A 438947-nucleotide genomic window follows, 5' to 3' on the forward strand; every position below is an offset into this window, starting at 1 on the left:
TCAAAAATGGTCAAAAATAATACTCACCATGTTTCTATAATCCATATTGACCCTGTTGGTGGTTAAAGGTACACTAATAATTGTCTGTTATCATTTACCCCTCGTAGTGTAATGGATAACACATAAGATTCCGGTTCTTACAATAGGGGTTCGATTCCCTTCGAGGGGGCTTTTTAAGCTTATAACTTTTGATGGTTATAAGCTTTTATTATGCTCATTTTATTTCCCCATCGATTTTGAAACGGCAGCAACCTCAAATACTGCACACCATTTTACACTTTTTAGTTCTATTTAACTCTTTTAATTAACTAAGCCAAATTTAATCTTTTCTAATAATTAGAATTATGTTAAAGTTTATATGTTTGAAAGATATCAACTTAGTTAATATTCAGAAATTTTTGTAAATAACGTTTTTTTGATTTTTTGGGAGGTTCAAATGAAAAAAGTAATATTAGTATCAGGTTTAATGCTTTTCTCCTTATTTTTCGGAGCTGGCAACTTGATATTTCCACCAATGTTAGGTTATACCGCACAAGGTAATATGTGGGTAGGTATGACAGGTTTTGCAATAACCGGTATTTTAATGCCATACATAACTGTTATCGTAATCGCCTATTATGATGGCGGCGTTGAATTTATAGGTAATAGGGTTCATCCGAAATTCGGATTTATTTTCGCTGTGTGTATTTACTTATCTATCGGGGCACTTTATGGTATCCCGCGTGCGGCCAATGTCGCATACGAAATTGGAGCTAAATCAATTTTACCATTCCATAATACTTGGACATTAGTTGGTTTTTCACTTGTATTCTTTATTGTTGTTGGTTTAATTGCTTTATATCCAAATAGAATGGTAGATAATTTAGGGAAAGTTTTAACACCTGCTCTTTTACTCGTAATCGGGGCACTTTGTATTGCAGCTATTATTCATCCAGAAGGAAAAGTTGGAGAGCCACATGGTAAATATGCAGAAGCGCCATTAGTATCTGGTATTCTAGAAGGATATTATACAATGGACTTAGTTGCAGCCCTTGCTTTTTCAGTTGTTATTGTACAAAGCTTCAAGTTAGCAGGTATTTCTGATAGCAAAAAAATAGTTAAAAATGTGATTTTAGCTGGATTAATTTCAGCCGTACTCTTAACAATCATTTATTTTTCACTTGCCTATCTCGGTATCACTACAAGTAAACCAGGATTTGAAAACGGCGCAAGTATCCTAACATATAATTCAGTTAGATTATTTGGTGCTTTCGGTAATATTTTATTTGGTGTCATTGTAATTTTAGCATGCTTAACGACTTGTATCGGACTCGTAAATGCAAGTTCAGCATTCGGAATGAAGAAATTCCCTAAGATTTCATATAAGACCTATGTTTTAGTCTTCTCATTAGTTGGATTCTTAATTTCAACTTTAGGACTAAACATGATTTTACAAATTGCCGTTCCACTTTTAACTTTTATTTATCCGATTTCTATCGTACTTGTCTTGATTTCATTAGTCGCAATTGTAATACCGACACATTTAAAAATTGCTTATATTCTACCGACAATTTCAACATTGATCATATCAGTACTTGAAATACTTAATACTTTTAAATTAATTAAACCATTGAACCATTTATATCAGGCATTACCATTGTCAGAACAAGGTTTAGCTTGGTTATATCCATTTTTAGTATTAACAATCATCGGTATTATTATTGACTTTATGAGAAACAAAAATACCGTACGCTCTAATCAAGTCGATGAACAAAAAGCATAAAGTACTTCAGTTTGATAAATAACAAGCAGAAGAACCGAAGGAAATTCTAGTCAATTTCCTTCGGTTCTTCTTTTATTTACATACAGCTTCAAAATCATTTTCTTCCTCTTTACTTTTCCTAATTTTTCACAATATTTTTATATTGGGCAAACCCGTTTTAATTTAAATTTGATGTGTTAAAATTAATATTGCATTTTAAAGGTAACACTGCTCAACAATTACCCCTTTGTTGACAGTTTTTAGCGGATCGGCAAAAAGAGAGTTAATCTTTTTAAGCAGTTCGTATAGGTAAAGGGACGTGTCGGATTCATTTGTCCCTATTTCTTTATGTAAAAATTCAAGTTTTTTCAAAACAAGACATCATATTAATTTAATGAAAGGTAGGTTTGTAATGGATCAAAAGTTTAATTACAACTTAATTACAACTGTATTCTTTATTACAGGTATTGCAGTTATGTGTAGTTTGTACTCAGCTATCCCATTAATGCCTGTCATTGGCAAAGAACTTCATTTAAGTGAAAGTGCAACTACATTAATAGGTGTAGTATTTTCCATTTCATATTCAGTCAGTTGTATGTTTTATGGCATTATTTCTGATAAATTCGGCAAGAAAAAAGTAATCCTTGTAGGTTTATATATGTTAACATTAACAACTTTTGCAATTGGCTTTATTCACAACTTTATTTTGTTATTAATTGTGAGAGTTATTCAAGGCATGGCAGCAGCTAGTTTCTCATCTGTCTCACTCACTTATGTAACAGAAGTATTCCCTATCAATAAACGTGTTACTGCAATTAGTTTTATCAGCACAAGCTTCATGTTATCTGGAGTTATCGGTCAAAACTTGAGTGATATTATCGCTGCACATATGAGTTGGCGTATTGTTTACTTTATCTTGACTGTTGTTTATATTTTATTAGCTTTTTGGATTTTACGTGCAATACCAAAAAGTCCGTACCATATCCCAGATACAAAATTCTCAGTATTCTTTAAAAATATGAGACATATTTTTGATAATAAAGGTATTGTATTATGCTTTTTCGTATCACTTACGATTCTTACGTCATTCGTTTCAATGTATACAATTTTAAATGAATTTCTAACATCAAAAGCCATCCATGCAGACTTGACCATGATTTCTACTGTTAAGTTATTTGGTTTAATCGGTATGTTACTTGCACTTGCTGCAGGTCGAGTTAGTGATTTTATCGGTGTTAAAAAAGTATTGCTTATTGCGCTGCTCACGAGCGGTATTTCAATTATATTAATGGGCATTTCACATAATGTCATTATCATTACAACATTCAGCGTAATCTTTATCGCAGGTATTGCTTTTGCGATTCCTTCAGTCATTTCTCAAATCGGTTTATTGACCGATAAAGATAAAGGGTTCTATCTTTCTATTAATACATTTATGTTATTCATTGGTACAGCCATTGCGCCAGTATTATCATTAAGATTATTAGAATTACCTTCATATTCTCTCATGTTTGCAGTACTATCGATAGTGAACTTTATTGGTTTTGCAATTGCATTCTTCATCCCAAAAGCACAAATCACTGAGTAATGTCAGCATTATAAAAAAAGGTTATTCCCGAAAAATGGGAATAACCTTTTTACATATCGATATGTTCTCCGCTTCGAATTTTATCTGCAAGTTCATTCAACTTACGCAAACGATGATTAACACCTGATTTTGAAATAGTTCCTGTTGAAACCATCTCACCAAGTTCCTTCAATGAAACATCTTGATTTTCTACACGCAATTTAGCAATTTCCTTCAAACGCTCAGGCAGGTTCTCTATTCCGATTTCTTGATCAATGAGTTGAATACTTTCAACCTGGCGCATTGCAGCACTTACAGTTTTATTTAAATTGGCTGTTTCACAATTCACTAAACGATTTACTGAATTACGCATATCCCGTACAATACGGACATCTTCAAATTTCAACATTGCTTGATATCCGCCAATCAAACTAAGGAAATCCGAGATTTTTTCAGCTTCTTTTAAATAAACAATACTGCCCTTTTTACGTTCAAGATGTTTAGCATTCAATTCGTATTCATTCATTAATTCTGCTAAACCTTCTGAGTGATTTTCGTACAAAGAAAAAATCTCTAAATGATAAGATGAAGTCTCTGGATTATTGACTGAACCGCCTGCTAAAAAAGCACCTCTGAGATAGCTGCGTTTCATTTCATCATCTTGAATCATGTCTGGATCAATTGCATGCGTAAAAACACCATCTTTTAATATCCCTAGCTCATCTAAAATCTCTCTGGATTTTACTTTTGTTCTACAGATATAAATATTGTTTTTCTTTAATTTCATTTTCTTTCTGACAAGTATTTCTACTTCAATATTAAAAACTTTTTTAATTAAAGAATAGATACGTCTAGCAGTTGTAGCATTTTCAGTTTGTACATTAATCACAAATTGCTGATTCGACAAACTGAGTGCACCATTCATACGGATTAAGGCGCTTAATTCAGCTCGCGCATTTTTTTCATCGACATCTATTCTCGTTAATTCATTTTTCATGTCTGATGCAAAGCTCATGCTGCGCCATTCCCTTCTTTACTTTTTTCTTTTTTTAGGCTTAAACGGTATTGTACTCGTAAGATCTAATGCTAAATCATAAATCATTTTCGCAAGTATTGTCGTATTATGACGGACACGATTTTTTTCAGAGATGTGTACTAAGTTTTCATCTGTTAAAGGTGTGATACCTTCCGCTTCAAGCTCTTCTTTATGATACTTAACAGGTTCAGCATGCTCTTTACGATAGTTTTCCAAGATTTGCTCACTATAATCTTCGTTTCCGCAGCAAATCACATAATCAATAAAGTCTGTTCCCATATGGCGATTCAATGCATGTACGTGATCCATAACATCAAAGTCATCTGTTTCGCCATGTTGTGTCATTACATTAGATACATAAACTTTAGGTGCATGACTCTGCTGTATCGCTTTTCCGATACCTGGTACGCATAAATTTGAAAGTACACTTGTATAAAGTGAACCTGGGCCTAGAACAATTAAATCAGCATGTTCCAGTGCGTCAACCGCTTCTTCCATTGGTTGTACATCTGCAGGTTCAATAAATACACGTTTGATCTTTTTTTGACGCTTAGGAATGCTTGATTCACCATAAACAATTTCCCCATCTTCCATTTCAGCATTGAGTCGAATGCTTGAATTTGTAGAAGGTATAACACGTCCTTTAATATTTAGTATTTTGCTCAATTCTTTGACCGCATGTCCAAAGTCATCTGTAATATTTGTCATTGCTGCGATTAATAAATTGCCTAAAGAATGTCCTTCTACTTGATTATCTTGAAAACGATATTGGAACAGTTCTTTTAAAGTCGGCTCAGTATCACTTAATGCTGCAATGACGTTTCTGATATCTCCAGGGGCTGGAATATCCATCTCATTGCGTATTTTACCTGTACTGCCACCATCATCTGCTACAGTTACAATTGCAGTAATGTCTATCGGGTAATCTTTCAGACCACGTGCCAAGACAGAAAGTCCTGTGCCGCCCCCGATTAATACGATTTTAACTTTTTTCATTCTCCACGCCACTTTCAATATGTGCATCTCTATGATGGACATACACATTATAGTCATAACTTTCGTTTAAATCCTCAGCAAGACGTTTGGCTAATGCGACTGAACGGTGTTGTCCGCCTGTACAGCCGATTGCGATGACCAATTGGGTCTTGCCTTCTTTTTTATATCCCGGAATCATAAACTTCAATAAATCTAACAACTTATCATAGAAAATAGCTGTCTCTTGCCATTTCATGACATATTGATACACTTCATCATCTACACCAGTCAATGGTCTGAGTGCTTCGACATAAAATGGGTTGGGCAAGAAGCGGACATCAAATACTAAATCTGCATCTTGTTGAATACCATGTTTAAAACCAAAACTTGTGACACTGATACTGAAAGTTTCAATATCATTTCTATTAAACAAATGATTGATTTGAGCACGTAATTCTTTTGGTTTAAGTACTGTTGTATCAATCACATAATTCGCAATACTGCGGATTTCTGTTAATGAATTTCTTTCTTCCTCGATAGCATCAATTAATGAACGTTGCCCATTATCATTTAATGGATGCGCACGACGTGTCTCTTTATATCTGGAAATGAGTTTGGCTTCACTTGCTTCTACAAACATAACGTCTACAATCACACGGTTTTGACTGCGAAGTAAATCCACTTCTTTAACTAAGGATTTGAAAAATTCTTGTCCGCGTAAGTCAATTGCAATTGCTACTTTTCTTAATGACGGATTACCTTGTTCCATCAATTCTACAAATTTAGGGAGTAAAATAGGCGGTAAATTATCTACACAAAAATACCCTAAATCCTCCAAATTTTGCAAAACCAAAGATTTCCCTGCGCCTGACATACCTGTAACCACTAATAATTCACTTTTACTTACGATTTCATTTTCTTCATGTTGCATTTTGCCACCATCCTGTTTAAATTCGCTCATAATATCCTCATTATACTCAATACTATCACATTAACTTCCTGGATTGGCATTGCAAATGCAGAATATGTAAAAAGGTTTGAATAAAACACGAAAAATTTACAATCATGTAATACTCAAACCTTCTCTGTTTTTTTTTAATTATGCTTCAGTTGCGAGTTTATCTTTCACTTCTTCAATATATGCTTGAGCATTTTGTGCAGCAATACTGCCATCACCAGTTGCAGTTACAATTTGTCTTAAACCTTTTTCACGCACATCGCCTGCAGCGTAGATGCCTGGAAGTTTAGTTTCCATTTCATCGTTTGTCACAATATATCCTGCATCATTTGTAATACCTAAATCTATGAATGGTGCTGTTAATGGTTTCATACCAATATAAACGAATACACCATCAGCTGGTAATGTTTCTTCTTTACCATCTATAGTAGATTGTAATGTCACTGAACCTACTTTACCGTTTTCTTCGTTAATTGCAGCTAAAGTATGGTTCCAGATAAAGTCCATTTTTTCGTTTTTGAAAGCACGATCTTGCAAGATTTTTTGTGCACGTAATTTGTCTCTGCGGTGTACTACTGTAACACTGTCTGCAAATTTAGTTAAGAATGCACCTTCTTCAACAGCAGAGTCTCCGCCGCCGATAACGAATAATTTTTTACCTTTAAAGAATGCACCATCACACACGGCACAATAACTTACACCGCGTCCGCCAAGTTCTTCTTCACCCGGCACACCGATTTTTTTATATTCTGCACCAGTTGTAATGATAACTGCATAAGCTGTTACAGATTTATCTCCATAAACTATTTTTTTAACATCGCCTTCGTCTTCAATACTTTTAATATCGCCGTATTGATAAACCGCACCAAATTTTTGTGCATGGTCAAACATTTTTGTAGATAAATCAGGTCCTGAAATTGATTCGAAACCTGGGAAGTTTTCTACATCTTCTGTATTTGCCATTTGTCCGCCTGGCACACCGCGTTCAATCATCAATGTTTTTAAATCTGCACGAGAAGCATATACTGCCGCAGTCATCCCTGCTGGACCTGCGCCGATAATTACAACATCATAATCAGGTTGTTGAATAGCCATTAATATTGCCTCCTATTTTCATATCATCATGTATTATATTATATCGTTGACTCTAAATATAACGATTTGCTCAAAGTTAAAATTAAACAAATAATTATATTGTCATTTTTTAAACTTCTAACAGTATGTCGATCGATTTATTCAATCGATAAGTTGAAATATCAAACCATTCTGCTGCTTGTTTTTTAGTCACCTTTTGTTGAGACTGTTGGAAAAACAAATAAACAAATGCTGCAACATAGCCCTCAACATGTTCCAAATCATATCCACCTGCGATAATACCTTCCGCCCGATCAATCCATGCTATAAAAAGATTATGGTAATGACGCAATGTTTCATTCTCATATAATGCTAACATGCCGCGGTGAATGAAATCTAATTTAACTAGTTTCAACTCTTTAATGAGATAAGTCAGATACAATTTTTCATATTCATCCATCGTTTCTAACACAGACCATACTTCTTCAGTAATCATTAATTCTTTGCCGTTGACTTGATTCAACAGGAAGATTCCATAAATGCGTGCATGATTATCTTCACTTGTAAGTAATGGCATAATATTAGATCGGAAGAAATTATCGTTTTCTGAAATGACCCATGGAGGATAACCCGGATTACCATTTGCCATTTCCCTAAGTTTATTCCAAAATTGCATACTTTCTTCTTTATTTCCGAGGAAATAATAGTTATAACTGAGTGCGTGAAAAAGCTGTAAAGAAATAAATTTCCCTTTTTTATATAAAGGGAAGAGTAATTTCTGAGATGCTTCATATTTTTTTAGGTAACTTAATACTATACCTAACTTAAACGTTTCATCGTCGTTCATTGGCACTACTTTGGATAAGGATTGCAAGTAATTGGGATATGCTTTGTCTTTTGTATTATAAAGCAGCAGTATATAGTGGCATAACGCGTGTACATCTGTCTGATTTTCTTTCAGCAATTGCTTCAACATAGAACGCGCCTGGTCATAATCTCCTAAATATAAATAGCTCATGGCTAAGAGGTTACGAATACTATGATGCGCACGTACTTTCATTTCTTGTCTCAAAATGTAATCTCGTGCATCTTCTAACCTTCCTTGAGAAAAGAGGTGTTGAAAAATCATTTGAACTGCAAATGCTTGGCTTTCTTTTTCTAATTTGTCTAAATCATCATAGACAACTTCAAACATTCCTTCTAGTTCAGAACGATATGCTTCATCATCTGATTCCAACACATAATTCATGCCGAAGCAAAACGCTTTATTAGGATCATTTAATGAGATATAAAGCTGGCTTAATTGGTAGTATGCATCTGCCAAGTGTTCTCCTTTGGCAATATAATCATAATAATAATCTGCAACATTACCGCCTCGGCCTATTTCTTTTAAAGCTTCTGTATAATCTATGAGTAATTCAAAGTCAGAAGGTGACAATTCAAAGGCTTTATGATAGTATTCTGCTGCTTTATGATAATCTTTTTGTTTCGCTTTAGATTCTGCAACTCTTTTGAAAAAAGCAGCATCTCTCTGCATAGGTATGACATTTTTATGTTCATTTTGTGCCATGTATTGCCCCTCCTTTCTAACTATTTGCGTATTTGTATTGGATTGCCGAATGCTAAGGCATTGTCAGGGATATCTTTACTAACAACTGTCCCTGCGCCTACACGAACGTTTTTACCTATCGTTACACCCGGTAATATTGTTGTATTAGCTCCTATTAATGTGTTACTTCCGATAAACACTTCGCCGATACGATATTCTGTGACTAAAAATTCATGAGTCAATATTGTTGTATTATACCCTATCACACAATTGTCGCCAATATGAATTAATTCAGGATACAATACATCCGGCATTACTTTATATGCAAAAGAAGTTTTTTGACCGATTTCCATTCCTAAACAAGCACGGTAAATCCATCGTTTCAAAGGTAACGATGGAATAAACCGTGCAATCTCAATTAATATCGTTTGTTTTAACACTTTAGGAAATCGAATAATTTTATACATATGCCATAACGGATTCGTGTGAGGGAAATGATTTACAACTTTCTTATATTGTCTCATGTCATCACTCTTTTCTATTTAGGCCAAGGGAGTGCCTTGACATCTTTATACTTTGGAGGTTGATATTTGAAACGGCGATAAATAATCATTGCAATACCGATTAATATCAAGAGAATCGATACAAGTTGAGCGACACGGATGTTGCTTGTTAACATCAGACTATCCGTACGCAGTCCTTCAACAAAGAATCTGCCGATTGAATACCAGATAAGATAAGTAAAGAACGTTTCTCCAATTCGTAAATGCTTACGTAAAAATAATAAAAGTGCAAAACCTAGGACATCCCAAATTGACTCATAAAGGAAAGTCGGTTGATAATATCTGCCGTCAATATACATATTATTAATAATGAATTCTGGAATATGCATGTTTTCTAACACACTTTTAGCAACAGGGCCGCCATGTGCTTCGTGATTCATGAAATTCCCCCATCGACCGATACCTTGCGCTAAGATAATGCTCGGTGCAATAATATCTCCGACTTGAAGGGGGTTATGATTGTTGCGTCTGCAAATTATTACCCCGGTAATAAATCCACCAATTAAACCACCGTGAATAGCAATACCACCATGCCAAATCATCGGTATTTCTGCAGGATTAGCTGCATAATAAGGCCATTGGAAAATAACAAAATAAATGCGTGCAGTAATAAAACCAAAGATAGCACTCCAGAAAATAATATCTACGAGTGCGTCTTTATGTAATCCTGCTCTTTTAGCGCCTTCTTGTGCTATAAAGTAACCTAATAAAATACCTGCAGCAATAATAATTCCATACCAGTGTACTTCAATAGGTCCTAATTGAAAGGCTACAGGATCAATGTAAGCCAAATTCGAAATCATGACTCGTTCTCCTCTTTATGTTCATTTTTTCGTAGAATTTCAGCATTCAAACGTTCATTAAACTCTTCAGCTGTGTTAATTCCCATAATGTTCAAGCGATAGTTCATTGCAGCAACTTCAATAATCACTGCGACGTTTCTGCCTGGACGAACTGGAATTGTTTTTTTCGTAATTTCTGTATCTAAAATTCGTAATGTTTCTTCATTCAGACCAACGCGATCATATAATTTATTTTTATCCCAATTCTCAAGATTAATGTTTAAACCGATTTTCTTCTCAGTCAAGATAGAACCAGCACCAAACAAGGTCATCACATTAATAATGCCTAAACCGCGAATTTCTAATAAATGTTCAATTAATTTAGGCGGTTTACCTATTAGTTCATCTTTAGTAATTTCACGAATTTCTACATTATCATCTGCGACAAGACGATGGCCGCGTTTTACTAATTCTAATGCTGTTTCACTTTTACCAATACCAGAATCGCCTGTAATTAAAACACCTACGCCATACACATCGACTAATACACCATGTAATGATGTTGTCTTAGCCAGTTCGTGTTCTAAATAAGTTGTCAAACGACTCATTAAACTAGTTGTCGCATCTTTAGATGTCAATAACGGCGTACCTAATTCTTTTGCTGCCACAACCAATTCTTCAGGCGGTTCAATATCACGCGTTACGATTATCGCTGGAGTATCTGGTCGACATAACTTGCGCAATCTGCCATGACGTTCTTCATCAGGAAGCAGATTATAGAAAGAAAGTTCCGTTGTACCTAATAGTTGGATACGATCTGACGCGTAGTGAGAGAAGTAACCTGCCATCTCTAAACCTGGTCTAGAAATATCTGTATTATGTATAGGTCGGTCTAATCCTTCTTCGCCTGCAACAAGTTGCAAATTAAATTTATTAACGAGTGCTCTTGCAGTTAACATAATTTCACCTCAATCCTCAATTTCCTTTATTTCTCTTATCTCTATCATATCAAAAAAGTATGTCTAGACGTTATTTGTTTGATAAATATCACTTGATACATTCTATCACTTTTTGACTTTGTTCAAAAATTTATTCTCTTTCATTGAATGAAAACATTCTATGTATGTAAAAAAGACATTTTGCATTCACAAAATGTCTTTTTCTAGTCTCTTATTTTGTTTCAACTGCTTTATCACGTTCTAATACTTTTTTAAGGTATTTACCAGTATAAGAATCTGGTGCTTCAGCAATTTCTTCAGGTGTTCCTGTCGCAACAATAGTACCTCCGCCATCGCCGCCTTCAGGTCCTAAATCAATAATATAATCAGCTGTTTTAATAACATCTAAATTATGTTCAATAATGACTACTGTATCTCCGTTTTCTACAATTCGATCCAACACTTTTAATAATCGGCTGATATCATCCACATGCAAACCTGTTGTCGGTTCGTCCAGGATATAAATTGAACGGCCAGTTGAACGTTTATGCAATTCAGATGCTAATTTCACACGTTGTGCTTCTCCGCCAGATAATGTCGTTGCAGGTTGTCCTAATTTCACATAACCTAAACCTACATCAACTAATGTTTGTAATTTACGTTTGATTTTAGGAATGTTTTCAAAGAAATGCGTAGCTTCTTCAGCAGTCATATCTAATACGTCTGCAATGTTTTTACCTTTATATGTCACTTCTAAAGTTTCACGATTATAACGTTTGCCGCCACATACTTCACAAGGTACATAAACATCTGGTAAAAAGTGCATTTCTATTTTGATAATCCCGTCACCTTTACAAGCTTCACAACGTCCGCCTTTCACATTAAAACTAAAACGTCCTTTTTGATAACCGCGGATTTTTGCTTCATTTGTTTGTGCAAACACATCACGAATGTCATCAAATACGCCTGTATAAGTTGCTGGGTTTGAACGCGGTGTTCTGCCGATTGGAGATTGGTCAATATCAATGACTTTGTCTAATTGATCAATACCTTCAATTTCATCTACTTTACCAGGTCTTACTTTTGAATGATTGATTTTTTGCGCAAGTGTTTTATATAACACTTCGTTCACTAATGAACTTTTACCTGAACCTGAAACACCTGTAACTACAGTCATTGTAGATAATGGGAAATCTACATCTACATCTTTCAAGTTGTTGCTTTTAGCCCCTCTGACTTTCAATCTGCGGTCAGTTGCTGGGCGTCTATATTCTGGTACTTCGATACGTTTTTTACCGCTCAAGTATTGACCGGTTAATGATTTCTTATTACGCATGACTTGTTTTGGTGTACCGCTTGCTACGATTTCTCCACCATGCTCACCAGCTCCCGGACCCACATCAACCAAGTAATCCGCTTCTCTCATTGTGTCATCATCATGTTCTACTACAATCAATGTATTTCCTAAATCACGCATTTCTTTCAACGTTTCAATTAAGCGGTCATTATCTCGCTGATGAAGTCCAATTGAAGGTTCATCCAATACATAGAGGACACCTGATAATCTCGAACCAATTTGAGTCGCTAGACGAATACGTTGTGCTTCTCCGCCGGATAAAGTTCCTGATGAACGGTTTAATGTCAGATAATCCAAGCCAACATTATTTAAAAAGTATAGTCTTGAAATAATTTCTTTTAAAATTAAATCTGCAATTTTGCGATCTTGCTCTGATAAATCAATATTTTCAAAGAAATCCAAAGCTTCTTTAATTGAATACTCAACCACTTCACCGATATTAAGACCTGATACATAAACTGATAACGCTTCTTTGCTCAAACGTTTACCATGACATGTTTCACAAGGAAGTTCTGTCATATATTTACGCATCACTTCACGAACATATTCCGATGGCGATTCATGGAAACGTCTTTCGATATTTGGAATGACACCTTCAAACGGCATTGTGCGTGTCCGTTTTTGTCCATTACGAGATTCAAAAGTGAATTTGATTTCTTTATCTTTAGAACCATATAAAATAATATCTTTTTGTCGATCAGTTAATTTCTTGAAAGGTTTATCCATTTTAATTTTATAAACTTCACAAACACGTTTTAAAAGAGTCGGATAAAAATCTGAACTCTTTGGTTCCCATGGAACAATAGCACCTTCTTCAAGTGTTTTATCTTGATCAGGTACAATTAAATCAATATCTGCAGTTAACTTTTGGCCTAGTCCATCACAATCAGGACATGCGCCGAATGGGCTGTTAAAACTGAACATACGCGGTTCTAATTCACCAATACTGAAACCGCAAATCGGACAGGCATGATTTTCAGAGAACTTCATTTCATCTCCGCCGATAACATCAACAGTTAAATTGCCTTCTGCTAATTCCAAAGCTGTTTCCATAGAGTCAGCAAGTCTGCCTTCTATACCATCTTTGACAACTAAACGGTCTACAACCACTTCTATTGTATGATTTTTATTTTTATCTAAATCCGGTACATCATTAATGTCTAAAATTTCTCCATCAACACGTACACGAACATAACCTTTTTTACTAATATCTTCTAATAATTTTTCATGTGACCCTTTACGATGATTGACAACAGGTGCCATTAATTGAATTTTAGTTCTTTCTTCCAATTCTAAAGTACGGTCTACCATTTGCTGTACCGTTTGCGACTCAATTTGAATACCGTGTTCAGGACAATATGCTTTACCTACACGCGTATATAACAAACGAATATAATCATATATTTCCGTTACAGTAGCAACTGTAGAGCGCGGATTTTTGCTTGTTGTTTTTTGATCAATTGAAATCGCAGGTGACAATCCCTCAATTGTGTCAACATCTGGTTTATCCATTTGCCCTAAAAATTGGCGTGCATAGGCACTTAAAGATTCAACATAACGGCGTTGTCCTTCAGCATAGATTGTATCGAACGCTAAGGAAGACTTACCAGAACCTGATAAGCCTGTCATCACAATTAATTTATTCTTCGGTAATTCTACATCTACATTTTTTAAGTTGTGCGCTCTGGCACCTTTTACAACTATGGATGGTTCTTTCATCTAGATATCACCCTTCTGCCTTTAATTCGAATAACATATCTCTTAATTCCGTTGCTCTTTCAAAGTCTAAATCTTTAGCTGCTTTTTTCATTTCTTTTTCTATATTGGCAATTGTTTTTTCTCGTTCTTTTTTCGTAAGTTTTTTAGGAACCACTTTTTGATCTTTTTCATTTTCTTCTTTTGTTTCAACTGTTGCGCTGATAACATCATGAATTTTCTTATGAATCGTTTGCGGTGTAATACCATGTTCTTCGTTATATTCATTTTGGATTTTACGACGGCGTTCTGTTTCATCAATCGCAAATTTCATAGAATCTGTGATTTTATCTGCGTACATAATAACTTCACCATGTTCATTACGTGCAGCACGACCTATAGTTTGTACAAGTGAACGTTCAGAACGTAAAAATCCTTCTTTATCAGCATCTAAAATAACTACAAGAGATACTTCTGGTATATCGATACCCTCTCTTAACAAGTTGATTCCGACTACAGCATCATAAGTGCCCATTCTTAAATCTCGAATAATTTCAATTCGTTCTAGTGTCTTGATTTCAGAATGCAGATAGTTGACTTTGATACCAGCTTCTTTTAAATAAGTTGTTAAATCTTCACTCATTTTTTTCGTTAAAGTTGTAATTAATACACGTTCATTTTTATCTACTCTATCTTGAATTTCACTTAATAAATCATCAATTTGATTTTTTGTAGGTCTTACATCAATTTTAGGATCTAACAAGCCAGTTGGTCGAATAATTTGTTCAGTCATTTCATCTGTGTGTTCTAATTCATATGGACCTGGCGTTGCTGAAACATAAACCAATTGTTTAGCTTTTTCTTCAAACTCTTCAAATGTTAAAGGTCTGTTATCAATCGCACTTGGTAAACGGAATCCATGATCAATCAACACTTGTTTACGTGCTCTATCACCGTTATACATTCCTCTGATTTGAGGTAAAGTAACATGGGATTCATCGACCATTACAAGCCAATCATCACCGAAATAATCTAACAACGTATATGGCGTTGAACCAATCGGACGCAATGTTAAATGGACAGAATAGTTCTCAATACCTGAACAAAAGCCCATTTCTCTCATCATTTCCAAATCATAGTTCGTACGTTGCTCTAATCTTTGCGCTTCTAACAATTTATTTTCAGAACGTAACTCTTTTAAACGCTCTTCTAACTCTTTTTCAATTCTTTCAATAGCAAGTTTTAATTTTTCATCCCGTGTTACATAGTGAGATGCCGGGAAGATTGAAAAATGTTCACGTTGTCTCAACACTTCGCCAGTTAAATAATTCACTTCACTGATTCTATCAATTTCATCACCGAAAAATTCCACACGAATACAAATTTCCTCGCGTGAAGCTGGGAATACTTCAACAACATCTCCGCGCACTCTGAACGTACCACGTTTAAAATCAATATCATTTCTTGTATATTGAATATCAACCAAGTCTCTTAAAAATTGGCTGCGATCCATTTCCATGCCTTCTCTGATATTCACAACTAAATCACTATATTCTTCCGGATTCCCTAAACCGAAGATCGAGCTGACACTGGCAACGATAATTACATCATCACGTTCAAATAATGAACTTGTTGCTGAGTGGCGCAATTGGTCAATTTCATCATTAATCGTTGCATCTTTTTCTATAAAAGTATCAGTCGAAGGAACATAAGCTTCTGGTTGATAATAATCATAGAAGCTGACAAAGTATTCTACTCTGTTTTCAGGAAACAACTCTTTGAATTCATTATATAATTGACCGGCAAGTGTCTTGTTATGTGCAATTACAAGTGTCGGTTTACCTACTTCTTTAATTACGTTGCTCATTGTGAACGTTTTACCTGTTCCTGTTGCCCCTAATAATGTTTGATGACGTTTACCTGCTTTTATACCCTCTGTCAATTCTTTAATTGCTGCAGGCTGATCGCCTTGAGGTTCATAATCAGAGACAATTTTAAATGGATGATGTTCCATACAAGTGGCAACCTCCTTCTATTTCTAAATCATTTCTTCATTTATAACAATGCATTAAAACACAAATCGGCTGAGACATACGTTTTGCCTCAACCTTCTTTTAATAGTTGAGAATTGCTTTACTCATATCTTGCAATACTCATTTATGCATTTAAATTAACCCTATTTACTATGCTATATATTCTCATTTTGGCTTTATCTCAAACTTTCAATATCACTATATATTCTAACAGATTTGTCAAAAAAGGTACAAACATCTGTTCGCAGTCACAAAAGTTTTTAAAAGACGAAAAAAGCACTTGTCGACATATGACAAGCACCCTCATTTCATATTCTATATTTTTTTATTTAACGATCTTCATCTTCATGCTGTTTATGGAGATTTAATTGATCAACTATAACAAATCCTGCTAAAAGCGAAACCACATCTATGAAAATAATCCATTCACTATGGAAAAATCCTTTATATATGGAGCCGCCGATAAGCGTTAACGTTACAATTGCTCCTACCCATTTATTCTTAGTTACAACGCTGAACAAAACCACTAGAATACACGGGAAAAATGAAGCACAAAGATACCAAACGAGAACCATAAGTTGTCACCCATCTCTTTTATTTAAAATCGACATCGTTAATTCTCGCAATTCCGATCGTGGGATAAAGTTTTCTGTTAACATTTCCGGAATTACATTTTCAATAAAATCTTGTACAGATACTAAATGATCAAACTGCATAATTGTCTCAAGGGACATCTCATAAATTTCGAAGAACAAATCATCCGGATTACGTTTTTGTATTTCTCCGAACGTTTCATAAAGTAAATCGATTTTATCAGCAACAGCAAGAATTTGCCCTTCTAAAGAATCATCTTTCCCTTCTTGCAGTCGTTCTCTATAGACGTCTTGATATTCTGGAGGAAACTCTTCTCTGATAAAATTATCTACCATTTCTTCTTCTACTTGTGAGAATAACTTCTTCAAATCACGGCTTGCATATTTTACAGGTGTTTTGATATCTCCTGTAAACACTTCCGCAAAATCATGGTTTAACGCTTTTTCATATAAGTTTTTCCAGTTAATTTCATTACCATGCGCTTCTTCCACTGTACCTAAATATTGAGCAATTTTAGTGACCTTGAAAGAATGCGCAGCTACATTATGCTCAAAATATTTAAATTTTCCAGGCAAGCGTATTAGCTTTTCTAGATCTGATAGTCTTTTAAAATATTGATGTACACCCATATCTAGCTCACCCCTTGTCTATTTAATGAGTTATTATACTCGAAAAGTTTATATTCTTGCAAGAACTTTGAAAACACCATCTGCATTTTTTTATTTCCGTTTGTCTTTTACCCTTTAAATACGCATTCAATAACTATTTTTGAACAAAAAAGCACTATCCTCAAAATGAGAACAGTGCTTATTAATAATTAAATTAATGAATAAAGTTATATGATGCAGCTTGTCCTGCTGAAAGTGTACGTGAAGTTACAACACCTGGGCCGTAACCGTAGTTCATTTCAGATACACGAACTGAACCGTCACCATTTACGCCTTCAACGTAAGCAACGTGACCATATGCACCTGCTGTTGATTGCATGATAGCACCAGCAGTTGGTGTGTTATTAACTGTGCGACCTGCAGCTGCAGCAGCATTTGCCCAGTTATTCGCATTGCCCCATAATGAGCCTGCTTTACCGCCGGCACGTTCGAATACATATGATGTACATTGACCAGATGTATAGTAGTTTGCACCTGAATAGTTAGAATAAGAAGATTGAGCAGCTGGTGCACTATATGAAGTACTGCTGTAATTTCCAGAATAACTTGTTGGTGCTGTATATGATGGTACTTTATATGATGTTGTATATGAACGCGTTGGTGCTTTGTATTCTACATTGTTTTCATTAGAATAATAAGCTTGTGGTGCTGTCGTTACTTGTTCTACATTATGATAATTTGAAGATGTCGGTTGTTTTGATGATTGACCTTCTTCATTGTAAGCTTGTTTTTCAGTTTCTGGTGCAATTTTGCCAGTAAATAATACTTGTAAATGTGCTGCACCTTTATCTGAAACTGCTAAGATATCACCAGGTAAAATTAAGTTTGTAAGACCTGGATTAAGTTCATGTAATTTATCTACAGAAATATGATGTTTCTTTGCAATTGAATTTAAAGAATCTCCCGCTTTCACTTCTACAATATCTGTATCTGGCAAGACTAATTGAGTATCTTTTTTAACTTCGTCTTTATTTAAATTATTTAAGTTTTTAATTTCATTTGTAGTAGTGGCAAACAAAGCTGCGACATCGCTTAATTTAGCGTTTTCTTTAACTACGTGTGTTTGTTCCGCAGATGCGACGCCATTTAATCCTGTAAACACTGTTACCGATGCTGCTGAGAGTAATAAAGCTTTCTTCATTTATTAGTTCATCCTTTGCTGTCATTTTTAATGCATTTAATATAGCACAAAAAATAACGCAAAAGATTAATGTTAAAAAGTTGTAATATAACCGTTAAAAACCTTTATGTTTCTTTATACGAACTCTTTTTTCTGTATAAAGTACAAATCATTGTCATTACTGTAACCTCCGGCATTTTTAAATACTCTGCAAACTTCATTTCAGTAACATTAATGAATGCATAGTGCATTTAAAATTAATTAAAAATGATTGAGAGATAAGATTACAAAAAGCCGAAGCGTTATTTCACACTTCGACTTTTGAATTATATTATGCTTCACGATTATCCATTTGTGTTCTTAAGTAAGCTTCGATAAATGGTCCGATTTCTCCATCCATTACCGCATTGACATTCCCTGTTTCTTCATTTGTACGGTGATCTTTAACCATTGAATAAGGATGGAATACATAAGAACGAATTTGACTGCCCCATCCGATTTCTTTTTGTTCACCGCGGATTTCAGCCATTTCACGTTCTTGTTCTTCTAATTTCAATTGATACAATTTAGATTTCAACATTTTCATTGCCGCTTCACGGTTTTTGATTTGAGAACGTTCATTTTGGTTGTTTACCACAATTCCAGTCGGATGGTGGGTAATTCGGATTGCTGATTCAGTTTTGTTAATGTGTTGTCCGCCTGCACCAGATGCTCTGAAAGTATCTACTGTAATATCATCTGGATTCACTTCGATTTCAATCTCATTATTACTGAATTCAGGAATCACATCACAAGATACAAATGATGTATGGCGACGTCCTGATGAATCAAAAGGTGAGATACGTACCAAACGATGCACACCTTTTTCAGCTTTCAAGTAACCATATGCATTATGCCCTTTGATGACTAAGGTCACACTTTTAACACCCGCTTCATCACCTGGCAGATAATCTGCAAATTCTACTTTAAAGCCTTGTTGTTCAGCATAACGTTGATACATACGTAATAACATACTTGCCCAGTCTTGAGACTCGGTACCACCTGCACCTGGGTGCAGTTCTAAAATTGCATTATTCGCATCATATGGACCATTTAACAATAATTGCAATTCAAATTGATCCAATTTATCTTTAAAAGCATTCGCCTCTTCTTCTAAATCTGCTTTTAAATCTTCATCAAATTCTTCTGCAAGCAATTCATGTGTCGCTGACATATCTTCTAGTTCTGCTTCTAAATCTCGATAGCCATTCACCACATGTTTCAATGCATTATTTTTATCAATAATTTCTTGTGCTTTATTTTGGTCATCCCAGAAATTCGGATCTGTCATCAATTCTTCATATTCTTGGATGTTTGTCTCTTTTTCCTCTAAGTCAAAGAGACCCCCTAAGTTGATTTAATTTTTCTTCATAATTAGCGAGATTACGCTTAATTTCGGATAATTCCATTTTCATATCTCTCCAATTCCAGTTTAATTTTCCAGATTACTCTATTATTTTAGCATATATCCATATTTTTGTTGGATTGAAAAAAGACCGCTGACAGCCCTTAGAAAGATAACCCAATTTCAATTGAGCATCTCTCTTAAAGCTATTTAACAGTGGTCCTAATACAACTTACTATTTACCGCAGCAATTTTTATACTTTTTACCGCTGCCGCATGGACAAGGATCATTTCTTCCGATGTGATTATCTTTAACAACTGGTTGCGGTTTTACTTTTTCTTTTCCATCTTCAGCTGATACATGTTGTCCTTGATATTCTTTTGCTTTATCACGTTCAATATCATCATCTACTGTGATAATTGATTTCAAGATATATTTGCTGACGTCTTCTTCAATATTGACCATCATTGTATCAAATAGTTGGTGCCCTTCATTTTGATAGTCGCGAAGTGGGTTTTGTTGACCGTATGAACGTAAATGGATACCTTGACGTAATTGATCCATTGTATCGATATGGTCTGTCCATCTTCCATCAATAGAACGTAATAAAATCATACGTTCGAATTCATTGAATTGGTCGGGTATATTGGCTTTTTGTGCTTCATAAGCTTTTTCAATTTTAGCCCATACTGTATCGAAAATATCCTCACGATCTTTACCTTTGATTTCATCTTCTTTGACTTCACCTTCGTGCAAGAAAACATCTTCCACAAAATTAATAAACGGCGCATAGTCAATTTCTTCCAATTCTTCATTTACATAATAACTGATTGCACGATCTAATGTAGAGCGTATCATTGTAATGACTAATTCAGAACTTGATTCTGAATCGATAATATTATTACGTTCACCATAAATGATTTCACGTTGTTTACGTAAAACTTCATCGTATTCTAAGATACGTTTACGTGCATCGAAGTTGTTACCTTCAACACGTTTTTGTGCAGATTCAACAGCTCGAGATACCATTTTTGATTCAATCGGTGTAGAGTCATCCATACCTAATCGGCCCATCATTTTTTGCAGACGTTCAGAACCGAAACGTACCATCAACTCATCTTGTAATGATAAATAGAAACGGCTTTCTCCGCGGTCACCTTGACGTCCAGAACGACCACGCAACTGATCATCGATACGGCGTGATTCATGACGTTCTGTACCAATAACAGCAAGGCCGCCTAATTCTTCAACACCTTCGCCTAATTTAATATCGGTACCACGACCAGCCATGTTTGTTGCGATTGTGACTGCACCTTTTTGACCTGCTGTAGATACGATTTCAGCTTCGCGTTCATGGTTTTTAGCGTTTAAGACATCATGACGCACACCGCGTTTTTTCAATAGTTGTGAAATGTATTCACTTGTTTCAACCGCTACTGTACCTAAAAGAATTGGTTGGCCTTTTTTATGTTTTTCAACAACATCTTCAACAACAGCATCGAACTTGCCTTTTTGGCTGATGAAAATCAAGTCAGGTCTATCTTCACGTTGAACAGGACGGTTCGTTGGAATTTGTGTAACTGTCATATTATAAATGTTACGGAATTCTTCTTCCTCTGTTTTAGCAGTACCTGTCATACCGGCTAATTTATTATACATACGGAAGTAGTTTTGGAATGTGATAGAAGCCATTGTTTTAGATTCATTTTGAATTTGAACCCCTTCTTTAGCCTCAATCGCTTGGTGAAGTCCTTCAGAGAATCGACGACCTGGCATTGTTCGACCTGTAAATTGGTCGACAATCAATACTTCTCCATCTACAACCATGTAATCTACATCGCGTTGCAATGTATAGTTAGCACGTAATGCTGTATTGATATGCGTGATAATATCAACGTTTTTCAAATCATATAAGTTATCTAACTTGAACATACGTTCAGCTTTATCAGCACCTTGATCTGTTAATTGTACTGATTTTGTTTTTTCATCATAATTATAATCATCTTCTGCTTTTAACATTTTAGCGAAAACATTTGCTTGTGTATAAAGAGATGTTGATTTTTCAGCTTCCCCTGAAATAATCAATGGTGTACGCGCTTCATCGATTAAAATAGAGTCGACCTCATCAATGATAGCGAAATGAAGCGGACGCATAACACGTTCTTCTGAATAATTCACCATGTTATCGCGTAAATAGTCGAAGCCTAATTCATTATTTGTACTATACGTAATATCTGCATTATAAGCTTCACGCTTTTGTTCTGTTGATAAGCTGTTCAAGTTCAATCCGACTGATAAACCAAGGAAATTATATAACTCGGCCATTTCTTCACTTTGAGAACTTGCCAAGTATTCATTGACTGTAATAACATGCACACCACGTCCTGCTAAGGCGTTTAAATAAGTCGGCATCGTTGCAGTTAATGTTTTACCTTCACCTGTTCTCATTTCTGAAATGTCACCATTATGAATGGCGATACCACCCATGATTTGAACTGGATAAGGTGTCATATTAAATACACGTTTAGCTCCTTCACGGACAAGCGCAAATGCTTCAGGTAATATTTCTTCTAAAATTTTATCTTGTTTGCTTACATCTTCTTCTGCTTGCAATCTTTCTTGGAATGCTTTTGTTTTATTTCTAATTTCTTCATCAGTAAGAATTGACATTTCTTCTTCTAATGAGATTACTTTGTCAGCTTGCTTACTTAGGCGTTTGATTTCTCTCTTATTGCCGTCAACAATTTTTGTTAAAAAACCCATTCTGTTCGCTCCTTTGGTATAAAAACTGTTTGGCTTACAACAATTTATCTTACCATTTATATGGCTTAATTTATACTTAAAAACTCATAGGATACTGTTCATTATTTTTTAATAAACTGCCTAGTTGTGTTTATCAAGATGTACTTCTCACAGTTTCATTCTCTTTTTCGTTAACATCATGTGCCACATGGATATCATAATCATATGCCGCTCACTCATCTGGAGCTCACATTACAATTATGAACTTAATACATCCCTCTTATTTTGACATGGACACCCCGTGTAAATCAATCAATTGTATTTTTATTAATCAAATCTTAATAAGGGCTTTCTCAAAAAAAGAAACTCTTGCAGCAGAAAATGCAGCAAGAGCCCTTTCAAATATCACATATTAGTTTTCAACAGTTTCAATCAAACCATATTTTCCGTCTTTACGGCGGTAAACAATGCTTGTACCATCAGTTTCACGGTCATTGAAAATGAAGAAATCATGACCAAGTAAATCCATTTGTAATACCGCTTCTTCAGAATCCATTGGTTTCAAGCTGAATTGTTTAGAACGGATGATTTCAATTTCATCATCTTTATCATGATCAACAGCTGTTTCCGGCGGAGTTTCCGGAGTTGCTGGGAATGGTTCATGTTCGCTTTCTTTACGTTTCTTACGATTGACACGTGTTTTGTATTTACGAACTTGACGTTCTAATTTGTTAGTGATCAAGTCAATTCCAGCATATAAATCATCGTTTCTTTCTTCTGCACGAAGTGTCACGTCATTAAGCGGAATTGTAACTTCGATTTTTGTGCTAGAATTTGCATAAGTTTTCACTTTTACATGTGCATTCACATTCGGCACATTAGTGAAGTAACGTTCAAGTTTACCAACTTTGTCCTCAATGTAATTACGGATTGCGTCTGTAATAGTGAGGTTGTCTCCATGAATTTCAAATCTAATCATAGTAATCGACTCCTTTAACCTCTATATGTGTTGTTATTGGTAATGCTCACTATTATAATAACACGTTTACACTACCTAACAAAAGTAAATACATCGACTTTTCCTATTTTTCTGACAAATAATATTTCAGCTGCCTGATGTTCTGTCACACCTGTTGTATAAATATCATTCACGAGTAATATTGTCTTATTTTCAAGATTAAAAGAATGCGCTGCTTGGGTTAAATCAAACAGATTTTTCATGTTATGTTTTCCCTGAAAAGCAGTGCTGCCAGTTGTTCTGTTTTTTACTAACAAATTGGTATATGAAACCTTCTTAGCATTCAATACTTGTGTAACAGGATTGAATGTTCTTTTCATGTCTTCTTTTATTAAACTTGGAATAGGTACTATAAAATCGTACTGCTTTTTCGGCAAATGAATTTGTGATGCAATTACTTCACACAATGCAGTGTCTCCACTATTTCGGTATCGGTTCATCGTTTCTTTTACGATATCTTTATTTTGGTACTCGCAATAAAGGTGGTCGATTAAGGTGAAGCGTCTGGATAACTTCACACATTCACTGCACCTTGTGTCATGCGTCGCTAATGGTTTAAGACATTGCTTGCAATAACCTTCTTCATCCATATTTTTATGTTTTTTACTTTTAAACAGAAGACACTGCTTCCATCCTTCACGACATTTTTCACACAATATCTCAGGCGCCCGATAAAAATTAACAGCTGTTAAAGGGTCCGCAAACTTCTGTCTGCACTGCAAGCACCTAGGCATCTAACCACCCCTTTTCAATACCGATACGGTTCATTTGTTTAAATTGATATTTCGCATGCATCATACTGAGCGAAACACCATTATGCAGATATAATACAAGCCCTTTAGTATCTTGTATTTTTCTGCCCGTCCTTCCAGCAATTTGTACTAAAGCAGCTGTCTTGAAATCTTGGCTGTTCAGCACAATGACATCTAAATGCGACATAGTAAATCCTCGCTCTAAAATGGTTGTTGTAAAAACAATAGGATGGCATCCTTCTCTTAGTGCTGTGACCTTATCAAAACGCAATGCATCTTCGCTATGGACATATATCAAATCCGGTATATGTTTGCGATAAACTTCAAACGCTTGTTTCATGGCTTCAATATGATTGAAAAACACGAGTGTATAGCGGTTACTGCTGATTTGTTTTTTCAATATCTGGAGTAAACTGATTTGCAGCTTATCAGGTTTGAATTTTAAATACTTGTAATGCGGAACAGGAAGCGGTTGTCGATGATAACGTGCTGGAAGCGTAATAATATTTTCATTTTTGAATTGTGAACGCAGTTTTCGTGAAGGTGTAGCCGTCATGTAAATGTGGCTTGAGGTGATACTAGAAGCACATTCTAGTGTGTGTTGGAGTAAGGGATCCATTGAAAGCGGAAAAGCATCTACTTCATCAATGAAAATGACATCAAAATGCTGTTTGAATCGATAGAGTTGATGGATGGTTGCGACTACAAAATGTCCATTATACTTTTGAGATTGCCCTTGATAGAGTACATCGATATCTTCAGAAGCAAAAGCCTCAGCAATCCGTATACTGATTTCGACTACTACATCTACTCTGGGTGAAACAATGGCTACGTTATATCCTTGTTGTCTGGCATATTGTATGCCTGCAAACATCATTTCAGTCTTCCCTGCTCCAGTAACTGCATATAAAAGCAGATTTTCTTTTGCTTTTATGGCACGGATGATGTTTTCAGAAGCATATGTTTGTTGTGCAGAGAGTTCGAAATCAAGTTGGTATGTCGCTTGGCTTGAAACATGCTTCGTTTTAGTGATGCAGACGTCTGAATGCGTATCCATACGTCCTAATTGCAAACATTGTCTGCAATAAGTAATTTCTTTTTGAAGCGGTTCAGAATAATACGTATAATAATCTTCGCTCACTGTACTTTCGCATTGAATGCAATGCCATCTTCCTTTTTCATTTTTTATTACGCCTTTTTGAATCGTTTTAATTTCTTCATCAGATAAATCTTCTTTATTGCGTATTAATCGACCATAATATTTAATTTCAATCATTCCTTTATGTGAATTCTGGATGCAAAAAAGCAGATCAAAACACTCGTAGCTCAAGTATTTTCATCTGCCCTATAATGAAAGTTATTCTTCTTCTGGTGAATTTGCTAATGTTGCAATATGTTTATTCGTAAATCCTAATGCTACACTGCCAACACCTAAGTGTGTTGCGATAACGGGTGTAAATTCTGAGTAGTTGATGACGTAATTCGGATAATTTTCTTTTAAATGATTGTATAATTTAATCCCGTCTTCTTTAGCATCCCCATTTACAACAAATAAAGTGACATTATCATAATCTTTTACTCTGTCTAAAACACCTTGTTCTATTGTTTTAATCGCACGTTTTTTAGTACGTACTTTATCTAAAGGTAAAATCTTGCCATCCACAAATTCTAAAACAGGTTTCATTTTCAATAATGAAACGATAAAAGCTTGCGCACCTGTGATACGACCGCTTTTTTGCAGATTTTTCAAATCATCTACAACTACTAAAGCGCCCGTATATTCGCGCATCTCTAATAATTCATTCATAACTTCATCAGCAGTTAAACCTGCTTCTACACGTTCTGCAGCGTAAATAACATAGCCGCCTAAAATCATACCTGACAATTTAGAATCAAATGTATGAACGTTGATGCCTTCTACCATTTCGCCTGCTTGTGTTGCAGCTTGGTAAGTACCGCTGATACCATCAGATAAAAATAAACCGATGACATCTGTATAACCTGCATCGCGCAGACGTTCATATTCTTCTATTACATTACCAATTGCCGGTTGACTTGTCGTAGGCAATGTTTTTTCACTTTTCATACGACGATAAAGTTCAGAAGCATTCAGTTCTTTACCTTCTATGTAGTTATCTCCGTTTGCGAATGTTATGCTGAGCGAAACGACTGAAATATTATATTTGTCTAATAAACGCTGAGGCAATGATGTTGTGGAGTCTGTCATCACAGCAATCTTCATAAGAATCCTCCTAAAATATACTCGCTTTTAATGATACCCTATTTCGCATAAAAAGAAAATTGATTTTACTGTTTAGAAAACTTCTTAGAGACATGTATAATGAAAGGCAAGAGCTGAACTTAATAAAAGGATGTCAAACTATGGAAAATCATATTATTACAATTAAGCAAGAATACATTATCGAAAATACAATCAACAAATCACGTTTTATTGCACATATCAAACCTGTTAAAACAGAAGAAGAAGCAAAAGCTTTTATTGATGAAGTCAAAAAAGAACATCGTGAAGCCACACATAACTGTTCTGCCTATACAATCGGTGATAACATGCTCATCCAAAAAGCCAATGATGACGGAGAGCCGAGCGGTACTGCAGGTGTCCCGATGCTTGAAATTCTTAAAAAATTAGAAACACATGACACTGCTGCTGTAGTTACACGTTATTTCGGCGGTATTAAATTAGGAACAGGCGGCCTTATCAGAGCATATAGCGGTGCAGTCAGAGATGCGATTAAAGAAGGTGGACGTGTAGAGTTGCGCAATGCCTTTCCTACTACTGTCACAATCAGCTATGATTTAACCGGCAAACTCGAATATGAATTGCAATCTACTGATTTTATTTTGCGTGATACAGTGTATACAGACAAAGTAAGTTATAAGATCGATGTACTAGAAGATGATTTTGATGACTTTATTAATTTCTTAAATCGTATCACTGCTGGAAAATACGAATTAGAAAAAGGCGAAGCCACACGCTTACCTTTTGATATCGAAACAAAATAAAAATTGCTGGAGTTCTCATTAGCGAGAATTCCAGCAATTTTTATTCTTCTTCATGGTTTTGATGTCTTTTTTCTAATAATCTCAATAAAGGACGGTAGTTATCATCTATCAATCCTGTAAACTCAACAATCAATTCAATTGTAATCAGAATGAGTATCAGCATCATGACTACACCCCATGGTTGAGACAAGTACAAGATGATACTGGAAATACTGAATAAAATCGCAATTGAATAAATCAGTATGACTGTTTGTCGGTGTGTATAACCGAGTTTTAATAGTTTATGGTGTAAATGAGATTTATCTGCCTGCATAATTTTTTGACCTTTTCTAGCACGGCGAATCATTGCAAAAAGTGTATCGATAAACGGCACAGCAAGTATCACAATCAGTAAAAACAAAGAAAAGAACGTGATGTTTTTAAAACCTAAAAGTGATAAGAAGCTGATAATAAATCCGAGCTGCAATGAGCCGCTATCACCCAAGAATATTTTTGCCGGATGAAAATTGTAAAATAAAAATCCTATAAGTGAACCGATCATGACACTGCAAATCATAATAATGAAAATATCGGCTTGCAGGATGGCTATAAACCCGATGGTCATAAATGCAATTGTTGAAACGCCTGCTGCTAAACCATCTAAACCATCAATCAAATTAATCGCATTTGTAATAGCGATAATCCAAAATACAGTAAAGGGTACACTCAAGATTCCAAAATGAATAGTACCGAAAGGCAACTGGATAAAGTCGATTGTGACTCCATAATATACAACCACCAAAGCTGCAATACATTGTCCTAATAATTTGAGTATTGGTTTCAAATTATATACATCATCAATCAATCCGACTAAATACATGATAATGGTACCGAGAATCAACGGAATCACTTCTCGCTCAATTGGATGGCCGATCCAAATGCCCAGCATAAATGAAAAGAGAATTACCGTGCCCCCTAATACAGAGACAGGTTTAGTATGTACTTTTCTGAAGTTAGGTTTGTCCATGATATCCAACTCTACGGATATCTTAATGACAATAGGTGTGAGTATTAAACTGACAATCATTGAAAATACTACAAGTAAAAGTGTTATCATCTATCTTCCATTGTCAAAATCATTTCAACAACCCTTTATAAAGTATGTTAATTGTAAGACATTAAAATATTATAAATAAGGATTATAATCAACGGTTGCAGGTCCTTTGACAAAGGGACCTCCTTTCATTTAACTAATTGTTAAATAATCTAATAACTTATTCTAACACGAAACAGAGTGAAATGTATTCTAAACCAATAGTATTTTACTATGTTTTAGATGACAAAATGTATATTTTCACTTACAATAACTAAGTGGTAAAACAAAGGAGCAGATGAATATGATTGAAGCTATCATTTATAATATTTCTGTTACCGTTGCAGGAATCTATCTCTTTCATAGGTTGCAATATTCAGAAACGAAGCAAATGAAATTTTCACAAACCTATGTCACTATTCTAATGACTGTGGTAGCACTTTTACTTGCTGCCTACCCTATTCCAGTCCATGATTATTTATTATTTTTAACATTCGTACCGCTGCTCTTCTTAGGTCGCTATACTAATGTATTTTTCACGATGGTATCTGCAGCGATTATCTTTATAGTCGATGTTTTTGTATATGGCGATCCATTAGCTTATAACATTGCTTTATTGATTATTGCACTTGCAGTCAGTGTTATCGGCCCATTTATTAAGCAAAATGATATTGTTTCTTTGCAAATATTAAATGCAATCAGTTTAATTATCTTAAGTATTATTTCTATAATTACCAAGCTTTATACCTTGCAAGAAATCATTTATTTAATTCCAATATCATTTGTAGTCACAATTGCATCTTCTATTACTTTCGTAGATATATGGCGTTTCTTCACTTTAGTTCAACGGTATGAAAGCGAAGATCGTTATGATTATCTGACAGGTTTAGGAAATGTAAAAGAATTTGACCGTTATTTGAATAAAATGACAGATGAAGCGGATGAAAAATCAACAAGTTTAGGGTTGCTTTTAATTGATATCGACGGTTTTAAAGATGTCAACGACGCTTTTACTCACCGTTCTGGAGATGCAGTGCTCAAACAAATTTCGCAGCTCTTAATCAATTACGTCCCTCCAAACGTTCGTATATTCCGAAATGGCGGAGAAGAATTTTCAGTAGTAGTACTCGGTTATTCTTTAGACCAAAGCGTAAAGCTAGCTGAAAGTATACGTGCAGGTGTGGAACAATCTACTTTCCACTTGCCAGATAAAGAAGTCATCAAATTATCAGTGTCAATCGGCATTGGTTATCTCACAGCAGATGATTACAAATCACAACGTAAAGTATTTAAAGATGCAGATGATATGCTGCATATGGCAAAAAATGAAGGTCGGAACCAAGTTATGTTTAATCCGATTGTTAAATCTTAAAATTGAAATTATGAGAGGACTCAATTCTTATAGGATTGAGTCTTTTTAATTTCACTTCTTTTTAATCCCCCTGTTTCTTTTTTGACTTACTCATAATATTTTCTTTTTCAATTGTATTTCAAACTACCCAGTTCTATTGCAACTTTAAAGTGTTCCTTGTAAACTTTTAGTATCAACTATACAAACAAGAAGGAGAACTGCAAGGTGCCTGAAGAAGCAATTACGATAATTGATGAGAATAAAGTAATAGATGTAGTGATGACCGCGGGAAAAATATTATTAGAAAGCGGCGCAGAAACTTACCGCGTAGAAGATACGATGTCTCGTATTGCGTATAGTTATGGTTTAGATAACACAAATAGTTTCGTTTCTAATACTGCTATTATCTTTTCTTTAAATGATCGTACAAACACCCGATTAATACGCGTGCGTGATCGCACAACTGATTTAGAAAAAATTGCACTCGCAAATAATATTTCTCGTAAAATCGCTAAGAAACAGCTGTCTATTGATGAAGCAAAATCTGAATTAATCCATTTGGAACATGCTTCATTGCAATACTCGTATTTAACGAAATTTATTGCAGTATCTATCGCATGTGGTTTCTTCTTATTCATGTTCGGCGGTGTAGCACAAGATTTCATTTACGCTATTATCGCTGGTGCTGGCGCTTATCTGACTTTTGATTACGTACAGCGTTTTATACAAATTAAATTTTTCTCTGAGTTTATTAGTGCCATTGTAGTTATCGGCGTTGCTGCTGTGACCCATAAACTTGGATTGTCAGTAAATCAAGATATTATCACCATCGCTGGTGTCATGCCGCTAGTTCCAGGTATTTTGATAACAAACGCCATCAGGGACTTGATGGCCGGCGAACTGCTTGCGGGAATGTCACGCGGTATGGAAGCTGCTTTAACTGCATTTGCAATCGGAGCAGGTGTAGCAATTATCTTACTCTTCTTTTAGAAAGGCGTGCTTAAAAAAATGTTTTCACAATATATCTTTCAATTTTTGATCAGTTTTTGTTCAACATTGCTGTTCTCAATACTTTTTAATGCGCCGCGTAAATTGCTGCCTGCTTGCGGCTTCGTTGGAGCAATGGGTTGGATTATTTATGTCATTGCAATGGATATGAATACTGGTAAAGTTGCAGCATCATTTCTCGGTAGCTTTATTTTAGCTATTATGAGTCATACAATGAGCAAACGTTATTTCCAACCTGTAATTATCTTTATCGTACCTGGTATTATTCCGCTCGTTCCAGGAGGAGCAGCATACGAAGCAACACGATTCTTAGTTACGAATCAATATACACATGCTGTAAATACCTTTTTAGAAGTAACATTGATATCAGGTGCCATCGCTTTCGGCATTTTATGTGCTGAAATCGCTTATCACACATACAATCGTATTAGAGCGAATTATGGTAAAATGAAAGGCAAGTCATATCATAAGCAATTTAATATGAACAATAGAAGTTAAGGGGTGCATAAAAGTGAAAGAAGAATTAATCGACAGACTTAAACGTTATGCCGAGATTGATACACAATCTGACCCAGATTCAGAATCTACACCTTCTACAGAGAAACAGCGGGATTTATTGAATCTACTTAAACAAGAGTTAGAAGAATTAGGGTTGCAAACAGACATAGATGACAACGGTTATTTATTTGCAACGTTGGAAAGCAACATTGCTAATGAAGTACCGACAGTCGGCTTCTTAGCACACGTAGACACTTCACATGATTTCAATGCTTCAAATGTAAAACCGCAAATCATTGAAAATTACGATGGTAAACCCATTCAACTCGGGGATACAGATCGTGAATTAAACCAAGAGGTCTTCCCTGCTATGAAATCAGTAGAAGGACATACATTAATGATTACAGATGGTACATCATTACTCGGTGCTGATGATAAAGCAGGTGTTGCTGAAATTATGACAGCATTAACTTACTTAGTTGAACATCCTGAAGTGAAGCATGGTCGTATCCGTGTTGCCTTCACACCTGATGAAGAAATCGGTCGCGGCCCTCATAAATTTGATGTTAAACGTTTTGATGCTGATTTTGCTTATACAATGGACGGCAGCCAGTATGGCGAATTACAATTTGAAAGTTTCAATGCTGCTGAAGCAACTATCACTTGTCATGGTGTCAATGTCCATCCGGGCTCCGCTAAAGATGTAATGGTAAATGCCATTAAATTAGGAGAACGTTTTGACAGTATGCTTCCTGAAGATGAAGTACCTGAAAAAACAGAAGGCTATGAAGGCTTCTTCCATCTTATGAACTTTAACGGTACAACAGAAAAAGCACAATTAAAATATATTATTCGTGATCATGACCGCGAACGTTTTGAAGCACGTAAAGCTTGCTTGTTAGAAATTCGCGATCAAATCAATACAGTCTATAATAATGATCCTGTTGAAGTTGATATGTATGACCAATATCATAATATGGCAGAAAAAATTAACGAAGTACCTGAAGTGATTGAAGTACCAAAACGTGTCTTCAAAAAATTAGGTATCGAGCCGAATACCGAGCCTATTCGTGGTGGTACAGACGGGTCTCAATTATCATTCATGGGCTTACCAACGCCTAACATCTTTACAGGCTGCGATAATTTCCATGGGCCTTTCGAATATGCTTCTATCGACGTAATGGAACGTGCAGTAGAAGTTATTTTAGGAATAGCTGAAGAAATTGCACAGCCAACTGATAAATAATTCAATATAACAAAAAGGCGGAAACACATAGTTAAGTGTTTCCGTCTTTTTACTGTACTCAGTTAATTATGATTTCTTATCCACATCAAATTGTGCTTTCAACAATTTAAGCGCTTGTACTGCATAAAATCGAATTTGAATACCTGCTTTGAAGCTTGTATAATGTTCAGGCATCTCCATAAACAAATTAAACATACCTGTCACACCTAAAGCTTCATAACGGTCAAATTTATCATTTGTCGCATTAATCGCAATACACGGTTTATGATATTTCGTTGCTAATTCTGCAATACGTAATGTTGTCGTTTCAAGTAAATGATCCGCTTCATTTATCCCTTCACCGAACATCACCAAATCAGCTTGTTCAATCAAATCTTCCAAATGTGTAATTTGGTCCACAAGATTATGACTCGTTAAAATTTCCGCATCATAAAGTGCTGCAAATATAGCTGCTACGCCGCCTCCAGCGCCGCCGCGTTCTACTGTGCTTGTGACTAGGTGTGCTTCGTTTTTCAAAATTTCACTGAAATACCATACAAGATTATCGATTGTTGCCGCTTCTTCACGCGTAATATCTAATAACGGATAAACTTGCATAATTTCACTTTGTTTGCCATACATCTTACTCGCAAAATCTGACACCAGCTGAATACGCACTTGAGCCAAACGCAGATGTAAATTAGATAAGTCAACATGACGGATATATTTTAAGACTTCAGCACCTTTTCTCGTATCAATCGGTTGACCTTCGTCATCATAATATCTTGCTCCGAGAGCTTGAAGCATACCGGCACCGCCATCAAAACTTGCAATATTCCCTAAAGAAATCACTAAATGTTCTGCATCATTATCTAATGCTTTAGAAATCAACTCACCTAATCCATAACTTGAACGCTTGCCGATTGGTTTTTCACCTTGTAAAAACAAGTCAGCTTCAATCACTGTCATACCGTTTTCAGTTTTGCCATATACAGCTTCAACTTGATTCATATCTGCATTATGTACCATTTCACGATACTTCGTACCCGATTGCCACAAGAACACAGAATCCATTAATTCATGGCGACCATTAAATAGCGGTACCTGAACAATGTCTGCATTTTCAATTTGACTTGCGACCGCTTCTTCTACATAGCGGTTGGCTTCATAACTTGAAACGATACCATTAAATTCATCCATCGCAACTAATACTCTCATCTTGTCACCTCAAATAAAGTTTCCCAATGTTTTTCATATGATTCACTATAATATTATACAGACCTTACTAAAAAAAGCCCACTCTAACGCCCGACTGATACTGCTAAAAAATAAACTCCAAGCAATAGCGGATACGATTGACACTGTTCATTAAACTTCAGACCTGCATCCATTGCTTGGAGTTGCGATTTCATATTTATACTCTTGTTATTTGTTAAGACAATGAACTTTCAATTATTCTTCAGCTTGCGCTAATGAAGAAACATTAATGTCATCATGACTCGCATGCCATTTCACTTTGCCATCTACAAAGTAGAAAGCTTGCGGTGATTCATGTTTTACCCCTGTTTCTTCTGCAATATAATTTGAAAGATTTCTTTGTTCTTGTACCACTAAATAATAGCCTGCGATATCGCGTTCATATAAAAATTTGTTGAATTGATCATATGCATTCGCAGAAATCGGGCAAGTGTTACTGTGTTTCAAAATAAATACATCTTTGTTGTCGTTGATTACCTGTTCGAACTGGTCAATCGAAGTCAGCTTTGTAGCCATTCTATTCACCTCTAAAAATATTTATCACATTAAGTGATAGTCCCTTTATTTTCATATTTCAATGTGTCTAATTATACACACTTTATATTTCAATGTTAACCGAAATACTAATATTTTTAATCCATTTTCTTAATAATTCTATTTTACATCCTGTTTCAAATGCTTCAATGCTTTATTGTATTTTTGATGATACTCACTTAAATCTTTCCCTGTTAAAGGCAATTTATTCATATCATATTGCTCTAATTTTGTACTGATATCAATCGTTTGCTGTCTTGTTTCATAGTAATTCTGCAAACTATAATACATTTCTATCGCACTTTGACGTGCTTTTGTCGTTTCATTATCAGTCACCGTAGATTGATTTAAATCTTCTATCTGTTTTGAAATCAAAGGTTCTATTTTATCTTTGATGACCACTTTAGTTTGCTTAGGATCTTCGGCATCCAGATATTTTTTAGCTACTTCTTGCAATTTTTTATTATTATCTTTCAATTTGCCTACCAATGCATCTGCACTTTTATTTTCGCCCGCTTTCTTTGCGTCTGCTACTTTAATTTCTAATTGTGCTCTTCGTTTTTCAAATAAACGCGTGTAATTCAAAATATCTTCATTCGTTTTAACAGATTGATTACAAAGTCTGATATAATCTCTATCTTTTTTCAATGCTTTTTCTTGCTGATCTACTTCTTTTAAATATTCTGTTCTTAATTGCTTCACAGCTTTCGTGTCAGCTGGAAGTGAATGTGCGGCTTCTTTATATGATTTAAAGGCTGGCATTAATTTCTTATCCATATCCTTGCTCATCTGCTCAAAATCTTCTTTATTTCTATCTGTTAAATCTGACTTGCTCAGCTCGTTCAAACGATTCAAATGTATATCATCCATTGTCTTTTTAACATGGTCTTGTTTTTTATCTACTTCAGACATTGACTGTTCGAATTGATTTAAATCAGACTGAGTTCTATTGCCGCATGCAACTAATGAAAACGTTGCACAAAGCAGCAAAAACGCCAGAAGCCATGGTTTCATGCTCGTCCACTCCTGTCTGTTTCTTTAATTTTTCTCTTTAATGTTTGAGTATGCCAGATTCCATATTATAATACCTGTATGACTTTTACAAAGGACGGTTATATATGTACACAAAGACACAACCACTCATTAGTGATGCGAACTTATTAGTAGTGTATCATAATCTTTTCGAAGACTATCATAATTTATTGTTCGGATTGTTGGATACACCTGTAAAAGCAGTACATCATATTGGAGGAACCGCACATTTTAAATATCCTACCGAACCGATTTTAGATATTTTAGTAGGTGTCAATAACTTGCACGATATTACATCTTTAGATGAGAAACGCTTAAATTATGCCGGTTTTTATCGCATTCATCATCAATATAAGAAAAAAGTAATGATGGTCAAGTTTAATAATTTGATTGATTTAAAGCAAGAAGTACGTTTACATATTCTGCAAATCGAATCTGAAATGTATGATCAATATCTTCAAATGCAGCGAGCTTTAAAGGACGATCATCAACTTGCACAACAATTCAAAACAGAAAAAGAACAACTGCATGCTTCACCATCTTCCATTCGTGATTATGAAACACAAAAAGAAACTTTATTTGAAAAGTTATCAAAACAAATTCGTGATTAATCGTTACTTTGCCTTTCGCAAATTAGCGTAATCATTGCTATAATAAGTAAATGAAAATAATTGAAAGGGAGTTCTATCCTTGCATAAAGATGACATCCTAAAGGAACTAAAAAAAGTTCTGCCAGAAGAAATTATTAAAGTAGATGAACCATTAAAACGTTATACGTATACACAAACTGGTGGTAATGCAGACTTCTATTTAAGTCCGACAACAAATGAACAAGTTCAAGCAATCAATCACCTAGCACGTATGAATAACATTCCAGTAACATATCTAGGCAATGGTTCGAACATTATCATCCGTGAAGGCGGTATTCGCGGTATCGTCTTAAGTTTATTATCTATGGATTATATTAAAGTTGAAGATAATGTGATTATTGCGGGAAGCGGTGCAGCGATTATCGATGTATCTCGTAAAGCACGTGATTATTCCTTAACAGGTTTAGAATTCGCTTGCGGTATACCCGGTTCAATCGGCGGCGCTGTATTTATGAATGCAGGTGCTTATGGCGGTGAGGTCCGTGATTGTATCGAACATGCAGTTTGTGTCAATGAACGCGGAGAAATCGTCACATTAACACGCGATGAGTTAGAACTTGGTTACCGCAGCAGTATTGTTCAAAAACAACATTTAGTGGTGCTTGAAGCATCCTTTAATTTAGCACCTGGTAATCAAGAAGAAATTCAATCTGTGATGGATGACCTGACAAATCGTCGTGAAACAAAACAACCGCTTGAATACCCTTCTTGCGGCAGTGTTTTCCAAAGACCACCCGGCCACTTTGCCGGTAAATTAATCCAAGATTCTGAGCTGCAAGGCCATCGCATCGGCGGCGTAGAAGTTTCAAAAAAACATGCTGGTTTCATGGTCAACGTAGATAACGGGACTGCAACTGATTATGAAGATTTAATACATCACGTGCAAAACGTTGTTAAAGAAAAATTCGATGTAGAATTGCATCCAGAAGTACGTATTATCGGCGATCATCCAGAAGAGCATCAATAAGGATTTACATTTATGACAGAATACGATAAAAATGGTACACCTATTGTACATGGTATCGATTTAGATCACGAAACACGCTGCACACACTATCATACACCGCTTGATGTGGTAGCAATGCGCTTCAAATGCTGTGATAAGTATTATGCATGCATTCATTGTCATAATGAATGCGAAGACCATGAACCAATACCTTGGTCTAAAGATGAGCAAGATACATTGGCTGTGATGTGCGGTGTCTGTAAATATGAAATGACTATTCGTGAATATGTAAACACTGATCAATGTCCGAATTGCAGCGCATCCTTTAATCCAAGGTGCGAAGCGTATTATCCTTATTATTTTACTTTATAAAATCTCATAAAAGCTGAAATGACTTAATCGTTGTTTCAGCTTTTAAATTTGTATAAAAAGGAGTCATTGAATTGGAACAAGAAAAAGTTTCACACAAAGGGCTTAAAGCTCTCAAATTCTCAGGTACTTTATGCTTGATTTTAGGCCCTGTTACGACGATTATACAAATCTATTCTGACACTACTCATCAATCTACTACATTGATTATCCCTCCGTTTTTCTACATAGCCTCAATACTCCTATACCTTATTTTCGATATTTTGATCAAAGACAAAAAAAGAATAATCACAGATATCGTAATTTTCATTTTTATTTTATTGATTTTCATTCTTTAACTTCAAACATTAATTTACGTAATAGAATTGCTCAAAGAATATATCACCCCAATTAATAGCTTCTCATAAAGAAATACACCAATTCCCTTTAATATAGGCAATTGGTGTATTTTTCAGAGATTTAAACCCCCATTCAAACCTCTTTCAACATATTTTTATTCTACAACTTTTTTCAATTCATCAATTTGTTTCATTGTAGTTGTTGTTGAACCTGATGCGAAGTACCATAATTTTGGATCAAGTTCATAAACTTTATCATCTTTGATTGCTTTAACATTTTTAATAACCGCATTTCCTAATGTTTGTTTCGCAGTTGATTTTTCTCCAATTGCTTGGCCGCGGTCCATTGCTAAAATAACATCAGGATTTTTCTCGTTAATATATTCATTTGTAACGTTTTGACCATGTGAACCTGCTTTAACATTTTTATCAGCAGGTTTAAAACCTAAAGTATTATATACAAGACTGCCGAAACGTTCTTTAGGACCGTAAGTTGATAATTCACCTTCGTTAACAAGTAAATACATGACTGTTTTATCGAATTTTTTCGTTTTGTCTTTCATGTCTGCAATTTTATTATCTAAGTCTTTATTCAAATCTTTGGCTTTATCTTCTTTATCGTAGATTTTACCTAAGTTTTCAGTGTTTTGTTTCATTGATTTCACATAATCTTTATCATCTGCACCTACATATACTACTTTAGCTTTCGGTGCTGCTTTTTTGAATTCATCGATATTTTTTTGATTAGCTGTTCTACCGGAAATAAAGATTACTTCTGGTTTAGCTTGTGCCACTTTATCGAAATTCACTTCTTTTAAAGAACCTGTGTTGATATACTTATCATCTTTAAATTCTTTTAAGAAATCAGGTAAAGAACTGTTGTTTTCACCTTTAGGCATACCTTTGACTTTATCAGCAACGCCTAATGCTTTTAATGTATCTAATGCACCATAATCTAAGACAATCGCATTTTTAGGATTTACTGGTACGTCTACTGTATTTTTCACTTGCTTAGCATCACTGCCTTTTGGATCTTTACCACTTAACTCATAGTTGTTTTCAATCTTAACTGTTTTTTGATCTGACTCGCCTTTTTTAGATTCATCCTTTGATGAACTGTCATTGCTGCAAGCTGCAAATAAAAACATTATACTAATTAATAAAAATAAGCCTAGTTTCTTCATTTTTTCTCTTTTCCTCCTAGAATGTGTGTGGTTCCCATCTTATATAGCCGCGATAAAATCGGCATCACCCCTCTCAAAGTTGTCGGTTTAATCGTAGTAAAGACAGATTCTTTGGCCATTCACAGATTCTATTTGTACATCCATATCATAGAGGCATTTCAATGTATCTGGTTGTATCACTTCATCTTTATGCGCTGCTTTAATCAATTGTCCATCTTTCATCGCAATCACATCATCTGAATAACAAGAAGCAAAATTGATGTCATGCAGTACGATAATAATCGTTTTGCCGACTTCATGTGTTAATTGACGTAAGGTTTTCATAATTTGTACTGAGTATTTCATGTCTAAGTTGTTTAAAGGTTCATCAAGGAGTATATATTCTGTATCTTGTGCTATTGTCATTGCAATATACGCACGTTGTCTTTGACCGCCTGAAAGTGTTTTTAAGTTTCGGTCTTTAATTTCTTGTAGTTGAAGCAGATCTAATGCTTCATTAATTTTATGCTTATCAAATTTTGTTAAACGCCCTTTTGAATAAGGGAAACGTCCGAATGCGACAAGTTGTTCTACAGTAATATTCAATTCAGTGTGGTTTGTTTGTTTTAAGACTGAGAGTTTTTTCGCAATCTCATTGCTTTTAAACTGATCTAGTGATGCATCTTCGAGATTGATTTCTCCAGAATCAACGTCAATCAAGCGGCTGATAGCAGAAAGCAACGTACTCTTACCAGCACCATTCGGTCCAATTAAAGAAGTCAGTCTACCTTTTTGAATCGTCACATCAATCGATTGCAATATAGGTTTATCTTGAATAGATTTATTCAAATTTTTAACACTGATCATTGTACATTCCTCCTACTGATTAATAGATAAATAAAGTATGTGCCGCCGACTAAGTTAATCAAAATGCTGACTTCAGTTGTCGCTTCAAAGAGATGTTCTACAATCCATTCAGCTGAAAACAAACTGATCCAACTCAGCATGATCGTAGCTGGCAATAAAAACTTATGTTCATATGTTTTCATAATTTCATGTGCGACATTAATGGTTAAAAGCCCTAAGAATGTAATCGGACCTACAAGTGCTGTCGCTATCGCGGTAAGCAATGCGACCATTATCATTAATAAGCGTGTCACGCGTGTGTAATTCACACCTAAGTTCATCGCTTGTGCTTTTCCTAATAATAGAACATCGAGGTAAGGTAAAACCCTGATTGTTATGATGATAAGTACTAAAAGCACTACGCCGCAGACAGCTACTAATTTTTCATTTGACGCATTAAAGTTCGCAAACATCGAACTTTGAACTGCTAAAAATTCTTCAGGATTAATAACTAATTCTAAAAAGCCTGTAATACTGCGGAAAAAGGTTCCAAGAATCACGCCGATTAAAAGTATGAAATACACGGAAAAATTACCGTGTTTAAAAATGACTTGGAAAAGCAGTAATGCGAATAATATCATTGCAACTAAAGTTAATGTAAAGTTTAAATATAAATTAGTGACCACAAGCGATTGGACACCAAAGACAAAGATGAGCAATACTTTGATAAACATGTAAACAGCATCTAACCCCATCATTGAAGGTGTCAGCAACCGATTGACTGTTATCGCTTGGAATATAATGACAGATGTACCAATTGCAGCTCCGACTAGTATCATTAAAATTAATTTACGCACACGACTTTGAAGTTGATATTCTAAAATATCCCAATCTATTCCGAGAAATAGATAAAGTCCGCCTGTAAGAAGTGTGATTGCGATGAGTATGGTTAATTTTGTTGTCAGATGATTAGCTTTCATAGTTGCGGCTTCCTTTCAACAACATGGCTAGGAATATAAATGTTCCGAACACCCCGAGTGTGAGTCCGATATTGATTTCATATGGGTAGACAATCAATCTTCCGAGTATATCTGAAAATAAAACAAATATCGCGCCAAGTAACACTGTGTGCGGTAAGGCGTGTTTCAAATGGTCGCCACGGTAGATGGAAACAATATTTGGTACGATTAAGCCTAAGAACGGTAGTGCTCCGACTGTCACAACGACTAAAGCTGTCATTGTTGCTGTAATCGTAAGACCGAACATCATAATACGTTCATAGTTGACACCTAAGTTATGACTGAAGTCTTTGCCCATTCCAGCGATTGTAAAATAGTTTGCGAAAGTATATGTAACAATGAGCAATGGGATGCTGAGATATAGGATTTCATAACGTCCACTGGTAATAATGGCAAAATTACCGTTCAACCAGTTCCCGATGCTTTGGACAGCATTGGTGCGTAAAGCGATAAAAGTTGTGAGACTCGAGATAATGCCGCCAATCATGATACCGAGAAGCGGGACGAAGATGACGTCTTTGAAGCGGATAATTTGAATCAACTTCATAAAGAAAAATGTTCCTGCAATACTTAATAACATTGCAAATAAGAGTTTTATTAGAATGTGTGCATGCGGGAAAAATACGAGTGCAATTAAAATACCGAGTTTCGCCCACTCCATTGTTCCTGCAGTAGTAGGACTGACAAATTTATTCTGCATCATCTGCTGCATAATTAAACCTGCTAAAGCAAGCGAACTTCCAGAAATAATAATACTGACTGTTCGAGGAATACGACTTGAAAAAAGTATATTACGCTGTTCTGCTGAAAGATGAAAAATATCTGATAACCCGAGTTGGCTGACGCCTATAAATAAAGATAAGATGCTTAAGACAATAAAAATAAAGAATAGTACGGGTCCACGCATCAGCTGCCTGATAATCATAATTTGCTTGAGTCCTTTCTACTGTTGTGTTGAATATGATTACCCTCAACTGTTATGAAACTGATAATCATTATCACTTAATATCTATCGTATCATGGAAAAATTTTTTGGCAATAGCTTTTTAGATTTTCAATTTTTTCATTCATAAATTAAGATTAAATATGCAAAGTTTTATGTATTTTGCTTACCAAAATGTAAATAATCTCTAAATATAAAAAAGCGTTGAATCTAACTGTAATTCATTTCAGTCAGATCCAACGCTTTTCAGATTAATCTATATTATTTATTTTTCGTCATCAAAGATAAAGTCTTCATCTTGTAAAGCTTCAACATTTAAAGCTAATGTATAGCCATCACCTTTAACTGAGAAGAAGTCATGGTTTTTTGTAGAAGTATCTAGGGCATTTTCAATAATCGGATTGAATTCACGTTCTTCAAAGTATGGTTCAAATCCTAAGTTTGAAAGTGCTTTATTGCCATTATAACGTACATAATTCAATACATCTTCTGCTAAACCGATGTCATCGTAAAGTTTATGAGTATAAGATACTTCATTTTTGTATAACTCTTCTAAAAGTTTATACATATGTTGGTCAGCACGTTGTTTTTCATTTTCAGAAAGTTCGTTGCGTAAGTGCTGTGCATCTAAACCAGTAAACACACCATGAATAGACTCATCAAGTAAGATTTTACGGATAATTTCACCAGATGTTGTCATACGGCCTTGTCCAGCAAGGTATAAAGGATAGTAGAATCCAGAATAGAATAAGAATGTTTCTAAGAATACACTTGAAACACGTGCAATATATTGATCATAAACTGAAGCTTCCTTAGCCCAAAGTTTATGATAATTGCCGACAATCTTATCTGATTTAAACTTCAAATGCGGTTCTTCTAGAACCCATGTATCTAATAAATAGTTTGTTTCACTAGATGGTAGCAATGTTGTGAAAATATGAGAATAACTTTTAGCGTGAATTTGTTCCATCATTGCCATAAATGAATAAACTGCTTTTTTACGTAAATCTTTAGTATGAAGCATAATTAATGGCATACCATCATCAGCTTGGTGAGTATCTAATCCAGTTAATCCTGCTAATGCTTTTTTAAATGTATCTTGTTCTTCAGGTGTTAAAGTTTTCCAGCTTGCAATATCTTTAGAGACTTTAAATTCTGTTTCCACCCACATTTGGGAAATATTTTGTCTCCAAAACATATTTGTCATATCTTCTTGCGTGTTCCAATTGACAGCAATCATCAAAGTGCATTCTCCATTCTTCTATAAATTTTATTAGTTTCTCTTTATGTGCTTAAATATGGGACCATTTACACATCTACTGTCATCGTGCAAAGGTCCCGCTTTTACTATTAATACAACTTGTTCATATTTATATGATTAAATTGCGCAGCTTGTACACTCATCTACGCTCAATAACTTATTACGTGTATAATAAAGAGATTTTAATCCTTTATGATGCGCATAAACATATAGACGTGACAATTCACGTGTAGATATTTCTGAATTTACATATAGAATTGTTGAAATTCCTTGATCGACATGTTGTTGGATTGTTGCTACTAAATCAATTAAACGCATTTGATCTGTGTTAAATGCTGATTTGTAATACCACATTGTTTGCGGTGATAAGAATGGCATCGGATAAAATGTTTCTGAGTTGCCATAAGTACGGCGTTCAATTTGATCAACAATCGGCATAACTGAACTTGTTGCATTCTGAACGTAAGAAATACTTTGAGTTGGCGCAATCGCTAAGCGATATGCATGGTATAACCCATATTCTTTAACATCTTTTTCTAATGTTTTCCAATCTTCAGCTGTCGGAATTTCTAATCCTTCAAATAAAGATTTAACTTTTTCATATTCAGGAACAATGTCAGCTTGCGTATATTTTTCGAAATATTTTCCGCTTGCATAGTCTGATTTATCAAAGTCTTGATAAGCTTGGCCACGTTCTTTTGCAGTTTGCATTGAACGTTCAATTGAATAATAGTTCATTGTCATAAAGAATATATTCGCAAAATCTTTTGCTTCTTCAGACTCATAACCAATTTGATTTTTAGCAAGATAACCATGCAAATTCATAACACCAAGACCTACTGAGTGCAGCTCACTATTAGCTTTGCGCACACCCGGAGCATTTTGGATATTTGCTTCATCACTTACAACTGTTAAAGCATCCATACCAGTATGCACTGAATCTCTGAATTTACCGGATTCCATTACATTTACAATATTTAATGAACCTAAGTTACATGAAATATCACGTTTAATTTCATCTTCAATACCGTAATCATTAATAACTGATGTTTCTTGTAATTGGAAAATCTCAGTACATAAGTTACTCATTTTAATTTGACCGATATTAGAGTTAGCATGTACTTTGTTCGCATTATCTTTAAACATTAAATAAGGATAACCTGATTGCAATTGTGTTTGCGCAATTGTATTTAACATTTCACGTGCATCTTTTTTATGTTTTAAAATATTAGGGTTTTTAACCATATCATCGTAATATTTATCCAAATCAATATCATCCAATGTTACACCATATTCGTTATAAACAGTATGTGGTGCAAACATATAGAAGTCTTCACCGTTTTTAGCAAGTTCAAAGAATTTAGCAGGTACAATTAAACCAGTAGAGATTGTTGATAAACGGATATCTTCATCAGCATTAACCTTTTTAGTATCTAAGAATTCTTCAACATCATAATGGAAGATATTCAAATATACTGCACCAGCACCAGGTCTTTGACCAAGTTGATCTGCGTAACTGAATCCGCCTTCTAAAGACTTAGCTACCGGTAATACACCTTTGGCAACACCTTTGATACCTTTGATAGCTTCGCCGCGTGCACGAAGTTTTGATAGGTTGATTGCTACACCACCACCGATTTTACTCAACTGTTTTGCTGTTGAATCGATAAAGTTGATTGAATTCAAACTATCATCTACTTCTAATAAGAAACATGACACTAGTTCGCCTCGGCGGGCACGACCAGCATTTAAAAATGTTGGAGTAGCAGGTTGGTAACGCTGCTCAATCATAGATGAAATAAATTGGCGCGCTTGTTCTTTATCACCATCAGCTAAATAAAGTGATACGATAGTTACGTGTTGTGAATAATCTTCTAAATATTGTTTTTTATCATTTGTTTTAAGTGCATAGTCTTTGAAAAATTTACTTGCAGACATATAGCTGGCAAATTTGAAAGGAATACTACGTGCAAAATCTGTTAACTCTTTCAAGTCTTCTTCGCTGTATTGCGCAAATACGTCTACATAGAAATCATTATCGACAAGATAGTGCAAACGTTCAATTTCACTATCGAAATAAATAGTGTGATCTTTAATCTCTTCAAGATAAACCGCTAGCGCTTCTTGGTCTTTTTCTAAGCTGAAAAAGCCATCTTCTTTACGCTTTGTTACCTCATTATTTAATTCAATATGATTATATTGCTTTTCGTTCATTGTCTTCATAAAAATGCCCCACCTTATCTTTAAACTCTTCAACGTCTTTTTTTGTTCCTTGTACTTCAAATTTCATTAAAAGCGGCACCATATAATCTTTAGATATTGTATCGCTGGCTTTCGCAAAATTTTGTCCCCAATTACGATTACCGCTTCCAACTACTCCTCTGATCATTGTGCCGTTATGTCGCAAGAATGTCTGCACAACATCTGGTACTTCTCCAAAACCAATGGTACTAGTGACCAATATATAAGGCTCATCTATGCGTACTTCCGCACAGTTATCATTTGTAATCTCTAAGGTGTTTTCAAATCCTGATCTTGCGATAAAGCGTCTTACGTTTCCTGTGAATGAGAAATAAACTACCTTCATTGAATCACCCGCTTTCTTAAAAAGAACGCGCCATTCTTCATCTCCATAGATTAGGCAGAAGCCATAAATAAAAAACATGACAAGCTGTCTGATTACTATTGTTGTTTCATGAATGAGACCTTGTGCCTGCTGCATGTTTGCAATTTATTACGATATTAGAATGCACTTTTCTATAACACTACATATTGTGGTTTCTTAATTTACGAGTTACATCTGCTTGATTGTAAGCTTATTAATTTTTCATGTTCTAAATTGAACGCAATTACAAGAATACCAACGAGCTTAAACTGCTTTCAACCATTAATTACACTTTAATCATGAATTAATCGCTTAAATGTTACTTTGTACTTTCAAAATAATGAAGTGTGAAATTGCTTTAAAATAGTTAATTTTAAATTTAGCGATTTCTAACTCAACCACAACATATAGTGTTAGATTTCGTTCTTCAATACTATATTATGTGATTCATTATACCTAACACACTTTGTAATTTCAAAGAGAATCACTGTCCAAAAATTTATTTTAAATTGTCATAATCGATGTAATAAGCGCCACATCTATCGTTCAAGAACAAAACTTTTTTAAAAAAAGTGCTTAAAATAAATAATTGTAGTTTTACCCTTGATTTTTTAAAAAATTATGCACTTCTTGTAAAATCAAGCCTTCTCGAAATATGGGTCTGATAGGCTTGATGCAACTCTTTTAAAATCCATAAGTATTAACATTTCAAATTGAGGAAGAATTCATCCAACTAAACAGAACATATGTTCGATTAAATTATATCGATTCTTTGAAAGAATTGCAAGGTCTTATAGCCACGTCAATTTGAATTATGCTAAGATGATATACGTTAAGTTTTGGAGAAAGTAGAGGCGAAAATATGGATCCCAAAATAAAAGGCATCATTGCAATCCTCATTTCAGCAATCGGTTTCAGCTTTATGTCGCTATTTTTCAGACTTTCAGGAGATTTACCTGTCTTTCAGAAGTCATTAGCACGTAATTTAGTTGCAATGTTGATTCCTTTATATTTCTTATATAAATATAAACAACCCATGTTTGGTAAATTGAGCAGCCAACCCTTGTTGATTACCCGTTCTACTCTTGGATTAGTCGGTGTCTTATTAAATATTTATGCCATAGATCATATGTTATTAAGCGATGCCGATACGTTAATGAAATTAAATCCTTTCTGGACAATTTTATTAAGTTTGGTCTTTTTACATGAGAAAGTACGTAAATATCAAGTTACCGCTATGGTAGTAGCGATTATCGGAATGTTGTTTGTTGTGCAACCTCAATTCTCATCAGCTATGATACCTGCAATCGGCGGTTTATTCTCAGGAATTTTTGCTGCTGCTGCTTATACGTGTGTTCGTGCATTAAGTACACGTGAAGCACCTTATACAATCGTGTTTTATTTTTCATTCTTCTCGATTGTTGCGTTAATTCCGTTTGTAATATTCACATATGAACCTATGTCAGGTATGCAAATTATATACTTAATTGGTGCGGGTTTATCTGCAGCAGTCGGCCAAATTGGTATTACACTCGCTTATAGTTATGCTCCAGCACGTGATATATCAATATTCACTTATGCATCTATTATTTTTACTGCCATTATGGGGATTGTTATTTTTGGAGAATCACCAGATTTATATGCAACACTTGGTTACGTTATTATTATCAGCGCAAGTTATTATATGTTTGAAAAAGCACGTCGGCAAGGACGAAAAAATAAGCCTGCGCGTGCACATAAAGGAGGAAATTAATAGTGTCAAATGAAGGACGCAAAAAAGAAGAATTAGAAGATATTACGTTATTAGGAAATCAAAATAATACGTATAACTTTGATTATAGACCTGATGTTTTAGAAACATTCGAAAATAAACATCAAGGAAGAGATTACTTTGTGAAATTTAATTGTCCTGAGTTCACATCACTCTGCCCTATCACTGGACAACCTGATTTTGCGACAATTTATATTTCTTATATCCCAAATATAAAAATGGTAGAATCTAAATCATTAAAACTTTATCTGTTCAGTTTCAGAAACCACGGCGATTTCCATGAAGATTGTATGAATATTATTATGAATGATTTGATCGATTTAATGGATCCTCACTATATTGAAGTCTGGGGAAAATTCACACCGCGTGGTGGTATTTCAATCGATCCTTATACAAATTACGGACGTCCAGATTCTAAGTATGAACAAATGGCTGAATACCGTATGATGAATCACGATTTATATCCAGAAACAATTGATAATCGCTGATAGAAATTAGAGTGTCCGTTTCGGGCGCTCTTTTTTATTAATTAAATAATATTCTACCTTTAGTGTAATAAACATATATAATAATATTAAACAATTTTCAGAATTTTCTTGTATATTTTTCCTCGATAGCTTAAAATTATTTTTAAGCGGTTAGGGGGAAAATTATGAATAAAAAACAATACACGCGCGAAGAGGTTGTCAATAGCATCCCACGTACAGGCTTCTTCGGACATCCTAAAGGACTTAGCACATTATTCTTCACTGAATTTTGGGAGAGATTCAGTTACTATGGTATGAAAGCCATTTTAGTTTACTACCTTTACTATTCAGTCGCTAAAGGCGGCTTCGGATTAGATGAATCTGTTGCGATGCAAATCGTAGCATTATACGGCACATTAATTTATATGTCTGGTGTAATCGGCGGTTGGATAGCTGATCGGATAACTGGTACGCAAAATGCCGTATTCTTCGGTGGAATATTTATAATGTTCGGTCATATTATTTTAAGTTTACCAGGTAGTTTAACAGCTGTAATGATTGCATTATTGCTATTAATCATCGGTACAGGTTTATTAAAACCTAACATTTCAACAACTGTCGGAGAATTATACGAAAAAAATGATCCTCGTGTAGACTCAGCTTTTACAATCTTCTACATGGGTATTAACGCAGGTGCTTTATTATCACCTCTTATTACAGGTTACTTACAAACTCGTGTCGGTTTCCACGCAGGATTCGCTACTGCAGCAATAGGTATGTTTATCGGACTCGTTCTTTATTGGACTAAACGTAAAAAGTATTTGAATTTAGCTGGTTTAACAGTACATAACCCAATGACAAAAAGTGATGTAAAGAAATTTTCGCTTATCACAATAATTGTTGTAGTGGCATTTGTACTTTATCTTGTTATCTTGAAAGCTTTTAATGCATTAACTATCGAAAACTTCAGCTTACTTGTCACTATTCTTGGTATTGCGTTACCAGTATACATTGTGACACGTATGTTAATGAGTAAAGAAGCAACGCCAGAAGAAAAATCACGTGTACGTAGTTATATTCCATTATATATTACGTCAGTGGCATTCTGGATGATTCAAGAACAAGGATCAACAATCCTTGCAAACTTTGCAGATAAAAACACACAATTAAAAATGTCAGAACTTACTGGCGGAGCCATTCATTTTGATATTCCAGCAGCCTGGTTCCAATCACTTAACCCTATTTTCATTGTTGCACTCGCTCCAGTATTCGCAACATTATGGGTGAAACTAGGCAAACGTAATCCATCTACTGTAATGAAATTTGCAATCGGTGCGATTATTGCAGGTCTTTCTTATCTCATTATGATGATTCCGTTAGCTGGCGGTTTACACAGAGAATTAATTAACCCTATTTGGTTAGTACTTAGCTTCTTACTCATAACAATTGGTGAACTTTGTATTTCTCCAGTAGGTTTAGCTACAACTACTAAACTTGCACCTTATGCTTTCACAGCACAAATGATGAGTTTATGGATGTTAAGTAATGCGACAGCTCAAGGATTAAATGCACAACTTGTTGTTGTCTATAAAACAATGAATCCATCACAATATTTCATGTACTCAGGTTTATTAACAATTATTATCGGTGTCCTGCTCATTATCGTTTCTCCAATGGTTAAACGCGCTATGAAAGGTATCCATTAACTTTTAATCTATATTCGGTTTAGAACAAGCAATAGTTCTGAACCGTTTTTTGTTGTAAAAATAATCAAATCCCCATCTAATAACTCTAAAAATTACTATATAATTGCTAACTACAATATTCTGAAAATTGTAAACATTATTATTTTAAGAAAATTATTGAAACTATTAATTTTTGAGAGTACAATCTAATATAATCAGCCCGTTTAGGATAGAAAGGTCGGGATCAATTTGCAGAATAATTTGCATAATCAGCATGTTCAAGAAATTCCACAAAAAGGATTCTTTGGACATCCAAGAGGATTAGGAGTACTGTTCTTTGTAGAATTTTGGGAGCGATTCAGTTACTACGGAATGCGCGCACTCTTAATCTTTTACATGTTTTACGCTATAAAAGATGGTGGCTTGGGCATGGACGAGGTTACAGCCCAATCCGTAATGTCTATTTATGGTTCACTTATCTTTATGACTACCATTATTGGAGGATGGATAGCAGATAGGATTACAGGTACTCGCGGTGCTACAATGTACGGTGCAGTATTAATTATTGTAGGTCACGTTGTATTGAGCTTACCGTTAGCAGATATTGGGTTATTTGTATCAATGTTCTTTATTATTATAGGTTCAGGTCTTATGAAACCGAATATTTCCAACATTGTTGGACGCCTGTATCCTGAAAACGATTCACGTATCGATTCAGGTTTTGTTATTTTCTACATGGCTGTAAACATGGGTGCTTTGGTAGCTCCTCTTGTTTTAAACCAATTCTCTGATAATCATAAATTCCATCAAGGATTTTTAATTGCAGCAATTGGTATGGCTGTGGCACTTGTTATTTACTTAATCTTTAATAAACGTAATCTAGGAGATGTTGGTTTAGCACCAACTAACCCGCTGTCATCTACTGAAAAGAAACGTTACGGCATTATTTTTGGCGCTATTGCAGCACTCATCGCTATTGTATTAGTAATTACAATATCTACTGGTACATTTTCATTCGATTTGATTAGTACAACGGTATTAATCTTAGGTGTTGCTTTGCCAATTATTTACTTTACGATTATGATCCGAAGCAAAGAAGTGTCAGATGATGAACGCTCACGTGTTATTTCATTCATTCCTTTATTCATTATTGGCGTTATTTTCTGGTCAATACAAGAACAAGGATCAAATGTATTAAACATCTTTGCATTCAAAGGTACTGATATGACAATCAACCTATTCGGATGGACATCAAGTTTTGGTAAAACTTATTTCCAATCGATTAACCCATTATTTATTGTATTGCTTGGTCCTGTGATTTCTTACATATGGAAAAAAATGGGAGAACGTCAACCAAGTTTAGCAACAAAATTCGTTTGGGGCGCTGTGCTTGCAGGTATTTCTTATATTATGATTGCTTTTGTAATGATGGGAAGTAACGGTCATCAAATCACTGTAAACTGGGTTATTTTATCTTATATTATTTGTGTAATTGGTGAATTGTGTATTTCACCAACAGGTAATAGTGCTGCTGTAAAATTAGCACCTAAAGCCTTTAATTCACAAATGATGAGTTTATGGCTACTTACAAATGCCACTGCTCAAGCGATTAACGGAACACTTGTAAAATTAATCAAACCATTAGGCTACCAAAATTATTTCCTATTCTTGGGCTGTTTAGCAGTAGTCATCGGATTGATTACACTTGCATTTGTACCAAAAATCGTAAAAGGTATGCGTGGACTTCGTTAGATGTCACAATATTAATATTTTTCCAAAGAAGACTATTCGCAACTTTGAATAGTCTTCTTTTTAATTTCAGTAATGTATTGATGTGTGACCTTCTAACCATAAAAGTGTTTAGCATTTAATTTTCACATATAAAAATGCCGAACAATGAACTAATTCGGCACTCACTTAAAATTATAATTATATTTCTTCATTTCCTAGGAAATATTTTTCAACTTCTTTCCAGTTATTTAAACGATCAAAGTCTTCATTATGGATATTATGTGCTGCTGTATACATCAATGATTTACCAGTAAAACGCTCTAATTGGCGTGGATTATCGTCGATTAGGTAATCAGCCTTCACAATGTTTTTACGCCCGCAAAAAACAAAGTTCTGTGGGTCTAAGAATGGAAAATGCATACGTAACCATTCGTATTTTTCATGAAACGATGTTGGTACATCCATAGCAGCTGTAGCAATATATATCATAATGTTTAGATAGTTTCTCAACTACTTCTTGTGAATCTTGGATTACCTCTAGATTTCTAAAGAAGCCCGGTTCTTTTAACACTTCATCTAAAACACCTTCATATTCTGGCATAAAATGACGTAGTTTATTTCCATCCAGAAGTGCTTCTTTAATACCTAAATCAGTACGTGTATTAACGCCTTCAATCAGAGCTTTGATTGTATCTGCTAATACCTCATCCATATCAATTGCGATTGATTCTCTCTCCATAATATGTAACTTCCTTTCCTTTTTATCCATTTCGAGTATAGCATATCTTCAATATCAAATTGTGAATAGAAAAAAAGAGCAGAACTAAGAACGATTTGATTATTATCGCCATTCTGCTCTTAATCATATATTAACTAAAGTTTGATTATGCTTATATTATGCTTCGAAATCAAAGTTTTTCAACACTTCTATCATTTTATCGTTTTGTTCTGGGAAACCAATCGTTATACGGACACCAATTGGGAATTCTCTCGTAATACAGCCCACTTTAAGTAAAGCTTCGTACAATTCTTTTGGACGTTTAGTATTTACAAATATAAAGTTAGTTTGACTATCAAAGAAATGTTTACTCTCTGGAATTTCAAAGAATTTAGCACGCTCTTCTGCATTACGTTTTTGAATTTCTTTGAGGTAATCTTGATCTTCGAAAGCCGCAACAGCAGCATATTCTGATAAACGTCCTACATTAAACGGCGGGCGAATAATATTATAGTTATGAATTGCTTCTTTTGTTGCAATTACATATCCTACACGTAATCCTGCAAGACCGTAAGCTTTAGAGAATGTGCGCATTAAGAATGCATTAGGAAATTTCTCTTGTAATTTCAAAGTGTCTGGAAAATCATCAGCAGTTACGAATTCGAAGTAAGCTTCATCTACCAATACAGGCACATTGCTCGGTACTTTTTCTAAAAAGGCCTCTAGTTCTTCATGAGTAACATAAGTACCAGTTGGATTGTTAGGATTACAAATCCAAACCAATGCAGTGTCTTCATCAATTTCATTTAAAATACCATCTAAATCAAATTGACCATTTTCTTTTAATGGTACTTGTACCACTTCAGCAGATTCAACGATGGCATTATGATAATATTGTCCAAATGTCGCTTGACTCGTTACAATCTTATCGCCCGGCGTTAATACTGCACGAGAAATCATTAAAATCACTTCATCTAATCCTGCGCCAAATAGGATGCGATTCTCATCTATATTGAGTGTATCTGCAATTTTTTTACGGAGTGTAGGTGCACCTGTTTCAGGATAATAAAGGACTTCATCTACATGTTCTTTAATGGCTTCTTTTGCTTTTGGAGATGGTCCGTATAAATTTTCATTTGATGCGAGTTTATGCAAATCAATATCTAGACCAAACTCTTTTTTTAATGCTCTTGGAGATAATCCTGGTTGGTATGCTGATAACTGTTGAATTTGTTCTTTCATGCGGTTAAGCCCCCTATTAAATTTACTGATATTTTTGAATTTAGTAAATATTATAACACATTCATGGTTGCACCGTGTAGCCCCTAATTTTATAAGGTTCGTAGCTTATTACATGGCGTATCGGTTACATTATTACGCCGTGACTACAATCTCTCAAATTATTTTCGCAAGTCAAAATGCGTCAAACATATTTTAACCATTAATATAATAATGATTATAAACACATAATTAGCATTTGAATTTTCAAGCGTTAATTTAGCATGTTTTAAACGGACTAATCCAAACATTAGCCACTACTTTTTTGTTCTTTTTATTTTTTTCACTAATACTTATAACAACAGGTAAAACTGCACAACAGATTATAATTGTTATAAGAACTCCTACATTCACAAATCTTCATCTCCTTCTTCTTTAATTAATATATTATAGTAATAATGCTTATAAACATATATTTACTATTTAAATTTGCAAGCGATAATTTGATGAATATTATAGTGGTATTTACCATCCAAATGCAAACTTGATAATAATAGAAAAGTACTGAGAATGCTTTAAAGCTTCCTCAGTACTTTTAAGCTTATTTAATTAAATGATGTCTTTTCAAATAATCTTTCGCTACTTTATACGGATCTTCATTCTTAACAGTAACTTTATAGTTCATTTCTTGCATTTCTTCATCGGTAATTTTACCTGCTAATTTATTGAGCGGTTTTTTAATTTCCGGATGTTCTTTCAAGTATTTTTCTTTAAATAATGGTGCACCTTGATAAGGTGGGAAAACATGCTTATCATCTTTTAAGACAACCATGTCATATTGTTTTAATTCTGCATCAGTTGAATATGCATCTATTAAATTAATATCACCTTTCTTAACTGCTTGATATCGTAATTTTGGTTCCATTGTACGTATCTTATTGAAGTGTAAATCATAGGCTTTAGAAACTGCTTTAAATCCATCAGGTCTATCGTTAAACTCAAGTGTGAAACCTGGTTTGATTTCATCCTCTACTTTTTCTAAATCTCCGATTGTTTTTAAGTGATGTTTTTCAGCAAAATCACGCTTAACAGCTAATGCATACGTATTATTATATTTCATCGGTTTTAATAAGGTCATTTTGTCTTTCTTTTCAAGACTTGTCTTAGCTTGTTCATAAACCTTATGTTCTTCTTTAGATTTTAAAGGTTCTTTCGTCAATTCACCTAAAACTGTACCAGTAAATTCTAAATAACCATCGATATCATCAGATTTTAAAGCATTGAATAAGAATGATGTTTTACCCATTCCATCTTTAACATCAACAGTATCATCTGTCTCTTCTTCAATTAAGATTTTATACATATTAGTAATAATTGAAGGTTCAGACCCCAATTTACCGGCAATTGTCACTTTGTCACCTTTACCGCCAAACAATGGGATAACAATAACTAATACTACAATAATTAAAAGCGCACCCAATGTAATCAATATTTTTTTGTAAGACAGCTTTTGAATATAACGTAAAGCTAAATCAAAAACGATAGCTAAAATAGCTGCAGGTATAGCACCTAATAAGATTAAAGAGCTATTATTTCGGTCGATACCTAATAGGATTAAATCCCCAAGGCCGCCTGCACCAATTAATGCTGCGAGTGTGGCAGTACCAATAATTAATACCATTGCTGTACGAATACCTGCCATAATGATAGGCATCGCAATAGGTAATTCTACTTTCGTCAACCTTCTTCCTGGCTTCATACCGATACCTTTAGCCGCTTCAACTAATGAAGGATCGACTTCTTTTATCCCAGTATATGTATTTCTGAGAATCGGCAGCAATGCATACACGACTAATGCGATAATCGCCGGCAATGTCCCAATACCAAAAATTGGTATCATTAAACCTAATAGTGCCAATGAAGGAATTGTTTGAAGTACAGCTGCAATATTAATAACAAATTCTGAAATATATTTTGTTTTAGTCAAAAATATACCGAGCGGTACACCAATTAAACAAGCAATCAATAATGCAATAAAAGAAATCTGAATATGTTCTAACAACGTACTGAGCAATTCGCCTTTACGCGTAGAGAGCGTTTCTAAGAATGCATTCATGAAGCGTCACCTCTTTCACTATCAGCTAAGAAGTTAAAGACATCTTCTCTTGTCAGCATATGCGTCTTGCCGTCACGTTCTACTGCAACAGCATTATAACGTGCCAAATCTTCGTAAACTTTCTTCAATGGAGTATCATGTTGAACCACTGGCAAATCCTGAGTAGATTGAAGAGACTTCAGTTCTGTATTTTCTAAAACATCATCTAATTTCAATTGCTGCTGAACATTTCTGTCATATTGACTAATAAACTGTTTTATAAAATCATTTTTAGGATGATTGATAAAGTATTCAGGCGTGTCAATTTGTTCAACGTGCCCCTCATTCAACAAACAAATTCTGTCGCCTAATTTCATGGCCTCATCAATGTCGTGTGTGACAAAAACAATAGTTTTCTTAATCTGCTTTTGCAATTCTATTAAATCATCTTGTAATTTTGTACGGCTTATCGGGTCTAAAGCACTGAATGGTTCATCCATTAAAATAACGGGCGGATCAGCAGCGAGTGCTCTGACAACACCTACACGTTGTCTTTGTCCCCCTGACAACTCATCCGGTTTACGATCACGATATGTATCAGGATCTAAATTCACCATTTTTAATAATTCATCAACACGTTGGTCAATTCTGTCTTTATCCCAACCCTTCATTTGAGGAACTTGTGCGATATTTTCTTTTACTGACATATGCGGAAATAGAGCAATCTGCTGCAATACATAGCCGATATCCCAACGCATTTCATAAACTGGATAATCACTGATTGGTGAATCCTTGAAATAAATGTAGCCCTCTGTCAACGGAATTAAACGATTAATCATTTTTAAAGTCGTTGTTTTTCCGCAACCAGAAGGTCCGATTAAAACAAAGAATTCCCCTTCGTTAATTTTAAAGCTGACATCATCGACGGCAATTTTATTGCCATACTTTTTACTGACGTGCTTGAATTCAATCATTCCTTCACCCACATTTCTTTTTATTTTAAAAAAAGAACAGCAAGCTAACACTAATTGTATCCATTCGTTGTTATACTTGCTGTTCTTAATAAAACATTTTTAAACTTGTGCTTTGTAATTATGAATTGTTTCAATAAATTTTGGACAATAATGCTTCAATTTATAACTGCCCACACCATCAATCGCAATCATCTCTTGTTTAGACTCAGGTTTGCGCTTGGCAAATTCTTCTAAAGTAAAGTCTGTAAAAATACTAATCGGTGCAATATTAAGTGTTTCACTCAATGTTTTTCTCACTTCAACCAATTCATCAAATAAAGCTCGATCTACACCTTCAATAGTATTAATATTTACTTTTTCTTTAGCTTTACGTTTGAATGGTACTGTATAAATTTTTAAACCTTCACTTAATACCTTTTTAACCTTTTTATCGCAAGTCAAAACTTCATCATTTTCATTCAAGAACCCTTTGAAACGTAATTCATCGATAAGATGACTACATTCTGAAGTCGTATAAGACTTCATGATTCCGAAAGTTGAAAGTTCATCATATTGATTATATTTAACGTAATCTGACGTTTCTCCTCTGAGCACTTGTATGATAACGCCATATGTTTCTTGCTGACGCATACGTACGATACAGCTAATAATTTTTTTAGCTTCATCTGTCATATCGTATGTTTTATTTTCATTGACACAATTACTGCAGCGACCGCACTCTTCTAATTTTTCATTAGGTTCGAAATAATGTACCAAAGTCGCTTCTAAACATTTTTTGGTCTTAGTATATTGAATCATTTTATTCAATTTCTCGCCCATTTTTTCTTTATAATCATCATCTGCTTTAGATGAAGCAATGAAGAATTGATGCAGCCCGATATCACGTTCGCTATACAATAATATACAATCACTTTCTAAACCATCACGTCCGGCACGTCCTGCTTCTTGATAATATGACTCTAAGTCTCCAGGCATATTGTAATGGATTACAAAACGCACATTAGACTTATCAATCCCCATACCGAATGCATTTGTAGCGATAACTACTTTAGTTTTATCAAACACGAAATCATTTTGAGCTGCCTCACGTTCTTTATTTGTTAATCCTGCATGGTAAATTGCACTATTAATTTTTTGGTCTTCAAAAACCTGTTGCAGTTCCTCAACTTGTTTACGTGTTGAACAATAAATAATACCAGCCTTATCCTTATGTTCTTTCACATATTCTAAAACAAATTTTTGACGTTGATAGGTAGAATTAACTTTAAATTTTAAATTAGGACGCTTGATACTTGTTTTAACCATATCGCCTTGTGCAATATGGAGTCGTTCCATGATATCTTGTTGCACTTCAGCAGTCGCAGTTGCAGTTAATGCTGCTACTGCAAAGTTTTGCGGAAGACACATTACTTTGTCGATGACCTGTTGGTAACTTGGCCTGAAGTCATGTCCCCATTTAGAAATACAGTGTGCTTCATCAAAAGCAACGAGTTTAATATCTAAACCATAAAGCAGTTTCATAAATTGATTATTTTCAAAGCGTTCTGGCGCAATGTATAAAAATTGAATCTCACCCTTACGCAACTCTGCTTCTATTGCTTTTTGATCTTTTTGAGATAAACTGCTGTTTAAATAAGCAGCATTAATGCCCATGGCTTTCAGTTGATCCACTTGGTCTTTCATCAGAGAGATTAATGGGCTGATGACAACAGTTACACCGCCCATCATTAAACCAGGTACTTGATAACATAATGATTTACCGCCACCAGTCGGTAAAACCCCTAATACATTTTGTTTTTCTAGTATTTTGGAAATGATTTCTTTTTGTCCAGGACGGAATGTTTGGTATCCAAAATAATGTGATAATATTGTTTCCATATTTTTGACCCCTTATTGTTCCTTTAATTCTTCAAGTTCACTCCATCTTGTCATATCTTGGTCGTATTGCGATTCTAAAGTTTCTTTTTCAGAATTAAGCGTTTGTATTTTTGTATAATCATCACTTGCATCTACCATCTCTTGTTCTATTTCTTCGAGACGTATTTCTGCTTCCTCAATTCTTTCCATAACCGTTTCGTATTCACGTTTTTCTTTATAAGATAACCCTTTACGTTGTCTTTCTTTTACTTGCTTAGGTAGTTGTTTAGCCGCTTCTTTTGCTTTTTCTTGTTCCTCTTTGTACACTTCATAGTCCTCAAAATTACCGATAATCCGTTCAATTTGACCATCATGTACATACCAGAATTCTTGTGCTACTTTATTCAAGAAGTAACGATCGTGACTCACAGTAATGATGGTGCCGCCGAATGTTGAAATATAATCTTCAAGAATAGTCAGCGTTTCTGTATCTAAATCGTTCGTAGGCTCGTCTAATAGTAAAACATTCGGTTGATGAACGAGTAATCTTAGTAAATAAAGACGTTTTTGTTCACCGCCTGAAAGTTTATAGACTTTCTTGCCATGTGTTGAACTTGGGAATAAAAATCGTTCTAACAATTGCGTAACTGAAACGGTTGTCCCGTCTTTTTCTTTTGCGACTTCACTTTCTTCGCGTAAAAAGTCAATAACACGTATATCTCTGTCCAATCGTTCATCAGTTTGTTTAAAATAAGCAGTCTTTACAGTTTGTCCGATTTTCACTACTCCTGAATAGTCAGTATCTTCTCCTGCTAAAATATTAAGCAACGTAGTTTTACCAGCTCCATTCGGTCCCACAATACCGATTTGCTGCCCATTTTGTATAATCTGTGTGACATGCTCAAAAAGTGTTTTCCCTTCAATTGATTTAGAAAGGTCTTCTAGTTCAAACACCTGTTTTCCTAAACGAGAGTGTGCAAGATTAAGTTGTCCTGTATCTTTTGTTGTTTGGTTTTTGACTTGTGATTCTAAATCACTGAAACGATTAATTCGAGCTTGTTGTTTCGTTGAACGCGCCTTAGCACCTGCACGCATCCAAGACAATTCTTGTTTATATAAAGCACGCTGCTTTTGGTTTTGTTGTTGTTCAATTTGTTCATTTTCAGCACGCATCACAATGTAATCTTCATAATTGCCTGGATAAGTGCGTAATTTTCCTCTATCTAGTTCAACAATCCGTCTTGATACTTCATTAAGGAAATATCGATCATGCGTTACAAACAATACTGTATGCGGATATTGTTTTACATAATTAATAAGCCATTTTATTGAATCAAAATCTAAGTGGTTAGTCGGTTCATCTAATAAAAGTAAGTCTGGTTGTTCAATCAGTGTTTTTGCCAAAACAACACGCTTTTGCTGTCCGCCTGATAATGCTTTTACAGATTGTGCAGTATCATTTATTCCTAATTTAGACAAGATTGTCTTCACTTCTGCGCTATAATCCCAAGCTTCTGCTTGATCCATTGCTTCTTGTGCATTCATCATTTTTTGGAAATCAGCATCACTTTGTGTCTCACTATATTTTTGCACAGCTGTTTCGTAATTTTTAATGATCTTTACTGCAGTAGTATCCGCACTCAGTACTTCATCAAGCACCGTTTTATCCTCATTTAAATCTTGCTTTTGCGAAGAGTAGCGTATGCGATATTGATTAGGACAATTAACCTCTGCTTCAAAATCATCATCCAATCCTGCAATTACTTTCAGCAACGTACTTTTTCCTGTCCCATTGATACCTACAAGACCGATTCGCTCATGTTCTGAAACAGATAAGTGCAAGTCATCAAATATCACCTTATCTGCATAAGATTTATGTAAGTGTTCTATTTTGTATGATTCCATTTTCAGCCTCCACTTATATTCGTCCGTTCATTTCTTTGCGTAGTTCAGTATATTACTTCGTTTATAGTGAAATCAGTTCCATATATTATACACCTTATAGCTTCTAAAAGATACTATATAAGTAAGGATTATCGACACTAAATATTAAGAAACTGTAAAGACCTTATATTCTTTTAATGATAAACAACACAAACATAATTTTTGTTGTTTATCGTATAAAAAGAGTGCCCAGAACACAATGTCCTAGGCACTCTAGTTAACTTCTATATTATTTTTGTTCTGAACCTTTCGGACCAGTTTTATATTGATATTTTGATGGGTTTATTTTTTTGAAGTCTGGGTTTTTGTAGAATCTGAACAAGTCACCATTGAGTACATTATCGCTCATTTCTAAATCTTTTTCGACTTGTTGTTTATTTTTCTGTAAATCGGCAGGTTCTTTTGTAAGCGGTTGGTTTGTTTTGTTATCGTACGCTTTGCCGTTTACATATTTATATTTCGGTGTGATGAAATCACCATTTCTGAATGGTACTAATTGTGAATGATCTTTAGATAATAAATCTGTACCCATCATCAAGTAGTTTTTAGAATCAATACCAACTAAGTGTAACAATGTCGGCATAACGTCTACTTGGCCACCGTAAGTGTGATCAACGCCGCCTGGTTTACCAGGTATTTTCATCCATAAACCTGTACGGTTTAAGTCCATGAATTTCGCTGGAGTAATGTCTTCACCTAATAATTTTTCCATTGCTTTGTTATGGTTTTCAGAAATACCATAGTGGTCGCCGTAAATAATAATTACTGAATTTTTATAGAGACCTTTTTCTTTAAGTTCATTGATATATTGTTCCAATGATCTATCAAGGTAGTTTGCTGTTTGTACATATCCATCGACTGTTGAATCACCAGTGTTTGGTTTTTCGATATCAGCATCTTCAGATGACAATGTGAATGGATAGTGGTTTGTTAATGTAATCAAATGTGAATAGAACGGTTGTTTCATTTTAGATTGATAATCTGCTGATGCTTTGAAGAATGGCATATCTTTCAATCCTAAGTTTTCAATGTTATTAGGACTCATGTCATAGTATGTTGCATCATAGAACTTATCAATACCAAAGTGTTTATAGATTTGGTCACGGTTCCAGAAAGTTTTATAGTCACCATGCATTACGTTACTGTTATAACCTTCTTTTTGATCAAGAATAGCTGGTAATGATTGGTAAGTATTTGAACCTTTCAATGAATATGCAGATCCTTGTGGTAAACCATATAAACTGTTATCCATTGTAAACTCTGCATCTGATGTTTTACCTTGACCAGTTTGGTGGAAGAAGTTTGGATAATATCTGAATTCATCATTGCCTGATGATAATTTATTCAAGAAAGGTGTAACTTCTTTACCATTTACTTTCTTATTGATTAAGAAAGTTTGGAAACTTTCTAAGTGAATCTTGATAATATTTTTCTTTTTAGCAACCCCGTAGTATTCCGGGTTAGGTTGTGTTTGCTTTTGTTTTGTATAATTTAAAACTTTAGTTAAATCATCTTCAGATGCAAGTGCTTTTTCTTGGTTGTTTTGAATAGTCTTAACGCCATCATAAATTGTGAAGTTGTATGGTCCTAAGTACTTCACTAAGTATTTATGGTCAAATGTACGTGTTAACAATTCTGGACGATCTGTTTCAGCAAATGCTAAGTTCAAAAAGAACAATGCAACTGAAACCGCCATTACCACTGGTACAAATTTTTTGCTGAATGCACGAGTGCTTAACCATTTAGATTTAAAGACTAAAATGAACAAGTACACGATTGTATCAATAAAGTAAACAAAGTCATACCATTTAAATGAAGCTGATACTGCTCCGCCCATAGATTCAACATTACCTGTTTGGTTCAAAGTACTGAACGTTAAGAAGTCTGAGAAGAATCTAAAGTAAACAACGTTCGCATAAAGTAGGAATGTGAGTAAGAAACCACCTACAAACATAAACCAAAATGCTTTTTTACCTTTAAAGAATAAGAATACGCTTAATACCAATGCGATTAAGCTGTATGGATTCATCAATAGAATCAAATTTTGTACTAATCCCTTAACTCCTAAAGAAAAATCAACATAATAAGCAAAGTAAGTTTTTAAACTCAACGTAATCAACGTGAGTATAAAAAAGCCGAATATACTTATTTTCTTTTTCTGCAGACTCATGTGTGTCTCCCCCGTTATTATTTATTCAATCTAAAAACACTATTTATACATTAAAATTGAGGTTGAGACTAAAAAGACTTGGGTTTGGAAAGTGAGTCACACTTTCTAAACTAGATTTCCATCGTTTAACCGAATTCGGCTAATTAATTACGTAAAAATCACTTTGCTTTTATCCCAACCAATTTATTTCGCAAAACTTTTTATTAATTCATCATTTTCATAAAGGCTTGTCTCTTATTAACCAATACTTTACAAAATCTACTTTTTGTAATCTTATTGTAACAAAAAGCACGCAGTACAGTAATTAAATATAGAACAATTTTGCCAGAGTTTCAAGCAATAACTTGGATATTTTGCACTTATTACACTTTATTTTTTTATTTGTTAATTTTTTAATAAGCTACAATGAAAACCTTGCTTAGAAATGATTAAATTAAGCTTTTGGTGTGATTAAAGTGTATTGACAGCATTAAATTATACAGTGTTTTATTAATTTCCAAATCAGACCACAGACCTAGTACTTAATTTTAGAAATTCCACTAATAATTTTACTAAAAAATAAAAATGCTGATTGAATTTAGATATATTCAACCAGCATGATGAGTGCTACTTCATTTAATTATTTAAAATACTTGATTCGCTTACTTTTGCATCTCTTGCATCATACGATATTCAATTCCATGGAATAATTGCTGAACCCAGCTACTATATTTCATCAAGTTATCTTCAGCCGTATAGACATCAATATATTGAAATTTCAATCTAGAGCCTTGAGGTTTTTGCGCAAGCTTTGTAAGGTGATAACTCGCAATTGTTCCAATTTGCGGATAACTGCCTAGAGTATAATGATCATTCAACAAAATAATCGGAGAACCATCACGTTTCACTTGAATCGTGCCTCTTTTTACAGATTGATGCGGCGGCATATCTTCATAATATGCTTTTACCGGTTCGCCTTCTAATATCATTCCCGCTCTGTTTGCTTTGCTTGTTACTTTGTATTCTCCCCGCGTAAAACGATTTAATGTATCTTCATCAAAATCTTCGGAGCCTTTATTTAATACGACATGGAACATGTCAGACATATAATTGAATGATAAAGCGTAACCATCCACACCCCAATTGGTTTTGTGCGTATGTTTAAGGTTATCAAACAACTTCATATGACGCTGAGTATAGTCGCGTTTCATATTAATCGCATCGCCTGCTTGTAATTTACGTCCCTCATATCCACCTATTTTTGATAAAAAATCAGTAGATGTTGAATCAAGCCATTCTTCTAACTCAACACCCCCGCCGATTGCTAGATAAACGCGTGAAGTACGATTAGATTCAGCAAATTGCAATACGTCTCCTTTTTCAACTAAATAGAGTTTATTGGGTAAAATACGCATATTTTGAGTCCAAGCTTTGAAATTACCTCCGGATAATGCTATCAAAGTCGGCTCTGTAAAACGAATTCGTGCCATTTTCATTGTCATTTCTAGTGTTGCTTCATTCTTATCGTTCGCTACCAGTCGATTAGCTACTTCATGAGCTAGAAAATCAAGTGCTCCGCCTGGAATCACACCGTCATGTTCATAGCCTTGGCGACCAAAATCTTGGAAGCTTGAAAATAGACCCGGATCTTCGATGATGATTGTCATTATGCTTCGCCCCCAATCTTTTCGAAATCTGAATCAGTAGGTTTAAAACGGACTGTATCCCCTAACTTCAATAACGTAAAGTCCTCTTTTGAAGGGTCAAATAATTTAACAGGTGTATATCCGATTACAATCCAGTCACCGTATGTATCTGTTGTCACAATACCGCATTTCTTCCCTTCCAAAATGACTGAGCCTGCTGGAATGAATTTTTTTCCATCCACTGTGTGATTAATATATAAACGTTCATTCATTCCTGTCAGATATGGAAAACCTGGTGAATAACCCATCATTGAAACGAAGTAGGTTTTTTGAGAATGTAATTTTATAAATTCTTCTTTATCCAAATTATAAAATTCAAGCAAGTCTTCTAGATCCGGACCATATTCGCCACCATAAATCATAGGAATTTCAGTCGGCATGTTAACTGATTCACCATGTTTAACTTCAATTTTAATAGATTGAAGCAATTCCTTCATATACTGAAACGGCGACTTAATATGATGGTGTTTAATCATGCTTCTTGCATCATATACAATCATCATATCTGATTCTGTCGGAACGATTTCAGTAATAAAAGGATAATCTTGTTCAATTAAATAAGAACGCAACGCTAATAAATCTTCAGTCGTATCTTGTGTAACCTCTTTTTCAACTGAAACCACAATAGCTTGGTCACCCTGACTATAAATCTTCATAATACACCTCAAATTATTATTGGTTATAAAACATGTTCAATATATCTATAATGTAAGAATTAAGCATTCTTACGAAGTAATATACGAGTATAATCTGCACAAGTACCATCACACTGACCAATAAACGCGCTATTTTGTAACGCCTTTTTTGAACCAAATGGTTTGATACTAATTTAGTAAGATATGCTACAGCAACTATTAAAATAATAATAACCCAAATCATGCAGTCACCTTAATTTATACCCTTCATTTACTTTGATTGTTCTGAATATAATTAATTTTAAAGATTAATCTGAATATCGGCAACCTCTCTCAAGCTATTTATAAGAAAAATTTGTGCTCTTCCACGTTTTAACTTCTCATTCAATTCATCTAATTGATATGAACGAAGCTGTAATTTTCCTTCATCTAATAATGCTTGGCGCATACATCCCTTTAAAAAATCATTTTCAAACGGCGGTGTATACCAATTCCCCGATTCTTCTACAACAACATTTCCAATATCAAATTCTAAAATCTTTCCATTTGTATCATAATAAAGTACCGTATCAGTTTCATGATCATGTGTTACATGTTCTCGTTCAGAGGTTTTATTCGTGTATTGCCAATCAGGAAATTGAGCATCGATACATTCAAATCGTGCACTGAATTGCTGTTTGTCAGGTAATTTTACAATTTGATGTGTTAATGTTCCATCTTGACCCAACATCACTTTCAATCTCCATAATCCTTCAGTATGTTGTTGACATATATTGTCTAAATAGTTGTCCCATTCTTTTTTATTAAATTGAAAATTTAATTGCTCAGCTGAATTTGCTATTCTTTTTGTATGATATATATTTCTCGGAATATCACCAGCTTCAACACGCATTGTTTCAAATAAGTACATATTTATTGCTCCAATATCTTCGTTTTTGATTTAAACTCTGCTACTTCAGCTTCAGGATTAGAATCAATTGTAATACCTGCTCCTACTCCATACATTGCCCTACCATTTATATACTGAACGGTTCTAATTGCCACGTTAAATATTGCTTTGCCATTCGGGAGCAGCAAACCAATTGTGCCGCAGTAAACATGACGCGGTATTTCTTCTAATTGTTTAATATAACGCATCGTATTGATTTTAGGTGCACCCGTAATAGAACCGCAAGGGAATAATGCCTCAAACAACGATACTAAAGATGTGTTTTCTTTCATTGTTCCAACCACCATGCTCGTCATCTGATAAACTGTTTCGTAAACTTCAATATGAAAAGGCTGATAAACTTTCACACTACCTGGTTTTGCAATCCGTGCTATATCATTTCTTAATAAATCTACTATCATCACATTTTCAGCACGGTCTTTTGAAGAATACATCAATTTTTCATAAAGCATATGATCATCCGCTTCATTATGACCGCGAGGCATTGTTCCTTTCATCGGTTTGCTCAAAACAACATTTTCTTGTTCTTTGAATCTCCCTTTTTGGAAAAAAAGTTCCGGAGAGATTGAGGCAACTTGCAACTCAGCTGTATCTAATAAAACTGTATAATTTCCATGTGCATGCCGCGTTAAATGTACATATAAATCAGTAATAGGTAATCGAATCTCATCATATAATCTCGTTGTATAATTAACCTGATATGTATTACCTTCTACGATTGCTTGTTGAACTGCTTGTATATGTGCTTGCAGCATGTCATCTGGCAGACGAAACTTGAAATCTAGTTTTGTCTGAGAATCGGATTGTTTATTATGCAGTTCATTCGATTTACTGGGACTATCAAAGACATAGGCTGCTGCATAAATATTTGATGACTCTTTTGAGAAATTCACCTCCATATCAGAGTTGAAAGCAGGTGCTGCTTCATATGGCAAATATAGTGCTACATAATTTCCTTTTTCCTGATACTGTTCTGCAAAATCAAGCACTTTCTTAACATCTTCTAATGAATAAGCAACACATTGGGTTTTTATAGCAGTAAAATCAAATTGATAATCTTTATATTCTGCTTCATCTTCGTAGTAACGAAAGTTAAATTTAGCTAGCAACAATCTCACCTGCTTTCTGCAAAAACAACCGAATTTGTTCATGTCCATATTCACTTAAAATAGATTCTGGATGATACTGAACACCATATATCGGGTACTGTTTATGCTGGATTCCCATCACAATGTTTTCATCATTTGTGGCTGTGACTTTTAAAACATTCGGCACACTTTCAGCATCTGCCATCAATGAGTGATAACGCATTACTTCAAATGAAGTCGGTAAACCTTCAAATATACCTTCGCCTGTGTTTGTAATGCACGTAGTATGCCCGTGTACAGGACGGAAATTAGGCACTATGTTTCCTCCATAATGTTCAATTAAAAATTGGAAGCCTAGACAAACACCTAATATCGGAATTTTCTTTTCATATTCTTCGAGAATTTGACGCAAAACCGGATAATCACTCGGACGACCTGGTCCTGGAGAAATAACTAGTGCTGAAGGTTGCATTGCCTTTAATTGAGACAATGTCAATTCCTTGCTATCTAACACTTTAATTTCACTCTCACTCTCAACAGTCAAATAATCTACTATATTATATGTAAATGAATCTTTGTTATCTATCATAATAATCATATTGTATACCCCTAACAAAATTGCTTGGTTTAAATCTATTTTACAAAAGAAAACAAAAGAATGTAATACATGGTTAGAAGTCTATCTTGATTTTACAGCTCAAATATATTATTCTAACTATCGAAATCGATAAACAGAGGTTCCTAGCTGATACCCTCTATAAAAAACTAGACTTTTAATTTCAATCGTCTATCTTTTATAGGGATAGGCAAAAAATAAATTGTCTATCACGTCAACTTGGACCTGAGAACTTGCATTTGTCCTTTTAGCAAATCAGTTCATACAGTGTCCAATTTTTTTGTTTTTAGCTAGGCCGCGAAATATAAAGGAGAGATTGATTTATGGCATCTCATACACTTGATGATAACAAAGCACTGGTTGTTTTCAGCGGCGGTCAAGATAGTACAACATGTCTTTTTTATGCAAAAGAAAAGTTTGAAGAAGTTGAACTCGTTACATTCCAATATGGACAACGACACGATACAGAAATAGAAGTAGCAAAAAAAATTGCAGACGAACAAGGATTAAAGCATCATATTCTTGATATGTCCCTTTTATCACAACTCACTCCTAATGCTCTCACACAACATAATTTAGAAATTGAACAAACTGACGATGGCGTTCCAAATACATTTGTACCTGCTAGAAATTTATTATTTTTATCATTTGCTGGTGCTTTAGCATATCAAATCAAAGCACGTCATATTATCACTGGTGTTTGTGAAACTGATTTTTCAGGATATCCAGACTGCCGTGATGACTTCGTTAAATCCATGAATGTGACATTAAATTTATCTATGGACAAAAACTTTGTCATCCATACACCATTAATGTGGCTAGATAAAAAAGAAACATGGGCTTTGAGCGACCAGCTTGGTGTATTAGATTATGTTCGCAATCAAACACTAACTTGTTATAACGGAATTATTGCAGACGGCTGCGGTGAATGTCCTGCTTGCAAACTACGTGCACGCGGCTTAAATGCTTATTTAGAAGAAAAAGGAGTGAAGTAGGATGTTACAACAAATTTACCCCAGTGTTTCTCATCCCTACGCGTTCGAATTAAATAAAGATTTTCATTTCGCAGCAGCGCACTATATCCCTTGTGAAGATGCAGGTAAATGTGTGCGCACGCATGGTCATACTTATTTTGTGAATTTGACAATCGTTGGTAATGAACTCGATCATAGCGGTTTCCTAATTAATTTTGCTTATTTAAAAAAACAAATTCATGAACAGTTTGATCATTATCTATTAAATGATTTACCTCAATTCAAAGATAAGATGCCTTCAACCGAAATTGTTGCACAAACTATTTATAAAATGACTGAAGAAATATTAGAGAAACAACCTAATCATCCAAAATGTGCGCAAGTATACCTTCGTGAAACACCTTCTAGTTATGTTGTTTATAAAGGTAAGGAGTTTCGTTATGGCTAAAATACCAGTATTAGAAATTTTCGGTCCTACAATCCAAGGTGAAGGCAGAGTAATCGGACGTAAAACAATGTTTGTACGAACTGCAGGGTGCGATTACCACTGTAGCTGGTGTGATTCTAAATTCACTTGGGACGGGAGCGCAAAAGACCAAATTGAAATGATGACTGCTGAAGAAATTTATCATCAACTCAAAGAAGTTGGTGGCGATTACTTTAATCATGTCACTATTTCAGGCGGCAATCCTGCTTTAATCAAGGGGATTCAAGAATTAGTTGATCTTTTTGAAGACAAGAACATTGAAACTGCTTTAGAAACCCAAGGTAGTCGTTATCAACCTTGGATGCGTCAAATCAATGATTTAACAATAAGCCCTAAACCACCTAGTTCAGGTATGAAACCTAACCTAGAAATATTAGATGATGTCATTGCACAATGTGTGCTTGAATCTTTGAATTTGAAGGTAGTCATATTTGAAGATAAAGATTTTGAATTCGCAAAAGAAATTCATCATCGTTATCCTAGCATCCCATTCTATCTTCAAGTCGGCAATCCTTATCTAGAAGATGAAGTTGAAAACCATACTGAACGTTTATTAAAACGTTACGAAAATTTAGTGGAAACCGTAATGGTCAGCAGTGAAATGAATGATGTGTATGTATTACCTCAATTACATACACTCTTATGGAGTAATAAAAAAGGTGTTTAAAAATTTCAAAGCATTATAAAAGGTTGTTCAGATTTTATTTGAACAACCTTTATTATTACTATTAATCTTTGCTGAAACAAAATGTTTTCTAATGCTTAAAACACTTATAATTTGATATAATACTTCAGTGAATAATAGTAGTCAGGAGACACACCTTATGCTCATTTACATAATTATTAATATTTTAATCATCATATCAGCGATTGTAATTGATATGTGGCTGCATACGTTTCGCCAATTAAGGCTAAGCACGTTGCTAATTGCTTTGACAATAAATAGTGTAATTAATATTTGGGTTATTGGAAAATATGATTTTATTTCCTTTTCTATCATTGCCTTTATATTAATTTGGACAGTATTGGCATTGCTTACAGATTGGAAGCTGCATCCAATTGTATTTGAAACGCAAAAATTTGCTGCTTTCATTATTTTCACTTTAATGAGCGTCTCCTTCTTTATTATCTTTAATACAAGTGAAGATTCTTATTATATGTCAATTCCATACCTGTCGCCCGTATTCTTTTTAATGGGTGCTTCGCTATTATTTTTGAGTATTTTTCAAAATAGCGATGCTGAAAAAAATAATTCATCCAAAAAGTTACGCAACAAGTTAACAATCGGAACTATATTAATAGTGTTATCTTTCATGGTTACGACTCTTCTTACACTATTTTGGTATATTTTCGTAGTTATTTATTTGATTTTAATTGCATTTATATTATGGATGAAAATATTTTAACATTAATTGATTATTTTATGGTTATTCCTCTGAATCTAGTGGTAAAGAAATAAAAGCAAAACAAAAATCATGAATTTTGTTTAATAGATAGGAGGAAAAGATTATGGGATTTATAGTGATGCTAATTGTCGGTGGCTTAATCGGTTGGTTAGCCGGCGCAATCTTAGGTAAAGATATTCCAGGTGGAATTATCGGTAATATTATCGCAGGTATTGTAGGTGCATGGTTAGGTTCAGCTATTTTCGGACATTGGGGTCCTAGTTTCGGCGGAATCTCAATCTTCCCTGCATTAATCGGTACAATTATTTTAGTAGCCATTGTATCATTCATTTTTGGTGCAATGCGTAAACGTAAATAATTAGTTTTATAACTAAATGAAATATTGTATGAAAAACGTCGGAGCTCAACTTTTGAGTTCCGACATTTTTTATTTCCTTTGGAAAAGTTCATAATTAAAGCAATAATGTATTTAAACGTCAAATCAATCATACATAATTATATGCATTTAAATTTGCCTGTCTAATTAATAGAATTGCGGATAAGTTGTTTGTTACAATTAAGAAAAAGGTCAAAGGAGCGACAAATTTTGAAAAAGACCATGAAATTGAATAATGATTTAAAAATACCTCGAATTGGATTTGGAGTATATAAAATCGATGAAAATCATATGGATCCAGCAGTAAAAGTTGCTGAAAAAGCAGGCTATCGTTCATTTGATACCGCCTATATTTATAAAAATGAACATGAGCTAGGTGAAGCTCTTAAAAAAGGCGATATTCCTCGTGAAAAATTATTTATTACGACTAAAATTTGGAACGACTTTCAAGGTTACGAAAGCACAAAAGAACAATTTAAAGCTTCTCTCGAAAGATTAGGTACTGATTACTTAGATTTATATTTAATACATTGGCCTTGTGAAGCAGATGGTTTATTTATCGAAACATATAAAGCAATGGAAGAACTTTATAAAGAAGGCCTTATAAAAGCCATTGGTGTATGTAATTTCGAACAACACCACCTTGAGAAATTAATGGCGGAAACTGAAATCGTACCTGCAGTAAATCAAATTGAATGTCATCCTTATTTGAGCCAGCAACCATTACAAGATTTTTGTGATCAACATGATATTAAAGTAACTGCTTGGATGCCTCTAATGCGTGGTCGCGGTTTATTCGAAGATCCAGTTATTGAAAAGTTAGCTGAGAAATATGAAAAAACGCCTGCTCAAATCATTCTAAATTGGCATTTATGTCATGGTCGTATCGTTATTCCAAAATCTCAAACACCTTCAAGAATCTATGAAAACTTTGACGCTATCAAATTTGAATTAAGAGATAAAGATGTTAAAAAAATAGATGCTTTAAATAAAAACTTACGCCAAGGCAAACACCCTGACGACGTAAAAATTGGTACTTTAAAATAACTACTCCTATTACACACGCTTAAAATATGAGCGTGTGTTTTTTATTGTTGATAATTCTTCTCAATTATTCGAAAATTAGACACAATAGTGTTTTTGATTTCTTTTTGGATATTATTTAATATTAAGTGTCTTTTGACTCTTAAAAAACCATAGATTAATTTGAATTAATACCATAAAAGTAACTAATTAAAATAAATCAGAGAGTTAATTGTATCTTGTTTATTATCATTTATTTATTTTAATTGAAATACTGTTTTTATTTACTGTCATTCTTCTTATACTAGAGATGAGTCGAAGTAAACCGAAAGGGAGCATGCTTTATGATTTCAAAAAGTGATATTGTAGCGAACGTCGTAACAGATTATCCTAAGACTGCAGATGTCTTCAAACGTTCTGGAATAGATTTTTGTTGTGGTGGCCAAGTTTCTATTGAGGAAGCAGCTGAAGAAAAGAAAAAGATTTCTTTGGACGATTTATTAAATGAACTGGAAACAGTTCGAAAACAAGATAATAGTGCTGACGGACTAAATCCTAAGTATTTGAGTATCCCCTCTTTAATACAATACATTCAAGATGCTTATCATAAACCAATGAAAGAGGAGTTTAAAAATTTAACACCTTATGTTACAAAACTAGCAAAAGTTCACGGACCAAATCATCCTTATCTTTTAGAATTAAAAGAACTTTATACTACTTTTAAAAACAATATGTTGGAACATACAGAAAAAGAGGATAATGAGGATTTCCCTCAACTGATTGCTTTTGCTGAAGGTAAAGATATTAAAAATATTAACGCTATTATTCAAGATTTAAAATCAGATCACGATAATACAGGTGTCATCTTAAGAAAAATGGCAGAACTTACTAATAATTTCCAACCGCCTGCTGAGGCTTGCGGAACATGGCGTCTCGTATATACAAGAATTGTGGCATTAGAAAACGCAACATTGCAACATGTTCATTTAGAAAACCATGTATTATTCGAAAAATGCCTAGAAAAAGAAAATAGCTAATAATAAAAACTGACGGTATCCATAAAATTATGGATACCGTCAGTTTTTATTATTATAGTCTCGGAATTGAAACTGTCATTTTTGTACCCACTTCTGGTGTACTTTCAACATTAATTGTTCCTCCGATTTGTTTCGCTAATTCATTAGCAATATAAAGCCCTAAGCCAGAACCTCCAGTTTCATTATTTCTTGAATGTTCCACTCTAAACGTACGTTCAAATAAACGAGGAAGATGTTCTGGTTGTATACCTATACCTTCATCTTGAACTGAAATTTCAATGCGTTCCCCATTCTCAGATAATGTTAAATTAACCGGACTTCCAGTGGGAGAAAATTTCAATGCATTGTCGATCAGATTCGTTAAAATGCGCTCTAAAGGGCGCGGGTATTGTTTAAATGGTTCTAATTGACTGCAAAAATTCACTTCTAAATTTCTTAAGTCCAATTTCATACGCTGTTCATAACCACTTAAAATCGTAATCAACAGCTGGTCAATTTGAATCATTTCTATAGAGTCTTTATTAGGTAATTCTAATGCTGCAACATTAGTTAGTTCATCAAACATATTCGATAACCTTTTCGATTGTTTAATCAAACTTTCATAAGCTGCATCTCGATCTTTCGGAGCTGCAATAATCCCCTCTTTTAAACCTTCAGAATAAGAAATAATACATGAAAGCGGCGTTTTTAAATCATGTGCAAGGTTTTGGATAAGTTCATATTTCTCTTGCTGTTCTGTCTTAATTTGTGCCATTTGTTCAGTAATTTCTTTTGCCATTTTATTAAAAGAATGACTTAACTCTTTAATTTCTCGAGGCGATTTAAAATTAATAGGTTCCATTTTATAGTTGCCATTCGCAAATTCTTTAGTTTTACGATTGAAAACTTTAATTCTTTTTACCAAGGGTGTTAAAAACAAGCTGCATATTAATAAAGCTAAACAACTAGAAATTATCGCACTAATGGTCAGTAGGGCAGTAGTATGACCGTTAAATACCATCAGTTTATATGCCATTCCTAATATCGTTGAAGCTAACAGAATACTCGAAAGCACACCAATAATTACTTGTGTTCTAATTGAAAACATCAAATTTGATTCCTTTCGAAAGTATAGCCTAATCCCCAGACGGTTTTAATTGTATAATCACGATAATTAAACTGTTCAAATTTTTCACGTAAACGATGTATGTGGACATTAACAGTATTTACGTCTTCATAATAATCATATTGCCATACTTCTTATATTAATTCCGATTTAGAAATAACTTCGTTTTCATGTTTTCCTAAATACCATAATAGTTCAAACTCTTTAATGCGGAGATTGACGGGTTCATCATAAATAAGTGCTCGCTTTTGAGTATCATTCAATTCAAGTGCACCAAATTTTAGACAGGATTGCAAATTCATACATTTTTGCACACGATTCAACAAATTATTAGCACGAAGCACTAGCTCACGGGGACTAAAGGGTTTTGTCATATAATCATCAGCACCTAGAGTCAATGCATATATTGTATCTTGCTCTTGTGTTTTTGCTGATAGATATATAAATGGTATATCTAATTGTCTTAATTTCATTTCTTTAACGACATCGTAGCCATTTAATTCAGGCATCATTATATCTAATACGATTAAATCAATGGAATCATCAAGATGTTGTAGTGCTTCTTCACCGTTTGAAGCTGTAGTTACGGTATAACCTTCGTATTCAAAGTAGGTTTGGCAGATATCTACGATATCTTTTTCATCGTCTACGAGTAGGATGTGGTTCATGTTTGTAATCACCTTTTTCTCTAATATATAGGATCATAGCCTTTAAGGATATCTTCTTCAAAATAACAGGATTCATAAGGAGGATAATAAAAAATGCAAGTTGAACCAGATAAGTAAAAATCATATCCGATAAAATATAATTTAGCATAACAAACGCTCCAAAGAAACTCGCAATTTGTGACATTATTCCGAACAATAAACCTAGCCCTATAGCAATCTCTCCTAAAGGCACTACAATATTAAAAATTCCGGCTGTATGCGCTACGACATGTTCAAAAAAGAATTTAAACCACTCTGGTGAATCTTCATTTTTAATCACAACTGGAATAAGACCATTAATTGTAAATCCACCCGTTAATTTTTCCCAACCTTGTACTAAAATATAACCTCCTGAACCTACACGGATAATGAATATAATAATATATTGGATGATGTCTTTATAATTTTTCATGTTTTTTCTCCTTTAATATTGTTTGATTTAAAAATGAAGTTGGGTTGATTGTCTCCCAACTTCATTTTACATTGCATTATTTTACTTTAGCTGCTCCAAAAATCACGTGCGCTTTCTTACAATAAATAGTTACTTCATTGTATTTATCTAAATCTGCGCCTTGAATATCAAAAGTTTGTTCTGGCTTATTGTAATCTACCATTTCCAGTTGTTTTCCTTCCTTGATATTACCGTCTTTAGTTAAATACACATATAAATCAGGACCTTTAGCAGATTTGAAATCTGTTAGCATAATTTTTCCGTTTTCAATCTTTGCGTTACCTTCTACATGCTCTTCTCCAGATTTAAACTTACCCGTCAAAGTTTTATGTGATTTGTTGCTGTGTTGATGCTCTTCTGTTTTATTATCGTGTTCATGCTTTTCTTCTTTTTCTTTGTTTCCGCACCCACCTAAAATAAGTGCTGCTGTTAAAGATGCTGTTGCTATTAAATGTGATGGTTTCATGTTAACCCCTCATTTCTCTATTTATTTGAAATATGTTGAGTTAATTATATGTTGAACATGAATTGGATACCATTAACTATTTATTAATTGAAATATAACTTTTTATCATGTCGAAAATGTGTCTAAACAAAAAACCAGTACTCTTTTTAAGTACTGGTTGTAAAAGTATTAATCTTCTTTATCTTTACGATCTTTCTTTTCTTTTTTATCTTTGTGATGCTTATCTTTATGATTTTTATCATCATCACTGTCTTCTTCAATTTCTTCTTTACGCTCTTCATTATATTCATATTTTAAAATAACCGTAATGATTTGATGATTATCAACTTCTGAAATAATCCATCGATCATAAAAAGTATCTACATAATCGTTTTGTTGCAAGTTAGTATTATGTGCTTGCAGCCAACCGCCGATTGTATCGATGTCATCTGAGTCTTCAAATTCAATACCGAATTCATCTGTTAAATCTTCAAGCAACACACGTCCATTAATTTGATACGTGTTCTCTCCCAATTTAACAACATCATTAACTTCGTTTTCATCAAATTCATCTCGTATTTCACCCACAATTTCTTCTAAAATATCTTCCATTGTTAAAATACCGGCTGTACCGCCGTATTCATCAATGATCAAACTGATATGCACACGTTCACGCTGCATTCTGATTAATGCATCACTAATACGTGTTGTTTCAGAAATTAACGGCAACTCATGAATATAATTACTGATTTTAATAGGTTTGCCTGATGCATATTCTGTTAAAAATTCTTTCACATTGATAAAGCCTTTAATATGGTCCTTATCTCCATCCTCTGTAATAGGATAACGTGTGAATTGATACTCTCGAATTGTTTCTAACAATTCATTAACAGTAAACGGTTCGTTTAATGTCGCCATTTGTGTTCTTGGAACCATGACATCTTTAGCTTGTCTTTCATCAAATGAAAAGATATTTTGCATATAAGCTAGTTCTGTCTGGTTAATTTCACCGCTATTATAACTGTTATTAATAATCATTTTGATTTCTTCTTCAGACATCGCATCGTTATTTTCGTCGGGATCAATTCCAAAGATACGAATAATCATACGCGCTGAACCATTCATTAACCAAATTAATGGTTTCATAATCAGACCGAAATAATAAAGTGGACGTGCGTATAATAACGCGACTCTTTCAGTATGTTGAATCGCGAAAGATTTAGGTGCTAATTCACCAATGACCACGTGCAAGTAAGTAACAACTAAAAATGAAACAATTAAAGAAATTGTCGCATTTAATGCATCTGGTAACGGCAGCAGCACAAATAAAGGATGTAGTAATTTTTCAAAAACTGGTTCTCCTAACCAACCTAATCCTAAAGATGTAACCGTAATACCAAGTTGGCAAGCTGACAAATAATAATCAAGATTTGTAATCATTTTCTTGACCACTTTTGCACTACCATTTCCTTCTGCTATCATTTCCTCAATTTTCGTTGCTCTTACTTTTACTAAAGCAAATTCAGATCCTACAAAGACTGTAGTTAAAGCGATTAAAAATATAAATATAACTAAATTTATTATGGTCGTACTATCCAATTAGTTCCCTATTGCTAGGGATTCACCTCCAAAATTAAATGCCACTGTGTACGGCATTGATGTATATTCCGTAATGCTTAATGTTTCACGAATCAAAGCTACATCCTTCCCATGATCACAGCGACACCTCCCAACTTGCGTAAAATCTAACAAGATTATCATATCATAATAGCTCATGTAATAGTAAATTATTTGGACGTCATTACTCGGAATTTAATTACATTATTTCATCACATTTTTCATGAAACAAAAATAGCTGAGTACAAAGACAACAGACTACATCTGTAATTTGTCTCTGCTCAGCTGTATTTTGAATATATTCATTTACCTACCACAGTAAATATAATTCTTAAGGTGATTCCAAATTAAAGAATCACCTTATATATAATGCGATAAATCTTATTAAATTTCAAATATGACTAATCATCCATAGATTCTGATGCTTCGATTTCATCAGCAGTTGGTTTACGTTTCAATAAACCATAGATTAATGCACCAATAACAGAACCTACAATAATCGCTAATAATGTTTGTAAAGAGTGGCTCCAGTCTGTACCGAAGATTACAAAGATACCACCGTGCGGCGCATGAATTGATGAGCCTAAAGCAAGTGCGATAGCACCAGCTACACCAGAACCAATCATCATAGATGGAATAACTCTTAATGGATCAGCTGCAGCAAATGGAATAGCACCTTCTGTAATAAATGAAGCACCCATTACAAAGTTAGGAACGATTGAACCACGTTGTGCTTTTGTAAATTTACGTTTAAATATAATCATCGCTAAAGCTATTGCGATTGGAGGAACCATACCACCAACCATTGCTGCTGTAATTGGGGCAGCATTACCTTCTGTTAAAGCAGCTGTCGCAAATACATATGCAGCTTTGTTGAAAGGTCCGCCCATATCAATAGCCATCATTGCACCGATAACAAGACCTAAAAGCATGATATTAGCGCCTGACAAACTATTTAATCCATTTAACAATAAATGGTTAATCCAAGATGCCGGTGGGTTAAATACATAAATCATAAGCAAACCTGTAATTGTTACAGATAGAACCGGATAAATTAATGTTGGTTTTAAACCTTCCAATGATTGTGGCATACGGCGTGTCAACACTTTAATACCTTCAGTTAAATAACCGGCTAAGAAACCTGCGATAATACCGCCGATAAATCCTGAGTCACCGCTAATCGCCAACATACCACCAACTAAACCTGCTGCCATACCTGGTTTATCAGCAATACTACGTGCAATGAATGCAGCAAGAATTGGGATAATCAATGCAAAGGCACTATTTTTACCTATATTCCATAACTGTTCAGCAAAAGCGTTATAATCTGAAGATTTCGGATCAAATGAGTTAGTACCGAACATAAATGCAATTGCCATTAAGATACCACCAGCAATAACAAGTGGTAACATATTAGAAACACCATTCATTAAGTGTTTATAAATTGTTTTCCCAACACTTTGTTTTTCAGTTTTACCACCTGCAGCGCCCTGAGCACCTTTGCCATGTCCATCTTTCGCTCTGAATGGTGTACGATCAGTAGCTAAGGCTAAATCAATAAGTTCACCTGGACGTTTAATACCGTCTGCTACTGGAACTTGAACAACATTTTTTCCATCAAAACGGTCTGTTTCAACATGTACATCTGCAGCAACAATAATACCATCTGCTTTTTCGATGTCTTCTGAAGTTAAACGGTTTTTAATACCACCTGAACCGTTTGTTTCGACTTTCATTTTGACACCCATTTTTTTAGCTTGTTTCAATAATGCATCTTTTGCCATATACGTATGTGCAATGCCTGTAGGACAAGCTGTTACACCTAATACGTACGGTTCATTTTCTGATGCTTCTTTGTCATCAACGCCTGGGTCTACAGTTGCTTCTTCATCTTCATTCGGCGCTTCGTCATCTGCTTTGTCAATAATAGCTAAAACTTCGTCTGGTGTTTCAGCATGCAGTAATGCTTCTCTCACATTATCATCCATTAAAATACCTGATAATTTCGCTAAAGCGTCCAAATGTGTTTGAGCTCCGCCTTCAGGAGCTGCAATCATAAAGAATAAATGTGCAGGTTGACCATCCAAACTTTGGTAGTCTACCCCTTCTTTAGATTTTCCGAAAGCAATTGCGGGTTTCTTTACAGCTGCTACTTTCGCATGCGGAATCGCTATCCCTTCTCCGATTCCTGTTGTACTTTGTCCTTCTCTTGCAAAAATTGCATCTTTAAACGCTGCTTTATCACTTAAAATACCTGCTTGATCTAGTTGATCAACAAGTGTATCTATGACACCATCTTTAGTTGTTGCATCGATATCCATTGCGATAGTATCGCGTGTTAACAATTCAGTTATTCTCATTCATCGTCACTCCTTTTCCAAGTCCGCTAAAACAATTTTTTCTCTTACCGCTTCAATCATTTCTTTTTCTGCTAAATCATCACTAAACGCTGTCGCAGTACCCGAAGCCACAGCATTACGAAATGCTTCTTTAACACTCATCCCTTTTTCTAAACCGGCAATCATACCAGCTACTGTGCTATCCCCTGATCCAACTGTATTCACTACTTCGCCTTTTGGTACTTCTGCTTTTAATTGATGCGTCTCATCTATATAAATTGCACCATCACCGCCAAGCGATACAATCACTGCATGTGCACCCTTCGCTAAAATTTCTTTCCCGAAACGTACAACATCTGCATCTGACTTGATTTCTGTATCAAACATAACTTCCAATTCATCTTTATTCGGTTTGATAAAGAATGGATGATATGGAAGTACTGCTTCAACTAAATGTTTTTCAGCATCCACAACCAACTTCGCGCCCGTTTCTTTTGTAATTTGAGCAATTTGTTCATAAGCATCATCTGGAATACTTTTTGGTACACTTCCTGCAACCACTACCGTATCTTCTGGAGTAGTAACTTTTATTTGTGAAAGTAAAGCTTGGAAAGCATCTTCAGAAATTGCAGGGCCATTCGCATTGATTTCTGTTTCATTACCGGATTTAAGCTTAACGTTGATACGCGTATCTTCATCTACTTCGATAAAGCCGGTTGGAATTTCTGCTTTCTCTAGTGCATCTTTAATAAATTTTCCTGGAAAACCACCAATAAATCCTAACGCAGTTGAAGTTGTTTCGTGTGTTTGAAGTACACGTGATACATTAATACCTTTGCCGCCTGCAAATTTATAAGTAGCAGCTGCACGATTCAAACCACCAGTGGTAAACCCATCTACTTTCATCACATAATCAATGGATGGATTAAATGTTACTGTATAAATCATGATTGTCCTCCTTCTATTACAAATCGATTGCGATATGCCTTAATATCTTGACGTTGAAGTGCTTTTTCAGATGTTAAAAGCAAAGCATGTTTATTTTGCGGTATTTGTACATCAGCAAAATATGTATGAGCGAATTTGGATGAATCAATTAAAACATAAATCTGCGCTCCCGATTTCATCGCTGTTTCTTTTACATATGCTTCTTGTTCATCAGGTGTGGTTAACCCTTTCTCTAAATCAACACCATTCATACCAATAAACACTTTGTCGAAATGATATCTTTTTATAGTTTCGATTGCTTTGGACCCAACTGAAGCAAGTGTGTTGGCTTTTACATCTCCGCCTACAATGATTGTTTTAAAACCTTTTTTCAATAAAGGTTCAACGTGTGTTAACCCGTTAGTTACAACAACGATATTATCTGCTGTGATATATTCAACCATTTCGTATGTTGAAGACCCTGCATCTATATAAATGCAATCGTTATCTTCTACTTTCGCGGCTGCAATTTTTGCGATTTCTCTTTTTTCTTGCGTATTACGTCCTTGCTTTTCAGATAGCTTCGGCTCATTTAGAGACGTTGTTTTTAAAGTTGCGCCACCATGTACACGTTGTAATATACCTTGCTGCTGCAGCTTAGATAAATCACGTCGAATGGTAGAAGCACTGCATCCCGTCATTTTGATAAGCTCTTGCAAAGTGAGGAATTCTTTTTCCTTTAATAAATTAATGATGACTTCAAATCGTTTCTCAGTAATCATATCGCCACCTCATTTCTATTACATTATAATGTTTCCGCTTACATTTTTCAATCAAAATCTTTCATTTTCATTCAAAAACAATCATTTTGTGATAAAAAAGAGAAGATGAACTTTTGTCCACCTTCCTCAATTAGTATGATGATTGGCTACATCCGCTATTTTAGCGTTTGTCACTTTAGCCAATTCTTCTACATTCACTTCCATTTGTACACCACGGTGCCCTGCACTGACAAAAATAGTCTCCTGTTGCTCAGCAGACGCATCAATTACAGTTGGGTATAAATGTTTCATTCCTACAGGCGAACAGCCGCCTCGTATATACCCAGTTACTTTTGTAAGTTCTTGTAGAGGTAATAGATGTAATTTCTTTTCTCCTACTGCTTGTGCTGCATGTTTCATATTTAAGTTACCTTCAACTGGAATAACAAACACGTAAGGATCGTGATTATTATTAATAAAAAGCAGCGTTTTAAATACTTGTTCTGGAGAAGCACCTATCAATTCAGCTACTTCTTGACCTTCTATATGTTCTTTTCCCATTTTAAAAGTGCGGACATCATATTTGATACCTTCATTTTCAAGTATACGCATTGCATTCGTTTTCTTTTGTTTCATATCTTTCACCTCACACCACAAATATAGCATTTTAAGTCCTTTAAAAGATACTCACCTTACATTAGTAATATTTTGGACAAAAAAACAAGGCGCCTGACATTATGTAAACATTCGCACTTAGCGAAGTCTTGTGTCCTGGGCACCTTGTGACGTAAGGTCTTCCAATAAATAGTGACTCATTTTCAAGTTGACAGATGTAAGTGAGATTACAAATGTCTTGTCTGCATTTTGTTTTTCAGTATGTTGCTTACTTTCTGATTGTGTCTGATGACTGATGTCATTTCCAGCAACCGCACTATAAGTCGGCGGTGCTCCATTATCTTTTGTATCATTTGAAGAAACTTGTTCCCCCTGCATAAATGTTGATACGCTGTTTTGGAACTTAGCAAGTTCAGATTCATTAGATACTAAGACAAGTAGAAAAACCAGACAACAAGTCAGAATCCCAACATAAATCCATAAAATTACTGTTTTCATTCTACTTCCCTCATAGTTCTATCATTGTGTTTACAATATTAACACAGAAATTATGCCAAATCTTTATGTAGTATGCTATTTAAACCAAATGTAATATACGTAATAAATGTAACACAAAAGATACTTTTGAAAAGGTGACACTCCTTTTTTATGTAACTGTTTTCATCGTTGATGTTTAAGCTTTTTTCTCAAAATAAAATACGTACTTCACCATTATTAAAGTAAAGTACGTATTTCTTGATTCATTTTTAATTCAGTTATGTTACAAACTTTCAACAAAGCTTATAAGTTTGTTGTTTAAGATATGTTTTCAATCTCTTTATGTGCCTGTGCTACAGCTTCTGTAATGAATATATGCGCATCTTTAAGTTGTTGGAGTTCATCAGAATTAAGAGAAATCGGCAGGCGTTTTACAATACCGTTTCTATCTATTAAAGATAACAAGCTGAGTGCTCCTCCAGTCAATTCATATTCTCCATTCACAGAAGCACTGACGGGTTCGATAGGATGTTCATCCAATAAAATGGCTTGTGCCAACTGTACAGCTGATCTGGAAATTGCTGAATTTGTCCAACCTTTCTTCTTGAATACTTCAAAAGCGACTTCATCGATTCGTTTGGAAACTGCTTTTTTATCAATTGGTGTACTTCCTGTTAATGTTTCAAATTCAGGAAGCTCAATACCAGCAATACGCACTCGACTCCAAATCGGCACTGCATGCGAACCGTGTTCACCTAATACAAATGCTTCAACATTTTTTGGATCAACTTGATAATGATCTGCAATCAAAGTACGAAAACGCGAGGATTCTAAATTAGTACCCGTTCCAATGACTTTATGTGCTGGGTAACCCGCTTCTTGCGCAATCAACGTCATAGCATCTACTGGATTTGAAATCAAAATAGCGACCGCTTCTTGGGTAACCTCAGATAATTTTTGAAAAACTGAATGCACGATTAAACTATTAGCACGTGTCAACAACGTTCGATCTGCCATCTCTGGTGTAGAAGGTGCGCTCGCCGATACGATTACGATATCAGCATCTGATAAATCTTGATACGTCCCGCTATAAATATTGACATGATGTGTATGCCCAAGGCCTTGCAAATGGCGATGATCAAGTGCTTCACCTTTCGCCAAGTCTTCATTTGTGTCTATCAGGACAATTTCTGAAAAGATTCCTAAATATTGTGCATCCGTTAATACTTGGCTTCCTACACGTCCTGTCCCGATAATTCCTAATTTTGTCATTTGATTACCTCCAGTTGTCAGTTATTTTGCTTCATATGGAACAACATCTTTTCCATATTTTTTCTCAATGAAGTGCTTCATATCTTTAGATTGCAAAACTTTAATTAATTCTTGGAATTTCTTATCGTTTTTATGCCCTTCTTTTACCGCAAGGATATTCGCAAATGGTGATGATTTATCTTCCATCACAATCGCATCTTTAGAAGGTTTCAAACCATTGTCCATTGCATAGTTGGAATTCATAATCACAGCTGCACCTTCTCCGCTTTTATACGTTTTAGGTAAGAATTCTGCACCTTGCTGATTATTGAATTTCAGATGCTTTTTATTTTCTACAATGTCATCAAATTTAGCATCTTCAATTTTGACACCTTTTTTAATTTTCACTAACCCTTCATTAACAAAGAAAGATAAGAAACGACCTTCTTCAGCTGGGTTGTTTGAAACATAAATTGTAGAACCTTCAGGGATATCTTTAATATTTTTATATTTTTTACTATATACGCCCATTGGTGTCGTAAAGACTTTGCCTACTTCTTCAATTTTGTATCCATGAGACTTTTTCTCTGCATTTAAATAAGGTACGTGCTGGAATAAGTTAGCATCTACATCGCCTTTATCCAACAATTTATTAGGCACTTTATAATCATTGACGACTTTGATTTCTAAGTCGTACCCTTTTTTCTTCATTTCTTCTTTCGCATGTTCTAATACTTCACCGTGAGGCGCTGGCGAGGCTGCTACAGTAATTTTCTTATTCTCTGCACTTTTACTTTGACCGCAAGCTGCAAGTGCGAATGCGATGACTACTAAAGTTAATACGCTTATTAATTTTTTCATGTCAATGGACACCATCCTATGTAAGAGTTCTCCAAATTAATCAAATCTTACATCACGATGAAAAAAGACTTCCCCCTTTAAAAGAGAAAGTCTTAATTACTTTCTCTCATCTTCATAAGCTTCTTTTGCTTAATGTGAATTAGCACCTTTTCGTTATACGATGGTTGCTGGGCTTCGTCGGGCACATCCCTCCGCCGCTCTGGATAAGAGTTTGATTAATTGAATTATTTTTATCCTATCATTATCAATTAATACCGTCAATTAGATTTTTAATTTTTCTGAAAAATAACAACAGATAATAAGGCTGAAACATTTAATGTTTCACACCTTATATTCAACCTTCTTGAGTTTGTTTTTTACTTCTAATTGTTTTCTCAACAAATATAATAAATATTCCTAATAACATGACAGCAATCGACATATACAACGGAAATTCAAAATCAAAATCATACAAGACACCCGCAACTAAAGGACCAATAAAGTTACCCATACTGGTAAAAGTCGAGTTCAATCCACCCGCTAAACCTTGGCGATCTCCTGCAATATTTGAAAAATAGTTGGTAACTGCTGGACGAATCATGTCAAAACCAATAAATACGATAAAGCTGATAAGCATTATTGACCAATAGCTATGCGCAATAATTAAAAAGAATAAGACTAAAGCCGAATAAAATAATGCAAATTGAATGAATGTCAACTCTTTAAAGTATTTCATAAATTTATCAAATAAAAAGATTTGGAAAACTGCACCTAAAATACCGCCGCCTGTAATTGAAATTGAAATATCCTTAGGCGTATAGTGCGCTTTATCTGCTGTATAAAGCGGGAATAATGTTTCAAAAGCTGAAAGACCAAAAGCTAATACAAAAGTAATGATCACTGGCGTAATAAAAGCCTTAATATTAATTTTGGCTAATTCTTGCGGCTCTATTTGAGTAAAACCATCTGTTGTTTGACGTTTCGCGCCATGTATAAAGAAAATAGAACAGATGAAAGCTGCAATACCTAAAGTTCCTGCGAAATAGAATGGTAAGCGATGTGAAAACTCTGCCATAAATCCGCCAAGTCCAGGACCTAATATAAATCCAGAGTTGATTATGGCCGACATATATCCAAAGTTTTTCGCTTTATCTTTAGCAGGAGAAATATCTGCAATCATCCCTGTAACACCCGGCATTACCATACCTGCACTGAAACCGCCGATAATTCTTGAAATAATTAATAAAGTATAACTGCTGCTCATCGCAAAAATAAACTCAGAAACTGAGAAAAGAACGAGGCCAATACAAATAATTAATTTTTTACCTAATTTATCTGCTAAGTTACCGCCAAATGGTGAAATAACCATCTGCGCCAATGCAAAGGCCGCAACAAGAATTCCTAAATCACTTCCATTTAAACCAAGATCTTTTAAGTATACCGGTAATACAGGTACAACTAATCCAATCCCTAAGAAAACAAGAAATATATTAAAATATAATGTGATTAATTGCTTACTCATGATGTCCTCCTTTATTGCTTATTTGCACCTAAATTTTTATGACTACCCATTATACACCATGGACTGCCTAACGCTCAATAGATACATTTTATAGCAATATTGCAATTCTTATTATTATTCCCTAAATGAAAACACAAAATTCATCCCTTTTATATCACAATTTAGTTAGGATGCTATTGCCCTTTTAAATTGATATCACGTTCAAAACTCTGTAACATAAACAAATAAGTCTGACTGATTTAAACAAAAATACGATTGATATAAATTAAAATTATCATTACGAGAGAAGAAAGAAAGAAGGCATCAATTATGCAATCACGTTATATTGCTAGAATACTCTTTGTGCTATTACTATTATTAACTTTACCTTTAAATCATTTCTATAATTTTATGGCACTTAATCTCTTTTTAGCATATATACCTTTTGAATTAGTACTACTACTTCCATTATTTGTACCTAAAAGAAAATTTGAATGGCCATTATTTATTGTCTTCGCTGTAATCTTTATATTAATACTTCCAAATACATTCTATATGGTTACAGATCTCATTCATCTCAATCAATTTGGTTTCGATATTTATCATGGTGCACGTCCAACGGAATGGATGTATTTTACATTCTTAGTGTCAGGCGTCTTGTTTGCACTTTATTTATATGCACTTATCAATATGAAACTACTGCATTTAACAGATAAACCTGTGTTTAATTACCTCATTGTAATTATCTTGGTTTTCACAAATAGTTTAGGCATATTCATGGGCCGGTTTTTACGCTTGCACACAGTCTATTTAGTCAACCAACCTTTTTCCATCTTCCGTGATGTGATGACTTTGCTTGATTCTAGAGGTGTATTCTTTATCTTTTTGATGACAGTACTTCAATTTCTATTCTTGATTTTAATTAAAGGAGTGCGAATGGTAAAATGACAGTCTACCTAGGAATATTTTTAGCCATTATCGTTTTATTCCAAATGATAATTGGTCATCTTATCCGTAAAATCGGGTTTTCATATCCAGTCAGTATTGGGCTTATGTTCTTACCACTTGGAATCGGGTTATTTTTACTACAAATAACTTATTATGAACAGCACTATCCGAATTGGGAGGTTCCAATTGGTGCCAAACTACGATTAAAATATATGTATTTACTGACTTTCTTTGAATATATAGCATTATATGTATGTTTTTTTGTTTTTTAAACAAAGCAGCGCACAGACAGTTAACAAAACTGATCTGTGCGCTTATTTTTTATTAAAAAGTAAGTTTTTATTGTCTTATTTGATTTTAAATAAGTCCCAACCATTTCCAATATGTCATACTGAAAATGATTATAAGAATATAACCTACGATAGTTAATGGAACACCTGATTTCAAGAAGTCTTTAACAGTAAATGTACCTGTACCATATGCAAGCATATTTTGTGGTGCACTTACTGGTAATAAGAATCCGAAACTAATAACGAATTGTTGAATAAGGACAAATCCGATACTTTGATCGCCTAGATGCAAAGTTGTAGTTAAAGAAATAAACACTGGAATCAAAGCTGACGATAAACTTGTTGCACTCGCAAATCCTAAGTGAATAAGGATATTGAATAATGTAATGAGTGCAATAGTAGCTACTAATGGCATATGTTGCAAGCCCATCAAGCCAAATGTTTTATCACTCAACCATTGAGCGCCGCCAGTATTCAACAACACGTTACCAAGTGAAATACCAATACCAAAGACAATAATTGTTCCCCATGGAATTTTATCTTCTACTTCTTTCCAATTCATCACACCAATTTTCGGCATCAACATAACAGCCATGGCTACAAGTGTAATTGAAGAAGAATCAATAGGATGCAATATTTTTTCTGTTGACCAGAAGAATAATAACAATACAGAAATTGCTATTAAACGCCACTCACGCGCCGAGATTGGACCAAGTTTGTCTAGTTCTTGACGGATAAGTTGTTTACCTCCTTCGATCTCTTTATGTTCTGGAGGCATTACTTTCATCATAATGAAATATAATGCAATTGACATAAGTACAGACCAAGGTGCTGCATATAAAAACCATTGTCCCCAAGAAATATCTTGTCCAAAACTTTGGTTGATAAAGTTGATTGCTACTATATTTTGAGCAGCTGCTGTTTTGATACCTACATTCCAAATAGAAACTGCTTGAACTGCTGTAATAATTAATAAACCAGCTAATTTACTTTCTTTCGAAGCTTTGAATGCTGCAATCATACCTAATAGAATCGGTACAACTGCCCCAGCACGTGCTGTTGCTGATGGTACAAAGAAAGCAAGTACAATAGATACCAAAATAGCACCGATTACAATACGATTTGTTTTATTACCCACAATAGATAAAACAAGTAATGCGAGACGTTTGTGCAGATTTGTCACTTGCATTGCTGCTGCTAAGAATAAAGCTGCTGCTACAAGTACTACAGCCGGCGTTGCAAAACCACTAAACGCTAATTTTAAAGCATTAGAAGTCCCAAACATATCACTGCCATGCAATACTGCACCATTTGCTTTTGGATTACCTAATTTTTCAGCAAGATTTTGTACGGGACTGAACCCAAGCAGCAAAATCATTAGGGCGGCAATCATTGTAGATGATACCGGATAAGATACCGCTTCAGTCACCCACATAATAACTGCAAAAGCGAGAATTGCCAATGATACTTTAGCCATCACTGGTACACTGCTGCCTGTCGGTATCAACATGATAGCGATAAGTACAACGAAACTAATCACAATCCACAGCGGTTTTACTTTCTTATTTTTCTTTTCTTTTTGAGAAGTATCTTCCTTACTAGCCATATTACGTTCGTCCCTTAAAGCATACTGTCCATTCTTTGAATGAAACAGTTGTATCTAGTGTTTTACAAAAGAGCAAATTTCATATTATTACAATTTCATGCTGCTGTTTACTTCTTTAGCAACACACCTTTTTCAACTTTATTATAGCAATAATGCGCTTTCACAGACGTATTTCTCAAAAATTTGTTAAAAAATTCACATTTTATTCAAAAATGACTCTGCATCTTTCAAATGAAAAATAAAAAGTGAGCTTTTATATAAGCCCACTTAAATCACTTCATATCATAATTATTTATTTTTCAAAGCTGATTTAACATCCTCAACCGCATCAGCTGAATCGCGCAGTTGTTGTTCATCATCTGATAATTCAATTTCAACCACTTTTTCAACACCGTTAGCCCCTAAAATAGTTGGCACACCTAAGCAAATATCTTTAAATCCATATTCACCGTCTAAATAAGTGATAGCTGGCACTAGACGTCTTTCGTCATTTAAAATCGCTGCAGCCATTTCATAAATCGCCGCGGCTGGCGCGTAATATGCTGAACCATTTCCTAACAGCCCAACAATTTCTGCACCGCCTTTACGTGTACGTTCAACGATTGCATCAATTTTATCTTGAGCCAACAGTTCTCTTAGTGGTACGCCTCCGACCATTGTTGTGCTTAGTAACGGTACCATTGTATCTCCATGTCCGCCAAGTACTAATCCTGTTACATCTGTTTGGGCTACATTCAACGCTTCTGATACAAATGTACGATAACGTGCTGTGTCTAAGATGCCTGATTGTCCAAGCACACGTTCTTTCGGAAAGCCTGACAATTTATATACTGCATATGTCATAGCATCTACTGGATTGGTTAAAACGATAATTTTACTTTCTGGTGCATATTTTTTTATACCTTCAGTCACTTGAGCCATTACGTTCTCATTAATTTGAATCAAATCATCACGGCTCATACCAGGTTTACGTGCTGCCCCTGCTGTAATTACAACAATATCTGCACCTGCAATATCTTGATAATCAGAAGTACCCAAAACATTTCCGTTAAATCCTAAAATCGGACCGCTTTCTTTAATATCCAGTGCCTTACCACGTGCTGGTTTTTCATTTTTAGGAATTTCTAGCAATACTACATCTGCTAATGCACGTTCTGCAATAATAAAAGCTAGTGTGGATCCTGTGTGACCTGCTCCGATAATCGCAATTTTATTTTTAGCCATCTTTTCTTCCCCCTTTAATATGTAACACGATATGTATCTCTTTCAATTCAAGCATAGCAAATAAAAGAAAACGCTTCCACTAATTTTAAGATTTTGCTGAATGAATAATCAAGTCTGCTTTTTCCTTAATAAAAAAGAAAGACTTGAACCCATTAACAGTGTTCAAGTCCCTTACTTACTATCTGATTTTTTACGTCGCCACCATTTCCAAATTAAGAAAATCACAGCAATAATTAAGATAATGATGAAAAACTTAGAATAAAAATCGATATATTGTAAAACAGAATGCCAATGACTGCCTACTGCTTTTCCAAGATAAATCATAACGCCATTCCAAATTAAAGCACCTGCTGCACTATAAGAAACAAAAGTCCAAAATGGCATATGTGTCATTCCAGCTGGTAAAGAAATTAAGCAACGCAGCACTGGTATAAAGCGACAAAAGAATACAGTCCAATGTCCATATTTATCAAACCAATGTACTGTTCGATCAATATCTGCTTCTTTTATATAAACATACTTCCCATACTTTTCAGTTAAACGATAAATACGTTTTTTACCAATCCAATCTCCTAAACCATATAATAAAATTGCTCCTACTACTGAACCTGCTGTAGCCGAAAGCACAACACCGATAAATGATAATTTATGTTCACCAGCCAAAAATCCTCCGAAAGTCAAAACAATTTCAGAAGGAATCGGCGGAAATAAATTCTCTAAAAAAATGAGCAATGCAACACCCAAATAACCAAATTGTTCCATCACATGAGTTAACCATTGATTCAAAAACTTCACCTCAATCCTCTAATATGAAAATTACACCTAAGCAATGCTACTCAGGTGTAAGTCCTCTTTGTATTCCTACTAATTAATTATAACGTGCAGAAAAATGTGCAGTCGCTGAAATACCGAAAATCAAACCAACGAATATTGTTAATATCAACAATAAAATCATAGTACGATGATAATGTTTGATAAATGCGACAAACAACAAGACTGCATTATAAATTAAGAAAATGCCGAAAAGAGTAAGCACAACAGTCGGTTGTGCAAAAATTGTTGTAAATATAAATACGATAATAGCAAAAATAATATATGGCAGCACGACAAAGTTGCGTTCGAATTTTATACGTTGACGTGCTTTTTCATCTGGATTCATATCTTCTTTCTCCTTCAAACTTAAATATATTTAGGGAATATCTTGGCCTAATACTGCAACATAAATATCAAACCACTCTTGGTCACTTAATTCTACTTCTAAGCCTTTAACTGCATCTTGCATATGTTCAATCTGACCCGTGCCCATTATCGGCATAATCGTTGCTGGATGTTTAGCAAGCCATGCAGTTATAACTGAAGTCGGTGCGACATTATTTTTAAAAGCAATTGGACTGATAATCGACATTACACTTTTCGCTTTGTCATCATTCAAATTCAATAGTTTTCCACCTGCAAGTGGACTCCAACCCATAATTTTGACACCTTCTTGGTACATATGATCAATTGTACCATCGTACATCGGTTCAGCATGATATGGTGACACTTGAAGCTGATTAACTGCAATATGCAATTTATGAGATTTAATATCAGAATTTAATAAGTCATACTGAGTATTAGAAAAGTTAGAAACACCGAATGATTTGATTTTCCCTTGCTCAACAAGAGTATCTAAAGCAGCCCTTACCTCATCAGGGTTCATTAAAGGAGAAGGTCGATGTAAGAGTAACGTATCTAAATAATCTGTACCTAAAGATTTTAAAGAACGGTCTACGGCACCTACAATATGTGATTTGCTTAAATCATAACGATGTCCATCAAATAATTCTAAGCGATCTGTCGGCAATATAATGCCGCATTTGGAAATCAATTGGATTTTATCACGTAATTCAGGTGAGAGTGCTAAGGCTTTTCCGAATAAGGCTTCACAAGAATAATCACCATAAATATCCGCATGATCCATTGTGGTTACTCCTAATTCTACAAGTTCATGGATAAATCGATTCAATTCTTGAGTCGATTTTTGCCAATCTTTGGTTCTCCAAAATCCTTGTATAACCCGTGAATAGTCCACATTATGATTGATTTGTACTCTTTCCATTTCACCGTCCCCTTTCTCACATTTAATTTTACAGCAAATGAGTTAAATCGCTTGCTATATTTACTTAGGAAGTTCACTATAATAAAGTAGATTATCAACATAAACATATAGTTTGTTGATTATCGTTGTTCTATTTCTTACAAAACGTTGTATCTATTATAGTTTCACTTATACTTACCCGTCAATTTTCAAGTGAATTGCAGCGCATCTAATTGATTTCGCAAACGCTCTTTATCAAGATTTTCACCAATCAATACAACAGTGTTGGTGTTGTTTCCTTGAATAGGTTCATAGTCAGGCATACCATATGCAAATTGAAATAAATAGGTTGTTTCAGGTGTGTCTCTAAAACGAACATATCCTTTCAAACGATATATATTTTCTGGCAAACGTAAAATAAATTGGTAGAACATTTGTCTATCAATAGGTGCTGTAAAAGTATAAGCAAGAGAACTAATACCATGATGATGCAGGTGAGAGTGAGAATGTGGTTTGTCGGATGAATCCTTTTGTTTTAAGTCAGTAAAATCCACTTGACCATATGTTGCCGGCAGTAAAATCCCATGTGGATTCAATGCTTTCAACTGTAATTTTACTTCATTTTGTTCTTCATCATTGATTAAATCAATTTTGTTCACAATAATGTCATGACTTACTTCGATTTGTTCTTCCATCAATTGTTGTGTGGAATCAGAGTATTCATGACGTTGTAAAAATCTCGGTGCATCCACAAGTCCAATGACTTGCGGCGGATTTACATGATTAGCTAAAACAGGATCAAAACAAGCTTCAATGAGTTGAAGTGGATGAGCAATACCTGTGGCTTCAATAATGACATGTTGCGCTTGATTTTGATTGATTATGACAGAAAGTTGTGCAACTAAAGCCTGTGATAAATCGCAGCAAACACAACCGTTCTGCAAGGAAATGGTTTGAATAACTGGCTTTAAAATTTGACTATCTACATCAAAATCGCCAAATTCATTCATGATGACTGCAATTTTCTCATCTCTTTTTAATAATTCCTCAGTATAATGTTTGAGGAAAGACGTTTTACCACTACCTAGAAAACCTGTTACAATATAAATAGATAATTTACTGTTATTATTTCTTTCCATTTTTAACACTCATTTCTAAAGTTCTTAAAAGCACAATGAATAATGGATGTATTATATTATGATACAACTTGATTTAATGCAAGGTATCTTTTAAAATTTATACATGGTTTAATTTTAACATGGCTTGTAAGCAATAGACAAAATAGCATTTTCGTGCTATTATCTTTGTCCTTGCTCAATTATTCAACTAAGACGGAACAAATTCCGAACACAGAAAAATACGGATAAGAATGTCTGGAGGAGAACTCAATGTCTGAACAACTTAATTTAGGCGGGCGCCTATGCTTTAGTTTGTACAATGCTCAAAGACAAGTAAATCGCTACTACTCTAATAAAGTATTTAAAAAGTACAAACTAACTTACCCGCAATTTTTAGTATTAACAATTCTATGGGAAGACTCACCTGTAAATGTTAAGAAAGTCGTAACTGAACTAGCTCTTGATACTGGTACGGTTTCACCTCTTTTAAAAAGAATGGAACAAGTTGATCTTATTAAAAGAGAACGTTCTGAAGTGGATCAACGCGAAGTATTTATTCATTTAACTGAAAAAAGTGAAGCAATTAAACCTGAACTTGGTCAAGCTTGCAATCAATTAGCTGATATCTCAGGATTATCTGAAAATGAAGAAAAAGAATTAAATCGTTTGCTTGATAAATTAATCGATTCACTCGCTAAAGAAAATGCATAAATTTTAAACCATTAAAATTAAAGTGCTTATTTTATAAATATCACTTTTAAAATAGAGCTTGAGCGTAGGAAAGACAAATTCTGAATTAGGATTTGTCTTTTTTTGTTGCAAAAAAAGAACTTTCCAAACGGAAAGTTCTTACAACTATTCATTTAAGGTCACCATATCATAAAGATATCCTTTTTGTTGCATTAATTGTTGATAATTATCTATTTCTACAAGTTCTCCTTCAATCATTACTGCAATACGATCAAATTTCGGAAGTAACTCTAAATCATGTGTCGCAACGATTAACGTTTCACTTTGTTCAAAAATACGTTGCATCATGCCTTCAGAATTATCCCAATCAAGCGAACGTGTAGGTTCGTCTAATAACCAAATAGGTGCTTCTTTTAAGAATAATCGCGCTAAACATAAACGTTGCAGTTCTCCACCAGATAATCCTACACCTGTCAATGTAATTTCATAATCCAGTGCCACATGCTCTAAACCTAATTCATCTAAAACTTGACGCATTTTATTATCATCGGCATCAGACAATAAATTTTCTCTGACGGTGCCATCAAATAATTGTTGGTGCTGCAACATCACATTAAAGCTCTCAGCTTTTTCTGCTTCTGTTAGCTCAAAAATAGTACGTCCGTTTAATAATGCAGCACCTGTTTCAGTTTGATACAAGCCGGCAATAACTTGCATCAATGTACTTTTACCAGAGCCAGAAGGACCGATAATTGCTAAACGTTCACCTTTTTTCACATGCAAATTTATCTGTTTTAAAACATTTCCTATTTGATTCCAATATTTAAAATCAACATTTTCAACATCTATTAACTCATGCTCGCTATTAAAATTATTATTCTGACCACTTTGTGGATATCGTGATGGATCTGGAACATCATTTAAAACTTCACTGATGTTTATTATCGCTTGGTCAGTATCTGCTTTGAAATAAGCTACATTGCTCATTGGTACGGCTTGTTCGAATAATGTTAATAACATTAATACAATACTAGTAAGATAAATGACATCCATATTACCATTTTGTACTTGAATTATTCCTAGCCATACACATAAGAATAATGAAATCATGGATACTGCATCTAATGCAAAATCATATAGCGTTAAAAATCGTTGTTCGCTTCGTTGACGTTTGCTGTAACCAAATAAGCGTTGCATTAGATCTTTACGATAACTTTCCACTTGATGGAAACGTTGCAGCTCTCCATAACCTTCTTTATAGTCAAAATATTGACTTAGAAATTGACTTTCATCCTCAGCGACACGTTCACTTAATACCCGAGCACGTTTGGCACTTAACCATGGCAATATCCCTAAAGAAATTGTCATACTTAAAAACAATAAAAGCGTATGTGCAAATGAGAATTCCCAAAGCGCCACTACTGTAATCAAAGCAGTGATTCCGATTACCACAGGCGGATAATATACGCGAAGATAAATATTTTGCAAAGCTTCCACACTAGAAACCATGCGTGAAATTAAATCACTTGATTTAAATTTCCGATAAATATCAGGCACTACTTGTGTCAGACCTGAGAAAAATTGAACACGTATATCTCTTAACATCGTAAAAGTTGTCCGATGTGAAAACAAACGTTCAAAGTAACGAGCAAGTGCCCGGATAAATCCGAACATTTTCACAAGCACCACAAGTATAATCAATGCCACAAGCGGTGCATTTTGAGCAGCTTGAGAAATCATCAAACCACTTAAAAAGAACATCCCAATAGCAACAAGTGCACCAATAACACCTACAATAATCGCAAATATCAAGTCTTTATCTAATTTAAATTGTATTGGTCGTTTCTTCATGCTTTCTCACGTCCTTTACGCATCCCGATTGAAATATCCTGGTCATCAGTTTCAATCCGACCTTGTTTCATATAAATTCTGCGATCAGCAGCGCGAATTGTACTTTGACGGTGCGCAATCATGATAACTGTCCGTGTATCAAAATATTCTTTTAATGCTGTTTGAATAATACGTTCAGTCCAAACATCAAGCCCTGTTGCTGGTTCATCAAACACAACAACTTCCGGACGGTCTAAGAGAACACGTGATAATTCAATACGTCTCATTTGTCCGCCAGACAACATTTCTCCACCTTCTCCGATAGCTGTATCCAAACCGTCTGGCAGAGATTTAATTTTATCCGTTAGACCAACCGCTTCAATTACTTTCATAACCTCAGCGTCCGGTACTTCTTTAAACATTGTCACATTCTCACGAATGCTTGCATTAAAGATATAAGGTTGTTGACTTAAAACACCTAACTTTAAATCTTCCTTATTAAAAGTGACGATACCCTTTGAGGGTTGGCGTATTTGCAAAATTAATTGCGAAAGTGTCGTCTTTCCTGCCCCGCTTGGTCCAACCAAAGCAATATGATCACCTTTATCGATATCTAATGTAACACCATCTACTGCAAGACGTTCAGTATTAGGATAATGATAAGATACTTGGTCTAAATGAATTTGAGCAGCTTGAGATGTATCGACTGAATAGCGTGTCGTTTCATCATGATTGGAGTCTACATCTAACATATCAAAAACAACATCTGCTGCACCTTCACTTTGTTTACCAGTATGGAACGCTTGTCCTAAATCTTTAATCGAGTTATAAAATTCAGGTGCTAAGATAATCGCAATAGCTGCAGTTTGAAAGTTGATGTTATGAAATAGTACTAGTCCTAGTCCTGCTTCAAGAGCTACTAAACCAATACCGAGCAAACTGATAAACTCTAGCATTAATCCCGATAAAAATGCACTGCGCAAAATTTTCATTGTTTTATCACGGAATTTCGTGCTTTCTTGGTAAATCGTTGCCTCAGCTTGTTTTGAACGGTTAAAAAGCTTCAAAGTAATTAAACCTTGTGCTAAATTCAAAAAACGTTGACTGAATTGCGTTAAATAAGTCATTTGATCTTTTGACTCATCACGCGTTTTTAATCCGAAAAGAATATAAAAAACAGGAATAAAGGGTGCTGTAACCATCATAATCAGTGCCGTATTCAAATGAATAAAACACATCGCAATGATAATGAAAAGCGGAATCATAACTGCCTTAAAAACTTGCGGCAAGTAGTCTTGATAAAACGGTGCGATTCCGTCAATGCTTTCAGTGATAACACTCATTTGTTCACCAATTGGCTGATCAGCATTTTGTGTAACTGCACGTTTTCGTAAATTTGTTTTCACTTTATAAGCGAGTTGTGTCCCTAGCAATTGATTAGACATATTGAGTACGGCACGTAAAATAAGGATGGCCAGTAAAATTCCCAGAATTGCTGTTAACGAAATACTACTATGCGCTTTCGTCAGCATGATATCTAATACTTTCGCGATTGTGACATTTTGAACTACAACAACGATAGCGAGCATCGCACATACAATCGCCATCAAAATAGGATATGATATGTACTTTTGAATATAACGCGTTAAATTCTTCATTTAAATTCACCTTGTATTTTTTTATCAGGTTCAAAATACACAACAAAGGCGGAACACGTATGTGTTATATGCATACTTGTTCCACCCACTGTGTTTTTAAATCTTAATTTTAGAAGTTCAGGACATTAATAGCTGTCCTTTTTTGTGTCAAAAATGTCTTACCTTCAACTTAAAACAAGTGTTGTATAATTTCAATTTATTCGACTTGAAAAAGCTGAAAATAATAAGTTGTTCCCCCTTTATATTTCCCGGAAAATATCTTTACTTAAATAACACGAAATCAACACATTAAATTTACTCATATACATCTTAGGACCTATCTTTTCACATTATTCTATTATTAGTAGCACAACTATTTTTTATTATGCTATCATAAAAGTTGTTTCAACATGTGCTTACATAATAAATTGGAATTTGAATATCATTTAGAAATAAGGAAGGTACGCTATGTTATTGTTAGAATTATTAAAAGCGTTGATTCTAGGAATTGTTGAAGGATTGACGGAATTTGCGCCAGTATCTTCTACAGGTCATATGATCTTAGTGGATGATATGTGGCTGAAATCTCCTGAATTTCTGGGCTCACAATCAGCGTTTACGTTTAAAATTGTTATACAGTTAGGTTCCGTGTTTGCAGCCGCATGGGTATTTAGAAAACGTTATTTCGAAATGTTGTACATAGGAAAATATCAACCTGCCGCTACAGAAACTGAATCAGCTGATGGTAAAATCGGCAAACGTGTTAAGCCGAAACGCTTAACTTTATGGCATGTACTTGTGGGTATGATTCCTGCTGGTATTTTAGGGTTGCTTTTTGATGACGTTATTGAAAAATACTTATTTAGTGTACCAACAGTAATGATTGGATTATTACTAGGTGCATTTTACATGATTTTCGCTCAAAAATTTAGCGAGCGCTATGCACATCGTGAAAATATCGACCAAATTACATTCTTCCAAGCTTTTGTTATTGGTTTATCACAAGCTGTAGCAATGTGGCCTGGATTCAGCCGTTCTGGTTCGACTATTTCAACAGGTGTATTAATGAAAATGAATTATAAAGCCGCTTCAGACTTTACATTCATTATGGCGGTTCCGATTATGCTTGCCGCAAGTCTTTTATCATTAGTCAAACATATCGGGTATATTCATTTAAGTCATATTCCATTTTACATCATTGGATTCTTAGCAGCGTTTATATTCGGATTACTTTCAATCCGTCTATTCCTAAACTTGATTAATCGTATTAAATTGATACCATTTGCGATTTATCGAATTATTTTAGTTATCTTCATCGCAATCCTTTACTTCGGTTTCGGTATTGGAAAAGGAATCTAAGATTAAAGTATCTCTAAGACGTCGATTTATTTCGACGTCTTTTATTTTTATACTAAACCATCCAAAGAGGAATATCCGCCTAGTTTAAAGTCTAAAACGATATACTGAGTATATCGTTTAATGCAAATAATGACAGGGTATTAAAGAGTTATACACTAACAACAAATGGAGGCACTACAATGGAGAAGAAGAGATTAATCAGAACTTTAATTACAGTTTTACCAGTTATTCTTGTACCTTTAATCGTAGAACGTAAACGTATCAAGGATCACCCTGATGTACAGAAGGTCAATGATAAGACTGCAGATTTGAGACACAATGTATCTGACAAGACATCTCAACTAGCTAGCGGTATATCTAATAAATCTTCTCAAGCTGCATCTGCGGTTTCAAATAAATCTTCTGAATTTGCTCAATATGTAGGCGATAAAAAAGAAGAGCTTGAAGAAAAACGCCAAGCTAAAAAAGAGGCAAAAGAAAATGACCCAGAGCGCATCAAAACAAAAGGCGAAAAATTAGAAAAGAAAAACCGCAAAGAAGCTGAAAAAATGGCGAAAAAGTTGGATAAAAACTTAGAAAAACGCCGTAAAGAAGAAGAAAAAGACGATGAAAAAACACGTAAACGTCTCGTCAAAGAAATGAAAGATGCACAAAAATATCAAGAAAAAGTAGGTCTTGTTCCTGGCGATGCTTCTGACAAGCAAGTTGCCAACAAAGGTGAAGAACTTGAACAAGAAAATAAAGATGAAGCCTATGATATGAACCGTATCTTGGAAGATCGCATCGAACAGCGTCTCAAAAAAGAAGAAGAAGCACGACGCGCTAACCAAGAGGAACGCATCAAAGAAATCCAAAAATATGAAAAGAAACCGAATCTATAAATGACTCGGGTAATGATTGATGGTGATGCTTGTCCTGTTACAGATTCAGTAATTCGACTGACTGAAGGGACAGGCATTTTTGTTGTGTTAGTAAGAAGTTATTCGCATTTCTCGATGCAAGATTACCCCTCTCATGTAACAGTGAAGTATGTAGATGACGGTCCGGATATGGTTGATTATAAAATCGTACAGTTGACAGGTCCCTCAGATATTGTGATTACACAAGATTATGGTTTAGCAAGTTTGCTCATTGGAAAAGCACGTATGGTGATGCACCATAACGGAATGGTATATACTGAAAATAACATGGGACGCTTGTTAGAACAGCGGTATCAACATGCACAAGCACGCCAACAAGGTAAACATCATAAAGGTCCTCGTCGCTTCACTGAAGAAGCTCGTACAAAATTCGAACAAAAATTTCAGTATGTCATTGACGAAATTACTTCGTAAATATGGAGATGGTAGGAATGAGTTTAAAAAGAATTGCTGTATATTGCGGCGCAAGCAAGGGTAAAGACCCTGTTTATATGGAACGTGGTTATGAACTTGGAAAATACATGGCAGAACATGGTTATGAATTAGTATTCGGAGCAGGTTCTGTAGGTATTATGGGCGCGATTCAAAATGGGGTTCTAGATCATGGAGGTTCAGCAATCGGTGTCATGCCGCGCAGTTTAGATGATAAAGAAATTACAAGTCAACGTCTCACTGAACTCGTATTGGTGGATTCATTGCATGGTCGTAAAGCAAAAATGTCAGAACTTGCTGATGCTTTCATTCTTGCTCCTGGCGGTGCAGGATCATTAGAAGAATTTTTCGAAACATATAGTTGGGCTCAAATCGGTATTCATGATAAACCTATGGCAGTTTTTAATATCAACAATTTCTTTATACCGCTTCAAACTATGCTTGATGAAATGATTGATGCAGGTTTTATCGATGCTAAATATCGCGCATTAGCACCATTATATGATGATTTAGAAGCTTTATTTGAGAGCCTGGAAAATTATGAATCGGTAGGTACACGAAGCTACGACTGATTCAAATTAAATATCTAAACAGTTTTAATATAATGAATTCCTTGTTTTAAAATTATAACCTATCATGCTAAAAGAGGAAGCACTCCTATCAAAGGTTGCTTCCTCTTTATTCATTCAATCGCTTATGATACCGCACTTGCGGTCGTAATGGATGAATTTCAGATACTGCAGGTAATTCAAATGTATCCATTAACGTCATACCGATTTTTTCCATCACACGTCTTGAAGCAGCATTGGATTCAGCAGCGATACTAAATACATCTTTCAATCCCTTTTCAGTCGCATAACCTAAAACCGCTTTTGCGCCTTCAGTCGCGATTCCGTTATCCCATACTTCTGGAATCAGCCGCCAGCCAATTTCATAAAAAGGCAGTTCTGGAAAATTATATTGACTATTTGCCGGAATGTAGTTAAGACCTACAAAACCTATCCATTCCCCGCTTTCTTTTAGTTCAACTGCAAATAAACCGATGCCATCTTGTTCAAGATTCTTTTTCATCGCTTGCATGTCTAGTTCAGAACGACGATAACTCAATATACTCGGGAAAAAGCGACGCACTTGTCTATTGGCATTCATTTTTTGAAATGGCAATAAATCTTTTTCTTCCCAATCTCTTAATTTTAATCGTTCTGTTTCTATATATACGCTCATTGATTCCACCTCGTACACCAAATAAATCTCAAATCCTATACGTCAATTCCTATAGAAAAAAGCACTGAAAGTAAAGTCAATTTTTAAAAATTATTATTAACCACCTTACTTGCTAGCGCCTTAATTTCTTTTTCTTATTCGATTGTCGGCACTGACTTTCAGATTAACTCTGAAATCTTTCTGCTCATTTCAACTACGCTTTGATTACCCTTTCAGCTGTATAATAATTAAGCTTGCGGTAATTCTGAACGTGTAATGTAAGTAATTAACTGAATCGTAACTTGTACATCATTCAGACGCTCACGTTCACTCTTTAATGCTGCGAATGTCACATCCACAAAATCACCAAGGTGATTGAGTTTATATGTAGCTTGGAATGTATCTGTATCAGACTCAAAATTAGGTTTCTGAGCAACGATACGTTTAATTTGCCCTGTAGGTTGTTCTAATTGATATCCTGAAATTTTTTCAATTGCTTCGCTGACTTGTTTTAAAGTCATTTTCTTACCTTCTAATTCATGAAATTCCGCTTCGTACATAGTATCGACTCCTTTTAATTTTTCCGCATTTTCTATTATATATTTCTTACCCTTGTGAGTTTCATACAAAACTATTAGGGAGTATTGCCGTTCTTCTTATCCGCTGCTGTTCCGCTTGTCTTATCTTTTGTTGTAGTTGAAGCTGCCGGCTTGTCTTTTGTTTGTTTATCTTTTGTTTGCTTATCTTTTGCTGTTTGATTTTGACCTGATGCATTTTCAGGTTTGTTTTTGGTATCTTCTGAAGTTGATTTTTTCTTGTCTTCTTCCTTACTCTTTGCATCTGATTTTTGTTTGACGCTTTCAGAAGCCACTTTTTCATTCACTTCATTTTGAAGTTTATCTACGCGTTCTTGCGTATCTTTTTTCTGTTTTTTAAGTTTATCTTTAGTAGCTTTTAACGATTTATTTTCTTTTTGTAATTTATCGATATCTTTTTGAAGCGCTGCTTTTTCATCATTTTTACCACAAGCACCCAAAATCAATGTAGATGCTAACAGCAACATCACTATTTTCTTCATGATTTTACTCCTTTAAAAATAAAAACTAAATCACTTCTATTTTACCATTTTTCTAGATTCGGTTCATCGTTAAAAAACAAAGTATGCACAAAGTTATTTAATTAGACGAACTTCAATTGATTTCCATGCGCAACTTAGTCATAATATTCCTTGATTGTAAATTTAAAAATAAAGGAGGGCGGAATGTATGGCAAAATCCACTGAGCAATTAATGAGAGAGAATAACGTTAAATCATTGCAATTAAATAATACAGACCGAGAAATTTTTGAAAATTACATGACTTATATCCGTGCAGATTTACGCGTTAACCCACATGATTCTGAACTTATGTTGAATCGTATTTTGAAACATTTATTAAAAGCTGAAAATAAAGGGATGTTAGCAATGGATTTCTTCGACCACAACCCGAAAGCACATGCGATTCGAACGATAAAAGAATTGAAAAACGAAATGGTCCAGAACATTTTTAAATACATATGGCATCACATTCTGTTCTTACTCGGTATCTTTTGTTTTTTCAAAGGTTTCATTGGATTTTTCATCGGTGAAAAACCGTTATATTTATATACATTTCCAATCATTTTGTTAGCAGGATTATTTATCATTTTCTTGTTTGTCTGGTGGGCATTTAAAACTGTGCAAATACAAGCCTTTAATCATTCAAATTGGGTTTGGTTACTTACTTACGCAATTATTTTTGCAATCATAGCATTGCTCTTTTATGTCGTATATATTCCGCAATCTTTCCTAGCTTTCGGTCCGCATATCAAAATTGCAAATTGGACATTTATTATCGTTTCATTCATCATTACACCAATTGCATTTTATGTTGATCATCACTATGTAAAAAAAGATTCAAGCACTTATTTATAAAAAGAAAAAACATAGCGTCTATGCTGATTTACCAGAACTACATTTACGCATAACAAAACTCCCGCTTGAGTTGCACAAAAAGTGTCTGCTCTAGCGGGAGTTTATTAACTTAATTTTTGTTATCTACTTAAAAAAGAATATCTAAAAAGAACCACAATACCATAATAACCATCACAATCGCTTGAGCTGCTGTGCTTGCCAAGAAACCTACTACTGAACCGAAACTGGCTTTCAAAGCAATAGTCGGATCTTTTCTCATTATCAATTCAACAATAAACACGGCTACTAGCGGCACAATGATAATTCCAAACGGCGGAAAGATAAAACAACCTGCAATCACACCGATTAACGCAGTAAGTTCACCTGCTTTTGAACCTCCGAATCGACGTGTGAAATATTGACTCATCATTAAATCTGCCGCAAACACAAGGATAGTTAAAATAATCATTGATACAAAGAAAATCCAAGATAAACGCCCGTTGTGGAAACCAATTTGATAAATTAAGAAACCAATCCACATCATTGGCATTGAAGGAATAATTGGTTTAATCAAACCAACAAACGCGACGACAAAACATGCAATAATACATATCCATAAAATAGTAGCTACCATTAATCATTCAACCTCTTATTCTATAAATTTCTGTTCTTTTGTAAAGAAAATTAATATCATACCTAAGACTAAAGATGCAGCTGATACATAAAATACATTCCCTAATCCCACAAATTGACTCATAACACCACCAAGTAAATTTCCTAAAAGCTGGCCAATAACCATTGCATTTGCAAAAAGCGTCGATGCATAACCAGGAAACGCAGGCAATATGTCTTGGAAATAACTGATGCCGATACCTAATAAAATGGCTAAGAACATCGCTAAGAAAATCTGTCCTACTAACATCATACGGACATCATCAAATACACCGATACTGAAGAAGAATAGCGCACCAGAAATGGCGCCTAATATTAAGAGTGTACGTGTCTCTAATTTAGAAGATAAAACACCTAAAATAATCATAAACGGCACTTCTAACCCTGCACATAAACTCGCTAAATACCCTACATAGTCTTCACTTTCATGTAAATAGCTCGTTACAAAGAGTGGCATGTTCAATGTATACATCCATTGTCCAATATGCAATAAGATAAATGCTAAAAAAGGTATGATTAAAGATTTTTCTCTCAACATACTTGGGGCTTTTGTTTCCACATGAGGTCCTTCTTCAATCGGATGTTCAACTTTGACATCCTTGAAAAAGAAAATTTGAAGAATCAATGTGATAAGAATAACCGCTACAGTACCGCCGAATAATCCGGCATATCCCATTGTTCTATTAAGCAACGATCCAATTAAAGGTCCGAATAAAAAACCGAAAGAAAACATGGAACGTAAAACAGTGTTTGCAAATTTCGCACGATTACGTGAAGAAGATTGATTAATCGCTTCTCTTGCTGATGCATAAAGCTGCGGCATTGCAGGTGCAAATAGTCCTTGTAACACAGCATATAAAACGATAAACAGCCAAATATTATGGACATAAAAGTAAATACTGAAGCTCATGGCACCCATAAATAACGCGATAATAACCAGCAATTTACGGTTGACCTTTCCATTATCAGAAAAACGTGCAACAATTGCATTCACAGAAAATTGGCTGATTGCAGCAAGCGCCAGCAATATACCAAATTGTGTGGTTGTCATACCTAATTCGTTTGTAGCAAACAAGACGAGGAATGGAATCGTAATTGCGATTGCCATACCTAAGAGCATCATGTTAACTGCAAACAATCTGTAGTTCTTAATTTGCAGTAAAGCTCGAAACATACTTTAACCTCACTCAACATATTTAAATATTTGATTCTATACTATTCTAATGAATTTAGCTTTGATTTGGAATAGCTGGATAAAGATTTACTAAAATTCCCTATAAAAAACACCTTATTATTAGATTTCAAATCCAATAACAAGGTGTACTTCAACTACATTCATTTTTCTCAATTACTCATCTTCTTTTTTAAGATCATGGTTAACGAGTTCTACAAAAGATTCGACTTGCGGTAATTGCAGCATACTAGAATCATAACTTAAGTAAGTAGAACGCCCGAGCGGATTGCCTTCAATATCGACCTGTTCAAATTCAAATCTGTTTTTATCGAGACCTTTCACCATAATCTCTGGCAGTACCGTCACACCGACACCGCCTACTAGCATCTCTTTGCAAGTAGCAACTTGGTCGACTGATATCATAGCATGATAATCTCGACCTAAATTACGTCCATACCATTCTTTAATTTGATTCATATATATCGGATCTGCTTGAAACTCTATAAAAGGCATATCTGCAACAGTATCTCTTTTTCCTTTAGGGTAAATAAAATAATGTTTGTCATTAAACAAGTGTTCGTTATTCAAATTCGTAATTTTACTGCCACGGATTATCATAATATGATAATCACGATGATGTGCTTTAATGTGGTCACTTGAACCGACTCGCACCTGAATTTCCACATTAGGATATTTATCATTGTAGTGGCTTAATACTTCAGGCAATAACGTTTGACCAATCAGAGATGAACAACCGATGGAAATGGTGCCGTTGACTTCACCGATATGTGCCTGCATCTTATCGAAGAAAAGGCGTTCCCGCTTCAACATCTCGCGTGCATGCTCTATTACCATAGCACCCTCAGTTGTCGTAATCAGTTGTTTTTTTGTACGAATAAAAATATCCACACCGAATGTATTCTCAATCGCCTTCAACCTTTGCGTTACAGCAGGTTGCGAAATATACAAAATTTCTGCTGCCTTTCGTAATGTGCGTGTTTCATCCAATGTGATTAACAAACGATAATCTTCAATCTTCACACCATTTCCTCCTACATCATTCAAATCTTGCTACTAAAAAATAAAACCATGCAGCAATAAAACTAACAGCATGGCCCCCATAATAAACTAATGTATCCCCGCAACTTTAAAATGCAGCATCACCGCTTCGCTCAACTTCGATGATGATGTGTCGTGTGTTTATCACTTAGATATTTTCGTTTGATTTTATTATAACAGTACATAATATTGTCTTGCATACCCGGGAAATCATTATCAATTTTCATCATCAATTGATGTGCAATAATATATGCTTCATGATATTGTTTTTTAGAAATTTGTTTTGATTCTAATGCACGCAATAAATCATCTTCATCAACAAGCTCATACTTTCCATTTGGCAATACAATTACATCTAAGCATAAATCGACTGTGCGCGCTTTCCCTTTTTGCGTAATATTCTTAATGTTGATATCAAAATAATATTCTAGTGGACTTCCCTGTTCATCTAGCATCACTGTTATACTGTAGCGTTTTTTATCCGGCACAATTTGCAACCATTGATAATTATCATCTGCCACAACGATTGTTTGACCGACAACATTCACTTTCAACGGTTCTTTGACCTTCTTCATTGTGATTAATCCAATGATTCCTTTGAATTTATTATTATTCACCTTAACTTCAGTATAATCTCTCTCAATCAGACGACGCCAGTGACGTTTATCGATATACTTCACTTTCATAGTCACCAACTCCTTGACATCATTATATAAAACTGAAAGATACATGTCACTCAATGTTTGCTAATCTTAACATTTATACACATTATAATTTCACTTTTTTAAAAAGTAACCAGTAAACATTAGCACATATTAAAATTTAAAATACGCTTTAAAAAGAGAATAAACATGATTTAATCCTAAAAAACACGTTGCCTTTGAAGAAAAAATTATCAAGGCAACGTGTTTTATTTTATATTTCAGCAAGTGCATACTTTTCTATAATATGCGTCAACTCAGGAAATTGTCGTTTTAAAGTTGATTGTTCAAACAATTCAAAGGTCTCAAACATAAAACCAGGATGACACATGCAGCCTACTAACGCATAACCTTCTTCATCTTTGATGGAAGAAGCAAAAATTGTTCCTGCAGGAACAACATGTTGTAATACGTCTCCTTCTGCGATATTCGGTCCGATATGAACTGCTTCATATTGACCATTGGGATGAATCATATGAACTGTCAACGTTTGACCTGCATGATAATACCAAATTTCATCAGCATCAATACGATGAAAGTGAGAGATATTATCGTCTGTTAACAAAAAGTAAATACTTGTATAATCCGATCGAGATTGATGTGTTTCTTTTGGTTCTCGAATGACTTCTTTAAAAAACCCACCTTCTGGATGAGGTGTCAAATTCAGTAATTGTACCCATTCGTCTGCTGAGCGCATATTAAGAATCCAAATCTACGTTATGATATACGTTTTGCACATCTTCTAAATCTTCTAATGCATCAATTAAACCTTCAAGTGTTGCTTTATCTTCATCAGATAATTGAATATCGTTTTGAGGTAACATTTCAAATTCAGCTACTTGGAAATCTTCTACCCCATCTTGACGCAATGCATCTTGCACTTGAGCAAATTGGTCTGGCTCAGCATAAACGATTGTTAAATTGCCATCGTCTACAACGTCACGTACATCTAAATCTTGTTCCATTAATACTTCTAAAATTTCATCTGCTGATTTGCCTTCAAACGCAAAAGTAGCAGTATGATCGAACATATATGAAACTGAGCCGGATACGCCCATGTTTCCGCCATTTTTACCGAATGCTGCACGCACATCAGAAGCCGTACGGTTAACATTATTTGTCAAAGCATCAACGATTAACATAGAACCATTGGGTCCAAAACCTTCATAACGCAAATTGTCATAATTTTCATCATCTGAGCCCTTAGCTTTATCAATTGCACGATCAATAATATTTCTAGGTACATTATATGTTTTTGCACGCTCTAATACTAAGCGTAAATTTTGGTTAGATTCTGGATCAGGTTCACCTGATTTTGCAGCAACATATATTTCTTTACCGAATTTTGCATAAATACGACTTGTATTTTTATCTTTTTGGGCTTTTTTCTCTTTGATGTTATTCCATTTACGTCCCATACTTCCATCTCGCTTTCGCTCTCATTTTTTAACATCAACTATTATACATGATTTTTCAACTAATATATAGGATTAACACACGAAATACCCGTTTAGTGAATATTTTCTTGTTTTTATTTAAAAAAGATAGCCGCCATTAAGCGACTATCTCCTACGGTATTATATCTTTCACTGTACTTTTATAGGAAAGTATTGATGCTTTCCGAGCTATTTTTCTAAATATTTTTCAATATCGTCGAGTATAGCATTCAGTTTTTCTACGTTGCTTTCATCCATAAACAAATAAACTTTACGTTCGTCTGTATCAGATCTAACTTTGCTGACACGATCTTGATTCACTAATTTACGAATAGATGCTAATACTTTTGTACGGCTTAACTCAAATGAGTCAGTCGCAACTTTCAAAAATGGCTGCATTAACATTTTTTCTTTAGTGCAATTATCGTGAATACAATTCAACACCATAAAATCATTCATATTAATTTTGTATGATGTCTCTATGTAATTCATTAGATCCATATACTTCTTATATTCGTTTAATAACGACTCTAACTTACTTTTTTTCAAAGTATACTCCTCCATATTTTATACAGATATAATACTTTAATTATGAATATTTAACGTAGGAAAGTCTTTAGTATTTGCCCATATTCTTTATGCGCTTTTTCCAAGTAAGATACATTAAATTGTACAATTCTCATTGTTTAGATTAGAAAATAATTCGTTTTACCTATTCTTTTTATAAATAGAAATGAGTTGCAACGAATTAAATTTAATATTTATACGCATTGCACCTTTTTGGAAATTGTGTTCACCTACTTCAAATTTCGGATTGTTTACACTTTTGATTTTCCGCTTCAAATATTCAGACCAATTGTATCTCTCTAATAATTTAGGAGATATAATTTTATTAATATTACCATATCTATAATCTGTGATTTCTCTTGTTACAAGATAATGTTTTCGTAATTGATTGTTTTTAAAACCTATACTGAAAAGTTGGCTGCCTTGATTAGTTAAATACAATTCATTCTCAATCACACGCCAATCGTAAAGCATTATTGCAAAACGTTCATCGTCTTCTGTAATGACATAAGACTTTTCTTCATAAAAGTAGAACGTTTTAAAATCTGAAAGTTGCTGATACAAAAAGTAAAGCGTGGTTTTTAAACCATTTTTATCATAGAGATATATTGTTTTACTGTTTGGCTGCTGTATTAAATCAACACCCATTCCATATAATGTGCCGTAAAACTGCATAAACATATACATCATTAATGGTGTACAGTCCAATAAACTTAAATCATCATTTATCAGATTGCGATTAGGCAGGTTAACTAAAATATAACGACGTTCATCTAAATCCATTTCTTTCATTACCGCTTTAATTTCCGAGAGTTCTGCCACTTGCTTAATCGGTAAGTTATCGTACTCTTTTTCTAAATAAGGATAATCCAACTTTTGATTGTCTATAAAGTAATATCGGAAATTAATACGCTTTACCGTGTTTCCATTGTTTTAAATTCTTCTGGGTTGTTAAAAAGGTTCGTAATATCAAGATTAAAATCGATTTTAAAATCTAATTCTTGCACACGCAACATCTGAATATAAATGTCTTTTAAAGATTCATGACGGAGACTGAAAGTAAATGATATATTCGGATTGGGCGATTTCATTGTTTTATAAATTGGATGATTTAAAAATCTTTCTGATTGTAATAAACCATTTTTTAAACAATCTATATCTGATTTATTTTCGATAGTGAATGAGGTACTCACTTGGTAGTGATAAATTGTGTTTAACAACTGGATCATTTCTTCACTATCTAACTTACGGTAGATTTTTCCAAATTAATATCTATTAACAGCATTACTTCTTTATCGAACTCAAAAATATCTTTGTATTTTCTTTCAATCAGCATCGCTCTTAATTCACTCATATTATGAATGTGTATCACCATGATAAATGGACGAGTGGGAGAGAAACGAGGCTGTAAATCATCAATATATACAATATTTTCTTTTTCATCTTGCCAGTCGCGCAATTCTTCTGCGAGAGACCGAATGTAAGATGCTTTTTTCTTTTCAGGAAGCGGGATATTATAATCTTTCAGAAGGTACTTCATATTTTTTTGGAATTTAGTAAGCTTACGATAGACATTAGGCGTCATTTCCAAGTATTGTTTGAATTTCTTTGTGTACAAACTTGAATGGCTGAAACCTACCCTTTCAGATATATAACTGATTGTATCATCAGTTGCATTCAAATATTCTAAAGATAGGCCAATTCGCAGCGTTTCTACATATTTTTTAAATCCCACATTGAAAATTTCTTGGAATCGCGCAGATAGTGCGGTCTTAGAAGTGAAAAAGGTTTTCGATATTGAATCTAACGTCAATTTCGAATCAATATAGGTATGAATATATTCTAAAATATCTCTATATTGATTATTGACCGAAGGTGTTAATTGAGAGGTAATATGATTTCGATCCACTGCAGCTTCTTCAATTAAAACAGAACAGATTTTGGTGATTTGTTCTGTCATGATTTCTTCAGTCAGTGTTTCTTCGAGTTGATGCATCATTAAAATTGCGATACTTTTCTTTATATCTCTTATAGAATGAACGAGTTGCGTGTTGAACATGTAGTTATAAAAGCTTAGTCCATTTTCAATAAACCAATCACTTGCTATATAAAGTATCATGGTTGTTTCATTTTTTTAATTTGAAAAAGGTCATTATGATTAATGACATGTAATTGATCAGTTAAGGTATACATTTGTGTGAAGTGTTGAATTTCTGCAGTAGAATCTGCAGGCCATAATAATAAAATTCCATCATAACATCTACTTAGGGGCAAACTGTCTGCCGTATATAATTCAATAATACTACTTCTCATAACATAACCTTTAAATAAAATAAGCTCTTTTTCTGTAAAATCATTGATAGTGTCTTTATTTTATTTCCTCTCCTATTAAATTATAAAGGATAAACCAACTCAAATTTAGCACAATTATTAATTAAAAACAAATTTTTAATAATAAGCCAAATTTAATGCTGTTTAAAATCACATAATGTGTAATTGTATAGTGTAATTCAGAAATACAAAAAACAGTTGCTGATTACTTTATTAATATATATAGTAATCAGCAACTGATTTTTGTGAATATCTTTATAATATCCTATTTATTAATCTCTAAACCGATTTGCTAAACTTAAAATATTGATGATGATATTAAGCAAGTTAACAAACAGATTGAAGCCCATTTCACTAGGTTCAAATTGTCCCCTTTTCAGGCGATTAAAATCATATAACGTATAGAGTAAAAATAATCCAACCGCTACAACATTAATAATGGTATAGAAAATAGGGTTTTGGATAAAAAAGCCGATTAACGATGCAACAATCAAAGCAATTAAGACAACAAACAAATATTTACCAATGCTTGAAGCATCTTGGATAAAGAAATAACCTATTACTCCAAATGCTATAAAAGCACCTACTGCAAGCGCTACGTTTTTATAGAAAATTTCTGGACCTAAATTCTGCATATAAGTTGCAAATGAAGCATAAGCTAACAATCCAATTGCAATCGCATAAATATTACTTATAATAAACCCGAATCTTCTTGAGCGATTAATAAAAAGAGATATTAATATTAAGACAGTTAATCCGATTGAAAGAGGTCTGCGCCATTCTAACGGCAAGTATTGACCAAAATAAGTACCTATACCAAAAATAATCCAAAAGTACATAAAATAAAGCCATACTTTCGCATATGCATGAGATCTCGACATTGTCTGTGAGTGCTGTGTCATAATCTAAATCCTCCAATTAAGTAATTGTAATTCGTTTTTGTATTACAATACCACATTCTTTTGATGAATAATAACAATCGTACGATTCTATAGAATATTACAATCATTACGATAAAACTTTCACATAATGTCAGAATATTCTATCGAGCTTTGCTATGACAGTATTTTAAGAAATATTAACCTCTATAGCTATTTATTAAATAATATTACAAGAACATGACATTTACCACAGCAATGAATTTTTTTGCTAAGATGTGGAAGTAAAGAAATACTAAGTTAAAAATTTATCATTACATACAAAGCGATTTATATAAATATGATAATTAATATGCAAGGAGGAACCCCTTTTGAAAAAGTTAGCAATTACATTTTCAGTTGCAACAGGTGCAGCACTAGCATTAACTCATCAAGATGCAGACGCTTCAACCCAACACACTGTACAATCAGGTGAATCTCTTTGGTCAATCGCTGATCAATATGGTGTTTCTGTAGATAGCATTAAACAAGATAACAACTTGAGTAATAACATGGTATTCCCTGGTCAAGTCATTACAGTAAATGGCAGCAGCCAACAAAACTCAGGTTCTAATACAACTTCAAACACTGGCGGCCAAGGCGGCGCAACACATACTGTACAAGCTGGAGAGTCACTAGGTATTATCGCTGCACAATACGGTACTTCTGCCGAAGCTATTATGCAAGCAAACGGTTTGAATGGTAATTTAATCTATCCAGGTCAATCTTTAACAATTCCTGGTGCTTCTGGCGGCCAAGGCGGCGGTCAAGGCGGTACACCTACTGCGACAGAAAACGGTACTACACCAACATTCAATGACCAAAACTTATACGATTGGGGTCAATGTACTTGGCATGTATTTAATCGTCGTGCTGAAACAGGTCAACCTATCAGCACTTATTGGTGGAACGCTGAAAATTGGGCAGACAATGCTCGAGCAGATGGTTACACAGTGAATAATCAGCCTTCAGCTGGTTCAATTTTACAAACATACGAAGGCCCAGTAGGCCACGTTGCTTACGTTGAACAAGTAAATGGCGATGGCAGCATTTTAGTTTCTGAAATGAACTACAATACTGCTCCAGGTGAAGTAGGATATCGTACAATTCCTGCATCAATGGTTTCTAGTTATAACTATATCCACTAATCAATACAAACTAAGAAGCTTTTTCTTATATCAAAAAACGAGATTAGATTACACTTATACGTTTAACTCTTCATTTTCTTTCATTACTTCAATATGTTTTTCTCCCCAACCACAAAGAGAAGTTAAAATAGTATTTAAACTGCTTCCATATTCTGATAATTCATACTCTACTTTGGGAGGGACTTGTTGGTAAACAATTCTATTAATAATTTGATCTTGCTCTAATTCGCGTAATTGTTGTGTCAGCATTTTCTGCGTAATTTTAGGGATTGCGCGCTTTAATTCTGATGTACGCATTGTCCCCTCATCCTTTAAATGACATAAAATCACTGGTTTCCATTTACCACCAATCACATCTATCGTTGCTTCTACGCCAATATTATAATCTTTCATAATATATCCCTCCATTTATCGATAGGTACTAAAAAGTACCTATACCACTTTTAGGTGCCTACAGCACTTTAAAGTACGTACTTCCTTTTCGTATCTTATGCTCATATAATAACACATATCAAGAAAAAAGAAAGGAACTATGTAATGAATAAAAACAAATTCGCAATCCTTGCCCTTGCTGTCTCAGCCTTCGCGATTGGGATGACTGAATTTATAAGTGTCGGTCTTCTCCCATTAATTAAAGATGCTTTCAATGTTACTCTGCCACTCGCTGGTCTCACTGTTTCTATGTATGCGATTGGTGTTACAGTAGGTGCGCCTGTACTGACCCCTTTAACTAATAAAATGAAAAGAAAACATTTACTCATAGGTATTATGTTAATATTTATTATTGCCAATGCCTTAGCAGCGTTCTCATTTTCATTCAGCATGCTGCTTGCAATGAGAATTTTATCTGCATTAATGCACGGTGTTTTCATGTCTGTAGCAACAGCAATTGCCAGTGATTTAGTGACACCAGATAAACGCTCTAGCGCAATTGCGATGATGTTCACTGGATTAACTGTGGCGACAATTACAGGTGCCCCATTTGGTACTTGGATCGGTCAACAATTCGGTTGGGAAATGTCATTTGTTGCGATTAGTATCATTGGCTTATTAAGCCTCATTGCTAACATCATCTTTGTTCCAAACGACCTAACAGAATACGATCAGGCACCCATGTCTGAACAGCTTAAAGTATTTAACAACAAACCATTACTGGCTGTTTATTTAATTACAGCTTTAGGTTACGGTGGAACATTTGTAGTTTATACCTACCTTACAACGTTATTAACTAAATCACTTGGTTATAGCGATCATGCTGTAGTCATTATTCTAATTCTTTATGGTGTAATGGTAGCTATCGGCAACACTTTAGGCGGTAAGTTTACAAATCTCAACCCTACAAAAGCTTTAGTATGGATATTCTTAATCCAAGCCATCATTTTATTACTTGTTGGTGCAACAGTTCATTACCATATACTTGGCTTAATCTCGATTTTACTCATGGGACTTTTCGCATTCATGAATGTGCCAGGTTTGCAACTTATTGTTGTACTGTTCGCTGAAAAGGAAAATACCTCAACAGTCAACTTTGCTTCAAGCTTAAATATTTCTGCTTTTAATATCGGTATTACATTAGGATCTGTAATCGGTGGTTTTGTTCTTGAGCATTTTTCAATCATTTCCACTCCATATTTCGGCTTTTTAATGGTTATTTTAGCAAGCGGAATGATGTATTTGCTTCATAAAAAAGAAAGCACTGCATTAGTTGAATGCTAATTATTGAACTGATAATTAACTTCTTGCACAAGCAGAATAAAGAACATGGAAAAATCTTACCAATAAATCAGGAAACACTCTGATATTGAAAACATCATATTACTGAACAAATAAAAATAAAACTTTTACACATGAAAGGTGATCAATTATGAAATACAAAACTTTTAACAATGATAATACAATGCCTCAATTAGGACTAGGAGTATTTAGAGTAGAAAATGACGATACTGCTAAAAATGCAGTAAAACACGCAATTGAAAGTGGTTATAGAAGCATTGATGCTGCTCTTGTTTACGGAAATGAAGAAATGGTAGGTCGCGGTATTCAAGAAGGAATAGAAGCTGCCGGCATTACACGCGAAGATTTATTTATCACTTCTAAATTATGGCTAGATGATTTCGGCCGTGATAATGTTGCCAAAGGTTATGAGACTTCACTAAAAAATTTAGGTTTAGACTATTTAGATTTATACCTTATCCACTGGCCTGGAACAGATAACGATTTAATGATTGATACTTGGAAAGGCATGGAAGACTTGTATAATGCTGGAAAAGTAAAAAATATCGGGGTCAGCAACTTTAACGTTGAACATTTAGAAACATTAAAAGCTCATTCTGAAATCCAACCTGTTATCAATCAAGTTGAGTTCCACCCTTACTTTACACAAGAGCCACTAAGAAATTACCTTAAAGAAGAAGGTATTCAAATGGAATCATGGTCACCATTAATGAATGCCGAAATTTTATCAGATCAAACCGTCAATGACATTGCTAATGAAATCGATAAATCTCCAGCACAAGTTGTTATTAGATGGAACATCGATAATGGTGTCATTACTATTCCTAAATCAGTTACACCTTCTCGTATTGAAGAAAATTTAGATGTATTCGATTTTTCACTTACACCAGAACAAATGGATAAAATCTCATCATTGAATCAAAATAAACGCATTGGGCCAAATCCAGCTGAATTCAATGGTTAATTAAATCAAACGCAAATAAGAACGGGCGCAGCAAATCATTGCTGCGCCCGTTCTTATTTATATTAACTATATAAAAATATGCATTATCCAATAGACGATTGCAGCTACAATTGCTGAAATCGGTAATGTAATGACCCATGTCACAATCATACGTTGTGCTGTATTCCATTTAACACCTTTCGCACGGTTAGCAGCACCTACACCAAGAATTGATGAAGATACAACGTGTGTTGTAGATAATGGGAAATGTAATGATGACGCTACAAAAATTGTTAATGCTGATGATAAGTCAGCTGCAGCACCATTAGCAGGACGGATTTTCATAATATTACCGCCCACTGTTTTGATGATTTTCCAACCACCAATTGCAGTACCAAGACCCATAGCAGTCGCACATGCTACTTTAACCCACAATGCTGGTTCAACGTTATTACCATCTTGTAAGTTAGCAACGATTAACGCTAATGTAATGATACCCATAGATTTCTGAGCATCGTTGGTACCATGTGAGAATGATTGTAACGCTGCTGTGAAAATCTGAAATATTCTAAAGTTGCGGTTTGTTTTTGTTAAGTTTGCATTCTTGAAGAAAATCTTAATGATGGAATACATAATGAAACCAACACAGAATGCAATCAATGGTGAAACGATTAATACGATAATAATTTTAGTAAAACCTTGGAAGTGCAATACTGTAAATGAACCTTGAGAAGCAACAGCTGCCCCTGCGATTGCACCGATTAAAGCATGTGAAGATGAACTTGGAATACCAAAATACCAAGTTAACAAGTTCCAAAAAATAGCGGCAAAAATTGCTGCCAGCACAACAACAAGACCATTCTGTAATTTGAATGGGTCTACGATGTCTTTAGTAATTGTTCCAGCTACACCTGTGAATGTAAGCGCACCGATAAAATTCATTACGGCTGCGAGAAGAATTGCGCGACGTGGCGTCAACGCTCTTGTTGACACTGCAGTGGCTACCGCATTGGCTGTATCATGGAAACCATTAATAAAGTCAAATATCAATGAAAAAATGACGATAGCTACAGTGATTATTAAAACATAGTCCATAGTTTATAACTCCTTAGCTATTTTTCATGATAATTGTTTCGAAATTATTTGCTACAGCTTGGCATTTATCTGCAACATCTTCTAAGCTTTCATATATATCTTTAATTTTAATTAATGTAATTGGATCTGTTTCACTGTTGAAGATATGTTTAATAGATTGTCTTAAAATACCATCACAGTTTGTTTCAAATTCTTTAATATTGATAGAATGAATACGCATATGCGAAAGTTTCTTCTCTACTAATAAACCAATTGCTAACTTCATTTCAGCTACAGCTTTTTGAATGTTGTCAACAAACTCAGCCATATATTCATCTGAATATTCAATTGAATACATCTCAAACATAGCAGATGTTTCCTCCATTGCATCTAATACATCATCGATTGCGTTACATAAAGATAAAATATCTTCACGTTCAATTGGGGTAATAAAAGTTTGGTTTAAATCTGAAATCACTTGATGCATTAATTCGTCACCATGCGATTCATAAGTTTTAATGTTGTCAGAATAAGCTTTTAAATCTAAATGAGTATTGAAATCCATCTTACCGAACTCGATAGCAGCGCGGTCTAGATTAAACACCATTTCCTCTAACTTAACCATAAACTTATCCTTTTTCTTATTAAACATTGAAAAACCCTCCATTTTCAGCGATTGAGACCAACCACATTCCGTAATTTGAAAATTCATTTTCTGTTATTCTTCAAAAATTTCTAAAAAATAGTAAGAAACTAAGTTTCATACCCTCGTATGTAAGCTTCAAACTAAATTTACCTTCCTAAAAAGAAAATAGCATAAAATTTACATCTCTACAATTATATTTACAAAATCTTAACAATAGCGACATATGATTTACATTTACCGCCCCTTTTTGTTTTCAATGTATTTTCACAATAGATGAATTGTACCATTAATTCAATAAAAGAACATTTCTGAGTTCTATTTTGTTATAACCTTCCGCACTTGCATTTACACAAAAAAATACTAAAAGAACTAATAGTAGCTCTCTTAGTATTTAAAATGCTAGATAGATTGTCTGATTGTTCTTTTCATATGTGTATACGCAATGACTGCAAAGCAAGCGTATATAATCGTATAAAGCACCATCACCAAGATAACAGGAGAATGATCGTTTGATCCCATCAATTTCAAGAAAGCCCACGAAGCAAAATATGCATGCAATAATCCCACTATTAACGGCAACCCGAAATTAAACAAGACTTTAAGTATCAAACCTTTTCGCATATCCTCTTGAGTAAAACCAAGTTTACGAAGGATCTTAAAGTTTTCCATCTCATCTTCTGTTTCATCCATTTGCTTAATATAGATAATATAACCTGCTGCTATTAAAAATGCAATTCCTAAAAAGCTTGAAACAAATAAGAATACACTACTGAAGCTTCGATATTGTTCTGATATTTCTTTTTGTGTCTCATAATCAGGATTAACTTGGTGCAGTAATTGAGTAGCTTCTGCTTCTTGATTCTTCTCTTTAAAAGTAAAACCATATTGATTAACTAGATTATCTTTATCATATGCTGCTTTTTCTTTTATTAACTGATAGTCTTCTTGATTTAAAATCAGCAATGGCCCGCCACGTAAGGTAATCAAAGCGAACTTAATATCTAAATCTGACGGTTTTACTTTAATACGTACCAATGGCTTCTTATTTTTATCATCAAACTGCGCATATGAGTGTTCATTTATTTTGTTTAACGTTAACGTATCACTTGTACCATAAGGTTGTACTAACTCGCCTTTTCCTCTAGTAATATGTGCGCCTTCAACATACTTCTCACTTGTTATTTGAATGCCCATCAAACTAACATATTTGCCTTTATATAAATTATTCTTAATACGTGGAAGGTCTAATAATTGCTTATAATTTTCATGATATTGAATATTATGCTGATCTAATAAAGTACGATATTGTTCTGCCTTTTGTTGTTTTTGGATTGTTGCATCAAATGGTGCCGTTAAGTTGATTTGCGTATTTTCACTCTTAAGTGTAATCGCACTGAAGCACAAAACTGTGACAGTAATTGCTGAAATAACTGCAATAATTGTTAACGATAAAGCATTCTTTTTCATTCTGTGCATAATTGATGAAGTGAAAATAACATCATTAATATTCACATTTCCGCCTTTTCGTTTTTTTAATGTTTTAAAGAGTAATGAAACCGTGCTGCGGAAAAAGAAATATGCTCCAACAATTGTCAAAAACAAAACCAGTAATGGCACAATGATAATAGCATACAGTTTAATATCTAAGGCTAATACATAACCTATCGCAATCATGATAATACCGACAACACCAAATATTCTTTCTAACTTTGTAATCTTATTGTCTTTTACATCTGTTGCTTGTCGTGTTTTCATTAACTTTAAAATAGAACGTCTTTTAATAAAAACAGCATTTTGAATAACGATTAGTACATAAGCCAAAAAGAGCATTAAAATCGTTGCGATAAACGCTTTAAAACTGAAACTTAAATGTATACTCTCTTTAATGTTCATTAATTTTACAAGAATTAATAATAAAAAGCGTGAACCAAGCAGACCACCAACAATTCCAACAATTCCAGTCATTATAAAAATAACAAATTGTTCTAGCATCAACATTCGAATAATATTCGTTCTTGTTAATCCGATTAATTGATATAGCCCCAATTCTTTCACACGCTGTTTAATAAAAAGCTGATTCACATACATCAAAAAAATAACAATAATAATAAATAGAAAAACACTTCCGACATTGGCGCCTTCACGGATGATTTTAGCAGATGCTTCATTATTAATATTTTTGGTATACTTCAAAGTCACGAAACTAAAGTACAAAGCAATACTAAAAATCAATGAAAAGAGGTATAAACCATAATGTCTTAAGTTCTTTTTGAGGTTCTTTAATACAATATGCTTAAAAGTCATATTGAACACCGCCCAAGACACTTTGTGCTTGAATAACTTCTTTATAAAATGACTGCTTATCTTGATCGCCTTGATACAGTTCCGAATAAATCTGGCCATCCTTCAACATAATGATACGATTAGAATAACTAGCCGCCGCAGGATCATGTGTAACCATTAATATTGTTGAATCAAAGCGTTCGTTCATTGCTTTTAAGCGTCTTAATAAATCCTGAGCACTTTTTGAATCTAAGGCACCCGTAGGTTCATCAGCGAAAATAATAGCTGGTCTAGTAATAAACGCACGAGCTGCTGATGCACGCTGCTTTTGTCCTCCTGAAATTTCAGATGGATATTTATCAGCTAGTTCTGAAATGCCTAAAGCTTCCGTAACTTCATTAAAATATTTTTCCGCTTCTTGTTTCGGCAAATTTTGAATCGACAACGGCAGCATAATATTTTCTTTCACTGTCAAAGTGCTCAACAAGTTATAATCTTGAAAAATAAAACCGATTTCGCGTTTTCTAACTTCAGACAGTTGTTTATTTGTTAAATTTTGCATTTGATGACCGTTTAATTCAACTGAACCTTGTGTAACATAATCAATTGAACTCAATAAATTCAGCAACGTTGTTTTCCCCGAACCAGAGGGTCCCATAATTGAGATAAATTCACCTTTCTCAACTTTGAAAGACAAACCTTTAAGCACTTCTTGTGCAACATGTTTATTCCCAAATACTTTTGTGAGATTGGATACTGTAAGAATTGCCATTTCAATTCCACTCCTTTTAATCATTCTTTTATAATTTCAGTTTACATATTTAAGTTAGGAGGGTCGTTTGATTGAGATAACAAAACGTCCTTTTAAAGTGACAAAGTTGTCACTTCAGCTTCACGTGCTGTAATTTCATTTTGTTTCGGGAATATAATTGTAACTTTTGTTCCATGATTAACAGCTGAATCAATTTTCACATTTAAACCGAGTGTATTTTTTATTTGATCTACAAGATACAGACCGATACCTGAAGATGTCGTTTCATTACGATAACCTGTAGAAGTAAATCCACGCTCATAAATACGCGGCAAATCTTTCGGCGGTATGCCGCGGCCTTTATCACTTATGGTTAAATTCACATAGTCATGATGCATAAAAGCATGTATTGTAATATCTTGACCTTCAGGACTGTATTTTATGGCGTTAGAAATAAGTTGACGTAACAACATCTTGCACCATTTCATATCTGTAAAGACTTGATAATCCGCTTCAAAATCCATTTCAAAACCGATACCTTTCAATTGACTGACATGACGTGTAATTTGTATTTCTTCTATTATCATGCGTTTCAAATTAACGCTCTCAAAATACGTATCTCGATTTTTGGAGTCTAATCTGACTAAGTAAAGCTGATTATCTAACATTTCATTGAGTCTAGACCATTCAAATAACAATGCATTTTTGTTTTCTTTATCTTTCTCTTTTTCAATTAAAAGTTTCATCGCAGTTAACGGGGTTTTCATTTCATGTACAAAATGCGTAAGACTTTGTTCTTGTTCTTTTAAAACAATTGCTTGATCAGATACAATTTTTTTCTGACGAACAATTTGTGTATATAAGTAATCGAGTACTTCTCTTTCCATTGGCGAGTTAGCTGCTTCTTTATGTTTCAATTCCTCAACCTCATGCATTTCCGAAAGTTTCTTCAAAAATGCTGTTTCTCGCATGTATGCAAAAAAGAGAAATAAAATAATAATCATAAGATTAACCAGCACAAGATAAAATGCAGATTCCATCGATAAATCACGATCTAAATAGCCAACGACTAATATAACTACTTGTAATCCTAGCAGCAGAAGTATCCAATATATACGTGTCAATAAGAAATTAGATATTCGTTTAAATATTGTCATTCGCTATATAACCTTTTCCAACACGTGTCTCAATTGCTGTATCTAATCCAAAGTCTGCTAATTTCTTACGTAAACGATTAATATTGACAGTTAAAGTATTATCGCTGATAAAAGCTTCATCATCCCATAATGCTGTTATAATTTCATCTCTGCTGACAATTTCATTACGATGCTTCAATAAAATTTCTAATATCATCATTTCTGTTTTAGAGAGATAAATCACTTCTTCTTCTCTTTCTAATACACCTTTTGCTAAGTCTACTTGGATGTTCCCCCAAGTCATTGTTCGCTTCTCTTCCAAATTAAATTGATAAACACGACGGTAAACAGCTTTCAATTTAGCAATCAATACATTGGTATAAAAAGGTTTTTGAATAAAGTCATCTGCACCTAATTCCATACTCATCACTTGATCCATAGGATTGTCTCTTGCTGATAAAAAGAGTATTGGGACATTGGATTCATGTCGAATCTGACGGCACCAATAAAACCCATCATATTTTGGTAATTCAACATCCATTATGATAATTTCAGGATTTTTCGTTTTAGCTTCTGTTAATACATCATCAAAATTTTCTATACCTTCAACGTGTAAATCCCAATGTTCTAATTCTTTTTTTAATTGTTCAAATAATGTTTTATCGTCTTCTACCAGTAATATTTTCATTTACTATCACCTTTTTTGTTAATATTTCAGAGATGTTGCAGAATGATTTCATTTACATTTCAGCATTTTCTTCTAAACTAGAGATTGTGCTTTTCTTCTATTTTTTGTTTTTCTAAATTATTAGAGTAGAATTAAACTAAAATAATGATAAATACGGTCATATAGTATATACTCAGTGTAATACTACCTTATAAAATGGAGGGTGTCTATGGAACATTCGATTCGAGAAATAAGTATTAACGATGCAGATGACTATATCAAATTATTAAAAGATATCTATGATGAATCTGACTTTATGTTATATAGTCCTGGTGAATATGTCCCTTCTCTTTCAAGTGCCTTAAAAAATCTTGAACACTTCATCACTTCTCCATCTAATACAATTTATATTGCTGAAATTGATGGTATGTTAATTGGATTTGCCATTGTATCGTCACGTGAATATGAACGCACACAACATGAGACACGTGTACGTATTGGTATTCGTGAACATTATCGCAGCAAAGGCGTTGGACAATCGCTCTTAAATGCAGTAGATGCATGGGCTTTAAACCATAATATCAGACGTCTAGAAGCAGTTGTAGTGCCTCAAAATGAACATGCAGTAGAATTATTCAAATCTGCTGGCTATCAAATTGAAGGCGAAATGCGTGATAAACTCAAAATCGATAATCAATATTATAATGAATATGTGATGGCGAAATTACTACGTTAATAAATTACTTTGTTAAATTGAATAATCTTTTTATGTCCTTGTCCATTTGTGGTGAATGGTTCAAGGGCTTTTTAATTACCTATTTAAAAATACCCAGACAAGTGTCCGGGTATTTACAGAAATCAATCGAAACTAAAACGGATTTAATTGAATAGGCTCGAATTGTTCATTTTGTTTTTTAATATTTGTCGAGCTAGTATTACGACTTAAGAAGTGCTGAACTTCCGCTAAATTTTCTTTAGATTCTGGTTTATCTAAATGAAATTGGTATTGATGATGCAAATGATGAGAACCATCGAAGAAGAACGTATCTGTCGGCACATCATGTTGTTTTAAGACATCTGCAAATTCAGCATTTTGACTCGCAAATGGATCTGCATCTCCTACAGATAAAAAAGTAGGCGGATATTGATGTGTTACATGTTCTACTGTAGACATTTCAGACAAATTCTTGAATTCAGATTCCCAATGCGATGTTCCGGTATAACTGCGCATAAATAACTGAATTCGCGGGAATTCTGTCTTCTTCACTGTATTCATATTATAAAAACCGCCGAAGAATATAGCTGCTCTGATGTCTTTGGGTTTAAATTGCTGTTTGAAATCCATAGAATCACGCAACGATTTATCCGTCTGTATTGCCGTATATTGACTGGATAGTTGTGCACCTGCTGAATCTCCTCCGAATACCACTTGTTTAAAGTCTATAGGCAATTCATGCTGGTTCTTTTTAATAAAAGAAACTGCTTGATCCATTTGAACTAATGGTGTCGGATATTTATATTCTGGTGCGAGCGCATAGTTGATATTGACCACAATATAACCTTGTTCCGCAATCTTAGATAATAACGGGTTTTTATATTGTTTGTCACCTGCAATAAATCCGCCGCCATGCATCCAAAAAATAACCGGTAATTTAACATCTTTATCCAACTCTGCCGGCGTAATAATGTCTAATTGACTTTTGGGATAAGTTTTTCCATACGTAATGTTATTAAAGACTTTTACATTACGATTATTCAATTGCACTTTTTCTTTCATATCTTGTGTATGACGATAATCAAAGTATTTTTTTATACTGATGCCCGCTGCAATACAAAGAACGATAACTATGATTGTACTCCATACAAGCCAGCGTTTTTTGCGCTTGCTCATGCCACCAAGTCCTCTCTCTGTCGTTTGTCGCATTTTATAATTTGCCTTTATTGTACTGTATATCAGTATACATCTCAAAGGGTGAACTCATTATATGTAAAAAAGCACAGCATTTAAAATGCTGCGCCCTTATTTTTTAGAATTTCATTCAACTGCGCATGACAGTTAACTGACCTTTTAAATATTTTCAATGCTATATCTAGTAACTTAACACAATTAACGATTTAAGCAATGTGCTCTTTATTTTCTTTCTTACGTTTAAAGTACTTAATTAATACTGCAATCACGATTAACAATCCTACATAACCCATTGCTGGATATAAGAAGTTAATTAAGCTTGAGAATCCAACGAAACTTAATCCGTATGCAACGAGCATCATAATCACAATTAAAATATGATATTTTTTAGTGTATGGTGTTGTGAATCGTGCAGCGAAAGAATAGAGCAATCCTAAAATTGTGTTATACATAACAGCCAACATTACAATTGATAGTAAAATCGTAACAATTGGATGAATACCATGTGCTAATGTAAGGGTTGGAATTGCTGCATCTTTAATTGCTGGATATTCTGTTTGCAATGCAAACGTAATCAAAGCAAGTAATATTGTATAAACAACGCCGCCGAATAAAGCACCAGCACCTGATACTTTACGTCTACTAGCGTCACCGCCGATTGCAACGATTGTACTAAAACCAACTGCAAATGCAAGTCCGCCGTAAATTGTACCTCTCCAAATTCCTTGAATAGGATTAGCATCTGGTACAACTGAGTTAATTTGTGAAATAGGTACTTGACCTTTTACTAAGTATACGCCTGCGATTACAATGACTAAAACAATTAAAAATGGTGTAACCACACCAAGCGCACGTACTATTTTATTGAAGTCCATTAATAATGTAATGTAAATTGCGATTACCATGATTAATGAACCTAACCAAGTTGGAATACCATAACTTTCATGGAATGCAGAGCCTGCCCCTGCAATCATTGTGACAGAAATTCCAAATAAGAAGAAGACGAGTATATAGTCGATGATTCGTCCAAATTGTTTACCAAATAAATATGAAAGTGTCGATTCATGGTTTTCAGCATCGAAAGCTGTCCCTATTTTTGCTACTTGTCTTCCGATGAATCCTAAAATTAATCCTGCTATTAAAACACCAATGTATGCATATAATCCATAATCTGTGAAAAATTGCATAACTTCTTGGCCTGTTGAAAAACCTGCGCCGACTACTACACCGACATAGGCAAAGCCAATTTTTACAGTTTCTTTATTAAACGTCATGATAACGTATAATACCTCCTCATGTAATTAAAAAACAATGCTTGCCAACGATTATACTTACTATCCATAGCGTTTTTCTGTCTCTTTTTTTAAAGGTCATGAATTTTTCCATGAAAAGTATATAGTAACAATAAATCACCATATTGCGCAAATCGCGCTTCGCATATTTCGCAAATACAATTTTAAATTACCCTCTATTTAATCATATTACTCATTAAATATACTGAGGTTAACTATAAGTAAAACTTAAGGATATTCAAACATTGTATCTTTCCCAACGACCCGCCCATAAAAAAAGAACATCTTCATTGAGATGTTCTTTTGCTTTTGTTCATTATTCATTTCACATGCTTATTATTTTGCACCGCGATTTTGATTTAATTCATCAATGCTGACTACTACATTATCCATTCGTTTGGCTGTTTGTTTAAGAATATTACGAGCTACGTTATTATTCGGATCTAATTTAAGAATTTGTTTAGAAATATCGAAAGCTTTTTTATCTGAAATAACAGGTTCAGGAATAGCGTGAAGTAATAACATTTGCAATAAGCTCTTCACTTCTTTGCCCTCAGTGAGTTTTATGGAAGATTCAGCATGGTAATAAGCAGAATCAAGTGCACCTTCAACTTCACTGAGTGGATAAACCAACAGTAAGAATGCTAAATCATGCAGTTCTGCAGTTTCGCCTTCTTTCATCATATCTAAAATGCATGTATAAAACATTACACTTTCGACATCATGTGCACTTGAAATGTAAGCCTCTTCGAATTCCATAAAATCTGATTCGGACATTAATTGTTTTACTGATTCAAATTCGCCGTTTAAGACATGTCGCTTTATTAAATCTTGCATGGCAATGTCCTCCTATATTTGAACAGATTTTATTTGCAATTACTGTTATTCTATCACAATCTTTTGCAATTAACATTAATAACCTTGTATGCATGCGATATATTTTTAAATATTTTAATTAAAAACTTTTAGAGCGATACATTAAGTATAAGAAATACGGTGCACCAATCAGTGCAACGACAATACCCGCTGGAATACCAGAAGGTTGTAAGATGACTTGACCGACTGTATCAGAAAAGACTAATAGAAAAGCACCAATAAAGATTGCAAGCGGCATGAACAATTGATGTCTTGGTCCCACGATTGTTTTAGCAATATGCGGTCCCATTAGACCAATAAAACTGATTGCACCGCTTACTGCAACTGCTGCAGAAGACAAAGCAACAGCCGCAAATAAAATAATCATACGTTCGCGACGTACATTAATCCCTAATCCTTGTGCTATCTGTTCATTAGTATTCAAGATGTTCAATGTATTCGCTTTGGTAAATAAAAATGGAATAATCACAATCAACCATGGTAATAAGGCGATGACAAAACTCCAGTCATCTCCCCAAATGTTTCCGGCAAGCCAAGTTGCCATAAACTCTGATTGATCACGATCAAATTTAGACATTAATGTTAAAGAACCACCCGCTAATGCCGCAGAAAGTCCTACACCTACAAGCACCATACTCGCTGGTGTAATTCCCTTTTCTTTGGTATAGCTAAAATAGAAAATGATAACTGCAGTTAACATACCGCCGATAATACTGAGTATCGGTAAAATATAAATAAAATTATCTGCACTAACATGTCCAACTACTAAAAATAGCGCAATTAAAAAACCGCTTCCTGCATTAATCCCTAAAATACCAGGTTCTGCAAGCGGGTTGTTCGTCACACTTTGCATCATCGCACCGCTCATACTCAAAGCAGCGCCTGCCAAAATCGTTATCAACATTCGAGGCAATCTGAAATCTAATAAAATCAGACTATCTGTATATTCGCCTTGGCCAAACAAAGTTTTGAAAAAGGTGCTGATTGACATATGGTATTCACCAGAAGTAACACTCCAAGCACATGCCATAAAGAGTAAAATAATAGAAATCGCTAAAGCAATGAGCTGCTTGATACGTAGTTTATTGTCAATCATATCGTACGTCCTCCTTTTCTAATCAAATAGATAAAGTAAGGCACACCGATAAACGATACAATCGCACCGACAGGCGCATCTCCTAACATACGTGCGATAGTATCTGCAAGCAATACTAAGAATCCGCCCAGTACCGCCGTCAAAGGAATGACTTTGGCATAGTCTGTACCGATTAAAAAACGTACGATATGCGGCACAATCAAGCCGACAAATGCGATTTGTCCAACCATCGCCACTGCGATACCCGCTAAAAGCATCGTCAATACTAAACTGATTGTACGAATCCATGTGACGTTTTGTCCTAATCCAGTTGCTAAACTTTCGCCTAGGTTAAGTATCGTCAACTGTTTACTTAAAAGGATAATTAAAATAACAGTTACAATAATAATAGGCGCACTCCATTTCAACTGAATCCAAGTTGTACCGGAAACACCGCCCATGCTCCAAAAGTTGATATCTTGATTCAATTTGAAGAATAGTGCAATACCTTGGCTGAGCGCAGTCAAGAAGGCACTGACTGCAGCACCCGCTAAAATAATTCGGATCGGATTAAATCCATCTTGACGTGTTCGTCCCATCAATAGGACTATCGTGCCGCCTATAACAGCACCTGCAAAACCAGCCAGCATTAAAATACTGAAATTAGCACTTGGATAAAATGCATAAGTCACAGCTAACATAAAGCTTGCACCCGCATTCAACCCAATCAAACTGGGATCTGCTAAACCGTTTTTAGTTACACCTTGCACAACAGCACCTGAAACAGCAAGTGCCATACCGACTAATACCGCGCCTAAATCGCGCGGTATCCGAATCTCACTTATAATATTATGTTGTTCTATGCTTGGATTATAATGGAAGATTGCTTGGTAAATCGTAGATAAGTGAATTCTCGCATCACCGTATAAAATAGATATCAACAACATAACGAAAAGCAAAAGACAAGATAAGATAAACGCAGATGTAAAATTAATTTGTTTTTGTTTTTTCTGCTTTTGTGTCATTTATCTTTCCTCACACTTTTGAGTAATGCTTACACAATAAATCATATGTGACAAGCATCGGTTTACCCGTACGCGGATCCGTGCTTAATTCAGCATCAATATTAAATACTTGTTCTAAAATTTCTTTTGTTAATACTTCATGTGTTTCGCCTGAAGATACAATATCTCCGCCCTTCATAGCGATCAAGTGATCAGAAAAACGGATAGCTTGGTTAATATCATGCAATACCATCACAATTGTTGTACCATGTTCACGATTCAACTCTTGCACGAGTTCCAAAATTTCTAACTGATGACTGATATCTAAATATGTTGTCGGTTCATCTAAGAAAATAATGTCTGTTTTTTGCGCTAAAGCCATTGCAATCCAAACACGTTGTCTTTGACCGCCACTTAAGTCATTAATCGCTCTATGCTTGAAGTCATACGTACCAGTGACTTTTAAAGCCCAATCAATTTCTTCTTTATCTTCAGCACTCAAACGGCCAAAGCCTTTTTGGTGCGGAAAACGTCCATAAGAGACCAACTCTCCAGCTGTTAATCCATCCGCTACATCTGGTGATTGAGGTAAAATAGCAATTTTCTTAGCGATTTCTTTTGTAGATTGCGTGTGAATATTTTTACCGTCCAATAAAATTTCGCCATTTTTTACAGAAAGCAAACGTGATAACGCTTTTAAAAGCGTTGATTTACCGCAACCGTTCGGTCCGATAATGGATGTCACTTTTCCATCAGGAATTTCAACATCTAAATCACTAACAATAACATGTTCCCCATATCCGATTGTTACTTGTTGACCGTTTAAACGATTCATCAATTTCTTTCATCCTTCCATTTCGAAAACATTTGAATCAATCTTGAATTCAGATAATTTTTTTGACTCTGACCCATTTCAAGACTTTCTCAAGTTTTCTTTCATATCTTTACTCGCATTTATATCGTGAGATTGAATCGCAATACGTTCAAATTCAATCTATTATCATTTATCTAAAGTACTTTATCAACTACAGCGATGTAATTGATAATCATTATCATAGAGTATATTATAACACCTCAACACACATTTTCCTAACAAATCCTTATCATAAATACGAAAAAATCCGAGGCATATTCCCTCGGATTTACATTATTCGTCTGCTAAAAATCCATTTCCATAGACATCACGCACATCATGAATGACTAAGAAAGCATTTTCATCTAAACTGCGAATCAATCGTTTCGCTTTAGATACTTGTGTTTTACTGATAACTACATATAAAATTTCTTTATCTTCTTTAGAATAATAACCGCGGCCATCTATAATCGTTACCCCTCGGCCCACTTTTTCATCAATTACTTTAGCTACTTCATCGGGACGGCTTGAAATAATCGTCATAGCTTTCTTTGTATTCAAACCTTCAATTACGAATTCCATCACTTTTGTGCCAATGTATAGTGAAATAATCGTTACTAAAATTTTATCCATCGGAATAACAGTAATTGAAATCGCAACAACAATTAAATCAAAGAATAGCAAAGCATATGATGTACTTACATCTAAATACTTATGCGCTAACCGAGCTAAAATTGTAGTACCAGCAGTTGTTCCTCCAGCTAAGACAATGACACCAATGCCAAGTCCAACACAAGAACCCCCAAAGACTGCATTCACCACAACATTCCCCGTTTCAATATGCCATGATTCTGTTAACCCCAAGAATACAGATATCAAAACAGTAGCGATAATCGTTAAAAACATACTGCGCTTACTTAAAAACTTATAACCAATCACAATTAAAATTGCATTTAAAACAAAGTTAGTGATACCAGGTGATAAGTGAAAGGCATAATATAGTACAATGGCGAGCCCTGTTACGCCGCCCTCGCCTAATTTACCTGAAATAATGAATGTATTGACGCCTGCTGAAAAAACAAACGATCCAAAAACAACTAACGCAAGGTCGCGCATGGTTTTTTTATTCAAAATGACCGCCCCCTTATAAAATTGTATAGACAATTAAATGGTAGCATAACTCCCGTCATGCCTACAATATTGCTCTTCTGATTTAAACAGTTCAACATTTTATTAATAATTCTGAAAATTTTGTTTACTTTGGTTTTGAGGTTTGCTATAATAAATTTCAACTTCCTTAGTCAATAGATTAAGGAGGTTATCTCCTTTGTGTTGTTTACAATAAACAAACAAAATTTTCGCTCGAATGCACGTCCAGTACCTAGTCCTTACTGTTTACGTGTATCAAATTCATTTCCCGTAAAAGACCAAGTAATGATTGTGTCTCCCCACATTCATATACTTGGTCTTTCCATTTTCATTATACTTCCTTTCAAATTCATATTTAATTTTTCACTTTACCTATGGCACTTGAATATCATTACTTTTAACTACTGCATATAAAAAAGCACAACATCCAACTTGAAGTTGAACATTGCGCTATAAAAATATCGACTTACCATGCAAATAATCCGACAAAAGCTGCTGTCAGTAATGATACGAGAATTCCTGACAATAACATCATCGGTACATATTTTGATACAAAATCAGAAGTTTTTTGATTCACGATTCCTTTTAACGTTCCGACAATCATACCGATTGTTGAGAAGTTTGCGAATGATACAAGGAATGTTGAAATAACAGCACGTCTATGCGGATCATATGATTTCACAACGTCTGAAATTTGTCCCATGACAACGAATTCGTTTGTTACGATTTTCTTCGCCATTTGTTGCGCTACAATCCACGCTGTATCCCATGGCAAACCAAGTAATAATGCGAATGGATACATGAAAACGCCTAAGATTTGGTTCAAACCAAAGCTGCCTTTTACGTGAATCCAACCACCGATAATACCAGTGATAAGATTGATAAAACGATCTAATAAATCAGCTAAAGCAACGAAACTGATAACAAAAGCGATGATAATTAAAACTAATTTACCAGCATTAATCACTGAGTCGCCTAAGAATGAGAAGAATGGTTGGCGTTGTGCGCCTTCTTCTTTAAGGTTATAAATAATATCTTCTCGTTCTTCTACACTGACCGGGTTTAAAATTGAAGTCACAATGATTGCATTAATAATGTTTAATGGAATCGCAGTCAGTACTAATTCACCAGGAATCATCGTCACATATGCTCCGACAATTGCACCTGAAACTGAACTCATAGACATCATTGCAATCGTCAAAACACGAACTTCATTCATTCTTTTTAATTGTTCGCTTGAAACTGCTAATGCTTCAGTATTTCCTAAAAACATCATTTCAATACCGAAGAAAGATTCGAACTTAGGTTGGCGTGTTACTTTCGCGAGCAACCAGCCAACTGCTCCGATGAATTTAGGTAGAATATTCAAGTACATCAAAATATCAAATAGTGGTACAACGAGTAAAATTGGGAATAAAGCAGAAATTGCCATATCCATTTGTTTTTGGTTTACAAAGCTTGCAAATGCAAAGCCAGTTCCTGCGTTGGCAGATTCAATTACCCAGGAAATACCATCTGCCATTTTAGATACAAACCAGTTCCCCCATGGGAAGAATACAAAGAACCATGCAAGAAATAAGTTAACAACAACTAATATCACGACTGACTTCCAATGGATTTCTTTACGATTTCTTGAGAACAATACTGCGATTCCTAGGAATACTGCCAATCCGATAATATTAATCAGTAAGTACATAAGACACCCGCCTTTTTTTATTTTTTCTGAATTATGTATGAATGGCTCGTTGCACAAAGAAAAAGTGCCATTTTACTTCTCAGCTTTATACAACACGATTCACAATTCTGTCGACTTCATGTTTACAAATGTAATTTTTAAGTGCTTTTATAGTATATCATGTTGAAACGTTGCTTTGAATTACAATTTTTAAAAGTCAATTAAAAAATCTTACTGCAAGTAGTCAGTCAAACATGGAGGTTTTGCAAAACATAAAAAATCGCTTCCGAAATTCATCTATTCGGAAGCGATGCTGATTTAATCTGTTAACTTTTGTGTCATCACAAACTCTTTGTATTTCGTATGTGTTTCCATTAGTTCTTTATGTTTACCCATACCTGTTACATAACCATTATCTAAGAAGATGATTTGATCTGCTTTCATAATTGTAGAAAGTCGATGCGCTATGACTACAGTAGTACGATCTTCCATTAATGTCTCTAACGCTTCTTGAATCTTCTTCTCGCTCTCACTATCTAAGTTTGCTGTAGCTTCATCAAGCAACAAGATATCTGGATTTTTAACAAAGCTGCGTGCAATATCAATACGCTGTCTTTGGCCGCCAGATAATTTCAAACCGCGTTCTCCGACTAATGTATCGTATCCTTCATCAAACTCCATGATAAAATCATGGCAGTTTGCTAACTTCGTATAATTTTCAAGTTCTGCATCCGTCACTTCGCGATTAATGCCATACAAAATATTATCTCGGATAGTACCGCTCATCATCGCATTTGATTGCATCACATAACCTATTTTATTTCGCCAGTCAGATAATGGAAGTTGATAGATCGACACACCTGCATATAAAATGTCGCCTTGTGTCACATCGTACATTCTTTCAATCAAATTGAATATTGTACTTTTACCTGATCCCGAAGGTCCTACGAAAGCTGTCACTTTCCCTTTTGGAATTTCAAAATTCAAGTCGTGCAATACTTCTTTCGTATCATATCCGAAATCAACATGATCAAAATCAAGATTGCCGTTTGCTAACTCATGACCTGTCGGTGCTTTTACTTCTTCCAATGGTTCTTGCATAATTTCATAAATTCGACTGCTGGCACCTACCGCTTTTTTATAATCTGTCATTAAAGTCGATAAATTGACTAATGGCATAGACAACTGAATAACATAGAAAATCATTGCTACTAATGTACCTGCTGTAATAGCACCAGAAGAAATTCTGATTCCGCCGAATCCTAAGATAATCCCAATTGTTAATAACATAATCAATCCGGATATCGGTTGAATAACTGCAGAAATTTTAGCTTGCTTTAAGCCTAAGTTATAAATTTCTTTTAAATTCAAATGTGCTTTATCTAATTCAACTTGTTCAGTATTTGCCACTTTAACTAAACGCATTTCTGTGAGTACACGTCCTAACAAGCCGCTGAAATTCGCAATTTCTGCTTGGGTACGTGTGGAAATACGCTGCATGACTCTTCCTAATGGAATCATGATGGCTACAAAGAGTGGGATGGTAATGAACGTTAACAATGTCATTTGCCAATCCATGATAAATAACATAATCAATGAACCGATTAATGTAATAATAGATGGTAATACATTCGGCAATTTTTGTGAGACAAACTCATTAATCACTTTTGTATCATCTGTAAGTCGGCTCATGAGCTGACCACTTTCGTTTATATCAAAAAAGCGCATGCGCAAACGGATAATATGTGCCCATACGACTGAACGGATTGCATAAATGACTTTCTCACCGATTTTACTCAGCAAGTATAATCCGATTCCGCTTAACACTGCATTAAGCGCGAATACAGCAACAAATATGAGGATAAACTGCATATTAAATTGAGAACCTGTGAATTTATCCACCATTCTCCCTGTAAATAATGGGACAAGCAATCCACTGATACTTCCTAATGAAGAAATAGAAACTGCTACTATGATGAGACCGATTGGCCACTTTAATTTTTTCAGCAGAAATAATAAAGGGTTATTTTTCGTTTTTGTTTGTTCCATTACACTTACCTCAACTAAATTTTTAAAATTTCTTTACTTCAATTTCATACCTCGCACATCATTTATAAAACAAGCTATATAAGAGGTCGGTGATACTTCGGTCAGACAAACGCCAGACTGTCCTCCCCGTATTGTCAGGCTCTGTGAAAGTCACATGTCTTGTTTCCAACTTCTTTTGTGATAGAATAGTTCTGTTCATAAATTAATGTTGAAGGAATGAAGGTTACGTTATGAAAAAAATAATATTACTAACACTGCTGATATTCTTCGCAAGTACAATTATAACACCATTTTCTGAAGCGGACACGAATACCCCTTCTCCTGCTCAAGTAGCAAATGAATATGGTTACAACATATCAGATGACTTCAACCCAGAAGGCGCCGTTAATATCAGCCAAACAGGACAAGTACTTTACGATTATCACATGGACAAAAAATGGTACCCTGCATCTATGACTAAATTAATGACAATGTATCTTACGTTAGAAGCAGTTAAAGCCCATAAATTGTCTCTTAATGATAAAGTCAAAATCACTGAAGACGATTATCGTATGTCTACATTACCGAAACTCAGCAATACGAAATTATATCCAGGCGAAACTTATACTATCAAAGAACTGTTGCAAATAACAGTTTCTGCATCTAGTAATGCTGCAGCTTTGATATTAGCTAAAAAAGTTTCTGGAAATACATCAGATTTCACAGACAAAATGAACAAAAAAGCTAAAGAACTTGGCATGACAAAAACGCATTATGTTAACCCGACTGGTGCTGAAAACAACTTATTACAAGATTTCGCACCTAAAAAATATAAAAATGAAATGTCGAGTAGAGCATCTGCTAAAGATTATGCAATTTTATCTCAAAGAGTCATTCAGGATACGCCAAAAATTCTTTATTTCACCAAACAATTAGCACCAACGCAGCACGGAGTTACATATTATACATTTAACTGGTCACTTGAAGGTGCAGAATTAGGCCTCAAAGGAACAGACGGTTTAAAAACTGGATCAAGCGATATTGCAGACTACAACCACACTATTACAACAAAAAGAGATGGTTTCCGTATCGACCAAGCTATTATGGGCGCTGGAGACTTTAAACACCTTGGCGGTGAAAAAGAACGTAATAAAATGGGTAACAGCATCATGAACAGATCCTTTGATCAATATAAATACGTTAAGATTCTTTCTAAAGGCGAACAGAAAATCAATGGTAAAAAATACTATGTTAAAAAAGACTTGTATGATGTTTTACCAAAAAACTATACGAAAAAAGATTATAAATTCGTAGTTGAAGATGGAAAAGTACACATTGACTATCCAAGACAATTCATTTCAAAAAAATATGGTCCACCTTCCGTAGAGGTAAACAGACCACTTGCACACGAAGCAACGTCATTTGCTAAAACATCATTTTCTGAACATCCCGTATTAACAATCATTGGTTTTGGTTTCGTCGTTGCTGCACTTGCTATTATTATTTTCTTAATCATTGACTTTATTCGTCGAAAAAAATAATTGCAGCCAAAAAAAGAGCTCACATCAGTCCTCCTGACAAACTAGTCTGTAAGAGGTACTGTGTATGAGCTCTTTTATTTATTTCATTGATAAATTACTTCGCATCTTTACCATAAAGTTCTTTCTTAATTTGAGTCGTAGAAATTCCTTCTGTACGTTTAAGATAAATTACTTCGCACTTATCTTTAAGGAAGTCAAACTCGCCTTCCCAATCATGTCCCATGACAAAGGTATCTACATCATAACGTTCTACATCACGTTCTTTTTGTCCCCAGTTTTCCTCGGGAATGACAAGATCTACATAACGAATAGATTCTAACATCATTTTACGTTGTTCATAATTGTAGTATGATTTTTTATTTTTAATACGATTAAATTCGTCAGAAGAAAGTGCAACAATCAAATAGTCGCCCATTTCTCTTGCTCTTCTAAGTAGTTCAATATGACCATAATGCAACAAGTCATATGTTCCATATGTGATAACACGCTTCATCAATCTCTCTCCTCTTTTTTCTTTCACTGTTTAAAAAATACCATAATTCTATTTTAAATTCATTCTCTGTATGAAAATATATAAAAAATAAGCCATATTAAATGGCCTATTTTTTTATCTTTTCAAAGCTTTCTTCAATGCATTACGTCCTCTGAACACACCTATTTTCGGTACTAGTTGCAAATGGAATGCGATATAATTGGGCCTTCCGATGCCTACTTTATTTAGCGCTTCACGCCATTGACGATAAAACGCAGGTGTCCAGCCTATAGCGCCGCCCTCCATTACTTTTACAATTCTAAAAAGTGCATTTCCATCATAATGTGTTTTTTGCATGCCCTCAATATATTGAATCACAACGTCCAATAAGTCTTGTGTAACTTTTGGTTTAGCAGTGACATAAGCTTGCAACATATAACTCACAATTAATTCATCCATACGATAGCTATAATATTCTTGCACATTCGGCATTCTTAAATAGTCCATTACACGTTGACGCACTTTATATGCATCTCTCATATAAGAAAAGAAGCGTTCTACACTTTGTGCGGTAATTGAATTTTCACGCATATTGTAACCTGCAATAATATCTGGCAAAAGTTGAATATCTCTTGCTTGATTAAAAGCATGTGCCATATAAGTATGTTCTTCGCAAAATACGATATCTTCATCAAAGCGTAAATTTTTAAAACGTGAACTGAACATTTTATCGCGAGGTCCAATTGATTGTAAAATCGCAGGACATTGCGTCAAATTCACAACTTCATCTTTTTTAATTTCTTCATGTGTAGGGAATGTACGCCATTCACCGTGATAATCGCGTCCTGTTTGACCTACTACGATTTCTACATCGTCATTAGCTTCATAACGACGTGCCATTAAATCTATACGACTTGGAAGAAACTCATCATCCGCATCTAAAAACATATAAACATCACCAGTCATTTGAGATAAACCGACATTGCGGCTTGCGGCTGCACCTTTATTTTCTTGGTTGATTATTTTTATATGTTTATTTTCTCTTTGTAATTCTTCTAATGTCTGTAATGTATGGTCTGTCGACCCATCATTGATACAAATAGTTTCATGATCATACTTTGTATCAATAGAACGTACTGCACGTTTCACAACTTCTTCTGAATTATATACTGGAATAATTATAGAAATTTTCATTACTTTTTCACCAATTCTCTAATATAGTTTGATATTTTATTCAGTGTATCAGGTGTGCTGAAAGTATGCCATTCTTTAAACAATGGAGGATAATATTCAGGACCTTCTTGCAATTTTTGTAATAAATCTTCTTCATTATAAGCTTTATACGTTTCTGGAATTTCCCAATAAAAATGATTTAATCCTCGTTCTGTTTCATATTCCGCTTGGTCATATACATAAAATAACACAGGTTTGTTTAATAAACTTGCCTCAATCGCTAATGAACTATAATCTGTGATAATCACGTCTGCCATTAAAAATAAACGCTGTGTATCAATTTTAGAAGTTTCCCCTAATTTAAGTGCAGCCGGATGCAATTTATTTATTAGTGTATATTCTGGCAGTGCTGCTTCAAACTTCTCCTTATTAATCTCACGATTTGCTTGATAATTTTCGCGATATGTCGGTACATATACTGCTAGCTTGCCTTCGATTCCGTATTGCTTTTTCAAAGCAATTTTTTGTGCCTCTAAATCTTTAGAAAAGTATTGCAACATGCGCGGCAAACCAAATTGAAGCATTTGATAAGGTTTTGCTCCGAAGGCATTTGTAAAACAAATCTCCATCGGTTTACCACCTACAAGATAACGATCGGTCGCATTATATACTTTCATATATTGTTCAACCATCTTCTTATTCGTTAAATCTACAGCATGATCTTTTAAACCGAAATACTTTAATGCGCCTGCTGCATGCCAAGTTTGGATAACTGTTTGACCTTTTTTCTTACGAAAACCGCCCATTAACAAGTAATAATTATCTACAAAAATAACCTTTGCAGTTGAAAGCGCATGAATTTGCGCAAAAACTTTTTTGTTACTATTATCAATAAAATCCACATTTTTTAAGTGCTTAACACTTAACTTATCAGCTGGTTTACCTATAACGGTAACCTCATACCCGTCATCGCTCAATCTTTTAATTATCGGCATGACATCTTCTTTAAATGTCATGAATACGACAATATGATTAGATTTGATTTTTCTTTTTTTATACAAGCCATTTAAAATACTGATAATCAGCAGATAAACTTTTTTTATGATTTGTCTCATTAAAGATGCCACCTTCGTTTTTCTTTTAAAAAAACTCCAAACACGTGAAAACATGCTTGGAGTTATCTTATCTATCAATACTTACATAAAGTCTGCAAATTGGTCTCTGTAACGCATGTGTAAAATTGAACCTACAAAGAACAAGAATAAGACGATAAATACATTATATAATGCGAGCTCCCAATGCTCGATAAAGTACCATTTATGATATAACAATGCTGCACGGTATGCTTCTGCAATAAAATAAATCGGATTTAACATTAAAATCTTTTGTACAATCGAACCCGGTTTTGCTACCCATAAAATTGGTGAAGCGTAAAAAAGCACACGCATTAATGCTTGCATCAACATTTGTGTATCACGGATCAATACCCCTAACGTTGAAGTCACAAGCGCTACTGCACAAGTGAAAATATATGCAAAAGGTACGTATAGTAACAACTGAATAATATGGATAGTCGGGTAAATCCCTGAAGCTACACAGAATATAAAAATAATTAATAATAAAACAAGGTGTCCATATAATTTCGCTGTTACCGTATAAGTCGGGATTATCGATAACGGGAAATTCATTTTTGCAACTTGATTATATTTTGAAACAATCGAACGTGTCCCATCTAGAATACCTTGGTTGATAAAGAACCACATACTGATACCAACAAGCATCCAATAAATGAAAGGAATACCATCTACAGGTGCGTTCGTACGAATACCAAATCCAAATACAAACCAGTAAACTAAAATTTGAATGAGCGGGTTTATTAGCTCCCATGCCATTCCGAGATAGTTATTATGGTTGGCAATTTTCAATTCGAATTGAGCCAACCTGTTAATTAAATAAAAACCTTTAATATGTTCCTTAAGAACAGTTATTAATGCTCCCATGTTTAAACCACGCTTTCAAACGATTTGCGCACTTCATTACAAGTCATATGTAATAATTTTCGTATGCCTAATATATTCATCTTAATATTATACGTAATTATAGTATAGATTGAAACAATTTTCATTAGATTCCAGTTGAAAACATCTTACATATTAAAATAATGACCTTTCTTAAAATTAATGGTAAAATTTAGAACATTAATTAACATGCAGTCGTTTTTCTCACTTTCACGTCATTATTATAATATAATATAGATAACCACGTGTAGTGAAGCACTATTAAGCAACGTAAAATGAGGACGGTTTTTTTATGAAAGATATATCTGTAAAGATGGAAAATATAACAAAAGAATATCGTATTTATCGTAATAACAAAGAAAGAGTCAAAGATGCTCTCATACCCAATCATAAAAACAAAACTTTTTATGCGTTAAATGACGTTTCCATGACAGCTTATAAAGGTGACATTATTGGATTAGTAGGTATCAATGGTTCTGGAAAATCCACACTAAGTAATATCATCGGCGGTTCATTATCTAATACAAGCGGAGAAATTGAAAAACATGGTGAAGTTAGTGTTATTGCGATTAACGCAGGATTGAATGCGCAATTGACTGGTTTGGAAAACATTGAATTCAAAATGTTATGCATGGGATTCAAACCTAAAGAGATAAAAGAACTCACACCTAAAATTATTGAATTCAGTGAATTGGGAGAGTTTATTTATCAACCGGTTAAGAAATATTCTAGTGGTATGCGCGCAAAATTAGGTTTTTCAATTAACGTTACGATCGATCCGGATATCTTGGTAATCGATGAAGCATTATCAGTCGGCGACCAAACTTTCACACAGAAATCATTAGATAAAATCCATGAATTTAAAGAAGCGGATAAAACCATCTTCTTCGTCAGCCATAATATTGGTCAAGTACGTGAATTCTGTACAAAAATCGCATGGATTGAAGGCGGTCGACTTAAAGAATTTGGTGAGTTAGATGACGTTTTACCAAAATACGAACAATTTTTGAAAGATTTCAGAAAAAAATCTAAAGCACAACAAAAAGAATTCAAACAAGAACTAGATAAGTCTCGATTTGTAATGAAATAAATCTTTCTACTCATTTATATATTTTGAATATAAATGAGTTTGAATTACTCATAAGTTTGGGTAGATATAACCATAGTTGAAGTTTTTAATTGCGTTACTTACTTTTTTTCAATTTTTTAAGCAAAACCCTTTAAATTGATTTCTAAAAGTATTATCATTAAGAACAAGTGTATAAATAACAGGCATTGAAAATTCGCTCATTTTCGAGAATGTCGAGACATTTAAGCAAATGACATTTTGTACAAGAGCTATCTAAAACAACAGCTTTCCACTGCTTAGTTTTTTTCAAGTCGAAGAAAAGAAGTATTGGCGTGCACAGATAAACATAGAGCCTGTAATTCATTATGTCATATCATTTCTCAAGTAAGCAGGTGATTGATATAGCTAACAAGAATACTAAAAATAAAACTCAAGAATTTGCTAATCTCGTGCGTGCATATCGAAAAGCACATATTGGAAAAGGTCCAGAACAAATTAAAGTTTTCTTTAAAGATAATTGGGCTATTGCACATATGACAGGTAGTTTGAGTAAAGTCGAAAATTTTTACTTAAGAAATACGGAAAGTAAAGAATTTGAACGAATGCTTAAATTTGGCCGTACAGAAGAAATTAAGCAACTTTATAACCAACATCCTCCAACAGAAATGGAAGAATTGGTAGGCGCAAAATTTGTAAAATTATTTACAGATGTTAATCTAGAAGATGACGAGGTCATTTCAATTTTTGTATTTGACCGTTCAATCGAATAAATCAGGATTGGTGTAAGGTACTCGGTGCTGTTTACTAACCCGCTTTGAAACTCGTACTAACTTTCAAGGAGGTGATATATGTAAACAGGATCGAGTTTTTATTTTCCATATACAATTGAGTTGGAACTTATCATTGTAAAACCCATTCATTTCTATAAAAATAAATAAACAGCTGTGCTAATTTACGCTCACCACAATTATTGGTAAATAGCATAGCAAGCCCAAAACAAACTCAATATAAAAGTGTTTACTCAGCCCATTCAAACACCTTTATAACTTTGAGATCAGCGTCGAATATCTATTACTTGCGACCTCCTTTCCGAATAATAATGTGATTGAAAAAGAAATTCCTAAGCGTAAGTGATAAATCTGATTCTCAAAAAAACCCTAACAACTCATAAAACCTGATAAGTTTCAATGTTAGCACAAAATAGAATTACAATATCTATAAATTGATTGATAGTTCTAAAACACGTTAAAAATTTTAAAACGTAAATGTAGCGTAATAAGGTGTTATTATCCCAGTATTCTGCTGAACTGAATTCCCACAATTCATCACCACCAGCAGAACCCCTCAACTCAAACTGAATATACAACACTATTATGCTGCTAGCCCACAAACCCTTAAATTAAACAGAGTCATAAATCAGCTCTGTCCAATAACTATCGATAACACGTGCAGGATTGTATATGGAAAAGAGATTAACAATAATCTCATAAATCACACGACAGCTCAGATTGTAAATAGCCCTTCAATCTGAGCACATACCCTCAATAAAAAAAGTAATAAAAATGTCAAATAACCTGTGTGCAATTAAGTTCCCTCAACTACTTAATTGATACACATTCACTATAAAACTATAACCCTTAAACAAAAACGCGTTGCAGCTACCCTTTCTACTGCAACGCGTATTTTTTATATTCATTTTTCCAACTTAATCATTTAAACTTTAGACTTCTGCGGATTCATTTTTGCCCAGATTGTACGTACAAAAATAATAATTACCACTGCTAATCCTACATAACCTACGAATGGATATATCATAGCGACCAATTTTCCAAAAGGCAATGATCCACCAAGCATAAACACAATACCTAACACTATCGTTACAATAACTCCAAATTTAGCAGGAATCATACGCATGAATTCGTTCTTTATCAACCAATACATTGGTGCCGTTGTTGAATAAATTCCGAGTAAAATACAAATAGAAAATACAATGGCTACCCAAGGACTAATTGTATCCCCTAAATATAAAACGGGTACTTCTAATTTCAATACATGGTTATAATGTGCAAACATCGCAACGACCATAGCTAGTACTGCCAACATCAAACCAGCACCACCCAAAATCCCAGCAGCTGCCGCTTCTTTCTTACTACCTGATTGTTGACCTAATTGTGTAAAGAAAATCGTACCTGCTAAAATGTTGTAACAAAAGAATAAAATACTGGATTGCCACCAATGACCAGCTGGTTGCAAATCTTTAGCTGCTTGAGGCAATGTATCTAAAGATGGCAAAGAACCGATATTTTTAAAGAATACAACCAAGCAAATAGCAATGGTTAAAACCACAATCACCGGACCCACTGCACCAATGATATCTACCAATTTATTTAATCCGAAAATTACTGTTATCATAGTTATAATTCCCATTCCAAGCAAACCAACTATTGCAGGAATACCGAAATGTTCATGCGCAATTGCGCCAGTACCGGAAATCATAATCACAACAATACAGAATAAGAAAAGCAAAGTAAAATATTCAATCAAACGTCCGATAATTTTGCCGCAATATACTCTGAAAATATCTCCCGGATGTTCTAATTGCAATTCATATCCTCTTGTCATCAATGTAACACCTAGAGAACAAAACAAAATTGCACTTAAAAGGATACCTGCAATACCTGCTTTACCGTATGAAGCAAAAAATTGCATCACTTCTTGTCCAGTAGCAAAACCAGATCCTATTAAGTAAGCCATGTAAGCACCGCTTAATTTCAATACATTCTTCCAATCTATTTGTTGTCCCATTGTCTTAACCCCCTTACCATCCTTGTCCTGCAACTTGATAAGCTTCTAATTTTCCTTGTTCAAGTTCTTCGAATGTTTCTTCTAAGATAGTCAATGCTTGATCGAGTTCCTCATCAGTAATTACAAGTGGTGGTTGGAATCTTAAGACATTTCCAGCTACAGCAATAATCACGACACCACGTTCGTAACATCGATTACAAATCTTCAATGCAGCATCATTATCACGTGCTTTAGACTGTTTATCTGTGACGATATCTACACCGATAGATAAACCTAAACCGCGAACATTCCCAATAAATTCATGTTGATTTTCCCATGCTTTCATACGTGTTTTTGCATATTCGCCTTTTCTTGCTGCTTCCTCCACTAAATTATCTTCTTCCATCATTTCTAAAGTTGCCACAGCTGCTGCACAACTCACCGGATTGGCACCCATTGTAAATAAATGCGCAGGCGCATCTAAACTACCCATAATATCTTCTCTGCCAACTATGGCTGACATCGGCATGCCGCCTGCTAATGATTTACCATAGGCAACTAAATCAGGTTCGAAATTAAAATGTTCAATAGAACTCCATTTACCTGTACGTCCCATACCTTGCTGAATATCATCTACTGCTAAAAGAATGCCATGCTCTCGACATAATTTTTCTAAAGCTTCGAAATAACCAGGTACCGGTTCTAATAAACCGCCATCTCCTTGTATTGTTTCTAACATAATACATGCAACTTCTTCTGGAGGCAGGTACTTTTCAAACATTTCTTTTAAAGGTGCTAAATATTCATCTACAGTGTTTGGTTCTGTACTGTTAAACATTCCTCGATAGCTGTCCGGAAAAGGAATGTGGTGAATGCCTGGTAATAAAGGCCCTATTTTTCTTCTCATATTTAAACTGATTGCTGATAAAGAAATCGAACCATATGTTGAGCCATGATATGCATTTGTAAAACTAATTACGTTAGGTCTTCCAGTATAAGCACGAGCAAATTTGATAATACCGTCACAAGCATCTGAACCTGTTAAACCAAATATAACGCGTTTTTTAAAATCTCCAGGTGATAAACTGCAAATTTTTTCAGCGAGTTCTGCTAAAGGTTCATGATACATATATGCAGGTGTGTAATGAATCATCTTTTCTGTTTGTGCTTGTATCGCTTTTACAACACGTTCTGGTGTATGTCCGATATTTTGAGAACTTGCACTTGATAATAAATCAATATATTCTTTCCCATCAACATCTGTTAAAACTGCTCCATGAGCGTGATCAATAATAAGCGGGTAGTACGGAATACGACCTGCTTTTGCAAAATATTTTTCATCGCGTTCAAATATCTCCTGCGCTCTTGTCATAAAATCACATCCCCCTATAAGTACACTTTCTTTAGTCCTTTTCTCTTTCTAGAAAAATAATGAATATATGTAATATACAGTTAATCAAACGCTTTGTAAACAGATTATTCCAAATTTTCAGATATTTAAGGCTAGGAATAACACCATTTGTAAGCAATGATGTAAAAAGTGTCATAAAAAATAGACGTTTATCCCTTTTTCAGGAATAAACGCCTATTTGGATCTTTATTTTACTTTATCCAATACGTCAACTTCTTCTTTCAATTGTTTCACAAAATCTTCGACATTAATGCTATGTTCTTCAGATTCTCCACGTTTACGAACAGCTACTGTACCATTTTCTACTTCGTTGTCTCCAACTACAAGAGTGTAAGGTACTTTTTTCAAGTGCGCTTGACGGATTTTATACCCCATTTTTTCATCGGATAAATCAAGTTCTACTCTGAAACCTTCTTTTTTCAAACGACGTTTCAAATCTTTTACTGCATCCAAATGTAAATCAGCATTTACTAGGATTACTTCCATTTGAACAGGTGCAAGCCATAATGGCAAATTGCCGCCAAAGTGTTCAAGTAAAATTCCGATGAAACGGTCGCTTGATCCATAGATTGCACGGTGAATGACAACAGGACGTTCTTTTTCTCCAGCTTGATTAATAAATGTTAAATCGAATTTTTCAGGCATTTGGAAGTCAAGTTGAACAGTACCGCACTGATGGCTGCGTCCTAGTGCATCTTTAATATGAATATCAATTTTCGGTCCGTAGAACGCACCATCTTTTTCATTGACTGTATATTTAAAGCCATGTTGATTCAACATGTTTTCAAGAGATTGTTCTGCGAAATCCCATAATTCAATTTCACCCATAAAGTCATCTGGACGAGTAGATAACTCAATACTGTAATCAAAACCAAACACGCTATATACTTTATGAATTAAGCCTAAAACATCTAAAATTTCTGATTCAATTTGATCACGTCGTACAAAAATATGAGCATCATCTTGGTTGAAAGTACGTACACGGAATAAACCATTTAATGAACCGCTTAATTCATGGCGATGTACTTGGCCAAATTCAGCCATGCGAATTGGCAAATCACGATAAGAATGCAGATGGTTTTTATAAATCAACATATGGCCTGGGCAGTTCATAGGTTTTAAAGCATAAGTTTGTTCATCCACTTCTGTGAAGTACATATTATCTTGATAATGATCCCAGTGACCACTGTTTTTCCATAAAGTTTCGTCCATAATAAATGGAGTGTAAACCTCTTCATAATCCGCTTCAAATTGCAATTGTCTCAACATATTTTGTAATTCTAAACGAATCACTTGTCCATTATGTGCATAAAACGGCATACCAGGTGCATATTCTGAGAATGAGAAAATGTCTAATTCTTTACCTAAGCGACGATGGTTTACTTGTTCATACTTTTCAATAAAAGCTTGGTGTTCTTCTAGCGCTTTGGCATCAGCAAATGCAAAACCAGCAATACGTTGCAATGATTCATTATTCACATCACGCAACCAGTTAGTTGCTGAAATAGATTGTAATTTATAATTTTTAACTTTAGATAAGTTAGTTACAAGTGGTTGGTGAATCACTGCTTTATAATCTCCATGCACAGCCACTTTCACAGGTTCTTCACCTTGTTCGATATGATGCTGCATAAACGGATTATCTTTAAATAAATCTAATGCATCTAATTTTGAATACTCATGTACTTCAATAGGGTGATTGGCACTGATTGCTTTATTAATTGTTTTTGTAACTTCTTTTAAATCAGCGGCCTTCAAAGTATTTTCAGCTTTAAAATCACAATAGAATTGTTCTTTATTTACACCAAAATCTGCAACTTCAACTCCATATTTCACAGCAGCTTCTCCTACTAAATAACTTAAAGTATAACGAATCGCTGCTAAGCCCTCTTCATCTTCATAAGTAAAGAATTCAACTTGGCAATCTTTCTCGATTTGATGATTCAAATCGTGTAATTCACCATCTATAGATGCTACAGCGGCTTTTTTGGCAAAAGAACTGCCAATTTGTTGTGCAACTTGGTAAAGTGTTGTGCTTTGTTCCACCTCCAATTTGCGTTGATCTGGTAAAGTTACGATGACTTGATTTCCCATACATTTTGCCTCCTTAAATTCCGAATTAAAATAAAAAAACTGCACCTATCCCTTTAGATATAAAGGGACGAGTGCAGTTTCTGCTCGTGTACCACCCAGATTCAAAACAAATAAGAAACAACATAAGCAATTACAATTTCTTCAGCTCTGCTGATGCAACATTTATTTCCTCATTGGAATGACGTAACATGTCATTAAACGGTATATTTTCATATACTTCTCTAAAGTAGTAAAATACACTTTCAATTAATGCAAAAGCTCACAGCCGATGACTTCCGCTCTCTGTTTTTTTGTGTATCTATTGTCTTTATCACCGAATCAATTTTTAAATTGTTTATAGTATATCGTAATCATTACGATATATCAATCTATTTATTTAATATTCATATTTTCGTAAAACTTAATAGCGTTTTCATTTTTTACGTAACACTTTATCCATCCTTTACCTTTGGCAAGTTCATCTACTAACTTATCTAAATAACGAATCTTTATTACCTATTACGGCTTCAAGACTGGCCTCATCGTTTGGCCACCTTTCCCTTTAATTTAAAATAGATTACACGAAATCCAAAAGTTAAATTCCATAAAAAAACTGCTTCGATTCGTCTTCAGACCCTTCAAAGCAGTAATATTTCTATTCTTTATTTTTTTAATCTTGTTCGAAAAACCTTAGATACAAATCGAGGCAAGCGCTGCATACGTGCCATTCGTTTCCAATCCGTAATCAAACGATAAAACCATTCTAAATTTAATTTACGGAAGATAAGCGGTGCTCTTTTTTTAGTACCGCTATATACTTCAATAGAACCGCCTACGCCCATCAATAAAGTATGTTGAAAACGATGCCGGTGTCGTTTAATCCATTCTTCTTGCTTAGGATAACCCATACCTACAAAAATATAATCCGGATTAAAATTACATACTTGACGTGCTACACTTTCATCACCAGTATCGATATAACCATGATGGGAAGCAAATTCAATATGTGGATATTTCTTTTGAAGTTGTTTTACCGCTTCAGCTACAACATGTTTTGAAGCACCTAATAAGAACACTTTTTGACGATGGCGTTCTGCTATGGCTAAGCATGCAGCCATAAATTCAATACCAGGCACTCGTTCTTTCAAGGGTGTTCCTAATATTCGACCTGCTTGGATAATTCCTGTACCGTCCGGGATTATAAAGTCCGCTTCTCCAATCAAATCATAATAATTTTTATCTTCAAGCGCATAATCGACAATCTCAGGGTTTGCTGTAACCACAAACATATTATCGGTCGTATCAGCTTCTACAAAATTTGTTACATGATGTTTCATCTCATCCATCGTGACGTTATCAAATTGAACAGACAAGATATCTATTTTTTCGCGCTTTGCTGTTCGTTGATTTTCCATAATAAAGTCTCCTAACTTGCGCATCCGGTTGAATCAACCTATCATTTACATCATTATACACCACTCACCTGATAGATTGCATTTCTTTTAATAAGTGGTAATCTGAATTTAATACACTATTGATTAAAGAGGTTTTTAATTATGACAACTGAAAAAGAAAAAATGCTGAGCGGACAACTCTATAATTCAAGAGATCCGCAACTTGTAAAAGAACGTCATAAAGCACGTCATGCAACAAAAGCAATCAACAATGCATTTTCAATCAAAGAACGCCACTTTCTATTAAGACAAAGTATTGGTCACTGCGGTGATAATGTATTCATCGAACCTGATATTCATTTTGACTACGGTTATAATATCTCGCTCGGCAATCATTTTTATGCTAATTTCAATCCTGTCATGCTAGACGTTGCCCCCATTACAATCGGCAATCATGTTCTGCTCGGCCCGAATGTCCAACTCATTACAGCAACACATCCGCTGAATCCGGCAGAACGCGCTTCTGGATTAGAACTTGCTTTTCCAATTACGATAGGTGATCATGTTTGGATTGGTGCAGGTGCAATTGTGCTGCCTGGTGTGACAATCGGAGATAATGTTGTAGTAGGTGCAGGCAGTGTTGTCACAAAAGACATTCCCGACAATCAAGTTGTTGCCGGCAATCCAGCGCGCTTTATTCGTGAAGTCCCATTAGATTAGAATAGGTCTCAAGACGCAAGCAAAGGCGGCTTGTTTTCATTTATAATGATGAGTAATACAAAGATTCAGAGGTACCTGCTATGCAACTATTCAAAGAAATTATCAGCACACCGATGACACTGCATCTTTATCTTGTTGTCATCATTGCTATTATTTATATGACAGTGCATCATTATCGTAATCGTCCAGGACTTGCAGTGACAGATATTATTTTAAATTATATCCCTGTTCTGACACACGAATTCGGCCATATTGTTTTTAATAAAATCAGCGGAGGTCGTACTGAAGATTTAGTCATTGTAACCTCACCAAGAGAACGTATTGCAACTTCTCAACAAGGTTTTGCTATTACGCGTGCTTCTCGTCGTTCTACAATGATTATCACCACATTAGGTGGTTATGTCATGCCGCCATTAATGCTTGCACTCGGAATTTTCAGTGCGTATTTTCACTATCCGTCGCTTTTTGTTTTAAGTTATCTTCTCATCTTCATCTACTTTGTTTGTATTACTTCACGCAAAGGTATACCGATTTTAATCGCTATTTTACTTGGGTTGATGATTTATTTGCTAATACAAAACAATCAGCCTGAAATGATTGTACTGATATTGTCCATCGTTTATCACTTTATTTTAGGTGTATTATTCGGAGAACTCTTGCAGTCAATTTGGACAATGCTGCGTTTGACTTTCACCCAATACCCTATTGAATGGGATGGTACAGCTTTACGCAACTTAACACACCTTCCAGTCGTTGTCTTTACAACGCTTTGGGTTGCTTTCAACTTTTATGTCGTATATGCTATCGTAAAATATCTTCTCTTCTGAAGTTAGGAGGTAACACCATGGTAAAATTGAAAATTGCTGAAAAAGCAGATTTACCAGTTTTCACTAAAGTTTATAATCAAGCCATTCGCATGCGCAATGTCACAGCGGATGTTGATGAAGTTTCAGACGAGGAAATGGCACCTATTTTTAATAGCCATGATACTTCTCGTCCGTTATACACTATTTGGGATGACCAAGGACAAGCTATCGGTTATGCAAGTTTAAACCATTTTTATGGACGCCCTGCTTATGATGAAACTGCAGAACTCAGTATTTATTTAGATGAACAAACACGCGGTCAAGGTTATGGCACAAAAGTAATGCAGCTTTTAGAACAAGAAGCTGCATCACTTAATATTCACTACCTTACCGGTTATGTATTCGCTCAAAATGTCCCTTGCAACAAACTTTTTGAAAAACAAGGCTATGCACTTTGGGGGAATTTACCGCAAATTGCACACATTGATAAAAATCGCCTTGATTTATGTATATGGGGCAAACATATTTGATATGAAAAAGCTTCGCAAGTATTGTACCTGCGAAGCCATTTTTTTATTTTACATTGAAAATTTTACCTTTTCTCAACAATGGAAGCTTAGACAACATTGGTGTACATGCTCTAAATATTAAAATCGAAGCCATCACCCAAGTAATGCCTAACGAAACCCCTCCAACAACATCCGTTAAAAAATGTGCGTGGAAATACATTCTCGAAAATAAAATACTGATCCACAATACAAAAATCAATAACGTTACAATTACTTTTACAGCTTTATTCCTAATATTAGGAATGAATACCGTAAATAATATAATAACAATTAATGTACTTGATAAAGAATGACCGCTTGGGAATGAAAATCCTGTATCTGCTAATAAATGATCATAAGGACGTGCACGATGGATGAGGTCTTTAAAAATAATACCTAATATACCCCCTAATCCAACAGTTGCTAATAACCATAATCCCATTAAATAATACCGTTTAATCAACAAAGCGACAGCTACAACAACTGTCATTATCACAAACGTAACCACATCTCCATATGTAGATACTAATGTCATAAAGTCATTAAATAAACCGCCATTAAAATTCATCTTTGGTTCTTCAAACATATGATCAAACCAATTAAACGTCCCTTTATCCATCATATGAAATAAAGACAGATGCCAAAAAGCACCTATCATGGTCACTAAAAAGATGGCACCGCAAATCAACATTGCAGTTTTTTCAATACTTTTATTTGTATCCTTATTCATGCCCAATTCCCTCTACTATCTTTTTTATCTATTGTACAACTTTGATTCCCATGATAAATGAGCTTTCAGACCTAATTTCTAGTCAGTACTCAGACCTAGGTATATTGAAAAAGACGCAACTCCTCAAAAAAGTTGCGTCTTTATTTCTAAAAATTAATCTTCTGATTTTTCACCAAAAATATGTGCTGCATTTTCATAACTGAGAATAATCAATGGATCATTCTCTTTACGAATCGCAATGACTTGATTCGTATCATCTTGTGATTCTACAACGATTTCATCGCCGATTGAAATAGATTTACTAGATAAATAAATCAATAGTTTCGTACGATCTCGCACGCGACGAATTGTAACATGATCGCCTTCTTTGAAATCTTTTAATGAATCATTATAAATTTCTTCGAATTTTCCATTACGCGGAATAACGCCGCCATGCGGACAAGTCGTAGGATAATTCAAAAGCGAATCCAAGCGTTCAACAAACAAATCAGAAACACGATGTTCTAATACCTCTGCTTCTTGATGGACTTCTTCCCAGTTATATTTCAAAATCTCTATTAAAAAAAGCTCTAATAAACGATGGCGTTTAATAATTTCCAACGTATGATTAAAACCTTCTTCTGATAACTTCACACCTTTATAAGGTTTCGTAATGACATACCCTGCTTTTTCCAAGCGATTGACCATTTCACTCACGGATGGTGGTTTAATATTCAAATATTGAGAGAGTTTTTTATTTGTAACGAATGAAGTAGCGCCGCCATTATTCAAAATCGCTTTAAGATAATCTTCCTTTTCTTCCGTTAACATCCTGTCACCGATCCTTCCATCCAGATTCACTTTATTGTATCACGAAAATACTTGACACGCTAAATTTCATGTCTTATGATGAAATAAATTAGGTTAGCCTAAAAATTTAGTTAGGAGGTGTATTATAATTTTAGAAATCAAAAACCTTAACCTATATCTAGGCAATAAACATATTCTGCAAGATATTAATCTGCAATTGCCTATTCAAGGAGAATTAATCGGCATAATGGGTCCGAACGGAGCGGGTAAATCTTCTTTAATCAAAACCCTGATTGGCGAATTCAAATCAGAAGGTATCAAACGATTAAATGGAAAACCTGTTGCTTCCCAATTAAAGAAGATTACATACATACCGCAAAAAACGCAATTAGATTTAGATTTTCCTATCAGTGTTGAATCAGTTGTACTTTCTGGAGCCTTTAAAGAAATCGGATGGTTCAGACGTCCAACTCAACGCATAAAAAAGCGCCTTGATGATTTGCTTGAAGATATGGAATTAATCCCTCTGAAAAAACGTCAGATTTCAGAACTCAGTGGCGGTCAATTACAACGTGTACTCGTGGCACGCGCTTTGATGACAGAGAGCACACTTTATTTACTCGACGAGCCATTCGTCGGTATCGACTTTACTAGTGAACAGCTGATTATGAATAAACTTCAACGTTTAAAAGCACAAGGTAAATTAATATTGATTGTGCATCATGATTTATCAAAAGCCGCTGAATATTTCGATCGCATTATATTATTGAATCGGACCTTGCGTTATTTCGGTCCAAGTCAAGAAGCGATGACAACTGAACGCTTAAATGAAACCTATATGAATCAAAGTACGGAGAATACTATGTTCCAGCATAGTGAGAAAGAGAGAATTAAAAATGCTTGATTTTTTACAACACATATTTGATTACCAATTTTTAAGCCGTGCACTTATCATTTCTATTTTTGTAGGAATTGTCTGCGGGACGGTCGGCAGTCTGATTGTTTTAAGAGGATTGTCTCTAATGGGTGATGCGATGAGCCATGCTGTATTACCCGGTGTAGCATTATCATTTCTTTTCAAGATTCCGATGTTTGTCGGTGCGCTTGTAACAGGAATGCTCGCGAGTTTATTTATCGGATTTATTTCTGATAAAAGCAAAACGAAGCAAGATGCAGCTATCGGAATTAGTTTTACAGCATTTTTAGCAGTCGGAGTTATTATTATCAGTCTGATCAATAGTACAACAGACCTTTATCATATTCTGTTCGGTAATTTGCTAGCGATTACTCATACAGCTTACTGGTCGACGATTATTATCAGCATCATAGTACTCCTGCTTATCATCATTTTCTACCGGCCGCTGATGATTTCTACATTTGATCCAACATTCAGTAGAATGAGCGGTTTAAATACTACATTTATACATTACTTTGTGATGCTGCTGCTTTCACTTGTCACTGTAGCCAGCATCCAAACCGTTGGTATCATCTTAGTCGTTGCATTATTGATTACACCCGCTTCAGCAGCCTTCTTGATTACCAAAAAACTTTGGTCGATGATGATTGCTGCTAGTGTCATTAGTGTTATCAGTGCAATTGTCGGAATGTATTTCAGTTATATTTATAACATTCCAAGCGGTGCAACGATTGTATTGTGTGCATTCGCGATTTATATAGGTACATTTATCTATTCAAAAATATCTCAACAAATTAGAAAAGGAGTTCCATCATGAAAAAGTTAGTACCTTTATTAATGGCAGTATTACTATTCTTAGCTGCTTGCGGAGGAGGCCATTCACAATCTTCTTCTGATCATAAATTAAAAATTGTCACTACCAACTCTATTCTGTATGATATGACCAAAAATATAACTGGCGATCATGCTGAAATACATAGCATTGTCCCAGTCGGTCAAGATCCGCATGAATACGAAGTGAAGCCGAAAGATATTAAAGCATTAACAGATGCAGATATCATCTTATACAATGGACTGAATCTTGAAACAGGCAATGGATGGTTTGATAAAGCTTTAGAACAAGCTGGCAAAAACACCAAAGATAAAAGTGTCGTACGCGTTTCTAAAGATGTAAAACCTATTTATTTGAACGGTGCTGAAGGTGACAAATCTAAACAAGATCCGCATGCGTGGTTAAGTTTGGAAAACGGATTGAAATATGTAAAAACAATCCAACATGCTGTTATCCAACATGACAAAGCACATCAAGATGATTACCAAAAACGAGGTGATGACTATCTCAGCAAACTTGAAAAATTGAATAAAGACAGTCATGATAAATTCGATGACATTCCTAAAAACCAACGCGCCATGATTACAAGTGAAGGTGCATTTAAATATTTCTCTAAACAATATGGCATTACACCCGGCTATATTTGGGAAATCAATACAGAAAAACAAGGGACACCAAAACAAATGAAACAAGCGATTCAATTTGTAAAATCACATCACTTAAAACATCTATTAGTCGAAACAAGTGTAGATCACAAAAGTATGCAAAGTTTAAGTGAAGAAACAGGTGTACCGATTTCTGGAGAAGTTTATACAGACTCTATTGGCAAAAAAGGCAGTAAGGGCGATTCCTATTACAAAATGATGGAATCTAATATTGAAACTGTCCACAACAGTATGAAATAACACATTATCCTTAAGATGACGGTTTACCTCCTAATTCAAATACCGTCATCTTCCATAAATAATCTATCCTAAACATAAATAATAAGCAGTGGTCGTAATCCTCCCTAGAGACCACAAAAACTCCTAATGAAAAAGCGGTAATGCGATGATATCGCTTTTCAAAGAGCCAGTCCCCTCCAAGACTGGCTCTTTTTTTACATAAAAAAGCTGCAAAACAATGCTTCGCTAAGCATCTGTTTTACAGCTTTATTAATATATTAAGTTAAGCGATCTACTAAAATCATTTCATCATAATTAATCGCTTCTCTTACTTTCAGTGCCGTTTTTTCACTTACTTCTCCTTCATCTACCAATTCATTTAATATATGACGTTGCTCACGTAATGCATTCAGTTTAATTTTCGACATTGATTCATTATTTTTAGTATTAAAGAAATTAGATGGTGTCAGGTTATCTGTACGTAATAAATAACTATCTGCAATCGTACTGATTTCTAACTGATTATCTGAATTTGCTTCTTTGGATAATCGTTTAACCACGTTGTAATGCACAATTCGCATAATTTTTGAGATTTCTTTCAAGTTTTCTTTAATATCCAATGAAGATGACGCATTGGTTTGAATACGTACACGACGTCTTAAGAAACTGGCTTTAATTCTAATCCAAATACGTCTTAATAATGAAGCTTGGCGATAAACTTGAGTACGTTCTGCATAACGCATATAGTTATCAAAATCACTTTGAGAGATGCGTCCTTCTTTTGCTAAATCATCCAATGTTTTTGTTTCTGTATCAAAGGCAATACCTTGTAAACGTTCTAGTTCTTTTGAGTCTTCATCGTCATCATCTAATACTTTTAAGAAAGCGATACGATCATGATAATCTTTAATCACATTCCCATATTTAAAAGAAGTTTCTGGTGTCGCATGCTGTCTTAAGTATTCAACTACATGTTCTAAAATATAAACACGTGTCTGCTTGAATGTCATACCTTCTTGTTTCGCCTTTTTCATTGCAGGTGTCACAAGTGGTAAAAATACTTGCGCAATGACTAAACTTAAAATAACCATTCCTGAAGAAATGAAGAGCAAGTCATTTCGATAAATAAACGATTCATTTTCACCTAATATGAATGGCAATGTTAGTGCGATAGCCAAAGAAATGGTACCGTGCACGCCGCATAATGTCATGATTAAAGCATACATGCTGCGTTTTGGTTTTTCAGAAGGTTTTTGAGGACCTCCCTCATTCATCGCTCTTTCAAAAGGACTGACTGGAAGGTAAAAATAAGGATATAGAACATAAACCCATACGAAGCGGAATACATAAACAGCGAGTGCTATAACACCTGTTGTTGTAAGCAAGAACACAAGATTTTGCGGTTCAGTTTTAAGTATATTCACAACAACTTCCGGAACCATATAACCTAAAATAACAAATACAAAACCATTTAATGCATAACTCAATACGTTCCAAGTTTGTGTATAACTCAACTGTAATTGTGTACTGACGTGTGTAATACGGTCTCTTTCAAATCCATGTACAAGACCAGCTACTACTGCCGCAATAATTCCTGAAGCATGGAATACTTCTGCAATAAGATATGTCACAAATGGTGTCAGCAATTGAATAAAAATAAACATATTATTACTTTCTACACCACGTCTAGATAATGTTACGCGCAAACGTACAAGTGCAACACCAATAATCATACCAACAATCAAACCGCCGATAGCTGCAATTAAAAATTCACCAACAGCATGCGTGATTGAAAAAGTACCTGTAATCAATGCAGTTACAGCAATTTTGAAAGAAATGATACCTGCTGCATCATTTAACAAAGATTCACCTTCCAAAATTGTCATGGCACCTTTTGGTAATATCTTACCTCTTGTAATTGCAGAAACTGCCACAGCATCTGTCGGACAAAGAATAGCTGCTAAAGCAAAACCTGCTGGCATTGGCAGATTAGGCCATACCCAGTGAATAAAGAAACCCACACCGACTACAGTAGTGAATACTAAACCTAATGCCATCAGCATGACGGGTTTAATGTAACGCCGCAAACTAACGCGGGAAACTTGAACACCTTCTACAAACAGTAATGGTGCGATCAAAGCAACCATAAATACTTCTGTATCAAAGTCAAAACTGACAGGGATTGGTGTTAAAAATAATAAAGCCCCTAAAATAATTTGGATAAATGCTAAAGGTACTTTAGGGAGAAATAGTGAATGAATTAAAGAACTTACGATTATTGCTGCTAAAAATATCAGCAAACCTTCAACTATCTCCAAATCGTCACCTCTTTCTGTGTTCAATCATATGAAGTGGATGATAAAAGCTGATTCATTCAGTTTTTATCGTCTAGTTATAATAATACTATATTTAATTGCACAAAATCTATTTATATAACTTCAGTCGTGTTAAATCTTCGAACAAGCTTGCATTCCTACTCTAAAAGTGAAAGTTATGCAAAACAAGCTACTAAAATATTTAGTAATCACTCTTTCTGAGGTTATATAAATAGAAACATGGTAGTACTTTTTACCCGTTCTATGCCTTTGTTATTACAGTAACGAAAAAATTTTATCTTTTTTTAAAAAAGGGTGTGCTTTTTTTAAACGAGAAACGATATATAGAGTGAGAAAGGAGGTCAGGCAAATGAAAAAAATTAAAGATGTCGCTATTACTTTGATTCACGAAGAATTAGGTGAAAACAGCAAAGTTGTACAAAAACGTCGTAAATTCTCTCGTTTGAACCCAGAAATCACTTCAAAAGAATTATTAACATTTAAAAATGTGATTGAAAAATTAACTGGAGAAACGTACATCAATGTTGAAGTCACTACAGTAGAAACTTTATAAGAGGAGGAAACATAATGTCTAAAACTTTAGAACTGATTTTTCTTAACGCAGCTAATAAACCCGTAAAATTACAAATTCCAGATTTAACACAAGATGTCAGTGAAGAAAGTGCACGAAATGCTATGAACACATTGTTAGAAACAAATGCACTTAATCCAACAGCTGGCAAACCTGTAGCTGTTAAAAGCGCACAAATTATTGAAAAAGAAACACATATTATCTTTTAGAACAAATTGCCGAGTATACTCATGGTTTGAGTATGCTCGGTTTTTCATTCTACTTCTCTAGGTTTGACAATATCCCCGAACAAAATACGCTTGTCTCCCAGTTTTTTACAAATGGAATAATCATCATACACGTCAATGACTTGTGCTAAGTTTTTGTAAGCAAGTTTAGGATTGAGTACTTCAATAAATTGTTGGGTTTGAATTTGAGCATTCTGCCCAGCATCTATAAAGAAAGTGTCTTCATCGAGTACACGAATAATCGATATATTACGCATATTAAATCCTCCCTTTCTTACTTTCATTAAGTTTTATCACTCAACTCTTATTTTACCAAATTATATATAGATATATTGAAAAAATCTACATTTTTTACAATTATCAAATAAAAAGTGTCTTAAAAAACAATAAATTAAAAAGCAATACAAGTTATCGTTGATATATATCATCTAACCATTGTTTGCCTTCACTAAGTGTGATAAAGTTGGGTAACTGATTGCAAACAATAAAGGAGGGATTTAATGATACTATTATTACTTTTAGGCTTAGTAGCGGGTACAATGGTTCCGATTCAAACTTCAATCAACTCTCGTTTGATTGAATATACACGTTCATCATTTTATGCTTCTACTATTTCTTTCGCCGTCGGTTCACTCTTTTTAGTAATTGTAAACCTGATTGTTAATCCAAGTGTATTTAACGTCAATTATTATCATTTTGATTTTAACTACACTTGGATTACAGGCGGTATTTTAGGCGTTATTTTCTTAACAGGAAACTTGATTCTATTTCCAAGACTCGGTGCATCACTGACAGTTATTATCACAATCGCTGGACAAATCGTAATGGGTGTTCTTATTGACACTTTCGGATGGTTTGGTGCGAATACAGAACCTTTCACATTCTTGAAGCTTTGCGGTATTATACTCCTCTTCTTCGGTATTTTTATTATGAATTATACTAAACAGAAGGCCGCAACTGAAACGCAAAGCAATCCCCTAGCGTTAATATTGTGGTTAGCCATTGGCTTTTCATTTGGATTTGCGCCGCCAATCCAAACAGCAATCAACAGCCAACTAGGACAAACTGTACAAAGCCCATTCCTTGCTTCATTTATTTCATTCTTTGTGGGTACCATCGCATTATTCATTATCACATTAATTATGAATCGTTCACTGAAAATGCGTGCACACTCACCTGAAAGTGGAAAAATAAAATGGTTTTACTTTATTGGCGGTATTTTAGGCGTTGTATTTGTGACTGCAAATATTATTTTAATGCCGCATTTAGGTGCTGCTTTAACAACAATCATCGCGATGCTCGGACAAATGTTGATGGGTGTCTTAATTGATCACTTTGCTTTACTTGGAGCACCACGCAATCGTATTTCGGTACGTAAATGTGTAGGTATCGTATGTATCATTATTGGAATTGTTATCCTAAGATTATTCTAGGATGCAATTCCTATTTTTTATCAAAAATAGAGATAAATTTTTCGTTTTTATACGTTGCACAAATCCATAACATCATTGTATAATAATATTCAAATAAAATATTATGAGGTGATTTATATTTGAAATACTCTCTCCGGTTGATAGTGCTAATTTCTATCCTCTTATTAACACTTATCTCCGTCGGAATATACGCCGTGTTCCGACATCAACATCTCCAGGCACAAAAGCCCTCTAAAACTTACACCGTCGCGTATAACCATCCACTTACTTTTACGGGTAATCAACAAGCACAGTATACTCAAACACTTATATATCATTCTGAATATGGTAAAATTCATGATTGGTTTATTCAATCAGATAAAGCAGTTAAGAAAAACGCACCTGTTTTGGAATACTATAACTTTAAAGCAGAACAGAAATTGACAGCATTACGTAAACAACTTGTTGCACTTGATAAAAAACCTGATCAATTGCCGCTCCGCACATTTTTAGAACAGCAATTTTATCTCACACAAACAGCGCTCAGAATACAAGAAAACAGTATATTTGAAGGTAAATTGCATATCATTGAACCTTATCCCTCACTAAACAATGAAGTTTTTGCTGAAATTTACAGCAACAAGAGAATTATCCAATGCACTATCGATGAGAAAATACGTCATCAATTAAAAAACAATCAAGAAGTAGAAATACAACCTCATTCAGGATCATCATTTAAAGGTAGAATCATTAAAATTGATACCTTCCCTACAACATCTACCTTCAATTCAGATGCTCCAGCAAAATACAAAGTTGCAATTTCCACCGATGCATCCTATCCAATAGGTACACACTTTAAAATTTCCGTTTCCACACACCTAATCTCTTTACCAAAAGATGTTCTATATGATAAAAATTCGGTTATAATAAAAAAAGATAAGAAAATGGTTAAAAGAATTATTAAATATCGGGAAAAATCGGGTATGGTTATTATTAGTGAAGGTCTATTACCAGGCGAAAAAGTTATTGCCCAATCAAAAAACTTCACGTTTAACTAATGATTTTATATAATTATCCTATGCAATTACGTTTACAAACAAAAATCAGAATCTAATTATTTAATTTCTCATAATTCAAATGATGTTCAATAAGTTAAGTGCTTAAAATGGTAACTTTTTAAAAGTACATCTTTACGAAAAAACTATACTTTTATAATGTTTTTTGTTTACATTTCATTTTTATTTAGTTATAATTAAATAAATAATAGAGACTTGAATATTTTAATATACCATTCAAGCCTTGTATTATGCATATCAGTGTTAATAAATGCTTGTTTGTGAGCGTTATTAATAAATATAGGGAACTGTTATAATAAGGGAGGATTACACATGGCCGTTTCTAAAATTAAAAATTCATCTGATTTACTAGTTATGGTAACTTATGCAGATAAAATGAAAAGTATCATTAAGAAAGAATTCTCAATCAGTTTTGAAGAATTTGCTGTTTTAACTTTCATCAGTCAATCTGATGACAGCGAATACTATCTTAAAGATATTATCAACCACTTAAACTACAAACAACCACAAGTTGTTAAAGCAGTTAAAAATCTTTCTCAAGAAGATTACTTCGATAAAAAACGTAACGAACAAGATGAAAGAACAGTCTTAATTTTAGTTAATAGCAAACAACGCGAAAAAATTAATGAGTTATTAAACAGAATTAATGAACGCATTGTAAAAGCTAACAAAGAAGTTAAAATCTAATTCTATTTTATTGGGGACTTTCAACTAATGCTTGAAAGTCTTTTTTTATATGCAAATGAGGTCGAAATCCAACTAGATTTTAGTTGATTTCGACCTCATTTCATTTATCTCTTGTGGATAGTCTAATAGAGTAATAAATAATTACCGCTAAAATCAATACCCAAATAAGAACTGTACCTATTTGCGCTGCATTAGGATTGACGATGACTGCATCAATTGTTTTTTGTGTTAATAATAATCCTATACCTGTAAACTCCAATCGCTTATAGTATAGTCCTGCAATACTAATGATGATTCCAGCAAAAAACACAAATATATGCGCATATTTTGTAACAACAAATACGCCTAAATCAATATTGAATGCATGTAATCCTACTAATACTGCAGCGATGATAATAATCATCCATCCTAATAATACATCGATTCGATTACTGTAAAGATAGTTTTTCTTCACAATCCTGAAGTAAATCATAACCGTTGCCGGTAAAACAAGCAGACAATAAATAATAGACAACCCAGTTGCTGCTTGAAATGGAACAAACTGCTTATCATATAAATACGAAATCAAAAGAAAGTTTACGATAAAAAATAAAATCGGATTGAGTTGAAGACCGAATAAGTTACGTTGTATAGTCAAAATAATTTCAGCTGGAGCTTTACGTCGATACTCAATATAATCTTCATCTTTTGCTTCCGATTTATGCAGATCTTCTCTTAAATTCTCTTTAATATCATCAATCATATTAGGAGAAAGGCCTTTATAATTAAAATAATCGCCAATATTTTCCAATAAAATTTTATCATTCGGTCGCATAAGGAGTCTCCTTTAAATTTGCTATCTCTATCAATTTATCATTTCACAGATAATTTTTCTACTTTAGAAATTTAAAAGGGTTGCTGAATTCTGTTTGTTCAGCAACCCTTACTATTATTTATTATTTTTCAATATCAATACGATAAAGTTTTAAGTTTCTATCTTTTGGAGATTCTGTACCAAATTGATAAACAGTTTTTCCATCTTTAACATAACCGAAGTTGCCTGTTCTATCATCGTAATGATAACGCCATTTAACAGTATTACCTAATTGGTGGCGTACTTCTTTGAATGTAGGTCCATCAGGTTTATTGTATTCCATTGAAATACGTTTTATTACACCATGGTCTTTTTGACCATCTGCAGTAACAATCATAAAGCCTTTAGAAGTTTTAAACTCATAATAATGCTCAGTTTTATCAGGTTTGTAAGAATATCCAGTCGCTTTTTGTGTTTTTAAGACATCTTGGATGTTTTCTCCCAATCTCACACCTTCTAGTGATTGATCACCATGGTGGATTTGTTGAACATTTTGAATGGTATTGCCAGATGCTGCGTCTGCTTGGCTCATACCTAAACCAGTGATGACTGTTGCAGAAACGATAGCTGCTGATAATATTTTTTTCATAAGCACTAACTCCTTTGTAATCTATATTTCTGTATCTTGTGCTTTACTTAATTTTACTATACCCTGAAATAGTATTACAGTAATCAGTCTGAAGTTGTAACTTTTTGTAATATTTTTCAATTTTGTGTCATTTCATTAATCTTTAAATAATGAGTTTAATTAATATTATTTATTTGAAGTATGAAGCCTTTTTTGTTCATCATTCATTACTTCCTTAACATTAAAGAAAGCTGTAACCACTTCTAAAAAACTTCTCATTTCTTCAGCCATCGGATATAAGCCAGATTGTTTAAATGTTTCTAATTGTGCATCTGGAATTTCATGTAAAAATGTTTCGATATCTTCTGATGTAGAGCGTTCATCATATTTACCTGCTATAATCAATGTCGGAGCTTTGACTTCATTTAATTCTAAACCGATATGATCTCTCGTAAATGATTGTTTTACAGCATTCTTTTCATAATCTGTCATGAGACCAGTTGTATCTGCAATATTTTTCGAGAATTTTTTAATTTTTTTCAATGATCCATAAGTATGTTTATCTAAAAACTTCTCTTGTTTCTCATCTTCCCAAGTTCTGATTTTATCAGCATATTTTTTAAACAAACGTTCAGCGGGCAATTCCTTTTGAACAGTTGTTGGATTAACTAATACAAGTCCATCTGTATATTCTGGATGCTTAACAGCAAAGTCTGCTGCGATGGAAGCACCTAATTCTTGGCCGATAAAAAAGGCATGACGAATGTATAAGAAATCCATCAATTCTTTAACATCTGAAGCATATGTTTCAAAATCAATATGCAGCGGTTTGTCAGAAAAACCATGGCCTCGTAAATCAATTAATACAATTTGATATGAACTTGATAGTTTTTCAGCAATTTGATTGAAAATGGAATAATTTTCAAATGCAGAATGTATCATTACTATAGGTTGGCCGCTTCCCATTGTTTCATAATTAAGTGCTGTATCATCTTTCGTCGTATATAGTTCCATTTGCCTCTTCACTCTCCTCAGGGTTAGGTGCTTCATCTGGAAGTAATTCCAATAATTCTTCAAGTGTTGAAATTTCATAATCCACTTCATGTTCTTCAGGTGCTAACTCAACTTCTTCATCTTCATGATTAAACCATACACTTACCATTCCCATCGCTCTTGCTGGTGCTACATCATTCAATGCATCATCACCAACATACATCACTTCTTCTGCTTTTACACCTAATTGCTCAATGATATCCTCAAAGATTCTAGGATGCGGTTTTCTAAAACCGACCATTTCAGATGTAGATAAAAAATTGATATATGACAAAATACCTAAACTGTCTAAGCGATATTGTTTAATATGAGATTTACCATTTGCAATAACACCTATTAGGTAACCCCTCTGCACTAAACGCTCTAGGGTATATTGTGTATCATGATAAGGGAAAACATAGCGATAAAAATGCATCTCAAAATCAGAAAATAAATCCTTCCAAGATAAGCGATCGATATGAAATCGTTTAATGATGGCTTTATACAATTCGGGCTTATCATGGTCTTCATCATCATCTAATTCAATAAACTGTTTTTTATAATCTTGAGCTTGAACGTGTACTAAATAATCATGAAAACGTTCATACTGCTCTTCTATAAATTTATCTCTCGATTTTTTACGATCCAACAACGTACCTTCTAAGTCAAAGACAACTGCTTTAATTCCTTCTAAACTCATAGCTTCTTCTCTCCTATAAATTGCGTGCATGAGCATGCTTTAATCTTTTATTTTCTCTTTTTAAAAAAGATTAACTCTTCTAACGCGGCTGTGTCGCTAATAAATACCCCAAAACCGGAATACCTAATAATGCGAGAATAATACTTGCTGGTATTTCAGTCGGCACAAGAAGTTGTGCTCCTAAACTATCCGCTAATACCATAACCGTTCCTCCAATCATACCATTCAACAGTAATTGACCGCCAAATTTAAAGTGGTAAGTTCTGCGTATCAATTGAGGAACAATCATGCCGATAAAACCTATAATGCCCGTATAAGAAATAATTACTGCAGTCATGATAGAAGCAATGGCCAACACGCTGTACATCACTTGCGTTACATTTAAACTCAAAGATTGTGCTTTTAAAGTACCGACTTGCAATAATTTGATTTTCGGAAGCAGCAACACCAGCAATACAATGCATACAGCTATAACAGGTGCTATCACTGCTACTTCACGCATTTCTGCTGCTGAAAATCCTCCAAACATATACATCACTATATTTTTAAGTCGACGTTCGTCTAATAAAACTAATAAATAAAGAAAAGCATTGAACAGTGCACCTATCATAATGCCTGATAAAATCAGTGCACGCATCGGATAACCTTTAGACATGATTGTTGTTAATACGAGTACAATTATCAGCGTTAAAACACTCGCTATCATCGATGCAAGCGGTATCCATAAACTTGTTAATCCAACAAAAACTGCAATTGCCGAACCTAAGACAGAACCGCTCGCAAGTCCAAGCGTTAAGCTGTCTGCAAGCGGATTATTTAATACTGTCTGAAACATTTGTCCAGCAATTGAAAGACCGATACCGGCTAATAATGCTTCTAACATTCTCGGTAAACGTACTTCAAATAAAATACTGTTATTTAAAGGATCTGACCAACTGCCAAGATGCCATAAAAGACTGATTGCAATACTGCAAATAAGCGCAATCATCCAACCCAAAATGATTTTTTTATCTCTCATATCATTTATTCATAACGGTAAATCGCATCACGCAACTCTTTCAGCCCTTGATCAATACGTGGACCTGGACGTGAAATTTTGTCGCCATCCACCGCTTCTACTCTTCCTTTCTTCACTGCTTCTAAATCTTCAAAGCCGCCGCGTTTACGAATGACTTTCAAATATTCTGAGCGTGAAATACCTTCTGTAGTGATTAATACATTCGGATTCTTTTTAATAATACTTTCCTTACTTACTTTCTTCCAACCCGTAATGTCTTTAAAACTATTTTCTGCATTCAACTTCTCTAACATATAATTAAAGAATGTACTTTTCCCCGCTGTATAAATTTCAGGTTCATGTGAAACTTCTAAAAAGACAGTCGGTTTCTTCTCATGCTTTGGTACATCTTTCAATACCGCATCGACACGATGTTTTGTATCATAAACCAATGTACTGGCTTGAGATTCACGGCCAGTGACTTTGCCGACTTGTTTAAAAGTATCATAAATTTCATCTAACGTTTTCGCATCTTTAATATATACAACTTTAACACCTTTATCTTTTAAAGATTGCAGTACTTTTCCATCCATTCCTTTTTGCGATTCATGCGCAACAATCAAATCTGGTTTAGCTTTTAATAACTGCTCTTTATTCAACTTCATCGCGTCAAACTTCTGCTTATGTTTTACATCATTCGGATAATCATCAACAGTTGAGACACCCACAATGTCATCACCGAGACCAAGTTGATATAAAATTTCAGTATTACTAGGCATCAACGAAATAATACGATGATACTTAGGTTTAGACTTTTGAGCATTCTCAGCTTTGTCCTGATTGTCCTTCTTATCTGTTTTCGTTGGCGCAGAACACCCTGCAGCAATTAAGATAATGACGATTAAGAAAACCCATAATTTTTGTTTCATTTGTTTCTCCTATTATTTTATTGTATTGTAAATCTCATTTTAGCATATTTGAGAAGAGTTGAAATAGGGAGTTTGACAAAAGAAAACATAAAAAAAGAAGCACATTAAAAGTGCTTCTAGAGAATACAGTTTTACATATTATGCGGTGCAGATACACCTACTAAAGCTAATGCATTACGTAAAGTAATTTGTACAGCTGCAATCATTGAAACATAAGCTTGTGTTTTCTTTTCATCATCTGTTAAAACTTTGTCAGCATTATAGAATTTATGGAATGCTGATGCTAGTTCTTGGATATAATTTGTAACACGATGTGGTGCACGATGTTCTGCAGCACTTTCAATCATCGGTTCGAATTCAGCTACTTTTTTCAATAGATCAATAGCTTTATCGTTCGTAATCACACTGAAATCAGCATTTTCAGAAGGTGTGATACCGCGTTCACCAGCTTGTTTTAAAATTGAAGAAATACGCGCATGTGCATATTGTGCATAGTACACAGGGTTTTCTGCTGAATTTTCTTTTGCTAATTCCATATCGAAGTCAAAATGTGTATCTGGGCTGCGCATTGTTAAGAAATAACGCGCTGCATCAATACCGACTTCATCCATGATTTCACGAAGTGTAATCGCATTACCAGTACGTTTACTCATTTTCACTTCTTCGCCATCTTGCATTAAACGTACCATCTGCATAATTTGAATTTCCAAACGATCTGCGTCAATACCATATGTTTCAACAGATGCTTTCAGACGGTTGATATAACCATGATGGTCTGCACCAAATAAATTAATCAAGATATCTTGGCCGCCGTCACGATGGAATTTGTCATAGTGATACGCAACATCTGGTAAGAAATAAGTGTAAGAACCATCTTTTTTAATAATGACACGGTCTTTATCATCATTAAAGTCTGTTGTACGTAACCAAGTCGCACCATCTGCTTCATACGTATAACCATTTTCTTTCATTAATTCTAATACTTTTTTGATTTCACCTTTATCATACAGTGTTGTTTCACTGAACCAGCCATCAAAGTGCGTATTGAAATCAGCAAGGTCTTTTTTCAGTTTTTCCATTTCGTAGTCAACGCCTAGTTGTCTAAAGACTTTCAATCTTTCATCTTCAGGCAAATCTTTCAACTCAGGACGTTTTTCTGCTAAATCTTTACCAATATTTATAATATCTTTACCGTAGTAACCATCAGCAGGAAGTTCTGTTTCTTTGCCCATTGCTTGGTCATAACGCGCTTCAATAGAATGTGCTAAATTCGTAATTTGATTACCCGCATCATTAATGTAATATTCACGTGTCACATCATAACCTGCTGCATCTAAAATATTACTTAAAGTATCACCGACCGCTGCGTTACGTGCATGTCCGATATGCAAGTCGCCAGTTGGGTTAGCTGAAACATACTCAACTAATACTTTTTGATGTTTCGGGTCTTCATTACGTCCAAAGTCTTTATCTTTTTCTAAGGCTTCTGGAATTACTGCTGTTAAATATTGATTATTAAGGTAGAAATTAATAAAACCAGGACCTGCAATTTCAATTTTTTCAACATTTGCTTTAGATTTATCTAAATGGTCCACAATCGCTTGTGCGATTTCATGTGGATTGCGTTTTGCAATTTTAGTAAGTACCATCGCAATGTTTGTTGAGTAATCCCCATTTTTAGGGTCTTTCGGAATTTCCACTTTGACTTCAGGAACTTCTTCTGCAAGTCCAGCGGCTTTAACACTTGCTGTGATTTCTTCAATTAATGTTTGTTTGACTTGATCAATAATATTCACTTTATGTCAGCTCCTTATAGGTAATTTGATAAAGGTAGGTGTCCATTTTTTCTTCATCTTGAAAAAGTTCATAACGAATTTTGAGTTTCGACATTTCTGGTTGTATAAAATGATTAATGCTTAATGTGCGTACAGTTAATGGGATTTTACCTGCAGGGATTTCATATAAAGAAACTGTATCTTTCCCTTCAACAAAATGCAGATTTTGTTTAATCACTCCACTGCGCATTAATTTAACTTCACCGTCTTGAATTTTCAATGTGACATGAATCGTAATATCTTCAATTTGTTCGTCATAACGAATATATTCAACTTGACGCTTTTCTTGCCAAGTACCATTCGTTTCGTATTCAAACTCATCTGTTTCTCCATCGCGTTTGATCACTTGCAACGTTTGGATGCGGATATTCTGGTCCAATTGACGCACTCACCCTATTCTTTAATTTTGAATTAATACACATCATTATATCATATATATACAGGGCATACAGTGATGAAATTCACACCGTATGCCCTGATTTTAAAGTTATTTTTAAATTTTAGAAGTGCTTTTTGAATCCACTTCTTCACTTACTTCATTATTTTTCATCCTCTTGATTCAAATAATCTAAAACTACCGTACCAACTGCTTCTGCAGCTGACATCATAGACGTTTCACTGATATTGAATTTCGGATGATGATGCGGATAAACATCACCTTCTTCAGGTTCTGCGCCTGCAAAAATAAAGGCACTCGGCAATTCTTTCGCATAATAAGCAAAGTCTTCTGATGGCGGCCATGGGGCACAACGTTCTACTTTCTTAATCGCATCATGTTCTGAATCCTTCAGCGTATCTGCGACATATTCTGTAAAGTCCGGATCATTGTATAACGCTGGATAGTCATCTACAAACTCATAATCACATGTCACACCGAATGTATGCTCAAGTCCATCTACAATGCGTTCTAGTTCATCTGCTATTTTATGTTTAGTCTCATCATTCAGCCCACGGACATCTCCTTCAATTTCTACTTTATCTTTAATAACATTAAATTGTCCTTTGGCATCAAATGAACCGATAGATACCACACCTGTTTCAAAAGGACTCAAACGACGAGAAATCACAGTTTGGACTGTTGTTACAAAATTAGCACCTGCTACAATAGCATCATTAGCAGCATGTGGGGATGAACCATGACCGCCTTGGCCATGAATCGTTAATTTAAAATATGCACGTCCTGTCTGCACATAGCCTTCACGATAATAAATCGTACCACGTTCTCCATTACTCATCACATGCACACCTAACACATGATCGACACCATCTAACACACCATCGCGAATCATACCAAGTGCTCCTCCTGGCGGCATTTCTTCAGCTGGTTGGTGAATCACAACAACTTTCCCTTTGAATTGATCTTTCATATCAATTAATGTATCTGCTAACGTCAGCATATAAGCTGTATGTGCATCATGACCGCACGCATGCATCACACCTGGATTTTCAGATGCAAACGGCAACCCTGTATCCTCTTCAATAGGTAAAGCATCAAAGTCAGCACGAATCGCAATGGTTTTCCCTGGTTTTCCGCTATCGATTGTAACTTTAACGCCATTATCACCTACATTGGTTTCTACTTCACAATCTTTTCCCTTATAAAAATCCGCAATATACTTTGGTGTTTCTACTTCTTTAAAAGATAGTTCAGGATGCGCATGCAAATAACGGCGCATTTCCACCATTTTATCTTCTTTTTCTTTAAGTCTGCGAATTAATTCTGAACTCATTCTCCCCACTCCTTGTATATAAGATAATATTCCAATTTACAAATGTTCAATAATTAAAATTATTCTGATAATTAATACTATCACTGTAACATATTCAGTTAAAATATGGTGTCATTTCACTTGATATATGAGAAGTATTTCACCTAATAAATGAGAAAAAGGGGACCGGGATATTAATGTTCTAGAATACCGAAAAAAGGACGATTTTCACAATTAAAAATGAAAATCATCCTTTTTAAAAAACATGTACGATAACATTAACAATAAAACAATAAAAATTGTAATAATGATGTAAATAAGTTTAATTTTATTCCCTATTAATCTATCTCACCTATCAGTTAATATAAATTATTTTTATTTTTATCTCTTTCTTTCTTTTTTTTGATTAATATTGGTGAAAATAATAAGAGTAAAATAAGGAACTTTGACATATTAAAAAACTCCTTTGAATTATAGGGGCTGGGAAATAATTCCAGTCCTTTTTCTTTATTGATAATGATACTTGCATGAAGCAGCTAAAATTGATTCACTTGTTACTTTATATACTAATCTGTGATCTTGTGTGATACGTCTGCTATACCAACCACTGAAACCACCTTTTAAACGTTCTGGCTTACCAATTCCATCTAACATGCCATCACGATCAATACTTTTAATCAATTGATTGATTTTCTTCCAAACTTTTTTATCTTGAGTTTGCCAATTTTTATAATCTTCAAATGCTTCAGGAGAAAATGAAATATTTAATTTACTCATCTATTTCTACCTGAACAGAATCGCCTTTTTCTAGTTGTTCAATTGAACGTTTGAGATGTGCAGCGTTAGCTGGGTTTTGTTGTAAGTAAAGAGTCTCCATTATTGCATTATAATCAGTTTCAGACATTAAAACGGCGTTTTCTTCATTTGTTGTGATGGTAATAGCTTCACTGTTTTCATTTACTTGTTTAATTAAACTTCTAAAGTTTTTTCTAGCATTTGAGTATGTTTCAACAGCCATTATTATCATCTCCTTAAAATTATTGTACCACAAGCTGTACAATTTACTAAGATAATTCCTTAGTTTACTTCTTTTTGTTGTTCAGCTAAGTCAGAGCGTTCATTAAACTTACTTTCTATCTCTTCTACTGTTGCACCTCTGATGTGCTTAAAAACTCTATTTCACGTCCTCTATTATGTACTGCACCCCTAAAGTTGAACCTGAAAAATTCAACTTTTGGAGTTCATTACATACTCGTGACAGTGAGGGAATTGATGTATATAATACATGAAAGCTTTTGTTAATTATTTATAACGCTGGTTAGTAAGAAATACAAAATAAAAGAACTTATAAAAAAATTTAATCGCGAATTTTATTAATAATGTTGCTCAATTTTTTCAAACTTCGATTAATATCACTTTCGTCAATATATGAATATGAAAAGCGGATGTAGTTTTTGTAGTTCGAATCATATATCTCTCCAGGTTGTATGAGTAAGTTTTCTTTTACAGCTTCATTAAACAAAGTTTTTACATTTATTGATATGGAGAATTCAAACCAAATGTAAAAGGACCCCCTAGGATCATCCCAACTACCGTACATTGATAGATGCTCTTTTAAAGCTTCAGTAAATATGTGTTTACGCATTTCTAATTTTACTTTTAATTCATTTATATGTTTTTCATGGTAAGTATTTAGCCATTTTGTTGCAATATGCTGCGATATAGAACTAGCCCCATAGTCATTTTGCATTTTCAAATCAGATAAGTGACGAATTACATTTTTATTTGCTACTATCCATCCGATACGAAGACCAGGACTTACTGTTTTAGATAAACTACCTAAATATAAAACATTATCACTGTTTTTTAAAGACTTCATTGGAACTTGTTTATTCGCATTAAACCACAAATCAGAATATACTCCATCTTCCACGATAGGTATTCCATTTTTTTGACATTGATCTATAATTTTTTGCTTTTGTTCTTTAGTATAAGTATTTTGAGTAGGATTATGCAGAGTTGGTATGCAATAAAATATACTATTTTTATAGTCTCTACTCATTTTAAATATATTATTGATATTTCTCTTTATATAGTTAATTGATAAAGGTACCATCTGAGATCTAATGTTATGCCAAGTATGTATGGAATTAATATAAGAAGGTGTTTCAATAATTATTTTAGATTGAGGAATTAACAGTCCATCAGCTATTAGTTTTAATCCTTGAATAGCACCAGAAGTGATACATATATTATCAATATCACATGTGACTCCTCTTTTTTTCATATACTCTACTATTTCTAATCTAAGCGCTATTTTTCCTTTTGGTTCCTCGTAGTTCGTTTGTATAGAATCTTCAATACTATTTGATATTATTTCTTTGAATAAATGATTGGGAATTAATTTTGGAGATAACTCTCCCGTACCCAGACGTAGAATATCGGGGTTAAATTCTAGTTCATTAATTCTTTGGATATAATATTGGTTATTTTTAGACATACTGTTCTCTATATAATTTTGCCACTGAATATTACTTGTAATATGAGCATTCCATTTATATCGAGATACATAACCCCCCTTTTTTTCGATTGATTCTAAAATTCCATAACTTTTCAAAATATCTATTGCCTGTATAACTGTAGATCTATTCACATTATAATATTTAGAAATTTCTCTTTGAGAAGGTAATTTATCTCCAGGTGATAAGACCCCATTATCAATTTTATTAATAATATCATCCATTATCATTTTATACTGGAATTTATTCATATTTAATCTCCTTAAATCTGGTTGGAATTTTATTTTTAATCTGGTAGGTTTTTAAAATTTTAGACTATTATATCATAAAAGTGAAAGGAGGATTTTAGACAGAACAAGGAATAGAAACAGTATGGTTTTCTAAGGAAAAGTAAAATCTTTTATAAAAAAATAATAACCATATAATTTCCACGTTAGTTTTTAATTGGTTGGTGATTTTTGGAAATGCGTATTCAGATATATACAAGTAGTAAATTTGTTTATCTCTTTAGCATTATTATAATCGGGAGCCTAATGCGAGCTTTTGATAATTTAATGTATGAAGCATGTCATCGTTCATTATTTACAAATAAATTTCGTAATAAATGGATTACTTGTATTTTTGTAGCATTTCCTATTTTTACAAGTTTTACTACATATTGTAATTCCCATTTTCAGCATCATAGAAATTTGTGGGATGATAAAAATGATTCTGATTCAAAAAGATATCGTATTGCTAGACTAGAAATATTTATAGATGTTTTGATACCAGCATCTATAGTATTTAATTTCTGAATATACCTTATTAATTTTTGCTTCATCATTTATGCCTTACTATTACTCATTATATTTTGAATAAGACACGTATTATATTGATACGATATAAAAATTTTAAAGAAGTACGTCTTTATATATATATCTTCAAGACGATACTACCAGGGTTTTATGATGTAGCAAAATTATTTGTATACCTAATAACAAAATGAAAGAGAGTTAATACTATGTTACAACCGATTGTACACGGAATTCTATTAGCACTAGGATTAATTCTACCGTTAGGAGCACAAAATGTTTTTGTATTTAATCAAGGAGCTAATCAAACGAAATTTGCAAAAGCTTTACCAGTCATAATAACAGCTGGACTATGCGATACATTTTTAATAACAATTGCAGTTTTAGGTGTTTCACTGATTTTAATGTCTTTACCTATTTTACAGTTGGTTATTTACATTATAGGTCTTATATTTTTATTATACATGGCTTGGTCTTTGTGGAATGAAAAGCCAAATAATTTAGAAAATCATAACTCTATGAGTGCTAAAAAGCAAATTGGTTTTGCTTTATCTGTATCGCTATTAAATCCTCATGCAATTATGGATACAATAGGTGTTATTGGAACAAGTGCTTCTGTTTATTCAGGGACAGAAAAATTATTGTTCAGTATTTCTACTATTATGGTTTCATGGATATGGTTTATTTCATTAGCTATATTAGGGAAAACATTAGGCTCTATAGATAAGACGGGCAAATATATAATAATTTTAAATAAAATATCTAGTGTTATTGTTATTATAGTTAGTTTGATTATTGTGAAAAACATTTTACATTTAATCTTTTGATATAAGGAAGTATTTCTATGTTCTGAAATGATATTTAAAGAAAGTGCAAAATACTCAAAAATAAAAATGATTAATAAGAAGCATTGTGTTTTTACTCATAAATAAAGCATCCCCAAAGTCGAATTTTTCAAATTCGACTTTGGGGATGCAATATAATTTTGCCGAGAGATTTATCTTAATATATTATTTTTCATGTAATGCAGATTTCAACTCATCACTAGAGTTATTCCACATTTCAATATCATGATTTTTCAAGAATTCACGGATAATCTCAATATTTTCATCACCGATATGATCAATGACAACTTTATGTTTCATAGATTTATCCATCATATTTACATGTTCTGGCATGCTCTTATAACCGCGGCGGATTTTCTTATTAACCATTAAATAACATGCAGTCAAACCTGCATAGTAAGCACCTTGTTCGCCACGTTCAGTCGTTACCCAGCATAACCAATATTCTTTAGCTTCTGGACCTTCAACAGTTTCTTTATCAGTAATCCATTTCACACCTTTTTCAACATCAGCACGTGCATGCATCGCACCAATATCGATAAATGCTTCTTTAGATTGTAAATCTATAAACACGGGTGCAACGTTATCTAAACTGATTGCCCCGATATTTGTCCCTTTATGGCCGTCAAGTGGGTCATTTTTAATAATGTTGAATTTAAAACCTTTATTCTCTGACAAGTGTACACCTCCACTAATTTTCAATGCTATTTTACTGTATCATTTGCGCTATTTCTAACACAATATAATTAATTGAGTTCGTTTAAAATACTGAGAATACGCTCACGTATCACATCATCTTCAATATTATAAATCAGCTCTTTAGGGAAATATAATTTATAATCTTGTCTATTAATACCGGTAATGCTCTGAATCACCATAGATTGACTGCTGATTTCCCGTATTTTCCCGTTACGCTGCAGCAAATGAATCGGCTGGCGGTTAGAGCCTGGTCGGTCATAATCATAAGGCAAATCAGAAAATGATTCGCTGACAAAATAGGAGTCAGGATTAATCCCAGCTTCTTCAAACAGTTCTCTGAGTTCATTCATTGTAATAATAGAACCATCAAACGGCAGAAACTTAAACAAGTCCCGATTAATAAAACGACGCGCTAAATCACTTAAAATCGGGTCGCGTTCTTTAATCCACTCTTTTAAGTAATAAAGAACGACTGCTTCATCCAAATCTACATATTGCTCAATCGTCATCGTGCCTTCAAAGAATGGTATGAAATCAGTAGGGAAACGTTCGAACTCATATCCGTCTTGATATAGTTCTTTGGCACGTTTCAATGTGTTATTCAATAATACTTCCCCACCTCTGCTGACAGGGTGGAAATAAATCTGCCAATACATTTGATAACGACTCATTATAAAATTCTCTACTGCGTGCATACCGCTTTCTTTAATCAAAACCTCATCTTTTGTCGGACGCATTAAACGTAAAATACGTTCCATATCAAATTTGCCGTAAGACACACCTGTAAAATAAGCATCACGTTGCAAGTAATCCATTCTATCCGCATCAATTTGTGATGAAATCATAGAAATAACAAGTTTGTTTTGATGCGTCTTATTAATAACATCTGCGACTTCTTGCGGGAAAGTCGGTGATACACGGCTCAACACTTCATTGACCTCAGTGTCGCCTGTGATAATCGCTTGTGTAAAAGCTTCATGGTCTGTATCAAATATTTTTTCAAAGCTGTGAGAAAATGGACCGTGACCTAAGTCATGCAATAAAGCTGCACATAATGCGAGTGGTCGATCCGCATCATCCCAAGCCTCTCTCCCTCTGAATGATTCATCTATAATTCGTCGTACAATTTCATAAACACCCAGAGAATGGCCGAAACGGCTATGTTCAGCCGTATGGAATGATAAATAAAGCGTGCCGAGCTGTTTAATTCGACGCAAACGTTGGAATTCTTTTGTTTTAATCAAGTCCCAAATCACTTGGTCTTTCACATGGATATATCGATGAATCGGATCTTTGAATACTTTTTCTTCAAATAATTTTTTGGTGCCGTAATTTGTCTCTGCCATCCGATTCCCTCCTTGTATCATATATTTCTGCAGCCAGATAGATTAAAATGCTTTTTTCATTAAAGCTAAGTTCATGACTTCACCATACATTTCATGATGGTATGCGCGTACTAATTCAAAACCTTGTTGGCGATAATATTCAACACCTTCAGTGTTTTGATTATCTACTTCAAGATAAACTGCATCATATTGTCCTTTGAAATGTTCTAATCCTGCATTCAGCAAATCTGTTCCGTAACCTTTACGTTGAGAGGCTGGTCGCACATAATGTGCAGATAAGAATAATTCGCTGCCATTTATAAAGTTTGCGAACCCGACAATTTCTCCATCTTCTTCTGCAACAAGAAAGAGCTGGTCGTTCAATCTTTTTGTTAAATGCTGTTCGTTATATGAAGCTGCTAACAATTCATTAACTGTTCTCGCAGCATAGATATTTAAATACGTATTATACCAAGCTTTAGTTGCGACATCTCTAATGCCCACGACATCTGCTGGTGTTGCTTCTCTTACTTTTCGCATGGCAATTTCTCCCCTTACATATTTCAAAATAATGATTTTATTATATCATAGGTGATACTAGATTCGTTTGAAAATAGCACTGTTAAGCCCTATTAAACGATATTTCCTATTACTATTCTCTTCCCTAAACTTAAAGATGCTAAAGGTAGTGTTCAGCAGAGGTTGCAGTTCATTATCAAAAAAGCCGCTGACATGGCAGCAGCTTTTATATCTATTTTGTTTTTTGCAATTTCTCTTCTTTGCTTTTTAATTCTGCATTCCATTTTTCAGCGATATTCACTGCATATGTATCTTTCAGAATGTCGCCTGGGGCATTGGCATTGCCGATTAAGTAATCTTTTAAAGCCGCACCTAAAAATTCAAGACTATATTCCATTTGATGCATACAAGGTCTTGCTTTGATTTTCGGACAATCTCCGCCAACTAGAATCAAACGGAATTCAATTTGCGCCATTTTTTCTTTGAAATCTTTATAATTTTTGTCTCTTAATGTTTCAGACCAATGATCAATAAATGCTTTCATTGAAGCAGAAACGCTATACCAATATACAGGTGATACAAATAATACCGTATCACTTTTTAATACCTGGTCTATAATTTGTTTATAATCATCTGTATAATCTGTAATCACTTCTCCATTATGTCTCACGTCTCTGACTGGGTCAAAATGGTATTTTGTAAGATCAATCCAGTTATAATCTAAATCTTTTAAAACTATTTTCGCTAATTCTGCTGAGTTCCCTTCTGGTCTGCTGCCTCCGAATAAAACTGTAATCATATGAACATGACGCTTCCTTTCTCAATATAAACACAATTTAATACACTTTTTTCATACCCTATCCAAAATAAAATTGGTAACGTTTACAATCACTCTATTATTATAGGCTACTTCATCTTAATATACCATTTTGATGAATCTTGCATTAATTTTTTGTAAAAATATTGAATAGATTTGTTTAAGAGTGGGTATTTAACCTTTATAAGCAATAAAAAGTACAATACTTAATTTAGGTGTTGATACTAAAAAATTTAAAAAGGTGATTATAATATGGATGATACGAGCTTTGGTAACATTTATATTGACTCCCAACCTGTGACATTAGATTGGGACACTTTAGTAACCGATGAATCCGAAATGGAAGTCGATGGCATCCCACCTTCTTTAATTGATATGTGGGTAAGTAAGAAACAATTAATTCCATCTTACACAAAGGACAATTTGCGTCACTTCTATACTAAAGATGTGCTGAATGCTTGTCGCTCATATGTGAAAGTTTATTAAGGTTTACAGTTAGCTCACATGTGAATTTGTCGATATAGAAAGGACCATGCGATATTTTTGTTTATAAATTATAGAAACAGAATCTGAATTACTTCGTTTTGAAAGACTACTCGCGTAATTACAGATTCTGTTTCTTTATTTTTGTATTTTAGTGAATGCTTCAAAATGTACTACCCTGATTTTATATAAGATGATGCATTATTTCATCAAAAAATCCCTGTACTCTCTGTAGCCTGCTTTAAAAGGAGAACACTAGGGATTTTTCTGTTAGGCTTTCGTTTGCTTACGCTTTGCTAATTTTTCTTTTAGTTTTCGATCTTGTTCTTCTTTACGACGTTTACGTTCTTCATTACGTTTGCGCAAACGTTCTTCTTCTTCTGGGTCGCGTGGTTTTTGAAGTTGTTTTTCAACTTTTTCCATCAATTCGTCTTCTGTCAATGCTGCAAGAGGACGGTTGTTCACGAAAGCGAATGTCTTTCTGCGACCTGGACCGCAGTATGATTGGCAGCCAATCTCAATTTCAGCTTCTGGGTCTAATTTTTTCAACTTTCTTTCTAGAGATTTGCAATTTACTGCTTGGCAATCATCACAAATCAGGAATTTGTTTTGCACTGCTATGTCCACCTCTCTTTATTTATCTTTAAAGTTATCTATTATTTTCGTTATTCATTCAATTTCAACTTTATCTATTTTACCCTTTTTCCGTAAAATTTCAAGGGCGAATTCTGCACAATTCAGTTGTGTGGTTGTTTCTCAGGCTTTCCATGAAAAAAACTGTCTTTCCCGCGTGTGCACCTTTTCGCGGTTAGACAGCTTTTTGTATTATTGACCTTGATAAACGTGGAAAGGCAATGGTTTGATTTCTGATGCTCTCCAACTTTTATAAATAGAAGCGCGTTCAGTGTGATCACCTGTAATTGCGATACCGCAATCTCCGCCGCCTGCGCCTGATGTTTTTGCAGCTGCGCCGTATGTTTCAGCGATATCACACAATAATTTTAATTGCGGTGTTTCAATGTCGACGTTTGCTTCTTTATCCATTTGCTGAATGATTGAACGGTTACGACGAATCATTGATTGTACACCTTTTAAATTATTTGTTTTGAATGCATAAATTAAACGTTCTACACATGATTGCGATTGTTCTAGGAAACGGCCATAAAAATCAGGATCTGATTTTAAACGTTTTACTTCGCTTACTAGGTAAGGCGATGAAGCTGGAGAGCCTGTCCAGCCGATTAAGACTTCCATGTTTTCAGGGGCTTGAAGTGGTTCTGTATAGAGACCTGGCCAGTTTTTCTTCACAACTTCTGCAACCGAGGATGTTTCAATTTGCTGCATCACCCAGTCATGGTCAAATGTGCTGTATGCGAGCCATCCTGTAAAGACACTCACTGCAATATCACCGCACGAACTTAGACTTTGTAATTTCATATTGGCAATCACAGCTAATTTATAGATATTCAAATTCGCTAAATCAAGTTCATAAAATTCGTTCAATACTTTTATGACAGACACAAGAACAGCTGCACTTGAACCTAGACCATACTTATGGCCCGAAACATCATCTAAATTACTATCAATAACCAAATCAAAATGCTTCAATGCTTTGCCACAACTTTTGGCATATTGCTCAAATACTTCAACTGCTGTAATGACATATTTGAGTTGATTTGCTGCATTTGTATCAGAAACGACAATATGATCTTCTTCCCTTTGGAAAGAAATAGGTTCATGGTGAAGTGTTTTTGAGTGGATTGTACCTTCAGCGACTGAAGCCTCTTCTATAGTAGCAGTGACAAAACGATCCACAGCAATTAATACTGATTTGTACCCTGGTTCTGTCACAGCATATTCTCCCGCGATGTATAATTTACCTGGAGCTTTGACTTGAATCATAATGCATCTTCCTCGTTAAGAATTTCAACACCTGTACCGATGTTGCTGGCGATAATTTGTTCTGGATCAAAGTATGAAGTAAGCTTGTCTATCACAGCTTGCTGATCTTTCTTTTGAACTAAGACTTTTACATTAGGACCTGCATCCATTGTAAAATAAGCAGGAATACCAGCTTCACGGCAATCATGAACAAGAGACATTGCTTCGTAACTATCTGAAACTAAGTATGTAAATGGCGGTTCAGCACCTAAATTAGTAGCGTGCATTCGTAATCCATTTGCTTCGAAAACTTCACCTAAACGTTTGAAATCTTTGTCTTTAATGGCTGCTTTTGCCTCTTCAATATCTGCTTCAACACGATCTAACCAATATTGATAAAAGCGAGATGTGTTGCGGGTTAATGACATACCTGCACGGCTTTTCACTTTTTTAGATTTATTATTAATCACTACAAAAATCATCGAAAGCTCATCTTCCCAATGTTCAGCATCAATCGGGTGACTGTATGAAGAAGCATCATCGTGTCCTTTTTCCCATTCAGCAAAGCCGCCGAAGATGCTTCTGCATGCAGAGCCCGAACCGCGTCTTGCGAGTCTCGATAAATCTTTATCTGAAAGTCTCATTTCCAGAGCTTCATTACAAGCAGCTGCAAGTGCTGCAAAAGCGCTGGCAGAAGAAGCTAATCCTGCCGCTGTAGGAACGAAATTAGTACTATCAATGCTTGCTTTTGTATGCGTACCTGCTTGTTTTCTCACTATATCTAAGTAAGCAGATATTTTTTGAGTTTCTTTTTCATTTGCTTTTTCACCATTTAAAAAGAAAGTGTCTTCTTCGAATGTTGGATCAAAGGTTACACGTGTTTCTGTATAGAATTTATCTAAAGTCAAAGAAATACTATTATTCATTGGAATAATCAGTGTCTCATCTGCTTTTCCCCAGTATTTGATCAGCGCAATATTGGTATGCGCTCTCGCTTTGCCAGTTTTCGCCACTTTGAATTACCCTCCTAAACTCTCTATCCAAGTATGATGTGCGCCTGCTTTAGTCACTGCATTTACCACTTTTTCAGCTGTCGCATAATCTTTCACGAGTGTAATGACACTTCCGCCTCGACCACTTCCTGTCAATTTCCCTGCAACCGCTCCAGCTTGTTTTGCTGCATTCAGCAATTTATCTATTTTAGGGTGACTAACAGTTAAAGTTGCTAAGTATGATTGACATTCATTAAATATTTCAGCAAGCGCATCAAAGTTACGCATATTAATTGCTTGGTTTGCAGAATAAACTAATTGTCCAATACGGTCTATAAACTGTTTATTCTCTTTATTATTGTTTACTAATTCATGCACATCACGTACAGCCTCTTTGGTATTCCCTTTTATGCCAGTATCTAAAACTACCATGTATCCAGGAATACGTAATGATTCTAAAGAAGTAAATACGCCCTTTTGGAACCATGTCGGCTGATTTGAAACAATCGTTTGTGCATCTATGCCGCTAGGTTTCCCATGTGCAATCATTTCAGCCCAGTTCACATGCTCAATTAATTCTTCATCACTCAAAGGTTTATCTAAAAAATCAAATGCCGCTCTTGTAAAGGCTACGGCTACTGCTGCACTTGATCCTAATCCTCTAGATGGCGGTAATTTCGCCTCGATTTTAATCATAATCGGTGATTCAATATGACTTTCTGCTTCAAATCTGCTGATTAATGCATGAAGGTGTTCAGGCGCATGTTCAACTTCCCCCTCATATACATCACTTATCATCGTTGAAACAGCTAATTCAGGCATTTCTGCAATTTCTACTTTCACTTTCCCAGAAGAAAAAGGAATAGCTATTGCAGGTTCTCCAAATGTTACTGCATGTTCACCGACTAATATAATTTTACCATTTGATTCTCCGTAGCCTGTTCGTGTCATATTCTCATCACCTTCAACACTTTCCCGAATTTCTTGAAGTATATCTGCATATCAATTGCACGCTAAAACAGCCAGCCATTCTCTTTATGGACTGATAGATGGCTAGATATATTCTTAACTGAATGCATTTTTCTTATATACATATTGTCTTTATATACTCTGTTTATTTTAAACATTTTGCTTATATATTACTATAAATTTTTGGAAATTGTTTAAATACCGTCTTATTATAGCTTATCTTTCATTTAATTTTATCCTACTTTAGGTTGAAAAATTAAGACCAGATAATAAACTTCTCTCTTATTTTACCTAAAAACATAAATGATTTAAATCATTTGGACATAAATTTGTCATAAAAATACTGTGCTGCTTATTCATATAAAACACGCTAAATAGGAGATGCCTCGCTTTACAGCTGATTGCATCTCCATATTTTAGTCATCCATTTTAGCATTGATTTTAGCATTCCGTTCAATCATACGATCAAAATACTTTTCAAATCGTGTCCATTCTTCATCTGTTACTGGGTCCATATTTAAAGTAGCACCTAAGTCTTTTAAAGAATGAAGCAATTTAAACATTACATCATTCACAGTTAAATCATGTCCTAATAATGTTTCTAACGAAGCCATGCATGAAGGATCAATATCCGGATATTTAAATTTTGTTTCTTCACCTTGTAATGCATGATTATAAAAATTACGCATCATTTCAGCACGTTCTTCTCCCGAACCTTCTACACATAAATAAATTTGGACTGCTATTCCACCACGTACTCGTCGTTGTGATATACCAGCAAATTTCTTACCATCAATACTCAAATCAAATTTACCAGGACAATAAGACCGCTCAATTTCTTTTGTGTCGATTTGAACATTTTCATCTTCGAACATCTTACAAATCAGCTCATACATTAAATTAAACGCCTTGTCGATGGATACTTCTGTCTTCCCTTTAAAAATTAAAGAGATATTCAAAATACCTTGATCTAACACAACACCTAAGCCGCCTGAATTGCGCACAATCACATTGTAACCACATTCATCTACTAGATAACGAATGCCATCTTTCAAATGAGGCAATCGCGCATCATGGGTTCCTAAAATTACCGTGTGCTGATGAATCCAAGTACGGACCACACTGCATGATAAATCTTTGCCCGCACTTTCTGAAAAGGTATCGTCAAAAGCAAATGACTGCATTGGCGCTAAACCAGTAGAATGATCAATGTAGCGCCAATCTGAGCCATTAAAATATTCTTGTCTTAAATCCATTATTGTAAAGTTTGTGCTGCAGTGATAATTGATAAGTTATAAACGTCTTCAGTTGAGCAACCGCGTGATAAGTCATTCACTGGAGAATTCAAACCTTGTAATACTGGTCCGATTGCTTCATAACCGCCTAAACGTTGTGCAATTTTATAACCAATATTTCCAGCTTCTAAGCTTGGGAAGATGAAGACATTTGCATCGCCTTTAATTTTAGCATCTGGTGCTTTTTTAGCAGCTACTTTAGGAACAATCGCTGCATCAAATTGGAATTCACCATCGATAACAACATCAGTTAATCCTTCTTCTTCCGTTTTTTCTTGTGCCAATTTAGTAGCTGATTCTACTTTTTCTACATCATCAGATTTTGCTGAACCTTTAGTTGAGAAGCTTAACAAAGCAACACGAGGATCCATTCCGAAACTTTTCGCTGTTTTTGCACTTTCAACAGCAATTTCTGCTAAGTCTGCTGCTTCTAATGTTGGATTAATAGCACAATCTCCGAATACATATTGTTCGTCACCTTTAATCATAAAGAAAACACCTGATGTTTTAGACACACCTGGTTTTGTTTTAATAATTTGCAATGCAGGACGCACTGTATCTCCAGTTGAATGTGCTGCACCACTTACGAGTCCATCAGCTTTACCAGTGTAAACAAGCATTGTTCCGAAATAATTCACATTATTCAACATATCTTCAGCTTGTTCTTTTGTTGCTTTACCTTTACGACGCTCAACAAAAGCATCTACAAGTTCTGGTTTCAAGTCACTTGTTTCAGGTGTAATGATTTCAATTCCAGAAATATCTAACCCTTTATCATCGGCAAGTGATTGAACTTTTTCAGCATCACCTAAAACGATAGGTTCTACATAATCAGTTGAATGTAATTTTACTGCTGCTGTTAATACGCGTTCATCTTCACCTTCCGGCAATACGATTTTTACGTTTTTTCCTGAAAGTTTGTCTTGTAATACATTTAATAAACTAGGCATAATGTCCTCCTCAAATTTACGAGTTTATTTTTACCATCCTTAATTATACGTCATTTAGAGCAACATTTCACGCGCTAATACATAATCAATTTCTATGCTTTCAATCACGCTTTATGATAGAATTTTTAGTGAAATAATAGATAATTAAAGGAGCGATTTAAATGAGTCAAGCAGCAGAAACTTTAGATGGTTGGTACAGCCTCCATTTATTCTATGCAGTAGATTGGCCTACATTACGTCTTGTACCTGATGAAGACCGTATCCAAATCGTTCAAGAATTCCATGATTTCTTGGACAAATTAGCGTCAGTACGTGATGATCATAATGGCGACCATGCGCTATATAATATTACAGGTCAAAAAGCCGACATCCTTTTATGGGTTTTACGTCCTGAAATGCAAGAATTGAACTCAATCGAGCTCGCACTTAACAAATTACGTATTGCAGATTACTTAGTACCTACTTATTCATATGTTTCTATCATTGAACTCAGCAACTACTTAGCTGGCAAATCAGATGAAGACCCATATGAAAATCCGCATGTAAAAGCACGTTTATATCCTGAATTACCACATTCAGATTATATCTGTTTCTATCCAATGAACAAACGCCGTAATGAAACATACAACTGGTATATGCTATCAATGGAAGAACGCCAAAAATTAATGTATGACCATGGTATGATTGGTCGTAAATATGCTGGTAAAATCAAACAATTTATCACAGGATCAGTTGGTTTTGATGACTACGAGTGGGGTGTCACACTATTTGCACAAGACCCACTACAATTCAAAAAAATTGTTTATGAAATGCGCTTTGATGAAACTACAGCACGTTACGGCGATTTCGGCAGTTTCTTCGTAGGACATGTCTTGCCAGAAGAAACTTTAGAAACATTCTTCAGAATCTAAACTATCAATGAAATCAAAATGATATTCAAATTAATTATAAATGCCTCGGTAAAGTAAAACCTTCATTTTACCGGGGCATTTTCATATTCGCGTTAAATAAGTTTTATTAAATAAAATCCCTAACATATATTTATACTTTTAAGCCTCATTTTTGACGTACACTATAAAAAAGTGGATTAAACTATAAAAAAGTTGTATAACAGGCTTAAAGAAACCGTTTTCATATCGTACGAATTCTACGACTTCATTCAAATGAAACAAATTGATTTCAAAAAATAAAAACTAAAGGATTAAAAAATTAACATCAGCGGAACAGCAAAATGTCTTATTGGAAAAGATGGTTCAGCAATAAGCGACTCAGTTTTAGGACCTATAGGATTTTGAGGTGGCGGTCTAGTAGGTATAACGACATTTTGTGATATCTAATAAAGATAGTAAATGTCTTAAAATCAGTGATTTTCTTATTTAAGACATAATTAAACGCTAAAGGATTGATGTATAATGCAATACCGATTATCTACTTCTTCTTTATCATTTGGATTATCACATATAAAAGAAAAATAAAGATAAATATAAAAAACTGTACTAAAAACATTGCTTATCTATGTATAAAGACGAACGGAACTTGCCTATTTACTTAGCGCAAGTTCCTTTTTGCTCCCATTTATAGTCATGCTATATAATATATAAGTCAAAGACAGAATACTGCACAACACAAAAAGTGAGCGACACCTATGTACCACCCTCTGTATGCTGCCTAACACAGCCTAAACAATAGTGGCACTGACCAAAGGCATCCCTCACTCTAAATGCCGGCAGTATCTGCCTGCAAGCGCACACGTGTATGGCTTGTAAATACAGTGTCGCTCATCCCTTGTGTAGTGTCCCTGGAGAACTTTGCCACTACTTGTCAATCTCTCTGGTTAACTGCGAAGCGATGCCAACCGTCGCTACTCAGTTAACAGCTTTCAACAGCCAACCATTATAACTTTAACCGTTTTGAAATATTTGAAACATAAAGTAATGATAAAAAAACCATATAATGGAACACCTCTAATTTACTTATATTCTATATTCAAAATTAATTTTAAATTACACAACTACGACTTTCACAACATTCTATATTTCCATTCGTAGAGTCTTTTACTTATAGCTCATTTTATAATCAAATCCAAAAGCATTTACTTTTAACCATTATATTCGTTCTCTTATTTTGTTGTTTTTTCAATTTATTTTAATATATTTTTTTATTCTTAGACCCATTTAAAGTGTCTTGATTCCTAATTTTTACATGAATATTACAAAATAATACCTTGAGTATCTTTAGTTTTTACGACATAATCGTAATAGTCCATGTAATTTTCAAAAAAATCGAAATTTATGTGAAAATAAAATACGCCTATTAAATGAGTGATAACATGATTTTAGGAAATAGAAACAGTTATATAGAAGATACACCTGAAGAAAAGTTGGCTAAAGACGCTATTATGTTAGCTGGTAGAATTCTTTTGGAGTCCGGTGCTGAAGGAACACGAGTCGAAGGTACTATGAATCGAATGGCTGAAACTTTAGGATACAAAGAAAGCAACAGCTTCGTTACAAACACGGTCATCAATTTCTTATTAGATAACCAAACCACTCCCCGCATGTACCGAATCGAATCACGAGACACCAATTTAATTAAAATTTCTCAAACGAATTCAGTCTCTCGTCAATTAAGTGCTGGTCAGATTACACTTAAAGAAGCATATGCGCAATTGAGACAAATATATAAAGATAAACAGACACATGATTTATTATACAAAGGCATCGCAGCAGCAATTATTTCCATCAGTTTTTTATATCTGCAGACTGGAAATTTCATAGATATCTTAGCCACAATTTTTGCAGGAAGCTTAGGTTATTTAGTTGTGGAATCATTATATCGCGCAAATTTAAAAACATTATTCATACCAGAATTTTTAGGATCTGCAGTGATAGGTGCTATTGCTATCTTTGGACACAGTATGGTGCCTGATGGTTCACTTTCTGCCATCATTATTGCATCCGTTATGCCGATCGTACCTGGTGTACTGATTACCAATGCAATTCAAGATTTATTTGGTGGTCATATGATGATGTTTACGACAAAATCTTTAGAAGCACTTGTGACTTCGTTCGGCATTGGTGCTGGCGTTGGCACTATGCTGTTGATATTTTAGGAGGTTGCTTATGTTTTGGTTATTAAATTTTATATTCAGCTGCATCGCCTCCCTCTTCTTTTGTGTGATTTTTGATGCTCCCAAACGTATGTATATTTGGGCAGGATTAGTTGGTGCTTGTGGATGGATGGTTTATATTGTATTATTTCGCGGTTTAGAACTACATACGATCTACGCATCCTTTTTTGGCAGTTTAGCTTTAGGTCTCTTGAGCCATGTCATGGCACGTTTCAAAAAAGAGCCCGTTATCATTTTTATGGTACCAGGAATCATTCCTTTAGTACCTGGAGGATTAGCTTTTGATGCTACGAAGAGTCTTGTTATTTTACAATTCGGCAACGCTGTAAAGACTATGTTGGAAGTAACGCTAATTGCGGGCGCCATCGCAGCGGGTTTATTATTTTCAGACCAAATTGCACGTTTAGTAATTACCGGCAAAAGCACATTTCTTAAAAAAAGAAATTTAAACAATTAAGGTGGACCTGCAATAATTTATTGTAGGTTCTTTTCAATACTTATCTTTTTCTTCTTATATACTTTTTTTATAAAAGTTAAGAGAAAACACTTGCCTTTAATATTCAGAATATTTAAAATATAATTAAGAAGAACAAAAATACTACTCTAAAAACATCATACGAATAAAACGAAAGAAGGTATTTACATCATGAAAAAACAACTTAAACTTTATTTTAAAGGTAGTCCTTCAGAAATTCGTTATTTAGAAGAACAGCAAAAAGACGGGTATATGCTGACAAACATTAAAAACGGCATTTATACTTTTGAAGAAAATTCGACTGTCAGCGATACGAAACTACAAGTAACTTTTGTTAGAAGCGAAGATTTAAAAGAACCAAATACTAAAGTAGAAAAAAGCCCTTTCCTTTCAGTTTTAGCAAAACAACTGAATTATTCTAAGTACACGGTACTCTATAGTTATTTAAAAGAAAAAGATAATCCTATTTATAATTTAGCAGACACTAAAGCAGCCGAACACGAATACCTCAGTTTTTTCAAACGTATCATTTTTAGTTTAGCAGTACTCACTATGTTCGTTTGTGTAGCCTTTTGGTCTTACTTTACTGCGATTGGAAAGCCGTCATCAACACTTTTGATGCCAATGCAAATTATGATAAGTATTTTTATAATATTATCTCCGTTTAACATTCTAATCAACCGCCGTATTAGAAAAAATTGCCCCAAAATCGAGGATGAACTTTATTTAAGTTATTCAGTTTCTGTTAAAAGCCCAGAATCACAGCCAGATATCGATAGCCTTAAATTTTTAGGTGCATGGCGATACCAAACTGATAAAGAAGGTAAATATTACTATAATTTATTCAGCAAAGAGCCTAAGGATGTTATTTTAAAAAATGTAAGTGCAAAACTGCACTTGCCTGAAGAAGATGTTTATGTTTATTCACGATTTTATTTATTTCCAATAACGATGCATTTTTAATACTCTTGAACCTTTTTGCGTTCAAGAGAGGTTTAATATTTTAATTTTGAACTGTGTATTCATTTATACTATTGTCATCTCTAGGTTCTTCTTACCTATTTGAAAATATCAATCACGAAATAGAAAACAACAACCGTCCAACACTTTTATTAAAGTGGACGGTTGTTGTTTTACTAGTCATATTTAGACTTGCTGAAGCGTTTCTTCACAAAATATATAATACCGATAATAAGTAAAATAATTAAGACAATAAGTACAATACTTGAGAAAGAATCGAAAGCAGCGGAAATTTTCGGCCATGCTTCTCCAGCTTGTTGTCCAAGTATAACGAGCACTGTATTCCAAATCAGCGTTCCAAGTGTAGTTAATATTAAAAATGAAATCAGCGGCATATTAGTTGTTCCTGCAGGTATTGAAATTAAACTTCTGATAACTGGAATAAACCGTGCAAAAAAGACAATTTTTTTACCATGATTATCGAACCAACCAGTTGCTTTGTCTAAATCACTTGCTTTAAAGCGCAGTATTTTACCAGTTTTACCGTTTGCTAACTTCTGTAATCGCTCTATAGATAAAAAGCGCCCAATAAAATACAGTACGATCGCCCCAAATACAGAACCAAGTGTTGCAGCAATAATCACGCCAATAATATTCATATTAGAATGTAATGTTAAAAAACCGCTGAATGTTAAGATTAACTCTGATGGAATGGGTGGAAAAATGTTTTCTAAAGCTATTAGCAAGAAAACACCGAGGTAACCAAATTGATCGATAAATTGCTCGACCATTTTTTCCATATTGTTCCTCCTACATCATTTTTAAACAAACAAGATACAGCATACATCTTATTTGTTTTTAATAACTTATATAATTCCATTAAGCATTGCAAGTAATATCCTGTTTTTCTTTAATTCCAATACTTTGCCCCTTTAATTATTGAATGCATTAAAGGGGCAAAAAGACGCAATATATTCAATTTTTCATTAAGATAGTTGTCATGTATCTCATTTTTTATTGGGTTCAATACTTCTAAGAACAAAAATGAAGCAATGAAAACACAATTTGGTTTTCATCGCTTTATATTTTATAGTCTAATCTATTATTTAATCTCACTTTGCTTTGTAGAAGCTTCTTTATCTGAATCTGGCTCATCAATCATAGACTCCACTTTTGCTTGGCTTGTGTCTAAGATTAATCGACTTAACTCATCTTTATTGATTCTCTTCAATTTAGGATAACGAACAATAAAGAATATAAGACCAAGTATCAACCAACCAGCCAATGCAATATAAGATGGCATAGACAATGCAGCAGGTGATCCTGGAATTAACAATAATCCTAAGAAGATAGCAGCGAATACCGAGCCAATAATCGCAAATGTTTTATATACAGGCGCGTAAGTATTGCTGGCTTTGTTATAACTGAATAATTTTGCTGCTGATAAACAAGTAATTAAATATGCTACTGATACACCTGTTGATGACATATCGACAATCCAAGTAAGTGCAGTACGACCAAGCCACGGTGCAATCAATGTCAATGCAACTAAGAATATAATCGCAACATAAGGCGTTTTATACACCGGATGCAATTTGCTGAAGACACGAGGCATTATGCCTGAACGTCCCATTGAGAAAAGCAATCTACTAGCGCTCATTAAAAATCCATTCAAGCCAGTAAAAATCCCCATAATAATCGCAATTGCTAATACAGAGAGTCCAACATAGCCAAATGCTTGCTTAGTGACTGCGCCTGTAACCCAAAGGTTTCCGTTTAAGCTTGAACCACTTTTACCTAACCATGCAGTATATAAAATCATTAAAACATATGTACCTGCGGCTGCAAGTAAACTGTATACGATTAATTTAAATGTTTTATTCGGTGAAAAACTGAATTCTTCTGCTGTTTGCGGAATGTTATCAAATCCAACATATGCCCATGGCGCAACAGCCACAATCATAATGATAGATGTAAACCAACCTTCATGTTTTGCTGTTAAAGGCTGTAAATTACTGAATGAAAAATCTTTGCCGAAGAATGAACCAAAGAACATCAATAATACGACAATAACCATTGCAACACAGAAATAATACTGCAAGCTTCCTGATACGTGTGCGCCACGAATCGTAATTAACATAAATACAAGTAATAATACTGTTGCAATAATAATTTCAGTCAAATAGACGTCCCAACCAGCAATCGTATAGAGCTTACCATGCTCTAATACACTTGGCATCATGAATTTCAAAAGCAAACTAAACGCGGTGGCATTTAAGGCTACAACACAAATATAACCAAATGTCAGAAACCAAGAAGAGAAGAAACTGACATAACGACCGAAACTTAAGTAACTAAACGCAAATGCCCCACCGGAAACCGGAAAATGTTCAACAAGTGCGCCGTAACTTACAGCGATAATTATCATTAGTAAAGCGCCTATTGTAATACCAATAGCTGCGGAAATGGAACCGGATTGTTTAATCCAGTCACCCGGAAGGATAAAAGAACCCCAACCGATACATGAGCCATATGCTATAGCCCAAACGAATTTTTCTGATAGGTTTTGCTGTAAATCTCCACGATCTACTTTTTTATGGATATTTTCTTTATTTTTCTGTCCCATAATAAAAACTCACCTCATTCGATACATTATACCCTGTGAGGCGAGTTTTTGAACCTATTTCGCTATTTATTTTTTAATTTTTAGTGCTTGTACGAGTAATGTTACCCATGAAGCGATGAAAAGTACACCGCCGATTGGCGTAATGGCACCAAGTGGTTTAATTTGTGTCAATGACAATACATAAAGTGAACCACTGAAGATAACAATGCCGCCAAACATCATCCAACCTGCTGCTTTTAATTTCATTTTTGTAGTACCACTTAAAATACCAATACCGATTAATCCTAAACTATGATACATTTCGTATTGTGTGGCTTTTTGCCAAACATCTAAATAATGTTCTGATAGTTTGCCTTCTAAAGCATGGGCACCAAAAGCACCTGTCGCAATGGATAACGCTGCTGCCCCTGCGCCAAGAGCTAAAAATGTTTTCATTGATTTTAGATTCACTATGAAACTCTCCTTTATAAATATAATAAGGATGCCAAAGATATTTTTAGCAATTTCCTATTTTTAATTCTGTTTCTCAACTCGCTAGAAATCGAATATTGAATCACCGTTTCCGAGTTCATCGTCAGTTACCATTTTATTGGAATTTCCAGGCGGTGTCGATGTATTTGATGTCGAGTTAGAATGAGATACTTTCCCACCCATCGCTTCAATCTCAGCTGCAGTAATACCTGAATGTACTGTATGGCTAGCGGTATTTTTAATTCCAGTTTTATTGGAACTAGAAGTTTGATACGTTTTATTATATCTTGATTTCACGTTTTGATTGTTATCACTTTTTGGTCTTGTGTCCGCATATAATGAAGTTAAAGTATGGATAGCATAAATATGTTTTTGAAAATCCGCTTCACTTTCCGCCTCATTTGCTTGTACGAGTTCTTGCTCAATCAACGAGATAATTTTATCTTTATCCACGCTGCGCCTCCTCTCCGCACCAATCAATCGGCGTCTCACCGTGTGCCTCTAAATAAGTATTTGCTCTAGAGTATGGTTTAGAACCGAAGAAACCACGATAAGCTGATAACGGGCTCGGATGTACCGACTTGATGACATCATGTTTAGAAGTATCAATTAGTCTCTCTTTTTGCTGTGCAGGTTTTCCCCATAATATGAAAACCACATGGTCACGATATTCTGAAACTGCTTTAATAATTTCATCAGTAAACACTTCCCAACCGATATTACGATGTGAAGCAGCTTCACCTTTACGAACAGTAAGTACTGTATTTAAAAGAAGTACACCCTCTCTCGCCCAATCTTGCAAGTGAGAAACGGTACGTTTGCATCCAATATCATCTTCTAATTCCTTATACATATTCCGCAAGGAAGGCGGAAATTTACCTTCCGGCTGAACAGAAAAAGCTAAGCCATGTGCTTGCTTTGGACCATGATACGGATCTTGTCCGATAATTACGACCTTTACCTTATCAAAAGGTGTTAAATCAAAAGCCTGATAAATATTTTCTTTATCTGGATAAACAGTTTTTGTAGAATATTCTTTGTCTAAAAAGTCATGCATTTCTTTAAAGTCATGTCGGTTTGTTATATCATGAAATACTTCTGACCAATTCATGGAATCACCTCATCGTTATCATAACATAGTATCCCTTAAAGCAAGAGTTTAGACGTAGTTAACCCACCTTCCATCCCTTATACTTCCCACACCTTCATATCGCTAAATCGAGTCTTATGCAATATGATGTTGCTAGTGATTTAAACATGATAAAATGTAAGAAAAGAGTACGCGAAGGAGTGTATGTTTAATGGCATTGAAAAAAGTATTAACAATTGCAGGCTCAGATACAAGCGCAGGCGCTGGCATGCAAGCAGATTTAAAAACGTTCCAAGAGTTGGACACTTACGGTATGGTAGCATTAGCTGCTGTAGTCACAATGGATCCTAAAACTTGGTCTCATGATGTTACACCGCTTCCATTTGATTTATTCAATAAACAATTGGAAACAGCAATTTCTATCGGACCAGACGCAGTCAAAACAGGTATGTTAGGTTCTGAAGAGATTATCAAACGTGCTGGTGAAGCCTTTACTGAATCTGGTGCGAAATACTTTGTAGTCGACCCAGTTATGGTCTGCAAAGGTGAAGACGAAGTATTGAATCCAGGCAATACAGACGCAATGATTAAATATCTATTGCCTAAAGCAACAGTTACAACACCAAACTTGTTCGAAGCAGGACAATTATCAGGTTTAGGCACACTAAAATCTATTGATGATATGAAAAAAGCAGCTAAAATAATTCACGACCAAGGCGCTGAAAATGTAATCATCAAAGGCGGCAAAGCGCTAGACCAAGATAAATCTTATGACTTGTATTATGATGGTGACAAATACTACCAATTAACAACAGATATGTTCCAACAAAGTTATAACCATGGCGCAGGCTGTACATTCGCTGCAGCAACAACTGCAAACTTAGCAAACGGCCAATCACCTAAAGATGCAGTTGTAAATGCGAAAGCATTCGTAGCTTCAGCAATTAAAAACGGTTGGAAAATGAATGAATTCGTTGGCCCCGTTGATCACGGTGCATATAATCGTATTGAAAAAATCGATGTAGATGTCAAAGAAGTATAAAATTAATTTTAAAGCGCGGCATTGCTCTAAATTGAGTGATGCCACTTTTTATATACATCAAAACTATTAATACAACCCCTCATATTTAATTATAGTTACTTTTCAAAATTTCAACTCGAAGGCTCTCGGTAATTAGTCTGAGAAGAAGATGGTCTCATTGTATGAGTGAAAGTTGATGCTAAAGCCTCATGTTTTCAAGTTGAATATCTAATACAATAATTAATGTAGAGGGAGCGGCACAAGTGTAAATCCGAAACAATCCTGAACATAGATTCTAATGATAATCGTTACACCTTTCTACCCACCCTAAAATGTCAGCTCCCTCTCAAATATGATGCAATAAAATCGCGTATAACCTCCTAAATAGACGTGAAATTCATATCCTAACTTAAACATGAAATTGCATTAACAGTTAATCTAATCATTGAATTTAAAAAGCCGTAAATTGTCTTTCCCCTGACACAATTTGCAGGCACACCCTAAAAATATAGCATCACTGTCCCTTGTGAGATTGTCCCTTCTCTCAAGTTACCTGATTTGTCCCTTCAGGTTCGACAGTGGTGCTTTATTTATGTGAAAAATAAAAAACACGGAAAGCTACGCATATGCGCAAACTTCCCGTGCTGAAATTGATTCTTAAATTTAATTAATACCTTCCATGTCAATTCCTGACTCGTGTTCACGTTTTCTTTTCTCTTGAACCCACCACAATGATTTTTTAGGATTCTCAGCTGCTTTTTTAAAGTCTTCATCTGAATCCACATTCGGATATGATCCTTTAAGTGATCTAGATGCAGTGTTGGTATGCATGAAGAGGACTACTAGGAACCCTACAATACTGACAGCTGTTAGATAAAATGCCGGCATTAAAGGATTTCCTGTTTTCGCAACTAAAGCCGTAGCGATTAAAGGTGTTGTTCCTCCAAATAGTGAAACAGAAACGTTAAAAGTAATGGCTAATGTACGGTACCGGATATGCGTAAAGAATATCGTCGGTAATGTACCTGGCATTGTTCCTTCATATGTCGCAAGGAAAATACCTAAGATTAAAATTCCAATAGCAACTGGGAAAATAGCTTTTAAATTGATGAGCCAGAATGCCAAAATACTGAATAGAATAATACCGCCTAAACCAAACAGCATGACTTTCTTATCTCCGATTTTATCTGCTGTTTTACCATAAAATAGCGCTAATGGAATCATAATTGCCATAATACAAGTGATTAAGACAGTGACCAAGCCATTTTTGACACCTATAACTTCTTCTAAGTACGACGGTAAATAGGATGTAACCATATAATTCGTCACGTTAAAGAAGACAACCATTACGAAACACACAATGATGTCTTTATAATAAAATCGTACGCTTGTCCAAAAACCGATTTTATCACGTTCATCTTGCTTAGATAATTCATTCTCATAAATAGGTGTTTCTTCTAAATGTGTTCTTAAGTATAAACCAACAAAACCTAAAATCAGTCCGAAGAAGAATGGAATTCTCCAACCCCATGCTGCCATTTGTTGATCATTTAATGAGAAAAACAAGACGCCGCATAATACTGAAGCTGCGATATAACCGGATAGCGTACCGATTTCTAATCCGCTTCCTAATGAATTGCGTCGATTATCTGGTGAGGTTTCTGCCACATATACCATAGCACCAGCGTACTCTCCACCAGTTGAAAACCCTTGGATAATTCTACCTATCAATAAAAGTATGGGAGCCCATATTCCGATTTGATCATATGTCGGCAAACAACCGATGAGTACTGTTGAAATAGCCATCATTACAATCGTGATAGTCAATACTATTTTCCGTCCGAATTTATCACCTATAATACCGAAGATAATACCTCCGACAGGGCGTAATAAAAATGCAATTGCAAAGGTTGCAAATGTAAATACTAATTTTAATTGATCATTCTGAACATCTGAAAAGAAGTTCTTACTAATAATAACTGCTAAATAAGAATAAAGTCCGAAATCGAACCATTCCATAGCGTTACCTATACCAGTTGCGACTACGCTCCTTTTAGCCACACTGGCGTCCACGCGATTAATTTTGTTTTTATCAAAACGCATGTACTTCATCTCCTCTACGTTTAGTGATAAAACACATGTAATTACATACCACTATTCTAAAGTATGAAACAGAAATTTTTCATAAAAACAATTATTAACATTTTTAAATGTTAGATACGTTAACGTATTAAATTTCGCAAAAAGTAATGAAAAGAAAAATATTATTCAAAAGAAAAGATGAAGCAACCGTTTTTGAAAATCAATATTTTATAAATAGCACCATAATATACATAAAAATAACCCCATTCATTAAGTCAGTAATGAATAGGGCTGTATACGTCGCTTTATAAATTCAGTATTTTAAAATTGATTGTGCAGTTATCTTGTTTATTGTTATATTTCATAACTTCATGCATCTAATAGAGCATTTAAGATTGCTAGTATACAAAACTTCAGTGAAATAAATCAGCAGTGGTATAAACAAAAACAATCCTTTCTTTTTTCATCTTATGTGATGAAACTTTTGAAAGGATTGCAGTGTTTAACGATTATTTTCTATATTTTAATTTAGCAAATGCATCATGCTGATGAATAGATTCTTCATTACGACATTCAATGTCAAATCCTTCTGCCCAGTCTAATTCGACTAAATCAGCTGCGATTAAACGAATTAAATCTTCGACAAAGCGTGGATTTTCATAAGCACGTTCTGTCACTCTTTTTTCATCCGGACGTTTTAAAATCGGATATAAAATAGAGCTGGCATTGGCTTCCATAGCATCTAAAATAACCTCTTTATAGTCTGTCGGTAAAGTTGCTGAAGGGTCGATGTACATTTTCACAGTGATTACACCGCGTTGATTATGTGCTGAGTATTCACTGATTTCTTTTGAACATGGGCATAATGTTGTAACTGTGGCTTGAACTGTCAATTCTTTACGTGTCACTTGATCGCCTGCAACAGCTAAACCATATGTTACATCTGCATTCCCTACTGCTTTTATATTAGTAACTGGGCTATAGCGGTTAAAGAACCATTTACCAGATACATCTACACCAGCTGAACTTTGTTTCATATGTTTTTCTAGAGTATGCAAAACAGCTTCTAAATTGTTAAATGATAGTTCCAAACCATTATCATAATGTTTCTCAACACTTTCTAAAATACGGCTCATGTTGATGCCTTTTTCTTCACGCGTCAAACTTGTAGAAAAGGCAAATGTACCCGCTGTTTGGTAATTATCAATAACGACTGGATAAACTAAATTTTTGATACCTACTTCTTCTATTTCAAACAAAAAATCTTTGTGCGTGCTTTGTAAGTCGGTCATTTCTTCTTTAACGGTAGGCTTTGTACCTTCTATTGGATCAACAGAACCGAAGTGTCTCCAACGACCTTCACGTGTTGTTAAATCAAATTCACTCATCTGTGTGCGCCTCCACTTATGATTCAAATTTATATGTCCAATAGGCTTCTTGTTCTAAGAAACCTTTGGCTTCGTCTGGTACTTGCGGTTCTGCTAATTGTTGCAAGAACGGACCAGACTGTGATGCATGTGCTTTAAATGCATTTAACTTTGTATCTCTGTATTCACTGATATCATTGACAACATCAGGTTCTCCTAATTCATCAATGGCATCATTGCTGAAAGCAACCAATTGCAAACGTGGTCGCTCATCTTTCGGCATACGGCCTACTGTACGAACAACAGCATCTGCTGTAGCTTCGTGGTCAGGGTGAACAGCATAACCTGGATAAAATGAAATAATCAATGAAGGACGAAGTTCTTCAATCAAAGACTGTACCATTCCATCGATTTTTTCATAAGGTTCGAATTCTACTGTTTTATCACGATAACCCATTTTGCGTAAATCTTTGATGCCAATTGCTTTTGCGGCTTCTTCTAATTCGTGTTCACGAATTTCCGGCAGTGATTCACGTGTCGCAAAAGGCGGATTCCCCAAATTACGTCCCATTTGACCAAGCGTCAAACAAGCGTATGTTACAGGCACGCCATTATCAATATAACGTGCTAGAGTTCCTGCTGATGAGAACGTCTCATCGTCAGGATGCGGAAAAATAACTAATACTTGGCTTTCCTCTGACATGTTACGCCCTCCTTATAATTGGAAAGGAACAGTGCTGATTTCTAAAGTTGCTGCTAACTGTCCTTCATAATTAAATCCTGCTAATAAAAACTCATTATTTTCATTAACTTCATAATGTGTTAAACCTTGTACATAAACCCAGCCATTATCTTGCAGCTTTAAACCTACTCTGAATGGATCTTTGCCCCCGCCTTTCAGTTTTGCATGTTCAAAAACTACTTTTATATTCCTTAAAAAAGTTCCTGCATTAAAGACACGTTGATCAAAATGATTTGCATATGCCCCATTTGTTGTTTCGACATGCAGATAAACCGGCTGGTCTACATACGATTCAAGTAAACCTTGTACTTTTTCGTATTCAATCGGTTCCACTTCGTTCACTCCCTTGCGTAAAACGCAACAAATAGAATTAGTTCAGTAATTCATTTATATATTTTACTTCGTTATGTTCATTATTTTCTATCTAACGATTGAGTTGTCGTTTCTTGTATCACTTCATTGTACTAAATCTGCGTATATAAATATATCGTCTTGCTCAATTTATTCCGACAATTTAAGTAAGATTTATTTTCTTGTTAAATCTTGCTGCTTTCTTGCTTTAATATAAAGCCGTTCATAATTTAGAAACAATATTTTAATTATATAACTGTTTGCCGAGTTTCTAAAGAGGTTATTGTGATATTTCTGGTTTTTCATACTATATACCGTTTTTACTAAGAAAGCGTGCAACATCTCCTCCCATTTCAAAGATAGAGAGACATTGCACTCGCATGTTTTTATGTATTAATTGTCATTAAACACTCTGATATTTTTTCTCTTACTTTTATTTAGTCATATCTTTTTTGGAGACTGTTTATAATATTTGTTTAAATTTTCTACTAAACAACTTTACTATTTTTGTTTTTTAAATTGATTATTATAAATACCAACGTGCTTTACTATCTGTTTATCATTGTCGTAGTTATAATAGAAATGTATTCAAAGACAGTAGGGGGAAAAGTCCCCTATTTTCTTTGCTATTATTTTTCGAGGAGGATATCATTGAAAATTATTAATTTAGGTAATCGTCATGACGCTTCATTTTATGCAGCATGCGAATTATTCAATCAAATCACACGCAATCCTAAGAGCAAACTAGGATTAGCAACGGGCGGTACAATGGTAGATGTCTATGCAAATTTCGTGAATTTATTAAAAATGAACGATGTAGACGTTTCAAATGTAGAAACGTTCAACTTAGATGAATATGTCGGATTATCACAAACTCATCCTGAAAGTTACCATCACTATATGCAGAAAGTATTGTTTGAACAATATCCTTATTTCACTGCAAATAATATCCATGTTCCTATTGGTGATGCAGCTGACTTAGACGATGAAGCAAAACGCTATGAAGCTATGGTGCGCGAACGGGGACCTGTAGATATTCAAATACTTGGTATTGGCGAAAATGGACATATCGGTTTTAATGAGCCTGGAACATCCAAAGAAAGTGAAACACGTGTCGTAGATTTAACTGAAAGTACAATTCGTGCAAATAGCCGCTATTTTGATACAGAAGAGGAAGTACCTAAGCAAGCAGTTTCTATGGGTTTATCTACAATTATGTCAGCAAAACGTATTATCTTGCTTGCTTTTGGAGAGAAAAAGAAAGATGCCATTACAAAATTAGCAAGTGGTATTGAAGATGCAGATGTACCTGCTACTATCTTGTATGAGCACCCGAATGTAGAAATTTATGTTGATGAGGCAGCTGCTCCAGATGATATGGGACGCGAAGACTAGTCTTTAATGTACGTTTGATTTCTGAACTTCGGGGTATATAAATTATCGTGACTCGTATTAAAATATTTAAAATATGAAGGGATGAATCATTTTGGAACTACAATTAGCAATTGATTTATTAAATAAAGAAGAAGCTGCAGAATTAGCTAATAAAGTGAAAGATTATGTCGATATCGTAGAAATCGGTACTCCTATCATATATAACGAAGGCTTGCCATCTGTTCAATATATGGATGAGCATATTGATGGTGTAAAAGTCCTTGCAGACATGAAAATCATGGATGCAGCAGATTATGAAGTCAGCCAAGCTGTTAAATTCGGCGCTGATGTTGTAACAATCTTAGGTGTAGCTGAAGATGCTTCAATCAAAGCTGCTATCGAAGAAGCACACAAAAATGACAAACAATTATTAGTAGATATGATTGCTGTGCAAGATATTGAAAAACGTGCGAAAGAATTAGATGAAATGGGTGCTGACTATATTGCAGTACACATCGGTTATGACTTGCAAGCTGAAGGTAAATCTCCTTTAGAAGACTTGCACAAAGTTAAATCTGTTATCAAAAATTCTAAAGTTGCGGTTGCTGGCGGTATTAAACCAGACACTATCAAAGATATCGTAGCTGAAGGTCCAGACTTAGTCATCGTCGGTGGCGGTATTGCAAATGCTGACGATCCTGTAGAAGCTGCGAAAGCTTGCCGTGACGCAGTTAAGGGTGAATAATATGACTGAATTACGTTATCAGCTCATTTTAGATGAATTGAAAAATACACTTGGTCACGTTAAAAATGAAGAAGTGGAACAATTCGAAAATGAAGTACGTGATGCCAAAAACATTTTTACCGCAGGTAAAGGACGTTCAGGTTACGTTGCAAACAGTTTTGCGATGCGTTTGAACCAGCTCGGCAAAGCATCACATGTAATTGGCGGTGCAACAACACCTTCTATCCATAAAGGTGATTTGTTTATCGTCATTTCCGGCTCAGGCAGTACTGAACATTTACGTCTATTAGCTGACAAAGCTAAAGGCGAAGATGCAAAAGTTGTTTTAATCACAACAAAGCCTGATTCTAAAATCGGTGAAATTGCAGATACTGTTATTGAATTGCCGGCAGGCACAAAATATGATGCTGAAGGTTCAGAACAACCACTCGGCAGTTTATTCGAACAATCTGCACAAATTTTCTTAGACGCTGTGGTCCTTGATTTGATGGAAATTTTCAATATTGATGAAACAGCTATGCAGCAAAATCATGCAAATTTAGAGTAAATAATATAAATATCACGCCTTATGTCCAGAAGAATTGGATATAAGGCGTTTTTTTATATAAATAGATGATTTTTTCAAATGTCTGCTGATAGTACATATTAAAACACGCCATTCCAACTTAGAAGAATGACGTGTTTTCAATCAATATTATTTTAGGTGTTCATACGGACGGCTTTCCGCAAATGATACAATTTGTTCTACAAATAGGCGAGAACGTAATTGGAATTCTTCATCTTGTAAATAGAAAGAGCCGTCATCAAGTTTTCCATAATCAGAATCATGTGTCGCGATTTGCGTCGGCACCGCAATACCAAGCAATGTACGTACAATCAAACGCAAGTGAGATAATGGTTCAGCGCTGACAATACCTCCACTATTACCCATTAAACCAACAGGTTTCATCTTGAAATCATCCATTGTTAAATGGTCAAGTGCATTTTTTAAAATACCTGAATAAGAGCCGTGATAGTTTGGTGTTCCTAAAATGATAAAATCAGCTTCACGTGCTTTCGATTGCAGTTCCTCTACATTTTTCTTATATTCATCAGGTGGATTACTTGCTCCTGATACATCTAATGTATGAATTGGCTGATCCGCCAAATCAAAAATGTCTGTTTCAACACCTTTTTCTTCTAATTGTCCTTTTAAGTATTGCGCAAGTGCTTTAGTATGTGAATTTACACGTGCACTTCCTACAATAATTAAGCCTTTCATAATATTTCACCTCATAATATTTTTATTTAAAATTGACTCTCTTCAATCCAGGCGCTCCCCTAAAGCTTACCCTTCATGTTTTTGGTTTTCTATTAACATTTTATTAATCGCTTTGCCGACTCCGCTATGTTCATTAGTATCCGTAATCTCTTTTGCATATTCCTTTACTTCAGGAATAGCATTTTCCATAGCAACCGGATAACCTACACGCTCTAACATTGAGACATCGTTCATATTGTCGCCAATAGCCATTACATCTTTCATATCAATGCCCAGTTGATTAGCAATTTCTTCAAGCGCAATACCTTTTTGAGCATATGCATTTGTGATTTCAATATTGCCGCGTGCTGAAGATGAAATTGCTAAATTTGAATGTTGTTCCAACTGTTTGCTGACACGTTCTATTTTTTCAACATCTGCATCATATGCCAAAATTTTCATTACAATTTCTCCACGACGACCAGTAATGTCATCATAATTATCTACTACTTTTAAAGTACCTTGATCGATGCGGTGTTGAATATGATTACGGATTTTTTCAACATCAGCTTTTTGACCAGCATGCTCAGCAATATCGATATAAATATCCAAATCTTTTTGAGGATCTTCTGTATAAATCCCAAAATTTGTATACACTTGGTAATATACATCTTCGCTATTCAAGATATTTGTGATTTGTTCTATCATTTCACGATTCAAACTCGAAGTATGCATAATATCAAATGATTCATCACGTACCTCTGCACCATTTAAGCAGATATATGGCACTTTTAAGCCTGTAGGCTCAATTGGTGAACTTGCTTCATAAAACGCACGGCCTGTCGCAATAACGACCGTAATACCTTGGTCTTGCGCTGCTTTAATTGCTTGTATATTTTCTTCTGAGACCTCATGACCCGCGTTTAATAACGTGCCATCCATATCAGTTGCAATAAGTTTAATCATAACTTTACCTCATTTCTATTAGCTTTAACGTGCAGAATTTTTATAAAAGAAAATTAAAAAAAGCAGAAAGTCAATAACAGTGCTGCAGCCTTTAATACATAATCAGAGCGCAGCACCACATGGTTCACTTGCTATTCTATCAAATTTCTGTCACTTTTTTCTATCGTCTGTTTGTCTGATTTCCTAGAATGCATCTATAAATAGCATGTCGCATTTAATCACTATTTTTTGCTGCCTTCTTTTTCTCTCTTAATTGTTTAAAGAAGGATTTCAGTATCGCTCCGCACTCATTTTCTAATACTCCGCTGACTACTTCAGCACGATGGTTGAACCGTGGTTCTTGGAGTAAATCCATCAAACTTCCGCTGCATCCCCCTTTTGGATCAGAAGCGCCATATACTACACGGGGAATTCGGCTCATGACGATAGCACCTGAACACATCACACAAGGCTCTAATGTTACATATAGCGTACAGTCTTCAAGTCTCCAACTTCCTACTGCTTCAGCAGCTTTTTCAATTGCTATATGTTCCGCGTGTGCGGTGGGCTGTTGTACCGTTTCTCGCAAATTATGCGCACGCGCAATGACTTCTCCCTCTTTTACTACAATTGCACCAATCGGCACTTCGCCTATACGCTCTGCTTTTTTTGCTTCTTCTAATGCAAGTTTCATATAATTTTCATCTGTAGCCAATATGTTCTATCTCCTACCTTGTGATACAATAACTATTGTCTATTTTAACACTTGGAGTGTTGTTTATGAATCAACCTTATATTGCCATAGAAGGTCCTATAGGAGTAGGAAAATCTACTTTGGCCCACTATTTAAGTGAAACACTGCAATATCATGAAGCACAAGAAATTGTGGACGAGAATCCTTTCCTTTCTGATTTTTACGAAGACATCTCAACTTGGAGTTTCCAAACTGAAATGTTCTTTTTATGCAATCGGTATAAACAGGTTCAAGACCTCGAACAACAATCTTCTGGCATTGTCAGTGATTATCATATCTTTAAAAATAAAATCTTTGCTCGTCAAACTTTGACAGATACAGAATTCGATAAATTCAGCCGCATCTATAACATATTAACTGAAGATTTGATGATGCCGAATGTTGTGATTTTCTTAGATGCTGATTTAGAAGTTCTAAAACAGCGTATTGCTAAACGAAATCGCAGCTTTGAACATCAAATCGAAGATGATTATTTATTGAATTTAAAACAGGCGTATTGGGAATTTTATCAATCCTTAAAAGCTCAAGGTAAAAAAGCCAAATGGATTGATACAACAGAACTTGATTTCGTCAATCACCCTGATGATTACGCACAGATATTAAACATTGTTCAAACAATGATAGGAGGCACAAAACATGAATAATTACGGTATCCCTCAAGATGCAGTGATTACAATTGCAGGTACCGTAGGCGTTGGAAAATCTAGTCTGACACGCGCCCTTGCAAAAAAATTAAACTTCCGCACTTCTTTTGAAAATGTGGACCATAACCCTTATTTAGATAAATTCTATGATGACTTCGAACGTTGGAGTTTTCATCTGCAAATATATTTCCTAGCGGAACGCTTTAAAGAACAAAAACGTATGTTTGAATACGGCGGAGGTTTCATCCAAGATCGTTCAATTTATGAAGACGTTGATATCTTTGCCAAAATGCATGAAGAACAAGGTACAATGTCTAAAGAAGATTTTGAAACGTATTCACAACTTTTTGATGCAATGGTTATGACACCTTACTTCCCTAAACCAGATGTTTTAGTTTATCTAGAATGTGATTATGATGAAGTTATTGATCGTATCCACCAACGCGGTCGTCAAATGGAAATTGATACAGACCCTGAATACTGGAAAAAATTATTCCGTCGTTACGACGAATGGATTTATAACTTCAATGCTTGCCCTGTAGTACGTGTTAATATTAATGAATATGACTTGCATGAAAGTTTAGATACACTTGATCCAGTATTAGATAAAATCGCCAATATTATTAAAATACACCGTGAGGTAGACCCAAGATAATCATAAAGCAATGAGAATTCGCATTTCTCATTGCTTTTTATTTAATCATTCTTTATTTTCTTTAAATATTTCTTCACTTCATCATCCAGACCTTTGTAATAATCATACTTTGTATTCGGAAACTGTTCCTTCATCTCATCATCTGTACTGTTTGACATCACAAATGGATGACCGATATAACTTAAATAAGTTTCATCGTTACCACTATCACCGAACCCTAATACTTCAGTAGCTGGTACATCAAATAAATCTAGTAGATATTTTACTGCGAATAACTTACCTGCATTTTTGGGCGTAAAGTTAACGTCATACGCATTTTCAGGATCTCCTGCTAACGGATTTGTCTTATTGAAATGAACTGCATAATCAAACGAAGCTGCTTCTTTCTGCAAATCTTCTAACATTTTAATATCTTCATTTTGGCTGCCCTGTGAATAAAAATAAAATTCATATAACGTTTCTTTCTCTCTATACTCTCGTTGAGGATAAAGTGTGACATCATACTTTTTTTCAAAGTTATGAATAATTTCATCTACTTTTTCTTTCGTAAAAGGTGTTTCAGAAACCGCTTCTTCATAATCTTTATATTCATGATACTCACCGCTATCATCTAATTGATACATTTGAGAGCATAAATCCGAAAAGATATATTGTGGCTTAAACTTCATTTCAGCTTTTTCCATTTTCTTCATGATGTTAGGAAAAATGCTGCCAGATAAAAACGCCGTAATCACATTATCATTTTTCACAGCTTGCTCTAATGTCTCTTCTAATTTACGTAAGTCAGGAATATCTTCTTTAGTCGTTGCATGCTTATAATAGGTTTCATCAAAATCAAATAATATCAAATGATGTTTCATAAGAGCCCCCCTATAAAGTACCTTATTCTAAGTCATTACGATAAATGACTGGTTCATACTCATCGTCTTCCACTGGTTTACTATAATAATCTTCATCTGTTTCTTTTAATCCAAAGGCTTCTGCTTTATCTGCTTCACTTGTCCCAATATAACTTTGGCCTTGAGCATCATAATACAAATCAAACAAAGTGCCGCCATAACGCGCTTCATGTTTAATCTCATACAGTGCATCTACCTCTGTGCGTTTGACTTCTTTATAATAAAGCGTATGATTCGTATGCTTGGTTGTTTGCGCTTTGAACCCCCAAGCTTCAGCCTTTGGATTTTCTGTAACTAATTTCAATTTAGGGCTGAATTCATTAATTACTCGAAAAATCTCTCCTTGATATTCCGCATATCGTCCGTCTACTATAGTGCGTTGATCTGCCATGTTGTCCACCTCGTTTAATAAAAACTTTTATTTTAAAAGGTTATTTTTCATTCTTCTTATCCACTAAAAGATTTACAGCCTCAGGTGCTGACTGAAAAATATAATCTGCATGTTGTAATTCATGTTCTTGACCTACTCCAGTTAGTACCGCAATAGAAAGCCCAAGTCCAGAATTGATTGCTGTTTGGATATCATTAGGTGAATCACCCACAATCGCTATCTCTTCAGCACGCAAGTCTGAAACGTGTTCAAATAACGGGCACAAAACTTCTGGATTAGGTTTTTCAGCAGCATTCGCTTCAGTAGAAATAATAAAGTCAAAAAATGCTTCTGTATCTGTCGCTTCAACAAATTGTTCTGTACCTTTTTTAGTATCGCTTGTGAGTATACCGATTTGATAACCAGCATGTTTTAGAGCATCCAGTGCATCTGTCATACCTTCAATACACTTAATTTCCGGAATACGATGATCTATTAAATATTGGCTGGTTTGACGTGTCCACTCAGATACATCTTCTCCTGCTAAAGCATTAAAATTCTGAATAATCTCATCTAACGAACCACATGCCATGGGAGTGCCAGGCAACACTTGGTCTTTCTCTTTATCTACCCCTAAAGTTTTATAAGCATGCTCAACGTTTTCTTGTGAGATATACTTTTCCACAAATTCATCGACCATTTGAATGTCGACTTTCATCCAACTCATATCAAAATCGATTAAAGTACCGTCTTTATCAAATAAAATCCATTTCAATGCCATCAGTTAACACGCTTCTTTCTTTGTATATTTATCTCATTTTATCAACTTGCGAATACAGATGGAATTTTTTATAAATTGCTTCACTCTTATATGCATATTCATTTCGCAAATACTTTATTTTTAAATTGGTTATTCTCTTTGTATCATTCTTCTTGTTCCTTTGTTTTGGTATTATCTGGAAGTGTTCTAACAAAAGTAAATAAGACTACTGTTTGAACAAAAAGCATGATAAGCAAAGTTATTCTGATATATAAGTTATCTATGATAAAAATTGAGATACCCATCAATATATATAAACTTGTTAAAAGCTTAAATTTTTTCTTTAAAGTAAAGCCTTTGTCTCTTTTAAAACTTTCTACATATTCATCGTGAATTTTTGTATTCACTAACCAACGATTAAATTTTTTAGAACTTCTTGAAAAACAAATTGCAGCTAATAATAAAAATGGCGTAGTAGGTAATAAAGGTACTACAATTCCAACAAATCCTATACCTGCAAATATAAGACCAAGTGTCATGAGTACATATTTCATTCAAGCACCTCTAATTGATAATTGATTTCAATTATAACAAATATCTGCTCGGAAATAAAAAAACAGGTCACCTACTGCACGCAGCAGTTCTGACCTGTTTTTGATATTCATAAAGAGACAAATCCCTTTTAACTAAAAGGGTTTGTATACAATTTTAATATTCTGGTACTACGACTCTCCAACCTTGTGGATCGTCTAATTTACCGCTTTGAATACCTGTATATTCATCATATAAGCGTTGTGTAATTGGACCAGTTTCATTATTGTTGATTGTGATTTCACGATCTTCATATTTTAAAGTGCCTACTGGTGAAATAACCGCAGCAGTACCTGTTCCAAATACTTCTTCTAATTCGCCTTTATCATAAGACTCTAGTAATTCATCGATAGAGATATGACGTTCTTCTACTTCATATCCTAATTCTTTTGCTAAAGCGATAACAGTCTTACGTGTAATACCTGGTAAGATACTACCGTTTAATTTAGGTGTTACAAGTTTACCATTTTCTACGAAGAAGATATTCATACTGCCCACTTCTTCAATATATTTGCGTTCTACACCATCTAACCATAATACTTGGTCATAGCCTTGTTCATTAGCATTAGATTGTGATAGTAAACTAGCTGCATAGTTACCTGCAACTTTTGCAAAACCTACACCACCGCGTACAGCACGAACGTATTCGTCTTCAACATAAATACGTGTTGGTTTCAATGAATCTCCACCATAGTAAGAACCAGAAGGAGATAAGATAATTAATAATTTATAGTTATGTGCAGGGTGAACACCTAATCCTGCTTCTGTTGCAAATACAAATGGACGAATATATAAAGATTGTCCTTCGCCTTCAGGCACCCAATCACGTTCTACATCTACTAATTGTTTCAAGCCTTCTAATAGCTCTTCTTCATCAATCTGAGGCATTTCCAAACGATCAAGTGATTGATTGATACGTGCGAAGTTTTGGTCTGGTCTGAATAAAACCACTTCACCGTTATGTTTATAAGCTTTTAATCCTTCGAATACAAGTTGACCATAATGAAGTCCTTGTGCAGCTGGATCTAGTTCGATCGGTGCATAAGGTGTAATCTTCAAATCATGCCAACCGCCTTTTTCGCTATCGTAGTCATAACTTAACATGTAATCTGTGAAGTATTGACCAAACCCTAAATTTTTTGGATCTGGTTTTTGTTTTAAGTCTTCACGTTTTTCAAATTTTACTTTTTCTGACATGATTTTGCCTCCTAAAATAAATACTTAATAAAGTGTTAACACTCAAATTATAGCAATCTCGCTCATTGTATTCAATGAGTTTTTAGAAAATTTAAAAAAATACACTTCTAAATCAAAATTGCTTTGCCCTTTTCAAAACCTTGATTTTACCTTATATCTATAATTATTCTATATCAGTGGTGCAAATGCAAACAGTAGCGGTCATATTAATGTTTCTTTTGTTATGAACATCCACTCTCATTTATCTCAAATTTTAATTGCTCAGCATCCAATGTTGCAACAACTCCATAAGGCAAAATACATTTAGGTTCATTATGACCGAAGCTAGCATTGAAAAATAGAATCTTATCTTCTAAATGATGTTCTTTCAATACTTGTATCCATGTTTCTTTTATCTCTTTAATATTTTCATCATTTTGCGGTTTTCCTACAATAATACCTTCAATATTTTTTAATATACCCATGTAACCTAACGATCTAAGTGCTTGTTTTAAAAAATATATAGGTAATTGAGATTCAGAGTTTTCTACAAATAATATTTTTCCTTTAAATGCATCTTCATTTGGAAAAACCTCTGTTCCTCTTAAATTATTGAGTACCTCAAAGCAACCACCAATCAATGTTCCTGTCGCTTTCCCCTTGCCGCTCAGAACCTCATAAGTTTGGTTGTTTATTTTTTCTCTACTTACATTTTTATTGCTTTCACTCCATTTTAATCCAAATTTCCGATAATAATTTGAAGTAGGAATATTTCCAATTGTATTATTAGTAAATAATACCTTTTTAATATTTTTTATTGTATAATCATCCATTTCAACATTTTCAGCAAAATCGGTCAATACTGCTGGTCCATAATAAGACATCACACCTGCTTTATAAAATTTCAAATGAATTGATGTAACATCAGAATACCCCATGAAAATTTTTGGATGTTCTCTTATAATATTCTCGTCTAAATAAGGGACAATTCTCATTGATTCCTCTCCTCCGATAAATGAAAAAACCCCTTTAATTTCATCATCTAATAAAGCATCGTGAATATCTTCCGCTCTATATTGCGGATGATTATAGAGGGTATCAATACCATCCAAAGCGTGTTTCATTACTTTTACTTTTAAACCAAATATATTTTCCATTCTTTGCTTGGCTAATTCTACCCTATGAGATACAAACTCTTCTCCTGCTAATCCTGATGATGGAGAAACAAACGCAACAGTATCTCCAGACTGTAAGTGATTAGGTTTAATCAAATTCTTCATCGTTTATTATTCCTCCTAACTATGATGTTCTTTCTCATTAGTTCCCAATATACAAAAAAGACAAACTGCAAACTATTTCTTCTCCCTCATAAGAAATATCGCTTCGTCTGTCTTTTTATTATATAGATTCCATTTTGATTATAGAAAATTATTCTGTTAATTTCTAAAATCGTCATATTCTTCAAATCTTAATGTTGTGTTGCAGCATCTTTTGCTTTAATCCCTTCTAACATAGCTACTGTCATAGCATCTAAATCGTATTGAGGACTAAAACCCCATTCATCTGTTGAACAGCTGACATCAATACGGTCTGGCCAACTATCAGCAATGCCTTGACGGACAGGATCAACATCATATTTCAATACAAAATCAGGAATATGTTTACGGATTGATTCAGCAATTTCTTCTGGTTCGAAACTCATACCGCTTAAATTATAAGCACAACGGTGTTTGATTTTATCTCCGTCCGCTTCCATCAACTTAATGATAGCCTCTATCGCATCATCCATGAACATCATATCCATATACGTACCTTTATCGATAAAGCTTGTATATTCACCTTTACGTAAAGCATCAAAATAAATTTCTACTGCGTAATCAGTCGTACCGCCGCCTGGTTCTTTCACATAAGAAATCAAGCCTGGGAAACGGACACTGCGTGTATCTACGCCGAATTTACTATTATAATACTCACATAATAATTCCCCAGAAACTTTATTTACCCCATACATTGAAGTTGGACGTTGAATTGTTAATGCTGGCGTTTTATCTTTAGGTGTTGTAGGGCCGAATGCACCGATTGAACTTGGTGTAAAGAATTGCAAGTTATATTCACGTGATACTTCTAAAGCATTCACTAATCCACCCATATTAATATTCCAAGCTAATAATGGATTTTTTTCAGCTGTTGCTGATAGCAATGCTGCCATATGCATAAGCGCATCGGGTTTGAATTCTGATACGATTTCTTCCATGCGCGTAATATCTGTAACATCTAAAAGCGCAAACGGTCCATCTTTAATTGGAGAATCTGCTTCTGGCTCTCTGATATCTGTAGCTAAAACATTCTCTTCTCCATAAATTTCACGACATTTCAAAACAAGTTCTGTACCGATTTGGCCTAGTGCGCCAGTAATCATAATTCTTTCCATGAATTTCATCCCCTCATTTAAAGTTCATAGTAAAAACATGTTGTATTCCTGAGGTGTACATTCTATTATTATTTAACTATATTCTACAATAATCACTCACTATTGTATATACCATATGTACAAAAATAAGTAAAGCGCTTACATTTCAAAGTGCAAATTTCCCTTTATTAATAAGCTTCATAGACACTTTAGTTGATAAAATACATCAATTATAATTTTTTTCGCGCATATTGCCGAAGATTTTCATAACCCTCTTTTTCATAAAAGAAAGCAGCTGAAAGATTTTTATCCCAATAATCTAACTCAACAGTTTCACATCCATGCTGCTCTGCAAAATGTTCTGCAAATGCCATCAATGCGTGTCCATGGCCTTGTTGACGATGATTTGATTCAATACTTAATTGATGGATATAAAGCGACTTCATTCCATAGCGGAATGGTGTTTCCATTAATGAAATTATTTGAAACCAAATATAACCTACAGCTTCATCCCCTTGATAAACTGCATAAAAATATTGTTCTTCTCTTTCTAGTAGTTTTTGAAAAAAATCTAAGCTGTCTAAATAATTAAACGGCTTAAAAATATCCGGATACGCTTTTGCGTGCAAACTATGGACCGCTTCGTTCAATCTTGCTAAAACAGCGGCATCTCTGCATACTTTTATTTCCATTGTTTCACCTTCTTTTATTGATCCGTTGATACAAGGAATCTTCTTAATGTTTTCCCATCTATGACAACACTTTCTAATTCCTTTGGATGGAATGCTAATATTGTTTTAGCAGACGCAATATTGCTTTTATCGCACGTCACGAGTGCATCAACAACATCACGTTGATTTAAAAATTCAAGACCTGCTTTTAATAATTTCTTCGCATAGCCATGTCCTCGATAATCAGGACGAACCCCGTAACCGATATGACCTCCGATACGTTTTAAATGTTCATTGAGATGATGTCTTATATTGACTGAACCTATAATTTTCTCATTATTAAAAAGAAAAAGGGTTGTATTAGGGACCCACTCCTTATTTAAAGTACGCTGCTTCAATTCAGAAACCAATTCACTGTATGAAGTATAACGTTTAGGATTTATTGCAGTCGGTATGATTTGTTCTGTTTCCCAAGACTTGATATAAGCATTAAATATAAACTCATCTGTTAATTCTAATTCACGTATTTCCACTGTCATGCGCCCCCTTATTTAGTCGCTTCTTGATTTGTCTCTATGTTATCATGATTCTAACAATTTATTTAATCCAATACATATCTTTAAGGGGGGCTTTATCATGTGTACAAGTTTTACCTTTACTTCACAATATGATGCTGATTATCTTGGACGTACAATGGATTTTTCATTTCAATTGAATTCTTTTCCAAAAGTAATGCCGCGTGGCTATGAATGGGAAACTTCAAATGGCCGTTCATTTAATTTGGAATATGGTTTTGTAGGTACTGCAATGACGACAAATGGCGTTGTATTTGCAGACGGTTTAAATGAACAAGGTTTATCAATTGCCGTTTTATACTATAGCGGGGAAGCTTCTTATGCAACTTCTACTTCCTCAAATAATATTAATTTAGAACCGGAAGAATTTATTATGTGGTTCCTTGGAATGAATGAATCGATTGCTGATGTAAAAGAAAATATTGATAAAGTACGTATACTTAAACAAGTGAATCCAGCATTAGACAGAGTCCCGCCGTTACATTTTTTAGTAACTGATCAAACAGGACAAAGTATTGTTATCACACCCATAGATGGACAACTTATTGTACAAGACAACCCTGTCCAAGTATTGACGAATAACCCAAGCTTAGAATGGCATTACCAAAATCTTCGCCAGCATACAACGTTTAATGTGGAAGCACCTGCACCACAACTACTTGGTATGAAACATATTGAACCGATCGGAGTAGAAGCAGGCACAGAAAATCTTCCTGGAGGCTATACATCACCTGCTCGTTTTGTTCGTGCTGCTTATTTCCGCCAATATATCGAAGATGCAGAAAATGAAAATAAGCGCTTGAACAATATGTTTAAATTACTGGATACAGTCAGTGTGCCGCGTGGTATCGTTCTTGATGAAGGTCTGCCTCATTATACACAGTACCAATGTGTCATGAATTGCAGTAATTTAAAATATTATTATCGTGATTATTATGGTTCTGATGTATATACAATAGAACTTACTGATGATTTAGTTACTGCCGAAGAACCTAAATCTTATACAGTAAAACCTAGTTTACAATTTGTAAATTTAAATGAAGAAGAAGCAGATGCCTAATTTCCATATAAAAATTGATGTTAATATTTAAGCGAACTTTGCTATCAAATACAAAACAGGACCGTTCAATCAAATGAATGGTCCTGTTTCACATTTCTATTTAGAAAAATTTATTAAATTACGCCTAATTCTTTACCAACTTTTTCATAAGCTGCTAAAGCTTCGTCTAACATTTCTTTTGTATGTGCTGCTGTAGGCATGTTACGTACACGTCCTGTGCCGCGTGGTACAGTTGGGAATACGATAGATTTTACATAAACGCCTTCATCTTTCAAACGTTTACTGAATTCTTGTGTTTTCTTTTCATCTCCGATAATAACAGGAGTAATTGGTGTTTCAGAATCACCGATATCATAGCCTAGTTTTTTCAAACCATCTTTAAGATAATTTGCATTATCCCACAATTTATCATGTAATTCAGTAGAGTTCATTAATTTTCTTACCGCTGCAATAATAGCTGCTGAAGATTCTGGTGTTAATGACGTTGAGAATAAGAATGGACGTGATTGTACTTTCAACCAATCAATCAATTCTTGTGTACCTGCAACATAACCGCCTACTACCCCTATTGCTTTAGATAGTGTACCGATTTGGAAATCGATTTTATCTTGTAAGCCAAAATGTTTTACAGTACCTGCACCTTTACCCATTACACCTGATCCATGTGCATCATCAACATAAGTAATCAAACCGTATTCTTCCGCGATTTCAACGATTTCAGGCAATTTCGCAACATCACCATCCATACTGAAGACACCATCAGTGATATACATTACTTTATTATATTGACCTGATTCTACTGCTTCTTTTGCTTTTTGACGTAAGTCATCCATATCTGAGTGGTTAACTCGAATGATTTTAGCTTTAGATAAACGGCAACCATCGATGATAGAAGCATGGTTCAATTCATCAGATAAAATCGCATCATTTTTATTCATAACTGCTGAAATAGCTGCCATATTACAGTTAAAACCTGATTGATAAGCAACTGCAGCTTCTGTACCTTTGAATTCTGCTAATGTTTCTTCTAATTCATCATGAATATCTAATGTACCATTGATTGTACGAACAGCGCCTGCACCGACACCGTATTTATCTACTGCGTCTTTTGCAACTTGTTTTAAATCTTCATTTGTTGCTAGACCTAAGTAGTTATTTGAAGATAAGTTAATATAACGTTTACCAGCAATTGTAATTTCTGGACCATTTGCGCCTTCTACTGTATCAATTTCATTGTAAAGGCCATTGTCTTTCAAATACTGAATGTTTTCATCTAGAAAGCTGTGTAGTGATTGAACCATTGTAAGTGGGTCCCCCTTGTTTATTAAATTCACATCTATCATAACCCATTTTTTTAGAATATAAAAGCTGATAATTACTAAATCCCATTAAATTGACGTTTTAGAAACTTTCCATCTTTTAAAAGATAAGCGTTTAGGGGTTTTGTAACGTGCTATAATATGTACATCTATACTTTTATAAAGGGGTTGAAACCAATGATTAACTGGTATCAGCTTGCACATGATAAAGAAAAAACGATGATTCAAATCAGACGACATCTACATCAGTACCCCGAACTATCTTTTGAGGAAAGTCATACACATGATTATATTGTTAATCAGTTAGAACAACTTTCATGTGAAATTCGTCGTCCAGTTGGTAAAAATGGGATTGTTGCAACTTTTAAAGGCCAAGGTGATGGTCCTACTGTTGCGTTACGTGCGGACTTTGATGCACTGCCTATCACTGAGCTGAACGATAAACCTTACCGCTCTAAGAATGAAGGATGTATGCATGCGTGTGGTCATGATGGTCATACTGCTATTCTGTTAGGTGTTGCTGAAGTTATTAATGAACACCTTGCTTATTTGAATGGAAATGTTGTCCTCATTTTTCAATATGGCGAAGAAATTGTCCCTGGCGGTGCACAACAAATGATTGATGACGGCTGTTTAGATGGCGTTGATAGAGTTTACGGCAATCATTTGTGGAGTGGTTATCCGACAGGAATCATCTATTCTCGTCCTGGCGCAATGATGGCTTCTCCTGATGAATTCACAGTGAAAATCACCGGAAAAGGCGGTCACGGTGCAAAACCTCATGAAACCATCGACCCAATTGTTATCTTGGCTGAATTCATCTTAAGTGCTCAAAAAATTGTTTCTCGTACTGTAGATCCTATTAAACAAGCCGTTGTAACTTTTGGAATGATTCAAGCTGGCGCATCAGATAGTGTAATTCCTGATTCCGCCATTTGCAAAGGGACAGTTCGTACCTTTGATCCAGATATACAAACACATATTATGAATAAACTAGACAAACTGTTACAGGGTCTGGCAGTTGCAAATGATATTGAGTATGATTTAGATTATGAGCGCGGATATGTTCCTGTGCATAATAATCCTCAAGCTTATGAAATTGTGAAAGAAGCTGCAAATGATTTAAATTTCAGGTTTACCGAAGCAGATATGATGATGGTAGGAGAAGATTTCTCAGCTTATCAGCGCGTAAGACCTGGCGCTTTCTTTTTAACAGGTTCTGGTAACGCACAGAAAGGAACAGATCATCCACACCATAGTCCCTATTTTGATTTAGATGAGGCAGCATTTAAGTACGCTGCAAGTGAATTTTTAAAAATATTAGAGTTAGAAAATGTTTTAAAACCTGAAAGATTATAGAAAGCAAAGAAACGGAGACCTTTATAGAAAGGTTTCCGTTTTAATTTTGACATAAAAAAAGAGCCCCTCAATGAGGAGCTCTCTATTTAAAATTCAACTAATATTTTAGTCGAAAATTATTGTTGGATTTCAGTAACAACGCCTGATCCTACAGTACGTCCACCTTCACGGATAGAGAAACGAGTACCGTCTTCGATTGCGATTGGAGCAATCAATTCAACAGTCATTTCTACGTTATCGCCAGGCATAACCATTTCAGTACCTTCTGGTAAGTTAACAACACCAGTTACGTCAGTAGTACGGAAGTAGAATTGTGGGCGGTAGTTAGTGAAGAATGGAGTATGACGTCCACCTTCATCTTTAGATAAAACATAAACATCAGCTTTAAATTTAGTGTGTGGAGTAATAGAGCCAGGAGCTGCTAATACTTGTCCACGTTGTACGTCTTCACGTGCAACACCACGTAATAAAGCACCAATGTTGTCACCAGCTTCAGCGTAGTCTAATAATTTACGGAACATTTCTACACCTGTAACTGTTGTTTTCATGCTTTCTTCAGTGATACCGATGATTTCAACTTCTTCACCGACTTTGATTTGACCACGTTCAACACGGCCTGTAGCTACAGTACCACGACCAGTGATTGAGAATACGTCCTCAACTGGCATCATGAATGGTTTATCAGAGTCACGTTCTGGAGTTGGAATGTAGTCATCAACTGCTTGCATTAAGTCTAAGATTTTTTGTTCGTATTCAGCATCGCCTTCTAAAGCTTTCAATGCAGAACCAACGATTACTGGTACATCGTCACCAGGGAAGTCATATTCAGATAATAAGTCACGAACTTCCATTTCAACTAATTCTAATAATTCTTCATCGTCAACCATGTCAGCTTTGTTTAAGAATACAACTAATGCTGGCACACCAACGTTACGTGATAACAAGATGTGTTCACGAGTTTGTGGCATTGGACCATCTGCAGCAGATACTACTAAGATACCGCCGTCCATTTGAGCAGCACCAGTGATCATGTTTTTAACATAGTCAGCGTGTCCTGGGCAGTCAACGTGAGCATAGTGACGTTTGTCAGTTTGATACTCGATGTGTGAAGTATTGATTGTAATACCACGTTCTTTTTCTTCTGGAGCGTTGTCAATCATGTCGTATGATTGTGCTACAGTGTCACCATTTTTTGCTAATACAGTTGCAATTGCAGCTGTTAAAGTTGTTTTACCATGGTCAACGTGACCGATAGTACCAATATTGGCATGTTCTTTTGAGCGATCGAATTTTTCTTTAGCCATTATGAAATCTCTCCTCTTCTTAATAAAAAGTTAATTTAATTTATCTCTCATGATAGTTTCTCACCATCATGAGAGCTTTATTGTTGAGTTGTTTAAAGGACTAATTCCTTTATAAAGCATTTGCATGAAAAAATCAATTCAGGAACCCTACCAAAAAATTCTTGGTTGCGATCCTAAAGATGAATTTAATTATTCACCTTTATTTTTCTTAATGATGTCTTCTGCAATTGATTTAGGTACTTCTTCATAGTGATCGAAGTACATAGTGTAAGTTCCGCGACCTTGAGTGTTAGAACGTAATGAAGTTGCGTAACCGAACATTTCTGAAAGTGGAACGAATGCACGAACCATTTGAGCGTTACCGCGAGCTTCCATACCATCTACGCGTCCACGACGAGATGTTACGTCACCCATGATGTCACCCATGTATTCTTCAGGCATTAAGATTTCAACTTTCATCATTGGTTCTAAGATTACTGGATCTGCTACTTTAGCAGCTTCTTTAAGTGCTAATGAAGCAGCGATTTTGAAGGCCATTTCAGATGAATCGACATCATGGTAAGAACCATCGTAAAGCTTAGCTTTAACGTCGATTAATGGATAACCAGCTACTACACCGTTTTCCATAGCATCTTTAAGACCAGCTTCAACTGATGGAATGTATTCACGAGGAACTACACCACCGACGATAGCGTTTTCGAATTCGAAACCAGCGCCGACTTCGTTCGGTGTGAATTCAATATGAACATCACCATATTGACCACGACCACCAGATTGACGAGAGAATTTACCTTGAACTTTAGCTGGTGTTTTGAATGTTTCACGGTAAGAAACCATTGGCGCACCAACGTTAGCTTCAACGTTAAATTCTTTTTTCATACGGTCTACAAGGATATCTAAGTGAAGCTCACCCATACCGCCGATGATAACTTGTCCAGTTTCTTCATCAGTATGTGCATGGAATGTTGGGTCTTCTTCTTGTAGTTTAACTAAAGCTTGAGTCATTTTATCTTGGTCAGCTTTAGATTTTGGTTCTACTGACAAGTGAATAACAGGTTCTGGGAATTCCATTGATTCCAAGATAATGTCATTTTTCTCACCGCATAAAGTGTCACCAGTACCAGTTTCTTTAAGACCTACCGCAGCAGCGATATCTCCTGAGTAAACTGTGCTGATTTCTTTACGAGTGTTTGCGTGCATTTGTAATAAACGACCTACACGTTCACGTTTGTCTTTAGTAGAGTTTTTAACGTATGAACCTGAGTTTAAAGTACCAGAGTACACACGGAAGAATGTTAATTTACCAACATATGGGTCAGTCATAACTTTAAATGCTAATGCAGCGAAATCTGCATCATCATCTGCAGGTGCGATAACTTCTTCATCAGGGTTATCAGCATGGTGACCAACGATTGGTTTAACATCTAATGGTGAAGGCAAGTAGTCAATTACTGCGTCTAACATTAATTGAACACCTTTGTTTTTGAATGCAGTACCGCAAAGTACAGGATAGAATTCAATATCCAAAGTAGCTTGACGGATTGCTGCTTTCAATTCATCAATAGTGATTTCTTCACCTTCAAGATATTTTTCCATTAAGTCTTCATTAGCTTCAGCAACAGCTTCGATCAATGATTCACGAGCTTCTGCTGCTTTGTCTTTGTAGTCATCTGGAATTTCAATTTCAACAACTTCTTCACCGAAGTCGCCGTTATATTGATAGCATTTCATTGTTACTAAATCAATGATTGCTTCAAATTCGTCTTCTGCACCGATTGGTAATTGAATCGGTTGTGCATTCGCTTGTAAACGGTCATGTAGAGTGCTTACTGAATATTCGAAGTTAGCACCTAATTTGTCCATTTTGTTAACGAATACGATACGTGGAACACCGTAAGTTGTAGCTTGACGCCAAACTGTTTCAGTTTGTGGTTCAACACCTGATTGAGCATCAAGTACTGTTACAGCACCATCAAGTACACGTAAAGAACGTTCAACTTCTACTGTGAAGTCTACGTGTCCTGGTGTATCGATGATGTTTACACGATAATCATGCCATTGTGCAGTTGTAGCTGCAGATGTGATTGTGATACCACGGTCTTGTTCTTGTTCCATCCAGTCCATTTGTGAAGCCCCTTCGTGAGTTTCACCAATTTTGTGGATACGGCCAGTATAGTACAAGATACGTTCAGTAGTCGTTGTTTTACCAGCGTCAATGTGAGCCATGATACCAATGTTACGAGTTTTTTCCAAAGAAAAGTCTCTAGCCATTGTATTGTTTCTCCTTCCAGTAATTACTGAGTAAATACTTTGATATGGCGATGCCCTAAGCAAGCCTTTGGATGTATACCAAATGGAACAAGCTCAGGGTTAAACCGTTAATCTTACCAGCGATAATGTGCGAATGCTTTGTTAGCTTCAGCCATTTTATGAGTATCTTCACGTTTCTTAACTGCGCCACCTGTGTTGTTAGCTGCATCTAAGATTTCGTTAGCTAAACGTTCTTCCATAGTTTTTTCACCACGAAGACGTGAATAGTTAACTAACCAACGTAAACCTAAAGTAGTACGACGTTCTGGACGAACTTCTACTGGTACTTGGTAGTTAGAGCCACCTACACGGCGAGCTTTAACTTCTAATACTGGCATAATGTTGTTGATAGCTTCTTCGAAAACTTCAATTGCATCACGACCACTACGTTCTTGAACGATGTCGAATGCTGAATAAAGAATTCTTTGAGCTGTTCCGCGTTTACCATCTAACATGATTTTGTTAATCAATTTAGTCACTAACTTAGAGTTGTGAATTGGATCTGGTAAAACGTCTCTTTTTGGTACTGATCCTTTACGAGGCATAATCAGAGTCCTCCCTTCATATTATAGTATAATTTCACAATTTATCTCGAAAATTTACGCAATCTTAAACTTATTTTTTAGGACGTTTTGTTCCGTATAATGAACGGCTTTGCATACGACCTTCAACACCTGAAGTATCAAGTGCACCACGAACGATATGGTAACGCACACCAGGTAAGTCTTTTACACGACCTCCACGTACAAGTACAACACTGTGTTCTTGTAAGTTATGACCGATACCAGGGATATATGCGTTAATTTCGATGTTGTTTGACAAACGAACACGAGCATATTTACGCAATGCTGAGTTAGGTTTTTTAGGTGTCATTGTACCAACACGAGTACATACGCCACGTTTTTGTGGTGAGTTCAAGTCAGTAAATTGTTTTTTCATACTATTGAAACCTTTGTTCAAAGCAGGTGAATCTGATTTCTTCGCTTTGCTTTTTCTAGGTTTGCGCACTAATTGGTTAATAGTTGGCATTTAAGATGTCCTCCTCTCCTGTTTTATAATCCCACACATCCAGGTGGTTCATTTTTAGAGTAAATAAAATTTAGTAAGCATACACTTACTAATTCTCATTTCAATAGAGCAACGATAGCTGCGTCTACGTTTATACCTGCATATTCTCCTAAAGCTTTCTTACTTTCGAAAAAAGAAACAGGAATTTCGCTATGATTGATCTTACTTAATACGTCTGAAAGCAAATAAACTTCAACGTCTTGAGCAATAATCAATGATGTAACTTGGTTTTTATTGAGTGCTTTAAGCGTCTCTCTCAAACCAACAACACTATGGTGTTTGTTAAAGCGTGCAACTTTTTCATTAGACATTGACTATCCTCCAAAGCTCTGCTTGCATCAACCTTAACTATAATAACACTTATCATAGAGTTCGTCAACACTATCGTTATCATATTGCTCACTTTTCTTATATTAACAAATCTGTACCGCAAGTCAACTTTTTCTGTTGAATTTTTTGTTCCTAATTTTAGTTACAAAAACAGACCGCATGATTACCGGTCTGCATTTTCTCTATTCTTCTTTATCTAATTTGATACCTTTTTTCTTACCGTCTTTTCCTTCATATAAAATGAGTTGTTTTTTATCAAATTCATAATTGAATTTTAAAGATTCGCTATCTTCTTTAAAGGTGATTGTTTTTTTATCTGTATCAATTTTTCCATTGATTTCTAGTGGCGCCCCAAAAGGTGCCACGCTAAGACGAGCTGTTTTTTCTCATTATTTGCAACCAAAGTTACATGTTCCTTTTTATTTACGTATGTGCCGCCTACTTTATTGCCGCATGCAGCTAAAAGTATGACAAGCAACAAGCTTAATCCTAACAGTTTTTTCATGATGCTGCCCCCTGTTGATTATTTTCACTGTTACATATATAAACTATACGAATAATAATATATTAACATTCAGTTGATAGCAACATTATATTTACATTCTTATGTCCAATTAAAAAAGCCAATGCATACTTCTCAAAACAAGAAGCAGCATTGGCTTAAATTAATAAAATCTATTTATCATTTTATTGTTGTGGTGTATCAGTTGCAGCAATTTCTTCAATTGCTTCTTCCACCATAGGATCGACATGTTTTTCGTATTTAGCATCGCTATAACGTCTCATGCCTGTACCAGCTGGAATTAATTTACCGATAATAACGTTTTCTTTAAGTCCTAGTAAGTCATCACGTTTACCTTTGATTGCAGCATCTGTAAGAACACGAGTTGTTTCTTGGAATGATGCAGCAGACAAGAAGCTTTCTGTTTCAAGAGACGCTTTAGTAATACCAAGCAATACTGGTTTAGCAGTTGCTGGGCGTTTACGCTCTTTGAATGCTTCACGGTTCGCATCTGTAAAGTTGTGGATGTCCACAAGTGAACCTGGTAATAATTTAGTGTCACCAGCTTCGATAATACGAACTTTACGTAACATTTGACGTACCATTACCTCAACGTGTTTATCATCGATTTCAACACCTTGCATACGGTAAACTTTTTGAACTTCTTTAAGCAAGTAGCTTTCTGTTGCATTTAAACCAGCTACTGATAAATAGTTCTTAGGTTCGATTGAACCTTCAGTTAAGACTTCACCGCGTTCAACATGTTGTCCTTTTTCAACTTTCAAGCGTGAAGTACCTGAAGCAAGATAAGATCTTGTTTCATTTGCACCTTTAATCACGATTTCTTGTTGACGGTCTTTCGCAAGTTTAATATCTTCAACAGTACCTTCAATGTCAGTAATTACTGCTTGACCTTTAGGGTTACGTGCTTCGAAGATTTCTTGGATACGTGGAAGACCTTGTGTAATATCGCTTCCGGCTACCCCACCTGTATGGAATGTACGCATTGTAAGCTGTGTACCAGGTTCACCGATTGATTGTGCAGCGATTGTACCGACTGCTTCACCAACTTCAACTTTTTCACCAGTTGCAAGGTTTTTACCATAACATTTTTCACAAACACCATGACGTGTGTTACATGTAAATGCTGAACGGATATACATTTGCTCAATACCAGCATCTGTAATACGTTTTGCAATTTCTGGTGTGATTAATTGGTCTGGTTCAACTAATACTTCATCTGTTTCAGGATGACGTACAGTTTCTTTAGAATAACGTCCTTCAATACGTTCGATAAATGGTTCGATCATTTCTGTACCTTCTTTGATATCAGAAACAAGTAAGCCACGGTCAGTTCCGCAATCTTCTTCACGAACAATAACGTCTTGAGCAACGTCAACCAAACGACGTGTAAGGTAACCTGAATCGGCAGTTTTAAGTGCTGTATCGGCAAGACCTTTACGCGCACCGTGAGTAGAGATAAAGTATTCTAATACTGTTAAACCTTCACGGAATGAAGATGTGATCGGCATTTCGATAATTTTACCTGATGGTGCAGCCATTAAACCACGCATACCGGCTAACTGAGTAAAGTTAGATGCGTTACCACGGGCACCAGAATCACTCATCATGAAGATTGGGTTAGTTTTATCTAGGGATTTCATCAATCTGCTTTGAATTTCATCCTTAGCATCTGTCCAAATTTCAATGACAGCATTATAACGTTCATCTTCAGTGATTAAACCACGATTATATTGTTTTTGAACACGTTCTACTAATTTTTCATGTTCATCTAAAATTTCTTGTTTATCTGGTAATACGATGATGTCAGATACACCAACAGTAATACCTGCTTTAGAAGAATATTTGAAACCTAAGTCTTTCATACGGTCAAGCATCATAGAAGTATCTGTAATGCTAAAGCGGTTGAAGACTTCTGCGATAATATTTCCTAAGAATTTTTTGTTAAATGGTTCTACTAATTCTTGTTCAGCAAAGTACTCTTTCAAGCCGCCTTCGCCAAGTTCAGTAGCACTTACGAAATATTTATCAGGTGTTTTATCTTCTAAGTTTGATTGTGTTGGTTCGTTAATATAAGCAAATGAATCTGGAATGATTTCATTGAAAATTACTTTACCAACTGAAGTAGTAAGAATTTTATTGTTTTGTTCTTCAGTGAATGTTGGGTTATTTAATGAACCAGCATGAAGTCCGATACGAGTGTGTAAGTGAACATAACCGTTTTGGTATGCTTTTAAGACTTCATTTGTGTTATTAAAGATTGCTCCAGTATTCACTGCATCTTTACGTTCTAAAGTAAGGTAATAGTTACCTAATACCATATCTTGTGATGGCGTAACTACTGGTTTACCATCTTTAGGGTTCAAGATGTTTTGAGCTGCAAGCATCAACATACGTGCTTCTGCTTGTGCTTCTTTAGATAAAGGTACGTGTACCGCCATTTGGTCACCATCAAAGTCAGCGTTATATGCTGTTGTTACCAATGGGTGTAAACGGATGGCACGGCCTTCAACCAATGTCGGTTCGAAAGCTTGGATACCTAATCTATGCAATGTAGGCGCACGGTTCAATAGAACTGGGTGTTCTTTGATAACATCTTCTAAAACATCCCATACTTCATCTTCCATACGTTCAATTTTACTTTTTGCATTTTTAATATTTGTTGCAATTTCGCGTTGAACTAATTCTTTCATAACGAAAGGTTTGAATAATTCTAACGCCATTTCTTTAGGCAGACCACATTGATACATTTTTAAGCTTGGTCCTACTGCGATAACTGAACGTCCAGAATAGTCAACACGTTTACCTAATAAGTTTTGACGGAAACGTCCTTGTTTACCTTTCAACATATGTGAAAGTGATTTTAATGGACGGTTACCTGGACCAGTAACTGGACGACCACGACGACCGTTATCGATTAAAGCATCAACTGCTTCTTGCAACATACGTTTTTCGTTTTGAACAATGATGCCAGGAGCACCTAAGTCCAATAAACGTTTCAAACGATTGTTACGGTTGATAACACGACGATATAAGTCATTCAAGTCACTTGTTGCAAAACGACCACCGTCTAATTGAACCATTGGACGGATTTCTGGAGGAATAATTGGAAGTACATCCAAAATCATCCATGAAGGATCGTTACCTGAGTTTCTGAATGATTCAACTACTTCTAAACGTTTAATTGCACGTGTCAATCTTTGACCAGTAGCTGATTCTAACTCAGTACGCAATTCTTTCAATTCTTCATCTAAATCGATTTCTGATAGTAAATCTTTGATACCTTCAGCACCCATTTTAGCAACGAATTGACCAGGATATTTATCATAGTATTCTCTGTATTCTGCTTCAGAAAGCAATGATTTTTTCTCAAGTCCTGTTGGACCTGGATCTACAACCACATAAGAAGCAAAATAAATAACTTCTTCTAATGATCTAGGAGACATATCTAATAATAGTCCCATACGACTTGGAATGCCTTTGAAGTACCAAATGTGTGAAACAGGAGCTGCAAGTTCAATATGCCCCATTCTTTCACGACGTACTTTAGATTTAGTTACTTCAACACCACAACGGTCACAAACCATGCCTTTATAACGAACACGTTTATATTTACCGCAACTACATTCCCAATCTTTTGTAGGTCCGAAAATTCTTTCACAGAACAAACCATCTTTTTCAGGTTTTAAAGTACGATAGTTGATAGTTTCAGGTTTCTTAACCTCACCATATGACCAAGAACGAATCTTTTCAGGTGAAGCAAGGCCGATTTTCATATAATGGAAATTATTTACATCAATCAAGGAGCCTACCTCCTTCAATTTAGATTAGCTGTGCTATTTGATTGATAAATGATCAATAAAATGAAAAATATTCAAGGTGCATATAGACAATGTTTGGAACTCCAGTGACATTGCCTAATGCTAACCTTTCATATTTGCTTAATTTTTAAATACGCTATTTGCTTATTGAACATTGCATGAATTAGTCAGTAGTTTCCTTTTGTGATTCAGGAATTGAAGATTGTTGGATGTTGACTTTGTGTTCATTTACATCATCTTCATCAACGTCTGCCATTTCGATTTCTTTATCATCTTCATCCATGACTTTAACATCAAGACCTAAACTTTGTAATTCTTTCATCAATACTCGGAATGATTCAGGAACACTTGGTTTAGAGATGTTTTCACCTTTAACGATCGCTTCGTATGTTTTAACACGACCTACAGTATCATCGGATTTATAAGTTAAGATTTCTTGTAATGTGTACGCAGCACCATATGCTTCAAGTGCCCATACCTCCATCTCACCGAAACGTTGTCCACCAAATTGAGCTTTACCACCCAATGGTTGTTGTGTAACAAGTGAGTAAGGACCAGTTGAACGCGCATGTAATTTATCGTCAACCATGTGCGCAAGTTTCAACATGTACATTACACCGACTGAAATACGGTTATCAAATGGTTCACCTGTACGTCCATCATATAATACAGTTTTACCATCTCTTGCCATACCAGCTTCTTCAATTGTAGACCATACATCGTCATCGTTAGCACCATCAAATACTGGTGAAGCAACATGGATACCTAAGTTTTTAGCAGCCATACCTAAATGTAATTCAAGTACTTGTCCGATGTTCATACGTGATGGTACACCAAGTGGGTTCAACATGATATCAATTGGTGTTCCGTCTGGTAAATAAGGCATATCTTCTTCAGGAACAATCTTAGAGATAACCCCTTTGTTACCATGACGACCACACATTTTATCCCCAACGTGGATTTTACGTTTTTGAACGATATAAACACGTACTAATTGGTTTACACCAGGAGATAATGAATCATCGCCGTCTTCACGGTTGAATACTTTAACATCTAGTACGATTCCGCCTGCACCATGAGGTACACGTAATGAAGTATCACGAACTTCACGTGCTTTTTCACCAAAGATAGCATGTAATAATCTTTCTTCAGCTGTTAATTCAGTTACACCTTTAGGTGTTACTTTACCAACTAAGATATCGCCATCTTTAACTTCAGCACCAACGTATACAATTCCGCGTTCGTCTAAGTTTTTAAGTGCACTTTCCGCAACGTTAGGAATATCACGAGTGATTTCTTCAGGTCCAAGTTTAGTATCACGTGCTTCAGATTCATATTCTTCGATATGAATTGAAGTATAAACGTCATCTTTTACGAGACGTTCGCTCATGATTACAGCATCTTCATAGTTATAACCGTCCCAAGTCATAAATCCTACAACTACGTTACGGCCTAATGCCATTTCACCAAGTTCCATAGAAGGACCATCTGCTAAGATTTCACCTTGGCTTACAATGTCGCCATCTTTTACGATAGGACGTTGGTTATAACAAGTACCTGAGTTAGAACGTTTAAATTTAGCTAATCTGTACGTATCTAATTCACCATCATATTGTTGTCCATCTTCTTCAATAATACGACGAACTTTAATTTCGTTTGATTCAACGTGTTCTACACGACCGAAATGTTTATTAATAACTGCAGCACCTGAGTCGCGAGCAGTTGCATGTTCCATACCTGTTCCAACAAATGGAGATTCTGGATTCATCAATGGTACCGCTTGACGTTGCATGTTCGCACCCATTAATGCACGGTTAGAGTCATCGTTTTCTAAGAATGGGATACAAGCTGTCGCAGCTGATACTACTTGTTTTGGTGATACGTCCATGTAGTCCATTTTGTCTCTGTCCATCATTGTGTTGTTACCACGGAAACGACAAACAACTTCTTCGCTGATGAAGTGACCTTCATCATCTAAACGAGAGTTCGCTTGGGCTACAACATAGCTGTCTTCTTCGTCAGCTGTTAGATAGTCGATTTGATCAGTTACAGTATTAGTTTCAAGGTCAACTTTACGGTATGGTGTTTCAATAAAACCGAACTCGTTAACACGTGCATAACTTGATAATGAGTTGATCAAACCAATGTTTGGACCCTCAGGAGTTTCGATTGGACACATACGGCCATAGTGAGAATAGTGAACGTCACGTACTTCCATTTGAGCACGTTCACGAGTTAAACCACCAGGTCCTAATGCAGATAAACGACGTTTATGTGTCAACTCAGCTAATGGGTTTGCTTGGTCCATGAATTGAGACAATTGAGAGCTTCCGAAGAACTCTTTAATTGAAGCAATAACCGGACGGATATTGATAAGTTGTTGCGGTGTGATAGAGTCAGTATCTTGAATTGACATTCTTTCACGTACAACACGTTCCATTCTTGACAAACCAATTCTGAATTGGTTTTGAAGTAATTCGCCTACTGAACGTAAACGACGGTTACCTAAATGGTCAATATCATCAGTTTGTCCGATACCATGTAACAAGTTGAAGAAATATGACATAGAAGCAACAATATCTGCTGGAGTAATGCATTTAACTTCAGAGTCAGGGAAAGCATTACCGATAACAGTTGTTGTTCTGCCTTCTTCATCATTAGGTACATAAACTTTAATAGATTGGATTTCTACTGGTTCATTTACAATGCTGTCATCTAATTCATCTACTTCAATGTTTGCATTAGATTCTAATACATCCATAATTTCGTCTAATTTACGACGATCTAATACAGTACCTTCTTCAGCAACGATTTCACCAGTATCACTATTAACAATCGGTTCAGCCAATTTTTGGTTGAATAAACGATGTTTCAAATGAAGTTTTTTATTCATTTTATAACGACCAACGCTCGCTAAATCATAACGTTTTGGATCGAAGAAACGAGAGTAGAGCAAGCTTTTTGCGTTTTCTACTGTAGGTGGTTCGCCAGGGCGTAAACGTTCATAAATTTCTAATAATGCTTGTTCAGTATTTTCAGTACTATCTTTTTCAAGCGTATTACGCAAGTACTCATTATCACCTAATAAATCTATAATTGATTGATCAGTTGAATAACCAAGAGCACGAAGTAATACAGTCAACGGCAATTTTCTAGTTCTATCAATACGCACATAAACGATGTCTTTTGCATCAGTTTCGAATTCTAACCAAGCACCACGGTTAGGAATTACAGTCGCATCATAGTTTTCACGGCCGTTTTTATCTATTTTTTCATTGAAATATACGGATGGAGAACGAACTAATTGTGAAACGATTACACGTTCAGCACCATTAATTACGAAAGTACCAGTATCAGTCATTAATGGGAAATCACCCATAAATACTTCTTGGTCTTTCACTTCTCCTGTTTCTTTGTTAATAAGACGCACTTTGACACGAAGAGGTGCAGCATAAGTTGCGTCACGGTTCTTAGATTCTTCTAAATCATATTTCGGTTCACCTAATCTGTAATCAACAAATTCTAAAGATAGGTTTCCTGTGAAATCTTCAATCGGAGAAATATCTCTGAACATTTCAAGTAATCCTTCTTTTAAGAACCAGTCATACGATTTCGTTTGAATTTCAATAAGGTTTGGTAATTCTAAAACCTCAGAAATTCTCGCGTAATTTCTACGTTTACGATGTCTTCCATATTGGACAAATTTACCTGCCAAACAGATTCACCCCTCAAAAATTGTTCGAATGTCTTTTACCGTACAAATAATTCAAAATCCAACAAGACAAAAAGAAAACGGCAGCACACCTGATGACACCATTTTCTATTCTGCGTTATTAATGATTTACTTTGTTATTTTATACGTAAAAGTACACACTTATTGAACATAAATTTTTACATTCTATAACTATAACAGAAATAAAAATGAATGTCAATGGTTAATGCTTGCTTTTTAAAATATAATACCCTTTATCTTTTGCTAGGGTTTCTACATTCCCGAAAACTGCTTCCATTTTTTTCTTTGCTGATGGCATTCCTTGTTTCTTTTGAATCACTACATATAGTTCGCCATCTTTTTTCAATTTCGAATATGCATCTTCTAATATTCCGTGGACAACCGACTTCCCTGCTCTTATAGGGGGATTAGTCACAATCATATCCGCGGAATCATCTGGAATTTCAGCTAATCCATCACTTTCTTGAATCACCGCATTATCAATATGGTTTTTCTCACTATTTTCTTTGGCTAAATCTAAAGCCCGATGATTTACATCTAAAAGTATTACTTTATGATGCGGAGAAACTTTTGCGATCATTAAACCAATCGGTCCATATCCGCAACCAACATCAATAATCGTCTTACTTGGACCAGGCGGATGTTCTTTCAGAAATGTTCTTAATAACAAATCAGACCCATAATCAATTTTCCCTTTTGAAAACACTCCCGAATCAGTGGCAAGTTTTAATTCGTTCTGTTGATAACGATATTTAAAATCTTCTCTCTGACTCGCAACTTCTGGATCTTCATCATAATAATGACTCATGCTTACACCTCATTTATTTAACACTCTACAGATGCATTTCTGTCCATCTTTAGAATACACATTTATAGTTCATAAATCTATGAAAAGGCAATAAGGTGAAAGTGTTACCTCAACTCTCTTACATTAGAAAAACCCCGTTAACTCAATAACGGGGTTTTCATTTCTCAAAGAATTCAGGCTGTGAAAATCGAGATTTTCACGATATTAACAATGGTTATTAGCCTCGTTCTCTTTTCATTCAATTCAATTAGAAATTAGAATTATTTCAATTCTACTGAAGCGCCAACTTCTTCTAATTGTTCTTTAAGTTTTTCAGCTTCTTCTTTAGGTAAAGCTTCTTTGATTACTTTAGGAGCGTTGTCTACTAATTCTTTAGCATCTTTCAATCCTAAACCAGTTGCATCTTTAACAGCTTTAACAACTTTGATTTTAGATGATCCAGCTGAAGTTAATTCAACATCAAATTCAGTTTTTTCAGCAGCTTCGCCGCCACCTGCTGCACCTGCTGCTGCTACTGGAGCTGCTGCAGTTACACCAAATTCTTCTTCAATTGCTTTTACTAAGTCATTTAATTCTAATACTGACATTTCTTTAATTGCTTCAATGATTTGTTCTTGATTAGCCATTTTTAATATTCCTCCGTTTTATAAATATTTACGATGCTGATTATTCAGCACTTTCTTCTTTAGATTCTCCGACTGCTTTAACTGCATAAGCGAAGTTGCGTACAGGAGCTTGTAATACAGAAAGTAACATAGATACAAGACCGTCGTGTGATGGTAAAGAACCAACAGTTTTAACTTCTTCTGCTGAGATAATGCTACCGTCCATTACGCCTGTTTTAATTTCTAATGCTTCGTGTTCTTTAGCAAATCCAGCGATAACTTTTGCAGGAGCAACTACATCTTCAGTAGATGTTGCAACAGCTGTTGGACCTGTTAAGAATTCGTCAAGACCTTCAAGGCCTGCTTGTTCTGCAGCACGACGCATCATAGTGTTTTTGTATACTTTATACTCAACACCAGCTTCACGTAATTGTTTACGTAATTCAGTTACTTCAGCTACTGTTAAACCACGGTAATTCACGATTACTGTTGAAACAGAATTTTTAAGTTGATCAGCAATTTGTTCAACTAATTGTTTTTTTGCTTCAATAATTCCAGACATTTAGACACCTCCATATTAATTTTGTTCGGTGCTTTTCATTTGGTTGAATCCAATAAAAAAAGCACTTTCACCCCACGGCAAAAAGTGCTTGAAAGTTTTTTACAAACCACGTTCAAGTCAATTTTAGCCTCGGTAGGATATAATTTTTAAGTTATTTCTTAACTCCTACTGTCTTAGGTAAAATAATCATATTAACCAATATAACGGTTTGGATGTGATATGTCAATATGTTTTAAAAAAACTAGAGAAAATATTTTTCAAGTAAGTTCAGATTCAAATCAATTCGTTTGGCACATTATTACTTGTCATTTTCTCTAGTTCATTAATTTCAGTTATTTATTATAGTTTGAAGTTAGAAGTATCTACTTTAACACCAGGACCCATTGTAGTTGTAACTGCAACAGATTTGAAGTAAGTACCTTTTGCAGAAGCTGGTTTAGCTTTAGCAATAACATCTTGAAGAGTGTTGAAGTTTTCAACTAAATCTTCAGTGCTGAATGATACTTTACCAATTGAAGCGTGGATGATACCAGCTTTTTCAGCACGGTATTCAACTTTACCTGCTTTGATTTCTTCAACTGCTTTTTTAACATCCATAGTTACTGTACCTGTTTTAGGGTTAGGCATTAAACCTTTAGGTCCCAATACACGACCTAATTTACCAACTTCGCCCATCATATCTGGTGTAGCAACAACTACATCAAAGTCGAACCAGCCTTGTTGGATTTTAGTAGCGTATTCTGATTCACCTACGTAATCAGCGCCTGCTGCTTCTGCTTCAGAAGCTTTATCACCTTTTGCGAATACTAATACACGTTGAGTTTTACCAGTTCCGTGCGGTAATACTACTGCACCACGGATTTGCTGGTCGTTTTTACGAGTATCGATAACTAAACGGAATGCTACTTCAACAGTTGCATCAAAGTTTGCAACACTTGTTTCTTTAGCTAAGCTGATTGCGTCTTCAACACTATAGTGTTCGTTACGGTCAACTTTGCTAGCAGCATCTAGATACTTTTTACCTTTTTTAGCCATTTATTATTTCCTCCTTTAGTGGTTTTAGCGGAATGTCCTCCCACATTACTTGCTATCGCAAGTTAAGAGCAGATGACATTTGCAGCTGTTCGCAATATAAATATTGGATTAACTTTTAGTCATCTGCCATTTTGTTTCAAGTTTCAAATTGTTATTTGTGTTCGTTTAAGAGATGCAATTTTGAAAAGCTCTCTTTACTACGTTATTATTCTACAGTGATACCCATACTACGAGCAGTACCTTCGATAATACGCATAGCCGCTTCTTCATCAGCCGCATTTAAGTCAGGCATTTTTGTTTGAGCGATTTCACGTACTTGATCTTTAGTTACTGTAGCAACTTTGTTTTTGTTAGGTTCACCAGAACCTTTTTCAACGCCAGCTGCTTTTTTAAGTAGTACTGGAGCCGGTGGAGTTTTAGTAATGAATGTAAATGAACGGTCTTCATATACACTGATTTCTACCGGAATAATTAAACCTGCTTGTTCTTGTGTTCTTGCATTGAACTCTTTACAGAATCCCATGATATTCACACCTGCTTGACCTAATGCTGGACCAACTGGTGGTGCTGGGTTCGCTTTACCTGCAGGAATTTGTAATTTAACTACTTTTTCTACTTTTTTAGCCACGATGTGCACCTCCTTGATATCGTGATGTGGTCACAGGGCTCATTTTTGCCCTCCCACTCATAAAACATTTCGTGACGAAATGGCCTACCCTTTACGAGCACGACCACAGTATTATATCATTTAAAAAATGTAAAATCAATACTATTTTGCTTTTTTAGTGTATGTTGACTAAAAGCAAAACATTATAGTTTTTCGATTTGATCAAATTCCACTTCAACTGGAGTTTCTCTTCCGAACATATCTACTAGTACAGTCAACTTGAATTTGTCTGCTTCAATTTCTTGCACTTCGCCGACTTGGTTGGCAAATGGTCCTGATTTAATACGTACTTGTTCACCGACTTCAACTTCTACATCGATTGTTTTTTCTTTCATTCCCATTTGTTTCAAAATAAAGCGAACTTCATCAGGAAGCAGCGGGTTCGGTTTAGAACCAGCGCCAGCTGAACCTACAAATCCAGTTACACCTGGTGTATTTCTAACGACATACCAAGATTCGTCTGTCATGACTAACTCTACTAAAACGTATCCAGGGAATGTTTTTTTCGTTAATTTCTTCGCTTTACCATCTTTTACTTGTGTTTCTTCTTCTTCTGGTATGACAACTCTAAAAATTTGTTCTGTCATATTCATAGATTCAACACGTTTTTCTAAATTCTTTTTAACTTTATTTTCATAGCCAGAGTAAGTATGCACGGCATACCAACGCTTTGCTCCAACTTCCTCAGACATGTATGTTGTCACTCCTCATATTAACTAATTAATTCTATCAATTTACCGATTCCCAAATCTAAGGCATAGAAGAAGATCAGGAAGAATACTACTGTCACAATTACAATAGTTGTATATTTTAATATTTCTTCTTTAGTTGGCCAACTTGTCTTCTCCATCTCAGATATAACGCCTTTAAAGAAACTATCTTTAGGTGCTTTTTTCTTATCTTCAGCCATTGTCGTACCTCCAATTAGTCATTAAATTCATCCGTGGGCGCAAGGCAATTACTTCGATTCCTTGTGTATCGTATGTGCATTGCATGTTTTGCAATACTTCTTCAATACTAATCTTTCTGCAAGGTTGCTATTCTTTGGTACGGTATAATTTCTATTTCCGCATACTTCGCAATTAAGCGGGACTTTTTTCATAATACCTTCACCTTACCTATATTAAATACTCACTTACTATACATAAGAAACCCTCATCATGTCAAACGACTAGTCAATTGTAAGTTGTTCCTAAATGTAGAATAAGTAGCATTCTCATCTATAGTGTTCAAACTGTCTAAGCAATTTTTTCTTACAACGATGCAACGCATTATACACTGCTTTTTCATTGATACCTATCTTGTTTGCTATTTCCTTTGGGGAATAGTCATCCAATGTATATTGTACTACTTCTTGCTCTAATTTGCTTAATTTCTTGCAGTAAGTCATTATATCCTTACATTTTTCTTCCATTATCAATTTTTCCTCAATACTGCGTTCTGAAACAGAAACATGATATTGACTTACAGCTTCTTCTATCAGACATTGCCGTTGTTTGTCTAATCTTGTTTGCTTTCGATAATAATCATATTTTGAGGTCTTAATTAATCGGTTTAGAAAATGATCAAAGGGTATCCTTGCTGAAAGTTTATATCTATCTATACTTCTGCAGATTCTGAGGAAGATATCTTGAAGTAAGTCATCGCAATCTGAAACTGCAATGCTGCGATTTTGAATACGCTGGCGAATTAATGGTTGTAATAAGATAAGCAGTTGATTAATGGCATCTGCATCATCTGCTTGTGCACGTGAAATTAACAGAGTGATTTTTGAAGAAATGTCATCCTGTTGCTGAGGCATGAGGTCGCTCCCTTCCAAAAAAGTGAGATTATCATACCTGACATTTACTTCATTAATCAAATTGCATAATTTTATTTTTCATGGTCTCCGCGACGTATTTTTTCAAATTCTGTCAGCACATCATCTGAAAGTTGAATACGAGTTCGCGGCTTATTATTATCAAAGGTTTTCATAGATGTATTCACATGAGCTTCATTCAACTTTATATTTTGCCACATTTCTCTAGAGGGAATACGATAAGCACCTGTCCCAAAAATTGCATGTTGTTCACTTAAGTCGCTTGTCACAACAGCAATATGCGTAGTGTGCTTATCGTATAAATCATAAACGAGCCGTTCTATATAACTATCGGCTGTTTCATTTTCTTTAGTAAACACCGTTTTGATGCCATGATAGTAACTTACACTTTCATTACCTTCTTGTTCATAAGCATCGAACACACAAATGATTTCATCAGCTACTGCGGCATTATAATTTCCAATCGACAGCAATAATTTCTCTCTGGCTTCTTCTAAACTATCCTTAGCCAAATGTGTAAGATAGTCGCTTTGGCCTATCATATTATAACCATCAATAATCAAATATCGGTCTTTCATGATTTATTCACCTGCCGGATGGCGTTTGCGATAAATCTCATACATCATCAAGCTGGCAGCTACTGATGCGTTTAAGCTGTTAATATGTCCCACCATTGGAATTTTAATATAAAAATCACACTTTTCTTTGACAAGTCGGCTCATACCGTGGCCTTCATTGCCAATTACAATAGCAAGTGGCATGTCTGCTGCCATTTGTCGATAATCCGTAGCATTATCTGCAGCCGTTCCAGCTATCCAGTAGCCTTCATCTTTCAGTTGATCCATCGTCTGTGATAAGTTTGTAACACGTACAACCGGCACATGCTGGATAGCACCTGCGGAAGCTTTGGCAACCGTTTGTGTTAAGGCAACTGAACGTCTTTTAGGAATAATCACACCATCTACTCCTGCAGCATCTGCAGTACGTAAGATAGAACCTAAGTTATGCGGATCTTCTAATCCATCCAATATCACTAGAGTCGGTAATCCATCTTTATCTTTCAATTGAGCAAGAAGTTTATCTAAATCAGCATATTCATATGGTGCTACGAGTGCTGCCACACCTTGGTGGGGTGCTTCAGCTAAATGGTCTAATTTTGATTTTGGGACAGTTTGTACAACGATTTTTTGATTTTTTGCATGTTTTAAAATTTCTTCAAGTTGTTGCTTTTTCACACCGTCTTGAATCAAAATTTTATTAATAGGATGTCCTGTTGTGATTGCTTCTTTAACAGCATGACGTCCGACAATTACTGAATCTTCCACATCCATCACTCCCTTTCTTCTACTGCAGCAACAATTGCTTCTAATAGTGCTTGCAGTCTGTCTTCCCTGTTTTCTAAATATAAAAAGCCTAAAACCGCTTCTAATCCAGAACTCTTACGGTAAGTTTGTACATCTGTATTTTTAGCTTTAGTATGACTTTTCGCATTACGCCCGCGTCGCACAATTTCTTGTTCTTCTTCTGTAAACCAGTCTTCATCGTTCAATTGGTCTAAAGTAGCCGCTTGGCTTTTAGCTGAAACATAGCGTTTTGCTTGCTGATGCAATCGATTCGGTTTGGCACGTAATTTTAAAATAATATGCTTTCGGACAAATTGATCTAAAACCGCATCACCCATATATGCTAATGATAATGGGTTCAGCAGTTTTACCTGATTAGTATTATCCACGTTTAAATCTCACGCCTTGTGCTGTGTCTTCAAGAATAATATTTTGCGCTTTTAATTGATCACGAATTTCATCAGCACGTGCGAAATCTTTATTTTTTCTAGCTTCATTACGTTCTTCAATCAATGCTTCAATATCTTCATCCAACAATTCATCTTGTTGTTTGCCTTTCAATGGTATACCTAAAACATCACTGAAAATTTGGAAGACCTCTTTAAAGCGTTCGATTACTTTTTTAGAAGTTGTGTTTTCTAGTACATATTTATTTGCTAATTTAGCCAAATCATACCAAGTAGTAATCGCGTTAGCTGTATTGAAATCGTCGTCCATTACCTTTTCAAATTGTGCAAGTAATTGATCGATTTGCTCAATATATTCAGATTGATCTTCAATGTCAGTTGCAATCGCTTCGCGTTCTTCAATTGCTTGATAACTATTACGGATACGTTCTAAACCGCTTTTCGCAGATTCTACTAATTCCATATTGTAGTTGATTGGGCTGCGGTAATGTACGCTGATCATGAAGAAACGTAATACATCTGGATCTACTTCTTTAATAATATCGTGTACCAATACAAAGTTCCCTAATGATTTACTCATTTTTTCATTGTCGATATTAATGAATCCATTATGCATCCAATAGTTTGCAAACGGTGCATGGTTATGTGCTTCTGATTGTGCAATTTCATTTTCATGATGCGGGAATTGCAAATCACTGCCGCCTGCATGAATATCAATTGTTTCACCAAGTTCATTATAAGCCATTACAGAGCATTCGATATGCCAGCCCGGACGGCCTTTGCCAAATGGGCTATCCCAGCTGATTTCGCCCGGTTTTGCTTTTTTCCATAATGTGAAATCTAATGCATCTTCTTTTTGTTCACCAGATTCAATACGCGCTCCGACTTTTAAATCATCAATAGATTGGTGACTTAATTTACCGTAACCTTCAAATTTACGTGTACGGAAATAAACATCGCCGCCACTTTCATAAGCGTATCCTTTATCCACTAAATCTTTAATGAATTCGATAATGTCATCCATATGGTTCATAACACGTGGATTTGAAGTTGCTTTTTTAACATTTAAAGCACCTGTATCTTCATAGAAAGCTTGGATATAGCGATCTGCAATTTCAGGTACACTTTCATTCAACTCTTTTGAACGTTTGATTAATTTGTCATCTACATCTGTAAAGTTAGAAACATAGTTGACATCATAACCTTTATATTCGAAATAACGGCGCACCACATCATAGTTAATAGCAGGACGTGCATTACCGATATGAATATAGTTGTAGACAGTCGGTCCGCAAACATACATTTTAACCTTGCCTGGTTCTAATGGTTCGAAAGGTTCTTTTTGTCGTGTCAGTGTATTATATAATGTAATCATCTTGAATCTCTCCATTCTTAACTTGCTCTAGTTGCTTTTCTAACTGTTTCATTTGTTCGTAAATTGGATCTGGCAGATTGAGGTGATCAAAGTTTTTACCGATTCGTTTACCATGTTGTTTTACAATATGACCTGGAATACCAACAACCGTTGTATAACTTGGTACATTTTGCAATACGACAGAGTTTGCTCCGATATTAACATTAGAATCTACTTTGATGTTACCTAAAATTTTAGAACCTGCTGCAATGAGTACGTTGTCTCCGATATCAGGATGGCGTTTACCTTTTTCTTTACCAGTACCGCCTAGTGTCACGCCTTGATAAATGGTAACGTTATCGCCTATTGTACAAGTCTCCCCGATAACCACACCCATACCATGGTCAATAAACAATCTCTTTCCAATTTTAGCCCCTGGATGAATTTCAATACCTGTAAAAAAACGTGATACTTGTGAAATAATTCGTGCAGCTACGTAATGTTGCTTATTATATAATTTATGTGCCACCAAGTGACTCCAAACTGCATGTAGACCTGCATATGTTGTTGCAACTTCAAATGATGTTCTCGCAGCAGGGTCTTGTTCAAATACCATTTTTATATCGTCTCTCATTCTTTTAAACACGTTGTTCCCTCCTAATTATAAAAAAAGCACCTCTAACAACTTAATGTCAGAGGTGCCATCGCACGGTTCCACTCTTCTTCAGCATGTTCCAATGACAATTAATCGTCTTGCACATACTCTCAATAATCCCGTATTTACTATTTAAGTACACCAAGGTGCATTCAATCATATTTATGATGTGCTCACAGCCCCCGCACACTCTCTGGACATAAAATATCATCTACTAATCCTTAGTAATCACCTTTAATAATAGGTGGTTTATTTCAAAAATTCAAGCAACTTTGTGATAATTAAAGATATTTTTTCAAGCGTGTCAACACTTTTTCTTTACCTAATACTTCAATTGTATTCGGTAATTCCGGCCCATGCATTTCACCAGTAACTGCTACACGAATCGGCATAAATAATTGTTTACCTTTAATACCAGTTTCTTTTTGAACTTCTTTAATTGTTTTTTTGATTTCAGCCGCTTCAAACGGTTCTAATGCTTCTAATTTACCATATAAATGATTCATCAATTCAGGTACTTGTTCTCCGTTGATAACTTCTTTTTCTTCTTCATCTAATTCGATTTCGTCACGGAAGAACATTTCAGATAACGGTACAATTTCACCTGCATAGCTCATTTCTTTTTGGTATAAACCAATCAATTTACGACCCCATTCTAAATCTGCTTCAGAAGGAGATTCAGGAATTAAGCCAGCATTGATCAAGTGAGGCAATGCCAATTCAAATACTTTTTCAGAGTCTTTTTGTTTCATATATTGGTTGTTAACCCAAGCTAATTTTTTCTTATCGAAGAAAGCTGGTGATTTTTGCAAACGGTTTTCATCGAAGATTTTAATGAATTCTTCTTTAGAGAAGATTTCTTCTTCGCCTTCTGGAGACCAGCCAAGCAATGTAATAAAGTTGAACAATGCTTCAGGCAAGTAACCTAAGTCGCGGTATTGTTCGATGAATTGCAAGATTTGGCCATCACGTTTACTTAATTTTTTGCGTTGTTCGTTTACAATAAGTGAGATATGACCAAAACGTGGCGGTTCCCAACCGAATGCTTCATAAATCATTAATTGTTTAGGTGTATTTGACACATGGTCATCACCACGAATAACATCAGAAATTTCCATGTAATGGTCATCTGCTGCTACCGCAAAGTTATAAGTCGGTACGCCGTCTTTTTTCACGATAACCCAGTCACCGATATTATCTGATTCAAATGATACTTCGCCTTTAACCATATCATCAAATTTGTATACTTTGCCTTTAGGCACACGGAAACGAATTGAAGGCTGACGTCCTTCTGCTTCAAATGCCGCTTGTTCTTCAGCTGTTAAATGAGCGTGTTTTCCAGCGTAACGCGGTGTTTCACCACGTGTAATTTGTTCTTCACGTTCTTGTTCTAATTCTTCTTCTGTCATATAACATTTATAAGCTTTGTCTTCTGCTAATAATTGTTCAACTAAAGGATCATAGAATTTCGCACGTTCTGATTGGCGGTAAGGACCATAACCTTTGTCTTTATCTACAGATTCATCCCACTCAAGACCTAACCATTCCAAATTGCTGAATTGAGAAGATTCACCATCATCTAGATTACGTTTTTTATCAGTATCTTCAATACGTACGATAAAATCTCCATCATAATGTTTAGCATATAAGTAGTTGAATAGTGCTGTTCTGGCGTTTCCGATATGCAAATAACCAGTTGGACTTGGTGCATATCTTACTCTTACGCGTTCACTCATTATATAGTTCACTCCTGTTTTTATTGTTTTTAGGAAAAAAGAAAACTGGGAAAGCAATCTGCCTCCCTACGTTTTTCAATTCATCCATATTTATATAGAATGCTTGTGTATTCAGTGCCGTATCATTACATCATTTTATTATAGTTATAATCTACTCGGTGCACAAAAATCATCAGGCAATTCTGTACCCATTCTTACTTATTGTAGCATTACAAACAGTATTTGGTAAGCCTAATGCTTGCAAAAATCTCGTTGCTATGACTAAAAAATTGATACGATAAAATACATCTTGCTTAGATTAATTTCGCAAATATGATACGTCCTGATGAAGTTTGTAAAATACTTGTGATTTCAATATCAACATGTTTACCGACGTATGCTTTCGCATCATCAATGACCACCATTGTACCGTCTTCTAAATAACCCACGCCTTGTCCAGGTTCTTTACCCATTTTGGTAAGCAGCAGATTCAACTGGTCCCCTTGACGGACAGTCGGTTTCACAGCTTCTGATAAATCATTGACATTCAATACTTTTACGCCTTGGACATGACAAATTTTATTTAAATTGAAGTCAGTTGTAATGACATCGGCTTTATATTTATGTGCAAGTTTAATTAACAAAGCATCGATATCATTATAAGATTTTTGAGGATGTATGATTCGTGTGGGATATGAAGCATCGTGTATTTGATTCAATATATCTAAACCGTGTTGCCCTTTATCTCTCTTCACGCTATCTGTAGAATCTGCAACGATTTGCAGCTCATTAATCACACCTTGCGGAATCAATATTTCTCCGTCTAAAAATCCGCATTTAATCACATCTAAAATTCTGCCGTCAATTACTGCACTTGTGTCTATAATTTTAGGTGCGGCACTATAAGTATTCAAGTGTGCAGAACGCGCCATCTTTTCAGGTAAAAACATCAACATCTCGTCTCGTTTTTTCAAGCCGAATTGGAAACCTAAATAACTCAAGAATACTGTAATGATAATAGGTAAAACATGAAGAAATAATGAAGAACCGATTAAATTTAAAATAAAAGAAATCATTACAGAGATTAATAAGCCCATAATCAAGCCAATTGCAGCAAATAAAATTTCGATTGCACTATGGCGCATAATAAAATATTCAAGTTTGCGCAAACTTTTAATAACACGCGGAATAAACACCCCGAAAATGATAAAGAATAATACGATACCAATTAAACTGATAATATATTTATTTGTCAGCCAAGGGTATGCATTGAGTACCCCTGTATCTCTCGCTACTGACGGAATAATGACTACACCTAATGCAGCGCCCAAAATAGCATAGCTCGCCACTACAATCATTTTAATAATATTCACGCTGATGCCCCCTCTCTTTCCTTACTTGTTTCAGCGTTTCATTAATGCGAAATCCAGCGCTTCGTGCACGCTCGTTACACCAATTACTTGAATACCCTCAGGAAAATCCCAACCACCGCTATTGGTTTTAGGGATAATCACACGTTTAAATCCAAGTTTTGCGGCTTCTTGTACACGCTGTTCGATACGTGAAACGCGACGCACTTCACCTGTTAAACCAACCTCACCCACATAACAATCCATGCCATTTACGGGTTGGTCTTTAAAGCTGGAAGCGATTGCTGCAATCAGGGCTAAGTCAACAGCTGGTTCAGTCAGTCTCACTCCGCCTGCTACTTTGATATAAGCATCTTGCTGCTGCAGTAAGTAACTTTCTTTTTTCTCAAGTACAGCCATCAATAAATTTAAACGGTTATGATCAATACCCGTTGCCATTCGTCTCGGGTTATTGAAAGTTGTAGGTGTTACTAATGCTTGTACTTCAATCAATAACGGACGTGTACCTTCCATGGTCGGCACAATTGTAGAACCTGCCACATTAGTAGACCGTTCTTCTAAAAACATTTCCGATGGGTTTTTAACACCTTTCAAACCGCTATGTTTCATTTCGAAAATACCCATTTCATTGGTAGAACCAAAACGGTTTTTAACTGCACGTAAAATACGGTACGCATGATGTTCGTCACCTTCGAAATACAATACAGTATCTACCATGTGCTCTAGTAATCTCGGACCTGCAATCTGACCTTCTTTAGTCACGTGACCGACAATGAAAGTCGCAATATTCATTTGTTTAGCAATACCCATTAAAATTTGCGTACTTTCTCGTACTTGCGATACAGAACCTGGCGCAGAGTTGATATCCGGATGATAAATTGTTTGAATAGAATCTACTACGACTAAATCAGGTTCAGTCTGTTTGACCGCTTCTTTAATCACTTCTAAATCCGTTTCTGCAAACACATTCAAATTACTTGAATCTTCATCTAAACGGTCTGCTCGTAATTTAGTTTGGTTCAGTGATTCCTCACCTGTTATATATAAAACTTTTTTATTTTGTGATAATGCTGAACAGATTTGCAACAGCAATGTTGATTTACCAATACCAGGATCACCGCCAATTAAGACAAGCGAACCTTGTACAATACCGCCACCTAATACTCTATCGAATTCAGGGGAACTCGTTTTGATACGAGGTGTAGTTTCATTTTGTACTTGGTTAAGCTTGGTAACTTTTGCTGTTTGTTCTCGTGTACGCATGCCTCTTCCACTTGGCGCTTCTTTTTTCTCAATAATTTCTTCCATTTGGTTCCAAGCACCACAATTAGGACATTTTCCCATCCATTTAGGGGATTGATAGCCACATGCCATACATTCAAAAATAACTTTCTTTTTTGCCAAATTGACACCTCCTGTTTTTATGTGAAAAGCATAATTATTTTACACCTTTACTATACTAAATTCCATCTATAATAATTGACTGAAATATAACTGCACTTTCAAGAACTGCTTCCAAAATACAATCTTTTATTTTAATGCTATATTACATCATATCAGATTTTAATTTTTTACAGTATTTCAAAAGCATAAAGAAAGAGCACACACTGCTTTTTAAAGCAGCGCATGCTCTTCTTTTTATTCATTCAATTAATGATAACTACTCTTATGCTTTTGTAGCAGTTTCAACTGTTTCTTCAGTTTCACGATCATTGATGTTGTATTCGAATTTTTCACCATTATGGTCAACGACTACATCTTTACCTTCTAATTGGTTACCGTCTAAGATTAATTCACTCAAGTTGTCTTCAACTGTTTTTTGAATTGCTCTGATAAGTGGACGTGCACCATATTGAGGGTCATAGCCTTCTTCAGCAATTTTTTCTTTCGCTTTTTCAGTTACGCTGATATTAATATCTTGTTCTGATAAGCGGTCTGTAAGTTTATTAACCATTTTAGTTACAATTTCTTTCAATTCATCTTTATTAAGTTTGTGGAAGACAATAATGTCATCTACACGGTTCAAGAATTCAGGACGGAAAGCATTTTTCAATTCTTTCAACATTGTACTGCGAATTGTTTCGTAGTCTTGTCCTTCTGAAGAACCGCCGCCAAAGCCAGTAAAGCGTTGGTCTTGTAATTCTTGTGCACCGACGTTAGAAGTCATAACAATTACTGTGTTACGGAAATCTACTCTGCGTCCTTTAGTATCAGTTAAGAAACCATCATCAAGCACTTGAAGCAAGATGTTGAATACATCTGGGTGTGCTTTTTCGATTTCATCGAAAAGAATAACTGAGTAAGGTTTACGTCTTACTTTTTCAGTTAATTGACCACCATCATCATGACCTACATAGCCTGGAGGGGCACCTACTAAACGACTGACTGCGTGTTTTTCCATGAACTCACTCATATCAACACGAATCATTGCATCTTCGTCTCCGAACATTGATTCTGCTAAAGCACGTGCTAATTCAGTTTTACCTACACCAGTTGGTCCTAAGAAGATAAAGCTTCCGATTGGACGTTTAGGATCTTTCAATCCAGCACGCGCACGTCTTACAGCTTTACTGATTGAAGTAACTGCGTCTTTTTGACCGATAACACGTTCATGCAATGTGTCTTCTAAGTTCAATAGACGTTCAGATTCAGTTTCATTTAGACGAGTCAATGGAATACCAGTCCATCCAGCAATCACTTCAGCGATATCATTTTCGCTTAATGTTGTGTTAGAACCGCCTTGTGCATTTTTCCATTCGTTTTTAGCGTCTTCATATTGTTTTTCTAATTTAGTTTGTTTATCACGAAGGTTTGCAGCATTTTCGAATTCTTGAGAATGTACAGCTGCATCTTTTTCGTTTTTAACTTTTTCAATTTCTTGTTCGATTTCTTTCAAGTTTGTTGGTGTTGTATGACTTTTTAGTCTTACTTTTGAACTTGCTTCATCGATTAAGTCGATTGCTTTGTCTGGTAAGAAACGATCTGAAACATAACGGTCACTTAAACGTGCTGCTGCTTCGATTGCTTCATCAGAGATATTAATACGGTGATGTGCTTCATAACGATCACGTAAACCTTTTAAGATAGAAACTGTATCTTCAACAGTTGGTTCATCTACTTGAACAGGTTGGAAACGACGTTCTAACGCTGCATCTTTTTCAATGTGTTTACGATATTCGTCTAATGTTGTAGCACCGATTGCTTGCAATTCACCACGTGCTAATGCTGGTTTCAAGATATTAGATGCATCAATTGCACCTTCTGCGCCACCTGCACCGATTAAAGTATGCAATTCATCGATGAATAAGATAACGTCGCCAACTTGGTGAATTTCTTCCATCACTTTTTTAAGTCTTTCTTCAAATTCACCGCGGTATTTTGTACCAGCGACTACAGTACCCATGTCTAATGACATTACACGTTTATCTTTTAATGTTTCAGGTACTTCATTATTTACAATTGCTTGTGCTAAGCCTTCTGCAATTGCTGTTTTACCAACACCAGGTTCACCAATTAATACTGGGTTGTTTTTAGTACGACGACTTAAAACTTCAATCACACGTGTGATTTCTGTATCGCGTCCGACAACCGGATCTAATGTGCCGTCTTTTGCGATTACTGTTAAGTCACGTGCTAAACCATCTAATGTTGGTGTATTATTTGATTTTGTTGCTTGCGCATTTTTGTTGCTCATTTCAGGGCTGCCAAGTGCTTTTACTACTTGTGCGCGTGCTTTTGTAATATTTAAATCCAAGTTAGCAAATACACGTGCTGCTACGCCTTCATTTTCACGGATTAAACCGAGCAAGATATGCTCTGTTCCAACGAAATTATGGTGAAGTTTACGTGCTTCATCCATTGAAAGTTCAATAACTTTCTTAGCTCTTGGCGTATAGTGCAATGTGCCGACTTGTTCTTGGCCTTGTCCAATTAATTTTTCTACTTCTGCTACTACAAGGTCTTCTGTAATACCGAAACTTTCTAATACTTTTGCTGCAATACCTTCTGGTTCTTTCATTAAACCAAGAAGTAAGTGTTCAGTTCCGATATTTGAATGATTCAAACGAATCGCTTCTTCTTGTGCATGTGCTAATACACGTTGTGCACGTTCTGTAAGTCTGCCGAATAACATAGCATAACCTCCTAATTTATATGTTCTCTAATTACGTTCGCTCTTTGTTCATTTATCGATATTTCATCTGTTTCATTTATTAAAAATGGAGATTGTATCGCTACCATCATTTCATTAAAATTGAAATCTGATAGTTCAATATACCCTAAATCTACTCCTAATTTCACTTCACTTAATCGCATTGCCGCTTCTTCAACTGACATTAAGCGACTATAGCGTAATAATCCTAAAGAACGGTAGATACGGTCTTCCATTTCAACCGAACTATGCTGATCCAATTGTTTTCTGACATTCAATTCTTCGGTAATAATTTGTTGTACAATCTCTATCAATATTTCTATAATTTGTTCTTCTGTTCTTCCCAACGTCAATTGGTTCGAAACTTGGAATACATGGCCATAAACTTGCGAGCCTTCACCATATATACCTCTAATTGTAAATCCGAATCGGTTAATGGTTTGTGCGATTCGATTCATACGTTTCGTAATAGACAGTCCTGGCAGATGCAGCATGACGCTTGCACGCATTCCTGTCCCAATATTCGTTGGACACGTTGTAAGATAACCGAGTGTTTCATCAAAGCTGATGCTGAGTTTCCGATCTAATTCATCATCTACTTCTGAAGCTTTTTCAAATAAAGATGCAAGATTCATATCTGTACTCATAGCTTGAATTCTAATATGATCTTCTTCATTTACCATTATGCTTAATGATTCATCTTCATTCAACAATACTGCTGAAGCAGGTTGTTTAATCAACTCAGAACTGATTAAATGCTTTGCGACTAATTTGAGTTTGTCTCTTTGTTCCATATTACTCAATTGTAAAGTCTGCATATCTGGTAATGCATCTTGTACTTCATTAATGACTTTTTGTCCTTCAATATCAGAAGTAAACATTAAGGGGTGCACATGATTATCCAAGTTTCTTGCGAGTCGAATACGTGAAGACATGACTACTGGTGTCTCTTCACCATGTTCCATCCATTCACTCATATACATTGAATGTTCATTCATGATGCTATCCCTCACTTTCTTCTTGAAGTGCTTTAATTTCATCACGAACCACAGCAGCTTCTTCAAACAATTGTTTATCTACTAATTGTTGCAAATATTTATTTTTAGATTCAATCAATTTCTTTAATGCAATTTTGTGTGTAGAGGAAGCAGGCGTTTTACCGACATGTTCAAACTGTCCGCCCTGCACACGTCTCACAATATCCACAATATCCTCTTTAAAAGTAGTGTAACATTGCGCACATCCAAATTTACCTTTATATGCAATATCTTTAATTGTCATATGGCAGTTCGGACAACGCTTTTCTTCTCTTACATTCAACTCTTCTAAATGGATACCGTGTTTAGACGCTAAGTGCTGTAAAATTTGTTTAATTACAAACGAACCTTCCATATCTTCTTGATTGTTTTCCCAAGAGGGTTCCTCTTGATGTTCTGCTTTGATAGGTTCAACACGTTCGGGATGTGCTTCCTTTAACATCCCATTATACTTTTCGGACGCTTTTGCATCTAATTTATCGTCAGGCATGTGCAGCCTCCTTGTCTATTAATAGTAATTAATGACCGGCAATAGCTGTTTCAATATATTAGCGCGGACAATGTCTCTTGCCGCAACATCCATTCTAAGTGTGTCTCTGTCAACCACTGCAAGTATCATTTTAGCTTCACGAATTGTAATATATTGATTATCAAGCAAGCCTTCAATCACATAATGTGCTTGTTGTTGAGAAATAGAATCTCCAATAATTTGTAAGAGATGGTCAATATAACCTTTTGTATCTTTTGTTTCAACTTTGGTGATTCGTATATAACCACCGCCGCCACGTTTACTTTCTATTTCATAACCGTGTTCATTGGTGAATCTTGTCTTAATCACATAATTAAGCTGAGAAGGTACACAGTCAAAGCGTTGAGCAATATTTGCTCTTTGAATCTCAACAACATCTTTATTTGATTCCTCAAATAAATGTTTAATGTACTGTTCTATGATGTCGGACATATTATGCATGGATATCACCCCTTTTTTGACCTTCTTTGACTATATTATATGACCAACTTTGACCTTTTTCAACCAATATGTTTATAAAAAATTTGATTTTCTTGAAAAATTAGGATGTTACTTACTACCATTTTAATGTATGATATGGTATGAAAATAAAAATAAAGGGTGAAGAAAAAACATGCATATCATTATTGCCTTAATAGGCATCATCTTCTTTTTAGCACTTGCATTTGTTTTTAGCTCAGATAAGAAAAATGTCAAATGGAAATATGTCGGCATTTTACTTGTAATCCAATTCATCTTCGCGTTCTTACTTTTAAAAACAAACGTGGGAATTACAGTTATTGGCGGGATTGCAAATGGTTTCTCTTATTTGCTAGCAAAAGCAGCTGATGGAGTGAATTTCGTATTCGGAGGATTTAAATATGTTGATCCTAAGAATCCACCATTCTTCTTCAGTGTATTATTACCGATTGTATTCATCTCAGCAATTATCGGGATTTTACAATATACAAAAATCTTACCGTGGATTATCAATGTTTTAGGATTTTTAATTTCAAAAATTAACGGTATGGGACGATTAGAATCATATAACGCAGTTGCTGCGGCTATTTTAGGACAATCTGAAGTGTTTATCTCATTAAAAAAACAACTTCCTTACATACCTAAGCAACGTTTATATACACTAACAGCTTCAGCAATGTCTACAGTATCCGCTTCTATTGTCGGTGCTTACTTCACATTGCTTGAACCTAAGTACGTCGTAACAGCTATCGTATTAAACTTATTTGGCGGTTTCATTATCGCTTCGATTATCAATCCATATACAGTGGATGAAAAAGACGATAAATTATTAGTGGAAGAAACTGAAAACAAACAATCTTTCTTTGAAATGTTGGGAGAATATATCTTAGATGGATTTAAAGTTGCAGTAATTGTAGGCGCAATGTTAATCGGTTATATCGCAATCATCGCCTTATTAAACGGCATTGTCAGCGGAATCTTCACGATGGTTTCTGGCGGACACATCAAATGGGACTTCCAAACATTAATTGGTTTTGTATTCGCACCATTTGCATTCTTAACAGGTGTACCATGGCATGAAGCAGTAAAATCCGGTTCATTAATGGCAACTAAATTATTGTCAAATGAATTCGTAGCTATGCAAGGTCTAGGAAAAATGCACGGCTTATCAGATCGTGCTGTTGGTATTACTTCAGTATTCTTAGTATCATTTGCAAACTTCAGTTCAATCGGTATTATCTCAGGTGCAATCAAATCATTAAACAATGAAAAAGGTGACGTTGTTGCACGTTTCGGACTTAAATTATTATTCGGTGCAACATTAGTATCATTCATTTCTGCTGCAATTACAGGTTTCTTCATGTAAGTGTAAGCAGCTCATAAGATGACTTCCTCATTTAAGGGAGTCATCTTTTTTTATTCGTTTCAATTGATTAATTAATCAGCACTTTCATAACAATATAATCTATACTAAGTTGCTTTCTACCATTATTTAATGTAAAATCTCACTAATATAGAAGAGAAAGGAACAACCAAATGGCTATTGAAGACTACTGGAAAACATTTGTATCCCACTACCCTAAGTATCAAAACAAACCCTATACAGCATGGCAATTCGGAGTGGATCCAAACAAGCTTGCAGATTTAGTAAAACGTGGTATTAAAACTGCAACAACAAGCGGTTTAGCTTTCTACATTGCCGATCAAGAGCCCTTGCCAAAAGTTGGTGATTTGAGCATGGTTCTAGATGCACAAAACAATCCTATCTGTATTATTAAAAATACCAAAGTATATCAAACACCTTTCTCTGAAGTATCAGAAATGCATGCCTACAAAGAAGGCGAAGGAGATCGCACATTAAACTATTGGAGAACTGTTCATACGGACTTTTTCATGAAAGAATTCAACTCAATCAACCAATCTTTTTCTGAAGAAGAAATAATGGTTTGTGAAGAATTTGAATGTATACATACGTTTTAAATTAAAAATGAGGTGATTAAATGGACATAAACCAGATTCAAATCAATAAGTTTCAAGAATCAGATACACAAACAGTCGTAGAACTTATTATTCATACCCTCAGAACCACTAACATCCAAGATGAACCTGCAGAAGACATTGAGAGTTACGTTAAAGATATTACACCGGAGAGCATCCAATACAAAGCTGAAAACCTCAATTTCTATGTTTTCAAATTCAATAATGAACTGATTGCGACAGGTGCAATCGGCCCTTATTATGGAAGCAAAACTGAATCTTGTTTTTTCTCCATCTTCGTCTCACCAGATTATCAAGAACATGGTATCGGTACATTAATTATGGATACACTAGAAGATGATTACTATTACCATCGTGCTGAACGTTTAGAAATCCCCGCTTCTATCACTGGTGTTAATTTCTATCGTAAACGCGGCTATGACTATAAGAACGGTATTAAAGAACCTGATAATGAAGGTTTGATTTTTCTAGAAAAGTTTAAAAAAGCGAGCACTCTATAAAAAGAGTCCTCGCTTTTATTATCTGCAAATTAAACTGCAGCATGTTTATGTTCTGCAACGATATGATCAATGAAGTATTGTGTCACACGGTAATCATCTGTTAATTCAGGATGGAAAGAAACGCCTAAATAATTGCCTTCTTTCACCGCTACAATTTTATCATCTACAGTACTTAAGATTTCCACATTATCGCTATTTACTTTTTCGATATGTGGCGCTCTGATAAAGACTGCTTCAATATCATTTGCAATGCCTTTAATATCTAATTCTGCTTCAAAGCTGTCAACTTGGCGGCCAAATGAATTACGTTCAACAGTAATGTCTAGTTTTTGTAAATAACCCTCTTCACCTACGATGTCTTGGGCTAATACAATCAAACCTGCACAAGTACCGAACATTGGTAAATCTGAATTAACCAATGCTTCTTTAAAGCCGTATAGGTTCATCAAGCGGCGTAATGTCGTTGATTCACCGCCAGGCAGAATAAGGCCGTCAATTTCTTCTAATTGTTCAACACGTTTTACACTGACACCTTCGTGTCCGCTCAATTCAATATGGCGCAAGTGTTCTCTCACTGCGCCTTGCAAAGCGAGTACGCCGATTTTCATCTTACCAGCCACGCTCTTGCATACGTTCTTCTAGAGATAATTGATTAACATCTAAGCCTCTCATTGCTTCGCCTAATTCTTGAGCAAGTTTACCGATTAATTCGTAATCTGTGTAATGTGTTGTTGCTTGAACAATTGCTTTCGCAAATTTTTCAGGGTCTTCAGATTTGAAGATACCTGAACCGACAAATACGCCGTCTGCGCCTAATTGCATCATTAACGCAGCATCTTGAGGTGTTGCAACACCGCCAGCTGCAAAGTTAACAACAGGCAAACGTCCGTTATCTTTAATTGATTTCAATACTTCGTATGGTGCACCGATTTCTTTAGCAAATGTCATAATTTCATCGTCTGGCATTACAGTTAATTTCGCAACTTCTGAGTTAACTTGACGCATATGACGAACTGCTTCTACGATATTACCTGTTCCAGGTTCCCCTTTTGTACGCAACATCGCAGCACCTTCACCAATACGGCGTGCAGCTTCACCTAAATTACGGCATCCGCATACGAATGGTACAGTATAATCGCTTTTCAATAAATGATATTCTTCATCTGCTGGAGTTAACACTTCAGATTCATCAATGTAGTCAACACCCATTGATTCAAGTACACGTGCTTCAGTAATATGACCAATACGGCATTTTGCCATAACTGGAATTGAAACAGCATCCATTACTTCTTGAACGATTTTAGGATTACATGCACGTGCCACTCCACCAGCTGCTCTGATATCAGAAGGCACACGTTCTAAAGCCATAACAGCTACTGCTCCTGCTTCTTCTGCGATTTTAGCTTGTTCTGCATTGACAACGTCCATGATAACGCCGCCTTTTTGCATTTCAGCCATTCCACGTTTTACTCGATCTGAACCTACTTGTTTAGACATACTAAATACCCCTTTTCTAATTGATTAAATTCAGTTTAAAGGATAAACTGATAGTGTTAAAGAGTCAATTTCAATAAAAAACAGGAGGTCAGTTTAAATGTCGCAACCTTTATATATGCAGCTTTACCAAACATTAAAGGAACAAATTATCGAAGGTCAATATAAATCTGGAGACCGCTTTCCTTCTAAACGCCGTCTCGCTGAACATCATTCACTCAGCAACACAACCATTGAACATGCTTATCAGTACTTACTGGATGAAGGCTATATATATTCTAAACCGCGTTCAGGTTATTATGTCTCAGATATTGAATCGCTCCCTATCGTAACAAAAGAGACTGCCTCTTCATTTCCAGAAAATAAAAAAAATAAAGACCATCAAGCACGTTTTCATTTTGATCTGGCCCGTATTGATACAGAACACTTCCCCTGGCAGCAATTCCGCAAGTATTCTAGAGATGTATTTGACAAATCATTACCAGATATACTGCAGCCTGGTGCTCAACAAGGTGAATATAAATTACGTCAAGCTATAGCGCATTACTTATTTAACAGCAGAGGCGTTAACTGTCATCCAGATCAAATTATTATCGGTTCTTCTACAGAGCAATTGATTAATCAAGTAACTGATATATTGACTGAGCGTTCTTACATCATCGAATATCCAAGTTATCCTCCAATTAAGCAAGTATTAGATAAAAAAGGTTTGAATTATAAAAGAGTGGCTGTTAAGAAAAATGGTATCGATATGCAAAAAGTCCAAAAGTCTAAGCATCAAGTGGTCTATGTAACACCGTCTCACCAGTTTCCTACTGGTTATGTTATGAATTTAAAAACCAGAACCCAGCTTATCAACTGGGCACAGCAGCATCCAGAACGTTATATTATCGAAGATGATTATGATTCAGAATTCCGTTATTTCAGTAAACCTATTCCAGCTCTGCAAAGTTTGGATACAACAGGAAAGGTTATTTATATAAGTACGTTTTCAAAATCTCTTTTCCCAAGTTGCCGTATTGCTTTTATGGTTTTACCGCAAAATCTAATGCAGCGTTATCATCATTTACCAGATAAAGAAGGCACCACTGTGCCGGCACCTATGCAGTATATGGTTGCTGAATTTATGGAAAACGGGTCTTTTGAAAGACATCTGAATAAAATGCGTAAAGTATATCGTTATAAACTAACATATATAATAGATGCTCTATCGTCTTATAAAGATCAACTTCTAATTGAAGGTGCAACAACAGGCATGCACTTTACGATTACAGTACAAAATGGATTAACCTTAAATGAAATATTAGAACGTGCTAATTCAAATCATGTGAAATTGACACCTTTAAATAAATATATGAAAAAAAATAGCCAGAATAAAGATATTCCTAAGTTTATTATCGGTTTTGGCGGTATTAAAGATGAAGCTCTTAAATCACATACTGATGCTTTAATCAAAACACTTACAATATAGAGGTGAAATACTTAATGTCTACGATTACGCTTAAGCCTTACCATTCTAAATATGACGCTGAAATTGAAAAATTATCCATTGCAGATAAAGACAGCGACTATGCATTAACACCTTTAAATGCATTGAAAGATTTAGCGGATACAGAAGACCCTGTCCTTATTTTCTCAGATGATAATCTTGCTGGGTTTCTTCGTTTAAATTTTAATGATGAACGTTTTGGTCTTACGGATAACGAGCATTCAGTGTTAGTAAAATCTTTTTCAGTTACTGAACAGATGCAAGGTAATAAGATTGCTCAAAAAGCTTTATTTGAACTTCCGAATTATATTAGTTGTCATTATTCAAATATTGATGAAATCATACTTTCGGTTAACTTTAAAAACTCAAAAGCTATTTACGTTTATGAAAAATGCGGGTTTATTGATACAAATCGAGTAATTGGAGGTCCTGCAGGCAATCAACATGTTATGTCTCTAAAAATTCAACAGGCTTAATTATAAATTAACACCAGCTTAATTAGTTTCCTCATTTCAAGAGGAATGTACAACACATGATTCAATTCAGAAGATTAATACCACACCTCTGAATTGAATTTTTTTATGAAATGCCTTCATAAGAAATTGATTATGTATGTATTTTGAAGAAATATAGAGAAAGCATTGACTCAAGATTTAATATTTAATATACTTTTCCTCATGTTTGCAAAATTTGGAGGTGTTATTATGAAGAAATACCCTATCGCTATATGGATGTTAGCAATCGGCGCATTCGCAATTGGCATGACAGAATTTGTAATCATGGGATTGCTTCCTAATATTGCACGAGATTTTCATGTTTCTGTGAGCCAAGCAGGACAGTTAATCACAGGTTATGCATTAGGGGTAGCCATAGGCGGTCCTATTCTTGTTATGCTTACAATCAAGTTAAACAGAAAATATCTATTAATACTCTTAATGATTATTTTTATGATAGGCAACATTGCTGCATCATTAAGTCCTACTTATGGTTTTATGATGACAAGCAGAATTATCACCTCACTCGCACATGGTTCTTTCTTTGGAATCGGATCAATATTAGCTGCTAGCATGGTTCAACCAGCTTATAGAGCTAGTGCAATGGCATTGATGTTCATGGGACTATCTTTAAGCAATATCTTAGGTGTTCCATTCGGTACATTAATCGGACAAAATTTTGGTTGGTCAATGACATTTGTTATTATCGCAATTATCGGCGGTCTTGCCTTAATTGGTATTATTATTTTTGTTCCTAATAGAAAAGAAACTCATAAATCTTCAGTAATGAATGAATTGAAGATTTTAAAAGAAAAGCAATTATGGCTGACTTTAGCTATAACACTTTTTGGCTTCAGCAGTGTATTTGCTTATTTCACTTATATTTCTTCTATATTAGTAGATGTTTCACATATCAAAGAAAATTTGATTTCTTATATGTTGATCATCTTTGGAATTGGCGTGACATTAGGTAATGTAATTGGCGGCAAGTTAGCTGACTGGAATCTCAATAAAGCACTGAAAATTATCTTTACAACGTTTATTATTTATTTCGTGTTACTTTATTTCATACAAATGAATGGCATATTAATGGTAGGCGGTATCTTTTTATTCGGTGTAATAGGATTCAGCATGAGCCCATCGCTGCAATTCAAAAGTACACTTATTTCGCAAGATGCACCTACACTAGCCAGTACTTTAAATCAATCTGCATTTAATCTTGGTAACGCATTAGGTGCTTTTGTAGGTGGATTAGTCGTAACAAATTTACCATTAGCTTCATTAAGTTTAGTGGCTCCATTACTCACACTTATCGGCCTCGTCTTTTTACTTGTCTCTATTTATATAGATAAAAGAAACAAAACAGTGTATAACTAAAAATAAGCATTAGAACCGCTTAATTCAAACGGTTCTAATGCTTATTTTATTGTTTGTTAAAACTTGATATATTAAAAAAGGACAAAAAAAGAGAGCCATACGGGTCACATAATTGCCTGGCAACGTCCTACTCTTGCGGAACGTAAGTCCGACTACCATCGGCGCTAAAGAGCTTAACTACTGTGTTCGGCATGGGAACAGGTGTGACCTCTTTGCCATTGTCACCAGACAATAGAATGATTATACATTCAAAACTAGATAGTAAGTAATTATCAATTCAACCAATCAAAACTTGAAATTGGATTAAGTCTTCGATCGATTAGTATTCGTCAGCTCCACATATCGCTATGCTTCCACCCCGAACCTATTAACCTCATCATCTTTGAGGGATCTTATAACCGAAGTTGGGAAGTCTCATCTTGAGGGGGGCTTCATGCTTAGATGCTTTCAGCACTTATCCCGTCCATACATAGCTACCCAGCTATGCCGTTGGCACGACAACTGGTACACCAGAGGTATGTCCATCCCGGTCCTCTCGTACTAAGGACAGCTCCTCTCAAACTTCCTGCGCCCACGACGGATAGGGACCGAACTGTCTCACGACGTTCTGAACCCAGCTCGCGTACCGCTTTAATGGGCGAACAGCCCAACCCTTGGGACCGACTACAGCCCCAGGATGCGATGAGCCGACATCGAGGTGCCAAACCTCCCCGTCGATGTGAACTCTTGGGGGAGATAAGCCTGTTATCCCCGGGGTAGCTTTTATCCGTTGAGCGATGGCCCTTCCATGCGGAACCACCGGATCACTAAGTCCGTCTTTCGACCCTGCTCGACTTGTAAGTCTCGCAGTCAAGCTCCCTTATGCCTTTACACTCTATGAATGATTTCCAACCATTCTGAGGGAACCTTTGAGCGCCTCCGTTACACTTTAGGAGGCGACCGCCCCAGTCAAACTGCCCGCCTGACACTGTCTCCCACCATGATAAATGGCGCGGGTTAGAAATCCAACACAGCTAGGGTAGTATCCCACCAACGCCTCCACGTAAGCTGGCGCTCACGTTTCTAAGGCTCCTACCTATCCTGTACAAGCTGTGCCGAATTTCAATATCAGGCTACAGTAAAGCTCCACGGGGTCTTTCCGTCCTGTCGCGGGTAACCTGCATCTTCACAGGTACTATGATTTCACCGAGTCTCTCGTTGAGACAGTGCCCAAATCGTTACGCCTTTCGTGCGGGTCGGAACTTACCCGACAAGGAATTTCGCTACCTTAGGACCGTTATAGTTACGGCCGCCGTTTACTGGGGCTTCGATTCGTAGCTTCGCAGAAGCTAACCACTCCTCTTAACCTTCCAGCACCGGGCAGGCGTCAGCCCCTATACATCACCTTACGGTTTAGCAGAGACCTGTGTTTTTGATAAACAGTCGCTTGGGCCTATTCACTGCGGCTCTTCAGAGCGTGAACCCTAAAGAGCACCCCTTCTCCCGAAGTTACGGGGTCATTTTGCCGAGTTCCTTAACGAGAGTTCTCTCGCTCACCTTAGAATTCTCATCTTGACTACCTGTGTCGGTTTGCGGTACGGGCGCCAAATCACTAGCTAGAGGCTTTTCTCGACAGTGTGAAATCAACGACTCGAGGAAAACATGTTTCCTCTCCCCATCACAGCTTGACCTTGAGAATAGCGGATTTGCCTACTATTCAGTCTCACTGCTTGGACGTGCACTCCAACAGCACGCTTCGCCTATCCTACTGTGTCCCCCCATCGCTTAAAACGATCCTTGGCGGTACAGGAATATCAACCTGTTATCCATCGCCTACGCCTGTCGGCCTCGGCTTAGGACCCGACTAACCCAGAGCGGACGAGCCTTCCTCTGGAAACCTTAGTCAATCGGTGGATGGGATTCTCACCCATCTTTCGCTACTCACACCGGCATTCTCACTTCTAAGCGCTCCACATGTCCTTGCGATCATGCTTCGACGCCCTTAGAACGCTCTCCTACCACTGTCCGAAGGACAGTCCACAGCTTCGGTAATATGTTTAGCCCCGGTACATTTTCGGCGCAGTGTCACTCGACTAGTGAGCTATTACGCACTCTTTAAATGATGGCTGCTTCTAAGCCAACATCCTAGTTGTCTGGGCAATACCACATCCTTTGCCACTTAACATATATTTTGGGACCTTAGCTGGTGGTCTGGGCTGTTTCCCTTTCGAACATGGACCTTATCACCCACGTTCTGACTCCCAAGTTAAATTGATTGGCATTCGGAGTTTGTCTGAATTCGGTAACCCGAGAAGGGCCCCTCGTCCAAACAGTGCTCTACCTCCAACAATCATCACTTGAGGCTAGCCCTAAAGCTATTTCGGAGAGAACCAGCTATCTCCAGGTTCGATTGGAATTTCTCCGCTACCCTCAGTTCATCCGCTCACTTTTCAACGTAAGTCGGTTCGGTCCTCCATTCAGTGTTACCTGAACTTCAACCTGACCAAGGGTAGATCACCTGGTTTCGGGTCTACGACCAAATACTCAACGCCCTATTCAGACTCGCTTTCGCTGCGGCTCCGCATTCGCTGCTTAACCTTGCATCAGATCGTAACTCGCCGGTTCATTCTACAAAAGGCACGCCATCACCCATTAACGGGCTCTGACTACTTGTAAGCACACGGTTTCAAGTTCTCTTTCACTCCCCTTCCGGGGTACTTTTCACCTTTCCCTCACGGTACTGGTTCACTATCGGTCACTAGAGAGTATTTAGCCTTGGGAGATGGTCCTCCCGGATTCCGACGGAATTCCACGTGCTCCGTCGTACTCAGGATCCACTCAGGAGAGAATCGATTTTCGACTACAGGACTTTTACCTTCTCTGGTCCAACTTTCCAGTACGGTTTGTCTAATCGATTCTTTTGTAACTCCATATAGAGTGTCCTACAACCCCAATGAGCAAGCTCATTGGTTTGGGCTCTTCCCGTTTCGCTCGCCGCTACTCAGGGAATCGAGTTTTCTTTCTCTTCCTGCGGGTACTAAGATGTTTCAGTTCTCCACGTCTGCCTTCAGACATGCTATGTATTCACATGTCGATAACACAACATAACTTGTGCTGGGTTCCCCCATTCGGAAATCTCTGGATCAACGCTTACTTACAGCTACCCAAAGCATATCGTCGTTAGTAACGTCCTTCATCAGCTTCTAGTGCCAAGGCATCCACCGTGCGCCCTTAATAACTTAATCACGTTATTAATTATGTGAGTAATCTTCTTTGCCATCGGCAAATCGATTACTAGCGATTCATTTAAATGAATAAAGCTTTTAAAACTCTAATTCACTCGGTTTTGCTTGGTAAAATCTATTTATTACTTACTTATCTAGTTTTCAATGTACAAATTTAATGGTGGGCCTAAGTGGACTCGAACCACCGACCTCACGCTTATCAGGCGTGCGCTCTAACCAGCTGAGCTATAGGCCCATTCCACGATGAATGTTTTAAAATAAACATTCAAAACTGAATACAATATGTCACGTTAATCCGTCAGTTTCTATTGAAACTGTTCCGTATATATCCTTAGAAAGGAGGTGATCCAGCCGCACCTTCCGATACGGCTACCTTGTTACGACTTCACCCCAATCATTCGTCCCACCTTCGACGGCTAGCTCCTAAAAGGTTACTCCACCGGCTTCGGGTGTTACGAACTCTCGTGGTGTGACGGGCGGTGTGTACAAGACCCGGGAACGTATTCACCGTAGCATGCTGATCTACGATTACTAGCGATTCCAGCTTCATGTAGTCGAGTTGCAGACTACAATCCGAACTGAGAACAGCTTTATGGGATTTGCTTGACCTCGCGGTTTCGCTGCCCTTTGTACTGTCCATTGTAGCACGTGTGTAGCCCAAATCATAAGGGGCATGATGATTTGACGTCATCCCCACCTTCCTCCGGTTTGTCACCGGCAGTCAACTTAGAGTGCCCAACTTAATGCTGGCAACTAAGCTTAAGGGTTGCGCTCGTTGCGGGACTTAACCCAACATCTCACGACACGAGCTGACGACAACCATGCACCACCTGTCACTTTGTCCCCCGAAGGGGAAGACTCTATCTCTAGAGCGGTCAAAGGATGTCAAGATTTGGTAAGGTTCTTCGCGTTGCTTCGAATTAAACCACATGCTCCACCGCTTGTGCGGGTCCCCGTCAATTCCTTTGAGTTTCAGCCTTGCGGCCGTACTCCCCAGGCGGAGTGCTTAATGCGTTAGCTGCAGCACTAAGGGGCGGAAACCCCCTAACACTTAGCACTCATCGTTTACGGCGTGGACTACCAGGGTATCTAATCCTGTTTGATCCCCACGCTTTCGCACATCAGCGTCAGTTGCAGACCAGAAAGTCGCCTTCGCCACTGGTGTTCCTCCATATCTCTGCGCATTTCACCGCTACACATGGAATTCCACTTTCCTCTTCTGCACTCAAGTTTTCCAGTTTCCAATGACCCTCCACGGTTGAGCCGTGGGCTTTCACATCAGACTTAAAAAACCGCCTACGCGCGCTTTACGCCCAATAATTCCGGATAACGCTTGCCACCTACGTATTACCGCGGCTGCTGGCACGTAGTTAGCCGTGGCTTTCTGATTAGGTACCGTCAAGGTGCGCATAGTTACCTACGCACTTGTTCTTCCCTAATAACAGAGTTTTACGATCCGAAGACCTTCATCACTCACGCGGCGTTGCTCCGTCAGGCTTTCGCCCATTGCGGAAGATTCCCTACTGCTGCCTCCCGTAGGAGTCTGGACCGTGTCTCAGTTCCAGTGTGGCCAATCACCCTCTCAGGTCGGCTACGTATCGTTGCCTTGGTAAGCCGTTACCTTACCAACTAGCTAATACGGCGCGGGTCCATCTATAAGTGACAGCAAAACCGTCTTTCATTGCAGAACCATGCGGTTCTGCATATTATCCGGCATTAGCCCCGGTTTCCCGGAGTTATTCCAGTCTTATAGGTAGGTTACCCACGTGTTACTCACCCGTCCGCCGCTAACATCAGAGGAGCAAGCTCCTCATCTGTTCGCTCGACTTGCATGTATTAGGCACGCCGCCAGCGTTCATCCTGAGCCAGGATCAAACTCTCCATAAAAGTTATGATTTGTTTGACTAGCTCATAAAAACTAATTTGTTTTAAAACGTCATAAGACGTTTGTTAATTTGGAATTAACGTTGACATATTGTCATTCAGTTTTCAATGTTCATTTTTTCTGACTCACAAGAATTAATTATACTCTCTTTTGAAAGAGAAGTCAACACTTTTTTAAAAGTTTTTTAATTAGTGAGGTTTCTTTCACAAAAAAATGACCTGTCGGTCAAAAAGTGAAATTGCCTGGCAACGTCCTACTCTTGCGGAACGTAAGTCCGACTACCATCGGCGCTAAAGAGCTTAACTACTGTGTTCGGCATGGGAACAGGTGTGACCTCTTTGCCATTGTCACCAGACAATAGAATGATTATACATTCAAAACTAGATAGTAAGTAATTATCAATTCAACCAATCAAAACTTGAAATTGGATTAAGTCTTCGATCGATTAGTATTCGTCAGCTCCACATATCGCTATGCTTCCACCCCGAACCTATTAACCTCATCATCTTTGAGGGATCTTATAACCGAAGTTGGGAAGTCTCATCTTGAGGGGGGCTTCATGCTTAGATGCTTTCAGCACTTATCCCGTCCATACATAGCTACCCAGCTATGCCGTTGGCACGACAACTGGTACACCAGAGGTATGTCCATCCCGGTCCTCTCGTACTAAGGACAGCTCCTCTCAAACTTCCTGCGCCCACGACGGATAGGGACCGAACTGTCTCACGACGTTCTGAACCCAGCTCGCGTACCGCTTTAATGGGCGAACAGCCCAACCCTTGGGACCGACTACAGCCCCAGGATGCGATGAGCCGACATCGAGGTGCCAAACCTCCCCGTCGATGTGAACTCTTGGGGGAGATAAGCCTGTTATCCCCGGGGTAGCTTTTATCCGTTGAGCGATGGCCCTTCCATGCGGAACCACCGGATCACTAAGTCCGTCTTTCGACCCTGCTCGACTTGTAAGTCTCGCAGTCAAGCTCCCTTATGCCTTTACACTCTATGAATGATTTCCAACCATTCTGAGGGAACCTTTGAGCGCCTCCGTTACACTTTAGGAGGCGACCGCCCCAGTCAAACTGCCCGCCTGACACTGTCTCCCGCCATGATAAATGGCGCGGGTTAGAAATCCAACACAGCTAGGGTAGTATCCCACCAACGCCTCCACGTAAGCTGGCGCTCACGTTTCTAAGGCTCCTACCTATCCTGTACAAGCTGTGCCGAATTTCAATATCAGGCTACAGTAAAGCTCCACGGGGTCTTTCCGTCCTGTCGCGGGTAACCTGCATCTTCACAGGTACTATGATTTCACCGAGTCTCTCGTTGAGACAGTGCCCAAATCGTTACGCCTTTCGTGCGGGTCGGAACTTACCCGACAAGGAATTTCGCTACCTTAGGACCGTTATAGTTACGGCCGCCGTTTACTGGGGCTTCGATTCGTAGCTTCGCAGAAGCTAACCACTCCTCTTAACCTTCCAGCACCGGGCAGGCGTCAGCCCCTATACATCACCTTACGGTTTAGCAGAGACCTGTGTTTTTGATAAACAGTCGCTTGGGCCTATTCACTGCGGCTCTTCAGAGCGTGAACCCTAAAGAGCACCCCTTCTCCCGAAGTTACGGGGTCATTTTGCCGAGTTCCTTAACGAGAGTTCTCTCGCTCACCTTAGAATTCTCATCTTGACTACCTGTGTCGGTTTGCGGTACGGGCGCCAAATCACTAGCTAGAGGCTTTTCTCGACAGTGTGAAATCAACGACTCGAGGAAAACATGTTTCCTCTCCCCATCACAGCTTGACCTTGAGAATAGCGGATTTGCCTACTATTCAGTCTCACTGCTTGGACGTGCACTCCAACAGCACGCTTCGCCTATCCTACTGTGTCCCCCCATCGCTTAAAACGATCCTTGGCGGTACAGGAATATCAACCTGTTATCCATCGCCTACGCCTGTCGGCCTCGGCTTAGGACCCGACTAACCCAGAGCGGACGAGCCTTCCTCTGGAAACCTTAGTCAATCGGTGGATGGGATTCTCACCCATCTTTCGCTACTCACACCGGCATTCTCACTTCTAAGCGCTCCACATGTCCTTGCGATCATGCTTCGACGCCCTTAGAACGCTCTCCTACCACTGTCCGAAGGACAGTCCACAGCTTCGGTAATATGTTTAGCCCCGGTACATTTTCGGCGCAGTGTCACTCGACTAGTGAGCTATTACGCACTCTTTAAATGATGGCTGCTTCTAAGCCAACATCCTAGTTGTCTGGGCAATACCACATCCTTTGCCACTTAACATATATTTTGGGACCTTAGCTGGTGGTCTGGGCTGTTTCCCTTTCGAACATGGACCTTATCACCCACGTTCTGACTCCCAAGTTAAATTGATTGGCATTCGGAGTTTGTCTGAATTCGGTAACCCGAGAAGGGCCCCTCGTCCAAACAGTGCTCTACCTCCAACAATCATCACTTGAGGCTAGCCCTAAAGCTATTTCGGAGAGAACCAGCTATCTCCAGGTTCGATTGGAATTTCTCCGCTACCCTCAGTTCATCCGCTCACTTTTCAACGTAAGTCGGTTCGGTCCTCCATTCAGTGTTACCTGAACTTCAACCTGACCAAGGGTAGATCACCTGGTTTCGGGTCTACGACCAAATACTCAACGCCCTATTCAGACTCGCTTTCGCTGCGGCTCCGCATTCGCTGCTTAACCTTGCATCAGATCGTAACTCGCCGGTTCATTCTACAAAAGGCACGCCATCACCCATTAACGGGCTCTGACTACTTGTAAGCACACGGTTTCAAGTTCTCTTTCACTCCCCTTCCGGGGTACTTTTCACCTTTCCCTCACGGTACTGGTTCACTATCGGTCACTAGAGAGTATTTAGCCTTGGGAGATGGTCCTCCCGGATTCCGACGGAATTCCACGTGCTCCGTCGTACTCAGGATCCACTCAGGAGAGAATCGATTTTCGACTACAGGACTTTTACCTTCTCTGGTCCAACTTTCCAGTACGGTTTGTCTAATCGATTCTTTTGTAACTCCATATAGAGTGTCCTACAACCCCAATGAGCAAGCTCATTGGTTTGGGCTCTTCCCGTTTCGCTCGCCGCTACTCAGGGAATCGAGTTTTCTTTCTCTTCCTGCGGGTACTAAGATGTTTCAGTTCTCCGCGTCTGCCTTCAGACATGCTATGTATTCACATGTCGATAACACAACATAACTTGTGCTGGGTTCCCCCATTCGGAAATCTCTGGATCAACGCTTACTTACAGCTACCCAAAGCATATCGTCGTTAGTAACGTCCTTCATCAGCTTCTAGTGCCAAGGCATCCACCGTGCGCCCTTAATAACTTAATCACGTTATTAATTATGTGAGTAATCTTCTTTGCCATCGGCAAATCGATTACTAGCGATTCATTTAAATGAATAAAGCTTTTAAAACTCTAATTCACTCGGTTTTGCTTGGTAAAATCTATTTATTACTTACTTATCTAGTTTTCAATGTACAATCATGAATACTCGAATGAGCATTCAAAACTGAATACAATATGTCACGTTAATCCGTCAGTTTCTGTTGAAACTGTTCCGTATATATCCTTAGAAAGGAGGTGATCCAGCCGCACCTTCCGATACGGCTACCTTGTTACGACTTCACCCCAATCATTCGTCCCACCTTCGACGGCTAGCTCCTAAAAGGTTACTCCACCGGCTTCGGGTGTTACGAACTCTCGTGGTGTGACGGGCGGTGTGTACAAGACCCGGGAACGTATTCACCGTAGCATGCTGATCTACGATTACTAGCGATTCCAGCTTCATGTAGTCGAGTTGCAGACTACAATCCGAACTGAGAACAGCTTTATGGGATTTGCTTGACCTCGCGGTTTCGCTGCCCTTTGTACTGTCCATTGTAGCACGTGTGTAGCCCAAATCATAAGGGGCATGATGATTTGACGTCATCCCCACCTTCCTCCGGTTTGTCACCGGCAGTCAACTTAGAGTGCCCAACTTAATGCTGGCAACTAAGCTTAAGGGTTGCGCTCGTTGCGGGACTTAACCCAACATCTCACGACACGAGCTGACGACAACCATGCACCACCTGTCACTTTGTCCCCCGAAGGGGAAGACTCTATCTCTAGAGCGGTCAAAGGATGTCAAGATTTGGTAAGGTTCTTCGCGTTGCTTCGAATTAAACCACATGCTCCACCGCTTGTGCGGGTCCCCGTCAATTCCTTTGAGTTTCAGCCTTGCGGCCGTACTCCCCAGGCGGAGTGCTTAATGCGTTAGCTGCAGCACTAAGGGGCGGAAACCCCCTAACACTTAGCACTCATCGTTTACGGCGTGGACTACCAGGGTATCTAATCCTGTTTGATCCCCACGCTTTCGCACATCAGCGTCAGTTGCAGACCAGAAAGTCGCCTTCGCCACTGGTGTTCCTCCATATCTCTGCGCATTTCACCGCTACACATGGAATTCCACTTTCCTCTTCTGCACTCAAGTTTTCCAGTTTCCAATGACCCTCCACGGTTGAGCCGTGGGCTTTCACATCAGACTTAAAAAACCGCCTACGCGCGCTTTACGCCCAATAATTCCGGATAACGCTTGCCACCTACGTATTACCGCGGCTGCTGGCACGTAGTTAGCCGTGGCTTTCTGATTAGGTACCGTCAAGGTGCGCATAGTTACCTACGCACTTGTTCTTCCCTAATAACAGAGTTTTACGATCCGAAGACCTTCATCACTCACGCGGCGTTGCTCCGTCAGGCTTTCGCCCATTGCGGAAGATTCCCTACTGCTGCCTCCCGTAGGAGTCTGGACCGTGTCTCAGTTCCAGTGTGGCCGATCACCCTCTCAGGTCGGCTACGTATCGTTGCCTTGGTAAGCCGTTACCTTACCAACTAGCTAATACGGCGCGGGTCCATCTATAAGTGACAGCAAAACCGTCTTTCATTGCAGAACCATGCGGTTCTGCATATTATCCGGCATTAGCCCCGGTTTCCCGGAGTTATTCCAGTCTTATAGGTAGGTTACCCACGTGTTACTCACCCGTCCGCCGCTAACATCAGAGGAGCAAGCTCCTCATCTGTTCGCTCGACTTGCATGTATTAGGCACGCCGCCAGCGTTCATCCTGAGCCAGGATCAAACTCTCCATAAAAGTTATGATTTGTTTGACTAGCTCATAAAAACTAATTTGTTTTAAAACGTCCTAAGACGTTTGTTAATTTGGAATTAACGTTGACATATTGTCATTCAGTTTTCAATGTTCATTTTAATAATAATGGTGGAGACTAGCGGGATCGAACCGCTGACCTCCTGCGTGCAAAGCAGGCGCTCTCCCATCTGAGCTAAGCCCCCATTATGAATAATTAAATAAGAGTCGGGAAGACAGGATTCGAACCTGCGACCCCTTGGTCCCAAACCAAGTGCTCTACCAAGCTGAGCTACTTCCCGTCATTCAATTATTATGTAGTGAAAATTATAAATGGCGCGCCCGATAGGAGTCGAACCCATAACCTCTTGATCCGTAGTCAAACGCTCTATCCAGTTGAGCTACGGGCGCTAATATTTATATGGTGCCGAGGACCGGAATCGAACCGGTACGGTAATCACTTACCGCAGGATTTTAAGTCCTGTGCGTCTGCCAGTTCCGCCACCCCGGCAAAAATAATGGAGCAGAAGACGGGATTCGAACCCGCGACCCCAACCTTGGCAAGGTTGTATTCTACCGCTGAACTACTTCTGCAATGTATAATGGAAAACTGATGAGCCATAGAGGATTCGAACCTCTGACCCTCTGATTAAAAGTCAGATGCTCTACCAACTGAGCTAATGGCTCAAAAGATTTAAGATGGTGCCGGCCAGAGGACTTGAACCCCCAACCTACTGATTACAAGTCAGTTGCTCTACCAGTTGAGCTAGGCCGGCTATTAAATGGTGGAGAATGACGGGTTCGAACCGCCGACCCTCTGCTTGTAAGGCAGATGCTCTCCCAGCTGAGCTAATTCTCCGAATTATATTGCCTGGCAACGTCCTACTCTTGCGGAACGTAAGTCCGACTACCATCGGCGCTAAAGAGCTTAACTACTGTGTTCGGCATGGGAACAGGTGTGACCTCTTTGCCATTGTCACCAGACAATGTAATTAATAAGTTGTTTGTGTTTTCCACTTAAACTATATTAAGTGTTTTTGTTAACATTTGCAATGGTCAATTTTACACTCAGTTAAAATCTTTTTTACAAATGTATGACGTGTTCTTTTTGACGACTTTTATATGTTACTACATTTTCTAAGTCTTGTCAACACTTTCGAGTTATTTTTCTGAATAACTTATATTCATACAAAATCGCTCATAAAATGTTACTTTATTTCTTCAGAACATTTAACTATTATACACGCATTAAAAATTATTGCAAGGGTTTTTCATAAGTTTTTTTGATTTCTTTAAAGTTTTTGTAATATATGTTGATAAAAAGCTTTGAGAACCTAGATACCGCATGTTTCTTCACATTAAAACCCATAAAAAAGAGTGCTGATTACCAGCACCCTTCTTTCTATTTCTTCTATATAGCCTATTATTTTTGGCGCATGTATGGGAATAACAATACATCTCTGATAGATGGAGAATTAGTTAATAGCATTACAAGTCTATCAATACCAATTCCTAGACCGCCTGTAGGAGGCATACCGTATTCTAATGCTTCAATATAATCTTCATCCATTTCATGCGCTTCATCGTTGCCTTGTTCTTTTTCTTTCAATTGCGCTTCGAATCTTTCGCGTTGATCAATAGGATCATTTAATTCTGTAAATGCATTCGCATGTTCACGACCCACAATAAACAATTCGAAACGATCTGTAAATCTCGGATCTTCCGGATTTTTCTTAGCAAGTGGTGAAATTTCAATTGGATGTCCATATACAAATGTAGGTTGAATAAGTGTTTCTTCTACTTTTTGTTCAAAGAATTCATTCAAAATATGACCATATGTCATATGATCTGTAATTTCAATACCATGTTCCTTAGCAAGTTCACGTGCTTCTTCATCAGATTTAACATCAAAGAAGTTTACACCAGTTGCTTCTTTAACAGCATCTACAATATGAACTCGTTTCCAAGGTGAATCTAAATCTACTTCGTATTCACCATAAGGAACTACTGCAGTGCCTAGTACTTTTTTAGAAATATGGCGAATTGTGCCTTCTGTTAAATCCATGATGTCATGGAAATCAGCATAAGCTTCATATAATTCGATCATAGTAAATTCAGGGTTATGGCGTGTTGATACACCTTCGTTACGGAATACACGTCCAATTTCATATACTTTTTCTAATCCGCCTACAATCAAACGTTTCAAGTGTAGTTCAATCGCAATACGCATATATAACGTTGCATCTAATGCATTGTGATGTGTTACGAATGGGCGTGCAGCAGCACCACCTGCGATTTGGTGCATCATAGGTGTTTCAACTTCTAAGAAACCTTTACTATTTAAATAGTTACGCATTTCTTGAATGATTTTACTGCGGTTAATGAATGTTTGTGTACTTTCTTGATTTGTAATTAAATCTAAATAACGTTGACGATAACGTTGTTCAACATCTTGCAAACCATGGAATTTGTCTGGTAATGGACGTAATGATTTTGATAACAAAGTAAATGATTTAGCTTTGACACTTAACTCACCTGTGTTTGTTTTAAACATAACGCCTTCAATACCTACGATGTCTCCTAAGTCAGCCATTTTCCAAATTGCAAATTGTTCTTCGCCGACTTGGTCTTTACGTACATAAATTTGAATTTGTCCAGATAAATCTTGAATATGCGCAAATCCAGCTTTACCTTTACCGCGTTTAGTCATTAAACGGCCTGCAATTGCTACATGCGCTGCTTCTTCATCTTCTTTTTCGTGCAACTCTTCTTTAGAATATTGATCCCATTCTTCTTTTAATTCTTCAGCACTTGCTGTACGATCAAAACGTTTACCGAATGGATCAATTCCTAAATCGATTAATTCTTGTAATTTTTGACGGCGGACCTGCATTTGGTCATTCATTTCTTCTGACATGTTACCTCTCCTTTAAGCTTGTTGGGTTGCTGTTGCTGCAGTTGATTCTGCCTGGAAATTCTGCAGTATATCAATCATTTCTTGTTCAGTGTTTGCTTGGTTTAATGCTTTACGGGCTTTTCCGTTCCCTTTTACACCTTTTAAATACCAAGAAGCGTGTTTACGCATTTCCATAACACCAATCTTCTCACCTTTTAATTCTACTAGTCGGCGCAGATGTAATAAAGCAATTTCTACTTTTTCTTTTACAGTAGGTTCATCCATTAATTCGCCAGTCTCTAAATAATGAACTGTACGATAAATCATCCATGGATTTCCTAACGCTTCACGACCGATCATCACAGCATCTACGCCTGTTTCATCTAACATTTTTTGTGCAAGTTCAGGACTTGTTACATCGCCATTGCCGATAACAGGAATATTGACCGCTTCCTTCACTTGTCTAATAATATCCCAATCTGCATGGCCTTCATACATTTGAACACGTGTACGTCCGTGCAATGAAATCGCTGCTGCACCAGCACGTTCAGCTGCTTTAGCATTTTCTACTGCATAAATATGATCTTCATCCCAGCCGATACGCATTTTGCATGTCACAGGTTTGCTCACTTTTTCAGTTACAGCTGAAACCATTTCATATATTTTATTAGGGTCCAATAACCAGCGGGCACCTGCTTCACAACGAATAATCTTATTCACAGGACATCCCATATTAATATCAATGATATCTGCAGTAGTATTTTGATCTACATAAACTGCCGCTTCTACAAGACTTTCTTTCTCCCCGCCGAAAATCTGTAATGAAAGCGGGCGTTCATTCTCATCAATATACAACATATTCATTGTTTTAGGATTGTTGAATAAAATTGCCTTATCACTAACCATTTCAGCACATACTAAGCCTGCACCGAATTCTTTGACTGTTAATCTGAAGGCAGAGTTGCAAACTCCAGCCATCGGAGCAAGTACGACTCTATTGTCGATTTCTACATCTCCAATCTTCCACATAATAATTACCTCTCAATCTTTCTCTAACGTTTATGATATTTATTCACAGTTTCATCAGGGACTTCAATATCTTTAATTTTTGTCTGAGTGCGCGGATTGATTGCCTCAGGTGCAATTTCTTGTAAAGGAATCAATACAAAAGCACGTTCTGCCATTCGCGGATGCGGAATGCTTAAATCCTGATCTTCAATGATTTTATTACCATAAAGTAAAATATCTATATCTAATGTGCGCGGTCCCCATCGTTCTTTACGAACACGGTGCAATTGTTGTTCTATATCCAAACCGTTTTTCAATACTGCTTGCGGTGTTAAATCTGTTTCAATCTCTGCGCATAAATTCAAAAAATCAGGTTGGTCAACATATCCAACTGGTGCTGTTTCATAAAGTGAAGACACTCGGGTTACTTTTATACTTTGTTGCGCATCTAATAAACGAAGCGCCTCTTTTAATTGATGTTCTCTATCTCCGACATTACTGCCTAAGCCTAAATAAACTTTAGTCATGCTCTGAATTCACCCTCGATATCTCAATTCCTACCCCATCGTAATGTCCTGGAATAGGTGGTGTTTCTTTTGTAATTCTCACTTTAGTTTCCAATACCCGATTATAGTGTGAATTTATACGTTTTGCAATAAGCGTAGCCAAATGTTCAAGTAAATTCTTAGGCTCGCCTTCCATAATTTCTTTTACATCTGCATAAACTTCTGCATAATTCACAGTGTCATCTACAGAATCTGATTTCCCTGCTGCAGATAAATCTACTTTCAAAACGACATCCACAACAAATATCTGCCCAATGTCATTTTCTGCTTCAAGCACACCATGAAAACCATAAAAGCGCATTCCATTGAGAAAAATTGTATCTGTCATCGTTCATTCTCCTTCAAGTAGTCTATGCCGTGTGCAATACGCGCATTCAATTCAACGTTATGTACTCTGACTGCTTTAACACCTTTCATAATGCCATAAGCTGTCGTAGCTGCTGTTGCTTCATCTCTGTCTTCTGGACGAGAGTCCGTTCCAATCATTTCTTTGATAAAACGTTTGCGGCTTGTTGCTAATAAAACAGGATACTCTGTTGCTACAAGTTCATCTAAACGGTCCATAACAATGCGTTCTTCCGCTCTGCTTTTAGCGAAGCCAATCCCCGGATCAATCCAAATATTATCATGTTTGATACCTGCTTCTTCTGCGCGATTAGCTTGTTTTAATAAATAGAGCAGCATTTCATCCATAATCGGCTCATCACGTTCGCCATCGCCATTATGCATCAGCACAATCTCTGCGTCATAGCGTGCTACAGTTTCAAACATTTTAGGGTCATATAAGCCTGCCCATTGATCATTAATCATAGTTGCACCAGCTTCTAAAGCCTGTTCTGCAACTTCACTTCTGAAAGTATCGATTGAAAGCTGTACATTAAATTCAGACAGTGCACGTACTACTGGAATCACACGCTCAAGCTCGTCTTCTAAAGCAACTTCTTGATGTCCCGGACGTGTAGACACGCCGCCGATATCTATAATATCAACACCTTCATCCATCATTTCTTTCCCACGTGCTACAGCTGTTTCCACTGAATTATATTTTCCGCCATCTGAAAACGAATCAGGCGTTACGTTTAATATACCCATAATCTTTGTATGTGCCATGATGATCTTCCTTTCAAAATAACTGCTTCTTATTATATCAAACTTCATTAAATGACCGAATGTATAAGTGCTCAAAAACAAAAAAGCTGCCGCAGAATACTCTGATAAGAGCATTCTGCAGACAGCTGTATTACCTCATTCTTATTTATCTTCGAAAGAATAAAGCGGAGTTGAAAGGTAACGTTCACCGTTACTTGGCAATACAGTTACAACTGTTTTACCTTTTCCTAATTGTTTTGCTTTTTGAATCGCAGCATGAATTGCAGCACCTGAAGAAATACCTGCTAAGATACCTTCTTCTTTAGCCACACGACGTGAAGTTTCCATCGCAATTTCGTTGCCGACTTTAATCACTTCATCATAAATTTTAGTATCTAAAGTATCAGGAACAAAGCCTGCACCTAAACCTTGTAATTTATGAGGACCTGGTTCTCCACCGCTTAATACAGGAGAATCTTCTGGTTCAATCGCTACAATATCGATATCAGGGTATTGTTTTTTCAAGACTTTGCCGACACCTGTCAACGTACCGCCTGTACCAACACCTGCTAAGAATGCATCAATTGTTCTGTCTTCAAACTGTTCAATTAATTCTGGACCAGTTGTCAATTCATGAACAAGTGGATTGGCAGGGTTTTCGAATTGTTGTGGTTCATAATAACCGTACTCTTCTTTTAATTCTTTAGCTTTTTTAATTGCACCTTTCATCGCTTCAGATCCAGGTGTTAATACCACTTCTGCGCCGTATGCTTTTAATAAATTACGACGTTCAATACTCATTGTTTCAGGCATTGTGAATACTGCTTTATAACCTTTAGCAGCTGCAACAAATGCTAAACCGATACCTGTGTTACCGCTTGTCGGTTCTACAATTGTGTCGCCTGGTTTGATTTTGCCTTCTCGTTCAGCTTTTTCAATCATTGCTAAAGCAATACGGTCTTTAACTGAGCCGCCTGGGTTTTGATATTCTAATTTAACATAAACATCAGCTGCGTCTTCAGGTACTACATTGCGTAGTTTAACTACAGGTGTATCTCCAATAATTTGAACAATATTATCTACAGGTTTCTTTGCCATAAAAAAACACTCCTTTTTAATTAAAACGATATTGAAAATAAGATAACGAGATGCATTATCCAATATGTTTAAAGCCCTATCTTTACATCTCAATTCATATTTAATTCTATTTCAAATATATCTTAGCTATTTCATCGGATATCATTATTTTATCAGACTTGTATGACAAATCACAAGTTGATTGTCTCTATTCTTTTATATTTCCTGTTTTTCGAAAAGAAAACGTGAAAAAAAGCGGATTCAATGCTTTAAAATCCGCATCGAATCCGCTCTGAATTTAATAATTATGCATTTAATTCTTCAATTAAACCTTTAAGTTCTGCTTCACTGTATTGGTATTTAGCACGGCAGAAATGACATTCTGCTTCTGCACCATGATCTTCATCTATCATAGCTTGAATTTCAGCTTCACCTAATCCTTTAATCGCATTCAAGAATTTTTCGTGGCTGCAATTACATTCAAATTTAACAGGTACTGTTTCTAAGAATTTCACATTCTCTTTACCGAGGATTTCTGTTAACAATTCTTCTGGAGACAATCCTTGATCAATCAATTTTGAAACAGGTGTCATATTACCGATTGCTTTTTCGACTTTATCAATTGTTTCTTCTTTCGCATTCGGCATTACTTGAATAATAAAACCGCCTGCAGCTTTAATAGAGTTGTCCGGGTTCACTAAAACACCAAGTCCTACTGAAGAAGGTACTTGTTCACTTGTTGCATAATAATACGTAAAGTCATCTCCAAGTTCACCAGAAACAATCGGACTTGAACCTGAGAAATAATCTTTTAAGCCGACATCTTTAACAACAGTCAAAGTGCCATCTGTACCCACTGCACGACGTACGTCTAATTTACCTTGGTCATTTAATGGGAAATGCGTTTGCGGATTAGTAACATAACCGCGGATATCTCCTTTAGCATCCGCATCTGCTACGATTCGTCCGATAGGACCATGGCCGTCAACCGTCACTGTTAATTTTTGGTCCCCTTTCAACATAGCCCCCATCATTGCTGTAGCAGTCATTGTTCTGCCTAATGCTGCTGAAGCTGTTGGCCAAGTGTAATGTCTTGTTTGTGCTTCTTGTACTGCATTTGTTGTAACAGCTGCATATGCACGGATATCACCGTCAAATGCTAATGCTTTTACGATATAATCTTGTGTCATCCTTATTACTCCTCTTACTTAGTTTTTATATTTAATACGTTTAGTCATTTTTATAATTATTTTGGTCTAAAAAATCTCTTCCTGCGTATTCTCATGATAGCAGAAAGAGATTTTAATCTACATTATTTGATTTCAAACAACAATGTTATTTTATTAATCGTTGCGACGGTCATTGTTACGATCTGATTGATTGTTATCATGGTCATCAGAAGAAGAATCATTATCACGTTGTGCATCTTCACGTTTACGTGCTTCATATTCTTTTTGGTTTTCTTCTTCTTTGTCTACTTCGGCTTCTTCTTCTTGATATTTTTTATCTTCATCTTGAACTTCATCAAGAATTTCATCATAAGATTTACCGAATTTACCCTCTGCGAAGTCTTCATCGCCATGATTTACAACTTTAGCGTCATCATAATTCACTTCAGGCAATTTGCCGTCGTAGAATAATGAATGGATTTGTTCGCGTACTAAAGTTTCTTCAGTTAACAATGTTTTCGCAATCAATCGAAGTTGTTCTTGGTGTTCTAACAAGATTTGCTTACAACGTTCATATTGTTCTTTAATAATGCGTTGTACTTCTTTGTCGATTTCATAAGCAATTTGTCCAGAGTATTCTGGATCGCCTTGCATATCTTTACCTAAGAAGACTTGGCCGCTTCCTTTCGTAAACTGCATTGGTCCAAGTTTTTTACTCATACCATATTCAGTTACCATAGAGCGCGCAATTTGTGTTGCACGTTCAAAGTCGTTAGAAGCACCCGTAGAAACTTCATTAAAGTTGATATCTTCTGATACACGACCACCTAACAAGCCGCAAATCTTATCAAGCAATTCAGGCTCTGTCATTAAGAAGCGATCTTGTTTAGGAAGCATCATTGCATAACCGCCGGCTTGACCACGCGGTACGATGGTAACTTTATGTACCACTTCTGCTTCATCCAAGACCATACCGATAATTGTATGACCCGCTTCATGGTGTGCCACAATATTACGTTCTTTTTCAGAAATAACACGTGATTTCTTAGCTGGACCTGCAATAACACGGTCTGTTGCTTCTTCAATATCACGCATATCGATTTTCTTCTTACCGTCACGAACCGCAATTAATGATGCTTCGTTCAGCAAGTTTTCTAAATCGGCACCAGAGAAACCTGGTGTTCTTTGCGCAATTGCTTTCAAGTCTACTGTTTCATCTAGAGGTTTGTTTCTAGCATGTACATATAGAATTGCTTCACGTCCTTTAACATCTGGACGGCCGACTTGAATTTGTCTGTCAAAACGACCTGGACGTAATAACGCAGGGTCTAAGATATCTGGACGGTTTGTAGCGGCAATCATGATGATACCTTCATTTTCACCGAAGCCATCCATTTCTACTAATAATTGGTTCAACGTTTGTTCACGTTCATCGTGACCGCCGCCGACACCAGCACCACGTTGGCGTCCAACAGCATCAATTTCATCGATGAAAATGATACAAGGTGCATTCTTCTTAGCATTTTCGAATAAGTCGCGGACACGGCTCGCACCGACACCGACGAACATTTCAACGAAATCAGAACCACTGATTGAGAAGAATGGTACACCCGCTTCACCTGCAACAGCACGTGCAAGTAACGTTTTACCTGTACCCGGAGGACCTACTAGAAGTACACCTTTAGGAATTCTAGAGCCCATATCTTTAAATTTCTTATTGTCTTTCAAGAAATCTACAATTTCGATTAATTCTTGTTTTTCCTCATCTGCACCCGCTACGTCAGAGAAACGTACACGGCGTTTTTGGTTATCGTACATTTTCGCTTTGGATTTACCAAAGTTCATCATACGGCCGCCACCACCGCCGCCTTGTGCTTGACTAAGGAAGAAAATAAATAATAAAGCAATAACCAATACTGGAATCAATGTTGAAAGAATACTTACAAATACGCTTTGTTTTTCTTCTTCTTTAACTGTAAACTTCAAATCTTTTTGTTTGTGTGCTTCATCTGTGACTTTTTGCAAGTCTTTTTCGTTATTATATAGCATCGTTGAAGAATAATCTTCACCGCTCTTGGTTTTTCCGCTTACTAAATATACATTCTGTTCAGGCTGGATCTCTAAAGTTTTCAGATCGCCTTTTTCGAGTTTATTCGTGAACTGTGTATAAGAAAGTTGCTTTGGCATATTGCCATTACCATTCAGCCAAGAAAATAAACCGAATATAAAAACGCCAATGATTGCGATTACAAGCACATTGCGAAAAGCTTTCTGCATGCGTTTTTTCCTCCTACTCCAATAATAAAACTAACAAAAATTGTAACACAATATAACTTTTTATGGCTAGTATTTCAACTTTAAGAAAAACTTAACCATACACATGATTAAAATGTTTATTTATTTTGGTAAACTTCAGGTTTTAATGTACCGACGTACGGTAAATTACGATAAAATTCTGCGTAATCTAAACCATAGCCTACAACAAATTCATCTGGAATTTTACGTCCTACATATTTTGCTTCAATATCTGCTTTGCGACGATTAGGTTTATCTAATAGTGTCACGATTTCTAAAGAATTCACGCGACGTGATTTCAATAATTCAGTAATAGACTTCAAAGTTGTACCTGTTTCCAAAATATCTTCAATAATCAAAACATCTTTATTTTCGATTGAGCTGCCTAAATCTTTCAGGATTTTAACTTCTCCTGTTGATTCAGTTCCGCCATGATAGCTTGAAACATCCATAAAATCGATAGATAGATGTGTATCGATACGTTTAATCAAATCTGACATAAACATAGCAGATCCTTTTAAAATACCAATACAAACAAGGTCCTTACCTCTATAGTCCTTTGTGATTTCTGCGCCGAGTTGGCGGCAAATCTGCTGAATTTCATCTTCAGTCAGTAATATTTCCTTTAAATCATCTTTCATCATGATTACACTCCTAAATTTGTGATCTCTAATTTTTTTTCATAATTCGGCGCAGTAAAAAGTGTGCCGACTGCGACTATCTCCCCTTGTTTATTCAGCAATATGGGCAATCGATCGCGTTCGTAGCCTGGAACTTTGCGATTGATCATCAAGCGGTTGACTTTCTGATGGCCTCTGTTTTGAGGTAAAACAAAACGGTCACCTGCTTGGCGTACACGAACCACTATCGGCAAATCCGCATCCTCAATTGTTTCATCGATTATAATTTGATATGTACCAAACTGATAATGTCCTGATTGTGTAATCCGCTTCGGTGTTAAATCTGTATCTGTATAACCCATTATTATAAATTTATCATACACAATTTGAATATTCCATTTATCTGTCGCATAAATTACAGCTTGAGCAGCTGAACTCTCCAGTTGTGCAAACCATTCATGATAAGCATGTTCAGAAATAGGTTGGTTTTTTGTCCACTTATTCAACAACTTATCCATAACTGTAGTTTTTTGTGAATGCATCAGCTGGTTGAATGCATTGCGGTCTATATTGATACGCTCTTGTTCAGTTTCTGTATTTTCTTGAATAAATCGATCTGCAGTATCTTGCAGCTGCTGAAATTGTGCATCATGCCATTGTTTTAATTTCAATAATTGCGAAACATCCAGCTGCGGATTTTCATCAATCTCCGGCAAAATACGATTACGGATATCATTTCTGACATAATGGTTATCTGTATTAGATGCATCTTCATAATAAGGCACTTCATTGGTCACTTGATACTGTCTGATAACCCTTTTAGTGACATTCAGCAACGGACGAACCAATTTAAAACCAGGACGTGTTTCTTGTACAGACATCCCTAACGGACTTCTTGTCGATCTGCCTGTCATGATCCGGTAAAAAATAGTTTCTAATTGATCATCTTGGTGATGTGCAGTTACTAATACATTCGCACCAATTGTTTTCATGTGTGTTTCGAACCAATCATAACGTTGTTCACGTGCTGTATGTTGAATACTTTTTCCTTGTGCTGTCAGTTCAGATAAATCCAAATGATGGACAGCCAAAGGAATTTGATGCTTTTCACAATAATCGCGAATAAATTGTTCTTCTTCTTTTGAGGCTTCACGAATACCATGATTGACATGCAGCACGGTCAGTTTTTGATATGTATGTGCAAATTCTGTTGTTAATACATCAAGCAGCACCATACTGTCTACACCAGTTGAAACAGCTATAGCGAGATGGTCGTTTTCAGTCCAACCTTGTGTATAAATATTCATTGCCTTCACCTCGTTCACATGGTATCTAAAAAAGAAATGGTTGATGCTCAAACTTTATCGGTTTAAAAAAGGGACTTATGGATGAAGAAAGCTGTCTCTCTCGATCATTGCGGCAATAGTCGTAGTTGTTTCTAATCAGCCCCTATATTATACCTGTTTCATACTTCATTACAAAGAGATACGTATTTTATTTTTTCAAAATAAAATAGACTGTTCCCTAAGAAACAGTCTAGATTATATATAAGATGAGATTAGCGTCTAGAACCTCTGCCGCCTCTTCTTGATTCAGTTTGACGTTTGATAGAAGTCATTTTTTCTTCGCTATCTTTTAAGAAGTTGCTTAATTTCTTTTCAAAGTCCTCTGGTTTACTTTGTGCTGGTTTACCGTGGTGGTTATTGCCACCTCTATGGTGTTGTCTTTTTGGACGATCTTTTGCTTTTTTAATTGAAAGACTAATTTTGCCGTCGTCAGCAATAGATAGTACCTTAACTTCTACTTCATCTCCCACAGACAAATGTTCTTCAACATTTTCAACGTACTTGTCTGCAACTTCACTGATGTGAACTAAGCCACTTTTCCCTTCAGGTAATTCTACAAACGCACCAAATTTCTTGATACCAGTGACTTTCCCTTTAAGCTTGCTTCCTACTTCGATTGACATATCCTAAATAAATCCTCCGATTTCTTTCAATTTTAATTTAACTCTATTATATGCTTGTTGTCACAATTTAACAATGCTATATCAGTTAATTCAATTAGATATTTCATTTCCCTCTACTAAAAAGATTTATGCCTCTACTTTTTACCTTTATCTTTCGGTAATTTGAAAATCACTTCGCCGTCATTACTTAGATAATAATCATCACGTGCAATTTTCTCGATATAGTCTTTATTATTCAAATTGTTAAGCTGTTCTTTTAAAGCAATTTCTTCATCTTGCTGCTTCTGAAATTTTTCTTCTTTCGCTTTTCGTTCTTTAGCATCATCTGCATTGCTTCTGATTTGGGTGAACACCATAATAGAAAGAATTAAGATAATCGCCAGTAAAATACCCGCAAACAGCATAATACGCCGTTTCACGACACGTTTTCTCATCTCATGCCGTTTTTTCTTGCGGTTTTCATTTTCAATGTACCGATTCTCCATATGTTCAACTTTTCTATTCATGGCAATTCACCTCCTTAATCATTTTCGTTAATACGTTCTTCTTTGACGAGTTCATACATGCCTTTAGCGTTTTCTTTAGAAGCATGCTCATTTAATCCTGTTACTTTAATCGTAACCACACGTTGGCCGAAGCGGATCACAATCTCATCTCCGACTTTCACGTCCGTACCGGCTTTAGCTGTATTGCCGTTGACTTGTACACGGCCTTGGTCACTGACTTCTTTAGCCAAGGTGCGTCGTTTGATTAAACGTGAAACTTTTAAATACTTGTCTAATCTCACTCTATTTTCCCTCTTTCTTTTCTAAAAAGGCGCTTAGTTCTGCCTCATTATAGTCTTTATTTTTGATATCATCATACAACGCCATAAAATGGTCTGCAAATACTTTCTCAAATTTAACACGTTCTTGTTTGCCTTCTTCAGCTTTTGCCTCTGACCATATTGCTTTTAAATCCTCTACATTTTCAGCGTGCGCTTCTCCAAAAACATGAGGATGACGGCGGATCATTTTATCATTCATGCTTTCAATTACTTCATGGACATCCATGTATCCTTCTTTTTTGCCGATACTCGTATGCAGCATTACCTGAAGCAGAATATCTCCGAGTTCTTCAATCATATGCCAATCATCTTCATTATCAATTGCTTCAAACAATTCAAAAGTTTCTTCTAGTAAATAACGTTTCAATGAATCATGGGTTTGTTCTTTATCCCATGGACACCCTTTTTCATCATCTACCAAAGTATCAATGACTGATTCCGCAAAATCAAAATCACGATGCATTAAATCTGTATCTTCAATACGCGGCACAAATACGCTGGTCAAATTACTGAAAATATCATGATGATCTAGTTCGAATAATGGCGTTTCAATTAGTGCTGCACCTGTACTACGTGCGCCATCTACAATCCATACCGTATAATCATCAGGATAGCGTTCCATTAATGTCAGTTTTAAATCACCCGCTGTCATCGCACTATAGACTTGTGTAATCAAGGTATGCGTACGAATATTCAATTGCGATGCTTCTAAAGCTGTACCGTCCAACAATGTAAAGCCGTCATTCGGATCTGCTTGTACCGCTTCAAACACGTCATCAATGAAACTTTTACCGCCTAATACTCGCACTTTTACATCATCATGGCTCGCTGCATATGCTGTTAAGAGTGCAGTCGTAGTTTCAGCCACTCTCGGATGCCCAGGCACTGCATAGACGATATCTTCTGATTGTGCAGCTTCCACTAACCGCGCTACAATTTCTTCATATACCTCAGAAAATTCATCATGTGCTTCGTAAACATCATCAAAACTCATCCATTCTATTTCAGCTTGTTCTGTATCACGCAATTCTTGAATCACCGGGTGGTCCAGTGTACGCGCATAAACCTTAGGTGTATTGATTAAATAGCGGTATACACCTAAAGGCAGTTCATCAAGTCCATAATTGCCTAAACCTGCAATTGTAATCGTATGTGTCATCGTTTTCGTCCTTTCTTAAAGTGATACAATTTATCTCCAAACGGCATATGCTGCAGTTCTTTATAAGTCAGCAAGTTCAATCCTATAATGGCAGCAACCACCACTGCTACACCAGCTATAGCTGCAACAAGCAATTCCAACATACCTGATAAACGTTCAGTTGTCGGAAGCAGCCACATCACCACCTGTACCGTGAGCGTCATACCGACCATCGAAATGATTAATTTCATCACAAACGTACGCAAATGTCTGAAGCGGTAGAAGCGAAATGCACGCCATTGCAAGACACCCGCAAATAAACATAACGATAAAACCGTACTGATACTCGCGCCGATAATACCGATACGCGGAATCAACAAGACATTCAGCACTAATTTCAATAACGCTCCTGCCGCAAAGGTAATTAAAATTAAACGTGACTGACGACGTACCTCAAGCAGCGCAATATTGACCATAATCAGCGATACACAAATAACCGTTAGCATATAAATGACTAAAGTAGCCGTCAACACATCATTTTTAAAGAACACACGATTCATCAACGGCAGCAGATTCATTAATCCGACACCTGCTGCTACACTAATGGTTACTGTGATCTTCAAAGAAGCATTCGCATAACGATTCATACGCTCAAAGCGCCCTTCTCTGAATGCATTCGTCAATAAAGGAATTAAGACAAAACAAAAAGTTGTCGTCACAATCAGACCGATTTGAATAAAAGAAGCACCGCGGTCATAAATCCCTTTTTGTACAATAGATTCTTTAAATGAAAGTCCATAATGCTGCAATTCACGTATGACACTGAAACTATCCATCAATTGCCATGTTGTCACAATTAAATGAGAGGCTGAGAAAATGATAATTGCTGCAGTCAAACGTTTCCAAACTTGGCTTTCTATATCATTTTCACGCCACTGCCATTGAAAGCGAAACGGTCTTTTCCATATCAGGAACAACGATGCAGCTAAGAAACCGAGCGCTGAAGCAAGTATCGACCATTTACCAATTTGATAAATCGTGCCGTGACCGACCGCAAAAACGACGATCATCGCTAAAATGATACCGACACGCACAATTTGTTCAATCACTTGTGAGTAAGCCGGCAATTCCATTTGTTGACGCGATTGATAACTGCCCCGCAAAACGCCAAGTACACCGACCACCAAGAAACTGCAGCTCGCCATTTGTATCATCGGTGTCAAATGCATATCGCCCATAATACGCGCAATCACAGAAGCACCTGAAAAGACGATTAAAAATATCGCAAAACAAGCCGTCTGTATGCCGATTGCAACTTGGCTGATACGTTTGTCTGTCCAATGTGCACCGAAGTTTTGTGTCACCGCACTCGGAATCGCATTCATAGACAAAATCGTAGCCAGCGATAAAAATGGATACACTTGCTGGTACGCATACAGTCCCGCATCACCTAATACATTTTGATAAGGCACTCGATAAATTGCACTCAGTATTTTAACCGCAATTAAAGCGAGTGTCAGAATGACCACGCCATTAAAGGCTGATTTACGCTTCATCCGGTATAACCATACTTTCTTCCAATGATTTCATTAAGAATTTCAGACGATCGAACCATGCACCGGCGCGTTTATTTTTAGCCAATGTGACTTTCATTGCACCATCTTCAACACCGACTTTCATGTCGCGTCCTAAAGGCAAGGTTTGTTTGAATAATGCTTCGCCGTTAATATCTTCTGTACCTTTTTCAGACAGTTGGACTTCAACTGCTTTACCAGTGTCTTTAATATGCAGTACACCGACATTCAATGCATGAATACGCATTTCAACAATATCCAGCAAACGTTCAACTTGAATTGGATATTCATTGAAACGATCAATCAATTCATCTTTAATATCCATTAACTGCTCTTCATTTTCAATTTGACGGAGTTTTTTATAGATTTCAATTTTAGATTGTTCATTCGGGATATATTCTGTCGGCAGATATACATCCATGTTCAAGTCAATTTCGATTTCTGGTGTGGTTGTTTCTTCTTTGATGCCGCGTTTTTCGTTAACTGCTTCTTCTAACATTTGTGAGTACAAGTCGAAACCGACTGAATCAATAAAGCCGTGCTGCTGTTTACCAAGCAAGTTGCCGGCACCGCGAATATTCAAATCACGCATCGCAATTTTGAAGCCGCTGCCGAGTTCTGTAAACTCTTTGATAGCTTGCAGACGTTCTTCTGCTGTTTCAGACAACACTTTGTTTGTCGGATGCAAGAAGTAAGCATAACCGACACGAGATGAACGGCCGACACGTCCGCGCAATTGATACAATTGGCTCAAACCGAAACGGTCTGCATCTTCAATAATCAAAGTATTCGCATTCGGCACGTCTACGCCGGTTTCAATAATTGTTGTAGTGACTAAAATATCGTATTCTCCGTCGACGAATCCAATCATCGTATCTTCTAGTTCACGTTCTGTCATACGACCATGTGCCACACCGATATTGGCTTCAGGCATCAGCATTTGCAATTGTTCTTTCTTCTCATAGATAGATTGTACTTTGTTGTATAAATAGAACGCTTGGCCGCCGCGTGATAATTCGCGTTCAAGTGCTTCTTTGATGAAATTCGAATTTTGTTCTAGGACATAAGTTTGGACTGGGAAGCGGTTTTCCGGCGGTGTTTCAATAACAGATAAATCACGTACTCCAAGCATACTCATATGCAACGTACGCGGAATCGGTGTTGCTGTCAATGTCAAAACATCAACGTTTGTTTTCAATGATTTAATACGTTCTTTATGTCTTACGCCAAAACGTTGTTCTTCATCGACTACAAGCAATCCTAAATCTTTATACTTCACATCTTTAGCTAAGAGTTTATGTGTCCCTACGACAATGTCGACTGTACCGTCTTCCAAACCTTTTTTAGTTTCTTTAACTTCTTTCGGTGTACGAAAACGACTCATCAACTCAATATTTACCGGGAAATCTTGCATACGTTCGATTAATGTTTCATAGTGTTGCTGTGCTAAGATAGTTGTCGGAACCAAGAAAGCCACTTGTTTGCCTTCCATTACAGCTTTAAAAGCAGCACGCAGGGCAACTTCTGTTTTACCATAACCCACATCACCGCAAAGCAGACGATCCATAGGACGTTCTTTTTCCATGTCATCTTTGATTTCTACTATAGATTTACTTTGGTCTGCTGTTAAATCATATGGGAAGTCCATTTCAAATTCATGTTGTTGTTCAGAATCTGCGCCATATTGATAACCTTGTGCCATTTCACGTTCACGATACAGCTCAATCAATTCATCTGCGATATCTTCAACACTTTGTTGAACTTTAGCTTTCGTTTTCTTCCATTCCGTACCGCCAAGTTTATTAAGTCTCGGTGTTTTATCTTCAGAAGCAACGTACTTCTGCACTTGATCCATTTGATCGACAGGTACAAATAGTTGGTCTGTCCCTTTGTATTGGATTTTGATGTAATCGCGATGTACATCTCCGACTTCAAGTGTTTCTACACCTAAATAACGACCGACACCATGATGGACATGGACTACATAGTCTCCGATTTTTAAATCTTGATAAGATTTAATACGTTCTGCATTGCTCATTGTCTGTGTGCGTTTTTTAGCTTTTTTCTGTTTAGACTTGAATAATTCACGTTCTGTCACAACAGCTAATTGCATATACGGCAGTTCAAAACCTTCTGAAAGACTGCCTTCGACAATGACTGCGTGGCCGCCTTCCATATGTTCTCCTGCTGTACCTTCTACAACTGGAATATGCATCTCATTCATCATTGATTTAACGCGTTCTTTTTTCGTTTCTGTTTCAACTAAGACGACTACTGTATAGCCGTTGTTGACATAACGTTGAAATTCCGAACGCATAATATCATATTGTCCATAAAATTGTTGAACAGGTTTACTTGAGAATTTAATAATGTTATTTAATTTGACCGGCATACTCGTAGTGAAAAGTGTGAAGTACGTAATATTTCTCGTGTTGATAAGTTCTTCAAAAGCTTTATCATTCATAAACTGCTGGCCGATAAAACCTTTTCCGCTTTCGATTAATTGCGTCATAAAGTCATTGACTTCTGTTGTTAAAGTTTCTTCTGTATCTTTTACTCTATTGTATTCATCTACAGCGATAATCGCATTGTTGCTGATATAGTCTACAAGTGTTGCAGGCTGTTCATACATAAAAGTAACTAATCGACGGATGACTTGGTGATCAACAAAGTTGCTGTCGAATTGTAAAAAGCTTTCGTACGTATCTTTAACGTCATTGCGTACTGACTTATCAATTTTAGGGCGTGTATTTTCATATGCTTCTTTTAATTGTGTTTTGATACGCTTAAGCACATCATCCGTAATAATATAATCACTGGCTGAGGTAATTTCTACTGTCTCTTGATTTTCTTCAGAACGTTGTGATTCTATATCGAATTGACGGATTGAATCCACTTCTGTATCAAATAGCTCAATACGTACAGGTGCGCCGATTAACGGATAAATATCAATGATACCTCCGCGTAATGAGAATTCTCCGATATGCGAAACAGCAGTTTCTCGACGATAACCCATATCGACTAATTTATTAAGGAAATCATCAACATCAATATCGTCACCTACTGATAATTTAAGTTGGTGTGACTGCCAGATATCGACAGGTGTTTGTAATTTTTTCAGCCCGTTTAAAGGTATGATAAAGAACCCTCGCTGTCCTTCGGCTAAACCAGTAAGGGTACGTACACGTTCACTCATCAATTGAGGACTTTGGGTAGAAAACTCTTCAGTCATGATGTCTTGAAGCGGATACTTGTAAATTTCATCATCATTAATATATTGTTGTATGTCTGCCTCTAACTTATCTGCTTGATAGAGGTTATTTGTGACTACTACAAGCGGACGATCAGATGAGAGATACTTCTCTGCCATCATCGTTGCTTTGACAGCACCTGAAAGGCCAGTTACTAAAACATTCTCTTGACCAAATGCATCGTTTAACTCTTCATATCGTTTATCTTTATTTATATAATCTGTAATTATTGATTTCACGAGACCTCACCATTATATTCATTCATCACATGATCAAATCGAGAATTAGAAACATAATCTTCAACCGCATGTGCAGAATGTTCTATTACTTTATTCATTGTTTCCATTTCTTGTTTCGAAAATTTCTGTAATACATAATCAGGAACTGACATGCCGTTCGTCGGTCTGCCGATCCCGATACGAATACGTTTAAAGTTATCTGTACCAAGATGCTGGATAATCGATTTCATTCCATTATGACCCCCGGCACTTCCTTTTTGACGCAAACGCACTTGCCCTTGCGGTAAATCTAAATCATCATAAAGAACTAATAAGTCTTCTGGATCTACATTATAATAATCCATTAATGGACCTACAGCTTCTCCTGATAAGTTCATCATTGTCATCGGTTCAATGAGTAATACCTTCTCTCCGCCAAGTCGTTCAATTGTATATGCACCGCGGAATTTTTGTTTATCTAATTTAAATTGATTAGACTCCAATAGATAATCTATCACTTCGAAGCCGATATTATGTTTTGTTTGTTCGAATCGTTTACCGATATTGCCTAATCCGACAATACACTTCATGCTTTTTTCCTCCATCTCTATAAATTAAAGCGTTAAAATGACATTGATCTCGGTGTGGATGATGGTTATTCAATGTCTATGTAGTATGGTTTCACACCCTATCTTAACACAAAAATCTCTCAGCTTAACGAGTTAAGCATGAGAGGCCATTTGTTATTTTTAAAATTAAAAGTAAAGAAAGAAAAATACCGTTGTTATCGCATATTTCAAAAATAGCAGATAACAGTAAAGTGTTATTCCGAAAGTTTATGTTCTTGTATTATATCTGCGTTGTATTCTTATTGTGAATAACACTCTACATTAATATTATATTCTTAATTACGCAAAGAATCCTTTGCTGAAAAGAACAAAAACGCGTTGTTGTTAACGCTTCCAACCGCGATTTCTATAAATTTGCGGCGTATTATTACATATTATCGTCCATAAAAAAAATACCATTTGCGCCATTTAGCACAAACGGTATTTTCAAATAAAGCGAGAATAAGATTATTCTTCGTCTTCTTCTTTTTCTCCAACAACTTCTGGTTCAGGAGTATCTGCATCGCCAGCTTCAACTTCTTCAATTTCAGCTTCGCTTGGTCCTTGAGTTGGAGGTACTACAGTTACAACTGTAGCTTCTGGTTCGTTTTCAATAGTGAAGTCACCAGTAGTGTTTAAATCAGCAACTGATAAGCTGTCGCCGATTTCTAATCCAGAAATTTCTACTTCAAGATATTCAGGAATGTTTTCTGGAGTAGCTGTTACTTCAAGGTTGAATAATGGTTGGTCAACTACGCCGCCTTCTTTAGCGCCTACTGCTTCACCAACTAAGTGTACAGGTACTTCAACAGTACGTTCTTCACTCATGTTGATTGCTAAGAAGTCGATGTGAGTGATTTGGTTTTTAAGTGGATCGAATTGGTAGTCTGCAACCATTACTTTGATTGTTTTAGAACCTACGCCTAAATCGATAACACCGTTACGTCCAACTTCACGGATAACTTTGATGAATTCTACTTCATCAACTTTAACTGATACGTTTTTTTGACCGTAACCATACATAACTGCTGGTACTTTACCTGAGTTTCTGATTGCTGTTAAATCAGAACGTCTTTGTTTACCTTGACGGATAATAGACTTTAATGAAGCCATTTCCTTTTTCCACCTTTCGTATTTGAGATTAGATACTGCGCTTTATATAAGCAAAATATAATTAATCTCTCCGCACTTACCCATCGATATATCATCGCTTGCAAGTGTTTAATATGTTCGAACAATTAAAGTCGCGAACGGAGTTATTATACACATTTTTCAGAATTACGTCAACTTCCTAAAAAATTACGCAGAAAAAAATTCAAAACAGCCATAAAAAAACTGCCGTTCAGCTGAACGGCAGTTTTGATAATGTATTAGTCGAATAATACGCTGACAGATTCTCTTTCGTAAACGCGTACAATTGCTTGCGCTATAAGTCCTGCAACTGATAATTCAGTTGTATTTTCAGGTTTACGTTCCTCATCTAAGCGGATTGAATTTGTTACGATTAATTCTTTAATTGCTGAGTTTTCAATACGTTCTTTAGCTGGACCAGAAAGTACTGGGTGCGTACAACAAGCGTAAACTTCTTTGGCACCTTTATCTTTCAACGCTTGTGCTGCTAAAGTGATTGTACCTGCAGTATCGATAATGTCATCAATAATAATGGCAGTGCGTCCATCGATTTCGCCTACAATGTTCATAACTTCGGCAACATTCGGTTTCGGACGTCGTTTATCGATAATTGCAATCGGTGTTTTTAAAATGTCTGCTAATTTACGTGCACGTGTTACACCACCATGGTCAGGTGAAACAACGACTGTTTCTTCTGGGTCGATATCTGGATTTTCTTTGAAGTATTTCGCTAAGATCGGTACACCCATTAAGTGGTCGATTGGAATATCAAAGAATCCTTGGATTTGCGGTGCATGCAAGTCTAAAGCGATCATACGGTCTGCACCTGCTACTTGGATTAAGTTAGCAACAAGTTTAGCAGTGATTGGTTCACGGCTGCGCGCTTTTCTGTCTTGACGTGCGTAACCATAGTAAGGAACCACAATGTTAATTGTAGCCGCAGAAGCACGTTTACATGCGTCGATCATGATGAGTAATTCCATTAAATGTACGTTAACCGGATAAGATGTCGGTTGAATAATAAATACGTCGCAACCTCTGATGCTTTCTTCAATATTGATTTGAATTTCGCCGTCACTGAAACGTTTTACTGAACATTTCCCTAATTCAATACCGATATCATCGGCTACCTCATGTGCAAGCGGCTCATTTCCTTTCAACGAGAAAATCTTTAAAGATGAATTTTTATATTCATTAGCTAACATTTATAGTCCTCCATTTATTTGCATTCATGCGTTGTTCAAGTCGAACTGTTACATTACATTCTATTTAATTTTACTGAATTGGCTCTCTGACTTCAATACTTGCTATTCTTTATTTTTATTTAAATAACCAGGTTTCGTTGTTTGTCTAGAACGCGCTAAGGCTAAACTGTCATTTGGCACATCGTCTGTAATCGTTGATCCTGCAGCAATAAGGACATCATCACCCAATATAACAGGTGCAACTAAGTTGGTATTACAGCCGATAAATGAATCTTTTCCGATAATTGTTTTAAATTTATTTTTACCGTCATAATTAACAGTAATAGAACCGCAACCGATATTTGTACGTTCACCGATTTCTGCATCGCCGATATAACTAAGATGTGAAACTTTCGCGCCATCTTTAATATCTGCTTTTTTCACTTCAACAAAGTTGCCGACTTTAACTTCATTACCTAAATGTGCATTCGGTCTTAATTGTGCAAACGGTCCAACCGTCGTGTCGTCACCGACTGTCGCATCATTAATAACAGATTGTTTTACAGTAGTACGATCGCCGATTGTACTGCGATTAATATCTGAATATTGGCCAATGACTGTATCTTCTCCGATTTGCGTACCACTTCCAATATGTACACCTGGTTCGATAACAGTATCCATACCTATTATAACATCTGATGCAATATAAGTAGATGATGGATCAATTAAAGTGACACCATTACGCATATGATACTCATTAATACGTTGACGCATTGCTTGTTCCGCTTTACTTAAAGCAACTCTGTCATTCACACCCATAATTTCATCAAAATCATTAGTATGGTAAACTTCAGCCTTGCCGCCTTCTTCTAAAATTAAAGATAAAACATCCGGCAAATAATATTCACCTTGCGCATTATCGTTTTTCACTTTATCCAACAAACGGAACAATGTTTGGTTATCAAACGCAAAAATGCCAGAACTGATTTCATCAATCTGCTGTTCTGCTTCTGAAGCATCTTTTTGTTCAACAATATTAGACAAACGTCCTTCTTCATCTCTTACAATTCTTCCGTATCCGAATGGATTTGGTGCTGTGGCTGATAAAACTGTTGCGTCTGCTTGATTGTCTTCATGGTGTTTAACCAAAGCATTCAATGTATCTGCTGTAATCAATGGTGTGTCGCCGCACACTACTAATGTTGTACCTTCTCTATCCTTCAACTCATCTGCCGCCATTTTGACCGCATGCGCAGTTCCTAATTGCTCTTCTTGAAAACCATAAGCAGACTGATCTCCAAGTGTGTCTTTTACACGCTCTGCACCATGACCAACAATCGTTACAATTTGGTCTGCACCAGATTGCTGAACACTATTTACTACATGTTCAATCATCGTCTTATCTGCTACTTTATGCAGCACTTTGTAAAGTTTCGATTTCATTCTTGTGCCTTTACCAGCCGCTAATACCACCGCATATCTCTGCATGACTGCTAACCCTCCAATAATTTTACACTTCTACATTATTATAATTTAACGCTGCTTGCACTTTCAAGACTGAACCCCAAAAGTCGGCTTTTGTCTCCATACAATCAGCATCCTCTTGTCATCATTCACTCTTGAAAATTATTATGTTCTCCTACTGCACTTACAAATTAATTTCCAGTCTTTATTTTAAAGAAAAAGGCTCCCGATCTTTTGACCGAGAGCCTCTTCATTTCAAATATCAAATACTATTAAGCTTCTTCTTCACTACCGTTATCTTCTGAATCTGATGATGGTTGTGCATTCTTATCTGGAATGACTTCATCAGTTTCATCATATACTTTCATCACTGCATCTTGAATTTCTTGTCTCATGTCTGAGTTGATTGGATGCGCGATGTCGCGGAATTCACCATCTGGTGTACGTTTACTTGGCATTGCGACGAATAGACCTGAGTTGCCTTCAATCACACGCAAATCATGGACTACGAATGCATCGTCAAGTGTAATAGACACAAGCGCCTTCATTCTTCCATCAGTTTGTATTTTTCTAAGTCTTACATCTGTCACTTTCATGTAGTGAGCCCCCCTAGTATCTCTCTCTTTTGTCTTCTAGAAGCTTTACAATATTTAATTAAAAATTATTTACCTTTTACTTGAGCGATTGCTTCTATTTCAATTTTAACATCTTTCGGCAAGCGCGCCACCTCAACACAACTTCTAGCTGGTCTGTGCGCGTTGAAAAATTGACCATAGACTTCATTGATATATTGGAAATCATTCATATCTGCAATGAAAATCGTTGTTTTCACTACTGAGTCTAAGTCTGAACCTGCTTCTTCTAAAACATGACTTAAGTTATTAAGCACTTGTTTAGTTTGAACTGCAATTTCTTCGCTGACTAACTCGCCGAATTCATTTAATGGAATTTGGCCAGAAGCATAAACCATGTCATTTAAAACAATTGCTTGTGAATAAGGTCCTAATGCCTCTGGTGCTTTATTTGTGTGAATTGTTTTCATGTTGTATACTCGCTCCTTTTATGAGAATTTAGATAACACATTCCCTTGTTCAACTTTAAAGTCTTGATTGTATTCATCGACATCAGACAGTCTGACCAAGGAAGTATAATCTTCAATCAATCTTTGTTTAACTTCTTTAGATTCTACAAGTACTGATACCCCTTTGACATGCGCTTTAAACTCATTCATCAAATTCATAACGCCATTAATAGAGCCTCCAGCACGCATGAAATCATCAACGATAAGCACATTCGAATTTTCCTGAAGTGTACGTTTTGAAAGCACCATCGTTTCAATCTTGCGAGATGATCCCGAAACGTAGTTTATCGATACTGTAGAACCTTCTGTTACTTTATTATCCTTACGAATAACAACTACTGGTAAATTTAATATATTTGCTACTGAATTGGCAAGAGATATACCTTTAGTCGCAATCGTTACGATTGCATCTAAGTCTTCATCCATATAAATTGTCGCAATCAAGCGCCCGACTTTATTCAACAATTCAGGATTGCCCATAAGATCGGATAAGAAGAGGTAGCCTCCCGGCAGCAAGCGTTCTTTTTCCTGTAAGAGGCCGATGACTTCATCGATAACTTCCTCTGCTTCCTCTTTACTCATGGTAGGACGATAAGTGACACCGCCGCTGGCACCAGCTGTTGTAATCACTGTCCCTAATTTTTCTTTTTGCAAGGTTTCACGCACAATATGAATATCTTCACTGATTGAAGATTTTGCTTGTTTGAACTTTTTCACAAAATGCGTAAGCGGTATCAACTTATTAGGATGACTCATTAAATAATGAGTCATGTACACAATACGCTCACTTCGTTTATAACGCACAAGAATCCTTCCTTTCTTATCCTAGTAATCTGACTAAATAGACCTCATTGCAGCACCCATGCACTGCATTATAAATATTTTGCGCTTGCTTATAGTGTTTCGCTAAGCTGTAGACTGTAGGACCGCTGCCGCTCATTAATGCAGCATCTGCACCGCTATTAAGCATATTCTGCTTTAACTTCCGGATATTCGGATGCATCTCCATCGAAATTGATTCTAAACAATTCGAAAGGGTCGCACAAATCGTTTCATAGTCTCCATTTTCAATCGCTTCAATACACTTTTGCGTATTTTCTTGTTGATTACATTCTTCTCCGATTTCCAGTTCTTGAAAAACACAAGCCGTAGAAATACCGACATTCGGCTTTGCAATCACAACCCAAGCTTTCGGCATTTCATTTAAAAGATGTACCTTTTCGCCATGTCCTGTACAAATTGCTGTCTTGCTGTAAATACAAAACGGTACATCTGAACCCACATCAGCACCAAGTGCACTTAATTCATCCAAACTAAGTTGCAGATCAAAGAGTTTATTCATCGCACGCATCGTCGCCGCAGCATCCGCTGAACCCCCGCCTAAACCGGCAGACACCGGAATTTCCTTTTCCAATGTAATCGTGACACCTTCTTTGAGGTCATACGTTTCCTGCATTAATAGCGCCGCTTGCGATGCTAAATTTTTAGCATTTTCAGGTACAAAGTTATAATCAACTTGAACCACAATACGCTGGTCCTGTCGTTTTTCGACGGTAACACGATCATTTAAGTCCACCGTCGTCATGACCATTTCTACTTCATGAAAACCGTCATTTCGTTTATATAGTGCATCTAAGGTGAGATTAATTTTAGCAGGTGCCTTTTCGTATATCGTATTACCGCCCTCCTTTACATATAAAATCATTCGAGATTGGAATATCTGTGCTGAAGTAGTGTATTGTTACCTGCTTATAGAACATTCGCACAGAAAATGATGTGCAAAATATGCATTATCGACATTATAACACGAACATTGACTGTATTCATAATGGTTAATGTTGTGATATTGAAAAAAGTTAGAATGATTTGTAAGTACGGATATAATAGACTGATATAACTCTAAAAGCGGGGATTATGCTTAAAAATAAGCACTTCTTACCTACTATCTATAATTACGATTTTTTGCATTAAAAAAGGAATCCTGCCCACAGGATTCCTTTTTTAGACGAAGCACTCAATGCTTCAATTATTCAATTTATTACTCATCTAACTAGTGTGCAACTGCTTCATGGTGATTATCGTCTACAAAAGAAACTTGTACGTTCTCAGTTAACACATCTGTGTATGTATACGATACACGCTCAAAATTGTGTTTATCTTGGTCTAATTCAACAATGAAAACTGCTGGGTAAGTTTCAGCTAAAACTCCGCAACGTTCAATTGTTTTTTTACGACCACCATTTGCTTTAAGTACGATACGGTTTCCTAAATGACCATCAAGTGCATTTTTGATGTCCCAAATTGATTTTGGCATATTGCTCCACCTCGCTACAAATTGTATTATAACACATTTCTAGCGATTAAGTCAAATAAAATTTAAATTTTAACAATGTACGTGCGCCATGTCAATATTTTAAAATTCTAATTCCGGGAATTTTTTCAAGTTATTGAACAAATTCGCAAATTCTTTAATAGATAGCGTCTCACCGCGGCGTCTCGGATCAATACCGCCATCTTCTAACCATGTTTTGATGATATATTTCTTTTGTTTGCCATCGAAAAATAGACTTTGATAGTTATTTGCGATTGTTTTACGACGCTGACTGAAAGCAGCTTTCGTCATTTTGAAAAACTGATCTTCATCATCTACTGCAACAATCGGCGCTTGACGTTTCATCAATTTCACTACAATAGAATCTACATTCGGAGGCGGCATAAAGACCGTCTTCGGCACCGTCAGTACTTTAGATGTCTCAGTGTAATATTGTGCAACAATCGACAAAGAACCATATGCTTTTGTGCCGATTTCAGCATTTAATCGTTCACCGACTTCTTTTTGCATCATGACTACATAACCATCAATCGGCAATGATTTCGACATCAGATTTAATAAAATCGGCGTCGTAATGTAATATGGAAGATTTGCGACAACCATAATTTTATCGCAATCTGAAAGATGCGTTTGTACTGCTTCAACTACATCAGCTTTTAAGATATCTTCATTAATCACCGTTACATTGTCATAATCTGATAAAGTATCCTCTAACACCGGGATTAAACGTTGGTCGATTTCAAATGCAACCACTTTTTTCGCATGTTTCGCTAACTGTTCTGTCAAAGAGCCCATACCAGGACCTACTTCAATCACACCCGTACGTTCGTCAATATTACTCGCATCAATAATCTTCTGGATAATATTGACATCAATTAAGAAATTCTGACCCAGACTCTTTTTGAAATCAAATTGATACTTGTCTAATAACGCTCTCGTACGCGTAGGTGTAGCGATATCTTTCTTATTCACTTTATCCTTCACTTCCTTTATCTTCATTTAATGCATCACGCACATCTGCTTCTGTATAACCGAAAGCATTCAACTTCTTCAGCAATTGTTTGCCGTTAGAATGTCCGATATGTAATTTTCGGCCTAATACCTCACGTTTATGTCTCGCACCAGGACCCACAATAAGACCTAAGTTGATTAATGTATCTTTGCTGATTGATTCCATGCCTTCTTCAAATGGAGAAGAAACATGCAGTAAAGCATCACGGATATCTTCTAAAGCCGCATGTTCTACTCCGATTTTACCACGTTTATTTTTAGCTTTTTCACGGTCGATATACGCATGTTTTACACCTGAAACATGTTCACGAATGGTATTGCGAATCTTATCACCCGGGAAATCAGGATCTGTCAATACAATCACGCCGCGCGTTGCTTGTGCGTTACGAATGACTTCTAATATTTCTTGATTGATTGCACTGCCATTTGTCTCAATCGTATCGCATTCTACCGCACGTTGTACACGTTCTGTATCATCTCGGCCTTCAACCACGATAAATTCATTGATTTTCATATTCTCGTCACCTTTCACAGTGTTAACTTTAATACTATACCATATCTGCTTTCTTGAAAAATAAAACCTTGAAAAGCTAGGTTCTGATTATTTTATCAGAATAGTTAAACTATTATCTTTAGATTTGCTATATTTTAAGTAAACAAGGGATAACATGCTGTGAACATGTTATCCCTCTAGGCCCGTTAAAAAGACGGTGGCTTTTAGTTCTTTATTTATAACCATTCAACCAAAGTTGGATGGTTATTTTTTTGATGCTTAATCCTTACGATTTTCGCTAATAAGGATTAAACCTAACACAATATAGTAGTTCTGGTATGCATTTAATGCATCGGCAATAATCAATACTATTACTAAGGTATTTTGCTTTGACTCTTACACCGAATACTGCTATATTTAAATTAAACAAGGGATAACATGCTGTGAACATGTTATCCCTCTAGGCCCGTTAAAAAGACGGTGGCTTTTGGTTCATTTGTTTATAACCATTCAACCAAAGTTGGATGGTTATTTTTTGATGCTTAATTCTTACGATTTTCGCTAATAAGGATTAAACCTATTATCGTTAGTACGATCATAAGTATTTCATAATCACTCATTATGTGTCCTCTCTGGAGTTGCGCATCATAGGCATCACCCCTTTAAATAGGTTAGCCACCATCTATCCAACTTGCTTGAAATTAGTATACCATAAATAGAACGTACGTTCCTAGTCGAAGCCATAATATTTTAAAAAAATAAAATTTCACTACTCATTAAAAAGAACCACTCTTTTCAGAATGGTTCTTTTTTCATGTTTATTTTTTTAAATTAAACAAACGTTCTGCGTTTTCAGTTGTCTGTTCAGCAACTTCTTCATAACTGATACCACGTAATTCTGCGATTTGTTCAGCAACCAATGTCACACGCATCGGTTCATTACGTTTACCGCGATAAGGATGCGGTGATAAATAAGGTGCATCTGTTTCTACTAACAAGCGGTCTAATGGTACGTGTTTCGCAACTTCTTTCGGTTGTTTCGCATTCTTAAACGTCACAGGTCCGCCTAATGAAATATAGAAACCGAGTTTATTAATGACTACATCCGCAATTTCAGGCGATCCGCTGAAACTGTGCATAATGCCGCCTACTTCTTCTGCATGTTCTTCCATTAAAATATCTATACAATCTTGTGTCGCTTCACGGTTATGAATCACGATCGGCAAGTTGACACGTTTGGCTAAAGCAATCTGTTTACGGAAAACTTCTTTTTGAATATCTTTAGGTGATTTATCCCAATGATAATCTAAGCCCATTTCTCCAATACCGATAACTTTCGGATGTTTGGATAATTCCTCAATCCACTGCTCGCATTCTTCTGTATAATCAATCGCATCAACAGGATGCCAGCCGATAATGGCATATAAAAAATCATATTGATCAATTAATTTCATTGCACGTTCAATGGTAGGTGTATCGAATCCTACAACAAACATGCGATCTACCCTTGCTTCACGTGCACGATCAATGACCTCTTCTAAATCTTCATCATATTGTTCATCATTTAAATGTACATGTGTATCTATTAACATCGAAATTACTCCTTTCAGTTCTGTTGCGCTATTTTAAAATGCTGTGTGAAAGATGGTCTGTTTCTTTCTCATCTATAGTATTCTCCTACCCTTTTTCAAAGGATTAGATGACATAATAAGACGGCGGCGTATACAGTTGTGCCTGCAGCGCCGCCAAAATCTTTTTCTATTTTATAGGGAATTTCTATTACATACTTATGCTAATGTTTATTTGATAACTGCACCGTTCGGAATTGCATTCGGCAAGCTGACTAATGTTAAAACACCGTCTTTTTCAGCAGATAAAATCATACCTTCCGATTTACGCCCCATAAGTTTAGCTGGTTTTAAATTCGTTACAACCGCTACTTTTTTGCCGATAATATCGTCTGGTTCGTAGAATTTTGCGATACCTGAAACGATTTGACGTTGTTCTTCGCCTAAATCTACTTGGATTTTTAGAAGTTTGTCAGATTTTTTCATGTTTTCAGCATCAATAATTGTTGCTGCTTTGATTTCTACTTTATCGAAATCTTTAATTGTGATTTGTGCTTTAGCTGGCACTTCTTCTTTCTCTTCTTCAGCTGACTCTGCTTGTGCTTCAGGTTTTGGTGCTGAACCTTGCATTGAGTCTTTAATGAATGCCACTTCTTTTTCTGTGTCTAATCGCGGGAAAATCGGTTGCGGCTTTTCAGTCACTGAAATTGGTGCTTTTAATGCGCCGTATTCGTTCAAGCTGTCGAATCCAAAGAGCTCTGGGCTGTTGATATTCAATTGCTCGAAAATTTGGCGTGGTGCGTGTGTGATAAATGGGCGTAATAATACCGTTGCGAAGCGGATATTTTCCACTAAGTGCGCCATCACATTACCAAGCATTTCTTTTTGGCTATCGTCTTTAGCAAGTACCCAAGGTGTTGTTTCATCAATGTATTTGTTCGTACGGCTAATGAATTTCCACACTGTTGAAAGTGCCACTGAGAACTGCAAGTTTTCCATGTTTTCATGGTATTCTTTGACAGTATCTAATGCGAATTGTTCCATTTCAGCATCTAACTCATGTTTTGGTCCTTCGTATGCTGGTAATTCACCGTCAAAGTATTTATTAATCATCGCAATAGTACGGTTCACTAAGTTGCCTAAATCGTTAGCAAGGTCAAAGTTTGTACGATCGACGAATGCTTCTGGTGTGAAGACGCCGTCTGAACCGAATGGCAATTCACGCATTAAGTAGTAACGTGTTGCATCTAAACCGTAGCGATCGATTAAAACGTTAGGATCTACGACGTTGCCTTTAGATTTACTCATTTTGCCGTCTTTCATTAAAATCCAGCCGTGTGCGAAGACGCGTTTTGGAAGCGGCAAGTCTAATGCCATTAATAAAATCGGCCATACGATAGAGTGGAAACGTACGATTTCTTTTGCCATTAAATGTAAATCAGCCGGCCAATATTTTTTGAACAGACTATCGTCTTCTGATAAATAACCTAATGCTGAAATATAGTTTACCAAGGCATCAATCCATACATATACCACGTGTTTTGGATTAGATGGAACTTGTACGCCCCAGTCAAATGTTGTACGTGATACTGCTAAGTCAGTTAAGCCTGGTTTGATAAAGTTATTAATCATTTCATTTTTTCGAGAAGGAGGTTGAATGAACTCAGGATGCTCATCATAGAATGCTAATAAACGATCTGCATATTTAGAAATATTAAAGAAATAGCTTTCTTCTTTAACAAGTTCAACTTCATGTCCAGAATCCGGACTTTTACCGCCGATAATTTTACCGTTGTCATCATACACCGGTTCTTCTAATTGAGATTCTGTATAGTAAGTTTCATCTGGTACTGAGTACCATCCTTCATATTCGCCAAGGTAGATGTCACCTTGTTCAAGCAAACGTTCGAACACTTTAGCCACTACTTCTTCATGGCGTTTTTCAGTTGTTCTGATAAAATCATCATTTGAGATTTCTAGTTTTTCCCATAATGATTTAATACCTGAAATCATTTCGTCCAGATACTCTAATTCGCTTACGCCTGCTTTATGCGCTTTTTCTTGAATTTTTTGACCATGTTCATCTGTACCTGTCAAATAGCGTACATCATAGCCTTGCATGCGTTTGTAGCGCGCAATTACGTCGCCTGCTACGGTTGAATATGCATGCCCAATGTGTAATTTACCGCTCGGGTAATAAATAGGTGTTGTTATATAAAATGTATCTTTCGCCATTCCTTGCTCCTCCTTGTATCTTACTTATTTAATATATCTAAATTTCGCCTTTATTTCAATGCAGAGTACCGTTTGAACCTACACGTACTTTAAGTATTTAGACACTTCTTGTATTGTTAGGTCTCTGCTTTTTTCAGCTCAAAAAGAATCATTTATACATTTTACTGCAATGTATCTTGTATTATTAAGTCATACAGTTTAATTGTAACAATTCTAGAGTGTGGTGCATATGAAAAGGAATAGAATCTTGCGGAAAACCGAAACGATTCTATTCCTCTGAATGTTTGAAAAGATAAACAAGTATCAAAAAAATTATAAAACTATAAAAACTTATCGTAACTGCGCTGAATAAAAGCTGCACAGCAGATCCTTCTAAATCAGGAAGAGTTGGTAAAATCCACAATACATACTTTGTGAATGGATATAAATTTATAAATACTGGTTTTAATATTGTAAGCACAATTAGAAGAAATGCCATAAGGTATAAATATTTAAGGTGCTTAATCTTAGGCACAAGAGCAAAACTTCCAATTAATGTTCCTAAAATTATTGCGCTTATATGTGCATATAAGCCAAGTAACACTTCATTAAGTGAGGCAGTGGGAATAAACTTATTGAATATTAATGGATAAATTAGAGCAATGAATATTAAAGGTAAATTGAGCGTTATAATAAAAATTAATTTACCGATTACATATGTAGATGCTCGTGTCAGTTGTATAAGTACAATATATTTTTCATTCAAAAGCTCACTTTTACTATTTTGTATTCCTAACCATACTGATATCGCAAATAGCCCTATACTTGTGAGGGTGTAACTAGATAATGATTCTGCACCACTGTAGCTGTAAACGAATACGATGAATAGTATATAAAAGAAATAAGGTATTAAAAATTGTGGTTTGTGCTTAGCTTTATATCGTTGATACTTTAAGAATGCAAGCATGTTTCCACCTCACTTCACCTCAATAATAGTTGAATTTTGCTGTATAAGATAAAATAATATTTTATTAAGTTGTGCTGCTTCTGTTTGAATAGAGTACCGGTTATCAGGAAGAGTGGTTAATTTCCCTTCTTTAAATCTCGGTATAGTTTGAGACTCAAAGATAATTGTTTTATATAAAGGGTTATCAATATTCTGATATTCTTCGTGTTGAGTTTCTATATTATAAGTTTGAAGCGTTTGTTTAAATGTCACATCTGCCTCATGATTTGTTAAAATAATCGTTTTAGTTTCAGCAAGTTCACTTAACTTATTTGCTAAATAAGATTTTGTATTTTTGTCTAATCCCGAAAACGGCTCGTCTAATATTAGTACATCACAAGGTTTTACCAATGCTTGAAGAATATTGAGCTTTTGGCGAGTTCCCTTTGAACAATCCTTTATCTTATATAAAAGATAAGGTTTCAAATCTAAATATTGTATTTGCAAGTTCATTTCTTTTAACGTTATTGATTTTTTATTCATCAAATATATAGTATCAATATATTCTTGTACAGTAAGTGAAAGTTCTTCTGGTAAATAATCAGGCGCAAAGCTTAGTGAAGAAATATTTGCTGTTCGCGTTCCTAAGGTTGGTTGATAAAGACCCGCAATAAGTTTTAGCAGCACACTTTTCCAGAACCATTTGAACCAGTGATAATCATAATAGAGTGAAGCGGAATATCCAAGTTAATGTCCTGAAAAATCCATTGCTTTCCAAATCGTTTGCTTACGTTTTTTAATTTTATTGCAAATCTAGACATTATCACCACTCCTCATTTATTTCTATGTACTTGAAGATGAATAAGCTATAAATCAAGGTACAATTGACTTCTTTCTTTATTTTAAATGATACATATTATTGTTATTTTGCTCTATTGCTTGTTAATATTTGTCTTAATCTTTAGTTATTCGAATTGCTATATAGAAACAGGACACACATATCTATTCGGGGAATAAACATGTATGCTCATTCCTATGCAGCAGTTAATTTACTCGTTTAAGCATTCCGTGTTTATCTCTTTTATAATGAAGTTCATGCTTATGATTTTTCAATTCATATTTAACCACTACATCATCAACATCTTCATTTCCAGATAAAGGTGTTGTGGCCATGCTGCCGACAAGTTTAGGAGGCAGTTCTACGTCTTCTTTGAAGTGAAGCGGCATGATTAATTTTCGATCTTCCTTTTCATAAATAACCTTCTTATGATCAATTTCAAATATTTTCACAGCTTCTAACTTTCTATCGGCTTTATGCAAATCGTTTTTTACCGAACCAGGAAGACGATCTCCCTTCGTACAACCCATTACGATAATCATCAACAAACATAAACTCAACAAACTTATCTTTTTCATAGTTGACTCCTTCATTTTTAATTGTTAAATAATCATTGCAAAGAATATTAACAAAAGCAGCGTTCCTAAAGGTCTGAGAGTGATAAACGAAAATCTTCGTCGTCTAATTACTAATATAATATCTATAATGAAATAAATAATAATCATTAAAAAAGGATTAGTCCTATTGTAAATAAACCACCTGCTAAATCTTCTTTTAAAATAGGCGTTAACTTTAATTTAATCGCAATCATACATATTACTGAGATAATTCCTGAAATAACCCCTTTATATTTCGCAGAAGCTAAGTTGATTTGCAAACTTTCAACTTCTTCATATTTTTCTTTTATCAAAGGATGGTTTGGATTAGATTCCATACTTTCAATTTTCACTTGATACGGACGTGTACAAAACGACTTAATAGCCAACCATCCGTATACAACAAAGCCTATAGTGAGTACAAATATGTAATTTTGTAATGTACTAAAACTAGAATCCACAAAGAGAAATGTAATCAAAAAGACTATTGCACATATACCATAGGCAATCCACTGCAATAACTTAATACCTTCTGTATATATTACCGATGTAATATATACTACATAATACAAACCTGCCATTAAAAATAATAGTAAATATGTCATATACGCTCTCCAATATTTCTAACTTTTACCTTTGTATCAACGCAATTCATTTCATCGACTTCATGAATAATATGATAATAAGGCGATATGCGTTGAAGTTGATGTTGCTTCTCCAAATATTCGATTTCATTTAAGACTTCTATATCTTTTGTTTCATATTGATTTGTCTTCAATCCACCTTCTAGCATCAGTTCAATATAGAGATAAGTTCTGAATCCTAAATCTTCACCCAACCCATTATTTCTTTAGTAAAAACAATAGGACCAGTGGTATAAATATCTTTATCAATAAAGATATGCTTAACTTCCAACATCTCATCTTGCTAATGTTCGGTTTCAACATAAAATACTACTTTTGCCAAGTTAGGCGTAATTAGCATGTCCAGCTTCGTTGGATTTTCCCTCCTCCTTAAATTCAATATATGCTAACACAGATTGGTATAACACATTAGAACAAAAAACCATTGCCGCGTATATCAACACACCAACAACAATTATCGTAAAACGTGATTCTGCAATATTAGGTATAGTAAAGTATTCAATAATTTTTTGTATAAATACTATATAACTTAATACTTTGAACATGAATAAAAAAATCATTTTTCTTAAAAATTTATCATTTTCACTTTCACCTTTGAACTTTTCAGGTTCTCTCAAAAGTGTGAATTGCTGCATTAATTGGAAACCGTAACAAATTATCATCGTTAACGTCCCTATAATCCAAAATTTAAATAGATAGACGCCATGTTGTGCTGCTAAATAAAAATAAATGTTATACACAGTAAATGTAAGATTATACACTGATATAATACATAAAGCAGAAAAACCAGTCAGCCTTTTAACGAACTTTCCATAATTATTAGGCTTAGTTTTATACAATAATGGTATAAAACCAATCAAAGCTATAATTATCTGAAAAGCAGTGGATGCTAATAAATAATTGGGTGCATTTTCCAATTTGAGTCCAAAAGCAAATATCAATCCTGTAAATAACACAAAAAATAAAGTGATTAAGCTTATCGCTTGCGTTCCTGGCTTTCGTAGATTTTCATATATATTTTCCTCTGTCTGTTTAGTCAATTAAAAACACCTCCTATTGTCTTTCCAAAGACACCAATCCCTTTTTCTATAGCACTAATGTTGTTTAAGTTTTTAGCTATTTTCTTCGTTGCTGGTCAACCTTGTAGTTCCATAATTTCTTTCTCAACTACATGATCAAGAACCAAAGATATGTGTTTAGGTTATGAACTAGCTTATTTTTCCTTTTCTTTGTTTCAGTAATATTCTCTTAGTTTGTGTAACTTTTAAAAAATAAGTCATAGCATACAAAATACACATATTTATTTATATATTTAAAATTAAAATTATACATATTATGCAATTTAAGATGTATTCATTAATTAGAAAAGTCATTATATTTACATTAATTCCGCTATCCACCTATTAAACTGTGGTTGTTTTAAACTAAAATTTTGAGATATCCATTGATTTTTTCTCTCACCGAGTCGATCATACTATTTAATTATTATTTTATTCATTCTAATATTCGGACACCTTTTCGGTTAGTCGATTGATAAAATCTGTCTCTATATAATTGCAATTTATTCCTTCAGAACTCATTTTAGTTAAAGTCGATGTACTTCACACTACTTTTTGGTATTTTAAATTTCAGAAAATACTATTTAAATTTTATTTGTTAATAATTTTTTCTAACTCATCATATAAAACTTTACATATTTTGTATAGTCCTTATATAGTTTTTTATATTTTAATTTTTACCTCGCCCTTATATTTGAAAATCTTCAAAAAGTAATCTCTAAACAATTAAAAAGTAAGATTAACAATATTTTTCTATACTCAATGATTTAAGCTACATTATTTACAAATAATATTATTACCGCTAAATCACTTAAAGAAGCTGAAAAAGAAGATTCAAATATTGACTTCAACATAAAAAATAATGATAGTTCATACATGTTGCTATAACAAAAACAATTTATTGAAATTACAACCTAAAACATAATAAAAAAAACAACTTATTCCACCTTTAATACCAACAATTAACCCAACACAGTATGGGTCTTCTAAACCAAAAGTAATCGAACAACATTCAAACTTAATTGAAAATACATATGTTAGAGATGAAAAGGGATTTATTAGTCCTGCTAATACCGATTTATTATATAATGAACTCACATTATCTGAATTTAATGAACATCAATAACGCACCGCAATCACTTAGATTACGATGCGCTTTATTTTAAACTTCCGCTTCTTCCACTTTCATCATATTATTAATCAACCCAGCATAAAACTGCTGCAGTTCAATACCTGTATGTTTGAAATCTAAAGCATCCAATCCTACAAAATCTAAATGATCCCAACCTTGCATAACAGGCGTCACTTGCCAAATACCTTTTTTCAAACCATCAGTAAAGTCTGTAAACGCTTGGCCTGTCGGATAAAGTGAAGACACAACAGAAACAATACCGTCATTTGGACGCAACGTCTTATCCGGCTCACTGCCAATAATACGACTTGTTGTATCAAATAAGAAAAATTGTCCAATATCTGGTACATAATTACCTGTAATACCTTCATGACTCGCTAATCCAGTATAAGTGGTATACGTAATATTCGGATTCAATGGTGTATTTTCATTCAACGCTTCAGAACCTTTTGAAGTTAAATCATACATCGCATTATCATCTGTTTTCCATAACGCGCTTTCTGCGACACGTTTCATATAATCAATATAAGATTCATTCGCACCTTGCTTGAACCCCCATTTTTCAAAACCGAAGTCAATATTTGCAAGTTTACCGCCACCCATACGCCCTAAAGCATATACAATATCTTTGAAAGCTTGTTGATTACCCACACGATCAGCTGCTGCCGAACCATTATGCGGTGTACCTAACGTTGTAATAGACGAAATCATATTGTCTTGTCCACCTTCAAATAAAGGTGAAATTGTACCGCCATGCGTACGTTGATAATCAATTTCTTCTTGATTACCGAAACGTAAAAAGTGTTCCATTAAGCGAATCGTCTGACCACCCATACTATGGCCGACTAAATGTACTTTTTGACCAGGCTGCCAATCTTTAAAAACACCTTCATAAGTCCGTCCATAACGTGCATGTCCATATTTTGCTGCATGTGCTGCACCATAATCTACCGTACCACCTTTAATATAATAATAAAGCTCTACCGCACGATCATAGTTACTGCTAAAAGCACCAACACTTGCTTCATATGCTTGATAACCTTTCTCTCTTAATCCATCTACAAATGGTATTTATCTCCACCCCAATAATTAGGATATAAATCAGGTTTGATATCACCTACAAACCCCATAAAGCCATGTACAAAAATCACAGGGTATTTATTAATCGCCTGTTCTTGAGCTGCTTTCGCTTCTTTTGTAGTAGATTGACCATCCGTTTGTGATGACGTACGCTGTGATGCAGTTGTATTAGCAGGTGTAGATGATTGAGGTTGTTGATTCTTTTGTGGTTGCGGTTTTTCTAAAGGATTTCCCGGTGTAGAAGTTGTAGTTACATGGGCGCTTTTTTCTGGAACATCCTTTATCACATTTTGTGATCCAGCAACAGCTTCTTTTTCAGTTGAGGATTCTGTTGAAGTGTTCTTAGATGAGTCAGTTGAAGCCGCTGCATCCGTTGTTGGAATTGTTTTTTCAGATGAAGTGCTTTCAGATGCTGCTTTCGATTGTGATGATTCATCAGCATTTTTTTCTGCCGGTTGAATAGTTTCGGCTTGCTTTGTAACTGGTTCTTCTATAATAGAGGGTTCGATACTTTCTGTTTTGTGACTTGGTTCTATCGGTTGGGGTTTTTTCGTTGCTGTATCTTCAATCTCTGTTCCTTTTTCAGCAATTTGGCCTTGAGCTGGTGTCAAAACTTCAGGAGCTACTTGAACCTCTGGTGCCGGCTGTTCTTTTTGTTGTTTCGTCGCTTTTTCAGTTATTGGCTCTTCTCGCTTTTTATCATTTTGTGCCGGTTCTATCGGTTGCGGTTTTTTTGTTGCTGTATCTTCAATCTCTGTTCCCTTTTCAGCAATTTGGCCTTGAGCTGGTGTCAAAACGCCAGGAGCTACTTGAACTTCCGGTGCTGGTTGTTCTGTTTGTTGTTCTGTCGTTTTTTCAGTTGCTGAAGGTGAAATAGAATCTTTTTCCGGCGCTTTTGGCGCAGGAACTGAGTTTTGTGTTTGTTCCTCTGATGCCGTATTTGATTTTGGTGCTTTTACAGATGTTTCGTTTTGTGTGCTTTCCTTTGTTGTATTTTGCATTTCTAAAGATGTTGGTTGTTGAGAAGTTAATGATTTTGAAGGTTGATGATTAGATTGTAATACATTTTGCGAAGGTGATTGATTTAGGTTATCACTTTCTGGTGTCTGTGAAGTATTTTGTAAAGATGTTTCAGGTTGGAAGCTGTTTGCTGTTTGTACTTGTGCTTTAGATATTGCTTCCACATTGTTTTCTCCATTTTGTTCTGCAGCATCTGCGCTATGACTCACTGTTAGGAAAGCCACTGATGCTACAAGTGCTGAAGCAGTACCCACTGTATATTTACGAATTGCATACCTGTTTCTTGATAAATTATTTCTCTTCATATTGTATGTCTCCTATCTTCCGGTGTCTCTCACTAAAGAAAAATAATTAACGCTATCCCATTTATTTCAAGAAAAAAACTGTGTATCTATAAAATAACACAGTTTAATTCCATTTATCTACTTTTATATAAAAATTTACAGAAAACAAAAATATTTTTTATCTAAATCATATTAACTCTATCTGATTTGATGGTATATATCATAAACTTCCCCAGTTTTCATATTGCGATCTTCTGCTACTTGCTTAATCGCTTTTTTCGGCTTCATATCTTGGCGTATATAATGCTCAACATGTTCAGGAATATCTAATTCCTCAAACCACTCTGTTTCAGCAACCCTTTCAGCACCTTCAATTAAAACCACAAATTCACCTTTCAAAGGTACCTCACCTTTTTCTACAGCTGCTGCTAATTCTGAAACTGAAGCTGTTTGAATTTGCTCAAATTTTTTCGTTAATTCACGACCTAAAGTTACAGGACGTGTCGCATCTACCGCTTCAATCGCTTTTAATGTATCTGCAATCCGATAAGGCGATTCGTACACAATTAATGTGGAGTCTTCAAACATTCTCTTTTCCAGAACGGCTGTTTTTTCTTTACTTTTTCTAGGAAGAAAGCCTAAAAAAGTATAAATATAAGAAGGAAGACCACTCGCCATCAATGCCGTTAACCCAGCATTTGGTCCTGGTATGGGCACCACTGGAATATCTGCAGCACGGGCACTTACAACTAATTCATATCCGGGATCACTAATTAGGGGCAACCCTGCATCTGAAACTAAAGCAACATTTTGTCCCTCTAATAAAGTATGCACTAGCGGTTCAGTCTGTTGTTCCTTATTATGTTCATGATAAGATTTTAGCGGTGCATGAATTTCATAATGATTACATAATTTCTTTGTCACACGTGTATCTTCACACGCAATTAAATCTACATGCTTTAGAGTATCGACAGCACGATAAGTAATATCTGATAAATTTCCAATTGGTGTTCCAACTAAATAAAGTGTTCCCGTCATGAAATAACGCCCCTTTCAATGAGCTGCAATTTTTGCATTCTCGTATATGTTTTAATTTGATATTCACGTTTCATAGCTTCTGATTTCGTTTCAAAAGCTTCTTGATAAACAAGCTTTACTGGCCGGCGTGTTTTAGTATATTTCGCCCCTTTCCCAGAATTATGCTTTTCAACTCGTGCTATGACATCATTGGTATACCCTGTATAAAGACTGCCATCACGACATCTCACTATATATATAAAATATTTATTCTCCATAATATATCGCTCTCATTTCCAGTGTATACTCACCATCATCTTGATACATATAAAAAGATGGCTGAATGTCTAAACCAGGTTTCCCATCCTTACGCCCTTCAACAATAATCGCATGTGCATCTTTACTTTTCTTACTATATATAAGCGTCAATTTTTTCGGTTCAATTCGTGCTGCACGATAAGTCGATAATACATCCATCAAACGTTCAGCACGATGAACCATAATTAATCTTCCGCCTTGTTTTAATAAATGGCGTGCTGCTTCTACACAGTCTTCTAAAGTACATAATACTTCATGACGTGCAATTTTATGTGCTTCTTTTTGGTGTTGATGCATCTGTGCAGTTTTAAAATAAGGCGGATTACAAGTTACCACTGTATATTGAGAGGGAATAAAATCTTGACGTACATTTTTCAAATCCATTTCATAAATTTGAATACGTTCTGACAATTGATTATGTTGAATACTGCGTTCAGCCATATTTACAAGTTGCGGCTGAATTTCAATTGCATCAATAGGGTGCTGTCCTTTATGTGATAATAATAATGGGATGACACCATTTCCTGAACACAAATCCATCACTTTATCGTTTTTTCGCAAATGAGTAAAGTGTCCTAACAATAAAGCATCTGTCGAAAAAGAAAATACCTCATCATTTTGAATAATCTCTAAATCTTCTTTTAACAGACTATCCAAGCGTTCATTTTCTTCTAGCATATTCATCTCTACTTTCATTAATATGTATAAAGAGCGAGACAGAAACCTATTTGAATGTTTCATAATCCCGCCCTTTTTTAAAAATTTGCTGTATCTTATTATTCTATATGAGTCCCATATAAGCTATATAATAGAAGAAACACGTCACAAATCAAGATTGTTCTTCTAAAGTTTGTAAGCAAAACAAGCAATCTTCGCCATGGCGATGTTTACCAAACAAATCACCCTTACAAATATGAAAACCTTCTTGGTATAAAATCGCTAAATTTTCTTTACTGCTGAGACGATGTTTTCTTTGTTGATGTTCTTCTTGTTCTTCTTTTGATTCATGTGTTTCAGTATTATCTTGTATATCTGAATGCAGTCCGCCTTCTTCAGAACGTCCGATTAAGCGTTTCAGATGATTGTTTTCTACTTCCAAAGCTACATTCTCTTCAACGAGTTCCATAGCAATTGTTTTTAACTCAGCCATTTCTTGATACAAATTTTGTACGTTGCTTTCAAGTCGCATGAGTCGTTCCATTAAATCTCTACGATCCAACGCAAGTGGCCTCCTTAATATATCTCTTCTAAATCTTCAACTGAATATTCTAAAGGTTGTTCAAGACCATCCACTTTGACTTGCATTGAAATGTCCAGCATATTAAGACCGACCACAGTACCTTTTCCATCTGGTGTTTCAATTTTAGTACCGACATCCGGCAGTTGTTCACGAGCAGCTTCGTAATAATCATTTTCATATTTCAAGCAGCACATTAAGCGGCCGCATGCACCAGAAATTTTTGTCGGATTTAATGATAAATTCTGGTCTTTTGCCATTTTAATAGATACCGGTTCAAAGTCTCCTAAAAATGTAGAACAACATAATGAACGGCCGCATGGTCCGATTCCGCCTAATAATTTCGCTTCATCACGTACACCGATTTGACGTAATTCAATACGTGTTCTTAAACGTGATGCTAAAATTTTAACGAGCTTTCTAAAATCAATACGATCATCTGCCGTAAAATTGAAAATCACTTTAGATTGGTCTAATGTATATTCACAATTGACTAAACGCATTTCAAGTTCTAATTGCTCAATTGCTTCTTTACAAAACTGCATAGCTTCGTCAGCTTCTTCTTCATTGCAAGCATGCTTTTCTAAGTCTTGTTCTGTTGCTACACGGATAATCGGTTTCAATGGTAAAGTAACATCTTCTGCCTCCACATCTAATGCACCATCTTTAACTGCACCGATTTCCACACCGCGTTTTGATTCTACTACAACTCTGTCACCACAACAAAGTGTAATATTTTGAATTGGGGCATAATATTCGAGTTTCCCAGCCTTTTGAAATTGTACGCCTATAACCTGTGGCATTTAGCCCACCCCCTTAATTACAATTTGCTCAAATACAAGCATCGGATTCACATTTTGTGTCAATTTCTTATGCGCTTCCGTTATATGGTCATACATATGCGTTAACTGTGTGTAACTCAAGTGTTCCGCATAATGTTTAATATCTGTCTCCATTTCAGAAAAAACCAAGTGTCCCGAAGTCTCAGCTTTTTCATGCATAATATCTTGGAAAAAAGCATTCACAACAGATAATGTCAGCTGCTGCAACTTTTTATTTTTAGCTGTTTTCATGAGATCTACTAAAGCAATTAACGCCATTGAACGATTTGAGAGTAATAGTTGACACCAATTTACAATATTTTTTCTAAGTGCCACCAAATCATATTCTTCATTCAATGCACGTGCTTCTTCAATTTGTGTCGTGTATGTACTGAGCATCTCTGCGATAGGTTTAGAAATGTCTTGTTCTTCAAGACGTTCTATTAATTTTTCTTGCGACATCGGTCTGAAGTAAACGTGTTGGCAACGTGAATGAATTGTACTCAAAATTTGTTCTGGCTTGGTAGAAAGTAAAATTGCAATCGTATTTTCAGGAGGTTCTTCTAAGAATTTTAAAATACTGTTTTCACCTTGTACAGTCAATTTTTCAAATCCATCGATAATATATACTTTATGCGTCCCTTCAACTGGAAGTTGATTCATAGCATGTACGAGTGCTTCGATTTTCTCTTTTTTGATATTAGATTCTTCTGTTGAAACATATCTAAAGTCTGGATGATTCAGTTCATCAACTTTCGCTTGGCATATTTCATTGTCATTGCATAAAATTAATTTCGCAAATGCCATTGCAGTCTGCTGCATCGTTTGGCCATCATCGCCTTCAAATAAGTAGGCATGCGAAAGTTTGCCAGATTGATAAGCATTCGTCAATCTTGATAATTCATCCATTCAGTTAACTCCTTTTACGTAATGAAAGGGAGTAAGAACTTGAGTAAATACAGGGTTTGTATCTCACAAAACCCGTTTTCACGCTTGTCCCGACCCCCACTATTCATAAAGAGTATAAGATAATAGAGCAGTCGCCCCTTATCTATGCTCTTTTTGCTTAAATTATTTAATTATTAAAATCGGTGGAAAGCATCAACAGGCATAACAAACACTGTTGCCCCGCCGACTTCAACTTCCACTGGATATGGAATATATGAATCAGCGCTGCCGCCCATTGGTGTGATTGGTGATACAAGTTGCTCTCTGTTACCGCATGTTTTATTAATAACACTCAATAAATCATCAACTTTGTCATCATCCACACCACAAAGGAATGTTGTATTCCCGGCACGTAAAAATCCACCTGTTGTAGCGAGTTTAGTCGCTCGGAAGTTATTTTTAACGAGTTGGTCAGATAATTCTTGACTATCTTGGTCTTGAACAATTGCAATTACCATTTTCATAACTAACACCTCTTTGTAATATTATAGCATATCTGATGGTACAGCTTGTCTCAAATTTTAATAGAAATCGCCTAGATGTCATAGAAATTTCATTTCATTTTTTCTATCGTTTTCGAGTGAAAACCAAGTTGAATATAACAAATATTTATCAAATTATACTACGCGAGCATAATAACGCGCAACAACTTATCAGTATATTCAATATATTTATTACTTACCCAAAAACATTTTAATTGCAGTATATGTATCTTCAACTACTGCTTCTAATTCTTGATTTGCATCTATAACTTTAAAACGTTCAGGCTCTTTGTCTATTAAATCGTGGTACCCTTTAATTACCCGTTGATGAAAGGCAATACTCTCATGATCTAAGCGATTCATATTTCTATCATTGTTTTCAATGCGTTCGCGACCTGTTTCGGCAGTAATATCCAGGTAAATTGTCAAATCTGGATACAATCCATTGATAGCAAATTCATTGATAGCACGTACTTCTTCTACACCGATACCACGCGCAAAGCCTTGATAAGCTAATGAACTATCAATGTAACGGTCGCATAGCACGACTTTGTCTTCTTTTAATGCAGGCAAAACTTTTTCCACTAAATGTTCACGGCGCGATGCTGCAAAAAGCAACGCTTCTGTACGATCATCTACTGCTTCACCATCTAAAAGAATTTCTCGAATTTGTTCTGCTGCGGGTACACCTCCAGGTTCGCGTGTTTTCAAAACATCGTAGTCTTGAGATAAACGCTCTGCAACGCGTTGTAACACTGTAGTTTTACCAGAACCTTCTGGTCCTTCAAATGTAATAAATGCTGACATTTTAATTATCCTCAATTCTAATTTTGTTATCTTTTAAACCTTCTACCCTTATTCCTTGTTTAATCCAACTTTCCAATTTCTTAACTGTCGTTGCGGTCACTTGTTCTCCTTTGAAAAAGGACGGAATGCCTGGCGGATAAGGAACAAGATGTTGTGCTAGTCGTTTACCGACAGCTTGTTGTATAGGAATTTCAATAGTATGTCTCAGTTGTACCGGCTGATAATCTGATGATTCGGTTGGTAGCACATTTTTATTCTTATTTTTACTTATTTTCTGCGCTTCAGGCAATATGATTTGCGTGATTCTTTCTTTTAACAATTCAAAAGGAAAAGTATCGTGTTCATGCCACAATGGTAATATTAATAGTGTTTGATCATTATCAGAAAGCTCTATATAAATCTCTTGCTTTTCTAACCATTCTTGTACATGATAACCAGAATACCCTGGATATTGTACTGTGATTTTAAGTGCATCATCCATCTCATTTACCACGAAACCTCGTTGTCTCAATTCATTAATCACGATGTCACGTTTTTCAAAAAATGTACTTGCTTCATAATTTTGATAAAAACCTTGCGCTCTTTCGAGACCTGCCATCAAAAGGTATGATGGACTAGAGGACTGGAAATAAGTCAGATATTGTCTGACTTGATTATAATAAGGTGCATCTTTATGTATAAAAATAACTGAACTCATAGTAAATGCTGGCAATGTTTTATGATAAGACTGTACAACATAATCGGCACCATATTCTAGAGAAGATTCTGGAAATCTTTTTATTCCAAAATGTGCGCCATGTGCTTCATCTACTAAAACAGGTATTTGATGTGCATGACTTTCTTGAATAAATCGTTGAACATCAAAAGTTTCTCCATAATAGTTAGGATATGTAATGATAGAAAGCAGTTGTTGATTCATCATTTGACTCGTCTTTGATATTTCAGGGCCTAAGTATTGATTTGTTAGTTTGCTTACATTCATAGGCATGATTTGAGCTTTTTGTTGAGCTAAATCTAAACCATGAAATACAGATTTATGAACATTACGGCTGATCAGCATAGGCTCAGTTGATTGTGCTGCCGCTTGAATTACCGACAAAATACCGGAAGTCGTCCCATTCACTAAATAAAAAGCCTCATAATCTGGATGTTTAGCTAATTGTTTCATGCTTTCTTCTAACACTTCTTCAGGATGGTGCAAATCATCAAAATCTGTTATTTCCGTAATATCCATCGCTAACTCTATCTCTTTCAAGTCTCCAATTGTCATATTTTTATGTCCAGGCACGTGAAAAGAAATAGGGGTTTTATCTAGAAATGTTTTTAATTTATCATTTAATGGTAGATTCATTGGTTTCGCAACCTTTTCTAAAATATTACTTCTATTTTAACATAAACACTTAGTTAAAAAAGGATAAAAAAAAGAGACCCACACGGGTCTCATAATTGCCTGGCAACGTCCTACTCTTGCGGAACGTAAGTCCGACTACCATCGGCGCTAAAGAGCTTAACTACTGTGTTCGGCATGGGAACAGGTGTGACCTCTTTGCCATTGTCACCAGACAATAGAATGATTATACATTCAAAACTAGATAGTAAGTAATTATCAATTCAACCAATCAAAACTTGAAATTGGATTAAGTCTTCGATCGATTAGTATTCGTCAGCTCCACATATCGCTATGCTTCCACCCCGAACCTATTAACCTCATCATCTTTGAAGGATCTTATAACCGAAGTTGGGAAGTCTCATCTTGAGGGGGGCTTCATGCTTAGATGCTTTCAGCACTTATCCCGTCCATACATAGCTACCCAGCTATGCCGTTGGCACGACAACTGGTACACCAGAGGTATGTCCATCCCGGTCCTCTCGTACTAAGGACAGCTCCTCTCAAACTTCCTGCGCCCACGACGGATAGGGACCGAACTGTCTCACGACGTTCTGAACCCAGCTCGCGTACCGCTTTAATGGGCGAACAGCCCAACCCTTGGGACCGACTACAGCCCCAGGATGCGATGAGCCGACATCGAGGTGCCAAACCTCCCCGTCGATGTGAACTCTTGGGGGAGATAAGCCTGTTATCCCCGGGGTAGCTTTTATCCGTTGAGCGATGGCCCTTCCATGCGGAACCACCGGATCACTAAGTCCGTCTTTCGACCCTGCTCGACTTGTAAGTCTCGCAGTCAAGCTCCCTTATGCCTTTACACTCTATGAATGATTTCCAACCATTCTGAGGGAACCTTTGAGCGCCTCCGTTACACTTTAGGAGGCGACCGCCCCAGTCAAACTGCCCGCCTGACACTGTCTCCCGCCATGATAAATGGCGCGGGTTAGAAATCCAACACAGCTAGGGTAGTATCCCACCAACGCCTCCACGTAAGCTGGCGCTCACGTTTCTAAGGCTCCTACCTATCCTGTACAAGCTGTGCCGAATTTCAATATCAGGCTACAGTAAAGCTCCACGGGGTCTTTCCGTCCTGTCGCGGGTAACCTGCATCTTCACAGGTACTATGATTTCACCGAGTCTCTCGTTGAGACAGTGCCCAAATCGTTACGCCTTTCGTGCGGGTCGGAACTTACCCGACAAGGAATTTCGCTACCTTAGGACCGTTATAGTTACGGCCGCCGTTTACTGGGGCTTCGATTCGTAGCTTCGCAGAAGCTAACCACTCCTCTTAACCTTCCAGCACCGGGCAGGCGTCAGCCCCTATACATCACCTTACGGTTTAGCAGAGACCTGTGTTTTTGATAAACAGTCGCTTGGGCCTATTCACTGCGGCTCTTCAGAGCGTGAACCCTAAAGAGCACCCCTTCTCCCGAAGTTACGGGGTCATTTTGCCGAGTTCCTTAACGAGAGTTCTCTCGCTCACCTTAGAATTCTCATCTTGACTACCTGTGTCGGTTTGCGGTACGGGCGCCAAATCACTAGCTAGAGGCTTTTCTCGACAGTGTGAAATCAACGACTCGAGGAAAACATGTTTCCTCTCCCCATCACAGCTTGACCTTGAGAATAGCGGATTTGCCTACTATTCAGTCTCACTGCTTGGACGTGCACTCCAACAGCACGCTTCGCCTATCCTACTGTGTCCCCCCATCGCTTAAAACGATCCTTGGCGGTACAGGAATATCAACCTGTTATCCATCGCCTACGCCTGTCGGCCTCGGCTTAGGACCCGACTAACCCAGAGCGGACGAGCCTTCCTCTGGAAACCTTAGTCAATCGGTGGATGGGATTCTCACCCATCTTTCGCTACTCACACCGGCATTCTCACTTCTAAGCGCTCCACATGTCCTTGCGATCATGCTTCGACGCCCTTAGAACGCTCTCCTACCACTGTCCGAAGGACAGTCCACAGCTTCGGTAATATGTTTAGCCCCGGTACATTTTCGGCGCAGTGTCACTCGACTAGTGAGCTATTACGCACTCTTTAAATGATGGCTGCTTCTAAGCCAACATCCTAGTTGTCTGGGCAATACCACATCCTTTGCCACTTAACATATATTTTGGGACCTTAGCTGGTGGTCTGGGCTGTTTCCCTTTCGAACATGGACCTTATCACCCACGTTCTGACTCCCAAGTTAAATTGATTGGCATTCGGAGTTTGTCTGAATTCGGTAACCCGAGAAGGGCCCCTCGTCCAAACAGTGCTCTACCTCCAACAATCATCACTTGAGGCTAGCCCTAAAGCTATTTCGGAGAGAACCAGCTATCTCCAGGTTCGATTGGAATTTCTCCGCTACCCTCAGTTCATCCGCTCACTTTTCAACGTAAGTCGGTTCGGTCCTCCATTCAGTGTTACCTGAACTTCAACCTGACCAAGGGTAGATCACCTGGTTTCGGGTCTACGACCAAATACTCAACGCCCTATTCAGACTCGCTTTCGCTGCGGCTCCGCATTCGCTGCTTAACCTTGCATCAGATCGTAACTCGCCGGTTCATTCTACAAAAGGCACGCCATCACCCATTAACGGGCTCTGACTACTTGTAAGCACACGGTTTCAAGTTCTCTTTCACTCCCCTTCCGGGGTACTTTTCACCTTTCCCTCACGGTACTGGTTCACTATCGGTCACTAGAGAGTATTTAGCCTTGGGAGATGGTCCTCCCGGATTCCGACGGAATTCCACGTGCTCCGTCGTACTCAGGATCCACTCAGGAGAGAACCGACTTTCGACTACAGGACTTTTACCTTCTCTGGTCCAACTTTCCAGTACGGTTCGTCTAATCGATTCTTTTGTAACTCCATATAGAGTGTCCTACAACCCCAATGAGCAAGCTCATTGGTTTGGGCTCTTCCCGTTTCGCTCGCCGCTACTCAGGGAATCGAGTTTTCTTTCTCTTCCTGCGGGTACTAAGATGTTTCAGTTCTCCGCGTCTGCCTTCAGACATGCTATGTATTCACATGTCGATAACACAACATAACTTGTGCTGGGTTCCCCCATTCGGAAATCTCTGGATCAACGCTTACTTACAGCTACCCAAAGCATATCGTCGTTAGTAACGTCCTTCATCAGCTTCTAGTGCCAAGGCATCCACCGTGCGCCCTTAATAACTTAATCACGTTATTAATTATGTGAGTAATCTTCTTTGCCATCGGCAAATCGATTACTAGCGATTCATTTAAATGAATAAAGCTTTTAAAACTCTAATTCACTCGGTTTTGCTTGGTAAAATCTATTTATTACTTACTTATCTAGTTTTCAAGGTACAATCATGAATACTCGAATGAGCATTCAAAACTGAATACAATATGTCACGTTAATCCGTCAGTTTCTGTTGAAACTGTTCCGTATATATCCTTAGAAAGGAGGTGATCCAGCCGCACCTTCCGATACGGCTACCTTGTTACGACTTCACCCCAATCATTCGTCCCACCTTCGACGGCTAGCTCCTAAAAGGTTACTCCACCGGCTTCGGGTGTTACGAACTCTCGTGGTGTGACGGGCGGTGTGTACAAGACCCGGGAACGTATTCACCGTAGCATGCTGATCTACGATTACTAGCGATTCCAGCTTCATGTAGTCGAGTTGCAGACTACAATCCGAACTGAGAACAGCTTTATGGGATTTGCTTGACCTCGCGGTTTCGCTGCCCTTTGTACTGTCCATTGTAGCACGTGTGTAGCCCAAATCATAAGGGGCATGATGATTTGACGTCATCCCCACCTTCCTCCGGTTTGTCACCGGCAGTCAACTTAGAGTGCCCAACTTAATGCTGGCAACTAAGCTTAAGGGTTGCGCTCGTTGCGGGACTTAACCCAACATCTCACGACACGAGCTGACGACAACCATGCACCACCTGTCACTTTGTCCCCCGAAGGGGAAGACTCTATCTCTAGAGCGGTCAAAGGATGTCAAGATTTGGTAAGGTTCTTCGCGTTGCTTCGAATTAAACCACATGCTCCACCGCTTGTGCGGGTCCCCGTCAATTCCTTTGAGTTTCAGCCTTGCGGCCGTACTCCCCAGGCGGAGTGCTTAATGCGTTAGCTGCAGCACTAAGGGGCGGAAACCCCCTAACACTTAGCACTCATCGTTTACGGCGTGGACTACCAGGGTATCTAATCCTGTTTGATCCCCACGCTTTCGCACATCAGCGTCAGTTGCAGACCAGAAAGTCGCCTTCGCCACTGGTGTTCCTCCATATCTCTGCGCATTTCACCGCTACACATGGAATTCCACTTTCCTCTTCTGCACTCAAGTTTTCCAGTTTCCAATGACCCTCCACGGTTGAGCCGTGGGCTTTCACATCAGACTTAAAAAACCGCCTACGCGCGCTTTACGCCCAATAATTCCGGATAACGCTTGCCACCTACGTATTACCGCGGCTGCTGGCACGTAGTTAGCCGTGGCTTTCTGATTAGGTACCGTCAAGGTGCGCATAGTTACCTACGCACTTGTTCTTCCCTAATAACAGAGTTTTACGATCCGAAGACCTTCATCACTCACGCGGCGTTGCTCCGTCAGGCTTTCGCCCATTGCGGAAGATTCCCTACTGCTGCCTCCCGTAGGAGTCTGGACCGTGTCTCAGTTCCAGTGTGACCGATCACCCTCTCAGGTCGGCTACGTATCGTTGCCTTGGTAAGCCGTTACCTTACCAACTAGCTAATACGGCGCGGGTCCATCTATAAGTGACAGCAAAACCGTCTTTCATTGCAGAACCATGCGGTTCTGCATATTATCCGGCATTAGCCCCGGTTTCCCGGAGTTATTCCAGTCTTATAGGTAGGTTACCCACGTGTTACTCACCCGTCCGCCGCTAACGTCAGAGGAGCAAGCTCCTCGTCTGTTCGCTCGACTTGCATGTATTAGGCACGCCGCCAGCGTTCATCCTGAGCCAGGATCAAACTCTCCATAAAAGTTATGATTTGTTTGACTAGCTCATAAAAACTAATTTGTTTTAAAACGTCCTAAGACGTTTGTTAATTTGGAATTAACGTTGACATATTGTCATTCAGTTTTCAATGTTCATTTTTTCTGACTCACAAGAGTTAATTATACTCTCTTTTGAAAGAGAAGTCAACACTTTTTTAAAAGTTTTTTAAAATTAATTTTGTGAAGATTTGTTAAAAATTTGTTTTGTTCTTTCAACAGTTACTAACTATACAGGGTTTTATACCTTTTTGCAACCCTTAAAAATTACACTTTTACAGCTCGGAAGCCTTGATACGCTTGAATTTCCGTACTTTTAGAACACTTATTGAATCAATGTTCGCTTTAACGCATTAATGTGAGCGCATTCAGTTATAATACCCTCTTTCACGTCATTAAAAACCAAACTTTATTTTTTCTAAAAAACTTAAAAAAAATAACAGCATCCTGTGAAACTGCTTGTTTCACAGGATGCTGTTATTGAATTCTACATTTCTGTTCTGCCTTCTATAGCACGAGATAACGTTACTTCATCCGCATATTCCAAATCTCCGCCGACTGATAAACCTTGTGCTAAACGCGTTACTTTAATTCCTATAGGTTTAACCAATCTGGAAATGTACATCGCAGTAGATTCACCTTCTAAGTTAGGATTCATTGCTAGAATTAATTCTTTAACCTCTTCATCTTTTAAACGTTCAATTAAAGAAGGAATATTGATATCCTCAGGACCAATACCATCCATTGGAGAAATAGCACCATGTAATACATGATACAAACCTTTATACTCTCTCATTTTTTCCATAGCAATTACATCTTTATCATCTTCTACTACGCAAATCACTGAGCGATCACGTTGTTTGTCATTACAAATGTAACAAGGGTCTTCTTCAGTTATATGTCCACAGACACTGCAATATGTGAGTTCACGTTTTACATCTACTAATGCCTTTGCAAATTGGACAACGTCGTCTTCCTTCATATCTAATACATGAAAAGCCAGACGTTGCGCCGTTTTCGGCCCAATGCCTGGCAATTTCATGAAACTATCAATTAGTTTCGAAATCGGTTCTGGATAATGCATCAGTTATCACATTCCAGGAATGTTCAAGCCTTTAGTGTGTTTGCCTAAACGTTCTGATGTTAATTCATCTGCTTTATTCATTGCTTCGTTTGTTGCAGCTAACACTAAGTCTTGAAGCATTTCAACATCATCTGGGTCGACCGCTTCTTCATCAATCACTACATCTACAACTTCCTTATGGCCAGTTACGACAACTTTAACCATACCGCCGCCTGCTGAACCTTCAACTTTTTCGTCTTTTAATTTTTCTTGCTCTTCAGCCATTTTCTTTTGCATTTTTTGCATTTGTTTCATCATTTGTTGCATATTTCCGCCACCGCGCATAATATATATCCTCCTTGATTTTCTAAGTTTGTTTAGTTTTGAGTTAATGTCTGCTGACATAGTGAATATTGATTATTTCAATAAACGTTTTCCTATAATTAGCTTTTACTTATTATTATATAGAAGAAACACGTCTCACTTTTCTCTATACCAGTATTGATATAGTGAATTATAACATATCCACGTCCCGTCTTTCGACAATATTAATCTTCATCAGTGATATGAACTGTATCTTCTCCAAACATGTCTTTTGCCTTTTGTACGATATCGACTTCTTGTTGTTCTGGTTCGTTCGCACTTTCTTGCGAAGCATTATTCGCTCCACCCTTTTTTCGATTTTGAATATATTCAGAACGCACTTGCAGCCATTGATCTGCTGGCACACCCACAACTGATACATTTTTATTAATAATACTACGTACAACTTCTTCTAAATTACTACGTTTCTCATCATCATCATTTACAATTTCACAATGGATTTCCGCTTCAAATTGTACCAATACACTTTTCTCGCTTGCAGCTACCGGTATAGAGTTCTGCAATAAACTTACCAAGGCTTTTTGGTTATGATTTTTAGCATGATCAATAACTTCTTGCCAATGATCTTTTAAAAGCTTGATATCTTCTTTATTCGCACTATCCAACACCTTAGCAATTTGTGTCATTGAATATGAATTCTTGCTTCTTCGACGTCCACGTGAATTGCTTTTTTGTTTAGGTGGTGTGTTCGTTGACGTTACGCCTTGTTGTTTTAATGCATTCAATTCTTGTTCCAAGTGCTCTAAACGCTGAAGCAATGCACTACTTACATCATTATTCTGCTGAGCAGGTTGTGGTGCACTAGGTGCTTGATGTGCATTTGCAGAATGCATATCAGGATTAGCAACAGGTGCGTCTCCTTCTTTAATCAACTCAGCCATTTTGACAAGCAACACTTCAAAATGAACATTTTGATTTACACTGAAACGAACCGAGACTAATGTATCATTTATTAAATCAATCATTTTATAAAGTGTATCTAAATCAAATGCCATCAACGCATCATATTCTGTTTCTCTTTGTGCTGTCTTATTCATAATCGTATCACGTACAAAATAGATTAAATCATTGATTAAGCGATTTACTTCTTTACCTTCAGCGATAAATTGATGATAACGCGCAAATGCATCTTTAACTTGTCCATTTGCAACATCATTTAATAACGCATTTAACGAAGCTTCATCTACACTGCCTGTCACATTTAATGCATCTTGCAGTGTTAAATGTTCATCACCAAATGCGATGGCTTGGTCCATAATACTCAATGCATCGCGCATACCGCCTTCAGAAGCTTTTGCTATAAAAGCAATGGCTTCATCATCATATTCAATATGTTGCGATTCTGCTACATAACGCAGACGTTCAATAATTTGGTCCAAACCTATTGCTTTAAAATCAAAACGTTGCGCTCTAGAAATAATCGTAGGCGGAATCTTATGCGGTTCTGTAGTTGCTAGAATAAAAATAGCATGTGCCGGCGGTTCTTCTAATGTTTTCAACAAAGCATTGAATGCACCTGTTGTGAGCATATGAACCTCATCTATAATATAGACTTTATATTTTGATTGCGATGGTGCGTATTTTACCTTATCACGAATATTACGAATCTCATCAACACCATTGTTACTTGCGGCGTCAATTTCGATTACATCTGAATTAGATCCTTGAGTGATACTTTTACAAATATCACATTCATTACACGGTTCTCCGTCTACACTATTTGGACAATTGATGGCTTTCGCAAAAACCTTTGCTATACTCGTCTTCCCAGTACCTCTTGGACCGCTGAAGATATATGCATGTGATTGCTTGCCCTTTGCAATAGCATTTCGGAGCGTCTTAGTTACATGCTCTTGACCGACTACGTCATCAAAACTCTGTGGTCGATACATTCTATATAAAGCTTGATAGTTCAATTACTTTCGCACCTCCGAATACAAATCATCATTATTATAGCATGCAGAACCAGCTCAACGCGATGATACAATTTGCATCATTATATATTTTCTAAAACTAATTTACCTTGCGGACAAGCATCTAAGCTGTCCCATAAGAGAAAAATACTGAACTGATCAATATCTTCATCATCCGGTACTTCTACTGAGTAATTTGAAAGCGGCACAAATCCTAACGAACGAAAATACTCCGGTTCGCCTTCAACAATGATTTCATTATAACCTGCCTCTTTGGCTCTGCTTTCAACTGCTTCTACCAATGCTTTTCCTATACCATATTCTCTATAATCTTCTTTTACAGAAAGTGATTTAATCATTAAAGGACGTTGTAAATCTTCTCCGTTAATAATCATCTCTTCCATTAATAAAATATGACCCACAATTTCGTCTTCATCTGTACGTGCAATCATTTCAAAATCAGGATTATAATTCGGTATACGTCTTAGTCTGCGAAGGCTGTCTTCATAATATTCCCCTTCAAATAACCCTTCGCTGTCTTTTTTATTTTTTAAATGCGCAATAATCGCATAATCGTTCTCTGTCACAGTTCCTAGTAAGATTTGCATAAAATCCCCTCCATTGAATTGGGCAAAGTATTAGATTCATTATAACGTAAAACTTCTTGTTCTCTTATCATTTAGGATAGCGTCTTGAAAATTATCAGGAAAAATATTAGGATAATATAGTTACTAAATGTAAATTTTGTAAATATATTATTAAAAATGTGGTAAGATATTGAGTAATCAGTATTATGAACTTGTATTTATATTAGATGATAAATCAGCTAAGGGAGGCGTTATGAATGGTTATCAAAAATAAATCATATACTATTTTGGGGATAGTATTTATGGTGTTGTGCTTAGCTAGCTTTGCCACAATGCATAATATCTGGATGATTATTCCAGGATTTGTATGCGGTGTACTTTTCTTAGCTTTCGGTCTACATTTCAAAGATAGAACAGAATTACAAAAAAGTAGATTACACAAAAAAGAATTACAAAGTGAGTAAAAAAATGCGGTATGTCTCATAAAGGCACACCGCATTTTTTTAATTAATATTCCATTGTTTTATGTTTACGTCCATGTAATAGGTAGTATAAACCAATGACAAGAACTAATAATACAGCCATTGCAAAGTAAAGATTACGATAACCGAAACTGCCGATTACTATTCCAAGCAAAGTCGGACCAGCCCCAGCACCTAAATCTGCAAAAATATAGAAAGTTGAAGTTGCAAGACCGATTTTTTCTGGTGGTGAAGCTTGAATAGCAATTGTTTGGAATGATGGAATCAGTGTTCCATAACCAATACCGATAAAGATAGCTGAAATAAGCAATAACCAACTGCTATGTGCTACACCAAGCAATACTAATCCAAGTATAAAGGCGATTAAAACCGGATAAACTACTTTATTGGCACCATAGTTATCAAATACTTTTCCTGTTATAGGACGAACTACAAAAGTACTAACTGCATACACTACAAAGAAGAAACTTGCTGCACTTGCAAGACCGATGTGAGCCGCATAAGAATCCAAGAATGCAAGCACACTAGAATATGCAATACCTACAAAAACAATAACTATAGAAATCGGTACTGCTTGTTTTTGGAAAAGTTGTGCCAATCCTTTGGGTTTTGCTGCTTCTACTTTTTCTTCTTTTTCTTTGTTCAATGAAGGTTGCTTAATATTAGAAATGAACAGCGCAAGAACAGCTGAAAGTAAGATACAAATCAAACAAACTACAAAGTTGCTTTGGAAGTTCAATTTCTGATTAATTAAAATACCTAAGAACGGACCGATTGCTGAAGCAACTGTAGTACTAAGCGCATAATAACCAATGCCTTCGCCTTTACGGTCTTCAGGAACAATAGTAGATGAATACGTACCTGTAGTCGTTGATGACATACCGAATGCCAAACCGTGAATCAATCGTACAATCATGAGTACTAATAGACTATGGATTAAGAAATAGAGTCCGATTGCTATAAATGAGAAAACCAGACCGAAGAACAGTGTTTTCTTCAGATTGAGTTGATCAATATATTTCCCAGTAAATAAACGGCCGAACAACATGCCAATGATGAAAATTCCTGCTGCGAGGCCGCCCATTGCTTCATTCGCATGGAAAGTATCTATCGTAAAAGTCGTTACTGTTACGATTAATGCGTAATGAATAATATACATAAGGAAGTTGATCACTGTAATGAAAATGAAGTCTTTCGTCCATAAATTGCGATACATAAATTTCGCACTCCCTTTAACAATTTCTATAAATTCAATATATCTAGTATATTGATAAATAATACTAATGTATAATGGATATTATTAATGAATACATAAGTTATACTTATGTAATGAGAGGATTAATCTATTGAACTTTATTCAACTTCACCATATAAAAACCATTCATGAAACTGGCTCTATTACTAAAGCAGCTCATATTCTGCACATTACACAATCTGCACTCAGCCAATCAATTTTAAATTTAGAGACAGAGTTAAACATCCAATTATTCAAACGCCAAAAAAGCGGCACAACTTTAACCGAACAAGGCCATCAAATTTTTCCAATTATGATGGACCTAATCGACCAAGAATCTTTACTATATGACAAAATTCAATCATTAAATGCTGAAATGGAAGGTTCATTGTCCATTGCAACCATCCCTAGTTTATTTATGACAATTGTTCCAAGTGTATTGTCATCCTTTAAAAAGGACAACCCGAATATCGATGTCCAAATTATAGAAGCAGAAAATAACGAAATTAAACAACTCGTTTCAAGCGGCGAAGTAGATATCGGTTTATATACTATCTTAAATGAAGACGACTTAGATGTAACAGGTGCACAATATACACCATTGTTTTCTAGTGCATTTACAGCGATTGTACCTAAAGATTCTAAACTCGCTTATTTAAAAAACTTATCTTTAGAAGATATCAAAGCTTTTCCTTTTATATTGTATGATCGTAATTTTTATAAAAAGAATATCCAGAAATTCGAAGCTGCTAATGGCCCTATTAATCTGCTATTCTCTACAGATAATGTGGGTGTATTATTCAATTCTGTTGCTGAAGGACTTGGAATCAGTATTTTATCTGACTTAATGGTACAAAATACTCCCTTTTACCAACGCAGTATGATAAAAACCGTACCGATTGGCGCACCTTTCAATCAAATGATTGAATTTGGTGTGCTTCACATGAAACACTCCGATAAAGAAAAATTGATTGGGGAATTTAAGAACTATCTTGCAGAAGCTGCAGACAAATTAGTGTAAGTATCCTGACCTTGCAGTTGTTTCTTAAAGAGTCTATCAACTTTTAGTATATAAAGGAAAAACAGGAAATTGAAGGTTGCGCTCCCTCAATTTCCTGTTTGTTTTTATGTATTAAAATGAATATAAAAATACCGCACAACTTTGCTTCGAATGTGTATCATGAACGTTACCAAAGTCGACAGCTAAATCTCGGCTACCCTACGGCACATATGAGAATCCACTTAATGCTGCTTCCGTCAGGACCTGACATGATTCATGGGTTCATATTGCATAGGACCGAAATCTTCAAACACCTCGTGCTTTGGGCAGACTTCACAAGTACACACCCTAGGCAAAGTATTCAGTCTCGCATAAGCGGATTTCGAGAATAGGGAACCGCTACCTCCCCACCTAGCACGGCAAGATATATCATACTATATTTAAAGGTCGTAATGCAAGCTTTAACAATTTGTAAATTTCTTGAAGTTTAAGTTCTTTCAATTAAAAAGAAAATTTGAAGATTCAACCGACATTTAAGATTTTCCATGGACAATTTTTTGGTAAGCATATTTAGAATAAATAAACGGAGCTGCCCCACCCACTAACGCAAATACAAGTAATGCTGTTACACTATTAATTACTTGCAACAACGCCAAAACAAGCAAGACAAAGCCTGTCGCAATAAATAACCGTGAAACAAACCGATGTGTTCTTTTCCACACCGCTTCATTTGCGCTTGTCCACTGATTACGAATACCAATATTCTTAGAATTTACCGGAATAATTTGCAAGTAATTACCCCACAAAATTAATAAGAAACTAAGGATTAATATCCCAATAAAATTATTTATAATATTATATCCCTGCGCATGAAAAATCATTAATAAACTTATAAGGTATATAAAACTTTGTGCCATAGGATTCCAAAAAGCCGTATTAAAACTGACATTTCCTAATTTCTTATGTTGCTTATCACGTTGGGCTTTTCTTTTGATTACAATATAACTCACTATCATAACCAACATTATTACAATAGGTGCAGTAACCTTATTCAGATATAAATCCAATTGATTCTGATTATCGTAATGCAACGGTATTGTCCAAGGTAGAAATGGAATAAAAACTACCCAAGTAATCGCTGTTAACACTATGGCAACTATACTAAAACGGTCAAACTTTTTTGTTCCAACTTCAACTTCTGACATTTCAAACCCCTTCCTAATCTTGTTTAAACTGAACAATCCATTTAATCACTTCTTCAAAAACAGATAAATTCAAGTGATAATACAAATATTTTCCTTTTCGCTCCGAGTAAATTAAATCATTCAATCTAAGTATTTTAAGATGCTGAGAAACACTCGCTTGACTCATATCGAAATGTTCAGCAATTTCGCTAGCTGTTAATTTCTGTTCCTTCAACATCTCTAAAATAGATCTCCTAGTCGAATCTGACAGTGCTTTGAAGATATCTTTCATTAAATTTCCTGCCTTCATTTAATCATTTAAGAATATACTTAAATGTTAGCAGTGAAAAATTATGATGTCAAAGTTAATAAGCAATCACATTTCCAAAAGAAAAAAAGACCAACTCATGAATCTTTCCACATGAGTTAGCCTTTCACCTTATCTTCTTGAAAAATCTATAAACCTGAAGTCTGTCGCAATGTGTTTCGCAACATTATATTGAAACTTTGTCATATCTCTTAAATGTACAACACCTCGAACAGTAGCGGTATAAGGCGGGTTAATAGTTCCGAAAGCTGCATACTCTTGTTCTGTAAATGGTTCAAAAGTAATGGCTTTACGTGAGTAACTGATATCTAAACCTAATTCTTGTTCAATATAATCATATAAAGAATCAGACACAATATCCTCGGTTAAATTCGGAACAACGGTTTCTACCAAATAATCTTCATCAATGATTTTTACACGTCCATCCGCTTTACGATAACGTATTAAATGCCATAGCTTATCTTCACTCTTCAGATTTAATGCTTCTTTTACTTTAGGGACTGCTCCAGCATTTTCTTTTGCTAAAAGCTTCACTTCTGTTTCCAATTCAACCCCTAATCTTTCTTGCACTTCTTTAAAGCTGGTTAATTTTGAAAAAGGAAATTCTGTAACACCTTGATAAATTACAATAGAACCTTTTCCTCTTATTTTCTGGATCATACCTTCACCGACAAGCAAATTGAGCGCACGGCGTACTGTTTCACGTGAAGCTTTGTAAGTCGCTACCAAGTCATTTTCAGATGGCAGTTGTTCCCCATATCCAATTTCTTCATTTAAAATATTTGCTTTTAAATCATCATATATTTTAGTGAACTTTTTAGGTTTTGTTATCATTGTATCCACTCAATTCCTTACTTAAATTACTGTTCGATGACAATTGCCCCATAGCCTTCGATTTCTCCATTATTGATAGTACCTCGTTCTAGAATGACTTCGCCATCTGTATCTAAATCTTCTGGTACCATCACCGCTTCTTTACTGAAGTTAGCTATGACTAACCATTTTTTACCTTCATAACTGCGTTGGTATATCATTAAATTAGGGTCATCCATATATAGCGGCAAAATATCACCATAGGTAATAATATCATGTTCATGACGCAATCGAATTAATTCACGATATGTTTGTAAAATTGAATGTTCATTCTCAACTTCATCTTCTACATTGATATGTTGATAATTACTTGGGATATCAATCCAAGGTGTGCCGCTTGTAAACCCAGCATTTTCACCTGCTGTCCATTGCATAGGTGTACGAGAGTTGTCACGAGATTTCTGGTCTAAAATCTGCATAATTTCTTTATCCGCATAACCTTGTGCTTTCAAATTATCATAAGCATTCAATGATTCTACATCTCGATATTGATTGATGCTTGTGAAGTGCGGATTAGTCATACCTATTTCCTCACCTTGATAAATATAAGGTGTGCCTTGCAGTAAGTGTAAAGCTACTGCTAACATTTTTGCACTCTTTTGACGTAATGCTTCTGTTGAGTCATCTCCAAAACGAGATACAACACGAGGCTGATCATGATTACACCAGAAAATCGCATTCCAACCATTACCATCATGAATACCAATCTGCCATTCCATCAAAATGCGTTTTAATTCAATAAAATCAAAATCCGCATATGTCCATTTTTCACCATCTGCATAATCAACTTTTAAATGATGGAAATTGAACACACTACTCAATTCTTCACGTTCTGGATTTGTATATTTAATACAATTGTCAATCGTTGTAGAAGACATTTCACCGACTGTCATCAAATCTTTATTACCAAAAGTATTGCGGTTCATTTCATGAATAAATTCATGAACACGTGGTCCATCTGTGTAAAATTCTTTGCCGATTTTATCAGAATCACGAAATTCTCCTTTTGAAATAAGGTTGATGACATCAAAACGAAAACCATCTACACCAAAGTCAATCCAATAATTAATCATGTCGTAAAGTGCTTCTCTTACTTTAGGATTTTCCCAATTTAAATCTGCTTGCGTCACATCAAAAAGATGCAAATAATACTCATCGCTTTTTTCATCATACTTCCATGCATTGCCACCGAATTTCGATTCCCAATTTGTAGGTGGTACACCTTCTTTTGCTGATTTACGGAAAAAGTAATAATCACGATAAGGATTATCTGGCTCAGAAATAGCTGCTTTAAACCACTCATGTTCTGTTGATGTGTGATTGATAACAATATCCATCATCACTTTCAAATTATGCTGATGCGCTTCATCTAAAAGTTGCTTCAATTCTTCTTTCGTACCAAAATCTTCATTAATACTCAAATAATCACTGATATCATATCCATTATCATTCATAGGAGATTGATATACAGGTGTTAACCAAAGATAGCCCACACCTAGATATTCAAGATAATCCATTTTCTCAATAATTCCATTTAAGTCTCCTACTCCATTACCTGTTGTATCGTTAAATGACTTTGGATAGATTTGATAAACTACCGATTTTCTCCAATCATTTTGTTGCATAGTATGACCACCTTTTCTTCTCTCTTTATAAAAAAACAGAACATCTGAAAAATGATGTTCTGTTTTACAATCTTTTCAAAATCATTTGGCCTACGCTCAAATGTACTTTTATTTCTACTTTAACGTTTTTATTACTTAATCGACCATTTCTTTTGCTTTGTTTTTAGCGAACTTAGAAAAGATAACCGTTAAGACAGCTGGCACGATAACCGCAATGATTGTACAAATTGCATATACCATCCAATATTCTTTCTGGATAGAAATGATAGCCGGCACACCGCCAACGCCTACATTTCCTAGTACTTTACTTGCACCGATTATACTTCCTAAAACACATGATGTAAGAATCGCTGCAACAAATGGATATTTCAATGGGATATTTACCCCAAACATAGCCGGTTCAGTTACACCAAGTAAGCCTGAAATACCTGAAGTTAATGCTAAGCCTTCTTCTTTTGCCATTTTACGACGTTTATATACGAACCATGCACCAAACGCTGCTGAACCTTGGCAAATATTTGAAATTGCTAGGATTGGCCATAAGTAAGTTCCTTTTAAGCTGCTTCCCATTAATTGGAAGTCTACTGCTAAGAACATGTGATGTAAACCAGTGATTACTAATGGAGCATAGAACAATCCGTAGATTGCGCCACCTAACCAGCCTGCGCGGTTGAATAAGAATGTTACTACATCAGTAATACCTGTACCGATCCATAATGCAATCGGTCCAATGACTAAGAATGCTAAGAAGCCTGTTACTAATAATGCAATCGGTCCTCCAACCAGCATTTTGATTGAATCATGAACCACTTTATTTAAGCCCTTCTCAATCTGGGCAAGTACATATGAAGCTAATAATACAGGTAAAACTTGTCCTAAATAGTTCAATTGTTTAATATCTAGTCCAAAAATATGCCAAACCGGAATTTTTGATCCTTGGTTTAAGTCATATTGCGAAACAAGTTGCGGATGCATTAATACAAGCCCTAATACCAAACCAAGTACTGGGTTCCCTCCAAATACGCGCATACTACTCCAACCAATCAAAGCTGGCAAGAAGATGAATGCTGTTGTCGCAATAACATTCACAATATCTGCAAAGTCATGAATCTGCGGGAATTGTTCAGTTAAAGGTTTCGGTCCGAACAAATCTTTCATTGTTAACAGGTTATAGATACCCATTAACAAACCGGCTGTTACGATGGCTGGCAAGATAGGAATAAAAATATCTCCGAGTAATTTAACCAAACGTTGGATTGGATTACCTTTTTTCGCAGCAGCTGCTTTTACATCATCTTTTGAAGCACCTTCTTTGCCAATATCATCCATGAATTTTTTATATACTTCATCGACTGTCCCAGGGCCGATAACAATTTGATATTGGTTATCCGCTTTGAATTGTCCTTTAACAAGCGGATTGTCATTTAATTTATCCTTATTTACTTTATCGTCATCTTTTAATACTAAGCGTAATCGCGTCACACAGTGTGTTGCCGTTTCTACGTTTTCCGCGCCACCGATTGCCTCCACAATCTGTTTAACGTCTTTATCTTTAACAGCCATCCGACTCACTCCCTTTGTTTTATGTTTGAATCTATTGTACTTGTCTAGACAAGTTATGTAAAGGCTTTCAACGAAAAATAAAAATTGCTCATTCAAAAAAATTCTGCTTTAACCTAAAAAAAGTGATGGGATTAGCCTTTCCCATCACTTCACACCTTATTATTTTTCTAATTTTTTTCGTTCAATAATTTGGACAAGATTACCGCAAGTATCATCAAAAATTGCGAATTTCACACCACTACCGTAATCCATAGGCGCCATTGTAAAACCTACCCCTTGCTCTTTCAATCTTTGGTACTCTGCTTGTACATCCTCTACATCAAACATCGTACATGGAATACCTTCTTCTTTTAAGCCTTCTTGATATGCTTTGGCTACTGGATGATTATTAGGTTCCAATAATAATTCTGTCCCGTCCGGGTTTTCTGGAGAAACAACCGTTATCCATCTATATTCGCCAGCAGGTTCGTCTGCTTTCTTTTGAAAACCTAGTATTTCAGTATAAAACTTTAACGCTTGATCTTGATTGTCTACAAAGATACTTGCTACTTTAATTTCCATGGGAATACCCTCCATTATGTAATAGTTGTTTAATTCCTTATTTCGAACTATGGTAAACCTTCATATGAAATACCTCTATTAAATTGAACAACCATTATTTCAGTTATTAAAATACAAATTAAAAAGGCAAGCACTCAATACGAAAATTGAATGATTGCCTTTTTATATCTATTAGTCTTGGATTTCATTTATAATGGCGGAGGAAGAGGGATTCGAACCCCCGCGAGCCGTTAAGCCCCTGTCGGTTTTCAAGACCGATCCCTTCAGCCGGACTTGGGTATTCCTCCAATAAGCACAATAAACATCATATTATACCCCCTTATAAATGTCAATAAATTTTACAAGAAAATTTTACACAATTCATATTGACAATTTCATATTGCATTAAAATAGAGGGGTGTCTGCCCCCTCTATTAGTGTTTTTTATTAACTTAAAACAAGCTGTTTTTGCAAATATCTGTGAACAGATTTTGCTACGCCTCGACCTTCTTTAATTGCCCACACAACTAAACTTTGTCCGCGACGGGCATCACCTGCTGTAAAAATGTGAGGCTGATTCGTCGTATAATCAACTTCATTTGCTACAATTTTATTTTGTTCAGTCGGCAAATCAAAGGTATTCGGCACAGTATTTTCAGTACCTATAAACCCAATTGCCAGTAATATTAAATCAGCTGGCCAGTGTTTTTCAGTATCATCAATTTTAGTACTGCCATCTGGAATTTTTCTCAATGTTTGCGTATAAACACCTCGAACATTGCCAATGCGATCTACATCATAACGCATCGTTTGCGCGCCATAAGCACGTGGTTCAAAACCAAAGCGCTCTTCCGCTTCTTTATGCGCATAATCCATTTTAAATACAGGCATAGACAATGGCCAATACGGATTACCTTCAATTTCATAACGTTCAGGCAGCTTTGTACGATAATTGAACTGTACAACAGTTTTGCAATTTTCTCGCAATGCAGTTGCTACACAATCAGCCCCTGTATCACCAGAACCTATCACGATAACATTCTTACCTTCTGCACAAATCTCTGCATCTTCCGGTTTCAATTCTCCATTCGCGATTTGTGTTTGTTCTGTTAAATAATCCATTGCAAAGTGGATACCATATCCCATGCGTCCTTCTAACGGAAGGTCTCTTGCTTGTTGTGAACCGGTACAAACGATGATGGCATCATATTCAGATTCAAGCGCCTCTTTTGAGATATCTTTTCCAATCTCTGTATTTGTAACAAAACGGATGCCCGCTTCTTCCATCAATCGAATACGTCGTCGGACCACTTCTTTATCCAATTTCATATTAGGAATGCCGTACATTAATAATCCGCCTGCTTCACGTGCCCGTTCATAAACGGTCACCTCATACCCCTTTGCATTCAATTCATCAGCTGCCGTTAAACCTGCTGGACCGCTGCCGACAATCGCAACACGTTGTGCTATGCGTTGTGAAGGAACACGCGGTTCTACCCATCCATTTTCAAATGCTTCGTCTATTATAGTACGCTCAATACCTTTAATGGCCACTGGATCTCGATTGATATTCATCACACAAGATTGTTCGCAAGGTGCTGGACAAACACTTCCTGTAAAATCAGGGAAGTTATTTGTTTCTGAAAGCCGCTCATACGCCGCTTTATAATCTTGATGATAAACAAGGTCATTCCATTCCGGTATATAATTTCCAATTGGACATCCTACTGTATCACGTTCAACCAGCTGTCCTGTTTGACAAAATGGAGTACCACAGTCCATACATCTCGCACCTTGCAGCGCAGCATCTTCTTTAGAGAAACATTGTTGGAATGCTACATGACTCGTTAAACGTTCTGCTAACGAAAGCTCAGGCAGTGCTTGTCTGTCATATTTCATAAAACCTTTAAATTCTCCCATTTAAAACACTCCTTCCTTTCCGTTAATAAACAGCTGAAAATGGTTCATCTGATGTCACTTCTGTACTTGAATCATAAAAAGCATTTAAAACTGCTTGCTCGCTATTTTCAGTTTGACGATGATGCAATTCAAGCTTATGCATCATTAATTTATAATCTTTAGGTATTACTTTCACTACATAATCAACAATATTATCAAAATCAGCTAAAATCGCTTTAGCTTTCTTACTTCCTGTATATGCCGCATGTTCTTCTAACATGTTTTTTAATGTTTCAAATTCTTCTGGATGCGATAACGCATCAAAATCTAACGTTTCTAATGCATGGTACGCTTTGAATTGTTCGACGTCATCAGGGAAAATATATGCGACACCGCCGCTCATACCTTGACCGAAGTTATCCCCAACATTACCTAAGACAACGACACGTCCCCCTGTCATGTATTCCAATCCGTGATTTCCAATACCTTCTACAACAGCATGAACTCCGCTGTTTCTGATACAAAATCGTTCGCCGGCATAACCGTTGATGAAAGCCTTACCGCTTGATGCACCATAGAAACATACATTTCCGGCAATAATATTTTCTTCTCGTTCTTCATTCGGTGCATTGATAATAATCTTACCGCCGGACAAACCTTTACCAACATAATCATTAGCATCGCCTGTATGATGGATAGTTAATCCAGATGGTGTGAATGCACCAATACTTTGACCAGCATGGCCAGTCGTTTCAACATAAATCGTATCTTCAGGTAAACCTTCCGCTCCATGTGCTTGAGTAATCAGACTACCGGCAGTTACACCAACATCACGCTGCTCATTGCACAAATTATAATGTCCTCTGAATTTAGTTCCAGAGAGAATAGAAGCCTCTGCATCTGGAATCAATTCTGCTGCATCAAAACCTTCTTCTAAATGATGCAACTGTTCAATTTCTTTAAATCGTGGGCCTTGCTCTTGATGCAATAGTGGTGCCACGTTGAGTGAACGCGCTTTTTCACTATGCACTTCTGATGAAGGTTCAAGTAAATCTGAACGTCCAATCAATTCATCCACTGTACGCAAACCAAGCTCAGCTAAGATTTCACGTAATTCATGCGCAATGAAATGCATGAAATTCACCACGTGATCCGCACGTCCTGTAAATAGGGCGCGCAAATCTTCATTTTGTGTCGCCACACCGACTGGACAAGTGTCTTTATGGCACACACGCATCATGACACAACCTAGTACAATTAACGGTGCTGTTGCAAAACCAAATTCTTCAGCGCCTAAAGCACATGCATAAGCAACATCATGTCCTGTTAAAAGTTTACCGTCTGTTTCTAACCTTACACGAGAACGCAAATTGTTCATCATAAGAGTTTGATGCGTTTCTGCTAGACCGATTTCCCAAGGCAGTCCAGCGTGTTGAATACTCGTTTTAGGTGAAGCACCAGTTCCGCCGTCATAACCGCTGATAACGATTTTGTCTGCGAAAGCTTTTGCAACACCTGCTGCTATTGTTCCGACACCACTTTTAGATACTAATTTCACTGCAATATTTGCTTTTGGATTCGCATTTTTCAAATCATGAATCAATTGTGCTAAATCTTCAATTGAATAAATATCATGATGCGGTGGTGGAGAAATTAATCCAATCCCTGGTGTAGATCCTCGAATTTCAGCAATCCACGGATAAACTTTAGTACCTGGCAACTGTCCGCCTTCCCCTGGTTTAGCGCCTTGGGCAACTTTAATTTGAATTTCAGTTGCATGTTGTAAATAATCACTTATTACTCCAAAGCGTCCAGATGCCACTTGTTTAATAGAGCTTGTATAATTTTCTCCATGAGGACCTGAAATATAACGTTCTGGTTCCTCACCGCCTTCACCACTGTTGCTCTTGCCTCCAATTTGGTTCATGGCTTCTGCCAAAGTAGAATGTGCTTCTGTAGAAATAGAACCATAACTCATTGCCCCTGTGTTGAAGCGATGTACAATTGCTTCTACAGGCTCAACTTCATCGATATTGATTGCACTTCTTGATTTGAATTTCATCAGCTGTCGAATATGGTCTGTACGGTGTTCATTTACACTCTGAGAGTATTCTTTGAAAAGATTATAGTCATTCTCACGGCATGCTTGCTGCAATAATCTGATAGTCGTAGGATTAAAAGCATGATATTGACCTTGCTGACGCCATTGGAATGTACTGCCTGAATCCAAATGTGCTTCTTCTCGGCTTTGACGTTTTTTATTTTCTTGGTCAATCAACTCAATCGTTAAACCGGAAAGTTTTGATTGTGTTCCTGTGAAATACTTATCGATGACTTCTTTTGAGAGTCCAACTGCTTCAAAAATTTGTGCCCCTTGATAACTTTGTACAGTTGAAATCCCCATTTTGGCCATAACTTTAATAACACCTTCAGCTAAAACATCGGTATAAACCTTTACTTGCTCAGCAACATCGCCAGATAATTCCCCTTGACTGACCAATGCTGCAATTGTTTCTTGCGCAAGATAAGGAACAACAGCATTCGCACCATACCCTAACAAACATGCTACATGGTGTACTTCGCGGATTTCTCCGCCTTTTGCGACAAGACTTGTCTCTTGACGCAAATTTTCAATAATCAATGCTTGATGCAGATAACTAATTGCTAATAAAATCGGTATTGCATATCCTGGTTCATCTTGCAATTTGCTATCATCTAAAACTAATATGTCATGCCCTTGCTTAACAGCTTTTATCGCTTCTTCTTTTAAATTTTCTAAAGCTGACTCTAAATCACCAGTGTAGATAGTTGATAAACATTTGATATTAAAAGGTCCTGATTCAGCTGCTTTTAGTTGTGCTTCTGTTAAAACAGGATGCTTCAATTGCAAACGATTCAAAGCATCTGTACCTGGAACCAGCAAGTTCCCTTCTTTACCTAAATACGACAACTCACTCGTTACAATTTTCTCACGGTATGCATCAATCGGCGGATTCGTAACTTGTGCAAATAACTGTTTGAAATAATTGAATAAAGATTCTGGACGTTCATTTAATACAGCTAGCGGTGCATCATAACCCATTGCTCCAATCGGATCTTTTTTACCTTCAACTAATTCTTTCATGTACTTATGAATTTCTTCTCGTGTATAACTGAATTGCTTTTGTAGTTGTTGTAGTTTCTCAGCATTCCATCCTTTAGATTCAAAAGGTACATCTAAGTTCAAATTGACTTTATGCTTTTCTAACCAATCTTCATAAGGTAATTCATCTGCAATTTCTTTTTTCAAAATATGGTTATGTACCACTTCATGTTTTTCAAAATCTACCAGCAATAATCGTCCTGGATTTAAGCGACCTTTAAATGCAACATCTTTTTCGTCAACGTCTATCACACCCACTTCAGATGAAAAGATAATATGATTATCATTTGTGATAGTATAACGACCTGGTCTCAAACCATTGCGGTCAGTCAGTGCTCCGATTTTATCGCCATTACAAAAAGCAATCATAGTCGGCCCGTCCCATGGCTCCATTAAATAGCTATAATATTCATAAAATGCACGCACTGAACTTTGATTCGCTTTGCTATATTGCCAAGGTTCAGGCACTAGCAATATTGCTGCCTTTTCTGGTTCCATCGCAAGTGATAAAAATTCTAAAGCATTATCTACTATTGAAGAGTCACTACCGTCTACATCTAAAATTTCATGTACTTTTTGTTGATCACTTTCATCAAATAATGTTTGAATCAAACGTTTCTGACGTGCACGCATCCAGTTAATATTACCGCGGATTGTATTAATTTCTCCGTTATGCATCAACAAACGGTTAGGGTGTGCACGTTTCCAACTTGGAAATGTATTCGTACTAAAGCGTGAATGGACTAATCCAAGTTTAGAAACATAATCCGGGTGATTTAAATCTATAAATAAGCTTTTAATTTGGTCTGAACGCAACCACCCTTTATAAACAATTGTTTTCGATGACAAACTCGTAAAATAAAGTTCCAGTTCTTGTTCAGCACCATAAAATTCAATTTGTTTACGCGCAAGATACAAACGTTTCTCTGCGTCTGCACTGTGCTTCAAATCAATGAATATTTGTTGAATATAAGGCATTGTTTCTGCAACGTGAGGCGGCACTGCTGACACTTCAACAGGAACGTCCCGATATCCGATAACCTTTAAACCTTCGCTTTCAAAATAGGCTCTGAACACCGTTTCATGCCTCGAACCTTCTATTGGTGAATTTGTAAAAAATAGCCCTACTGCATAGTTTCCTTCTTCAGGAAGCTTAAAATCAGTATGTTTTTCAAAATAATCAAATGGAATTTCCGTCATTATCCCAGCACCATCACCTGTCATGCCGTCTGCACCGATCCCCCCTCGGTGGTCTAAGCGACGCAGCATTTCTAGTGATTGAATCACGATATCGTGCGACCGTAAATTATCCATATTGGCATAAAAGCCAATACCGCAAGCATCATGCTCATTTCGCGGATCATATAAACCTTGATTCTGTGTTTCTCTGCCCATGCTTGCTCCTCCTTTTATATGTTGTATGAATTTTCAGATTTTTATTGATAAGTATTATGATATAGAAGGCTATTCCTCTGTTCAATATAAATATTAGATGATATTATTCTAATTATTAGAACAATAAGCGGGGTGCAGAATATGGAATTTAAACAACTCAAATATTTTATAGAAGTCGCAAAACGCGAACATTTATCAGAAGCAGCTTTAGAACTGAACATCGCCCAATCCGCAATCAGCAGGCAAATTTCTCAATTAGAAGACGAACTGAATGTCTCTCTTTTCAGACGAGAAGGCAGACATATTTACTTAACCGAAACAGGCCAACGTTTTCTTGCAGAAGCTTCAAAAATTGTTGAACAAAGCGAGCAAACTTTAAAAATGTTTCAAAAAGAACAAGAAATTGAGTCAAAACACATTAAAATCGGTTATATTGAAAGTTATGTCTCAGAATTACTGACACTGCTCATTCAAAAATTTGAAAATGAATATACAACAACGCTTTTGCCTTTAATGAAAGATAATAAAGAGCTCCTTCATATGCTGCTCACAAGAGATATAGATGTTGCATTTATGGATTTATCTTCAGATTTAAAACGAAATAATGATTTAATCATTACACCTTTATTTGAAGATTCTTATGTATTATATGTTCCAAAGCAAGATCCATTAGCATCTGCAACGCACCCTCCGCTTAATCAATTAAATCAAAGCACGCTTTTTTCTTTATCTGAAATGCCGGATGCGCTCATTCAGCAAATAGAACATGCGACAAGAAACCATGTATATCGTATTTCTTCTACTCGTCTAGCCAGTTATCTCTTAAAGAAAAACCGAGGCTATGTGTTGGCTCCTCAGTATGCCTTATTGAAAGAAAATGATGCTTGGGCACGCTTATCTTTAAACCATACTGAATTAAAGCGTACAATTTGTGCGGTAATTCATAAAGATAACCACAAACCTGAATTAAAGGCGTTGCAAGATGAAATCAATGCTTTATTATCACATACATCTGTTTATCATTAACATGTTCAAAAATCTTTCTCTGGCACGACTGAATCCTTCTCATGTACATTTATGGCAGTCTCATCTTTATTTTAAAGAAGACAACCAAATGGTTTATTCATGTTATTTCTTTTAATGAAAAAACTATTCTTCTATATAATCATTGGAATTCTCAATTTATTAAGCGTATAATCGCGTTGTCTATTTAATCTATACAAATTCATGAGGTGTTTTAACATCATGTCATATAAAAATAAATTGAATCAGCCTTTTACATGGGTATTACTTATCTTTATAGCGCTTTTTATAGGAAGTTTACTATTCACCTTGAATAATGCACGTTTTTATCACATGCCGATAGGTGAAGTTACAAAGGTTAAACACTTGAACACGGAACAAGTTACTGATGAACATCATAATAAAGACACAAAACATTCTGACGAACTAACAATCCGAGTTCTGAACGGTAAATTCGAGGGTCAAATCGGTCACATCAATAATACTTACTATGCATCCCAAGCCGATTCAGAAAAATTCAATACACATGACAAAATACTTTTGCATATTAATAAACATCCAAGTGATGCAAATATTATTGAAAAAAAGCGTGATACTTTAGTTGTTGCAATGACGGGTCTATTTATCTTTATTGTATTGTGGGTCGGGCGTAAAGTTGGTATTCAGTCCATATTGTCACTCGTTTTCAATACAGCAGCTGTCATTGGTGCGATTGCCATACACAATACATTTCCAAATACGAGCTTGTTCTTGCTTATGAGTATTGCAGTTATTCTAGCAACAGCTGTAACCTTGCTATTAGTAACAGGATGGCATTGGCGAACCGCTATCACCATCGCAAGTACACTTGTCGGCACTTTCTTATGTGTAGGTATCGCAGAAATCGTCATTCGCTCTACTGGCGGATCCGGCATTAAGTATGAAACGATGAGTTTCTTGACCTTGCCGCCTAAGGAAGTCTTCTTAGCTTCAGTAATCGTCGGCACACTCGGCGCTGTTATGGATGTAGCCATTACCATTGCCAGCGGTATGTATGAAATCTGGAGACGTACGCCTGAAATTGATATGACACGTTGGGCTTTAGCAGGTCGTAATATCGGTCAAGATATTATGGGAACAATGACTAATATCCTGCTTTTTTCATACTTAGCAGGCAGTCTGCCGATGATGTTGATTTATCTGAGAAATGCCAATACGATTACCTATACTATTTCTATGAACTGGTCTTTAGAAATTGCACGTGCGTTAATCGGTGGAATTGGTATTGTTTTAACAATCCCGATTACAATTGTACTAATGCAGCTTTGGGCAAAATTGCGAGGTGAACGTGTATGAATGCAGTATTAATCCTGGCTTTAATCCTTTTAATTTTGATGGTTATTTTCGGAGGTAAGAAAGGTGCCGTTTCCTACGGCATGCTCTTTCTCAACTTTTTAATGGTGCTTATTGCACTCGTAGCAATTGTCTTAAAATTACCGATTCCAATCGTAGCGATACTCTTTTGTATCACAGTTGCCAGCCTTAATTTATTTGGGTTGAATGGTTATAATGTAAAAACTCAAGCTGCCTTTATTGGGACTTGTATTACAACCGCCATCCTATTAGGCGTTATTTACTTTGCTGTAGCAACTGGTCACTTACAAGGTTTTGCGACTGAACAACAAGATGAAACCTACGTTTATTCGATGAATATCGGTATTAATATGATTCAATTTATGGTTTTCACTACCGTACTCGCGGTTATTGCTGCAGTAGTGGATTTAGCAATTACCATTAGTTCACCGATGTATGAATTGCACGAAACAAATCCAAATTTGGGTCGTACAGAACTTTTCCAATCTGGAATGCGTGTAGGACGAGAAATATTGGCAACTTCAGCCAATACTATTTACCTCGCCTATTTCGGGGGTCAGTTAACACTTTTCTTCTGGTTCTTTAAACTCAATTACTCATTTGGCCATATCATCAATGCCAAAATCTTCACAGAAGAATTTGTATCTATTTTATTCGGAGGTATCGCAGTCGCCCTCAGCATCCCAATTACCGCTTGGATTACTGCTTGGCTCATTCATCGTCATCCTGACAAAACAGCAGCGCAATCAACTTCGGACAAACAACTTTAACTTGAATAACCCTTTGGTGATGAAGGTTTGCGTGAGTGTAATCGTCGTCTGAAATGGTAATGAATGTTATAATATATGATACTGAAAAAATTGAAATAAGGAGGCCATAAATGATGGCAAAACAACCTAAATCAAACTTACGTCGTTTATCCAACGTTTTAAATGTAGTTGGGTTCGGTATTGAAATCTATAATAATGTCAGCCATACTAAAAGCCGTAAATTATCACAAGTCGGTCTAGCAATTAATGTAATCGGTGGAATTCTTGATTTCTACACAGCATTAAAATCAGGCCGCTTCCTAACTAAAGTATTTTCATTCAGCAACTTAATAGCGGTATTCGCAACATCTTACAACCGCTTCAAAGCTTTGCGCAGTAAATAATAAATACTAACAAGCAGTTCGTTCATAAAGCGAGCTGCTTAATTTTTTGCACTTTTTCACTATAGGCTTTAAACTTAAATCGAAATCATTACGCTTAACAAAACAACATAGAAGGAGCGGTTAAAAATGAAGACATTTAACTTTAAAGCTAAACTTAATTCAGAAGAACAACAACTTCGTAACGAACTCATTCAACATATATTAAAAAATCCGACTACAGCTATTCCATTTGAACCTAAATATATTCCCTTATTAGAAAAGCATGTACTCAATATTGAAGGCGATCAAATCACTTGTCTTTATCCCTTTTCTTTAAACCCTACTCACTTTAAAGTAACAATTCCCGATTATGATCAAACTGTTGATGCTATGTGTGCTATCGATGCAATTGGAGTGTGCGATACACTTAGAGTACCAATCAAAATAAATGCAGTATGTGCAGAAACAAACACACCTATTCAATTATCTGTAGACAATAATGAAATTAAAAATCTTACAAACTACCCTAACCTTCGTGTGCTTTACAAAGATTTATGTTCAGATAGTCAATGCTCTGTTAATTGCTGTCCTTATATTCAATTTTTTAAAGATGAAGAAGCTTTAGAAGCCTATTATGTAAAACACATTGGAAATGCTTCTACGATTTCACAAGATGCTTCATATCATTCATTGTCACTTCAACAAGCGCGAGAAGTTGCTCAAAAACTATTTGTCTAATCCTGTTAAAATCATGCTTAATACCGATGGATATCAGCCTTTTAAAAGTTATAATAAAAATAATAATCTGTGTACATTAAAGGAGTAGAGTCATGAAAAATACATTAGTATTAGGTGGCGGAGGCCAATTCGGAATTGCTTGGGAATTAGGATTACTATATGGCTTAAATACAAAAGATATTAATTTAAGAAAGATGGATGCAATTATAGGAACATCTGCTGGTTCACAAGTCGGCGCTGCAATTGCTTCTAATTGGAATTGGGATAAAATTTGGCAAAATCAAATCGAATTGACGATAAATGAAGAAAATCCTGAACCCAATATGCATAAGGTTTTTGAGAAATATAACCAAATTTCAAAGCAAGCAAAAGATGGAGATGAATGGGTGGCATTGTTATGCCAATATGCAAAAACACACGTTACTCGCTTAGATGAAAATGTCCATATTCAACAAATCAAAAATAGATTCCAACAGATTAATTGGGGCGCTAATCTCCATATAACCGGCACAAACATTGATACTTATACGCGAAAAGTTTGGAAAGCAGAAGATAACGTTGATATTTATAAAGCCTTAAGTGCAAGTTCTTCCTTGCCTGGTGTGTGGCCGCCTACTACTATTAATGAAAAACTTTATTCTGACGGCGGATCATATTCTATGGAAAATGCAGATCTTGCTATTGAGGCTGAAAAGGTCATTATCCTTTCACCTCATTTACCAGTGGATACTCCTCTAAGTCTCGAAGATCAAATCAACATACTTAAACAGCATAATACAGAGGTATTAGCGATTACTCCAAGTTCAGAAGTCTTACAAAAATTAAAAGTACTCGGCGGCAATACTGTTGACCCAAGTATCAGAAGAGGAATTGCTGAAGCAGCCATACAACAAGGCATCGCTATTAAAGATAAAGTAAAACAGTTTATAGAAAAATAAATGAATTATCATCAGTCTTATACCATAAATAGTCTTAATCGATTAAAATAAAATGATATAGACAAATGAGAAAACAAGGAGGATGAATATGAAAATCCATATAACAGACGATGCTTTAAAATGGTTTAAAGAAGAAGTTGATTTAGAACCAGGAGGCAAAATTAATTTCTTTGTTCAAACATATGGAAGCAGCAAGTTGCATGACAACTTCACATTAGGATTTAAATTCGATCCGAATGACAAAAATGCTTCCGCTGAAACTACAGTTGAAGATATCAGCTTTTATGTCAATGAATCAGATGAATGGTTCTTCAAAGGTTTTGACTTATATATCGAATATGATGCACAAAAAGACGAAATTGATTATGATTTCAAATAAAAATATAAGGATATGGACGATGTGTACTGCCCCCCGAAAGTTCAACTTTTGGGGGCACTACAATGGTCACATATCCTTTTTATGTTTTTCAATCCATTTTAAAACTGTTGGTGCAATTTTCTCTGTATCCTTCTTGTCTACCCAACCTAAATCTGTGATTTCAGAAGCTGGACGAAGCGTTTCCCAATCAACTTCACAAAGCACGCGGTAACAGTTCAACTCTGTTTCTTCATTTTTTTGCGGATATGCCGGACCAATTACCGTATCAATGTATTCAAGTTCTGAAGGTATGAGGTCAAGATTCAATTCCTCTGAGATTTCACGAATGAGCGCATCAATTTTACCTCCTGGAAAATAATATTTCGCACGGTGATGCGCTTGTACTAAAAGTATTTGCTTCTCAGTTTCTGCTACCAAACATACACAACGTATCATGAAAAACGGCTCCCCTTTTTTCTTAATGATTATTTCCTAATAGTATATCAAATTTTATATCTGCTTTGACGTAAATCTGCTATAATCAAATTGGATAGTGATTTAATTCATAATCTAGCTGATATATTATTTAAATTACATCACGAAAAACATCTAGGAGGAATATAATATGAAAATCGAAGTAACAGATCAAGCTTTAAAATGGTTTAGAGATGAATTGGACTTAGAACCAGGAGATAAAATTAATTTCTATGTACAAACTTATGTACACACAGGATTACACGAACATTTTACAACTGCTTTCAAGATTGAACCTCATGATAATAATGCATCAGCATCAGTTACTATTGATAGAATTACTTTTTATATTAATGAATCAGATGAATGGTTCTTTAAAGGTCTTGATCTATTGGTTGAATATAATCCAGAAACTGATGAAATTGAATATAAAAACACACAATTATAAATTAATCAGAATGCTGAGTTCTCAGCATTCTTTTTTACGCAAAAAAGCCAGAGGTCCTAAAACCTCCGGCTTGCTAGAAAGATTTATTATTATATCTGCACAGATTAATGAATGTAATTGAAGTAGCCTTTTTGGCTTGCTGGAATTGTACGATATGTTAATATACCGGGGCTGCTTGTATAATTCATTTCTGAAATCAAAATACTTCCATCCCCATTTATACGCTCAACAAATGCTACATGACCATAGTATCCAGCATCCGACTGTAAAATTGAACCTACTGTCGCATTATGATCGACAGTATAGCCGTCAGCACGTGCACCATCGTCCCAGTTATTCGCATTCCACCAGTAAGTGCTGATACCTTTACCGATTTGTGCTCGACGATTAAATGCATGCCATGTACATTGTCCCCAATCGTACAAGTTTGAATGATTAAATACAGGTGTATAATAACCGCCTGTTCCTGTAGATGCTGCTGGTGATGGTGAATTTGTCACTGTTGCAGTAGATCCTGTTACTTTTAATTTTTGGCCAGGGAAAATCAAGAAACTATTTAAACCATTCAAGTTCATGATATTTTGATATGTTGTATTATATTTAGAGGCAATCAAAGACAATGAATCACCAGGTTGAACAGTATATGTTGAACTTGTCGCTGTTGTAGTTGTTTGCGTTCTAGTTGTTGAAGTATTTGAAGATGCTGGTGCTGTTCCAGACACTTTCAATACTTGACCTGGATGAATTAAGAAACTATTCAGGCCGTTCAACTTCATAATATTTTGATATGATGTCCCATATTTAGAAGCAATAAGTGATAAAGAATCACCTGCTCTCACAGTATACGTTGAGCCGCCTGAAACAGCTGAACTGTTTGATGTATTGCGACTCGTTGACGCGCTTGAACCAGAAACCTTAAGAACTTGGTTTGGGAAAATCAAGTTAGAGTTTAGGTTATTAAGTGATTTTAAATTCGCGATAGACGTATTGTGACGTTGTGCGATAGACCATAATGAGTCCCCGCTTTGAACTCTATATGTTGCTGCATCAGCAGCTCCTGCAGTAGCTATCGCAGAAACCGCTCCTGTTCCGATAACAGCAGCTATAATTTTCTTTTGCAATGGAATGCCTCCTGACAATTTTATATTCTATCTATCAGTGATATAGTTCATTTATATCTTTGCCCTTGAATGATGAACGCACTGATAATCATCTCTCTTTTCCACCTATACACTTAATTATTATACACATTGTTAGCTCACTTAATATGTTTATTAGATGACAAGTATATTACAATTCGTTTTTTTCTTTTAAAAAATGAATATAGTAAGCGTTTTCATTTTTGGTATATAAGGCTTAACCACACTGCCTGTCGAAATAATTCCAAGCTTTTCAAGCGCATGATAAACATTCTTTTTTCTTTGTTATTTTAATTTCAATACCTCTCTCCTATATTTTTGTTAAATTTTACAAAAAGCATACCTTTTATTAACAACAGTATTGTTAAAATAAAATTATACAATTTCTCTAATACAACATTAGATATATGAAGAAAATTGTATAGCAATAAAATATTAGGAGGACACTCATGCATAAGACACTACTTAAAACGTTGTTTTTTGTTTTAGCTTTCTTTGTATTATTCCATGTTTCAGCTTTCGCAGCAGAAATTCCTGCTAAAACTGCAAATCAAGCAACTGTCGAAAACACTGCTGAACCACCCCAACAAAACACAGTTCAGACAACTGCAACAACGGATTCAAAAAGCAATACTGATTCGACACAGACAGGAACGTCAGATGGCCAAACACATGCAACACCATCTGCGCCTTCAACAACCTCTTCAAAAGCATTAGTTGCTACTTCTGACAATAATGGTACTCAATCAGCAACAACAGATACCACAAATCCAACTATTGCTAATAAAGATGTACAAACAGAAGGCAATAACGCTTTATCTCAAGAGAAGAACACAGCTGCAACACAATTAAAAGCACCGCAGCCAAACCAACAAGCAGTAGGCCAACAGACAGCAAAAGCGCAGTCTGCTCCTTCTGCAAATCAGGTTCAAACACAACAATTGTCAGCTCCCGCTTCACAACAACCTGCAGCATCTTCAAATCAAGCTGCTGAGACACCTGCACAAACACAACAGGCACCTCAACAAGCAAAGATTCTGCATACCAACGATATGCACGGCCGTATTTTAGGTGAAGATGGACGTGTCATCGGAATGTCTAAATTGAAGACAATTAAAGAACAAGAGCATCCAGATTTAATGTTGGATTCCGGAGATGCTTTCCAAGGTCTGCCAATTTCAAATAATACAAAAGGTGCTGATATGGCTAAGGCGATGAATAGTGTCGGTTACGATGCAATGGCAGTCGGCAATCATGAATTCGATTTTGGTTTAGATCAAGCGGTAAAATACAAAGATCAATTAAATTTCCCGATTCTTTCAACGAATACATATAAGGATAATAAATTGCTTTTTGACCCTTATACAATCGTGAAGAAAAATGGTATCCGTTACGGCATTGTAGGTGTGACAACACCTGAAACAGCAGTAAAAACACATCCTGACAACATTAAAGGGGTAACATTCACTGACCCTATACCGGCAGTACAAAATACTTTGAATCAAATGAATAACCAAGCTGATATCTTTATTGTTTTATCACACTTAGGTGTAGATCCATCTACCCAAACAGCTTGGCGTGGAGATACATTGGCAAATACATTAGCACAAGATCCGCTCTTTAAAGACAAAGAAATTTTTGTATTAGATGGCCATTCACATACGGTTATCCAAAATGGAAAAATAAATCAAAATACATTACTCGCACAAACTGGAACAGCATTAGAAAATATTGGCAAAATAACTTTCGATTATACAAACGGTAAAGTTGAAAATGTTCATGATTCATTAATTAATGTGAAAGATACAGCAGATGTACAACCTGATGCTGAATTACAAAAAATGATGGATGAAGCAAAAGCAAAGTTTGATAATCAAGTTTCAGAAGTTGTAATCCCAAATAACCCTATACAATTTGAAGGTGAACGTGACGACGTACGTTCTCATGAAACCAATTTAGGCGATGCGATAACAGATGCAATGGAAGCATACAGCCAAAATGGATTTTCTCACCCAGCCGACTTTGCAGTTACAAATGGCGGAGGTATCCGTGCTTCGATTGAGAAAGGCAAAGATGTCACTTTAGGTGATATCATCACAGTTTTACCATTCGGTAATACAATCTCTCAAATTCAAGTTAAAGGTACAAATGTCCAAAAGATGTTCGAACATAGCTTAAGTGCACCTGTTCAAGATGGAAAATTAGGTGCAAACGGCGGTTTCTTGCATATTTCAAAATCGATTCGTGTTTATTATGATATGAATAAAGCACCAGGCTCACGTGTATTAAAAATTGAAGTTTTGAATAAGCAGACAAATCAATTTGAAGCCTTAGATCCTGAACGCACATATTATATGACAACAAATGATTTCACTGCTTCTGGTGGTGACGGTTACGATATGTTGGGCGGCCCACGTGAAGAAGGTGTTTCTTTAGATAAAGTTTTTGCAGATTACTTAAAACAAGCAGATTTATCACAATATGCATCGAATGATGCCAGCCGTATCATTAATGGAAAGCCTCCTGTCGCAGAAACTGGAGACAAATCAGAATCAAATACAGTTGATAACAAAACAAATAATGATACTAAAGTGGATTCATCAGAAAATACGCTGATTAACAACCCTAATGAAGCAGCTGTCGGAGAAGAAGTTGTTTCAAACAATAGTAATAGCACGCTTATAGAAGATGATAAAAACGTATCGCACAACGACATGGTTGCAGAAGGCGCAATGATTGATAACAATACTGCAATCAACCAACTTGCAGTAATACACAGCAGCTTGCCAGAAAAAGATAATAACCAAACTGATAACAGTGTTTATAGTAACAACATCAACCAAAACAATGCACCGACAGCAAACACTCAATATCATGATATGTCAGACATCAAGTATACTAATGCTTTCAGTGATACTAAAGCACCGGCAGCAGAACCCGCAAAACAAACACAACAATATGTTGCAAACAGCAAAGTAATTGCGTTCTCATCTCAACAAAAGCAACATAAAAATAGTGAATTGCCAAATTCAGGACACTCTGAACCTCACAATTCACCTATCATTCCAATATCACTTATCTTATTAGGGGCTGGTACATTGTACTATAACCGTAAAAAAGATGCAGCAGCTTAACATCAGCACGCTAATGCAAGCGGATCTCTTTCTTCATATGGGATTTGCTTGTGTTTTTAATTTGTTCACTATTCAACATCTTAGGTATCAAATGTCGAAATTTTCATCTTAGGAATTCCAAAATATTTTGAAAGAAACGTTTCATAATTGCCAGCATTAACATCTAAAATTGTTTTCTTCCCTTCAGATAAAACTGTAAGATGTCGTTCTGTCATTGTATGACGTCCTGCTTCAGTCGCTTTAGTAATAAGCAGCCCTTTTACAAATGGTGATTTAGGATTGTGCTGATTAAAATCAATGCCTTTTGCAAAATCATCCAGTGTTTTCGGCTCATACAATGCGCGATACTGAATTTTCCATTCATCTTCAGTTTCCGACCATTTTTCCACATCATAATGTGCTTCATCTACGAACACTACTCTGTAATCCCCTATTACATCATGCATCCCCTTTTTCGGGCAATCATGTAACAGAAGTGCAAATTTAGGCATATCTCCAAAACCAATATCAACGACATATTCTACTTTATCGATTGTCACAATTAATGACATATGCGAACCTTCTAACGCCCAACCATTCGGACTCATAACTGTTGCAGACATCGCTTCTGCTTTAAATCCTTTATACTCTAAATAATGTTTGAAAAAATAATTCATTTCATAACAGAAACCTCCACGATGCTCATCCACTACTTTGTGCATCATCGCATCATCTGTTAATGCTAATGGCCAACCATTTTGAACATTGATATCTTCAAAAGGTACATGCAGCATATAATGGCGAATCAAATGGTTAAGCGTAGTTAAATCCACAGCTTCTTTTCCTATTTCCACCTCTAAATACTGATCTAATCTTTGAAAATCAGCCATTTCAACGCCTCCTTTCTTTCACTATATCATGGACAAACGAGAACACGATAAGAAGGAATCTTATGACTTCTGTTAAATTAAATATTACAATATATTTAAAAGGCATATTGGACGAAAAACATGGATGTATTAAAATAAAACTATAAAAAGAAAGGGTGGAACAGGCATGGACAAAAGTAAAAAGCGTGCAGATTTATTACAAGCAGCGATTGATATTGTAAATGAACAAGGGACTAATTATCTGACATTAGATGCCGTTGCCAAAAGAGCAGGTGTAAGCAAAGGCGGCCTATTGTATCATTTCGAAAGTAAACAGGCATTGATTCAAGGACTTGTTGACTATGCAAATACGCAATATCGTGAAAATGTAGATAAAAATATTAGAGAATCTGAAGATTCAGGTGCACTTTTGCGCGGATATATTGAAGCAACCAGAAAACATCGCGATGAAAACGCAGCAGTGACTTCAGCAATATTAGCAGCTCACAGTAATAACAAAGCCCTTCTCTCTCCATTACAAGAAACATATCAAGAATGGCAATCTGACATTGCTTCTGACCAACAAGATAACGTAGATGCCACAATTATACGCTTAGCGATTGATGGTTTATGGTTGTCAGAAATATTTGGATTGGATGCAATTGATGAGAAAACACGTGAAGCCGTATTAGATCGATTAATTGAATATACACGTAAATAATAAGCTTGTTTTGGTTCTTTCCAAAACAAGTTTTATTTTTGGGTTGAAAAAATACCGTCCAGTTGGTACACTACTTAACGTTGAAAAAAAATCAATTGGTTGAGGAGGCAAATTCAATAATGAAAAAAGTAATGTTAACTGCAGCAATTACAGGTGCAGGCGATACAACTGAAAAAAATAAGAGCGTGCCTGTCACACCTGAAGAAATGGCAGATTCAGCTATAAAATGTGCACGTGCAGGCGCTACTGTTGTGCACTTACATGCACGTGATCCTGAAACTGGCGGTATCAGTCACGATACAGAAATGTTCCGTGAAGCAGTACGCTTAATTCGTGAAGCAGAAGAAGATATTGTTATTAATATTACATCTGGGGGCGGCGGTGATTTTATCCCGAACCAAGCAGACCCTTATACAGCAGGTGAAGGTTCTGATATGCAGACACCTGCAGAACGTCACGAACCAATCGGTGCATTACTTCCTGAAATGTGCACTTTAGATTGTGGCAGTACAAACTTTGGAGATATGGTATATATCAGTCCAGCAGACTGGTTGCGTGAACAAGCGAAACTAGTTCAAGAAGCAGGCGTCAAACCAGAATTAGAATGCTTCGACAGCGGTCATATCCGCTTCGCTAGACAATTAATCGAAGAGGGACTAATTGACGGCGAGCCTATGTTCCAATTCTGTTTAGGTATTCCGTGGGGTGCAGATAACGACCCTGAAACAATTGAATATTTCAAGACACGTTTACCTGAAAATGCTCACTGGTCAGGTTTCGGCATTGGCATAATGCAATTACCTACTGTTGAAGAAGTAGCAAAACGCGGCGGAAATGTACGTGTTGGTTTAGAAGACAACATTTATCTTTCTAAAGGTGTTAAAGCAACAAATGAACAACTTGTTGAAAAAGCAGTAGAAATTTTAAAAGACCTTGATATTGAGCCAATGACACCTGTAGAAGCACGTGAGAAATATAACTTAAGAGACCCCAAAGGAGGACAAAACTAAAATGAAATTTGCAGTTGTTGGAACAGGTGTAATCGGCAGCGGATGGATTACACGTATGCTCGCACATGGACATGAAGTTATCGCAACAGACCCTGGCGAAGGTGCTTATGAAACAATGTTGGCACAAGTTAAACAAAACTGGCCTTATGCTGAGCGCATGGGATTGGCACCAGGTGCATCTATCGATAATCTGACTTTCACACCTCATTTGGACGAAGCTGTAAAAGATGCTGACTTAATCCAAGAAAATGTACCAGAAGTTGAAGAAATCAAAGATAAAGTACTTACTGAAATTGATTTTTATGCAAAACCAGATGCCATTATCGGCTCTAGTACATCAGGTATCATGCCTACAGAATTACAACAAAACCTTAAACATCCCGAACGTCTTGTTGTTGCACATCCATTCCATCCGGTTTATATTTTACCGCTTGTAGAAATTGTACCTGGTGCACAAACAAGCGAAGCTACTGTCGCAAAAGCAGAAGAAATCTATGAGTCTATCGGCAGTGATGTATTACATGTCCGCAATGAAATCGAAGGTCACATTGCAGACCGCTTGATGGAAGCCTTATGGCGTGAATCATTGCATATTGTCAATGAAGGTATTGCAACAACAGAAGAAGTCGACAAAGCCTTTACACATGCTGCTGGTTTACGTTATGCACAATATGGTCCATTCATGACTTTCCACCTTGCAGGCGGAAACGGCGGTATGCGTCATATGTTGAAACAATTCGGACCAGCATTGAAAAAACCATGGACAAAATTAATTGCACCAGAACTTACAACTGATCTTTATAATGCAGTTGTTGAAGGTTGCGAACAATCATCAGCAGGCCATACAATGTCTGAACTTGATCAAAAACGTAACGAATTCTTAGTCCGTGTTAAAGAACTTGCACAAGAGTATTGGCCAGAAAACAGCGCGTATATGAAAAAACGTACTGCTGGCTATGCGGAGGTTTAAATAATGTCTGAACATTTCACTTACAATGTAACCGTTCAAGATGCATGGCTTGATCATAACCAGCATATGAACGACGCTGAATACAATCGTGTCTTCAGTGATACAACAGATGCGTGGCTCGCTCACCTTGGCTTAGATACAGACACTATTGCAGAAATCGGTTATACTGTTTTCACTTTGGAAAATCATTTGATTTATAAAAAAGAAGTACCTCAAAACGAGAAACTTTCTGTAAAAGTGCGCTTGATAGATTATGATGCTAAACGCTGCCATGTCTTCATGGAATTATCTGATTCCAAAGAAGACATTTGCGCAACTTATGAAGTGATGTTAATGGGAATAGATACAGCAAGCGGACGCCCTGCTCCTTTCCCAGATAATATAATGAAAAAAGTAGAAGAAGAATCAACATTAGAAGAAAGTGCCGAAAACCCTAAAGAGTTAGGACGTCAAATCGGCATCAAACATAAATAACAAATCAGAACACAAAAACGTCGATGCTGTTGCGAGCATCGACGTTTTATATATTTCAAGACACCTCAGGTCTGAAATATTGAAATATAGTCTGAATGAGCCATTATTTTTAAGGGATCAATATTTTGAAGATATTTTTTATAATTACAAAGCTCACAATTAAGATAATAATACTTGATACCTTGTTCAGTATCACTATATATCGGCCTGTTTTATCTACAGAGCCCAATAATCGGCCTGCAATTGCTAAAAAGATAAACCATAACCAAGATACAGAAACTGTTGCAGCCGTAAATAATACTTTATCTAAACCATTATAAACAGAAGCACTCGTTCCAATTACACCGATTGTATCCATAATGGCATGTGGATTCAGCAGTGAAACAGATAACGCAAATCCAATTTGCTTTTTAGCACTCATCGGTTCAAAATTCTGAAGTTTATCAGGCTTTTCTTTCCATAATGACCAGGCCATATAAAGTAAAAACACCAAACCGATAATATAAATAATCAACTGTAATATCGGCAATGACATCAAAATGAGTGACATACCTAAAATCGCAAGCACAATCAGCAATGTATCGCACAATCCTGCTGTAATAATAACTGGCAGCGCACCTATCAACTTTTTCTGATTTGCACCTTGGTTAAATACGAACACATTTTGTGCACCTAAGGGCAATATCAAGCCCAGCGCTAATAGAAATCCGTGGATAATCGGTTGTAACATGATAGAGGCTCCTCTCATTTGCGAATTGCTACCTATTATCTATTATTTTTTTATTATTCGCAAGGAAGATTTTGAAATATTGTGACGCCTATTGAATACATATTAAAAAGGCACCTACCCCATATGGTAAGCGCCTCTCAATATCATGCCTATACTATTAATTTAATTTATCTAGAGCTTGTTTTAAGTCTGCAACTAAATCATCTGTATCTTCAATACCTACTGACAAACGGATTAATCCATCAGCGATACCTTCTTTTTCACGTACATCTTTAGGAATAGATGCATGTGTCATAAGTGCTGGAACAGAGATTAAACTTTCAACCGCACCTAAGCTTTCTGCTAATGTGAAATATTCTGTTTCACGAATAACAGCTTTAGCAGCATCCACATCTTTAACTACAAATGAGATAACTCCAGTATGACCTGATGCTTGACGTTCTTGTACATCGTGGTTTAAATGATCTTTCAAGCTTGGGTGGTAAACCGCTTCAACATTAGGGTGTTCTGATAACATTTCAGTCACTGCAACCGCATTGCTGCTTACTTGTTCCATACGTAAGCCTAATGTTTTAATACCACGAATTAATAAATAACTGTCTTGCGGTCCTAAAACGCCGCCTGTTGAATTTTGAATGAAACCAATACGTTCAGCTAACTCTTCATTATCAGTCGCAACTAATCCAGCAATAACGTCACTGTGTCCGCCAATATATTTAGAAGCTGAATGCAATACGATATCAGCACCTAAAGCTAATGGATTTTGGAAGTAAGGTGACATGAATGTATTATCTACAACTGAAATCAAATTGTGTTTACGTGCGATATCAGCTGAAGCTTGGATATCAGTTATACGTAATAATGGATTTGATGGTGTTTCGATAAATAACATTTTAGTTTCTGGTTTAATCGCACTTTCAATGTTTTCAGTATGTGTTGTATCAACGAAATCAGCATCGATACCTAAACGTTTAAACACTTTAGTCAACACACGGAATGTACCGCCGTACACATCTGAATTCACTACAATGTGATCACCTTTATCTAATAGCATTACGACTGCTGAAATTGCTGCAACACCTGAACCGAATGCGAAACCAAAACGTGCACCTTCTAAGTCAGCAATTGTGCTTTCTAAAGCTGTACGTGTAGGGTTGCCGCTTCGTGAATATTCATATCCTTCACGCAAGTCACCGATATCATCTTGTAAATAAGTGCTTGTTTGATAAATAGGTGTTGTTACCGCACCAGTGTAATCGTCAGTAGTATGTCCGCCATGTACCATTTGTGTTTTCTTTTTCATTATCTCTTTCGACTCCTTTATGTGTTAGGTTTGAAATTTGCTTTACTTGCTTTGATAATTAAAAATAGATTTAGACATATAACGGTCGCTGCCGTCTGGGAAAATTGTTACGATAACTCCCTTGTCTAGACGTGCTTTCATTTCTAAAGCACCTTGCAATGCAGCCCCCGATGAACTGCCTGCTAAAATACCTTCTTGCAACGCAAGACGTTTTACATTTTTAAATGCATCTGCATCACTGATAGTTAAAATCTCTGAGACTATATCTTTTTCTAAGAAATCCGGCCATTTTTCAGAACCAATTCCTTCTGTATCATGCAAATGTCTAGGTCCGCCATTCAAAATAGAACCTTCAGGCTCGATTAAAATGTTTTTGGCCTTGCGTTCCGCTAAGCCTTCTGCTGTGCCTGTAAAAGTACCGCCAGAACCGACACCTGCTACGAAATAGTCAATTTCCGGTAATTCATTTAAAATTTCTTGTGCTAAAGTTTCACGATAAGCACCCGGATTATCCTCTGTTTCGAATTGGTTTGTGTAATATGCTCCATGTTCTTCTGCATATGCTTTCGCAGCCTTCTGCGCACCCATCATGCCGCCATTTTGCGGTGTACGGATAACTTCTGCACCTAGTGCTTCCATAATAGATATTTTTTCGGCCGCAAATCCTTCAGGTGCATAAATCACACAACGCAATCCATAATGATTTGCTGCAATTGTTAAGCCGATTCCTGTGTTACCGGCTGAAGCTTCTACAATCGTATCGCCGCGTTTAATTTGTCCACGTTCTAATGCTTGTTCAACCAGATATTTACCTAAACGATCTTTAACACTGCCGCCAGGATTATACTGTTCTAACTTTGCATAGATTTCAACGTTATCATCGCTGAACGATTCCAATTTGACAAGAGGCGTATTGCCGATTAAATCAAATGCAATCATTAGTTTCCTCCCCGAGAACTTCAGTTTGAATGGCCTGATTCCATTTCTTACCTGAACTTCTCCCTTTATTCCTACTATACTGATATGGATTATAAACCATTAGCACATATATTGCAATTATGCTATTTCTTTTTACCTTAACTCAAAAAAAGAGCAGGACAAAAAACTTATAATCGTTTCTTGTCCTGCTCTATTTCTTCTATTTAAATAATTGCATCACAAATACTAATAAGATAACTACCGGTAAAACATACTTCACGAGATAATACCACGGTACAAATAGTTTAAGACGATCTCGTCCAAAGACTTTTTCCAAATCTTTCATTTTCAATAATTGGCCTACAAAGAGCGTTGTTGCAAATGCACCTAAAGGCATCAAAATATTAGAGACTAGGAAATCCATATTATCGAAGATGCTTCCTGCCCCAAAATGAATACCACTTAAACTACTGAATGAAAGTGTCGCAGGTATACTGATTAAGAACACCAGCACACTGCCGATCACTGCTACTTTCGTACGTTTTCGATTGTCGTTCTTTGTAAAGATGGAAACATTCAATTCAAGCAGTGAAATAGATGAAGTAAGTGCCGCAAATAAGAATAAGATAAGGAAAATCAAGTAGAAACCTGCTCCAAAACTCATTTGTTCAAATACACGCGGCAATACTTTAAATAGTAATCCTGGTCCTTCTTCTGGTTTGTATCCGAATGCGTTAATTGCTGGGAAAATTGCAAGTCCAGCAAGCAATGACACAATAATATTCATAATCACAATAGATAATGCTGACGTTTTAATTGTCATTTCTTTTGGCGCGTAACTCGCATAAGTGATCATGCCTGTGGTACCGAGCGATAAGGCAAAGAAAGATTGTCCTAACGCAAAGAGTACACCTTGCATAGAAAGATCTTCCATACGCGGTTCTAAAATAAAACGTACACCTTCAGCTGCACCGTCTAGTGACAGAGATTTAATGACAATGAGAATAAGAAAAACAAAAAGTAATGGCATCATCACTTTAGAGGCTTTCTCTAAACCATGTTCCACACCCAGCATAACGATGACCATTGTAATTAAAATAAAAATACCTTGTCCTATAATAGTATAAACAGGGTTACTGATAACTTGATCAAAGTGAATACTTCCAAGCGTTCCGCTTCCTAAACCGACAAGTTGCATAGCTACTTGTGCAATATAGATAATAATCCATCCACCGACAACACTGTAAAATCCAAATAGTACGAATACAGCAAGATTTCCGCTCCATCCGATGATATTTGTCCATTTTTTTCCAGAAAGTTTACCAAAAATTGCAGTGGTATAAGTACGGCCGAGTTTACCAATTGTAAATTCCATAATCAATAACGGTAAGCCGATAAAAATTGTAAATACTAAAAACATAAGTAAGAACGCGCCACCACCATATACTCCGGCCATATATGGGAACTTCCACATCGCACCGAGTCCAATTGCGGAGCCCGCACTTGCTAATATAAATCCTGTTGACGTTTTCCATTGTGATTGTTTAGACACTTCGTTCATCCTTTTCTATCTATGAGTTGCATCCGTATCATCTTTGATGAATTAAACATTAAACGAGACTGTTCCTTCCGTGAACAGCCCGATTTAAAATAATTATTTAATAATTGAATCGTTTACTTTAAAGCGTTAAAGCGTTTAAGTAATTAAGTAAACTATAACACAATTTTTGTGATTCATCAATAGTCACAGAATTGCTAAGATAGTCTTTCTCTTTCCGGAAAACGTTTTTTGTATAAAATAAAAGAGATTGTACCGCATTCAGTCGGCCAACCTCATCAAGTTAATCTATATTAAAATGTTTATTATCATTTTTATTTATTAATGTCCTTTTGCTGCTTCTTTCAATTCAAATAATGAATCTAACATATTCGCAACATCCAATTGTAAAGTTTTACGTCTATAACTCAGTTCATCAAAATAATTAATGAATGTAGTACGGATGAAACCACTTTCCATAACGTCTAAAACTAATTCACGGAAACTTTCAAAAGAAATCTCTATATCATTAGCATCATAGTAACGTTTGAAAGTAACATCCAAGGCTTTATGCAAACTTGCCACACCTTCATATAGTTCTTCTTTAAATTCCTCTGGTGCTTGTGTGAATTGCAGATATAAACGTAGATAGTTAATATCAGTGTCAAATACAGTCTTAAGAATAAACTTTTTCAAGTTTCCTAAATGAAGTGTATCTGGGTTCTTTTTATTTTCTATTTCAATGACACGCTCAAAAAAATTAAAACAGCGTTGCGCACATTCGCGATAAATTGCTGCTTTGCTCGGAAAATAATAATACAAGCTTGCTTTCTTAATATCTACGCTTTTAGCAAGTTCGTCTAAAGTACAACCATAATAGCTTTTTTGCGCAAACAATTCAATTGCATTGTCTATAATTTCATTTTTCAATACTTATTCCTCCACTCTTCTTCTCTTACTTCGAACTGCGTTTAGTTTAAGTTACCTGTTCGCACAAAAATATCACTACTATAAAACAATAATTAAAATAATGAATTTTTAAATTGCCTATTTACTTTAGTCAATATTTTCGTAACTATTCCTTTTGATTGTATAATAACATATATTCATTACAATTAAAAAATAGGTTGTTTATTACCTTTTTTATATCTTACTCTATTCTAAAGATGTTTGTAAATTAATTTTACGAAATACTCATGCTTTACATAGAAAATCTACAATTCTCTCTATAATTGCCGATTTGTCTTCACTGCGCGGCATTAGATGCCCAGCATTTTCAAAACATACCACTTCTTTGTCATCAACCTTTGTTAATGCTTCTGCTACTTTAAATGCACTTTCACGATAAGAAGGGTCATCTTGTCCCCCATACATCAATAAAGTTGGTGCCGTTATATTTTTTAATTCTTTCATTGTTGCATCAGTAAAAGCTTCAAACCGTTGTGCTCCGGTTTCATAATCACGAATGCGAGCCATTTCTTCAGTTTGTTCGTCATCTGTACATAAAATATAATGCTGCAACCGTTCTCCATACGTATTCAAACGTTCTATGACACCTTTTTCTCTTTTTTCATATGGAATAGACATTCCTACCACACGACCAACCTCAAATTGTTCTGCGAGTTTAAGAGAAAAAATGCCGCCTAAAGAAACACCGATTACATCAATTTCTTGATAACCTTCCGCTTGTAAAAAGTGATATGCTGCTTCAACATCTTTCCACCAATCTTGAATATCATATTTCACAAATTCAGAAACGGGCAGCCCATGTCCAGTGTAACAAGGCGCATAACAAGTAAATCCTTCTTCATTCAGAGCTTCAGCAACCTCTTTAATATCTTGGATGGTGCCCGTAAATGAATGAAGTAATAAAACTGCACGCTCCCCACCTTTCAAATAAAGGTTTTTTGGCGCTTTAACTTTCAACATATAATCACTCCCGAGTATTCCTATAAGATAATTGTACAACCTTTTGTCAAATCACACCATTTACATATGTGTTATTAAAAAGAGTATCTGGAAAACGACTAGTCGCTTTCCAGATACTCTGAATTTTAATATAGATGTGCCATTGCTTGTTCTTCTTGTTGAATACGTATATATAAAAAAAGTGCATAAGGAATAAACAATAAAGCTGTTGAATAAGCATGTGTCAGCAGAACTACTCCTATAAGTTCAGGAATAATATTCAAAAAGTAATTAGGATGTTTAATGTATTTAAAAATACCTTGTTCTACAATACGATGCTTTTTCAAAATATAAATCTTCAGCGTCCAAATTGATCCTAAAGTACGAATAACCATAAAAAGTACGATATAACTGAAAACTAATAAGATCAATCCAACTAACGAAATAAAATCAAACCTTGGATGCTGTATTATCGCTGTGATGATTGCTGAAACGTAGATTAACGTATGTGTTATCGCAAGATATTTCGAATTCTTAACACCATGTTGCTTTGCGCCCTCAGCTTTCAAGGCACGTTCGTGCTGAATTGAAATATAGAGTGTATATAATCTGATCGCAAAAAATATCAATAATATAAAAGTAATCATAGTGGCCTCCGATGATAATTCTTGTTGTGAAAAATTAAAAAACCGTATGTACTTATGAAGACAGGGATAGAATTCATCATAAGGGCATACGGTGAATGATTGAGAATTGTTTAACAGTAATGTCTTGGGAGTTTGTACAAGCCATTCTCAATACTATGAGAGATACTATTCTGTTAGGAGAATATTGTGACTGTAATCGAGTGTTATCTCGATTTTCTTTAGGAAGTGAAGGAATAATATCTATATAATACTTACGCTGTCGATAATGTGTTCTAGTTCTGATACAGATGAAAACACTGTTGTTAAATTCTAGGTGTGTAGTAGATTCAAAAGATGTATGACTTCGTTTTCTGTTGTCTCGTCGAATGTAAATTTCATGATGAATTCTGAGTATACGGATGTTTAACTTTGCTTATCAACACAAATAATTTTACTGTGAATCCGTATCGCTGCCCATTAATTAAAGTTAAATAAAAAATTAAATATAGTTAATAATTTAAATTTTAAACCAACTATTCCGAGCAGATTAATATCCTTTATATAATTAACAGATTGCATATCACACATGGATTGGGGTATTTATAATGTAGACTTATATGTACTTACTTGAAAGTATGGAGGGATGAAAGTGGTTAAGAAAGTTTTAATTGTTAACACAAGTACAGATCATTTTGCAGATTCAGATGTTCCAACAGGATTATGGTTAGGAGAACTCGTACACTTCTATGATTTAATGCACCAAAACCACGTACAAATTGATATCGTAAATACTAAAGGCGGCCTGACTCCGATTGACCCAGTCAGTACGTCACGTTTTATGTTAGACAAATTAACTAAGAAATATTTAAACGACGATACATTTATGACCTTATTGAAAAACTCTCCTTCTATTAAAGAAATAACACCAACTGATTACAATGCTGTTTATTTTACTGGCGGACACGGTGTAATGTATGATTTCCCAGGAAATCCAGATATTCAACGTGTGATTTCAGCAGTGAGAGAAAATGGAGGTGTTGTTTCAGCTGTTTGTCATGGCATTTGCGCATTCCTTAATTTCAAAGGCTTAGACGGACGCTATTATGTTGATGGCAAACGCTTAACAGGCTTTTCAAACTTAGAAGAAAAATTAGCAAACCGAAAAAAACTAGTACCATTTATGCTTGAAGATAAACTAAAAGAAGAAGGCGCAGATTACAGCAGAGCCTTTTTACCATTCCGTCCTTACGTCGTAGAAGATGGTCATTTAGTAACTGGACAAAATCCGCAATCTCCTAAAGGCGTCGCAGAAAAAGTACTCTACTTACTAAATGTGAAATAAGTAACTTTAGATTTTAAAAACAAACGTCGGCAGGTCTCAAAACTTTCGTTTTGAGACCTGCCGTTTTTTTATCATCAAAAACCCTTACAAAACCTCAGAAAAAATCCCCTCTCAACATTGAAACTACCTCTTCTTTTTATACTTTCAGAAATGACAATAATTAAAAACACGTTGACCTGAGGGCCAACGTGTAGGACCGACCGCGAATTTAAATAAAGGAGGTCGGTTAGACATGAGATGTCTACATCGAAAGAAAAGAATTAAAGTAAATTGTTTGAAACCCTATTGCAGTAGGTATTATAGGAAATTTCAAAATCATCGCCAAAATGACGCTAGGTGCCTATATCTCTTTTGTATCATAGTGTTAGCGGATTGAGGTGGAGATAATGGAACAAGCATTTAGAATATTAAATATCTACACAAGGTTAGTTCAACAGCAAACTGTAAACAAGTCTGATTTAGCAGAACGCTTTAATGTCAATAAACGCACAATCCAACGTGATATCGACAATCTAAGAAACTATTTATATGAAAATGGTTCTTGGCATACTCAGATTTTATATGATACCAAAACTGAAAGTTATTACCTTAATCTCCCTGATTTAATCAATCCCAAAACTTTTTATAACCAAAATCAAATTCCAGTCACCTTTGAGATGACACAAGAAGTATTTCGTATACTTCGTCCTTATTATACATCTGAGATTATACAAAATATTAATTCTGAAGTTATTCGCGTACGCATGAATATTTCAGAGCAGAATGCCCGTACTCTCGCTTTTATTTATCACTCCAAAATTCGTGTCATCGCGCCCGATAATCTCTTACAAAAAGTGATAGACGACATGATGGAGATGCAAAAAACGTATTTAAAACAAGAAATCAAAACAAATTCAGGAGGAACAACTTGAAAAAATTAATCCCTGCACTTTTGATCGCAACCCCGCTTCTTATAGCGGGTTGCGGTCAAAATAATGATGACGGAAACGAAACAAAGCACAACACCAATACTGAAAGCACCACAAAACCAAAAGAAACAACTTCAGAACAAAACTATAAAGATATCACACTTTCAGATATTTTTGCTGATGGCAAACCGCATATCCTCTATCGAGCAAACCCAATGGTTGAAAATGGCGGAGAAGATGATAAACATCAATCAGTTAAAGTAACCGATACTTCAATTGATGAGTCTTCAGTCAGTCAAGTAATTTACGTAAAAAACAATCAAGCACGTCAATTTTTCATCGACAGCAGCGACGATTTAAGATTAGGAAAGTTCTTAAAATTAAGTCCTGATGAAATCTTAAAGAAAATGAATCACTTAGCTGAAATACAGGAAAAAGAGGGCGACAATTTAGCCCCTTCTATGACTACAACCGATAATTTTACTAATATTGAAAAGTTCATCTATCAAAAAAATCATAAAATCGAAGGAACGGGCTATAACTTTTCTCCAGCAACAGATGGTAAATTTGAAACCGATCCAGAAAACCCCAATTTAAAATTACGTACTAAAGAGTTCAAACCTGATTTCACAGCTAAAGTTAAACCTTTTAAATACAACGGCAAAACATACGCAGGTATTTCTCCATATGATGGCGAAATTTTAATCACTGAAGTACCAGCAGACACTGAAATAGAACTAGATACTAAAAAAGATAAAGATGTACATGTTATTGATTACAAAGACTCTGAAGACGGACAAAAGGAAGCTGATGAAAAAGAGAAAGATTTTGACAATTTATAAGGGGGGCACTTGTCATGTATTGCAGTAAATGTGGTGCTGAACTAAATCCAAGCGATGCTTTTTGTGCTCGCTGCGGAAAACCGATTACTTCAAATTCCAACACAACAGCATCTGCCAACGCTACAAATCAATTAAATATTTGGCAGAATTACCAAGCTTTTTGGCAAAATTTCATTAACTTTAATGGTAAAACAAAACGAACACCTTTTTGGGTGAGTACCGTTTTAAACATTCTTATTACAACGATATTATTGATTATCGGTATTGCAGGAAGAGATGAATTAACAGGACAAGCTTCTCCGATATTGTATATAGCAATTCTCTTTATTATTGTAACCTTCTGTCCTCAACTCGCAATCACATACCGTCGTTTCAATGATGCAAAGAAACGCAAATGGAGTATTTGGGCGAATCTTATTTTACCTATAGACCCTATTATGGAAATCGTCAACGGTACAGGTAGTCCTATTTCATCGTTACTCCTTTTCATCACAATCGGTCTATTCATCTACAATTCCATCATTTTAATTTCACCATCAAAGGAGAGTATCTAACCATGAAAAAAGCATTTATCATTTTGTTTGCGTGTATTTTAATTCCTGCCTTAACAGGGTGCGAAAAAGATTTCAAAGATAAAAAAGAAGTATCTATTAAAGATATTATTAATGATGAACACGAACATGTTATTTGGGCGACAGGCGGCGGCGGTGAAGATGCAGGTTATGTCTCACAAATTATTTTCACAAAAAACGGCAAAGTCAAATCTGTCCCAATCGATCAATCAGCTGAAGTACCAACAAGCTTTATTGAAAGCCATACTCCTTCTGAATTAGAAGATAAGATGAAAAAAGATGGTCCTCCTGAATATAAAGAGTCCAAATGGCAAGAACCTGCATATATTGTCATTGAAAATAGTGAAGAAAAACCGCTTGTCACTATGGTCATTAACAATAAAAAAGGTATGAAGGACCATGATAAAAAATCTGTAGATCGTGTCATGGAAGATCTAGGTAATACCGAAGCGCACGTAATGTATTCTGAAACAAGCAGTGGCGGAACACAATACCCTACAGATAAACCTAAAACTTATGGTACATTTACCTTCGATCCGTCTATCATAATTGGCAATGATGACGCAGAAAGAACAATAAGTTTTACAACTTTACTGGAGAAAGGCCAAAAATTAGTTCAGCTGTCTAAAGATGACTTGAAAAACGATGATCATGTTTATAACTTCAGCCGAAGTGAACTCGAAAATTAACTGAATATGTATCACACTATAACTTCGAGCAATATTCAATAATTTGTACTTCCTCTAATGCAGACAATCAAAATTGCATTAGAGGAAGTTTTTGCTTTCCACAGATAAACTAGATACCACTAATCCTATTTCATCAATCACACTTATCTATCCCATTTTAAATATGTTATTTTTAGTTGAGTAAGGGAAATACCTACTTCAAAGTACTCTAGCTATCACATTGATAAATATGCTTATGTCATTATTTTAAAACTTTGCTATTAATTATTTAAGGAGAGATAATATGGTGCAGAATACAGAATTCGAAACACCTATTACAATTATTGGAGGTGGCATTGGCGGTTTAACTTTAGCTCGTGTGTTGCAAGTGAATGGTATACCAACGAAAGTTTATGAATCAGATACATCTCGTGATGCACGGACACAAGGTGGCCAATTAGACATCCATGAATATAATGGACAAGTTGCATTAAAAAAAGCACAGCTGACGGAAGCTTTCCAATCTATTATCCAAAAAGGTGCAGATGCGGCTCGAATCGTTGGAGAAAATGGTGATATCCTTTTAGATGTTCCAGATGATGAATCAAATGGTCGTCCAGAAGTTTTACGCGGTGACCTTAGAAATATTTTAATTGACTCTTTAAAAGAAGATACCATTGCATGGAGTAAAAAGGTGGATCATGTAGAAAAAACTGATAATAATCAATATAAAGTTGTATTTCGAGATGAAACTTCTATTGTGACGGATAAACTTATAGGTGCAGATGGTGCTTGGTCTAAAGTCCGTAAATTACTGACAAATATCACGCCGCATTATTCAGGCACCACTTTTATTGAAACTTATTTATATGATGTAGATTATAATTATCCTAAAACTGCCCAAGAAGTTGGGAAAGGCGCAATGTATGCATTAACACACAATAAAGGAATTGTTGCACATCGTGAAGCAAACAATATTATCCATACTTATGTTCAAATGAATTGTTCCGAAGAATGGATTGATCATATTGATTTTTCAAATGGCAATCAAGCGGTCCAAACAGTAGCAGCAGAATTTGAAGGCTGGGCATCAGAAATCAAAGCACTTATTACAGAAACAGACAGTCATATCATACCACGTAAAATTTATGCTTTACCTGATGAACATCGTTGGGCGCCACAATCAGGAGTGACTTTAATCGGAGATGCAGCACACTTAATGGCACCTTCAGGAGAAGGTGCAAACTTAGCAATGTTAGATGGTGCTGAATTAGCCGAACTCATCGCAGCCCATAAAGGCAACTTTGATACCGCTATACGTAAATATGAAGAGCAAATGTTCCCAAGAAGTGAAGAAGAAGCAAAAGAATCTCATGAACTGTTAGAGATTTGTTTAGGACCAGATAGCCCAGATAGTTTAATAAAATTATTCCAAAGTGCTGATCAATAAAATAATTCTATGTATACAAAAAACCTAGATGAAAGGAACTTGAAGACGTTCCAGATTCATCTAGGTTTCTTTTTTTAATCTTCTAAAGCTTTTGCTGCATCATTTAAAGCAGCTTCTGTGATACCGTGAGATACAGTCCAGTGTGTTTCTACTTTCGCACCTGAACGTTTGAAGATATCAATGACACGTTCACTTTCTGATACAGGAACGATTGGATCTTGTGTTCCCATTGAAAGGAAAATAGTCATGTTGCTTAAGTCTCTCACATTTTCTATATCAGCAGGATATAATGGTGCAAAGAGTAAAGCTTTCGCAAATGTTGTATCCTCTCTCAATAATAAATTGATAGCCATATTAGAACCATTTGAGAAACCGACAAGAACTGCTTTGTTCAAGTCGAAGTTATAATGCTCTGCTGCTTCTCTTAAGAAATCATTCAATTCATCACTGCGTTCTGCTAAATCTTCCCAGTCATATTGTCCTTCTCCGACACGTTTAAAGAAACGCGCCATGCCGCCTTCAGAAACATTTCCTTTTACACTTAATACATTGTAATCAGGATTTAAACGAAGCGCTACCGGAATTAAGTCAGTTTCATCTCCGCCAGTACCATGAAACATGATGAATGTCGGTTGGTTGCTGTCTTTTCCTTTACGAAAAATGTGTTTCATATCCATTGATATCTTACCTCCTTCAAATTATTGTTGTGCTTTGCGATCAGGTTGATTATGACGTGTTGTGTCTATATGACGTACTTCGCCTTCGATCGCTTCACGTTTTGGTTCTAAGAATGGTGGTAATGAAAGAATTTCACCTAATGTTTCATAAGGTTCATCACCAGTGAATCCTGGACCATCTGTTGCAATTTCAACTAAGATGCCTGGATAGAATTTTGAATAAAGTGATTTGAAGTAATAACGTTCCACAAAACCTGAATTGCCGATATTATATGAATTCAAACGATCAATCCATTCGTCTAGCCCTTCTTTATCATTAACACGGAATGCAGTATGGTGAATTGTGCCATAACCTTGCATACCAGGATTACCGCCTTGTTTATGCACAATCACTTGACCGCCATTTCCACCTTGTCCTGTTTCAAAAAGATGGTAGTCTCCTTCTGAATCTACTTCTTTATAACCGTAAACTTCTTCGAAAACTGCTTTGAAAGCTTCATAACGGCTGACATTCAATTCAATTGGTCCTAGACCAACAATGGCATATTCTTCTGGCACTGGTCCGTTTTTCCAAGCAACACCTGGTTCAACACTGCCCTCTTTGTCAGTTTCATCTGAGATAAGATTATATTGTTGACCGTCGAAATCTTCAAAACGAATAATTTTTTTACCTAACAATGTTTCAACATCTGAATGCTCTATATTTAATTTATCAAATCGATCTGCCCAATATTCAATAGCTGCATCTGATGGTACACGTAAAGAAATTCTTGCGATTTCGTCTGTTCCGTGTGTTCCTTTTGGAATTCCTGGGAAATCAAAGAATGTAACATCTGTGCCTGCATTACCTTCATCATCTGCGAAGAATAAATGATACGTATGAATATCATCTTGGTTTACTGTTTTTTTCACTAAACGTAAACCCAATACATCTGTATAGAAATCGTAAATTTTAACAGCATCGCTTGTAATTGCTGTAACGTGGTGCATACCTTTTAAGTTTTGCATCTTCATTTCATCTCCTTCTAATTAAAAAACTATCTAAGCCGTGTGCTTTATAGGTATATATTTTATACTTAATATAATAATGCTACCTAGAACGTTTTGCAAGCTTTATGTCTCTCTTTTAAAAAAAGACCTCAGAACCACTGTTCTGAAGCCTTTTTTATAAACTGTGCTACAGCCTGTATATAAGGTAGTACGATTAATTTATTACTACATTACCCGTATCTGTATCCACTTGAACCTTAAAATTACCTTGTCCATATTTTTCATCTTTTAATTGAGGTTGATTTATTCTTATTTCACTGCCGTTATCTTCATCAGTCTTATCAACGAGTTTAGTGTTTTTAGGTGCTTTGGCATAATCTAATTTGATATCTCCGGTATCGGTCCTTGTATCGATGTTAGCATCTCCGTTAATAGATTTGATGATAATATCACCAGTATCACTTTGTGCAGTTACGTCTTTAAACTCTGTTTTAAGTAGTTCTATATCTCCAGTATCACTTTTTAAGTCTAATTGATTACTTTTACTATTTTTAAATTGAATATCTCCTGTATTCGTTACAGCTTCAACTTGTTCGGCTTTCAAACCTTCAATTGTGATATCACTCGTATCATTATGCAAATCTACTTTTTCTAACTTATGGTCTGGCACAGTAATCGTGATATCTGCTATCTGCTGGTTTGGTTCCTTTAAAATTAAAATTAATACGAGGACCCTTTTGTGCTTCTTTTACAATAAGTGTACTGTTTTTGATCTCACTTGTTATTTCTGTATGTGCTTTATCTCCACTTTTCGCTTTAACGCTAAAGTGCTTTCCGTGTTTCACTTTGATGTCTGCTAACTGACCATTTACTTGCAGCTTTTTAATTGAATCATCTTCTTTTTGATAATCTTTTTCGTAGTTCAAGGGATGAGAAGGTGTATTTGAAACTTTTTTCATTTCAAAATATGTTGCTAATCCGAAACCGATAAACATGAGCAGCCCGATTGTGAATAATATTATCAATACCTTTTTCATGAGCGTGCACTTCCCTTCACAACATTGATATTCCATCTAAGATACTTCATGAATAAAACGAAACTCCATTTACAAGCCAAGTATGTGACGACGAGCAGTATTAAACCAACACCGAACATGGCAAAAACGGAATAAGTTTCTACCGGCATGATGGCACTGGCTCCATCTATGATACCTTTCACTAAGAGTAAAACAGGTGAAACAAGTAGTGTCACAGTTGTTGTAATAAGCCCAAAGAGGAGACCGATCAGTGTTGTTAGAACTCCAAAGACTACAAAAAAGTTCAGGATACTGAGTCCCATAACTGCTAAGATGGCATTAGTAACATTATTAGGGTTTTTAGAATCTTCAACTTTATCCATTGCAGAAGTCGCACTCATTTCACGTCCGATAGACTTAGGATTGCCAAGTTCTTTAGAAATTTCTTCTTCTGTCTTACCAGCTTCTTTACCGCTGATAAAATGTGTTTCATATTCATCAAGGATATCTCGTCGTTCTTCTGGAGTGACTCTTGTTAAATAGCGATCTAGTAGTCTTAAATATTCTTGTTTATTCATCAACTTCACTCTCCTCTATAAACAAATTGACAGCATCTGTAAAATCTTTCCATTCTGCTAAAAGTGATTTCAGACGTTCTCGTCCTTCTTCTGTAATTTTGTAGTACTTACGTGCCGGCCCTTCTGTTGAAGGTTTAAAATATGTGGTCAAATACCCTTCTTTTACTAGGCGGCGCATAAGTGGATAAACTGTGCCTTCTGCAATTGAAATACGAGGTGTGATTTTTTGAACTAAGGAATAACCGTATTGATCTTCACCTTTGATAATGAGTAGTACTAGAAATTCCAAAGCCCCCTTCTTAAATTGTATATTCATCGCATTACCTCCATATACATTAATCAGTACTGTGTAATGTTTAGTAGTTGTTATCTATAATATAGCATGCGGTATTAAACATTACAAGGTAGTGATTATTAAATAATTGTAAAAGTTGTGACAATTTTCACTTTCAGGATTTTGAAATGTCAAAAACCTTATCATTACGCCTTTGAAAGACATAAAAATACCGTTGTTTTGGTTGCAATAAACCAAAACAACGGTATTTTTTTCAATTAACCTTCAACTTTTTCGGTGTTCCATACTTCTTCAGCAATACTTTTTACTAAACGTATTTTTGCCCATTGTGCTTCTTCAGTTAGATTGTTTCCTTCTTCTGTAGAAGCAAAACCGCATTGTGTACTTAACGCTAAATTCTCTAACGGGATATATTGGCTTGCTTCTTTGATACGTGCAATCACTTCGTCACGATCTTCGAGTTGACCATCTTTTGAAGTAATTAACCCTAGAACAACATTTTTCCCTTCAGAAACATGTGCTAATGGTTCAAACCCTCCAGAACGGTCTGTATCATATTCTAAAAGATAATTATCAACATTTTCTCTATCAAACAGTGGTGAAGCTACAGAATCATAAGCCCCTTCTGCAAACCATGTTGAACGATAGTTTCCGCGACAGACGTGTGTTTGTACTGTTAAATCTTCAGGTAATCCTTCAATTGCTTTATTGTTTGCTTTAACAAATACTTCTTTTAAACGTTCTTTCTCTTTTGCATCGCCATTTTTACCATTAATTTCTGTTTGATCTCCTACCAATCTTCCCCAAGTTGTGTCATCAAACTGGATGGTACGTAATCCTTCGTCATATAAATCTTGAATAACAGTTTGGTATGCCTCAGCAATCGCATCAATCAATTCATCGTCTGTCGAGTAGAACTTTCTAGTAGCCTCTAAATTTTCTTTACGTGTCAGTTCAGAGAATAAACGTGCAGGTGCTGGTACTGTTTGACGTGCTTCAATACCTTCTGGTGTGTGTGCTTTTAAAAATTTATAATGTTCGACAAATGGATGATTTTCTCCGCTTATGTAATTGCTTAATCTTGCTGTTTCAAAACGAGATTGTACATTTTCAAATTCAAAGCCTCCCGCATCTTTAATTGCTTCTACACCGTTTAATCCCCAAAAGAAATCTAAATGCCACCAACTGCGACGAAATTCTCCATCGGTAATAGATTGCAATCCGTTTTCCACTTGTTTTGTGATGAGTTGTTTAATCTCTTCATCTTCTGCTTTGGAAAGCGCTTCTTGATCGATTGTTCCTTGTTCAAATTGTGCACGTGCTTTTTTCAATGCTTCTGGTCTTAAAAAACTTCCTACAATGTCATATCTTAATAATTCAGTCATATTCAATATCTCCCTGTTTTATTTATCTTTTCCAAACAACTCAAAAAACCCCTACAGAGCTTTGGCTCTATAGGGGCGAAGAATCTATCCACGCGGTACCACCCGAATTTGTGCATGTTGAAGCACATCTCAAAAAAGCACTCATAATCAAGTACTTCCGGCGGTCATAACGTACGCCACTACGTGTCAGCTTAATCATTCAGCTAACAGATTCAGAGTCCATTTTCTATATTCTCAAATCACTTTTTCACACCATACAAAAGCTCTCTGCAGATTTTTAAATATATACTTTACTCATCTTTATCTTTTCGAATTATTTGATTAATGCTCATTGTATATTTAAAAGAATATTCTGTCAACTTAATTATTATTAACTCTTTAATAATTTTCTCAATCATTATACACAGTAATACAAATAGGCTATTTTCGAGCAAAAAAGTAGAGCTTCATACTTTAAAATAAATGTCGATTGTTTATAAAGCTCCAATAACCCCTGTACTTTTTGATATTTACTTTGATTTCACCTAAATATATATTGTCGTAACCTTTATGGGCTTTCAATATTACCGGTTTATTTACGTCATAAATATCATAAGCAATTGCACATCTTACGGATTTACCCTTTTTAATTAAATCATCTTGGTTATCAAGCACATAGTTATATTTTTCCATGTTAGGAAGTGGGCCAACATCAATTTTCTTCATAGAATCACTTGTATCTTGGTAAGCTTCAAAAGCAGTAAACCATGCTCCAATTGGGTCAATTTCTTTATCCACTTTATTTTTAGCTTCATAAGTTACAACAAGCTGCGGTTTTTCTTGCCCCTCATAAGTATTCATTGGTAAGTATTCCGTATTTAATACTTTAATTTCTAAATCATGTAACACTGCTGTATTATTTTTTAATTCTTTAGTTCTGAGCTTCTTAGATTGATTTTCTTCTTTTACTTTTTCTGAATCAATTTCACTTGTCTTACTACTATTGCATCCAGATAATATAACCGATAATAAAATAAAAATCATTGTTAGTTTTCTCATTGATGTCCCCTTCTTTTGATGAAATAATTTAATCTATTGACTTTAATTATACATTTAAACCTATAAAAAGTAACTAAGAATTATATAAATAAACGCACCTAATATTCAGTATTAGATACGTTAATAAAAATTATTCCTTCAATCACTCTTTTACCGCTTCCATAGGCACCATTTCTCTAATTGTAGCTTTGAGATTATTGATTTGCGCCTTTCTTCCCATACTACTAGCCATATTCATCGGTTTATAATTTTCCCAGTGCTCAAGTTCATCCATTTTTTCTCTGATTTGCTGTTTGCTGAATTGTTTCATTTTATTTACCACCTTTATCTTTTTTGGATAAATAAAATAGCCCTTCTTACAAGAAGAAGCGCTTCAACACATCTTCTTATCTTTCAAGTCATCAACTTGTTGGATTTAGCACGATACCGCAAAGCGGTTGCTGCTGGAGTTTCACAGGGCCAAGTCCCTCCACTCACTCTTAATAAGAACTATTTTATTCACATATAATGATACCGTATTTCTGTACTTTTTCAACTTATTAACTACAGAAACCCAAAAAAGTTGTATATTTTATTAATAAACCATCTAAACTAATAATCACCTGAAATTATGTTAAACTTCAAATATATTCAAATAAAGGGAGATGTTTGATATGAGTTCAATTTATACATACGAAGATAAGGTCCATCCTTCTTGGATTGATCACAATCATCATTTACATGATGCACAGTATTTTTCAATATTCAGTGATGCTGTGGTAGGTTTTTTCGCAAGTTTAGGTTTCTCGATTGATTATCGTCAAAATCATGATACGACTATTTTTAATTTAGAAGCGCATATTACTTTCTTGAAAGAAATGGTTTTAGATGAATCATTTAAAGTAGATGTATATGTTTATGACTTCGACCATAAACGCGTACACTTTTTCTTAAAAATGTTTAATCAAGAAGGGGTACAAACAGCAGCATATGAAGTGATTATGATGTGCATTAATAATAAAGAACGTCGCAGTGCTGAATTCCCAGAGTTTGTATATGAAAACATCGAAAAATATTACAAAGAACAAGGGGATTTCGAAATACCAAAACAGCTGGGACATCAAATTGGAATCAGACGCAAAAAGTAAAAATAAGGCAAGCAACTGTTAAAGTTCGCTTGCCTTTAATTTATTTTGTTGCTTAATTAAATACCATACCGCCATCAATAATTAATGCTTGTCCTGTCATATAATCACTATCTGGCCCTGCTAGATATGATACACATGCAGCTACATCAGATGGCTCTGATAAGCGTTTTAAAGCAATGTTTTTAGAGAATTGTTCCATACCCCACTCATAAGGTTTGCCCGCTTCATCCGCAGTTTTTTGTGCAATATCTTCCATCATCGGCGTTTTCACAATACCAGGGCAATAAGCATTTACTGTAATACCTTTGTCTGCTAAATCACGCGCTGCAGTTTGTGTAATACCGCGAATTGCGAATTTAGTAGCACCGTATAAAGCTAAACCTGGATTGCCGACTTGACCAGCTTGTGAAGAAGCACTGATAATTTTACCGCCATGTCCTAGAGACTCAAAAGCTTCAACAGCTGCTTGGATACCCCAGAAAATGCTACCAACGTTTACATCAAATACTTGGCGATATTGCTCGTACGTAATCGTATCTAATGGTGTTTGCGGTCCTAAACCAGCATTGTTCACGATAACATTGAAATCACCGAACTTATCTTTCACTTCTTTTACAGCCGCAAATACTTGGTCACGATCCGCCACATCTACTTTTACAGCAACCGCTTCATGGCCTGCATCACGTAAACTTTGCGCAACATTTTCCGCAGTTTCAATATTATAGTCTGCAACACCGACTTTAAAACCATCTTCTGCTAATCTTCGGCAAATCGCTTCTCCGATACCTTGTCCTCCACCTGTTACTAATGCTACTTGTCCTTCAACTTTTGTCATCTTGATGCCACTCCTTGTTGTACGAAATATGAATTTACGCTTATATTATAGTTTATTTTCTGAATAATCGCAAAATAACTCATAAAAAATAAGCACATACAGCCCCTCATTACTGTATGTGCTACTCATTTAAAAACTTAAATTACTTTTTGGTCTTCTAAATATTGGATAATTTGTTCTACCGCTTCTTCTACTGAATTTTCTTCTGTATCCACGATAATTTCTGGGTCTTCAGGTGCTTCATAAGGTGCATCGATACCTGTGAAGTTTTTAATTTCTCCTGCGCGCACTTTTTTATACAATTGCTTAGGGTCTCTTTCTTCACATGCCGCTACACTTGCTTTAGTGTAAACTTCTACAAATTCGCCATCCTCTAAAATTTCACGCACATGATCACGGTCTTCACGATAAGGCGAAATAAAAGCTGTTAAAGTAATTAATCCAGCATCTGATAAAAGTTTGCTCACTTCTCCAATACGACGGATATTTTCCTTTCGGTCTTCAGGACTGAATCCTAAATTATTATTCAATCCATGACGGATATTATCACCATCTAAGCGATAAGAACGTACGCCGCGTTCAAATAATGCTTTTTCTAAAGCAACACTGATAGTAGATTTACCAGATCCTGATAAACCTGTAAACCAGAGCACCACACTCTTGTGGCCATTTTTTTCCTGGCGCTCGTTTTTTGTTACTTCTGAATCATGCCATGTGATATTTTGTGATTTCACCATTTAGTTTAACCCTCCCCATTTTGTTCTCTATGTCTGCGTAAACCGCGAATCAGCACTTCTGCTACTTCTGGTCTTGAGAATTCTTTCGGCAATGGTTCACCGTTACGTAATTTTTCACGTACTTTTGTACCGCTTAAATGTACATGATATTTTTTATCATGCGGGCAAGTTTTGGCAGTTGCCATGTTTTCGCACTTTGTGCAGTAAAAAGCATGTTCAAATTTCATAATGTTGATACCTAGCTCATCCTCATATTGAGAAATGAGTTCTTGCGCTTCGTATGTACCATAGTAATCACCTACACCGGCATGGTCACGACCTACGATGAAATGTGTGCAGCCGTAATTCAATCGGACAATCGCATGCAAGATAGCTTCACGCGGTCCTGCATAACGCATTGCAGCAGGATAAATTGCTAAACGTGCGCGATTTTCCGGGAAATAATTTTTCAAAATAACTTGGTAACTTTCCATACGTACATCTGCTGGGATGTCATCTGCTTTTGTTTCACCTACTAAAGGATTCAATAACAATCCATCAACCGTTTCTAAAGCACTCTTTTGAATGTATTCATGCGCACGATGAACTGGATTACGTGTTTGGAAACCGACTACTGTTTTCCAACCTAAATCATGAAACATTTGTCTTACTTCAATAGGATCTAGTTCAAATTCTTCAAACTCACTATGATCAGGACGATTTACTAATTGAATAGGTCCAGCTAAATAAACATTTCCTTTTTCATATACTTTTTTTACACCTGGATGTGCTTCTTCAGTTGTACCATAAACGTTTTCAGCTTCTTTTTCTTTATCATAAGTGAACTTTTCTTGTAAATCTAAGACACCGTAAAGCTTGTCATCTTCTCCATATAACGCAATTTTAGAACCTAATTCATATGCATCAGCCTGTTCTTCTGTTACAGGTAATGTAATCGGGATACTCCACAATGTACCATCAGCTAAATGCAAGTTTTCTACCACATTCGTATAATCTGCTTCTCCCATAAATCCAGTTAATGGACTGAATCCGCCAATTGCGATTAATTCTAAGTCAGATAAACTCCATGCATTTAACGTTAATTTAGGAAATGCTTCTGCTTCTTTGATTAACGCTTCTCTCTCTGCACCTTCAAGTTGACGGTTAATTAATTCACCGCCGTGAGGTGTACTTGTATAATTAATAATTTGAGTTGCTGTTGCCATATTATCCATCTCCCTTGTTTAGTTTTTTCCTACTTTGTGCGTTTGCTTTTTTTGAAAAAAATTGGGTAATTTCCCAGCTTTATTTAAGGTATATAACAATAATCCTAACCAAGCGACTACAACTGTAATTCTTACAATTGTTGCCATTGATGCATCAGCTCCAAAGGCATTCATCAATGTATTGCTGTTTGTAAAAATAATGAGACCGCCGACAAAGATACCAAGCACTTCAACTGGAATCACTTTAACCATCCATGCCGCAAATGGAGCTGCTGCTACACCACCTATACTTAGTGCAGCTACTAACCCCCAATTGATTTGGTCTAATCTTAAGAAAATCAAGAAACTGACAGATGCTGCGATTGTGACAAAGAATTCACTGACAGAAACACTTCCAATAACGTGTCTTACATTAGCATTACGTCTTGAAACCAAAACGGAAGTATTAACCGGTCCCCAACCTCCTCCGCCGATAGCAGTTAAAAATCCAGCTACTGAACTAAGCGGAATCAACAACTTGTTACTAGGCGGCGGGCCGTCGGTATAACTTCTTTTTCCTTTGAATGCAAATTGATAAAGGATATATATACCGATTGAAATCAGGAACAAAGCAACGGCCGGTTTTACTATATTTGCATGAAGATGACTGACTAATGCTGCGCCGATGAAAGCAAACATGGATCCCGGCACCGCCAATCTTAGAATGAGCTTTTTGTCCGCATTCGCAAATGACATATGCGAAATACCTGAAGCTGCTGTTGTTGCAATTTCAGAAAAATGAATTGTCGCTGAAACAATGGCAGGAGTGAGCCCGAGTGTTAACAAAATTGATGATGAAGTTACACCGAACCCCATGCCGAGGGAACCGTCAATCAGTTGTGCAAAGAAACCGACAAAAGCGATAATCAATAATTTTTTCATTGTCTCTGCTCCTTTCTTCGAGTAAATGATTTCAAAATTTTCACTTTATTTTATCTAACTAGCAAACCATAAATTATATTATTCTTATTGGTTTACAAGGATTTATAGTTATAAAAGTTGAAACTTTTTATTTCAACCCTTAATTGTACAGTGTGTACTCTAATGCAATGCTGCTTCTGTTAATTGTTGGTGTTGCGCAAATTCTTGGAACCAGTTGATTTTACGATTCATACGCACCACTTCACCTACTATAATCATAGATGGATTTTTAAAATGCTTTGCATCTTCAACAATTGTTTCTAATGTGCCGACTGCAGTTTCTTGAACTTCTGAAGTCCCTTGATAAACAAGTGCGACAGGTGTATCTGCTGCTCTGCCGTTTTCTATTAATAAACGGCTGATTTCAGGCAATCGACTGACGCCCATATAAATACACAACGTTTCAGGTCCGCGTGCTAAGTGTTTCCAATACTCTTGCTTAAATGTTTTAGATTTATTCACACCTGTTACAAAAGCAACAGATGAACTATAATCTCGATGTGTAACAGGAATACCAGCATAAGCAGGTGCTGCAATGCCTGATGTAATACCTGGTACAATTTCAAATGGCAAATTTTGGTCTGCCAATACTTCTGCTTCTTCTGCACCTCTGCCGAACAAGAAAGGGTCACCGCCTTTTAGGCGTGTGACGATATGTCCTTTGCTTGCTAGGCTAACCAATAAGTGATTAATTTCTGCTTGCGGAATGGATGGACCATTCGGGTCTTTACCACAATAAATTAGTCTTGTATTTGGTTTAGCATATTCTAATAATGCTTTATTAACGAGGCGATCATATAGAATCACATCTGCTTTCTCAATGGCTTTCATGCCCTTGACGGTGATTAAATCCGGATCGCCCGGGCCTGCTCCAACTATATATACTTTTCCCATCTGATCACCCCATTGATTTAAATATTAACCGCGGAAATCACGACCATCTGTCACTTTTTCAACAATACCTTTACGTACAACGAAATCACCGAAATGTTCACCTTTTTCACGTTCTTTACTGTATTGTTCTAAGATAGGTCTTAGACTTTCCAAGATTTCTTTTTCTCCGATATTTTCTTTATACAACTTATTCAAACGGTCACCTTTGAAACTGCCGCCAAGATAGAAATTGTATTTACCTGGCGCTTTGCCGATAAATGAAATTTCTGCTAAAGCTGGGCGTGCACATCCATTCGGACAACCTGTCATTCGAATTGTAATTTCTTCTTCACTTAAACCGAATTCATCTAATAAATCTTCAATTTTTCCAACCAATGATGGTAAATAACGTTCAGATTCAGCCATTGCTAAACCACAAGTCGGGAAAGCGACACAAGCCATAGAATTACGGCGCAATCCACTATAATTTTTACCATCTGTCAGTCCATAATTATCAATAATTTTCTGAATTTCAGGTTTATCTTTCTCATCTACATTTGCAATAATCAAGTTTTGGTTCGGTGTCATTCTAAAGTCGCCTTTATGTACCTTAGCCAATTCTTTAATTGCAGTTTTTAATTTGAAATCCTCCGTATCTTTGATACGTCCATTTTGAATGAATAATGTGTAATGATGTTTGCCTGAACCTTCTGTCCAGCCTAAACGATCTCCATTATCTTCAAATTCGAATGATTTTGCTTCTTCTAATTCCCATCCTAAGCGATCATTCAATTCTTGTTTAATCCAATCAAGACCTTTGCGGTCAACTGTATATTTAAAACGTGCTTGCATACGATCTGAACGGTCACCATAATCACGTTGGATTGTTAAGATTTTTTCACAAACTTCTTCTGCTTTATCTTTCGGAATAAAGCCAATCACTTTACCCACTTGCGGATAAGTTCTCAAGTCATCATGTTTCATACCCATACCGCCGCCGACAGAGACGTTATATCCAATAAGCTCATCATTTTCTACAATACCGATTAAACCAATATCTTGAGAATATACATCGATATCATTTGAAGGTGGTACCGCGATGCCGATTTTAAATTTACGCGGTAAATAAGTCTTACCATACATCGGTTCGTGGTCTTCTTTTTTAGTATCTACAACTTTTTCGCCATCTAGCCAAATTTCATGATAAGCCGTTGTTTTTGGAAGCAAGTGTTCACTGATACTATCTGCTGCACGATTAACTTCAGCATAAATATCTGATTGATACGGATTTGGATTACACATTACGTTACGTGTCACATCACCGCAAGCTGCAATAGAATCAAGTACAGCATCGTGAATACTTTGCATTGATTTTTTCAAATTCCGTTTCAAAATACCGTGATACTGCATTGTTTGACGTGTTGTTAAACGGATTTGTTCACCCGCGTAATTATCAGCAAGTGCGTCTAATTTCAACCATTGGTCTGTAGAAACTTTACCGCCAGGAATACGCACACGAATCATAAATGCATATAGTGGTTCTAATTTTTGTTTGCGACGTTCTTGACGCAAGTCACGGTCATCTTGCATATAACTACCGTGGAATTTCAGTAATTTGGTATCGTCTTCTGCAATTGCGCCTGTGATAGGATCATTTAACCCTTCCACAATTGTGCCGCGGAGATAATTGCTCTCCCCTTTATTACGTTCTAAATCATCTAAACCTTTATATAATTCGTTATCATTTTTCGCCATCGTGGACTATCCCCCCTTAGAAATTAATAAACGTCACGTTGATAGCGTTTTTCTTTTTTCAATTCTGCTAAATAGTTTTCTGATTCTTCTTCAGTTAAGCCGCCTTCTTTTTCAAGGACGTGCACAATTGCTTGATGTACATCTTTTGCCATGTTTTTTTCATCGCCGCAGACATAAACAGCTGCGCCATTTCTTAACCAGTCGTAGAATTCTTCGCTATTTTCATCAATTAAATGCTGTACATAGCGTTTTTCTTCTTGGTCTCTTGAAAAGGCAACATCTGCTTTTTCTAAAACACCGTTATCTAACCAATCTTTGATTTCCGTTTGATATAGGAAATCTGTTGTAAAATGTTGATTACCGAAGAACAACCATGTTTTACCAGTCAAATCTAATTCTTCACGCTCTTGCAATACTGCACGGAATGGAGCAATACCAGTACCTGGGCCAATCATGATTACTGGTGTAGTTTCATCAAATGGGAATTTGAAGTTTGGATTTTTCTTCAAATATACTTTTAATTTATCTCCTGGTTCCACACGCTCTGCTAGTTGAACACTGCACACACCAGAGCGGTCGCGGTCATGTGCTTCATAACGTACTGCACATACTGTGATATGCACTTCATCTGGGTTCGCTTGGTTACTGCTGGAAATAGAATAACTGCGTGCCGGAATTTTTCTTAAGACTTGGTGCAATTGATCTGGTTGCAATGATTCTGTAGGGAAATCATCTAATAAATCAAGCAAGTCTCTGCCGTATACATATTCTTTAACCCATGCGTTATCTGAAAGACGGTCCATCAATTCTTCGTTATCGAAGATTTGTGCTGCACTTTCAAGTAATGGTTTCGTTAATTTAGTAATTTCAAAATAAGAAGTCAATGCATCAGATAATGTCATTTTTGTACCTTGCGTATCCACTTCAATCTCTTGTTCTGAATCCCAATCAAGCATATCGATTAATTCATTCACAAGTTCAGGGTCATTTTCAGGCAAGATATTAATAGAATCTCCAGGCGCATACTCATCGCCATAACCTTCTAGTGAAAGTTCAAGATGACGCACTTCTTTATTAGAACCGCGACCTGTGATTTTTTCATTTTCTAATACTTCTGCTTCAAATGGATTTGTGCGTGAATAAACTGGAGCAGCGACATCATTTTGAATTGGTTCATTCTGTGCATCTTGAACGACTTGCTTTACTTCTTGATCACCTAATTCATTAATAATATTGTCTATCCATTCATTTGCTAATTCTTCAAAGTCAATATCACAATCGACACGAGGCAAGATACGATCAGCGCCTAATTCTTCTAAGCGTGCGTCGAAATCTTTACCAGTTTGACAGAAGAATTCATATGATTGATCACCTAAAGCTAATACAGAGAATCGTGCACCTTCAAGGTTAGGTGCTTTGCGACCATATAAGAAATCATAGAATGTAACTGCATTATCAGGCGGATCTCCTTCACCATGAGTAGAAGTTACAATGAGTAAATCTTCTACTTTTTTCAAATCTTTCGTTTTATATTGATCCATTTCAGACAATGTTACGTCAAAATCTTTTTCTTTTAATTTACTTTCTAATAGTTCTGCAACCCATTGGGCATTACCTGATTCAGAACCGAATAATACTGTGATTTTTCTTGGTTCAACCACTTGTGGTTGTGCAGCTTGTGCACCTGCTGCTTCAGGTACTTGTACAGCGCCGGATGCTGGAACTGTTCTTGCAGCGCCGCCTTGCATATTTGCGGTTAAATAACCACTTAACCAAAGTTTTTGGTCATTAGATAAAGTTGATAAAGCTTGATTAATAAGTTGTGCCTGTTCGTCGTTGAACGGACTGTTTGTTGATGATAAACTCAAGTGTCTTCCCCCCATATATTAATTTTTATTCTTAGTTTTTTAGTAGGAATTATGCTTAAAAAAATATATTTTACGGAACCTATACCTAGGTCGTTTATAGGTTTGCTTAATTCCAATAGGTTTACTAAGAATTAGCACCAAAAAAATTTTGCCGTGACTTAACTTAAGACTTACGGCCTACATGCAGTCCGCATTCTGTCTTCATATTGTTCGACCATCTTCCCTCTCTCGAATCTCCTCCAGCTGCAACTGGCGAAGTACATGGAGCACATCCGATACTCGGATAATTTTGATCATGAAGTATATTGTACGGTAGTTCATTTGATTTAATGTAGTCCCAAACGTTATCCCAAGTCCAATGAATCAAAGGACAAACTTTGATGGATTGAAAACGTTCATCTTTGTTCAAGAAGTCTGTATTAGCTCGAGTAGGCGACTGCTCTCTTCTGAGTCCTGAAACCCAAGCTGTCTGGCCTGTTAATACTTCTTCCAATGGTTTCACTTTACGAATATAACAACATTGGTTCGGATCTCTGTTCCAAAGGTTGTCACCATAATGTTCTGCTTGTTCGTCTACAGTTAAGTCTGGTTTTTTTAATTCAATGTTCAATTCTGGATACTTTGCTTTAACGCGATTGATCAAATCGTAAGTTTCTTCAAAATGCAGACCTGTATCGAGAAATACAATTCTAGCATCAGGTTTCACTTGTGAAATTAAATCAATCAAGACGATGCCCTCAGCTCCGAAACTGCAAGCATATACAATTTCATCTCCGTAAGTATCGTATGCCCACTTCAAGACATGATACGCACCCTTTGTTTCATCGAAAATATTCAACGAATCAAAAGGATTTGAGGCGAAGTTTGTATAGGTGATTTTAGAATCCAAATAAATACTCTCCACTCGTATTATATAAATTCTGCCAACAACAATTCAAATAGTAGTGATGTACGAATTGTCTGAAAATAATTATGTTATGAATCATACCGCGTTCTTTTATTCATGTCAATGAATTATCGGAACATTTACAAAATTTATATATCCTTTTTTATACTTTTATTTTTCTCTTTAGAACCCTCTCAGACTCCTGGGTGTATATTACTTTAAAATTAAGCCTACGCTCTTGCTTCTTTTTCTAAAAAACCGAATAGAAAGTATAAAGTATTATGTTATGATGAATGGCGAAAGAGGTGGCACTATGGGAAGAATTGAAGTGGACCAAATTGAATACAACATCGGACCTCGCCAATTATTTAAAATACCGCATTTAAGCATACAGCCACATGTCCGTATTGGTATTGTAGGCAAGAATGGCAGCGGAAAATCAACATTGCTTAAAATTTTAAGCGGTATACTTGAACCAGATTTCGGTCATGTTAATCGCGAAGGCATCATCGCACACATCCCGCAATTTTCTCAATGGACAAGTCACTTGAGTGGCGGTGAAATGATGCGAAAGTACATTTCAGAAGCTTTAGAGAAAAAAGCAGAATTTTTATTTGCTGATGAACCTACTACGCATTTAGATGTTGAAGGTATAAAGTTATTAGAATCTGAAATCAAAAATTTTGCAGGTGCTTGTTTGATTATTTCGCATGATAGAACTTTCTTAAAACAAACTTGCCAAACGATATGGGAAATCAGTGACCAAACTGTATCTGTATTTAATGGCGGTTATGATGCTTATGTTCAGCAGAAAGAAGATAGAGAAAAACAAGCTTGGGAAGACTACCATCAATACGAGCAGAAGAAAAAACAATTAGAACAAGCGATTAAAAATAAACAGCAGCGTGCTCAAGGTGCCACTAAAGTACCTAAAGGCATCGGTGCACATGAAGCAGCGAATTTTAAACATCACTATCAGGGAAAACAGAAAAAATTAGATCAAAATGCAAAAACAATGCAGAAACGACTAGATCAACTTGAAGTGAAGCATCGTCCTAAAAGTGCTGAATCTATACAGTTAAGTTTGCCGTTTGCAGATAAACTAAAGAACAAGCCTGTTATTCATGCAGACTATTTTTCAAAATCTATCAAAGATGAAGTACTATGGAAAGATGCTTATTTTTATATAAATGGCGGCGATAAAATCGGATTAGTTGGAGCAAATGGCTCTGGCAAATCAACGTTATTAAAGGCAATTGTAGAAGGTGAAAAAAACCTGAACTTATCATCAAGTTTGCGAATTGGATATTTGAGCCAGAAATTAAATGAATTAGATGAAGAGAAAGATATTCTGGATTTTATCAAAGATCATAGTGAACATGAAGAAACTTTGATTCGTACCGTTTTAGCACGTATGCATTTTCGTGGTGATGCTGTATATAAAAAAATAGCAGTATTAAGCGGAGGAGAAAAAGTGAAAGTTGCTTTGTGCCAATTAATTTTAAGTCCTTTCAACTTATTGATATTAGATGAGCCCACTAATTCATTAGATATTGAGTCTATCGAAGCTTTAGAACAACTTTTAAAAGATTATACAGGTACAAACATCATTGTATCTCACGACCATGAATTTTTAGCGAACGTTACTAATAAGATTTTATATTTAGCCAACCACCAATTAAAACTGTTCAATGAAGACTATGCTCATTTTGTTAAAACATTAGAGCAACCTGAATCTACTAAAGATAAAACTCAATTACGTAATCAACTGATGTTAGTGGAGAATCGTATTTCAGATATTTTAAGCCGATTAAGTATCGCCCCATCTGAAGAGCTTGATGCACAGTTCCAAGCATATTTAAAAGAGAAACGTGCGATACTAAAAGAATTAGAAGAATGAGTCAAAGAAGAACAAGGCTATACTAATAAGCTCCTTATAAAGAAAACACTTAAGAAGTGATAACTTTATAAGGAGCTTATTATTTTCATAATCGGTTGTGCTTTAAATATATTAGTCTATGTTATCGATTTTACAAAATCACGATTAGCGGTCATATAAACACCTTTATCTGTCTTCAAACGCGGCGTGCCATTAGAAGAAAATACAATTTTAACGATATTCACAATATCCCCTTCTTCAAAATTTGAACCCGCTTCATCTTTAAAATTGCGGTCGTTATAAGCTTTGCATTTTTTCAATACCTTTACACTTCGAGGCACTTTTACTAAATATTGTTCCGTCAGTCTATCATCTATAGTCGTTACAAATTTCTTATTTGCAGTAACAAATGAGCCATCTTTCAAAACCAACCGCGGTGTTCCTTTTTCTGTATACTGAATATCTTCAACAGTAAATAATTCGCCAACTTCAATTTCACGTGCAGCTTCTTTTTGAAACTCTACATCTTCATACACTTTAAATCGTTGAGCTGAGAACACCATGCCCGGGTTTTCATCATAATACTTAGTTGTATCAACAAATTTAGTTTGATTTTTTTCGTCCTTAAATCGTTTATCTTTAAATTCAACTTTAAAATGCTGACGCTTTAATGCTGGCTGTTTGCTTACACTCGGCAAATTCATATTGACGATGCACGGACGATAATGATTATAAGTAATTTGAATATTAAAGTTGAAATCCGCATCTTCCAGTTCTTTCGTTGGAATACGCAACTTTCCTCCTCTGACTTGATATCCTACATCAATTGCCGCCGCCTCGTCTTTCAGTTTCACCAACTGTACCCGACTGATTTGTGCTGCCATTTTTTTATAAAGATGAATCACTTCGTAAAACTGGCCATCCGCTTCTTCCGTTCCGCCGTAAACAGCAAAGAAATCCTCAGTCAAAGGCGCAACTTCTCTCAACTCCTCCGGTAATAAAAAGTGAACTAATCCATTTGAAACATAACGTGGTGCACGTTCACCTTTAATAAGAATTTTAATGAGTTTTACTACTCTTTCTTTATTGGACTGACTGAGTAATTGATACACTTTTTCGTATTTATCCTCAGTAAGATAATCTTTAATATTGAGATGGTGTCTATCTAATACTGTTTCCATTTCTGCAAATGCATCATAAAATAATTGCTTATCCTCACTTTTTAAAAAGCGTTTATTGATAAATAAGCGTGATAAATAATCCATCTCTATGATACGACTGATAGCATTCCGGCGTGCCGTCTCAGGGATGTCTAATTCAAACAGTTTTTTCAACACTTCTAAATTACAAGCTGTTTTTTCAAAGATATCTGTTTCGCCAATCAACGATTGATTCGCTCCATATCGATTGACATGATATACAACAGCATCATTCATACCCGCTGAATGCGCCTTTCCTATCACTTCTGTAAAGAATAATTTATCCACACCATATTTCATGTGTTCAAACTTAATGTCATTCTCTTTAATGATGGATGCTTTAATAATTTTTCCAGGCGGGCCTACTGCTCTGAAAATTTTATCAATCTCATAAGGTACAAGATCAGAGGCCGTTTCGTAAGAAGAAAAACGCGCAATTTTTCTAATTGAACGATCTTTATGTCGTAAACTTTGACCAAATAAAATATCGTTTTGTGTGTCCAATGCTTGTTGCAGTAATTTTGGAAATCCTTCTGCATCCAACCAATCATCAGCATCTAAAAAAGTGATGTATTTACTATCTAATACATCTATTCCTACATTGCGGGGAGTTGAAGGACTACCTGTATTTTCTTCTAGTTCCACTACTTTTACATAGTCATATTCATTTTCGTATGCTTTTAATTTTTCTAAAGATTGATCAGTAGAGACATCATCTACAAAAATCACTTCAATTTCAGATTTATCGATATCTAGGTTATTAATTGAATTCATAGTATCATCTAAAAATAATTCTTTATTGTAAACTGGAACGATGGTTGCTAAGTCTTTAGTCACAAAAGTTCCTCCTCATCTACACTTCTTCTAAAACATATTATTTACGTTTTACCCATTCCATTTAAATTCATGTTTACAGATGATGAAACAACCAAATTCACACTCAGTTTTCTAGATTTTTCGATGAGTTTTGTTAAAAATATATATTAAAAGCAGCCTTCCTATATGCAGCAATGTGCATGAGAAAGACTGCTTATCTTCATTCTATTAACGATGGTTTACGAATGCTTTGTATTGTTCAACATTTTTAATGCCTTGTTGTATAGTGCTAATTGCATTAACTAATTCATAGCCTGGTTGCGCTTGGTTCAATACAGCTTGTGCTTGTTCTACTTTTTTTCAATTGTGCTTCATCTTGATTCATTGAATGATGGCTTTCAGTTAACAAACCGTTTGCTTTAATAATTAAATTTTGTAGTTCTGTCTTTTTACTTTGAACATTTGAACTACCTTTTTCAGTTTGTAAGTGGATTTGGAATACTTCGTTATAGACAGTTGATAATCTGTTAATCGCTGTTACAACTTGTGAATCATTTGAAGCATCTTGTTGTTTTTTAGCAAAGTAAATCGCTTGATTTAATTTATTTTGGTAAAGCGTTGCCCCTGATTCTTTCGCCATTGCTTTATAATATGAACTTGCGTCAAGTAAGTTTTTTAAGTTTTCTTTAGCTGTTATATCGTAGTTACGGAATTCATATGCGCCATAAGAAGCAGCTTCAGCTTGATTTGAAAATACACTTGCTCCTGCTGATCCAAGTAAAGCTACTGCTAATCCTGAGAGTAAAAATTGTTTAAAATTCATAGTTGTTATCTCCTTTAATTTACATACACAAATTATAAGACAGAAATAGCTTTTATTGAATTAACTAATTATTAAATATTAATTATTTTATACGATGAACAGATGATGTACTTATATAATCAACGGGTATAGATAAAAAGCAACGAAAGGAGAAATTGTAATGCCACCAAAACATATTATCTCTGCTTCATGTGTTGTATTAAACGACGAAAATCAAATTTTATTAATTAAAAGTCCATTGCGCGGTTGGGAAATTCCTGGCGGTCAAATTGAAAACGGTGAAACTATTCGAGAAGGCGTTATCCGAGAAGTCAAAGAAGAATCAGGTGTTGACGTCGAGTTGACTGAGTTCTGCGGTGTCTTTCAAAATACAGAACATTCTATTATTAATAACCTATTTAAAGGTGAATATATTGGCGGTCAATTAACAACAAGTGACGAAAGTTTAGAAGTCGGTTTCTTCACTTATGCAGAGGCAATGGAAAAAGTAACATGGGGAAACTTTACTGAACGTATACGTTTGTGTTTTTCTGAAAAAGAGAAACCTTTCTTAATTTCGTTTTGAATATAACGCTATCCTTAAATCAGATATAACGATTTATCCTTATTTACTTTGTTCTGTTACTCTTTGCAGTACAAAAAAATAATATTTTTCTGGATGCTTATCTTTGATATCCATCACACCAAGCAGTGTATCATCATTGATTTTACGAAAAACATCTATAATTGCTTTTTGATCATAAATCATAGAAGCACTTGTTTTCCCCCGGAACTTAACTCGACGCACTCTTGCCCTGCTTTTATTTGTTTTAACAACAAACCCAAACCACTTCATAGTCATTGAAAGTATCTTTTTAGGAAGTTTTTCAATTGGCAGTTCTAGGGGTATTAAACCTGGATTGACGTAAAACAGTTTTCCTTTTTCAGTTCGAAAGACCAACGGATCAATTTGTTCCGAATTTACAAACCGTTTCCCATACCATCCTGTAACCGATAAAATACCTTCCATAGGATGACCTGTTTTTATTTCCGAACCCTTCCAAAACCCCCATAAATCATTTATATCCACTGTCGCTAAGCTATCGAATATTTCAAAGATACGCGGTTGTGTATATTTTTTATTGAGCAAATCATGAAGTAGTTTTTGATTCTCCATTGCTCTCACCCCTTTTATAATCCACTCACACTTACGATATAAAACTAAAACCTTTATCTTCACTTCAAGAATAAATCAAAATCATATGGTTATTAATCGTAATTACTACTCTTTTTTAATACCCTTCTCATTCCCTTTATTCATTAATCGTTAATTTCAACCCTTCAAGTGTAGTGTATACTTCTGATTTTTTGTTTTCGTCTATTATATTAAATGCTGTTAATCCATATGTCTGTTCAGGATTACGCAAAGGTTGGTTGGACTGCCATGTATTAATAGCTATATGATGATGATATTTTTGTTCCGAAAGAAACAAAGCTTTAGGTAATACAGAAGTTATTTGAAATCCCATTTGTTTATAGAACTGACTTGAAGCTTTTAAATCATATGCTTTCAAGTGTAAATGTCCAATTTTTGCGTTTTTAGGCATATCTGTCCATTCTGTATTTCCAGAATCTGCTAATATTCTAGATACGTCTAAAGGAAGTGTATCCATATTCACGTGTTCATTCTCCCAATGCCATAAGTCAGCTGGTCGATCTATATAGACCTCTATTCCATTTCCTTCTGGGTCGCTAAAGTAAATTGCCTCACTTACCAAGTGGTCACCTCCAGAAATAGCAATATTATGTTGAAAAAGGTGTTTAATCAGTGCCCCTAAATCTGTTACATCATCTAATAAAATCGCAATATGGAATAATCCAGCTTCTGTCATCTGTGCAAATCGTCCATTTTCAATTTTATTTAAGACTATCTCATCTTCTTCTCCAATTATTAAAGTTGTTTGAGTTGGAGCAGTCTTAAGGACTTGAAGACCTAATATATTGTGATAAAAATCAGTTTGACGGTCTATATCAGCAACATTTAATTCAATTCGGTTAACATGTTTAATTGATGATTGGTGGAAGTTCATACTCATACCTCTCTTTTTTCTAAGTATAATTATTATACCTTTATAGAAAGGAATTTGCTTAAAAAAGGACTTGAGGTTTTGGTAAATATAAAATTAGAAAAAGTTAGTGGTAATGCTAACATTTAACAGAAAAACAACGTGAAAAAGTAACGAAAAAGTTTGCGATATACATCAATTTTTAAGTAGAACGTGTTCAAAAACATAAAGAAAAGGCTAGAAAACGCATTATATCAACGTTTCTAGCCTCATATATCAGTTATATCATTATTCCCATTCTATTGTACTTGGCGGCTTAGAAGTTACATCATAAACAACGCGGTTTACATGATCAACTTCATTTACAATACGACTTGAGATTTTTTGTAAAACTTCCCAGTCGATACGCGCAAAGTCACTTGTCATTCCATCAATAGAAGTTACGGCACGGATACCAATCGTATAATCATAAGTACGATAGTCACCCATTACACCTACTGAACGCATGCCTGGTAATACTGTGAAGTATTGCCAAATTTCACGTTCTAATCCTTCTTCACGAATCACTTCGCGTAAAATCGCATCTGATTCGCGGACGATTTCTAATTTTTCTTCAGTAATTTCACCTAGTACACGGATACCAAGTCCTGGACCTGGGAATGGTTGTCTCCAAACTAAGTGTTCAGGAATACCTAATTCAATACCTAAAGCACGCACTTCATCTTTGAATAATGTATTGATAGGTTCGATTAATTCAAACTGCATGTCTTCAGGTAATCCACCAACATTGTGGTGAGATTTGATTGTTTGTGCAGTTTTTGTACCTGATTCGATAACGTCAGTGTAAAGCGTACCTTGTGCAAGGAAGTCTACACCTTCTAATTTAGATGCTTCATCATCAAATACATAAACAAATTCGTTACCAATAATTTTACGTTTTTGTTCAGGGTCAGAAACACCTTTTAATTTATCCATGAAACGGTCTTTCGCATTTACACGGATAATGTTCATGTTGAAACCTTCACCGAATTGTTCCATTACCATGTCGCCTTCGCCTTTACGAAGCAAACCATGGTCAACAAAGATACAAGTCAATTGGTCACCGATCGCTTTATGCAATAATACAGCAACTACTGATGAATCTACACCGCCGCTCATTGCACATAACACTTTGCGGTCTCCAACTTGTTCGCGAATTTTTTCGATTTCTAAATCGATGAAGTTTTCCATAGTCCATTCACCAGTACAATCACAGATACGGCGTACGAAATTACGTAAAATATCGTTACCATATTCTGTATGACGTACTTCTGGATGGAATTGAACGCCGTAAATACGACGCTCTTTATCTTCAATTGCAGCATATGGCGTACTTGGACTATCTGCAATTGATTCAAATCCTTCTGGAATTTCAATCACTTTATCAGAATGGCTCATCCATACTGTTTGTTCTTCAGGTAATCCGAAGAATAATTCATCTGCTTTAGCATGGATGATAGCTTTACCATATTCTCTTTCATTTGCACGTTCTACTTTACCGCCTAATAATTTAGTCGTTAATTGCATACCGTAGCAAATACCAAGAACAGGCACGCCTAGATTATAAATTTCAGGGTCGATTGTGTATGAGCCTTCTTCATATACTGAGTTCGGACCACCAGATAAGATGATACCTTTTGGATTCATCTTTTTAATTTCTTCAATAGAAATTTCGTGATCATGCAATTCACTGTATACGCCCATTTCACGAATACGACGTGTTATCAATTGGTTATATTGGCTACCAAAATCTAATACAAGAATCATTTCTTGTTCTTTCGCCATTTCCATAAATCATGTTCTCCTTTTATCTTGAGTAGTTTGGTGATTCTTTTGTGATTTGGATGTTATGCGGATGGCTCTCTGCTAATCCAGCTGATCCCATACGAGTAAACATTGCTTCTTCGCGTAATTCTTTCAAGTTGTGAGATCCTGTGTAACCCATTCCGCTTCTCACGCCACCCATCAATTGATAGATGTTGTCTTGTAATAAACCTTTATAAGCAATACGGCCTTCAATACCTTCTGGCACATATTTTTTAGGTACTTTATCTTCTTGGAAGTAACGGTCATTTGAACCACTTTCCATAGCGCCTAATGAACCCATTCCGCGATAAGTTTTATATTGTCTGCCTTGGAAGATTTCAGTTTCTCCTGGGCTTTCTTCAGTACCTGCAAGCAAGCTTCCTAACATAACTGCATGTCCGCCAGCTGCTAATGCTTTAACAATATCACCAGAGAATTTAATTCCGCCATCAGCAATAATTGCTTTACCTTGTTTACGTGCTTCAGTTGCACAATCATAAACTGCAGTAATTTGAGGAACACCGACACCTGCTACAATACGTGTTGTACAAATTGAACCAGGACCGATACCTACTTTAACAACATCAGCACCCGCTTCAAATAAAGCTTTAGTTGCTTCACCTGTTGCGACATTACCTGCGATAACTGTAACTTCAGGGTAAGTTGCTTTGATATGTTTAACTTGGTCAATAACACCTTGTGAATGACCATGTGCTGTATCAATAACTAATGCATCAACGCCTGCTTCAACTAATTTTTCAGCACGGATATCAGTATCTTTAGAAATACCGATAGCTGCTGCACATAATAAACGTCCTAATGAGTCTTTCGCTGCAAACGGATATTCATGTACTTTTTCAATATCTTTAATAGTGATAAGCCCTTTTAATTTACCGTTTTCAGTTAAAGGCAATTTTTCAATTTTATGTTTTTGTAAAATTGCTTCCGCTTCATCCAAAGTTGTTCCGACTGGAGCTGTGATTAAATCTTCTTTCGTCATGACATCTGAAATTTTAATTGAGAAATCTTCAATAAAACGCAAGTCACGATTTGTGAGAATACCAACTAAGTTGCGATCTTCTTTGTTATCTACGATAGGCACACCAGAAATACGGTATTTACCCATTAATGCTTCTGCTTCATAAACTTTTTCATCAGGAGTTAAGAAGAATGGATTAGAGATAACACCATTTTCTGAACGTTTTACTTTTTGTACTTCGTCCGCTTGGTCTTCGATGTTCATATTTTTATGAACAACACCTAAACCGCCTTGTCTTGCCATTGCAATTGCCATTTTTGATTCAGTAACCGTATCCATACCTGCTGAGACTACTGGAATGTTTAATTTGATTCTGTCTGATAATTCAACACTTAAATCAACTTCCTTTGGTAATACATTAGACTCCGCTGGAATTAATAGTACATCATCGAACGTCAAAGATTCTTTAGCAAATTTATTTTCCCACATTGATTACAGCCTCCATTTATTTTAATAATTACATTATTTCACATTTTCCTCATTTTGTTGATACTTTAAGCCGTTAAAAAAGAAATTAAGAATAATTGCGGAAATTGCACCTAGTACAATTCCATTTTGTGTTAACCAAGCAAACTGTTCACCCATTGCTTTAAAAGCTTCAGGGACAGCACTGATGCCTGTTCCAAGTCCCACTGACACCGCGATAATCAACAAATTATTTTGATTTTTAAAGTCGATACCGCCTAAAATACTTACACCATATGCCATTACCATACCGAACATCGCAATCATTGCGCCTCCAAGAACTGGTAATGGAATCACATTCGCTAAAGCACCTAATTTCGGAATACAACCGCAAATTAGTAGAAGTATGACCATTCCATAGATGACATTATTCTTTTTCACGCCAGATAGAGAAACCAAACCGACATTTTGCGAATAAGCAGTGTATGGAAATGCATTGAAGATAGAACCTAAAATAATCGCAAGACCTTCCGCAGTGTAACCTTTGCGATAGTCTTTACGTTCTAGTGTTCTCCCTGTAATTTTACTTAATGCTGTATAAACACCTGTTGATTCAATCAAGCTGACTAACGCAACAATGAAGAACACAAGTGTTGCATCAAGGTCAAAGCCAAAACCAGCAAAACGGAATGGTCTTGGTAGTTCAAACCAATGCGCTGTGCCTACTTGGTTTAAATCTACTATACCAAATGCCCCTGCTAAAGCTGTTCCGGCAATTAATCCAATTAAAATCGCGATAGATTTCAAAAAGCCTCGTGTAAAGCGTTGTAAGATTAAGATAATTAGCAAAGTTGCAAAACCTAAGATGATATTTTTCATATCTCCATAATCTTTAGAACCTTGACCTCCAGCAACATAGTTCATTGCGACTGGCATCAAGTTGATTCCGATAATCGTCACAACACTCCCTGTCACAACAGGAGGGAAGAATTTCACAACATAAGAGAAGACTGGAGCGATTAGTACAACAAGAATCCCGGAAATAAATAAGGACCCATAAAGCACGTCTAATCCTTTTGTCTGCCCTATTAATATCATCGGAGCGACAGCTGTAAAGGTACACCCTAAAACAATCGGCAAACCAGTACCCGTGATTTTGTTCGCTTCTAAAAACGTTGCGACACCGCACATAAATATATCGACTGTAACTAAGTATGCAATTTCTTCTGGGGTGAATTTAAGACTAGTCCCTACGATAATTGGAACAAGTATAGCACCTGCATACATTGCAAGTAAATGCTGTAGACTTAAAATGAAATTCTTCATATTATTCTTCTCCAACCAATGTCACTTTGTTACCAGAAAGAGAAGCAACTTCACATAATGAAGATACTTTTAAGCCAGCCTCTTCTAATCTTGTACGGCCTTGTTGGAAACTTTTTTCTACAACAATACCGACACCGACTGTTTCAGCTCCTGCTTGATGAACTAAACGATTCAATCCAAGTGATGCATCACCATTTGCTAAGAAGTCATCAATAATTAGCACACGATCATGCTCATCTAAAAACTCTTCAGAAATTATCACACTATTCGTTTTATCTTTTGTAAATGAATGAATATCTGTTTGATAAAAACCTTTATTTAAAGTATTCGGCTTTGCTTTTTTCGCAAAAAGGCAAGGTACTCCGAATTTATAAGCAACCATAATTGCAGGTGCGATACCTGATGCTTCAACAGTTAAGATTTTAGTAACCTTTTGGTCTTTGAACTGTTCATAAAATGTTTCCCCAATATCATACATAAGCTGTGCATCGATTTGATGATTCAAAAACCCATCAACTTTTAAAATCTTTTCTCCGATGACTACACCATCTTCTTTGACTTTCTGTCTTAACGCTTCCACGTAAAAACAACCTCCTCAATTTGTGTATAAAAAAAATCCCAAACTACTAACTTAGTTTCAGGATCTATGAGTTGCACAGGCAATACACATCATTATATTATTGCTCGGATTAAGGAGGTTATTAAGATATAACCGGCTTTTAATCTCCATATAAACCGACAGTTATCACACTGTCTTTTCATACCAGCTCTAGCCAAAAACCCCTTGCAGCTAGGTGCCAAAGCAAAAATATGAAGTATGATGATTTGAGAAGCTATAGTGTCCCACTTCGCAAATAGTAATGCATTTCATGTTTTGTAGCGATAGAGATGTCCCATTTCCCCAAATAGTCCTTACATATCTATCAATAATCTACATGCATTTCCCGCATTATCGGAAGCACCATTGTGTTGTATTGTTTAAGTGACTCATAGTCATGTCGTTAAGGCGACATGGTAGAAACTTCTAAAGCCTAATCCTCTAGATTATATGAGTTAGTTAAATTATTTACTGATAATACCACATTTTAAGGCTATTTTTCAATATTCAACAAAGAGATATTATTATTTTCTAAGAATTCTATTTTTACCGAAAACAAAAACTGATATTTTTAAATTTTTCTGAATTTTCACTTCTGTTTTTCTTGAAAATGACACTTCTTAGCCGTAACATGATAAATGAACCGTTTACATTACTAAAGTGTAGGGTATATTGATTTATATTAGTATTAATTATGGAGGGGGAGCTTTACTATGGCAGATATTCTTATTCTTACATCACAAGATGAGATTTTCGACGCATTAAAACGCAAGTTAGATGAGGGTTACACAAAAGACGAGCTATCGGTTATCAGCAAAAACAAATTGCACATTGACAGCGTTGAAAGTACAGATATGAAAGTACAATCAACAAGCGGTACATTCAGTGACCGAGTAGCCCGCCTCCTTACTGGAGAAGATGGAGAAGAAGCCGTACTTGCACACTATGATTTAACTGAAACAGAAAGAAAAGTGTGCAAACGTGAAATCTTAAATGGCAACATCATTATTTTAGCTGGTAAACATCCTCACAGCAGAAAAGAATTCAAAAAAGAATTTGATGAAAAGAAACCTGAAAAAGAGTACGAAATTTAATCCATAATAAGGGTATGAAATCGGCAGTTTGACTGTCGATTTTTTTATTTCTAAAGTGCTTTTTGCACTATGCTATAATGATAAGAAAAGTACGGGAGGGGCATCTTATGGAATTCAAACTAATTAAAAAAACATCTGATCCATTATACGAAGCTGCATTGAACTTATATGACAATTATCAATTTGGGAATGTGATGCAGCAGCATCATGTTTTCAAGCAATCACTTGAAAATAAGAGAACTAAAAATGATTATGTCTTCTTAGTCGGTTTAGATAATGATAAAGTTGTAAGTTTAGCAACTGCTCATTATGAAGCCACAACAAACGCAGCATTTATTATTTATCTAGTAGCAGTAGATACACCTGAACGCGAACAATAATTAACTGATACTCTAGCTCAAGTACAAAATGAATTAGATCATTTAGCAGAACGCGTACATAATCGCGAAGTAAACTTCTTTATGATGGAAGCCTTACCGTTACCGGAATCTACTGAAGAAAAAGATGCCGACTTACTTTTCAAACGACACCGTTTCTTAAATGATCACGGCTTTGAAGAGCAAACAGAAATCGATTATAAACGTCCTGGGCTAGATAAAGAAATGCCGCCTATTCCATTAAATTTATTTTTGCATGCACGTATCCCACTGACTAAAGACATTTACGCAACAAGTGTCAAATCTTGTTATATCTTAAAATATGTTTTCGCAAACCATCTTTCCCGAAAAAGAGTATATCCTTTATTAGAAGAAATGGACCTTCGAAAATCATAAGACCGCTTGAAATATTGTGATAATCACGGTAAACTAACATAGAGGTTAGACTGACGTTTGTGTGACGGAAGACAGACGTCTTACTAAAACAATATAAAGCGAAAGGATACAGATCAGATGCTAACTAAAGAATTTGCCCAACGCGTCGATTTGAGCGAAAAACAAGTACGTAAAATTGTTCAACACTTAGAAGAACGTGGATATCATTTAAATAAAACAGAATATCGCGGCCGTGAAGCGACTGACTTCCAAGAAGAAGATATTGAACTGTTTAAAGAAATTGCTGATAAAGTTAAAAAAACAAACAGCTATGAACTGGCTTTTGAAGAATTAGAAAAAGAAAATGACTTCTTACAAATTGTTGTAAAAGAAGACAACGAAAAACTTCCAAGCGACCAAAACTTCGCAAAGATTTTAAATGACTTGCATAATGACATTTCAAAAATGCGCGAAGAACGTCAAATGCTTGGTCAAATGATTTCTCAAGTTCATCAGCAGCAAAAAGACTTGCAAACATTGCAACAACAAATGACTGATAAACTAGATCAACATGCCGAAACATTAAAAGCAATTGAAACAGCACAACAAGAACATGCAAAAGCAGTTGCTGATAACACAAAAGCTGTAGAATCTAACACAGCTAAAGTACTTGCCCAACCGCAAGAATCTAAAAAAGAAGAGCAGAAAGCACCTTCTGCTACAGTTGAGAAAACTGAACCTGCTAAGACAGTAAATTCAGATGACAAACAAAATTCTACAGCTGACTTTAAAGGAGCTGCTGTTTCAGCTCAACCTGAGAAAAAAGAAGAAAACAAATCAGCTACTGCTCAATCAGAAGCTAAACCTGAAGCATCAGCAACAGCTTCTTCTAATAAAGAAGAGTCATCTAGCACGGAAAATAAAACATCTTCTGACAAACCAGAGCAAAAAGAACAAAAAAGTGTCCCTGCAGCAGAAATGCAAGAAACACCAGAAACAACTACACCTGAACCAGAAATTCCTGTTGATGCTCCAAGAAATGAACATCAACCAACTGCCCAACATAAACAAGAGAAGAAAGGCTTCTTCGCACGTTTATTCGGAATGTAATTAAAAATTATCAAACATCGATTCTGTTATTAGGATCGATGTTTTTTTATATACAGCCGCCTTCCCTTTTCAAAACCGCCATTGACCCCTACTGATAAATACGATATATTTACTAAGGATTTAAATAGTATTAACAATTTTGTAATAATAGATACTTAATCATTAGTAATTCTTTGCAATTCGTGACGTCCGTAATTAGTCAAAGGATATAAGTTTTACCTACATAACTACTATTTAAAATTCGCAATTGTACTTCTTACAAATTTTATATCACATTATTTTAAGAAAGGAAGTTTCGATTCGTTTGGGTTTCATCATACTTAACATCATTGTATTTTTACTTCTAATTATAGGTTTATTTTTTATGGCGAAAAAACATGTCGCGTTCTCTAAACGCGTTTTTGCCGCATTAGGTATCGGGATTGTGTCGGGTACCATTTTACACCTTGCTTATGGTTCTGATTCTAAAATCATTACAACAACAACCGACTGGTTCAGCATTGTCGGAGATGGTTATGTTGCTTTACTGCAAATGATTGTCATGCCTTTGATTTTCATCAGTATTGTCGCTGCTTTCACTAAAATTCAATTAGGTGAAAAATTTGCGAAAATCGGTTTCTTTATTTTCGTATTCTTAATCGGCACCGTTGCTGTAGCTGCGATTATAGGTATTATTTCAGCACTAGTATTCGGTCTAGATGCTTCATCAATTGATTTAGGAAGTGCAGAACATGCTCGTGGAACAGAAATTTCACAAAAAGCGAAAGAAATGACTGCAAGTACCTTACCTCAGCAAATTTTAGAACTGTTACCTTCAAATCCATTCTTAGATTTCACAGGTCAACGTACAACTTCTACAATCGCTGTTGTTATCTTTGCAACATTTATCGGATTCGCTTATTTACGTGTTGCACGCAAACAACCTGATAACGGTCATATTATTAAACGTGCAATCGAAGCTGTTTATGCTGTTATTATGTCAGTCGTTACATTCGTTTTACGCCTAACACCTTATGGTATCTTAGCGATTATGGCGTCTACAATTGCGACAAGTGATTTCGGCGCAATCTGGACTTTAGGGAAATTCGTCCTAGCTTCTTATGCCGCATTAATTACAATGTTTATCATTCACTTGATTATCGTTGGATTACTCGGTTTGAATCCTTGGCGTTATTTAAGAAAAACAGCAGAAGTACTTATTTTTGCTTTCACTTCACGTTCAAGTGCAGGTGCATTGCCATTAAACGTACAAACTCAAAAATCACGTTTAGGTGTACCAGAAGGAATCGCAAACTTATCCGCTTCATTCGGTCTTTCAATCGGCCAAAATGGTTGTGCTGGTATCTACCCTGCAATGCTTGCAGTCATGGTTGCACCCGTTGCCCATGTTCAAGTTGACTTCCAATTTATCATTACATTAGTTGCAGTCGTTGTGATCTGTTCATTTGGTGTAGCAGGTGTTGGCGGCGGTGCCACATTCGCAGCAATTTTAGTACTATCAACATTGAACTTGCCAGTCGCACTTGCGGGTGTCTTAATTTCAGTAGAACCGCTCATTGATATGGGACGTACCGCGTTGAATGTAAATGATTCAATGTTAGCCGGTACAGGTACCGCAAAACTTACAAACAACCTTGACAAAGAAAAATTCAATTCAAACCAATACGGTGATTTAAGCACAGATTACTAATATCGATAACCTAAAGCACTGACATGAGTTTCTATCTCATTGTCAGTGCTTTTTTAATAAAAAAAGAGCAAGGTTCTCATAAAGAGAATCCCTGCCCATTTAATACGGCTTATCTTTCAATAAAGCCTGATTTATGCAATTCATCCAACATATCTGCACGTTGTTTTGAACTTAAGAAACCAGCAATTTGTTGAGACCAAGTTTCACTGCGTTTTCCGCCAGTACGTTTTTTGTAATATTCACTGACTTCATCATCAAATTCTTTCAAGTATGCTAACTCTTCAGCTTTATCTTGATTGTATTCATTTTCATGGAAGACACTTTCAAATGGTAAACGTGGTTTTGGCGCACCGTTTTCATCATCCGCTGGCACACCCACTGCCATACCGAATAATGGGAAAGTATATTCAGGTAATTTCAAGAGTTCTTTCACACGTGCTACATCGTTTCTCATTGAACCTAAATAAACAATACCTAAACCTAAGCTTTCAGCAGCTACTGCGACATTTTGTGCAAGTAAAGCTACATCGATTGTACCAACTAGCAATCCTTCAGCAGATTGGAATGATTTTTCCATATCACCATCAATTTGTTCATTAATTAGTTCATGGCGATGATAATCCATTACAAATATAAATAAGTAACCATTTTCTTCTACATAAGCTTGGCCAGAAACTTCACGCAGTGCTTTTTTAATTTCAGGATCTGTAATACCGATAACTGAATATGTTTGTAAATAACTTGAAGTTGAAGCACTTTGTCCTGCTTGCACAAGTTGTTTTACCGTTTCTTTACTTAAAGGTTCTTGTTTAAATTTTCTTACTGAATGATGTCGATTCATTAATTGTTCTACTACATCTGACATAATCCTGTTCCCTCCAATTATTAGCTTTAAATAAGTAAAGTTATAATACTGTTTCCTATTCTACAACCTCTTTAATCAAATATGAAAATAAACGCTTTGAAAGTTTGTCCAATTAAAGTTATCCTAATAATATAAATATTCGGAAAAAGGAGTGTTTTTATGACGCAATACAAAAAAGAAATTATCAATACATTGTTTAAAGCACAACAAAACCATGAACCCGTAGAATTTATTTCCAAAACTTATGAAGTTGAAGAACCTGTCGCCTACCATATCCAAGACGAACTCATTTCAGAATTAAAAAAAGCAAACAATAGTGAAGTAGCTGGTTATAAAGTAAGCATGACGAGTGACGAAACTCAAGCCTATGCAGATACAGATGAACCAGCATACGGCACTATTTTATCTGATAAAGTTGTGGAATCAGGTGATACTGTTTCATTCTCTCAACTCTTCGCTCCATTAATCGAACCAGAATTGGTTTTCATTTTGACAGAAGATTTAACAGTAGATGCTTCAGATGAAGAAATCTTGAAAAGTATAAAAGTCGCACCAGGTATCGAAATACCAGATGCACGTTATATCGACTGGTTCCCTAACTTTACTTTAGGTGACTTAATTTCAGATAACACTGCTTCTGGATTAGTAGCAGTTGGTGAAGCAGCGGATCCTGTATCTTACAAGGACTTTGAAAAAATTACTTTGAAGCTTTCTCATAATGACGAAGAGATTGCGACAGGTGTTTCTTCAGATGTCTTAGATAACCCTATCGAATCTTTAAAATGGTTAATCCGTAAACTAGATACACAAGGTAAACAACTTCACAAAGGAGAAATTGTATCATCTGGAACATTCGTACCCCCTGTTCCAGCAAAAGAAGGTACTTACAAAGCAGAGTATAGCTATCCAGGTGCTATCCAAGTCACATTTAAACCTTAAAACAATCAGATAGATAAAATCGATATACTAAAGCATGCCTATTTGCACATACCTATATGTGTAATGGGTATAATGATAATGGAATAGGATTGCGATTAATAATCACTATTCTTTATTGAGAAAATCAAAAGCTAATTGATATTACGTGAAATTTGTAAAACGCATTCGAATCTATTTCTGTCAATTATACGTGAGCAGTCCTAAAACCTTTGAAAATCAAGAGATTTGACCTGAAAAACAAGGTTCAGCTAAATTGAGTTTCTTATATTGACTATTTATAACGTAAATGTGATAATAGGTTTCGAAGAGATTAGAATTATTATAATTAAATAATTAGGATAATGTAGATGTTCTAATTAATTTCTAATCTAAAATAACTACTTATATTCTAGGAGGATGTATTTTATGTCATTGATTAACAAAGAAATTTTACCATTCACAGCAGACGCATATAACCCTAAAGAAGATGAATTTATCGAAGTTTCAGACGAAACATTACGTGGTGCTTGGAACGTAATCGTATTCTATCCAGCTGACTTCTCATTCGTTTGTCCAACTGAATTAGAAGACGTTCAAAACCAATATGATGAATTACAAAAATTAGGCGTGAATGTTTACTCAGTATCTACTGATACTCATTTCGTACACAAAGCTTGGCATGACCATTCAGATGCAATCAGCAAATTGCAATATACAATGATTGGTGATCCTTCTCAAACAATCACTCGTAACTTTGACGTATTAGATGAAGAAAAAGGCTTAGCTCAACGTGGTACTTTCATCGTTGACCCAGACGGCGTAGTACAAGCTGCTGAAATCAACGCTGACGGAATCGGCCGTGACGCAAGCACATTAGTGCACAAAATCAAAGCTGCACAATATGTACGTCAACACCCAGGCGAAGTTTGCCCTGCTAAATGGGAAGAAGGCGGAGAAACTTTAGAACCAGGTCTTGACTTAGTAGGTAAAATTTAAGGAGGCATTCATTTAAATGCTGAAAAAAGAGTTAAAATCACAATTATCCCAACTTCTTAAATTAATGGAAGGCGACGTGGTTTTAACAGCGAGCTATGATGACAGCGAAAAATCTAAAGAGTTGAAAGACCTGTTAGATGAAATTGCTGATATGTCATCTCATATCACTGTTAAAGAGGATACACTTGAACGTACTCCAAGTTTTAGTGTAGACCGCCCTGATGAGCGCACTGGTGTAGTTTTTGCCGGTGTGCCGTTAGGTCATGAATTCAACTCACTTGTTCTAGCTTTATTACAAGTTAGCGGACGCCCTCCTAAAGAAGAGCAAAGTGTTATCGATCAAATCAAAGCTTTAGATAAACCACTTCATTTCGAAACATTTATCAGCTTAAGCTGTCATAAATGTCCTGATGTGGTTCAAGCTTTAAATTTAATGAGTGTACTGAACCCGAATATTTCACACACAATGATTGATGGCGCAGTATTCAAAGAAGAATCTAAAGATATCATGGCAGTACCGGCTGTTTTCTTAAATGGTGAAGAATTCGGCAATGGACGCATGAGCATTTCTGACATCCTTAATATGTTAGGAAGCAAAGCTGATCCAGCTGAATATGATAATAAAGAACCTTTTGATGTATTAGTCATCGGAGGCGGCCCTGCTAGTGGTACAGCAGCAATTTACACTGCACGTAAAGGTTTACGTACAGGTATTGTTGCAGATCGTATCGGCGGTCAAGTGAACGAAACTGCAGATATCGAAAACTTTATTACTGTTAAAGAAACAACAGGACCGGAATTCTCATCTGCTTTAGAACAACACATTAATGAATATGATATTGATGTGATGGATGGAATGCGTGCGACTAACATCGAAAAAACAGAAGACGGCATCGTTGTTACATTAGATAACGATGCAAAACTGAAAAGTAAAACAGTGATTATTTCAACTGGTGCACGTTTTAAAAACCTTGATATTCCTGGGGAAGATGAACTGCGAAACAAAGGTGTCGCATATTGTCCTCACTGTGACGGACCTTTATTTGAAGGTAAAGATGTTGCAGTAGTCGGAGGCGGCAACTCTGGTGCTGAAGCAGCAATCGACTTAGCAGGTATTGTAAAACACGTGACACTTGTAGAATATAAAGACTTTTTACGCGCTGATGAAATTTTACAAGAACGTTTGCAAGAATTACCAAACGTAACAATCTTGAAAAATGCACAGTCTTCAGAAATTGTTGGCGATGATCACGTAACCGGCCTTAAATACACAGATAATAAAACTGGCGAAAAACATCAAATCGATGTAGAAGGTGTATTCGTACAAATCGGTTTATTACCGAATACAGAATGGTTAGAAGGTGCCATTGATACGAATGACGGCGGCGAGATTATTGTAGACCGCAAACAATCAACAAGTATGCCAGGTGTATTCGCTGCAGGCGATGTTACAGACGATCGCTTCAAACAAATTATTATTGCAATGGGTTCAGGTGCAGATGCTGCATTGAATGCATTCGATTATATTATCCGTAACTAATCTCTCCCTATCATTTTGATTACTACGGAAAAGATGAAACGGGATCCTAAACAATTAGGATTCCGTTCTTTTTTTGCATTTTAAATGTGTTAAAATAGTTATATTATATTATCTTATAGCAAAAGGAGCTTGAAACTTTGTCATGCTTTTACTACTTGTTTCCATTGTTCATATCACTCAAGTTTCCAAATCCTCTGCAAATACGCGTAATCTTTTTATTGGATTTCGCAGCCATCGCACCTATCAAAATATCAGCTGGAATGACATTCAACACTACTACCAATCACTTGAATTAAAATACTTCAAGCGTCTTTTATATATCAGCATTTTGTTCGCATTGATAGACATCATTACGTTGCTGAAGTACCATACTGCTTGGTTAATCCTTGCAGAATTATGTATTTACTTCATTACACTTATTTTGTTATCCAAAAAAGTAGAACATTATATCGCACAAAAAGGAAAGTAGTTGTAATCCTATCGAAAGAGGGAGAGTTCGTTCCAAAGTAGGATGGCAGCAGGTATTTAATCCGCTATAATTTAAGTTATTAAATTAGAAAGTCAGGTTTTTAATATGTCAGCAATCCACAGAAAATATATTGCCTCTACTTTAATTATCTTAATAGCTTTAATGGTGCTCGTGAAATCGAACCTGATTCTTTTCATAGATGAGCCGGTATATCGCTTAGTGAGATTGCTTCGCAATATCCCATTTGCCAATACCTTCTTGTCCTATTACTCAGATATTTTTTCACCTTGGCATATGGTTGGTGTAATGGTTGTTATTTTAACGATTCTCTTATTCAAAAATCGTCGTCTCGCTTATATTACATCTATTTGGGCAACTTCCACATTATTGCTCGGCATTGGTCTGAAATATTTTATCCACCGTCCAAGACCAGTAGATTATATTTCAGGTTATAGTTTCCCTAGCTTGCATACATTGACAATAGCTGTAGCCGGCGTTGTCTTTTTAATGCTGTTCCGACGATTTTATTGGCATATTCTTGTTTATTTAATGGTTTTCATCATGATGATTTCACGCATCTATTTACATGCACATTATTTTTCAGATACTATCGCCAGTATTGTATTTGAAGTACTTTGTTTACAAGTAGCACACCATTATTTAGCGAAATATCAATTAGATATACCATTCACAACTTACTTAAGCCATCCACGGCAGAAGCGACTGGATATTTAACACCTTATTAAAATATAAGCTATAATATAATGGTAGATTAGAGAGAGTAGATATTTAAAGGAGTTTCAGTCTCATGAAATTAAAGCAGTTTATCAGTGTTGCCTTGGTTTTAGTCCTAACTGTAGTACTAAGCGCTTGCGGACAAAATCAAGACGAGCAACAAAGTCACAATGGAAAATATGCACCTAAAAATGCCACACCCCTTTCAAAAATACAAATTTTTAAATCAGATGAGAAAAATAAAAAACTCACTGAAAAAGAAATGGATGCGCATTTAAAAGCATATTTGAAAGCCAACAATGATATTATTGATAATAAATACGTATTACAACATCGTTTAGATGATCAATATGACGGCAATCAAAAAGTTTCTAAAAAACTAGATTCTGATTTGCGAGATCTCGCAAATATTGCAACAAAGAATCAAATGAATTTCGACAGCTTTATCAAAGATAACGAAGTACCTGCAAAAGAAAAAGAAGATATCACACGTATCAGCAAATATTTTAAAGCCGTTAACCACAAAGCAGCACAAGCAGATCAACAACTCGAAGCTTTAAGTTACAGTCCTAACAATACAGTGAATGTTGTAGATGTTCCAACTAACTATGCCGGTGACGTTAATCACAAACAACAAAAGAAAATTAAAGCTTTCTTAAAAACACATCACTTAGATACTAAACCAATTGATAAATAATAAAATAAGACCCGCTTCACACCAAAATTCAGTGAAGTGGGTCTTTCGTTATTTATACATTATGTTGATTGCCCATTGAAATAGAAAGGCGATTCCACATATTAATTTGATTGATAGTTAAAACTAAACCTGTATATTCTTCTTCAGAAAATTCTTCTCTTACACTTTCATATAATGCATCTGGCACACCAGCAGAAGCAATTAATGTAATGGCCTCTGTCAGTTCTAAAGCAAGCTTATCTTTTTTCGAATAGATATTTGTATCTTCCCATGCGTTTAAAAGGAAAATTTCTTCTTCACTAACACCCAGTTTTCTCGCATCACTTGTGTGCATCGCGAGACAATAAGCACAACCATTAATTTGTGAAGCACGAATTTTGATTAATTCACGTAAACGTCTATCTACATTTGCTTTCTTCAATTGTTTTTCCATTTGATACATTAATTCAATTTCTTCAGGTGCTACCTCATTATAAGCAATACGGTTATCCATTCAGAATACCTCCAATTTATGTTTTCCAGTTATTATTTACCCGCTGTATTTACTTTAAATACAAAACAAACTTTAAAACTTCTCGCATCCACTAAAGTTCGTGTTTTAAAAGAGGGGTTTTATCCACTTTTAAAGTTCGTAATTTATATTATTATGTCATCTAAAAATTTAAACATTAAATACTTTGCATATCGAAAAAGTGATTTGTTTGAATTATTAAATTCTGACTAATACTATTATAGATAAGTAAAAAAAGTATAAGGGGTTGTTGATAATGGGAAAATTAAGTTCTGAAGAAAAAGTTGAAATATTAGCAGACTTAGTAGGTATTGAATCTGTAAATGATAACGAATTGGATGTAGCAAACTACTTACATGACTTATTCCAAAAACATCATATAGATTCTAAAATCATAAAACTTACTGATACACGCGCTAATTTGGTAGCTGAAATAGGAAGTGGCAGTCCAGTTCTAGCCGTTTCAGGGCATATGGACGTTGTATCTCCTGGAGATTCTTCAAAATGGCAGACTCCGCCTTTCAAATTAACTGAAGATAGCGAAGGGCATTTACATGGGCGCGGTGCTTCAGATATGAAATCAGGTCTTGCTGCGTTTGTAATCAGTATGATCGAACTCCATGAACAAGGATTGCCTAAACACGGTACAGTTCGTTTATTAGCAACAGCTGGTGAAGAAATTGAAGGACACGGCGCAAAAGCTTTTTATAAAGACGGCTATATGAATGATGTAGATGCGCTTGTTATCGCAGAACCTTCTAAAGATAAAATTATATATGCACACAAAGGTTCCATGGATATTCGTGTCACTTCAAATGGTAAATCTGTTCATAGCTCTATGCCGAGTCTAGGCTATAATGCAATTAATCCTCTCGTTGATTTTGTTAATCGTATTAATCAAGCTTATAATTCAATCACAGAAAGCAACGATTTATTAGGAGATTCAGTTGTCAGCGCAACAATCATCAATGGCGGTTCTCAAGTCAATTCAATTCCGGATTATGCAGAAGCTGAATTCAATGTGAGAACGATTCCTGAAGCAGACAACGATAGTTATCAAAAACTTTTTGAACAAATTGCTAAAAATGTAAAAGTGGATGCACCAGACAGCTATTTAAATATCGACACTTATATGTCTCGCCCTCCTGTCTTCACTAAAGGTGATAACCGCTTAGTTGATATTGCCCAATCATTAAGTAAAAAATACTTAGGCAAAGAAGTTCCGAAAAAAGCTTCACCTGGAGTAACCGATGCTTCTGACTTAGTAGTAGATAAAGGAGAAGATTTCCCGTTCATCATGTTCGGACCTGGCGAAACAAGCCAAGCACATGTCATTGATGAATATGTAGATAAAAAAGATTATTTAAACTTTATAGATTTATTTGAAGACTTATTAGTAGAATACCTAGATGAAAATGAATAACATTACAAAAGGCAGGCTTACCTTTAGCTGGTAAACCTGCCTTTCCTTTAATAGATGTCATGTTCTGTATTCACTAATATTGGTGTAGTATTTGCAATTTTTTTATTGAACAGTTCTTCTTCTGTTATGACACCTGAATAATATAAGCAACAACGAATCCAAATGATATGTGCAACAATAACAACTACACTGTCTTTTTTATCAAATATTTCTTTAAAAAATTGATCTACCCTAGCTAACACATCATTATAATTGTCGCCTCCAGGCGCACGTTGTGTAAAGCTATGCCGAAAATCAGACATGAGCGGATTCTCAAAATAAGGTCGATACTCAGGGTTTTGTATTAACTCTTTTTGTGAATGTCCCTCAAATTTTCCTAGTGAACGTTCTCTTAACAATGCTGTAATAGTAACAGGAATAGTGTTATCAAAACCATTTTCATAGGTCTGTACAGTCCTCTTTAAATCTGAAACATAAATATGGTCAATAGGAATATCTGAAAAGTATTCTTTCAATTTTTTTGCTGACTTGATACCTGTTTCAGTCAAAGCAACATTTAGTTGACCGCAAAAGTAATCTTGCCCGTGTTTATTATCATAATTTGCTGTCGATTCTCCGTGTCGAATTAAATAAATCTCCAAGTTGTCTCACTCCAATTATTACTTACTTTCATGGCCAGTTACTTTACTGATATCTTTTTAAAGATAATAAAGTTATAGACACCACTAAATATTTTATTCAACAGTATGATAACACGGTTTTAATCAATATATTTATCTTTTTGTCCTTTTGTTATGTAATTTTAATATTCGTTAATTTTATAGAAAAAATTAAAAAGCCGAGCGTCATTGCGCTCAGCCTTATAAAACAAATTATAATAAATCCAACTTATTATTTTTCATCAAGATAAGTAAAAATTCACGTTCTACTTCAAGTAGATGTACATAGTCGTCCGACATAACCTCTTTACTCAATTCAATATTTTTCTCAGAAATAAAGTCGATTAATTTTTCGTTTTCTTCGTTATTGCCATATTCATCTTTTGCTTTTGACAACAATGAATCTTCACAAACTAAAATAAATGCACGCCCATATGTCATATCTACTTTGCCGCGTTGATAATAAGATTCCAAGAATTTTTTAGCTTCATCAAAGCTATCAGTATGTTCGAAAATACCGAATACCTGATCCGTTACTTTTTCAGAGATATTAGACAATCTTTCTTTTTCAGGAATATTATCAGGTTTCACTCTATCTTTTACGAGTTCTTTTTGTTTTTTAATTTCTTCTTCAATGAGTTCCAATTCCTTGGCACGCTCTTCTTTATTCCATTTATCACGATTGTCTTTATATTCTTGAAGTAAATCTTTAGCTTTGTGTAAATCGAAATGACTTTCGTCATGTTCACTTTGATCTAAATGGTCGTAATAATTTTGGTCATTTTTTTTAATATCTTCTTTGCTCATAATTTGAAACTCCTTTATATATCGAGTTTATTCAGTTGTCCAATGTATATGGATACATCTCAGAAAATGTATACCCTTAGAAAAACGCTATAAACGCGGACTGCAATATAATTGATAACCATCATCTAAATTAGACTGCTCAACACTTAAGTTCCCAAACTGTTTTTATAGCTGTTTTTATCAACACTTTGGAACATTAAACAATAAGTTAAGGAATTCTAACCAAATATTCCTATTATTCCTTTACGATAGAAGTAAGTTAAAACGAAGGAGGTTACTTATCATGATGGTAGCAGATATTATCGGCGGTATTATCAAGTTAATCGTGAGCTTAGTAGACACTTTCAAACCTAAAAACTAATAAATACTTAAATATGATTGTAAATACGCTCTCGCTATAGAGCATATTTTTTTGACTTGAAAATTAAAAGCAGCTGTTATGCACAACCGCTTCATCGTTCTACTGATTTACATAGTGATATCCAATCGAATATGTAAACACTTCATTATTTTGAATCGGACTCTTTTCATCTTGTGATTGATGACGGACGTTTTTATGTGCATTCTTAAATACATCTGACTTCAACCAATTTTTAAAGCAAGATTCCGCATCCCAAATAGTTAAAATTTTAACCTCATCATAATCATCTACGTCATTTGTTTTAGTGACGAACATTTCTTTAAATCCATCAATCGTTTCAATACCTTGGCGTTTATAGAAACGTTCCACAATTCCTTCTGCTGTACCTTTATCTAATTTCAATTTATTTTCTGCCATGAACATGATAACTGATTCTCCTTTACCTTTCTTTGATTTCCAACTTATTCTTGCTGCATTACTACATCTCCTCTAACTAAAAAGATATTTATCAAATATGCAGCTTAAGACTTTGATAATAAATTACCACTAATGATAATTATTCTCAATTGTATTTTTAATTATTAACTATTTTTAAGAATTACATTTGAATATAAATTTCAAGTTTTGAGAATACTTGTCTAGAAGATACTTCTATACTTTAATTTTTAGGCAAAATAAAAACACCCACTTACAAAGTGAGTGCTTCCAATTACTTCCCGTGTTCATTAACGAACTTCTTACCTTCATCAGTAACTTTCCAAGAATCTATTTCTCCGTCTATATAATCAATATCAACATATCCTTCATGACTTAATGTAATGATGTCATCTTTCAATTCTTCAAGTTGTTTCTGTGATGTTGTTTCACCGTCATCTTCCGTAGGTCGTAAAAACATTTTCAACAACTCATATCTTCTTTCATCATTCATTCTTCTTCATCTCCTCGATAAATGATATCTAAAGTTACATTTTAATCGATCCAATACTAAGATAGTTGAGAGTCAGTTATCCTATTAATAGTAGATTTACCATTATGTAAAGTTGGTCAAACATGAAAGGGTCTGTATATTTTTAATTTGCAATATAAAGCAATTAAGAAGTTCATATTTTCATATAGAAAAGCACAGACATTTTAAGTTATCATTTTTCTAGCTTTTTAAATATTTTAGACATAAAGAAACCCCGTAGAGCCTATGCCTACGGGGATTATCTATAAGTTCTATCTTAGTTTTCTTCTTTAACATATGGTAATAAAGCCATATGACGAGCACGTTTGATAGCTGTAGTCAACATACGCTGATATTTAGCTGAAGTGCCAGTTACACGACGTGGTAAAATTTTACCGCGTTCTGAGATAAAACGTTTTAATAAGTCTGTATCTTTATAGTCGATGTGTGTAATACCGTTTGCTGTGAAATAGCAAACTTTTTTACGACGACGTCCGCCTCTTCTTGGTCCACCTGCCATGGTTAACTGCCTCCTTTAATTGAGTTTTTCAAATTTCTACGTTCATTACACGTTTATTAGAATGGTAAATCATCATCACTGATATCAATCGGTCCGTTTGCATTTGCAAATGGATTATCAGATTGTCCAGATTTTGATGAATTTTGGTTTTGATAAGATGACGTATTTTGACCTTGTTGTTGTCCACCGTAACTTTGACCGTAATCTTGGAATTGATTGCCTCCTCCAGATTGTTGGCCGCCATGACGTTGGTTTTGTGATTTAGGTTCAAGGAATTGGACACTGTCACACACAACTTCTGTCACAAAAATACGACGTCCTTCTTGGTTTTCGTAACTGCGTGATTGCAAGCGACCGTCAACGCCAGCAAGACTACCTTTAAACAAATAATTGTTTACATTCTCTGCTTGTTTTCTAAAAACAACACAGTTAATGAAGTCTGCTTCACGTTCCCCTTGCGCATTCGTAAACGTACGATTAACCGCTAGGGTAAAAGTCGCTACACTTACGCCTGAGGGTGTCGTTCTGTATTCAGGATCTCGAGTTAAACGTCCTACCAATACAACTCTGTTAAGCATTTAAACGCCCCCATTCTGTTTTTACTTGTCTTCATCTTCGCGGATTACAATGTAACGAATGATATCGTCATTGATTTTAGCTAAACGTTGGAATTCGTCTGTAGCTTCACTGTTTTCAGTGTTGATACGTACAATGTAGTAGTAACCTTCTTTGAAATCTTCAATTTCGTAAGCAAGGCGACGTTTGCCCCAATCTTTCTCTTCGATGATTTCAGCACCGTCGTTTGTTAAAATACCGTTGAAACGTTCAACTAATGCTTTTCTCGCTTCGTCTTCAATGTTCGGACGAACAACGTACATAATTTCATATGTTCTCATTTTATATTTGCACCTCCTTGTGGTCTATGCGGCTTACTATCAGATGTAGCAAGCAAGGAATAATTTTCATTACTCACAGTCAAGAATTATAGCACACGCAATTACTTTTTACAATCATTTTCATAACACTTTTCATTTTATTAGTTGATTTCACAAGCATAACCATCTTTATCTCGATCCATTTTTGCTTGGTAAGCTGGATGCCCTTGCGGAACTCCTCCCGGGTGCACTTGTCTTAAAGCAGTACAATTCGGATAACTTTCACTTGCCGTACCGCTCGTGCTTTGGCTTGTTCCTCCTGAAGAAGGAACACTCCCCTCAGACTGACCTTGCGTTTGTTGCGGTGTTTGTGTTTCTTTAGGGGTACTTGATTGAGTTTCCGTATCAGCAGGTACTTCACCACTCCAAATATTCAAGTGTTCTTCTTGAGCTAAACGCTGACTTTCTTTTAACTGATCCAAATACGTAATGTTTGGTGGATAAATATATGCTACTTTAGCCAATCCTTGACGAACAAGTGCATCATTAACCATCTTGCCATCTGCATAAACATACGCTAAATAACGTCCATATTTATCAGTCTTTCCACCCTTATCAAATTCAACTTCGATTTTCGAAGCATTTTCCAACATGTTTTTCGTATAAGCTGAAGCTTCTTTACCATATGGTTGAACACCTTTTGTAGGGTGTTTTGTTTCAGGTGTATCAATTAGCAATAAACGGAAAACAGCTTCTTTTCCATCATACATTAACCGTACTGTATCTCCATCAACTGCTCTCGCGTATGTTGCTTCTTCTTTCACTAAACCATTAGCTTCTTTTTCAGTTTCTGATTTAGTTTCTGGTTTTTCCTTGTCTTTCTTATTCGATGTATCTTCAGTTTCAGATTTTTTTGTTGGAGCAGCTTTAAATTCTTTTTCTTTATTATTCTCAGCATCTGAATCTTTTTCAGGTGCTTTCTTTGCCTTCTCTTTAGTTTGGTGTGCTGTTTTTTGTTCATGCTTTGAAGATTCATCATCTTCACCGCCCAAACCAGTTAGGAGAATGCCTAGAAAAAGGCTCGCAACTAAAGTAATCGCCGCAGATTTTTTCGGTTTTCCTTTAATTGCTAAATAAATTAGACGAATTAAAAATATAAAAAATACTATAAAACATATACCGCCTAGAAATTGCATTATGTATTACACCTCTGTCATTTGTTTATTTATATCTATATTATACTATAATTTTAATAAATTTAACGGCGTTTTTTAGTTCACCTGACATAGATAGTTTAAATTCACAACTCTGCTTCCTATTAAGTTAAAATATGTATACAAAGAGGTGTTTATTATGACTGAAAATCGAGCATATATTTTTAAAAGCGGACAAGATCATGCTGTTACTTTATCCGAATCAGTAATAAAATCTTTAAATTTAAAACCCGGTGATGTATTAGTACAAGAAATTGTTGATGGCCAAATCATCCTAAAAAAGGAAAACCATCAAAGTTTTTCGGAAGAATGGAATCAATTCTTTGAACAAGGCGGCAATTATGATGATTACGAAACACACCAATGGGGCGAAGCATCGGAGCGTGAAAAATGGTAGAGCAATACAAAATTATTGATGTGAATTTAGATCCGATACTTGGTCGTGAAAAAGGAAAATATCGACCATGTGTTGTTTTAAGCCGTACGAGTTTCAATGATAAAACAAGTTTAGTATGGGTTTCTCCCATCACAAGCCGACCGGTTAAATATCCTACTGATGTTGCACTGAAAACAATGGAACATCATATCAAAGGCACAATAGATGTAGGGCAAATCAGAACTTTAGATTTGAGTACACGTCATTATCGTGTGGTAGATAGTGTTTCGCATGAAGTAATGCATAAAATTGATGATATCATCACAAATATATTGAAAATCGAATCTCCTCAAAGACACTTGTAACAACAAGCTGGTTCCATATAGTTTCATTTCAGTAAGATGATTATTTCCATTATTTAACAAAGGAAAAGAGGGTATATGTACACTGTGTACTTTAAAACTAAATATTAAAAATATATATTCTTCGTTAAATTGTTGCAGAAGTGTGAAAGTTTTGTAGACGAACATGTTTTAAATTGGTTTTTAAATTGTAAGCGCTTATAATAAAGGTGAAATCAATCACAAAGAGGAGTTGTATGTATAATGCAAAACTTAAGAAACAGAAATTTCCTAACATTATTAGATTTTTCACAGAAAGAAGTTGAATTTTTACTCAACCTTTCAGAAGACTTGAAAAGAGCGAAATACGCAGGTATTGAGCAGCCGACGATGAAAGGAAAAAACATTGCCTTAATTTTTGAAAAAGACTCAACTCGTACTCGTTGCGCATTTGAAGTTGCCGCTTACGACCAAGGTGCTCACGTTACTTACCTTGGACCTACAGGCAGCCAAATGGGCAAAAAAGAAACAGCAGCAGATACAGCACGCGTTTTAGGCGGCATGTATGACGGTATCGAATACCGCGGATTCTCTCAACGTACTGTTGAAACATTGGCGAAAGAATCAGGCGTTCCAGTATGGAACGGTTTAACAGATGAAGATCACCCTACGCAAGTATTGGCTGACTTCTTGACTGCTAAAGAAACATTGAAAAAACCTTATCACGAAATCAACTTCACATATGTTGGAGACGGACGCAACAACGTTGCGAACGCATTAATGGCAGGTGCTGCAATTATGGGTATGCGTTTCCACCTTGTATGTCCGAAAGAATTGAATCCGACAGACGAATTATTGAGCCGTTGTAGAGAATTGGCTGAAGAAAACGGCGGCGAAATCTTAGTGACAGATGATATCGATAAAGGTGTGAAAGGTTCAGACGTACTTTACACAGACGTTTGGGTATCTATGGGCGAACCTGACGATGTCTGGAAAGAACGTATCGAATTATTGAAACCTTACCAAGTTAACCAAGAAATGATCGAAAAAACAGGCAATCCACGTGTCATCTTCGAACACTGCTTGCCATCATTCCACAACACTGATACTAAAATCGGTAAAGAAATTTATGACAAATACGGCTTGAAAGAAATGGAAGTTACAGACGAAGTCTTCGAAGGCAAACACTCTGTCGTATTCCAAGAAGCTGAAAACCGTATGCACACTATCAAAGCAGTAATGGTCGCTACTTTAGGCGATATTGGATAAATTTTATTAAAATTAGCATTATAATGTCATATTAAAAAACGTCCTTCATAGCCAGATACTTAAAGGGTTAAAGCTATGAAGGGCGTATTTATTTTTCTATTGAATGTAATTTATATTAATATCTAGACAAACAAATGTTTTGCGCAATTATTTGTAAATATTGTATCATCTCTTTATTCACTCTAAGGAGGTTTATCAATTATGAAATATACATTAATTACAGGGGCTAGTTCTGGAATCGGTTATGAAACGGCTTTAAAATTTGCCGAACGAGAAAATAATCTCATACTTGTTGCACGCAACGAAGACAATTTACAAGCATTGAGAGCGAAAATTCAATCGCAACACCCTAAATTAGATGTAGTTATTAAATCAGTAGATTTATCAGAACCCAAAAAAGTACATCAACTTTATGAAGAACTCAATGATTATGAGCTTCAAACTCTTATTAATAACGCTGGCTTCGGAGATTTCAACCAAATCAGTGATCAAGATTTTGATAAAACAGAAAAAATGATACGTTTAAATGTTGAAGCATTGACAATTCTCACATCCCTATTTGTCAGAGATTATGAAAATGTCGAAGGTACCCAAGTTATCAACCTCTCTTCAGTTGCTGGTTATGAAATTTTCCCAGTTTCATTAACTTATACAGCCACTAAATATTATGTCTCTGCTTATACAGAAGGATTAAATGTATTGTTGAAAAACAAAGATGCCAAAATGCGTGCTAAAGTATTAGCTCCTGCACCTACAGACACTAAATTCATGCAGCGCTCTTTGGATAAAGATAACTTTGAATATCAAGGTAATGTCGAAAATTATAATACACCTGAGGAAATGGCTTCTTATTTATTAGAACTATATGACAGCGACAAAACTATCGGTCTAGTGAATGCTGAAACATTAAAATTAGAATTAAAAGATCAATTCTACCCTATTAATAATCTATCAGGAGACTATGATTAAAAATATCTATAGCTTTTTATTTAAATTTTAGTGTGCTTCAAACACGATCTGATTTTTCAATGAAGCAACTATCAATCATAATTGAATCTTTTATTAATTATTAGTGCAAATTAAAACAACATAATGTAATTCAGAAAAGACGAACATTCCAAACAAATAAAAAAGCATGCTCAATACATTTTTAAATGCAAACTTGAGCATGTTTTTTCTATTCTAATATTCGTCTTTTCTACGATTAGTTGCAATTCCTAATAATACGAGACCAGAAATCAATACTAACCCTTTTAGAGGACTAATGTCATCCTTATTTGAAATACCTGTCATTGGTAATTTTGATTGAACGACGTCTTCTTTTTTCGGTTTGTAAATAGAATAATTGTTCTCTATAGTATTTGAAATGTGTAATTGATTATTTTTAATTTTTTCATTGGCGATAAACGGCTTCGAATTAACTGAAGTATTATTCAACTTTTCTTTTACCTCGCCAATTTTTGAGCCAAAAATATTGCTTTTCGTACTTGGATGTTTCTCTTTCAAAACAGTTTCTTCAGTATGAACAGGGTTAGAAGTAACCGTTATAATCTCAGGCTCATCTATCACTATTTCTTCACGTGGTAGTGGTTGTATTGTATGTGTTACTTCTTTTTTGTATTTATAAGATTTTTCCACTTTCTCAACTTGAACCTGTTGATTATTTGTATTCACTGGAAGGTTCTTACTGCCTGCTTTAGTACCCACTCTATTAACAGTTGCGCCGTTACTTTCATGACTTTCTTCGTCTTTTGTTTGATCTGTTGGTACCTCTAGAGCTTTATCTTCACTTTCTGGTAAAGGTGCTACCACTTTGTCTGATTCTTCTTTTTCAGTCTCTTCAATATCGCAATCATCTGTAGATTCTTCTGTTTTTGTATCATTAAACTCATAATCTAAATTGCTATTTTTTATTGCCTCAGCATTTCCCTTACCATCAATCAATCCCCAAGTATCTTCTTCTATTTCATCACTCTCATTTGGTTCTTCTACTGCTTCTGGTGTTTTTTCAGCATTATCCGGTATTGGAGTAATAATATTTTCGACAATAGCTTCAGTGTTTAGAGATTGGTTGTCAGCTTTATCTGTAGCAGTAACTATTACGACCGTATCACCTTTCAATTGTGTGTGTTCATCCAATATATATTTCCACTGTCCTGCTGCATTTGTTTCAACAGTGACAATTCGATCGTTCAACTTAATTGTAATTTTCGAGTTTGGTTCTGCTGTTCCAGATAGTTCAGTATCGGTAGATTTTAACGGATTAACAGTAGGCGGCGCCGGTGGGATTGTATCTTTTACAATGATGCTTACTTTTTCCGATACATTTCCTGCTAAATCTTTAGCTGCTGCTTCAATAGTCGATCCATTACTTAATTTATCATTGGTTTCTAATTTCCAGTTACCATTATTGTCTGTTTCTACTTCAACTATAGTTCCTCCTGGCAAAGTAATAACAACGGTACTATTGGGCTCACTTGTCCCTTTAATTTCATTAGCGCCTGCTTCGATTTCATTGATATGCGGTGCCTCAGGACTAATACTATCTTCAACTTTTCCTATTACTTCATTACTTACAGAACCTAATTCTCCTATTGCTTTGATTAACGTAACATCGTTATGTTCTAAAATTAACCCTTCAGGAACATCAACTTTCCATTTTCTTTCTGTGTCTACCTCAACCATTGAAGAAATTTGATTTGGAAAAGTGACAATAATTGTACTTTCAAGCTGTCCTTCACCAGTTATTGTTGTAGCGCCTCTTTCAATGTGATTTACGATAGGTTCTATCACATAATATTTTTCAACTAAAGGTTGTAAAATACCTTCTAATTCAGCTTTTATTGCACCATTTACAAATTTTGTACCTTGTAAAACATGGAAAAGTTGTGTTCGATAATTTCTATTAGGATTGGCTTTAATTTCATCTGCTATTTTATCTACATCTGAAGTAATAGCTGTACTATATCTTCTGTTAGCATCAGCCTCTGTTTCATCATTTATAATAAAGCCTTTATCTGTAAGTGTGTATGTTACTGTTTCATTGCTAGCATATGGAAATACAAGATCCTGATTCGTTTCTTTTCGAACTACTTTTCGTCTTGCAGCAGGTTCTCGATGTCGTACTATAATTTTGTCGCCATAGTCTAAATTAAATTCTTGTACTTTGTATGGTAGGTTTTTACTGCCAACTAAAGATTCATCTAAAACGACTGTGCCATCTGCTTTTTCAATTTTTACATGTACATATTCGTCATTAAAATAGAAATGAGGCTGACCAGGATTTTCTACAAATTTAATTGTTTTCTTATCTGGATCATAATCTACAAAAGCAAATTCTCTATTGCTCAAACCTCTCAAAGATAATTGTTGTGTAACATTCGATTGCGTTCCTTCATACGTCGGGTAGTCTAAAGTCGCAGTATTATTACCCGCTTCTTTCACAATTAAATATTGGCTTCGAGGCAATGCATTCTCTAGTGATAGCGGTGCAGCAATTTGATAAACACCTGCTCTAATATGAGGGAAGACTGCCTTACCGTCTTTCACTGTCGCTTGTGCCACTTCTTTTCCATTTTCCAATAGGCTGACCTTCACATTTTCTGGCAAAGTTTGTCCATTTAAGTTCAAAGTAATTTCTGCATTTGAAAAAATAGATATATCTGCCAAATCAGACGATTTTACTAATTCATATTCAGTAGCAAGATTCAATTTCTGCTTAATACGCTCTAATTCTGCTTTATCTTGAATCAACATAGCAAGCGGATAAGCGAAACTATTATTGTAAGAAGCGAGCTTGTCTTTCAAAACTTGCGATAAATCGATATTATACAAATCAAAATATGCTGTACCGTTTACACCTTGATCCGCTAACCAGTATGTATTAATCCATTTTGGTACATCTTGAATAAATGGATTGTGCAATTTATCAGCAGCTGCTTCTTCCTCTCTAATGCCTTTCCACATCTCAGTAAATCCATCAATACCAGTGAGCCTTACCATTTTAGTCATAAAATCAAGACGTTCTCTATAACCGATATTACCGAATTTAAAAGTACCATTTGCATTGATAATGCGGTTATGAATATCACGTTGTGTGCTTTCTTGATGTCCTTCATATAACCAGCCATTATCTATTCCCATCACTGTTGTTTGATATTGGTTCGCTAAAATATTATTTTCAACTTCCATCAAATTCATGTCTTCATCATTAACCATAATGCCATCGTATCCATGACCTACCTCATGCAATGCAAGCCATCCTTTTACTAAATAGCCATACATTGAAGGATTGTTTGACCCCATTAAGTTAGAAGAGTAATAAGCTAAACCGAATCCATTTTTATCAGCAATCGTAAAATACTTTTGCGGCACATTATAGTGAACAGAGTTAATGTCATCATTCAATCCTACCCACTCATCATAATGCTTAATAATATCTTCGTAATAATTGATCATATCATCTATATTCTTATAACTGAGATTTGTAGGATTTACGCCGAATTGCTCAACTCTCGGTAAATCAATTTTCGGTATTAAAAATGCAATTTTGTCACCATCTACATAACCATATGGTGTATCACGTTTTTTCCAATCATCAAGAAAAGCTTGTTGATCGCCTTCTTTACGGAAAGTCGGTAATGTAATGCCTGCATCGTCTTCTACATAATATTCAACAATCGGATTATGATTTAATCCCACAGGTATTCGCAAGAATGCAGCACTATCTATACCAGTAGAAATTGAATTCCACGCACCATTTTTCGATACAGTTGCATTTTTAATTTGCTTACTGTCGTCTGTCATTAAATCTACACGCAAGTCTGCTTCATTACTTCCTTTTGCTTGGCGAATATAAAGTTTTTTATTTTGCGGAACGATTAAACCAAGGCTTTCGCGTGCTTGATTAATGCCCCGTTTTTCACCTGCTGTTTTCGCAACGGTTGAAGCTGGATATACCGTAACAGATTTACTATAAACTTGTTCTTTAATACCTTGAATAGATTCTATAGGTTTCGCTTTAGCTTCCGGTGATGGTGCATGATAATTGGGTTGTTGAATTTCATTTTGATTTGGGGTATTTGTAGTTTCTGATGTAGGTGCCTCAGGTTGTGCTTCTCGTGTCACTACATTGTTTTCAGGTGTAGTTTGGATTTCATTTTGAATAAGTGGTTGATCAGTTGCATTCGCTTTTGGCTGTTGGTTCTGCAATTGAGAATTTTCCGAGGTTTCAGGTTGATTGTTCTTAGATGCTTGGTCGATGTTTTCAGGTGTCGCAGTACTTGGTTGATTGACCTTTTCTATTTGAGGAGATGAAGCTGCTTCTGTTTCAGCTGCTTCAGCATGATTTGCAGGATTTGCGTAAATTAAAAAAGTTCCAAAGAGAACAGATGCAAGTCCTACGCTGAACTTCCTAATGCGGTATCGGTTCTTACTTTGTGGTTGAAAAACGTTATTCTTTTTTTGTTGTTTTGTCATATATTTCATCACTTCTCACGTTGTTATTTACTACTTTTATTTTAACATATTTTTATTTAAAATAGCAAATTTTTTTATATTCTGAATTTAATTTTAAATTAGATATCTCGATGAAATTTCCTGATGTATTACAACAAGTCAGACATTTAAAGATTGTATTCCAACAATTAAATAGAGTTGATTAAGTCTATATTATATTATTAAATTCATACTAAAAAGAGTTTGATTAGACCGCCCTCAGTCTAGTCAAACTCTTTTTAACATATATGAGTATTATTACTCACTTTTTGACACCTATTGTTTGTAACCTGTTTTTAAGGTGCTACCATTAACTATATAAAAATAAGTAGTATATTGATTATATTTCTTTCAACTACAATAGGAGGTTTTTTGATGACTAGACCTAAAATAATTTTGCATATGTCTGAATCAATCAATGGTAATATCACCGGTCCTTATAATAAAGTAGCAGGATCAAACTTAGGAAAAGCATATGAATACGCAGATGAAAAAATAAATTCAAATGCAATGATACTAGGACGTAAAACTATCGAAGAAAACTTTACAAGTAAAGAAATGCCTAACTTACCTGAAGATCCTAAATCATATTCAAGAAATGAGGATTTTGTCGCAAATACAGACTTAGATCATTATGTTATTTCTATTGACCCTTCTGGTAAAGCTGCTTGGGAACAAAATTACATCAAATTCCGTGATCGACCTAAAATGCATATTATTGAAGTACTTTCAGAAAATGTATCTGATGCTTATCTAGAACATTTAAGAAACCTTAATATTTCTTATGTTTTCGGAGGCCCAAATAAAAATTTAGATTTAAAATCTGTTGTTTCTAAATTAAATCAATTATTCAACTTAGATAAACTTACTTTGTCAGGCGGTGGCGGAGTTAACTGGTCATTCTTTGAACAAGGATTAGTTGATGAAATCAGTGTCATCATCGCTCCTGTAGTGGATGATCATTTTAACCGTCCAAATTTATTTGATAATAATGATAAAGATCAAAGTGATGTCATCCAAAAATATAAAATTCACCACGTTGAACAATTGGACGGGGATATCGTATGGTTGTACTACAAAATTTAAAATAATATAAAAAACGGAAAAGTTCTTTAGTTAATCTAAGAACTTTTCCGTTTATTTATTAGCTTTATTTACACGTTAAATCTAAAGTGTACAACGTCACCATCTTGCATGATATAATCTTTACCTTCTAAGCGCATTTTACCTGCTTCTTTAGCACCATGTTCACCATTATTTTCTACATAGTCTTTAAAGCTAGTAACTTCTGCACGAATGAAGCCGCGTTCGAAGTCTGTATGAATAATACCCGCACATTGAGGTGCTGTCATACCTTTACGGAATGTCCAAGCACGTACTTCTTGTACACCAGCAGTAAAGTAAGTTGCAAGTCCAAGCAAGTCATAAGTACTGCGGATTAAACGATCAAGACCTGGCTCTGTGATACCTAAATCTTCTAAGAACATTTCTTTATCTTCTTCATCTAATGTCGCAATTTCTTCTTCAATTTTAGCACTGATAACAATGACTTCTGAACCTTCTTTATCAGCATATTCTTTAATTGTTGTTACTTTTTCATTATCCGCTTCATTAATCTCATCTTCACCAACGTTAGCAATATAAATCATTGGTTTAGAAGTTAACAATTGTGCTTGTTTCACATATTTTGCATCTTCTTCATTGAATTCAAGACTGCGGACAGGGTCCCCGGCCTCTAAAGCTTCTTTGATGCGTTCTAAAATACGTACTTCATTCACTGCATCTTTATCTTTTTGACGCGCCATTTTTTCTAAACGTGGTAAACGTTTATCTACAGATTCTAAATCCGCTAATACAAGTTCCATATTGATGACTTCGATATCATCTAAAGGATCTACACGACCTGAAACATGTGTAACGTTATCATCGTCAAATGCACGAACTACCTGACAAATAGCATCTACTTCACGGATATGTGATAAGAATTTATTACCAAGACCTTCACCTTTAGAAGCACCTTTAACAATACCTGCAATATCAGTAAATTCGAAAGTAGTTGGGATAACTTTCTTAGGATTTACGATATCAGATAATGCTTGTAAACGTGAATCCGGTACTTCTACAATCCCAACGTTAGGATCGATTGTAGCGAATGGATAGTTTGCAGCAAGCGCACCTGCTTTTGTAATTGCGTTAAATAGAGTAGACTTTCCGACGTTCGGCAAGCCCACGATACCAGCTGTTAAAGCCATTATTCATTCTCCTTCTTTTTTGCATCATTTGATACAAGTACTTTTTTTAATTTTTTATTGAACTCTGTACGAGGCATCATAATACTTCGATGGCACTTTTCACATTTAATTCTAATATCTGCACCCATGCGAATAATTTTAAAACGATTTTCACCGCAAGCATGCGCTTTTTTCATTTCCACAATATCATTCAGACCATACTGAATTGCCATTTACACAATCCCCCATCATTATGAATTATCATTTTGTCCGAATTGACCGTTATATTGCATCATAACTGGTGCAGGAGACTTAATCCCTTCTTTATTCAAGAAGTTCGCAATCTCTTTACGCAAGATACGAGATCCTGGAACGGCATTATTCGGTGTCGTTTCAGCTGCCACTTTTAAAATATAAGCATTACCCGTTAAATCCTCAATACCAAGGATTTCTGGTTTAGAAACAAAAATATAATAATTTGAATGCAATGTTGCTAAGAAATCGCTGAGTTTCTCTTCTACTTTATCTACATCTTCATCCATAGCAATCGGCACTTCCACCAATGCTTTTGCATTTGAAATTGAGAAATTGGTAATCTCAGACATCACACTATTAGGTAAAACTGTCAGTTCGCCAGTATAAGCATGAATGCGTGTTGAACGCAGACCAATCGTTTGAACTGTACCCTCTGTAATCGGAGTTCCGTTCATATTGATTTTAACATAATCTCCGACATCAAATTGATTTTCAAAGATAATAAAGAAACCTGTAATGATATCTTTAACTATTGTTTGTGCACCAAAGCCGATTGCCAGTCCGACAACACCAGCACCAGCTAAGAGACCTGTTACACTGATACCGAATTTACCTAAAATAGTTGTCAGTACGATAAACCAGACAACATAACGGACAACGTTTTTCACTAAAGCAGTTAATGTTACAGAACGTTTTCTGCCATGACTGCTGCGATTTTGTAATTTGAAAAATTGTTCAATCGATTTATTCAAGACTTTTATAACAATAATTGCGACAATGATATAAATTAATATCATTATCAATTTGTTTAAAAGATCCGCATATGTTTCAGACTTCGTAAAAGGTTCAATTAGTGAATTGAACACTCCATGTAAAGTATTCCAAAACGTTTTCAAGCCATTTTCCTCCTGTCTTACTGCACGGTGTTTTAATTATATTTTTTTACATCAAATATACATTTTATCACGAATTACGCGCAATTTCTTACGATTCACTATTCAAAGCTTCTATTAAGCGCATAAATTCTTCTTCTGAAGTAAATTCAAATGTAACCTGGCCTTTATTACGTTTGGTAGTAATAGCTACATTTGTTCCATAACGTTCTTTCAAACGACGTTCTTCTCTCTGAATCAGACGCGGCTTTTTAGTCTGCTGCTTTTCTTGTTTCTCTTTATTCTGATCAGAAGTCAATTCACTGACATAATTTTCTAAGTAGCGCACACTCCATGCTTCATGAATGGCTTGTTTTGCAGTACGTTTCATGATCTTTTCATCTTTCAGCATCAATAAAGTACGGCCATGAGCACCTGATAGTTTTCCATCTTTGATATATTGCGTAATATCAGTTGGTAAATTCAGCAACCGCAGCATATTTGCAATATAAGGACGGGACTTTCCTAATCGTGTCGCAACTTCTTTTTGTGTCAGTTTTAAATCATCCATCAATTTACGATAACTTTCCGCTTCTTCCACCGCATTCAAATCTTCACGCTGCAGATTTTCAATAATAGCAAGTTCCATCATATCTGCTTCTGTCATTTCTTTTACAATCGCTGGAATATGCGTTTTACCTGCTTTTTGTGAAGCTCTGAAACGTCGTTCGCCTACTACAATATGATATCCTCTTACAGTTTTACGTAAGATAATCGGCTGCAATACGCCATGTTCACTTATAGACGCAGCTAAATCTTCTAATTTAGTTTCTTCAAAATGTTTGCGCGGCTGATAGGGATTTGGACGAATGTCTTCGAGTGAAATCTCTTCAACTTGCGCTTGCTGGTCATGTATATCATCAGACATATCGCAACCCACCTTTCTCATCAATACTCCTCTCCTATTGTAAAAAAAATACGGTCTTCAATAAAGCAATTTTTCTTATTCTTGTTAAAAAGAGTGCGCTGAATCGTCACACTGAAATAAAAAAATTCAAAAAATTTAAATTTCTTAAATCGCTTGGTGCTGTAGGGCTCCAAGTGTATCCAAAAATCTTTTTTATGCATTATTCTGAAAATTCTGTTGACAAACTGATAAAGTGCAATATACAATGTGGTCATCAACAAAAAACAAATCTTTTTACACTAAGTTGAACAATTGAATATCGTTCCTAAACACGATAATAAGGAAAGTAGAACTTACACTGCTGGCACAGAGAGCCTCTGACCGCTGAAAGGAGGCGCAGAAAGAAAGTTTGAAAATGGCCTTGGAGTGGTGGTGTCGATATGAGGCATCAACGGGGGCGCCCGTTACAGCGCTACAGTATTAACATTTTTGCACAATGGCGTACTGGATGACGAAACGTTATTTTAAATCATACAGCAACTAGCTGATTATTATAATAGCGGGCCTTTATTTCAGTATTGGAGCCATAGACAGATTTAGCGTACTGGAAGAGGTTGCTTTAGCAATAAAGCAGCGAATTAAGGTGGTACCGCGAAGCACAAGCTTTCGTCCTTTACATCCGATTCATTTCGGGTTTAAAGGACGGAAGCTTTTTTTCGTGGTCAGCTTCCCTCCTTAGTTCCAGAACTTCCGCAGCCAAAAGCAATCTCAATAACTAAAGGAGTGTTTATTTATGTCACTATCATCAGAAACAAATTTAATCAAGCACCATCAATTCCCGCACATTTTAGCAGCCAACCCGCCATTATACGATTCTTCAACTTTCCCAACAGAATTAATCGGATCAGAAGTATCGTACGATTATGCAAGATCAGGTCATCCGAATCGTGAAGTACTTGAAGAAAAAATTGCAGCATTAGAAAATGCAGATTATGGTATTGCCTACAACTCAGGCATCGGCGCAATCTCAGCAGTTTTCTTCTTACTAGAAAGCGGAGATCATCTTATCATCCCTAATGACGTTTACGGCGGAACGTACCGTTTATGTACACAGTTTTTACCAGGATTAAATATTGAAGTGACAACTGTAGATACCACAAAACCTGAAGAAGTGGAAAAAGCGATTAAAGAAAACACAAAGCTGATCCATATTGAAACACCATCAAATCCATTATTTAAAGTGACAGATATCAAAGCTATTGCTGATGTAGCAAAAGCACATAACTTATTATTATCTGTCGATAATACTTTCTTAACACCGTTATCACAAAAACCATTAGAATTAGGCGCTGATATTGTAAGCCATAGTGCTACTAAATTCTTAAGCGGACATAGCGATTTAATCGCAGGGATCGTGGTAACTAACAATGCAGAAGTAGCAGAACAGTTAAGATTTATTCAAAATACGTTAGGCAGTGGATTATCAGCACAAGACAGCTGGACACTGACAAAACATCTAAAAACATTGCATGTACGTTGGAATCAATCCGTACAAAACACACAAAAAATTATTGAATTCTTAAAAACACGTCCTGAAATCACAGAAGTTTATTACCCAGGAAATGATGAAATCAATAAAAAACAAGCTGAAAATGGCGGTGCGGTTTTAAGTTTCCGTTTAAGCGACCCTGAAAAAGTACCTGAGTTCGCAAGAGCATTGAAAATACCTCAAATCGCAGTCAGCTTAGGCGGTATTCAAACAATTGTTTCTCATCCAGCCACAATGTCACATGCTTCAGTTCCTGAAGATGTACGAAACGAACGCGGTATTACGTTTGATTTATTAAGATTAAGTGTTGGATTAGAAGACCCTGACGAATTGATTGCAGATTTTGAAGCAGCATTGGAGGAAACATACTATGAGCCGATTTCTACAAACTTTGAAAGAGAACGTCTTAGTAGCTGACGGTGCAATAGGAACGATTCTTTACTCCGAAGGGATCGATACTTGTCCCGAAGCTTACAACATAACACACCCGAAAAAAATCGAACAAATCCATCGTTCTTACATTCAAGCAGGTGCTGATGTCATTCAAACCAACACTTACGGTGCAAACTTTGAAAAACTCCAAACATTCGGATTGGAGCATCAAGTGAAAGACATTACACGAGCTGCTGTAAGAATTGCTAAAAAAGCAGCCAATGAAGACACCTTTATTTTAGGTACTGTAGGTGGATTCAAAGGCGTAAAACAAAATGAATTATCGCTTTCAACAATTCTTTATCATACAGACATTCAAATTGATACACTCATTGATGAAGGTGTGGATGCGTTATTATTTGAAACTTACTATGATTTAAACGAGCTCTTGCAGGTCATCAGAGCGACAAAGAAAAAATACGATATACCCGTTATCGCACAACTTACCGCTTCTAATACCAATTATCTGCAAGATGGTACTGAAATTAATGAAGCACTCAAACAAGTGGAAGCAGAAGGTGCGGACGTCATCGGTCTGAATTGCCATCACGGTCCGCATCATATGCAACAATCTTTTACACATATAGAACTTCCGCAACATGCATTATTATCGTGTTATCCAAATGCAAGCTTACTTGATTTTGAAAACTCTTCTATCAAGTATAGCGATAATGCATCATACTTTGGAAAAATTGCGAAGTCGCTTGTAAAAGAAGGTGTTCACTTGATCGGTGGTTGCTGCGGTACTACACCAGAACATATTCATTATATAAAAGAAGCCGTCGAAGGTTTAGAACCGATTAATGAGAAGAAAGTGATTCCAATCAGACGCAAAAGCAATCACCCTTCCATTCCGGTTCAAAAAGATAACTTAACTACAAAAGTAAAATCAGGTCCTACTGTCATCGTAGAACTTGATACACCGAAACACTTAGATACAACAAAATTTTTTGTTAATGTCACAAAACTTGATAAAGCCAATGTAGATGCGATTACCTTAGCTGACAATTCTTTAGCCACAGTACGTGTCAGCAATATCGCCGCAGCAAGCATTATCAAACAAAATTATAATATCGAACCTTTAGTGCATATCACATGCCGAGACAGAAACTTAATCGGACTACAATCCCACTTATTAGGTTTATCACTGTTAGGCATCAACGAAATCTTAGCAATTACAGGCGATCCTTCAAAAGTCGGTCACCTGCCAGGTGCTAATAATGTATACGATGTGAACTCTAAAGGATTAACAGAATTAGCTGTTCGGTTCAATCAAGGATTGAACATCGACGGCGGTGCATTAAAAACAACTACTAATTTCAATATCGCTGGCGCATTCAATCCGAATGTTCGAAAAATGGAAGCAGCCGTTCGACGTTTGGATAAGAAATTAGACAGTGGGATGAATTACTTTATCACCCAACCCGTTTATACGGTTGAAAAGATTCAAGAAATCGCTGAAAAAACAGCACATTTAGACTCACCATTCTTTATCGGTATTATGCCGATTACAAGTTATAGGAACGCACAATTTTTACACAATGAAGTACCTGGTATCACCTTACCAGAAGATGTATTAGAGCAATTTGAAGCAGTTAAAGACGATAAACAAAAAACAAAAGAATTGAGCTTACGCATTTGCAGAAAATTAGTAGATGAGGTCACAAAACACTTTAATGGCTTATACCTCATCACACCATTTGAACAAGTAGATTATTCACTAGAACTTGCAACTTATTTTAAAACTAAAACTGAAAATAACCAGGAGGCAATAATATGACAATTAAAACAGCTAATATCGGATTCCCACGTTTAGGACGCAAAAGAGAATGGAAGAAAGCAATCGAAAGTTATTGGGCAGGCAAAACAAATTATGATGAATTAACAACAACATTAAACGACTTGCATAAAGAAAACCTTTTATTACAAAAGAACTATAATATCGACAGTGTACCTGTTGGAGATTTCTCATTATATGATCATGTGCTAGATACATCGTTATTATTCAACATCATCCCAGAACGTTTCCAAGGTCAAGAAGTGAATGACGACTTACTATTTGATATCGCACGTGGTACAAAAGAACATGTCGCAAGTGCTTTAATCAAATGGTTCAACACAAACTATCACTATATCGTACCTGAATGGGATAATGCAGAACCAAAATTAAATCGCAATGTATTACTTGAAAGATTCCAATTTGCACAACAACTTAATGTCCCTGCACATCCTGTCATTTTAGGGCCTGTATCATTTGTACAATTATCACGTGGCGGCGATCAATCATTTGAAGAAAAAGTAGAAACTTTACTGCCATTATACAAAGAAGTCTTACAATCATTAGTAGATGCTGGTGCTGAATATATTCAAATTGATGAGCCTGTACTTGTTACAGATAACGCAAAAGAATTAGAAGATATTACTCGCCATGTATATGACTACTTCGAAAAAGCAGGTTTAGCAGACAAATTAGTTATCCAAACTTACTTCGAACATGTAGATTTAGAGTTTGTGAACAGCTTGCCGGTTAAAGGCTTTGGTTTAGACTTCGTTCATGACCGCGGTGTGAACTTACAACAAATCAGAGATGGTAAATTATCTAAAGATAAAGCGTTATATGCTGGTATTATCGATGGCCGTAACGTATGGGCTGCAGATATCGAAGCTAAAAAAGATTTAATCGAAGAATTACAACAATATACAGATGAGTTAGTCATCCAACCGTCTTCTTCTTTACTTCATGTGCCAGTTTCATTAGATGATGAAGTGTTAGATGAAACAATCGAAGAAGGTTTAAGCTTTGCGACTGAAAAATTAGATGAATTAGATGCTTTAAAACGTCTTATCAATAATGGAGATGCAGAGAAATACGATCAATTGAAAGCACAATATGAACGTTTCCAAAATCAAGCATTCAAAAATCTTGAATATGATTTTGACAGCGTACGTACACATCGTGAATCAGCATTCCCTGAACGTAAAAAAGTTCAAGATGCACGCTTAAAATTACCTGAGCTGCCAACAACAACAATCGGTTCATTCCCACAAACTAAAGAAGTACGTAAGAAACGTGCAGATTGGAAAAATCATCGTATCAGCGATGAAGAGTACAACCAATTCTTACGTGATGAAATTGCACGCTGGATTCAAATCCAAGAAGATATCAGCTTAGATGTCTTTGTACATGGTGAATTCGAGCGTAACGACATGGTTGAATTCTTTGGTGAAAGATTGCAAGGCTTCTTAGTTACTAAATACGGATGGGTACAATCTTATGGTTCTCGTGCTGTTAAGCCGCCTGTTATCTACGGAGATGTTAAATGGACAAAACCAATCACAGTGGAAGAAACAGCTTATGCACAAAGCTTAACGGACCACCCAGTAAAAGGTATGCTGACAGGTCCAGTTACAATCTTAAACTGGTCATTTGAACGTGTTGATATTCCACGCCAAGAAGTACAAGATCAAATCGCTTTAGCGATTAATGAAGAAGTATTAGCATTAGAAGATGCTGGTATCAAAGTTATCCAAGTAGATGAACCAGCATTACGTGAAGGTTTGCCGCTTCGCAAAGAATATCATGAAGAGTACTTGAAACAAGCATTGCGTTCATTCAGATTAGCAACATCATCAGTGGCAGATGCTACGCAAATCCATACGCATATGTGCTATTCTCAATTCGGCGAAATCATTCATACTATCCACGATTTAGATGCAGATGTTATCTCAATCGAAACGTCTCGAAGCCATGGTGCTTTAATTAAAGACTTTGAGGATATTACGTATGATTTAGGTATCGGATTAGGTGTATATGATATCCACAGTCCACGTATCCCGACTGAAGAAGAAATCACAGTCGCAATTAACCGCGGATTGAAAGAAATCGACCGTTCATTATTCTGGGTAAACCCAGATTGCGGCTTGAAAACACGTAATGAAGATCAAGTAAAAGAAGCATTATCTGTCTTAGTATCAGCAGTTAAAAAATTACGTCAAGAACAAGGTCAAGAAACAGCATAAGCCAAAAGAAATTGAGTATGGCAGTAACATGATTAGGTCTCTCCTTCCCCTAATCATGCTGCTCAACTCAATAACTTGAGATTTATCCCGCCGATTTATCTCTTAAAAACCACTTTTCTTTTAAGTATTTATTATTTTTAACAATAACAACAATTGCAGTAGCAGCGAGGTGTTTACGATGAGTTATCCTTTATGGGATCAGCTGAAAGCTTTGAAAGAAAATAAATGGGTCGATTTGACGCATACATTTGATTCAAAGAGTCCACATTTCAGCGCATTAGAAGAAGCATATATCGATACAATCAGTACGGTACCTGAAGATGGGTTTTTCGTCCAAAGATGGAGTGTTGCGACACAATATGGCACCCATATTGATGCACCTATCCATTTTGTGGAACATAAACGCTATTTACATGAGCTCGATTTAAAAGAACTTGTATTGCCCCTTATCGTGCTTGATTACTCTAAAGAAGTAGCGGAAAATCCTGATTTTCGCCTTACACGCCAAGATTTATTAGAATGGGAAGACCAGCACGGCCGCATCGAACCCGATTCATTCGTTGCGTTCCGCAGTGATTGGTCAAAACGCTGGCCGAACGTTGAACAATTTGAGAATAAAGATGCTGAAGGCAATCCTCACGCTCCTGGATGGGCATTAGACGCATTACAATTCTTACTTGAAGAACGCGGCGTTAAATCAGTAGGACATGAAACTTTTGATACAGATGCTTCTGTTGATGTCGCAAAACACGGCGACTTAATCGGAGAGCGTTATGTATTAGGTCAAGATACATTCCAAATCGAATTGTTAACAAATCTCGATCAACTCCCTGAAAGAGGGGCAGTGATTTATACAATCAGCCCTAAACCTGCAGATGCGCCTGGATTCCCTGTCCGTGCATTTGCAATCACTCCAGAAAAGCAGTAATGGACAAGCGATCATCTATTAAACTGCAGCCATTATGAGTGAAACGATTAAAATAAACATATCGGCTACATGCCCTGGGTCCACAGGAATTGGGGCATGAATCGCCATTGTTCTTAAACCCGATTAAGAACATTCTTTTCATTATCTGGTATATATCTTCACCCGATAAGGATATATACTGAATTTCATTTATTGCCACTTCCCGATAAACGGCAATAACCTAACTCCTTTTACTAATTATAAAAAGAAGACACTGGATATATGGCAGCACCTCCCACCACCCCGTGTGTGTTGTAGCCGTATATCCAGTGTTCTATTTTTTTGAAGATTATTCCTAAAATTTATATATAGTAAAATAATGAGAGATGAAACAACTTTTGTTGTCTCACCTCTCATTTTTTTCGTTGTGCTTTTGTAACTTTCAAAGTGATTTACACAGTAACTTTAACAGTCGCTGCTTATTTATTGTTAAAGAAAGACAATAAATAATAGTCGATTATGCACCCAACATAATCGACTATTTCAATAAGCCTAAGGTAGAATATGGCTCAGACCATACGCCTAACATTTTTACACTCAGTCTTCTTTACCAGGACGTCTGAATGTTTTTTATTACACCTGCATAATAGCATCTTTTGTAACTTCTTAGAATTATAATATGTGGCTGAACTGCCTAAAATGTAGTTTCTGTTTGGTATTAATTTACAGTTATTTTTTATACATAGGGCTAAGTGATTTCAACCGCTTCGCTGCTTCATCTAATTGTTCATCGTCTAACGCAAGAGAAACACGTACATAATGATTGCCATTATCGCCAAATGGAATACCCGGGGCAACTAATATTGACTGATCTTGTAATAGGAATTCCACAAATTGTTCTCCAGTATAGCTTTCAGGTGTCTTTAACCATAAGAAAATACCACCTGTCATAGGTTCATATGGAATAGCACCTTCATCTAAAATAGCAGTAAAGCGATCTCGACGTTTTCTGAACACTTCACTTTGTTGTTCTAAAAAATCATCATAATTATTCAAAGCAAAAGTAGCCGCATCTTGTAATGCACCGAACATGCCAGCGTGGTGATGTGTATGATATTTCTTCAATGCTTGAATAACATCTTTATTCCCCAATGCAAAACCAACACGATAACCTGACATATTATATCCTTTAGACAGCGAGTAGACTTCTATCGCTACATCCTTTCCATCTTTTGATTGCAAAATACTTGGGTTTTTATGATCAAATCCAAAGGCAGCATAGGCAAAATCGTGTACGATTTTAGTTTGCGTTCCTTTGAATTTTTGAATCGCTTCATCGAACACTTCTTGTGTTACTGTAGAGCCTGTCGGGTTATTCGGATAAGTTAAATAGATGAGCTTCGTTTGTTTCAAGATATCCTCAGGCACTTTATCCCAATCGGGCTGATAATTCGGAGGTTCTAACTCTAATGCATAGGGATGCGCATCCGCAAATAAAACGCCAGCCAGATAATCTGTATATCCAGGGTCAGGCAGCAATACATAATCTTCTGGATTAACAATACAGTTCGGTAAGCCTACCAGACCATTTTTAGTGCCGTATAAAATACATACTTCATCATCTTTATCTAATTCAACGCCATATTGACGTTGATAAAAATCGACAATTGCTTGTTTGAACGTTTCTTTTCCATGGAACGCGCCATATTTCTGGTTTTCAGGAAGTCTCAAAGCGTCCGCAAATTCATCGACAATTCCTTTAGGTGTTTCTCCATCTGGAATACCTACTGCCATGTTGATGAGAGGAAGCGGTCCATGTTCAATTTTTCTTCCCATTGTTTTTCCAAAATAACTATCCGGTATCTTAGCTAATCTTCTTGACATCACCATTCATAGTTCCCCCTTTTATTTTGATAGATACGTCATACTTTTTTCAAAAAAAGCTATATGTCACTGTATAAGCAACATATAGCCTACTATGTATATGCACCTATCTTTCAAGTTGTACTTGTTGGATGAAGCACAGTGAGGTCAGTCTAAATAACCTTCTGTTGCTGAAGCTTCATAGGGCCAATTCCCTCTGCTTCTCTTGATAAGTTTGATTAATATAATTAACGTCTCTCATTGTACTAAAAATTCTGACATTTTTCAATTATAGTAAGGAGCATAAAAAACTCCACAACATATAAGCTGCAGAGTTTTATAAATATTATTCCGGTTGTCCTTTAGAATCAAATTTTTCTACTGAACCGTCGGAATTAACGATATACGAACCTGCAAGGTTGCCAGACTTATCCACGAATGAGAAGCCCCAACTTCCATCACTCTTTTGTTCAGGTTCTTTATACGTATAAGTGCTTGTATCTAATTTATGACCTTCGTAGTCTTCCACTTTATCAATCACATTAGCACGTGTTACTGTGCCACTTGAACTCGTGCTTTCTTTAGCGTTGCTTTCAGAAGAAGAATCAGACTTGCTGCTTGTTCCTACTTCAGGCGTTTCACTAACCGAAATCATATTTACCACTTTAGAAAAGTTTGGATTATCCTTATATTTTTCATACAAGTCTTTAAGGTTATAAATTGCACCGTAATCCAATAATTGTTGGTACGTATTTGTTCCTTGCTCAGGCATGATAATGATTTGTGAATCTGTCATAGCCATCATCGTAAGGTAGTTACCTTTTGATTCATATGACTCATAAACATCCATATTAGAAGGCTGTCCTGGTACTTGTCCATCAAATGTTCTTTGGAATTTAATATTTTGGATAGATTTTTGTACCTTTTTCAAACTATCCAATTTCTCATAACTATGGTTTAATAATTCTTCTGCTGAAATGGTTGTTTTTGCATACTTTGAATGTCCCACTGCAAACATTGCTAAAGCAATCTTATCTTTGTTAGTGAGTTGTTTAAAGCTTTTGATATTATCAGATGTTTTTTCTGATTCGGAATTATCTTTTTCACTATTCTATTCTGAAAATCTTTCTTTATTGGTTTGTTTTTCAGAAGTTTTATTATCCTTATGCTTTGCTTCTTGTTTATTATCTTTTTTGCTGTCTGATGATTTATTGTCACTGTGCCCGCATCCTGAAAGTAAGAGGGCTAACGTTGCAGAAGCAGCAAACAAATACTTCATTTTCATCTGTTGAAGTCCTCCTATTCAGGTTGTCCTTTAGCATCAAATTTTTCTACTGAACCATCTGAATGAACGATGTAAGACCCTGCAAGTTTGCCTGACTTATCTACAAATGAGAAGCCCCAACTTCCATCACTCTTTTGTTCAGGTTCTTTATACGTGTAAGTGCTTGTATCTAATTTATGACCTTCATAGTCTTCTACTTTATCTATCACATTAGCACGAGTTACTTTTTCTCCAGAGTCTGATGAACTGCTTTTGCTGTCACTGCTTGAATCATCCTCTTTTGGTGCAGGCTCAGCTGATTCTGTAAAAGTAATAAGATTTGCTACTTGTTGGAAATTTCTATCTTTATATTGGTTATAAAGATCTTTAACGTCATATAACCCACCAATATTTACTAACTGTTGATATGGATTAATCCCTTGCGTACCCGAAATTAAAACTTGAGTATCACTCACTCCAATAACAACAACCGAAGCTGCCTTAGAATTATTTGAATAATAAAAATCCATATTTTGAGGTGCGCTTGGAATATATTTAGGCACATCTTCAACTTTAGATAATTTTAATTGTTGAATTGTACGTTGAATATCCCCCCCATTTCCATTTTGAACATAACTATGATTCAATAATTCACTAGGAGTGACTGTAAAATCGGCTGATTTAGGTGCGTATAATGCCAAAGCGACCTTTTCTTGAGGTGTAAGTTGACTCACAGGTTTAACGTTTGAATTTGACTCTTTTTTAGATTCAGAACTTTTACTAGATTGATTTTTATTCGTTGAGCTTGATGTTGAATTTGATTCTTTTTTCTCAGTTTTTTGATTATCGTCTTTTTTAGTCTTTTCTTCATGCTTAGTATCGTTGTCCGATTTTTCTTGCGAACCGCAACTTGCTAATAAAATAGTAAGTGCTGCTGTAGCAGAAAATAGATGCTTAATTTTCATGATTGCTATTTCTCCCCTTTATATAATTAAGATACACTCTTAATTATATAAAAAAGGGTGGACACATTGTATACTTCTAATTAGTTTTTTTAAAACAATTTAAAAAAAGTCACTCGCACAGTAGCGAATGACTTTTATCGTTTATAAACTCTTATTTTTATTTCTAAATAATCATCACAATCACGTTCTTTTTGTTCTATATGGATACCGCTTTGTTCTATTTTATCTAAGCTGCTTTGAAGTGTTTCGCGTGCGTTTGTTAAGTCTTTAGCAAATTGGAATGGCTTAGCTTTTACTTTTTCAGGACCAACCAGGCTTTTCACCCTTGCTTCTGTTTGTTTAACATTCAGATGCTGATCGATAATCGTTTGAACCATTTCTTCTTGTTGTTCGAAAGTTAAGCTCAGTAATGCTCTAGCGTGGCGTTCTGTTATCTTTCCTTCAGAAAGTTTTTGTTTCACTTTAGGCGCAAGCTTCAATAAACGCAATTTATTTGCAATAAAGCTTTGGCTTTTGCCGACACTTTGTGCCAATTCACTTTGTGTTGTATCTCCAAGCTCTAATAACTTTTGATACGCTTCAGCTTCTTCAACAGCTGATAAATTTTCACGTTGAATATTTTCAATCAATGCTACAACAGCAGTTTCTTCATCTGTCATTTCACGAATGATGACATCTGCATAAGCCATTTGATTAGTACTCAATGCTCGGAAACGACGTTCTCCTGCAATGATTTCAAACATACCTTCTTCAATCGGACGCACGACAATGGGTTGAAGCAGTCCATGTTCTTGAATAGATTCAGCGAGTTCATTAATCTTATTCTGATCAAAAACTTGTCTCGGCTGATATCGATTCGGCACAATGCGCTCAATTTGAATGGATTCAACATTATTATTACGTTCTTCTTCTGTATAGCCTGTGATATCTTCGTCTTTATTTGTTAAACCGAATAGTTTAGAAAAAGGCTTTTTCATTGTCCATTCTCTCCCTCTAAATATACTTATATACTAATATTTATTTCTATTTTAGTAAAGGAGATTTATTAGGCGTACCTGCTTTTCGTGGATACTTTTTCGGTGTTTTACTGCGTTTTTCAATAATAATCATTTGACGTTCTCCTGCATCACCAGGTAATTCAAATGTTTCAACCGCTTCTACTCTTCCACCGAACACACCAATACCAAATCGAGCTTCCTCTAATTCTTCTTCACCTTTAGAAGATTTCATCGCGATAAAGTGGCCGCCTGTTTTCACTAACGGCAGACATAACTCGCTCAATACTGAAAGACGCGCTACAGCACGTGCTGTTACGATATCATAAGACTCCCGGTTGTCTCCTCTGACATTGCCGAAATTCTCTGCACGTTCATGAACAACACTGACACCGCGTAAGTCCAATGCATCAGCAAGATGATTTAAGAATTGAATACGTTTGTTTAATGAATCTACAATCGTCACTTTTAATTGCGGGAACACAATTTTCAAAGGAATACTTGGGAAGCCGGCACCTGCACCGACATCACAAATACTCAATTCTTGATTCATATCAATATAAAACGCTGCTGTGATTGAATCATAAAAGTGCTTTAAATAAACGCCTTCTTCATCAGTAATGCTTGTTAAGTTCATCTTTTCATTCCACTCTACAAGCAATTCATAGTAAGTTTGAAACTGCTGCTTTTGTTTATCATTTAATGTTATATCATGTTCTTGAAGCTTTTCAACCAGCCACTCAACACCCATCTATTTCACCCTTTCAAGTTTACCTTGTTCTAAATATACAAGTAAAATTGAAATATCTGCAGGGTTAACACCTGAGATACGTGAAGCTTGTGCAATGTTCAATGGTTTAACTTCAGCCAATTTTTCTCTTGCTTCACTTGCTAAGCTGTCAATTTTACTATAGTCCAAATCATGCGGAATTTTTTTCTGTTCCATGCGTTTTACTTTTTCAACTTGTTGTAATGATTTATTGATATAGCCTTCATATTTTGTTTGAATTTCCACTTGTTCTTCCACATCTGCTGGAATTTGGTGGTCTTCTTCTAAAATATCTAAAATCGCTTGGTAATCCATTTCTGGACGACGTAATAATTCGATTGCTAAGATACCATCTTTAAGTGGTGAACCATTACGTGATTTAATCACTTCTTGTGTGTGTTCATTCGGTTTAATACGAATGTTAGTAAGACGATTGATTTCCGCTTCGATTTGATCACGTTTTTCATTGAATCGTGCATAACGTTCATCAGAAATCATACCTAATTCATGACCTAAATCAGTCAAACGTAAATCAGCATTATCATGACGCAATAATAAACGATATTCAGCACGAGAAGTTAATAAACGATAAGGTTCGTTTGTTCCTTTCGTTACAAGGTCATCGATAAGTACACCGATATAAGCATCTGAACGGCTTAATACTTTTTCGCCTGTACCAAGCACTCTGCCGGCAGCGTTAATACCAGCCATAATACCTTGACCAGCTGCCTCTTCATAGCCAGACGTACCATTGATTTGACCCGCTGTATATAAGTTTTTAATTTTCTTAGTTTCTAAAGTCGGCCATAATTGTGTCGGTACAATCGCATCATATTCAATTGCATAACCTGCACGCATCATGTCTGCTTTTTCTAAGCCTTCAATCGTTTGAAGCATTTCACGTTGTACGTGTTCAGGCAAGCTTGTAGAAAGACCTTGAACATAAACTTCATTAGTATCGCGTCCTTCTGGTTCTAAGAACAATTGGTGACGCGGTTTATCGTTGAAACGTACATATTTATCTTCAATAGATGGGCAATAACGAGGGCCTGTACCTTTAATCATACCTGAATACATTGCAGATAAATGCAAGTTATCATCAATCACTTGGTGTGTTTTATCATTTGTATAAGTTAGCCAGCAAGGTAGTTGATCTAAAATAAATTCAGTTGTTTCGAAACTGAATGCACGACCTACATCATCACCAGGTTGAATTTCAGTTTTACTGTAATCAATAGTTTTAGCATTCACACGTGGAGGTGTACCTGTTTTGAAACGTACAATATCAAATCCAAGTTCTCTTAAGTTATCTGCTAAAGTAACAGATGGCAATTGATGGTTAGGACCGCTTGAATATTTTAAGTTTCCTAAGATGATTTCACCGCGTAAGAATGTTCCTGTAGTGATAACAACTGCTTTAGAACGATATTCTGTTCCGATATTAGTACGAACACCTTTGATTTCATCATCTTCAATGATTAATTCATCTACCATACCTTGCATAATGTGCAAGTTCTCTTCATCTTCTAACACACGTTTCATTTCTTTTTGATATAACACTTTATCTGCTTGTGCTCTTAATGCACGGACTGCTGGACCTTTACCTGTGTTCAGCATACGCATTTGAATGTGTGTTCTATCAATTGTCTTAGCCATTTGACCGCCAAGTGCATCAATTTCACGTACTACTATACCTTTAGCTGGACCGCCCACTGATGGGTTACATGGCATAAATCCAACGTTATCTAAGTTAATTGTCAGCATTAATGTTTTAGCACCGCGTCTTGCAGAAGCTAATCCTGCTTCAATTCCGGCATGTCCGGCACCAATGACAATTACATCATAATCCAAACTCATTTTTTGACCTCCCTATTATTTTCCGAGACAGAACTGACTGAATAATTGATCAATCAATTCGTCGCTTGCACTTTCTCCGATAATTTCTCCTAATATTTGCCAAGTTCTTGTTAAGTCAATTTGTACCATATCCATCGGTACACCCGCTTCTGCAGCATCTATTGCATCTTGAATCGCGTTACGCGCTTGTTTTAATAAAGAAATGTGTCTTGAATTAGAAACATATGTCATATCTTGGTTTTGCACTTCTCCGCCAAAGAATAAGTCGCGAATTTGTTCTTCTAATTGATCAATACCTTCTTGTTTCAACATTGAAGTTTCAATCACTGGCATATCTCCGACCATCGCTTTCACTTCATCTAAGTCTAAATGTTGTTCAAGGTCAGTTTTATTCACAATGATAATCGCATCTTCATTTTTAATGACTTCATATAATTTACGGTCTTCTTCTGTAAGGCCTTCATTATAATTAAGTACAAATAAGATCAAATCTGCTTCGCTTAACGCTTTTCTTGAACGTTCTACACCGATTTTTTCTACGATATCTTCAGTTTCGCGAATGCCTGCAGTATCTACTAAACGTAAAGGCACACCGCGTACATTAACATATTCTTCTAAGACATCTCTTGTTGTGCCGGCTACTTCTGTAACAATCGCCTTATTATCTTGAATTAAGTTATTAAGCATCGAAGACTTACCAACATTCGGCTTACCTACAATAACTGTAGACAACCCTTCTCGCATAATCTTGCCTTGAGTTCCTGTTGCTAAAAGCTTATCAATATCTTCTTTAATTTCTTTAGACTGCTTTAATAAGAACTCTGTTGTCGCATCTTCAACATCATCATATTCTGGATAATCGATGTTCACTTCAACTTGCGCTAAGATTTCTAAAATAGATTGACGCTGGCGTTTAATCATATCACTCAAACGGCCTTCAATTTGATTCATTGCAACTTTAGACGCTCGGTCTGTCTTAGAACGGATAAAGTCCATTACTGCTTCTGCTTGCGATAAATCAATTCTGCCATTTAAGAAAGCACGTTTTGTGTATTCACCAGGTTCAGCTAATCTTGCGCCATATGACATTGTCAATTCAAGAACATGATTAATCGTTAAAATACCGCCATGGCAATTAATCTCAACGATATCTTCTCTTGTAAATGTTTTTGGTGCCCGCAGCACAGATACCATAACTTCTTCAACCACTTCATTGGTTTCAGGATCAACGATATGTCCATAATTAATTGTATGTGATTCTACCTCGGCTAATGGTTTCTTTCCTTTATATAACTTATCCGTTATTTCAACAGCTTCTTTACCAGATAATCTGACAATACCGATTGCACCCTCACCCATTGGAGTGGAGATACTTGTAATCGTATCTAAATCCATCATGCTGCTTCGCCTCCTCTGCTTAATTTTCTAACTATATAATTGTAAAGAGTTTTAATGTAAATTGCTACATATGTGTTCGAATTTCTTAAAGTCGGTCTTACGTTTGTCTAACCTAAGACTTCGGTACGTCTACTTTATTCTCTTATTGAATAATTTTGCAACTTTTAAAACGTGCTCTAAGCTTTTTTGTATTTCGAGTACTGTCATGTCTTTAGCGGGATGTCTGGCAATGACAATAATATTTCTAGGCAACATATCATCTTTATGTACTTTAAAATTTTCTCTGATTGCTCTTTTGATACGATTGCGCGTCACAGCATTACCCAGCTTTTTTGAAACACTAATACCTAATTTAAAATGAGTCAATCCTTTATCTGGCATCATATAAATAACAAACTGGCGATTTGCTACCGACTTTCCTCTTCTATATATCGCTTGGAAATCGCTGTTCTTCTTAATACGGTATGCTTTTTCCACTTCCATCACTCACTTATATGTTCTTTTCGTATTTAACTCCCCTACCCTGCATCTCACCTCTACAGTTTAAGGGCTCTATATAAAATGTTCCAACTCAATCTTCATTTTTATGATTTAAAGCAAAAAAAAGACCACTGATAGGTCAGTGATCTTATGCTGATAAAACTTTACGGCCTTTACGACGACGACGCGCTAATACTTTACGTCCGTTTTTAGTGCTCATGCGTTTTCTGAAACCATGAACTTTACTGTGTTTACGTTTATTTGGTTGATAAGTACGTTTTACCATGTAAAAACACCTCCATATTGATTCTTCTTTTCATTTATAGTCGCTTTCTCACATTTACATTAATGAGGTTTCTTGGAAAAAGATCTGCATCTTCAGCCTATTCACATATAACTGAGATATTACAGACTTTCTGCCAAGCTGCTCCGCATGAATCTACGGTGTCGTTGAGAGGTTGGAACATTTAAAAAGTTCTTCCTCGCTTAGTTAAATTAATAAATATCTTAGTCATATTTCAAGCAACTACTAAAATATAACAAATTCAACCTTATAAAGCAAGTACATTTTAAGTGTCATCTCTCAATAAAGTTATCCACTTATACACAATATAAACGTGACATTCTGTGGATAAATATGTTACGATACACAGACTCTTACACATAAAAACAACATATCCACATGGGTTTGACAGGGAAGTTTGTTAATAAGTATAATTATGTGGATAAGTCCTGTAAACTTTGGCAGGGCTCAATTTATTGTGGTTATTTATCAACATTTTTCCTGTGTGTAATTAAAATCCATACAAAGTTATCCACTGATTGTGATTAACTTGTGGATAATTATTAACATACTGTGTATTGGCTTATCCACTGGGTGTGATTTTGTGAATAAGTCTAAAAAATTTATAGAAAGATGGAGTTTAT

The 438947-nt window shown here is 35.8% G+C and carries 411 protein-coding genes, 11 tRNA genes, 10 rRNA genes, 1 other RNA gene, 6 pseudogenes, 4 riboswitches and 3 other annotated features; of the genes and pseudogenes, 115 read left to right on the top strand and 324 right to left on the bottom strand.

What is annotated here, in order from left to right:
- Positions 1 to 97 precede the first annotated feature (97 nt).
- From DYE31_RS10395 to DYE31_RS10405, 3 genes are all read left to right on the top strand, one after another.
- A tRNA-Arg gene (locus DYE31_RS10395) sits at positions 98 to 169 on the top strand.
- A 267-nt stretch (positions 170 to 436) separates the two neighbouring features.
- A complete protein-coding gene (brnQ, locus tag DYE31_RS10400; protein ID WP_015899676.1) occupies positions 437 to 1762 on the top strand; it encodes a branched-chain amino acid transport system II carrier protein in 1326 nt (441 codons plus the stop codon).
- 391 nt (positions 1763 to 2153) lie between these two features.
- A complete protein-coding gene (locus DYE31_RS10405; protein WP_015899675.1) occupies positions 2154 to 3329 on the top strand; it encodes an MFS transporter in 1176 nt (391 codons plus the stop codon).
- A 49-nt stretch (positions 3330 to 3378) separates the two neighbouring features.
- Here DYE31_RS10405 and whiA read toward each other — a convergent pair whose 3' ends face one another.
- The 19 genes from whiA to fakB1 form a co-directional block, all read right to left on the bottom strand.
- Positions 3379 to 4323: a DNA-binding protein WhiA gene (gene whiA / locus DYE31_RS10410; RefSeq protein ID WP_015899674.1), complete on the bottom strand. Its 945-nt coding sequence runs from the start codon at positions 4321 to 4323 to the stop codon at positions 3379 to 3381.
- A gap of 18 nt (positions 4324 to 4341) precedes the next feature.
- A complete protein-coding gene (locus DYE31_RS10415; RefSeq protein WP_015899673.1) occupies positions 4342 to 5340 on the bottom strand; it encodes a gluconeogenesis factor YvcK family protein in 999 nt (332 codons plus the stop codon).
- Entirely contained in the window at positions 5327 to 6250 is a 924-nt protein-coding gene (rapZ, locus tag DYE31_RS10420; RefSeq protein ID WP_041613081.1) for an RNase adapter RapZ, read from the bottom strand. The genes DYE31_RS10415 and rapZ overlap by 14 nt, the downstream gene beginning before the upstream one ends.
- 168 nt (positions 6251 to 6418) lie before the next feature.
- Positions 6419 to 7372 (bottom strand): thioredoxin-disulfide reductase, encoded by a 954-nt coding sequence (gene trxB / locus DYE31_RS10425; protein ID WP_015899671.1) that lies wholly within the window; start codon positions 7370 to 7372, stop codon positions 6419 to 6421.
- 109 nt (positions 7373 to 7481) lie between these two features.
- Positions 7482 to 8921: a tetratricopeptide repeat protein gene (locus tag DYE31_RS10430; protein WP_015899670.1), complete on the bottom strand. Its 1440-nt coding sequence runs from the start codon at positions 8919 to 8921 to the stop codon at positions 7482 to 7484.
- A 20-nt stretch (positions 8922 to 8941) separates the two neighbouring features.
- Positions 8942 to 9424 carry an acyltransferase gene (locus DYE31_RS10435; RefSeq protein WP_015899669.1) on the bottom strand — a complete coding sequence of 161 codons (483 nt, stop codon included), beginning with the start codon at positions 9422 to 9424 and terminating at the stop codon, positions 8942 to 8944.
- A gap of 14 nt (positions 9425 to 9438) precedes the next feature.
- A complete protein-coding gene (gene lgt, locus DYE31_RS10440) occupies positions 9439 to 10266 on the bottom strand; it encodes a prolipoprotein diacylglyceryl transferase (protein ID WP_015899668.1) in 828 nt (275 codons plus the stop codon).
- Complete coding sequence (gene hprK / locus DYE31_RS10445) at positions 10263 to 11204, bottom strand: HPr(Ser) kinase/phosphatase (protein ID WP_015899667.1); 942 nt, start codon at positions 11202 to 11204, stop codon at positions 10263 to 10265. Before hprK ends, lgt begins: the two co-directional genes overlap by 4 nt.
- 211 nt (positions 11205 to 11415) lie before the next feature.
- Positions 11416 to 14259, bottom strand: coding sequence for an excinuclease ABC subunit UvrA (gene uvrA / locus DYE31_RS10450; protein WP_015899666.1), 2844 nt, complete (start codon positions 14257 to 14259; stop codon positions 11416 to 11418).
- Positions 14260 to 14266: 7 nt separating this feature from the next.
- Entirely contained in the window at positions 14267 to 16249 is a 1983-nt protein-coding gene (uvrB, locus tag DYE31_RS10455) for an excinuclease ABC subunit UvrB (RefSeq protein ID WP_015899665.1), read from the bottom strand.
- A gap of 348 nt (positions 16250 to 16597) precedes the next feature.
- Complete coding sequence (locus DYE31_RS10460; protein WP_015899664.1) at positions 16598 to 16843, bottom strand: CsbA family protein; 246 nt, start codon at positions 16841 to 16843, stop codon at positions 16598 to 16600.
- A gap of 6 nt (positions 16844 to 16849) precedes the next feature.
- Positions 16850 to 17491, bottom strand: a complete 642-nt coding sequence (locus tag DYE31_RS10465; RefSeq protein WP_015899663.1) for a YfbR-like 5'-deoxynucleotidase — start codon at positions 17489 to 17491, stop codon at positions 16850 to 16852.
- A 193-nt stretch (positions 17492 to 17684) separates the two neighbouring features.
- Positions 17685 to 18671, bottom strand: a complete 987-nt coding sequence (locus DYE31_RS10470; RefSeq protein WP_015899662.1) for a COG3942 and LysM peptidoglycan-binding domain-containing protein — start codon at positions 18669 to 18671, stop codon at positions 17685 to 17687.
- A 310-nt stretch (positions 18672 to 18981) separates the two neighbouring features.
- Positions 18982 to 20098 (bottom strand): peptide chain release factor 2 gene (gene prfB, locus DYE31_RS10475; RefSeq protein WP_115314390.1). Its coding sequence is split into 2 segments (ribosomal slippage): positions 18982 to 20025 and positions 20027 to 20098, totalling 1116 coding nucleotides; the frame shifts between segments, so codons are not numbered across the junction.
- Between the two features lie 171 nt (positions 20099 to 20269).
- Positions 20270 to 22798: a preprotein translocase subunit SecA gene (gene secA, locus DYE31_RS10480; protein WP_015899660.1), complete on the bottom strand. Its 2529-nt coding sequence runs from the start codon at positions 22796 to 22798 to the stop codon at positions 20270 to 20272.
- Positions 22799 to 23189: 391 nt separating this feature from the next.
- A complete protein-coding gene (hpf, locus tag DYE31_RS10485) occupies positions 23190 to 23756 on the bottom strand; it encodes a ribosome hibernation-promoting factor, HPF/YfiA family (protein WP_015899659.1) in 567 nt (188 codons plus the stop codon).
- Positions 23757 to 23827: 71 nt separating this feature from the next.
- Complete coding sequence (locus DYE31_RS10490; protein WP_231839059.1) at positions 23828 to 24313, bottom strand: ComF family protein; 486 nt, start codon at positions 24311 to 24313, stop codon at positions 23828 to 23830.
- A gap of 208 nt (positions 24314 to 24521) precedes the next feature.
- Positions 24522 to 25823, bottom strand: a complete 1302-nt coding sequence (locus DYE31_RS10495) for a DEAD/DEAH box helicase family protein (RefSeq protein ID WP_041612943.1) — start codon at positions 25821 to 25823, stop codon at positions 24522 to 24524.
- A gap of 81 nt (positions 25824 to 25904) precedes the next feature.
- Positions 25905 to 26789, bottom strand: a complete 885-nt coding sequence (fakB1, locus tag DYE31_RS10500) for a fatty acid kinase binding subunit FakB1 (protein WP_015899656.1) — start codon at positions 26787 to 26789, stop codon at positions 25905 to 25907.
- A gap of 140 nt (positions 26790 to 26929) precedes the next feature.
- Here fakB1 and DYE31_RS10505 point away from each other — a divergent pair, with 140 nt between their 5' ends.
- Complete coding sequence (locus DYE31_RS10505; RefSeq protein WP_015899655.1) at positions 26930 to 27571, top strand: YigZ family protein; 642 nt, start codon at positions 26930 to 26932, stop codon at positions 27569 to 27571.
- Between the two features lie 40 nt (positions 27572 to 27611).
- On the opposite strand, the gene DYE31_RS10510 is transcribed toward DYE31_RS10505, so the two are convergent.
- Positions 27612 to 28667: a glycosyltransferase family 4 protein gene (locus tag DYE31_RS10510; RefSeq protein WP_115314391.1), complete on the bottom strand. Its 1056-nt coding sequence runs from the start codon at positions 28665 to 28667 to the stop codon at positions 27612 to 27614.
- 280 nt (positions 28668 to 28947) lie between these two features.
- Between DYE31_RS10510 and gdpS the strand changes: the two genes are divergently transcribed.
- From gdpS to pepT, 4 genes are all read left to right on the top strand, one after another.
- Complete coding sequence (gene gdpS, locus DYE31_RS10515; protein WP_015899653.1) at positions 28948 to 30015, top strand: GGDEF domain-containing protein GdpS; 1068 nt, start codon at positions 28948 to 28950, stop codon at positions 30013 to 30015.
- Between the two features lie 258 nt (positions 30016 to 30273).
- The gene (locus tag DYE31_RS10520) at positions 30274 to 30984 is read left to right on the top strand and encodes a threonine/serine exporter family protein (RefSeq protein ID WP_046100233.1); all 711 of its coding nucleotides are present in this window, start codon (positions 30274 to 30276) and stop codon (positions 30982 to 30984) included.
- An 18-nt stretch (positions 30985 to 31002) separates the two neighbouring features.
- The gene (locus tag DYE31_RS10525; RefSeq protein WP_015899651.1) at positions 31003 to 31500 is read left to right on the top strand and encodes a threonine/serine exporter family protein; all 498 of its coding nucleotides are present in this window, start codon (positions 31003 to 31005) and stop codon (positions 31498 to 31500) included.
- 13 nt (positions 31501 to 31513) lie between these two features.
- The gene (gene pepT / locus DYE31_RS10530) at positions 31514 to 32746 is read left to right on the top strand and encodes a peptidase T (RefSeq protein WP_015899650.1); all 1233 of its coding nucleotides are present in this window, start codon (positions 31514 to 31516) and stop codon (positions 32744 to 32746) included.
- Between the two features lie 66 nt (positions 32747 to 32812).
- On the opposite strand, the gene DYE31_RS10535 is transcribed toward pepT, so the two are convergent.
- The 3 genes from DYE31_RS10535 to DYE31_RS10545 form a co-directional block, all read right to left on the bottom strand.
- Entirely contained in the window at positions 32813 to 33943 is a 1131-nt protein-coding gene (locus DYE31_RS10535) for a glycerate kinase (RefSeq protein WP_015899649.1), read from the bottom strand.
- 234 nt (positions 33944 to 34177) lie between these two features.
- Positions 34178 to 34498, bottom strand: a complete 321-nt coding sequence (gene ytxJ / locus DYE31_RS10540; protein ID WP_015899648.1) for a bacillithiol system redox-active protein YtxJ — start codon at positions 34496 to 34498, stop codon at positions 34178 to 34180.
- A 138-nt stretch (positions 34499 to 34636) separates the two neighbouring features.
- Positions 34637 to 35530 carry an EMYY motif lipoprotein gene (locus DYE31_RS10545; RefSeq protein WP_015899647.1) on the bottom strand — a complete coding sequence of 298 codons (894 nt, stop codon included), beginning with the start codon at positions 35528 to 35530 and terminating at the stop codon, positions 34637 to 34639.
- Positions 35531 to 35634: 104 nt separating this feature from the next.
- On the opposite strand from DYE31_RS10545, the gene DYE31_RS10550 reads away from it, so the two are divergent.
- The 4 genes from DYE31_RS10550 to DYE31_RS10565 all read left to right on the top strand — a co-directional run bounded on the left by DYE31_RS10550 (position 35635) and on the right by DYE31_RS10565 (position 37851).
- Entirely contained in the window at positions 35635 to 36159 is a 525-nt protein-coding gene (locus DYE31_RS10550) for a GrpB family protein (protein WP_015899646.1), read from the top strand.
- A gap of 79 nt (positions 36160 to 36238) precedes the next feature.
- A complete protein-coding gene (gene murB, locus DYE31_RS10555) occupies positions 36239 to 37165 on the top strand; it encodes a UDP-N-acetylmuramate dehydrogenase (protein ID WP_015899645.1) in 927 nt (308 codons plus the stop codon).
- A 12-nt stretch (positions 37166 to 37177) separates the two neighbouring features.
- Positions 37178 to 37516 carry a CHY zinc finger protein gene (locus DYE31_RS10560; protein ID WP_015899644.1) on the top strand — a complete coding sequence of 113 codons (339 nt, stop codon included), beginning with the start codon at positions 37178 to 37180 and terminating at the stop codon, positions 37514 to 37516.
- Between the two features lie 71 nt (positions 37517 to 37587).
- On the top strand, positions 37588 to 37851 hold the full coding sequence (locus DYE31_RS10565) for a hypothetical protein (RefSeq protein ID WP_041612942.1): 264 nt from the start codon (positions 37588 to 37590) through the stop codon (positions 37849 to 37851).
- 155 nt (positions 37852 to 38006) lie between these two features.
- On the opposite strand, the gene DYE31_RS10570 is transcribed toward DYE31_RS10565, so the two are convergent.
- From DYE31_RS10570 to nrdI, 7 genes are all read right to left on the bottom strand, one after another.
- Positions 38007 to 39035, bottom strand: a complete 1029-nt coding sequence (locus DYE31_RS10570) for a ferrated catecholamine ABC transporter substrate-binding lipoprotein SstD (RefSeq protein ID WP_015899643.1) — start codon at positions 39033 to 39035, stop codon at positions 38007 to 38009.
- 87 nt (positions 39036 to 39122) lie between these two features.
- A complete protein-coding gene (locus DYE31_RS10575) occupies positions 39123 to 39881 on the bottom strand; it encodes an iron ABC transporter ATP-binding protein (protein WP_015899642.1) in 759 nt (252 codons plus the stop codon).
- A complete protein-coding gene (locus DYE31_RS10580; RefSeq protein ID WP_015899641.1) occupies positions 39878 to 40840 on the bottom strand; it encodes an iron chelate uptake ABC transporter family permease subunit in 963 nt (320 codons plus the stop codon). Before DYE31_RS10580 ends, DYE31_RS10575 begins: the two co-directional genes overlap by 4 nt.
- A complete protein-coding gene (locus DYE31_RS10585) occupies positions 40830 to 41786 on the bottom strand; it encodes an ABC transporter permease (RefSeq protein ID WP_174221513.1) in 957 nt (318 codons plus the stop codon). Before DYE31_RS10585 ends, DYE31_RS10580 begins: the two co-directional genes overlap by 11 nt.
- 301 nt (positions 41787 to 42087) lie before the next feature.
- A complete protein-coding gene (gene nrdF, locus DYE31_RS10590) occupies positions 42088 to 43062 on the bottom strand; it encodes a class 1b ribonucleoside-diphosphate reductase subunit beta (protein WP_015899639.1) in 975 nt (324 codons plus the stop codon).
- A 138-nt stretch (positions 43063 to 43200) separates the two neighbouring features.
- Positions 43201 to 45306 carry a class 1b ribonucleoside-diphosphate reductase subunit alpha gene (nrdE, locus tag DYE31_RS10595; protein WP_041612941.1) on the bottom strand — a complete coding sequence of 702 codons (2106 nt, stop codon included), beginning with the start codon at positions 45304 to 45306 and terminating at the stop codon, positions 43201 to 43203.
- A complete protein-coding gene (gene nrdI, locus DYE31_RS10600; protein WP_015899637.1) occupies positions 45278 to 45670 on the bottom strand; it encodes a class Ib ribonucleoside-diphosphate reductase assembly flavoprotein NrdI in 393 nt (130 codons plus the stop codon). The genes nrdE and nrdI overlap by 29 nt, the downstream gene beginning before the upstream one ends.
- Positions 45671 to 46550: 880 nt before the next feature.
- Here nrdI and DYE31_RS10605 point away from each other — a divergent pair.
- The 4 genes from DYE31_RS10605 (at position 46551) to DYE31_RS10620 (ending at position 51363) form a co-directional block, all read left to right on the top strand.
- Positions 46551 to 47441 carry a DMT family transporter gene (locus DYE31_RS10605; RefSeq protein ID WP_015899636.1) on the top strand — a complete coding sequence of 297 codons (891 nt, stop codon included), beginning with the start codon at positions 46551 to 46553 and terminating at the stop codon, positions 47439 to 47441.
- 2 nt (positions 47442 to 47443) lie between these two features.
- Positions 47444 to 47947: a preQ(1) synthase gene (gene queF / locus DYE31_RS10610; RefSeq protein WP_015899635.1), complete on the top strand. Its 504-nt coding sequence runs from the start codon at positions 47444 to 47446 to the stop codon at positions 47945 to 47947.
- A 164-nt stretch (positions 47948 to 48111) separates the two neighbouring features.
- On the top strand, positions 48112 to 49632 hold the full coding sequence (locus tag DYE31_RS10615) for a peptide MFS transporter (protein ID WP_015899634.1): 1521 nt from the start codon (positions 48112 to 48114) through the stop codon (positions 49630 to 49632).
- A gap of 228 nt (positions 49633 to 49860) precedes the next feature.
- Positions 49861 to 51363, top strand: a complete 1503-nt coding sequence (locus DYE31_RS10620) for a peptide MFS transporter (protein ID WP_015899633.1) — start codon at positions 49861 to 49863, stop codon at positions 51361 to 51363.
- Between the two features lie 177 nt (positions 51364 to 51540).
- On the opposite strand, the pseudogene DYE31_RS10625 reads toward DYE31_RS10620, so the two are convergent.
- The 12 genes and pseudogenes from DYE31_RS10625 to DYE31_RS10680 all read right to left on the bottom strand — a co-directional run bounded on the left by DYE31_RS10625 (position 51541) and on the right by DYE31_RS10680 (position 67273).
- Positions 51541 to 52081: pseudogene (locus DYE31_RS10625) on the bottom strand (5' nucleotidase, NT5C type).
- A 156-nt stretch (positions 52082 to 52237) separates the two neighbouring features.
- Entirely contained in the window at positions 52238 to 53302 is a 1065-nt protein-coding gene (gene hisC, locus DYE31_RS10630; protein ID WP_015899630.1) for a histidinol-phosphate transaminase, read from the bottom strand.
- A 577-nt stretch (positions 53303 to 53879) separates the two neighbouring features.
- Complete coding sequence (locus DYE31_RS10635) at positions 53880 to 55394, bottom strand: ABC transporter permease/substrate-binding protein (RefSeq protein WP_015899629.1); 1515 nt, start codon at positions 55392 to 55394, stop codon at positions 53880 to 53882.
- Entirely contained in the window at positions 55391 to 56347 is a 957-nt protein-coding gene (locus DYE31_RS10640) for an ABC transporter ATP-binding protein (RefSeq protein WP_015899628.1), read from the bottom strand. The genes DYE31_RS10635 and DYE31_RS10640 overlap by 4 nt, the downstream gene beginning before the upstream one ends.
- 99 nt (positions 56348 to 56446) lie before the next feature.
- Entirely contained in the window at positions 56447 to 58225 is a 1779-nt protein-coding gene (gene recQ, locus DYE31_RS10645) for a DNA helicase RecQ (RefSeq protein WP_015899627.1), read from the bottom strand.
- A 12-nt stretch (positions 58226 to 58237) separates the two neighbouring features.
- A complete protein-coding gene (locus DYE31_RS10650) occupies positions 58238 to 60115 on the bottom strand; it encodes an ABC-F family ATP-binding cassette domain-containing protein (protein WP_174221514.1) in 1878 nt (625 codons plus the stop codon).
- A gap of 262 nt (positions 60116 to 60377) precedes the next feature.
- Positions 60378 to 62318 (bottom strand): polyglycerol-phosphate lipoteichoic acid synthase LtaS, encoded by a 1941-nt coding sequence (gene ltaS / locus DYE31_RS10655; protein ID WP_015899625.1) that lies wholly within the window; start codon positions 62316 to 62318, stop codon positions 60378 to 60380.
- A 641-nt stretch (positions 62319 to 62959) separates the two neighbouring features.
- Positions 62960 to 63964, bottom strand: coding sequence for a 5-oxoprolinase subunit C family protein (locus DYE31_RS10660; RefSeq protein WP_015899624.1), 1005 nt, complete (start codon positions 63962 to 63964; stop codon positions 62960 to 62962).
- Positions 63964 to 64659 carry a 5-oxoprolinase subunit PxpB gene (gene pxpB / locus DYE31_RS10665; protein ID WP_015899623.1) on the bottom strand — a complete coding sequence of 232 codons (696 nt, stop codon included), beginning with the start codon at positions 64657 to 64659 and terminating at the stop codon, positions 63964 to 63966. The genes DYE31_RS10660 and pxpB overlap by 1 nt, the downstream gene beginning before the upstream one ends.
- 280 nt (positions 64660 to 64939) lie before the next feature.
- Complete coding sequence (locus DYE31_RS10670) at positions 64940 to 65548, bottom strand: aminotransferase class IV (RefSeq protein WP_015899622.1); 609 nt, start codon at positions 65546 to 65548, stop codon at positions 64940 to 64942.
- Between the two features lie 2 nt (positions 65549 to 65550).
- A complete protein-coding gene (locus DYE31_RS10675; protein ID WP_015899621.1) occupies positions 65551 to 66696 on the bottom strand; it encodes a chorismate-binding protein in 1146 nt (381 codons plus the stop codon).
- Positions 66686 to 67273 carry an anthranilate synthase component II gene (locus DYE31_RS10680; protein ID WP_015899620.1) on the bottom strand — a complete coding sequence of 196 codons (588 nt, stop codon included), beginning with the start codon at positions 67271 to 67273 and terminating at the stop codon, positions 66686 to 66688. Before DYE31_RS10680 ends, DYE31_RS10675 begins: the two co-directional genes overlap by 11 nt.
- Before the next feature lie 341 nt (positions 67274 to 67614).
- On the opposite strand from DYE31_RS10680, the gene queC reads away from it, so the two are divergent.
- The 7 genes from queC to scdA all read left to right on the top strand — a co-directional run bounded on the left by queC (position 67615) and on the right by scdA (position 72594).
- Complete coding sequence (gene queC, locus DYE31_RS10685; RefSeq protein WP_015899619.1) at positions 67615 to 68286, top strand: 7-cyano-7-deazaguanine synthase QueC; 672 nt, start codon at positions 67615 to 67617, stop codon at positions 68284 to 68286.
- Position 68287: 1 nt separating this feature from the next.
- Positions 68288 to 68713, top strand: coding sequence for a 6-carboxytetrahydropterin synthase QueD (queD, locus tag DYE31_RS10690; RefSeq protein WP_015899618.1), 426 nt, complete (start codon positions 68288 to 68290; stop codon positions 68711 to 68713).
- The gene (gene queE / locus DYE31_RS10695) at positions 68706 to 69419 is read left to right on the top strand and encodes a 7-carboxy-7-deazaguanine synthase QueE (RefSeq protein WP_015899617.1); all 714 of its coding nucleotides are present in this window, start codon (positions 68706 to 68708) and stop codon (positions 69417 to 69419) included. The genes queD and queE overlap by 8 nt, the downstream gene beginning before the upstream one ends.
- Positions 69420 to 69576: 157 nt before the next feature.
- Positions 69577 to 70158 (top strand): hypothetical protein, encoded by a 582-nt coding sequence (locus DYE31_RS10700; protein ID WP_015899616.1) that lies wholly within the window; start codon positions 69577 to 69579, stop codon positions 70156 to 70158.
- A gap of 103 nt (positions 70159 to 70261) precedes the next feature.
- Positions 70262 to 70516, top strand: coding sequence for a GlsB/YeaQ/YmgE family stress response membrane protein (locus tag DYE31_RS10705; protein ID WP_015899615.1), 255 nt, complete (start codon positions 70262 to 70264; stop codon positions 70514 to 70516).
- 225 nt (positions 70517 to 70741) lie between these two features.
- Positions 70742 to 71581, top strand: coding sequence for an aldo/keto reductase (locus tag DYE31_RS10710; RefSeq protein ID WP_041613079.1), 840 nt, complete (start codon positions 70742 to 70744; stop codon positions 71579 to 71581).
- A 320-nt stretch (positions 71582 to 71901) separates the two neighbouring features.
- Positions 71902 to 72594: an iron-sulfur cluster repair di-iron protein ScdA gene (gene scdA / locus DYE31_RS10715; RefSeq protein WP_015899613.1), complete on the top strand. Its 693-nt coding sequence runs from the start codon at positions 71902 to 71904 to the stop codon at positions 72592 to 72594.
- 52 nt (positions 72595 to 72646) lie between these two features.
- Here the strand turns inward: scdA and DYE31_RS10720 are convergent, their stop codons facing one another.
- The 13 genes and pseudogenes from DYE31_RS10720 to norA all read right to left on the bottom strand — a co-directional run bounded on the left by DYE31_RS10720 (position 72647) and on the right by norA (position 85651).
- Positions 72647 to 73684 carry a sensor histidine kinase gene (locus DYE31_RS10720; protein ID WP_041612940.1) on the bottom strand — a complete coding sequence of 346 codons (1038 nt, stop codon included), beginning with the start codon at positions 73682 to 73684 and terminating at the stop codon, positions 72647 to 72649.
- Positions 73681 to 74367: pseudogene (locus DYE31_RS10725) on the bottom strand (response regulator transcription factor). Before DYE31_RS10725 ends, DYE31_RS10720 begins: the two are co-directional and overlap by 4 nt.
- Entirely contained in the window at positions 74339 to 74818 is a 480-nt protein-coding gene (locus DYE31_RS10730) for a DoxX family protein (protein ID WP_115314392.1), read from the bottom strand. The pseudogene DYE31_RS10725 and the gene DYE31_RS10730 overlap by 29 nt, the downstream one beginning before the upstream one ends.
- A gap of 76 nt (positions 74819 to 74894) precedes the next feature.
- Entirely contained in the window at positions 74895 to 75323 is a 429-nt protein-coding gene (locus tag DYE31_RS10735; RefSeq protein ID WP_015899608.1) for a DM13 domain-containing protein, read from the bottom strand.
- A 168-nt stretch (positions 75324 to 75491) separates the two neighbouring features.
- On the bottom strand, positions 75492 to 76901 hold the full coding sequence (locus DYE31_RS10740) for a hemolysin family protein (RefSeq protein ID WP_015899607.1): 1410 nt from the start codon (positions 76899 to 76901) through the stop codon (positions 75492 to 75494).
- Between the two features lie 419 nt (positions 76902 to 77320).
- Positions 77321 to 79279: a PTS fructose transporter subunit IIABC gene (locus DYE31_RS10745; protein WP_015899606.1), complete on the bottom strand. Its 1959-nt coding sequence runs from the start codon at positions 79277 to 79279 to the stop codon at positions 77321 to 77323.
- A gap of 6 nt (positions 79280 to 79285) precedes the next feature.
- Complete coding sequence (gene pfkB, locus DYE31_RS10750; protein WP_015899605.1) at positions 79286 to 80206, bottom strand: 1-phosphofructokinase; 921 nt, start codon at positions 80204 to 80206, stop codon at positions 79286 to 79288.
- Positions 80203 to 80967 carry a DeoR/GlpR family DNA-binding transcription regulator gene (locus DYE31_RS10755; protein WP_015899604.1) on the bottom strand — a complete coding sequence of 255 codons (765 nt, stop codon included), beginning with the start codon at positions 80965 to 80967 and terminating at the stop codon, positions 80203 to 80205. The genes pfkB and DYE31_RS10755 overlap by 4 nt, the downstream gene beginning before the upstream one ends.
- Positions 80968 to 81093: 126 nt before the next feature.
- A complete protein-coding gene (gene ybaK, locus DYE31_RS10760) occupies positions 81094 to 81582 on the bottom strand; it encodes a Cys-tRNA(Pro) deacylase (RefSeq protein WP_015899603.1) in 489 nt (162 codons plus the stop codon).
- A gap of 117 nt (positions 81583 to 81699) precedes the next feature.
- Positions 81700 to 82059 carry a hypothetical protein gene (locus DYE31_RS10765; RefSeq protein WP_015899602.1) on the bottom strand — a complete coding sequence of 120 codons (360 nt, stop codon included), beginning with the start codon at positions 82057 to 82059 and terminating at the stop codon, positions 81700 to 81702.
- Positions 82060 to 82356: 297 nt separating this feature from the next.
- Complete coding sequence (locus DYE31_RS10770) at positions 82357 to 83310, bottom strand: lactate/malate family dehydrogenase (protein WP_015899601.1); 954 nt, start codon at positions 83308 to 83310, stop codon at positions 82357 to 82359.
- Positions 83311 to 83331: 21 nt separating this feature from the next.
- The gene (locus tag DYE31_RS10775) at positions 83332 to 84150 is read right to left on the bottom strand and encodes a MetQ/NlpA family ABC transporter substrate-binding protein (RefSeq protein ID WP_015899600.1); all 819 of its coding nucleotides are present in this window, start codon (positions 84148 to 84150) and stop codon (positions 83332 to 83334) included.
- Positions 84151 to 84253: 103 nt separating this feature from the next.
- Positions 84254 to 84360, bottom strand: a riboswitch (SAM riboswitch).
- A gap of 124 nt (positions 84361 to 84484) precedes the next feature.
- On the bottom strand, positions 84485 to 85651 hold the full coding sequence (gene norA, locus DYE31_RS10780; protein ID WP_015899599.1) for a multidrug efflux MFS transporter NorA: 1167 nt from the start codon (positions 85649 to 85651) through the stop codon (positions 84485 to 84487).
- Positions 85652 to 85960: 309 nt separating this feature from the next.
- Between norA and DYE31_RS10785 the strand changes: the two genes are divergently transcribed.
- Both DYE31_RS10785 and DYE31_RS10790 read left to right on the top strand, forming a co-directional pair.
- Positions 85961 to 86578 carry a DUF1361 domain-containing protein gene (locus DYE31_RS10785; RefSeq protein WP_015899598.1) on the top strand — a complete coding sequence of 206 codons (618 nt, stop codon included), beginning with the start codon at positions 85961 to 85963 and terminating at the stop codon, positions 86576 to 86578.
- The gene (locus DYE31_RS10790; protein WP_041612939.1) at positions 86575 to 86850 is read left to right on the top strand and encodes a hypothetical protein; all 276 of its coding nucleotides are present in this window, start codon (positions 86575 to 86577) and stop codon (positions 86848 to 86850) included. The genes DYE31_RS10785 and DYE31_RS10790 overlap by 4 nt, the downstream gene beginning before the upstream one ends.
- An 85-nt stretch (positions 86851 to 86935) precedes the next feature.
- Here DYE31_RS10790 and DYE31_RS10795 read toward each other — a convergent pair whose 3' ends face one another.
- From DYE31_RS10795 to DYE31_RS10820, 6 genes are all read right to left on the bottom strand, one after another.
- The gene (locus DYE31_RS10795; RefSeq protein ID WP_015899597.1) at positions 86936 to 88474 is read right to left on the bottom strand and encodes an SLC13 family permease; all 1539 of its coding nucleotides are present in this window, start codon (positions 88472 to 88474) and stop codon (positions 86936 to 86938) included.
- A 288-nt stretch (positions 88475 to 88762) separates the two neighbouring features.
- The gene (gene mdh / locus DYE31_RS10800; protein WP_015899596.1) at positions 88763 to 89698 is read right to left on the bottom strand and encodes a malate dehydrogenase; all 936 of its coding nucleotides are present in this window, start codon (positions 89696 to 89698) and stop codon (positions 88763 to 88765) included.
- Between the two features lie 171 nt (positions 89699 to 89869).
- Entirely contained in the window at positions 89870 to 90484 is a 615-nt protein-coding gene (locus DYE31_RS10805; RefSeq protein WP_041612938.1) for a DedA family protein, read from the bottom strand.
- 82 nt (positions 90485 to 90566) lie between these two features.
- Complete coding sequence (locus DYE31_RS10810; protein ID WP_015899594.1) at positions 90567 to 90857, bottom strand: hypothetical protein; 291 nt, start codon at positions 90855 to 90857, stop codon at positions 90567 to 90569.
- A gap of 30 nt (positions 90858 to 90887) precedes the next feature.
- On the bottom strand, positions 90888 to 91796 hold the full coding sequence (locus DYE31_RS10815; protein ID WP_015899593.1) for an aldo/keto reductase: 909 nt from the start codon (positions 91794 to 91796) through the stop codon (positions 90888 to 90890).
- 188 nt (positions 91797 to 91984) lie between these two features.
- Complete coding sequence (locus tag DYE31_RS10820) at positions 91985 to 92914, bottom strand: CobW family GTP-binding protein (protein ID WP_015899592.1); 930 nt, start codon at positions 92912 to 92914, stop codon at positions 91985 to 91987.
- Between the two features lie 249 nt (positions 92915 to 93163).
- Here DYE31_RS10820 and mgrA point away from each other — a divergent pair, with 249 nt between their 5' ends.
- Positions 93164 to 93604, top strand: a complete 441-nt coding sequence (gene mgrA / locus DYE31_RS10825) for a global transcriptional regulator MgrA (RefSeq protein WP_053464252.1) — start codon at positions 93164 to 93166, stop codon at positions 93602 to 93604.
- 144 nt (positions 93605 to 93748) lie between these two features.
- On the opposite strand, the gene DYE31_RS10830 is transcribed toward mgrA, so the two are convergent.
- The gene (locus DYE31_RS10830) at positions 93749 to 95434 is read right to left on the bottom strand and encodes an amino acid ABC transporter ATP-binding/permease protein (RefSeq protein WP_015899590.1); all 1686 of its coding nucleotides are present in this window, start codon (positions 95432 to 95434) and stop codon (positions 93749 to 93751) included.
- A complete protein-coding gene (locus DYE31_RS10835) occupies positions 95431 to 97071 on the bottom strand; it encodes an ABC transporter ATP-binding protein/permease (RefSeq protein ID WP_015899589.1) in 1641 nt (546 codons plus the stop codon). Before DYE31_RS10835 ends, DYE31_RS10830 begins: the two co-directional genes overlap by 4 nt.
- 447 nt (positions 97072 to 97518) lie before the next feature.
- Here DYE31_RS10835 and DYE31_RS10840 point away from each other — a divergent pair, with 447 nt between their 5' ends.
- The 4 genes from DYE31_RS10840 to DYE31_RS10855 all read left to right on the top strand — a co-directional run bounded on the left by DYE31_RS10840 (position 97519) and on the right by DYE31_RS10855 (position 100333).
- The gene (locus DYE31_RS10840) at positions 97519 to 98409 is read left to right on the top strand and encodes an undecaprenyl-diphosphate phosphatase (protein ID WP_015899588.1); all 891 of its coding nucleotides are present in this window, start codon (positions 97519 to 97521) and stop codon (positions 98407 to 98409) included.
- Positions 98410 to 98588: 179 nt separating this feature from the next.
- On the top strand, positions 98589 to 99290 hold the full coding sequence (locus DYE31_RS10845) for a hypothetical protein (protein ID WP_015899587.1): 702 nt from the start codon (positions 98589 to 98591) through the stop codon (positions 99288 to 99290).
- The gene (locus tag DYE31_RS10850; protein ID WP_041612937.1) at positions 99291 to 99743 is read left to right on the top strand and encodes a YaiI/YqxD family protein; all 453 of its coding nucleotides are present in this window, start codon (positions 99291 to 99293) and stop codon (positions 99741 to 99743) included.
- Between the two features lie 17 nt (positions 99744 to 99760).
- Positions 99761 to 100333 (top strand): LOG family protein, encoded by a 573-nt coding sequence (locus DYE31_RS10855; protein ID WP_015899585.1) that lies wholly within the window; start codon positions 99761 to 99763, stop codon positions 100331 to 100333.
- Positions 100334 to 100439: 106 nt separating this feature from the next.
- On the opposite strand, the gene DYE31_RS10860 is transcribed toward DYE31_RS10855, so the two are convergent.
- From DYE31_RS10860 to DYE31_RS10870, 3 genes are all read right to left on the bottom strand, one after another.
- Positions 100440 to 100985 (bottom strand): GNAT family N-acetyltransferase, encoded by a 546-nt coding sequence (locus DYE31_RS10860; protein ID WP_015899584.1) that lies wholly within the window; start codon positions 100983 to 100985, stop codon positions 100440 to 100442.
- 227 nt (positions 100986 to 101212) lie between these two features.
- The gene (locus tag DYE31_RS10865) at positions 101213 to 101524 is read right to left on the bottom strand and encodes a hypothetical protein (protein ID WP_015899583.1); all 312 of its coding nucleotides are present in this window, start codon (positions 101522 to 101524) and stop codon (positions 101213 to 101215) included.
- Positions 101525 to 101598: 74 nt separating this feature from the next.
- Positions 101599 to 102042: an SA0632 family lipoprotein gene (locus DYE31_RS10870; RefSeq protein ID WP_015899582.1), complete on the bottom strand. Its 444-nt coding sequence runs from the start codon at positions 102040 to 102042 to the stop codon at positions 101599 to 101601.
- A gap of 187 nt (positions 102043 to 102229) precedes the next feature.
- Here DYE31_RS10870 and DYE31_RS10875 point away from each other — a divergent pair, with 187 nt between their 5' ends.
- Positions 102230 to 102916: a DUF1129 family protein gene (locus DYE31_RS10875; RefSeq protein WP_015899581.1), complete on the top strand. Its 687-nt coding sequence runs from the start codon at positions 102230 to 102232 to the stop codon at positions 102914 to 102916.
- Positions 102917 to 103043: 127 nt separating this feature from the next.
- Here DYE31_RS10875 and DYE31_RS10880 read toward each other — a convergent pair whose 3' ends face one another.
- From DYE31_RS10880 to DYE31_RS10935, 11 genes are all read right to left on the bottom strand, one after another.
- Entirely contained in the window at positions 103044 to 103529 is a 486-nt protein-coding gene (locus DYE31_RS10880) for a DUF456 domain-containing protein (RefSeq protein ID WP_015899580.1), read from the bottom strand.
- Between the two features lie 15 nt (positions 103530 to 103544).
- Entirely contained in the window at positions 103545 to 104741 is a 1197-nt protein-coding gene (locus tag DYE31_RS10885) for a sugar efflux transporter (RefSeq protein ID WP_015899579.1), read from the bottom strand.
- Positions 104742 to 104915: 174 nt separating this feature from the next.
- A complete protein-coding gene (locus DYE31_RS10890) occupies positions 104916 to 105782 on the bottom strand; it encodes a LysR family transcriptional regulator (RefSeq protein WP_015899578.1) in 867 nt (288 codons plus the stop codon).
- A 131-nt stretch (positions 105783 to 105913) separates the two neighbouring features.
- Positions 105914 to 106486: a ribonuclease FAU-1 family protein gene (locus tag DYE31_RS10895; RefSeq protein ID WP_015899577.1), complete on the bottom strand. Its 573-nt coding sequence runs from the start codon at positions 106484 to 106486 to the stop codon at positions 105914 to 105916.
- Positions 106487 to 106715: 229 nt separating this feature from the next.
- Positions 106716 to 107198, bottom strand: coding sequence for a cupin domain-containing protein (locus DYE31_RS10900; protein WP_015899576.1), 483 nt, complete (start codon positions 107196 to 107198; stop codon positions 106716 to 106718).
- 1 nt (position 107199) lies between these two features.
- Entirely contained in the window at positions 107200 to 107919 is a 720-nt protein-coding gene (locus DYE31_RS10905; RefSeq protein ID WP_015899575.1) for a YebC/PmpR family DNA-binding transcriptional regulator, read from the bottom strand.
- Positions 107920 to 108126: 207 nt separating this feature from the next.
- On the bottom strand, positions 108127 to 108486 hold the full coding sequence (locus DYE31_RS10910; protein WP_015899574.1) for a transcriptional regulator, SarA/Rot family: 360 nt from the start codon (positions 108484 to 108486) through the stop codon (positions 108127 to 108129).
- A 159-nt stretch (positions 108487 to 108645) separates the two neighbouring features.
- A complete protein-coding gene (locus DYE31_RS10915) occupies positions 108646 to 109377 on the bottom strand; it encodes a hypothetical protein (RefSeq protein ID WP_015899573.1) in 732 nt (243 codons plus the stop codon).
- A gap of 41 nt (positions 109378 to 109418) precedes the next feature.
- On the bottom strand, positions 109419 to 109733 hold the full coding sequence (locus DYE31_RS10920; protein WP_015899572.1) for a hypothetical protein: 315 nt from the start codon (positions 109731 to 109733) through the stop codon (positions 109419 to 109421).
- 11 nt (positions 109734 to 109744) lie between these two features.
- Complete coding sequence (locus DYE31_RS10925) at positions 109745 to 110623, bottom strand: helix-turn-helix transcriptional regulator (RefSeq protein ID WP_015899571.1); 879 nt, start codon at positions 110621 to 110623, stop codon at positions 109745 to 109747.
- A 484-nt stretch (positions 110624 to 111107) separates the two neighbouring features.
- Complete coding sequence (locus DYE31_RS10935; protein WP_015899570.1) at positions 111108 to 111737, bottom strand: Bax inhibitor-1/YccA family protein; 630 nt, start codon at positions 111735 to 111737, stop codon at positions 111108 to 111110.
- A 347-nt stretch (positions 111738 to 112084) separates the two neighbouring features.
- Here DYE31_RS10935 and DYE31_RS10940 point away from each other — a divergent pair, with 347 nt between their 5' ends.
- Positions 112085 to 112900, top strand: a complete 816-nt coding sequence (locus DYE31_RS10940) for a LysM peptidoglycan-binding domain-containing protein (protein ID WP_015899569.1) — start codon at positions 112085 to 112087, stop codon at positions 112898 to 112900.
- Between the two features lie 54 nt (positions 112901 to 112954).
- Here the strand turns inward: DYE31_RS10940 and DYE31_RS10945 are convergent, their stop codons facing one another.
- Complete coding sequence (locus tag DYE31_RS10945; protein ID WP_015899568.1) at positions 112955 to 113293, bottom strand: winged helix-turn-helix transcriptional regulator; 339 nt, start codon at positions 113291 to 113293, stop codon at positions 112955 to 112957.
- A 144-nt stretch (positions 113294 to 113437) separates the two neighbouring features.
- Here DYE31_RS10945 and DYE31_RS10950 point away from each other — a divergent pair, with 144 nt between their 5' ends.
- The gene (locus tag DYE31_RS10950) at positions 113438 to 114616 is read left to right on the top strand and encodes an MFS transporter (protein ID WP_015899567.1); all 1179 of its coding nucleotides are present in this window, start codon (positions 113438 to 113440) and stop codon (positions 114614 to 114616) included.
- A 148-nt stretch (positions 114617 to 114764) separates the two neighbouring features.
- Complete coding sequence (locus tag DYE31_RS10955; protein WP_015899566.1) at positions 114765 to 115598, top strand: aldo/keto reductase; 834 nt, start codon at positions 114765 to 114767, stop codon at positions 115596 to 115598.
- Between the two features lie 66 nt (positions 115599 to 115664).
- Here DYE31_RS10955 and DYE31_RS10960 read toward each other — a convergent pair whose 3' ends face one another.
- The 6 genes from DYE31_RS10960 to DYE31_RS10985 all read right to left on the bottom strand — a co-directional run bounded on the left by DYE31_RS10960 (position 115665) and on the right by DYE31_RS10985 (position 122155).
- Entirely contained in the window at positions 115665 to 116672 is a 1008-nt protein-coding gene (locus tag DYE31_RS10960) for an inorganic phosphate transporter (RefSeq protein ID WP_015899565.1), read from the bottom strand.
- Between the two features lie 13 nt (positions 116673 to 116685).
- Positions 116686 to 117303, bottom strand: a complete 618-nt coding sequence (locus DYE31_RS10965; RefSeq protein WP_015899564.1) for a DUF47 domain-containing protein — start codon at positions 117301 to 117303, stop codon at positions 116686 to 116688.
- Between the two features lie 393 nt (positions 117304 to 117696).
- Positions 117697 to 119601, bottom strand: a complete 1905-nt coding sequence (locus DYE31_RS10970; protein WP_015899563.1) for an ABC transporter permease — start codon at positions 119599 to 119601, stop codon at positions 117697 to 117699.
- Positions 119591 to 120352, bottom strand: coding sequence for an ABC transporter ATP-binding protein (locus DYE31_RS10975; RefSeq protein ID WP_015899562.1), 762 nt, complete (start codon positions 120350 to 120352; stop codon positions 119591 to 119593). Before DYE31_RS10975 ends, DYE31_RS10970 begins: the two co-directional genes overlap by 11 nt.
- Positions 120353 to 120444: 92 nt before the next feature.
- Positions 120445 to 121488 (bottom strand): sensor histidine kinase, encoded by a 1044-nt coding sequence (locus DYE31_RS10980; RefSeq protein WP_015899561.1) that lies wholly within the window; start codon positions 121486 to 121488, stop codon positions 120445 to 120447.
- Positions 121475 to 122155 (bottom strand): response regulator transcription factor, encoded by a 681-nt coding sequence (locus DYE31_RS10985; RefSeq protein ID WP_015899560.1) that lies wholly within the window; start codon positions 122153 to 122155, stop codon positions 121475 to 121477. The genes DYE31_RS10980 and DYE31_RS10985 overlap by 14 nt, the downstream gene beginning before the upstream one ends.
- 208 nt (positions 122156 to 122363) lie before the next feature.
- Here DYE31_RS10985 and DYE31_RS10990 point away from each other — a divergent pair, with 208 nt between their 5' ends.
- Positions 122364 to 122870: a GNAT family N-acetyltransferase gene (locus tag DYE31_RS10990; RefSeq protein WP_015899559.1), complete on the top strand. Its 507-nt coding sequence runs from the start codon at positions 122364 to 122366 to the stop codon at positions 122868 to 122870.
- Between the two features lie 132 nt (positions 122871 to 123002).
- On the opposite strand, the gene DYE31_RS10995 is transcribed toward DYE31_RS10990, so the two are convergent.
- The 9 genes from DYE31_RS10995 to DYE31_RS11035 form a co-directional block, all read right to left on the bottom strand.
- Positions 123003 to 124025: an alpha/beta hydrolase gene (locus DYE31_RS10995; RefSeq protein WP_015899558.1), complete on the bottom strand. Its 1023-nt coding sequence runs from the start codon at positions 124023 to 124025 to the stop codon at positions 123003 to 123005.
- A 224-nt stretch (positions 124026 to 124249) separates the two neighbouring features.
- Positions 124250 to 125317 (bottom strand): YkvI family membrane protein, encoded by a 1068-nt coding sequence (locus tag DYE31_RS11000; RefSeq protein WP_015899557.1) that lies wholly within the window; start codon positions 125315 to 125317, stop codon positions 124250 to 124252.
- A 354-nt stretch (positions 125318 to 125671) separates the two neighbouring features.
- Entirely contained in the window at positions 125672 to 126172 is a 501-nt protein-coding gene (locus DYE31_RS11005; protein WP_015899556.1) for a hypothetical protein, read from the bottom strand.
- Between the two features lie 118 nt (positions 126173 to 126290).
- Entirely contained in the window at positions 126291 to 127307 is a 1017-nt protein-coding gene (locus DYE31_RS11010; protein WP_015899555.1) for a FecCD family ABC transporter permease, read from the bottom strand.
- Positions 127304 to 128311: a FecCD family ABC transporter permease gene (locus DYE31_RS11015; protein ID WP_046100191.1), complete on the bottom strand. Its 1008-nt coding sequence runs from the start codon at positions 128309 to 128311 to the stop codon at positions 127304 to 127306. The genes DYE31_RS11010 and DYE31_RS11015 overlap by 4 nt, the downstream gene beginning before the upstream one ends.
- A 10-nt stretch (positions 128312 to 128321) precedes the next feature.
- Positions 128322 to 129125, bottom strand: a complete 804-nt coding sequence (locus tag DYE31_RS11020; protein WP_015899553.1) for an ABC transporter ATP-binding protein — start codon at positions 129123 to 129125, stop codon at positions 128322 to 128324.
- Positions 129126 to 129437: 312 nt separating this feature from the next.
- Complete coding sequence (locus DYE31_RS11025; protein ID WP_041613077.1) at positions 129438 to 130259, bottom strand: YitT family protein; 822 nt, start codon at positions 130257 to 130259, stop codon at positions 129438 to 129440.
- 499 nt (positions 130260 to 130758) lie between these two features.
- Complete coding sequence (locus tag DYE31_RS11030) at positions 130759 to 131988, bottom strand: NupC/NupG family nucleoside CNT transporter (RefSeq protein ID WP_015899551.1); 1230 nt, start codon at positions 131986 to 131988, stop codon at positions 130759 to 130761.
- A gap of 297 nt (positions 131989 to 132285) precedes the next feature.
- Positions 132286 to 134016, bottom strand: coding sequence for an ABC transporter ATP-binding protein (locus DYE31_RS11035; protein ID WP_015899550.1), 1731 nt, complete (start codon positions 134014 to 134016; stop codon positions 132286 to 132288).
- A gap of 230 nt (positions 134017 to 134246) precedes the next feature.
- Between DYE31_RS11035 and pbp4 the strand changes: the two genes are divergently transcribed.
- Positions 134247 to 135536, top strand: coding sequence for a penicillin-binding protein PBP4 (pbp4, locus tag DYE31_RS11040; RefSeq protein ID WP_015899549.1), 1290 nt, complete (start codon positions 134247 to 134249; stop codon positions 135534 to 135536).
- 94 nt (positions 135537 to 135630) lie between these two features.
- Here the strand turns inward: pbp4 and tagD are convergent, their stop codons facing one another.
- From tagD to DYE31_RS11060, 4 genes are all read right to left on the bottom strand, one after another.
- Positions 135631 to 136029: a glycerol-3-phosphate cytidylyltransferase gene (gene tagD / locus DYE31_RS11045; protein ID WP_012664318.1), complete on the bottom strand. Its 399-nt coding sequence runs from the start codon at positions 136027 to 136029 to the stop codon at positions 135631 to 135633.
- A 114-nt stretch (positions 136030 to 136143) separates the two neighbouring features.
- The gene (locus DYE31_RS11050) at positions 136144 to 137202 is read right to left on the bottom strand and encodes a glycosyltransferase family 2 protein (protein WP_012664317.1); all 1059 of its coding nucleotides are present in this window, start codon (positions 137200 to 137202) and stop codon (positions 136144 to 136146) included.
- On the bottom strand, positions 137202 to 138296 hold the full coding sequence (gene tarB / locus DYE31_RS11055) for a teichoic acid glycerol-phosphate primase TarB (protein ID WP_012664316.1): 1095 nt from the start codon (positions 138294 to 138296) through the stop codon (positions 137202 to 137204). The genes DYE31_RS11050 and tarB overlap by 1 nt, the downstream gene beginning before the upstream one ends.
- Positions 138297 to 138377: 81 nt before the next feature.
- Positions 138378 to 139181 carry an ABC transporter permease gene (locus DYE31_RS11060; RefSeq protein ID WP_046100197.1) on the bottom strand — a complete coding sequence of 268 codons (804 nt, stop codon included), beginning with the start codon at positions 139179 to 139181 and terminating at the stop codon, positions 138378 to 138380.
- 310 nt (positions 139182 to 139491) lie between these two features.
- On the opposite strand from DYE31_RS11060, the gene tagH reads away from it, so the two are divergent.
- Positions 139492 to 140289 carry a teichoic acids export ABC transporter ATP-binding subunit TagH gene (gene tagH / locus DYE31_RS11065; protein ID WP_012664314.1) on the top strand — a complete coding sequence of 266 codons (798 nt, stop codon included), beginning with the start codon at positions 139492 to 139494 and terminating at the stop codon, positions 140287 to 140289.
- A gap of 344 nt (positions 140290 to 140633) precedes the next feature.
- Positions 140634 to 141038 carry a Na-translocating system protein MpsC family protein gene (locus DYE31_RS11070; RefSeq protein WP_012664313.1) on the top strand — a complete coding sequence of 135 codons (405 nt, stop codon included), beginning with the start codon at positions 140634 to 140636 and terminating at the stop codon, positions 141036 to 141038.
- Positions 141039 to 141981: 943 nt separating this feature from the next.
- On the opposite strand, the gene DYE31_RS11075 is transcribed toward DYE31_RS11070, so the two are convergent.
- The 5 genes from DYE31_RS11075 to tarA form a co-directional block, all read right to left on the bottom strand.
- On the bottom strand, positions 141982 to 143073 hold the full coding sequence (locus tag DYE31_RS11075; protein WP_012664312.1) for a YkvI family membrane protein: 1092 nt from the start codon (positions 143071 to 143073) through the stop codon (positions 141982 to 141984).
- A gap of 13 nt (positions 143074 to 143086) precedes the next feature.
- Entirely contained in the window at positions 143087 to 144424 is a 1338-nt protein-coding gene (locus DYE31_RS11080) for an aspartate aminotransferase family protein (RefSeq protein WP_115314393.1), read from the bottom strand.
- 225 nt (positions 144425 to 144649) lie between these two features.
- Entirely contained in the window at positions 144650 to 146557 is a 1908-nt protein-coding gene (gene thrS, locus DYE31_RS11085; protein ID WP_012664310.1) for a threonine--tRNA ligase, read from the bottom strand.
- Between the two features lie 372 nt (positions 146558 to 146929).
- Complete coding sequence (locus tag DYE31_RS13045) at positions 146930 to 147049, bottom strand: DUF2200 family protein (protein ID WP_115314410.1); 120 nt, start codon at positions 147047 to 147049, stop codon at positions 146930 to 146932.
- A gap of 149 nt (positions 147050 to 147198) precedes the next feature.
- Positions 147199 to 147951, bottom strand: coding sequence for an N-acetylglucosaminyldiphosphoundecaprenol N-acetyl-beta-D-mannosaminyltransferase TarA (gene tarA, locus DYE31_RS11095; protein WP_041612934.1), 753 nt, complete (start codon positions 147949 to 147951; stop codon positions 147199 to 147201).
- 141 nt (positions 147952 to 148092) lie between these two features.
- On the opposite strand from tarA, the gene DYE31_RS11100 reads away from it, so the two are divergent.
- From DYE31_RS11100 to DYE31_RS11110, 3 genes are all read left to right on the top strand, one after another.
- Entirely contained in the window at positions 148093 to 148650 is a 558-nt protein-coding gene (locus DYE31_RS11100; RefSeq protein ID WP_046100201.1) for a sugar O-acetyltransferase, read from the top strand.
- Between the two features lie 80 nt (positions 148651 to 148730).
- The gene (locus DYE31_RS11105) at positions 148731 to 149477 is read left to right on the top strand and encodes a M50 family metallopeptidase (protein WP_012664307.1); all 747 of its coding nucleotides are present in this window, start codon (positions 148731 to 148733) and stop codon (positions 149475 to 149477) included.
- Positions 149478 to 149494: 17 nt separating this feature from the next.
- Positions 149495 to 149986, top strand: a complete 492-nt coding sequence (locus tag DYE31_RS11110) for a GNAT family N-acetyltransferase (RefSeq protein WP_012664306.1) — start codon at positions 149495 to 149497, stop codon at positions 149984 to 149986.
- Positions 149987 to 150029: 43 nt separating this feature from the next.
- Here the strand turns inward: DYE31_RS11110 and DYE31_RS11115 are convergent, their stop codons facing one another.
- Both DYE31_RS11115 and DYE31_RS11120 read right to left on the bottom strand, forming a co-directional pair.
- Positions 150030 to 150734 carry a phosphatase PAP2 family protein gene (locus tag DYE31_RS11115; RefSeq protein ID WP_012664305.1) on the bottom strand — a complete coding sequence of 235 codons (705 nt, stop codon included), beginning with the start codon at positions 150732 to 150734 and terminating at the stop codon, positions 150030 to 150032.
- A gap of 153 nt (positions 150735 to 150887) precedes the next feature.
- The gene (locus tag DYE31_RS11120) at positions 150888 to 151544 is read right to left on the bottom strand and encodes a metal-dependent transcriptional regulator (RefSeq protein ID WP_012664304.1); all 657 of its coding nucleotides are present in this window, start codon (positions 151542 to 151544) and stop codon (positions 150888 to 150890) included.
- A 127-nt stretch (positions 151545 to 151671) separates the two neighbouring features.
- Here DYE31_RS11120 and DYE31_RS11125 point away from each other — a divergent pair, with 127 nt between their 5' ends.
- Genes DYE31_RS11125 through mntC form a run of 3 tightly spaced genes read left to right on the top strand, consistent with a single transcriptional unit; the run spans position 151672 to position 154176 of the window.
- The gene (locus tag DYE31_RS11125; protein ID WP_046100203.1) at positions 151672 to 152427 is read left to right on the top strand and encodes a metal ABC transporter ATP-binding protein; all 756 of its coding nucleotides are present in this window, start codon (positions 151672 to 151674) and stop codon (positions 152425 to 152427) included.
- Positions 152420 to 153256 carry a metal ABC transporter permease gene (locus DYE31_RS11130; RefSeq protein ID WP_012664302.1) on the top strand — a complete coding sequence of 279 codons (837 nt, stop codon included), beginning with the start codon at positions 152420 to 152422 and terminating at the stop codon, positions 153254 to 153256. Before DYE31_RS11125 ends, DYE31_RS11130 begins: the two co-directional genes overlap by 8 nt.
- Positions 153253 to 154176 carry a manganese ABC transporter substrate-binding lipoprotein MntC gene (mntC, locus tag DYE31_RS11135; RefSeq protein ID WP_012664301.1) on the top strand — a complete coding sequence of 308 codons (924 nt, stop codon included), beginning with the start codon at positions 153253 to 153255 and terminating at the stop codon, positions 154174 to 154176. The genes DYE31_RS11130 and mntC overlap by 4 nt, the downstream gene beginning before the upstream one ends.
- 257 nt (positions 154177 to 154433) lie before the next feature.
- Here the strand turns inward: mntC and DYE31_RS11140 are convergent, their stop codons facing one another.
- Positions 154434 to 156473: a cation:proton antiporter gene (locus tag DYE31_RS11140; protein ID WP_012664300.1), complete on the bottom strand. Its 2040-nt coding sequence runs from the start codon at positions 156471 to 156473 to the stop codon at positions 154434 to 154436.
- Positions 156474 to 156840: 367 nt separating this feature from the next.
- Here DYE31_RS11140 and DYE31_RS11145 point away from each other — a divergent pair, with 367 nt between their 5' ends.
- Positions 156841 to 157044, top strand: coding sequence for a DUF1659 domain-containing protein (locus DYE31_RS11145; protein WP_012664299.1), 204 nt, complete (start codon positions 156841 to 156843; stop codon positions 157042 to 157044).
- 14 nt (positions 157045 to 157058) lie between these two features.
- Positions 157059 to 157271 (top strand): DUF2922 domain-containing protein, encoded by a 213-nt coding sequence (locus DYE31_RS11150; protein WP_012664298.1) that lies wholly within the window; start codon positions 157059 to 157061, stop codon positions 157269 to 157271.
- Positions 157272 to 157315: 44 nt separating this feature from the next.
- Here DYE31_RS11150 and DYE31_RS11155 read toward each other — a convergent pair whose 3' ends face one another.
- Positions 157316 to 157546 carry a hypothetical protein gene (locus DYE31_RS11155; protein ID WP_012664297.1) on the bottom strand — a complete coding sequence of 77 codons (231 nt, stop codon included), beginning with the start codon at positions 157544 to 157546 and terminating at the stop codon, positions 157316 to 157318.
- Between the two features lie 243 nt (positions 157547 to 157789).
- Between DYE31_RS11155 and DYE31_RS11160 the strand changes: the two genes are divergently transcribed.
- The 3 genes from DYE31_RS11160 (at position 157790) to sarA (ending at position 160464) form a co-directional block, all read left to right on the top strand.
- Entirely contained in the window at positions 157790 to 158722 is a 933-nt protein-coding gene (locus DYE31_RS11160) for a DMT family transporter (protein ID WP_012664296.1), read from the top strand.
- A gap of 194 nt (positions 158723 to 158916) precedes the next feature.
- Positions 158917 to 159759, top strand: coding sequence for an efflux RND transporter periplasmic adaptor subunit (locus DYE31_RS11165; protein WP_142382774.1), 843 nt, complete (start codon positions 158917 to 158919; stop codon positions 159757 to 159759).
- Positions 159760 to 160089: 330 nt separating this feature from the next.
- Positions 160090 to 160464 (top strand): global transcriptional regulator SarA, encoded by a 375-nt coding sequence (gene sarA, locus DYE31_RS11170; protein WP_012664294.1) that lies wholly within the window; start codon positions 160090 to 160092, stop codon positions 160462 to 160464.
- A 100-nt stretch (positions 160465 to 160564) separates the two neighbouring features.
- On the opposite strand, the gene DYE31_RS11175 is transcribed toward sarA, so the two are convergent.
- From DYE31_RS11175 to DYE31_RS11230, 12 genes are all read right to left on the bottom strand, one after another.
- Positions 160565 to 161278 carry a hypothetical protein gene (locus DYE31_RS11175; RefSeq protein WP_012664293.1) on the bottom strand — a complete coding sequence of 238 codons (714 nt, stop codon included), beginning with the start codon at positions 161276 to 161278 and terminating at the stop codon, positions 160565 to 160567.
- A gap of 121 nt (positions 161279 to 161399) precedes the next feature.
- Positions 161400 to 161906, bottom strand: coding sequence for an SA0570 family protein (locus tag DYE31_RS11180; protein WP_012664292.1), 507 nt, complete (start codon positions 161904 to 161906; stop codon positions 161400 to 161402).
- Between the two features lie 165 nt (positions 161907 to 162071).
- Positions 162072 to 162899: an alpha/beta fold hydrolase gene (locus DYE31_RS11185; RefSeq protein WP_012664291.1), complete on the bottom strand. Its 828-nt coding sequence runs from the start codon at positions 162897 to 162899 to the stop codon at positions 162072 to 162074.
- Positions 162874 to 163617: an HAD family hydrolase gene (locus tag DYE31_RS11190; protein ID WP_012664290.1), complete on the bottom strand. Its 744-nt coding sequence runs from the start codon at positions 163615 to 163617 to the stop codon at positions 162874 to 162876. The genes DYE31_RS11185 and DYE31_RS11190 overlap by 26 nt, the downstream gene beginning before the upstream one ends.
- A 79-nt stretch (positions 163618 to 163696) precedes the next feature.
- Complete coding sequence (locus DYE31_RS11195) at positions 163697 to 164635, bottom strand: FecCD family ABC transporter permease (RefSeq protein WP_012664289.1); 939 nt, start codon at positions 164633 to 164635, stop codon at positions 163697 to 163699.
- A gap of 5 nt (positions 164636 to 164640) precedes the next feature.
- Positions 164641 to 165543 (bottom strand): ABC transporter substrate-binding protein, encoded by a 903-nt coding sequence (locus DYE31_RS11200; protein ID WP_012664288.1) that lies wholly within the window; start codon positions 165541 to 165543, stop codon positions 164641 to 164643.
- 131 nt (positions 165544 to 165674) lie between these two features.
- Positions 165675 to 167339, bottom strand: a complete 1665-nt coding sequence (argS, locus tag DYE31_RS11205) for an arginine--tRNA ligase (RefSeq protein ID WP_012664287.1) — start codon at positions 167337 to 167339, stop codon at positions 165675 to 165677.
- A gap of 1 nt (position 167340) precedes the next feature.
- Entirely contained in the window at positions 167341 to 167757 is a 417-nt protein-coding gene (locus DYE31_RS11210) for a YwiB family protein (RefSeq protein WP_012664286.1), read from the bottom strand.
- A gap of 160 nt (positions 167758 to 167917) precedes the next feature.
- Entirely contained in the window at positions 167918 to 169108 is a 1191-nt protein-coding gene (locus tag DYE31_RS11215) for an amidohydrolase (protein ID WP_012664285.1), read from the bottom strand.
- Positions 169109 to 169594: 486 nt separating this feature from the next.
- Positions 169595 to 169864 carry a Txe/YoeB family addiction module toxin gene (locus DYE31_RS11220; protein WP_012664284.1) on the bottom strand — a complete coding sequence of 90 codons (270 nt, stop codon included), beginning with the start codon at positions 169862 to 169864 and terminating at the stop codon, positions 169595 to 169597.
- Positions 169857 to 170105, bottom strand: coding sequence for a type II toxin-antitoxin system Phd/YefM family antitoxin (locus DYE31_RS11225; RefSeq protein WP_012664283.1), 249 nt, complete (start codon positions 170103 to 170105; stop codon positions 169857 to 169859). Before DYE31_RS11225 ends, DYE31_RS11220 begins: the two co-directional genes overlap by 8 nt.
- 339 nt (positions 170106 to 170444) lie before the next feature.
- Positions 170445 to 171857 (bottom strand): aminotransferase-like domain-containing protein, encoded by a 1413-nt coding sequence (locus DYE31_RS11230; RefSeq protein ID WP_012664282.1) that lies wholly within the window; start codon positions 171855 to 171857, stop codon positions 170445 to 170447.
- 170 nt (positions 171858 to 172027) lie between these two features.
- Between DYE31_RS11230 and DYE31_RS13060 the strand changes: the two are divergent.
- Together DYE31_RS13060 and DYE31_RS11240 are read left to right on the top strand one after the other, a co-directional pair.
- Positions 172028 to 172352, top strand: a pseudogene (locus DYE31_RS13060) (fatty acid desaturase); the annotation flags it as partial.
- A gap of 254 nt (positions 172353 to 172606) precedes the next feature.
- Complete coding sequence (locus DYE31_RS11240) at positions 172607 to 173224, top strand: LysE/ArgO family amino acid transporter (RefSeq protein ID WP_012664281.1); 618 nt, start codon at positions 172607 to 172609, stop codon at positions 173222 to 173224.
- A gap of 183 nt (positions 173225 to 173407) precedes the next feature.
- On the opposite strand, the gene DYE31_RS11250 is transcribed toward DYE31_RS11240, so the two are convergent.
- The 4 genes from DYE31_RS11250 to DYE31_RS11265 all read right to left on the bottom strand — a co-directional run bounded on the left by DYE31_RS11250 (position 173408) and on the right by DYE31_RS11265 (position 176584).
- The gene (locus tag DYE31_RS11250) at positions 173408 to 173920 is read right to left on the bottom strand and encodes a YwhD family protein (RefSeq protein ID WP_012664280.1); all 513 of its coding nucleotides are present in this window, start codon (positions 173918 to 173920) and stop codon (positions 173408 to 173410) included.
- 68 nt (positions 173921 to 173988) lie between these two features.
- Positions 173989 to 175287: an HD domain-containing protein gene (locus DYE31_RS11255; protein ID WP_012664279.1), complete on the bottom strand. Its 1299-nt coding sequence runs from the start codon at positions 175285 to 175287 to the stop codon at positions 173989 to 173991.
- A gap of 42 nt (positions 175288 to 175329) precedes the next feature.
- The gene (locus tag DYE31_RS11260) at positions 175330 to 175806 is read right to left on the bottom strand and encodes a GNAT family N-acetyltransferase (RefSeq protein ID WP_012664278.1); all 477 of its coding nucleotides are present in this window, start codon (positions 175804 to 175806) and stop codon (positions 175330 to 175332) included.
- Positions 175807 to 176017: 211 nt separating this feature from the next.
- A complete protein-coding gene (locus DYE31_RS11265; protein WP_012664277.1) occupies positions 176018 to 176584 on the bottom strand; it encodes a flavodoxin family protein in 567 nt (188 codons plus the stop codon).
- A 270-nt stretch (positions 176585 to 176854) separates the two neighbouring features.
- Here DYE31_RS11265 and DYE31_RS11270 point away from each other — a divergent pair, with 270 nt between their 5' ends.
- Positions 176855 to 177088, top strand: coding sequence for a hypothetical protein (locus DYE31_RS11270; protein ID WP_012664276.1), 234 nt, complete (start codon positions 176855 to 176857; stop codon positions 177086 to 177088).
- Between the two features lie 267 nt (positions 177089 to 177355).
- Here the strand turns inward: DYE31_RS11270 and DYE31_RS11275 are convergent, their stop codons facing one another.
- From DYE31_RS11275 to pta, 6 genes are all read right to left on the bottom strand, one after another.
- Entirely contained in the window at positions 177356 to 177700 is a 345-nt protein-coding gene (locus tag DYE31_RS11275; protein ID WP_012664275.1) for a YuzB family protein, read from the bottom strand.
- Positions 177701 to 177910: 210 nt separating this feature from the next.
- Positions 177911 to 178987, bottom strand: coding sequence for a phosphomevalonate kinase (locus tag DYE31_RS11280; RefSeq protein WP_012664274.1), 1077 nt, complete (start codon positions 178985 to 178987; stop codon positions 177911 to 177913).
- The gene (mvaD, locus tag DYE31_RS11285; RefSeq protein ID WP_012664273.1) at positions 178984 to 179979 is read right to left on the bottom strand and encodes a diphosphomevalonate decarboxylase; all 996 of its coding nucleotides are present in this window, start codon (positions 179977 to 179979) and stop codon (positions 178984 to 178986) included. The genes DYE31_RS11280 and mvaD overlap by 4 nt, the downstream gene beginning before the upstream one ends.
- Before the next feature lie 6 nt (positions 179980 to 179985).
- On the bottom strand, positions 179986 to 180909 hold the full coding sequence (gene mvk / locus DYE31_RS11290) for a mevalonate kinase (RefSeq protein ID WP_012664272.1): 924 nt from the start codon (positions 180907 to 180909) through the stop codon (positions 179986 to 179988).
- A gap of 434 nt (positions 180910 to 181343) precedes the next feature.
- Positions 181344 to 182183 (bottom strand): lipoate--protein ligase family protein, encoded by an 840-nt coding sequence (locus DYE31_RS11295; protein ID WP_012664271.1) that lies wholly within the window; start codon positions 182181 to 182183, stop codon positions 181344 to 181346.
- Positions 182183 to 183172, bottom strand: a complete 990-nt coding sequence (gene pta / locus DYE31_RS11300; RefSeq protein ID WP_012664270.1) for a phosphate acetyltransferase — start codon at positions 183170 to 183172, stop codon at positions 182183 to 182185. Before pta ends, DYE31_RS11295 begins: the two co-directional genes overlap by 1 nt.
- A 161-nt stretch (positions 183173 to 183333) precedes the next feature.
- Between pta and hemQ the strand changes: the two genes are divergently transcribed.
- The 4 genes from hemQ (at position 183334) to DYE31_RS11320 (ending at position 187740) form a co-directional block, all read left to right on the top strand.
- The gene (gene hemQ / locus DYE31_RS11305) at positions 183334 to 184083 is read left to right on the top strand and encodes a hydrogen peroxide-dependent heme synthase (RefSeq protein ID WP_012664269.1); all 750 of its coding nucleotides are present in this window, start codon (positions 183334 to 183336) and stop codon (positions 184081 to 184083) included.
- A gap of 1418 nt (positions 184084 to 185501) precedes the next feature.
- Entirely contained in the window at positions 185502 to 186284 is a 783-nt protein-coding gene (locus DYE31_RS11310; RefSeq protein ID WP_012664268.1) for a threonine/serine exporter family protein, read from the top strand.
- 10 nt (positions 186285 to 186294) lie between these two features.
- Complete coding sequence (locus DYE31_RS11315) at positions 186295 to 186759, top strand: threonine/serine exporter family protein (protein ID WP_012664267.1); 465 nt, start codon at positions 186295 to 186297, stop codon at positions 186757 to 186759.
- Positions 186760 to 186948: 189 nt separating this feature from the next.
- Positions 186949 to 187740 (top strand): DUF2812 domain-containing protein, encoded by a 792-nt coding sequence (locus DYE31_RS11320; protein WP_012664266.1) that lies wholly within the window; start codon positions 186949 to 186951, stop codon positions 187738 to 187740.
- A 173-nt stretch (positions 187741 to 187913) separates the two neighbouring features.
- Here DYE31_RS11320 and DYE31_RS11325 read toward each other — a convergent pair whose 3' ends face one another.
- The 5 genes from DYE31_RS11325 to DYE31_RS11345 all read right to left on the bottom strand — a co-directional run bounded on the left by DYE31_RS11325 (position 187914) and on the right by DYE31_RS11345 (position 191945).
- Entirely contained in the window at positions 187914 to 188537 is a 624-nt protein-coding gene (locus DYE31_RS11325; protein WP_012664265.1) for a DedA family protein, read from the bottom strand.
- Between the two features lie 302 nt (positions 188538 to 188839).
- Positions 188840 to 190363 (bottom strand): APC family permease, encoded by a 1524-nt coding sequence (locus DYE31_RS11330; RefSeq protein ID WP_012664264.1) that lies wholly within the window; start codon positions 190361 to 190363, stop codon positions 188840 to 188842.
- Positions 190364 to 190429: 66 nt separating this feature from the next.
- Positions 190430 to 190798: a DUF423 domain-containing protein gene (locus tag DYE31_RS11335; RefSeq protein ID WP_041613074.1), complete on the bottom strand. Its 369-nt coding sequence runs from the start codon at positions 190796 to 190798 to the stop codon at positions 190430 to 190432.
- A 99-nt stretch (positions 190799 to 190897) separates the two neighbouring features.
- Positions 190898 to 191287, bottom strand: coding sequence for a DUF5327 family protein (locus DYE31_RS11340; protein WP_012664262.1), 390 nt, complete (start codon positions 191285 to 191287; stop codon positions 190898 to 190900).
- Positions 191280 to 191945: a uracil-DNA glycosylase gene (locus DYE31_RS11345; protein WP_012664261.1), complete on the bottom strand. Its 666-nt coding sequence runs from the start codon at positions 191943 to 191945 to the stop codon at positions 191280 to 191282. Before DYE31_RS11345 ends, DYE31_RS11340 begins: the two co-directional genes overlap by 8 nt.
- 190 nt (positions 191946 to 192135) lie before the next feature.
- On the opposite strand from DYE31_RS11345, the gene thiD reads away from it, so the two are divergent.
- Positions 192136 to 192966 carry a bifunctional hydroxymethylpyrimidine kinase/phosphomethylpyrimidine kinase gene (thiD, locus tag DYE31_RS11350; RefSeq protein WP_012664260.1) on the top strand — a complete coding sequence of 277 codons (831 nt, stop codon included), beginning with the start codon at positions 192136 to 192138 and terminating at the stop codon, positions 192964 to 192966.
- Between the two features lie 642 nt (positions 192967 to 193608).
- Here thiD and DYE31_RS11355 read toward each other — a convergent pair.
- From DYE31_RS11355 to DYE31_RS11370, 4 genes are all read right to left on the bottom strand, one after another.
- On the bottom strand, positions 193609 to 195048 hold the full coding sequence (locus DYE31_RS11355) for an MFS transporter (protein WP_012664259.1): 1440 nt from the start codon (positions 195046 to 195048) through the stop codon (positions 193609 to 193611).
- Positions 195049 to 195536: 488 nt separating this feature from the next.
- Positions 195537 to 196415, bottom strand: a complete 879-nt coding sequence (gene folE2, locus DYE31_RS11360) for a GTP cyclohydrolase FolE2 (protein WP_012664258.1) — start codon at positions 196413 to 196415, stop codon at positions 195537 to 195539.
- A gap of 16 nt (positions 196416 to 196431) precedes the next feature.
- A complete protein-coding gene (gene bshB2, locus DYE31_RS11365; protein ID WP_012664257.1) occupies positions 196432 to 197097 on the bottom strand; it encodes a bacillithiol biosynthesis deacetylase BshB2 in 666 nt (221 codons plus the stop codon).
- Positions 197098 to 197109: 12 nt separating this feature from the next.
- Positions 197110 to 197469: a YojF family protein gene (locus DYE31_RS11370; protein ID WP_012664256.1), complete on the bottom strand. Its 360-nt coding sequence runs from the start codon at positions 197467 to 197469 to the stop codon at positions 197110 to 197112.
- Positions 197470 to 198138: 669 nt separating this feature from the next.
- Here DYE31_RS11370 and nagB point away from each other — a divergent pair.
- The 3 genes from nagB (at position 198139) to hxlB (ending at position 200153) form a co-directional block, all read left to right on the top strand.
- The gene (gene nagB / locus DYE31_RS11375) at positions 198139 to 198882 is read left to right on the top strand and encodes a glucosamine-6-phosphate deaminase (RefSeq protein WP_012664255.1); all 744 of its coding nucleotides are present in this window, start codon (positions 198139 to 198141) and stop codon (positions 198880 to 198882) included.
- 91 nt (positions 198883 to 198973) lie between these two features.
- The gene (gene hxlA / locus DYE31_RS11380) at positions 198974 to 199606 is read left to right on the top strand and encodes a 3-hexulose-6-phosphate synthase (protein WP_012664254.1); all 633 of its coding nucleotides are present in this window, start codon (positions 198974 to 198976) and stop codon (positions 199604 to 199606) included.
- A 1-nt stretch (position 199607) separates the two neighbouring features.
- Entirely contained in the window at positions 199608 to 200153 is a 546-nt protein-coding gene (gene hxlB / locus DYE31_RS11385) for a 6-phospho-3-hexuloisomerase (RefSeq protein ID WP_012664253.1), read from the top strand.
- 147 nt (positions 200154 to 200300) lie between these two features.
- On the opposite strand, the gene DYE31_RS11390 is transcribed toward hxlB, so the two are convergent.
- The 3 genes from DYE31_RS11390 to tadA all read right to left on the bottom strand — a co-directional run bounded on the left by DYE31_RS11390 (position 200301) and on the right by tadA (position 202506).
- The gene (locus DYE31_RS11390) at positions 200301 to 200867 is read right to left on the bottom strand and encodes an NADPH-dependent FMN reductase (RefSeq protein WP_012664252.1); all 567 of its coding nucleotides are present in this window, start codon (positions 200865 to 200867) and stop codon (positions 200301 to 200303) included.
- Positions 200868 to 200933: 66 nt separating this feature from the next.
- Positions 200934 to 201812, bottom strand: a complete 879-nt coding sequence (locus DYE31_RS11395) for a Cof-type HAD-IIB family hydrolase (RefSeq protein ID WP_012664251.1) — start codon at positions 201810 to 201812, stop codon at positions 200934 to 200936.
- 214 nt (positions 201813 to 202026) lie between these two features.
- Positions 202027 to 202506 (bottom strand): tRNA adenosine(34) deaminase TadA, encoded by a 480-nt coding sequence (gene tadA / locus DYE31_RS11400; protein WP_012664250.1) that lies wholly within the window; start codon positions 202504 to 202506, stop codon positions 202027 to 202029.
- A gap of 65 nt (positions 202507 to 202571) precedes the next feature.
- Here tadA and DYE31_RS11405 point away from each other — a divergent pair, with 65 nt between their 5' ends.
- Together DYE31_RS11405 and DYE31_RS11410 are read left to right on the top strand one after the other, a co-directional pair.
- Positions 202572 to 203189 (top strand): deoxynucleoside kinase, encoded by a 618-nt coding sequence (locus tag DYE31_RS11405; protein WP_012664249.1) that lies wholly within the window; start codon positions 202572 to 202574, stop codon positions 203187 to 203189.
- Positions 203182 to 203844 (top strand): deoxynucleoside kinase, encoded by a 663-nt coding sequence (locus DYE31_RS11410; RefSeq protein ID WP_012664248.1) that lies wholly within the window; start codon positions 203182 to 203184, stop codon positions 203842 to 203844. The genes DYE31_RS11405 and DYE31_RS11410 overlap by 8 nt, the downstream gene beginning before the upstream one ends.
- A 41-nt stretch (positions 203845 to 203885) precedes the next feature.
- Here DYE31_RS11410 and DYE31_RS11415 read toward each other — a convergent pair whose 3' ends face one another.
- The 9 genes from DYE31_RS11415 to DYE31_RS11455 form a co-directional block, all read right to left on the bottom strand.
- Positions 203886 to 204704 carry an HAD-IIB family hydrolase gene (locus tag DYE31_RS11415; protein WP_012664247.1) on the bottom strand — a complete coding sequence of 273 codons (819 nt, stop codon included), beginning with the start codon at positions 204702 to 204704 and terminating at the stop codon, positions 203886 to 203888.
- 22 nt (positions 204705 to 204726) lie between these two features.
- The gene (locus DYE31_RS11420; protein WP_012664246.1) at positions 204727 to 205134 is read right to left on the bottom strand and encodes a hypothetical protein; all 408 of its coding nucleotides are present in this window, start codon (positions 205132 to 205134) and stop codon (positions 204727 to 204729) included.
- A 40-nt stretch (positions 205135 to 205174) separates the two neighbouring features.
- A complete protein-coding gene (locus DYE31_RS11425; RefSeq protein ID WP_012664245.1) occupies positions 205175 to 205894 on the bottom strand; it encodes an HAD family hydrolase in 720 nt (239 codons plus the stop codon).
- Between the two features lie 143 nt (positions 205895 to 206037).
- The gene (locus DYE31_RS11430) at positions 206038 to 206427 is read right to left on the bottom strand and encodes a YbaN family protein (protein ID WP_012664244.1); all 390 of its coding nucleotides are present in this window, start codon (positions 206425 to 206427) and stop codon (positions 206038 to 206040) included.
- Between the two features lie 154 nt (positions 206428 to 206581).
- A complete protein-coding gene (locus DYE31_RS11435; RefSeq protein ID WP_012664243.1) occupies positions 206582 to 207661 on the bottom strand; it encodes a branched-chain amino acid aminotransferase in 1080 nt (359 codons plus the stop codon).
- Positions 207662 to 207882: 221 nt separating this feature from the next.
- On the bottom strand, positions 207883 to 208920 hold the full coding sequence (locus tag DYE31_RS11440) for a S66 family peptidase (RefSeq protein WP_012664242.1): 1038 nt from the start codon (positions 208918 to 208920) through the stop codon (positions 207883 to 207885).
- Positions 208921 to 209108: 188 nt separating this feature from the next.
- A complete protein-coding gene (locus DYE31_RS11445; protein ID WP_012664241.1) occupies positions 209109 to 210071 on the bottom strand; it encodes an L-threonine 3-dehydrogenase in 963 nt (320 codons plus the stop codon).
- A 209-nt stretch (positions 210072 to 210280) separates the two neighbouring features.
- The gene (locus DYE31_RS11450; RefSeq protein ID WP_012664240.1) at positions 210281 to 210742 is read right to left on the bottom strand and encodes a GNAT family N-acetyltransferase; all 462 of its coding nucleotides are present in this window, start codon (positions 210740 to 210742) and stop codon (positions 210281 to 210283) included.
- Positions 210743 to 210756: 14 nt separating this feature from the next.
- Positions 210757 to 211254, bottom strand: a complete 498-nt coding sequence (locus DYE31_RS11455) for a GNAT family N-acetyltransferase (RefSeq protein ID WP_050731396.1) — start codon at positions 211252 to 211254, stop codon at positions 210757 to 210759.
- 103 nt (positions 211255 to 211357) lie between these two features.
- Here DYE31_RS11455 and DYE31_RS11460 point away from each other — a divergent pair, with 103 nt between their 5' ends.
- Positions 211358 to 212356: a choloylglycine hydrolase family protein gene (locus tag DYE31_RS11460; protein ID WP_012664238.1), complete on the top strand. Its 999-nt coding sequence runs from the start codon at positions 211358 to 211360 to the stop codon at positions 212354 to 212356.
- Positions 212357 to 212469: 113 nt separating this feature from the next.
- Here DYE31_RS11460 and DYE31_RS11465 read toward each other — a convergent pair whose 3' ends face one another.
- On the bottom strand, positions 212470 to 213657 hold the full coding sequence (locus DYE31_RS11465; RefSeq protein ID WP_012664237.1) for a glycine C-acetyltransferase: 1188 nt from the start codon (positions 213655 to 213657) through the stop codon (positions 212470 to 212472).
- 195 nt (positions 213658 to 213852) lie between these two features.
- Between DYE31_RS11465 and DYE31_RS11470 the strand changes: the two genes are divergently transcribed.
- The gene (locus tag DYE31_RS11470; protein ID WP_053464806.1) at positions 213853 to 215034 is read left to right on the top strand and encodes a M20 family metallopeptidase; all 1182 of its coding nucleotides are present in this window, start codon (positions 213853 to 213855) and stop codon (positions 215032 to 215034) included.
- Positions 215035 to 215150: 116 nt separating this feature from the next.
- On the opposite strand, the gene tuf is transcribed toward DYE31_RS11470, so the two are convergent.
- From tuf to DYE31_RS11620, 30 genes and pseudogenes are all read right to left on the bottom strand, one after another.
- The gene (gene tuf, locus DYE31_RS11475; RefSeq protein ID WP_012664235.1) at positions 215151 to 216338 is read right to left on the bottom strand and encodes an elongation factor Tu; all 1188 of its coding nucleotides are present in this window, start codon (positions 216336 to 216338) and stop codon (positions 215151 to 215153) included.
- A gap of 189 nt (positions 216339 to 216527) precedes the next feature.
- A complete protein-coding gene (gene fusA / locus DYE31_RS11480; protein WP_012664234.1) occupies positions 216528 to 218609 on the bottom strand; it encodes an elongation factor G in 2082 nt (693 codons plus the stop codon).
- 113 nt (positions 218610 to 218722) lie between these two features.
- A complete protein-coding gene (gene rpsG, locus DYE31_RS11485; protein ID WP_012664233.1) occupies positions 218723 to 219193 on the bottom strand; it encodes a 30S ribosomal protein S7 in 471 nt (156 codons plus the stop codon).
- Positions 219194 to 219263: 70 nt separating this feature from the next.
- Complete coding sequence (gene rpsL / locus DYE31_RS11490; protein ID WP_012664232.1) at positions 219264 to 219677, bottom strand: 30S ribosomal protein S12; 414 nt, start codon at positions 219675 to 219677, stop codon at positions 219264 to 219266.
- Between the two features lie 95 nt (positions 219678 to 219772).
- Positions 219773 to 220027: a ribosomal L7Ae/L30e/S12e/Gadd45 family protein gene (locus DYE31_RS11495; protein WP_012664231.1), complete on the bottom strand. Its 255-nt coding sequence runs from the start codon at positions 220025 to 220027 to the stop codon at positions 219773 to 219775.
- 201 nt (positions 220028 to 220228) lie between these two features.
- Positions 220229 to 220411: a hypothetical protein gene (locus DYE31_RS11500; protein ID WP_012664230.1), complete on the bottom strand. Its 183-nt coding sequence runs from the start codon at positions 220409 to 220411 to the stop codon at positions 220229 to 220231.
- Positions 220387 to 220551: a hypothetical protein gene (locus DYE31_RS12715; protein WP_012664229.1), complete on the bottom strand. Its 165-nt coding sequence runs from the start codon at positions 220549 to 220551 to the stop codon at positions 220387 to 220389. The genes DYE31_RS11500 and DYE31_RS12715 overlap by 25 nt, the downstream gene beginning before the upstream one ends.
- Positions 220552 to 220733: 182 nt before the next feature.
- Complete coding sequence (gene rpoC, locus DYE31_RS11505; RefSeq protein WP_231839066.1) at positions 220734 to 224345, bottom strand: DNA-directed RNA polymerase subunit beta'; 3612 nt, start codon at positions 224343 to 224345, stop codon at positions 220734 to 220736.
- A 208-nt stretch (positions 224346 to 224553) separates the two neighbouring features.
- Positions 224554 to 228105, bottom strand: coding sequence for a DNA-directed RNA polymerase subunit beta (rpoB, locus tag DYE31_RS11510; protein ID WP_012664227.1), 3552 nt, complete (start codon positions 228103 to 228105; stop codon positions 224554 to 224556).
- A 220-nt stretch (positions 228106 to 228325) separates the two neighbouring features.
- Positions 228326 to 228931, bottom strand: coding sequence for a class I SAM-dependent methyltransferase (locus DYE31_RS11515; RefSeq protein ID WP_012664225.1), 606 nt, complete (start codon positions 228929 to 228931; stop codon positions 228326 to 228328).
- A 260-nt stretch (positions 228932 to 229191) separates the two neighbouring features.
- Positions 229192 to 229557, bottom strand: coding sequence for a 50S ribosomal protein L7/L12 (gene rplL / locus DYE31_RS11520; RefSeq protein ID WP_012664224.1), 366 nt, complete (start codon positions 229555 to 229557; stop codon positions 229192 to 229194).
- Between the two features lie 40 nt (positions 229558 to 229597).
- Complete coding sequence (rplJ, locus tag DYE31_RS11525) at positions 229598 to 230098, bottom strand: 50S ribosomal protein L10 (protein WP_012664223.1); 501 nt, start codon at positions 230096 to 230098, stop codon at positions 229598 to 229600.
- 46 nt (positions 230099 to 230144) lie between these two features.
- Positions 230145 to 230294, bottom strand: a sequence feature (ribosomal protein L10 leader region).
- A gap of 143 nt (positions 230295 to 230437) precedes the next feature.
- Positions 230438 to 231133: a 50S ribosomal protein L1 gene (gene rplA, locus DYE31_RS11535; protein WP_012664222.1), complete on the bottom strand. Its 696-nt coding sequence runs from the start codon at positions 231131 to 231133 to the stop codon at positions 230438 to 230440.
- A gap of 205 nt (positions 231134 to 231338) precedes the next feature.
- Positions 231339 to 231761: a 50S ribosomal protein L11 gene (gene rplK / locus DYE31_RS11540; protein ID WP_012664221.1), complete on the bottom strand. Its 423-nt coding sequence runs from the start codon at positions 231759 to 231761 to the stop codon at positions 231339 to 231341.
- A gap of 182 nt (positions 231762 to 231943) precedes the next feature.
- Positions 231944 to 232492 carry a transcription termination/antitermination protein NusG gene (nusG, locus tag DYE31_RS11545; RefSeq protein WP_012664220.1) on the bottom strand — a complete coding sequence of 183 codons (549 nt, stop codon included), beginning with the start codon at positions 232490 to 232492 and terminating at the stop codon, positions 231944 to 231946.
- A gap of 20 nt (positions 232493 to 232512) precedes the next feature.
- Positions 232513 to 232710, bottom strand: a complete 198-nt coding sequence (secE, locus tag DYE31_RS11550) for a preprotein translocase subunit SecE (protein WP_012664219.1) — start codon at positions 232708 to 232710, stop codon at positions 232513 to 232515.
- A gap of 48 nt (positions 232711 to 232758) precedes the next feature.
- Positions 232759 to 232902, bottom strand: a complete 144-nt coding sequence (rpmG, locus tag DYE31_RS11555) for a 50S ribosomal protein L33 (RefSeq protein ID WP_081427452.1) — start codon at positions 232900 to 232902, stop codon at positions 232759 to 232761.
- Between the two features lie 114 nt (positions 232903 to 233016).
- Entirely contained in the window at positions 233017 to 233601 is a 585-nt protein-coding gene (locus tag DYE31_RS11560) for an RNA polymerase sigma factor (RefSeq protein WP_012664218.1), read from the bottom strand.
- A 71-nt stretch (positions 233602 to 233672) separates the two neighbouring features.
- Positions 233673 to 234197, bottom strand: coding sequence for an NYN domain-containing protein (locus DYE31_RS11565; RefSeq protein WP_012664217.1), 525 nt, complete (start codon positions 234195 to 234197; stop codon positions 233673 to 233675).
- Between the two features lie 3 nt (positions 234198 to 234200).
- On the bottom strand, positions 234201 to 234944 hold the full coding sequence (rlmB, locus tag DYE31_RS11570; protein WP_041613069.1) for a 23S rRNA (guanosine(2251)-2'-O)-methyltransferase RlmB: 744 nt from the start codon (positions 234942 to 234944) through the stop codon (positions 234201 to 234203).
- Between the two features lie 5 nt (positions 234945 to 234949).
- Positions 234950 to 235351: a Mini-ribonuclease 3 gene (locus DYE31_RS11575; protein ID WP_012664215.1), complete on the bottom strand. Its 402-nt coding sequence runs from the start codon at positions 235349 to 235351 to the stop codon at positions 234950 to 234952.
- Positions 235344 to 236744, bottom strand: a complete 1401-nt coding sequence (gene cysS / locus DYE31_RS11580; protein ID WP_012664214.1) for a cysteine--tRNA ligase — start codon at positions 236742 to 236744, stop codon at positions 235344 to 235346. The genes DYE31_RS11575 and cysS overlap by 8 nt, the downstream gene beginning before the upstream one ends.
- Positions 236728 to 237357: a serine O-acetyltransferase gene (gene cysE / locus DYE31_RS11585; protein WP_174221515.1), complete on the bottom strand. Its 630-nt coding sequence runs from the start codon at positions 237355 to 237357 to the stop codon at positions 236728 to 236730. The genes cysS and cysE overlap by 17 nt, the downstream gene beginning before the upstream one ends.
- 302 nt (positions 237358 to 237659) lie before the next feature.
- Positions 237660 to 239114, bottom strand: a complete 1455-nt coding sequence (gene gltX / locus DYE31_RS11590) for a glutamate--tRNA ligase (RefSeq protein ID WP_012664212.1) — start codon at positions 239112 to 239114, stop codon at positions 237660 to 237662.
- A gap of 293 nt (positions 239115 to 239407) precedes the next feature.
- Entirely contained in the window at positions 239408 to 240466 is a 1059-nt protein-coding gene (locus tag DYE31_RS11595) for a PIN/TRAM domain-containing protein (RefSeq protein ID WP_012664211.1), read from the bottom strand.
- A gap of 30 nt (positions 240467 to 240496) precedes the next feature.
- The gene (gene radA / locus DYE31_RS11600) at positions 240497 to 241867 is read right to left on the bottom strand and encodes a DNA repair protein RadA (protein ID WP_012664210.1); all 1371 of its coding nucleotides are present in this window, start codon (positions 241865 to 241867) and stop codon (positions 240497 to 240499) included.
- Between the two features lie 262 nt (positions 241868 to 242129).
- A complete protein-coding gene (locus DYE31_RS11605) occupies positions 242130 to 244595 on the bottom strand; it encodes an ATP-dependent Clp protease ATP-binding subunit (RefSeq protein WP_012664209.1) in 2466 nt (821 codons plus the stop codon).
- Positions 244596 to 244606: 11 nt separating this feature from the next.
- Positions 244607 to 245611, bottom strand: coding sequence for a protein arginine kinase (locus DYE31_RS11610; protein WP_012664208.1), 1005 nt, complete (start codon positions 245609 to 245611; stop codon positions 244607 to 244609).
- Positions 245612 to 245615: 4 nt separating this feature from the next.
- A pseudogene (locus tag DYE31_RS11615) lies at positions 245616 to 246002 on the bottom strand (UvrB/UvrC motif-containing protein); the annotation flags it as partial.
- 156 nt (positions 246003 to 246158) lie between these two features.
- Positions 246159 to 246620, bottom strand: coding sequence for a CtsR family transcriptional regulator (locus tag DYE31_RS11620; protein ID WP_012664206.1), 462 nt, complete (start codon positions 246618 to 246620; stop codon positions 246159 to 246161).
- Between the two features lie 172 nt (positions 246621 to 246792).
- On the opposite strand from DYE31_RS11620, the gene DYE31_RS11625 reads away from it, so the two are divergent.
- From DYE31_RS11625 to DYE31_RS11635, 3 genes are all read left to right on the top strand, one after another.
- Complete coding sequence (locus tag DYE31_RS11625) at positions 246793 to 248004, top strand: NupC/NupG family nucleoside CNT transporter (RefSeq protein ID WP_012664205.1); 1212 nt, start codon at positions 246793 to 246795, stop codon at positions 248002 to 248004.
- Positions 248005 to 248174: 170 nt separating this feature from the next.
- Entirely contained in the window at positions 248175 to 248618 is a 444-nt protein-coding gene (locus DYE31_RS11630; RefSeq protein ID WP_012664204.1) for an ASCH domain-containing protein, read from the top strand.
- 20 nt (positions 248619 to 248638) lie between these two features.
- Positions 248639 to 249136 carry a GNAT family N-acetyltransferase gene (locus tag DYE31_RS11635; protein ID WP_012664203.1) on the top strand — a complete coding sequence of 166 codons (498 nt, stop codon included), beginning with the start codon at positions 248639 to 248641 and terminating at the stop codon, positions 249134 to 249136.
- Between the two features lie 29 nt (positions 249137 to 249165).
- On the opposite strand, the gene pdxT is transcribed toward DYE31_RS11635, so the two are convergent.
- Positions 249166 to 249744, bottom strand: a complete 579-nt coding sequence (gene pdxT, locus DYE31_RS11640) for a pyridoxal 5'-phosphate synthase glutaminase subunit PdxT (protein WP_012664202.1) — start codon at positions 249742 to 249744, stop codon at positions 249166 to 249168.
- A 1-nt stretch (position 249745) separates the two neighbouring features.
- Entirely contained in the window at positions 249746 to 250633 is an 888-nt protein-coding gene (gene pdxS, locus DYE31_RS11645; protein WP_012664201.1) for a pyridoxal 5'-phosphate synthase lyase subunit PdxS, read from the bottom strand.
- 97 nt (positions 250634 to 250730) lie between these two features.
- Between pdxS and pdxR the strand changes: the two genes are divergently transcribed.
- The 3 genes from pdxR (at position 250731) to DYE31_RS11660 (ending at position 253990) form a co-directional block, all read left to right on the top strand.
- On the top strand, positions 250731 to 252101 hold the full coding sequence (gene pdxR, locus DYE31_RS11650; RefSeq protein WP_012664200.1) for a MocR-like pyridoxine biosynthesis transcription factor PdxR: 1371 nt from the start codon (positions 250731 to 250733) through the stop codon (positions 252099 to 252101).
- A gap of 14 nt (positions 252102 to 252115) precedes the next feature.
- A complete protein-coding gene (locus DYE31_RS11655) occupies positions 252116 to 252595 on the top strand; it encodes a GNAT family N-acetyltransferase (RefSeq protein ID WP_012664199.1) in 480 nt (159 codons plus the stop codon).
- Positions 252596 to 252823: 228 nt separating this feature from the next.
- A complete protein-coding gene (locus DYE31_RS11660) occupies positions 252824 to 253990 on the top strand; it encodes an MFS transporter (protein ID WP_012664198.1) in 1167 nt (388 codons plus the stop codon).
- A gap of 114 nt (positions 253991 to 254104) precedes the next feature.
- Here DYE31_RS11660 and rrf (DYE31_RS11665) read toward each other — a convergent pair.
- The 71 genes and pseudogenes from rrf (DYE31_RS11665) to DYE31_RS12005 form a co-directional block, all read right to left on the bottom strand.
- Positions 254105 to 254219 (bottom strand): 5S ribosomal RNA (gene rrf, locus DYE31_RS11665).
- Between the two features lie 70 nt (positions 254220 to 254289).
- A 23S ribosomal RNA gene (locus DYE31_RS11670) occupies positions 254290 to 257214 on the bottom strand.
- 158 nt (positions 257215 to 257372) lie between these two features.
- A tRNA-Ile gene (locus DYE31_RS11675) sits at positions 257373 to 257449 on the bottom strand.
- Positions 257450 to 257549: 100 nt separating this feature from the next.
- Positions 257550 to 259101: ribosomal RNA gene (locus tag DYE31_RS11680) — 16S ribosomal RNA — on the bottom strand.
- A gap of 238 nt (positions 259102 to 259339) precedes the next feature.
- A 5S ribosomal RNA gene (gene rrf, locus DYE31_RS11685) occupies positions 259340 to 259454 on the bottom strand.
- Positions 259455 to 259524: 70 nt separating this feature from the next.
- Positions 259525 to 262449 (bottom strand): 23S ribosomal RNA (locus DYE31_RS11690).
- Positions 262450 to 262693: 244 nt separating this feature from the next.
- Positions 262694 to 264245 (bottom strand): 16S ribosomal RNA (locus DYE31_RS11695).
- A gap of 124 nt (positions 264246 to 264369) precedes the next feature.
- Positions 264370 to 264445 (bottom strand) — tRNA-Ala (locus tag DYE31_RS11700).
- A 22-nt stretch (positions 264446 to 264467) separates the two neighbouring features.
- Positions 264468 to 264541, bottom strand: a tRNA-Pro gene (locus DYE31_RS11705).
- Between the two features lie 32 nt (positions 264542 to 264573).
- A tRNA-Arg gene (locus DYE31_RS11710) sits at positions 264574 to 264650 on the bottom strand.
- Positions 264651 to 264661: 11 nt separating this feature from the next.
- Positions 264662 to 264750: transfer RNA gene (locus DYE31_RS11715), tRNA-Leu, on the bottom strand.
- A gap of 8 nt (positions 264751 to 264758) precedes the next feature.
- Positions 264759 to 264833 (bottom strand) — tRNA-Gly (locus tag DYE31_RS11720).
- A gap of 20 nt (positions 264834 to 264853) precedes the next feature.
- Positions 264854 to 264926, bottom strand: a tRNA-Lys gene (locus tag DYE31_RS11725).
- Between the two features lie 13 nt (positions 264927 to 264939).
- Positions 264940 to 265015, bottom strand: a tRNA-Thr gene (locus tag DYE31_RS11730).
- Between the two features lie 7 nt (positions 265016 to 265022).
- Positions 265023 to 265098: transfer RNA gene (locus tag DYE31_RS11735), tRNA-Val, on the bottom strand.
- A 10-nt stretch (positions 265099 to 265108) separates the two neighbouring features.
- A 5S ribosomal RNA gene (gene rrf / locus DYE31_RS11740) occupies positions 265109 to 265223 on the bottom strand.
- The 16S, 23S and 5S rRNA genes sit together here with 9 tRNA genes alongside, the layout of an rRNA operon.
- Positions 265224 to 265662: 439 nt before the next feature.
- Complete coding sequence (gene lysS, locus DYE31_RS11745) at positions 265663 to 267156, bottom strand: lysine--tRNA ligase (RefSeq protein ID WP_012664197.1); 1494 nt, start codon at positions 267154 to 267156, stop codon at positions 265663 to 265665.
- A gap of 12 nt (positions 267157 to 267168) precedes the next feature.
- A complete protein-coding gene (gene dusB / locus DYE31_RS11750) occupies positions 267169 to 268164 on the bottom strand; it encodes a tRNA dihydrouridine synthase DusB (protein WP_012664196.1) in 996 nt (331 codons plus the stop codon).
- A 23-nt stretch (positions 268165 to 268187) separates the two neighbouring features.
- Entirely contained in the window at positions 268188 to 268670 is a 483-nt protein-coding gene (gene folK / locus DYE31_RS11755; RefSeq protein ID WP_012664195.1) for a 2-amino-4-hydroxy-6-hydroxymethyldihydropteridine diphosphokinase, read from the bottom strand.
- Positions 268663 to 269037: a dihydroneopterin aldolase gene (gene folB / locus DYE31_RS11760; protein WP_012664194.1), complete on the bottom strand. Its 375-nt coding sequence runs from the start codon at positions 269035 to 269037 to the stop codon at positions 268663 to 268665. The genes folK and folB overlap by 8 nt, the downstream gene beginning before the upstream one ends.
- Complete coding sequence (gene folP, locus DYE31_RS11765; RefSeq protein WP_012664193.1) at positions 269034 to 269819, bottom strand: dihydropteroate synthase; 786 nt, start codon at positions 269817 to 269819, stop codon at positions 269034 to 269036. Before folP ends, folB begins: the two co-directional genes overlap by 4 nt.
- Positions 269820 to 269960: 141 nt before the next feature.
- Positions 269961 to 270896 carry a cysteine synthase A gene (gene cysK / locus DYE31_RS11770; protein ID WP_012664192.1) on the bottom strand — a complete coding sequence of 312 codons (936 nt, stop codon included), beginning with the start codon at positions 270894 to 270896 and terminating at the stop codon, positions 269961 to 269963.
- Between the two features lie 284 nt (positions 270897 to 271180).
- Entirely contained in the window at positions 271181 to 272065 is an 885-nt protein-coding gene (gene hslO, locus DYE31_RS11775; RefSeq protein WP_012664191.1) for an Hsp33 family molecular chaperone HslO, read from the bottom strand.
- A 153-nt stretch (positions 272066 to 272218) separates the two neighbouring features.
- Positions 272219 to 274321, bottom strand: a complete 2103-nt coding sequence (gene ftsH, locus DYE31_RS11780; protein WP_012664190.1) for an ATP-dependent zinc metalloprotease FtsH — start codon at positions 274319 to 274321, stop codon at positions 272219 to 272221.
- Positions 274322 to 274437: 116 nt separating this feature from the next.
- On the bottom strand, positions 274438 to 274980 hold the full coding sequence (gene hpt / locus DYE31_RS11785) for a hypoxanthine phosphoribosyltransferase (protein WP_046100640.1): 543 nt from the start codon (positions 274978 to 274980) through the stop codon (positions 274438 to 274440).
- 5 nt (positions 274981 to 274985) lie between these two features.
- Positions 274986 to 276266: a tRNA lysidine(34) synthetase TilS gene (gene tilS, locus DYE31_RS11790; protein ID WP_012664188.1), complete on the bottom strand. Its 1281-nt coding sequence runs from the start codon at positions 276264 to 276266 to the stop codon at positions 274986 to 274988.
- A gap of 251 nt (positions 276267 to 276517) precedes the next feature.
- The gene (locus DYE31_RS11795; RefSeq protein ID WP_012664187.1) at positions 276518 to 276928 is read right to left on the bottom strand and encodes a S1 domain-containing RNA-binding protein; all 411 of its coding nucleotides are present in this window, start codon (positions 276926 to 276928) and stop codon (positions 276518 to 276520) included.
- Positions 276929 to 277062: 134 nt separating this feature from the next.
- A complete protein-coding gene (locus DYE31_RS11800) occupies positions 277063 to 277434 on the bottom strand; it encodes an FtsB family cell division protein (RefSeq protein WP_012664186.1) in 372 nt (123 codons plus the stop codon).
- Between the two features lie 14 nt (positions 277435 to 277448).
- Positions 277449 to 277715, bottom strand: a complete 267-nt coding sequence (locus tag DYE31_RS11805; RefSeq protein WP_012664185.1) for an RNA-binding S4 domain-containing protein — start codon at positions 277713 to 277715, stop codon at positions 277449 to 277451.
- Position 277716: 1 nt separating this feature from the next.
- Positions 277717 to 278913, bottom strand: a complete 1197-nt coding sequence (locus tag DYE31_RS11810) for a MazG nucleotide pyrophosphohydrolase domain-containing protein (RefSeq protein ID WP_012664183.1) — start codon at positions 278911 to 278913, stop codon at positions 277717 to 277719.
- Positions 278910 to 280448, bottom strand: coding sequence for a polysaccharide biosynthesis protein (locus tag DYE31_RS11815; RefSeq protein ID WP_012664182.1), 1539 nt, complete (start codon positions 280446 to 280448; stop codon positions 278910 to 278912). Before DYE31_RS11815 ends, DYE31_RS11810 begins: the two co-directional genes overlap by 4 nt.
- A complete protein-coding gene (gene mfd / locus DYE31_RS11820; RefSeq protein ID WP_012664181.1) occupies positions 280438 to 283956 on the bottom strand; it encodes a transcription-repair coupling factor in 3519 nt (1172 codons plus the stop codon). The genes DYE31_RS11815 and mfd overlap by 11 nt, the downstream gene beginning before the upstream one ends.
- Entirely contained in the window at positions 283953 to 284525 is a 573-nt protein-coding gene (gene pth / locus DYE31_RS11825; RefSeq protein ID WP_012664180.1) for an aminoacyl-tRNA hydrolase, read from the bottom strand. Before pth ends, mfd begins: the two co-directional genes overlap by 4 nt.
- Before the next feature lie 486 nt (positions 284526 to 285011).
- Positions 285012 to 285656, bottom strand: coding sequence for a 50S ribosomal protein L25/general stress protein Ctc (locus tag DYE31_RS11830; RefSeq protein WP_012664179.1), 645 nt, complete (start codon positions 285654 to 285656; stop codon positions 285012 to 285014).
- Between the two features lie 257 nt (positions 285657 to 285913).
- The gene (locus DYE31_RS11835) at positions 285914 to 286879 is read right to left on the bottom strand and encodes a ribose-phosphate diphosphokinase (protein ID WP_012664178.1); all 966 of its coding nucleotides are present in this window, start codon (positions 286877 to 286879) and stop codon (positions 285914 to 285916) included.
- Between the two features lie 102 nt (positions 286880 to 286981).
- Positions 286982 to 288346, bottom strand: a complete 1365-nt coding sequence (glmU, locus tag DYE31_RS11840; protein ID WP_012664177.1) for a bifunctional UDP-N-acetylglucosamine diphosphorylase/glucosamine-1-phosphate N-acetyltransferase GlmU — start codon at positions 288344 to 288346, stop codon at positions 286982 to 286984.
- A gap of 248 nt (positions 288347 to 288594) precedes the next feature.
- Positions 288595 to 288918 carry a septation regulator SpoVG gene (gene spoVG / locus DYE31_RS11845; protein WP_012664176.1) on the bottom strand — a complete coding sequence of 108 codons (324 nt, stop codon included), beginning with the start codon at positions 288916 to 288918 and terminating at the stop codon, positions 288595 to 288597.
- 65 nt (positions 288919 to 288983) lie between these two features.
- Positions 288984 to 289364: a RidA family protein gene (locus tag DYE31_RS11850; RefSeq protein ID WP_012664175.1), complete on the bottom strand. Its 381-nt coding sequence runs from the start codon at positions 289362 to 289364 to the stop codon at positions 288984 to 288986.
- Positions 289365 to 289382: 18 nt separating this feature from the next.
- Positions 289383 to 290207 carry a pur operon repressor gene (gene purR, locus DYE31_RS11855; RefSeq protein WP_012664174.1) on the bottom strand — a complete coding sequence of 275 codons (825 nt, stop codon included), beginning with the start codon at positions 290205 to 290207 and terminating at the stop codon, positions 289383 to 289385.
- A gap of 16 nt (positions 290208 to 290223) precedes the next feature.
- On the bottom strand, positions 290224 to 291108 hold the full coding sequence (gene ispE, locus DYE31_RS11860) for a 4-(cytidine 5'-diphospho)-2-C-methyl-D-erythritol kinase (protein ID WP_041612933.1): 885 nt from the start codon (positions 291106 to 291108) through the stop codon (positions 290224 to 290226).
- Between the two features lie 345 nt (positions 291109 to 291453).
- Positions 291454 to 291717 (bottom strand): biofilm formation stimulator Veg, encoded by a 264-nt coding sequence (veg, locus tag DYE31_RS11865; RefSeq protein ID WP_047132184.1) that lies wholly within the window; start codon positions 291715 to 291717, stop codon positions 291454 to 291456.
- Between the two features lie 99 nt (positions 291718 to 291816).
- Positions 291817 to 292707, bottom strand: coding sequence for a 16S rRNA (adenine(1518)-N(6)/adenine(1519)-N(6))-dimethyltransferase RsmA (rsmA, locus tag DYE31_RS11870; RefSeq protein ID WP_012664171.1), 891 nt, complete (start codon positions 292705 to 292707; stop codon positions 291817 to 291819).
- Position 292708: 1 nt separating this feature from the next.
- The gene (gene rnmV / locus DYE31_RS11875) at positions 292709 to 293260 is read right to left on the bottom strand and encodes a ribonuclease M5 (RefSeq protein ID WP_012664170.1); all 552 of its coding nucleotides are present in this window, start codon (positions 293258 to 293260) and stop codon (positions 292709 to 292711) included.
- Positions 293261 to 293781: 521 nt separating this feature from the next.
- Positions 293782 to 293859 (bottom strand): hypothetical protein, encoded by a 78-nt coding sequence (locus DYE31_RS13050; RefSeq protein ID WP_371860255.1) that lies wholly within the window; start codon positions 293857 to 293859, stop codon positions 293782 to 293784.
- Positions 293860 to 294057: 198 nt separating this feature from the next.
- Complete coding sequence (locus DYE31_RS11880) at positions 294058 to 294831, bottom strand: TatD family hydrolase (protein WP_012664169.1); 774 nt, start codon at positions 294829 to 294831, stop codon at positions 294058 to 294060.
- A gap of 207 nt (positions 294832 to 295038) precedes the next feature.
- Entirely contained in the window at positions 295039 to 297042 is a 2004-nt protein-coding gene (gene metG / locus DYE31_RS11885; protein WP_012664168.1) for a methionine--tRNA ligase, read from the bottom strand.
- 268 nt (positions 297043 to 297310) lie between these two features.
- Positions 297311 to 297988: a hypothetical protein gene (locus DYE31_RS11890; protein ID WP_012664167.1), complete on the bottom strand. Its 678-nt coding sequence runs from the start codon at positions 297986 to 297988 to the stop codon at positions 297311 to 297313.
- A 9-nt stretch (positions 297989 to 297997) separates the two neighbouring features.
- The gene (locus DYE31_RS11895) at positions 297998 to 298654 is read right to left on the bottom strand and encodes an ATP-binding cassette domain-containing protein (RefSeq protein WP_012664166.1); all 657 of its coding nucleotides are present in this window, start codon (positions 298652 to 298654) and stop codon (positions 297998 to 298000) included.
- Positions 298645 to 298788, bottom strand: coding sequence for a hypothetical protein (locus tag DYE31_RS12720; RefSeq protein WP_156248388.1), 144 nt, complete (start codon positions 298786 to 298788; stop codon positions 298645 to 298647). The genes DYE31_RS11895 and DYE31_RS12720 overlap by 10 nt, the downstream gene beginning before the upstream one ends.
- 223 nt (positions 298789 to 299011) lie before the next feature.
- Positions 299012 to 299383, bottom strand: coding sequence for a hypothetical protein (locus DYE31_RS11900; protein ID WP_012664165.1), 372 nt, complete (start codon positions 299381 to 299383; stop codon positions 299012 to 299014).
- 146 nt (positions 299384 to 299529) lie between these two features.
- Positions 299530 to 300006, bottom strand: a complete 477-nt coding sequence (locus DYE31_RS11905; protein WP_012664164.1) for a DUF5080 family protein — start codon at positions 300004 to 300006, stop codon at positions 299530 to 299532.
- Positions 300003 to 300239 (bottom strand): DUF5085 family protein, encoded by a 237-nt coding sequence (locus DYE31_RS11910; protein ID WP_012664163.1) that lies wholly within the window; start codon positions 300237 to 300239, stop codon positions 300003 to 300005. The genes DYE31_RS11905 and DYE31_RS11910 overlap by 4 nt, the downstream gene beginning before the upstream one ends.
- A gap of 129 nt (positions 300240 to 300368) precedes the next feature.
- Positions 300369 to 301085 carry a DUF5079 family protein gene (locus DYE31_RS11915; RefSeq protein WP_012664161.1) on the bottom strand — a complete coding sequence of 239 codons (717 nt, stop codon included), beginning with the start codon at positions 301083 to 301085 and terminating at the stop codon, positions 300369 to 300371.
- 1180 nt (positions 301086 to 302265) lie between these two features.
- A pseudogene (gene lip / locus DYE31_RS11920) lies at positions 302266 to 303545 on the bottom strand (YSIRK-targeted triacylglycerol lipase); the annotation flags it as partial.
- A 981-nt stretch (positions 303546 to 304526) separates the two neighbouring features.
- Positions 304527 to 304640: pseudogene (locus DYE31_RS13065) on the bottom strand (YSIRK-type signal peptide-containing protein); the annotation flags it as partial.
- 177 nt (positions 304641 to 304817) lie between these two features.
- The gene (rsmI, locus tag DYE31_RS11930; protein ID WP_012664158.1) at positions 304818 to 305657 is read right to left on the bottom strand and encodes a 16S rRNA (cytidine(1402)-2'-O)-methyltransferase; all 840 of its coding nucleotides are present in this window, start codon (positions 305655 to 305657) and stop codon (positions 304818 to 304820) included.
- The gene (locus tag DYE31_RS11935; protein WP_012664157.1) at positions 305654 to 305914 is read right to left on the bottom strand and encodes a GIY-YIG nuclease family protein; all 261 of its coding nucleotides are present in this window, start codon (positions 305912 to 305914) and stop codon (positions 305654 to 305656) included. The genes rsmI and DYE31_RS11935 overlap by 4 nt, the downstream gene beginning before the upstream one ends.
- The gene (locus DYE31_RS11940) at positions 305904 to 306632 is read right to left on the bottom strand and encodes a tRNA1(Val) (adenine(37)-N6)-methyltransferase (protein ID WP_041612932.1); all 729 of its coding nucleotides are present in this window, start codon (positions 306630 to 306632) and stop codon (positions 305904 to 305906) included. The genes DYE31_RS11935 and DYE31_RS11940 overlap by 11 nt, the downstream gene beginning before the upstream one ends.
- A gap of 151 nt (positions 306633 to 306783) precedes the next feature.
- On the bottom strand, positions 306784 to 307173 hold the full coding sequence (yabA, locus tag DYE31_RS11945; protein WP_012664155.1) for a DNA replication initiation control protein YabA: 390 nt from the start codon (positions 307171 to 307173) through the stop codon (positions 306784 to 306786).
- Positions 307174 to 307187: 14 nt separating this feature from the next.
- The gene (locus DYE31_RS11950) at positions 307188 to 307994 is read right to left on the bottom strand and encodes a PSP1 domain-containing protein (protein ID WP_012664154.1); all 807 of its coding nucleotides are present in this window, start codon (positions 307992 to 307994) and stop codon (positions 307188 to 307190) included.
- On the bottom strand, positions 307995 to 308921 hold the full coding sequence (locus DYE31_RS11955) for a DNA polymerase III subunit (protein ID WP_012664153.1): 927 nt from the start codon (positions 308919 to 308921) through the stop codon (positions 307995 to 307997). It abuts the gene before it with no gap.
- A 173-nt stretch (positions 308922 to 309094) separates the two neighbouring features.
- On the bottom strand, positions 309095 to 309424 hold the full coding sequence (locus DYE31_RS11960; protein ID WP_012664152.1) for a cyclic-di-AMP receptor: 330 nt from the start codon (positions 309422 to 309424) through the stop codon (positions 309095 to 309097).
- 210 nt (positions 309425 to 309634) lie between these two features.
- The gene (gene tmk, locus DYE31_RS11965; protein WP_012664151.1) at positions 309635 to 310249 is read right to left on the bottom strand and encodes a dTMP kinase; all 615 of its coding nucleotides are present in this window, start codon (positions 310247 to 310249) and stop codon (positions 309635 to 309637) included.
- Position 310250: 1 nt separating this feature from the next.
- The gene (locus DYE31_RS11970; RefSeq protein WP_012664150.1) at positions 310251 to 311600 is read right to left on the bottom strand and encodes an aminotransferase class V-fold PLP-dependent enzyme; all 1350 of its coding nucleotides are present in this window, start codon (positions 311598 to 311600) and stop codon (positions 310251 to 310253) included.
- 97 nt (positions 311601 to 311697) lie between these two features.
- Positions 311698 to 311812: ribosomal RNA gene (rrf, locus tag DYE31_RS11975) — 5S ribosomal RNA — on the bottom strand.
- Between the two features lie 70 nt (positions 311813 to 311882).
- Positions 311883 to 314807, bottom strand: a 23S ribosomal RNA gene (locus DYE31_RS11980).
- Positions 314808 to 315051: 244 nt separating this feature from the next.
- Positions 315052 to 316603 (bottom strand): 16S ribosomal RNA (locus DYE31_RS11985).
- Positions 316604 to 317103: 500 nt separating this feature from the next.
- On the bottom strand, positions 317104 to 317700 hold the full coding sequence (gene recR, locus DYE31_RS11990) for a recombination mediator RecR (RefSeq protein ID WP_012664149.1): 597 nt from the start codon (positions 317698 to 317700) through the stop codon (positions 317104 to 317106).
- Between the two features lie 6 nt (positions 317701 to 317706).
- Positions 317707 to 318024 (bottom strand): YbaB/EbfC family nucleoid-associated protein, encoded by a 318-nt coding sequence (locus tag DYE31_RS11995; protein WP_012664148.1) that lies wholly within the window; start codon positions 318022 to 318024, stop codon positions 317707 to 317709.
- A 203-nt stretch (positions 318025 to 318227) separates the two neighbouring features.
- A complete protein-coding gene (dnaX, locus tag DYE31_RS12000; RefSeq protein ID WP_012664147.1) occupies positions 318228 to 319979 on the bottom strand; it encodes a DNA polymerase III subunit gamma/tau in 1752 nt (583 codons plus the stop codon).
- A gap of 80 nt (positions 319980 to 320059) precedes the next feature.
- Positions 320060 to 320584 (bottom strand): GNAT family N-acetyltransferase, encoded by a 525-nt coding sequence (locus DYE31_RS12005; protein ID WP_012664146.1) that lies wholly within the window; start codon positions 320582 to 320584, stop codon positions 320060 to 320062.
- A gap of 236 nt (positions 320585 to 320820) precedes the next feature.
- On the opposite strand from DYE31_RS12005, the gene DYE31_RS12010 reads away from it, so the two are divergent.
- A complete protein-coding gene (locus DYE31_RS12010) occupies positions 320821 to 321027 on the top strand; it encodes a hypothetical protein (RefSeq protein WP_012664145.1) in 207 nt (68 codons plus the stop codon).
- 43 nt (positions 321028 to 321070) lie between these two features.
- On the opposite strand, the gene DYE31_RS12015 is transcribed toward DYE31_RS12010, so the two are convergent.
- Complete coding sequence (locus DYE31_RS12015) at positions 321071 to 322261, bottom strand: MFS transporter (RefSeq protein ID WP_012664144.1); 1191 nt, start codon at positions 322259 to 322261, stop codon at positions 321071 to 321073.
- Between the two features lie 130 nt (positions 322262 to 322391).
- Between DYE31_RS12015 and DYE31_RS12020 the strand changes: the two genes are divergently transcribed.
- The gene (locus tag DYE31_RS12020; protein WP_012664143.1) at positions 322392 to 323300 is read left to right on the top strand and encodes a LysR family transcriptional regulator; all 909 of its coding nucleotides are present in this window, start codon (positions 322392 to 322394) and stop codon (positions 323298 to 323300) included.
- Positions 323301 to 323431: 131 nt separating this feature from the next.
- On the opposite strand, the gene ffs is transcribed toward DYE31_RS12020, so the two are convergent.
- The 10 genes from ffs to gltB form a co-directional block, all read right to left on the bottom strand.
- Positions 323432 to 323699, bottom strand: an RNA gene (gene ffs, locus DYE31_RS12025) — signal recognition particle sRNA large type.
- 113 nt (positions 323700 to 323812) lie between these two features.
- A complete protein-coding gene (locus DYE31_RS12030) occupies positions 323813 to 324484 on the bottom strand; it encodes an SdpI family protein (RefSeq protein ID WP_012664142.1) in 672 nt (223 codons plus the stop codon).
- Between the two features lie 13 nt (positions 324485 to 324497).
- Positions 324498 to 324755, bottom strand: coding sequence for an autorepressor SdpR family transcription factor (locus tag DYE31_RS12035; RefSeq protein ID WP_041612931.1), 258 nt, complete (start codon positions 324753 to 324755; stop codon positions 324498 to 324500).
- A 147-nt stretch (positions 324756 to 324902) separates the two neighbouring features.
- Entirely contained in the window at positions 324903 to 325625 is a 723-nt protein-coding gene (treR, locus tag DYE31_RS12040; RefSeq protein ID WP_012664140.1) for a trehalose operon repressor, read from the bottom strand.
- Between the two features lie 26 nt (positions 325626 to 325651).
- A complete protein-coding gene (treC, locus tag DYE31_RS12045; RefSeq protein ID WP_012664139.1) occupies positions 325652 to 327289 on the bottom strand; it encodes an alpha,alpha-phosphotrehalase in 1638 nt (545 codons plus the stop codon).
- A gap of 135 nt (positions 327290 to 327424) precedes the next feature.
- On the bottom strand, positions 327425 to 328852 hold the full coding sequence (gene treP, locus DYE31_RS12050; protein WP_115314396.1) for a PTS system trehalose-specific EIIBC component: 1428 nt from the start codon (positions 328850 to 328852) through the stop codon (positions 327425 to 327427).
- A 159-nt stretch (positions 328853 to 329011) separates the two neighbouring features.
- Complete coding sequence (locus tag DYE31_RS12055) at positions 329012 to 329413, bottom strand: VOC family protein (protein ID WP_012664136.1); 402 nt, start codon at positions 329411 to 329413, stop codon at positions 329012 to 329014.
- Between the two features lie 194 nt (positions 329414 to 329607).
- Positions 329608 to 329700 (bottom strand) — tRNA-Ser (locus DYE31_RS12060).
- Positions 329701 to 329839: 139 nt separating this feature from the next.
- Complete coding sequence (locus DYE31_RS12065; protein WP_012664135.1) at positions 329840 to 331312, bottom strand: glutamate synthase subunit beta; 1473 nt, start codon at positions 331310 to 331312, stop codon at positions 329840 to 329842.
- 22 nt (positions 331313 to 331334) lie between these two features.
- Positions 331335 to 335828: a glutamate synthase large subunit gene (gltB, locus tag DYE31_RS12070; RefSeq protein WP_012664134.1), complete on the bottom strand. Its 4494-nt coding sequence runs from the start codon at positions 335826 to 335828 to the stop codon at positions 331335 to 331337.
- 141 nt (positions 335829 to 335969) lie between these two features.
- Between gltB and gltC the strand changes: the two genes are divergently transcribed.
- The 7 genes from gltC to DYE31_RS12105 all read left to right on the top strand — a co-directional run bounded on the left by gltC (position 335970) and on the right by DYE31_RS12105 (position 341391).
- Complete coding sequence (gene gltC / locus DYE31_RS12075; RefSeq protein WP_012664133.1) at positions 335970 to 336854, top strand: glutamate biosynthesis transcriptional regulator GltC; 885 nt, start codon at positions 335970 to 335972, stop codon at positions 336852 to 336854.
- Between the two features lie 219 nt (positions 336855 to 337073).
- On the top strand, positions 337074 to 338186 hold the full coding sequence (locus DYE31_RS12080; RefSeq protein WP_012664132.1) for a YibE/F family protein: 1113 nt from the start codon (positions 337074 to 337076) through the stop codon (positions 338184 to 338186).
- Positions 338183 to 338974, top strand: a complete 792-nt coding sequence (locus DYE31_RS12085) for a YibE/F family protein (protein WP_012664131.1) — start codon at positions 338183 to 338185, stop codon at positions 338972 to 338974. Before DYE31_RS12080 ends, DYE31_RS12085 begins: the two co-directional genes overlap by 4 nt.
- 110 nt (positions 338975 to 339084) lie before the next feature.
- Complete coding sequence (locus DYE31_RS12090; protein ID WP_012664130.1) at positions 339085 to 339357, top strand: hypothetical protein; 273 nt, start codon at positions 339085 to 339087, stop codon at positions 339355 to 339357.
- Between the two features lie 126 nt (positions 339358 to 339483).
- Positions 339484 to 340074 carry an organomercurial lyase gene (merB, locus tag DYE31_RS12095; protein ID WP_012664129.1) on the top strand — a complete coding sequence of 197 codons (591 nt, stop codon included), beginning with the start codon at positions 339484 to 339486 and terminating at the stop codon, positions 340072 to 340074.
- Between the two features lie 92 nt (positions 340075 to 340166).
- Positions 340167 to 341012, top strand: a complete 846-nt coding sequence (locus tag DYE31_RS12100) for a patatin-like phospholipase family protein (RefSeq protein ID WP_012664128.1) — start codon at positions 340167 to 340169, stop codon at positions 341010 to 341012.
- An 88-nt stretch (positions 341013 to 341100) separates the two neighbouring features.
- Complete coding sequence (locus DYE31_RS12105; RefSeq protein ID WP_012664127.1) at positions 341101 to 341391, top strand: HesB/YadR/YfhF family protein; 291 nt, start codon at positions 341101 to 341103, stop codon at positions 341389 to 341391.
- 66 nt (positions 341392 to 341457) lie between these two features.
- Here the strand turns inward: DYE31_RS12105 and DYE31_RS12110 are convergent, their stop codons facing one another.
- Entirely contained in the window at positions 341458 to 341826 is a 369-nt protein-coding gene (locus DYE31_RS12110; protein ID WP_012664126.1) for an NUDIX hydrolase, read from the bottom strand.
- A 169-nt stretch (positions 341827 to 341995) separates the two neighbouring features.
- Here DYE31_RS12110 and DYE31_RS12115 point away from each other — a divergent pair, with 169 nt between their 5' ends.
- Positions 341996 to 342292, top strand: coding sequence for a HesB/YadR/YfhF family protein (locus tag DYE31_RS12115; protein WP_012664125.1), 297 nt, complete (start codon positions 341996 to 341998; stop codon positions 342290 to 342292).
- Positions 342293 to 342396: 104 nt separating this feature from the next.
- Here the strand turns inward: DYE31_RS12115 and DYE31_RS12120 are convergent, their stop codons facing one another.
- The gene (locus DYE31_RS12120) at positions 342397 to 343413 is read right to left on the bottom strand and encodes a LysM peptidoglycan-binding domain-containing protein (protein WP_012664124.1); all 1017 of its coding nucleotides are present in this window, start codon (positions 343411 to 343413) and stop codon (positions 342397 to 342399) included.
- A gap of 467 nt (positions 343414 to 343880) precedes the next feature.
- On the opposite strand from DYE31_RS12120, the gene DYE31_RS12125 reads away from it, so the two are divergent.
- A complete protein-coding gene (locus DYE31_RS12125) occupies positions 343881 to 346565 on the top strand; it encodes a 5'-nucleotidase C-terminal domain-containing protein (RefSeq protein ID WP_012664123.1) in 2685 nt (894 codons plus the stop codon).
- Between the two features lie 80 nt (positions 346566 to 346645).
- On the opposite strand, the gene DYE31_RS12130 is transcribed toward DYE31_RS12125, so the two are convergent.
- On the bottom strand, positions 346646 to 347434 hold the full coding sequence (locus DYE31_RS12130; protein ID WP_012664122.1) for an arylamine N-acetyltransferase family protein: 789 nt from the start codon (positions 347432 to 347434) through the stop codon (positions 346646 to 346648).
- A gap of 166 nt (positions 347435 to 347600) precedes the next feature.
- On the opposite strand from DYE31_RS12130, the gene DYE31_RS12135 reads away from it, so the two are divergent.
- From DYE31_RS12135 to DYE31_RS12150, 4 genes are all read left to right on the top strand, one after another.
- Positions 347601 to 348134: a TetR/AcrR family transcriptional regulator gene (locus DYE31_RS12135; RefSeq protein ID WP_012664121.1), complete on the top strand. Its 534-nt coding sequence runs from the start codon at positions 347601 to 347603 to the stop codon at positions 348132 to 348134.
- Between the two features lie 119 nt (positions 348135 to 348253).
- The gene (locus DYE31_RS12140; RefSeq protein ID WP_012664120.1) at positions 348254 to 349144 is read left to right on the top strand and encodes a beta-keto acid cleavage family enzyme; all 891 of its coding nucleotides are present in this window, start codon (positions 348254 to 348256) and stop codon (positions 349142 to 349144) included.
- A gap of 1 nt (position 349145) precedes the next feature.
- Positions 349146 to 350114: a 3-hydroxyacyl-CoA dehydrogenase NAD-binding domain-containing protein gene (locus tag DYE31_RS12145; protein ID WP_012664119.1), complete on the top strand. Its 969-nt coding sequence runs from the start codon at positions 349146 to 349148 to the stop codon at positions 350112 to 350114.
- 3 nt (positions 350115 to 350117) lie between these two features.
- On the top strand, positions 350118 to 350588 hold the full coding sequence (locus tag DYE31_RS12150) for a thioesterase family protein (protein WP_012664118.1): 471 nt from the start codon (positions 350118 to 350120) through the stop codon (positions 350586 to 350588).
- Positions 350589 to 350697: 109 nt separating this feature from the next.
- On the opposite strand, the gene DYE31_RS12155 is transcribed toward DYE31_RS12150, so the two are convergent.
- The 7 genes from DYE31_RS12155 to DYE31_RS12185 form a co-directional block, all read right to left on the bottom strand.
- Positions 350698 to 351318 (bottom strand): LysE/ArgO family amino acid transporter, encoded by a 621-nt coding sequence (locus DYE31_RS12155; RefSeq protein ID WP_012664117.1) that lies wholly within the window; start codon positions 351316 to 351318, stop codon positions 350698 to 350700.
- A 157-nt stretch (positions 351319 to 351475) separates the two neighbouring features.
- Entirely contained in the window at positions 351476 to 352621 is a 1146-nt protein-coding gene (locus DYE31_RS12160; protein WP_012664116.1) for a bifunctional cystathionine gamma-lyase/homocysteine desulfhydrase, read from the bottom strand.
- A gap of 42 nt (positions 352622 to 352663) precedes the next feature.
- Positions 352664 to 353560 (bottom strand): PLP-dependent cysteine synthase family protein, encoded by an 897-nt coding sequence (locus DYE31_RS12165; protein ID WP_012664115.1) that lies wholly within the window; start codon positions 353558 to 353560, stop codon positions 352664 to 352666.
- Positions 353561 to 353759: 199 nt separating this feature from the next.
- Positions 353760 to 355091: a sodium-dependent transporter gene (locus DYE31_RS12170; protein WP_046100443.1), complete on the bottom strand. Its 1332-nt coding sequence runs from the start codon at positions 355089 to 355091 to the stop codon at positions 353760 to 353762.
- A 327-nt stretch (positions 355092 to 355418) separates the two neighbouring features.
- Complete coding sequence (locus DYE31_RS12175) at positions 355419 to 356006, bottom strand: TetR/AcrR family transcriptional regulator (RefSeq protein WP_012664113.1); 588 nt, start codon at positions 356004 to 356006, stop codon at positions 355419 to 355421.
- Between the two features lie 264 nt (positions 356007 to 356270).
- Positions 356271 to 357005 carry an alpha/beta hydrolase gene (locus DYE31_RS12180; RefSeq protein WP_012664112.1) on the bottom strand — a complete coding sequence of 245 codons (735 nt, stop codon included), beginning with the start codon at positions 357003 to 357005 and terminating at the stop codon, positions 356271 to 356273.
- Between the two features lie 125 nt (positions 357006 to 357130).
- The gene (locus DYE31_RS12185; protein WP_012664111.1) at positions 357131 to 357631 is read right to left on the bottom strand and encodes an isoprenylcysteine carboxyl methyltransferase family protein; all 501 of its coding nucleotides are present in this window, start codon (positions 357629 to 357631) and stop codon (positions 357131 to 357133) included.
- Positions 357632 to 358253: 622 nt separating this feature from the next.
- Here DYE31_RS12185 and DYE31_RS12190 point away from each other — a divergent pair.
- The 6 genes from DYE31_RS12190 to DYE31_RS12215 all read left to right on the top strand — a co-directional run bounded on the left by DYE31_RS12190 (position 358254) and on the right by DYE31_RS12215 (position 363392).
- Positions 358254 to 358952 (top strand): type 1 glutamine amidotransferase domain-containing protein, encoded by a 699-nt coding sequence (locus DYE31_RS12190; protein ID WP_041612929.1) that lies wholly within the window; start codon positions 358254 to 358256, stop codon positions 358950 to 358952.
- A 386-nt stretch (positions 358953 to 359338) separates the two neighbouring features.
- A complete protein-coding gene (locus DYE31_RS12195; RefSeq protein ID WP_012664109.1) occupies positions 359339 to 359863 on the top strand; it encodes an HTH domain-containing protein in 525 nt (174 codons plus the stop codon).
- Entirely contained in the window at positions 359860 to 360702 is an 843-nt protein-coding gene (locus tag DYE31_RS12200; protein ID WP_012664108.1) for a hypothetical protein, read from the top strand. Before DYE31_RS12195 ends, DYE31_RS12200 begins: the two co-directional genes overlap by 4 nt.
- A gap of 14 nt (positions 360703 to 360716) precedes the next feature.
- The gene (locus DYE31_RS12205) at positions 360717 to 361256 is read left to right on the top strand and encodes a DUF805 domain-containing protein (RefSeq protein WP_012664107.1); all 540 of its coding nucleotides are present in this window, start codon (positions 360717 to 360719) and stop codon (positions 361254 to 361256) included.
- A 2-nt stretch (positions 361257 to 361258) separates the two neighbouring features.
- Positions 361259 to 361963: a hypothetical protein gene (locus tag DYE31_RS12210; protein ID WP_012664106.1), complete on the top strand. Its 705-nt coding sequence runs from the start codon at positions 361259 to 361261 to the stop codon at positions 361961 to 361963.
- A gap of 283 nt (positions 361964 to 362246) precedes the next feature.
- The gene (locus DYE31_RS12215) at positions 362247 to 363392 is read left to right on the top strand and encodes an FAD-dependent oxidoreductase (RefSeq protein WP_012664105.1); all 1146 of its coding nucleotides are present in this window, start codon (positions 362247 to 362249) and stop codon (positions 363390 to 363392) included.
- Between the two features lie 74 nt (positions 363393 to 363466).
- Here DYE31_RS12215 and DYE31_RS12220 read toward each other — a convergent pair whose 3' ends face one another.
- The 9 genes from DYE31_RS12220 to DYE31_RS12785 form a co-directional block, all read right to left on the bottom strand.
- Positions 363467 to 364063 carry an alpha/beta hydrolase gene (locus tag DYE31_RS12220; RefSeq protein WP_115314411.1) on the bottom strand — a complete coding sequence of 199 codons (597 nt, stop codon included), beginning with the start codon at positions 364061 to 364063 and terminating at the stop codon, positions 363467 to 363469.
- A 27-nt stretch (positions 364064 to 364090) separates the two neighbouring features.
- Positions 364091 to 365083: a ring-cleaving dioxygenase gene (locus DYE31_RS12225; RefSeq protein ID WP_012664103.1), complete on the bottom strand. Its 993-nt coding sequence runs from the start codon at positions 365081 to 365083 to the stop codon at positions 364091 to 364093.
- 190 nt (positions 365084 to 365273) lie between these two features.
- Positions 365274 to 365729: a DUF4097 family beta strand repeat-containing protein gene (locus DYE31_RS12230; RefSeq protein ID WP_160149097.1), complete on the bottom strand. Its 456-nt coding sequence runs from the start codon at positions 365727 to 365729 to the stop codon at positions 365274 to 365276.
- Positions 365716 to 366096 carry a hypothetical protein gene (locus DYE31_RS12235; RefSeq protein WP_012664101.1) on the bottom strand — a complete coding sequence of 127 codons (381 nt, stop codon included), beginning with the start codon at positions 366094 to 366096 and terminating at the stop codon, positions 365716 to 365718. Before DYE31_RS12235 ends, DYE31_RS12230 begins: the two co-directional genes overlap by 14 nt.
- Positions 366093 to 366653, bottom strand: coding sequence for an HAAS signaling domain-containing protein (locus DYE31_RS12240; protein WP_012664100.1), 561 nt, complete (start codon positions 366651 to 366653; stop codon positions 366093 to 366095). Before DYE31_RS12240 ends, DYE31_RS12235 begins: the two co-directional genes overlap by 4 nt.
- Positions 366646 to 366969 (bottom strand): PadR family transcriptional regulator, encoded by a 324-nt coding sequence (locus DYE31_RS12245; protein ID WP_012664099.1) that lies wholly within the window; start codon positions 366967 to 366969, stop codon positions 366646 to 366648. Before DYE31_RS12245 ends, DYE31_RS12240 begins: the two co-directional genes overlap by 8 nt.
- A 236-nt stretch (positions 366970 to 367205) precedes the next feature.
- Positions 367206 to 368333, bottom strand: a complete 1128-nt coding sequence (locus DYE31_RS12250) for a 5-methyltetrahydropteroyltriglutamate--homocysteine S-methyltransferase (protein ID WP_012664098.1) — start codon at positions 368331 to 368333, stop codon at positions 367206 to 367208.
- 68 nt (positions 368334 to 368401) lie between these two features.
- Positions 368402 to 368643, bottom strand: a binding site (T-box leader).
- Positions 368644 to 368786: 143 nt separating this feature from the next.
- Positions 368787 to 369371 (bottom strand): DUF5067 domain-containing protein, encoded by a 585-nt coding sequence (locus DYE31_RS12255; RefSeq protein ID WP_012664097.1) that lies wholly within the window; start codon positions 369369 to 369371, stop codon positions 368787 to 368789.
- Positions 369372 to 369513: 142 nt separating this feature from the next.
- Positions 369514 to 369681 (bottom strand): hypothetical protein, encoded by a 168-nt coding sequence (locus DYE31_RS12785; protein WP_012664096.1) that lies wholly within the window; start codon positions 369679 to 369681, stop codon positions 369514 to 369516.
- Positions 369682 to 369754: 73 nt separating this feature from the next.
- Positions 369755 to 369860, bottom strand: a riboswitch (SAM riboswitch).
- A gap of 164 nt (positions 369861 to 370024) precedes the next feature.
- Between DYE31_RS12785 and DYE31_RS12260 the strand changes: the two genes are divergently transcribed.
- The gene (locus DYE31_RS12260; protein WP_012664095.1) at positions 370025 to 370498 is read left to right on the top strand and encodes a thioesterase family protein; all 474 of its coding nucleotides are present in this window, start codon (positions 370025 to 370027) and stop codon (positions 370496 to 370498) included.
- A 52-nt stretch (positions 370499 to 370550) separates the two neighbouring features.
- On the opposite strand, the gene DYE31_RS12265 is transcribed toward DYE31_RS12260, so the two are convergent.
- The 8 genes from DYE31_RS12265 to DYE31_RS12300 form a co-directional block, all read right to left on the bottom strand.
- Positions 370551 to 371333 (bottom strand): (S)-acetoin forming diacetyl reductase, encoded by a 783-nt coding sequence (locus tag DYE31_RS12265; RefSeq protein ID WP_012664094.1) that lies wholly within the window; start codon positions 371331 to 371333, stop codon positions 370551 to 370553.
- A 137-nt stretch (positions 371334 to 371470) separates the two neighbouring features.
- Positions 371471 to 372070 carry an adenylyl-sulfate kinase gene (gene cysC / locus DYE31_RS12270; protein WP_012664093.1) on the bottom strand — a complete coding sequence of 200 codons (600 nt, stop codon included), beginning with the start codon at positions 372068 to 372070 and terminating at the stop codon, positions 371471 to 371473.
- 5 nt (positions 372071 to 372075) lie between these two features.
- Positions 372076 to 373275 carry a sulfate adenylyltransferase gene (gene sat, locus DYE31_RS12275; protein ID WP_012664092.1) on the bottom strand — a complete coding sequence of 400 codons (1200 nt, stop codon included), beginning with the start codon at positions 373273 to 373275 and terminating at the stop codon, positions 372076 to 372078.
- Between the two features lie 18 nt (positions 373276 to 373293).
- Positions 373294 to 374196: a sulfite exporter TauE/SafE family protein gene (locus DYE31_RS12280; RefSeq protein ID WP_012664091.1), complete on the bottom strand. Its 903-nt coding sequence runs from the start codon at positions 374194 to 374196 to the stop codon at positions 373294 to 373296.
- Positions 374197 to 374355: 159 nt separating this feature from the next.
- Complete coding sequence (gene cobA, locus DYE31_RS12285) at positions 374356 to 375129, bottom strand: uroporphyrinogen-III C-methyltransferase (RefSeq protein WP_012664090.1); 774 nt, start codon at positions 375127 to 375129, stop codon at positions 374356 to 374358.
- A gap of 24 nt (positions 375130 to 375153) precedes the next feature.
- Positions 375154 to 376863, bottom strand: coding sequence for an NADPH-dependent assimilatory sulfite reductase hemoprotein subunit (locus tag DYE31_RS12290; RefSeq protein ID WP_012664089.1), 1710 nt, complete (start codon positions 376861 to 376863; stop codon positions 375154 to 375156).
- A gap of 23 nt (positions 376864 to 376886) precedes the next feature.
- Positions 376887 to 378731 carry an assimilatory sulfite reductase (NADPH) flavoprotein subunit gene (locus DYE31_RS12295; protein WP_012664088.1) on the bottom strand — a complete coding sequence of 615 codons (1845 nt, stop codon included), beginning with the start codon at positions 378729 to 378731 and terminating at the stop codon, positions 376887 to 376889.
- A 163-nt stretch (positions 378732 to 378894) separates the two neighbouring features.
- Positions 378895 to 379620: a phosphoadenylyl-sulfate reductase gene (locus tag DYE31_RS12300; protein ID WP_012664087.1), complete on the bottom strand. Its 726-nt coding sequence runs from the start codon at positions 379618 to 379620 to the stop codon at positions 378895 to 378897.
- Between the two features lie 310 nt (positions 379621 to 379930).
- On the opposite strand from DYE31_RS12300, the gene abc-f reads away from it, so the two are divergent.
- A complete protein-coding gene (gene abc-f / locus DYE31_RS12305; RefSeq protein WP_012664086.1) occupies positions 379931 to 381517 on the top strand; it encodes a ribosomal protection-like ABC-F family protein in 1587 nt (528 codons plus the stop codon).
- Between the two features lie 116 nt (positions 381518 to 381633).
- Here the strand turns inward: abc-f and DYE31_RS12310 are convergent, their stop codons facing one another.
- Both DYE31_RS12310 and DYE31_RS12315 read right to left on the bottom strand, forming a co-directional pair.
- Entirely contained in the window at positions 381634 to 383532 is a 1899-nt protein-coding gene (locus DYE31_RS12310) for a DUF5776 domain-containing protein (protein WP_012664085.1), read from the bottom strand.
- A gap of 286 nt (positions 383533 to 383818) precedes the next feature.
- Positions 383819 to 384334 carry a complement inhibitor SCIN family protein gene (locus DYE31_RS12315; RefSeq protein WP_012664084.1) on the bottom strand — a complete coding sequence of 172 codons (516 nt, stop codon included), beginning with the start codon at positions 384332 to 384334 and terminating at the stop codon, positions 383819 to 383821.
- A 160-nt stretch (positions 384335 to 384494) separates the two neighbouring features.
- Here DYE31_RS12315 and DYE31_RS12320 point away from each other — a divergent pair, with 160 nt between their 5' ends.
- Entirely contained in the window at positions 384495 to 384899 is a 405-nt protein-coding gene (locus tag DYE31_RS12320) for an NUDIX hydrolase (RefSeq protein WP_012664083.1), read from the top strand.
- Between the two features lie 39 nt (positions 384900 to 384938).
- Here DYE31_RS12320 and DYE31_RS12325 read toward each other — a convergent pair whose 3' ends face one another.
- The 6 genes from DYE31_RS12325 to xpt form a co-directional block, all read right to left on the bottom strand.
- Positions 384939 to 385490, bottom strand: a complete 552-nt coding sequence (locus tag DYE31_RS12325) for a DUF4334 domain-containing protein (protein WP_012664082.1) — start codon at positions 385488 to 385490, stop codon at positions 384939 to 384941.
- A gap of 136 nt (positions 385491 to 385626) precedes the next feature.
- Positions 385627 to 386403: a VOC family protein gene (locus DYE31_RS12330; protein WP_012664081.1), complete on the bottom strand. Its 777-nt coding sequence runs from the start codon at positions 386401 to 386403 to the stop codon at positions 385627 to 385629.
- Positions 386404 to 386667: 264 nt separating this feature from the next.
- Complete coding sequence (gene guaA / locus DYE31_RS12335) at positions 386668 to 388209, bottom strand: glutamine-hydrolyzing GMP synthase (protein WP_012664080.1); 1542 nt, start codon at positions 388207 to 388209, stop codon at positions 386668 to 386670.
- Positions 388210 to 388225: 16 nt separating this feature from the next.
- Complete coding sequence (gene guaB, locus DYE31_RS12340; protein ID WP_012664079.1) at positions 388226 to 389692, bottom strand: IMP dehydrogenase; 1467 nt, start codon at positions 389690 to 389692, stop codon at positions 388226 to 388228.
- A 33-nt stretch (positions 389693 to 389725) separates the two neighbouring features.
- Positions 389726 to 390994 (bottom strand): xanthine permease PbuX, encoded by a 1269-nt coding sequence (gene pbuX, locus DYE31_RS12345; RefSeq protein ID WP_012664078.1) that lies wholly within the window; start codon positions 390992 to 390994, stop codon positions 389726 to 389728.
- Between the two features lies 1 nt (position 390995).
- Positions 390996 to 391574, bottom strand: coding sequence for a xanthine phosphoribosyltransferase (xpt, locus tag DYE31_RS12350; RefSeq protein WP_012664077.1), 579 nt, complete (start codon positions 391572 to 391574; stop codon positions 390996 to 390998).
- Positions 391575 to 391964: 390 nt separating this feature from the next.
- Positions 391965 to 392066, bottom strand: a riboswitch (purine riboswitch).
- Between the two features lie 239 nt (positions 392067 to 392305).
- On the opposite strand from xpt, the gene DYE31_RS12355 reads away from it, so the two are divergent.
- The 5 genes from DYE31_RS12355 to DYE31_RS12370 all read left to right on the top strand — a co-directional run bounded on the left by DYE31_RS12355 (position 392306) and on the right by DYE31_RS12370 (position 396238).
- Positions 392306 to 392686, top strand: a complete 381-nt coding sequence (locus tag DYE31_RS12355; RefSeq protein ID WP_012664076.1) for a general stress protein — start codon at positions 392306 to 392308, stop codon at positions 392684 to 392686.
- 107 nt (positions 392687 to 392793) lie between these two features.
- Positions 392794 to 393066 (top strand): hypothetical protein, encoded by a 273-nt coding sequence (locus DYE31_RS13005; RefSeq protein WP_012664075.1) that lies wholly within the window; start codon positions 392794 to 392796, stop codon positions 393064 to 393066.
- Between the two features lie 81 nt (positions 393067 to 393147).
- Positions 393148 to 393459, top strand: coding sequence for a hypothetical protein (locus DYE31_RS13010; protein WP_012664074.1), 312 nt, complete (start codon positions 393148 to 393150; stop codon positions 393457 to 393459).
- A gap of 117 nt (positions 393460 to 393576) precedes the next feature.
- Positions 393577 to 394548, top strand: coding sequence for a prolipoprotein diacylglyceryl transferase (locus tag DYE31_RS12365; protein WP_012664073.1), 972 nt, complete (start codon positions 393577 to 393579; stop codon positions 394546 to 394548).
- A gap of 364 nt (positions 394549 to 394912) precedes the next feature.
- Entirely contained in the window at positions 394913 to 396238 is a 1326-nt protein-coding gene (locus tag DYE31_RS12370; protein WP_012664072.1) for an L-cystine transporter, read from the top strand.
- 109 nt (positions 396239 to 396347) lie between these two features.
- Here the strand turns inward: DYE31_RS12370 and nfsA are convergent, their stop codons facing one another.
- The gene (gene nfsA / locus DYE31_RS12375) at positions 396348 to 397103 is read right to left on the bottom strand and encodes an oxygen-insensitive NADPH nitroreductase (protein ID WP_012664071.1); all 756 of its coding nucleotides are present in this window, start codon (positions 397101 to 397103) and stop codon (positions 396348 to 396350) included.
- A gap of 159 nt (positions 397104 to 397262) precedes the next feature.
- On the opposite strand from nfsA, the gene DYE31_RS12380 reads away from it, so the two are divergent.
- The 6 genes from DYE31_RS12380 to DYE31_RS12405 all read left to right on the top strand — a co-directional run bounded on the left by DYE31_RS12380 (position 397263) and on the right by DYE31_RS12405 (position 402458).
- On the top strand, positions 397263 to 398042 hold the full coding sequence (locus DYE31_RS12380) for a 2-keto-4-pentenoate hydratase (RefSeq protein ID WP_012664070.1): 780 nt from the start codon (positions 397263 to 397265) through the stop codon (positions 398040 to 398042).
- Between the two features lie 405 nt (positions 398043 to 398447).
- Positions 398448 to 399017, top strand: a complete 570-nt coding sequence (gene ahpC / locus DYE31_RS12385; protein ID WP_012664069.1) for an alkyl hydroperoxide reductase subunit C — start codon at positions 398448 to 398450, stop codon at positions 399015 to 399017.
- Between the two features lie 16 nt (positions 399018 to 399033).
- On the top strand, positions 399034 to 400557 hold the full coding sequence (gene ahpF, locus DYE31_RS12390) for an alkyl hydroperoxide reductase subunit F (protein ID WP_012664068.1): 1524 nt from the start codon (positions 399034 to 399036) through the stop codon (positions 400555 to 400557).
- Between the two features lie 142 nt (positions 400558 to 400699).
- Positions 400700 to 401026 carry a hypothetical protein gene (locus tag DYE31_RS12395; RefSeq protein ID WP_041612926.1) on the top strand — a complete coding sequence of 109 codons (327 nt, stop codon included), beginning with the start codon at positions 400700 to 400702 and terminating at the stop codon, positions 401024 to 401026.
- Positions 401027 to 401131: 105 nt separating this feature from the next.
- Positions 401132 to 401761 carry a phosphatase PAP2 family protein gene (locus tag DYE31_RS12400; protein WP_012664066.1) on the top strand — a complete coding sequence of 210 codons (630 nt, stop codon included), beginning with the start codon at positions 401132 to 401134 and terminating at the stop codon, positions 401759 to 401761.
- Positions 401762 to 401834: 73 nt separating this feature from the next.
- Positions 401835 to 402458, top strand: coding sequence for an NDxxF motif lipoprotein (locus DYE31_RS12405; protein ID WP_012664065.1), 624 nt, complete (start codon positions 401835 to 401837; stop codon positions 402456 to 402458).
- A gap of 52 nt (positions 402459 to 402510) precedes the next feature.
- Here the strand turns inward: DYE31_RS12405 and DYE31_RS12410 are convergent, their stop codons facing one another.
- Complete coding sequence (locus DYE31_RS12410; RefSeq protein WP_012664064.1) at positions 402511 to 402951, bottom strand: carboxymuconolactone decarboxylase family protein; 441 nt, start codon at positions 402949 to 402951, stop codon at positions 402511 to 402513.
- 274 nt (positions 402952 to 403225) lie between these two features.
- On the opposite strand from DYE31_RS12410, the gene DYE31_RS12415 reads away from it, so the two are divergent.
- Positions 403226 to 404392 (top strand): ArgE/DapE family deacylase, encoded by a 1167-nt coding sequence (locus tag DYE31_RS12415; protein ID WP_012664063.1) that lies wholly within the window; start codon positions 403226 to 403228, stop codon positions 404390 to 404392.
- 47 nt (positions 404393 to 404439) lie between these two features.
- Here DYE31_RS12415 and DYE31_RS12420 read toward each other — a convergent pair whose 3' ends face one another.
- From DYE31_RS12420 to DYE31_RS12455, 8 genes are all read right to left on the bottom strand, one after another.
- Positions 404440 to 405033: a histidine phosphatase family protein gene (locus DYE31_RS12420; protein WP_012664062.1), complete on the bottom strand. Its 594-nt coding sequence runs from the start codon at positions 405031 to 405033 to the stop codon at positions 404440 to 404442.
- 231 nt (positions 405034 to 405264) lie between these two features.
- Entirely contained in the window at positions 405265 to 405858 is a 594-nt protein-coding gene (locus DYE31_RS12425; protein WP_012664061.1) for a hypothetical protein, read from the bottom strand.
- A 460-nt stretch (positions 405859 to 406318) separates the two neighbouring features.
- Positions 406319 to 406642 (bottom strand): antibiotic biosynthesis monooxygenase, encoded by a 324-nt coding sequence (locus DYE31_RS12430; RefSeq protein WP_012664060.1) that lies wholly within the window; start codon positions 406640 to 406642, stop codon positions 406319 to 406321.
- 286 nt (positions 406643 to 406928) lie between these two features.
- Positions 406929 to 407147 carry a hypothetical protein gene (locus tag DYE31_RS12435; RefSeq protein ID WP_012664059.1) on the bottom strand — a complete coding sequence of 73 codons (219 nt, stop codon included), beginning with the start codon at positions 407145 to 407147 and terminating at the stop codon, positions 406929 to 406931.
- A gap of 295 nt (positions 407148 to 407442) precedes the next feature.
- A complete protein-coding gene (rpsR, locus tag DYE31_RS12440) occupies positions 407443 to 407685 on the bottom strand; it encodes a 30S ribosomal protein S18 (protein ID WP_012664058.1) in 243 nt (80 codons plus the stop codon).
- A 56-nt stretch (positions 407686 to 407741) separates the two neighbouring features.
- Positions 407742 to 408263 carry a single-stranded DNA-binding protein gene (ssb, locus tag DYE31_RS12445; protein ID WP_012664057.1) on the bottom strand — a complete coding sequence of 174 codons (522 nt, stop codon included), beginning with the start codon at positions 408261 to 408263 and terminating at the stop codon, positions 407742 to 407744.
- A 21-nt stretch (positions 408264 to 408284) separates the two neighbouring features.
- On the bottom strand, positions 408285 to 408581 hold the full coding sequence (gene rpsF / locus DYE31_RS12450; protein WP_012664056.1) for a 30S ribosomal protein S6: 297 nt from the start codon (positions 408579 to 408581) through the stop codon (positions 408285 to 408287).
- A gap of 140 nt (positions 408582 to 408721) precedes the next feature.
- Positions 408722 to 409756, bottom strand: coding sequence for a thermonuclease family protein (locus DYE31_RS12455; protein ID WP_012664055.1), 1035 nt, complete (start codon positions 409754 to 409756; stop codon positions 408722 to 408724).
- 157 nt (positions 409757 to 409913) lie between these two features.
- Between DYE31_RS12455 and DYE31_RS12460 the strand changes: the two genes are divergently transcribed.
- The 4 genes from DYE31_RS12460 (at position 409914) to DYE31_RS12475 (ending at position 412729) form a co-directional block, all read left to right on the top strand.
- Complete coding sequence (locus DYE31_RS12460; protein WP_012664054.1) at positions 409914 to 410171, top strand: AbrB/MazE/SpoVT family DNA-binding domain-containing protein; 258 nt, start codon at positions 409914 to 409916, stop codon at positions 410169 to 410171.
- Positions 410165 to 410515, top strand: coding sequence for a type II toxin-antitoxin system PemK/MazF family toxin (locus DYE31_RS12465; RefSeq protein ID WP_012664053.1), 351 nt, complete (start codon positions 410165 to 410167; stop codon positions 410513 to 410515). Before DYE31_RS12460 ends, DYE31_RS12465 begins: the two co-directional genes overlap by 7 nt.
- Positions 410516 to 410755: 240 nt before the next feature.
- A complete protein-coding gene (argF, locus tag DYE31_RS12470; protein ID WP_012664052.1) occupies positions 410756 to 411760 on the top strand; it encodes an ornithine carbamoyltransferase in 1005 nt (334 codons plus the stop codon).
- Positions 411761 to 411961: 201 nt separating this feature from the next.
- The gene (locus DYE31_RS12475; protein ID WP_012664051.1) at positions 411962 to 412729 is read left to right on the top strand and encodes an SDR family NAD(P)-dependent oxidoreductase; all 768 of its coding nucleotides are present in this window, start codon (positions 411962 to 411964) and stop codon (positions 412727 to 412729) included.
- Positions 412730 to 412942: 213 nt separating this feature from the next.
- On the opposite strand, the gene DYE31_RS12480 is transcribed toward DYE31_RS12475, so the two are convergent.
- Positions 412943 to 417238, bottom strand: a complete 4296-nt coding sequence (locus tag DYE31_RS12480) for an Ig-like domain-containing protein (RefSeq protein ID WP_041612925.1) — start codon at positions 417236 to 417238, stop codon at positions 412943 to 412945.
- 393 nt (positions 417239 to 417631) lie between these two features.
- On the opposite strand from DYE31_RS12480, the gene DYE31_RS12485 reads away from it, so the two are divergent.
- Complete coding sequence (locus DYE31_RS12485) at positions 417632 to 418342, top strand: dihydrofolate reductase family protein (RefSeq protein ID WP_012664049.1); 711 nt, start codon at positions 417632 to 417634, stop codon at positions 418340 to 418342.
- Positions 418343 to 418410: 68 nt separating this feature from the next.
- Here the strand turns inward: DYE31_RS12485 and ychF are convergent, their stop codons facing one another.
- The 4 genes from ychF to DYE31_RS12505 form a co-directional block, all read right to left on the bottom strand.
- Positions 418411 to 419508 carry a redox-regulated ATPase YchF gene (ychF, locus tag DYE31_RS12490; RefSeq protein ID WP_012664048.1) on the bottom strand — a complete coding sequence of 366 codons (1098 nt, stop codon included), beginning with the start codon at positions 419506 to 419508 and terminating at the stop codon, positions 418411 to 418413.
- The gene (locus tag DYE31_RS12495; RefSeq protein WP_012664047.1) at positions 419508 to 419720 is read right to left on the bottom strand and encodes a DUF951 domain-containing protein; all 213 of its coding nucleotides are present in this window, start codon (positions 419718 to 419720) and stop codon (positions 419508 to 419510) included. Before DYE31_RS12495 ends, ychF begins: the two co-directional genes overlap by 1 nt.
- Before the next feature lie 18 nt (positions 419721 to 419738).
- The gene (locus tag DYE31_RS12500) at positions 419739 to 420638 is read right to left on the bottom strand and encodes a mechanosensitive ion channel family protein (RefSeq protein WP_012664046.1); all 900 of its coding nucleotides are present in this window, start codon (positions 420636 to 420638) and stop codon (positions 419739 to 419741) included.
- Between the two features lie 88 nt (positions 420639 to 420726).
- Positions 420727 to 421542, bottom strand: a complete 816-nt coding sequence (locus DYE31_RS12505; RefSeq protein ID WP_041612924.1) for a ParB/RepB/Spo0J family partition protein — start codon at positions 421540 to 421542, stop codon at positions 420727 to 420729.
- Positions 421543 to 421846: 304 nt separating this feature from the next.
- Positions 421847 to 422198 (top strand) — a binding site (T-box leader).
- 116 nt (positions 422199 to 422314) lie between these two features.
- On the opposite strand from DYE31_RS12505, the gene DYE31_RS12510 reads away from it, so the two are divergent.
- The 4 genes from DYE31_RS12510 to DYE31_RS12525 all read left to right on the top strand — a co-directional run bounded on the left by DYE31_RS12510 (position 422315) and on the right by DYE31_RS12525 (position 428450).
- A complete protein-coding gene (locus tag DYE31_RS12510; protein WP_012664044.1) occupies positions 422315 to 423487 on the top strand; it encodes a trans-sulfuration enzyme family protein in 1173 nt (390 codons plus the stop codon).
- Positions 423441 to 425282, top strand: a complete 1842-nt coding sequence (locus DYE31_RS12515; RefSeq protein WP_012664043.1) for a bifunctional homocysteine S-methyltransferase/methylenetetrahydrofolate reductase — start codon at positions 423441 to 423443, stop codon at positions 425280 to 425282. Before DYE31_RS12510 ends, DYE31_RS12515 begins: the two co-directional genes overlap by 47 nt.
- A complete protein-coding gene (gene metE / locus DYE31_RS12520) occupies positions 425279 to 427522 on the top strand; it encodes a 5-methyltetrahydropteroyltriglutamate--homocysteine S-methyltransferase (protein WP_012664042.1) in 2244 nt (747 codons plus the stop codon). The genes DYE31_RS12515 and metE overlap by 4 nt, the downstream gene beginning before the upstream one ends.
- A 178-nt stretch (positions 427523 to 427700) precedes the next feature.
- Complete coding sequence (locus DYE31_RS12525) at positions 427701 to 428450, top strand: cyclase family protein (protein WP_012664041.1); 750 nt, start codon at positions 427701 to 427703, stop codon at positions 428448 to 428450.
- A 708-nt stretch (positions 428451 to 429158) separates the two neighbouring features.
- Here DYE31_RS12525 and DYE31_RS12530 read toward each other — a convergent pair.
- The 10 genes from DYE31_RS12530 to rpmH form a co-directional block, all read right to left on the bottom strand.
- Positions 429159 to 430319, bottom strand: coding sequence for an aminotransferase class I/II-fold pyridoxal phosphate-dependent enzyme (locus tag DYE31_RS12530; RefSeq protein ID WP_012664040.1), 1161 nt, complete (start codon positions 430317 to 430319; stop codon positions 429159 to 429161).
- A 97-nt stretch (positions 430320 to 430416) separates the two neighbouring features.
- Positions 430417 to 430528, bottom strand: a riboswitch (SAM riboswitch).
- Positions 430529 to 430638: 110 nt separating this feature from the next.
- Entirely contained in the window at positions 430639 to 431310 is a 672-nt protein-coding gene (locus DYE31_RS12535; RefSeq protein WP_012664039.1) for a hypothetical protein, read from the bottom strand.
- Positions 431311 to 431403: 93 nt separating this feature from the next.
- A complete protein-coding gene (locus DYE31_RS12940; protein ID WP_012664038.1) occupies positions 431404 to 431577 on the bottom strand; it encodes a hypothetical protein in 174 nt (57 codons plus the stop codon).
- A 14-nt stretch (positions 431578 to 431591) separates the two neighbouring features.
- On the bottom strand, positions 431592 to 432521 hold the full coding sequence (locus tag DYE31_RS12540) for a hypothetical protein (RefSeq protein WP_012664037.1): 930 nt from the start codon (positions 432519 to 432521) through the stop codon (positions 431592 to 431594).
- Positions 432522 to 432655: 134 nt separating this feature from the next.
- On the bottom strand, positions 432656 to 433498 hold the full coding sequence (gene noc / locus DYE31_RS12545; protein WP_012664036.1) for a nucleoid occlusion protein: 843 nt from the start codon (positions 433496 to 433498) through the stop codon (positions 432656 to 432658).
- 46 nt (positions 433499 to 433544) lie between these two features.
- Positions 433545 to 434267 (bottom strand): 16S rRNA (guanine(527)-N(7))-methyltransferase RsmG, encoded by a 723-nt coding sequence (gene rsmG / locus DYE31_RS12550; protein ID WP_012664035.1) that lies wholly within the window; start codon positions 434265 to 434267, stop codon positions 433545 to 433547.
- Positions 434268 to 436142 (bottom strand): tRNA uridine-5-carboxymethylaminomethyl(34) synthesis enzyme MnmG, encoded by a 1875-nt coding sequence (gene mnmG, locus DYE31_RS12555; RefSeq protein WP_012664034.1) that lies wholly within the window; start codon positions 436140 to 436142, stop codon positions 434268 to 434270.
- A 15-nt stretch (positions 436143 to 436157) separates the two neighbouring features.
- Positions 436158 to 437537 (bottom strand): tRNA uridine-5-carboxymethylaminomethyl(34) synthesis GTPase MnmE, encoded by a 1380-nt coding sequence (gene mnmE, locus DYE31_RS12560; RefSeq protein WP_162465559.1) that lies wholly within the window; start codon positions 437535 to 437537, stop codon positions 436158 to 436160.
- Positions 437538 to 437669: 132 nt separating this feature from the next.
- Complete coding sequence (gene rnpA, locus DYE31_RS12565) at positions 437670 to 438017, bottom strand: ribonuclease P protein component (protein WP_012664032.1); 348 nt, start codon at positions 438015 to 438017, stop codon at positions 437670 to 437672.
- 151 nt (positions 438018 to 438168) lie between these two features.
- Positions 438169 to 438306, bottom strand: coding sequence for a 50S ribosomal protein L34 (gene rpmH / locus DYE31_RS12570; protein WP_000240855.1), 138 nt, complete (start codon positions 438304 to 438306; stop codon positions 438169 to 438171).
- Positions 438307 to 438947 lie beyond the last annotated feature (641 nt).

It is taken from the genome of Staphylococcus carnosus, assembly GCF_900458435.1.
Taxonomy (GTDB): Bacteria; Bacillota; Bacilli; order Staphylococcales; family Staphylococcaceae; genus Staphylococcus; species Staphylococcus carnosus.

What these genes read in the sequence shown, in the direction of transcription:
- brnQ (WP_015899676.1), top strand. Translation starts at nt 437, where the DNA reads ATGAAAAAAGTAATATTAGTATCAGGTTTAATGCTTTTCTCCTTATTT.
- DYE31_RS10405 (WP_015899675.1), top strand. Translation starts at nt 2,154, where the DNA reads ATGGATCAAAAGTTTAATTACAACTTAATTACAACTGTATTCTTTATT.
- whiA (WP_015899674.1), bottom strand. Translation starts at nt 4,323, where the DNA reads ATGAGCTTTGCATCAGACATGAAAAATGAATTAACGAGAATAGATGTC.
- DYE31_RS10415 (WP_015899673.1), bottom strand. Translation starts at nt 5,340, where the DNA reads ATGAAAAAAGTTAAAATCGTATTAATCGGGGGCGGCACAGGACTTTCT.
- rapZ (WP_041613081.1), bottom strand. Translation starts at nt 6,250, where the DNA reads ATGCAACATGAAGAAAATGAAATCGTAAGTAAAAGTGAATTATTAGTG.
- trxB (WP_015899671.1), bottom strand. Translation starts at nt 7,372, where the DNA reads ATGGCTATTCAACAACCTGATTATGATGTTGTAATTATCGGCGCAGGT.
- DYE31_RS10430 (WP_015899670.1), bottom strand. Translation starts at nt 8,921, where the DNA reads ATGGCACAAAATGAACATAAAAATGTCATACCTATGCAGAGAGATGCT.
- DYE31_RS10435 (WP_015899669.1), bottom strand. Translation starts at nt 9,424, where the DNA reads ATGAGACAATATAAGAAAGTTGTAAATCATTTCCCTCACACGAATCCG.
- lgt (WP_015899668.1), bottom strand. Translation starts at nt 10,266, where the DNA reads ATGATTTCGAATTTGGCTTACATTGATCCTGTAGCCTTTCAATTAGGA.
- hprK (WP_015899667.1), bottom strand. Translation starts at nt 11,204, where the DNA reads ATGTTAACTGCAAGAGCACTCGTTAATAAATTTAATTTGCAACTTGTT.
- uvrA (WP_015899666.1), bottom strand. Translation starts at nt 14,259, where the DNA reads ATGAAAGAACCATCCATAGTTGTAAAAGGTGCCAGAGCGCACAACTTA.
- uvrB (WP_015899665.1), bottom strand. Translation starts at nt 16,249, where the DNA reads ATGGAACATCATCCATTTAAAATTGTCTCTGATTATGAACCTCAAGGC.
- DYE31_RS10460 (WP_015899664.1), bottom strand. Translation starts at nt 16,843, where the DNA reads ATGGTTCTCGTTTGGTATCTTTGTGCTTCATTTTTCCCGTGTATTCTA.
- DYE31_RS10465 (WP_015899663.1), bottom strand. Translation starts at nt 17,491, where the DNA reads ATGGGTGTACATCAATATTTTAAAAGACTATCAGATCTAGAAAAGCTA.
- DYE31_RS10470 (WP_015899662.1), bottom strand. Translation starts at nt 18,671, where the DNA reads ATGAAGAAAGCTTTATTACTCTCAGCAGCATCGGTAACAGTGTTTACA.
- secA (WP_015899660.1), bottom strand. Translation starts at nt 22,798, where the DNA reads ATGGGTTTTTTAACAAAAATTGTTGACGGCAATAAGAGAGAAATCAAA.
- hpf (WP_015899659.1), bottom strand. Translation starts at nt 23,756, where the DNA reads ATGATTAGATTTGAAATTCATGGAGACAACCTCACTATTACAGACGCA.
- DYE31_RS10495 (WP_041612943.1), bottom strand. Translation starts at nt 25,823, where the DNA reads ATGATTGAAATTAAATATTATGGTCGATTAATACGCAATAAAGAAGAT.
- fakB1 (WP_015899656.1), bottom strand. Translation starts at nt 26,789, where the DNA reads ATGAAGATTGCTGTGATGACAGACTCCACAACATCATTGCCTCAGCGT.
- DYE31_RS10505 (WP_015899655.1), top strand. Translation starts at nt 26,930, where the DNA reads ATGGAAAATCATATTATTACAATTAAGCAAGAATACATTATCGAAAAT.
- DYE31_RS10510 (WP_115314391.1), bottom strand. Translation starts at nt 28,667, where the DNA reads ATGATAACACTTTTACTTGTAGTATTTTCAATGATTGTCAGTTTAATA.
- gdpS (WP_015899653.1), top strand. Translation starts at nt 28,948, where the DNA reads ATGATTGAAGCTATCATTTATAATATTTCTGTTACCGTTGCAGGAATC.
- DYE31_RS10520 (WP_046100233.1), top strand. Translation starts at nt 30,274, where the DNA reads ATGACCGCGGGAAAAATATTATTAGAAAGCGGCGCAGAAACTTACCGC.
- DYE31_RS10525 (WP_015899651.1), top strand. Translation starts at nt 31,003, where the DNA reads ATGTTTTCACAATATATCTTTCAATTTTTGATCAGTTTTTGTTCAACA.
- DYE31_RS10535 (WP_015899649.1), bottom strand. Translation starts at nt 33,943, where the DNA reads ATGAGAGTATTAGTTGCGATGGATGAATTTAATGGTATCGTTTCAAGT.
- ytxJ (WP_015899648.1), bottom strand. Translation starts at nt 34,498, where the DNA reads ATGGCTACAAAGCTGACTTCGATTGACCAGTTCGAACAGGTAATCAAC.
- DYE31_RS10545 (WP_015899647.1), bottom strand. Translation starts at nt 35,530, where the DNA reads ATGAAACCATGGCTTCTGGCGTTTTTGCTGCTTTGTGCAACGTTTTCA.
- DYE31_RS10550 (WP_015899646.1), top strand. Translation starts at nt 35,635, where the DNA reads ATGTACACAAAGACACAACCACTCATTAGTGATGCGAACTTATTAGTA.
- DYE31_RS10560 (WP_015899644.1), top strand. Translation starts at nt 37,178, where the DNA reads ATGACAGAATACGATAAAAATGGTACACCTATTGTACATGGTATCGAT.
- DYE31_RS10570 (WP_015899643.1), bottom strand. Translation starts at nt 39,035, where the DNA reads ATGAAGAAACTAGGCTTATTTTTATTAATTAGTATAATGTTTTTATTT.
- DYE31_RS10575 (WP_015899642.1), bottom strand. Translation starts at nt 39,881, where the DNA reads ATGATCAGTGTTAAAAATTTGAATAAATCTATTCAAGATAAACCTATA.
- DYE31_RS10580 (WP_015899641.1), bottom strand. Translation starts at nt 40,840, where the DNA reads ATGAAAGCTAATCATCTGACAACAAAATTAACCATACTCATCGCAATC.
- DYE31_RS10585 (WP_174221513.1), bottom strand. Translation starts at nt 41,786, where the DNA reads ATGCGTGGACCCGTACTATTCTTTATTTTTATTGTCTTAAGCATCTTA.
- nrdF (WP_015899639.1), bottom strand. Translation starts at nt 43,062, where the DNA reads ATGATTGCTGTCAATTGGAACACGCAAGAAGATATGACAAATATGTTT.
- nrdE (WP_041612941.1), bottom strand. Translation starts at nt 45,306, where the DNA reads ATGAAGACAATGAACGAAAAGCAATATAATCATATTGAATTAAATAAT.
- nrdI (WP_015899637.1), bottom strand. Translation starts at nt 45,670, where the DNA reads ATGAAGGTAGTTTATTTCTCATTCACAGGAAACGTAAGACGCTTTATC.
- DYE31_RS10605 (WP_015899636.1), top strand. Translation starts at nt 46,551, where the DNA reads ATGGATCCCAAAATAAAAGGCATCATTGCAATCCTCATTTCAGCAATC.
- DYE31_RS10615 (WP_015899634.1), top strand. Translation starts at nt 48,112, where the DNA reads ATGAATAAAAAACAATACACGCGCGAAGAGGTTGTCAATAGCATCCCA.
- hisC (WP_015899630.1), bottom strand. Translation starts at nt 53,302, where the DNA reads ATGAAAGAACAAATTCAACAGTTATCAGCATACCAACCAGGATTATCT.
- DYE31_RS10635 (WP_015899629.1), bottom strand. Translation starts at nt 55,394, where the DNA reads ATGAATGCATTCTTAGAAACGCTCTCTACGCGTAAAGGCGAATTGCTC.
- DYE31_RS10640 (WP_015899628.1), bottom strand. Translation starts at nt 56,347, where the DNA reads ATGATTGAATTCAAGCACGTCAGTAAAAAGTATGGCAATAAAATTGCC.
- recQ (WP_015899627.1), bottom strand. Translation starts at nt 58,225, where the DNA reads ATGGAAACAATATTATCACATTATTTTGGATACCAAACATTCCGTCCT.
- ltaS (WP_015899625.1), bottom strand. Translation starts at nt 62,318, where the DNA reads ATGAGTCTGCAGAAAAAGAAAATAAGTATATTCGGCTTTTTTATACTC.
- DYE31_RS10660 (WP_015899624.1), bottom strand. Translation starts at nt 63,964, where the DNA reads ATGACAATCATCATCGAAGATCCGGGTCTATTTTCAAGCTTCCAAGAT.
- pxpB (WP_015899623.1), bottom strand. Translation starts at nt 64,659, where the DNA reads ATGAAGATTTATAGTCAGGGTGACCAAGCTATTGTGGTTTCAGTTGAA.
- DYE31_RS10670 (WP_015899622.1), bottom strand. Translation starts at nt 65,548, where the DNA reads ATGTACTTATTTGAAACAATGCGTGTTGAAGCTGGTGATATTCCGAGA.
- DYE31_RS10680 (WP_015899620.1), bottom strand. Translation starts at nt 67,273, where the DNA reads ATGATTATTATGATAGATAACAAAGATTCATTTACATATAATATAGTA.
- queC (WP_015899619.1), top strand. Translation starts at nt 67,615, where the DNA reads ATGGCATCTCATACACTTGATGATAACAAAGCACTGGTTGTTTTCAGC.
- queD (WP_015899618.1), top strand. Translation starts at nt 68,288, where the DNA reads ATGTTACAACAAATTTACCCCAGTGTTTCTCATCCCTACGCGTTCGAA.
- queE (WP_015899617.1), top strand. Translation starts at nt 68,706, where the DNA reads ATGGCTAAAATACCAGTATTAGAAATTTTCGGTCCTACAATCCAAGGT.
- DYE31_RS10700 (WP_015899616.1), top strand. Translation starts at nt 69,577, where the DNA reads ATGCTCATTTACATAATTATTAATATTTTAATCATCATATCAGCGATT.
- DYE31_RS10705 (WP_015899615.1), top strand. Translation starts at nt 70,262, where the DNA reads ATGGGATTTATAGTGATGCTAATTGTCGGTGGCTTAATCGGTTGGTTA.
- scdA (WP_015899613.1), top strand. Translation starts at nt 71,902, where the DNA reads ATGATTTCAAAAAGTGATATTGTAGCGAACGTCGTAACAGATTATCCT.
- DYE31_RS10730 (WP_115314392.1), bottom strand. Translation starts at nt 74,818, where the DNA reads ATGAAAAATTATAAAGACATCATCCAATATATTATTATATTCATTATC.
- DYE31_RS10735 (WP_015899608.1), bottom strand. Translation starts at nt 75,323, where the DNA reads ATGAAACCATCACATTTAATAGCAACAGCATCTTTAACAGCAGCACTT.
- DYE31_RS10745 (WP_015899606.1), bottom strand. Translation starts at nt 79,279, where the DNA reads ATGAGAATAACTGAATTGTTAACACGCGATACTATCGCAATGGATATC.
- pfkB (WP_015899605.1), bottom strand. Translation starts at nt 80,206, where the DNA reads ATGATTTATACAGTAACATTTAATCCATCCATTGATTATGTGATGAAA.
- DYE31_RS10755 (WP_015899604.1), bottom strand. Translation starts at nt 80,967, where the DNA reads ATGATTACTGAGAAACGATTTGAAGTCATCATTAATTTATTAAAGGAA.
- ybaK (WP_015899603.1), bottom strand. Translation starts at nt 81,582, where the DNA reads ATGAAACAAAAGAAAACGAATGCAATGCGTATACTTGAAAATGAAGGT.
- DYE31_RS10765 (WP_015899602.1), bottom strand. Translation starts at nt 82,059, where the DNA reads ATGAAAACAGTAATTTTATGGATTTATGTTGGGATTCTGACTTGTTGT.
- DYE31_RS10770 (WP_015899601.1), bottom strand. Translation starts at nt 83,310, where the DNA reads ATGACAAAATTAGGAATTATCGGGACAGGACGTGTAGGAAGCCAAGTA.
- DYE31_RS10775 (WP_015899600.1), bottom strand. Translation starts at nt 84,150, where the DNA reads ATGAAAAAATTAATAAGCGTATTAACTTTAGTAGTCATCGCATTCGCA.
- norA (WP_015899599.1), bottom strand. Translation starts at nt 85,651, where the DNA reads ATGAGTAAGCAATTAATCACATTATATTTTAATATATTTCTTGTTTTC.
- DYE31_RS10785 (WP_015899598.1), top strand. Translation starts at nt 85,961, where the DNA reads ATGCAATCACGTTATATTGCTAGAATACTCTTTGTGCTATTACTATTA.
- DYE31_RS10790 (WP_041612939.1), top strand. Translation starts at nt 86,575, where the DNA reads ATGACAGTCTACCTAGGAATATTTTTAGCCATTATCGTTTTATTCCAA.
- DYE31_RS10795 (WP_015899597.1), bottom strand. Translation starts at nt 88,474, where the DNA reads ATGGCTAGTAAGGAAGATACTTCTCAAAAAGAAAAGAAAAATAAGAAA.
- mdh (WP_015899596.1), bottom strand. Translation starts at nt 89,698, where the DNA reads ATGGCTAAAAATAAAATTGCGATTATCGGAGCAGGTCACACAGGATCC.
- DYE31_RS10810 (WP_015899594.1), bottom strand. Translation starts at nt 90,857, where the DNA reads ATGAATCCAGATGAAAAAGCACGTCAACGTATAAAATTCGAACGCAAC.
- DYE31_RS10815 (WP_015899593.1), bottom strand. Translation starts at nt 91,796, where the DNA reads ATGGAAAGAGTACAAATCAATCATAATGTGGACTATTCACGGGTTATA.
- DYE31_RS10820 (WP_015899592.1), bottom strand. Translation starts at nt 92,914, where the DNA reads ATGGAAAGAAATAATAACAGTAAATTATCTATTTATATTGTAACAGGT.
- mgrA (WP_053464252.1), top strand. Translation starts at nt 93,164, where the DNA reads ATGTCTGAACAACTTAATTTAGGCGGGCGCCTATGCTTTAGTTTGTAC.
- DYE31_RS10830 (WP_015899590.1), bottom strand. Translation starts at nt 95,434, where the DNA reads ATGAAGAAACGACCAATACAATTTAAATTAGATAAAGACTTGATATTT.
- DYE31_RS10835 (WP_015899589.1), bottom strand. Translation starts at nt 97,071, where the DNA reads ATGAAGAATTTAACGCGTTATATTCAAAAGTACATATCATATCCTATT.
- DYE31_RS10840 (WP_015899588.1), top strand. Translation starts at nt 97,519, where the DNA reads ATGTTATTGTTAGAATTATTAAAAGCGTTGATTCTAGGAATTGTTGAA.
- DYE31_RS10845 (WP_015899587.1), top strand. Translation starts at nt 98,589, where the DNA reads ATGGAGAAGAAGAGATTAATCAGAACTTTAATTACAGTTTTACCAGTT.
- DYE31_RS10850 (WP_041612937.1), top strand. Translation starts at nt 99,291, where the DNA reads ATGACTCGGGTAATGATTGATGGTGATGCTTGTCCTGTTACAGATTCA.
- DYE31_RS10855 (WP_015899585.1), top strand. Translation starts at nt 99,761, where the DNA reads ATGAGTTTAAAAAGAATTGCTGTATATTGCGGCGCAAGCAAGGGTAAA.
- DYE31_RS10860 (WP_015899584.1), bottom strand. Translation starts at nt 100,985, where the DNA reads ATGAGCGTATATATAGAAACAGAACGATTAAAATTAAGAGATTGGGAA.
- DYE31_RS10865 (WP_015899583.1), bottom strand. Translation starts at nt 101,524, where the DNA reads ATGTACGAAGCGGAATTTCATGAATTAGAAGGTAAGAAAATGACTTTA.
- DYE31_RS10870 (WP_015899582.1), bottom strand. Translation starts at nt 102,042, where the DNA reads ATGAAGAAAATAGTGATGTTGCTGTTAGCATCTACATTGATTTTGGGT.
- DYE31_RS10875 (WP_015899581.1), top strand. Translation starts at nt 102,230, where the DNA reads ATGGCAAAATCCACTGAGCAATTAATGAGAGAGAATAACGTTAAATCA.
- DYE31_RS10880 (WP_015899580.1), bottom strand. Translation starts at nt 103,529, where the DNA reads ATGGTAGCTACTATTTTATGGATATGTATTATTGCATGTTTTGTCGTC.
- DYE31_RS10885 (WP_015899579.1), bottom strand. Translation starts at nt 104,741, where the DNA reads ATGTTTCGAGCTTTACTGCAAATTAAGAACTACAGATTGTTTGCAGTT.
- DYE31_RS10895 (WP_015899577.1), bottom strand. Translation starts at nt 106,486, where the DNA reads ATGAAAGTGAAGTATATCGATAAACGTCACTGGCGTCGTCTGATTGAG.
- DYE31_RS10900 (WP_015899576.1), bottom strand. Translation starts at nt 107,198, where the DNA reads ATGCGCTCAGCAGACGAATGGGTACAATTACTGAATTTGACACCTCAT.
- DYE31_RS10905 (WP_015899575.1), bottom strand. Translation starts at nt 107,919, where the DNA reads ATGGGACGTAAATGGAATAACATCAAAGAGAAAAAAGCCCAAAAAGAT.
- DYE31_RS10920 (WP_015899572.1), bottom strand. Translation starts at nt 109,733, where the DNA reads ATGATCCAGTTGTTAAACACAATTTATCACTACCAAGTGAGTACCTCA.
- DYE31_RS10925 (WP_015899571.1), bottom strand. Translation starts at nt 110,623, where the DNA reads ATGATACTTTATATAGCAAGTGATTGGTTTATTGAAAATGGACTAAGC.
- DYE31_RS10935 (WP_015899570.1), bottom strand. Translation starts at nt 111,737, where the DNA reads ATGACACAGCACTCACAGACAATGTCGAGATCTCATGCATATGCGAAA.
- DYE31_RS10945 (WP_015899568.1), bottom strand. Translation starts at nt 113,293, where the DNA reads ATGAAAGATTATAATATTGGCGTAGAAGCAACGATAGATGTGATTGGT.
- DYE31_RS10950 (WP_015899567.1), top strand. Translation starts at nt 113,438, where the DNA reads ATGAATAAAAACAAATTCGCAATCCTTGCCCTTGCTGTCTCAGCCTTC.
- DYE31_RS10955 (WP_015899566.1), top strand. Translation starts at nt 114,765, where the DNA reads ATGAAATACAAAACTTTTAACAATGATAATACAATGCCTCAATTAGGA.
- DYE31_RS10960 (WP_015899565.1), bottom strand. Translation starts at nt 116,672, where the DNA reads ATGGACTATGTTTTAATAATCACTGTAGCTATCGTCATTTTTTCATTG.
- DYE31_RS10965 (WP_015899564.1), bottom strand. Translation starts at nt 117,303, where the DNA reads ATGTTTAATAAGAAAAAGGATAAGTTTATGGTTAAGTTAGAGGAAATG.
- DYE31_RS10970 (WP_015899563.1), bottom strand. Translation starts at nt 119,601, where the DNA reads ATGACTTTTAAGCATATTGTATTAAAGAACCTCAAAAAGAACTTAAGA.
- DYE31_RS10975 (WP_015899562.1), bottom strand. Translation starts at nt 120,352, where the DNA reads ATGGCAATTCTTACAGTATCCAATCTCACAAAAGTATTTGGGAATAAA.
- DYE31_RS10980 (WP_015899561.1), bottom strand. Translation starts at nt 121,488, where the DNA reads ATGACAATATTTAAACGAATATCTAATTTCTTATTGACACGTATATAT.
- DYE31_RS10985 (WP_015899560.1), bottom strand. Translation starts at nt 122,155, where the DNA reads ATGAAAATATTACTGGTAGAAGACGATAAAACATTATTTGAACAATTA.
- DYE31_RS10990 (WP_015899559.1), top strand. Translation starts at nt 122,364, where the DNA reads ATGGAACATTCGATTCGAGAAATAAGTATTAACGATGCAGATGACTAT.
- DYE31_RS10995 (WP_015899558.1), bottom strand. Translation starts at nt 124,025, where the DNA reads ATGAGCAAGCGCAAAAAACGCTGGCTTGTATGGAGTACAATCATAGTT.
- DYE31_RS11000 (WP_015899557.1), bottom strand. Translation starts at nt 125,317, where the DNA reads ATGACGTTTAATAAAGAAACTGTAAAAATTGGCTTTGCCTATGTCGGT.
- DYE31_RS11005 (WP_015899556.1), bottom strand. Translation starts at nt 126,172, where the DNA reads ATGCAAGATTTAATAAAGCGACATGTCTTAAACGGCGAATTTGAATCA.
- DYE31_RS11010 (WP_015899555.1), bottom strand. Translation starts at nt 127,307, where the DNA reads ATGATTGACAATAAACTACGTATCAAGCAGCTCATTGCTTTAGCGATT.
- DYE31_RS11015 (WP_046100191.1), bottom strand. Translation starts at nt 128,311, where the DNA reads ATGACACAAAAGCAGAAAAAACAAAAACAAATTAATTTTACATCTGCG.
- DYE31_RS11020 (WP_015899553.1), bottom strand. Translation starts at nt 129,125, where the DNA reads ATGAATCGTTTAAACGGTCAACAAGTAACAATCGGATATGGGGAACAT.
- DYE31_RS11025 (WP_041613077.1), bottom strand. Translation starts at nt 130,259, where the DNA reads ATGCGCGACCTTGCGTTAGTTGTTTTTGGATCGTTTGTTTTTTCAGCA.
- DYE31_RS11030 (WP_015899551.1), bottom strand. Translation starts at nt 131,988, where the DNA reads ATGTACTTACTGATTAATATTATCGGATTGGCAGTATTCCTAGGAATC.
- DYE31_RS11035 (WP_015899550.1), bottom strand. Translation starts at nt 134,016, where the DNA reads ATGGAACAAACAAAAACGAAAAATAACCCTTTATTATTTCTGCTGAAA.
- pbp4 (WP_015899549.1), top strand. Translation starts at nt 134,247, where the DNA reads ATGAAAAAAATAATATTACTAACACTGCTGATATTCTTCGCAAGTACA.
- tagD (WP_012664318.1), bottom strand. Translation starts at nt 136,029, where the DNA reads ATGAAGCGTGTTATCACATATGGAACATATGACTTGTTGCATTATGGT.
- DYE31_RS11050 (WP_012664317.1), bottom strand. Translation starts at nt 137,202, where the DNA reads ATGAAAATTTCTATAATTATTCCAGTATATAATTCAGAAGAAGTTGTG.
- tarB (WP_012664316.1), bottom strand. Translation starts at nt 138,296, where the DNA reads ATGAGACAAATCATAAAAAAAGTTTATCTGCTGATTATCAGTATTTTA.
- DYE31_RS11060 (WP_046100197.1), bottom strand. Translation starts at nt 139,181, where the DNA reads ATGGGAGCATTAATAACTGTTCTTAAGGAACATATTAAAGGTTTTTAT.
- tagH (WP_012664314.1), top strand. Translation starts at nt 139,492, where the DNA reads ATGAAAGATATATCTGTAAAGATGGAAAATATAACAAAAGAATATCGT.
- DYE31_RS11070 (WP_012664313.1), top strand. Translation starts at nt 140,634, where the DNA reads ATGTCATATCATTTCTCAAGTAAGCAGGTGATTGATATAGCTAACAAG.
- DYE31_RS11075 (WP_012664312.1), bottom strand. Translation starts at nt 143,073, where the DNA reads ATGGGACAACAAATAGATTGGAAGAATGTATTGAAATTAAGCGGTGCT.
- DYE31_RS11080 (WP_115314393.1), bottom strand. Translation starts at nt 144,424, where the DNA reads ATGACAAGAGCGCAGGAGATATTTGAACGCGATGAAAAATATTTTGCA.
- thrS (WP_012664310.1), bottom strand. Translation starts at nt 146,557, where the DNA reads ATGGGAAATCAAGTCATCGTAACTTTACCAGATCAACGCAAATTGGAG.
- tarA (WP_041612934.1), bottom strand. Translation starts at nt 147,951, where the DNA reads ATGGAAAATCAACGAACAGCAAAGCGCGAAAAAATAGATATCTTGTCT.
- DYE31_RS11100 (WP_046100201.1), top strand. Translation starts at nt 148,093, where the DNA reads ATGACAACTGAAAAAGAAAAAATGCTGAGCGGACAACTCTATAATTCA.
- DYE31_RS11105 (WP_012664307.1), top strand. Translation starts at nt 148,731, where the DNA reads ATGCAACTATTCAAAGAAATTATCAGCACACCGATGACACTGCATCTT.
- DYE31_RS11110 (WP_012664306.1), top strand. Translation starts at nt 149,495, where the DNA reads ATGGTAAAATTGAAAATTGCTGAAAAAGCAGATTTACCAGTTTTCACT.
- DYE31_RS11115 (WP_012664305.1), bottom strand. Translation starts at nt 150,734, where the DNA reads ATGAATAAGGATACAAATAAAAGTATTGAAAAAACTGCAATGTTGATT.
- DYE31_RS11120 (WP_012664304.1), bottom strand. Translation starts at nt 151,544, where the DNA reads ATGTTAACGGAAGAAAAGGAAGATTATCTTAAAGCGATTTTGAATAAT.
- DYE31_RS11130 (WP_012664302.1), top strand. Translation starts at nt 152,420, where the DNA reads ATGCTTGATTTTTTACAACACATATTTGATTACCAATTTTTAAGCCGT.
- mntC (WP_012664301.1), top strand. Translation starts at nt 153,253, where the DNA reads ATGAAAAAGTTAGTACCTTTATTAATGGCAGTATTACTATTCTTAGCT.
- DYE31_RS11145 (WP_012664299.1), top strand. Translation starts at nt 156,841, where the DNA reads ATGAAAAAAATTAAAGATGTCGCTATTACTTTGATTCACGAAGAATTA.
- DYE31_RS11150 (WP_012664298.1), top strand. Translation starts at nt 157,059, where the DNA reads ATGTCTAAAACTTTAGAACTGATTTTTCTTAACGCAGCTAATAAACCC.
- DYE31_RS11155 (WP_012664297.1), bottom strand. Translation starts at nt 157,546, where the DNA reads ATGCGTAATATATCGATTATTCGTGTACTCGATGAAGACACTTTCTTT.
- DYE31_RS11160 (WP_012664296.1), top strand. Translation starts at nt 157,790, where the DNA reads ATGATACTATTATTACTTTTAGGCTTAGTAGCGGGTACAATGGTTCCG.
- sarA (WP_012664294.1), top strand. Translation starts at nt 160,090, where the DNA reads ATGGCCGTTTCTAAAATTAAAAATTCATCTGATTTACTAGTTATGGTA.
- DYE31_RS11175 (WP_012664293.1), bottom strand. Translation starts at nt 161,278, where the DNA reads ATGCGACCGAATGATAAAATTTTATTGGAAAATATTGGCGATTATTTT.
- DYE31_RS11180 (WP_012664292.1), bottom strand. Translation starts at nt 161,906, where the DNA reads ATGAAAAAAATATTATCAGCAGCTATCGTTTCTGCAACAGTCATCACT.
- DYE31_RS11185 (WP_012664291.1), bottom strand. Translation starts at nt 162,899, where the DNA reads ATGGAACTATATACGACGAAAGATGATACAGCACTTAATTATGAAACA.
- DYE31_RS11190 (WP_012664290.1), bottom strand. Translation starts at nt 163,617, where the DNA reads ATGAGTTTAGAAGGAATTAAAGCAGTTGTCTTTGACTTAGAAGGTACG.
- DYE31_RS11195 (WP_012664289.1), bottom strand. Translation starts at nt 164,635, where the DNA reads ATGAGAGATAAAAAAATCATTTTGGGTTGGATGATTGCGCTTATTTGC.
- DYE31_RS11200 (WP_012664288.1), bottom strand. Translation starts at nt 165,543, where the DNA reads ATGAAACAAAAATTATGGGTTTTCTTAATCGTCATTATCTTAATTGCT.
- DYE31_RS11215 (WP_012664285.1), bottom strand. Translation starts at nt 169,108, where the DNA reads ATGAGTTCAGAATTAATTCGCAGACTTAAAGAAAAAGAAGATAAAATG.
- DYE31_RS11220 (WP_012664284.1), bottom strand. Translation starts at nt 169,864, where the DNA reads ATGAGTAAATTAAATATTTCATTTTCTCCTGAAGCATTTGAAGATTAT.
- DYE31_RS11225 (WP_012664283.1), bottom strand. Translation starts at nt 170,105, where the DNA reads ATGGCTGTTGAAACATACTCAAATGCTAGAAAAAACTTTAGAAGTTTA.
- DYE31_RS11230 (WP_012664282.1), bottom strand. Translation starts at nt 171,857, where the DNA reads ATGAATAAATTCCAGTATAAAATGATAATGGATGATATTATTAATAAA.
- DYE31_RS11240 (WP_012664281.1), top strand. Translation starts at nt 172,607, where the DNA reads ATGTTACAACCGATTGTACACGGAATTCTATTAGCACTAGGATTAATT.
- DYE31_RS11255 (WP_012664279.1), bottom strand. Translation starts at nt 175,287, where the DNA reads ATGGCAGAGACAAATTACGGCACCAAAAAATTATTTGAAGAAAAAGTA.
- DYE31_RS11260 (WP_012664278.1), bottom strand. Translation starts at nt 175,806, where the DNA reads ATGCGAAAAGTAAGAGAAGCAACACCAGCAGATGTCGTGGGCATTAGA.
- DYE31_RS11265 (WP_012664277.1), bottom strand. Translation starts at nt 176,584, where the DNA reads ATGATTACAGTTTTATTCGGAGGCAGCAGACCAGAAGGGAACTCAGCA.
- DYE31_RS11270 (WP_012664276.1), top strand. Translation starts at nt 176,855, where the DNA reads ATGGATGATACGAGCTTTGGTAACATTTATATTGACTCCCAACCTGTG.
- DYE31_RS11280 (WP_012664274.1), bottom strand. Translation starts at nt 178,987, where the DNA reads ATGATTCAAGTCAAAGCTCCAGGTAAATTATACATCGCGGGAGAATAT.
- mvk (WP_012664272.1), bottom strand. Translation starts at nt 180,909, where the DNA reads ATGACACGAACAGGCTACGGAGAATCAAATGGTAAAATTATATTAGTC.
- DYE31_RS11295 (WP_012664271.1), bottom strand. Translation starts at nt 182,183, where the DNA reads ATGGATTTAAGACAAGAATATTTTAATGGCTCAGATTGGCGCTACATT.
- pta (WP_012664270.1), bottom strand. Translation starts at nt 183,172, where the DNA reads ATGCCTAGTTTATTAAATGTATTACAAGACAAACTTTCAGGAAAAAAC.
- hemQ (WP_012664269.1), top strand. Translation starts at nt 183,334, where the DNA reads ATGAGTCAAGCAGCAGAAACTTTAGATGGTTGGTACAGCCTCCATTTA.
- DYE31_RS11310 (WP_012664268.1), top strand. Translation starts at nt 185,502, where the DNA reads ATGATTTTAGGAAATAGAAACAGTTATATAGAAGATACACCTGAAGAA.
- DYE31_RS11315 (WP_012664267.1), top strand. Translation starts at nt 186,295, where the DNA reads ATGTTTTGGTTATTAAATTTTATATTCAGCTGCATCGCCTCCCTCTTC.
- DYE31_RS11320 (WP_012664266.1), top strand. Translation starts at nt 186,949, where the DNA reads ATGAAAAAACAACTTAAACTTTATTTTAAAGGTAGTCCTTCAGAAATT.
- DYE31_RS11325 (WP_012664265.1), bottom strand. Translation starts at nt 188,537, where the DNA reads ATGGAAAAAATGGTCGAGCAATTTATCGATCAATTTGGTTACCTCGGT.
- DYE31_RS11330 (WP_012664264.1), bottom strand. Translation starts at nt 190,363, where the DNA reads ATGGGACAGAAAAATAAAGAAAATATCCATAAAAAAGTAGATCGTGGA.
- DYE31_RS11335 (WP_041613074.1), bottom strand. Translation starts at nt 190,798, where the DNA reads ATGAAAACATTTTTAGCTCTTGGCGCAGGGGCAGCAGCGTTATCCATT.
- DYE31_RS11345 (WP_012664261.1), bottom strand. Translation starts at nt 191,945, where the DNA reads ATGAATTGGTCAGAAGTATTTCATGATATAACAAACCGACATGACTTT.
- thiD (WP_012664260.1), top strand. Translation starts at nt 192,136, where the DNA reads ATGGCATTGAAAAAAGTATTAACAATTGCAGGCTCAGATACAAGCGCA.
- DYE31_RS11355 (WP_012664259.1), bottom strand. Translation starts at nt 195,048, where the DNA reads ATGCGTTTTGATAAAAACAAAATTAATCGCGTGGACGCCAGTGTGGCT.
- folE2 (WP_012664258.1), bottom strand. Translation starts at nt 196,415, where the DNA reads ATGAGTGAATTTGATTTAACAACACGTGAAGGTCGTTGGAGACACTTC.
- bshB2 (WP_012664257.1), bottom strand. Translation starts at nt 197,097, where the DNA reads ATGTCAGAGGAAAGCCAAGTATTAGTTATTTTTCCGCATCCTGACGAT.
- hxlB (WP_012664253.1), top strand. Translation starts at nt 199,608, where the DNA reads ATGACTGAATTACGTTATCAGCTCATTTTAGATGAATTGAAAAATACA.
- DYE31_RS11390 (WP_012664252.1), bottom strand. Translation starts at nt 200,867, where the DNA reads ATGAAAGGCTTAATTATTGTAGGAAGTGCACGTGTAAATTCACATACT.
- DYE31_RS11395 (WP_012664251.1), bottom strand. Translation starts at nt 201,812, where the DNA reads ATGATTAAACTTATTGCAACTGATATGGATGGCACGTTATTAAACGCG.
- DYE31_RS11405 (WP_012664249.1), top strand. Translation starts at nt 202,572, where the DNA reads ATGAATCAACCTTATATTGCCATAGAAGGTCCTATAGGAGTAGGAAAA.
- DYE31_RS11410 (WP_012664248.1), top strand. Translation starts at nt 203,182, where the DNA reads ATGAATAATTACGGTATCCCTCAAGATGCAGTGATTACAATTGCAGGT.
- DYE31_RS11415 (WP_012664247.1), bottom strand. Translation starts at nt 204,704, where the DNA reads ATGAAACATCATTTGATATTATTTGATTTTGATGAAACCTATTATAAG.
- DYE31_RS11420 (WP_012664246.1), bottom strand. Translation starts at nt 205,134, where the DNA reads ATGGCAGATCAACGCACTATAGTAGACGGACGATATGCGGAATATCAA.
- DYE31_RS11425 (WP_012664245.1), bottom strand. Translation starts at nt 205,894, where the DNA reads ATGGCATTGAAATGGATTTTATTTGATAAAGACGGTACTTTAATCGAT.
- DYE31_RS11430 (WP_012664244.1), bottom strand. Translation starts at nt 206,427, where the DNA reads ATGAAATATGTACTCATGACACTTGGTCTTATATTTGCAGGTATAGGA.
- DYE31_RS11435 (WP_012664243.1), bottom strand. Translation starts at nt 207,661, where the DNA reads ATGTCAGAAAAAGTAAAATTTGAAAAACGTGAAGACTTAAAACAAAAA.
- DYE31_RS11440 (WP_012664242.1), bottom strand. Translation starts at nt 208,920, where the DNA reads ATGAAGAATTTGATTAAACCTAATCACTTACAGTCTGGAGATACTGTT.
- DYE31_RS11445 (WP_012664241.1), bottom strand. Translation starts at nt 210,071, where the DNA reads ATGGAAAGAATTATGATTACTGGCGCACTAGGCCAAATCGGTACAGAA.
- DYE31_RS11450 (WP_012664240.1), bottom strand. Translation starts at nt 210,742, where the DNA reads ATGGAAATAAAAGTATGCAGAGATGCCGCTGTTTTAGCAAGATTGAAC.
- DYE31_RS11460 (WP_012664238.1), top strand. Translation starts at nt 211,358, where the DNA reads ATGTGTACAAGTTTTACCTTTACTTCACAATATGATGCTGATTATCTT.
- DYE31_RS11465 (WP_012664237.1), bottom strand. Translation starts at nt 213,657, where the DNA reads ATGGTTCAATCACTACACAGCTTTCTAGATGAAAACATTCAGTATTTG.
- DYE31_RS11470 (WP_053464806.1), top strand. Translation starts at nt 213,853, where the DNA reads ATGATTAACTGGTATCAGCTTGCACATGATAAAGAAAAAACGATGATT.
- tuf (WP_012664235.1), bottom strand. Translation starts at nt 216,338, where the DNA reads ATGGCTAAAGAAAAATTCGATCGCTCAAAAGAACATGCCAATATTGGT.
- fusA (WP_012664234.1), bottom strand. Translation starts at nt 218,609, where the DNA reads ATGGCTAGAGACTTTTCTTTGGAAAAAACTCGTAACATTGGTATCATG.
- rpsG (WP_012664233.1), bottom strand. Translation starts at nt 219,193, where the DNA reads ATGCCTCGTAAAGGATCAGTACCAAAAAGAGACGTTTTACCAGATCCA.
- rpsL (WP_012664232.1), bottom strand. Translation starts at nt 219,677, where the DNA reads ATGCCAACTATTAACCAATTAGTGCGCAAACCTAGAAAAAGCAAAGCG.
- DYE31_RS11495 (WP_012664231.1), bottom strand. Translation starts at nt 220,027, where the DNA reads ATGTCTAATGAAAAAGTTGCACGCTTTAACAAACACCATAGTGTTGTT.
- DYE31_RS12715 (WP_012664229.1), bottom strand. Translation starts at nt 220,551, where the DNA reads ATGAAAAAACTGTTAGGATTAAGCTTGTTGCTTGTCATACTTTTAGCT.
- rpoC (WP_231839066.1), bottom strand. Translation starts at nt 224,345, where the DNA reads ATGAAAATCGGCCTTGCTTCACCTGAAAAGATTCGTTCTTGGTCATAT.
- DYE31_RS11515 (WP_012664225.1), bottom strand. Translation starts at nt 228,931, where the DNA reads ATGAGTCATTATTATGATGAAGATCCAGAAGTTGCGAGTCAGAGAGAA.
- rplL (WP_012664224.1), bottom strand. Translation starts at nt 229,557, where the DNA reads ATGGCTAATCAAGAACAAATCATTGAAGCAATTAAAGAAATGTCAGTA.
- rplJ (WP_012664223.1), bottom strand. Translation starts at nt 230,098, where the DNA reads ATGTCTGGAATTATTGAAGCAAAAAAACAATTAGTTGAACAAATTGCT.
- rplA (WP_012664222.1), bottom strand. Translation starts at nt 231,133, where the DNA reads ATGGCTAAAAAAGGTAAAAAGTATCTAGATGCTGCTAGCAAAGTTGAC.
- nusG (WP_012664220.1), bottom strand. Translation starts at nt 232,492, where the DNA reads ATGTCTGAGGAAGTTGGAGCAAAGCGTTGGTATGCCGTGCATACTTAC.
- secE (WP_012664219.1), bottom strand. Translation starts at nt 232,710, where the DNA reads ATGGCTGAAGATAAGAAAAAAGCACCTAAAGATAGTTTCTTTAAAGGC.
- rpmG (WP_081427452.1), bottom strand. Translation starts at nt 232,902, where the DNA reads ATGAAAAAAGTCCCGCTTAATTGCGAAGTATGCGGAAATAGAAATTAT.
- DYE31_RS11560 (WP_012664218.1), bottom strand. Translation starts at nt 233,601, where the DNA reads ATGCCTCAGCAACAGGATGACATTTCTTCAAAAATCACTCTGTTAATT.
- DYE31_RS11565 (WP_012664217.1), bottom strand. Translation starts at nt 234,197, where the DNA reads ATGAAAGACCGATATTTGATTATTGATGGTTATAATATGATAGGCCAA.
- cysS (WP_012664214.1), bottom strand. Translation starts at nt 236,744, where the DNA reads ATGATTACATTATATAATACACTGACACGACAAAAAGAACCTTTCGAA.
- cysE (WP_174221515.1), bottom strand. Translation starts at nt 237,357, where the DNA reads ATGAGAGACGATATAAAAATGGTATTTGAACAAGACCCTGCTGCGAGA.
- gltX (WP_012664212.1), bottom strand. Translation starts at nt 239,114, where the DNA reads ATGAGTGAACGCGTAAGAGTAAGATATGCACCAAGTCCAACTGGTTAT.
- DYE31_RS11605 (WP_012664209.1), bottom strand. Translation starts at nt 244,595, where the DNA reads ATGTTATTCGGCAGACTTACAGAACGTGCACAACGTGTATTAGCACAT.
- DYE31_RS11610 (WP_012664208.1), bottom strand. Translation starts at nt 245,611, where the DNA reads ATGAATGAACATTCAATGTATATGAGTGAATGGATGGAACATGGTGAA.
- DYE31_RS11620 (WP_012664206.1), bottom strand. Translation starts at nt 246,620, where the DNA reads ATGCATAATATGTCCGACATCATAGAACAGTACATTAAACATTTATTT.
- DYE31_RS11625 (WP_012664205.1), top strand. Translation starts at nt 246,793, where the DNA reads ATGCATATCATTATTGCCTTAATAGGCATCATCTTCTTTTTAGCACTT.
- DYE31_RS11630 (WP_012664204.1), top strand. Translation starts at nt 248,175, where the DNA reads ATGGCTATTGAAGACTACTGGAAAACATTTGTATCCCACTACCCTAAG.
- DYE31_RS11635 (WP_012664203.1), top strand. Translation starts at nt 248,639, where the DNA reads ATGGACATAAACCAGATTCAAATCAATAAGTTTCAAGAATCAGATACA.
- pdxT (WP_012664202.1), bottom strand. Translation starts at nt 249,744, where the DNA reads ATGAAAATCGGCGTACTCGCTTTGCAAGGCGCAGTGAGAGAACACTTG.
- pdxS (WP_012664201.1), bottom strand. Translation starts at nt 250,633, where the DNA reads ATGTCTAAACAAGTAGGTTCAGATCGAGTAAAACGTGGAATGGCTGAA.
- pdxR (WP_012664200.1), top strand. Translation starts at nt 250,731, where the DNA reads ATGTCGCAACCTTTATATATGCAGCTTTACCAAACATTAAAGGAACAA.
- DYE31_RS11655 (WP_012664199.1), top strand. Translation starts at nt 252,116, where the DNA reads ATGTCTACGATTACGCTTAAGCCTTACCATTCTAAATATGACGCTGAA.
- DYE31_RS11660 (WP_012664198.1), top strand. Translation starts at nt 252,824, where the DNA reads ATGAAGAAATACCCTATCGCTATATGGATGTTAGCAATCGGCGCATTC.
- lysS (WP_012664197.1), bottom strand. Translation starts at nt 267,156, where the DNA reads ATGTCAGAAGAAATGAATGACCAAATGCAGGTCCGCCGTCAAAAATTA.
- dusB (WP_012664196.1), bottom strand. Translation starts at nt 268,164, where the DNA reads ATGTGGAAGATTGGAGATGTAGAAATCGACAATAGAGTCGTACTTGCT.
- folK (WP_012664195.1), bottom strand. Translation starts at nt 268,670, where the DNA reads ATGACTAAAGTTTATTTAGGCTTAGGCAGTAATGTCGGAGATAGAGAA.
- folB (WP_012664194.1), bottom strand. Translation starts at nt 269,037, where the DNA reads ATGACAGATACAATTTTTCTCAATGGAATGCGCTTTTATGGTTTTCAT.
- folP (WP_012664193.1), bottom strand. Translation starts at nt 269,819, where the DNA reads ATGGCACATACAAAGATTATGGGTATATTAAACGTAACGCCTGATTCG.
- cysK (WP_012664192.1), bottom strand. Translation starts at nt 270,896, where the DNA reads ATGGCAAAGAAACCTGTAGATAATATTGTTCAAATTATTGGAGATACA.
- hslO (WP_012664191.1), bottom strand. Translation starts at nt 272,065, where the DNA reads ATGACACAAGATTATATCGTAAAAGCATTAGCATTTGACGGTGATATC.
- ftsH (WP_012664190.1), bottom strand. Translation starts at nt 274,321, where the DNA reads ATGCAGAAAGCTTTTCGCAATGTGCTTGTAATCGCAATCATTGGCGTT.
- hpt (WP_046100640.1), bottom strand. Translation starts at nt 274,980, where the DNA reads ATGAAAGATGATTTAAAGGAAATATTACTGACTGAAGATGAAATTCAG.
- tilS (WP_012664188.1), bottom strand. Translation starts at nt 276,266, where the DNA reads ATGAATATTTATACACAAGGTTGGACTGAAAACGACCATCTCGCTATA.
- DYE31_RS11795 (WP_012664187.1), bottom strand. Translation starts at nt 276,928, where the DNA reads ATGTCAATCGAAGTAGGAAGCAAGCTTAAAGGGAAAGTCACTGGTATC.
- DYE31_RS11800 (WP_012664186.1), bottom strand. Translation starts at nt 277,434, where the DNA reads ATGAATAGAAAAGTTGAACATATGGAGAATCGGTACATTGAAAATGAA.
- DYE31_RS11810 (WP_012664183.1), bottom strand. Translation starts at nt 278,913, where the DNA reads ATGACACATACGATTACAATTGCAGGTTTAGGCAATTATGGACTTGAT.
- DYE31_RS11815 (WP_012664182.1), bottom strand. Translation starts at nt 280,448, where the DNA reads ATGAAGCGTAAATCAGCCTTTAATGGCGTGGTCATTCTGACACTCGCT.
- pth (WP_012664180.1), bottom strand. Translation starts at nt 284,525, where the DNA reads ATGAAGTGTATTGTCGGATTAGGCAATATCGGTAAACGATTCGAACAA.
- DYE31_RS11830 (WP_012664179.1), bottom strand. Translation starts at nt 285,656, where the DNA reads ATGGCTTCATTAAAGTCTATTATCCGTCAAGGTAAACAAAGACGTTCT.
- DYE31_RS11835 (WP_012664178.1), bottom strand. Translation starts at nt 286,879, where the DNA reads ATGTTAGCTAATGAATATAAAAATTCATCTTTAAAGATTTTCTCGTTG.
- glmU (WP_012664177.1), bottom strand. Translation starts at nt 288,346, where the DNA reads ATGCAGAGATATGCGGTGGTATTAGCGGCTGGTAAAGGCACAAGAATG.
- spoVG (WP_012664176.1), bottom strand. Translation starts at nt 288,918, where the DNA reads ATGAAAGTGACAGATGTAAGACTTAGAAAAATACAAACTGATGGAAGA.
- DYE31_RS11850 (WP_012664175.1), bottom strand. Translation starts at nt 289,364, where the DNA reads ATGAAAACAATTCACACAAATAAAGCACCAGAGGCATTAGGACCTTAT.
- ispE (WP_041612933.1), bottom strand. Translation starts at nt 291,108, where the DNA reads ATGATTTTATATGTAAAGGAGGGCGGTAATACGATATACGAAAAGGCA.
- veg (WP_047132184.1), bottom strand. Translation starts at nt 291,717, where the DNA reads ATGCCAAAATCAATTTGGGACATCAAAAATGCACTTGATGGTCATTTA.
- rnmV (WP_012664170.1), bottom strand. Translation starts at nt 293,260, where the DNA reads ATGAAAATCAATGAATTTATCGTGGTTGAAGGCCGAGATGATACAGAA.
- DYE31_RS13050 (WP_371860255.1), bottom strand. Translation starts at nt 293,859, where the DNA reads ATGAGTGATTATGAAATACTTATGATCGTACTAACGATAATAGGTTTA.
- DYE31_RS11880 (WP_012664169.1), bottom strand. Translation starts at nt 294,831, where the DNA reads ATGTTAATAGATACACATGTACATTTAAATGATGAACAATATGATGAA.
- metG (WP_012664168.1), bottom strand. Translation starts at nt 297,042, where the DNA reads ATGGCGAAAGATACATTTTATATAACAACACCTATTTATTACCCGAGC.
- DYE31_RS11890 (WP_012664167.1), bottom strand. Translation starts at nt 297,988, where the DNA reads ATGCTTGCATTCTTAAAGTATCAACGATATAAAGCTAAGCACAAACCA.
- DYE31_RS12720 (WP_156248388.1), bottom strand. Translation starts at nt 298,788, where the DNA reads ATGTCTAGATTTGCAATAAAATTAAAAAACGTAAGCAAACGATTTGGA.
- DYE31_RS11900 (WP_012664165.1), bottom strand. Translation starts at nt 299,383, where the DNA reads ATGAAAAAGATAAGTTTGTTGAGTTTATGTTTGTTGATGATTATCGTA.
- DYE31_RS11905 (WP_012664164.1), bottom strand. Translation starts at nt 300,006, where the DNA reads ATGACATATTTACTATTATTTTTAATGGCAGGTTTGTATTATGTAGTA.
- rsmI (WP_012664158.1), bottom strand. Translation starts at nt 305,657, where the DNA reads ATGACGGGAACACTTTATTTAGTTGGAACACCAATTGGAAATTTATCA.
- DYE31_RS11935 (WP_012664157.1), bottom strand. Translation starts at nt 305,914, where the DNA reads ATGGAGAATAAATATTTTATATATATAGTGAGATGTCGTGATGGCAGT.
- DYE31_RS11940 (WP_041612932.1), bottom strand. Translation starts at nt 306,632, where the DNA reads ATGCTAGAAGAAAATGAACGCTTGGATAGTCTGTTAAAAGAAGATTTA.
- DYE31_RS11950 (WP_012664154.1), bottom strand. Translation starts at nt 307,994, where the DNA reads ATGCCACAGGTTATAGGCGTACAATTTCAAAAGGCTGGGAAACTCGAA.
- DYE31_RS11955 (WP_012664153.1), bottom strand. Translation starts at nt 308,921, where the DNA reads ATGGATGAATTATCAAGATTGACGAATGCTTATCAATCTGGCAAACTT.
- DYE31_RS11960 (WP_012664152.1), bottom strand. Translation starts at nt 309,424, where the DNA reads ATGAAAATGGTAATTGCAATTGTTCAAGACCAAGATAGTCAAGAATTA.
- tmk (WP_012664151.1), bottom strand. Translation starts at nt 310,249, where the DNA reads ATGTCAGCATTTATTACATTTGAAGGACCAGAAGGTTCTGGTAAAACT.
- DYE31_RS11970 (WP_012664150.1), bottom strand. Translation starts at nt 311,600, where the DNA reads ATGAATCTACCATTAAATGATAAATTAAAAACATTTCTAGATAAAACC.
- recR (WP_012664149.1), bottom strand. Translation starts at nt 317,700, where the DNA reads ATGCATTATCCAGAACCGATTTCGAAACTAATTGATAGTTTCATGAAA.
- DYE31_RS11995 (WP_012664148.1), bottom strand. Translation starts at nt 318,024, where the DNA reads ATGCGCGGTGGCGGAAATATGCAACAAATGATGAAACAAATGCAAAAA.
- DYE31_RS12005 (WP_012664146.1), bottom strand. Translation starts at nt 320,584, where the DNA reads ATGCAAATCTTACTAGGAACTGTGACAGAGAACGATTATGCGATTATT.
- DYE31_RS12010 (WP_012664145.1), top strand. Translation starts at nt 320,821, where the DNA reads ATGGTTATCAAAAATAAATCATATACTATTTTGGGGATAGTATTTATG.
- DYE31_RS12015 (WP_012664144.1), bottom strand. Translation starts at nt 322,261, where the DNA reads ATGTATCGCAATTTATGGACGAAAGACTTCATTTTCATTACAGTGATC.
- DYE31_RS12030 (WP_012664142.1), bottom strand. Translation starts at nt 324,484, where the DNA reads ATGTCAGAAGTTGAAGTTGGAACAAAAAAGTTTGACCGTTTTAGTATA.
- DYE31_RS12035 (WP_041612931.1), bottom strand. Translation starts at nt 324,755, where the DNA reads ATGAAAGATATCTTCAAAGCACTGTCAGATTCGACTAGGAGATCTATT.
- treR (WP_012664140.1), bottom strand. Translation starts at nt 325,625, where the DNA reads ATGATAACAAAACCTAAAAAGTTCACTAAAATATATGATGATTTAAAA.
- treC (WP_012664139.1), bottom strand. Translation starts at nt 327,289, where the DNA reads ATGCAACAAAATGATTGGAGAAAATCGGTAGTTTATCAAATCTATCCA.
- treP (WP_115314396.1), bottom strand. Translation starts at nt 328,852, where the DNA reads ATGGCTGTTAAAGATAAAGACGTTAAACAGATTGTGGAGGCAATCGGT.
- DYE31_RS12055 (WP_012664136.1), bottom strand. Translation starts at nt 329,413, where the DNA reads ATGGAAATTAAAGTAGCAAGTATCTTTGTAGACAATCAAGATCAAGCG.
- DYE31_RS12065 (WP_012664135.1), bottom strand. Translation starts at nt 331,312, where the DNA reads ATGGGAGAATTTAAAGGTTTTATGAAATATGACAGACAAGCACTGCCT.
- gltB (WP_012664134.1), bottom strand. Translation starts at nt 335,828, where the DNA reads ATGGGCAGAGAAACACAGAATCAAGGTTTATATGATCCGCGAAATGAG.
- gltC (WP_012664133.1), top strand. Translation starts at nt 335,970, where the DNA reads ATGGAATTTAAACAACTCAAATATTTTATAGAAGTCGCAAAACGCGAA.
- DYE31_RS12080 (WP_012664132.1), top strand. Translation starts at nt 337,074, where the DNA reads ATGTCATATAAAAATAAATTGAATCAGCCTTTTACATGGGTATTACTT.
- DYE31_RS12085 (WP_012664131.1), top strand. Translation starts at nt 338,183, where the DNA reads ATGAATGCAGTATTAATCCTGGCTTTAATCCTTTTAATTTTGATGGTT.
- DYE31_RS12090 (WP_012664130.1), top strand. Translation starts at nt 339,085, where the DNA reads ATGATGGCAAAACAACCTAAATCAAACTTACGTCGTTTATCCAACGTT.
- merB (WP_012664129.1), top strand. Translation starts at nt 339,484, where the DNA reads ATGAAGACATTTAACTTTAAAGCTAAACTTAATTCAGAAGAACAACAA.
- DYE31_RS12100 (WP_012664128.1), top strand. Translation starts at nt 340,167, where the DNA reads ATGAAAAATACATTAGTATTAGGTGGCGGAGGCCAATTCGGAATTGCT.
- DYE31_RS12105 (WP_012664127.1), top strand. Translation starts at nt 341,101, where the DNA reads ATGAAAATCCATATAACAGACGATGCTTTAAAATGGTTTAAAGAAGAA.
- DYE31_RS12110 (WP_012664126.1), bottom strand. Translation starts at nt 341,826, where the DNA reads ATGATACGTTGTGTATGTTTGGTAGCAGAAACTGAGAAGCAAATACTT.
- DYE31_RS12115 (WP_012664125.1), top strand. Translation starts at nt 341,996, where the DNA reads ATGAAAATCGAAGTAACAGATCAAGCTTTAAAATGGTTTAGAGATGAA.
- DYE31_RS12125 (WP_012664123.1), top strand. Translation starts at nt 343,881, where the DNA reads ATGCATAAGACACTACTTAAAACGTTGTTTTTTGTTTTAGCTTTCTTT.
- DYE31_RS12130 (WP_012664122.1), bottom strand. Translation starts at nt 347,434, where the DNA reads ATGGCTGATTTTCAAAGATTAGATCAGTATTTAGAGGTGGAAATAGGA.
- DYE31_RS12135 (WP_012664121.1), top strand. Translation starts at nt 347,601, where the DNA reads ATGGACAAAAGTAAAAAGCGTGCAGATTTATTACAAGCAGCGATTGAT.
- DYE31_RS12140 (WP_012664120.1), top strand. Translation starts at nt 348,254, where the DNA reads ATGAAAAAAGTAATGTTAACTGCAGCAATTACAGGTGCAGGCGATACA.
- DYE31_RS12145 (WP_012664119.1), top strand. Translation starts at nt 349,146, where the DNA reads ATGAAATTTGCAGTTGTTGGAACAGGTGTAATCGGCAGCGGATGGATT.
- DYE31_RS12150 (WP_012664118.1), top strand. Translation starts at nt 350,118, where the DNA reads ATGTCTGAACATTTCACTTACAATGTAACCGTTCAAGATGCATGGCTT.
- DYE31_RS12155 (WP_012664117.1), bottom strand. Translation starts at nt 351,318, where the DNA reads ATGTTACAACCGATTATCCACGGATTTCTATTAGCGCTGGGCTTGATA.
- DYE31_RS12160 (WP_012664116.1), bottom strand. Translation starts at nt 352,621, where the DNA reads ATGAAAAAGAAAACACAAATGGTACATGGCGGACATACTACTGACGAT.
- DYE31_RS12165 (WP_012664115.1), bottom strand. Translation starts at nt 353,560, where the DNA reads ATGATTGCATTTGATTTAATCGGCAATACGCCTCTTGTCAAATTGGAA.
- DYE31_RS12180 (WP_012664112.1), bottom strand. Translation starts at nt 357,005, where the DNA reads ATGTTGAAAGTTAAAGCGCCAAAAAACCTTTATTTGAAAGGTGGGGAG.
- DYE31_RS12185 (WP_012664111.1), bottom strand. Translation starts at nt 357,631, where the DNA reads ATGATTACTTTTATATTATTGATATTTTTTGCGATCAGATTATATACA.
- DYE31_RS12190 (WP_041612929.1), top strand. Translation starts at nt 358,254, where the DNA reads ATGAAAGTGGTTAAGAAAGTTTTAATTGTTAACACAAGTACAGATCAT.
- DYE31_RS12195 (WP_012664109.1), top strand. Translation starts at nt 359,339, where the DNA reads ATGGAACAAGCATTTAGAATATTAAATATCTACACAAGGTTAGTTCAA.
- DYE31_RS12205 (WP_012664107.1), top strand. Translation starts at nt 360,717, where the DNA reads ATGTATTGCAGTAAATGTGGTGCTGAACTAAATCCAAGCGATGCTTTT.
- DYE31_RS12210 (WP_012664106.1), top strand. Translation starts at nt 361,259, where the DNA reads ATGAAAAAAGCATTTATCATTTTGTTTGCGTGTATTTTAATTCCTGCC.
- DYE31_RS12215 (WP_012664105.1), top strand. Translation starts at nt 362,247, where the DNA reads ATGGTGCAGAATACAGAATTCGAAACACCTATTACAATTATTGGAGGT.
- DYE31_RS12220 (WP_115314411.1), bottom strand. Translation starts at nt 364,063, where the DNA reads ATGAAACACATTTTTCGTAAAGGAAAAGACAGCAACCAACCGACATTC.
- DYE31_RS12225 (WP_012664103.1), bottom strand. Translation starts at nt 365,083, where the DNA reads ATGAAGATGCAAAACTTAAAAGGTATGCACCACGTTACAGCAATTACA.
- DYE31_RS12235 (WP_012664101.1), bottom strand. Translation starts at nt 366,096, where the DNA reads ATGAAAAAGGTATTGATAATATTATTCACAATCGGGCTGCTCATGTTT.
- DYE31_RS12240 (WP_012664100.1), bottom strand. Translation starts at nt 366,653, where the DNA reads ATGAATAAACAAGAATATTTAAGACTACTAGATCGCTATTTAACAAGA.
- DYE31_RS12245 (WP_012664099.1), bottom strand. Translation starts at nt 366,969, where the DNA reads ATGAATATACAATTTAAGAAGGGGGCTTTGGAATTTCTAGTACTACTC.
- DYE31_RS12250 (WP_012664098.1), bottom strand. Translation starts at nt 368,333, where the DNA reads ATGACTGAATTATTAAGATATGACATTGTAGGAAGTTTTTTAAGACCA.
- DYE31_RS12255 (WP_012664097.1), bottom strand. Translation starts at nt 369,371, where the DNA reads ATGAGAAAACTAACAATGATTTTTATTTTATTATCGGTTATATTATCT.
- DYE31_RS12785 (WP_012664096.1), bottom strand. Translation starts at nt 369,681, where the DNA reads ATGAAACAATTCAGCAAACAGCAAATCAGAGAAAAAATGGATGAACTT.
- DYE31_RS12260 (WP_012664095.1), top strand. Translation starts at nt 370,025, where the DNA reads ATGAGTTCAATTTATACATACGAAGATAAGGTCCATCCTTCTTGGATT.
- DYE31_RS12265 (WP_012664094.1), bottom strand. Translation starts at nt 371,333, where the DNA reads ATGACAAAAGTTGAAGGACAAGTAGCATTAGTAACAGGTGGAGGACAA.
- cysC (WP_012664093.1), bottom strand. Translation starts at nt 372,070, where the DNA reads ATGGTGAAATCACAAAATATCACATGGCATGATTCAGAAGTAACAAAA.
- sat (WP_012664092.1), bottom strand. Translation starts at nt 373,275, where the DNA reads ATGGCAACAGCAACTCAAATTATTAATTATACAAGTACACCTCACGGC.
- DYE31_RS12280 (WP_012664091.1), bottom strand. Translation starts at nt 374,196, where the DNA reads ATGAAAAAATTATTGATTATCGCTTTTGTCGGTTTCTTTGCACAACTG.
- cobA (WP_012664090.1), bottom strand. Translation starts at nt 375,129, where the DNA reads ATGGGAAAAGTATATATAGTTGGAGCAGGCCCGGGCGATCCGGATTTA.
- DYE31_RS12290 (WP_012664089.1), bottom strand. Translation starts at nt 376,863, where the DNA reads ATGGCGAAAAATGATAACGAATTATATAAAGGTTTAGATGATTTAGAA.
- abc-f (WP_012664086.1), top strand. Translation starts at nt 379,931, where the DNA reads ATGGGAAGAATTGAAGTGGACCAAATTGAATACAACATCGGACCTCGC.
- DYE31_RS12315 (WP_012664084.1), bottom strand. Translation starts at nt 384,334, where the DNA reads ATGAATTTTAAACAATTTTTACTCTCAGGATTAGCAGTAGCTTTACTT.
- DYE31_RS12320 (WP_012664083.1), top strand. Translation starts at nt 384,495, where the DNA reads ATGCCACCAAAACATATTATCTCTGCTTCATGTGTTGTATTAAACGAC.
- DYE31_RS12325 (WP_012664082.1), bottom strand. Translation starts at nt 385,490, where the DNA reads ATGGAGAATCAAAAACTACTTCATGATTTGCTCAATAAAAAATATACA.
- DYE31_RS12330 (WP_012664081.1), bottom strand. Translation starts at nt 386,403, where the DNA reads ATGAACTTCCACCAATCATCAATTAAACATGTTAACCGAATTGAATTA.
- guaA (WP_012664080.1), bottom strand. Translation starts at nt 388,209, where the DNA reads ATGGAAATGGCGAAAGAACAAGAAATGATTCTTGTATTAGATTTTGGT.
- guaB (WP_012664079.1), bottom strand. Translation starts at nt 389,692, where the DNA reads ATGTGGGAAAATAAATTTGCTAAAGAATCTTTGACGTTCGATGATGTA.
- pbuX (WP_012664078.1), bottom strand. Translation starts at nt 390,994, where the DNA reads ATGAAGAATTTCATTTTAAGTCTACAGCATTTACTTGCAATGTATGCA.
- DYE31_RS12355 (WP_012664076.1), top strand. Translation starts at nt 392,306, where the DNA reads ATGGCAGATATTCTTATTCTTACATCACAAGATGAGATTTTCGACGCA.
- DYE31_RS13005 (WP_012664075.1), top strand. Translation starts at nt 392,794, where the DNA reads ATGGAATTCAAACTAATTAAAAAAACATCTGATCCATTATACGAAGCT.
- DYE31_RS13010 (WP_012664074.1), top strand. Translation starts at nt 393,148, where the DNA reads ATGATGGAAGCCTTACCGTTACCGGAATCTACTGAAGAAAAAGATGCC.
- DYE31_RS12365 (WP_012664073.1), top strand. Translation starts at nt 393,577, where the DNA reads ATGCTAACTAAAGAATTTGCCCAACGCGTCGATTTGAGCGAAAAACAA.
- DYE31_RS12370 (WP_012664072.1), top strand. Translation starts at nt 394,913, where the DNA reads ATGGCGAAAAAACATGTCGCGTTCTCTAAACGCGTTTTTGCCGCATTA.
- nfsA (WP_012664071.1), bottom strand. Translation starts at nt 397,103, where the DNA reads ATGTCAGATGTAGTAGAACAATTAATGAATCGACATCATTCAGTAAGA.
- DYE31_RS12380 (WP_012664070.1), top strand. Translation starts at nt 397,263, where the DNA reads ATGACGCAATACAAAAAAGAAATTATCAATACATTGTTTAAAGCACAA.
- ahpC (WP_012664069.1), top strand. Translation starts at nt 398,448, where the DNA reads ATGTCATTGATTAACAAAGAAATTTTACCATTCACAGCAGACGCATAT.
- ahpF (WP_012664068.1), top strand. Translation starts at nt 399,034, where the DNA reads ATGCTGAAAAAAGAGTTAAAATCACAATTATCCCAACTTCTTAAATTA.
- DYE31_RS12395 (WP_041612926.1), top strand. Translation starts at nt 400,700, where the DNA reads ATGCTTTTACTACTTGTTTCCATTGTTCATATCACTCAAGTTTCCAAA.
- DYE31_RS12400 (WP_012664066.1), top strand. Translation starts at nt 401,132, where the DNA reads ATGTCAGCAATCCACAGAAAATATATTGCCTCTACTTTAATTATCTTA.
- DYE31_RS12405 (WP_012664065.1), top strand. Translation starts at nt 401,835, where the DNA reads ATGAAATTAAAGCAGTTTATCAGTGTTGCCTTGGTTTTAGTCCTAACT.
- DYE31_RS12410 (WP_012664064.1), bottom strand. Translation starts at nt 402,951, where the DNA reads ATGGATAACCGTATTGCTTATAATGAGGTAGCACCTGAAGAAATTGAA.
- DYE31_RS12415 (WP_012664063.1), top strand. Translation starts at nt 403,226, where the DNA reads ATGGGAAAATTAAGTTCTGAAGAAAAAGTTGAAATATTAGCAGACTTA.
- DYE31_RS12425 (WP_012664061.1), bottom strand. Translation starts at nt 405,858, where the DNA reads ATGAGCAAAGAAGATATTAAAAAAAATGACCAAAATTATTACGACCAT.
- DYE31_RS12430 (WP_012664060.1), bottom strand. Translation starts at nt 406,642, where the DNA reads ATGTTCATGGCAGAAAATAAATTGAAATTAGATAAAGGTACAGCAGAA.
- DYE31_RS12435 (WP_012664059.1), bottom strand. Translation starts at nt 407,147, where the DNA reads ATGAATGATGAAAGAAGATATGAGTTGTTGAAAATGTTTTTACGACCT.
- rpsR (WP_012664058.1), bottom strand. Translation starts at nt 407,685, where the DNA reads ATGGCAGGTGGACCAAGAAGAGGCGGACGTCGTCGTAAAAAAGTTTGC.
- ssb (WP_012664057.1), bottom strand. Translation starts at nt 408,263, where the DNA reads ATGCTTAACAGAGTTGTATTGGTAGGACGTTTAACTCGAGATCCTGAA.
- rpsF (WP_012664056.1), bottom strand. Translation starts at nt 408,581, where the DNA reads ATGAGAACATATGAAATTATGTACGTTGTTCGTCCGAACATTGAAGAC.
- DYE31_RS12455 (WP_012664055.1), bottom strand. Translation starts at nt 409,756, where the DNA reads ATGCAATTTCTAGGCGGTATATGTTTTATAGTATTTTTTATATTTTTA.
- DYE31_RS12460 (WP_012664054.1), top strand. Translation starts at nt 409,914, where the DNA reads ATGACTGAAAATCGAGCATATATTTTTAAAAGCGGACAAGATCATGCT.
- DYE31_RS12465 (WP_012664053.1), top strand. Translation starts at nt 410,165, where the DNA reads ATGGTAGAGCAATACAAAATTATTGATGTGAATTTAGATCCGATACTT.
- argF (WP_012664052.1), top strand. Translation starts at nt 410,756, where the DNA reads ATGCAAAACTTAAGAAACAGAAATTTCCTAACATTATTAGATTTTTCA.
- DYE31_RS12475 (WP_012664051.1), top strand. Translation starts at nt 411,962, where the DNA reads ATGAAATATACATTAATTACAGGGGCTAGTTCTGGAATCGGTTATGAA.
- DYE31_RS12480 (WP_041612925.1), bottom strand. Translation starts at nt 417,238, where the DNA reads ATGACAAAACAACAAAAAAAGAATAACGTTTTTCAACCACAAAGTAAG.
- DYE31_RS12485 (WP_012664049.1), top strand. Translation starts at nt 417,632, where the DNA reads ATGACTAGACCTAAAATAATTTTGCATATGTCTGAATCAATCAATGGT.
- ychF (WP_012664048.1), bottom strand. Translation starts at nt 419,508, where the DNA reads ATGGCTTTAACAGCTGGTATCGTGGGCTTGCCGAACGTCGGAAAGTCT.
- DYE31_RS12495 (WP_012664047.1), bottom strand. Translation starts at nt 419,720, where the DNA reads ATGGCAATTCAGTATGGTCTGAATGATATTGTGGAAATGAAAAAAGCG.
- DYE31_RS12505 (WP_041612924.1), bottom strand. Translation starts at nt 421,542, where the DNA reads ATGTCTGATGATATACATGACCAGCAAGCGCAAGTTGAAGAGATTTCA.
- DYE31_RS12510 (WP_012664044.1), top strand. Translation starts at nt 422,315, where the DNA reads ATGTCACTATCATCAGAAACAAATTTAATCAAGCACCATCAATTCCCG.
- DYE31_RS12515 (WP_012664043.1), top strand. Translation starts at nt 423,441, where the DNA reads ATGAGCCGATTTCTACAAACTTTGAAAGAGAACGTCTTAGTAGCTGAC.
- metE (WP_012664042.1), top strand. Translation starts at nt 425,279, where the DNA reads ATGACAATTAAAACAGCTAATATCGGATTCCCACGTTTAGGACGCAAA.
- DYE31_RS12525 (WP_012664041.1), top strand. Translation starts at nt 427,701, where the DNA reads ATGAGTTATCCTTTATGGGATCAGCTGAAAGCTTTGAAAGAAAATAAA.
- DYE31_RS12530 (WP_012664040.1), bottom strand. Translation starts at nt 430,319, where the DNA reads ATGGTGATGTCAAGAAGATTAGCTAAGATACCGGATAGTTATTTTGGA.
- DYE31_RS12535 (WP_012664039.1), bottom strand. Translation starts at nt 431,310, where the DNA reads ATGTTTGCAGTGGGACATTCAAAGTATGCAAAAACAACCATTTCAGCA.
- DYE31_RS12940 (WP_012664038.1), bottom strand. Translation starts at nt 431,577, where the DNA reads ATGAAAATGAAGTATTTGTTTGCTGCTTCTGCAACGTTAGCCCTCTTA.
- DYE31_RS12540 (WP_012664037.1), bottom strand. Translation starts at nt 432,521, where the DNA reads ATGAAAATTAAGCATCTATTTTCTGCTACAGCAGCACTTACTATTTTA.
- noc (WP_012664036.1), bottom strand. Translation starts at nt 433,498, where the DNA reads ATGAAAAAGCCTTTTTCTAAACTATTCGGTTTAACAAATAAAGACGAA.
- rsmG (WP_012664035.1), bottom strand. Translation starts at nt 434,267, where the DNA reads ATGGGTGTTGAGTGGCTGGTTGAAAAGCTTCAAGAACATGATATAACA.
- mnmG (WP_012664034.1), bottom strand. Translation starts at nt 436,142, where the DNA reads ATGAGTTTGGATTATGATGTAATTGTCATTGGTGCCGGACATGCCGGA.
- mnmE (WP_162465559.1), bottom strand. Translation starts at nt 437,537, where the DNA reads ATGGATTTAGATACGATTACAAGTATCTCCACTCCAATGGGTGAGGGT.
- rpmH (WP_000240855.1), bottom strand. Translation starts at nt 438,306, where the DNA reads ATGGTAAAACGTACTTATCAACCAAATAAACGTAAACACAGTAAAGTT.